This is a genomic window from Pectobacterium sp. S5, assembly GCF_051707265.1.
In the GTDB taxonomy this organism is placed as follows: Bacteria; Pseudomonadota; Gammaproteobacteria; order Enterobacterales; family Enterobacteriaceae; genus Pectobacterium; species Pectobacterium polare.
Window position 1 is genome coordinate 57,672 of the sequence record NZ_JAULSZ010000003.1, and the last position, 456,597, is coordinate 514,268.

394 protein-coding genes, 4 tRNA genes, 2 rRNA genes, 3 pseudogenes, 1 riboswitch and 1 other annotated feature are annotated in these 456,597 nt (G+C 52.5%); of the genes and pseudogenes, 233 read left to right on the forward strand and 170 right to left on the reverse strand.

Annotation, left to right across the window (positions count from 1 at the left end):
• Nucleotides 1-319: 319 nt before the first annotated feature.
• From QWJ20_RS12750 to QWJ20_RS12760, 3 genes are all read left to right on the forward strand, one after another.
• Nucleotides 320-1,117: a hypothetical protein gene (locus QWJ20_RS12750; protein WP_433992685.1), complete on the forward strand. Its 798-nt coding sequence runs from the start codon at nt 320-322 to the stop codon at nt 1,115-1,117.
• 448 nt (nt 1,118-1,565) lie between these two features.
• Nucleotides 1,566-3,044, forward strand: a complete 1,479-nt coding sequence (locus QWJ20_RS12755) for a hypothetical protein (protein WP_433992686.1) — start codon at nt 1,566-1,568, stop codon at nt 3,042-3,044.
• Nucleotides 3,045-3,333: 289 nt separating this feature from the next.
• Nucleotides 3,334-3,409 (forward strand) — tRNA-Gly (locus tag QWJ20_RS12760).
• A gap of 236 nt (nt 3,410-3,645) precedes the next feature.
• On the opposite strand, the gene QWJ20_RS12765 is transcribed toward QWJ20_RS12760, so the two are convergent.
• Nucleotides 3,646-4,515 carry a hypothetical protein gene (locus QWJ20_RS12765; RefSeq protein WP_433992687.1) on the reverse strand — a complete coding sequence of 290 codons (870 nt, stop codon included), beginning with the start codon at nt 4,513-4,515 and terminating at the stop codon, nt 3,646-3,648.
• A gap of 87 nt (nt 4,516-4,602) precedes the next feature.
• Nucleotides 4,603-5,073: a hypothetical protein gene (locus QWJ20_RS12770; RefSeq protein WP_433992688.1), complete on the reverse strand. Its 471-nt coding sequence runs from the start codon at nt 5,071-5,073 to the stop codon at nt 4,603-4,605.
• A gap of 1,182 nt (nt 5,074-6,255) precedes the next feature.
• Between QWJ20_RS12770 and QWJ20_RS12775 the strand changes: the two genes are divergently transcribed.
• The 5 genes from QWJ20_RS12775 (at nt 6,256) to QWJ20_RS12795 (ending at nt 11,310) form a co-directional block, all read left to right on the forward strand.
• A complete protein-coding gene (locus tag QWJ20_RS12775; RefSeq protein ID WP_433992689.1) occupies nt 6,256-6,537 on the forward strand; it encodes a hypothetical protein in 282 nt (93 codons plus the stop codon).
• 114 nt (nt 6,538-6,651) lie between these two features.
• Nucleotides 6,652-7,353, forward strand: a complete 702-nt coding sequence (locus QWJ20_RS12780; protein WP_433992690.1) for an ABC transporter ATP-binding protein — start codon at nt 6,652-6,654, stop codon at nt 7,351-7,353.
• Nucleotides 7,346-8,593 (forward strand): ABC transporter permease, encoded by a 1,248-nt coding sequence (locus QWJ20_RS12785; RefSeq protein WP_433992691.1) that lies wholly within the window; start codon nt 7,346-7,348, stop codon nt 8,591-8,593. Before QWJ20_RS12780 ends, QWJ20_RS12785 begins: the two co-directional genes overlap by 8 nt.
• On the forward strand, nt 8,586-10,052 hold the full coding sequence (locus QWJ20_RS12790) for a TolC family protein (protein ID WP_433992692.1): 1,467 nt from the start codon (nt 8,586-8,588) through the stop codon (nt 10,050-10,052). Before QWJ20_RS12785 ends, QWJ20_RS12790 begins: the two co-directional genes overlap by 8 nt.
• Nucleotides 10,045-11,310 (forward strand): efflux RND transporter periplasmic adaptor subunit, encoded by a 1,266-nt coding sequence (locus tag QWJ20_RS12795; RefSeq protein WP_433992693.1) that lies wholly within the window; start codon nt 10,045-10,047, stop codon nt 11,308-11,310. The genes QWJ20_RS12790 and QWJ20_RS12795 overlap by 8 nt, the downstream gene beginning before the upstream one ends.
• 172 nt (nt 11,311-11,482) lie before the next feature.
• On the opposite strand, the gene QWJ20_RS12800 is transcribed toward QWJ20_RS12795, so the two are convergent.
• Nucleotides 11,483-11,824 (reverse strand): hypothetical protein, encoded by a 342-nt coding sequence (locus QWJ20_RS12800; protein WP_433992694.1) that lies wholly within the window; start codon nt 11,822-11,824, stop codon nt 11,483-11,485.
• Nucleotides 11,825-12,342: 518 nt separating this feature from the next.
• On the opposite strand from QWJ20_RS12800, the gene QWJ20_RS12805 reads away from it, so the two are divergent.
• From QWJ20_RS12805 to ahpF, 3 genes are all read left to right on the forward strand, one after another.
• On the forward strand, nt 12,343-13,992 hold the full coding sequence (locus QWJ20_RS12805) for a DUF4153 domain-containing protein (protein WP_433992695.1): 1,650 nt from the start codon (nt 12,343-12,345) through the stop codon (nt 13,990-13,992).
• A 110-nt stretch (nt 13,993-14,102) separates the two neighbouring features.
• A complete protein-coding gene (gene ahpC, locus QWJ20_RS12810; protein WP_039278061.1) occupies nt 14,103-14,666 on the forward strand; it encodes an alkyl hydroperoxide reductase subunit C in 564 nt (187 codons plus the stop codon).
• 128 nt (nt 14,667-14,794) lie between these two features.
• Nucleotides 14,795-16,357: an alkyl hydroperoxide reductase subunit F gene (ahpF, locus tag QWJ20_RS12815; protein WP_119888408.1), complete on the forward strand. Its 1,563-nt coding sequence runs from the start codon at nt 14,795-14,797 to the stop codon at nt 16,355-16,357.
• Between the two features lie 530 nt (nt 16,358-16,887).
• On the opposite strand, the gene queG is transcribed toward ahpF, so the two are convergent.
• Nucleotides 16,888-18,027 carry a tRNA epoxyqueuosine(34) reductase QueG gene (queG, locus tag QWJ20_RS12820; RefSeq protein WP_095701973.1) on the reverse strand — a complete coding sequence of 380 codons (1,140 nt, stop codon included), beginning with the start codon at nt 18,025-18,027 and terminating at the stop codon, nt 16,888-16,890.
• Between the two features lie 142 nt (nt 18,028-18,169).
• On the opposite strand from queG, the gene nnr reads away from it, so the two are divergent.
• The 11 genes from nnr to QWJ20_RS12875 all read left to right on the forward strand — a co-directional run bounded on the left by nnr (nt 18,170) and on the right by QWJ20_RS12875 (nt 30,754).
• Nucleotides 18,170-19,738, forward strand: coding sequence for a bifunctional ADP-dependent NAD(P)H-hydrate dehydratase/NAD(P)H-hydrate epimerase (gene nnr, locus QWJ20_RS12825; protein WP_433992696.1), 1,569 nt, complete (start codon nt 18,170-18,172; stop codon nt 19,736-19,738).
• 5 nt (nt 19,739-19,743) lie between these two features.
• Nucleotides 19,744-20,226 (forward strand): tRNA (adenosine(37)-N6)-threonylcarbamoyltransferase complex ATPase subunit type 1 TsaE, encoded by a 483-nt coding sequence (gene tsaE / locus QWJ20_RS12830; RefSeq protein ID WP_095700697.1) that lies wholly within the window; start codon nt 19,744-19,746, stop codon nt 20,224-20,226.
• A complete protein-coding gene (gene amiB, locus QWJ20_RS12835; RefSeq protein WP_433992697.1) occupies nt 20,223-21,893 on the forward strand; it encodes an N-acetylmuramoyl-L-alanine amidase AmiB in 1,671 nt (556 codons plus the stop codon). Before tsaE ends, amiB begins: the two co-directional genes overlap by 4 nt.
• A 51-nt stretch (nt 21,894-21,944) precedes the next feature.
• Nucleotides 21,945-23,957: a DNA mismatch repair endonuclease MutL gene (mutL, locus tag QWJ20_RS12840; protein WP_433992698.1), complete on the forward strand. Its 2,013-nt coding sequence runs from the start codon at nt 21,945-21,947 to the stop codon at nt 23,955-23,957.
• Nucleotides 23,950-24,891, forward strand: coding sequence for a tRNA (adenosine(37)-N6)-dimethylallyltransferase MiaA (gene miaA, locus QWJ20_RS12845; RefSeq protein ID WP_224073073.1), 942 nt, complete (start codon nt 23,950-23,952; stop codon nt 24,889-24,891). Before mutL ends, miaA begins: the two co-directional genes overlap by 8 nt.
• Nucleotides 24,892-25,004: 113 nt before the next feature.
• Nucleotides 25,005-25,304, forward strand: coding sequence for an RNA chaperone Hfq (hfq, locus tag QWJ20_RS12850; RefSeq protein ID WP_010285823.1), 300 nt, complete (start codon nt 25,005-25,007; stop codon nt 25,302-25,304).
• A 94-nt stretch (nt 25,305-25,398) separates the two neighbouring features.
• Nucleotides 25,399-26,679, forward strand: a complete 1,281-nt coding sequence (hflX, locus tag QWJ20_RS12855) for a ribosome rescue GTPase HflX (RefSeq protein WP_095700693.1) — start codon at nt 25,399-25,401, stop codon at nt 26,677-26,679.
• Between the two features lie 96 nt (nt 26,680-26,775).
• Complete coding sequence (gene hflK, locus QWJ20_RS12860; protein ID WP_095700692.1) at nt 26,776-28,032, forward strand: FtsH protease activity modulator HflK; 1,257 nt, start codon at nt 26,776-26,778, stop codon at nt 28,030-28,032.
• A 3-nt stretch (nt 28,033-28,035) separates the two neighbouring features.
• Entirely contained in the window at nt 28,036-29,028 is a 993-nt protein-coding gene (gene hflC, locus QWJ20_RS12865; RefSeq protein WP_039487362.1) for a protease modulator HflC, read from the forward strand.
• Between the two features lie 127 nt (nt 29,029-29,155).
• A complete protein-coding gene (locus QWJ20_RS12870) occupies nt 29,156-29,356 on the forward strand; it encodes a DUF2065 domain-containing protein (protein WP_039487365.1) in 201 nt (66 codons plus the stop codon).
• Nucleotides 29,357-29,455: 99 nt separating this feature from the next.
• On the forward strand, nt 29,456-30,754 hold the full coding sequence (locus tag QWJ20_RS12875) for an adenylosuccinate synthase (RefSeq protein ID WP_095700691.1): 1,299 nt from the start codon (nt 29,456-29,458) through the stop codon (nt 30,752-30,754).
• Nucleotides 30,755-30,867: 113 nt separating this feature from the next.
• On the opposite strand, the gene mpl is transcribed toward QWJ20_RS12875, so the two are convergent.
• Nucleotides 30,868-32,253, reverse strand: a complete 1,386-nt coding sequence (gene mpl, locus QWJ20_RS12880) for a UDP-N-acetylmuramate:L-alanyl-gamma-D-glutamyl-meso-diaminopimelate ligase (protein WP_433992699.1) — start codon at nt 32,251-32,253, stop codon at nt 30,868-30,870.
• A gap of 169 nt (nt 32,254-32,422) precedes the next feature.
• Here mpl and fbp point away from each other — a divergent pair, with 169 nt between their 5' ends.
• Nucleotides 32,423-33,427, forward strand: coding sequence for a class 1 fructose-bisphosphatase (fbp, locus tag QWJ20_RS12885; protein WP_039487368.1), 1,005 nt, complete (start codon nt 32,423-32,425; stop codon nt 33,425-33,427).
• Nucleotides 33,428-33,492: 65 nt separating this feature from the next.
• Here fbp and ruvX read toward each other — a convergent pair whose 3' ends face one another.
• The 7 genes from ruvX to metK all read right to left on the reverse strand — a co-directional run bounded on the left by ruvX (nt 33,493) and on the right by metK (nt 38,944).
• A complete protein-coding gene (gene ruvX / locus QWJ20_RS12890; protein WP_109411617.1) occupies nt 33,493-33,912 on the reverse strand; it encodes a Holliday junction resolvase RuvX in 420 nt (139 codons plus the stop codon).
• Nucleotides 33,912-34,475: a YqgE/AlgH family protein gene (locus QWJ20_RS12895; RefSeq protein ID WP_095700688.1), complete on the reverse strand. Its 564-nt coding sequence runs from the start codon at nt 34,473-34,475 to the stop codon at nt 33,912-33,914. Before QWJ20_RS12895 ends, ruvX begins: the two co-directional genes overlap by 1 nt.
• Nucleotides 34,476-34,558: 83 nt before the next feature.
• Nucleotides 34,559-35,518 carry a glutathione synthase gene (gshB, locus tag QWJ20_RS12900; RefSeq protein ID WP_010285797.1) on the reverse strand — a complete coding sequence of 320 codons (960 nt, stop codon included), beginning with the start codon at nt 35,516-35,518 and terminating at the stop codon, nt 34,559-34,561.
• Nucleotides 35,519-35,529: 11 nt separating this feature from the next.
• Nucleotides 35,530-36,264, reverse strand: a complete 735-nt coding sequence (gene rsmE, locus QWJ20_RS12905) for a 16S rRNA (uracil(1498)-N(3))-methyltransferase (RefSeq protein WP_174867143.1) — start codon at nt 36,262-36,264, stop codon at nt 35,530-35,532.
• Between the two features lie 98 nt (nt 36,265-36,362).
• On the reverse strand, nt 36,363-37,061 hold the full coding sequence (gene endA / locus QWJ20_RS12910; RefSeq protein WP_433992700.1) for a deoxyribonuclease I: 699 nt from the start codon (nt 37,059-37,061) through the stop codon (nt 36,363-36,365).
• 96 nt (nt 37,062-37,157) lie between these two features.
• Nucleotides 37,158-37,670 (reverse strand): SprT family zinc-dependent metalloprotease, encoded by a 513-nt coding sequence (locus QWJ20_RS12915; RefSeq protein ID WP_095700686.1) that lies wholly within the window; start codon nt 37,668-37,670, stop codon nt 37,158-37,160.
• Nucleotides 37,671-37,792: 122 nt separating this feature from the next.
• Nucleotides 37,793-38,944 (reverse strand): methionine adenosyltransferase, encoded by a 1,152-nt coding sequence (gene metK, locus QWJ20_RS12920; RefSeq protein ID WP_010295424.1) that lies wholly within the window; start codon nt 38,942-38,944, stop codon nt 37,793-37,795.
• Nucleotides 38,945-39,501: 557 nt separating this feature from the next.
• On the opposite strand from metK, the gene QWJ20_RS12925 reads away from it, so the two are divergent.
• A complete protein-coding gene (locus QWJ20_RS12925; RefSeq protein ID WP_165707522.1) occupies nt 39,502-39,660 on the forward strand; it encodes a hypothetical protein in 159 nt (52 codons plus the stop codon).
• Nucleotides 39,653-41,635 (forward strand): biosynthetic arginine decarboxylase, encoded by a 1,983-nt coding sequence (gene speA / locus QWJ20_RS12930; protein WP_095700685.1) that lies wholly within the window; start codon nt 39,653-39,655, stop codon nt 41,633-41,635. The genes QWJ20_RS12925 and speA overlap by 8 nt, the downstream gene beginning before the upstream one ends.
• A 58-nt stretch (nt 41,636-41,693) precedes the next feature.
• On the opposite strand, the gene QWJ20_RS12935 is transcribed toward speA, so the two are convergent.
• Both QWJ20_RS12935 and QWJ20_RS12940 read right to left on the reverse strand, forming a co-directional pair.
• Nucleotides 41,694-42,239 (reverse strand): helix-turn-helix transcriptional regulator, encoded by a 546-nt coding sequence (locus tag QWJ20_RS12935; RefSeq protein ID WP_095700684.1) that lies wholly within the window; start codon nt 42,237-42,239, stop codon nt 41,694-41,696.
• 676 nt (nt 42,240-42,915) lie between these two features.
• Nucleotides 42,916-43,668, reverse strand: a complete 753-nt coding sequence (locus tag QWJ20_RS12940) for a M48 family metallopeptidase (protein WP_095700683.1) — start codon at nt 43,666-43,668, stop codon at nt 42,916-42,918.
• 410 nt (nt 43,669-44,078) lie between these two features.
• Between QWJ20_RS12940 and tkt the strand changes: the two genes are divergently transcribed.
• From tkt to QWJ20_RS12975, 7 genes are all read left to right on the forward strand, one after another.
• Nucleotides 44,079-46,073 (forward strand): transketolase, encoded by a 1,995-nt coding sequence (gene tkt / locus QWJ20_RS12945; RefSeq protein WP_433992701.1) that lies wholly within the window; start codon nt 44,079-44,081, stop codon nt 46,071-46,073.
• A 315-nt stretch (nt 46,074-46,388) separates the two neighbouring features.
• Nucleotides 46,389-47,405 carry an erythrose-4-phosphate dehydrogenase gene (gene epd, locus QWJ20_RS12950; RefSeq protein WP_433992702.1) on the forward strand — a complete coding sequence of 339 codons (1,017 nt, stop codon included), beginning with the start codon at nt 46,389-46,391 and terminating at the stop codon, nt 47,403-47,405.
• Nucleotides 47,406-47,477: 72 nt separating this feature from the next.
• Nucleotides 47,478-48,641 carry a phosphoglycerate kinase gene (pgk, locus tag QWJ20_RS12955; RefSeq protein ID WP_039305500.1) on the forward strand — a complete coding sequence of 388 codons (1,164 nt, stop codon included), beginning with the start codon at nt 47,478-47,480 and terminating at the stop codon, nt 48,639-48,641.
• Nucleotides 48,642-48,778: 137 nt separating this feature from the next.
• Entirely contained in the window at nt 48,779-49,855 is a 1,077-nt protein-coding gene (gene fbaA, locus QWJ20_RS12960; protein ID WP_095700681.1) for a class II fructose-bisphosphate aldolase, read from the forward strand.
• A 135-nt stretch (nt 49,856-49,990) separates the two neighbouring features.
• Nucleotides 49,991-50,839, forward strand: coding sequence for a small-conductance mechanosensitive channel MscS (mscS, locus tag QWJ20_RS12965; RefSeq protein WP_433992703.1), 849 nt, complete (start codon nt 49,991-49,993; stop codon nt 50,837-50,839).
• Between the two features lie 249 nt (nt 50,840-51,088).
• Complete coding sequence (gene argO / locus QWJ20_RS12970; RefSeq protein ID WP_014916729.1) at nt 51,089-51,703, forward strand: arginine exporter ArgO; 615 nt, start codon at nt 51,089-51,091, stop codon at nt 51,701-51,703.
• A 248-nt stretch (nt 51,704-51,951) separates the two neighbouring features.
• A complete protein-coding gene (locus QWJ20_RS12975; RefSeq protein ID WP_039542224.1) occupies nt 51,952-52,677 on the forward strand; it encodes an oxidative stress defense protein in 726 nt (241 codons plus the stop codon).
• 251 nt (nt 52,678-52,928) lie between these two features.
• Here QWJ20_RS12975 and QWJ20_RS12980 read toward each other — a convergent pair whose 3' ends face one another.
• Nucleotides 52,929-53,822, reverse strand: coding sequence for a LysR family transcriptional regulator ArgP (locus QWJ20_RS12980; RefSeq protein ID WP_095700679.1), 894 nt, complete (start codon nt 53,820-53,822; stop codon nt 52,929-52,931).
• Nucleotides 53,823-54,062: 240 nt separating this feature from the next.
• Between QWJ20_RS12980 and rpiA the strand changes: the two genes are divergently transcribed.
• The gene (gene rpiA, locus QWJ20_RS12985; protein ID WP_039317220.1) at nt 54,063-54,722 is read left to right on the forward strand and encodes a ribose-5-phosphate isomerase RpiA; all 660 of its coding nucleotides are present in this window, start codon (nt 54,063-54,065) and stop codon (nt 54,720-54,722) included.
• Nucleotides 54,723-55,016: 294 nt separating this feature from the next.
• A complete protein-coding gene (gene serA, locus QWJ20_RS12990; RefSeq protein WP_095700678.1) occupies nt 55,017-56,249 on the forward strand; it encodes a phosphoglycerate dehydrogenase in 1,233 nt (410 codons plus the stop codon).
• Between the two features lie 54 nt (nt 56,250-56,303).
• On the opposite strand, the gene QWJ20_RS12995 is transcribed toward serA, so the two are convergent.
• Nucleotides 56,304-57,305, reverse strand: coding sequence for a zinc-binding alcohol dehydrogenase family protein (locus QWJ20_RS12995; protein ID WP_174872453.1), 1,002 nt, complete (start codon nt 57,303-57,305; stop codon nt 56,304-56,306).
• 136 nt (nt 57,306-57,441) lie between these two features.
• Here QWJ20_RS12995 and QWJ20_RS13000 point away from each other — a divergent pair, with 136 nt between their 5' ends.
• On the forward strand, nt 57,442-58,350 hold the full coding sequence (locus QWJ20_RS13000) for a LysR family transcriptional regulator (RefSeq protein ID WP_119888423.1): 909 nt from the start codon (nt 57,442-57,444) through the stop codon (nt 58,348-58,350).
• Nucleotides 58,351-58,604: 254 nt separating this feature from the next.
• Nucleotides 58,605-60,308 carry a methyl-accepting chemotaxis protein gene (locus tag QWJ20_RS13005; RefSeq protein ID WP_174872454.1) on the forward strand — a complete coding sequence of 568 codons (1,704 nt, stop codon included), beginning with the start codon at nt 58,605-58,607 and terminating at the stop codon, nt 60,306-60,308.
• Nucleotides 60,309-60,384: 76 nt separating this feature from the next.
• Here QWJ20_RS13005 and ettA read toward each other — a convergent pair whose 3' ends face one another.
• Complete coding sequence (gene ettA / locus QWJ20_RS13010) at nt 60,385-62,052, reverse strand: energy-dependent translational throttle protein EttA (RefSeq protein WP_072012442.1); 1,668 nt, start codon at nt 62,050-62,052, stop codon at nt 60,385-60,387.
• Nucleotides 62,053-62,534: 482 nt separating this feature from the next.
• On the opposite strand from ettA, the gene sltY reads away from it, so the two are divergent.
• Together sltY and trpR are read left to right on the forward strand one after the other, a co-directional pair.
• Nucleotides 62,535-64,469, forward strand: coding sequence for a murein transglycosylase (sltY, locus tag QWJ20_RS13015; protein WP_433992704.1), 1,935 nt, complete (start codon nt 62,535-62,537; stop codon nt 64,467-64,469).
• Between the two features lie 72 nt (nt 64,470-64,541).
• Complete coding sequence (gene trpR / locus QWJ20_RS13020) at nt 64,542-64,889, forward strand: trp operon repressor (protein WP_039487173.1); 348 nt, start codon at nt 64,542-64,544, stop codon at nt 64,887-64,889.
• A 3-nt stretch (nt 64,890-64,892) separates the two neighbouring features.
• Here trpR and yjjX read toward each other — a convergent pair whose 3' ends face one another.
• Nucleotides 64,893-65,432, reverse strand: a complete 540-nt coding sequence (gene yjjX / locus QWJ20_RS13025; RefSeq protein WP_039487172.1) for an inosine/xanthosine triphosphatase — start codon at nt 65,430-65,432, stop codon at nt 64,893-64,895.
• A 50-nt stretch (nt 65,433-65,482) separates the two neighbouring features.
• On the opposite strand from yjjX, the gene gpmB reads away from it, so the two are divergent.
• Nucleotides 65,483-66,133 (forward strand): 2,3-diphosphoglycerate-dependent phosphoglycerate mutase GpmB, encoded by a 651-nt coding sequence (gene gpmB, locus QWJ20_RS13030; protein ID WP_095700672.1) that lies wholly within the window; start codon nt 65,483-65,485, stop codon nt 66,131-66,133.
• Here gpmB and robA read toward each other — a convergent pair.
• Nucleotides 66,122-67,009, reverse strand: coding sequence for an MDR efflux pump AcrAB transcriptional activator RobA (gene robA, locus QWJ20_RS13035; protein ID WP_095992938.1), 888 nt, complete (start codon nt 67,007-67,009; stop codon nt 66,122-66,124). The two genes, gpmB and robA, sit on opposite strands and share 12 nt — an antisense overlap.
• 205 nt (nt 67,010-67,214) lie before the next feature.
• Here robA and creA point away from each other — a divergent pair, with 205 nt between their 5' ends.
• Nucleotides 67,215-67,697 (forward strand): protein CreA, encoded by a 483-nt coding sequence (gene creA / locus QWJ20_RS13040; RefSeq protein ID WP_039487165.1) that lies wholly within the window; start codon nt 67,215-67,217, stop codon nt 67,695-67,697.
• A 54-nt stretch (nt 67,698-67,751) separates the two neighbouring features.
• Here creA and arcA read toward each other — a convergent pair whose 3' ends face one another.
• Nucleotides 67,752-68,468: a two-component system response regulator ArcA gene (gene arcA, locus QWJ20_RS13045; protein WP_010300511.1), complete on the reverse strand. Its 717-nt coding sequence runs from the start codon at nt 68,466-68,468 to the stop codon at nt 67,752-67,754.
• Between the two features lie 751 nt (nt 68,469-69,219).
• Between arcA and QWJ20_RS13050 the strand changes: the two genes are divergently transcribed.
• The 5 genes from QWJ20_RS13050 (at nt 69,220) to thrC (ending at nt 75,016) form a co-directional block, all read left to right on the forward strand.
• The gene (locus QWJ20_RS13050) at nt 69,220-69,906 is read left to right on the forward strand and encodes a tRNA/rRNA methyltransferase (RefSeq protein ID WP_433992705.1); all 687 of its coding nucleotides are present in this window, start codon (nt 69,220-69,222) and stop codon (nt 69,904-69,906) included.
• A gap of 211 nt (nt 69,907-70,117) precedes the next feature.
• Complete coding sequence (thrL, locus tag QWJ20_RS13055) at nt 70,118-70,186, forward strand: thr operon leader peptide (protein ID WP_014916714.1); 69 nt, start codon at nt 70,118-70,120, stop codon at nt 70,184-70,186.
• Nucleotides 70,125-70,240, forward strand: a sequence feature (Thr leader region). Its footprint overlaps the gene before it by 62 nt.
• A gap of 91 nt (nt 70,241-70,331) precedes the next feature.
• A complete protein-coding gene (gene thrA / locus QWJ20_RS13060) occupies nt 70,332-72,791 on the forward strand; it encodes a bifunctional aspartate kinase/homoserine dehydrogenase I (protein WP_039545789.1) in 2,460 nt (819 codons plus the stop codon).
• Between the two features lie 2 nt (nt 72,792-72,793).
• Nucleotides 72,794-73,723 carry a homoserine kinase gene (thrB, locus tag QWJ20_RS13065; RefSeq protein WP_095992935.1) on the forward strand — a complete coding sequence of 310 codons (930 nt, stop codon included), beginning with the start codon at nt 72,794-72,796 and terminating at the stop codon, nt 73,721-73,723.
• A gap of 3 nt (nt 73,724-73,726) precedes the next feature.
• Nucleotides 73,727-75,016, forward strand: coding sequence for a threonine synthase (thrC, locus tag QWJ20_RS13070; protein ID WP_249682385.1), 1,290 nt, complete (start codon nt 73,727-73,729; stop codon nt 75,014-75,016).
• Nucleotides 75,017-75,227: 211 nt separating this feature from the next.
• Here the strand turns inward: thrC and yaaA are convergent, their stop codons facing one another.
• Nucleotides 75,228-76,001, reverse strand: coding sequence for a peroxide stress protein YaaA (yaaA, locus tag QWJ20_RS13075; RefSeq protein WP_095700667.1), 774 nt, complete (start codon nt 75,999-76,001; stop codon nt 75,228-75,230).
• Between the two features lie 314 nt (nt 76,002-76,315).
• Here yaaA and tal point away from each other — a divergent pair, with 314 nt between their 5' ends.
• The gene (tal, locus tag QWJ20_RS13080) at nt 76,316-77,269 is read left to right on the forward strand and encodes a transaldolase (RefSeq protein WP_433992706.1); all 954 of its coding nucleotides are present in this window, start codon (nt 76,316-76,318) and stop codon (nt 77,267-77,269) included.
• 76 nt (nt 77,270-77,345) lie between these two features.
• Here the strand turns inward: tal and QWJ20_RS13085 are convergent, their stop codons facing one another.
• Entirely contained in the window at nt 77,346-78,434 is a 1,089-nt protein-coding gene (locus tag QWJ20_RS13085) for a GGDEF domain-containing protein (protein ID WP_095700665.1), read from the reverse strand.
• 387 nt (nt 78,435-78,821) lie between these two features.
• On the opposite strand from QWJ20_RS13085, the gene mog reads away from it, so the two are divergent.
• Together mog and QWJ20_RS13095 are read left to right on the forward strand one after the other, a co-directional pair.
• A complete protein-coding gene (gene mog, locus QWJ20_RS13090; protein WP_095700664.1) occupies nt 78,822-79,409 on the forward strand; it encodes a molybdopterin adenylyltransferase in 588 nt (195 codons plus the stop codon).
• Between the two features lie 122 nt (nt 79,410-79,531).
• Nucleotides 79,532-80,869, forward strand: coding sequence for an MFS transporter (locus QWJ20_RS13095; protein WP_433992707.1), 1,338 nt, complete (start codon nt 79,532-79,534; stop codon nt 80,867-80,869).
• Between the two features lie 103 nt (nt 80,870-80,972).
• Here QWJ20_RS13095 and satP read toward each other — a convergent pair whose 3' ends face one another.
• Nucleotides 80,973-81,548, reverse strand: coding sequence for an acetate uptake transporter (gene satP / locus QWJ20_RS13100; RefSeq protein WP_039487144.1), 576 nt, complete (start codon nt 81,546-81,548; stop codon nt 80,973-80,975).
• Nucleotides 81,549-82,031: 483 nt separating this feature from the next.
• Between satP and dnaK the strand changes: the two genes are divergently transcribed.
• The 4 genes from dnaK to nhaR all read left to right on the forward strand — a co-directional run bounded on the left by dnaK (nt 82,032) and on the right by nhaR (nt 87,606).
• Nucleotides 82,032-83,939 carry a molecular chaperone DnaK gene (gene dnaK / locus QWJ20_RS13105; RefSeq protein WP_095700662.1) on the forward strand — a complete coding sequence of 636 codons (1,908 nt, stop codon included), beginning with the start codon at nt 82,032-82,034 and terminating at the stop codon, nt 83,937-83,939.
• Nucleotides 83,940-84,047: 108 nt separating this feature from the next.
• Nucleotides 84,048-85,184, forward strand: coding sequence for a molecular chaperone DnaJ (dnaJ, locus tag QWJ20_RS13110; protein WP_095700661.1), 1,137 nt, complete (start codon nt 84,048-84,050; stop codon nt 85,182-85,184).
• A gap of 287 nt (nt 85,185-85,471) precedes the next feature.
• A complete protein-coding gene (nhaA, locus tag QWJ20_RS13115) occupies nt 85,472-86,668 on the forward strand; it encodes a Na+/H+ antiporter NhaA (RefSeq protein ID WP_433992708.1) in 1,197 nt (398 codons plus the stop codon).
• A gap of 32 nt (nt 86,669-86,700) precedes the next feature.
• On the forward strand, nt 86,701-87,606 hold the full coding sequence (gene nhaR, locus QWJ20_RS13120) for a transcriptional activator NhaR (RefSeq protein ID WP_433992709.1): 906 nt from the start codon (nt 86,701-86,703) through the stop codon (nt 87,604-87,606).
• Nucleotides 87,607-87,699: 93 nt separating this feature from the next.
• Here the strand turns inward: nhaR and rpsT are convergent, their stop codons facing one another.
• Nucleotides 87,700-87,963 carry a 30S ribosomal protein S20 gene (gene rpsT, locus QWJ20_RS13125; protein ID WP_010681770.1) on the reverse strand — a complete coding sequence of 88 codons (264 nt, stop codon included), beginning with the start codon at nt 87,961-87,963 and terminating at the stop codon, nt 87,700-87,702.
• A 425-nt stretch (nt 87,964-88,388) separates the two neighbouring features.
• On the opposite strand from rpsT, the gene ribF reads away from it, so the two are divergent.
• The 10 genes from ribF to QWJ20_RS13175 all read left to right on the forward strand — a co-directional run bounded on the left by ribF (nt 88,389) and on the right by QWJ20_RS13175 (nt 101,398).
• A complete protein-coding gene (gene ribF, locus QWJ20_RS13130; protein ID WP_433992710.1) occupies nt 88,389-89,330 on the forward strand; it encodes a bifunctional riboflavin kinase/FAD synthetase in 942 nt (313 codons plus the stop codon).
• 31 nt (nt 89,331-89,361) lie between these two features.
• Nucleotides 89,362-92,175 carry an isoleucine--tRNA ligase gene (gene ileS, locus QWJ20_RS13135; protein WP_433992711.1) on the forward strand — a complete coding sequence of 938 codons (2,814 nt, stop codon included), beginning with the start codon at nt 89,362-89,364 and terminating at the stop codon, nt 92,173-92,175.
• Nucleotides 92,172-92,687, forward strand: a complete 516-nt coding sequence (gene lspA / locus QWJ20_RS13140; RefSeq protein ID WP_094371036.1) for a signal peptidase II — start codon at nt 92,172-92,174, stop codon at nt 92,685-92,687. Before ileS ends, lspA begins: the two co-directional genes overlap by 4 nt.
• Nucleotides 92,687-93,160, forward strand: coding sequence for an FKBP-type peptidyl-prolyl cis-trans isomerase (fkpB, locus tag QWJ20_RS13145; RefSeq protein ID WP_433992712.1), 474 nt, complete (start codon nt 92,687-92,689; stop codon nt 93,158-93,160). The genes lspA and fkpB overlap by 1 nt, the downstream gene beginning before the upstream one ends.
• Nucleotides 93,141-94,091 carry a 4-hydroxy-3-methylbut-2-enyl diphosphate reductase gene (gene ispH / locus QWJ20_RS13150; RefSeq protein WP_095700656.1) on the forward strand — a complete coding sequence of 317 codons (951 nt, stop codon included), beginning with the start codon at nt 93,141-93,143 and terminating at the stop codon, nt 94,089-94,091. Before fkpB ends, ispH begins: the two co-directional genes overlap by 20 nt.
• A gap of 336 nt (nt 94,092-94,427) precedes the next feature.
• Complete coding sequence (dapB, locus tag QWJ20_RS13155) at nt 94,428-95,249, forward strand: 4-hydroxy-tetrahydrodipicolinate reductase (protein ID WP_433992713.1); 822 nt, start codon at nt 94,428-94,430, stop codon at nt 95,247-95,249.
• Nucleotides 95,250-95,694: 445 nt separating this feature from the next.
• Nucleotides 95,695-96,843, forward strand: coding sequence for a glutamine-hydrolyzing carbamoyl-phosphate synthase small subunit (gene carA / locus QWJ20_RS13160; protein ID WP_095700654.1), 1,149 nt, complete (start codon nt 95,695-95,697; stop codon nt 96,841-96,843).
• Between the two features lie 14 nt (nt 96,844-96,857).
• Complete coding sequence (carB, locus tag QWJ20_RS13165) at nt 96,858-100,082, forward strand: carbamoyl-phosphate synthase large subunit (RefSeq protein WP_039487125.1); 3,225 nt, start codon at nt 96,858-96,860, stop codon at nt 100,080-100,082.
• A 161-nt stretch (nt 100,083-100,243) separates the two neighbouring features.
• The gene (locus QWJ20_RS13170; protein ID WP_433992714.1) at nt 100,244-100,933 is read left to right on the forward strand and encodes a helix-turn-helix transcriptional regulator; all 690 of its coding nucleotides are present in this window, start codon (nt 100,244-100,246) and stop codon (nt 100,931-100,933) included.
• A 96-nt stretch (nt 100,934-101,029) separates the two neighbouring features.
• Nucleotides 101,030-101,398, forward strand: coding sequence for a VOC family protein (locus tag QWJ20_RS13175; RefSeq protein ID WP_433992715.1), 369 nt, complete (start codon nt 101,030-101,032; stop codon nt 101,396-101,398).
• A gap of 101 nt (nt 101,399-101,499) precedes the next feature.
• Here QWJ20_RS13175 and QWJ20_RS13180 read toward each other — a convergent pair whose 3' ends face one another.
• Entirely contained in the window at nt 101,500-102,114 is a 615-nt protein-coding gene (locus QWJ20_RS13180; protein ID WP_323636806.1) for a LysE family transporter, read from the reverse strand.
• Nucleotides 102,115-102,316: 202 nt separating this feature from the next.
• Between QWJ20_RS13180 and QWJ20_RS13185 the strand changes: the two genes are divergently transcribed.
• The 3 genes from QWJ20_RS13185 (at nt 102,317) to folA (ending at nt 104,132) form a co-directional block, all read left to right on the forward strand.
• Nucleotides 102,317-103,090 carry a threonine/serine exporter family protein gene (locus QWJ20_RS13185; protein ID WP_095995308.1) on the forward strand — a complete coding sequence of 258 codons (774 nt, stop codon included), beginning with the start codon at nt 102,317-102,319 and terminating at the stop codon, nt 103,088-103,090.
• Complete coding sequence (locus QWJ20_RS13190; RefSeq protein WP_039483391.1) at nt 103,081-103,551, forward strand: threonine/serine exporter; 471 nt, start codon at nt 103,081-103,083, stop codon at nt 103,549-103,551. Before QWJ20_RS13185 ends, QWJ20_RS13190 begins: the two co-directional genes overlap by 10 nt.
• Nucleotides 103,552-103,649: 98 nt before the next feature.
• Nucleotides 103,650-104,132, forward strand: a complete 483-nt coding sequence (folA, locus tag QWJ20_RS13195) for a type 3 dihydrofolate reductase (protein WP_103942208.1) — start codon at nt 103,650-103,652, stop codon at nt 104,130-104,132.
• Nucleotides 104,133-104,210: 78 nt separating this feature from the next.
• On the opposite strand, the gene QWJ20_RS13200 is transcribed toward folA, so the two are convergent.
• Nucleotides 104,211-105,116 carry a LysR family transcriptional regulator gene (locus QWJ20_RS13200; protein ID WP_262253428.1) on the reverse strand — a complete coding sequence of 302 codons (906 nt, stop codon included), beginning with the start codon at nt 105,114-105,116 and terminating at the stop codon, nt 104,211-104,213.
• Between the two features lie 110 nt (nt 105,117-105,226).
• Between QWJ20_RS13200 and QWJ20_RS13205 the strand changes: the two genes are divergently transcribed.
• Together QWJ20_RS13205 and QWJ20_RS13210 are read left to right on the forward strand one after the other, a co-directional pair.
• Entirely contained in the window at nt 105,227-105,748 is a 522-nt protein-coding gene (locus QWJ20_RS13205) for a DMT family transporter (protein ID WP_174878087.1), read from the forward strand.
• Nucleotides 105,749-105,890: 142 nt separating this feature from the next.
• Nucleotides 105,891-106,085 (forward strand): hypothetical protein, encoded by a 195-nt coding sequence (locus QWJ20_RS13210; RefSeq protein WP_262253426.1) that lies wholly within the window; start codon nt 105,891-105,893, stop codon nt 106,083-106,085.
• Nucleotides 106,086-106,125: 40 nt separating this feature from the next.
• Here QWJ20_RS13210 and apaH read toward each other — a convergent pair whose 3' ends face one another.
• The 6 genes from apaH to lptD all read right to left on the reverse strand — a co-directional run bounded on the left by apaH (nt 106,126) and on the right by lptD (nt 112,944).
• A complete protein-coding gene (apaH, locus tag QWJ20_RS13215) occupies nt 106,126-106,983 on the reverse strand; it encodes a bis(5'-nucleosyl)-tetraphosphatase (symmetrical) ApaH (protein WP_109411644.1) in 858 nt (285 codons plus the stop codon).
• A gap of 2 nt (nt 106,984-106,985) precedes the next feature.
• Nucleotides 106,986-107,363, reverse strand: a complete 378-nt coding sequence (gene apaG / locus QWJ20_RS13220; protein WP_039483402.1) for a Co2+/Mg2+ efflux protein ApaG — start codon at nt 107,361-107,363, stop codon at nt 106,986-106,988.
• 12 nt (nt 107,364-107,375) lie between these two features.
• A complete protein-coding gene (gene rsmA / locus QWJ20_RS13225; protein WP_433992716.1) occupies nt 107,376-108,194 on the reverse strand; it encodes a 16S rRNA (adenine(1518)-N(6)/adenine(1519)-N(6))-dimethyltransferase RsmA in 819 nt (272 codons plus the stop codon).
• A complete protein-coding gene (pdxA, locus tag QWJ20_RS13230; protein WP_349718791.1) occupies nt 108,187-109,188 on the reverse strand; it encodes a 4-hydroxythreonine-4-phosphate dehydrogenase PdxA in 1,002 nt (333 codons plus the stop codon). Before pdxA ends, rsmA begins: the two co-directional genes overlap by 8 nt.
• The gene (gene surA / locus QWJ20_RS13235; RefSeq protein WP_039541454.1) at nt 109,188-110,483 is read right to left on the reverse strand and encodes a peptidylprolyl isomerase SurA; all 1,296 of its coding nucleotides are present in this window, start codon (nt 110,481-110,483) and stop codon (nt 109,188-109,190) included. The genes pdxA and surA overlap by 1 nt, the downstream gene beginning before the upstream one ends.
• Before the next feature lie 97 nt (nt 110,484-110,580).
• Nucleotides 110,581-112,944, reverse strand: a complete 2,364-nt coding sequence (lptD, locus tag QWJ20_RS13240; protein WP_433992717.1) for an LPS assembly protein LptD — start codon at nt 112,942-112,944, stop codon at nt 110,581-110,583.
• 185 nt (nt 112,945-113,129) lie between these two features.
• Between lptD and djlA the strand changes: the two genes are divergently transcribed.
• The gene (gene djlA, locus QWJ20_RS13245; protein WP_095992919.1) at nt 113,130-114,020 is read left to right on the forward strand and encodes a co-chaperone DjlA; all 891 of its coding nucleotides are present in this window, start codon (nt 113,130-113,132) and stop codon (nt 114,018-114,020) included.
• 82 nt (nt 114,021-114,102) lie between these two features.
• Here djlA and rluA read toward each other — a convergent pair whose 3' ends face one another.
• The 4 genes from rluA to QWJ20_RS13265 form a co-directional block, all read right to left on the reverse strand.
• On the reverse strand, nt 114,103-114,756 hold the full coding sequence (gene rluA / locus QWJ20_RS13250; RefSeq protein ID WP_095700643.1) for a bifunctional tRNA pseudouridine(32) synthase/23S rRNA pseudouridine(746) synthase RluA: 654 nt from the start codon (nt 114,754-114,756) through the stop codon (nt 114,103-114,105).
• A 168-nt stretch (nt 114,757-114,924) separates the two neighbouring features.
• Nucleotides 114,925-117,828, reverse strand: coding sequence for an RNA polymerase-associated protein RapA (gene rapA, locus QWJ20_RS13255; protein ID WP_095700642.1), 2,904 nt, complete (start codon nt 117,826-117,828; stop codon nt 114,925-114,927).
• A 185-nt stretch (nt 117,829-118,013) separates the two neighbouring features.
• A complete protein-coding gene (locus QWJ20_RS13260) occupies nt 118,014-120,380 on the reverse strand; it encodes a DNA polymerase II (RefSeq protein ID WP_433992718.1) in 2,367 nt (788 codons plus the stop codon).
• Nucleotides 120,381-120,501: 121 nt separating this feature from the next.
• Nucleotides 120,502-122,082: a sensor domain-containing diguanylate cyclase gene (locus QWJ20_RS13265; RefSeq protein ID WP_433992843.1), complete on the reverse strand. Its 1,581-nt coding sequence runs from the start codon at nt 122,080-122,082 to the stop codon at nt 120,502-120,504.
• A gap of 430 nt (nt 122,083-122,512) precedes the next feature.
• Between QWJ20_RS13265 and QWJ20_RS13270 the strand changes: the two genes are divergently transcribed.
• Nucleotides 122,513-123,283: a DedA family protein gene (locus tag QWJ20_RS13270; protein WP_095700640.1), complete on the forward strand. Its 771-nt coding sequence runs from the start codon at nt 122,513-122,515 to the stop codon at nt 123,281-123,283.
• Nucleotides 123,284-123,317: 34 nt separating this feature from the next.
• Here the strand turns inward: QWJ20_RS13270 and ilvN (QWJ20_RS13275) are convergent, their stop codons facing one another.
• Both ilvN (QWJ20_RS13275) and ilvB read right to left on the reverse strand, forming a co-directional pair.
• On the reverse strand, nt 123,318-123,629 hold the full coding sequence (gene ilvN, locus QWJ20_RS13275) for an acetolactate synthase small subunit (RefSeq protein WP_039278862.1): 312 nt from the start codon (nt 123,627-123,629) through the stop codon (nt 123,318-123,320).
• A gap of 5 nt (nt 123,630-123,634) precedes the next feature.
• Nucleotides 123,635-125,299 carry an acetolactate synthase large subunit gene (ilvB, locus tag QWJ20_RS13280; RefSeq protein WP_182912382.1) on the reverse strand — a complete coding sequence of 555 codons (1,665 nt, stop codon included), beginning with the start codon at nt 125,297-125,299 and terminating at the stop codon, nt 123,635-123,637.
• Nucleotides 125,300-125,831: 532 nt separating this feature from the next.
• Between ilvB and QWJ20_RS13285 the strand changes: the two genes are divergently transcribed.
• Nucleotides 125,832-127,454 carry a family 43 glycosylhydrolase gene (locus tag QWJ20_RS13285; RefSeq protein WP_433992719.1) on the forward strand — a complete coding sequence of 541 codons (1,623 nt, stop codon included), beginning with the start codon at nt 125,832-125,834 and terminating at the stop codon, nt 127,452-127,454.
• Nucleotides 127,455-127,458: 4 nt separating this feature from the next.
• On the opposite strand, the gene thiQ is transcribed toward QWJ20_RS13285, so the two are convergent.
• From thiQ to QWJ20_RS13305, 4 genes are all read right to left on the reverse strand, one after another.
• Entirely contained in the window at nt 127,459-128,169 is a 711-nt protein-coding gene (gene thiQ / locus QWJ20_RS13290) for a thiamine ABC transporter ATP-binding protein ThiQ (RefSeq protein ID WP_433992720.1), read from the reverse strand.
• A complete protein-coding gene (thiP, locus tag QWJ20_RS13295) occupies nt 128,156-129,763 on the reverse strand; it encodes a thiamine/thiamine pyrophosphate ABC transporter permease ThiP (RefSeq protein WP_433992721.1) in 1,608 nt (535 codons plus the stop codon). The genes thiQ and thiP overlap by 14 nt, the downstream gene beginning before the upstream one ends.
• Nucleotides 129,739-130,722, reverse strand: coding sequence for a thiamine ABC transporter substrate binding subunit (gene thiB, locus QWJ20_RS13300; protein ID WP_433992844.1), 984 nt, complete (start codon nt 130,720-130,722; stop codon nt 129,739-129,741). The genes thiP and thiB overlap by 25 nt, the downstream gene beginning before the upstream one ends.
• 80 nt (nt 130,723-130,802) lie before the next feature.
• Nucleotides 130,803-130,899: riboswitch (TPP riboswitch) on the reverse strand.
• Between the two features lie 174 nt (nt 130,900-131,073).
• Nucleotides 131,074-131,994, reverse strand: coding sequence for a LysR family transcriptional regulator (locus tag QWJ20_RS13305; RefSeq protein WP_433992722.1), 921 nt, complete (start codon nt 131,992-131,994; stop codon nt 131,074-131,076).
• A gap of 269 nt (nt 131,995-132,263) precedes the next feature.
• On the opposite strand from QWJ20_RS13305, the gene QWJ20_RS13310 reads away from it, so the two are divergent.
• A complete protein-coding gene (locus QWJ20_RS13310; protein WP_433992723.1) occupies nt 132,264-133,193 on the forward strand; it encodes an aromatic alcohol reductase in 930 nt (309 codons plus the stop codon).
• 89 nt (nt 133,194-133,282) lie between these two features.
• On the opposite strand, the gene sgrR is transcribed toward QWJ20_RS13310, so the two are convergent.
• On the reverse strand, nt 133,283-134,941 hold the full coding sequence (sgrR, locus tag QWJ20_RS13315) for an HTH-type transcriptional regulator SgrR (protein ID WP_433992724.1): 1,659 nt from the start codon (nt 134,939-134,941) through the stop codon (nt 133,283-133,285).
• Between the two features lie 90 nt (nt 134,942-135,031).
• On the opposite strand from sgrR, the gene sgrT reads away from it, so the two are divergent.
• Nucleotides 135,032-135,196: a glucose uptake inhibitor SgrT gene (gene sgrT, locus QWJ20_RS13320; protein ID WP_249682411.1), complete on the forward strand. Its 165-nt coding sequence runs from the start codon at nt 135,032-135,034 to the stop codon at nt 135,194-135,196.
• Nucleotides 135,197-135,359: 163 nt separating this feature from the next.
• On the opposite strand, the gene QWJ20_RS13325 is transcribed toward sgrT, so the two are convergent.
• Together QWJ20_RS13325 and QWJ20_RS13330 are read right to left on the reverse strand one after the other, a co-directional pair.
• Entirely contained in the window at nt 135,360-135,920 is a 561-nt protein-coding gene (locus QWJ20_RS13325; protein WP_174869461.1) for a helix-turn-helix transcriptional regulator, read from the reverse strand.
• 28 nt (nt 135,921-135,948) lie between these two features.
• Nucleotides 135,949-136,176, reverse strand: a complete 228-nt coding sequence (locus QWJ20_RS13330; protein WP_095700629.1) for a hypothetical protein — start codon at nt 136,174-136,176, stop codon at nt 135,949-135,951.
• A 62-nt stretch (nt 136,177-136,238) separates the two neighbouring features.
• Between QWJ20_RS13330 and QWJ20_RS13335 the strand changes: the two genes are divergently transcribed.
• The 5 genes from QWJ20_RS13335 to QWJ20_RS13355 all read left to right on the forward strand — a co-directional run bounded on the left by QWJ20_RS13335 (nt 136,239) and on the right by QWJ20_RS13355 (nt 140,679).
• Nucleotides 136,239-136,454, forward strand: coding sequence for a hypothetical protein (locus QWJ20_RS13335; RefSeq protein WP_174864987.1), 216 nt, complete (start codon nt 136,239-136,241; stop codon nt 136,452-136,454).
• A 407-nt stretch (nt 136,455-136,861) separates the two neighbouring features.
• Nucleotides 136,862-138,481: a methyl-accepting chemotaxis protein gene (locus QWJ20_RS13340; RefSeq protein WP_174864986.1), complete on the forward strand. Its 1,620-nt coding sequence runs from the start codon at nt 136,862-136,864 to the stop codon at nt 138,479-138,481.
• 214 nt (nt 138,482-138,695) lie between these two features.
• On the forward strand, nt 138,696-139,532 hold the full coding sequence (locus QWJ20_RS13345) for an AraC family transcriptional regulator (RefSeq protein WP_433992725.1): 837 nt from the start codon (nt 138,696-138,698) through the stop codon (nt 139,530-139,532).
• A 104-nt stretch (nt 139,533-139,636) separates the two neighbouring features.
• On the forward strand, nt 139,637-140,371 hold the full coding sequence (locus tag QWJ20_RS13350) for an AzlC family ABC transporter permease (protein WP_433992726.1): 735 nt from the start codon (nt 139,637-139,639) through the stop codon (nt 140,369-140,371).
• Nucleotides 140,368-140,679 (forward strand): AzlD domain-containing protein, encoded by a 312-nt coding sequence (locus tag QWJ20_RS13355; RefSeq protein ID WP_039501490.1) that lies wholly within the window; start codon nt 140,368-140,370, stop codon nt 140,677-140,679. The genes QWJ20_RS13350 and QWJ20_RS13355 overlap by 4 nt, the downstream gene beginning before the upstream one ends.
• 68 nt (nt 140,680-140,747) lie before the next feature.
• On the opposite strand, the gene leuD is transcribed toward QWJ20_RS13355, so the two are convergent.
• Genes leuD through leuA form a run of 4 tightly spaced genes read right to left on the reverse strand, consistent with a single transcriptional unit; the run spans nt 140,748 to nt 145,456 of the window.
• Entirely contained in the window at nt 140,748-141,350 is a 603-nt protein-coding gene (gene leuD / locus QWJ20_RS13360; RefSeq protein ID WP_095992907.1) for a 3-isopropylmalate dehydratase small subunit, read from the reverse strand.
• 13 nt (nt 141,351-141,363) lie between these two features.
• Nucleotides 141,364-142,764 (reverse strand): 3-isopropylmalate dehydratase large subunit, encoded by a 1,401-nt coding sequence (gene leuC, locus QWJ20_RS13365; protein ID WP_103861880.1) that lies wholly within the window; start codon nt 142,762-142,764, stop codon nt 141,364-141,366.
• Nucleotides 142,765-142,766: 2 nt separating this feature from the next.
• The gene (gene leuB / locus QWJ20_RS13370) at nt 142,767-143,858 is read right to left on the reverse strand and encodes a 3-isopropylmalate dehydrogenase (protein WP_010298064.1); all 1,092 of its coding nucleotides are present in this window, start codon (nt 143,856-143,858) and stop codon (nt 142,767-142,769) included.
• Entirely contained in the window at nt 143,858-145,456 is a 1,599-nt protein-coding gene (gene leuA, locus QWJ20_RS13375; RefSeq protein ID WP_039483465.1) for a 2-isopropylmalate synthase, read from the reverse strand. The genes leuB and leuA overlap by 1 nt, the downstream gene beginning before the upstream one ends.
• 410 nt (nt 145,457-145,866) lie before the next feature.
• On the opposite strand from leuA, the gene QWJ20_RS13380 reads away from it, so the two are divergent.
• From QWJ20_RS13380 to cra, 4 genes are all read left to right on the forward strand, one after another.
• On the forward strand, nt 145,867-147,672 hold the full coding sequence (locus tag QWJ20_RS13380) for an AMP-dependent synthetase/ligase (RefSeq protein ID WP_224073109.1): 1,806 nt from the start codon (nt 145,867-145,869) through the stop codon (nt 147,670-147,672).
• Between the two features lie 361 nt (nt 147,673-148,033).
• Entirely contained in the window at nt 148,034-149,752 is a 1,719-nt protein-coding gene (gene ilvI, locus QWJ20_RS13385; RefSeq protein ID WP_039483468.1) for an acetolactate synthase 3 large subunit, read from the forward strand.
• A gap of 2 nt (nt 149,753-149,754) precedes the next feature.
• The gene (gene ilvN / locus QWJ20_RS13390) at nt 149,755-150,246 is read left to right on the forward strand and encodes an acetolactate synthase small subunit (protein ID WP_095700619.1); all 492 of its coding nucleotides are present in this window, start codon (nt 149,755-149,757) and stop codon (nt 150,244-150,246) included.
• 267 nt (nt 150,247-150,513) lie between these two features.
• Nucleotides 150,514-151,518 (forward strand): catabolite repressor/activator, encoded by a 1,005-nt coding sequence (gene cra, locus QWJ20_RS13395; RefSeq protein ID WP_095700618.1) that lies wholly within the window; start codon nt 150,514-150,516, stop codon nt 151,516-151,518.
• A gap of 67 nt (nt 151,519-151,585) precedes the next feature.
• On the opposite strand, the gene QWJ20_RS13400 is transcribed toward cra, so the two are convergent.
• Nucleotides 151,586-152,023 carry an L-alanine exporter AlaE gene (locus QWJ20_RS13400; RefSeq protein WP_231051755.1) on the reverse strand — a complete coding sequence of 146 codons (438 nt, stop codon included), beginning with the start codon at nt 152,021-152,023 and terminating at the stop codon, nt 151,586-151,588.
• 888 nt (nt 152,024-152,911) lie between these two features.
• Here QWJ20_RS13400 and mraZ point away from each other — a divergent pair.
• The 16 genes from mraZ to lpxC all read left to right on the forward strand — a co-directional run bounded on the left by mraZ (nt 152,912) and on the right by lpxC (nt 170,787).
• Nucleotides 152,912-153,370, forward strand: coding sequence for a division/cell wall cluster transcriptional repressor MraZ (gene mraZ, locus QWJ20_RS13405; protein ID WP_010298042.1), 459 nt, complete (start codon nt 152,912-152,914; stop codon nt 153,368-153,370).
• 2 nt (nt 153,371-153,372) lie between these two features.
• Nucleotides 153,373-154,317, forward strand: a complete 945-nt coding sequence (gene rsmH, locus QWJ20_RS13410) for a 16S rRNA (cytosine(1402)-N(4))-methyltransferase RsmH (protein ID WP_095700617.1) — start codon at nt 153,373-153,375, stop codon at nt 154,315-154,317.
• A complete protein-coding gene (ftsL, locus tag QWJ20_RS13415) occupies nt 154,314-154,634 on the forward strand; it encodes a cell division protein FtsL (protein WP_039278301.1) in 321 nt (106 codons plus the stop codon). The genes rsmH and ftsL overlap by 4 nt, the downstream gene beginning before the upstream one ends.
• A gap of 23 nt (nt 154,635-154,657) precedes the next feature.
• Nucleotides 154,658-156,421 (forward strand): peptidoglycan glycosyltransferase FtsI, encoded by a 1,764-nt coding sequence (locus QWJ20_RS13420; RefSeq protein WP_095992905.1) that lies wholly within the window; start codon nt 154,658-154,660, stop codon nt 156,419-156,421.
• Nucleotides 156,408-157,895, forward strand: coding sequence for a UDP-N-acetylmuramoyl-L-alanyl-D-glutamate--2,6-diaminopimelate ligase (gene murE / locus QWJ20_RS13425; protein ID WP_433992727.1), 1,488 nt, complete (start codon nt 156,408-156,410; stop codon nt 157,893-157,895). Before QWJ20_RS13420 ends, murE begins: the two co-directional genes overlap by 14 nt.
• A complete protein-coding gene (murF, locus tag QWJ20_RS13430; protein ID WP_433992728.1) occupies nt 157,892-159,253 on the forward strand; it encodes a UDP-N-acetylmuramoyl-tripeptide--D-alanyl-D-alanine ligase in 1,362 nt (453 codons plus the stop codon). The genes murE and murF overlap by 4 nt, the downstream gene beginning before the upstream one ends.
• Nucleotides 159,247-160,329 carry a phospho-N-acetylmuramoyl-pentapeptide-transferase gene (gene mraY / locus QWJ20_RS13435; RefSeq protein ID WP_010298023.1) on the forward strand — a complete coding sequence of 361 codons (1,083 nt, stop codon included), beginning with the start codon at nt 159,247-159,249 and terminating at the stop codon, nt 160,327-160,329. The genes murF and mraY overlap by 7 nt, the downstream gene beginning before the upstream one ends.
• 3 nt (nt 160,330-160,332) lie before the next feature.
• Nucleotides 160,333-161,649: a UDP-N-acetylmuramoyl-L-alanine--D-glutamate ligase gene (murD, locus tag QWJ20_RS13440; RefSeq protein WP_433992729.1), complete on the forward strand. Its 1,317-nt coding sequence runs from the start codon at nt 160,333-160,335 to the stop codon at nt 161,647-161,649.
• Nucleotides 161,649-162,851 carry a cell division protein FtsW gene (gene ftsW / locus QWJ20_RS13445; protein ID WP_205555740.1) on the forward strand — a complete coding sequence of 401 codons (1,203 nt, stop codon included), beginning with the start codon at nt 161,649-161,651 and terminating at the stop codon, nt 162,849-162,851. The genes murD and ftsW overlap by 1 nt, the downstream gene beginning before the upstream one ends.
• The gene (gene murG, locus QWJ20_RS13450) at nt 162,848-163,939 is read left to right on the forward strand and encodes an undecaprenyldiphospho-muramoylpentapeptide beta-N-acetylglucosaminyltransferase (RefSeq protein WP_433992730.1); all 1,092 of its coding nucleotides are present in this window, start codon (nt 162,848-162,850) and stop codon (nt 163,937-163,939) included. Before ftsW ends, murG begins: the two co-directional genes overlap by 4 nt.
• 62 nt (nt 163,940-164,001) lie before the next feature.
• Nucleotides 164,002-165,462: a UDP-N-acetylmuramate--L-alanine ligase gene (murC, locus tag QWJ20_RS13455; RefSeq protein WP_433992731.1), complete on the forward strand. Its 1,461-nt coding sequence runs from the start codon at nt 164,002-164,004 to the stop codon at nt 165,460-165,462.
• 8 nt (nt 165,463-165,470) lie between these two features.
• A complete protein-coding gene (locus QWJ20_RS13460; protein WP_095700610.1) occupies nt 165,471-166,391 on the forward strand; it encodes a D-alanine--D-alanine ligase in 921 nt (306 codons plus the stop codon).
• Between the two features lies 1 nt (nt 166,392).
• On the forward strand, nt 166,393-167,235 hold the full coding sequence (gene ftsQ / locus QWJ20_RS13465; RefSeq protein WP_095700609.1) for a cell division protein FtsQ: 843 nt from the start codon (nt 166,393-166,395) through the stop codon (nt 167,233-167,235).
• 53 nt (nt 167,236-167,288) lie between these two features.
• Nucleotides 167,289-168,545 (forward strand): cell division protein FtsA, encoded by a 1,257-nt coding sequence (ftsA, locus tag QWJ20_RS13470; protein WP_039483509.1) that lies wholly within the window; start codon nt 167,289-167,291, stop codon nt 168,543-168,545.
• A gap of 68 nt (nt 168,546-168,613) precedes the next feature.
• Nucleotides 168,614-169,765 carry a cell division protein FtsZ gene (gene ftsZ, locus QWJ20_RS13475; protein ID WP_005975217.1) on the forward strand — a complete coding sequence of 384 codons (1,152 nt, stop codon included), beginning with the start codon at nt 168,614-168,616 and terminating at the stop codon, nt 169,763-169,765.
• 104 nt (nt 169,766-169,869) lie between these two features.
• Complete coding sequence (gene lpxC / locus QWJ20_RS13480; RefSeq protein ID WP_039295256.1) at nt 169,870-170,787, forward strand: UDP-3-O-acyl-N-acetylglucosamine deacetylase; 918 nt, start codon at nt 169,870-169,872, stop codon at nt 170,785-170,787.
• Nucleotides 170,788-170,805: 18 nt separating this feature from the next.
• On the opposite strand, the gene QWJ20_RS13485 is transcribed toward lpxC, so the two are convergent.
• Nucleotides 170,806-171,333, reverse strand: coding sequence for a DUF721 domain-containing protein (locus QWJ20_RS13485; RefSeq protein ID WP_400445701.1), 528 nt, complete (start codon nt 171,331-171,333; stop codon nt 170,806-170,808).
• A 26-nt stretch (nt 171,334-171,359) separates the two neighbouring features.
• Here QWJ20_RS13485 and secM point away from each other — a divergent pair, with 26 nt between their 5' ends.
• The 3 genes from secM to mutT all read left to right on the forward strand — a co-directional run bounded on the left by secM (nt 171,360) and on the right by mutT (nt 175,176).
• On the forward strand, nt 171,360-171,875 hold the full coding sequence (gene secM, locus QWJ20_RS13490) for a secA translation cis-regulator SecM (RefSeq protein ID WP_192870325.1): 516 nt from the start codon (nt 171,360-171,362) through the stop codon (nt 171,873-171,875).
• A 112-nt stretch (nt 171,876-171,987) separates the two neighbouring features.
• Nucleotides 171,988-174,690: a preprotein translocase subunit SecA gene (gene secA, locus QWJ20_RS13495; protein WP_039483521.1), complete on the forward strand. Its 2,703-nt coding sequence runs from the start codon at nt 171,988-171,990 to the stop codon at nt 174,688-174,690.
• A 90-nt stretch (nt 174,691-174,780) separates the two neighbouring features.
• The gene (mutT, locus tag QWJ20_RS13500) at nt 174,781-175,176 is read left to right on the forward strand and encodes an 8-oxo-dGTP diphosphatase MutT (RefSeq protein ID WP_039483523.1); all 396 of its coding nucleotides are present in this window, start codon (nt 174,781-174,783) and stop codon (nt 175,174-175,176) included.
• Nucleotides 175,177-175,220: 44 nt separating this feature from the next.
• Here mutT and yacG read toward each other — a convergent pair whose 3' ends face one another.
• The 3 genes from yacG to coaE form a co-directional block, all read right to left on the reverse strand.
• Complete coding sequence (gene yacG, locus QWJ20_RS13505) at nt 175,221-175,415, reverse strand: DNA gyrase inhibitor YacG (RefSeq protein ID WP_039483526.1); 195 nt, start codon at nt 175,413-175,415, stop codon at nt 175,221-175,223.
• Nucleotides 175,416-175,490: 75 nt separating this feature from the next.
• Nucleotides 175,491-176,243, reverse strand: a complete 753-nt coding sequence (gene zapD / locus QWJ20_RS13510; RefSeq protein ID WP_127156325.1) for a cell division protein ZapD — start codon at nt 176,241-176,243, stop codon at nt 175,491-175,493.
• The gene (coaE, locus tag QWJ20_RS13515; protein WP_433992732.1) at nt 176,236-176,862 is read right to left on the reverse strand and encodes a dephospho-CoA kinase; all 627 of its coding nucleotides are present in this window, start codon (nt 176,860-176,862) and stop codon (nt 176,236-176,238) included. The genes zapD and coaE overlap by 8 nt, the downstream gene beginning before the upstream one ends.
• A gap of 293 nt (nt 176,863-177,155) precedes the next feature.
• Here coaE and QWJ20_RS13520 point away from each other — a divergent pair, with 293 nt between their 5' ends.
• Complete coding sequence (locus tag QWJ20_RS13520; protein ID WP_095700603.1) at nt 177,156-178,196, forward strand: GMP reductase; 1,041 nt, start codon at nt 177,156-177,158, stop codon at nt 178,194-178,196.
• An 86-nt stretch (nt 178,197-178,282) separates the two neighbouring features.
• On the opposite strand, the gene hofC is transcribed toward QWJ20_RS13520, so the two are convergent.
• The 5 genes from hofC to QWJ20_RS13545 all read right to left on the reverse strand — a co-directional run bounded on the left by hofC (nt 178,283) and on the right by QWJ20_RS13545 (nt 183,641).
• Nucleotides 178,283-179,488 carry a protein transport protein HofC gene (gene hofC / locus QWJ20_RS13525; protein WP_433992733.1) on the reverse strand — a complete coding sequence of 402 codons (1,206 nt, stop codon included), beginning with the start codon at nt 179,486-179,488 and terminating at the stop codon, nt 178,283-178,285.
• The gene (gspE, locus tag QWJ20_RS13530) at nt 179,485-180,981 is read right to left on the reverse strand and encodes a type II secretion system protein GspE (protein WP_433992734.1); all 1,497 of its coding nucleotides are present in this window, start codon (nt 180,979-180,981) and stop codon (nt 179,485-179,487) included. The genes hofC and gspE overlap by 4 nt, the downstream gene beginning before the upstream one ends.
• A gap of 2 nt (nt 180,982-180,983) precedes the next feature.
• A complete protein-coding gene (ppdD, locus tag QWJ20_RS13535; RefSeq protein WP_205555734.1) occupies nt 180,984-181,430 on the reverse strand; it encodes a prepilin peptidase-dependent pilin in 447 nt (148 codons plus the stop codon).
• Nucleotides 181,431-181,745: 315 nt separating this feature from the next.
• The gene (nadC, locus tag QWJ20_RS13540) at nt 181,746-182,636 is read right to left on the reverse strand and encodes a carboxylating nicotinate-nucleotide diphosphorylase (RefSeq protein WP_109411680.1); all 891 of its coding nucleotides are present in this window, start codon (nt 182,634-182,636) and stop codon (nt 181,746-181,748) included.
• 144 nt (nt 182,637-182,780) lie between these two features.
• Complete coding sequence (locus tag QWJ20_RS13545) at nt 182,781-183,641, reverse strand: nucleoside-specific channel-forming protein Tsx (RefSeq protein WP_039483546.1); 861 nt, start codon at nt 183,639-183,641, stop codon at nt 182,781-182,783.
• A 419-nt stretch (nt 183,642-184,060) separates the two neighbouring features.
• Between QWJ20_RS13545 and ampD the strand changes: the two genes are divergently transcribed.
• Nucleotides 184,061-184,633 carry a 1,6-anhydro-N-acetylmuramyl-L-alanine amidase AmpD gene (gene ampD, locus QWJ20_RS13550; RefSeq protein WP_433992735.1) on the forward strand — a complete coding sequence of 191 codons (573 nt, stop codon included), beginning with the start codon at nt 184,061-184,063 and terminating at the stop codon, nt 184,631-184,633.
• On the forward strand, nt 184,633-185,487 hold the full coding sequence (gene ampE, locus QWJ20_RS13555; RefSeq protein ID WP_433992736.1) for a beta-lactamase regulator AmpE: 855 nt from the start codon (nt 184,633-184,635) through the stop codon (nt 185,485-185,487). The genes ampD and ampE overlap by 1 nt, the downstream gene beginning before the upstream one ends.
• 48 nt (nt 185,488-185,535) lie before the next feature.
• Here the strand turns inward: ampE and QWJ20_RS13560 are convergent, their stop codons facing one another.
• The 3 genes from QWJ20_RS13560 to QWJ20_RS13570 form a co-directional block, all read right to left on the reverse strand.
• Nucleotides 185,536-186,492 carry a glycoside hydrolase family 43 protein gene (locus tag QWJ20_RS13560; RefSeq protein ID WP_433992845.1) on the reverse strand — a complete coding sequence of 319 codons (957 nt, stop codon included), beginning with the start codon at nt 186,490-186,492 and terminating at the stop codon, nt 185,536-185,538.
• Entirely contained in the window at nt 186,470-187,903 is a 1,434-nt protein-coding gene (locus tag QWJ20_RS13565; RefSeq protein WP_433992737.1) for a glycoside-pentoside-hexuronide (GPH):cation symporter, read from the reverse strand. Before QWJ20_RS13565 ends, QWJ20_RS13560 begins: the two co-directional genes overlap by 23 nt.
• A gap of 183 nt (nt 187,904-188,086) precedes the next feature.
• Entirely contained in the window at nt 188,087-189,445 is a 1,359-nt protein-coding gene (locus tag QWJ20_RS13570; protein ID WP_109411685.1) for an amino acid permease, read from the reverse strand.
• A gap of 681 nt (nt 189,446-190,126) precedes the next feature.
• On the opposite strand from QWJ20_RS13570, the gene pdhR reads away from it, so the two are divergent.
• The 4 genes from pdhR to lpdA all read left to right on the forward strand — a co-directional run bounded on the left by pdhR (nt 190,127) and on the right by lpdA (nt 197,236).
• Nucleotides 190,127-190,891 carry a pyruvate dehydrogenase complex transcriptional repressor PdhR gene (pdhR, locus tag QWJ20_RS13575; protein ID WP_039483559.1) on the forward strand — a complete coding sequence of 255 codons (765 nt, stop codon included), beginning with the start codon at nt 190,127-190,129 and terminating at the stop codon, nt 190,889-190,891.
• Nucleotides 190,892-191,032: 141 nt separating this feature from the next.
• Entirely contained in the window at nt 191,033-193,696 is a 2,664-nt protein-coding gene (gene aceE, locus QWJ20_RS13580) for a pyruvate dehydrogenase (acetyl-transferring), homodimeric type (protein WP_039483562.1), read from the forward strand.
• A gap of 14 nt (nt 193,697-193,710) precedes the next feature.
• Nucleotides 193,711-195,597 (forward strand): pyruvate dehydrogenase complex dihydrolipoyllysine-residue acetyltransferase, encoded by a 1,887-nt coding sequence (gene aceF, locus QWJ20_RS13585; protein WP_205555729.1) that lies wholly within the window; start codon nt 193,711-193,713, stop codon nt 195,595-195,597.
• 214 nt (nt 195,598-195,811) lie between these two features.
• A complete protein-coding gene (gene lpdA, locus QWJ20_RS13590) occupies nt 195,812-197,236 on the forward strand; it encodes a dihydrolipoyl dehydrogenase (RefSeq protein ID WP_180744464.1) in 1,425 nt (474 codons plus the stop codon).
• A gap of 62 nt (nt 197,237-197,298) precedes the next feature.
• Here lpdA and QWJ20_RS13595 read toward each other — a convergent pair whose 3' ends face one another.
• Entirely contained in the window at nt 197,299-198,195 is an 897-nt protein-coding gene (locus QWJ20_RS13595) for a LysR family transcriptional regulator (RefSeq protein ID WP_433992738.1), read from the reverse strand.
• A 115-nt stretch (nt 198,196-198,310) separates the two neighbouring features.
• Between QWJ20_RS13595 and QWJ20_RS13600 the strand changes: the two genes are divergently transcribed.
• From QWJ20_RS13600 to QWJ20_RS13625, 6 genes are all read left to right on the forward strand, one after another.
• Nucleotides 198,311-199,504 (forward strand): serine hydrolase domain-containing protein, encoded by a 1,194-nt coding sequence (locus QWJ20_RS13600; protein WP_433992739.1) that lies wholly within the window; start codon nt 198,311-198,313, stop codon nt 199,502-199,504.
• Nucleotides 199,501-200,685 carry an MFS transporter gene (locus QWJ20_RS13605; protein WP_433992740.1) on the forward strand — a complete coding sequence of 395 codons (1,185 nt, stop codon included), beginning with the start codon at nt 199,501-199,503 and terminating at the stop codon, nt 200,683-200,685. Before QWJ20_RS13600 ends, QWJ20_RS13605 begins: the two co-directional genes overlap by 4 nt.
• A gap of 190 nt (nt 200,686-200,875) precedes the next feature.
• Nucleotides 200,876-202,783, forward strand: a complete 1,908-nt coding sequence (locus QWJ20_RS13610; protein WP_433992741.1) for a rhamnogalacturonan lyase — start codon at nt 200,876-200,878, stop codon at nt 202,781-202,783.
• Between the two features lie 246 nt (nt 202,784-203,029).
• Nucleotides 203,030-203,653 carry a hypothetical protein gene (locus QWJ20_RS13615; RefSeq protein ID WP_433992742.1) on the forward strand — a complete coding sequence of 208 codons (624 nt, stop codon included), beginning with the start codon at nt 203,030-203,032 and terminating at the stop codon, nt 203,651-203,653.
• Nucleotides 203,654-203,877: 224 nt separating this feature from the next.
• The gene (locus QWJ20_RS13620) at nt 203,878-205,056 is read left to right on the forward strand and encodes a dienelactone hydrolase family protein (protein WP_433992846.1); all 1,179 of its coding nucleotides are present in this window, start codon (nt 203,878-203,880) and stop codon (nt 205,054-205,056) included.
• Nucleotides 205,057-205,169: 113 nt separating this feature from the next.
• Entirely contained in the window at nt 205,170-206,882 is a 1,713-nt protein-coding gene (locus QWJ20_RS13625; protein WP_433992743.1) for a hypothetical protein, read from the forward strand.
• 171 nt (nt 206,883-207,053) lie between these two features.
• Here QWJ20_RS13625 and QWJ20_RS13630 read toward each other — a convergent pair whose 3' ends face one another.
• Together QWJ20_RS13630 and QWJ20_RS13635 are read right to left on the reverse strand one after the other, a co-directional pair.
• Complete coding sequence (locus tag QWJ20_RS13630) at nt 207,054-208,382, reverse strand: MmgE/PrpD family protein (RefSeq protein ID WP_433992744.1); 1,329 nt, start codon at nt 208,380-208,382, stop codon at nt 207,054-207,056.
• A 107-nt stretch (nt 208,383-208,489) separates the two neighbouring features.
• Nucleotides 208,490-209,473, reverse strand: coding sequence for a helix-turn-helix transcriptional regulator (locus QWJ20_RS13635; RefSeq protein WP_095700587.1), 984 nt, complete (start codon nt 209,471-209,473; stop codon nt 208,490-208,492).
• Between the two features lie 422 nt (nt 209,474-209,895).
• Between QWJ20_RS13635 and QWJ20_RS13640 the strand changes: the two genes are divergently transcribed.
• Nucleotides 209,896-212,196 (forward strand): TonB-dependent siderophore receptor, encoded by a 2,301-nt coding sequence (locus QWJ20_RS13640; protein ID WP_433992745.1) that lies wholly within the window; start codon nt 209,896-209,898, stop codon nt 212,194-212,196.
• Between the two features lie 106 nt (nt 212,197-212,302).
• Here QWJ20_RS13640 and QWJ20_RS13645 read toward each other — a convergent pair whose 3' ends face one another.
• Nucleotides 212,303-212,614 (reverse strand): ArsR/SmtB family transcription factor, encoded by a 312-nt coding sequence (locus QWJ20_RS13645; protein WP_039317193.1) that lies wholly within the window; start codon nt 212,612-212,614, stop codon nt 212,303-212,305.
• Nucleotides 212,615-212,874: 260 nt separating this feature from the next.
• Between QWJ20_RS13645 and QWJ20_RS13650 the strand changes: the two genes are divergently transcribed.
• Complete coding sequence (locus tag QWJ20_RS13650) at nt 212,875-214,275, forward strand: RtcB family protein (RefSeq protein ID WP_433992746.1); 1,401 nt, start codon at nt 212,875-212,877, stop codon at nt 214,273-214,275.
• Between the two features lie 143 nt (nt 214,276-214,418).
• Here QWJ20_RS13650 and QWJ20_RS13655 read toward each other — a convergent pair whose 3' ends face one another.
• Nucleotides 214,419-214,925, reverse strand: a complete 507-nt coding sequence (locus tag QWJ20_RS13655) for a DUF3060 domain-containing protein (RefSeq protein ID WP_433992747.1) — start codon at nt 214,923-214,925, stop codon at nt 214,419-214,421.
• 445 nt (nt 214,926-215,370) lie between these two features.
• Between QWJ20_RS13655 and acnB the strand changes: the two genes are divergently transcribed.
• The gene (gene acnB / locus QWJ20_RS13660) at nt 215,371-217,968 is read left to right on the forward strand and encodes a bifunctional aconitate hydratase 2/2-methylisocitrate dehydratase (protein ID WP_106389062.1); all 2,598 of its coding nucleotides are present in this window, start codon (nt 215,371-215,373) and stop codon (nt 217,966-217,968) included.
• 205 nt (nt 217,969-218,173) lie between these two features.
• The gene (gene yacL / locus QWJ20_RS13665; RefSeq protein ID WP_109411697.1) at nt 218,174-218,533 is read left to right on the forward strand and encodes a protein YacL; all 360 of its coding nucleotides are present in this window, start codon (nt 218,174-218,176) and stop codon (nt 218,531-218,533) included.
• Between the two features lie 85 nt (nt 218,534-218,618).
• Here yacL and QWJ20_RS13670 read toward each other — a convergent pair whose 3' ends face one another.
• The 8 genes from QWJ20_RS13670 to QWJ20_RS13705 all read right to left on the reverse strand — a co-directional run bounded on the left by QWJ20_RS13670 (nt 218,619) and on the right by QWJ20_RS13705 (nt 224,674).
• Entirely contained in the window at nt 218,619-219,293 is a 675-nt protein-coding gene (locus QWJ20_RS13670) for an amino acid ABC transporter permease (protein ID WP_109411698.1), read from the reverse strand.
• 1 nt (nt 219,294) lies between these two features.
• The gene (locus QWJ20_RS13675; RefSeq protein WP_095992877.1) at nt 219,295-220,020 is read right to left on the reverse strand and encodes an amino acid ABC transporter ATP-binding protein; all 726 of its coding nucleotides are present in this window, start codon (nt 220,018-220,020) and stop codon (nt 219,295-219,297) included.
• Nucleotides 220,017-220,697 (reverse strand): amino acid ABC transporter permease, encoded by a 681-nt coding sequence (locus tag QWJ20_RS13680; RefSeq protein WP_119888488.1) that lies wholly within the window; start codon nt 220,695-220,697, stop codon nt 220,017-220,019. The genes QWJ20_RS13675 and QWJ20_RS13680 overlap by 4 nt, the downstream gene beginning before the upstream one ends.
• Nucleotides 220,698-220,703: 6 nt before the next feature.
• Entirely contained in the window at nt 220,704-221,462 is a 759-nt protein-coding gene (locus tag QWJ20_RS13685; protein WP_127156308.1) for a transporter substrate-binding domain-containing protein, read from the reverse strand.
• Nucleotides 221,463-221,927: 465 nt separating this feature from the next.
• Complete coding sequence (fsa, locus tag QWJ20_RS13690) at nt 221,928-222,593, reverse strand: fructose-6-phosphate aldolase (RefSeq protein ID WP_433992847.1); 666 nt, start codon at nt 222,591-222,593, stop codon at nt 221,928-221,930.
• A 53-nt stretch (nt 222,594-222,646) separates the two neighbouring features.
• Nucleotides 222,647-223,906 carry a PTS ascorbate transporter subunit IIC gene (locus tag QWJ20_RS13695; RefSeq protein ID WP_039483604.1) on the reverse strand — a complete coding sequence of 420 codons (1,260 nt, stop codon included), beginning with the start codon at nt 223,904-223,906 and terminating at the stop codon, nt 222,647-222,649.
• A gap of 14 nt (nt 223,907-223,920) precedes the next feature.
• The gene (locus QWJ20_RS13700; protein ID WP_039470109.1) at nt 223,921-224,208 is read right to left on the reverse strand and encodes a PTS sugar transporter subunit IIB; all 288 of its coding nucleotides are present in this window, start codon (nt 224,206-224,208) and stop codon (nt 223,921-223,923) included.
• A 22-nt stretch (nt 224,209-224,230) separates the two neighbouring features.
• A complete protein-coding gene (locus tag QWJ20_RS13705; RefSeq protein ID WP_433992748.1) occupies nt 224,231-224,674 on the reverse strand; it encodes a PTS sugar transporter subunit IIA in 444 nt (147 codons plus the stop codon).
• Between the two features lie 315 nt (nt 224,675-224,989).
• Between QWJ20_RS13705 and QWJ20_RS13710 the strand changes: the two genes are divergently transcribed.
• On the forward strand, nt 224,990-226,180 hold the full coding sequence (locus QWJ20_RS13710; protein ID WP_433992749.1) for a LacI family DNA-binding transcriptional regulator: 1,191 nt from the start codon (nt 224,990-224,992) through the stop codon (nt 226,178-226,180).
• A gap of 179 nt (nt 226,181-226,359) precedes the next feature.
• Here QWJ20_RS13710 and QWJ20_RS13715 read toward each other — a convergent pair whose 3' ends face one another.
• From QWJ20_RS13715 to QWJ20_RS13770, 12 genes and pseudogenes are all read right to left on the reverse strand, one after another.
• Complete coding sequence (locus QWJ20_RS13715; protein WP_433992750.1) at nt 226,360-227,397, reverse strand: fatty acid desaturase; 1,038 nt, start codon at nt 227,395-227,397, stop codon at nt 226,360-226,362.
• Nucleotides 227,398-227,439: 42 nt separating this feature from the next.
• Nucleotides 227,440-229,056, reverse strand: coding sequence for an acyl-CoA dehydrogenase family protein (locus QWJ20_RS13720; RefSeq protein WP_433992751.1), 1,617 nt, complete (start codon nt 229,054-229,056; stop codon nt 227,440-227,442).
• 369 nt (nt 229,057-229,425) lie between these two features.
• Complete coding sequence (locus QWJ20_RS13725; protein WP_224073132.1) at nt 229,426-229,752, reverse strand: DMT family transporter; 327 nt, start codon at nt 229,750-229,752, stop codon at nt 229,426-229,428.
• 17 nt (nt 229,753-229,769) lie between these two features.
• On the reverse strand, nt 229,770-230,186 hold the full coding sequence (locus QWJ20_RS13730; protein ID WP_219680700.1) for a DMT family transporter: 417 nt from the start codon (nt 230,184-230,186) through the stop codon (nt 229,770-229,772).
• Nucleotides 230,187-230,231: 45 nt separating this feature from the next.
• Entirely contained in the window at nt 230,232-231,182 is a 951-nt protein-coding gene (gene cutD, locus QWJ20_RS13735) for a choline TMA-lyase-activating enzyme (protein WP_433992752.1), read from the reverse strand.
• Between the two features lie 89 nt (nt 231,183-231,271).
• Nucleotides 231,272-233,647: pseudogene (gene cutC, locus QWJ20_RS13740) on the reverse strand (choline trimethylamine-lyase); the annotation flags it as partial.
• Nucleotides 233,648-234,295: 648 nt separating this feature from the next.
• A complete protein-coding gene (locus QWJ20_RS13745; protein WP_433992753.1) occupies nt 234,296-234,985 on the reverse strand; it encodes an SDR family NAD(P)-dependent oxidoreductase in 690 nt (229 codons plus the stop codon).
• A gap of 65 nt (nt 234,986-235,050) precedes the next feature.
• Nucleotides 235,051-235,518, reverse strand: coding sequence for a YhcH/YjgK/YiaL family protein (locus tag QWJ20_RS13750; protein ID WP_433992754.1), 468 nt, complete (start codon nt 235,516-235,518; stop codon nt 235,051-235,053).
• A gap of 62 nt (nt 235,519-235,580) precedes the next feature.
• Nucleotides 235,581-236,768, reverse strand: coding sequence for a sialidase family protein (locus tag QWJ20_RS13755; RefSeq protein WP_433992755.1), 1,188 nt, complete (start codon nt 236,766-236,768; stop codon nt 235,581-235,583).
• 3 nt (nt 236,769-236,771) lie between these two features.
• Nucleotides 236,772-238,187: a sodium:solute symporter family protein gene (locus QWJ20_RS13760; RefSeq protein WP_433992756.1), complete on the reverse strand. Its 1,416-nt coding sequence runs from the start codon at nt 238,185-238,187 to the stop codon at nt 236,772-236,774.
• Nucleotides 238,188-238,225: 38 nt separating this feature from the next.
• Nucleotides 238,226-239,110 (reverse strand): dihydrodipicolinate synthase family protein, encoded by an 885-nt coding sequence (locus QWJ20_RS13765; RefSeq protein WP_039470120.1) that lies wholly within the window; start codon nt 239,108-239,110, stop codon nt 238,226-238,228.
• 68 nt (nt 239,111-239,178) lie between these two features.
• Nucleotides 239,179-240,315, reverse strand: a complete 1,137-nt coding sequence (locus QWJ20_RS13770) for an iron-containing alcohol dehydrogenase (RefSeq protein ID WP_174869503.1) — start codon at nt 240,313-240,315, stop codon at nt 239,179-239,181.
• 236 nt (nt 240,316-240,551) lie between these two features.
• On the opposite strand from QWJ20_RS13770, the gene dtnK reads away from it, so the two are divergent.
• From dtnK to QWJ20_RS13790, 4 genes are all read left to right on the forward strand, one after another.
• Nucleotides 240,552-241,880: a D-threonate kinase gene (gene dtnK / locus QWJ20_RS13775; protein ID WP_433992757.1), complete on the forward strand. Its 1,329-nt coding sequence runs from the start codon at nt 240,552-240,554 to the stop codon at nt 241,878-241,880.
• Nucleotides 241,873-242,853, forward strand: a complete 981-nt coding sequence (locus QWJ20_RS13780; protein ID WP_109411706.1) for a D-threonate 4-phosphate dehydrogenase — start codon at nt 241,873-241,875, stop codon at nt 242,851-242,853. Before dtnK ends, QWJ20_RS13780 begins: the two co-directional genes overlap by 8 nt.
• A gap of 143 nt (nt 242,854-242,996) precedes the next feature.
• Nucleotides 242,997-243,821, forward strand: a complete 825-nt coding sequence (locus QWJ20_RS13785) for a DeoR/GlpR family DNA-binding transcription regulator (RefSeq protein ID WP_095700569.1) — start codon at nt 242,997-242,999, stop codon at nt 243,819-243,821.
• A gap of 16 nt (nt 243,822-243,837) precedes the next feature.
• Nucleotides 243,838-244,521 (forward strand): HAD-IB family hydrolase, encoded by a 684-nt coding sequence (locus QWJ20_RS13790; protein WP_433992758.1) that lies wholly within the window; start codon nt 243,838-243,840, stop codon nt 244,519-244,521.
• A gap of 42 nt (nt 244,522-244,563) precedes the next feature.
• On the opposite strand, the gene QWJ20_RS13795 is transcribed toward QWJ20_RS13790, so the two are convergent.
• The 6 genes from QWJ20_RS13795 to QWJ20_RS13820 all read right to left on the reverse strand — a co-directional run bounded on the left by QWJ20_RS13795 (nt 244,564) and on the right by QWJ20_RS13820 (nt 249,132).
• Nucleotides 244,564-245,139, reverse strand: coding sequence for a TerD family protein (locus QWJ20_RS13795; protein ID WP_095700567.1), 576 nt, complete (start codon nt 245,137-245,139; stop codon nt 244,564-244,566).
• A gap of 72 nt (nt 245,140-245,211) precedes the next feature.
• Complete coding sequence (locus tag QWJ20_RS13800; RefSeq protein WP_095700566.1) at nt 245,212-245,790, reverse strand: TerD family protein; 579 nt, start codon at nt 245,788-245,790, stop codon at nt 245,212-245,214.
• 52 nt (nt 245,791-245,842) lie between these two features.
• Nucleotides 245,843-246,886 (reverse strand): TerC/Alx family metal homeostasis membrane protein, encoded by a 1,044-nt coding sequence (locus QWJ20_RS13805; protein WP_095700565.1) that lies wholly within the window; start codon nt 246,884-246,886, stop codon nt 245,843-245,845.
• A 25-nt stretch (nt 246,887-246,911) separates the two neighbouring features.
• Complete coding sequence (locus QWJ20_RS13810) at nt 246,912-247,367, reverse strand: tellurite resistance TerB family protein (protein ID WP_433992759.1); 456 nt, start codon at nt 247,365-247,367, stop codon at nt 246,912-246,914.
• 23 nt (nt 247,368-247,390) lie between these two features.
• On the reverse strand, nt 247,391-248,551 hold the full coding sequence (locus QWJ20_RS13815; protein WP_433992760.1) for a TerD family protein: 1,161 nt from the start codon (nt 248,549-248,551) through the stop codon (nt 247,391-247,393).
• A complete protein-coding gene (locus QWJ20_RS13820) occupies nt 248,551-249,132 on the reverse strand; it encodes a TerD family protein (protein WP_095700562.1) in 582 nt (193 codons plus the stop codon). Before QWJ20_RS13820 ends, QWJ20_RS13815 begins: the two co-directional genes overlap by 1 nt.
• A 322-nt stretch (nt 249,133-249,454) precedes the next feature.
• Between QWJ20_RS13820 and QWJ20_RS13825 the strand changes: the two genes are divergently transcribed.
• From QWJ20_RS13825 to QWJ20_RS13885, 13 genes and pseudogenes are all read left to right on the forward strand, one after another.
• A complete protein-coding gene (locus QWJ20_RS13825; protein WP_275209935.1) occupies nt 249,455-250,519 on the forward strand; it encodes an ATP-grasp domain-containing protein in 1,065 nt (354 codons plus the stop codon).
• A 6-nt stretch (nt 250,520-250,525) separates the two neighbouring features.
• Nucleotides 250,526-251,668, forward strand: a complete 1,143-nt coding sequence (locus QWJ20_RS13830) for a phosphoribosyltransferase domain-containing protein (RefSeq protein ID WP_433992761.1) — start codon at nt 250,526-250,528, stop codon at nt 251,666-251,668.
• The gene (locus tag QWJ20_RS13835) at nt 251,661-252,443 is read left to right on the forward strand and encodes a hypothetical protein (RefSeq protein ID WP_433992762.1); all 783 of its coding nucleotides are present in this window, start codon (nt 251,661-251,663) and stop codon (nt 252,441-252,443) included. Before QWJ20_RS13830 ends, QWJ20_RS13835 begins: the two co-directional genes overlap by 8 nt.
• Nucleotides 252,436-253,180: pseudogene (locus QWJ20_RS13840) on the forward strand (cysteine protease StiP domain-containing protein); the annotation flags it as partial. The gene QWJ20_RS13835 and the pseudogene QWJ20_RS13840, both read left to right, overlap by 8 nt.
• Nucleotides 253,181-253,266: 86 nt before the next feature.
• A pseudogene (locus QWJ20_RS13845) lies at nt 253,267-253,518 on the forward strand (RNA-binding protein); the annotation flags it as partial.
• Nucleotides 253,518-254,471: an HpcH/HpaI aldolase/citrate lyase family protein gene (locus QWJ20_RS13850; RefSeq protein ID WP_095992860.1), complete on the forward strand. Its 954-nt coding sequence runs from the start codon at nt 253,518-253,520 to the stop codon at nt 254,469-254,471. The pseudogene QWJ20_RS13845 and the gene QWJ20_RS13850, both read left to right, overlap by 1 nt.
• Nucleotides 254,472-254,814: 343 nt before the next feature.
• Nucleotides 254,815-255,279: a tellurium resistance protein TerW gene (locus QWJ20_RS13855; protein ID WP_095700556.1), complete on the forward strand. Its 465-nt coding sequence runs from the start codon at nt 254,815-254,817 to the stop codon at nt 255,277-255,279.
• 158 nt (nt 255,280-255,437) lie between these two features.
• Nucleotides 255,438-256,076 carry a vWA domain-containing protein gene (locus tag QWJ20_RS13860; RefSeq protein ID WP_103861822.1) on the forward strand — a complete coding sequence of 213 codons (639 nt, stop codon included), beginning with the start codon at nt 255,438-255,440 and terminating at the stop codon, nt 256,074-256,076.
• A gap of 20 nt (nt 256,077-256,096) precedes the next feature.
• Nucleotides 256,097-256,741, forward strand: coding sequence for a TerD family protein (locus QWJ20_RS13865; RefSeq protein WP_119888501.1), 645 nt, complete (start codon nt 256,097-256,099; stop codon nt 256,739-256,741).
• Nucleotides 256,742-257,380, forward strand: coding sequence for a vWA domain-containing protein (locus QWJ20_RS13870; protein WP_275209931.1), 639 nt, complete (start codon nt 256,742-256,744; stop codon nt 257,378-257,380).
• A 119-nt stretch (nt 257,381-257,499) separates the two neighbouring features.
• Complete coding sequence (locus QWJ20_RS13875; protein WP_433992763.1) at nt 257,500-258,540, forward strand: TerY-C metal binding domain-containing protein; 1,041 nt, start codon at nt 257,500-257,502, stop codon at nt 258,538-258,540.
• Nucleotides 258,540-260,147: a PP2C family serine/threonine-protein phosphatase gene (locus QWJ20_RS13880; RefSeq protein ID WP_433992764.1), complete on the forward strand. Its 1,608-nt coding sequence runs from the start codon at nt 258,540-258,542 to the stop codon at nt 260,145-260,147. Before QWJ20_RS13875 ends, QWJ20_RS13880 begins: the two co-directional genes overlap by 1 nt.
• 30 nt (nt 260,148-260,177) lie before the next feature.
• Nucleotides 260,178-261,677 (forward strand): helix-hairpin-helix domain-containing protein, encoded by a 1,500-nt coding sequence (locus tag QWJ20_RS13885; protein WP_433992765.1) that lies wholly within the window; start codon nt 260,178-260,180, stop codon nt 261,675-261,677.
• 89 nt (nt 261,678-261,766) lie between these two features.
• Here QWJ20_RS13885 and QWJ20_RS13890 read toward each other — a convergent pair whose 3' ends face one another.
• The 7 genes from QWJ20_RS13890 to QWJ20_RS13920 form a co-directional block, all read right to left on the reverse strand.
• Entirely contained in the window at nt 261,767-262,645 is an 879-nt protein-coding gene (locus tag QWJ20_RS13890; protein ID WP_249682460.1) for a metal ABC transporter substrate-binding protein, read from the reverse strand.
• A gap of 40 nt (nt 262,646-262,685) precedes the next feature.
• Entirely contained in the window at nt 262,686-263,540 is an 855-nt protein-coding gene (locus QWJ20_RS13895) for a metal ABC transporter permease (protein WP_095700548.1), read from the reverse strand.
• A complete protein-coding gene (locus tag QWJ20_RS13900; RefSeq protein WP_433992848.1) occupies nt 263,537-264,247 on the reverse strand; it encodes a metal ABC transporter ATP-binding protein in 711 nt (236 codons plus the stop codon). Before QWJ20_RS13900 ends, QWJ20_RS13895 begins: the two co-directional genes overlap by 4 nt.
• Before the next feature lie 667 nt (nt 264,248-264,914).
• Nucleotides 264,915-266,738 carry a metallophosphoesterase gene (locus QWJ20_RS13905; RefSeq protein WP_433992766.1) on the reverse strand — a complete coding sequence of 608 codons (1,824 nt, stop codon included), beginning with the start codon at nt 266,736-266,738 and terminating at the stop codon, nt 264,915-264,917.
• Nucleotides 266,739-266,778: 40 nt separating this feature from the next.
• On the reverse strand, nt 266,779-267,684 hold the full coding sequence (locus QWJ20_RS13910) for a BadF/BadG/BcrA/BcrD ATPase family protein (protein ID WP_174878033.1): 906 nt from the start codon (nt 267,682-267,684) through the stop codon (nt 266,779-266,781).
• Nucleotides 267,681-268,232: a glucosamine kinase gene (locus tag QWJ20_RS13915; protein ID WP_433992767.1), complete on the reverse strand. Its 552-nt coding sequence runs from the start codon at nt 268,230-268,232 to the stop codon at nt 267,681-267,683. The genes QWJ20_RS13910 and QWJ20_RS13915 overlap by 4 nt, the downstream gene beginning before the upstream one ends.
• A complete protein-coding gene (locus QWJ20_RS13920; protein ID WP_433992768.1) occupies nt 268,229-269,536 on the reverse strand; it encodes an ABC transporter substrate-binding protein in 1,308 nt (435 codons plus the stop codon). Before QWJ20_RS13920 ends, QWJ20_RS13915 begins: the two co-directional genes overlap by 4 nt.
• A 453-nt stretch (nt 269,537-269,989) precedes the next feature.
• On the opposite strand from QWJ20_RS13920, the gene QWJ20_RS13925 reads away from it, so the two are divergent.
• From QWJ20_RS13925 to QWJ20_RS13950, 6 genes are read left to right on the forward strand one after another with little or no spacing between them, the layout of a single operon-like run.
• Nucleotides 269,990-272,452, forward strand: coding sequence for a hypothetical protein (locus tag QWJ20_RS13925; protein WP_433992769.1), 2,463 nt, complete (start codon nt 269,990-269,992; stop codon nt 272,450-272,452).
• Nucleotide 272,453: 1 nt separating this feature from the next.
• The gene (gene bglB / locus QWJ20_RS13930) at nt 272,454-273,560 is read left to right on the forward strand and encodes a beta-galactosidase BglB (protein ID WP_174864939.1); all 1,107 of its coding nucleotides are present in this window, start codon (nt 272,454-272,456) and stop codon (nt 273,558-273,560) included.
• 2 nt (nt 273,561-273,562) lie between these two features.
• Nucleotides 273,563-274,654 carry an ABC transporter ATP-binding protein gene (locus QWJ20_RS13935; RefSeq protein WP_174878030.1) on the forward strand — a complete coding sequence of 364 codons (1,092 nt, stop codon included), beginning with the start codon at nt 273,563-273,565 and terminating at the stop codon, nt 274,652-274,654.
• A gap of 23 nt (nt 274,655-274,677) precedes the next feature.
• Nucleotides 274,678-275,676, forward strand: coding sequence for a carbohydrate ABC transporter permease (locus tag QWJ20_RS13940; protein ID WP_039470140.1), 999 nt, complete (start codon nt 274,678-274,680; stop codon nt 275,674-275,676).
• A gap of 8 nt (nt 275,677-275,684) precedes the next feature.
• Nucleotides 275,685-276,737, forward strand: coding sequence for a carbohydrate ABC transporter permease (locus QWJ20_RS13945; RefSeq protein ID WP_039483648.1), 1,053 nt, complete (start codon nt 275,685-275,687; stop codon nt 276,735-276,737).
• Entirely contained in the window at nt 276,737-277,774 is a 1,038-nt protein-coding gene (locus tag QWJ20_RS13950; protein WP_433992770.1) for a LacI family DNA-binding transcriptional regulator, read from the forward strand. Before QWJ20_RS13945 ends, QWJ20_RS13950 begins: the two co-directional genes overlap by 1 nt.
• Nucleotides 277,775-277,782: 8 nt before the next feature.
• On the opposite strand, the gene QWJ20_RS13955 is transcribed toward QWJ20_RS13950, so the two are convergent.
• The 3 genes from QWJ20_RS13955 to ssb1 form a co-directional block, all read right to left on the reverse strand.
• Nucleotides 277,783-278,373 (reverse strand): hypothetical protein, encoded by a 591-nt coding sequence (locus tag QWJ20_RS13955; RefSeq protein WP_433992771.1) that lies wholly within the window; start codon nt 278,371-278,373, stop codon nt 277,783-277,785.
• A 61-nt stretch (nt 278,374-278,434) separates the two neighbouring features.
• Nucleotides 278,435-278,893, reverse strand: a complete 459-nt coding sequence (locus tag QWJ20_RS13960; RefSeq protein WP_433992772.1) for a GNAT family N-acetyltransferase — start codon at nt 278,891-278,893, stop codon at nt 278,435-278,437.
• 551 nt (nt 278,894-279,444) lie between these two features.
• On the reverse strand, nt 279,445-279,990 hold the full coding sequence (gene ssb1 / locus QWJ20_RS13965; RefSeq protein WP_010295128.1) for a single-stranded DNA-binding protein SSB1: 546 nt from the start codon (nt 279,988-279,990) through the stop codon (nt 279,445-279,447).
• 250 nt (nt 279,991-280,240) lie between these two features.
• Between ssb1 and uvrA the strand changes: the two genes are divergently transcribed.
• Nucleotides 280,241-283,075: an excinuclease ABC subunit UvrA gene (gene uvrA / locus QWJ20_RS13970; RefSeq protein WP_095700538.1), complete on the forward strand. Its 2,835-nt coding sequence runs from the start codon at nt 280,241-280,243 to the stop codon at nt 283,073-283,075.
• A gap of 15 nt (nt 283,076-283,090) precedes the next feature.
• Nucleotides 283,091-283,510 carry a secondary thiamine-phosphate synthase enzyme YjbQ gene (locus QWJ20_RS13975; RefSeq protein WP_039513034.1) on the forward strand — a complete coding sequence of 140 codons (420 nt, stop codon included), beginning with the start codon at nt 283,091-283,093 and terminating at the stop codon, nt 283,508-283,510.
• Nucleotides 283,511-283,630: 120 nt separating this feature from the next.
• On the opposite strand, the gene QWJ20_RS13980 is transcribed toward QWJ20_RS13975, so the two are convergent.
• The 7 genes from QWJ20_RS13980 to dnaB form a co-directional block, all read right to left on the reverse strand.
• A complete protein-coding gene (locus QWJ20_RS13980; protein WP_433992773.1) occupies nt 283,631-284,128 on the reverse strand; it encodes a M48 family metallopeptidase in 498 nt (165 codons plus the stop codon).
• An 83-nt stretch (nt 284,129-284,211) separates the two neighbouring features.
• Nucleotides 284,212-285,405, reverse strand: coding sequence for an aromatic amino acid transaminase (locus tag QWJ20_RS13985; RefSeq protein WP_433992774.1), 1,194 nt, complete (start codon nt 285,403-285,405; stop codon nt 284,212-284,214).
• 64 nt (nt 285,406-285,469) lie between these two features.
• Complete coding sequence (locus QWJ20_RS13990; protein WP_039483668.1) at nt 285,470-286,084, reverse strand: YitT family protein; 615 nt, start codon at nt 286,082-286,084, stop codon at nt 285,470-285,472.
• Between the two features lie 250 nt (nt 286,085-286,334).
• Nucleotides 286,335-286,814 (reverse strand): Lrp/AsnC family transcriptional regulator, encoded by a 480-nt coding sequence (locus QWJ20_RS13995; RefSeq protein ID WP_039483666.1) that lies wholly within the window; start codon nt 286,812-286,814, stop codon nt 286,335-286,337.
• 193 nt (nt 286,815-287,007) lie between these two features.
• Nucleotides 287,008-287,646, reverse strand: coding sequence for a hypothetical protein (locus QWJ20_RS14000; RefSeq protein WP_433992775.1), 639 nt, complete (start codon nt 287,644-287,646; stop codon nt 287,008-287,010).
• Complete coding sequence (gene alr, locus QWJ20_RS14005; RefSeq protein WP_433992776.1) at nt 287,639-288,721, reverse strand: alanine racemase; 1,083 nt, start codon at nt 288,719-288,721, stop codon at nt 287,639-287,641. Before alr ends, QWJ20_RS14000 begins: the two co-directional genes overlap by 8 nt.
• A 41-nt stretch (nt 288,722-288,762) precedes the next feature.
• Nucleotides 288,763-290,169 carry a replicative DNA helicase gene (dnaB, locus tag QWJ20_RS14010; protein WP_039306476.1) on the reverse strand — a complete coding sequence of 469 codons (1,407 nt, stop codon included), beginning with the start codon at nt 290,167-290,169 and terminating at the stop codon, nt 288,763-288,765.
• A gap of 248 nt (nt 290,170-290,417) precedes the next feature.
• Here dnaB and QWJ20_RS14015 point away from each other — a divergent pair, with 248 nt between their 5' ends.
• Both QWJ20_RS14015 and QWJ20_RS14020 read left to right on the forward strand, forming a co-directional pair.
• The gene (locus QWJ20_RS14015; protein ID WP_174868126.1) at nt 290,418-291,404 is read left to right on the forward strand and encodes a quinone oxidoreductase; all 987 of its coding nucleotides are present in this window, start codon (nt 290,418-290,420) and stop codon (nt 291,402-291,404) included.
• Nucleotides 291,405-291,783: 379 nt separating this feature from the next.
• Nucleotides 291,784-293,172 carry a cytochrome P450 gene (locus QWJ20_RS14020; RefSeq protein ID WP_433992777.1) on the forward strand — a complete coding sequence of 463 codons (1,389 nt, stop codon included), beginning with the start codon at nt 291,784-291,786 and terminating at the stop codon, nt 293,170-293,172.
• Nucleotides 293,173-293,648: 476 nt separating this feature from the next.
• On the opposite strand, the gene pspG is transcribed toward QWJ20_RS14020, so the two are convergent.
• The 6 genes from pspG to QWJ20_RS14050 all read right to left on the reverse strand — a co-directional run bounded on the left by pspG (nt 293,649) and on the right by QWJ20_RS14050 (nt 298,682).
• Nucleotides 293,649-293,921, reverse strand: a complete 273-nt coding sequence (gene pspG / locus QWJ20_RS14025) for an envelope stress response protein PspG (protein ID WP_095700514.1) — start codon at nt 293,919-293,921, stop codon at nt 293,649-293,651.
• 165 nt (nt 293,922-294,086) lie between these two features.
• Nucleotides 294,087-295,109 (reverse strand): tRNA dihydrouridine(20/20a) synthase DusA, encoded by a 1,023-nt coding sequence (dusA, locus tag QWJ20_RS14030; RefSeq protein ID WP_275244551.1) that lies wholly within the window; start codon nt 295,107-295,109, stop codon nt 294,087-294,089.
• Nucleotides 295,110-295,274: 165 nt separating this feature from the next.
• A complete protein-coding gene (locus QWJ20_RS14035) occupies nt 295,275-296,066 on the reverse strand; it encodes an ATP-grasp domain-containing protein (protein ID WP_433992778.1) in 792 nt (263 codons plus the stop codon).
• Between the two features lie 128 nt (nt 296,067-296,194).
• Entirely contained in the window at nt 296,195-296,899 is a 705-nt protein-coding gene (locus tag QWJ20_RS14040; protein WP_174871026.1) for a tetratricopeptide repeat protein, read from the reverse strand.
• Between the two features lie 257 nt (nt 296,900-297,156).
• Complete coding sequence (locus tag QWJ20_RS14045; RefSeq protein WP_433992779.1) at nt 297,157-297,813, reverse strand: DsbA family protein; 657 nt, start codon at nt 297,811-297,813, stop codon at nt 297,157-297,159.
• Complete coding sequence (locus QWJ20_RS14050) at nt 297,801-298,682, reverse strand: MBL fold metallo-hydrolase (RefSeq protein WP_433992780.1); 882 nt, start codon at nt 298,680-298,682, stop codon at nt 297,801-297,803. The genes QWJ20_RS14045 and QWJ20_RS14050 overlap by 13 nt, the downstream gene beginning before the upstream one ends.
• Before the next feature lie 107 nt (nt 298,683-298,789).
• Between QWJ20_RS14050 and QWJ20_RS14055 the strand changes: the two genes are divergently transcribed.
• Nucleotides 298,790-299,707: a LysR family transcriptional regulator gene (locus QWJ20_RS14055; RefSeq protein ID WP_433992781.1), complete on the forward strand. Its 918-nt coding sequence runs from the start codon at nt 298,790-298,792 to the stop codon at nt 299,705-299,707.
• Between the two features lie 31 nt (nt 299,708-299,738).
• Here the strand turns inward: QWJ20_RS14055 and QWJ20_RS14060 are convergent, their stop codons facing one another.
• Nucleotides 299,739-300,662: a LysR family transcriptional regulator gene (locus tag QWJ20_RS14060; RefSeq protein ID WP_433992782.1), complete on the reverse strand. Its 924-nt coding sequence runs from the start codon at nt 300,660-300,662 to the stop codon at nt 299,739-299,741.
• A 134-nt stretch (nt 300,663-300,796) separates the two neighbouring features.
• Here QWJ20_RS14060 and lysA point away from each other — a divergent pair, with 134 nt between their 5' ends.
• A complete protein-coding gene (gene lysA / locus QWJ20_RS14065; RefSeq protein WP_010279173.1) occupies nt 300,797-302,059 on the forward strand; it encodes a diaminopimelate decarboxylase in 1,263 nt (420 codons plus the stop codon).
• On the opposite strand, the gene QWJ20_RS14070 is transcribed toward lysA, so the two are convergent.
• Nucleotides 302,056-303,012 carry a DMT family transporter gene (locus tag QWJ20_RS14070; protein ID WP_433992783.1) on the reverse strand — a complete coding sequence of 319 codons (957 nt, stop codon included), beginning with the start codon at nt 303,010-303,012 and terminating at the stop codon, nt 302,056-302,058. The two genes, lysA and QWJ20_RS14070, sit on opposite strands and share 4 nt — an antisense overlap.
• A gap of 122 nt (nt 303,013-303,134) precedes the next feature.
• Here QWJ20_RS14070 and QWJ20_RS14075 point away from each other — a divergent pair, with 122 nt between their 5' ends.
• Nucleotides 303,135-303,728, forward strand: a complete 594-nt coding sequence (locus QWJ20_RS14075; protein WP_433992784.1) for a helix-turn-helix domain-containing protein — start codon at nt 303,135-303,137, stop codon at nt 303,726-303,728.
• 53 nt (nt 303,729-303,781) lie between these two features.
• On the opposite strand, the gene QWJ20_RS14080 is transcribed toward QWJ20_RS14075, so the two are convergent.
• Nucleotides 303,782-304,795 (reverse strand): LacI family DNA-binding transcriptional regulator, encoded by a 1,014-nt coding sequence (locus QWJ20_RS14080; protein ID WP_433992785.1) that lies wholly within the window; start codon nt 304,793-304,795, stop codon nt 303,782-303,784.
• 133 nt (nt 304,796-304,928) lie between these two features.
• Nucleotides 304,929-305,273, reverse strand: a complete 345-nt coding sequence (locus QWJ20_RS14085) for a PTS lactose/cellobiose transporter subunit IIA (RefSeq protein ID WP_010279161.1) — start codon at nt 305,271-305,273, stop codon at nt 304,929-304,931.
• Between the two features lie 286 nt (nt 305,274-305,559).
• Between QWJ20_RS14085 and QWJ20_RS14090 the strand changes: the two genes are divergently transcribed.
• The 8 genes from QWJ20_RS14090 (at nt 305,560) to QWJ20_RS14125 (ending at nt 314,382) form a co-directional block, all read left to right on the forward strand.
• Nucleotides 305,560-306,897, forward strand: coding sequence for a PTS sugar transporter subunit IIC (locus QWJ20_RS14090; protein ID WP_010279159.1), 1,338 nt, complete (start codon nt 305,560-305,562; stop codon nt 306,895-306,897).
• 24 nt (nt 306,898-306,921) lie between these two features.
• Entirely contained in the window at nt 306,922-308,358 is a 1,437-nt protein-coding gene (locus tag QWJ20_RS14095; RefSeq protein ID WP_433992786.1) for a glycoside hydrolase family 1 protein, read from the forward strand.
• Nucleotides 308,359-308,387: 29 nt separating this feature from the next.
• Entirely contained in the window at nt 308,388-308,705 is a 318-nt protein-coding gene (locus QWJ20_RS14100) for a PTS sugar transporter subunit IIB (RefSeq protein WP_010279152.1), read from the forward strand.
• 134 nt (nt 308,706-308,839) lie between these two features.
• Nucleotides 308,840-309,607 carry an FCD domain-containing protein gene (locus tag QWJ20_RS14105; protein ID WP_095700503.1) on the forward strand — a complete coding sequence of 256 codons (768 nt, stop codon included), beginning with the start codon at nt 308,840-308,842 and terminating at the stop codon, nt 309,605-309,607.
• Nucleotides 309,608-309,609: 2 nt separating this feature from the next.
• Complete coding sequence (locus tag QWJ20_RS14110) at nt 309,610-310,095, forward strand: GNAT family N-acetyltransferase (protein WP_233967893.1); 486 nt, start codon at nt 309,610-309,612, stop codon at nt 310,093-310,095.
• A 393-nt stretch (nt 310,096-310,488) separates the two neighbouring features.
• Nucleotides 310,489-312,660 (forward strand): bifunctional acyl-ACP--phospholipid O-acyltransferase/long-chain-fatty-acid--ACP ligase, encoded by a 2,172-nt coding sequence (aas, locus tag QWJ20_RS14115; RefSeq protein ID WP_433992787.1) that lies wholly within the window; start codon nt 310,489-310,491, stop codon nt 312,658-312,660.
• Nucleotides 312,657-313,886, forward strand: a complete 1,230-nt coding sequence (gene lplT / locus QWJ20_RS14120) for a lysophospholipid transporter LplT (protein WP_433992788.1) — start codon at nt 312,657-312,659, stop codon at nt 313,884-313,886. Before aas ends, lplT begins: the two co-directional genes overlap by 4 nt.
• Nucleotides 313,887-313,926: 40 nt before the next feature.
• Entirely contained in the window at nt 313,927-314,382 is a 456-nt protein-coding gene (locus tag QWJ20_RS14125) for a GNAT family N-acetyltransferase (protein ID WP_275209908.1), read from the forward strand.
• 457 nt (nt 314,383-314,839) lie between these two features.
• Here the strand turns inward: QWJ20_RS14125 and QWJ20_RS14130 are convergent, their stop codons facing one another.
• A complete protein-coding gene (locus tag QWJ20_RS14130) occupies nt 314,840-314,968 on the reverse strand; it encodes an entericidin A/B family lipoprotein (protein WP_275209907.1) in 129 nt (42 codons plus the stop codon).
• Nucleotides 314,969-315,379: 411 nt separating this feature from the next.
• Between QWJ20_RS14130 and QWJ20_RS14135 the strand changes: the two genes are divergently transcribed.
• From QWJ20_RS14135 to QWJ20_RS14145, 3 genes are read left to right on the forward strand one after another with little or no spacing between them, the layout of a single operon-like run.
• Nucleotides 315,380-316,033 (forward strand): hypothetical protein, encoded by a 654-nt coding sequence (locus QWJ20_RS14135; RefSeq protein ID WP_226308318.1) that lies wholly within the window; start codon nt 315,380-315,382, stop codon nt 316,031-316,033.
• A gap of 2 nt (nt 316,034-316,035) precedes the next feature.
• Nucleotides 316,036-316,746: a hypothetical protein gene (locus QWJ20_RS14140; protein WP_226308319.1), complete on the forward strand. Its 711-nt coding sequence runs from the start codon at nt 316,036-316,038 to the stop codon at nt 316,744-316,746.
• Nucleotides 316,746-317,396, forward strand: coding sequence for a hypothetical protein (locus QWJ20_RS14145; RefSeq protein WP_433992789.1), 651 nt, complete (start codon nt 316,746-316,748; stop codon nt 317,394-317,396). Before QWJ20_RS14140 ends, QWJ20_RS14145 begins: the two co-directional genes overlap by 1 nt.
• Nucleotides 317,397-317,748: 352 nt before the next feature.
• Here QWJ20_RS14145 and hemW read toward each other — a convergent pair whose 3' ends face one another.
• From hemW to QWJ20_RS14175, 6 genes are all read right to left on the reverse strand, one after another.
• Nucleotides 317,749-318,891 carry a radical SAM family heme chaperone HemW gene (hemW, locus tag QWJ20_RS14150; RefSeq protein ID WP_433992790.1) on the reverse strand — a complete coding sequence of 381 codons (1,143 nt, stop codon included), beginning with the start codon at nt 318,889-318,891 and terminating at the stop codon, nt 317,749-317,751.
• A complete protein-coding gene (locus tag QWJ20_RS14155) occupies nt 318,884-319,477 on the reverse strand; it encodes an XTP/dITP diphosphatase (RefSeq protein ID WP_433992791.1) in 594 nt (197 codons plus the stop codon). The genes hemW and QWJ20_RS14155 overlap by 8 nt, the downstream gene beginning before the upstream one ends.
• A gap of 17 nt (nt 319,478-319,494) precedes the next feature.
• A complete protein-coding gene (gene yggU / locus QWJ20_RS14160; RefSeq protein ID WP_010279110.1) occupies nt 319,495-319,785 on the reverse strand; it encodes a DUF167 family protein YggU in 291 nt (96 codons plus the stop codon).
• The gene (locus QWJ20_RS14165; protein ID WP_039486302.1) at nt 319,782-320,336 is read right to left on the reverse strand and encodes a YggT family protein; all 555 of its coding nucleotides are present in this window, start codon (nt 320,334-320,336) and stop codon (nt 319,782-319,784) included. The genes yggU and QWJ20_RS14165 overlap by 4 nt, the downstream gene beginning before the upstream one ends.
• A 49-nt stretch (nt 320,337-320,385) precedes the next feature.
• On the reverse strand, nt 320,386-321,207 hold the full coding sequence (proC, locus tag QWJ20_RS14170; protein WP_349718909.1) for a pyrroline-5-carboxylate reductase: 822 nt from the start codon (nt 321,205-321,207) through the stop codon (nt 320,386-320,388).
• Nucleotides 321,208-321,282: 75 nt separating this feature from the next.
• Nucleotides 321,283-321,996 carry a YggS family pyridoxal phosphate-dependent enzyme gene (locus QWJ20_RS14175; protein ID WP_109412531.1) on the reverse strand — a complete coding sequence of 238 codons (714 nt, stop codon included), beginning with the start codon at nt 321,994-321,996 and terminating at the stop codon, nt 321,283-321,285.
• A 20-nt stretch (nt 321,997-322,016) separates the two neighbouring features.
• On the opposite strand from QWJ20_RS14175, the gene QWJ20_RS14180 reads away from it, so the two are divergent.
• Nucleotides 322,017-323,033, forward strand: coding sequence for a type IV pilus twitching motility protein PilT (locus QWJ20_RS14180; protein WP_433992792.1), 1,017 nt, complete (start codon nt 322,017-322,019; stop codon nt 323,031-323,033).
• On the opposite strand, the gene QWJ20_RS14185 is transcribed toward QWJ20_RS14180, so the two are convergent.
• A complete protein-coding gene (locus QWJ20_RS14185) occupies nt 323,002-324,834 on the reverse strand; it encodes a sensor domain-containing diguanylate cyclase (RefSeq protein ID WP_433992793.1) in 1,833 nt (610 codons plus the stop codon). The two genes, QWJ20_RS14180 and QWJ20_RS14185, sit on opposite strands and share 32 nt — an antisense overlap.
• A gap of 526 nt (nt 324,835-325,360) precedes the next feature.
• Nucleotides 325,361-326,932, reverse strand: coding sequence for a methyl-accepting chemotaxis protein (locus QWJ20_RS14190; protein WP_095700493.1), 1,572 nt, complete (start codon nt 326,930-326,932; stop codon nt 325,361-325,363).
• A 326-nt stretch (nt 326,933-327,258) separates the two neighbouring features.
• Here QWJ20_RS14190 and nsrR point away from each other — a divergent pair, with 326 nt between their 5' ends.
• The 3 genes from nsrR (at nt 327,259) to rlmB (ending at nt 330,999) form a co-directional block, all read left to right on the forward strand.
• Nucleotides 327,259-327,684 carry a nitric oxide-sensing transcriptional repressor NsrR gene (gene nsrR / locus QWJ20_RS14195; protein WP_005974824.1) on the forward strand — a complete coding sequence of 142 codons (426 nt, stop codon included), beginning with the start codon at nt 327,259-327,261 and terminating at the stop codon, nt 327,682-327,684.
• A gap of 41 nt (nt 327,685-327,725) precedes the next feature.
• A complete protein-coding gene (rnr, locus tag QWJ20_RS14200) occupies nt 327,726-330,182 on the forward strand; it encodes a ribonuclease R (protein ID WP_095992813.1) in 2,457 nt (818 codons plus the stop codon).
• A gap of 85 nt (nt 330,183-330,267) precedes the next feature.
• On the forward strand, nt 330,268-330,999 hold the full coding sequence (gene rlmB, locus QWJ20_RS14205) for a 23S rRNA (guanosine(2251)-2'-O)-methyltransferase RlmB (protein ID WP_109412526.1): 732 nt from the start codon (nt 330,268-330,270) through the stop codon (nt 330,997-330,999).
• 75 nt (nt 331,000-331,074) lie between these two features.
• On the opposite strand, the gene QWJ20_RS14210 is transcribed toward rlmB, so the two are convergent.
• Entirely contained in the window at nt 331,075-332,610 is a 1,536-nt protein-coding gene (locus tag QWJ20_RS14210) for a methyl-accepting chemotaxis protein (RefSeq protein WP_249715832.1), read from the reverse strand.
• 367 nt (nt 332,611-332,977) lie between these two features.
• Between QWJ20_RS14210 and QWJ20_RS14215 the strand changes: the two genes are divergently transcribed.
• Nucleotides 332,978-333,376: a DUF350 domain-containing protein gene (locus QWJ20_RS14215; RefSeq protein ID WP_174871046.1), complete on the forward strand. Its 399-nt coding sequence runs from the start codon at nt 332,978-332,980 to the stop codon at nt 333,374-333,376.
• A 91-nt stretch (nt 333,377-333,467) separates the two neighbouring features.
• On the opposite strand, the gene bsmA is transcribed toward QWJ20_RS14215, so the two are convergent.
• From bsmA to QWJ20_RS14235, 4 genes are all read right to left on the reverse strand, one after another.
• A complete protein-coding gene (bsmA, locus tag QWJ20_RS14220) occupies nt 333,468-333,776 on the reverse strand; it encodes a biofilm peroxide resistance protein BsmA (RefSeq protein ID WP_433992794.1) in 309 nt (102 codons plus the stop codon).
• Nucleotides 333,777-333,891: 115 nt separating this feature from the next.
• Nucleotides 333,892-334,515 carry a peptide chain release factor H gene (gene prfH / locus QWJ20_RS14225; protein WP_433992795.1) on the reverse strand — a complete coding sequence of 208 codons (624 nt, stop codon included), beginning with the start codon at nt 334,513-334,515 and terminating at the stop codon, nt 333,892-333,894.
• Nucleotides 334,512-335,633: an RNA ligase RtcB family protein gene (locus tag QWJ20_RS14230; protein ID WP_174868098.1), complete on the reverse strand. Its 1,122-nt coding sequence runs from the start codon at nt 335,631-335,633 to the stop codon at nt 334,512-334,514. Before QWJ20_RS14230 ends, prfH begins: the two co-directional genes overlap by 4 nt.
• Before the next feature lie 235 nt (nt 335,634-335,868).
• Nucleotides 335,869-337,809, reverse strand: a complete 1,941-nt coding sequence (locus QWJ20_RS14235) for a methyl-accepting chemotaxis protein (RefSeq protein ID WP_109412521.1) — start codon at nt 337,807-337,809, stop codon at nt 335,869-335,871.
• 294 nt (nt 337,810-338,103) lie between these two features.
• Here QWJ20_RS14235 and yjfP point away from each other — a divergent pair, with 294 nt between their 5' ends.
• The 6 genes from yjfP (at nt 338,104) to QWJ20_RS14265 (ending at nt 340,974) form a co-directional block, all read left to right on the forward strand.
• Entirely contained in the window at nt 338,104-338,856 is a 753-nt protein-coding gene (gene yjfP / locus QWJ20_RS14240; protein WP_433992796.1) for an esterase, read from the forward strand.
• Nucleotides 338,857-339,037: 181 nt separating this feature from the next.
• Complete coding sequence (gene rpsF, locus QWJ20_RS14245; protein ID WP_005974793.1) at nt 339,038-339,430, forward strand: 30S ribosomal protein S6; 393 nt, start codon at nt 339,038-339,040, stop codon at nt 339,428-339,430.
• A 5-nt stretch (nt 339,431-339,435) separates the two neighbouring features.
• A complete protein-coding gene (gene priB, locus QWJ20_RS14250; protein ID WP_015841576.1) occupies nt 339,436-339,756 on the forward strand; it encodes a primosomal replication protein N in 321 nt (106 codons plus the stop codon).
• Nucleotides 339,757-339,760: 4 nt separating this feature from the next.
• Nucleotides 339,761-339,988: a 30S ribosomal protein S18 gene (gene rpsR / locus QWJ20_RS14255; protein ID WP_005974788.1), complete on the forward strand. Its 228-nt coding sequence runs from the start codon at nt 339,761-339,763 to the stop codon at nt 339,986-339,988.
• Nucleotides 339,989-340,029: 41 nt separating this feature from the next.
• Nucleotides 340,030-340,482 carry a 50S ribosomal protein L9 gene (rplI, locus tag QWJ20_RS14260; protein ID WP_039486279.1) on the forward strand — a complete coding sequence of 151 codons (453 nt, stop codon included), beginning with the start codon at nt 340,030-340,032 and terminating at the stop codon, nt 340,480-340,482.
• A gap of 129 nt (nt 340,483-340,611) precedes the next feature.
• On the forward strand, nt 340,612-340,974 hold the full coding sequence (locus QWJ20_RS14265) for a DUF488 domain-containing protein (RefSeq protein ID WP_433992797.1): 363 nt from the start codon (nt 340,612-340,614) through the stop codon (nt 340,972-340,974).
• Here QWJ20_RS14265 and QWJ20_RS14270 read toward each other — a convergent pair.
• Entirely contained in the window at nt 340,971-341,684 is a 714-nt protein-coding gene (locus QWJ20_RS14270; RefSeq protein ID WP_433992798.1) for a LysM-like peptidoglycan-binding domain-containing protein, read from the reverse strand. The two genes, QWJ20_RS14265 and QWJ20_RS14270, sit on opposite strands and share 4 nt — an antisense overlap.
• A 404-nt stretch (nt 341,685-342,088) precedes the next feature.
• On the opposite strand from QWJ20_RS14270, the gene fklB reads away from it, so the two are divergent.
• A complete protein-coding gene (fklB, locus tag QWJ20_RS14275) occupies nt 342,089-342,709 on the forward strand; it encodes an FKBP-type peptidyl-prolyl cis-trans isomerase (RefSeq protein WP_039486273.1) in 621 nt (206 codons plus the stop codon).
• Nucleotides 342,710-342,799: 90 nt separating this feature from the next.
• Here the strand turns inward: fklB and ytfE are convergent, their stop codons facing one another.
• Together ytfE and ipdC are read right to left on the reverse strand one after the other, a co-directional pair.
• Entirely contained in the window at nt 342,800-343,465 is a 666-nt protein-coding gene (gene ytfE, locus QWJ20_RS14280) for an iron-sulfur cluster repair protein YtfE (protein ID WP_095992803.1), read from the reverse strand.
• A 101-nt stretch (nt 343,466-343,566) separates the two neighbouring features.
• Complete coding sequence (gene ipdC / locus QWJ20_RS14285) at nt 343,567-345,234, reverse strand: indolepyruvate decarboxylase (protein WP_433992799.1); 1,668 nt, start codon at nt 345,232-345,234, stop codon at nt 343,567-343,569.
• Between the two features lie 299 nt (nt 345,235-345,533).
• Here ipdC and QWJ20_RS14290 point away from each other — a divergent pair, with 299 nt between their 5' ends.
• Nucleotides 345,534-345,956 (forward strand): DUF2502 domain-containing protein, encoded by a 423-nt coding sequence (locus QWJ20_RS14290; RefSeq protein ID WP_095700481.1) that lies wholly within the window; start codon nt 345,534-345,536, stop codon nt 345,954-345,956.
• Between the two features lie 71 nt (nt 345,957-346,027).
• On the opposite strand, the gene QWJ20_RS14295 is transcribed toward QWJ20_RS14290, so the two are convergent.
• The gene (locus tag QWJ20_RS14295; protein WP_039486267.1) at nt 346,028-346,582 is read right to left on the reverse strand and encodes a flavodoxin family protein; all 555 of its coding nucleotides are present in this window, start codon (nt 346,580-346,582) and stop codon (nt 346,028-346,030) included.
• A 188-nt stretch (nt 346,583-346,770) separates the two neighbouring features.
• Between QWJ20_RS14295 and QWJ20_RS14300 the strand changes: the two genes are divergently transcribed.
• The gene (locus tag QWJ20_RS14300) at nt 346,771-347,154 is read left to right on the forward strand and encodes a winged helix-turn-helix transcriptional regulator (protein WP_109412516.1); all 384 of its coding nucleotides are present in this window, start codon (nt 346,771-346,773) and stop codon (nt 347,152-347,154) included.
• Between the two features lie 58 nt (nt 347,155-347,212).
• On the opposite strand, the gene QWJ20_RS14305 is transcribed toward QWJ20_RS14300, so the two are convergent.
• A complete protein-coding gene (locus QWJ20_RS14305; protein ID WP_433992800.1) occupies nt 347,213-349,165 on the reverse strand; it encodes a bifunctional 2',3'-cyclic-nucleotide 2'-phosphodiesterase/3'-nucleotidase in 1,953 nt (650 codons plus the stop codon).
• A 204-nt stretch (nt 349,166-349,369) separates the two neighbouring features.
• Here QWJ20_RS14305 and cysQ point away from each other — a divergent pair, with 204 nt between their 5' ends.
• The gene (gene cysQ, locus QWJ20_RS14310) at nt 349,370-350,110 is read left to right on the forward strand and encodes a 3'(2'),5'-bisphosphate nucleotidase CysQ (protein WP_181374464.1); all 741 of its coding nucleotides are present in this window, start codon (nt 349,370-349,372) and stop codon (nt 350,108-350,110) included.
• 20 nt (nt 350,111-350,130) lie between these two features.
• Here the strand turns inward: cysQ and QWJ20_RS14315 are convergent, their stop codons facing one another.
• On the reverse strand, nt 350,131-350,709 hold the full coding sequence (locus QWJ20_RS14315; protein ID WP_433992801.1) for a YtfJ family protein: 579 nt from the start codon (nt 350,707-350,709) through the stop codon (nt 350,131-350,133).
• 348 nt (nt 350,710-351,057) lie between these two features.
• Between QWJ20_RS14315 and QWJ20_RS14320 the strand changes: the two genes are divergently transcribed.
• Nucleotides 351,058-351,264 (forward strand): DUF1107 domain-containing protein, encoded by a 207-nt coding sequence (locus tag QWJ20_RS14320; protein WP_005974755.1) that lies wholly within the window; start codon nt 351,058-351,060, stop codon nt 351,262-351,264.
• A 62-nt stretch (nt 351,265-351,326) separates the two neighbouring features.
• Here QWJ20_RS14320 and QWJ20_RS14325 read toward each other — a convergent pair whose 3' ends face one another.
• Together QWJ20_RS14325 and msrA are read right to left on the reverse strand one after the other, a co-directional pair.
• Nucleotides 351,327-352,652 (reverse strand): hemolysin family protein, encoded by a 1,326-nt coding sequence (locus QWJ20_RS14325; protein WP_174878219.1) that lies wholly within the window; start codon nt 352,650-352,652, stop codon nt 351,327-351,329.
• A 150-nt stretch (nt 352,653-352,802) separates the two neighbouring features.
• Entirely contained in the window at nt 352,803-353,441 is a 639-nt protein-coding gene (msrA, locus tag QWJ20_RS14330) for a peptide-methionine (S)-S-oxide reductase MsrA (protein WP_433992849.1), read from the reverse strand.
• 473 nt (nt 353,442-353,914) lie between these two features.
• Here msrA and tamA point away from each other — a divergent pair, with 473 nt between their 5' ends.
• The 3 genes from tamA to QWJ20_RS14345 are packed head-to-tail and all read left to right on the forward strand — an operon-like array spanning nt 353,915 to nt 360,026.
• The gene (gene tamA / locus QWJ20_RS14335) at nt 353,915-355,630 is read left to right on the forward strand and encodes an autotransporter assembly complex protein TamA (RefSeq protein ID WP_433992850.1); all 1,716 of its coding nucleotides are present in this window, start codon (nt 353,915-353,917) and stop codon (nt 355,628-355,630) included.
• Complete coding sequence (gene tamB, locus QWJ20_RS14340) at nt 355,627-359,664, forward strand: autotransporter assembly complex protein TamB (RefSeq protein ID WP_433992802.1); 4,038 nt, start codon at nt 355,627-355,629, stop codon at nt 359,662-359,664. Before tamA ends, tamB begins: the two co-directional genes overlap by 4 nt.
• A 2-nt stretch (nt 359,665-359,666) precedes the next feature.
• Complete coding sequence (locus tag QWJ20_RS14345; protein ID WP_205555652.1) at nt 359,667-360,026, forward strand: gamma-glutamylcyclotransferase family protein; 360 nt, start codon at nt 359,667-359,669, stop codon at nt 360,024-360,026.
• 115 nt (nt 360,027-360,141) lie between these two features.
• Here the strand turns inward: QWJ20_RS14345 and ppa are convergent, their stop codons facing one another.
• A complete protein-coding gene (gene ppa, locus QWJ20_RS14350; RefSeq protein ID WP_039486249.1) occupies nt 360,142-360,672 on the reverse strand; it encodes an inorganic diphosphatase in 531 nt (176 codons plus the stop codon).
• Nucleotides 360,673-360,920: 248 nt separating this feature from the next.
• On the opposite strand from ppa, the gene QWJ20_RS14355 reads away from it, so the two are divergent.
• On the forward strand, nt 360,921-362,507 hold the full coding sequence (locus QWJ20_RS14355) for a methyl-accepting chemotaxis protein (protein ID WP_433992803.1): 1,587 nt from the start codon (nt 360,921-360,923) through the stop codon (nt 362,505-362,507).
• A gap of 52 nt (nt 362,508-362,559) precedes the next feature.
• Here QWJ20_RS14355 and plsY read toward each other — a convergent pair whose 3' ends face one another.
• Entirely contained in the window at nt 362,560-363,195 is a 636-nt protein-coding gene (plsY, locus tag QWJ20_RS14360) for a glycerol-3-phosphate 1-O-acyltransferase PlsY (protein ID WP_039486245.1), read from the reverse strand.
• 128 nt (nt 363,196-363,323) lie between these two features.
• On the opposite strand from plsY, the gene folB reads away from it, so the two are divergent.
• Together folB and bacA are read left to right on the forward strand one after the other, a co-directional pair.
• Nucleotides 363,324-363,677, forward strand: a complete 354-nt coding sequence (gene folB / locus QWJ20_RS14365) for a bifunctional dihydroneopterin aldolase/7,8-dihydroneopterin epimerase (RefSeq protein ID WP_010287496.1) — start codon at nt 363,324-363,326, stop codon at nt 363,675-363,677.
• A 272-nt stretch (nt 363,678-363,949) separates the two neighbouring features.
• Nucleotides 363,950-364,768, forward strand: a complete 819-nt coding sequence (gene bacA, locus QWJ20_RS14370; protein WP_039486241.1) for an undecaprenyl-diphosphate phosphatase — start codon at nt 363,950-363,952, stop codon at nt 364,766-364,768.
• 71 nt (nt 364,769-364,839) lie between these two features.
• Here bacA and QWJ20_RS14375 read toward each other — a convergent pair whose 3' ends face one another.
• Together QWJ20_RS14375 and QWJ20_RS14380 are read right to left on the reverse strand one after the other, a co-directional pair.
• On the reverse strand, nt 364,840-366,084 hold the full coding sequence (locus QWJ20_RS14375) for a multifunctional CCA addition/repair protein (protein ID WP_433992804.1): 1,245 nt from the start codon (nt 366,082-366,084) through the stop codon (nt 364,840-364,842).
• A gap of 108 nt (nt 366,085-366,192) precedes the next feature.
• Complete coding sequence (locus QWJ20_RS14380) at nt 366,193-366,813, reverse strand: TIGR04211 family SH3 domain-containing protein (RefSeq protein WP_039486237.1); 621 nt, start codon at nt 366,811-366,813, stop codon at nt 366,193-366,195.
• 321 nt (nt 366,814-367,134) lie between these two features.
• Between QWJ20_RS14380 and QWJ20_RS14385 the strand changes: the two genes are divergently transcribed.
• The 5 genes from QWJ20_RS14385 to QWJ20_RS14405 all read left to right on the forward strand — a co-directional run bounded on the left by QWJ20_RS14385 (nt 367,135) and on the right by QWJ20_RS14405 (nt 375,478).
• Complete coding sequence (locus QWJ20_RS14385; RefSeq protein WP_433992805.1) at nt 367,135-368,472, forward strand: inorganic triphosphatase; 1,338 nt, start codon at nt 367,135-367,137, stop codon at nt 368,470-368,472.
• A 52-nt stretch (nt 368,473-368,524) separates the two neighbouring features.
• Nucleotides 368,525-371,380, forward strand: coding sequence for a bifunctional [glutamate--ammonia ligase]-adenylyl-L-tyrosine phosphorylase/[glutamate--ammonia-ligase] adenylyltransferase (gene glnE / locus QWJ20_RS14390; RefSeq protein WP_433992806.1), 2,856 nt, complete (start codon nt 368,525-368,527; stop codon nt 371,378-371,380).
• A 243-nt stretch (nt 371,381-371,623) separates the two neighbouring features.
• Nucleotides 371,624-373,060 carry a bifunctional D-glycero-beta-D-manno-heptose-7-phosphate kinase/D-glycero-beta-D-manno-heptose 1-phosphate adenylyltransferase HldE gene (gene hldE / locus QWJ20_RS14395; RefSeq protein ID WP_174871060.1) on the forward strand — a complete coding sequence of 479 codons (1,437 nt, stop codon included), beginning with the start codon at nt 371,624-371,626 and terminating at the stop codon, nt 373,058-373,060.
• A 137-nt stretch (nt 373,061-373,197) separates the two neighbouring features.
• Complete coding sequence (ligA, locus tag QWJ20_RS14400) at nt 373,198-375,252, forward strand: NAD-dependent DNA ligase LigA (RefSeq protein ID WP_433992807.1); 2,055 nt, start codon at nt 373,198-373,200, stop codon at nt 375,250-375,252.
• Between the two features lie 4 nt (nt 375,253-375,256).
• On the forward strand, nt 375,257-375,478 hold the full coding sequence (locus tag QWJ20_RS14405) for a DUF3820 family protein (protein ID WP_095700466.1): 222 nt from the start codon (nt 375,257-375,259) through the stop codon (nt 375,476-375,478).
• A gap of 139 nt (nt 375,479-375,617) precedes the next feature.
• On the opposite strand, the gene tnpA is transcribed toward QWJ20_RS14405, so the two are convergent.
• From tnpA to garD, 5 genes are all read right to left on the reverse strand, one after another.
• Complete coding sequence (gene tnpA / locus QWJ20_RS14410) at nt 375,618-376,199, reverse strand: IS200/IS605 family transposase (protein WP_433992808.1); 582 nt, start codon at nt 376,197-376,199, stop codon at nt 375,618-375,620.
• Between the two features lie 206 nt (nt 376,200-376,405).
• Complete coding sequence (locus QWJ20_RS14415) at nt 376,406-376,762, reverse strand: FlxA-like family protein (protein ID WP_433992809.1); 357 nt, start codon at nt 376,760-376,762, stop codon at nt 376,406-376,408.
• A 197-nt stretch (nt 376,763-376,959) separates the two neighbouring features.
• Nucleotides 376,960-377,367: a FlxA-like family protein gene (locus tag QWJ20_RS14420; RefSeq protein WP_433992810.1), complete on the reverse strand. Its 408-nt coding sequence runs from the start codon at nt 377,365-377,367 to the stop codon at nt 376,960-376,962.
• A 164-nt stretch (nt 377,368-377,531) separates the two neighbouring features.
• Nucleotides 377,532-379,067 carry a methyl-accepting chemotaxis protein gene (locus QWJ20_RS14425; RefSeq protein WP_433992811.1) on the reverse strand — a complete coding sequence of 512 codons (1,536 nt, stop codon included), beginning with the start codon at nt 379,065-379,067 and terminating at the stop codon, nt 377,532-377,534.
• 654 nt (nt 379,068-379,721) lie between these two features.
• Nucleotides 379,722-381,296 (reverse strand): galactarate dehydratase, encoded by a 1,575-nt coding sequence (gene garD, locus QWJ20_RS14430; RefSeq protein WP_433992812.1) that lies wholly within the window; start codon nt 381,294-381,296, stop codon nt 379,722-379,724.
• A 543-nt stretch (nt 381,297-381,839) separates the two neighbouring features.
• Here garD and QWJ20_RS14435 point away from each other — a divergent pair.
• The 6 genes from QWJ20_RS14435 (at nt 381,840) to QWJ20_RS14460 (ending at nt 389,853) form a co-directional block, all read left to right on the forward strand.
• Entirely contained in the window at nt 381,840-383,192 is a 1,353-nt protein-coding gene (locus QWJ20_RS14435; protein WP_039486222.1) for an MFS transporter, read from the forward strand.
• A gap of 809 nt (nt 383,193-384,001) precedes the next feature.
• Entirely contained in the window at nt 384,002-385,339 is a 1,338-nt protein-coding gene (locus tag QWJ20_RS14440) for an enolase C-terminal domain-like protein (RefSeq protein ID WP_433992813.1), read from the forward strand.
• A gap of 36 nt (nt 385,340-385,375) precedes the next feature.
• Complete coding sequence (gudD, locus tag QWJ20_RS14445) at nt 385,376-386,716, forward strand: glucarate dehydratase (protein WP_039486219.1); 1,341 nt, start codon at nt 385,376-385,378, stop codon at nt 386,714-386,716.
• A gap of 69 nt (nt 386,717-386,785) precedes the next feature.
• Entirely contained in the window at nt 386,786-387,556 is a 771-nt protein-coding gene (garL, locus tag QWJ20_RS14450; protein WP_039486217.1) for a 2-dehydro-3-deoxyglucarate aldolase, read from the forward strand.
• Between the two features lie 59 nt (nt 387,557-387,615).
• Complete coding sequence (gene garR / locus QWJ20_RS14455) at nt 387,616-388,530, forward strand: 2-hydroxy-3-oxopropionate reductase (protein WP_433992851.1); 915 nt, start codon at nt 387,616-387,618, stop codon at nt 388,528-388,530.
• Nucleotides 388,531-388,707: 177 nt separating this feature from the next.
• Entirely contained in the window at nt 388,708-389,853 is a 1,146-nt protein-coding gene (locus QWJ20_RS14460) for a glycerate kinase (RefSeq protein WP_039486213.1), read from the forward strand.
• A 112-nt stretch (nt 389,854-389,965) separates the two neighbouring features.
• Here the strand turns inward: QWJ20_RS14460 and barA are convergent, their stop codons facing one another.
• Nucleotides 389,966-392,761, reverse strand: a complete 2,796-nt coding sequence (gene barA, locus QWJ20_RS14465) for a two-component sensor histidine kinase BarA (RefSeq protein WP_433992814.1) — start codon at nt 392,759-392,761, stop codon at nt 389,966-389,968.
• A gap of 101 nt (nt 392,762-392,862) precedes the next feature.
• Between barA and rlmD the strand changes: the two genes are divergently transcribed.
• From rlmD to QWJ20_RS14505, 8 genes are all read left to right on the forward strand, one after another.
• A complete protein-coding gene (gene rlmD, locus QWJ20_RS14470; protein WP_433992815.1) occupies nt 392,863-394,212 on the forward strand; it encodes a 23S rRNA (uracil(1939)-C(5))-methyltransferase RlmD in 1,350 nt (449 codons plus the stop codon).
• A gap of 53 nt (nt 394,213-394,265) precedes the next feature.
• A complete protein-coding gene (gene relA, locus QWJ20_RS14475) occupies nt 394,266-396,500 on the forward strand; it encodes a GTP diphosphokinase (RefSeq protein ID WP_095992781.1) in 2,235 nt (744 codons plus the stop codon).
• Nucleotides 396,501-396,575: 75 nt separating this feature from the next.
• Entirely contained in the window at nt 396,576-396,743 is a 168-nt protein-coding gene (locus tag QWJ20_RS14480; RefSeq protein ID WP_433992816.1) for a hypothetical protein, read from the forward strand.
• Nucleotides 396,744-396,827: 84 nt separating this feature from the next.
• Nucleotides 396,828-397,640 (forward strand): nucleoside triphosphate pyrophosphohydrolase, encoded by an 813-nt coding sequence (mazG, locus tag QWJ20_RS14485; protein WP_433992817.1) that lies wholly within the window; start codon nt 396,828-396,830, stop codon nt 397,638-397,640.
• 226 nt (nt 397,641-397,866) lie between these two features.
• Complete coding sequence (pyrG, locus tag QWJ20_RS14490) at nt 397,867-399,504, forward strand: glutamine hydrolyzing CTP synthase (protein WP_039486203.1); 1,638 nt, start codon at nt 397,867-397,869, stop codon at nt 399,502-399,504.
• Between the two features lie 98 nt (nt 399,505-399,602).
• The gene (gene eno, locus QWJ20_RS14495) at nt 399,603-400,898 is read left to right on the forward strand and encodes a phosphopyruvate hydratase (protein WP_039513233.1); all 1,296 of its coding nucleotides are present in this window, start codon (nt 399,603-399,605) and stop codon (nt 400,896-400,898) included.
• 356 nt (nt 400,899-401,254) lie between these two features.
• Nucleotides 401,255-403,447, forward strand: a complete 2,193-nt coding sequence (locus tag QWJ20_RS14500; RefSeq protein ID WP_433992818.1) for a TonB-dependent receptor — start codon at nt 401,255-401,257, stop codon at nt 403,445-403,447.
• 5 nt (nt 403,448-403,452) lie between these two features.
• Nucleotides 403,453-404,529: an ABC transporter substrate-binding protein gene (locus tag QWJ20_RS14505; protein WP_433992819.1), complete on the forward strand. Its 1,077-nt coding sequence runs from the start codon at nt 403,453-403,455 to the stop codon at nt 404,527-404,529.
• 90 nt (nt 404,530-404,619) lie between these two features.
• Here the strand turns inward: QWJ20_RS14505 and QWJ20_RS14510 are convergent, their stop codons facing one another.
• Nucleotides 404,620-405,297 carry a type 1 glutamine amidotransferase domain-containing protein gene (locus QWJ20_RS14510; protein WP_174869602.1) on the reverse strand — a complete coding sequence of 226 codons (678 nt, stop codon included), beginning with the start codon at nt 405,295-405,297 and terminating at the stop codon, nt 404,620-404,622.
• A gap of 47 nt (nt 405,298-405,344) precedes the next feature.
• Nucleotides 405,345-406,763, reverse strand: coding sequence for a coniferyl aldehyde dehydrogenase (locus QWJ20_RS14515; RefSeq protein WP_433992820.1), 1,419 nt, complete (start codon nt 406,761-406,763; stop codon nt 405,345-405,347).
• Between the two features lie 172 nt (nt 406,764-406,935).
• Between QWJ20_RS14515 and QWJ20_RS14520 the strand changes: the two genes are divergently transcribed.
• The 3 genes from QWJ20_RS14520 to bglB (QWJ20_RS14530) all read left to right on the forward strand — a co-directional run bounded on the left by QWJ20_RS14520 (nt 406,936) and on the right by bglB (QWJ20_RS14530) (nt 410,870).
• Nucleotides 406,936-407,826, forward strand: a complete 891-nt coding sequence (locus QWJ20_RS14520) for a LysR family transcriptional regulator (protein WP_039486189.1) — start codon at nt 406,936-406,938, stop codon at nt 407,824-407,826.
• Nucleotides 407,827-408,127: 301 nt separating this feature from the next.
• Complete coding sequence (locus QWJ20_RS14525) at nt 408,128-409,687, forward strand: MFS transporter (protein WP_174871071.1); 1,560 nt, start codon at nt 408,128-408,130, stop codon at nt 409,685-409,687.
• A gap of 43 nt (nt 409,688-409,730) precedes the next feature.
• Complete coding sequence (gene bglB / locus QWJ20_RS14530) at nt 409,731-410,870, forward strand: beta-galactosidase BglB (protein ID WP_119888575.1); 1,140 nt, start codon at nt 409,731-409,733, stop codon at nt 410,868-410,870.
• Nucleotides 410,871-411,039: 169 nt separating this feature from the next.
• Here bglB (QWJ20_RS14530) and QWJ20_RS14535 read toward each other — a convergent pair whose 3' ends face one another.
• Complete coding sequence (locus tag QWJ20_RS14535) at nt 411,040-411,786, reverse strand: SDR family oxidoreductase (RefSeq protein ID WP_039486185.1); 747 nt, start codon at nt 411,784-411,786, stop codon at nt 411,040-411,042.
• Nucleotides 411,787-411,794: 8 nt separating this feature from the next.
• Complete coding sequence (locus tag QWJ20_RS14540) at nt 411,795-412,778, reverse strand: MBL fold metallo-hydrolase (protein WP_095700448.1); 984 nt, start codon at nt 412,776-412,778, stop codon at nt 411,795-411,797.
• A 203-nt stretch (nt 412,779-412,981) separates the two neighbouring features.
• Here QWJ20_RS14540 and queE point away from each other — a divergent pair, with 203 nt between their 5' ends.
• Nucleotides 412,982-413,653: a 7-carboxy-7-deazaguanine synthase QueE gene (queE, locus tag QWJ20_RS14545; RefSeq protein WP_119888578.1), complete on the forward strand. Its 672-nt coding sequence runs from the start codon at nt 412,982-412,984 to the stop codon at nt 413,651-413,653.
• A gap of 84 nt (nt 413,654-413,737) precedes the next feature.
• On the opposite strand, the gene queD is transcribed toward queE, so the two are convergent.
• The 3 genes from queD to QWJ20_RS14560 all read right to left on the reverse strand — a co-directional run bounded on the left by queD (nt 413,738) and on the right by QWJ20_RS14560 (nt 416,041).
• Nucleotides 413,738-414,100, reverse strand: coding sequence for a 6-carboxytetrahydropterin synthase QueD (gene queD / locus QWJ20_RS14550; protein ID WP_010309068.1), 363 nt, complete (start codon nt 414,098-414,100; stop codon nt 413,738-413,740).
• Nucleotides 414,101-414,182: 82 nt separating this feature from the next.
• Entirely contained in the window at nt 414,183-415,517 is a 1,335-nt protein-coding gene (locus QWJ20_RS14555) for a glycoside hydrolase family 28 protein (protein WP_433992821.1), read from the reverse strand.
• A 290-nt stretch (nt 415,518-415,807) separates the two neighbouring features.
• A complete protein-coding gene (locus tag QWJ20_RS14560) occupies nt 415,808-416,041 on the reverse strand; it encodes a hypothetical protein (RefSeq protein ID WP_349718892.1) in 234 nt (77 codons plus the stop codon).
• Between the two features lie 60 nt (nt 416,042-416,101).
• On the opposite strand from QWJ20_RS14560, the gene QWJ20_RS14565 reads away from it, so the two are divergent.
• Nucleotides 416,102-417,394, forward strand: a complete 1,293-nt coding sequence (locus QWJ20_RS14565) for an ABC transporter substrate-binding protein (protein ID WP_433992822.1) — start codon at nt 416,102-416,104, stop codon at nt 417,392-417,394.
• An 82-nt stretch (nt 417,395-417,476) separates the two neighbouring features.
• On the opposite strand, the gene QWJ20_RS14570 is transcribed toward QWJ20_RS14565, so the two are convergent.
• Together QWJ20_RS14570 and QWJ20_RS14575 are read right to left on the reverse strand one after the other, a co-directional pair.
• Nucleotides 417,477-419,156, reverse strand: coding sequence for a hypothetical protein (locus tag QWJ20_RS14570; protein WP_433992823.1), 1,680 nt, complete (start codon nt 419,154-419,156; stop codon nt 417,477-417,479).
• A gap of 152 nt (nt 419,157-419,308) precedes the next feature.
• Nucleotides 419,309-420,049 carry an EAL domain-containing protein gene (locus QWJ20_RS14575; RefSeq protein ID WP_268579212.1) on the reverse strand — a complete coding sequence of 247 codons (741 nt, stop codon included), beginning with the start codon at nt 420,047-420,049 and terminating at the stop codon, nt 419,309-419,311.
• A gap of 542 nt (nt 420,050-420,591) precedes the next feature.
• Between QWJ20_RS14575 and QWJ20_RS14580 the strand changes: the two genes are divergently transcribed.
• The 15 genes from QWJ20_RS14580 (at nt 420,592) to QWJ20_RS14650 (ending at nt 438,250) form a co-directional block, all read left to right on the forward strand.
• The gene (locus QWJ20_RS14580) at nt 420,592-422,316 is read left to right on the forward strand and encodes a PilZ domain-containing protein (RefSeq protein ID WP_433992824.1); all 1,725 of its coding nucleotides are present in this window, start codon (nt 420,592-420,594) and stop codon (nt 422,314-422,316) included.
• A gap of 289 nt (nt 422,317-422,605) precedes the next feature.
• Nucleotides 422,606-424,435, forward strand: a complete 1,830-nt coding sequence (cysJ, locus tag QWJ20_RS14585) for an NADPH-dependent assimilatory sulfite reductase flavoprotein subunit (RefSeq protein ID WP_433992825.1) — start codon at nt 422,606-422,608, stop codon at nt 424,433-424,435.
• Nucleotides 424,435-426,168 (forward strand): assimilatory sulfite reductase (NADPH) hemoprotein subunit, encoded by a 1,734-nt coding sequence (cysI, locus tag QWJ20_RS14590; protein WP_433992826.1) that lies wholly within the window; start codon nt 424,435-424,437, stop codon nt 426,166-426,168. Before cysJ ends, cysI begins: the two co-directional genes overlap by 1 nt.
• 12 nt (nt 426,169-426,180) lie before the next feature.
• Complete coding sequence (locus QWJ20_RS14595) at nt 426,181-426,915, forward strand: phosphoadenylyl-sulfate reductase (protein ID WP_433992827.1); 735 nt, start codon at nt 426,181-426,183, stop codon at nt 426,913-426,915.
• Between the two features lie 313 nt (nt 426,916-427,228).
• Entirely contained in the window at nt 427,229-428,791 is a 1,563-nt protein-coding gene (locus QWJ20_RS14600; RefSeq protein WP_433992828.1) for an ABC transporter substrate-binding protein, read from the forward strand.
• A gap of 10 nt (nt 428,792-428,801) precedes the next feature.
• Entirely contained in the window at nt 428,802-429,674 is an 873-nt protein-coding gene (locus tag QWJ20_RS14605) for an ABC transporter ATP-binding protein (RefSeq protein ID WP_433992829.1), read from the forward strand.
• On the forward strand, nt 429,671-430,543 hold the full coding sequence (locus QWJ20_RS14610; protein ID WP_433992830.1) for an ABC transporter ATP-binding protein: 873 nt from the start codon (nt 429,671-429,673) through the stop codon (nt 430,541-430,543). Before QWJ20_RS14605 ends, QWJ20_RS14610 begins: the two co-directional genes overlap by 4 nt.
• Nucleotides 430,537-431,478: an ABC transporter permease gene (locus QWJ20_RS14615; protein ID WP_095992762.1), complete on the forward strand. Its 942-nt coding sequence runs from the start codon at nt 430,537-430,539 to the stop codon at nt 431,476-431,478. The genes QWJ20_RS14610 and QWJ20_RS14615 overlap by 7 nt, the downstream gene beginning before the upstream one ends.
• On the forward strand, nt 431,475-432,350 hold the full coding sequence (locus QWJ20_RS14620) for an ABC transporter permease (RefSeq protein WP_433992831.1): 876 nt from the start codon (nt 431,475-431,477) through the stop codon (nt 432,348-432,350). The genes QWJ20_RS14615 and QWJ20_RS14620 overlap by 4 nt, the downstream gene beginning before the upstream one ends.
• 55 nt (nt 432,351-432,405) lie before the next feature.
• A complete protein-coding gene (locus QWJ20_RS14625; RefSeq protein WP_433992832.1) occupies nt 432,406-433,206 on the forward strand; it encodes a glycerophosphodiester phosphodiesterase in 801 nt (266 codons plus the stop codon).
• Nucleotides 433,207-433,377: 171 nt separating this feature from the next.
• Nucleotides 433,378-434,820, forward strand: coding sequence for a siroheme synthase CysG (cysG, locus tag QWJ20_RS14630; RefSeq protein ID WP_109412479.1), 1,443 nt, complete (start codon nt 433,378-433,380; stop codon nt 434,818-434,820).
• A gap of 9 nt (nt 434,821-434,829) precedes the next feature.
• Nucleotides 434,830-435,738: a sulfate adenylyltransferase subunit CysD gene (gene cysD / locus QWJ20_RS14635; protein WP_433992833.1), complete on the forward strand. Its 909-nt coding sequence runs from the start codon at nt 434,830-434,832 to the stop codon at nt 435,736-435,738.
• A 74-nt stretch (nt 435,739-435,812) separates the two neighbouring features.
• Complete coding sequence (gene cysN / locus QWJ20_RS14640; RefSeq protein WP_433992852.1) at nt 435,813-437,240, forward strand: sulfate adenylyltransferase subunit CysN; 1,428 nt, start codon at nt 435,813-435,815, stop codon at nt 437,238-437,240.
• Nucleotides 437,179-437,859 (forward strand): adenylyl-sulfate kinase, encoded by a 681-nt coding sequence (cysC, locus tag QWJ20_RS14645; RefSeq protein ID WP_201723197.1) that lies wholly within the window; start codon nt 437,179-437,181, stop codon nt 437,857-437,859. The genes cysN and cysC overlap by 62 nt, the downstream gene beginning before the upstream one ends.
• Before the next feature lie 55 nt (nt 437,860-437,914).
• A complete protein-coding gene (locus QWJ20_RS14650; RefSeq protein WP_029368162.1) occupies nt 437,915-438,250 on the forward strand; it encodes a DUF3561 family protein in 336 nt (111 codons plus the stop codon).
• 51 nt (nt 438,251-438,301) lie between these two features.
• On the opposite strand, the gene QWJ20_RS14655 is transcribed toward QWJ20_RS14650, so the two are convergent.
• From QWJ20_RS14655 to QWJ20_RS14665, 3 genes are all read right to left on the reverse strand, one after another.
• Entirely contained in the window at nt 438,302-439,024 is a 723-nt protein-coding gene (locus QWJ20_RS14655; RefSeq protein WP_010681590.1) for an amino acid ABC transporter ATP-binding protein, read from the reverse strand.
• On the reverse strand, nt 439,011-439,775 hold the full coding sequence (locus tag QWJ20_RS14660; RefSeq protein WP_010681589.1) for an amino acid ABC transporter permease: 765 nt from the start codon (nt 439,773-439,775) through the stop codon (nt 439,011-439,013). The genes QWJ20_RS14655 and QWJ20_RS14660 overlap by 14 nt, the downstream gene beginning before the upstream one ends.
• Before the next feature lie 133 nt (nt 439,776-439,908).
• Nucleotides 439,909-440,694 (reverse strand): basic amino acid ABC transporter substrate-binding protein, encoded by a 786-nt coding sequence (locus tag QWJ20_RS14665; protein ID WP_433992834.1) that lies wholly within the window; start codon nt 440,692-440,694, stop codon nt 439,909-439,911.
• A gap of 331 nt (nt 440,695-441,025) precedes the next feature.
• Here QWJ20_RS14665 and ftsB point away from each other — a divergent pair, with 331 nt between their 5' ends.
• The 7 genes from ftsB to rpoS all read left to right on the forward strand — a co-directional run bounded on the left by ftsB (nt 441,026) and on the right by rpoS (nt 446,960).
• Nucleotides 441,026-441,361, forward strand: coding sequence for a cell division protein FtsB (ftsB, locus tag QWJ20_RS14670; RefSeq protein WP_010681587.1), 336 nt, complete (start codon nt 441,026-441,028; stop codon nt 441,359-441,361).
• Nucleotides 441,362-441,364: 3 nt separating this feature from the next.
• Nucleotides 441,365-442,078, forward strand: coding sequence for a 2-C-methyl-D-erythritol 4-phosphate cytidylyltransferase (gene ispD, locus QWJ20_RS14675; protein WP_010681586.1), 714 nt, complete (start codon nt 441,365-441,367; stop codon nt 442,076-442,078).
• 53 nt (nt 442,079-442,131) lie between these two features.
• Complete coding sequence (gene ispF, locus QWJ20_RS14680) at nt 442,132-442,629, forward strand: 2-C-methyl-D-erythritol 2,4-cyclodiphosphate synthase (protein WP_014916457.1); 498 nt, start codon at nt 442,132-442,134, stop codon at nt 442,627-442,629.
• 90 nt (nt 442,630-442,719) lie between these two features.
• The gene (gene truD / locus QWJ20_RS14685; RefSeq protein WP_433992835.1) at nt 442,720-443,766 is read left to right on the forward strand and encodes a tRNA pseudouridine(13) synthase TruD; all 1,047 of its coding nucleotides are present in this window, start codon (nt 442,720-442,722) and stop codon (nt 443,764-443,766) included.
• Between the two features lie 140 nt (nt 443,767-443,906).
• Nucleotides 443,907-444,533, forward strand: coding sequence for a protein-L-isoaspartate(D-aspartate) O-methyltransferase (locus tag QWJ20_RS14690; RefSeq protein ID WP_039484842.1), 627 nt, complete (start codon nt 443,907-443,909; stop codon nt 444,531-444,533).
• A 358-nt stretch (nt 444,534-444,891) separates the two neighbouring features.
• A complete protein-coding gene (gene nlpD / locus QWJ20_RS14695) occupies nt 444,892-445,914 on the forward strand; it encodes a murein hydrolase activator NlpD (protein WP_039484839.1) in 1,023 nt (340 codons plus the stop codon).
• Nucleotides 445,915-445,967: 53 nt separating this feature from the next.
• Nucleotides 445,968-446,960, forward strand: a complete 993-nt coding sequence (gene rpoS / locus QWJ20_RS14700; RefSeq protein WP_010299820.1) for an RNA polymerase sigma factor RpoS — start codon at nt 445,968-445,970, stop codon at nt 446,958-446,960.
• A 118-nt stretch (nt 446,961-447,078) separates the two neighbouring features.
• Here the strand turns inward: rpoS and proS are convergent, their stop codons facing one another.
• From proS to metN, 6 genes are all read right to left on the reverse strand, one after another.
• Nucleotides 447,079-448,797 (reverse strand): proline--tRNA ligase, encoded by a 1,719-nt coding sequence (gene proS, locus QWJ20_RS14705; RefSeq protein ID WP_433992836.1) that lies wholly within the window; start codon nt 448,795-448,797, stop codon nt 447,079-447,081.
• A 145-nt stretch (nt 448,798-448,942) separates the two neighbouring features.
• Nucleotides 448,943-449,659 carry a tRNA (N6-threonylcarbamoyladenosine(37)-N6)-methyltransferase TrmO gene (gene tsaA / locus QWJ20_RS14710; protein WP_433992837.1) on the reverse strand — a complete coding sequence of 239 codons (717 nt, stop codon included), beginning with the start codon at nt 449,657-449,659 and terminating at the stop codon, nt 448,943-448,945.
• On the reverse strand, nt 449,656-450,066 hold the full coding sequence (gene rcsF / locus QWJ20_RS14715) for an Rcs stress response system protein RcsF (RefSeq protein WP_433992838.1): 411 nt from the start codon (nt 450,064-450,066) through the stop codon (nt 449,656-449,658). Before rcsF ends, tsaA begins: the two co-directional genes overlap by 4 nt.
• A 118-nt stretch (nt 450,067-450,184) precedes the next feature.
• Complete coding sequence (locus QWJ20_RS14720) at nt 450,185-451,000, reverse strand: MetQ/NlpA family lipoprotein (protein WP_014701169.1); 816 nt, start codon at nt 450,998-451,000, stop codon at nt 450,185-450,187.
• 64 nt (nt 451,001-451,064) lie between these two features.
• Nucleotides 451,065-451,718 carry a methionine ABC transporter permease MetI gene (locus tag QWJ20_RS14725; RefSeq protein WP_014701168.1) on the reverse strand — a complete coding sequence of 218 codons (654 nt, stop codon included), beginning with the start codon at nt 451,716-451,718 and terminating at the stop codon, nt 451,065-451,067.
• Entirely contained in the window at nt 451,711-452,742 is a 1,032-nt protein-coding gene (gene metN, locus QWJ20_RS14730; RefSeq protein WP_119888596.1) for a methionine ABC transporter ATP-binding protein MetN, read from the reverse strand. Before metN ends, QWJ20_RS14725 begins: the two co-directional genes overlap by 8 nt.
• A 180-nt stretch (nt 452,743-452,922) precedes the next feature.
• Between metN and gmhB the strand changes: the two genes are divergently transcribed.
• The 6 genes from gmhB to QWJ20_RS14760 all read left to right on the forward strand — a co-directional run.
• Nucleotides 452,923-453,486 (forward strand): D-glycero-beta-D-manno-heptose 1,7-bisphosphate 7-phosphatase, encoded by a 564-nt coding sequence (gmhB, locus tag QWJ20_RS14735; RefSeq protein ID WP_433992839.1) that lies wholly within the window; start codon nt 452,923-452,925, stop codon nt 453,484-453,486.
• A 587-nt stretch (nt 453,487-454,073) separates the two neighbouring features.
• Nucleotides 454,074-455,615 (forward strand): 16S ribosomal RNA (locus QWJ20_RS14740).
• 73 nt (nt 455,616-455,688) lie between these two features.
• Nucleotides 455,689-455,765: transfer RNA gene (locus QWJ20_RS14745), tRNA-Ile, on the forward strand.
• A gap of 42 nt (nt 455,766-455,807) precedes the next feature.
• Nucleotides 455,808-455,883, forward strand: a tRNA-Ala gene (locus QWJ20_RS14750).
• 326 nt (nt 455,884-456,209) lie between these two features.
• A tRNA-Glu gene (locus tag QWJ20_RS14755) sits at nt 456,210-456,285 on the forward strand.
• Between the two features lie 233 nt (nt 456,286-456,518).
• Nucleotides 456,519-456,597 (forward strand): 23S ribosomal RNA (locus tag QWJ20_RS14760); the annotation flags it as partial.

Below are 456,597 nucleotides of genomic sequence, written 5' to 3' on the forward strand. Positions count from 1 at the left end.
TTCTATTATAAAGAATTCTGAAAAATAACCGTTAATACTCTATTAGGGTTGCATAATGCAGTCCTAATGTAGCCTGTTCCAAATCATGCGTTTAGGGGAAGTTACCTTATTAGGCTTATTCAAAGATAAGCGAATATTGAGATAACCTATCGCGATATACCTATATCCGGTAGTTAGCATATTTTTCGGTGTGCTGGTGGCTCAGTTCAGAAAGATGTTGGTGCAGGAGAAAACACATTACTCATGTCACATTGAGCACATTTGCAGGGAAACCTTGCCGCACAGCATAAAATGATGACACACAGGAGCAAATGGTATTATGGATAGTATTTCTACCTTGGGATCGTACGCAGCGACATTGTCAGGACAAAGCAGCCTGGCACTGAATAACAACGCTGAACAACAGAATGTCACGAATAATAAAGTCGTATTAACTGAGAAAAACATCGAACGTCAGGTTGTAGAGATAAGCCCAGAAGCGCTCGCTAAATTTCAGGCTGAAGTCGCAAAACCGAAGTTGGATGGTGCGACACCTGAGCAGCTTAGAACGACTGCAGGGGCGAGCGTTGTTCAACCTAGTGAAGAAGAACTGGCCAGACGCAGACAATTAGCCTCTGCGGATATTAATATCGAGGAGTATATTGCTGGACATCATCGTATTCGTGAATCTGATGAGGCAATTCTCCATCGTATTGCTGTGCAAGATCAGATGGAGAAAACGTACTTGTCTTTCCTTGAGCAACTTGCCGATGAACATCCTGATTTACAGGCGGCATTTTTTGGCTTCAGTGTAAATAAAGATGGAACGTTGTTCGTGACGCAAACTGATGGGTTGAACCGGGAACAAATTAATCGCTTGGAAAAGGCGCTGAATGATTCTGAAGGAATGGTTACCTTAGCCAACCAACTTGCGGATGCCCAGATTGCGGAATTTAATAGTCGCCTTGGACTAAAACCCAATGTAACGCTTAACCGAGATACTTATGGGCAAACCATCGATATGGGGCTTGAATTTTTCACCAAGCACATGTCTAGTCTCGCGACTCGTGATGGAGATGCTGGTGGGATCCATAAAAAAGCGATGGATAGCACGTGGGATAGTCAACTCTATAAATAGGCTATCTATTGCCGAGGATGCAAATGTAGAGGTCGGCTCATTGCGGACCTCTTCAGCACGAGTGACAAGTGCCGTTCGTTTCAAAAGCGTGAATCTCTTCACATTGCTGGCACTGGGTGGTGCTGAGCAGTTATTTCTGGATAATTTCTATCAGCTTTATAATGTCTCTCAGTTTTCATGCTGATAATCCTCTACGTAGAGAGATCGCTTTTAATCGAGAATATTAAATTATTATGTGGCGAATTATAGATGGTGAATTAATTATATTTAATAATAATTTCAATTCGCTCATTTAAAAAATTTCATTTTAAATGTTTTGTAAGATTTTATTGAGATTATATGTCGTGTCGGTGTAATACTACTTCCGCTTAACGTTCAGTATTTGTTAATTATTAAATAATAAGTCTGCGCTCTACTTAAAGATCCTCAAGGATAAGGAAATATTGGGATGAAATACCATCGTTTAAATGTATATCTTGCGGCTGCAGGATTGGCATTCTGCATGGGCTCAGCGATTGCTGAAACCAGCATTTCTGTTGAAGTGAAGGATATTGGGAAACTGCAAAATAAAGGCACGGTTTCTGTATTTGATGCCCCTAATAGTATAAAGGCGCATGCTGCAAGTAATTATAAATTTCACAAAGCTGAAAATGAGGGGGTTGTCGTTATTGCTCCCAATGCTCCCACTGCGCAGGCTGATGCAAAAAATGCACAAAAAAAGCCGTTATCAAGCAGCCAGGCTCTGGCCAATGACAGTTCATTCACCCCGCTGTGTCCGACTCTTGCCGTAAACACCATTTATACGCTGGACGGACTGCAAAGTGGGGGCAGCGCCTGTTATCACTTTGAAATCACTCAGCGTTCTAAAACAACCGCGTTCGTCGTAGGCATGAGCCCTGAAACCGATATTGCTCTTAGTTTGATGCGGGATGATGGTCAGAATAATGTGACAGCAATTAATTATTCAAATCAGGCGGGAAATACTGATGAGGCTACGTTGGATTTAACGCCACCGGGGCACTATTACTGGTTTATGGAGGCCAATACGGCAGATGGTTCTGCTTTTAATTTTGGTGCTATCGTCAATGCGAACATAGACGCTTATGAACTGAACGATATTCCTGCTCTGGCCTTTTCTCTGCCGGATGGCCTGAATCGAATTGCTGGTAATTCTGATAGCGATTCTGATGCGGATTACTACGCCTTTACTGCAATACGTGGCCAGCAGGTTTTTCTGCGTCTTGATGGCGTTGATAGCGGAACGAATAACAATTGGTTACTGGCATCTTCTACTGATGGTGGAAATACCTGGACAACGCGTAATACGGCGCAGGGATATACTATTGTTCCGTCTCAGCCCAATGATAAGATTTTGGTGAGAGTCTTGCCTAATCCATCAAGATTACCGACAGTTTCTCAGATTTACAGAATGTCGTTAGGCTCCAGAATTGCTGCAGGTTCTATCTCTGTTGAGGGAGAAAGTAACGTTCTGCGGATCCCGAGCTCAGCATGGGCACCTTATGGCTTTATGACGACGCAAGCCTATCGCGACGTGACTTGGCGCGTGCGTACTCCTGATTCAACAGGAGCCGGTATTCCAAATGTTGAAGCCGTTCTTTATCTTGACCAACGTGAGGATAATGGCTCGTTGGAATTTGGTGCGAGCAATGCCCATATTATAAAGACGGGGTCAGATGGGAGTGCTTCGGGGGTTGTGAAGCTGGATGCCTGTCATGCCGATTACACGACACAGTTCCAGGACCATAATCTGGGCTATATCAATACGTGGAGCACAACTTTTGATGTTGGCGCATGGCGTGTTGAAATCCCTGCTCAGCAAGGGTCTGGTGTCGGTGGGGATAATGTCACTCACGTCACATTTGGGCACCTCTGTAAGCAAACTTTGTTGAAAAGCGTAAAATCCTGATACGCAGAAGCTAATGAAATATCAGGCCGCCTTAAACTCGGGCGGCCTTGTTGTAGGCGCTCTCATTGCTCTACCGCCACGGCGCATAGCGGGTTAAAACTGGATGGTAAGGTTTTCAGTGAAAAGGGCTTGCCACGTTAAGTTGATTGGTACATAATGCTGACCGTCGAATCACTTGTTTAGTAAATAATGATTAAATTCATTAAGTTACATGTAATTTGGCAGGGTTTAATCAGTTTTGGTTTCGGCATGGTTGGCTGAAAGTAAAAGATAATAAATCCGATTCTCTGCGGGAATAGCTCAGTTGGTAGAGCACGACCTTGCCAAGGTCGGGGTCGCGAGTTCGAGTCTCGTTTCCCGCTCCAAAATTCTTCATCGTTTTTTCCAATACCTTCCAATACACTGATATCAGGTTCTTATCTCTGTACTGCTATGAATTCATCCTTGTTAAATATTTATACCCTAAGACGCCTTTAGACGCCGATTTTCCAGCTGCTTGTTCAATCCTTTACTGCGGTTAAGAACATCGAGCGTAGCAGCAGATTAACGCTATCTTAGTTGAGTTCTTGGCATGTTGTTCAGAAATTAGCATCGAACGCGGCTATTTCATACTATTCCAGATAGTGTTACCTGTCTTAAGAAGATCCAGCATCATCATTGGAAGTCCCTGTACAGGATTTCCGTCGATCAGGTTAAATCCATTCTTTAACCCAGTTTCGGTGACGAAGAACACCCCATCGACATTTCGAAAGTCCGGTTCCTCAGAATGCAGCGTAATCTCGCTGGAGGTTTCAACGATAAAGTTTTGATTTCCAGTCTGTGCATAGACAGAGAATTTACCAGCGAAAGGCTGGCTTTCATTTACAGTGCCCTGACCGAAAGTGTTCACAACTTCTTCCAGGAATTCAAAATTTGTTCGATGATCGAACGAAAAGCCAGGATCGAGTACATAGCGTAAAAATCCCGAATCCAGCGATGTTTTAGCGATTCCATCACCGTTTAGTATGCGTGTGGCTGTTACAGTATCCGTTTCGGTAAATTTAAACGTCTGCATGTGCCCACTGGTATCATATATTCCTCCGCTATTGACGTTGGCACTTACGCCCCCAAACATACGATAGTCACCCAGATCTCTCGCCAGAGCGTCCACATACCCCAAGTCTGTTCCTTGCTGTTGAGTCTGAGCGTACAACTCGGACAACATACTGCGATCCTCAGTGGTGAGGAAGTTAACAGAGGACATCTGCATCGTAGTTTCGGTTAATTGTGTCTGAACTGACGGGATGGTATCTGTACCACCAAACAAGCGAGACATCATCAGCCCTTTACCACTTATTTGGGTCTGTTTTGTCGATAATATCTCATCCTGCGCGCTATTTACCTGGGCAGGCAAGGGGCGAACTGTTTTTTGGTCGTCGCCTGATATATTTTTCATCTGAGCGTATGCCGCTGTGGATGTATTGATAATCATAATAGAAATTTTCCCTTGCCTGTTTTTTAAAGAAAGCTTGAAATATCTCGCTACCGTCAATTAGAACGATGTGAATAGTTCATTAGGTTAATAAGTATATTCCCAAGTAATGCTCTCTTTTTGTGATGGGTGTAGATTCTCTCCGGGTTTTCCCGTAAGTTTGTGCTGAATTTGAATCCGTGCGCCGTAATCAAAACGTAATTCATTGAATTGTGACGTTGTTCCAGATATACCTTTAGGTACAACAATACATTTTGTTGGCGACGTCTGATAAGGTAGATAATAACATATGTCGACACTTTCAGTATATGCAGTGGGATAGGACGCTACGCTATAATTTACCTGAGTCAGCTTCTTGGCTTTGCTCAATGTTCCAGAAGGAAACTTTGTTGGACTAGCATGAAACTGGTTCAATGCAGGGGTACTTGAGCCATCAGAATAAACAAATCTTATTTGCGCTGCTTCTGTGCTACTGATACTGCCAGTGGCGGCCATCAAAGGAAACGCTGCTACACTGGCAGCAATCAGTAGGGACAAAGAAACAAATTCCTTCTTCATGATTTCTCCTAGATATTTTATGTTTTTTTACTCATTACAGATCTTTTCTGCATTAGGCATCATGGTGGTATTTTCTGCTCTCGATATCAGGATGTCAGTCTCTTGACAGCCTTGTTATGAGGCAATAAATGTCCAGCCATTGTGTCAGCAGATCCGGTACTTTGTTAACGGTTCCTATATGACGATTTCCTTCCAGCCAGTGTATTACGACTCGGTTGGGTGCCCTATACGAATCCCGCATTCACTATCCATTATTAACGGAATAAGAAAAGTGAAATTTTATGTTTATAAAAAATAAGTCTAACAGATGAGCGTTAAAGTGTGTCGAATGTTGTTTGTCTATAACGGATCTGATTTTTAATAATATATATCATACACATCTATAGTTTGACTGTTGTTTTTTAATTGGCGTTGTCGCTTAACAATATGATTACAGTTATTATTATTGTGATCATTGTTTTTTGTGTGTTTTTTTATTTGTTGTGGTTGGTTTTTATTATTGCTAGTGCTTTGTGATTTCGACGAATTCATATGGAAATAAATTAAAGTTTTTGCCACCTTTGCCGTTAAATTTCATAAAGATTAACATTGTTTTTTAGTGATCCTCTGGAATTATGGTGGAGGGAATAATATTACGTCGCCACTGGAATGGACTTGTGGCGTAGATTCAAGGTCTGTGCCGCATCTGAGCTGGGCGAATGTTCCGTCATACAGGCAAAGAATTTTGGATTCACAATGAAATAATAAGTAGACGATGTATTTTTATTGATAGACGAGAGGTCGTGTTTTGTATAAAACGCATCGCTAGCGCTATTGTTATGTATGTTATGGGGACGTTATGCATCATTGACGTCCCTTTTTTGACTCGATCAGCTTTAGTTGAATAGCACTGCGGTATGTTCAATGTCATTGCATCGCTGCTTTTAATAGGGGCAGATTATGGAAAAAATAAATTCACTTGATGTTGTATCCAGCCACTATGGTTGGAAAAAGCGCTGTTGATGCAAAGGCTATGCATCGGTTAAAGAGAATAATGCAACAACGACGAACAATGAGAGCACTAAGGTATCCGCACTCGCTTGTCAGTTAAGCGAAACTGCTATTCGGGCTGCCGCCTGAGATGCAGGAACCGATCGTGATGGTGCAAATCCGTTCAGGGGGATGCCTCGCGAGCAGTTAGCGTTGATCGCCTACGATGAAAGTGGCGATTTCACCGTCAATGAAAGACGTGCGGCCTGGTTGGAGTCTTATGATCAAGAGCAGCAGTGGAAGCGTGCAGCGATCGCCAAAATGGATGAGAAGTATAACCGTACTGGACAAGTCTCTTCTGGTACATTGTCAGAGATTCTGAAGCATTACACATCCTTTGGGCAATTGAAGAAGCACAATTGCCCAAAGGATACGATGCGCAGCTATTGTCTCAGATTCAAGCTTCGGAAAGCGGTGGCTTACCTCAGAGCGTAAAAAACTTGCAAGCATTTCTGGATCGTATGACGGAGAGTTTGACTTTTCCTAAAGCACAAACAGTAGGATAATTCGACTACTGTGATGTTTTCGGGGATCAGAAAAGAGGCAAGGATGTCTGATGAAAGAATAACAGATCTGATCTGTTTACAAGGTATTTCACACCTCTACAGTACCGGTGCTTCCTCTCAATCGGTGCTGCACGATATTTCACTGTCCATTCCTGCCGGGCAAAGTTGTGCGATCGTGGGCGCATCGGGTTCCGGCAAAAGTACCTTGCTCAATATTATCGGTTTGCTCGATCAGCCTGTATCTGGCCGTTTATTGATCGCTGGGCAAGATATGTCTCAGGCGAGTGCTGATGATCGTGCGATCGTGCGCAATCAAGTCATTGGCTTTGTCTTCCAGAGTTTTAATTTACTGCCGCGCCTGGATGCGTTGGACAACGTTGCGCTTCCCCTGACCTACCGTGGCGTCTCGCGGCAGGCTGCCCGGCAAGCTGCGCAAGTACAGTTGGCGCGTGTTGGCCTTGCAGAGCGAACCCACCATCGGCCAGCCGACCTGTCTGGCGGCCAGCGTCAGAGGGTGGCCATTGCGCGAGCACTGGTTGGTGAACCCGCACTTTTGCTAGCGGATGAACCGACTGGCAACCTCGACAGCCAAACGGCTGATGACATCGTCACGCTATTGCTGGCATTGAACCGCGAACAGGGGACGACGCTCGTGATGGTGACGCATGACGAAGGCATGGCTTGCCGTATGACCCGACGCATTCAGGTACAAGATGGTCGAATCTATGAGGTGAGTCATGTCTGATTCTCGTTCACGGATGGAAGATCGTCAGGTGCGCCGATGTCACTATGGCCCTTCACTGCAACAGCGCCTGCTTGAGCCGTTGAACAGCCTTATTCTTCTGGGACGGCGTGCTGTGCTGGCCCTCCTTGGGATTGCGGTTGGATGTGGAGCGGTTGTCGCTTTGCTTAACATCGGGCACAACGCAGAAACCGAAGCTATGGGTGTATTCCGAGGCATGGGCAGTGACCTGCTGGTTACCACCGTTCAGAATCGAGTGGGGAGTCATGCAATTGGCTCGGCTCCCGCTGATTTGGATATCCCCGTTTTGCGGCAGGCTCTGCCCGATATTCAAGCCGCAACGGCCTTAATTATTACCTCGACTGAGGCTCGGCTGCGCGGCCGTTCACTCAGTACTATGGTGGTGGGGAGCAGAGCGGAATTGTCGGACGTATTAGAGCTGAGGCTTGCGCAGGGCCGCTACCTGAGTGATTTCGATGAGCAAAGTACCTACATCGTGTTGGGTGCGAATGTTGCGGAACAGTGGGCATCGGAAGGGGGCGTAGCTGCCTTAGGTGAGCGCGTGCAGGTGAGTGGATACTTATTTGAGATTGTAGGAATTCTTCAGCCACAGGGGCGCAATCCTCTGGTTCCCGTCTCGGTTGATGACTCCATCCTGATGCCTATCTCAGGTATGCGCCGTGTCATGCCTGCTCCACAAATCGTCAGCGTGATTGCACGCAACAGCAGCAGCGATACGCTGATGCAAACGGGCTCACAGTTAAAGGATTATTTGACCCCTCTGATGCCGAAGCTTGATATCGATGTGCAAATCCCACAGCAGCTACTGGAGGGAATGGCGCAGCAGTCCCGAATGTTTTCATGGCTGCTGGCGGGGCTGGGAGGGATTTCCCTGCTGGTAGGCGGGGTGGGGGTGATGAACGTCATGGTGATGAATGTGTCCGAACGACGTCGTGAAATTGGTGTTCGTATGGCATTGGGCGCGCGACCGCGTGATATTGCGGGGCTGTTTTTGCTGGAGGCTGTTGTGTTGTCCGCCTGTGGAGCCCTGATCGGGGCGGTGTGTGGCGTTGCGGCGGCGTGGCTGTTTGTCTTTTTTTCAGATTGGTCCGCCTTTTCACTTTCGGTATTGTCACTTCCCCTTGGCATTGGCAGTTCATTGGCGATTGGTCTGTTTTTTGGGCTTAACCCAGCAATGACTGCGGCTCGGCTCGAACCCGTACAGGCGCTACGCGATGCGTAAATTTATCCTGTGTTTACTGATTCTGTTTTCTGCCCATCAAGGGTATGCAGAAACGGCCTTGAATCCTTCTCAGGCGACGCGGCAGGGGCTGGCGACAGTCAGTACATCTCTGAATGCACAAACTATCGATCTCACGCTGAGCGATGCGATTTATCTTGGATTACGTGACAATCGCGCGATCCGTAGCGCCTATCTGGATCGTATCGCGCAGAAATTTGATCTTCGTGTTGCGGAGGATCGTTTTACTCCCAAACTATCGCTGACGGGCAGCTACCTTTCCAACCGTAACCAAAACGATCGTTACCGGCAGGGCAATCTGACGCCGACGTCAACACTGCTTACGCCTTATGGCACCCGCTTCAGCCTCGGCTGGACCTACCGTCACACGCAGGCTGATAACGCCGGGTTGTCGCGTAACGATGGCGCCAACATTACTGTGATTCAACCTTTGCTGCGGGGCGCAGGTAAAGACGTCACGACCGCGCCAGTCCACATTGCACAGCTGACTGAGCAGTTAAATCGTCTGACGCTGAAATCCACCGTTTCACAAACGATTACCCAGATTATCGCCGCCTATCGGGAACTGCTGCGCTCGCAGGAGCAACTGCAAATCGCACGTGATGCGCTCGCACGTGCGCGCCAGCTGGTTGAGGTCAACCGTGCGATGATTGCTGCAGGGCGCATGGCTGAATTTGAAATTGTGCAAACCGAAGCGGAAGTTGCCACACAGGAGCTGGCGCATGAGGAGGCCAGAAACCAGCTGGATACCGCGCGCCTTGCGTTGCTGCAACTTTTGGCACTGGATTTAAATACGCTGATTGTGGCAACGGAATCGATGCAGGCACAGCGCGTTGATGTTAATGCCGTGCAAGCGTTGAAACAGGCCGAAGCCTCCCGACCGGCTTATCTCGCACAGATCATCGCCAACGAGCAGGCGGCACTCGGTCTGGCGGTGGCTCGTAACGATCGCCTGTGGGATGTCTCGCTAATCGGGGGCGCGAGTCAGGTGCGTGACCGTGCAGCACAGAGTAGCACCTCACGAACCTGGGAGAATTATGTTGGTGTTCAGGTGGAGATCCCTATCGGCGATCTAAGTACCCGCCAGGCGGAGGTTCAAGCGCGAGTCAATGTGCGTAACCAGCACATTCAACTGGATGAAGTCAGGCAGCAACTTGAACGCGATGTTGCCAATGCGGTGCGTGATATCGGTACGCGCTGGCGGCAGTTCGAGATCTCCCAGCGTGCACGCGATTTGTCGCGCCGCAAGCTGGAAATTGAACGAGAAAAGCTTACGGTTGGGCGTTCCAGTAACTTTCAGGTGCTGAGTTTCGAGAATGATTTACGCAACGCTGAAAACGCCCGTCTGAATGCTCTTATCAGCTACCTCAATGCGCAGGCTGAATTGGATGAGACGCTGGGCACCACATTGCAAAGCTGGGATATCGCACTCAATGATTAGGCATCACTTTTGGTCTCAACTGCGCCGGCGCCACCTTATTGTATTGTTGCTGATCGTGGCGCTTGGCATGCTCACCTGGCTGCTGGCAGGGCGGACGAATGAACAGGAAAGCGCGCCTCAGGGGCAATGGCTACCTGTCCAACCCCAATTATTAGAGAATCAATTAGGATTGGTTGGGCGCATTCAGGCCGCGAGACAGACAACGCTGGCAGCCCCTTTTGAAGGTATTATCCGCGAGGTACTGGTGCGTGAGGGCCAACGAGCCGAGCAAGGGCAGACGTTACTGATACTGGACCCCGGGCAAATTGAGATTCAGTTACGCCAGGCGCAGGCCGAAGTGCTCAAGACGCAGCGCGAGGTTCAATCGCTCTGGCAGTGGGAGCAAAGCGCTGAGGTATCACGTGCGCGGCGTGCGGTAAGCTCAGCCCGGTCAACGTTTAGCAATACGCAAGCCAATCTTCGGGATACACAGGCGCTGTTCGAACGCGGCATCGTCGCGCGTATGGAAGTTGACACGCTAAAGCAGCAAATTCGTTCACAGGAGCAGGACGTGATTGCGGCGCAAGAAGAGCTGCGAACGGTGCTGGCGCGTGGGAACGGCGAGGATCGCAAGATTGCGGAGATGGAACTGACGAATGCACAGGTGCGCTATCAGGCGCTGGCTGCGCAGGTTGAACGGCAAATCGTCAAGGCACCGTTTAGCGGTGTTGTCGTGCGACCTGCTACACCTGATAACGGCAAGCCTGTAGTTATCCAACCCGGTTTGCTGGTCAGCCAGGGAGCGCCGCTGTTTGGCGTCATTGCTCAGGACCGTTTTCAGGTGACGACTCGGGTAGAAGAGACTGATCTGCATCAACTGCAAGAGGGGATGGTGGTTAACGTGACCGGGGATGGGTTTGCTGGACAGACTCTGACAGGAAAGGTTGCTTCGATTGATATGCAAGCCGATGCTGCTGAGATGTCAGGTAGCGGCGCTTACTATGATGTGGTGGTGTCACTTGATACGCCGTTGGCGGATTTAAGGCAAAATATTCGACTGGGGATGAGCGCACGGCTGGCTATTATTGTCTATCGTAATGAGCAGGGTATCGCGGTGCCTGCACAGGCAGTGCATACTGATGAGAATGGTCATGCCTATGTGATTTACCGTCCGGCTGCTGACACACCGTCAAAGAAAATCAACGTGACGTTAGGGAAAACGGTGGCGCAGGGCGTAGAAGTCTCCGGGCTGGAGGCGGGTGAAGTACAGATTCCTTAATTATCGGCTTAAGCATGTGCAGGTGCCGGATACTAGAAACGATAATTGTGAGTATGTCGGTTTCTGCTTTTTGACTCAGAAGTGGGTGTTAGGGGCGCTAGCACATGCTTGCCGTTTATTTCCCCAGAACACCCGTCTCGAAAATTAGCGACCGTAGGACTATTGATTTTGCTTATTCAGCCTTTCCCGCAGTAGTTGCATTGCTTCCCATTGGGATATTACGTGGTAAAAGCAGGTCGAACAGATTGTTCAACGGGTTTGCATTTTTCCCTGGCTCGCCGGTCACAAAGTTGTAATCCATTTCGATTATATGTTTGAGTCGAGATTCGTAGTTGGCGGGAGCTTGTACCTGTTCGATTAACGACAAGCCTTCATAGTGTTCCAGAACAAGTTTAAAGAACTCTGTTTGTTTAAATTCCCCACGATTCCATTCTTGCTTGCTTTGCGCGAGCAAGTAATTGCGGGTCATCAGTATCAGGTAATTCTTCAGCCAGCGCTTTTCGGCGGCTTTCATAGCTGCTACCAGCCAGTTCTTCAATGACTGAATGTGCAGGTGTGAGTTCATACCATAGGGCGGAATACAGCGTCTGCGTGCTGTAGCCATAAGACTCAGACAAATCGCGATATGGGTATTAGTATAAAATCGGCAATTGAATTAAATAACGTTAATTCTTTGTGGTTATGTTGAAATAGATTTATAGCCCGTGTTGATATATTCATAGCGCTATTTCACTGAGCTTGTCATTATTTAATTCCAGTGATGTTTTATTTTAATATCATTTCTATGAAATTATATTCATTGCTAATTTTTGATGTGACTATTCTAAATGCATTAAATTTTAGCGCACTTTCTCGTGGTGTTATTACGGAAAAACAGGGTGTTGCAAACTTGTCACCGAAGCGTGATACCTGAAGCGTTTGCTTGTAGACTGCCCGCACTATTCTCATCTTGCTACCCCACATCATTCGAGTGGTGAAAAGTTTCTACCCCACCGCCCAACATGTGATGTACGTCGACAAAAAGGATTTGCCATGTCCGCCCATTCCCCATCGTTAAAGTTTTATCTGGCTATTGGCCTGCTTCAGGGGTTGCTCCTTGTCGCGGCGTTGGAAATGAAAGAGGGCGTTCTTCAGGGAATGCTCATAACGATGGCGGTGGTGGGCGGCATCAGTCTGCAATTGCTGGAACGCACTCTCTTTGTGAAAAAGACGTGGCTGTTGGCCGGCGTGCTGACCGTACTGATGACCGCCATCAGTGGCTGGATCCTCTTCGAAAATGGACTATTCCGATTGCTGGATTCCTGGGTGCTGTGTGGCATCCTCCTCGGTTATATCTGCTGTACTTTCATTTGCAGTTGGCCAGACCGTGAAGGGCGGTGGCCGTCCTATGACGCACTCTGTAAACACGCCTGGAGCAATATTTTTACTGTGCTGTTGGCCTGGCTACTTGTTCTGGTCGTCGTGTTGCTGCTCGTGCTGTGCGGCATGCTGTTCAACATGTTGGGATTCCGGCAGGTAAATAAAGTATTCAGTCATTACCGATTCTATATGCTGCTTTTGCCGGTGGTGTTTTCTCTCGGCATGTATATCGGAATGACCAAAGAAACCGTAATCGGGTTGCTGCGCGGAATTCTGCTATCGACTTGTCGTTTTCTGCTGCCGTTTAGTGCACTGATTACGGTAGTTTTCACCTTGACGCTGCCTTTTAGCGGGCTGGAACCGATATGGAAGACAGGCAGTTCCACCGCCATTCTATTATGCCTGATGGGCGTAAACCTCTTTCTGATTAACTGTGCGTCTCAGGATGATAACGAAGGCCGCGCTTACCCGTTGGTTTTACGCGGGCTGGTTAGTGCTAGCGTGTTGTGCCTGCCGATTTTAGTGGGACTAGCGGGCTATTCCAGCTGGCTGCGCATCGAACAGTATGGCCTGACGCCTTTCCGTTTTCAGTCGATTTTCGTCGTGGCGATCGCGATGTTTTATAGCCTGGCGATGGTATGGGCCGTCATCCGCCGCTCTGGCGTCTGGTTGGGGAATTTGCGCAGCAGCAATCCGTTGCTCGCGGCTGTCATCTGCGTTCTGATGGTATTGCTGCATACGCCGTTGTTAAACCCAGAAGCGTTTAGTGCGAGAAATCAGATTCAGCGTCTGCTTAGCGGGAAAACGCCGGTCGATGAATTTGACCTGTGGGCGCTGCGCGATGAGTTAGGGGCGGCGGGCAGGCAGCAGTTTACCTGGCTGGCTGAAGAATTGAAGCAAGACCGGATACTGGATGAGGCAGGACGTCAGGCACTGCGCGATCGGTTGCAGGGACGTCCCGCAAAAGTACTCCCCGTTCAGGTCGAATGGGTGGGGCCGTTGGAAGACGGGGTCGAAAGCATGTTGCAGAGCGATAATCTGGGCAATAGGTGCAGAGAAATTGCTTGCCTGCTCTTTGCGATTGATTTGACCGGTGATGGCCATAACGAGGTGCTCATTTTCCCCAGAGTAGGCTGGGGAGGTGGTGGCAAGATTCTCGCTCGTGATGAACAGGGGCAGTGGCAGATTGCGGCCAGCCTGTTTAGCACGATGGGCACGGAACGACTGATTACACTGATTAAGAACGGCAAAGTTGAAGCGGTTACGCCACGCTTCAAGACGGTCAGGATCGGTGACCAGAATATGGAGATCACGTATCCCTGATTTCACGCTACGTTAGGTATTACTTATTGATTCGATACAGACAACGGATTGGTGATAGCGATCACGTTTCTGTACTTTAGCCGCATGCGAAAACACATGAGGATAAAGTGATGTCAGTAATTAATACCCAAGTTAAACCATTCAAAAACATGGCTTTCAAAGACGGTCAATTCATTGAAGTGACTGAGAAGAACATCGAAGGAAAATGGAGCGTATTCTTCTTCTATCCGGCTGACTTTACGTTTGTCTGCCCGACCGAACTGGGTGATGTCGCTGACCACTACGACGAATTCCAACAGCGTGGCGTGGAAATCTATTCTGTTTCCACCGACACCCACTTCACGCACAAAGCGTGGCACAGCAGCTCTGAAACCATTGGCAAAATCAAATACACCATGATCGGTGACCCAACCGGCCAACTGACGCGTAACTTTGAAAACATGCGCGAAGCAGAAGGCCTGGCCGATCGCGGTACGTTCATCGTTGACCCACAGGGCATTATTCAGGCGGTAGAAATTACGGCTGAAGGTATTGGCCGCGATGCCTCTGACCTGCTGCGCAAAGTGAAAGCGGCGCAGTACGTGGCTTCTCACCCAGGCGAAGTGTGCCCAGCCAAGTGGAAAGAAGGCGAGGCTACGCTGGCACCGTCTCTGGATCTGGTTGGCAAAATCTAAGCTAACACCTCGGAAAATATGACTGTCTTGTCGGGTGCGTTGCACCCGATTTTTCTGGCCCGGCTTCTTGGGGTCAGCACCCCGCACGATTTTGCTTTTGTACCTACTTGCCTAATTAAGGACGACCAATGCTCGACAATACGATGAAAGTCCAGTTGAAAGCCTATCTGGAAAAATTAACCAAACCTGTTGAGTTGATTGCGACTCTGGATGACTCCGCTAAATCTGCTGAAGTCAGAACCCTGCTGGCTGAGATTGCTGAGCTGTCCGATCGGGTAAGTTTTATTGAAAAGAATGATCTGGCAGTACGTAAGCCGTCATTCCTGATTACCAATCCAGGTTCCCAAAGCGGCCCGCGTTTTGCTGGTGCGCCAATGGGACACGAATTTACCTCCCTGATTCTGGCGTTATTGCAGGTGGGCGGTCATCCGTCGAAAGAGGCGAAAGAATTACTCGACCAAATCCGCCATCTTGACGGTTCGTTCCACTTTGAAACGTATTACTCGCTGTCCTGCCACAACTGCCCGGACGTGGTGCAGGCGCTGAATTTAATGGCGGTGTTGAATCCGAATATCACCCATACCGCGATTGACGGCGGCGTGTTTCAGGATGAGATCCAAAGCCGTAATGTCATGGGCGTTCCCACTATTTTCCTGAATGGCGAGCACTTCAGTCAGGGTCGGACGAGCCTCGCAGAGATTGTGACTAAAATCGATACCGGCGCGGGCGCTAAACAGGTTGAGAAGCTGAACCAACGCGACGTCTATGATGTGTTAATCATCGGTAGCGGCCCGGCGGGTGCAGCAGCAGCAGTCTATTCGGCGCGTAAAGGCATCCGTACCGGTTTGGTTGGTGAGCGCTTTGGCGGTCAGGTATTGGATACCGTCGATATCGAAAACTACATTTCCGTGCCGAAAACGGAAGGGGCCAAACTGGCGACGGCGCTGAAGAGCCATGTTGATGACTACGATGTCGACGTGATTGACGCACAGAGTGCAGAAGCCCTAATTCCTGGCGGTGAACCGGGTAAACCGCATCAGGTGATCACCGTATCCGGCGCGACGCTGAAAGCGCGCAGTGTGATCATTGCGACTGGCGCGCGCTGGAGAAACATGAATGTCCCCGGCGAAGATCAGTACCGTACGCGTGGCGTAACATACTGCCCGCACTGTGATGGTCCGCTGTTTAAAGGCAAGCATGTCGCGGTGATTGGCGGTGGAAATTCCGGTGTGGAAGCGGCTATCGATCTGGCTGGCGTAGTGAAACATGTCACGCTGCTTGAGTTTGCCCCGGAACTGAAAGCGGATTCGGTATTGCAGGAAAAAGTACGTAGCCTGCCGAACGTTGACATCATCCTGAATGCGCAAACTACCGAAGTGAAAGGCGATGGGCAAAAGGTGACAGGGCTGAGCTATAAAGATCGTATTACCGATACGGTGCATGATGTCGCACTGGAAGGGATCTTCGTGCAGATTGGCCTGCTGCCTAACACCCACTGGCTGGAAGGTACGGTAGCCAGAAACCGCATCGGTGAAATCGAGATCGATGCTAAGTGTGAAACCAGCGTGAAAGGGGTCTTTGCTGCCGGCGACTGTACGACGGTGCCGTACAAGCAGATCATTATCGCGACGGGGGAAGGTGCAAAAGCGTCCTTGAGCGCCTTTGATTATCTGATCAGAACCCGCGCATAACATCGGCCTGTTGAGGATGAAGGTGGATATATTTGCCATCCTTCTGTTTCTCTGACGACGATCTTAACGTTCCGCGCGGCGATGCCTCATATAAAGAGGTGTCGCCGCGTTTTTGTTTTTGATCATAAAATTCCCCTTCGATCGTAAAAATTAGATCTCAGCCCTTGCTAAAGGACAATAAGAAATCCATAATGCTCGCCGCTTTGTGCTGTTGCCCGTTTTTTACTGTCTACACAGCATCATATTTCGAGCGCAAGCGTTACCTCAAATCCACATCATTTTTTTATCAGTTAATACAAAAAATCATATTCTTCTTAACAGACTTATCCACAGGCTGTCTGTTGGTTATTTATTAATCACGCTAGATTTTTGATAAAATACTGTAGAGTATCTTATTGATATCTATTCATAAATTTTACTTATAAAACGGCATAACTATCGCTTGTACTTTTTGTGACAGTTGATTGCCAACGGTTTTTTTTATTTATTCACAGCGCGTGCGACAAACTGATGACAAGAGTTTGAGCGTCTCACGCATCACGCGGTAATCCTTTCTCTACTGCACGAATAAGTCGTTTTTTCTGTGTGGATTGGACGTCAATTTCCAGTAACGCGCGACGTTCCAACTGTTGACGAATCGCCCAGTGGATATGTTCATCCAACAGTTCGCTTTCACCCAGACGAGCTTGCAGCGCCAGCACGATACTATCCTGATAGGGGGCATTCCCCAGTGCGACGGCAATATTACGTAGCCAGCGGAGATGGCCGATGCGCCGGATCGGCGATCCTTCCGTAATGCGCAGAAATTTCTCTTCATTCCAGCCGAATAGCGTCAGCAGCTCTGGCGTATGCAGTGCGGCACGCGGGCTGAAATCCGCCTCGTCGGTAAGTTGTGAAAACCGATTCCACGGGCAAATCAGCTGACAGTCATCGCAGCCATAGATGCGATTACCCATTAGCGGACGAAATTCTTCAGGAATCGGACCTTCCAATTCGATAGTCAGATAGGAAATGCAGCGGCGGGCATCAACGGTATAAGGTGCGACAATCGCGCCAGTTGGGCAGGTGGTCATGCAGGCGACACATCGACCGCACTGTTCTTCCTGTGGACGATCGACGGGCAGGGGTAAATCGATCAGCAGTTCACCGAGAAAGAACCAGGAACCCGCTTCTCTGTTCAGAATTAGTGAGTGTTTACCAACCCAGCCAAGCCCGGCTTTCGCAGCCAATGGGCGCTCCATAATGGGCGCGGAATCGACAAAGGGGCGAAAATTCAATTCACCGCAGTATTCCTGAATCTGGTCACCGAGCTTTTTCAGACGCTGGCGTAGCAGCTTGTGGTAATCGCGGCCCAGCGCATAACGGCTAACGTAACCGAGCTCTGGGTTTTTTAAGGTACTGGCGAATGCGGCTTTGGCAGGCAGATAATTCATACGCACGCTGATGACGCGCAGTGTGCCGGGCAGCAGTTCATGCGGACGTGCCCGCAGCATACCGTGGCGTGCCATCCAGTCCATTTCCCCGTGGTATTGCTTATCCAGCCAATCCTGAAGCCGAGGTTCTTCTGCGGATAGATCGGTGTCGCAGATGCCGACCTGCTGGAACCCCAATGCCTGCCCCCATTGTTTGATGTGTTGTGCTAATTCGTTGAGATCGTAGGGGTATGACATGATGGGCCACAGAAATAAACAAGACGTGCTGATGTTACCATATTCGCGCCGCAGAGCCGATGTCTGCTGAGACGCGCGGAATGCTAGCGGTCGTTTAGGTTGCTTGCTAATTTTAAGTCATTGTAATGAAAACTAAGAGCAAATGATGACGTGTCACGACCGGAAGCGCGAGGAAGATTTGCCTGACTCGGTGTTTTACGCCGATTGGGTGCGGCGTGAAGAAGCCAGAGCGGCCAGTGAATCGGGGCTTTCGCTGTGGGAACTCATGCAGCGTGCGGGAGAAGCCGCATTTCAGGTGGCTCGCCAATGCTATCCCTCGGCTCGACGCTGGCGAGTGCTGGCTGGACACGGCAATAACGGCGGCGATGGATATGTGGTCGCCAGTTTGGCGCTGGCGGCGGGGATGGAGGTCGATGTTGTTGCCTGCACCAGCGATAAGCCGCTGCCCGACGAGGCTCATCTTGCCCGACAGCGCTGGCTGGAGCAGGGCGGTCGTATTCAAGAGGCCAGTGCGCAGGATGGCGATATGCCGTGGCCGGACGGGATCGATCTCATTGTGGATGGTCTACTGGGAACCGGTCTTTCTGCTGCACCGCGTGCGCCTTATGCTGCGTTAATGACGCAGGCGAATGCCTATTCCGCACCGATTTTTTCACTGGATATTCCCTCTGGCTTAGATGCTGAAACCGGCTCCTGTGCGGGCGTTGCGATTTGTGCGGCGCAGACGGTGACGTTTATCGCGCTGAAACCGGGACTACTGACCGGTCGTGCTCGTGAGCACGTCGGAACATTACATTATCATTCGTTAGGATTGCAGGCGTGGCTGGACGATCAAACCGCGCCGATACGGCGGCTGACTGCGGCGCAACTTCCCGAATGGCTGACGCCTCGTCCAGCCGGACAACATAAAGGCGATAACGGCAGGCTGCTGGTGGTGGGCGGCAACGTCGGCTTAGGCGGCGCGGTATTGATGGCTGCGGATGCGGCGTTACACAGCGGCGCAGGGTTGGTGCGAGTACTTACTCACAAACAGTATCAATCGGCGTTTCTGACGGCACGGCCTGAGCTGATGGTGCAAGAGTTGACGACAGAGACGCTGCGGCAGGGGCTGGAATGGGCCGATGTCGTGGTGATTGGACCCGGTTTAGGGCAGGATGAATGGGGCAAAAGCGCGCTGCGTCTGGCAGAAAATTGTAACAAACCCATGTTATGGGATGCGGATGCGCTTAACCTGCTGGCAATCAATCCGCATAAGCGGCAAAATCGCGTGCTGACACCTCACCCCGGTGAGGCGGCACGTTTACTGAATTGCCGCGTCTCTGATATTGAAAGTGATCGCTTACTTGCGGCCACAAAGTTGGTAAAACGCTATGGTGGCGTTGTCGTATTGAAAGGTGCGGGAACGGTGATTGTCAGCGAGCGAGACGAGGTTGCTATTGCTGATGTGGGAAACCCCGGCATGGCGACAGGCGGCATGGGTGATGTGCTGTCGGGTATCGTTGGCGGTTTGCTGGCGCAAAAGCTCTCGCTGTATGATGCTGCATGTGCAGGGTGTGTCGTTCACGGTGCGGCGGCCGATTGGCTGGCAGCGCGACGCGGCACCCGAGGTATGCTGGCAACCGATTTACTGCCTGTGTTGTTCCGATATGTTAATCCCGAGCGGGTGTTTCTCGAGCCGATGCTTTCAGAACCTATGTTTTTAGAACAATAGATAGAATGAAAAAAATAGTCTTACTTCTGCCAGATGAGGCAGCAACGATTTCTTTGGGTACGGCGCTGGCGAAAGCCTGTGACGGTGCTTGTGTTATCCACCTTTATGGCGACCTCGGTGCGGGGAAAACGACGTTTAGTCGCGGTTTCCTACAGGCGCGCGGTCATCAGGGCAATGTTAAAAGCCCCACTTATACGCTGGTCGAGCCTTATGCGTTATCGCCGCTGGCTGTCTACCATTTTGATCTCTATCGACTGGCCGACCCGGAAGAGTTGGAGTTTATGGGGATCCGCGATTATCTGACACAGGATGCCATCTGTCTGATTGAATGGCCGCAGCAGGGCGCTGGGGTGCTGCCCGATGCGGATATCGAACTGCATTTGCGCTATCAGGATCAGGGCCGACAGGCTGAACTGTCCGCTGTCTCTGCGGCGGGAGACGCGATGTTGCAACGTTTTTCTCTTCAGCCAGGAACAACAGAATCATGATGAGTCGTATGGTTAAGCTGTTCATCGGCGTATGGCTGTTGCTGGCAAGCTCGGCGTGGGCGGCCAATCTGTCGGATATCAAGGTGGATAATGCGTCAGGTCAGGCCACGGTGCGCCTGAGCTTTAGCGGTCAGCCGATTTATGCTTTTTTCCCACTGAGTAACCCCGCCAGAGTGGTCATCGATATTCGTCAGACTGGCGTCATTCAGGGGTTGCCGTTGGATTTCAGCGGGCAAAATCTGATTAAGCGAGTGCGAACCAGCAACGCGCAGGACGCACAAAGCCTGCGTTTGGTGCTGGATTTAACCCAGGCGGCTAAAACGCGGGCGGTGACGCAAAAAGAAGGATCGGGTTACGTTGTTGTCTTCACCATCACGGGTGATAAAGCCAAAACGGTGCAAGCTTCTGCGCCTCCGGCTTCACGTCAGCAAAATAGCGCGCCGGCAGAACCGGCCAAAAATCCTTTTACCAACAAACCGACTGTTGCCGTCAATACCAGTTCGTCATCTACTCGTGCGCCAGCACGACAGGGGAATGAACGCGTTGTTGTGGCGATTGATGCGGGGCACGGTGGGCAGGATCCAGGGGCGATTGGCACGAACGGGCTGCGGGAGAAAAATGTCACCATTTCTATCGCGCGTAAGTTACAAATCTTACTGAATAACGATCCGGCCTTTAAAGGCGTGCTGACGCGTGACGGCGACTACTTTATCTCCGTCATGGGGCGTTCTGACGTGGCGCGTAAGCAGGGCGCGAATCTGTTAGTGTCGATTCACGCGGATGCTGCGCCGAACCGTAATGCTAAAGGCGCGTCTGTTTGGGTGCTGTCCAACCGCCGTGCGAACAGTGAAATGGCAAACTGGCTGGAGCAGCATGAGAAGCAGTCTGAACTGCTGGGCGGGGCGGGCGATCTACTGGCGAACAGCAGTGCCGATCCTTACCTCAGTCAGGCGGTACTGGATCTGCAATTTGGTCACTCCCAGCGGGTGGGGTATGACGTCGCGACCAAGGTGCTGCGTGAGCTCCAGCGCGTCGGGGGGCTGCATAAACGACTGCCTGAGCACGCGAGTTTGGGTGTGTTGCGCTCGCCGGATATTCCTTCTCTGCTGGTGGAAACTGGATTTATCACCAATGTCTCGGAAGAGCGGCTGTTGGGGAGTAACGACTATCAGGAAAAACTCGCCAATGCGATTTATCAGGGGCTGAGAAGTTACTTCCAAACTCACCCGATTCAATCCCTCCCAAAGCAGGAAAGCCGCCCACTACAGTCGGCGGCAAGTGATAGAGCAACGTCGGGCAGTAACGTAACTGCGGCAAAAGCGAGTGCGGGCAGCACGCGTCATACCGTCGCGCGTGGCGAAACGCTCTCTTCCATTGCCCGGCGTTATGGCGTCAGTCTCGCGGCTATGCGTGACGTGAATAAGCTGAACAAGGACATCGTCTGGGTTGGGCAGCGCTTGAATATTCCGGCGACAGGAACGAAGCAGACGGCATCGACACCTGCGCCCAAAAAGGCCGCGCCGGTGAAGCATAAGGTCGTAAAGGGTGATAGCCTGAGTGCGATTGCTGCCCGTTACGGTGTCAGCATGAAAGAGATCCAACAGGCGAATAATATGCGCTCCGGCACGGTACAGCTGGGGCAAACGCTGGTTATTCCGTCTGCCTGATTCTTCATGCTGGCGATGTCGATAGATTGAGGATAGTAAGAGGGATACGCCATGCCGATTCAGGTGTTGCCACCACAACTGGCTAACCAGATCGCTGCCGGAGAAGTGGTTGAGCGTCCGGCTTCGGTCGTGAAGGAGCTGGTGGAAAACAGTCTGGATGCAGGTGCGACCCGGATTGATATCGACATAGAACGCGGCGGCGCGAAGCTGATCCGTATTCGTGACAATGGCTCGGGTATCGGAAAGGATGAATTAACGCTGGCGCTGGCACGTCATGCGACCAGCAAAATTGCGACGCTCGACGATCTGGAAGCCATCGTTAGTATGGGATTTCGTGGCGAAGCGCTGGCGAGTATCAGTTCCGTCTCTCGTCTTACCCTGACATCCCGCACCGCCGAACAATCCGAAGCCTGGCAGGCTTACGCTGAAGGGCGCGACATGGCGGTGACGGTCAAACCCGCCGCCCATCCAGTGGGCACCACGCTGGAAGTGCTGGATCTGTTTTATAACACGCCCGCCCGCCGTAAATTTATGCGCACCGAAAAAACCGAATTCACACATATTGATGAGGTGGTGCGCCGTATAGCGCTGGCGCGTTTCGATGTCGCTATCACACTGCATCATAACGGTAAGCTGATGCGGCAGTATCGTGCTGCGCCCGATAAAAACCAGTATGAACGCCGCCTGGGCAGCATCTGCGGTGCGACGTTTCTGCAACATGCGCTGGCGGTATCATGGCAACACGGCGATCTCACCATTCATGGCTGGGTGGCCGATCCGGTTGGGGCTAAACAATTACCGGATATGCAGTATTGCTACGTGAACCAGCGCATGATGCGCGATCGGCTGATTAATCATGCCATCCGGCAGGCGTATCAGGATCAGCTTAGTGACGAGCAGCAACCCGCCTATGTGCTGTATTTGGAGATCGACCCGCATCAGGTGGATGTCAATGTGCATCCTGCCAAGCATGAGGTACGCTTCCATCAGGCTCGTCTGGTGCATGACTTCATCTATCAGGCGGTGATGTCCGTTCTGCAACAGGCATCCTCACCGGGGCTTGGCATGACAGAGCCGGAGACCGGGAAACCCGTGCAATGGCAGCAGGAAAACCGCACTGCCGCAGGCGAAAACCACTTTGCCCAGCCGTCACGTACCGATAGTTCGCCGTCGTATGGTGGGAAAACGCCTCGCGCGGGTCATTCCGGTCAGGCGAGAGAATCTGCTTATTCCGGCTATCAGCCAGAGAATCCGTACCAGAAGAAGCAAGGTGATCTGTATAAGACGCTGCTGCAACCAGCAGATAACGCAGCAAGTGCACCGTCGTCGTCTGGCGAGCGTATTTCTGTACCGTCGAATCACATTATGTCGCCGGATAGGGTTGTCCCCTCCACGGTATCGCATGACGTACCGTCAAATCGAACTGCGACGGATAACACTGCAACCAGCAATAACAAGCAACGTGCGCCGGTTGAATCACCGCTGGAAAGCCAATCAAACGGTTTTGGGCGGGTATTGACGGTTTATCCGCCGTGCTACGCGCTGTTGGAGTACCATAAGGGATTGGCGATGCTGTCGCTTTCCGTTGCTGAACGCTATCTGAAAGCGGTGCAGTTGACGCCGTCGGAAGAAGGGTTGCGGGCGCAGCCGTTGCTGATTCCGCAGCGCCTGACGTTGAGTAAATCTGAGCTGAACGTGTTGTCTGCCCATCACGCTTTGCTGGCGCGTTTTGGTATTGAAGTCGTGGTTGAGTCACAGCGTGCCACATTGCGTGCCGTACCTTTACCATTGCGCCAACAAAATTTACAAAACTTGATCTCCGAACTGATAGGCTATCTGGCCGACTATCAGACGGTTGAGACACAGCAGGTGGAACCTGGCGAATTGGCATCGTGGATGGCAACGCGATTGCAGAGTGAGCAGGAAAGCTGGAGTCATTCTCAGGCCATACAATTATTGGCGGATGTCGAGCGGCTTTGTCCGCAGTTGGCGAAAATGCCGCCGTCTGAACTTTTATTTATGATGGACATCCAGGATGCCATCAAGGCTTTAAAGCATGAGTGATGTAGAACAAGCGTCGTTGCCGCCCGCCATTTTTATCATGGGGCCGACGGCGTCAGGAAAAACGGCATTGGCAATGGCGTTACGAGAATATTTGCCGGTAGAGTTGATTAGCGTTGATTCCGCCCTCATCTATAAAGATATGGATATTGGGACGGCGAAACCGAGTGCGGAAGAGCTGGCACTGGCCCCGCATCGGTTAATCGATATTCTCGATCCGACAGAATCCTATTCTGCGGCCGATTTTCGCCGCGATGCGCTACGTGAGATGGCGGATATTACCGCCGCCGGGCGCATTCCCCTGTTAGTCGGGGGGACGATGCTGTATTTCAAGGCGCTGCTAGAGGGACTTTCTCCTCTGCCGTCAGCCGATGCTGCTGTGCGTCAACGCATTGAAGATCAGGCAAAAGAAATCGGCTGGGAAGCGATGCATCGGCAGCTCAGTGAGATCGATCCGGTAGCAGCAATTCGGATTCATCCAAATGATCCGCAGAGACTCTCGCGAGCACTGGAAGTTTTTTTCGTTTCAGGTAACACTTTAACTGAACTGACAAAAACGTCTGGCGACGCGCTGCCCTATCAGGTTCATCAGTTTGCTATCGCCCCGGCGACGCGTGAATTGTTGCATGAGCGGATTGAACAGCGTTTTCATCAGATGTTGGCGGCAGGTTTTGAGACAGAAGCCCGGACATTGTTTGCCCGGCATGACCTTCATACGGATATGCCCTCTATTCGTTGTGTTGGTTATCGCCAGATGTGGTCATATTTATCCGGTGAAATTGATTACGATGAGATGGTTTATCGGGGAATTTGTGCGACGCGTCAGTTAGCGAAGCGTCAAATGACCTGGCTGCGCGGTTGGGATGATGTCTGCTGGCTGGATAGCGAGAAACCGACTGAAGCACTGGACAAGGTCATACAGGTTGTTAGTGCATAGGTTGAGTGATTGTGTACAATCGGTGAGTCTCAGCGTGCAAGTTTTTTTACACCGTTATTTTAGAGCCATAGGGTTCTTTGTTACAAACAACATACAAATAAGGAAAATATAGAATGGCTAAGGGGCAATCTTTGCAAGATCCGTTCTTGAACGCTTTGCGTCGTGAACGTGTTCCGGTTTCGATTTATTTGGTTAACGGTATTAAGTTGCAAGGTCAGATCGAATCTTTCGATCAGTTCGTGATTTTGTTGAAAAACACGGTAAGTCAGATGGTTTATAAGCACGCCATCTCTACAGTTGTTCCTTCTCGCCCAGTCTCTCACCATAGCAACAATCCAGGCGGCAGCAACAACTATCACGGTAGTAACACGACTGCTCAGCAGCAGTCGCAGGAAGCTGATGACGCCGAATAAGGCGTATTGTCAATTCACCACGGCGCGGGAGAGCTGGACGCATCGCTCGGCTCCTTCGCTGTGGTGTTTTTTGCTCGTTTGAGAGGTTATTCGCTTGTTTGACCGTTATGAATCAGGTGAACGGGCTATATTAGTTCATATTTTCTTTTCGCAAGATAGAGATACGGAAGATTTGCTGGAGTTTGAATCTCTGGTTTCTTCTGCCGGTATTGAATCCTTGCAGGTTGTTACTGGCAGCCGTAAATCGCCTCATCCCAAGTATTTTGTTGGGGAAGGTAAAGCTGAAGAAATTGCTCAGGTAGTAAAAGAAACTGGCGCGTTTGTCGTGCTGTTTGATCATGCGCTGACGCCTGCTCAGGAACGTAACCTGGAGCGTTTGTGCGAGTGCCGGGTGATCGATCGTACCGGACTGATTTTAGATATTTTTGCCCAGCGTGCGCGTACGCACGAGGGGAAATTACAGGTAGAGCTGGCACAGCTGCGCCACCTTGCGACCCGACTGGTTCGCGGTTGGACGCACCTTGAACGCCAGAAAGGCGGTATCGGTTTGCGTGGCCCGGGTGAAACCCAGCTTGAAACCGACCGTCGTTTATTGCGTAACCGTATCATGCAGATACTGTCGCGTCTTGAACGGGTAGAAAAACAGCGTGAACAAGGGCGCCGGTCACGGGTTCGTGCCGATGTCCCCACCGTTTCGCTGGTGGGCTATACCAACGCGGGTAAATCCACGCTGTTTAACAAGATTACATCGGCGGGCGTCTATGTCGCCGATCAGTTATTTGCCACACTGGACCCAACATTGCGCCGCATTCAAGTGGATGATGTTGGTGATACGGTGTTGGCGGATACCGTAGGTTTTATCCGGCAGTTGCCCCATGATTTGGTAGCTGCGTTTAAGGCTACATTACAGGAAACACGTCAGGCCTCGCTGCTGCTGCACGTTGTTGATGCCGCCGATCCTCGTCTTGACGAGAACATTGAAGCGGTTGATGACGTATTGGCGGAAATTGAGGCAGACGAAATACCTGCGCTGTTGGTAATGAACAAAATTGATATGCTGGATGATTTCGTTCCGCGTATCGATCGCAACGAAGAGAACCTACCGGTGCGGGTCTGGCTTTCAGCACAGACTGGCGACGGTATTCCGTTGCTATTTCAGGCATTGACTGAGCGGCTTTCCGGGGAAATCGCACAACATACTTTGCATCTTCCCCCGCAGGCAGGACGCTTGCGTAGTCGTTTTTACCAGCTTCAGGCAATAGAAAAAGAATGGATTGAAGAGGATGGGCAAATTGGTCTGGTTATTCGTATGCCGATTGCTGACTGGCGCCGCCTCTGCAAAAAAGAGCAGGAACTGATGGACTATATTGTCTGATTTGACTGGCATAAACAGTCTGAACGGTGAAATAGTCTGACGGACTCTGGGATATTGAACCTGAAGAACACCTATCATAAAGAATGGAGCTAAAACATGGCGTGGAATCAGCCCGGTAATAACGGACAAGACCGCGACCCGTGGGGGAGCAGCAGCAATAATGGCGGCAACTCTGGCGGAAATAACAATAAAGGTGGCCGAGATCAGGGGCCGCCGGATCTGGACGACATCTTCCGTAAACTGAGCAAAAAACTCAGCGATCTGGGTGGCGGAAAAGGTTCTGGCTCAAGCAACAGTGGAAATTCTGGTGGCCCAGCATTGGGTGGCCGGATCGTCGGTATCGCTGCCGTCGCTGCGGTTGTCATCTGGGCTGCTACTGGTTTCTATACCATTAAAGAAGCGGAACGCGGTGTCGTAACGCGCTTTGGTAAGTTCAGCCATTTGGTTGGTCCGGGTCTGAACTGGAAACCGACCTTTATCGATTCTGTTCGCGCGGTGAACGTTGAATCGGTGCGTGAACTGGCGACGTCGGGCGTGATGTTGACGTCAGATGAAAACGTCGTGCGCGTTGAAATGAACGTGCAGTATCGTGTCACGCAGCCAGAACAATATCTGTTCAGTGTAACCAATGCGGATGACAGCTTGCGTCAGGCAACTGACAGTGCGCTGCGCGGCGTTATTGGTAAATACACGATGGACAAAATTTTGACGGAAGGCCGTACCATCGTGCGTACGGATACCCAGCGTGTACTGGAAGAAACGGTTCGTCCGTACAACATGGGTATCACGCTGCTGGACGTCAACTTCCAGACTGCGCGTCCGCCGGAAGAAGTTAAGGCGGCGTTTGATGATGCGATTGCCGCACGTGAAAACGAACAGCAATATATTCGTGAAGCGGAAGCGTACGCGAACGAAGTACAGCCGCGTGCTAACGGTCAGGCTCAACGTATTCTGGAAGAGTCTCGCGCTTATAAAACGCGTACCGTTCTGGAAGCTCAGGGTGAAGTTGCCCGTTTTGCCAGAGTCTTACCGGAATATAAAGCTGCGCCAGAAATCACCCGCGAGCGTTTATATATCGAAACGATGGAACGCGTGCTGAGCCATACCCGTAAAGTTCTGGTTAATGACAAAGGGAGCAACCTGATGGTGCTGCCGTTGGATCAGATGCTGCGCGGACAAGGCGGTGAAAATACGCAAAGCAACAACAGCAGTGCTAATCCACTGCGTTTGCCTAGCAACAGCAGCGGTGCGGCGAATAGCAACCAAACGCGTAGCAGTAACAATGGAAATATCATGGATCAGCGCAGAGCAAATGCGCAGCGTGATGACCTCACTCGAGTAGGGAGAGAATAATCGATGCGTAAGCCCTTACTATTTATCTTGATCCTGGTACTGATGGTGGTCTATGCGTCACTGTTTGTGGTGCAGGAAGGCCAGCGCGGCATTGTGATGCGTTTTGGCAAAGTATTGCGTGATGACGAGAATAAGCCGCTGATCTATGTACCGGGATTGCAGTTCAAGATTCCGTTTATCGACTCAGTGAAAATGCTGGATGCACGTATCCAGACGATGGAAAACCAGGCTGACCGCTTTATCACTAAAGAGCAGAAAGACCTGATTGTCGATTCCTACCTCAAATGGCGTATCAGCGATTTCAGCCGCTACTATCTGGCAACGGGCGGTGGTGACATCTCTCAGGCTGAAGTGCTGCTGAAACGTAAATTCAGTGACCGTCTGCGTTCCGAGATTGGTCGTCTGGATGTGAAAGGCATTGTTACCGACTCGCGTGGTCAACTGATGTCTGACGTGCGTGAAGCGCTGAATACCGGTACCGGTGAAACGACCGAAGCCGATAATGCGATTGCTTCTGCTGCTGCGCGTGTTGAGAAAGAGACAACGAGCAACGAACCTCATATCAACCCTAACAGTATGGCTGCGCTGGGTATTGAGGTTATCGATGTGCGAATTAAGCAGATCAACCTGCCAACTGAAGTGTCTGACGCGATTTACCAACGTATGCGTGCAGAGCGTGAAGCGGTAGCACGTCGCCACCGTTCACAAGGTCAGGAGGAAGCTGAAAAGCTGAAAGCGACGGCAGACTATGAAGTTACCCGTACGCTGGCTGAAGCTGAACGTCAGGGACGTATCACTCGTGGTGAAGGGGATGCCGAAGCGGCGAAACTGTTTGCTAACGCATTCAGTGAAGATCCTGACTTCTACTCCTTCATTCGTAGCCTGCGTGCGTATGAAAGCAGCTTCAGTAGTAATCAGGACGTAATGGTTCTCAGCCCGGATAGTGACTTCTTCCGCTACATGAAGTCACCGGACAGTGTGTTGCCACGCCGCTGATAGTCATTAACTGACGTCTTTCATCAAGCCCGGGTTATATCTCCGGGCTTTTTTTTGCCATTTTCTGGCAGAGACAAATCCACGGGTTTTGGTCCTGTTCGTACTTGAAGCGGGAAAAGGGGTTGTTATGAATTCAACGATTTGGCTGGCGCTCGGGCTGGTTTTGGTACTCGAAGGTCTGGGGCCGCTGCTGTTTCCCGGTCTCTGGCGGCGTATGATTTTGGGGATAGCGCAGTTGCCGGATACTATTTTGCGTCGTTTTGGCGGTGGAATAGTTGTTGCTGGGTGCGTGATCTACTACATGTTGCGTAGCCGGATGGGTGGCTAAAATTAAGCGGAAAAATGTGCGCAATCGTGTGCTAAAAGTACTGAAAGCATCCAAATGAGATGGTAGAATCCTTTTTTAAGCAACCTGGTGATTCTTGAAATGGGTAAGAACGTCGTCGTACTGGGCACCCAATGGGGTGACGAAGGTAAAGGCAAGGTCGTTGACCTGCTGACTGAACGGGCTAAATATGTTGTGCGCTATCAGGGCGGACACAACGCTGGCCACACGCTGGTTATCAACGGTGAAAAAACCGTCCTTCATTTAATTCCTTCTGGCATTCTGCGTGAAAATGTTGTCAGCATCATCGGTAACGGTGTTGTGCTGGCGCCTGACGCATTGATGAAAGAAATGACGGAGCTTGAAGCGCGTGGCGTCCCGGTACGCGAACGTCTGCTGCTTTCTGAAGCCTGTCCGTTAATCCTGCCTTATCACGTCGCACTGGATAACGCGCGTGAAAAAGCACGTGGTGCGAAAGCAATTGGTACGACTGGCCGTGGTATCGGTCCTGCGTATGAAGATAAAGTTGCTCGCCGTGGTCTGCGCGTTGGCGATCTGTTTGATAAAGAAACCTTTGCCGTCAAACTGAAAGAGATCGTCGAATACCATAACTTCCAGTTGGTTAACTACTATAAAGCTGATGCTGTCGACTACCAGAAAGTGTTGGACGACGTGTTAGCGATTGCTGATATTCTGACTGCGATGGTCGTTGATGTTTCCGATCTGCTGTACAAAGCGCACCTGCGTGGCGATTTCGTCATGTTTGAAGGCGCGCAGGGTACGCTGCTGGATATCGACCACGGTACCTATCCATACGTGACTTCCTCAAACACCACTGCGGGCGGCGTTGCTACCGGTTCTGGTCTGGGTCCACGCTATGTAGACTACGTACTGGGTATCGTTAAAGCTTACTCTACCCGTGTAGGTGCAGGTCCATTCCCGACTGAACTGTTTGAAGAAGTCGGCGAACATCTGTCTCAGAAAGGTAACGAGTTTGGCGCGACAACAGGTCGTCGTCGTCGTACTGGCTGGTTGGATGCAGTTGCCGTACGTCGTGCGGTACAGATCAACTCGCTGTCCGGTTTCTGCCTGACTAAGCTGGATGTTCTGGACGGTCTGAAAGAGATTAAAATCTGCGTAGGCTATCGTTTGCCGAATGGCACCGAAGTGGATACTACTCCGCTGGCTGCTGAAGGCTGGGAAGGTCTTGAGCCGATTTACGAAACAGTGCCGGGCTGGTCTGAAAGCACGTTTGGCGTGAAAGATCACAGCAAACTGCCGCAGGCTGCGCTGAACTACATCAAACGTATCGAAGAAATCACTGGCGTGCCGATTGATATTATTTCTACCGGCCCAGATCGTAGCGAAACGATGGTGTTGCGCGATCCGTTCGACGCTTGATTTTGCCACCCATTAATAATGGGTGATGCGAAGATGAAAAAGGACGGGATTCCCGTCCTTTTTGCTATCTACCGTTTCGCCGCCGTGATGTAAGCAACGACGGCTTCTACCTGTTATTCCTGAGCTTCTTTCGCCTTCTGCGCTTTGTTCTTCAGGCCATCCAGCAGTTTATTGTGGATGTTGCTGAACCCGCCGTTGCTCATCACCAGAATGTGGTCACCAGGCTGTGCAGTCTTGACGATGTTTTCTACCAGCGTGTCAATATCCGCGCTCCAGTGAGCGGGCTGTACACAGGCTTCCGCAACTTCTACCACTTGCCATGGAATATGTACTGGCTGGAATAGGAAAACTTCATCGGCGCGGCCTAATGACGGTGCCAGTTCGTTTTTGCACATCCCCAATTTCATGGTGTTCGAGCGGGGTTCAAGTACGGCCAGAATACGCGCTGTACCGCCAACTTTGCTACGTAGCGCCGACAGCGTCGCCAGAATCGCAGTCGGGTGATGCGCAAAATCGTCATAAACCGTGACGCCATGCTCTGTACCACGTAATTCAAGGCGACGGCGCGCGTTGATAAATCCACCCAGTGCGCGGCAAGAATCAGCAGGGAGTACGCCAACGTGGTGAGCGGCAGCGATGGCCATCAGCCCGTTGTGCATGTTGTGTTCACCGACCAGCTTCCAGTGGACTTCACCGACGAGTTCTTTATTCAGGTAAACCTGATATTGGCTGGCATCGGTCGATACTTTTTGTGCCCGCCATGTGCCTTCTTCACCAACCAGTTCCTGCTCACTCCAGCATCCCATTCCCATCACCTGTTTGAGGTTAAGGTCATTGGCTGGCAGGATGATCTTCCCGCTGCCCGGCACCAGTCGCACAAGATGATGGAACTGTTTCTGAATGGCTTTCAGATCGTCAAAGATGTCGGCGTGATCGAACTCAAGATTGTTGAGCACCAGCGTTCTTGGGCAGTAATGTACAAATTTGGATCGTTTGTCGAAGAACGCACAGTCATATTCATCGGCTTCGAGCACCATGAACGGGCTGTCACCCAAGCGTGCGGAAACGGTGAAGTTACCAGGAACGCCACCGATCACAAAGCCGGGCTGGTAGCCGCAATCTTCCAGAATCCAGGTGACCATCCCCGCCGTGGTGGTTTTGCCATGTGTGCCCGCAACGGCAATCACCCAGCGATCGCGCAGCACATAATCATGCAGCCACTGTGGACCGGAAACATAAGGTAAACCCTGTTCCAGCACGGCCTCAACGCACGGGTTTCCGCGCGTCATCGCATTACCGATGATGATCAAATCAGGAGCGGGGCTAAGCTGTGCCGGATCGTATCCCTGAATCAGCGTGATTCCCTGCTCTTCAAGTAAGGTACTCATGGGGGGATAAACATTTGCATCTGAGCCTGTGACATCATGCCCCAGCGAACGAGCAAGCAGGGCAAGGCCACCCATAAAGGTGCCGCAGATACCTAAAATATGAATACGCATACATTTTCCATCTTCACAGTGAGTCTGCGTCACATTCTAACGCTATGAATCCGCCATAAGAAATGGATTTGACTAGGTACTCACTTTCTCTTTGGGCTACACTGCATGCGCAAACGTTGGCGGTGCAGAAATGAAACCGCTTTTCATCCGTAGATTCTGGAATAGTGTTATGAAAACGTTAGGCGAATTTATCGTCGAAAAACAGCACGATTTCTCTCACGCCACAGGTGAGCTTACCGCGCTGCTGTCTGCTATTAAACTGGGTGCCAAGATTATTCACCGTGATATCAATAAAGCGGGTCTGGTTGATATCCTGGGAGCCAGCGGTATTTCTAATGTTCAGGGCGAAGTGCAGATGAAGCTCGATCTGTATGCCAATGAGAAACTGAAAGCTGCATTAAAAGCACGTGGTGAAGTGGCAGGTATTGCCTCCGAAGAAGAAGACGAAATTGTTATCTTTGAAGGTGATAAGGCGGAAAATGCCAAGTATGTGGTTCTGATGGATCCGCTGGACGGTTCGTCGAATATTGATGTGAACGTCTCTGTCGGTACGATTTTCTCTATTTATCGTCGTATTACGCCGCTGGGTACGTCAGTCACGGAAGCTGACTTCTTGCAGCCGGGTAGTCAGCAGGTTGCTGCGGGTTACATCGTTTACGGTTCTTCAACCATGCTGGTGTATACCACGGGTCACGGCGTTCACGCCTTTACCTACGATCCGTCGCTCGGTGTGTTCTGTCTCTCGCATGAAAAAGTTTGCTTCCCGGAAAAAGGGAATATGTATTCCATCAACGAAGGGAACTACATCAAGTTTCCTGCCGGCGTGAAGAAATACATCAAATACTGTCAGGAACAGGATGAAGAGACGCAGCGTCCTTATACGTCGCGTTACATCGGTTCACTGGTCGCAGATTTCCACCGTAATCTGCTGAAAGGCGGAATTTACCTGTACCCAAGCACCGCGAGCTATCCGAAAGGCAAACTGCGTTTGCTGTACGAATGCAACCCGATGGCGTTTCTGGCGGAGCAGGCGGGCGGTAAGGCTAGCGACGGTAAAAACCGTATTCTGGATATCACGCCAGAGAAACTGCATCAGCGCTCACCGTTCTTCGTAGGAACAGAATCCATGGTTGATGACGTCGAACGTTTCATCCGTGAATTCCCAGATGCCTAATTAACATTAATTAGTCGTTGATATAGTCCCGTGTGTTCGGATCCTCGGCTACACGGGATTATCTTTTAAAGCTGTGCTTCGAACCAACTCTCCAGAATAATCACCGCAGAGGCAGCGTCTACGCTCCCTTTATCCAGCGCTTTAAAGCCACCGCGTTCGAAGAGATCGGCTCGCGCTTCCACCGTACTCAAACGTTCATCGTGTAGCTCAATAGCAATGCCAAAACGGCCATGCAGTCGGTTAGCGAACTTCCGTGCCCGTGCCGTCAGCGGTTGCTCGGTGCCATCCATGTTGAGCGGCAGGCCGACGACGACCAGATCGGGCTGCCATTCTGACAACAGCTTCTCCACTTTTTGCCAGTCAGGTATCCCTTCCTGTGCCTTGAACGATGTCAGTGCGCGTGCCGTACCGGTAATTTCCTGACCGATAGCGACACCGATGCTTTTTGTCCCAAAATCAAAGGCAAGAATGGTTCTGCTGGCCATCAGGCATGTCCTGCTTCAGTGGAGATATTATGAATATCGATGCCCAACTTTCTGGCCGCCGCCCGCCAGCGTTCGGCAATGGGCGTATGGAACAGAATGTCTTGATCGGCTGGCGTTGTTAGCCAGGCATTATCCAGCAGTTCCTCTTCCAACTGACCGTTCTCCCAAGCGGAATAGCCTAAGGCGACCAGCGTATTTTTCGGCTGCTGGGGTGTGCCTAGCGTTTCCAGCACGTCTTTTGACGTGGTGATCATGGTGTCTTCAGAAATACTGATGCTGGAACCGAAGCCGGGGCAGGGCGTATGCAGGATAAAGCCACGGTCATCCGCCAGTGGGCCACCCACAAAGACGGGTTTATCCAATCGGATGGCGGGATCGCGCGGTGTTGGGTCTATTTTTAGCTTTTCCAGCACCTTTTCCACGGAAAACTGATCCATCGGTTTGTTGATGATCAGCCCCATGGCTCCGTCTTCATTATGTTCGCAGATATAGACCACCGAACGTTTAAATACAGAGTCCTGTAGCGCTGGCATAGCAATGAGGAAGTGATGCTGTAAATTCATTGTGTATTTTAATCGATATCCGTCAGCGTTGGAGAAACGGCCCGTATTGCGCGGGCCGGGTAGCGTATCAGGTGTCTCTGGTCTTAGCGGGTACGTGCAGCCAGACGCTTTTCAATGGCGTCCATCAGCATACCGGTGATGGAAACATCCGGGTAAGCCGCTTCGATTTCACGCACGCAGGTCGGGCTGGTGACGTTAATTTCTGTCAGGCGGTCACCGATAATATCCAGACCGACGAAAATCAGGCCTTTGGCTTTTAACGTTGGTGCGACATCACGGGCGATTTTCCAGTCGCTTTCGGTCAGCGGACGTGCTTCGCCGCGACCACCGGCTGCCAGATTACCACGTGTCTCACCGCTTTTCGGGATACGCGCCAGGCAGTAAGGAACGGGTTCGCCGTCCACCACCAGCACACGCTTGTCGCCGTCTTTAATTGCAGGCAGATAGTTTTGCGCCATGCAGTAGCGGGTTGCGTGTTCGGTCAGCGTTTCGATGATGACTGAGACGTTGGCATCATCCTGCTTCAAACGGAAAATAGACGCGCCGCCCATGCCGTCGAGCGGTTTGAGAATGACGTCGCCGTGTTTTTCATGGAACTGACGCAGTTTGTCTGCACGACGCGTAACGAGCGTATCAGGGGTCAGATGCGGGAACCAGGCGGTGAACAGCTTCTCATTGCAATCACGCAGGCTCTGCGGCTTGTTGACGATCAGCGTGCCTTTTTCTTCCGCACGTTCAAGGATATAGGTGGCGTAGATGAATTCCGTGTCGAACGGCGGATCTTTACGCATCAGCACCACATCCAACTCTTCCAGCGCAATATCCTGCTCGCCGGAGAAATCGTACCAGCCGTCGTAATCGTACTGGACGCTCAGGCGACGCGTTGTTGCGCGCGCGACGCCCGCATGCATATAGAGATCGTTCATCTCCATATAATGCAGTTCCCAACCACGGCGCTGTGCTTCCAGCAGCATGGCAAAGCTGGTGTCTTTCTTGATATTGATGGTGTCAATCGGGTCCATCACGATACCGAGTTTGATCATTCTTTTCTCCTTTACCCCAAATCGCCGAAACGTACCTGTAAGGCGGTCATGGCGGTGAGTGCAGTGGTTTCTGTGCGCAAAACGCGTGGCCCCAACAGGATATCAGTGAATCCGTGTTCTGAGGTCATGGTAATTTCACCGGCGGTGAGCCCGCCTTCCGGGCCGATCAGTAGCCTGACCCGATCGACCGGCAGTGGTAACGTATTGATGCTCTGTGTGGCGCGTGGGTGCAGATTCAATTTCAACGCGTTGTCTTGTTCTGCACACCAGGCTTCCAGTGTCATCGCTGGCCGCACCAGCGGTACACAATTGCGGCCGGACTGTTCACAGGCGGCAACTGCAATTTTCTGCCACTGGCTAATTTTTTTCTCCATACGCTCGGCATCCAGTTTGACGCCACAGCGTTCAGAAAGCAGTGGGGTAATCACATTGACGCCCAGCTCGATGGATTTCTGAATGGTAAATTCCATCTTCTCACCGCGCGACATCACCTGTCCCAGATGTAAATGTAGGGGCGATTCTTTATCTTCCAACTTACCTGCTGTGAAGCGAACGCGCACACTCTTTTTGCCAGCCGCGATGATTTCTGCATCAAAGGCATGATTGCTGCCATCAAACAGCTGCAATGACTGACCCGTCGTCATGCGTAACACGCGACCCACATGATTGGCGGCATCGTCACTCAGGTCGACTTCACCGCCGTTAAGGGGGAGCGTTTCGGGATGAAAAATGCGTGGTACTCGCATACTGGATTCAGACCTTTGAATAAAATAGAACGGCGCAAAACCACCGTCATCTGACGGTGGTTACGCTGGAAATTGATTCGCTATAGTAGGTAGACGAACTAGCGCTGGCAAGCTTGTTGAACGTAGGGATTCGGGTTTCCCTGTTTTGCGGCGATGCGCTGATTGCGGGTACATTCCCACTGTGTGACGGGGTATTGCTTATCCCAGGCTTCGAACAGCTGGGTTTGCTGGCTGGAAAGACGTAACTGATAGCGGTCGCGCATGTAGAAATAGGTACGCGCGATCTGGCCGCGAGCGCGAGCGGGCGGTTCTGCCAGATTATTTTTGAAATCGACCTTCATCTCGCATTGACCATACTGGGATGCACCACCGTTCCATTGCCCATACATGGCATTACCACGATCGCCGTTTACCTCGCCGATAGCGGGCTGCAGGTTATGCAAATCGGTTTCCATCTCACGGTAGACAGGATCGCTGTTACAGTTCTTTCTGCCGCCATCCTGCCAGCACTGACGCTGGTGGCCAAACTGCCAGGCGGGTACAACGTGCTCCCATTCGATACGGCTGGCACGTTGCTCATTTTTCCTCACCTGATAGCCACAGGCTTCAAGGTCGGGCGTGCCTTTTTTGCCCTGCCACGTAATCTTGCAGCCACAGTAGAACGAACCCGGCGCATCGCGATTAATGTCGACAGCGGCGGCTTTTGCTTGCGAAAAATTATTGATGTTTTGACCCAGCGCGGTGGCCGAAAACAGACCCGCGCCTACGGCGGTGATAGCGAGAATTTTGCGTAGCATATTCCAAATAATCCACTGGCTGTAAAGTTGGCAGACTACCGGATGTCTCGTCGGCAGGCAAATGCAAAAGCAGTTTTTAAAACTGGAAATTCCCTTTTAAATAGAACTTTTTACATCATGACGTAAGGTTTTCCCGCAACGACGACAGCGATATTCTGTTTCGCCGCGCAACACCCGATTGTGCCGACGGATCGTCAACTCATGCCGTTGGCAATCACACAGGTAGGTGAAGGTTTTCCCCTGTACGGACTGAACCGCAAACCGATGCGTGCGTTTTGCCGGGACGCACAGCACGTTTTCCATCATCCAGCGCCATTCCTTGCCATGCGGTGCGACACGGCCAAAACGTGCATAAACCAGCAGATGAGCCAACTCATGGGGAACCACTTCATCGATAAAGGCCTGTTGGTTTTCCTGCAACAAGACGGGATTCAGCCGGATTTCCCAGTGTTGCAGCCAGGCCGTTCCTGCCGTTGAACCGCGTTGCTGGTAATTTACTGCTGGCTCGGTGTAGTCCGTCTTCAAGGTGAGGTTAGCCTGCTGCAATTTATCACGCAGACAGCGCATCACAGCCTGATGGCTGGCAATGGGGATTCGGGGTGTGTTCATTGCTGTGAGCATAAATTGAGTGGCAGGGAGACGCAATAGGCGAAGCGGAGGGAAATGCGAGGGAGGTAGAATGAAAAACGGCGAACTCTCATTCGCCGTTTGGTGTTTATTGCATCGCCAGATTACAGGCCCGCAGCTTCACGCAGCTCTGCGGCTTTGTCCGTTTTTTCCCACGGGAAATGTTCGCGGCCAAAGTGACCATAGGCAGCTGTTTCTTGATAAATCGGATGCAGCAGATCCAGCATCTGGATTAAGCCGTAAGGACGCAGATCGAAGAATTCGCGCACCAGCAGCGTCAGTTGCTCGGTGGACACTTTCTCTGTGCCGAAGGTTTCGATCATGATGGACGTCGGTTCTGCCACGCCGATAGCGTAGGACACCTGAATTTCGCAGCGATCGGCCAGGCCTGCCGCGACGATATTCTTGGCAACATAGCGTGCAGCATAGGCAGCAGAACGGTCTACTTTAGACGGATCCTTACCAGAGAACGCACCGCCGCCGTGACGTGCCGCGCCGCCGTAGGTATCAACGATAATTTTACGACCAGTCAGACCGCAGTCACCCATTGGGCCGCCGATAACAAAGCGTCCAGTTGGGTTGATGAAATATTTGGTATTGGCAGACAGCCATTCTGCAGGCAGAACTGGCTTGATGATCTCTTCCATCACCGCTTCATGCAGATCTTTCTGGCTGATGTCTTCTGAATGCTGGGTAGACAGCACCACGGCATCGATGCCAGCAATCTTGCCATCGTCGTACAGGAACGTGACCTGACTCTTCGCGTCCGGGCGCAGCCACGGCAGAGAGCCGCTCTTGCGGACTTCTGACTGGCGCTGAACCAGACGGTGTGCATAAGTCACGGGTGCTGGCATCAGTACGTCGGTTTCGTTGGTCGCGTAACCGAACATCAGACCCTGATCGCCTGCGCCTTGTTCCAGTGGATCGCGGCGGTCAACGCCCTGATTGATGTCAGGAGACTGCTTGCCAATCGCGCTCAGTACGGCACAAGAGTTAGCGTCAAAGCCCATTTCAGAATTGACATAACCAATATCACGCACGGTACGACGGGTAATTTCTTCAATGTCGACCCAGGCGCTGGTAGTAATTTCACCACCGACTAACACCATTCCGGTCTTTACATAAGTCTCACAAGCGACACGCGCTTTTGGGTCTTGCTCCAGAATGGCGTCGAGAACCGCATCAGAAATCTGGTCAGCAATTTTATCAGGATGTCCTTCAGAGACTGACTCGGACGTAAAAAGGTGTTTAGCCATGAGTTTCTTTACCTTCAAATCAAAGCCGTTAAGCAGTGTATCAGTTAATCGGTATAGACGGATTAACATCTGGATGGCTATTTTAGGTCACCTTTTGGTCTCAGTGCCAGTAGTTTTTCGCATTAGCACGCCATCGTCCTTTTATCATCGGCCGTTTTTTCTTTTACAAGAGATGACTAGCGGTAATTTTCATTTTGCTTTTCCAGCAGCATGTAGGTATAAACGGCGAGCGGTGATGCAACCCGCGACATCTTGAATTTTTATTGATAGCTGACCGCATAGCCTGCGGCGCACGTGGAGGTGGTAGGATTAATGATCCGTTGTTTACTGAGTGTATTGCGTTCGCAATATGTCCCTTTTGACGCTACCGCGTCCGCGACTCAACCCTTCTTTTCCGTTTCTCGACGTAGCCTGTCTTTAAATTCGACACAGGACTCCAGGGCTGGTTAACCTGCCTGTTATTCTTTCTGCCAGAAGCGTTTAGCGTCTTTCTGGTCACGTTCGCCCGGTGGTTTTCACAACGAGTTTTATCGACCCGTAACACGGAGCCTGACAACGTGTTTTACACTAATAAGAGTAATAAAGTGACGGCATACTTCACTACGCCGGTTTTTTCACTGTCGATGCCGCATGTTGCAGGTATGCTCATGTGGGCTGTTTATTCAGGTACTGATGTGATCCGCAGTCTAGAAAAAGAAGAGGTTCGTTATGTCTGACGACATGATTCATCACGGCTCGTCAGCGACGGGTAAACATGAAAATTTGCGCTCTATGCAGGAGGTTGCCATGAATGACCGTAATGCCAGCGAAATGCTTCGTACTTACAATATTGCCTGGTGGGGCAATAATTACTATGACGTCAATGAACTCGGCCACATTAGCGTGTGCCCAGATCCTGACGTACCAGAAGCTCGCGTCGATCTGGCCAGATTGGTCAAAGACATGCAGAAAGATAACCATCAGCGCCTTCCTGCGCTGTTCTGCTTTCCGCAAATCCTTCAGCATCGCCTGCGTTCTATTAACGCTGCGTTTAAACAGGCTCGCGAATCGTTTGGCTATGAAGGCGGGTATTTTCTGGTTTATCCGATCAAGGTTAACCAGCATCGTCGCGTCATTGAGTCACTGGCTAATTCCGGTGAACCGTTGGGTCTTGAAGCTGGTTCAAAAGCGGAACTGATGGCAGTACTGGGCCACGCGGGCATGACCCGCACGGTGATTGTGTGTAACGGCTACAAAGACCGTGAATACATCCGTCTGGCACTCATCGGTGAAAAGCTGGGCCACAAGGTTTATCTGGTCATCGAGAAGATGTCCGAAATTCGGCTGGTGCTGGAAGAAGCCGAGCGCTTGAATGTGGTGCCGCGCCTTGGCGTCCGTGCGCGTCTGGCTTCTCAGGGGTCGGGCAAGTGGCAATCCAGCGGCGGTGAAAAATCCAAGTTTGGTCTGGCGGCGGTCCAGGTTCTGCAACTGGTTGAGATGCTGCGCGAAGCAGGGCGGTTGGATAGCCTGCAACTGCTGCATTTCCATCTGGGATCGCAGTTGGCGAATATCCGTGATATCGCGACGGGCGTGCGTGAGTCTGCGCGCTTCTATGTCGAACTGCATAAGCTGGGCGTAAATATCCAGTGCTTCGACGTCGGTGGCGGGTTGGGCGTGGATTATGAAGGCACGCGCTCTCAGTCTGATTGTTCAGTGAACTATGGCCTGAACGAATACGCCAACAACGTGATTTGGGGTATCGGTGATGCCTGTAACGAAAACGGGTTGCCACATCCGACGGTCATCACCGAATCTGGCCGTGCGGTAACCGCGCACCATACCGTGTTGGTTTCCAATATTATCGGGGTTGAACGCAACGAGTTCAGTGACCCGACTGAGCCGGAAGAAGGCGCTCCGCGTGCGCTGGAGAGCCTGTGGTCAACCTGGAAAGAAATCAAGCAGCCGGGGAAACGCCGTTCGCTGCGTGAATGGCTGCACGATAGCCAGATGGATTTGCACGACGTGCACACCCAATACACGCACGGCATGTTGGATCTGACGCAGCGTGCGAAAGCAGAGCAGCTTTATCTGAGCATCTGTCAGATGATTCAGGAACAGCTGGATCCGAGCAACCGTGCGCACCGGCCGGTGATTGATGAATTACAGGAGCGGATGGCTGACAAGCTGTATGTCAACTTCTCGCTGTTCCAATCCATGCCGGATGCATGGGGGATCGATCAGTTGTTCCCAGTAATGCCGTTGGAAGGGCTAAACAAGCCGCCTGAGCGCCGTGCTGTCGTGCTCGACATCACCTGTGATTCCGATGGTACGATCGATCATTATGTCGATGGTGACGGGATCGCGACGACGATGCCAATGCCGCCTTACGATCCAGAAAACCCGCCGCTGCTGGGCTTCTTTATGGTCGGTGCCTATCAGGAAATTCTGGGGAATATGCATAACCTGTTTGGCGATACGTCGACCGTTGACGTGTTTGTCTTCCAGGATGGCACCGTTGAGATTGAAGAGTCTGACGAAGGGAATACGGTTGCCGACATGCTGGAGTATGTGCAGCTTGACCCCAAAGTGCTGATGACCCGTTTCCGCGATCAGGTGAAAGAAACTGACCTGGATACCGAACTTCAGGCGCAGTTCCTGGAGGAGTTTGAAACCGGGCTGTACGGCTATACTTATTTGGAAGATGAAGAATAAGTGTGACTGATTGAGTAAAAAGGGATGCGAGTGAGCATCCCTTTTTTTCGTCTATCGCTCAGATAAGCGAATGACTCATATTGATATCAGTGGCTGGTTTTGGAAGGGAATCAAATTCTTCAATGACGCTGTCTTTGAAGATAATTTTAGCAATAAGCAGTAAAGAGTTTTTATCCTGAACGCCATATTTATTCAGTAATCGTGATTTGCTGTTCAGTACTGACTTCTTATTTAATCCGATGATATCGGCAATCGCTTCCGCTGTGTAGCCCGCACACCAATGCTGGAATACGGCATATTCAGATTTTGACAGTCTGACGGGACTGAATAAACGGCGGTCGTGAAGGTGGACGAAATCGAGTAATTTATAAAAAGAATCGATGGCTGCTGACTTTGAAATAAGAATCGTTTTTTCGTCAATGCACACGGGAGGGTGATTGGGAGAATTATTGATGATAACGAACGACGACGCCATATTATAAAAGTGAGTTCTTATCGACTCGTAGTATTCCTCAAAGCCCTCGCTGCTACCGTCAATGATGAAAATACATTTCTTCTTTCCTTGCTGCAGCGTAAACCTGTTGACGGGTTTTATCGAGAGCATAGGGATACTAGATAGGATTTCCCGTAATCCCACCGTGGTAAAATTGCATTTACTGAAAATTCTCACATCCATGATTTTTAACACATATGAGTTTATTGTCTGAAAGTGGCCATAAACCAATAATCGTTGCTGATGTTATCCAGTTATTAAGAAATCGCGATCCTGAAATGCCTTTAAATCGCTAAAAAGGTGGAGCTTCTAGAGAAACCTGCGGCGCGACAACAGGTTTTATCATATATCTATATGATCAAACTGGAAAAAATTTTATTGGTTTAACATAGTATGCTTGATTTACTGGTTTATTTCTATCTTTAAATACAGGGGGTTACTCCATCATTCTTGTTTATTGCGACGGATGTCTCTGTGTTAATCGCGATTGTCTGTTTTTCCGTATGCCGCCGCATTCGCGGAGTGCTGCTTCCAGCATCTGGAAATCTGCCGAGATTCGTTTCTTAAAAAGAGAACGAAAAGTAAATATGATTGAAAATAGCTATCTATTTATATCTATTAATTCTTAAATCCTATCATGAAGAAGATAGAAGCGATTGCAGATAGCTGTTATGTAACAGCTTACCGTGAATATGATGGGGATGATAGTGGTCGGATGACTAGCGGGCAATTGAGATTTTTTCAATTGCCCTTGGGTAGACGTTTTGCAAGTAATCAGGACGTGGAATTACTTCCCAGCAGCAATGCGTTCACGAATGTGTTTCGCACGGCCTTCTGATGAAGGGTGAGAATCGAACATGCTGCTCTCACGACCGGCATCCAGTTTGGCAAGTTTTTCAAAGCTGCTTGCCAGACCTTCCAGCTTGACGCCACGCTTCTTCAGCAGATCGAAGGAGTAATCATCTGCCTGCGTTTCCTGAGTTTGAGAGAATTGGGAATTAACCAGTTCTTCTCCCAGATCGGCGAGTTGAGACTGTGACAGGGACGCCGCTACGCCACCCGCAGAGCCAATGGCAGTACGTGCAGCAGTCGCCGCATAGGCAACCTGCATGGCTTTACGAGTGTGGCCCAGCGCAACGTGGCCAATTTCGTGGCCGAGAACGCCTTCCACTTCATTGTCATTCATCATATCCATCAGGCCGCTGTATACGCGGATGCAACCGTTAGCCATTGCCCAAGCGTTAACGTCTTTTGTCAGATAAACCTTATAGTTGGCCGGTGTACCGTTGATGTCATGACCCAGCGCATCTGCAATTTTATTCAGGCGCTGTGTGTATTTGCTGTCGGCAGGGGCAATCTTTGCTTCTTTATCCATTTGCTCACAGGACTGATTGCTGAGCGATTTCACATCAGCATCGCTGAGTGTTGCCGCCTGGAAAGCCTGTGCGCCGGATTGCATTAAGGTACTGGTGTTTAAGTTCTGGCAGCCAGTCAGCAAGGTTGCGACACACAGCGCCAGTACAGAAGAACGAATAGCCATAAAAATCATCTCCATACGATTAATGTTTATTTTTTAATATCAAAAAAGCGGCTTTAAGGTACCCGAAAACGGCATTGATAAATAGATCGGAAAATCTGATTTGTATTTTTTCTGATAGCCCGTAGGCCATGAATTTTGTTTCCGAAGCGTTCCAAAAAGAGGCTGTAGATAAAGGTAAACCCACTGGAAAACAGTGCGTATGGCGCTGCAATCCACTGCACAATTGGCAAAAGAACCGCCATTGATTCGTTAGCCGATAAATCCCTGTTTTTTGCTCACGGTTCCATGTGCATTCCCTCTGCTTTTCATGTACATTTGTAATCATATTTATTTTGTCATTCTTGTTTAAATTGTTGTTTTTTATCGATTATTCAAGAAAGGCAGTCGTTCAATCCGATCTGGAGTCAAGCATGTCCTCTCGTAAAGAACTTGCCAATGCTATCCGTGCGCTGAGCATGGATGGGGTGCAGAAAGCCAAATCCGGTCACCCTGGTGCACCGATGGGCATGGCCGATATCGCCGAAGTGCTGTGGCGCGATTATCTTAACCATAATCCGACCAACCCTAACTGGGCCAACCGTGACCGCTTCGTACTGTCCAACGGCCACGCTTCCATGCTGATTTACAGCCTGCTGCATCTCTCCGGCTACGACCTGCCGATTGAAGAACTGAAAAACTTCCGTCAGCTGCATTCCAAAACCCCAGGCCACCCTGAATACGGTTACACCGCTGGCGTTGAAACCACCACCGGCCCGCTGGGTCAGGGTGTTGCCAACGCAGTGGGTATGGCGATTGCCGAGCGCACGCTGGCAGCACAGTTCAACCGTCCGGGCCACGAAATTGTTAACCATCATACCTACACCTTCTTGGGTGACGGCTGCATGATGGAAGGGATTTCCCACGAAGTCTGCTCGCTGGCAGGCACCATGAAGCTCGGTAAACTGACCGCGTTTTATGATGACAACGGCATCTCCATCGACGGTCACGTTGAAGGCTGGTTTACCGACGATACCGCTGCCCGCTTTGAAGCCTACGGCTGGCACGTTGTGCGCGGCGTAGACGGTCACGATGCGGACGCTATCAAGCGCGCTATCGGCGAAGCACAGCTAGTCACCGACAAGCCGTCGCTGCTGATGTGCAAAACCGTGATTGGCTTCGGTTCACCGAACAAGGCCGGTACGCACGATTCCCACGGTGCACCGCTGGGTGATGCGGAAGTCGCGGCTTCCCGCGAACAACTGGGCTGGACGCACGCGCCGTTTGATATCCCGGCTGACATTTATGCCGCATGGGATGCCAAACCGGCCGGTCAGCGTAAAGAAGCGGCCTGGGACGAGGCGTTTGCTGCCTACGCCAGTGCTTACCCTGAGCTGGCTGCTGAGTTCAAACGCCGCACCGGCGGTGAACTGCCGACCAACTGGCAGGCAGACGCACAGAAATTTATCGACGATTTGCAGGCGAATCCGGCGAAAATCGCCAGCCGCAAAGCATCACAGAACGCGCTGGAAGCTTACGGCAAACTGCTGCCGGAATTCCTGGGCGGCTCTGCTGACCTGGCACCGAGCAACCTGACCATCTGGTCTGGCTCGGTTTCACTGGATAAAGACCACGCGGGTAACTACATCCACTACGGCGTGCGCGAATTCGGTATGACGGCGATTGCCAACGGGATTGCGCTGCACGGTGGTTTTGTACCGTACACCGCAACCTTCCTGATGTTTGTGGAATACGCGCGTAATGCCGTGCGTATGGCTGCGCTGATGAAAATCCGCAGCATCTACGTTTACACCCACGACTCCATCGGTCTGGGCGAAGACGGCCCGACTCACCAGCCGGTTGAACAACTGGCAAGCCTGCGCGTTACGCCGAACATGAGCAACTGGCGTCCGGCGGATCAGGTGGAAACGGCGGTGGCGTGGAAATACGCAATCGAGCGTCAGGATGGCCCGACGTCGCTGATCCTGTCTCGTCAGAACCTGGCGCAGCAGCCACGTACTGCTGAGCAGTTGGCGAACGTGGCAAAAGGCGGCTATGTGCTGAAAGACAGCGAGGGTCAACCTGAGCTGATCCTGATTGCCACCGGTTCTGAAGTTGAACTGGCTGTCGGCGCGTATGACAAACTGACTGCTGCGGGCCGCAAGGTACGCGTAGTGTCCATGCCGTCTACGGATGCGTTCGACAAGCAGGATGCTGCCTATCGTGAAGCAGTGCTGCCAAAAGCAGTATCGGCACGCGTAGCAATTGAAGCGGGTATCGCGGACTACTGGTTCAAGTACGTCGGCCTGAACGGCGCGATTGTCGGCATGACGAGCTTCGGCGAATCGGCCCCGGCTGAGTTGTTGTTCGAAGAATTCGGCTTCACTGTCGATAACGTCGTTGAAAAAGCGCAGGCGCTGCTGAAGTAATCACGCCGCGTTAATCTCGATATGAGAAGCCGTCAGCTAACGCTGGCGGCTTTTTTTTCATCTTTAACTTAACCTACCTCTCGATGCGCGTTGTTTGTCCCCCGATCGCGGCTTTTTCATTTTTATGACGCAGGTCACTCTTCTGGCGTGTGCCAAACGAGAATATTTCTTTTATGCGTTAATTCGTTTATTCTAGCTGAAGCGTTTCAGTTGTTGTGCTGACGGCGTTTCTCCAGGGGTTCTCTGGTGTCTAAGAAGGGTATATCCTATGCGCTGGGTAACTCTGCCACGACACAAGGAATCACAAGGAACGCCATGACGATTCGTATTGCGATAAACGGTTTTGGCCGCATCGGCCGCAGTGTTTTACGTGCGTTGTATGAATCGGGCCGTCGAGCCGAGATTACGGTTGTGGCGATTAATGAGCTGGCGAGCGCGGAAGGCATGGCGCATTTGCTCAAGTACGACTCCAGTCACGGCCGTTTTTCGTGGGATGTGCGTCAGGAGTGCGACCAGCTTTATGTCGGTGATGACTGTATTCGTCTGTTGCATCAGACAGATATTCAGCCATTGCCCTGGCGAGAACTCGGTATCGATATCGTGCTGGATTGCAGCGGCGTCTACGGTAGCCGGGAAGATGGGGAAGCCCATCTGGCGGCAGGTGCAAAGAAAGTGCTGTTTTCTCATCCGGGAACGACGGATCTGGATGCCACGGTGGTGTTTGGCGTCAATCACCATCAGTTGGAAAGCGGGCACCGCATTGTTTCCAATGCATCCTGCACGACCAACTGCATTATCCCGGTCATCAAACTGCTGGATGATGCCTTTGGTATCGAGAATGGTACGGTGACGACGATTCACTCGTCGATGAACGATCAACCGGTGATCGATGCTTATCATCACGATCTGCGGCGTACACGAGCCGCCAGCCAGTCGATCATTCCGGTAGATACTAAACTGTCGGCGGGGATCACCCGTATTTTTCCGCAGTTTGTCGATCGTTTTGAGGCGATCTCGGTGCGTGTACCGACGATTAACGTCACGGCAATTGACCTGAGCGTTAGCGTCAGGAAAGCCGTAAATGTGAATGAAATTAACGCACTATTGCAAAAATCAGCGCATGAGTCGTTTCGTGGTATAGTTGATTACACTGAATTGCCGCTAGTGTCGGCTGATTTTAACCACGATCCGCACAGTGCCATTGTCGACGGTACGCAGACTCGGGTCAGTGGTCAGCATCTGATTAAAACATTGGTCTGGTGCGATAACGAATGGGGCTTTGCCAACCGGATGTTGGATACAACACGGGCGATGGCGGCCAGCGGTTTCTAGTACGACGGTGGCGATCTAGGGTCGCTATCTCGCTCAAGCAACTTTAAAAGAGAATCAACAAGAGGATTCACCATGTCTGTAATTAAGATGACCGATCTGGATCTGGCTGGTAAACGTGTTCTTATTCGTGCGGATCTGAACGTACCAGTAAAAGAAGGGAAAGTGACGTCTGATGCGCGCATCCGTGCCTCTCTGCCGACCATCGAAATCGCCCTGAAACAAGGCGCTCGCGTTATGGTCACTTCCCACCTGGGACGCCCGACCGAAGGCGAGTACAACGAAGAGTTTTCTCTGCTGCCTGTTGTTGACTACCTGAAAGAGAAACTGTCTTCTCCTGTACGTCTGGCGAAAGATTACCTGGATGGTGTTGATGTCGCCGAAGGCGAGCTGGTTGTACTGGAAAACGTCCGCTTTAACAAAGGCGAGAAGAAAGACGACGAAGTCCTGTCCAAGAAATACGCGGCGCTGTGTGATGTGTTCGTAATGGACGCATTCGGTACAGCACACCGTGCGCAGGCTTCCACCCACGGCGTGGGTAAATTTGCCACTATCGCTTGTGCGGGCCCGCTGCTGTCTGGTGAGCTGGAAGCGCTGGGTAAAGCCTTGAGCAAACCAGCCCGTCCGATGGTCGCTATCGTTGGTGGTTCTAAAGTTTCCACCAAACTGACCGTACTGGATTCACTGTCTAAAATCGCCGATCAGCTGATCGTTGGTGGCGGTATCGCTAACACCTTCGTTGCTGCACAAGGCCACAACGTGGGCAAATCCCTGTACGAAGCTGACCTGATTCCTGAAGCGAAAAAGCTGCTGGAAACCTGTGATATTCCTGTACCGAGCGATGTGCGTGTCGCGTCAGAATTCTCTGAAACTGCAGCTGCAACGCTGAAGTCTGTTACGGCAATCAAAGACGAAGAGCAGATTCTGGATCTGGGTGATGTGTCCGCTGAGCGTCTGGCTGAAATTCTGAAGAATGCCAAGACCATCCTGTGGAATGGCCCGGTTGGCGTCTTCGAATTCCCTAATTTCCGTAAAGGAACCGAGACCATCGCCCGTGCTATCGCAGATAGCGACGCGTTCTCTATTGCAGGTGGCGGCGATACGCTGGCTGCGATCGATCTGTTTGGTATTGCAGATAAAATCTCCTACATTTCTACCGGTGGTGGCGCATTCCTCGAATTTGTCGAAGGGAAAAAACTGCCAGCAGTGGTTATGCTGGAAGAACGTGCCAAGCAATAATTTAAGGTAAGGGGCGCTTTTCCCCTTTCCTGTGGTTGTCTCGATATGTGATGTTCGCAATCTCGTGTCGAGACAGCCTGTCGATTTAACATCGACCTCTTTAACCCCTCCACGGCCAACGAAACGGGACACGTAACATGTCTAAAATTTTTGATTTCGTAAAACCCGGTGTCATCACTGGTGATGACGTTCAGAAAGTTTTCGCAGTAGCAAAAGAAAACAAATTCGCCTTGCCAGCAGTGAACTGTGTCGGTAGCGACTCAATCAATGCTGTGCTGGAAGCCGCAGCCAAAGTGCGCGCGCCAGTCATCGTTCAGTTCTCTAACGGCGGTGCAGCATTCATCGCGGGTAAAGGCCTGAAAGCAGAAGGTCAGCAGGCGGCAATTTTGGGTGCGATTTCTGGCGCTCATCATGTGCATCAAATGGCTGAACACTATGGCGTGCCAGTGATTCTGCACACCGACCACTGCGCGAAGAAATTGCTGCCGTGGATCGATGGCCTGCTGGATGCGGGTGAAAAACACTTTGCTGCGACTGGCAAACCGCTGTTCTCTTCCCACATGATCGACCTGTCTGAAGAGTCTCTGGAAGAGAACATCGAGATCTGCGCTAAGTATCTGGCGCGTATGGCCAAAATCGACATGACCCTGGAAATCGAACTGGGTTGTACCGGTGGTGAAGAAGACGGTGTGGATAACAGCCACATGGATGCTTCTGCTCTGTACACCCAGCCAGAAGACGTTGACTACGCGTACACCAAACTGAACGCGATCAGCCCACGTTTCACTATCGCTGCCTCTTTCGGTAACGTGCATGGCGTATACAAGCCAGGTAACGTGAAGCTGACCCCGACCATCCTGCGTGATTCTCAGGAATATGTTTCCAAGAAACATAACCTGCCGCACAACAGCCTGGACTTCGTATTCCACGGCGGTTCTGGTTCCAGCGCTCAGGAAATCAAAGATTCCGTTAGCTACGGCGTAGTGAAAATGAACATCGATACCGATACCCAGTGGGCAACATGGGAAGGTATCCTGAAATACTACAAAGAAAACGAAGCGTATCTGCAAGGCCAATTGGGCAACCCGAAAGGCGACGATCAGCCGAACAAGAAATACTATGACCCGCGTGTGTGGCTGCGTGCCTCACAGGCAAGCATGGTGACTCGTTTGGAACAAGCCTTCAAAGAGCTTAATGCTGTTGATGTACTGTAAGTCAGACGACGTAAACATGATTTGATGCTAAGGCTCCTACGGGAGCCTTAATTTTTGGGGCTTTTGGGACGCCATGTTGCGATTTCAGTTAGGGGCGTTATGCTTTCCCAGTGATTAAAAAACAGGAGCGTTCAAATGGAAGAACTTAATACGGGGCTGGATCAGGCAGGGGACTGGTTGGTGACACACCAGAGCTTGTTTTTGCAGTATGCCGTGAATATCGTCGCAGCATTAGTGATCCTCATCGTTGGTCTGGTGATCGCTCGGATCGTCTCCGGCACCATCAACAAACTGATGATTAACCGTTCTATCGATTCAACCGTGGCCGATTTCCTGTCTGCGCTGGTGCGCTATGGCATTATCGCGTTCACGCTGATTGCGGTATTGAGTCGGGTTGGCGTACAGACGGCATCGGTGATTGCTGTATTGGGTGCTGCTGGCTTGGCTATTGGTCTGGCATTACAGGGGTCGTTAGCCAACTTTGCAGCGGGCGTCTTGCTGGTGATTTTCCGGCCTTTCCGTACCGGCGAATGGGTGGATTTGGGCGGCGTGTCCGGCTCGGTTACGCAGGTACAGATCTTCTCGACGACGCTGCGCACGTCTGACGGCAAAATTATCGTGGTGCCGAATGGCAAGATCATTGCTGGCAACATCATCAACAGTTCGCGTGAGCCGGATCGCCGTACCGAAATTATTGTCGGCGTAGCCTATGACGCCGACATCGACATGGTGAAAAAGCTGCTGGGCGATATTGTCGCGGCGGATGAACGCATCCAGCACGACAAGGGCGTCACGATCCGTCTGAATGAAATGGCGGCGTCATCGCTGAATTTTGTGGTGTGGGTGTGGACAACCAACGGCGACGCGCAGGCGGTGTATTGGGATCTGCTGGAAAGCTTTAAACGCGTGTTGGATGAGCACCGTATTGGCATTCCTTATCCGCAGATGGATGTGCACTTGCATAACGATACCCCCTCTGCATAACGTAGCTTCTACATAGCTTAGCGCCGCAGCGAAACAGCCAGCATCAACCCGCTGGCACGATCTACCAGACATGCACCCTGTCCTTATCAGCATGGTGCATCGTCAGAAATCATCTTCTCGTCCGACACGGACTGCCTCTGCCTTCATATCATTAGCTTAGCTAATGTAGCGTTAGAATATTCAATTTCACTTATCTCATTGGCTTCCATACACTCGCCGCGATAACAATAAACGGCGTAGGAGAGAAGTATGTGGGCGGTGTATTTACAGGGCGTTTTGTTAGGGGCGGCGATGATTCTGCCTCTGGGGCCACAGAATGCGTTTGTGATGAATCAGGGAATTCGCCGGCAGTATCACCTGATGGTGGCGCTGTTATGTGCCTTGAGCGATATGGTGCTGATTGCCGCCGGTATTTTTGGCGGTAGCGCGTTGTTGAGTCAGTCTTCACTGCTGTTGGGCGCAGTGACCTGGGGCGGCGTTGCGTTTCTGCTCTGGTTTGGCTGGGGAGCGATGAAAACGGCCTTCAGTAAGAATATTGCCCTCGCCAGCGCCGAAGTGATGAAACAAAGCCGCTGGCGCATTATTGCTACCATGCTGGCGGTGACCTGGCTGAATCCACATGTCTATCTGGATACCTTTGTGGTGCTAGGGAGTCTGGGGAGCCAGTTTGCGGACGATGCCCGAAGCTGGTTTGCGCTGGGGACGATGACGGCTTCTTTCACCTGGTTCTTTGCGCTGGCGCTATTGGCCTCCTGGCTGGCACCGTGGCTGAATACGCCGCGGGTACAGCGGGTCATCAACTTTTTTGTCGGCGTAGTGATGTGGGGCATTGCCTTGCAGCTGGCACGTCACGGCTGGCAATAATGGTTAGAAATACTGGTTGGAAATAAATAGCCTCACCTTACGCTGTGTTTCAGAAATTCACCTATATTGTGTGGAGTTGGTAATGCGTTATGTTGGTCGGTAAAGCAATCCGTCTTGTTTCTTTCATTCTGGAAGATACCGTGTTGGCACAGATAATCTATTGATACGGACAATCTATTGATACAGATAATCTGCGAGCGGCATGCGTGACGAAACATAAGTAAGGAGAGAGTGTGAAGCGAGGTATGATGAAGCTCAATGCACTGGCATTGGCCGCTGCGATAGGATTTGGCGGTGTATCGATAGCCGCGCAGGCTGCGGAATTGCCGGATGGCCCGCATATCGTGACGTCAGGGACATCCAGCGTAGACGCGACACCGGATATCGCGCGTCTCGCGATTGAAGTGAGCGTGTCATCGAAGGATGCGGCGGAAGCGAAAAAGCAGGTCGATGCCCGCGTTGCACAATACTTTGATTTTCTGGGTAAAAATGGCATTGAGAAAAAAGATATCAATGCCGCCAATTTACGTACGCAGCCAGAATATGACTACCTGAAAACAGGTGGCTCGGTGCTGAAAGGCTATCGTGCGGTGCGTCAGGTGGAAGTCACGCTGCGCCAGTTAGACAAACTGAACGAGCTGCTGGATGGGGCGCTGAAATCGGGGCTGAATGAGATTCGCACGGTAGAATTAGGCGTGGCTAACCCAGAAACCTATCGTGATGAAGCGCGTAAGAAAGCCATCGAGCAGGCGACGAGTCAGGCGGAAGCGCTGGCGCAGGGCTTCAACGCTAAGCTGGGGCCGATCTACAGCGTTCGCTATCACGTTGCCAACTATCAGCCGATGCCAATGGCACGGATGTTTAAAACGGCAGACGCAGCAGTGCAAAGCGAAGCGGCACAAACCTATGAACAGCAAACCATTCACTTTGACGATCAGGTGGATGTCGTGTTTGAGCTACAGCGTACGCAATAATTACCGCGTAAACGCATTGATGATACTGCCCTGTTTGAGGTCGCTGATAAAGGTCACCAAGCGGGAATAACGGATAGATCGTAAAGACGCTGCAAGTACGTCCATGTAAGCTCGGATTGCGCCATCCATGGCGCAAACGCTTTACTCTTCTATTCCGTTACTCCCGTTTTCGTTCGGTAAATAGGTTTGTCATCACTCTGCAACTGGCCTATTGGTTTTTATCACGATGCCAGTATCACTTTCTCAGTACGTTATGACTGCCGCAGTACCTGATGACCGTGCGAGAGCAGGGCGTCCGTCACTTTCCTCATCATCCGGCTTTCCGGCGCGAAGCGGTGCCAGTAGAGCATCCGGCGCTGAAACAGCCCCGGCGTCAGGTCGATTAGCTCGTTATTCGCCAGTTCTCTCTCGATTTGCAGATGTGGGATCATGCAGCAGGTAGTGCCTTGACGCGCCAGCTGTACAAACGCTTCCGACGAATTCACGATGTGGCAGGGAACGCTGCCCGGCGACAAATCAAAGTTCTGCTGTAAAAAAGCCTGATGCATATCATCCAGATGGTCGAAGGCGACCGCTGGTGCGCGTAGCAGCGCCGAGCGCGTCACGCCATTCGGGAAATAGCGCTCGGCAAAGGCCGGTGAGGCGACAAACAGATAGTCCAGTGCGCCCAGTTTATCTACCAGACAGCTTGGCAGCGGCTGAGACTGAATACTCACCGCACCGACCACTTCACCCCGGCGCAGCCTTTCCTGCGTGCGCGTTTCATCTTCTACCTGCAAATTAAGACGAATCGGTGAATCGACCAGCACCGGTTGTAACGCAGGCAGCAGCCAGGTTGCGAGACTGTCGGCGTTCACCGCCAGCGACAGCAGCAGCGGGATATCGCTGTTAGTTTCATTGCCCAGCCACTCTTCTTCCAGCAGCTCGACCTGATGAAGCAGAGCCAGCAGTTTCTGCCCTTGTTCTGTCGGGCGAGGTGGAATGGTTCTGACTAATAGCGGCTGGCCGAACAGGTTTTCCAGCTGTTTAATACGCTGAGAAACGGCAGATTGGGTAATACACAGTTTTTGGGCAGCGCGTTCAAAACCACGCTCGCGGATGACGGCATCCAGAGCCTGAAGCGTTCGATAGTCCGGGCGTTTCATGAAAGTCAAAATCCTCTGAATGAGTCTGTTTTTTTTCACTATGCCACATTTTGCAGATTTGCCATGCAGAAATCTTATTTTGGTTATTGTGCGCAATCACGATTCAGCAGGGTAGGTGTGGAATGATGAGCATGAAATAATGCATCGGCGGTGAAGTGAATTTGCACGCTTTCCCCAACGTGCATGTTCTATAATACGCACACGTTTTCGTATATCGATTCTACAGGCCAGAAGCAGATTATGACGCAAGATGAACTGAAAAAAGCAGTGGGATGGGCAGCGCTCGACTACGTCCGCCCCGACACCATTGTGGGAGTAGGAACCGGATCGACGGCAGCACACTTTATTGATGCGCTGGGTTCGATAAAACATCAAATCAAAGGCGCGGTTTCCAGCTCGGATGCCTCGACGGAAAAGTTGAAAAGTCTGGGTATCCCGGTTTTTGACGCTAATGATGTGGATTCGCTGGATGTCTACGTGGATGGCGCGGATGAGATCAACGGCCACATGCAGATGATCAAGGGCGGTGGTGCAGCGCTGACCCGCGAGAAAATCATTTCTGCACTGTCGCGCCAGTTCATCTGCATTGTCGATGCATCCAAACAGGTTGATGTGCTGGGCAAATTCCCGCTGCCGGTCGAAGTTATTCCGATGGCACGGTCTTACGTGGCGCGTGAACTGGCGAAGTTGGGCGGGCAGCCGGTCTATCGTCAGGGCGTACTGACGGATAACGGCAACGTCATTCTGGATGTACACAACCTGAATATCATGGATGCGGTCGCGGTAGAAAACCACATTAATGGTATCCCAGGCGTCGTGACCGTTGGGCTGTTTGCCAACCGCGGTGCAGATGTCGCGTTAGTCGGCACGGCTGAGGGTGTTAAAACCGTCGTTAAATGAGTGCGCGATCGTTCTGGCGTGGTGAACCCACACGTCAGAAATTTTTTAGCTAAAAAAATCCATTTAGTTAACGGCTCATTTTTGGTACTTAATATCACATTTTCTTATTTTATTTATCGTCGATATGGCGATGCACATCTTTGGCAATATTTTTTGCCATAAATCAGGCGCGCTCCTCTGTGGCGCGATTTGGGCGAAGCAATCGTTTGTATTGCTGACTGCGTAATTTTTGTTATGTTGGCAGAAGCTATTGAGCACTCTGTCACATTTGAAGTCTGAAAATAAGGTCGGGAAATGGCAAAGGTATCATTGGAAAAAGACAAGATTAAGTTTCTGTTAGTGGAAGGCGTGCACCAGAGCGCGCTGGATAACCTGCGTGCAGCGGGTTACACCAACATCGAGTTCCATAAAGGTGCACTGGATCCAGAGGCGCTGAAAGCCTCCATCCGCGATGCGCATTTTGTGGGTATCCGCTCGCGCACCCATCTGACAGAAGAGATTTTTGCTGCTGCGGAAAAACTGATCGCGGTAGGGTGTTTCTGTATCGGGACTAATCAGGTTGAGCTGTCGGCCGCGACCAAGCGCGGTATCCCGGTATTTAACGCACCTTTTTCCAATACCCGATCCGTGGCAGAAATGGTGATCGGCGAAATGCTGCTGATGCTGCGCGGTATCCCGTCGGCGAATGCGAAAGCGCACCGTGGTGTTTGGGAAAAACTGGCGGTGGGATCGTTTGAAGCGCGTGGTAAAAAGCTGGGGATCATCGGCTACGGGCACATCGGTATGCAGTTAGGTATTCTGGCTGAAAGCCTGGGTATGCACGTTTACTTCTATGATATTGAAAGTAAATTGCCGCTGGGTAATGCTCAGCAGGTGCGTCACCTGTCCGACCTGCTGAATATGAGCGACGTAGTAAGCCTGCACGTGCCAGAAAATGAAAGCACGCAGAATATGATGGGCGCGGAACAGCTGGCGCTGATGAAGCCAGGTTCAATCCTGATTAACGCTGCACGCGGTACGGTGGTTGATATTCCTGCACTGTGTGACGTGTTGAGAAGCAAGCATTTGTCCGGTGCGGCGATTGACGTATTCCCACAGGAACCGGCAACCAACAGCGATCCGTTCCTGTCGCCGCTGTGCGAGTTTGACAACGTGCTGCTGACGCCGCATATCGGTGGTTCCACGCAGGAAGCGCAGGAAAATATCGGTGACGAAGTCGCTGGAAAACTGGCGAAATATTCAGACAACGGCTCTACGCTGTCTGCGGTGAATTTCCCAGAAGTGTCGCTGCCTGTTCATGGCGTACGCGCCAGCCGCCTGCTGCACATCCATGAAAACCGTCCAGGCATGATTACCAAAATTAACCAGATCTTTGCTGAGCAGGGCATTAACATTGCCGCGCAGTATCTGCAAACGACACCTGAAATTGGTTATGTGGTCATTGACGTCGAAACTGACGGTGCACAAACGGCACTGCAACTGATGAAGGCAATTCCTGGCACCATTCGTGCTCGTCTGCTGTTCTGATGTGTAATTGATCAGTGCATTATTAATCAGCCCCGAAAGGGGCTGATTGCGTTATTACAGCGCGATAACGATCTTACCGCGCATATGCCCTTCCAGCACTTTACCGTGAGCCTGCTTCAGCGTATCTACCGTTAACCCTTGCAGCGCTTCGCTGGCAGTTCCCTGAAGTTTTCCTGCATCAACCAGCTGTGCGACTTCGTGCAAAATATTCCCCTGTTCCGCGATATCCGGCGTGGTGAACATGCTGCGGGTAAACATTAATTCCCAATGCAGCGCCGCGCTTTTGAGTTTCAGCGTCGTCAGGTCGAGCGGATTTTTGTTTTCCACGATGGTGCAGATGTGCCCCATCGGCGCGATCAGTTTGCTGATGGCATCCCAGTGGCCGTCGGTGTCGTTCAGGCAGAAAATATAGTCGACCTGTTTGATCCCTTCTTTTTCTAGAGACTCGACCAGATTACGGTAATTCACGACCTTATGGGCACCGCGCTGGCGGCACCACTCTGCCGAGTCAGGCTGCGACGCAGTGGCGATGATATTTACCGAACTGCGCAATGCCGCCAGAGAAATCGCGAGAGATCCTACGCCGCCTGCACCGCCGATAATCAACAGCGTTTTGTCACTGTCGGCCTGCTGTATTTTCAGGTGCTCGAATAAGCCTTCCCAGGCGGTCAGCGCCGTGAGCGGCAGTGCGGCCGATGCTGCCCAGTCCAGCGACACGGGCTTGCGCGCTACGATACGTGAGTCAATCAACTGATGGGTGGTGTTGCTGCCGGGGCGGGTGATATCACCGGCGTACCAGACTTCATCGCCTACCTGAAGGTCGCTCACGGCACTGCCGGTTTTCAGCACGACGCCGCTGGCATCCCAGCCGAGAATTCGGGGCTGCTGTAATCCATTCTGACGCAATCCAGCATGAACTTTGGTATCCACCGGATTGACGGAAATCGCTTTTACGCCGACCAACAGGTCGTATTCACCGGGCTCGGGAATGTCCTGCGTGATGGCAATGAAATTTTCTGGCTGTTGTGGATCAACGGCTATCGCATGAGCGGTCATGGTCTGTTCCTCATTATTTTCAGAATCTGGTTTTGTGAATAAAACCTATTTTTGCATAAGCCAAAGTGTAGAACACAGAGATAGGACTGATAAGATGGACAATAAATAATGCAGTGTTCGTCTAGGGTGAACAATCATGTTTAAACAATTGCAGGATATGGCGCTGTTTGCGCTGGTGGCCGAGTGTGGCAGTTTTACACAGGCGGCGCGAAAGGCGGGGCTGGCAAAATCCAGCCTGAGCCTACGGATTAGCCAGCTTGAACAGCAGATTGGCCTGCGGTTGCTGAACCGAACCACACGCCAGCTCAATCTGACGTTTGCGGGGGAGCGCTACCTGATTCACTGTCAGGAGATGCTGCAAGCCAGCGAGCGTGCCGATCTCGCCGTACAGCGCCTGCGTGATAACCCCAGCGGGCGACTGCGCATCACCAGCCCGGCAGGGCTAGGTTCTACGCTGCTGGCGCGACTCACCGCCGAGTTTCAGCAGCGCTTTCCGGCGGTATCGCTGGATGTGCTGATTTCAGATGATGTGATTGATCTGGTGCAGGAAGGTTTTGATGTCGCTTTTCGTACCGGTAAACCGCATGATTCTTCACTGATTGGGCGCTCGCTTGGGCAAACCCCGCGATACTTGCTGGCATCGCCTGACTATCTGGCGCGGCACTCGGCATTACTTCATCCACAACAGCTCCAGCAACACCGCTGTATTGCGCATCATGCCTGGACGGAGTGGCTCCTTCATCGCGGTTCGGAACTCTATCGCTGGTTACTACCCGATTCGCATATCACGGATAACCTGCTTTACGCTCGGGAGTGCGCCATTGCGGGGGCGGGGATTACGCTATTGCCTGATTTTCTCTGTCTGGATGAAGCCGTTTCTGGAAAACTGGTCAGGGTTCTGCCGGATTGGAAGGTGGAAGCCAACGAGCTTTATCTGGTGTACCCCAGCCGCAAGCTGAATTCACCCGCATTGGCGTGTTTTATCGACTTTGTTTTACAGCATCACGCGTTGGATGATTACTCAGCGTTTTTGAAAAAGCAGTAGAGATTGTCGTACCTATAATATTTTTGTTTCATTTTTATAGGTGTTTTTTAATTTTTATTGAAACGTGATTGCCATCAACTTATTTTAGGTACGTTTTAGACTGAAAATGCCGATAACAATCGTGGTTCCTTTTGACTTTTTTATGAAAGGTTTGTCCTGCGTGGCGTGATTGTCACGATGATATCTGGGCTCTGCCGCACCAATAATGGCAGAGATAATATAGACCAGTGATGGTGAAAATGGGAATGCAACCGATGTCTGTTCAAAAAGAGAAGTTGAGTTACATCAACAATATACGTCTCGTTTCGTTATTTATTACTCTTTTTTCAATTATCCTGATTTTATTTGCGCTTTCTATTGGCACAGCGAGCTATTTCTTAAAGCAAAGTAACGATTCATTGGATAAGGCGAATGAATTATCTGATATCCGGGCTGGTATCAGCAGCAGTCTCGATCAACTGCGTGTTGCCAGATTGCTGCTTATTCAGGCGGGTGCGGCAAACCGTATTAGCGATCACGACGTATTTAAATCCGCTTCAGACCAGGCTGCTGGTCGAGTCAGAGCCTCACAGAAGCGTCTGGATGAATATATCGCGCGTCCAGACAAACTGGAGAGCGAAAACGCGCTGGATGACGAGATTCTTAAGGCGTATGCCAACTACCGTGATAACGGGATTCTGGCTATGCAGAAAGCGACAAACGACGGGGAATTTGAAGATACGATCACGTTGGAAAGTACGCTGGCCCGTCAGTTAGATGAAGCGTTCAGTGTTCCGGTACGCAAGAAAGTGAATGAACTCACGCAAACTGCGCAGGATATCAATCTGCGAGCAGAACAGAATGCCCAACTGGGTTACTGGATGATGGCGGGTTCCTTTGTCCTGTCTATCATTATGGCGATCATGGCCTACATCATGGTGCGCAATGTGATCCTCGCGCCAATCAACAGACTGGTTGATCGTATCCAGAAGATCGCTGCGGGGGATTTGACACAGCCGCCGATGGCGATGGGACGTAATGAGATCGGCACTCTGGGGACGAATATCCAGAACATGCAGGCGGAGCTGACGGATACGGTTACGATCGTGCGCGAAGGCGCGGATTCGATCTATCAGGGGTCGTCAGAAATTACGGCGGGTAACGTCGATCTCTCTTCACGCACCGAGCAGCAGGCGGCCGCGCTGGAAGAAACCGCCGCGAGCATGGAACAGCTGACCGCGACGGTGAAACAGAACTCCGACAATGCCCATCACGCCAGCCAGTTGGCGAAAAATGCCTCTGAAAAAGCGGAGAAGGGCGGACAGATCGTGAAGAACGTGGTGGATACCATGCAGGATATCTCTACCAGTTCACGCCGTATTTCCGAAATCACGTCCGTCATTAATAGTATCGCTTTCCAGACCAACATTCTGGCACTGAACGCGGCGGTAGAAGCCGCGCGGGCGGGTGAACAAGGGCGTGGTTTTGCCGTGGTGGCGGGTGAAGTTCGTAGTCTTGCTCAGCGTAGCGCACAGGCAGCGAAAGAAATTGAAGGGCTGATTGGCGAATCGAGCCGGCTGGTGGATACAGGATCTGGGCTTGTGTCTCAGGCGGGTACAACCATGGGCGAGATTGTTCGCGCGGTTGTCAGCGTGACTGACATCATGGGCGAAATTGCCTCCGCTTCTGACGAACAGAGTCGTGGCATCGGACAGGTGAGTCAGGCCGTGTCTGAAATGGATAGCGCGACGCAACAGAATGCGGCGTTGGTGCAGGAAGCTTCGGCGGCAGCGGTTTCACTCGAAGAACAGGCGGCACGTCTGACGCAGGCTGTCGCGGTATTCAAGCTGGCTGGCGTGGCTCAGAGACTGAAATCGTCCTTGCCAAAGGCTGCGCCGCAACCGCGCTTAGCGCCAGCGATGGCCCTCGCCGGAGCCAGTAGCAAAGGCAGCGAGAGTCAAAACTGGGAAACGTTCTGATTAGGTAAGTGAATCTGTACTGGAAAGAAAAATGGCCCGCAATGCGGGCCATTTGTTTATCACGTTCGGTGACGGATTATTTAGCGATCTTCTTGTATTTGATGCGGTGTGGTTCCAACGCATCGGCACCCAGCGTACGCTTCTTGTACTCTTCGTACTCGGTAAAGTTGCCTTCGAAGAATTCCACTTTACCTTCGTCCTGATAATCCAGAATGTGCGTTGCGATACGGTCGAGGAACCAACGGTCATGCGAGATCACCATGGCACAGCCAGGGAATTCCAGCAGGGCGTTTTCCAGCGCGCGCAGGGTTTCGATATCCAGGTCGTTGGTCGGTTCATCGAGCAGCAGCACGTTGCCGCCTACCTGCAACAGCTTCGCCAGATGCAGACGGCCGCGTTCACCACCGGACAGCTCGCCAACGCGTTTGCCCTGATCAACCCCTTTGAAGTTGAAACGGCCAACGTAAGCACGGCTTGGCATTTCGGTGTTGCCGATACGCATGATGTCCTGCCCGCCGGACACTTCTTCCCAGACGGTTTTGCTGTTGTCCATCGAATCACGGAACTGGTCGACTGACGCCAGTTTCACCGTTTCACCCAGCTCAATCGTGCCGCCATCCGGCTGTTCCTGACCGGACATCATGCGGAACAGGGTCGATTTACCAGCACCGTTCGGGCCGATAATGCCGACAATTGCGCCTTTCGGTACGGAGAAAGAAAGCCCGTCGATGAGCTGACGTTCGCCGTAAGACTTGCTGAGGTTGGAGACTTCCACCACTTTATCGCCGAGACGAGCACCTGGCGGAATAAACAGTTCGTTGGTTTCGTTACGTTTCTGGTATTCGGTGTTGTTCAGCTCTTCAAAGCGTGCCAGACGTGCCTTACCTTTGGACTGACGGCCTTTAGCGCCTTGACGCACCCACTCCAGCTCTTTCTCAATGGATTTGCGGCGCGCCGCTTCCTGAGACGCTTCCTGTGCCAGACGCTGATCTTTCTGCTCCAGCCAGGAAGAGTAGTTGCCTTCCCACGGAATACCTTCGCCACGGTCCAGCTCCAGAATCCAGCCCGCGACGTTATCGAGGAAGTAACGGTCGTGGGTAATCGCCACCACGGTGCCCTCGAAATCGTGCAGGAAGCGTTCGAGCCAGGCGACAGATTCGGCATCCAAGTGGTTGGTTGGTTCGTCGAGCAGCAGCATGTCCGGCTTTTCCAGCAGCAGACGGCACAGTGCCACGCGGCGACGTTCACCCCCGGACAGGGTGGCGATTTTCGCATCCCACTCCGGCAAACGCAGCGCATCGGCGGCGCGTTCTAGCTGGTTGTCCAGGTTATGACCGTCGTGTGCCTGAATGGTCTCTTCCAACCGGCCTTGTTCTGCGGCCAATTTATCGAAGTCTGCATCCGGTTCAGCATAGAGCGCATAGACTTCATCCAGACGCTTCAGTGCGGTCACGACTTCAGACACCGCTTCTTCCACGGATTCACGAACGGTGTGCTCCGTGTTTAACTGCGGTTCCTGCGGCAAATAGCCGATTTTGATTCCAGGTTGTGGGCGAGCTTCGCCCTCGATGTCCGTATCAATGCCAGCCATAATACGCAACAGCGTTGATTTACCGGCTCCGTTCAGACCCAGCACGCCGATCTTGGCACCGGGGAAAAAACTGAGGGAGATGTTTTTCAGAATGTGACGCTTCGGCGGTACGACCTTACCGACGCGATGCATGGTATAAACATATTGAGCCACGTTGCGACTTCGCCTCTCTCTTATCTCTATGATTTGTCACCATAAGCGGGTGACCATATGTAGCACTGTGTTACCTAATACTAAATCGCTGCTAAGGAAATACCCTGGCAGCGGATCGATTATTCTAAGCGCATTACTCTAAGTATGAAGTGTAGCGGTTTTCAGCCTGCGATCCCAGCTATCCGGCGATTTGCCATGGCCGATCTGAGACGTAGGCCCGCCTGATGAATTTCAGAATCGGTTTGCGGATCGGCATATCGTTGTCTGGCATGATGTGCCACACTGGATCTGCCCGATTATCCGTCATACTTCAAGTTGCTTGTGCGTTGGCTGCCCTTACTCACCCCAGTCACTTACCTGAGTAAGCTCCTGGGGATTCATGCGGTTGCCGCCTTCACGCAACTCGAATTATTTTGGGTATAGGATAGGGGGATCGATACGATGAAGGATGCCGATAGCAAGTTCGATAACGGATGAGGTTAATGCAGGTGATAAAAGCGGGTCATTGGTGGTACGCCGTTTCGGCGATATGTCTGGCTGGGTTTTCCGGCCATGTGCTGGCGGATTCTCTGGACGAACAGCGTCAGCGCTATCAGCAGGTTAAGCAAGCATGGGACAGCAACCAGATGGACACGGTCGCGCAGCTGATGCCAACGCTGCGCAGTTACCCACTTTATCCTTATCTTGAATACCGTTCGCTCACGCAGGATCTGAGTCAGGTCAGCGCGACGCAGATAAAACAGTTTATGGCAACGCACCCGACGCTGCCGCCCGCCCGCAACCTGACTACCAGCTTTGTGAATGAACTGGCGCGTCGTCAGGATTGGATCGGGCTGCTGGCATTTAGCCCCCAGCCACCGAAGCCAGTCAGCGCCCGCTGTAACTTTTATTACGCCCAGTGGGCAACCGGTCAGCGTCAGGGCGTATGGGAAGCCACGCGTGATATCTGGCTGACCGGGCGCTCGCTTCCTACCGTGTGCGATAAACTCTTCTCCGTCTGGCAGCAGGCCGGCGAGCAGACGCCGCTAACAACGCTGGAACGCGCGCGTCTGGCGATGGACGAAGGTAGCGGCAGTCTGGTGAGCTATCTCATCAAGCAGCTACCCGACGATTATAAAACGATGGGCGATGCGCTGCTGAAACTCCAGAACGATCCTAATTCGCTGGAGAGTTTCGCTCGGACCGTTGGACCAACAGATTTCACCCGTAAAGTCACGCTGTCGGCCTTTACGCGCACGGCGCGTCAGGATGCCGATAATGCCCGTTCGATGCTGCCAGTCATTGCCCGTTTGCAGAAAATGAGTGCGGCAGAGCATCAGGAGATGGAAGAAACGATTGCCTGGCGTTTGATGGGCAACGATGCCACGCCAGAGCAGGCGCAGTGGCGGGATGGCGTGGTGCGGCAGAGCACGTCGACCACGTTGCTGGAACGCCGCGTGCGTATGGCGCTGGGGGCAGGCGATCGTCAGGGGCTAACAAGCTGGATGGCGCGTTTACCGGCGGATGCGTTACAGAAAGACGAATGGCGCTACTGGCGTGCGGCAGCATTGTTGGACCAAGGCAAACGGCAGGAAGGCGAGACGCTATTACGCAGCCTGATGCAGGAACGTGGGTTCTATCCGATGGCAGCGGCACAGAAACTGAATGAGCGCTATCCGATTACTATCATGACGGCGGTGAAGCCGGATCCTTCTTTGTCTCAGTTACCGGAAATCACTCGCGTGCGGGAGTTGATGTTCTGGCAAATGGATAATCTGGCGCGTAGCGAATGGGTTGGGCTGGTGGCGAATCGCAGCAAACCGCAGCAGGAAGCACTGGCTCGCTATGCGTTTGAACAGCGCTGGGCGGATTTGAGCGTACAGGCGACGATTGTCGCGAAGCTGTGGGATCATCTGGAAGAGCGTTTCCCGCTGGCCTGGAACGATGAATTCCGCCGTGAAACGCAGGGGAAAGGCATTAGTCAGAGCTATGCGATGGCGATTGCTCGTCAGGAAAGCGCCTGGAACCCGAAAGCACGTTCCCCGGTTGGTGCATCGGGCCTGATGCAGTTGATGCCCGCGACGGCGCAGCATACGGCCAAAATGAGCAATATCACGTTCTATACGAACAGCAGCCAGTTGTTCGATCCCGAAACTAATATCTTGTTAGGGACGAGCTATCTGGAGTACGTGTACCAGACATTTGGCCGTAACCGCATTCTGTCTTCCGCGGCTTATAATGCCGGACCATCGCGTGTGAATACCTGGCTGAGAAACAGCGCCGGGCGTATCGATCCCGTTGCGTTTATCGAAAGTATTCCGTTTTCGGAAACTCGAGGTTACGTGAAAAATGTGCTGGCGTATGACGTCTTCTATCGCTATTTCCTGAACCAGCCAGCCAGTGTGCTGACGGATGCGGAATGGCAGCGGCGTTATTGAGACGTGGCGTTGCGCTCGTTGCCTGAAATTGTGTTATGCTGCCGTACTAGTTAAATAGTATGGCAGCCCGTTATGACTCCGTTATCGCTGATCGACCCGGCACTTTCTGAACAAGACAATGAGCACTGGTTACGCTTTGTCGCGCTATTGCAGCAGTCTATTGCGGAAGATCTTCAATTGCCGCTGCTCCAACTCCTGCTAACGCCGGATGAGCGTACTGCGTTAGGAACGCGGGTGCGAATTATACAGGAGCTAATGCGGGGTGAAATGAGCCAGCGTGAGCTGAAAAGCGAGTTAGGTGCGGGCATTGCGACGATTACACGCGGTTCAAACAGTTTGAAAGCCGCGCCCCCCGCGTTAAAAAGCTGGCTGGAAGCGCAGTTGCTGTCGACAGATAAACCGTTGGGTGACAACGCGTAACGGTTACTGTGTCGTTGTCTGAACGGGAATCTGGTAGATCGGGTTATGGAACGGCACCAGTGCCAGCAGCAATGCCTGATGATACACGCTAGTGCGTGATAATTTGCCGTCGGTGAAGACGCCGATGGCACCACCTTTATGCTTGATATTCTGAACGCCCGTCAAACGTTCCATTTCATCGCCTAATTCCCGCCCTTCACGGATACCATGTAATATACTTTCTGGAAGAACCAGGCTTGCGGAACGTGATTCGCCGCGCAGGTGAGCATTTTCGATCACCATCCAGGCGAACGTCATGCTTTCTTCAATGCCTGCTTCGACACCGACCCAAAAATCGGCTTCTGGACGCACCTGGCGCGCCATCATGACGCGGTTTCTTGCGCCCGTACGGGTTTCGAGAGAGCCAAGAGGCTGGCGCGGGACGCCACTGTCGACGTCAACGCCTTCGATGCGGCAGTTTTCTGCACCAAAGACATCGGTGAATGCCAGAGTAATAGCCTTAATCTTTGCCGGGTTGGTAGTTGCAGCAACAACGTGATACATAACAGTTTCGTACCTTTAGTTAATTTGACGCAGTATAACGGAAAATAACCATGTTACAGGTATATCTTGTTCGCCACGGCGAAACGGAATGGAATGTGGCTCGACGTATTCAAGGTCAATCGGACAGTGCGCTGACGCCAAGAGGTGAGCAACAGGCACAGCAAGTTGCTGAAAGAATCAGGACGTTAGGGATTACGCATATTTTTACCAGCGATCTCGGAAGAACGCGTCAGACGACAGAAATCATCGCTAAATCTTGTGGTGATTGCCAGATAATCCTGGAGCCCGGGTTACGTGAGTTGAACATGGGCGTCTTAGAAGCCCGCGATTTGGATTCGCTGACCGCCGAGGAAGAAAAGTGGCGTAAAGGGCTGGTGGATGGCACACCTGATGGCCGTATCCCGGAAGGCGAATCGATGGTTGATGTGGCATTGCGCATGCATGGTGTTCTGGAACGTTGTCTGGCGTTGCCAGCGGGAAGTCGTCCTTTGCTGGTTAGCCATGGTATGGCGCTGGGGTGCTTGCTGAGTACGGTTCTGGGGTTACCCGCATCGGCTGAACGGCGACTGCGCCTGCGTAACTGTTCCCTGTCGCGCATTGATTATCAGCAAAGCCCGTGGCTGGCACCGGGATGGGTAGTGGAAACGGCCGGAGATATTTCGCATTTGGATATTCCGGCACTGGATGAATTACAGCGCTGAGAGCGGCTCGGTATGCTGGATAGGGATAAAATACTCGCAGCGGATGATTGCGGGTATTTCCCCGTCTGCATCACGACTAGGGTGAAAACGCTCGGCGTCGAACCCTTTACGGCGCGTGAGCTGGAAGGTCGGCAGGCAGGTGTCATACAGGCTGATAATAAAATCCTGTAGCTCGTCTGTCGGTCCTTCAAAAACAAACATCGCATAGTCGCCGCCCGGTAGCGTGATGGGCTCGCCAGTGTGGATATCATCGGGCAGATACTGTGGCTCCAGCGCGGTGGTGTAGAGCACTGCGTGCTCGTCGTCTTTCTCTTTACTCGGCTGTGAATGATGTAGCCCGTAAAGTACTGGTGGGACGCAGCGGGTTTCTCCTAAAAACTGACGCCAATAGTGGACGCGAATTTCCGTACGGAAGTTACAAATCTGCTCCAAGCGACAGGTATAGGTTTGCGTTAAGCCAATAAGCTGCGTTTCTGGCAAGGTGACAAACTGTGGCTGTGGCAGGGTAAATGCACCAAGCCGGATCGGCGGACGAATGCCGAAAGTATTCCAATTATCGGAACGACGATAAGACGCTGGCGTTTGGGCAAACTGCTTTTTAAACGCACGGGTAAACGTCTGTTGTGAATCGAAACGGTATTGCAGGGCAATATCAAGGATAGGGCGACTGGTCAGGCAGAGTGCAACCGCCGCTTTGGTCAATCTCCGCGCTCGGATATATGAACCAATGGCATGGCCCGTCACATCTTTGAACATTCTTTGCAGATGCCACTTGGAATAACCCGCTTTCGCCGCCACATTATCGAGTGATAGCGGCTGGTCGAGATGGCTTTCCAGCCAGTTAAGCAAGTCACGTATGATACCGGCTTGATCCATAATCTTCCTCATCAAACACATTGAGCGCGAGCGTATTGAGATCCCGCATCATAGCAATATTTTCACTTTGGTACTGCCGAAGATTTTTGAAAATGTTCCGCAGGTAATTTGGATAAGGAGGGAGATTATAGCGGTTTATTTTGCTCATCCCCTTTTTAATTGTGGTTATTAACCGTTTGTTATGAATTGTCACAGGACCTGAAATATGAACATAAAGCGCATCGTGGGAGCGGGTCTGCTATTGCTATCTACCGCCGGCGTTGTCAGTGCGGAAGAAGTTGGATCTGTCGATACGGTCTTTAAGCTACTGGGGCCGGATCATAAGATCGTAGTGGAAGCGTTTGACGATCCGGATGTACCAAACGTGACCTGCTACATTAGCCGAGCCAAAACAGGCGGAATCAAGGGCGGGTTAGGGCTAGCGGAGGACACGGCGGACGCCGCAATTTCCTGTCAGCAGGTTGGGACGATTACGCTGTCCGATAAAATCAAAAACGGTGGCGATCGTGGCTCCGTGGTATTCCAGAAAAGAACATCGCTGGTTTTCAAGAAGTTGCAGGTCGTGCGGTTTTACGATCAAAAGCGTAACTCGCTGATCTATCTCGCTTACTCTGATCGCTTAGTCGATGGTTCGCCGAAGAATGCGTTAAGTGCGGTGCCGGTTATGCCGTGGGGAAAGACTGAGTAACGTGCAGTAAGAAGGGAAAACAGCCGGAACAGAAGCCTGTTCCGGCTGAGGGAATTAATTTTCCAGATCGCCGCAGAAGCGGTAGCCTTCGCCGTGGATCGTCGCGATGATTTCTGGCGTATCAGCTGTCGATTCAAAGTGCTTGCGGATACGACGGATGGTGACGTCAACGGTACGGTCATGCGGCTTAAGCTCGCGACCCGTCATTTTCTTCAGCAATTCCGCACGGGATTGAATCTTGCCCGGGTTTTCGCAGAAGTGCAGCATGGCGCGGAATTCACTGCGCGGCAGCTTGTATTGTTCGCCAGCCGGGCTAATCAGAGAACGGCTATTGATGTCCAGTTCCCAGCCGTTGAAACGATAGCTTTCCACCAGACGACGCTCTTCAGTGCCGCTGCCCAGATTCATGGTACGTGACAGCAGGTTACGGGCGCGGATCGTCAATTCACGTGGGTTGAACGGTTTGGTGATGTAGTCATCCGCACCGATTTCCAGACCGAGGATCTTATCGACTTCATTGTCGCGGCCAGTGAGGAACATCAAGGCAACGGTGGCTTGCTCGCGCAATTCACGTGCCAGCAACAGGCCGTTCTTTCCTGGCAGGTTGATGTCCATGATCACCAGATTGATGTCATTCTCAGACAAAATGTGGTGCATTTCTGCGCCATCAGTGGCTTCGTGAACAACGTATCCTTCCGCCTCAAAAATGCTTTTGAGGGTATTACGAGTTACTAGCTCGTCTTCAACAATAAGAATGTGCGGCGTCTGCATGTTTGCTACCTAAAATTGCCAACTTAAATTATAGAAATCGGAAGTACAGAAGTCGCTGTCATACCCTGCTGGCCCGCTGGCTACAACGCCAGTTATTCCGGGTATTTCCCTGGAGCTTACCGAGGTAAACTACGCTCTCGCTCAACGTCAGACTCAAGTACGTAAATGCGTTACTGGTGTTCATTCTCTACCCGCTTAGAGGTACTGCTAGCGGGTGAGCGTGGCGCTAATTTAACTGCGCTCAAAGTGGCGCACAGTTTAACCTTATTAACAGCAACATAACAGTAAGCACAGATTTTGCCTGCTGATAAATCTACGGTTCTGTTGACATATATCAAATTTCATTTTAGCACGTTAACTATTTTGTGATAAACACTTATAGGATTGCCAGTTTACGTCACAATTTAGCACTTTTTATGAACGATTTAGCATAGCAAATGCCAATAATCATAATTGGCGCTACACAGTCGCTGGTAGTTTTATAACTTATTGAAATAAAATAATTTACCTTATTTTTATTAGGGTTTTATCTTCCCGCCCACTTTTTGGACTCACCGATGTTTCCGACCGAAGGCCGTGTTGATGCCGGAAATGTTGTTGGTTTATTGTTAAGTTTTCACCGCGATACTCAACAAATTGCCGTTATCAATAAATCGTCGTCATCAATAAATTGTTATCGATTACAGGGCCGCGTTGTTTGGCGAGCAGATAAACTATTGCCAAAACGCATGTAACCCATACTGAGGAGTCTATGCAGTTTCATATTATTTTGGTTGAGCCCGCTCGGGCTGAAAATGTAGGGGCGGCAGCCCGTGCGATGAAAACGATGGGGTTCAGCAGCTTGCGTATTGTCGATAGCACGGTACATCAAGAGCCCGCCGCCCGCTGGGTGGCGCATGGTTCAGGCGATATTCTGGATAACGTGCAGGTGTTTTCCACGCTGGCTGAAGCACTGGCAGATGTTGATTTTACGGTCGCGACCACCGCGCGCAGCCGGGCTAAGTATCGCTATTACTGCACGCCAGCGGAACTGACTGGTGTATTGCAGGAGAAGGTTCAATGGATGGCGTCTGCGGCGCTGGTGTTTGGTCGGGAAGATGTTGGCCTGACGAATGAAGAACTCGAACTGGCGGATGTGCTGACTGGTGTGCCGATGAAAGCGGATTATCCCTCGCTGAACCTTGGTCAGGCGGTGATGGTGTATTGTTACCAACTGGCTGAACTCATGCAGGTCAAACCGGAAGCAACGCAGCCAGCAGTGGTGGGGCAACTGTCGGCGCTGCGCGATCGTATGGATCGGCTACTGGTTAATCTGGCGGTTGAGGACGATGAAAAACTGCGGGACTGGCTGCATCAGCGGCTGGGTCGTTTAGAGCAACGCGATACGGCGATGCTCCATCGCTTGCTACACGACATTGAAAAAAGATTGCCGAAATAAGATAGCAGAGATGGCTTTTTTGGCAGTCGAACATCTTGAGTCACGTATTTTGACAACGGTTTGTCCGGCTTATTTCTGTTTAGGCAGTGGGTTGAGCGGCAGGGCTTTTTCCTTTGGCGAGAAGAAAAAAAAGAAATCCGTTGACTTCAAAGGGCGATTGGCCTAACTAATAGGGCAGATAACTCTACTTCTAATGAGATTCAATTTTAGCATGCGCACTATCAGCCTAATCACCACGATTATTACCATCACCGATACAACCAGTAACGGTGCGGGCTGACGCATATAAAGATTCCAGAAAAAGCCCGCACCGAACAGTGCGGGCTTTTTTTTTATGGCAGGTTATCCAATAACGCCGTCTGTAAGCGGCATACAAAAAACGCTTCCGGCGTTTGGTTGGCAGAAATTCAGGAGAACAGATAAAAATGCGAGTGTTGAAATTTGGCGGGACTTCAGTAGCGAATGCGGAGCGTTTTGCACGCGTTGCCGACATTATCGAGAACAACGCGCGCCAGGGACAGGTGGCTACCGTATTGTCCGCTCCGGCGAAAATTACCAACCATCTGGTTGCCATGATTGAGAAAACCGTCGCCGGACAAGATATCCTGCCTCATTTAAATGACGCCGAAACGATCTTTTCTTCGCTGCTGCAAGGCCTTGCCGCGTCTCAACCCGGCTTTGACCATGCCCGCCTGAAGGCATTTGTGGATCAGGAATTCGCACAGCTGAAACACGTCCTGCACGGCATCGCGCTGCTGGGCCAGTGCCCTGACAGTGTGAACGCTGCGATCATCTGCCGAGGGGAAAAACTGTCTATCGCCATCATGGAAGCGGTCTTTCAGGCGCGCGGCTATGGGGTCTCCGTTATCAACCCGGTCGAGAAGCTGTTGGCGCAGGGACACTATCTTGAATCCACCGTAGATATCACGGAATCGACTCGCCGCATTGCTGAAAGCGCCATCCCGAAAGATCATGTGATCCTGATGGCGGGCTTTACTGCCGGTAATGACAAAGGTGAACTGGTTGTGCTGGGCCGCAACGGCTCTGACTATTCTGCTGCGGTGCTGGCTGCGTGTTTGCGTGCTGACTGTTGTGAGATCTGGACCGATGTGGACGGCGTTTATACCTGCGATCCGCGTCAGGTGCCGGACGCTCGATTATTGAAATCGATGTCCTATCAGGAGGCGATGGAGCTGTCCTATTTCGGCGCCAAAGTCCTCCACCCTCGCACCATCGCACCTATCGCCCAGTTCCAAATTCCCTGTCTCATCAAAAACACCGAAAATCCTCAGGCTCCTGGCACGCTCATCGGCATGGACAGCACGGATACCCAGTATCCGGTGAAAGGCATTACCAACCTGAACAACATGGCGATGATTAACGTATCCGGCCCCGGTATGAAAGGCATGGTCGGCATGGCAGCGCGCGTGTTTGCCGCGATGTCACGCGCGGGTATCTCTGTTGTTCTGATTACGCAGTCATCCTCCGAATACAGCATCAGCTTCTGCGTCTCGCAAAACGAGCTGGCGCGCGCCAGAAAAACGCTGGAAGACGAATTCTATCTGGAACTGAAAGAAGGCGTGTTAGAGCCGCTGGATGTGATGGAGCGTCTGGCCATCATCTCTGTGGTGGGCGATGGCATGCGCACGCTGCGCGGCCTGTCTGCTCGTCTGTTCTCGGCATTGGCGACGGCAAATATCAATATCGTGGCTATCGCGCAGGGCTCGTCCGAGCGCTCTATCTCTGTCGTGGTGAACAATGATGTCGCCACCACTGGCGTACGCGTTGCCCACCAGATGCTGTTTAACACCGATCAGGTGATCGACGTATTTGTTATCGGCGTCGGCGGCGTGGGTGGCGCACTGCTGGATCAGATCCACCGTCAGCAGCCGTGGCTGAAAGACAAGCATATCGACCTGCGCGTGTGTGGGATCGCTAACTCCAAAGCGATGCTGACCAATATTAACGGCATCTCGATGGAAAACTGGCATGAAGAGCTGGGTAAAGCCCGCGAGCCGTTTAATCTGGGCCGTCTGATCCGTTTGGTTAAAGAATACCATCTGCTGAACCCGGTGATCGTGGACTGTACGTCGAATCAGGCTGTGGCCGATCAGTACGTGGATTTCCTGGCCGATGGTTTCCATGTCGTGACGCCGAACAAGAAAGCCAACACGGGGTCGATGAACTATTATCACCAGTTGCGCAGTGCCGCAGCGAAATCCCGTCGTCGTTTCCTGTATGACACCAACGTTGGTGCCGGTCTGCCAGTGATTGAGAACCTGCAAAATCTGCTGAACGCAGGTGATGAGCTGATTCGCTTTACCGGTATTCTCTCTGGCTCGCTGTCCTTTATTTTCGGTAAACTCGATGAAGGCATGTCGCTGTCGGAAGCGACCACGCAGGCGAAAGAAAAAGGCTATACCGAACCCGATCCGCGCGACGATCTGTCCGGTATGGATGTGGCGCGTAAGCTGCTGATTCTGGCGCGTGAAGCGGGTTATCAACTGGAGCTGGGCGATATTGAAGTGGAATCCGTTCTGCCTGCCAGCTTTGATGCTTCCGGCGATGTCGCCAGCTTTATGCAGCGCCTGCCAACGGCAGACGATGAGTTTGCCAGCCGTGTTGCACAAGCGCGTGATGAAGGTAAAGTGTTGCGCTATGTCGGCGTGATTGAAGAAGGCCGCTGTAAGGTCAAGATCAGTGCGGTTGGCGGCAACGATCCGCTGTTTAAAGTCAAAGATGGCGAGAATGCGCTGGCATTCTACAGCCGTTATTATCAGCCACTGCCGCTTGTGTTGCGCGGTTATGGCGCGGGTAACGATGTTACCGCTGCTGGTGTGTTCGCAGATCTGCTGCGCACCTTGTCATGGAAGTTGGGAGCATAATTATGGTTAAGGTGTATGCACCTGCATCAATCGGTAACGTCAGCGTCGGGTTTGATGTGCTGGGTGCGGCCGTCTCGCCGGTAGACGGCTCATTGCTGGGGGATTGCGTCTCTGTCGAAGCCGCCGATCTGTTTAGCCTGCGTAGTGAAGGGCGCTTTGTTAGCAAGCTGCCCGACAACCCGAAAGAAAACATTGTGTATCAATGTTGGGAACTGTTCTGTCAGGAAATTGGCAAAACCGTGCCAGTGGCGATGACGCTCGAAAAGAACATGCCGATTGGTTCCGGGCTCGGTTCCAGCGCCTGTTCTGTCGTCGCTGGGCTGATGGCGATGAACGAATTTTGCGGTAAGCCGCTGGATGATACTCGTCTGCTGAAACTGATGGGTGAGCTGGAAGGGCGCATTTCCGGCAGCGTTCACTACGATAACGTGGCTCCGTGTTTCCTCGGTGGCGTCCAACTGATGCTGGAAGAGAACGGCATCATCAGCCAGCCTGTGCCGTCATTCGATGATTGGCTGTGGGTCATGGCGTATCCGGGGATTAAAGTCTCCACTGCTGAAGCGCGCGCGATTCTGCCTGCGCAATATCGTCGTCAGGATTGCATCAGCCACGGCCGTTATCTGGCCGGCTTTATCCACGCTTGCCATACTGGGCAGGCTGAGCTGGCGGCGAAACTGATGAAGGATGTCATCGCAGAACCTTATCGGACGAAACTGCTGCCCGGCTTTGCTGCCGCTCGCCAGGCTGCTGAAGATATCGGGGCGCTGGCCTGCGGTATTTCCGGCTCTGGCCCGACGTTATTCTCCATCTGCAACGACATGGCAAGCGCACAGCGTCTGGCCGACTGGCTGCGGGATAACTATTTGCAGAACGATGAAGGTTTTGTTCATATTTGCCGTCTTGATACGACTGGCGCACGAAAACTGGGATAACGCATGAAACTGTACAACCTTAAAGATCATAACGAGCAGGTCAGTTTTGCTCAGGCTATCAAGCAAGGGCTGGGTAGCCAACAGGGGCTGTTCTTCCCGCTGGAACTGCCGGAATTTGAGCGCACTGAAATTGACGCCCTGCTGGATCTGGATTTTGTCACCCGCAGCAGCCGTATTCTGTCTGCGTATATTGGCGACGAGATCGCGGCTGAAACCGTGTTCGAGCGTGTGAAAGCCGCCTTTGCATTCCCGGCACCTATCGCGCCAGTTGCGGAAGATGTTGCTGCGTTGGAGCTGTTTCACGGTCCGACGCTGGCCTTTAAAGACTTCGGCGGCCGCTTTATGGCGCAAATGCTGACGGAAGTGTCTGGCGACGAAAAAATTACTATTCTGACGGCGACCTCTGGCGACACCGGTGCCGCTGTGGCGCACGCCTTTTACGGTCTGGAAAATGTCCGCGTCGTGATTTTGTATCCGCAGGGCAAGATCAGCCCGTTGCAGGAAAAACTGTTCTGTACGCTGGGTGGCAACATTCACACCATCGCTATCGATAGCGATTTCGATGCCTGTCAGGCGTTGGTGAAAAAGGCGTTTGATGATGAAGAACTGAAAAAGGCGATTGGCCTGAACTCAGCGAACTCCATCAACATCAGCCGTCTGCTGGCGCAAATTTGCTACTACTTTGAAGCTGTTGCACAGCTGCCGCAGGAAGCCCGTAACCAACTGGTCGTTTCTGTACCGAGTGGTAACTTCGGCGATCTGACCGCTGGCCTGCTGGCGAAATCACTGGGTCTGCCGATTAAGCGCTTCATCGCGGCGACTAACGCCAATGACACGGTACCGCGCTTCCTGATCAACGGAAAATGGGAACCGAATAAAACGGTGGCAACGTTATCCAACGCGATGGACGTAAGCCAGCCGAACAACTGGCCGCGTGTTGAAGAACTGTTCCGCCGTAAGAACTGGCAGTTGAAAACGCTGGGCTTTGGCGCGGTGAGCGATGAGACCACGAAAGAAACTATGCATGAGCTGGATGCGCTAGGTTATCTCTCAGAGCCGCATGCTGCGATTGCTTACCGTCTGCTGCGCGATCAGCTGCAAGCCGGTGAGTTCGGTCTGTTCCTGGGCACGGCGCACCCGGCGAAATTCAAGGAAAGCGTAGAAGAAATTCTGGGCAAAAAGCTGGATCTACCGGAAGCGCTGGCTGAGCGTGCCGATCTGGATCTGCTGTCGCACAACTTCCCGGATGATTTCGCGAAGCTGCGTGAGTTCCTGATGTCGCTGCCAGAATAAGATTGCCGACGAACCTATTTTGCTAAACGGAAGCGGTAGTAACGGAATAGAAGAGTAAAGCGTTTGCGCCATGGATGGCGCAAGCCGAGCGCACAGGGACGTGTTCACAGCGTCTTTACGATCTATCCGTTACTACCGCTCGACGACCTTTGTCAGCAATTTAGTCTTCTCTTCTTTACTGTTACTGTTACTGTTACTGTTACTGTTACTGTTACTGTTCGTGGCGCTTAAACACCAGCTCGTCAGCCGAAGATTCTGCTGCTTCGAAGCCGTAACCTTCCAGATTAAACGCTTTCAACTGCTCCGGTTGAGTCAGGCGGTTTTGAATAATGAAACGACTCATTAGGCCGCGCGCTTTCTTGGCGTAGAAACTGATTACCTTGAACTTACCGTTTTTCTCATCCAAAAAGACGGGTTTGATCAGGCGGGCATTGAGCTTTTTCGGTTTAACGGCTTTGAAATATTCGTCCGATGCCAGATTAACCAGCACATCGTCGCCTTGATCGTGCAACGCCTGATTCAGTTTTTCAGTAATGGTATCGCCCCAGAAACTGTAGAGATCTTTACCGGCTTTATTTTCCAGTTTGGTGCCCATTTCCAACCGATACGGCTGCATCAAATCCAGCGGGCGCAACACGCCATACAGACCTGACAGCATACGCAGATGCTGCTGGGCGAAATCGAAGTCATCCTCGCTGAAATCTTCTGCGGCCAATCCGGTATAGACGTCGCCCTTAAACGCCAGCAGCGCCTGACGCGCGTTCTCCGGCGTAAAATCCGGCTGCCAGTCGCTAAAGCGGCCTGCATTCAGGTCAGCCAGTTTATCGCTGATGCTCATCAACGAGGCGATCTGTGCTGGCGTCAGTTTTTTACACACATCAATCAACTGGCTGGAATAGTCCAAAAGTTCCGGCTGGGTATAACGCGTCGTTGCCAAAGGACTGGTGTAGTCGAGCGTTTTTGCGGGTGAAATAGTAATAAGCATGCGCCATGTCCTGTCGATCTGATTTCTGATGGGCCTACTATAGCAAGATCGTAGTAAGAAAACGGCGATAGCTATAATACGCCTCGTCTTTCACGCCCCAATCGCGTTCGGGAAGGGGAAAATATGGCGTCTTATCGGCGTGTAACCGCTGTTGCAGGGGCGAGTGGGAAAAGGCTGGCTTGCACGGGAAAGTGCGCGTGTTATTATCAGATTTCGGCGCAAAACAGACGGCCACCAGATTAGATAACAAGTCGATTCATATACGAGCTATTTTCATTCACGAGCACCACGTATAAACAACGAGACATGCCAACATGACGGATAAACTGACTTCCCTACGCCAACTGACCACGGTTGTAGCTGATACCGGCGATATTGCGGCAATGAAACTGTACAAGCCGCAAGATGCGACCACGAACCCTTCACTGATTCTGAACGCTGCGCAAATTCCTGAATACCGCAAGCTTATCGACGAGGCAATTGTCTGGGCGCGTGAGCAGAGCAGCGATCGCAAACAGCAGGTCGTGGATGCCACGGATAAACTGGCGGTCAATATCGGTCTCGAAATTTTAAAATTGATCCCAGGCCGCATCTCCACAGAAGTGGATGCGCGTTTGTCTTATGACACCGAAGCTAGCGTGGCGAAGGCAAAACACCTGATCAAGCTGTACAACGACGCAGGCATCAGCAACGAGCGTATCCTGATTAAACTGGCTTCCACCTGGCAGGGCATCCGCGCGGCGGAGCAGCTGGAAAAAGAAGGCATCAACTGTAACCTGACGCTGCTGTTCTCCTTTGCACAGGCGCGCGCTTGTGCTGAAGCGGGCGTGTTCCTGATTTCACCGTTTGTTGGCCGTATTCTTGACTGGTACAAAGCCAATGGCGATAAGAAAGAATTCGCGCCGCATGAAGATCCTGGCGTGGTTTCCGTTAGCGAAATCTATGACTACTACAAAGAGCACGGCTATGAAACCGTCGTGATGGGTGCGAGCTTCCGTAACGTTGGTGAGATTCTGGAACTGGCCGGTTGTGACCGTCTGACGATTGCACCTGCTCTACTGAAAGAGCTGTCAGAAAGCGAAGGCGAGATCGTCCGCAAGCTGTCTTACGTCGGTGAAGTGAAAGTCCGTCCGGCGAAAATGACGGAAGCGGAGTTCTACTGGCAGCACAACCAGGATCCAATGGCGATTGATAAGCTGGCCGATGGGATCCGTAAGTTTGCTATCGACCAGGAAAAACTGGAAAAGATGATTGCAGATTTACTGTAAGCATTCTGCTGATAAAAATAGCCGGGAATTCCGGCTATTTTTTTGTCTGTAGTATGGCGTTGTGGCGGGAATCGGGCTATTTCGCCGTCGCGTTACGGGTTTTCTTCGCGATATAAAGATTATCATCGGCGCGTTTCATCACTTCGATTAAGTCTTCTCCAGTGACTTCGTATTCAACCAACCCAATACTGACCGTTAGCCTGATTTTCCCGGCGGCTGTTTCACAAGGCGTGTTGCTCAGGCGCTCTCTTGCTTTATCCACGATGGTGTACGCATCATCTAATCCGATATTCGGTAAGACGATGGCGAATTCGTCGCCGCCAATACGACCAAAAATATCTTCGCGACGAAATGATTTTTTAAAGGTATCGGCAACAAATTTTAGGGCATCATCGCCGACGCTGTGGCCGAAGCTATCATTCACCTGCTTAAAGTAGTCGATGTCGATCAGAATGACGCTAACGGGACGCTTGGTCAGGTTAGCGATACTAAAGGCTTTATTGGTGGCCAGAAAAAACGCATCTCGCCGTAAATAGCCGGTGAGATCGTCATACCGCGCGATGATAGGTAATTCCACCAAATATTTTTTCGTTAGCAGCGACAGTAAGCTGCCTAAAACGGCGCAAAGCAGCACGCTGCCAGTAATAACGAGAAGTGAGGACCAGGATAACAGCGTTTGGATAAATGATGGCGGTGGGTTTTCTGACGTCGTTCTTATCCAGATACCCAGCAATTCATCGGTTGGCGACAGAATAGGGAAAATAATTGTCAGCGTGTTTTTACCTGCATAGTCCCCGATAGAGGGCAGTTTATTTTGGCAGGTGCGAATAACGGCCATATCGTTGAAGTTGAGATCGGAAGAGGAAAGCTTGTTTATGCATTCGCTACGCGAATCCCGCGTGTTAAAGGCAAATGTTCTGGTACGTGACAATAAATAAGTACCGGATTGCCGAATCATATCGCTTTCTGTTACTTCACCGCTGTTGGTGTAGGAACCGTAGGTTTTGATCGCGGTATCGAGATTTATCCGTTCTGTTTTCCAAGTCGACTTGTTGGCTTCATGCATAATAATGATGGTGAAGATAAAAGAAATCGCCCCGAACAGAAGAAAAGCGTATGTCGGATGGGCAAAAAGTTTAAGTATCTTATACTTAAGATCGTTCATGGCGACTTCCTTGATAGGGCTTTTTTACTTATTGTGATACTAAAGAAGTGCTTTAATTTTATCATATTATTTGATTTAACGTGATGTTCTGTCGTGGTGGATATCATCCTTTTCTCTTTAATCTATCGGCTTATTTCACCTGCTCTTAATAGGTAGGCGATCTTTTTTATTCGCCAGCTATTCTTAAATTTTAATTGCGTCACGTTATTATTAATTTAAGTTATCCTTTAATTTTTTTGAGACGCTATTTAATAATTATTATCAAATGTCATGCCGCACTCGCGTGAGATAACGAACATCGTGTGAATTTCCTCATGAGAGCTAATTGTTTGCTAAAAGTCGTCAATATCCTGATAAAATTGGTGTTTTGTTTAAACTGAGGTGCTTATGAACGTATTGCGTATTGGCTTGGTCTCTGTATCCGATCGCGCTTCCGGCGGGGTTTATCAGGATAAAGGCATCCCAGAACTGGAATCCTGGCTCCGCAGCGCTCTGACCACGCCTTTTGAAGTGGAAACCCGGCTGGTGCCGGATGAACAGCCGATGATTGAACAAACGCTGTGTGAACTGGTTGATGAACGCGGCTGTCATCTGGTGCTGACAACTGGAGGAACAGGGCCCGCACGTCGTGATGTCACGCCGGATGCCACGATGGCCGTTGCCGATCGAGAAATGCCGGGGTTTGGCGAACAAATGCGACAGATCAGCCTGCGCTTCGTTCCTACTGCGATTCTTTCCCGTCAGGTGGGCGTGCTGCGTAAACAGGCGCTGATTCTTAATCTTCCAGGACAACCCAAATCGATTAAGGAAACGTTGGAAGGCTTAAAAGATGCAGATGGCAAGGTGATTGTGGCCGGTATTTTTGCCAGCGTACCGTATTGTATCCAGCTGCTGGAAGGCCCTTATATTGAAACCAATGCGGATGTGGTAGCAGCTTTTCGCCCTAAAAATGCCGTGCGCGAAATAAAAGACTGAAGTTAGGCGATTTGAAACATAAGATTCAGCTTTGCTGGTGTATAAAAATTTTGCCGCTATAGTAATTTCTACTTTACACACTGCGGTGATGTTTTTCTCACTCTGGCAATGCACGGTAACTTATGACTCAGGATCAACACGCCCATCCTCGCCGATTGAACCGGCAGGACTATAAAACGCTGTCTCTGGCTGCGCTGGGTGGCGCGTTAGAGTTTTACGATTTTATTATTTTCGTCTTCTTTGCCGCCGTGATTGGCGAGCTCTTTTTCCCACCAGATATTCCTGAATGGCTGCGGCAGGTACAGACGTTCGGTATTTTCGCCGCAGGCTATCTGGCCCGCCCGCTTGGGGGCATCATCATGGCCCACTTTGGCGACAAGAGCGGACGTAAGAAAATGTTCAGCCTGAGCATATTGCTGATGGCGTTACCGACGCTGGCAATGGGCTTGCTGCCAACTTATGAAGCCATTGGCATTGCGGCACCGCTTTTACTGCTGTTAATGCGCGTGCTGCAAGGTGCAGCAATCGGTGGGGAAGTCCCCGGCGCATGGGTCTTCGTTGCGGAGCATGTACCTCGCGCCCGTATTGGGTTTGCCTGCGGTACGCTGACTGCCGGCTTGACGATGGGAATTCTGTTGGGTTCGTTGATCGCGACGTTGCTGAACACGGTGCTCACGCCAGAGCAGATGTCGGGCGGCGGCTGGCGTCTGCCGTTCTTTATTGGCGGGGTATTCGGTCTTGTCGCTATGTATCTGCGCCGTTGGTTGCAGGAAACCCCCATTTTTATGGAAATGCGTGAGCAGAAAAAGCTGGCGGAAGAGCTGCCGCTGAAATCTGTCGTCTTAAATCATAAACGTGCGGTTGTGGTTTCCATGCTGCTGACCTGGCTGCTGTCTGCGTGCATAGTCGTCGTGATTCTGATGGCACCGACCTACCTGCAAAAAGTCCACGGCATTCCTGCTGCGCTGGCATTGCAGGCGAACTGTCTGGCAACGATTGCGCTGATGGTTGGCTGCGTCGGCGCGGGGTTACTCGTTGACCGCTTCGGTGCCAGCAAGCTGTTTATTGTGGGTAGCCTGTCGCTGGCTGCCTGTAGCTGGTTCTTTTATAGCTCGGCAGCAAGCAGTACGACGTTGCTCTTTGTCAGCTATGCGATTGTGGGGCTCAGCGTTGGCGTGGTGGGCGGCGTGCCTTATGTCATGGTGCGGGCGTTCCCAGCGGCGGTGCGCTTCTCTGGGATTTCTTTTTCCTACAACGTTTCCTACGCTATTTTCGGTGGCCTGACGCCCGTCTTCGTGACGCTGATTATGAAGGCGACGCCGATGGCACCGGCCTTCTACGTCCTGACGCTGGCTGCCGTGGGATTGCTGTTGGGTATTTATTTGCAACGCGATCTGGATGCGGAATCGCGTGCTTCTGCCGATAGCGACGCGCGCGATCGTTCGCCCGTCGAAGTTTAAGCACGCTGTTATCAGAAAATAGCACGTCATCAAAAACAAACGAGCCCTGTCAATCTGACAGGGCTCGTTAGCATGTAACGCAGTACTTGTATTACGTCAGAACTTAGTGAGACGCGCCACGAGCACCAATTGGCAGTACGGTGCGGCCAAACTTCTCGTTCAGCACTTCAGCCATTGCCAGATAAATTGCGCTAGCGCCACAGATGATGCCTTCGTAACCCGCGAAGGTCAGCAGAGCGTGGTTGCCAGTAAAGTTGCCTACGGCCAGCAGCGCAAACAGCACGGTCAGGCTGCCGAAGACAAATTGCAGAGCGCGGTTGGTGCCGAATGTACCGAAGAACATAAACAGCGTGAAGACGCCCCACAGGCCAAGGAACACGCCAAGGAACTGAGCGTCACTGGCTTCCGCCAGACCCATTTTTGGCAGCATGAGAATGGCAACCAGCGTCAGCCAGAATGCGCCATAAGACGTAAATGCGGTCACGCCAAACGTATTCCCTTTTTTATATTCCAGCAGGCCAGCCAGAATCTGGGCGATGCCGCCGTAGAAAATACCCATGCTGAGAATGATGGAAGAAAGTGGGAAAAAGCCTGCGTTGTGCAGGTTCAACAGAATAGTGGTCATCCCGAAGCCCATCAGTCCTAATGGACCAGGATTTGCCAACGTGTTCGTGCTCATAAATCCTCTGCAATAACAGATTATTAATAGTCCCTTCGCGTCGGGCGCGGCATTAAGGTTAGCGAGTGCGCCAATCACGTTGGGATAGGTGTCGTTTAGGTGTTATTGCCCGCCATTATGTAGGGAAATGTCCCCATTTCTGTGGCGAGCGCGGCATCATATCGGGCGTTTGGAACGGACACAACATGGGGAAGGCAGAATAGTTTGATCGTACGAGGGATAAAGGTCATTTTTTTTCATCTTCCCCCCTTGATGATAGAAATGTTGGCCCCATCTTATTTCCAACCGAAACAGTTTGACCTGCCGCAAAGGCGTGTGTCGGGCCGTTACATCGGTGGTTAGCATGAAAATGAAACGTGTGCTGCTGATGAAAAACGAGGGTGTGTCGTTGGAAAACGAGAAATCTTGTTGAAAAATGACATTTCGCCCGCACAGTAGGTTTAACCACCACACCGAATATGACTTTTTAGTGGAGATGTTTAGATGGGTAAGATTATTGGTATCGACCTGGGTACAACCAACTCTTGTGTCGCGATTATTGACGGTACTCAGGTAAAAGTACTGGAAAATAGCGAAGGCGATCGCACCACGCCTTCAATCATTGCTTATACGCAAGATGGTGAAACTCTGGTTGGCCAACCGGCTAAACGTCAGGCAGTGACCAACCCGAAAAATACACTGTTTGCTATCAAGCGCCTGATTGGCCGTCGTTTCAAAGACGAAGAAGTTCAGCGCGATGCCAACATCATGCCGTACAAAATTATCGCGGCAGATAATGGCGATGCATGGCTGGAAGTGAAAGATCAGAAAATGGCTCCGCCGCAGATTTCAGCTGAAGTGCTGAAAAAAATGAAGAAAACGGCGGAAGACTATCTGGGTGAGACCATCACCGAAGCGGTTATCACCGTACCGGCTTACTTCAACGATGCGCAGCGTCAGGCAACCAAAGATGCTGGCCGTATCGCGGGTCTGGAAGTCAAACGTATCATCAACGAACCAACCGCGGCAGCGCTGGCGTACGGTTTGGATAAAGAAGTCGGTAACCGCACTATTGCCGTTTACGACCTGGGCGGCGGTACGTTCGATATTTCCATCATCGAAATTGACGAAGTTGATGGCGAAAAAACCTTTGAAGTTCTGGCGACCAACGGTGACACCCACCTGGGTGGCGAAGACTTCGATAGCCGCATGATCAACTATCTGGTTGACGAATTTAAGAAAGAGCAAGGTTTCGACCTGCGCAACGATCCACTGGCCATGCAGCGTCTGAAAGAAGCCGCAGAAAAAGCCAAGATCGAACTGTCTTCTGCACAGCAGACCGACGTTAACCTGCCGTACATCACGGCGGACGCTACTGGTCCTAAGCACCTGAACATCAAAGTGACTCGTGCGAAACTGGAATCACTGGTAGAAGAGCTGGTAAACCGTTCTCTGGAACCGCTGAAAGTGGCGTTGCAGGATGCTGGCCTGTCCGTTTCTGAAATTCAGGACGTGATTCTGGTTGGTGGTCAGACGCGTATGCCTCTGGTTCAGAAGAAAGTTGCTGACTTCTTCGGTAAAGAGCCACGTAAAGACGTGAACCCAGACGAAGCCGTTGCTATCGGTGCTGCGGTTCAGGGCGGTGTCTTGTCGGGTGACGTGAAAGACGTTCTGCTGCTGGACGTAAGCCCGCTGTCTCTGGGTATCGAAACCATGGGCGGCGTGATGACTCCGCTGATCGCCAAAAACACGACGATCCCGACTAAACACAGTCAGGTATTCTCGACGGCGGAAGACAACCAGTCTGCGGTAACGATCCATGTTCTGCAGGGTGAGCGTAAGCGTGCGCATGACAACAAATCTCTGGGTCAGTTTAACCTAGATGGTATTCAAGCTGCGCCGCGCGGTATGCCACAGATCGAAGTGACTTTTGACATCGATGCCGACGGTATCCTGCACGTTTCCGCGAAAGACAAAAACAGCGGCCGCGAGCAGAAAATCACTATCAAGGCATCTTCTGGTTTGAACGAAGAAGAAATCCAGAAAATGGTACGTGATGCAGAAGCGAATGCGGAATCTGACCGTAAGTTTGAAGAGCTGGTTCAGGCTCGTAACCAGGGCGATCACCTGCTGCACAGCACGCGTAAGCAGCTGGAAGAAGTGGGCGACAAACTGGCCGCTGATGATAAAACTGCGATTGACGATGCACTGAAAGCGCTGGAAAGCGCGCTGAAAGGCGAAGACAAAGCAGAAATCGAAGCGAAAATTCAGGCGCTAGTTCAGGTTTCTGGCAAGCTGCTGGAAGCGTCTCAGCCACAGCCAGGTGCTGAAGGTGCCGCTGATGATGCCTCTGCTCGTCGCGACGACGATGTCGTTGATGCTGAGTTTGAAGAAGTCAAAGATAAAAAGTAATCGCCCTTGAGCGGGCGCAGTAGCTGTCACAAAGCTATTGCTGGCAATCAGCACGGGCGTCGAGGAAACTCTGCGCCCGTGCATGCATGTTGAGGGGCAGGAAAAGAAATGGCGAAGCAAGATTATTACGAAAGCCTGGGCGTTGCTAAAAACGCAGATGAGCGCGAAATAAAGAAAGCGTACAAGCGTCTGGCGATGAAGTACCACCCGGACCGTAATCCTGGTGATAACGAGGCAGAAGCCAAGTTCAAAGAGATCAAAGAAGCCTACGAAATCCTTATCGATTCGCAAAAACGCGCAGCCTACGATCAGTACGGTCACGCGGCGTTTGAGCAAGGTGGTATGGGCGGAGGCGGCGGTGGCTTTGGCGGCGGCGGTGCCGATTTTGGTGATATTTTTGGCGACGTGTTCGGAGACATTTTTGGCGGCGGTCGCCGTCAGCGCGCGAGCCGTGGATCCGATTTACGCTACAACATGGAGTTGACGCTGGAAGAAGCGGTACGTGGCGTCACCAAAGAGATCCGTATTCCCGCACTCGAAGAGTGTGATGTGTGCCACGGTAACGGCGCGAAGCCGGGTAGCTCCCCGATCACCTGTCCGACCTGTCATGGTAATGGTCAGGTTCAGATGCGTCAGGGCTTCTTTACCGTGCAGCAGGCGTGTCCACACTGTCATGGTCGCGGCAAGATCATTAAAGATCCGTGCATCAAATGCCACGGTCATGGTCGCGTAGAGAAGAGCAAAACGCTGTCGGTGAAAATTCCGGCTGGCGTGGACACGGGCGACCGTATCCGTTTGTCTGGTGAAGGCGAAGCGGGCGAGCATGGCGCACCGTCAGGTGATTTGTACGTTCAGGTGCAGGTTAAAGCGCACCCGATCTTCCAGCGTGAAGAAAACAATCTGTACTGCGAAGTGCCGATCAATTTTGCGATGGCAGCATTAGGCGGCGAGATTGAAGTCCCGACGTTGGATGGCCGCGTGAAGCTAAAAGTGCCTGCGGAAACGCAAACCGGGAAACTGTTCCGTATGCGTGGCAAAGGCGTGAAATCGGTACGTGGCGGTGCGCAGGGCGATCTGCTGTGCCGTGTGGTTGTAGAAACGCCGGTTAACCTGAATGAGCGTCAAAGACAACTGCTGCAAGAGCTTGATGAGAGCTTTGGTGGACCGTCAGGCGAGAGAAATAGCCCACGCTCGAAAAACTTTTTCGATGGCGTGAAGAAATTTTTCGATGATTTAACCCGTTAATGATTTGTCGTTAACGCGTGATAAGAAACCGGTGGGGTAAACCTGCCGGTTTTTTTATGACGGACATCCTTGTCTGTCACCTTGCGGCCGTTGCTGCGCAACGTTGAAAAATGCTCCCGACGTTTTTGATTCCTTCCTCTCTAGATACACTCTATTCCATAGATCGTTTTTTACGATGAATAAGCCAGTTTTAATCTGCTTTTAACGAGTGGTTAGGTCACGTAATCTTGCCTGCAAGAAAGCGAACGTACGGTATTGGCGTTCGTGCCTGACGGGAGATTAAGTCAATGATAACAATGATTCGTCGCTTTATTCGATTGGATGCCGCCGCTGGTGTGATGCTAATGATGGCAACGGTTTTGGCGATCGCGTTTGCCAACTGGTCTGTGACTGCTGCTGGCTATCAACAATTCCTGATGATGCCGGTGGAAATGCGGTTTGGCGCACTGGAAATCAATAAGAACCTGCTGCTGTGGATTAACGATGGCCTGATGGCGATTTTCTTCCTGCTGATTGGTCTGGAAGTGAAACGCGAGCTCGTCGAAGGCTCGTTAGCCAGCCGTCAACAGGCAATGCTGCCATTGGCGGCTGCGGTAGGCGGAATGGTTTTTCCTGCTTTGCTCTTTCTGCTTTTCAACGCGAATGATGAGGTGACGCGCGCTGGCTGGGCGATTCCCGCGGCGACAGATATCGCGTTCGCCATTGGAGTGCTGACGCTATTGGGCAAACGAGTTCCCGCTGGGCTGAAAGTCTTCCTGCTGGCGCTGGCGATCATTGATGATCTGGGGGCGATCCTGATCATTGCCCTGTTTTATACGCAGCAGATCTTCTGGCCTGCGCTGGGCGGTGCGGTGCTGGCAATTGCGGCGCTGGCCTATATGAACAGGCAGCAGGTTGGTAAAACTTCCGCCTATTTATTGGTGGGGATCGTCTTGTGGGTCTGCATTCTAAAATGTGGCATTCATGCGACGTTAGCTGGGGTGATTGTCGGATTCTTTATTCCTTTACGCACGTCCAACGGCGAATCTTCTCCGGCAACCACATTGGAACATGGCTTACAAACGTGGGTCGCGTTTCTGATTATTCCGCTGTTTGCCTTCGCGAACGCAGGTATTGTGTTGCAGGGGATTGTGCTGGAAAAACTGTTTTCCCCTTTGAGCCTTGGCATTGCCGCCGGGTTGCTGATTGGTAAACCGCTGGGTATTACTTTGTTCAGTTGGCTAACCATCCGACTGGGCTACGCGCGTCTGCCTGCTGGCGTCTGCTTTAGCCAGATCGTAGCAGTGTCAGTGCTGTGCGGTATCGGCTTTACCATGTCGATATTCATTACGCTACTGGCTTTCTCCGGCGGCGACGCGGAATTGATTACCTATGCCAAGCTGGGAATTCTGCTGGCATCGGGGCTGGCGGCGCTGCTTGGCTATCTGGCGCTACGCGGGGTGCTGCCTACGCTGGACAAGGTGATGCAACCGTGTAAGGGTTGATGCTATGCCGGAGGCGCGAAGAGGGGGCGGGTGTGTCTCATTTGAATTTTAATCATCTCTATTATTTCTGGCAGGTTTATAAGTCGGGATCCGTTGCGGGTGCGGCAGAGACGCTGTTCTTAACGCCGCAGACGATTACCGGGCAAATCAAATGCCTGGAAGAGCGTTTACAGGGCAAGCTCTTCAAGCGTAAGGGACGCGGGCTGGAACCGACGGAGCTGGGGCAGCTTGTTTTTCGCTATGCGGATAGCATGTTCCAGCTTAGCCAGGAAATGTTGGATATTGTGAACTACCGCAAAGAATCGAACCTGTTATTCGATGTTGGCGTGGCAGATGCGCTGTCCAAACGGCTGGTGAGCAGGGTGCTCGAAACGGTCGTAACGGAACAGGAACATATCCATTTACGCTGTTTTGAGTCGACGCACGAAATGCTGCTGGAGCAGTTGAGCCAGCATAAGCTGGACATGATTCTGTCGGATTGTCCGGTGGATTCGACGCAGCAGGAAGGGCTGTTTTCACTCAAGCTGGGTGAATGTGCTGTGAGCTTTTATTGTAAACGTCCGCAGCCTGAGCAGCCTTTTCCTGCCTGTCTTGAACAACGTAAGCTGCTGATTCCTGGGCGGCGAACCATGCTGGGACGGAAACTGCTGAACTGGTTTACTGCGCAAAATATTCAGACGACTATTTTGGGCGAATTTGATGATGCGGCGCTGATGACCGCGTTCGGCATTAATAATGACGCGATTTTTGTTGCACCGTCGCTGTATGCTAATGAAATCTACCAGCAGGGCGATATCGTCGAGATCGGCAGGATTGAGAATATTCAGGATGAGTATTATGCGATTTTTGCGGCCAGAATGATCCAACATCCAGCGGTGCAGCGCGTGTGTAACGCGGATTTTTCAGCGCTCTTCTGTGACAGAGCAACGGGTCTGTAGTAAGACGATAGATAAGCACTTGTCATGAAATTACAGACGCAAAAAAACCGGCCTAGGCCGGTTTTTTCTTAGCAACAACACGCAGATGCGTGATTATTGCATGGCGTTGATGCGCGCAACCAGATTGGATTTATGACGTGCAGCTTTGTTCTTGTGGATCAGGCCTTTACCAGCCTGGCGATCCACGATCGGTTGCATGTCATTAAATGCTTTCTGTGCCGCTTCTTTATCGCCAGTAGCGATCGCCGCGTATACTTTCTTGATGAAAGTACGCATCATTGAGCGACGGCTTGCGTTATGCTTACGGCGCTTCTCAGATTGTACGGCGCGTTTCTTAGCTGATTTGATATTAGCCAAGGTCCAACTCCCAAATATATTCAATCGAGGACAATTCAAAGGCCGTGGAATATGCTCGTTTAGCCTTCGTTTGTCAATGGATTTGTGCAAATAAGCGTCGTTTGTACGTCGACACTTGTTACGTTGTGATGGCGCAGGATTTTAGCAGCTTCACGCGGTGGAATACAGCTTTTCGCATCATAAATTCATCCTGAATTTGATAAAGCCCTATCTGTCATCGGTAAAGTCGGATTGCATGTGCTGTCCGCTGTCTGGATATTCTGCGTATAGGTGTCATCCATCGATGATTCCGCTAAAAAACGCGCAAATACTGGCACGATTTACAAGGTGGCTGCAAAAGGCGCGAATCGCGGGTTAACCTTACTCGCTGTACAAGGTATAATCCGCCGATTTCCATAATATTAACCCTTTGTTCTGGGCCAGCCATGCAGCTAATTCGCGGTATACACAATCTTCGGGCACACCATTACGGCTGTGTGCTCACTATTGGTAATTTTGACGGCGTGCACCTCGGACACCAAATGCTGCTTGAACGACTGAAGCAGGAAGGTCGCGCTCGTGGGTTACCAGTGATGGTCATGATTTTTGAACCACAGCCGCTGGAACTCTTCGCTGCGGAAAAAGCGCCCGCCCGTCTGACGCGTCTGCGTGACAAGGTGAAATATCTGGCGCAGGCCGGCGTGGACTATCTGCTGTGCGTCAGATTCGATGCGCATTTTGCCGCCAACGATGCGGAGACGTTCGTTTCTTCCCTGCTGGTGAAAAAATTGGGCGTGAAGTTTCTGGTGGTGGGAGATGACTTCCGCTTCGGGGCTGGTCGTCAGGGAGATTTCCTGTTATTACAGAAGGCTGGACGTGAGTCGGGATTTGATGTCATCAGCACCGATTCGTTCTGTAATGGCGGCAAACGGGTTAGCAGCACTGCCGTACGTGAAGCGCTCAGTCGTGATGAACTTGAGCTGGCAGAAAGTCTGTTGGGCCATCCTTACAGCATTTCCGGGCGTGTGGAACATGGCAAAGAATTGGGGCGAACCATTGGGTTCCCTACTGCCAACCTGCCGCTGAAACGTCAGGTTTCTCCTGTTAGCGGCGTGTATGCCGTCAGCGTTTATGGGCTGGGGCAAGAACCGCTACCGGGCGTTGCCAACATTGGCACGCGTCCGACCGTAAACGGTGACAAACGCCAGCAGCTTGAAGTGCATTTGCTGGACGTGACGATGAACCTTTATGGTCGTCATATTGAAGTCGTACTGCGTAAAAAGATCCGTAATGAACAGCGTTTTGCTTCGCTCGATGCGTTAAAACAGCAAATCGCCGATGATGTGGTGACAGCCCGGACGTTCTTCGGGTTAAAGACACCGGTTTAATTTTTCTAGCCGAAACGAAATCGAGAATCTAATGAGTGACTATAAGACTACCCTGAACTTGCCGGAAACAGGGTTCCCGATGCGTGGCGATCTGGCCAAGCGCGAACCTGACATGCTGAAACGTTGGTATGAGCAGGATCTGTACGGGATTATTCGCAATGCGAAGAAGGGAAAGAAGACCTTCATTCTGCACGATGGCCCTCCGTACGCGAACGGCAGCATTCACATTGGTCACTCAGTTAACAAGATTCTGAAAGATATTATTGTTAAATCAAAAGGTCTGTCTGGCTACGACTCCCCTTATGTGCCGGGCTGGGACTGCCACGGTCTGCCGATTGAACTGAAAGTAGAACAGCTGATCGGTAAGCCTGGCGAGAAAGTCAGCGCCGCAGAATTCCGCGCTGAGTGCCGTAAATATGCGGCAGAGCAGGTTGCGGGTCAGAAAGCCGACTTTATTCGTCTTGGCGTGCTGGGCGACTGGGATCGTCCTTACCTGACGATGGATTTCAAAACCGAAGCGAACATCATTCGTGCGCTGGGCCGCATCATTGAAAACGGCCACCTGCACAAGGGTGCCAAGCCGGTTCACTGGTGTGCCGACTGTGGTTCCGCGCTGGCGGAAGCGGAAGTTGAGTATTACGACAAAACGTCTCCATCTATTGATGTCGCGTTTAACGCCAGCGATGTGGCGGCGGTAGTAGCCAAATTTGGCGTGAGTAGCGTAGACGGCCCGGTTTCACTGGTGATCTGGACGACGACGCCGTGGACGCTGCCGGCAAACCGTGCGATCTCGCTGAATGCGGAATTCGATTATCAACTGGTGCAGATTGACGGTCAGGCGCTGATTCTGGCGGCCGATCTGGTTGAAAGCGTGATGAAGCGCGTCGGCGTGACCCAGTGGATCGTTCTGGGCGACTGCAAAGGCGCGGATCTTGAACTGCTGCGTTTCAAACATCCGTTCTTGGGCTTCGACGTACCGGCCATTCTGGGCGAGCACGTGACGCTGGATGCGGGTACCGGTGCGGTGCATACCGCCGGTGGTCACGGTCCTGACGACTATGTGATCAGCCAGAAATACAATCTGGAAATCGCCAACCCGGTGGGGCCGAACGGCTGCTACCTGAGCGGCACCTATCCTGAACTGGATGGCAAATTCGTTTTCAAAGCCAACGACCTGATCGTTGAAATCCTGCGTGAAAAAGGCATGTTGCTACACGTAGAGAAATTGCAGCACAGCTACCCGTGCTGCTGGCGTCATAAGTCGCCGATCATTTTCCGTGCGACGCCACAATGGTTTGTCAGCATGGATCAGAAAGGCCTGCGTAAGCAGTCGCTGTCTGAAATCAAAGGCGTGCAGTGGATCCCGGATTGGGGTCAGGCGCGTATCGAAGCGATGGTCGCCAACCGTCCTGACTGGTGTATCTCCCGTCAGCGTACCTGGGGCGTGCCAATGTCGCTGTTCGTCCACAAAGAGACGGAAGAACTGCATCCGCGTACCGCTGAGCTGATCGAAGCGGTAGCGAAACGTGTTGAAGCCGATGGCATCCAGGCATGGTGGGATCTCGATCCGGCCGACGTGCTGGGCGCAGACGCTGACAACTACGTCAAAGTACCAGACACGCTGGACGTATGGTTCGATTCTGGATCGACGCACGCGTCCGTAGTCGATGTTCGCCCTGAATTTGGCGGCCATGAAGCGGATATGTATTTGGAAGGTTCTGACCAGCATCGCGGCTGGTTCATGTCTTCTCTGATGATCTCTACGGCGATCAAAGGCAAAGCACCTTACCGTCAGGTACTGACTCACGGTTTCACCGTTGATGGTCAGGGTCGCAAGATGTCCAAGTCGATCGGGAATACCGTCAGCCCGCAGGATGTGATGAACAAACTCGGTGCCGACATTCTGCGCCTGTGGATCGGTTCAACGGATTACTCCGGTGAAATCGCCGTATCCGATGAGATCCTGAAGCGTTCTGCCGATGCCTACCGCCGTATTCGTAACACCGCACGTTTCCTGCTGGCGAACCTGAACGGGTTCGATCCACAGAAAGATAGTGTGAAACCAGAAGACATGGTTGTGCTGGATCGCTGGGCGGTTAGCTGTGCGAAAGCCGCGCAGGACGAGATCCTTGAAGCGTATGAAAGCTATGATTTCCACCGTGTCGTACAACGTCTGATGCAGTTCTGCTCGATCGAGATGGGATCCTTCTATCTGGATATCATTAAAGATCGTCAGTACACGGCAAAAAGCGACAGCGTGGCACGCCGTAGCTGCCAGACCGCGCTATACCATATCTCAGAAGCGCTGGTGCGTTGGATGGCACCGATTATGTCCTTCACCGCGGATGAAATCTGGAACTACCTGCCGGGCGAGCGTGCGCAGTACGTCTTTACCGAAGAGTGGTATGACGGTCTGTTCGCGCTGGATAGCGCAGAAACCATGAACGATGCGTTCTGGGCGGATGTCCTGAAAGTGCGTAGCGAAGTGAACAAAGTCATCGAGCAGGCGCGTAATGACAAACGTATCGGTGGATCGCTGGAAGCCTCTGTTACGTTGTACGCCGATGCCAATCTGGCGGGTAAGCTGAACCAGCTGCGTCAGGAACTGCACTTTGCGTTGTTGACGTCAAAAGCGCTGGTGGAACGTTATGAAAATGCGCCGGATAACGCGCAGGAAACGGAACTCACTGGACTGAAAATTGCCTTAAGTGAGGCAGAAGGGCACAAGTGTCCACGCTGCTGGCATTACGAGACGGATATCGGTAGCAATGCCGAGCATCCTGAAGTGTGTGGTCGCTGTGCGACTAACGTGGGCGGTAACGGCGAAGAGCGTAAATTTGTCTGATGAATAAGATCTGTTCGAGTGGACTGCGCTGGCTTTGGCTGGCGATACTGGTTTTAATTGTCGATCTTGGTAGCAAACAGTGGATTCTTGCCCACTTTGCGCTGGGCGATACGGTGCCAGTGATGCCTTCTCTGAATCTGCATTACGCCCGTAACTACGGCGCAGCATTCAGCTTCCTGGCGGATAAAGGCGGTTGGCAACGCTGGTTCTTTGCTGGCATCGCGATTGCTATCGTGGTTGCACTGCTGGTGATGATGTACCGTGGCAGCGTCAAACAGCGGCTCAATAACATTGCGTATTCGCTGATTATCGGCGGCGCACTGGGCAATCTGTTTGACCGGACATGGCACGGATTTGTTGTCGATTTCATCGACTTCTATGTCGGTGACTGGCACTTCGCCACGTTTAACCTTGCCGATACTGCTATCTGTATTGGTGCGGCGCTCATCGTACTGGAAGGGTTTTTCAGTACGCATGATGATACTGATACCGTTAAGCAAAAGGGTCACTGATGTCCGAGAGTGTTCAGCATAACAGCGCGCTGCTGGTGCATTTTATTCTGACGCTAGAGGATGGCTCAGCGGCTGAATCTACGCGTGAACGCGGCAAGCCAGCGCTGTTTCGCCTTGGCGACGGCAGCCTGTCTGAAGCGTTGGAACAACATCTGTTGGGATTGAAGCGTGGCGATAAACGCAAGTTTACGCTGCCTCCGGAGTCGGCCTTTGGGCCGACCAACCCGAATCTGATCCAGTTCTTCTTGCGTCGTGATTTCGCCCAGACCGGTGTGCCGGATGTTGGCACCATCATGCTGTTCAGCGGTGTTGCCGGGAATGATATGCCGGGGATTATCCGCGATGTGACCGAAGAGTCGGTCACCGTGGATTTCAACCACCCGCTATCCGGTCAGGCGATTACCTTCGATCTTGAAGTGCTGGATATCGATCCCGTACAACAGGAGGTGACACATGCAGATCCTGCTGGCTAATCCGCGCGGCTTTTGTGCCGGTGTCGATCGGGCTATCAGCATTGTGGAACGTGCGCTGGAGCTTTTTGGTACGCCGATCTACGTCCGTCATGAAGTGGTACATAACCGCTATGTGGTCAACGGATTACGCGAACGTGGCGCGATTTTTATTGAGCAGATTGAAGACGTGCCGGATGGTGCGATTCTGATTTTCTCTGCACATGGCGTTTCGCAAGCGGTACGTAATGAAGCCAAAAACCGCGATCTGACGGTATTCGATGCGACCTGTCCGCTCGTGACCAAGGTGCATATGGAAGTGGCCAGAGCCAGTAAGAAAGGCGTAGAAGCGATTCTTATCGGGCATGCTGGACACCCTGAAGTTGAAGGGACGATGGGGCAGTACAGCAGTGCGGACGGCGGCATGTATCTGGTAGAGTCCCCTGAGGATGTCTGGCAGCTACAGGTAAAAGACGAAAGCAACCTGTGCTTTATGACGCAAACCACGCTTTCTGTTGATGATACCTATGCGGTGATCGATGCCTTGCGTGAGCGTTTCCCGCAGATTGTTGGCCCGCGTAAAGATGACATCTGCTATGCCACGACTAATCGTCAGGAAGCTGTTCGCCACTTGTCGGATAAGGCTGATGTCGTTTTTGTCGTAGGCTCTAAAAACTCCTCAAACTCCAACCGCTTGGCTGAATTGGCACAGCGCGCGGGGAAAGCGGCTTACCTGATTGATTCATCCGAAGATATCCAGGAATCATGGCTAGCGGGCGCTTCACATGTTGGGGTAACCGCAGGCGCATCGGCACCGGATATTCTGGTACAACAGGTGATTCAGCGCCTGAAAGAATTAGGCGGTAAGGTGGCAATTGAAATGCAGGGACGTGAAGAAAACATCGTCTTTGAAGTGCCGAAAGAGCTGCGTGTTGACGTCAAACAGGTAGATTAATGCTGTTTCTGCGGTAGGGCTTTGGCCTTGCCGCAGTTATCCCCTTCCGTTTTCTCACCCTATATTCACTCATGAAAATGTTAATGCATAAAAATGAATTTTTATGCGTTATGCCATATGCTTTAATTTTGACCACTTCTGCTTATCTTCAAATACCTTACGGCTTTTCACCGCTCTGAGCGCCATTCTGATACCTTTGGTTAGACAGTTTTGCTGATTTTCTGCGGCTTCAAACAGTATTTTCTAATCTGGCGGTAAATCCGCTGGCGGTAGTGTGCAGCGCCCGTTAACCTGATGTTATTTTTATGTCGTCAGGATCAAAAAGAGAGAGACATTATGAAGGATTCATCCATCCGTATTGCGGTTGTAGGTGCCGGTGGCCGTATGGGACGCCAGCTGATTCAGGCTATCGAGCAAATGGACGGCGTGGTATTGGGCGCGGCGCTGGAGCGTTCTGGTTCGTCTCTGATAGGCAGCGATGCTGGTGAACTCGCCGGGCTGGGGAAAAGCGGTATTACCGTGAATGAAAGCCTGGATGCCGTGCAGAATGATTTCGATATTTTGATCGACTTCACCCGCCCAGAAGGCACCTTAGCGCATCTGGCATTTTGCCGTCAGCACCGTAAAGGCATGATTATTGGCACAACCGGCTTTGATGACGCAGGGAAAGCGGCGATTAAGCAGGCTGCACAGGATATCGGGATTGTATTTGCGGCGAACTTCAGCGTTGGCGTTAATGTCATGCTGAAGCTGCTGGAAAAAGCGGCCAAGGTCATGGGTGACTATACTGATATCGAAATTATTGAAGCACACCACCGCCACAAAGTGGATGCGCCGTCGGGTACCGCACTGGCGATGGGCGAAGCGATCGCCGATGCGCTGGGACGCGATCTGAAGTCCTGTGCCGTGTACGCGCGTGAAGGTTATACGGGTGAACGCGATCCGAAAAGCATTGGTTTTGCTACCGTGCGAGCGGGCGATATTGTCGGTGAACATACGGCGATGTTTGCTGACATTGGCGAGCGTGTTGAGATTACCCACAAGGCATCGAGCCGTATGACGTTTGCCAATGGCGCAGTAAGAGCCGCTGTCTGGATTAATTCGAAAGAAAGTGGCCTTTTTGATATGAGCGATGTGCTTTCTCTGGATGATTTGTAGTATTTAATTGTTTATAAAAAATTATATCTAGCTGATAAAGGTGGTTATTTTTAAGATCACCTTTATTTTTACCTGTTACGTATCAATTTTATCTTGTTGTTTCTTTTTTTCTGTTTTTAATTCGATTTTTTAGCGGTAATTCTTCCTTGTTACTCCCGAAATACCCTTTACTGGCGATTTGTTATCCTTATTTTAACGATGTTGTCTCGCAACCGTTTACTTATCTAAGTTGATCGGGTTTTTTACGTCAGTGGGCCACTATTTATTTCGTAAAGCATAAAAATAAGAGAAAAAAAGCGGTTTGGGTAGACAATCGGGAAGACCATCATTAAAATGCGCCCAATTTGCCAAAAATTGGCCTTACAGGTAGTTTTTGCATTGATTTAGTGACTCAAATCTGAATTAATATGCAAATAACGTGATTGTTTATTCCTTGGAGGGTGTTTTGATTAAGTCAGCGCTATTGGTTCTGGAAGACGGAACCCAATTCCACGGTCGGGCCATTGGGGCAGAAGGGTCGGCAGTGGGGGAAGTGGTCTTCAATACGTCGATGACCGGTTATCAAGAAATCCTTACTGATCCTTCCTATTCCCGCCAGATTGTCACTCTCACTTATCCCCATATCGGTAATGTCGGCGCCAATGCCAACGATGAAGAATCCCCCTCTGTACAGGCTCAAGGTCTGGTGATTCGCGATTTACCTCTGATTGCCAGCAACTACCGTAGTGAAGAAAGCCTGTCTGAATACCTCAAACGCAACAACATCGTCGCCATTGCTGATATCGATACTCGTAAACTGACCCGTCTGCTGCGTGAAAAAGGCGCACAGAATGGCTGCATCATTGCGGGTGATGCGCCGGATGCCGCCGTCGCGCTGGAGAAAGCGAAAGCGTTCCCAGGGCTGAAGGGCATGGATCTGGCAAAAGAAGTGACGACGCCAGAAAGCTACAGCTGGTTACAGGGAAGCTGGACGCTGGAAGGCGAATTGCCTGCGGCGAAAAATGAAAGCGAACTGCCTTACCACGTTGTTGCTTATGACTACGGTGTGAAACGCAACATTCTGCGTATGCTGGTGGATCGCGGTTGCCGCTTGACGGTCGTTCCGGCGCAGACACCTGCTGAGGACGTACTGAAGCTGAATCCAGACGGTATTTTCCTCTCTAACGGCCCGGGCGACCCGGAACCGTGCGATTATGCGATTCGCGCGATCAAAACCTTCCTGGAAACGGATATTCCGGTATTCGGTATCTGTCTGGGTCACCAACTGCTAGCTCTGGCAAGCGGTGCGAAGACCATCAAAATGAAGCTGGGTCACCACGGTGGCAACCATCCGGTCAAAGATCTGGATAACAACTGTGTGATGATTACCGCGCAGAACCACGGCTTTGCGGTTGATGAAAATAATCTGCCTGCCACGCTGCGCGTCACGCATAAATCCCTGTTTGACCATACGGTTCAGGGGATTCACCGCACGGATAAGCCCGCGTTCAGCTTCCAGGGTCACCCAGAAGCGAGCCCAGGCCCGCATGATGCCGCGCCGCTGTTCGACCACTTTATTGACTTGATTCAGACTTACCGTTCTTCAGCTAAATAATCAGGAGCGAGAAAATGCCAAAACGTACAGATATTAAAAGCATCCTGATTCTGGGCGCAGGCCCGATTGTTATCGGCCAGGCGTGTGAGTTTGACTACTCTGGTGCACAGGCGTGTAAAGCGCTGCGTGAAGAGGGTTACCGCGTTATTCTGGTGAACTCCAACCCGGCAACTATCATGACCGACCCGGAAATGGCCGATGCGACCTACATCGAGCCGATTCACTGGGAAGTAGTGCGCAAAATCATTGAAAAAGAGCGCCCAGATGCCGTGCTGCCAACGATGGGCGGCCAGACTGCGCTGAACTGTGCGCTGGAACTGGAACGTCAGGGCGTGCTGGCCGAATTCGGCGTGACCATGATTGGTGCAACGGCGGATGCGATTGATAAAGCAGAAGATCGCCGCCGCTTCGACGTGGCAATGAAGAAGATCGGTCTGGATACCGCGCGTTCCGGTATTGCACACAATATGGAAGAAGCGCTGGCGGTTGCAGCTGACGTCGGCTTCCCGTGCATCATCCGTCCTTCCTTTACGATGGGCGGCACCGGTGGCGGTATCGCTTACAACCGTGAAGAGTTCGAAGAGATCTGCGAACGCGGCCTGGATCTTTCTCCAACCAAAGAGCTGCTGATTGATGAATCGCTGATCGGTTGGAAAGAGTATGAGATGGAAGTGGTGCGTGATAAGAACGACAACTGCATCATCGTCTGCTCAATCGAAAACTTCGATGCCATGGGGATCCACACCGGAGACTCCATCACCGTTGCACCTGCACAAACGCTGACCGACAAAGAATATCAAATCATGCGTAACGCCTCGATGGCGGTACTGCGTGAAATCGGCGTAGAAACAGGCGGTTCTAACGTTCAGTTCTCGGTAAACCCGAAAACCGGCCGTCTGATCGTGATTGAGATGAACCCGCGTGTATCACGTTCTTCCGCGCTGGCGTCTAAAGCGACGGGCTTCCCGATTGCAAAAATCGCGGCCAAGCTGGCAGTGGGTTACACGCTCGATGAGCTGATGAACGACATCACTGGTGGTCGTACGCCAGCGTCTTTCGAGCCTGCTATCGACTACGTTGTGACTAAGATTCCGCGTTTCAACTTCGAGAAATTCGCTGGTGCTAACGACCGTCTGACCACGCAGATGAAATCTGTGGGTGAAGTGATGGCGATTGGTCGTACGCAGCAGGAATCCTTGCAGAAAGCGCTGCGTGGCCTGGAAGTGGGCGCGACTGGCTTCGATCCGAAAGTGGATCTGGACGATCCAGAAGCGCTGACCAAAATCCGCCGCGAGCTGAAAGATGCGGGTGCCGAGCGTATCTGGTACATCGCCGATGCTTTCCGTGCGGGGATGTCTGTCGATGGCGTGTTTAACCTGACCAACGTTGACCGCTGGTTCCTGGTGCAGATTGAAGAGCTGGTGCGTCTGGAAGAGCAGGTTGCTGAAAAAGGTGTCACCGCGCTGGATGCTGATTTCCTGCGTGCCTTGAAGCGTAAAGGCTTTGCCGATGCGCGTCTGGCGACGTTGGCTGGCGTGGCGGAAAGCGAAATTCGCAAGCTGCGCGATAAGTTTGACCTGCATCCGGTCTATAAGCGTGTCGATACCTGTGCGGCAGAATTTTCGACCGATACAGCTTACATGTACTCCACGTACGAAGAAGAGTGTGAAGCCAATCCAACTCAGGATCGTGACAAAATCATGGTACTGGGCGGTGGGCCGAACCGCATTGGTCAAGGGATCGAATTTGACTACTGCTGCGTCCACGCTTCACTGGCGCTGCGTGAAGATGGTTATGAAACCATCATGGTCAACTGCAACCCGGAAACCGTTTCAACAGACTACGATACGTCTGACCGTCTGTACTTCGAACCAGTAACGTTTGAAGACGTGCTGGAAATCGTCCGCATCGAGAAGCCAAAAGGCGTGATTGTGCAGTACGGTGGCCAGACGCCATTGAAACTGGCGCGTGCGCTGGAAGCTGCGGGTGTGCCAGTTATCGGCACCAGCCCAGATGCGATTGACCGTGCAGAAGACCGCGAACGTTTCCAACAGGCCGTTAATCGTCTGGGGCTGAAGCAACCGGCTAACGCCACGGTCGCGACCATTGAGCAAGCGGTAGAAAAAGCGCGTGGCATTGGTTACCCGCTGGTTGTCCGTCCTTCTTATGTTCTGGGCGGCCGCGCGATGGAAATCGTGTACGACGAAATCGACCTGCGTCGTTACTTCCAAAACGCGGTTAGCGTGTCCAACGATGCGCCGGTGCTGTTAGACCGCTTCCTTGATGATGCCATCGAAGTTGATGTTGATGCGATTTGTGACGGCGAGCGCGTGCTGATTGGCGGCATTATGGAGCACATCGAGCAGGCGGGCGTTCACTCCGGCGACTCGGCTTGTTCACTGCCGGCTTATACGCTGAGCAAAGAGATTCAGGACGTGATGCGCCAGCAGGTTGAAAAACTGGCGTTTGAACTCTGCGTTCGCGGTCTGATGAACGTGCAGTTCGCGGTGAAGGATAACGAAGTTTATCTGATTGAAGTGAACCCACGTGCGGCGCGTACCGTACCGTTTGTCTCGAAAGCGACGGGTGTTCCGTTGGCGAAAGTCGCGGCACGCGTGATGGCAGGCAAAACGCTGGCTGAGCAGGGCGTCACGAAAGAAATTATCCCGCCGTATTACTCGGTAAAAGAAGTGGTGCTGCCGTTCAACAAATTCCCTGGCGTTGACCCGATTCTGGGGCCAGAAATGCGTTCAACCGGTGAAGTCATGGGCGTAGGCCGCACGTTTGCTGAAGCGTTTGCTAAAGCGATGTTGGGCAGCAGTTCACACATGAAGAAAACCGGACGTGCGCTGTTGTCGGTACGTGAAGGCGACAAAGCTCGCGTGGTGGATCTGGCGGCCAAGCTGCTGAAGTACGGCTTTGAGCTGGATGCCACGCACGGCACGGCGATTGAGCTGGGCGAAGCCGGTATTAATCCGCGTCTGGTGAACAAGGTGCATGAAGGTCGTCCGCACATTCAGGACCGCATCAAGAACGGCGAGTACACCTACATCGTCAACACCACCGCAGGGCGTCAAGCGATTGAAGATTCCAAGCTGATTCGCCGCAGCGCACTGCAATACAAGGTGCACTACGACACGACGCTGAACGGCGGTTTCGCCACGGCCATGTCGTTGACGGCAGATCCGACGGAGAAAGTGACTTCCGTGCAGGAAATGCATGCGATGATTAAAGGCTGATTGACCGACTTCGGTCGGCGGTAAGCGGATAATAAAAGCCAGCGTTGGCAACAGCGCTGGCTTTTTTGTATTTTTTATTTCGTCTGAAATTCTCTTTTCGGCCACTCGTCTTTCAGACTGATATTGAAGGGACTTTCCACGCCTCAAGCCAAGGTAAGATTATGTCCAGAACGCAGCGTTTACTCGATCTTTTACAGATATTGCGCCACCACCGTTTTCCCGTCACGGGAGCCTATCTTGCGGAGAAATTAGGCGTGAGCCAGAGAACTCTCTATCGCGATATCGCCACACTACAATTGCAGGGGGCGCATATTGAGGGAGAGGCAGGGTTAGGATATGTCCTGCGCCCGGGGTTCATGCTACCCCCACTGATGTTTTCAGAAGAGGAAATCGAAGCATTGGTATTGGGTTCGCGCTGGGTCGTCAGAAGAACGGATGAGCGTTTGGGGCGTGCGGCCCGTAATGCATTGATGAAGATTGCGGCGGTATTACCACCGGAATTACGCAACGCGCTCGATTCTTCAGGGTTATTAGTGGGTAAGGCAGAATTTGTTACCCCAATGGTTATCGAGCTATCAGTTTTACGCCACGCAATTCGTACCGAGCGTCGTACCGAGATCGTTTACTGTGACCTTCAGGGCAATGAGTCTCACCGCATTATCTGGCCGTTTGCATTAGGTTTTTTCGATCAAGCGTATGTGATTGCCGCCTGGTGTGAGCTTCGTCAGCAGTTCCGTCATTTTAGGGCTGACCATATCCGTGGCATGACGATTTTGGAACAGCGTTATCCTCGTCGCCGCCAGCAGTTATTAAAAGAATGGCATGAAAAAGAGGACATACCTCAGCAGTGATGGCTACTGACAAAAATTGTCAACGGTGTGTACTACGATGCATTCAGGCAAGCAGAAGGCTTCTGCTTATTACTCACCTGCTACAGGGAATCTCTGATGAACGCACCGAATCTTATTATTTTATACGTGGAAAATGCTGTTGCCAGTGAGCGTTTTTATCGTGAGCTGTTTGATCTTCAGTCAATTGAACAGTCGGAAAACTATGCCATGTTTGCCTTTGATTCCGGTTTCTTATTGGGGCTGTGGTCTAAACATGAGGTTAAGCCTACGGCTGAGCTGGCTGGTGGTGGTAGTGAATTAGCCATTCGTGTCGAGAATGAGGCGGAATTAGAGGCGGTTTATGAAAGTTGGAAGAGACGGGGTATTACTCTTATTCAGGAAATAACCCAAATGGATTTCGGTTTGACGTTTGTGGCGCTCGATCCCGATCAACATCGGATACGTGTGTATTTTGCCAGCAACTAACCGCGTTTCTGGATAAAATGAGAACCCCTTTCCGGTAAAAATCGGAGAGGGGTTTTTACATTGAACTTGTCTGTTATCGGCGAACAAGCACACCTCAAGTATTAACCCAGCGCGACTTTGATACCCAGTGCGATCAACACCGTGCCGAGCAGTTTATCCACCAGTTTCTGTGCTTTAGTCAGGCCGCGCCGTACCGGTTCGCTTTGGAAAAGCATGACCAGCAGCGGCCACCAGATGACGGATAACAGCCAGATAATCATGGCGTACCACAGCTTTTCAGCGATGCCGGAGTGAATATTCAAGACCTGTGTGAACATCGCCAGAAAGAACAGCGTCGCTTTCGGATTCAGCAGATTACAGAGGTAACCTTGCAGGAACGCTTTTTTCAGGCTGATGCTTTGCTGTCCCTGATTTGAGACATCCATCTTGCTTCCGCCGCGCGCAAATAACGCCTGAATACCGATCCAGATCAGATAGGCGGCACCCGCATATTTCAGTACATTAAACAGCCACGGTGTCGTGGTGATGACGACGGCCAGCCCGGCAACGCAGTACGCCATGTGGGTCGCCACGCCGCAGATTACGCCAAACGCGGTCATCAGTGCGGTAACGCGTGGGTAGCGTGTGGCGTTCTTGATGACGAGGAAAAAGTCGGGGCCGGGAGAAAGCATCCCCAGCGTGGCGATAGTGGCGACAAACAGCGATGTTTCTAACATGGTCATCCCAGAGAGTGAAATAGTAAGAACGTTTGAAATGATAGCGCCAGAATAATGAATTCGCATCACACTTATTGGTTATTCGGCGGTGATATGTTAACAATTATCCTTTAGTTTTTTGTGGTTAATTTCAGGGGCAGGTTGAGATAACAACATGGTCAGTGAACGTGAGAACCGTGAATCATTAAGTGACGCAAAACGGATGGGCGAAGCGCCACAGCAGCGGGAAATAACCCGACTGTGCATCCAGTGCGCGCTGCTGCTGTTACAGCACGGCGCAGAGAGTATGGTGGTAGAACAGCTGTCGTCACGGCTGGGTATGGCGCTCGGCGCTGATAGCGTTGAGAGCTCCATCTCAGCAAATTCGATTGTGCTGACAACCATCATGCAGGGGCATTGCCTGACGTCGACGCGGAAGAATGTGGACCGTGGCATTAATATGCACGTCGTCATTGAGGTTCAGCATGCGGTCATCATGGCCGAGCATAAACTGCTGGATGTGGCAGGGGTGGAAAAACGTCTGGGAAATATCAAGCCGCTGCGCTATCCGCGCTGGCTGATGGTGTCCGTTGTCGCGCTTTCCTGCGGCTGCTTCAGCCGCTTGAACGGTGGTGGGTGGGATGCGTTTATCGTCACGCTGATTGCCAGCGGTCTGGCGATGTATGTCCGACAGGTGTTTACGGCGCGACACCTGAATCCGTTGATCAACTTCTGTATTACGGCGTTTGTTGCGACGTCGGCATCTGGATTGTTGATGCGTTTACCCGCTTTTTCTCAAACCTCGACGGTAGCGATGGCGGCGAGCGTGCTGCTGCTGGTTCCTGGCTTTCCATTGATTAACGCCGTGGCAGATATGTTTAAAGGGCACGTGAATACCGGTCTGGCACGCTGGACGGTCGCGAGTTTACTGACGCTGGCAACCTGTATTGGGGTCGTGATGGCGATGTCGCTGTGGGGGTTACGCGGATGGGCTTAAGTTTACTGTGGGCACTGTTGCAGGATATGGTGCTGGCGGCGGTTCCTGCGTTGGGGTTTGCGATGGTCTTCAACGTGCCGCTGAAAGTGCTGCCTTATTGTGCGCTGCTGGGCGGTGTCGGGCATGGCGTACGGTTTCTGGCGATACATTTCGGCATGAATATCGAGTGGGCGTCGTTTTTGGCGGCAATCCTCATTGGCATCATCGGTATTCGCTGGTCACGCTGGTTGCTGGCGCATCCGAAAGTCTTTACCGTAGCGGCGGTGATCCCGATGTTTCCCGGCATTTCTGCCTATACGGCGATGATTTCGGTGGTGGAAATTTCGCACCTTGGCTACAGCGAAGCGCTGATGAACGTCATGATGACCAATTTCCTGAAGGCCAGTTTTATCGTCGGTGCGCTCTCTATCGGCCTGTCTTTACCGGGGATCTGGCTCTACCGTAAACGGCCGGGAGTATAAAACTCTTATATTACGTTTCGGTCTTGTATCTATGTCGACGAGCGAAAGGGCTTTCCGTATAGTGTCAGCAATTTTCTGACCTATAGGGTTTTTTCACCATGGTTATTAGTTTGATTGCTGCACTGGCAGTGGATCGCGTGATTGGTATGGAAAACGCGATGCCGTGGCATTTGCCAGCCGATCTGGCATGGTTTAAGCGTAATACGCTTAATAAGCCGATTATTATGGGGCGTAATACTTTCCGTTCTATCGGTCAGCCGCTGCCCGGCCGACTGAACATTGTCGTCAGCAATCATCCCGGTGATGACGATCGTGTGACCTGGGTCTCTTCGCTGGATGCTGCGCTGGCGGCGGCGGGCGACGTCGAGGAAGTGATGGTGATTGGCGGCGGCAGTATCTATCAACAAATGCTGCCGCAGGCTAACCGCCTCTATCTGACGCACATTGATGCTGAAGTGGAAGGCGACACGCATTTCCCTGACTATGAGCCGGACGAATGGCAGTCTGTTTTCAGCGAATTTCATGATGCTGACGAGCGCAACTCACACAGTTACTGCTTCGAAATTCTGGAACGTCGCTAAGCGTCTTTCCTGCGATAACATTCTGTCGATGAATAGCTAAACCCGCCTTTGCGGGTTTTTCGTTTCTGACCTGATGTTTTACTTCCCCGCCCGACAGCTATCCCAAATGGCTTTTCTCAGCCAGCGATGTGCAGGGTCGCTCTCGCGTCGCGTATGCCACACCTGCTGGAATGCAAAGTTGGGTATCACGAACGGCGGCGGAAAAATGTGTAAGTCTGGCGTAGTGATGTGGGCCATGCTGCGCCGTGCAGCGGTCAAAATTAGGTCAGTACCGGCAATGAGATTGATGGCGGCATGCCAGTGGGGCAGCGTCAGCACGACATTGCGCGATAGGCCGCTTGCAGCAAGCGCGCTGTCCACTTCATTGGCTGAATCGGGATGCATCGTGACCAGAACATGTGGCCGTTCCAGCCATGCTTCAAACGACAGCGTACCGTTTTCCGGCAGCGTGGTGCGGTCGGCCAGACAGGCGAACTGTTCTTCAAAGAGAAGCTCGGCGTGTATTTCAGGCGGGTGTTCAGGAAATACGCCAAGGCCGAAGTCGATTTCCCCATCGATCAGCTGTGCCAGCATCATTTCACGGCCAGCATGGCTGACAGCCAGCGAAATACCGGGTGCCTGCACGCGTAGATGCCGCATGAGCGTTGGCAAAACTGCATTCGTACCGTAATCAGACAGTGCCAAACGGAAATGTCGCGTGCTATGACGCGGATCGAACTGTGGTGTCTGGATAAGCCCGTTCAACTGATCAAGCGCCTGTTCCAGCGGGCCGAGTAGCGCCTGAGCGCGGGTCGTTAGCGTCAGACCGACTTCACGCCGAACTAATAGCGGATCGTTAAAAATCTGGCGAAGCTGTGATAATGAATGGCTGACGGCAGGCTGACTGCGGTGCAGGCGCAGCGCTGCCCGCGTGACGTGTTTTTCCGTCAACAGTGCATGAAGTGTTAGCAGCAGATTCATATCGATACGACGTAAATCATCCATTCTATGAATGCCTTCCGTATAAATTACGAATTTCCATCAGTTTAATGGATGATGGAGTATTGGAACATCCCAATTACGTTGTGAACTTATATTGTGAATCAGGGGGCTCCATGTCGTTATTCTCTTCTTTTTCTCTCTCATCATTGTTGCCACTGGGTATTGCTGTGCTTGCCGGAAGCATTGTGCCTTTTCAGGCTGCCAGCAATGCGGTGCTGGGGCGCTCGTTAGGCCATCCACTTTGGGCAACACTGGTGTCCCTGCTGGTCAGCATCTGCGTGCTGTTGCCGATTTTGTTTGCTGCCCGGGTGCCCACGCCAACACTTGGCAATGCCTTGCAGGGGCCGTGGTGGATCTGGCTGGGCGGAGTGGCGGGCGTGGCTTATATCACCGCCGCATTATTGCTGACGCCAAAGCTCGGGGCGTCAGGTTTTATCGTCTGTGTGATTGTCGGTCAGGTTGTGGCATCGCTGATGATCGATCATTTTGGTTTGATGGGGCTGGCAGTGAAGCCTGCTACGCTGGGACGAATCGCGGGTGTCGCGTTAATCATTATGGGGATGCTGGTGGTGCAATATTCTGCGGCTTCTCAACCGCTGACCAAACCCGCCGTTGAAGCCCATAAGCAACCATAGTGAGGGGCTAACTCTCCATTTCCTACGAAAAGGGTCACATTTCCGTCATCTGTCATCGTTAGTATCAAAACGGGTAACGGCTTTCGTCGTTAAATCGAAATGCCGTTGAGTCGCAGTGTTTGATAGGTAGGAGACAGTACGCATGACGAATAGAAACCGTAATCTGAATACTGACCGTCTGAGCGATCCACGCCGCCGTGAATTACCATCAGGCGACGTAGAAGCCGTTGGTTTAGCCGGGTTTCTTGGCGGTGGCATCTGGTCGATTCCCACCGAGGATTTGGTCGTACCGCCATCCCAAAAGGCTCAGTCTGGGACGGCTTTCCCTTTTCTATGAAACCAGCACGGCTGGTAATAGAGTCAATGCTTTCTCGCCTTTACTCACCCGATAAGGGTGCGATCTCGCCAGAGAGTTCGGTGTTTGATGAGAGTGATGGTTGCGTGAAATAGCGCTTATCGTCCCAACGCAGCATCGTCAGTTCTCCCCCCCAACAGCACCCGGTATCCAGTGCGTAAATGTTTTCCGGCGTGCCTTTCCCTTCCAGTGATGCCCAATGGCCGAAGGCAATAGCGTATTCCCCTGCAACCTGGCTCGGCAGTTCAAACCACGGTTTTAGCAGAGAAGGGGCCTGACTTGGCGGCTCTTTGCAGAGCATATCCAGCTGTCCGCCGGAGAAGCAGTAGCGCATACGGGTAAAGACATTGGTGCTAAAGCGTAGACGAGCCAGACCGCTGAGCTCTGGGCTCCAATGGTTCGGCATATCGCCATACATGGCATCGAGGAAAAGTGGGTAGCTGTCGCTGCTCAGGATCGACTCGACTTCGCGTGCGCACATGAGCGCCGTCGGCAGATCCCACTGCGGCGTGATGCCCGCGTGCGCCATCACCAGCTTCAATTCTTCATCAACCTGTAGAATCGGCTGGCGGCGTAGCCAGTTGATAAGCTCGTCGGCGTCCGGTGCGGTGAAGAGCTCGTTGAGACGATCTTTCGGCTTATTACGGCTGATACCCGCATAAACGGCCAGCAGGTGCAGATCGTGATTGCCAAGCACCATACGGACAGAGGAACCGAGAGAACGAACGAAGCGCAGAACCTGAAGCGAATCCGGCCCGCGAGCGACTAAATCGCCGGTTAACCAAAGCGTATCTTGCTCTGGATTAAAGGAAACTTGCGCCAATAGCGCATTCAGTTCAACGTAACAGCCGTGAACATCGCCAACTAAATAGGTAGACATAATTAATGTATCAGTGAAGGGATAGCCAGACGGAAAACGGGAATTGGGACCTGAAACGCTTTACCTTGATGGTCAACCATATGGTAGTGGCCTTCCATCGTGCCAAGAGGCGTTTCTATGACGGCACCGCTGGTATATTGGAATTCGCCGCCGGGTTGGATAATCGGCTGTTCGCCGACTACGCCTTCACCCTGAACTTCAGTCTGGCGACCGTTACCGTTGGTGATCTGCCAATAACGCCCCAAAAGCTGGACTTCATGACGCCCCAGATTGCGGATCGTAATCGTGTAAGCAAACACGAAACGTTCTTCATCAGGCTCCGACTGTGATTCCACATAGAAGCTCTGAACCTGTAAACAAACACGGGGCGCATTAATCATGATGAACTCCAGTTATTCCTGTTTTGCAGGATGCTCGCTCAGCCAGTTCGCCAATCGGCAATATTGCTCAACGGTCACATTCTCTGCGCGACTGGTGACATTGATCCCCAGCTCGGTGAGGATTTCTGGGGTGAACAGGTTACCCAGACTGTTACGCAATGTCTTACGGCGCTGGTTAAACGCTTCCGTCGTGATGCGGCTCAATACGCGGATATCCTTGACTGGATAGGGGATCTCGGCATGAGGAACAAGTCGCACGACGGCAGAATCAACTTTAGGCGCGGGCTTGAATGCTTCCGGTGGCACTTCAAGCACTGGGATTATCTGGCAATAATATTGTGCCATGACGCTCAAACGCCCAAAGGCTTTACTGTTCGGACCCGCCACTAAACGGTTAACCACTTCTTTCTGCAACATAAAGTGCATGTCGCGGATAGATTGAGTATAGGTGAACAAGTGGAACATCAGCGGTGTGGAAATATTATACGGCAGGTTGCCGAAAACACGCAGCGGTTGCCCAGCCTGTTCAGCGAGCGCGGAGAAATCGATCGTCATGGCATCTTGCTGAATAATGGTCAGCTTATCTTTCAGGGTTGGGTGTTTTTCCAACCGTGCTGCCAGATCCCTATCCAGCTCAATAACGGTAAAACGATCCATCCGATCGCCAACGGGCGCGGTCAACGCGCCGAGGCCGGGACCGATCTCGACGACCGCTTGACCTGGCTGAGGATGAATCGCCGAAACGATGCTATCGATCACGAAGTGATCGTTTAAAAAGTTTTGCCCAAAACGTTTACGGGCGAAGTGACCTTGGTGTACGCGATTATTCATTACTGTGTTTTATCATTTTAATGGCAAGATTTAATGCCGTGATGAAGCTGCCGGGGTCGGCGCTGCCGGTTGCGGCCAGCTCTAGCGCTGTACCGTGATCGACCGACGTACGAATAAAAGGTAACCCCAACGTGATATTAACGGCGCGCCCGAAGCCCTGATATTTCAGAACCGGGAGCCCTTGATCGTGGTACATCGCCAAAACGGCGTCAGCGTGTTGCAGATACTTAGGCTGGAAAAGCGTGTCGGCAGGTAGCGGCCCAACCAGCGTGATGCCCTGCTGCCGTAGTTCATCCAGCGCGGGGTTAATCACATCCAGCTCTTCACGGCCCATATGGCCGCCTTCACCAGCATGAGGATTTAGCCCACACACATAGATTTGCGGTTGAGCGATACCGAATTTTGTCTGCAAGTCATGATGCAAAATCGTGATGACTTCGTGCAGGCTCTGGCGGGTAATCGCCGCAGAAACGGCTGCAAGCGGCAGATGCGTGGTCGCTAAGGCGACGCGCAGTTCTTCCGTTGCCAGCATCATGACGACACGTTCACAGTGACTGCGATCGGCGAAAAACTCAGTGTGCCCGCTGAATGGGACACCTGCATCGTTGATAATGCCTTTATGTACCGGGCCGGTAATCAGCGCGGCGAATTCGCCGTTCAGACAGCCATCACACGCACGCGCCAGTGTCTCAACAACATAAGCGCTGTTAGCGACATTCAAGTCACCTGGAATGATGGTTGCCGGTGCGGCGATCGGCAGAATGGTCAGACTACCTGCCTGCTGTGGCTGTGCGCGCTGACCGGGTTGATAGTCACGCAGCGTCAGCGGCATGGACAACTGCAATGCGCGACTGAGTAACAGGTCAGGATCCGCACAGATCACTAGCTCTACAGGCCAGGCCTGCTGAGCCAGAGCAATCACCAGATCGGGGCCAATCCCGGCGGGTTCGCCGGGGGTGATCACAACGCGTGGCGTATTGCTCTCAGTCTGCATTAGTTACTGGCACCATTAATCACTTTGACATAGGCCGCTGCACGCTGTTCCTGCATCCAGGTTTGCGCTTCTTCAGCGAACTTACGATTAAAGATCATACGGTACGCTTGCTCTTTTTGCGCCGCGTCGGTTTTATCAACCTGGCGGGTATCCAGCAGCTGAATCAGGTGCCAGCCAAAAGAGGAATGAACAGGCTGACTGATTTCGCCTTTCTTCAGTTTCAACAACGCATCGCGGAAGGCTGGATCGTACATATCTGGAGAAGCCCAGCCAAGGTCGCCGCCCTGATTCGCTGAACCTGGATCCTGAGAGAGCAGTTTGGCTTGCGAAGCGAAATCGGTGCTGCCGTTTTTGATCTGCTGTGCCACTTCGGCCAGCTTGGCTTGCGCCTGACTGTCCGTCATGACGACAGATGGTTTGATCAGAATATGGCGAGCATGCGTTTCGGTTACCGATACGCTTTTGTTACCGCCGCGAATATCGTTCACTTTCAGAATGTGGAAACCTACACCAGAACGGATCGGGCCGACGACCTGACCTTTCTGCGCCTGCGTTAAGCGTTCGGCAAACAGCGTTGGGATCTCCTGCAGCTTGCCCCAGCCCATTTGGCCGCCTTTCAGCGCCTGAGAATCAGATGAATAAGTGATGGCCAGCTTACCAAAATCTGCGCCTTCACTGATTTGCTTCACCAGCGATGTTGCCAGATTTTCCGCTTCATCAACCTGCTGCTGAGTCGGGTTTTCCGGTAATGGGATCAGAATGTGGCTCAGGTTCAGCTCATCGTTTTCACCGGTCTGGGTGGCGATTTGCTTAGCCAGCGTATCGACTTCCTGAGGCAGTACGGTAATGCGACGACGGACTTCGTTGTTACGCACTTCCGAAATCAGCATCTCTTTACGAATCTGGTTACGGTAGGTGTTGTAGTTCAGACCTTCATAAGCCAATTGGCTTTTTAGCTGGTCCAGAGACATCCGGTTCTGAGCGGCAATATTGGTAATCGCCTGATTCAACTGCTCATCCGTCACTTGGATACCCATCTTCTGCGCCATTTGCAGGATGATGTTATCCATGATCAGGCGATCGGTAATCTGATGACGTAGCGTGGCATCATCCGGCAACTGCTGCCCGGCCTGCTGGGCATTCAGTTTTACCGACTGCAAAAGACTGTTTACATCACTTTCCAACACGACGCTGTTGTCGACCACTGCTGCGACTTTATCAACCACCTGTGGTGCTGCGAACGCGGTAGAGGCACTCAGTGCCAATCCGAGAATAAGCGTTCTCCAGTTCTTCATACCTTTCCCATTATTTCATCCGCAAGGCGGGTTAAAAGTTCCAACGTTTCAGTGAGACAGCCTGTTTTCCCTTATCGGCTCAGCACTCTGGATGACATCAGAATGCGCGCTGGTAAGGCAAAATACCCGAGCGAAGCATTTTGTCGGAACCCAGACTGTAATTGCTGCTTAAACCACGTAATTCGATATTAAATGACACTTTGTTGTCGTATTCGCTGCTGCGGTTGGCGCTGTTCCAGTCGGTAATTTTACGTTCATAACCGACGCTCACGGCCCAACAACAGGTATTGTACTGTAAACCAATCAGCTGGTTTGCTGGCTGATTAGCCTTGGTGTCGTAATAATAAGCCCCAACCACCGCCCAACGTTCGACGATCGGCCAGCTCGCAGTGATACCGACCTGCGAAATACCTTGTTGAGAACCCTGATTTGTCACGTTCGGCAACATGTCGCGAATATATTCAGGGCTGGCGTAACGGTAGTTCAACTGCACCAGACGTTCTGCATCGCGACGGTATTCTAACACGGCGTCACCCAGCGCGACTTCGTTCAGACGATTGTCATATTGCAGACCGCCGCGAACGCCCCACCTGTCATCGATTTTCAGGAAGGAATCACCGGCCCACACCTGGCTGCCGTTGTTATCACTTTTATCGAGAGACGTATTGCGGTCACCGGTACGTGGACGATCGAAGTAATAGATTTGACCAATAGAAGCGTTAAAACGTTCAACCAATGCATCATCATAAATACGCGTAGTGACACCGGTCGCAATCTGATTTGCGGACGCGATGCGATCCAAGCCGCTGTAGCTGCGATCGCGGAACAGGCCGGAATAGTCGGTCTGCATCAGCGTAGAGTCATAGGTATGGATGCTGCTCTGATCGCGATAGGGGACATAGAGATATTGCGCGCGAGGTTCCAGCGTCTGGGTATAGGCCTGCGACCAGTCCATTTCGCGTTCAAAGACCATTTTACCATCGACTTTATATTGCGGCATGACACGGTTAACGGAACTTTGGAGTGCGTTTTTATTGACGTCGGTGACGGTAGGGTCGGCACGATAGCGATCCAGATTGTCCTGCTGATAGTGCGTCGCTAATAGCTTCGCTTCGGTGTTCAGGCTAGCCCAGCGGTTTGCCAGCGGAAGATTCAGCGTTGGCTCAACGTGCAGACGAGTCGCTTCCGGCCGATTATCGTTGACGTTGGTAAATTTTACCGCCTGACCATAAAGGTGCATATCAACCGGGCCGATATCATTCTGGTAATAATTGATATCGAGCTGCGGCTCAGCACGGTAGACGTCGCGGCTGGTCGCATTGGAAAAGACCTGGAACCGTCTGGTGGACAGCGTTGTGTTCCAGTTTTGGTTCGCATAGCCTGCGCTGAGCTTTTGGGCGACGTAGCCATCGGTGGTCGAACCGTAATGCGAGTCTAGATCGGTGAAGTAGCGATCGTCGCTGACTTTCGTGTAGTCCGCGTCAAAACGCCACACCTGATCCATCACGCCACTGTGACCCCAGTGGAACAGCCAGCGGGTGTCGTTATCATCCTGCGGGGAGACTTTGGCGTATTCATTGTCGCTGGGCAGCCAGTCGAACTGAATGACACCAAGACCCGGTGTGGTCAGGTAGCGGAATTCGTTCTGCCACTGCATACCACGCTTAGTTTGTAGATGCGGGGTGATCGTGGCGTCAAAATTAGGGGCGATATTCCAGTAATAGGGCGTCAGCAGTTCGAAGCCATTGCTGCTACCATATTTTGCATTGGGGATCAGGAAGCCAGAGCGTCGTTTATCGCCGATAGGAAGCTGTAAATACGGGCTATAGAAAACAGGTACGCCAGCAATCTTGAAACGCGCGTTCCAGATTTCAGCAACCTGCTCTTCTCTGTCTTGAATCACTTCCGAACCGACGACACTCCAGCTATTATCTCCCGGCAGACAGGAAGTGAAGGAGCCGTTTTCCAGAATGGTGTAGCGATTGCTGTCACGCATTTTCATTTTGTCGGCGGAACCACGCCCTTGACGGCCCACCATCTGATAGTCGCCTTCATAGACGTCGGTATCTTTGGTGTTCAGGTTGGCCCAGGCTTTAGGGCCTTTCAGGATGACCTGATTGTCGTCGTAGTGGACATTTCCCGTCGCAGTAATGGTACGCGTAGGTGTGCTACCCTGCGTTGCCGGATCCAACTGGTTCAGCTCCACCTGTTCGGCGGTCATGACGCTGTTACCCTGCTGGATGTTAACATTGCCGATGAATTTGGCATTGTCGGGATAGTTGGCTTCGGTTTTGTCGGCCTGAATATTGACCGGCAGCTGGTTGGGATCGCCTGTTACCAGTGGTCTGTTGTACGTAGGTACACCCAGCATGCACTGTTGAGCGAGATCGGCCAGCGCATGCTGGCTGTAAAGCGCCGACCAAACCAGAGTGGCCAGCAGAGTTGGGAAACTTTTTTTCATACGTGGTATCAGGTGTTCCGTCATCAGGGGCATCATGCCGGCAAACGGTCAGAGACTATATCACTCGTTAGCGTTGCGCCAGTGTTAAATCCCCACCGCCTATACGCACCGCCGTTAGGTGCAAAGATAAATGACAGGTATGATAAAGCAATTTTTGGCTGACGGCATGAGGATTTGAGGAGTATATGCGGTATTGGGGAAAGTTGCTGGGGTTGGCGCTGGGAATCGTCTCAAGTGCTGGCATCTGGGGAATGATCATGGGCTTACTGATGGGGCATTGGATTGACAAAGCCCGGGCATCGCGTCGCCGTGATTATTTCTCCGCTCAGTCTACCCGTCAGTCATTATTCTTTCTCACGACCTTTCAGGCCATGGGACACCTGACCAAATCCAAAGGCCGGGTGACGGAAGCTGATATCAAGATCGCGACCAAAATGATGGACCGTCTTGAGCTGTTTGGTGAGGCCAGAGCTGCCGCTCAACGGGCTTTCCGCGAAGGAAAGACCACCCATTTCCCTCTGCGAATAAAATTACGCAAGCTGCGCGATGCCTGTCTGGGACGTTTTGATTTAATTAAGATGTTTCTGGAAATTCAGCTTCAGGTCGCATTTGTTGATGGCGTTCTGCATCCGAACGAACGACGCGTGTTGTACGTGATTGCCGATGAGTTGGGCGTGACGCGTGAGCAGTTTGAGTTCTTTCTGCGGAATATGGAAAGTACCACGGGGCAGCAGTCGCGGCAGAATCAGTCACGCCAGAACGGTAAATCGCACCAGCGCCGCAGTAACGGTCACTCCAGCGGGGGCTACTCCAACGGACACTCTTATGGCGGCCAACGTCCAGCCTCACCGCCGCGAGGGCCAACAGTCGAAAGTGCCTGTCGTACGCTGGGCGTGCGCAGCAGCGATGACGCCGTGACGATTAAGCGCGCCTACCGCAAACTCATGAGCGAACATCATCCCGATAAGCTGGTCGCCAAGAAGCTTTCGCCAAGGATGATGGAGATGGCCAAGCGCAAAGCGCAGGATATTCAAGCCGCCTATGAACTGTTGAAAAGCGCGAATCAGACAAAATAATCCGCATCCTTCCTCTTCTTATTCCTTCCCCGTTTTACTGCTCTACCAAACCCGATTTACAAATACCGTCAGTGAGTTTGCTTCAGAAATCCGCTTCGCAACGAAAGTGCATCGGGGTATTGAACGCTGGGTGGGTGATGGCCAGTTCTTGTGCGTGCAGTAAAAGGCGGGGGGCCAGCGCTTTGGCATCGGGATGCGCATAAAAGCCATCGCCGAGGATAGGGTGGCCCAGCGCGAGCAGGTGGACACGTAGTTGATGAGAGCGACCGGTAATCGGCATCAGCTTGACGCGTGTTGTACCATCAGCGTCACGCGACAGTACCTGATACTCCGTCTGTGCTGACTTTCCTGTTTCAAAGCAGACTTTCTGTTTCGGGCGGTTCGGCCAGTCGCAGATCAACGGCAGGTCGATGACGCCTTCATCCTGTGCCATATGTCCCCAGACGCGGGCAAGGTAGGATTTCTTGGGTTCACGCTCGCGAAACTGACGCTTTAATTCGCGCTCGGCGGCTTTCGTGAGTGCAACGGCAATCACGCCGCTGGTTGCCATATCCAGACGATGCACAGATTCTGCCGTCGGGTGGTCAGCCTGAATGCGGCTCATGACGCTGTCTTTGTGTTCTGGCGCGCGGCCGGGAACCGACAGCAGACCGCTGGGTTTATTCACCACCATGATGTGCTGATCCTGATACAGAATATGCAACCAGGGATCGGTAGGCGGATTATAGGGTTCCATCGGAGCACCTTCAGACAACATATAATGTGTGATATTAGGGAGAACACGGGGATGAGGTTCCCGCAGGGAGACCTCGCCCCGTGGTATGCCCGTGTATCTCGATTTTGCAAACAACGTGTCTTTATAACAGCGGTATGAGGTTTATGCCTATACCGCTGTCAGAAACGTTTACTGATGCGACACCACAACCAGACGAATAGCATCCAGACGCCAGTTGGCTTCGTGCAGGTTGCTCAGCACCTGCTCGCGCTGGTTTTCCAGTGCGGTCAGCTCATCTTCACGAATGTTGGGGTTGACGGCTTTTAGCGCTTCCAGACGTTCCAACTCGCGGCGCAATTGCAGGTCAGCCTGCTCCTGAGCCTCGGTGATGAGCTGGCGCGCCTGCGTTTCGACCAGCGCTTCCGCTTGTTGCAGCATGGCGTGAACATCGGGCTGTACCGCATTCACCAGCTTGCTGGACGTATGACGGTTTACCGCATTGAGCTGGCGGTTGAAGCTTTCAAACTCAACCTGTGCTGCCAGATTGGTGCCTTTACGGTCCATCAGCAGGCGAACCGGTGTTGGCGGCAGGAAGCGGGTCAGTTGCAGGTGTTTCGGTGCCTGTGCTTCCACCACGTAAACCAGCTCAGCCAGCAGCGTGCCGACCGGCAGCGCTTTATTTTTCAGCAGCGACACTGCACAGCTTCCGGTATCGCCGGACAGCACCAGATCGAGTCCGTTACGGATGAGTGGATGTTCCCAACTGATAAACTGTGCGTCTTCGCGGGAGAGCGCCTGATCGCGATCGAAGGTGATCGTACAGCCGTCCTGCGGCAGGCCCGGGAAGTCTGGCACCAGCATATGATCGGATGGCGTCAGGATGATCAGGTTATCGCTGCGATCTTCCTGATTGATGCCAACAATATCAAACAGGTTCAGGGCGAACGTCACCAGATTGACGTCATTATCCTGCTCGGCAATGGCCTGCGCTAACAGTTGAGCCTGTTCGCCACCGTTAGAATGCATTTCCAGCAGGCGATCGCGGCCTTGTTCAAGCTGTTGCTTCAGGCTGTCGTGCTGTTGACGGCAAACATGGATAAACTCATCCAGTCCCTGCTGTTCACCTACCGTCGTCAGTCGTTCGATCAACTGCGCATGGTGGGCATCATAGATGGTACGGCCCGTCGGGCAGGTGTGTTCAAACGCATCCAATCCTTCGTGATACCAACGTACCAGCAAGGCCTGCGCGGTATTTTCCAGATACGGCACCATGATCTGAATTTCTTTTGCCTGCCCGATACGGTCCAGACGACCAATACGCTGTTCCAGCAGGTCGGGGTTGAACGGCAGATCGAACATCACTAAATGGCTGGCAAACTGGAAGTTACGGCCTTCGGAACCGATCTCTGAACAAATCAGCACCTGCGCGCCTTCTTCTTCAGAAGCAAAATAGGCGGCGGCACGGTCACGTTCAAGAATCGACAGCCCTTCATGGAAGACGGCGGCGCGGATGGCTTCACGCGTGCGCAGCACTTGTTCCAGCTGTAGCGCGGTGGCTGCCTGCGCACAGATCACCAGGATTTTTTCATCACGATTGGCGGTCAGGTAGTTCAGTAACCATTCCACGCGCGGATCGAAGTTCCACCAGGTGGCATCGTCCCCTTCGAGCTGTTGATAAATTTGTTCCGGGTACAGCATGTCGCGGGCGCGGACTTCCAGCGCCTTGTTCGCGTTCATAATGCCGGACACTTTAATCGCCGTTTGGTACTGCGCCGGCAGCGGCAGGCGGATTTGATGCAGGACACGATGTGGGAAGCCTTTAACCCCCTGACGCGTGTTACGGAATAGCACACGGCTGGTGCCGTGGCGATCCATCAGCATGGTGATCAGTTCCTGACGCGCCTTCTGATTGTCATCGCTGTCGCTGTTGATGGCTTTCAGCAGCGGTTCAATGTCCTGCTCGCCCAGCAGATCGCTTAGCGCATTCAGTTCAGCCGTTTGGGCTTTTTCGCCCGCTAACAGCAACGTGACGGCATCGGCAACCGGACGGTACTGCTGCTGTTCGGCAACGAATTCCTGATAGTCGTGGAAACGGTTGGGATCGAGCAGGCGCAAGCGCGCAAAGTGGCTCTGTTGGCCGAGCTGTTCCGGTGTTGCCGTTAAGAGCAGAACGGCTGGCGTGGCGCGTGCCAGCGTTTCAATGGCCTGATATTCCGGGCTAGGGCTTTCTTCGCTCCAAACCAGATGGTGGGCTTCATCCACCACCAGCAGATCCCAGTCGGCGTTGACGAGCTGTGCAAAGCGCTGGGCGCTGCGTTGCACAAATCCCAGTGAGCAGATCACTAGCTGTTCGGTTTCAAACGGATTGCTGCTGTCCAGCTTGGCTTCGGCATAGCGCTCGTCGTCAAACAATGAGAACAGTAGGTTAAAGCGGCGCAGCATTTCGACCAGCCACTGATGTTGCAAGGTTTCCGGCACGACAATTAGCACGCGGCTGGCACGACCCGCCAGCAGCTGCTGGTGGATGATCATCCCCGCCTCAATGGTTTTTCCCAGTCCAACTTCGTCCGCCAGCAAAACGCGTGGCGCATGGCGTTGGCCAACTTCATGAGCGATATGAAGCTGATGGGGGATAAGGCTGGCACGCATGCCGCGCAATCCGCCCCATTGTTGCAGCGCCTGCTCGTTCTGATGCTTACGGGCGCGATAGCGCAGAGCAAAGCGATCCATACGATCGATCTGTCCGGCGAACAGGCGATCTTGTGGTTTGTTGAACGTCAGTTTGCTGTCGAGGAAGACTTCACGCAGTTCCGCCGACGTTTCATCGTCCAGGCGTTGGCCGCAATACACCAGCAACCCTTTTTCTTCTCGCACGTCATCCACTTTGAGTTGCCAGCCTTCATGGCTGGTGACGGTGTCGCCGGGATTGAACATCACGCGGGTGATGGGGGCGTCGCTGCGGGAATAAAGTCGGTTTTCACCGCTGGCAGGGAAAAGCAGCGTAATCATACGCGTATCGACGGCAACAACCGTTCCCAGTCCAAGTTCGCTTTCCGTATCGCTGATCCAGCGCTGACCAAGTGTAAAAGGCATAAATTCTTAGCTCGATGTTCGTCTGTGTCGGAGGAATGTCTGATTACATTATCGGTTGCCGATAATGCTGCTGATGCAAATTCAGAAAGGGCGTTATGGTAATAGATGACGGTGCGTTCGTCACCCCTCAAACTTGCTGTGGCGCGAATTAACCCCTTTCATCTAACAACATGAATGTCTGCCATTTAAAACAGGCCCATTTGACCTGTTACCAGTGTAGCAAAATCGTCGTGCAGGAACGGTAGAATGGCATCCGCGACGGGCTGGAGCTGGCGTTCGACATAATGCTGGTAATCCAGCGGAGAATGCCGGGTTTCCAGTGGTTCGGGGCCGTTGACGGTCATCACATAGCTGATCCAGCCGCCGTTTTGGTATTGCAGCGGTCGCCCCTGTTGGCGGTTATAGTCATCGGCGATTTTCGCGGCTCTGGCGTGGGGCGGCACGTTGCGCTGGTAATCATCGAGCCGACGGCGCAGTCGTTTACGGTAGATCAGCAGATCGTCAAAATCCCCGTTCAGGGTACGATCGACATAATCCCGTAACCAGTCCTGATAAGGCTGTTGCTGAAAAATCAGCAGATAGAGCTGCTGCTGAAACTGCTGCGCCAGCGGTGTCCAGTCGGTGCGCACGGTTTCCAGCCCTTTGAACACCATCTTTTCGCCTTGCGGCGTGTCGATCATGCCGGCGTAGCGTTTTTTACTGCCTTGTTCCGCACCGCGAATCGTTGGCATTAGGAAGCGGCGAAAATGTGTTTCAAACTCCAGTTCTAGTGCGCTGGTCAACTGCTGAGTGTCTTGCAGATGCTGTGTCCACCAGTGGTTGACGTGCTGCACCAGCGCGTTGCCAATCTTTGCTGCTTCTTCTTCGTTATGCGCGTGCTTGAGCCAGACAAAGGTGGAGTCGGTATCGCCATAAATCACCTGATAGCCCTGTTCCTCGATCAGTTCGCGCGTTTTACGCATGATTTCATGGCCACGCAGGGTGATGGAGGAAGCGAGACGCGGATCGAAGAAGCGACAGCCTGTCGCGCCCAGCACGCCGTAAAAGGCATTCATGATGATCTTTAACGCCTGCGACAGTGGCTTATTATTGGTGCGCTTCGCCGCTTCACGCCCTTGCCAGATTTGCTCGACAATCGCTGGCAGGCAGTGCTGTTCGCGGGAGAACCACGCCCCACGAAAGCCGGAGACGGCGTGCTGAGCGTCAGGATTCTGCGTTCCTACCGCCAGCCCGACCGGATCGATCAGGAACGTACGGATAATGGAAGGATAGAGGCTCTTATAATCCAGCACGAGTACCGAATCATACAGGCCGGGACGCGAATCCATCACAAATCCGCCGGGGCTGGCTTCAAGCGCGACGTCCCCCAGATTTGGGGCAACGTAACCCATGCGATGCATGCGCGGTAAATAGAGGTGGTAAAATGCGGCGACGGAACCCCCGCTGCGGTCGGCAGCTAGCCCGGTGACGCTAGCGCGCTCTAGCAAGAAAGGCAGCAGCTCGGTTTTGTCGAAAATACGCGTGACCAGTTCGCAGTCTTGCAGGTTATAGCGAGCGAGAGCGGGCTTATCTTCGGCAAAACGACGGTCGATCTCGTCCATCCGCTGATAGGGCGTGTCGATAGCTTTGCCTTCCCCCAGCAGTGACTGCGCGACAAATTCCAGACTAAACGAGGCAAAATTCCACGTCGCAGACTTGAGCGCTTCAATGCCGTCGATAATCAAACGGCCGGTGGCGCTGGCAAAAAAATGCCCCTGTTTAAAGCCGTGCTCCCGCCATTCCAGCGCCTGCCCGTTACGCCCCAGCTTGAGCGGAATGTTGTAGCGCTCGGCATGTTTCTGCAAGACGCGTAGGTCAAACTGCACCAGATTCCAGCCGATGATGGCATCGGGATCGTGCTGCTGCATCCAGGCATTCAGCTTTTCCAGCAGCAGCGGGCGGCTGGCGACGTACTCCAGCGTAAAATCCTCGTGCTCGGCAGGCGTGCCGTTCGGGGGGCCCAGCATGTAAACCTGACGCTGTCCGCAGCCTTCCAGCCCGATGCAGTAAAGCTCACCGTGGCGGGTGGTTTCGATATCCAATGACACGAGTTTGAGCGTCGGGCGGTAATCGGGATTTGGTTTCATGCGGGCGTCCGTCATCAGGCTATCTGAAACGGAGTTGCCGCTAAACCACACGGGCGCGGTGATAAAGCGCTCCATCAGAAAGCGTTCTGTCGGGCGAATATCCGCTTCGTAGACCTGAACGCCGCCTTCACGCAGCAATTTCTCCAGCCGCAGCAGCTGTCGGTATTGCGGGCAATACAGCCCCAGCAGCGGCTGATGGTGGAAATCCTGCATGTCGAGCGGTTTTAACTGCCAGCGTTTTTCCTGCTGTAAAAGCGTTCTGGCGCGGGCTTCCTGCTGTGCGGGAATAAAGGCAACGGCCTGCTGTACTGGCAGGCGTACGAGCTGCGGGCCCTCATCGGTGGCCAGCCAGAATTCAACCTGCGTGCCGGCTGGTGTGTCGTTCCAGTGGCGGGTCAGTAGAAACCCCTGACGAACCTGAGTCACTAAGCGGCCTTTTATAGCAAGCGAGATAGGGAAGGATGGTAGGGATAAGTATGGTTATTTATACAGGTGATGTCCAGTATCTAGCGACATCACCTGTTATATAAAATAAGGGGAAATTGGATTAACGCTCGTTGCCGGAGGCAGAGACCACGCGGTTGCGGCCTTCCTGCTTGGCTTGATACAGGGCTTCATCTGCCAGCTTGAAGGTGCGATCGATTGGCATATCGCTGACGCCCGGTTCCCACAGGGCAACGCCTAATGAGATGGTGATATTGCCCACGACAGGAATGGTCGATTCCTGCACACGCTGCCGTAGCCGTTCAGCGATGCTGAGTGCGACGTCGAGACTGGTTTCCGGCAGTAGAATCAAAAATTCTTCACCGCCGCTGCGGCACAGAATGTCGGAATCGCGTGAGCTGGTGCGAATGAGCTGTGAGAGATAGCGAATGACGTTGTCGCCGACATCGTGGCCGTGGGTGTCATTGATGCGCTTGAAGCGATCGATATCCAGCGCGATGACTGCAAAGCTTTTCTGCCCCATTTGCCAGTAGCGGAGCACGCTATCCAACCCACGACGATTGAGCAGTTCGGTCATGGGGTCTGAGTGTGCTTCAGAACGCAACTTACCAATTTTGCGCTGGAGTAAATCGATACCCAGCAGCATCGCCTGTTTGAGCTGCGAGGCTTCGAAATACCAGGAGTGGATATTTCTGATGTCGTCGGAGACATCGAGTGCATCCATCTTATTGGCACTGCGCGCCAGCAGCCACAGCGGCTGGGCGATGAGTCGGGCCAGCAGCCAGACGCAGAAGATGGTCAACAGCGCGAGCGGAAGCGTGTGGCGCAGCACGTTCAGCATCAGACTATCGAGCGGTTTCAGCGTGATGTCCATCGGGCGAAGCGCCACAATCTGCCACTGTGAGGTGGCTTCAACTGCGTAACCCGCCAGCATGGCTTCGCCCAGATAGTTCACCATATGCTGGCTGCCATTATTTTCATGATGCGCATCGATCTGCAGATTATTGGTTTCTGTTTTGCCAATACGCTCCACGTCACGGTGATACAGCATCTTTTTGTTCTTATCGGTGACATAAATATAAGAACCATCGCGGTAATAGTGTTTGTCTAAGAGCGTATTGAGAACGCTGGGCTGCTTAAGATAGATAGACCCGCCAATAAACCCCTTGTAGCGACCATCTCGTGTGAATATCGGCGAAGATATCAGCACGATGAGGTTATTGGCGGCGGAGACATAGGGCTGGCTGATAAGCGGCTGCTTTTCTTTCAAGGCTTCGAGAGCGCCTTCTGATGTCAGGTTTCTCCCGATTAATTGGAACGTATCGGGCGATGTGGCTCTGACGATCCCTTTTTCATCTGCAATGACGACAGAGTTGAAATTGCTGGTTTGTAGCCGCAGGCGCTCGGCTTCTTTAAACAGACCGACCTTATCATCCATCTGAGTGGCGACGATATTGGCGCTGTAGGCGAGCTGCTGCTGGGATTCCTTAAAGAAGGAATGGGTCATTGCCGCGAGCTTGGTGGCGTAAACGCGGTTGGCTTCGAGGGTGTTATCAATCAGCAGCTCTCGTTGGACGCGATAGCTGGCATAAAAACTGTTTGCCAGTGTTACCAAGGCGCTCGCCACTGCCAGGAGTAGGATAAGACGTCGTAATCCGACATGTTTGAATAGTTTAAAAAACATAGTGGCAGTGTGGCACGGTGGCAAAAAATGACCGCTATCATAAGTGTTGATGCCCGTCGGTGCAAAAGAATTGACCATAAAACGACATTACTGAAGTCGTGCTAACGGCTTGAATTGGAAAATGATATTGCGTATGCCCTGATAAGGGGAATAGTTGATATTTATCAGAACGTACAGGCTTTCTATACCTGCGAGCTGAGATCGTTTCAACGGGGGATAGATAAACTATGCTACATATTTTCAGTAGGATATTGCTGGGTTTCGTGCTAGTAGGCGGCGATCGTTATCGCCTGAGAGGCGAAATCGCGTGGTAATCCGGTGTGTTGGTTTTTTACCGTAGCCACAATCGAATGATGCGGTGAAATCAGGAGTTGACGGCTTCTGCTATGATCCAGACAATCCTTGTTTTTATAACGTACGGGTAGATTTTATGGAAGCGTGGCTGGATCATCTGGTTACCCAATCGCTAGCGTATTCACTGATCGCCGTCATGCTGGTTGCCTTTCTGGAATCTCTGGCTTTGGTAGGGCTGCTGTTGCCGGGAACGGTGATGATGGCAACGCTGGGGGCACTGATCGGCAGCGGACAAATGGGGCTTTACCCGGCGTGGGGGGCAGGGATTATCGGTTGCCTGCTAGGGGACTGGATTTCCTATTTCATTGGCATGCGTTTTAAGGCGCCGCTGCATAACTGGTCTTTCCTGAAAAAGCATCAGGCGCTGCTGAGTAAAACCGAATATGCCCTGTATCAGCACCCGATGCCGACGATACTGATCGGGCGTTTTGTCGGCCCGACCCGTCCGCTCATCCCTATGGTGGCGGGGATGCTGGGGTTACCGCCTTATAAATTTGCCGTGCCGAATATCATCGGCTGCCTGCTGTGGCCGCCGGCCTATTTCTTACCGGGCATTCTGGCTGGTGTCGCGATTGATATTCCAGCGGGGACGAATAGCGCAGGATTTAAATGGCTGCTGCTGATTACTGCCATCATGGTGTGGGGCGCAGGTTGGCTAAACTGGCGCTGGTGGCGCAGTGATAAGCGTAAACATCATGACTGGTTTAGCAGAAAGATGCCGCTCAGACGCCTACGCTGGGTCGCGCCCGTGATGTCCGTGGCGGCGGTTGCCTTGTTGGTCGTACTGATTCAGCACCCGCTGATGCCAGTTTACCGCCATCTGCTATGGCAGGTGTTAAACGGGTAATGTTGGGCAGGCCGGGAAGACCCGGCCAAGCCATTTAGCAGTAGAACTCGGCGACCTGCTCAAAAATACGCATTTCTTCACCGTGACGGCGAACCTGAAGGACGTCTTCCAGCTTTTCCACCTGACTGATCATTTGCTGTAGCCGCTGGTCATCTTTGACCAGTAGCCAGATCCGGCTTTCCTCTCCATTTGCCAGCGGCATACACAGAATGCCTTCCACGTTAAATGCCCGGCGGGCAAACAGGCCGCAAACGTGTGACATCACACCGGGGTGGTTGCGCACCGAGAGTTCCAGTGTGACCTGATTTGACGTTGCTTGCGTTAGCGAAGTTGGTTGAATTGACATAGTCATTAATCTCCGATCATATCGATGTTCGCGGCGCCCGGTGGCACGATGGGTAACACTTTTTCATTGGCGTCAATAAGTACGTGGATCAGCGCAGGACCTGGTTGATTGAGCATCTCTTGCAGCGCGGCCTGTGGATCGGCGGCGGCGTTCAGATCGCAAGTTGCAAAGCCAAAACCTGCGGCAATCGCGAGGAAATTCGCGCTGTAGCGGTAATCGGCCGCGAAGATGCGCTTCTGGAAAAACATATCCTGCTGTTGGTGAACCAGACCGAGCGATTGGTTGTTCATCAGGACGATTTTTACGTTAAGTCCTTCTTCTGCTGCCGTCGCCATTTCCTGAATATTCATCATCAGGCTGCCATCACCCGAGAAACACACCACAGTGCGATCCGGTTCAGCCAACGCCGCGCCAATCGCCGCAGGCAGGCCAAAGCCCATCGTCCCAAACCCGCCGGATGTCAGCCACTGGCGCGGACGACGCAGCGGATAAGACTGCGCAACCCACATCTGATGCTGCCCGACATCGGTCGTGATGATGGCATCATCCGTCAGCGCCTGTGCCGTGGCCTGAACCAGACCGTAATGGCTTAATGGATCGTCAGCGCCCGGCATGCTGAAAGGAAATTCCTGTTGCAGCCCGCGTACGGTGGTACGCCAGACATCACGCTGCTGCGGTGTAATGTGCGGCAGCAGCTGATCCAACGCCTGTGCGACATCCGCGTTGATCGCCACGTGTGGCTGGCGGATCTTGCCCAACTCGGCGGGATCGATATCGATGTGAATGATGCTGGCCTGCGGGCAAAACTGTTCCGCTTTCCCGATCGCGCGATCGTCAAAACGCGCACCCAGCACAATTAACAAATCTGCCTGCTGTAAGATCAGATTGGTTGATCGTGCGGCGTGCATGCCCAGCATCCCGAGCGACAGAGGATGATCGACGGGCATCGTTCCCAGCGCCATCAGCGTCATGGTGGTGGGCAGGCTGGAACGTTCCGCCAGTTGAACCGCCTGTTCGTGCGCGACGCCGCTAACAATCCCGCCGCCCAGATAGAGCACCGGACGCTGAGCCGCATTAATCATGGCCGCAGCACGCTCGATTTCCTGCTGAGCGATGGCGGGTGGCGTATCGAGAGGAAAGACGCCCGGCAGTTCGCTCAGCTCAATGGTCGCATTCTGAATGTCTTTTGGAATATCGATCCACACAGGACCGGGACGGCCTGACTGTGCGATGCGAAAGGCTTCTGGAATCACGCGCGGCAGTTCGTTGATGTCGCGAACCAGATAGTTATGTTTGGTGACGGGAATAGAAATGCCGTAGGTGTCGACTTCCTGAAACGCATCGGTGCCGATCATGCTGGAAGGCACCTGACCAGTGATACACACCAGCGGGATCGAATCCAGTTTGGCATCGGCGATGGCGGTGAGCAGGTTGGTCGCCCCCGGCCCGCTGGAAGCCATACAAACCGCAGCGCGTCCGCTGGCTCGCGCCATGCCTTGTGCCATAAATCCAGCGCCTTGCTCGTGGCGAGCCAGAACGTGGCGAATAGTCTTACTTTGACCCAGTGCATCATATAACGGCAGGGCCGCGCCGCCGGGAATGCCCGCTACGGTGGTGATGCCCTGCTGTTCGAGCAGCCGAACAATTAACTGAGCGCCTGTATAACGCATGTTTACATCCTTCATCAGGGCCGGTGCGGTGTCGGAGCGGGGAGGGTAGAAACAAGAAACCCCGCTCGGCTTGCGCCGGCGGGGTTTGAGAATCTTCGATTCGGAACCCGTTACGGCGCGCTGCCGACGACGACCACGACGACCACACGCACGACGACGACCGCGTCAACATGCGCGGTGTGTAGTAGTGCTGAAGTGGAAGAAGTGTAGTGCGTCACGGGAATCCTATTTATGTTCAAGTTAGTTATGTTCGAGTTATTTATGTTCGAACTAATTGCGGTCGAGTGTTGTGTTTGAATGAGTTATTCAATCGCCAATTCATATAAGCACAGCAGCACAAAAAGACACAATACCTACAAGGGATAAAAACTGAATATGTCGAATTGGTCACAATATATTGAAAGTTGCACGGTGTTATTACCGCTTGATTTTTCGCCGTATAACCGAGAGAAGCGTGACTGTTTTCACAATTGGAACAGGGTTTCAATGTTATAAATTATAAAATAATCATTGGGATAGTGGGTGGTGATAAATGGGCGTGTCCCGAGCGGTAGGGAAAGGCGTATTAAGCGGTATCTTATTGATGGCAATGGGTATCGGCACGGCGATGGCCTGTCAGGCTGGCCCTGCCAATGAATGGATGCGGGGTATTGAACAGCAGCGTCAGGCGGATTTGGGCAATGGCTGTTATCTCAATCCGATTATTGCGGGCGATCATCCCGACCCCACGATTATCAAGGATGGGGATGACTATTACATGACCTTCTCGTCATTTGATGACATCCCTGGACTGCTGATTTGGCATTCACGCGATTTAGTGAACTGGGAACCGCTCGGCCCGGCGATAACGACGCCTGTCGATGCGATCTGGGCACCGGATTTGGTGAAACACAACGGCAAATATTATATCTACTTCACCACCAACCGGATTATCGACGCCAAAGGGACGAAAAAGAAAACGCTGTATGTGATTACCGCCGATGATATCCACGGCCCGTGGACGCCGCCGAAAGACACTGGCTTGAAAAACCCGGCTAGCGATCCCGGCCACGTCGTAGGGGAGGACGGTAAGCGTTATATCTTTATGTCGGGTGGCAACCGCGTGCAGTTAACAGACGACGGGCTATCGACGATTGGTGACATGGCGGTGGTCTATCAGGGATGGCAGTACCCGGAAGAGTGGGATGTGGAAAGCTTCTCGCAGGAAGGGCCGAAGATGCTGCGCCACGGCGACTACTTCTACATGGTACTGGCGGAAGGCGGAACGGCTGGGCCACCGACCGGGCACATGGTGATTGCCGCACGATCTAAATCGATCAACGGCCCGTGGGAAAACTCGCCACATAACCCGATTATCCGCACGCAGGATCGTTCAGAGAAGTGGTGGTCGCGCGGCCATGCGACGCTGATCGAAGGACCGGATAAAAACTGGTACATGGTGTATCACGGCTATGAAAACGGCTTTATGACGCTGGGGCGGCAGGCGATGCTGGAACCGATTGTCTGGGGCGATGACGGATGGTTTACGTCTGCCGGATTCGATACCGGTAAACCGATTCGCAAGCCGACAGGGGGCGAAGCGGTGCCTCACGGCATTGGTTGGTCTGATAGCTTTACCGACGAGAAATTTCCGGCACGCTGGCATTTCTACCGCGCGAATGCAGAAGAGCTAAAGCGGGTTACGCTGAGCGACGGTAAGTTGCATCTAAAGGCAAAAGGCACGTCGCCGAAAGATAGCGCGCCGCTGACGATGATCCCTGGCGATCAGGCTTACCAGATTGAAGTGACGGCGAACTTTGCTCCCGGCGCGCAGGCTGGTTTACTGCTGTTCTACAACGCGAAGCTGTACGTCGGGCTGTCGTTTAATCAGGATGGCACCGTCATGCATCGCTACGGGCTGGAAAGGGCGGAGAAGAAATTGCCGCATATTGCGGGCAATGAGGTGCAGATTCGGATGAAAAACGATCGCCATATCGTGACGTTCTACACCCGAACCTCGGATCAGGAGCCGTGGAAGAAATACCCGGTGCAGATGGAAGTATCCGGCTACCATCACAACGTCGCGTATGACTTCCTCAGTTTGCGGCCTGCTTTGTATGCTTCGGGCGAGGGTGAGGTCACGTTCAGTAACCTGCGCTATCAGGCTTTGCCTTAATTTCTCAATCCGAAGGCGGACGTGAAATTCCCAGGATGGCGGCCGCCTCGGCGCTGCCATCCTGTAGCGCCTGAGTCGGCCCATCATAATAAATCTGCCCGTCCACGATTAGCACCGTACGCTTCGCGATCCGCATGGCATCATCCAGATTGTGGGACACCATCAACAGCGTGAATTCACGCTCCTGACACACGCTTTCAACCAGATCGAGCATCTCCTGACGCAGCGCCGGATCGAGCGCCGAAAACGGTTCATCCAGCAACAGAATGGGTTGGTGGCGCACCAGACAGCGTGCCAATGCCGCACGCTGGCGCTGCCCGCCGGAAACCTGTGAGGGCAGACGATCCAGAAGATCCGCCAGACCAACCCGGTCGGCGATCTGCCGTAGTGTTTCACGCTGTTCTGCACTGAGGCGCAGGCCGGGATGAAGCCCCAGCGCGATGTTTTGCCCGATCGTCAGATGAGGAAACAGGTTATTTTCCTGAAACAGAATCGAAACCGGTCGTTTAGCGGGAGACGTCTCGCGGTGAGACTCACCATTAAGCCGTAATTCCCCGCTGTCCGCCATCAGGAAACCGGCAACCAGATTCAGCAGCGTACTTTTCCCTGCGCCGCTGGGGCCGAGAATGGCGATGCGCTCGCCCGGTTTGACGTGAAAATCAAAACGCATGGGCAAGTGCTGATAAAAGTAGGTCAATTTCTCAAGCGCGATCATGACGGCCCGCCAGTTTCTCAATCAGAGTAAATAACATAAAGCACAGCAGCATTAACAGCAGCGCCGTGACCGCGCCGTCGGCGCTGCGATAGGAACCAATTTGCTGGTACAGATAGAACGGCAGCGTGCGGAACTGCTCATTGCCGAACAGCGTGATAACGCCGAAGTCACCGATCGACAGCACGCAGGCAAAGGCCAGCGCCTGCGCCAGCGGCTGTTTCAGCGCGGCGAGTTCAATTAGCTTCAATCGCTGCCAGCCGCGAATATCCAACGACGTACAGAGCCGGTTGTAACGCTCGGCAACGTCCAGCATTGGGTTTTCCAGCACTTTGATCGCGTACGGGATTGCCATCAGCGCGTTGGTGAACACCACCAGCGCGTAAGGGGACTGCGGTAGCCCGATGCTGTTATTCAGCAGCAGGAAAAAGCCGGTTGCCAGCACAATCCCGGGCATGGCGAGGATGAGCATACCGCTCAGGTTCATCAACTGCCCGTAGAGCGGCTTCTGGCGTAACTTGAGCTCGCGGCTGCTCCAGAGCAGCATCATGGTCAGTACCAGACACAGCAGCCCCGCGCCTAAGGCAATGCGCAGCGAGGTAAACAACGTTTGCCAGAGCACAGGCTGTTGCAGCACGGTAACCAGAGAGCGGTTCACGCCATCCACTACCACGGCCAGCAAAGGAGGGACGACCAGCAGCAACAGCGCACCAATCAGCAGGCCATCGGTGAGGCGGCTTAAGACGCTATCCTGCGGGTTGCGCCAGGCAAGCTGCTGTGTGCTGCCGACGGGCAGAATGCGCCCCAATCGCTGGCTCAGCAGTACCAAACCAAGACAGCAAACCATCTGAATTAACGCCAGCAGCGCCGCGCGCCCCGGATCGTAATCAAAGCTTAATGCCTGATAGATAGCCAGCTCGATTGTGGTTGCCTGCGGGCCGCCGCCCAGCGACAGCACTGTGGCAAAGCTGGCGAAGCAGAGCATAAAAATCAGCGCGCCAGTGGGTAAAATCTGCCGGCGCAGGGCTGGCCATTCCAGCAGGCGTAAATGTTGCCAGCTGTTCATACCCAGATTCGCGGCCAACTGACGTTGCTCAGTAGCGATACCTTCTAACGACTGCAACAGCAATCGGGTTGCCAGCGGCAGATTAAAGAAGACGTGCGCCAGCAGGATGCCCTGCAACCCATAGGGCGAAAACGTATATTTCAGGTCAAACCAGCCCAGCGCGGAGGCCAGCCAGCCTTGTCTACCGTAAACGCTGAGCAGGCCAAACACGGCCACCAGCACGGGCAGCACCAGCGTCATCGCGCACAGGCGCAGCAGCCAGCGATGGCCGGGAAAGCGTCGTCGATACAGCGCTCTGGCGAGAAAAATGGCCGGAACGGTAGAAAACAGCGCAGAAAGAAAGGCCTGCCAGAAGGTAAACCGAATGACATGCCAGAGATAGCTGTCATGCCATAGCGTGCGCCACTGGCTTTCGGGTGCCTGTAGCCACAGGGCGCCGAAAGCCAGTGCGGCAACGGAAATTAACAGCGTTGTGGCCAGTAGCCCTGGCCACAGACGTCCGCCGATCAGTGGCTGACGGCGCGTTGCCATGCCTGAATCCACTGCGTCCTTTGGTCAGCAACGTCCTGCGCGCTGAACTGCATGGCTTTTTCCGGCACTGTGAGCGTCGCGAAGCCTGCTGGCAGATCAGTTTTAACCGCCGGATACATCCAGTTTGTGGTAGGGATAGCCTGCTGGAAAGTTGGGCTCAGGATGAACTGCATAAAGCGTTTTGCCAGCTCGGGATTTTTGCTGGAAGCCAACTGCCCGGCGACTTCAATTTGCAGATAGTGCCCTTCGCTGAAGGTCGCTGCTGCGTAGTTGTCTTTCTTCTCTTCAATGATGTGGTAGGCCGGCGACGTGGTGTAGCTCAGCACCAGATCGGCTTCCCCTTTCAGGAACAGACCGTAAGCTTCGCTCCAGCCTTTGGTGACGGTAACGGTTTTCTTCGCCAGCTTCTGCCAGGCTTGCGGTGCATCGTCGCCATACACTTTCTGCATCCACAGCAGCAGACCCAGCCCCGGCGTGCTGGTGCGTGGATCCTGATAGATCACTTTCCACGGTTCGTTGCTGTCCACCAGCTCATGCAGGCTTTTCGGCGGGTTCTTCAGCGTGTTTTTGTTATACACAAACGCGAAATAGCCGTAGTCATAAGGAACGAACGTCTTATTGTTCCAGCCGCCCGGTACCGTAACGGCGCGGGTGTCCAGATTGTGTGGTGCAAACAAGCCAGTTTTTTCCGCCGCCTGCAACAGGTTGTTGTCCAGCCCCAGAATGATATCCGCTTTGCTGTTCTTGCCTTCCATACGCAGACGGTTCAGCAGCGAAGCACCATCTTCCAGCGCGACGAAGTTCAGCTCGCACTCGCACTCTTTTTCAAACGCGGTCTTGATGACAGGACCTGGACCCCACTCGGAAGCGAATGAGTCATAGGTATAAACGGTCAACGCAGGTTTGGCGAAAGCCGAAGCTGAGAGCAGTAGCAGGCAAGACAGGCTGGTTTTCAGCACGGTGGCTGAACGCGGTAATAATTGATTTAACACTTTGCACTCCTGAGAATCATAGGGTGGCAAAGGACTTTGAGGCAGCAATAAGCAGCACTCTCAAATCCCTTCGCCGGTATTAACCGGATCAGGTTCGACGGGTATCTTCTCAGCGAAAAATTTTCCGCACCCCGTTGAGAACGGCACATTGTAAAGGGTTAAGTCGGGCAGCGAAAGGCTCTCAGCGTTCCGGCGGCGCAAACTAGGCGGATTTAAAATCAAACCAGCCCTATAGGCTCGTGCAGATACTGCGGTGTGACAGCCGTATGCTCACAACTTCGCTTAACGTGACGGCTTTTGTGTCCTATTTGTGGTCATTCACCATTTAACGGCCTCTTTCCCGATCCGCGCAGTACACCAGTCGATAAAGGCGCGGATCGCGGGCGAGAGGTGGCGGCTTTGTGGATAGAGAATGAAAAGAGGTTCAAGCGGGGCACTGATATCAGGAAGTAGCCTGACAAGATGTCCATCAGCAAGTTGCTGGGGCACCATATAGCTGGCAATGCGTATTAGCCCCAAACTGGCTACACCAGCGGCAACATAGGCATCAGTGTCATTGACGCTGATCTGTGCTGTTATTGGAATCGCTACGGTGCGCGATCCATCGTGAAAATCCCAGCGAGCTGAATGTCCTGTCCGGCTGTGGGTATATCCTACTGCGGTGTGCTCTTTGAGCGAGTCTAACGTTGTAGGGTAACCATGCTTCTCTAGATAGCGTGGAGACGCGCAAATATACCACTGGAACGTACCGAGTCGCCGTGCGACCAGTCGCGATAACGGCGGTTCTCCGGTTCTGATGACACAATCGATACCCTGCTGGACGATATCCACGGTGGCATCACCCAAGTGGAAGTCCAACTTTATTCCGGGATGACGTTCAAAGAAGTCGGGCAGCGTGGGGATAAGGAAATTTTTGACCAGAGAAGATGTCGCCCCGATTCTGATCGTTCCATGCAGTTCTTCCTTTTGTTGTGCCGTTACGCTTTCAGCGGCGTGCACATCATGCAAGATCGCTTTGCAACTGTCGTAATAGCGCAGGCCAACATCCGTAATGCTGAGCGCTCGTGTTGTTCGGTTGAGTAACCGAGCCCCCAGATGTGATTCGAGTTCCTTAATGCTGCGGGTTACGGTGGAGGGTAAAACATGCATGGTTTCCGCCGCTTTTTTGAAACTACCCGCATCGACCACTCGCATGAATATTTCCATGGCCTGAAACCGATCCATACGATGTCTCCTCATTTTGCTATGAAACGTTGATAAGACGTGTATACGGCGTACCTATCGTATCAGCGGCTACATCACTTAATTGTTTGATTTTTTCAAATTATGAAGTGATGTGGCTGAATCTTATCATGCGCGCATTCTTGTATAACATAACACTCCACCTCTGAGAGGGCTGATTTTTACAAGAGTTATCAGCTCAGGGACACATTGGCAAACTGAATGCACAGGGGAAATTCATCCCTCCCTATGATGTCGATAATTTGAAATTTCGAAGGAGTTAAAAAATGAATAACAGCGGATCAGCGCTGAAGGACATTCTTGTTCTTGGCGCAGGACAGCTCGGTATGGCGGTTTTACGTGCTCTCGCCCCGCGTGCGCGAGCCTCGGCGTTGTCGGTCACGGCGCTCGTTTCACCGGATACTATTAACGATCCGTCGGTGCAGGATAGGGCAAAGCTGGCTGAACTCCGCGCACTAGGCATTGACGTTATGGGGTTCGACCTGGCTTCTGATGAACACGCCCTGACAGAGCTTTTCAGGAATTATAAGACGGTATTGAATTGTTCGGGATTTGTGGCAGGGCCGGGCACTCAGATGAAAATAACCAGAGCGGTGTTGGCTGCCAACGTTGCGCGCTATTTCCCTTGGCAATTCGGTGTTGATTATGATGTTGTGGGCCGAAACAGCGGCCATCCGGTTTTTGATGAACAGTACGACGTGAGGCAGCTGCTACGTAGCCAACTGAGTACCAAATGGGTGATTGTCTCGACTGGTATGTTCACGAGTTTCCTGTTTGAGCCAGCCTTCGACGTGGTGGATCTGGAGCGTGGAACCCTTCATGGCTTGGGAAGTTGGGATACCAAAGTGACAGTGACGATCCCCGAGGACATTGGCTGGCTGACGACTGAAATATTGCTGGCTGAACCACGATTGGCTAATGAGGTTGTTTACGTGGCAGGTGACACGATCTCATACGGGCAACTTGCCGATGTCGTCGAACGGGTCACGGGGAAAGCATTTAAGAAGACCGTATGGACTCTGGATAAATTGCGGGCGGATTTGAAAACTGCTCCGGATGACGTAATGGCCCGCTATCGTGCAGCGTTTGCGTTGGGTGAGGGAATGTGGTGGGACAAATCCGGCACCTTCAACGAACGTAATGGTTACGAGACGGTCGACGTCGAGCATTTCTTACGAATGCATGTGCAAAAATAGACAGAATAGTGCGGCGCGATTCAACGTGTTCCGCACTTTTGCAAATGCAGCCTTAATGCCCGAAATCCTGGCCGCACAGCGAAAGACTCTCAGCGTTCCGGCGGCGCAAACCAGGCGGATTTAAAATCAAACCAGCCCAGCATATTCATCCTGACGCCGCGCATACTGCGCTGACCCTGAAGCTGTAGCCAGTGATGCAGAAGAGGGTGCACCTGGCCGCTACCGATCAACTTTTCACACCATTCCGCCATCGGCAGCGAGTGATTGCGCCACTGCTGTGCGTCCGCATGCAGATCGTCATCCAGACAGTGCTGCACCAGTGGGAGTTCGTAGAGCATCGCGAACAGGGAGAACTCGAGCGGTAAATAGCAATTCACGCTGCTAAACCAGATATCGCTTTCGGCATTGCCCTGATACCAGTCTTCGTAGCTGACCGTCTGGATATGCAGCGTGACGCCATGCTGCGCCAGCAGCGCGCGCATAATCTCGCTTAATATCCGGTACTCAGGGTGCTCATGATAAAAAGTCAGCGTCACCTGCGTCAGCCCTGCGGGAATAGGCTGGCGGTCGTCTGGATGGTGATGATGCCAGCGTGGCAACAGGCTGTAAGCGGGGGACCAGTCGCGCTGGTGGCTGGCATCGGCGTGGCTGAGTAGCGAAATTGGGTTAAAGACCTGCCAGAGCCAGCGGCGAACCTGCGGGCGTTCAGCAAGCGGTGAGCGCTTATCGAATAGCAGGAAATAGCAGCCTTCTTCCATCCGGCTTTCCAACTGTTCATGGCGGGAATCATCAGACTGGAATTGGACGGAGACCGGCATTTCCTCCGGTTCGTCCGGCAGTACCCAGATGTTGACCTCATCAATCAGCGCCCGATAGCCAAAATAATCATCAAAAGCGCGGATCTTTAACTGGTTGCTGTTATTGCGCACCACGGCGTAAGGGCCGGTGCCAATCGGGTGTTGGGCGAAATCGGGTAGCGTTTTCCATTCCTGCGGCAAAATCATGGCGTGTACGCTGCCCAAAAGCCACGGCAGCCATTTGTCCGGGCTGCTCAGCCGGATATCAATCACGAACGGCATCGGTGATGTGACGGTTTCAAGGTGCGAAAACAGCGGCCATGCGGTGAGGCGCTTGAGGGAGGTGATGACATCGTCCATCGTGAGTTCGCGACCGTGATGGAAGCGAATGGCCGGACGCAGATAAAAACGCCAGTGCAGCGGGGCCAGCATCTGCCAATGATGAGCAAGATCGGGTTTTATTTCCCCATTTTCCTCATTTATATTAGTCAGCCCGCTAAAAATTTGCCGCGCAATGTGCATTTCCGAACGCCGCAGCGCGGAGCCAGGTTGTAGGTTGCGTAAGGGGCGGTAATAGAGGATGCGCAGAATATGCTTTCCCTGCCGGAAACTCCGCCCAAGGTGGGCAAGTAACATCTGGCGTACCGCTTCTTTGTCACCCACCAACTGCACTAGCTGCTCAATGCGATCCTGCTCCAGCAGATCCTCGGCACGCTGCTGCTGTAGTGCTAATCCGGTATACACAAAGGATAACTGCGAGCGCTTTCCCCTTCCTGCTTCTGCCTGCCAGACGAGCCAGCCTTCCTGCTGCATCGCGTTCAGCAATGAGCGGATATGGCGGCGGGAACAGTTCAACACCCCGGTCAATTCTTGCAGCGTGGTGTCGGTGGTTTGCCCCTGAAAGTGTTGCCACAGGCGGATGAACTGTTGTTGCAATCGAGGGGAAGACATAAAAGAGGAACTCCCTGCACTAAAGTCATCAATTTATCTTTCCCTATATTACGTCGATACTTTGCAACAAGGAAAGAGAGGAGGTGGCTTATGGCGATTTCCAGTTTGTACCAGTTCTATCGAACTTACTTAGCGACCTGTAAAGCGAAGTGGTTTCGGTGGATGTCTACCCAACAGCGCATTGCATTATTGCAGCAGGCGACGCAGTGGCACCTGAAAGACATGTCTGACGACGAGTACCGTCATTGGCTCTAGGTAGTGCGAAACAATGTATTCTGAATAAAACAATGTATTCTGAGTAATGGTGACATTTCACCAGCCAGCGAATTTTTCGCTGGCTTTTTTTATGGTGTTTACCTGCCGCTAGCTTTGTCTGCTGCGGATGGTTTGCATGGTCGGGAGGTATCCGCGGCGTTGTTCACGTGATGATTTGTTCGCGTAACGGCTTGCCTTCGCTGAGCAGTGCACAATAACGTGCCAATTCGTCCTGCTGGCGTGCATTGCGTATCTGTAAGGCCAGGTTAATCGTGGCAAGCTCTCGGGCGTTATCGGCTAACTCTTGGGGTATTTTTTTTTGTTTGGCCAGCCAGTCGGCGACATCGCTCCACTCCCACAGCGGCGATGTACCGCGTAAGCGCTGGACCGGGGAGGGGAAATCCCCCGCACCACGTTTTCCATCTTTGAGAAGCGCAATAGCCTGACGCGACAGCGCGGATAATGCTGCGATGTCACTGATTCCAACCCAGGCTGCATCCACGGAGTGGACTTTGGCCTTGATGCTCGCGGATTCAATATCATGAATAGCGCTAATGACTGCTTTAGAAAAACTAGGGCTTTCTCGATCAAACTCGAGATAGACGGCACTGCCATAGAAGCAGATCAAGGCATCGTCGCAGCCGCTGGCAAAAAGCGCATCTTCCAGTCCTGCGGTGTCTGCGGAAACGCCCGATAGCGTGAGAGAAAAGTGATACGTTGTCATAAATTCCTCGGTAAGCCGTATGTGTCTTCTATTGTTTCAGTATTGCCTGACAGCTATCGACGTTGCGGCGGATTTGCTTTGCGTGATTTTCCGGGACTGATGGCGTGGACCAAATGCTCATCATATGGGTACTGTGATCCGGCGTGCCACAGATAAGCCTGCCAAATGCATGTCCGCTGCTGGGATAAAAACGCCAGCCTTGCGCTAGTGCGTATTCAATGGCTGCCTGAATATGCTTATTTGGATGTTTTTTCATCGCTATGTAGGGCCATGGTAAATTTATCTGTTGACGGTTGTCAACGCTGGTATTGATCGAGAATGAAATATACCCGCTTATTTCGCTGGCGATTAAACGGCGTGATCGGCCTGCGCGCGGCTTCGCAAAAGCAAATCGAAGAAGAAGACTGGAGAAGAAACATGCAGCAGAGAAAGACGTCGGGCATGTTTATGGCAGGTTATTCCACCGGTTCAGATGGGCGACAACGTGCCGAAGCATGGGGATCATCGGTGAACATTAACCTGAGCGTGTCGTAGCGTGATGCTTTTATATTCAGGATGACGAAATAATCAATCAGTAATGTTGAATGTTAAAGCGTGTTTATTTTCAATAAAAAAGAATGACTCCGTTAATTTATTTTTTCTCTTATAATTAATATTAATGTAAGAATAATGACTAAAATAATTCACTAATTTAGTGTAATTGTTTTCATTCTAAATTGTTTTTCTTGGAAACTATTTTCGTTGAAATTATAGGCGGTTTTTTTGTGATGGCGGTCCTATGGATAAAATTATTCTTTATAGTCCCCTGTTTTTTATCTTGTGTTTAACGCACATTGTCACAACCTTTAAATATTATGTAACATGCAGCAGCGTTTTATTTTTTCTTGCTTACCAGCAATTTACTTCACAGCAATTTTTTGAATAACTCGACGGATGTAAAAATGAGCGATGTTCCTTATCAGTCAATAGCGATTTACGAAAAACCAGAACCCTGGCACGCTGCACCTGGCGTACACAACATCAAACTGACGCCCCTTTTCATCATTGTTTTTTCTGGTGTTTTACTTCTTTTTGCTTTGGCAGTTTCCACATCGTCCTATTTCCTTAAGCAGGCTGAACAGTCGTTAAATAGTTCGACGCTGGAATTGAATGTTCGAATGGAACTTGTTGATAGTGCTAATCATATGCGTGCAGCGCGTATGAATTTGCTACATGCTGTGAATCACTTACGTAATGGTCTTACTGATAACTACAATGCGAGTATGAAAGCGGCAGAAGAACGTTTGTCGATGTCTCAGCAAATGTTTAATGGGTATCAAAATAGGTCGGTTCGTTCTGATGTTGAACTCGCCCGCGATAATGAATTAAAAGCGCGCTATGGCGATTATGTTGAACGCGGTATTAAACCCATGTTTGACATCGCGAAGAAGGGCAATGTTGAAGAACTGAATGCATTTGAGTCGACGACCCTGTCTAAATTGGACGATGAGTATGATGTGCCGTTGAAGGCGTCTTATCTTTATCGGGTTGAGATGGCGAAAAATATTAATGTGACGGCGGAAAGGAATTCCACTCTGGGCTATACGCTCATGATAGGCGCCTTTATTCTGGCGATCGTATTAACGGGCATGACGTTCTTATTAATTCGTCGGGTCATTATTAACCCAGTGCAGTATTGGGTGTCACGCATACAGGCAATCGCGCACGGAGATTTAACACGCACGAGTGTGGATGTCGGACGGAATGAAATCGGTATTTTGGGGAACAACATCCAGCAAATGCAGGATTCGCTCTCCGAAACGGTTGGCTCGGTACGCGACAGTGCAGAGTCGATTCACCGCAGTTCGACGAAAATTGCCGTCGGTAATACGGATTTGTCTGCACGAACAGAGCAGCAGGCTGCGGCGTTGGCGGAAACTGCGGCCAGCATGGAACAGCTCACGGCTGCGGTGAAGCAGAATACCGATAATGCACACCATGCAAGCGTTGTGGCGACGGAGACCTCATCCAAAGCGGTGAACGGTGGCAGCATTGTTGAACAGGTTGTGGGGTCTATGGCGGATATCGCCAAGAGTTCAGACAAAATTTCTGAGATTATCGCGCTCATTAACGGGATTGCATTTCAGACCAATATTCTGGCACTGAATGCGGCGGTTGAAGCCGCGAGAGCGGGCGAGCAGGGTAAAGGATTTGCGGTAGTTGCGGGAGAAGTGCGTAATCTGGCACAGCGCTCGGCTAACGCCGCGACGGAAATTGCCGCACTGATTAAAGAATCCGAAGCCAGAGTGACAGAGGGAACGACGCTGGCATCCGAAGCGGGTAAAGCGATGGCCGAGATTGTGGCTGAAATTAATAACGTCACCCGCATCATGAATGAGATCGCGCTGGCGTCTGATGAACAGAGCAGTGGTATCAATCAGGTGTCGTTAGCGATATCAGAAATGGATCGGGTTACGCAACAAAACGCGACGCTGGTGCTAGAGGCTTCCTCGTCTGCCGCATCGCTCGAGCAGCAGGCCGAACGGTTGAATCTTGGCGTGTCCCGATTTCATCTGATGTAACCCGGTGGGTAAAAGACAAGAGCGGTAAAAGACAGGAATCATCAATGGCCAGCGGCTTTGTCGCTGGCTTTTTTTCGTTGTTTTTTCGAGCATGGGGATGTGAATCCGCTTCTGATAGAATCAGTGAACAGGTACGCTGTTTCTGGCGATAAAGAAGGATGCACATGGCGCTTCCGCCAGAGCAATTTTGTACAAATGATAAGAGGATTAACGCGTGCATAAAAAGCCGGTAGTGCAAGAGCAAACACACTTCAGACACCTGGAGGCATTAGGTGGTCTGGATATGTTGCAGGCGCAGTACTACCAGCAGCGTTTTCCTCGTCATGTGCATGATACGTATTGCATCAGTGTGATTGAGCAGGGGGCTCAGCGTTTTTATCGCTCCGGCGCAGAGCACGTTGCGCCCAAAGGCGACATCATTCTGGTGAACGCGGACGATGTACACACGGGGAGTTCCGAGGTAGAAACTGGCTGGGCCTATCGCGCCATTTATCCGCATCCCGATCTTTTTCGCTCGATTAATCAGGATCTTCAACGCTCAAAGGATTCCATTCCGTGGTTTCCCGACGCCGTTGTTCACGATCCCGGACTGGCGGATCAGCTGCTCATGACGTTCAATATGCTCGCTCAGCCGGGCAATATGCTCTTGAAAGAAACGCTGCTGTTGTCGTCATTAACCTGGCTGACGATGCGCTACAGCAAGACGCGCCTGACGCCACAGATGCTGCCCGTTGCGACCCAAAACATATTGAACGTTAAAGCGTTTATGGACAGCAATCCTGAGAGAGAACTGGCTCTCGTTGAATTGGCCGCGCTGGCTGAACTCAGTGTGTGGCACTTCTTACGACAGTTTAAAGCGGTGGTGGGGATTACGCCTCACGCCTACTTGATTCAGGCTCGCCTGCGCAAGGCTAAGACACTATTGCGTAAAGGCAGTGCTATCCTTGATGTCTCCGTATCGTGTGGTTTTACCGATCAGAGCCACTTCCACCGTCATTTCAAAAATTCTTTGGGTCTGACGCCGGGCGAGTTTGCTAAAGGCAATCTGTAGTTATACTCGACCCCTATTCTGGGGCGCAGCAAATTCATCCAATACTCTTAAACAACGTTTTGTTAGTTTTCCGCTATCGATTTTTTATGGTAGTGCAATGTTATATGGAAAACACCGTAGCCCGTTCATCATCTGAATCAAAAGACACCGTTAGTCCGTGGAAGCATTTTATGACCGGCGTGGTTGAAATGCTTCCGCTCTGTTTGTCCGTGGTGCCCTGGGGCATTCTGGCTGGCTCTATGGCTATCCAGTCGGGATTATCTGTCGGACAAAGTATCGGGATGTCGGCGATTATTTTCGCGGGGGCGGCGCAGCTCGTCTCACTCGGGTTGCTCATGTCTGGGGTGAATGTCGCGACGCTATTAATCTCCGTTTTTTTTATCACCGCACAGCACCTGATATATGGCCTGACGTTACGCGAATATGTTTCAACGTTGAAATTAAGAAAGCGGCTGCCTATCGGATTTTTATTATCAGACGAGCTTTTTGCACTCAGTGAAAAGAAAGACAGAAAGAACAACTTGAGTACCAGCTATTTAATCGGTGCGGGTTTCACCTTTTATATTTTTTGGAATATCTTCAGTATTCTTGGCGTGGTCATGGCGTCATCTGTGCCCGATTTGGATAAGTATCATCTTGATTATTCTATCGTTGCCACGTTCATCACCATTGTGGTACCGATGATAAAGAAAATCAGCACCTTTTCTGGCGTTCTGTTCTCCCTGCTGTTGTCGATGCTGCTGACCTATTTCAAGGTAGAAGGCGCCATTGCTATTGCCGGCGTCGGCGGCATGTTTTTCTCTGTGTTTATTGCGTCTGTGCTTAAGGAAGAAAAATGAGCTGGTTATTGATATTCGTTCTGGCAGGGATTGTGTTTTTTAATCGCTATATTTTTCTCGAACCCGCTGTGCCGGTAAAAATTCCGGTTTTACTCCATCGTGCATTAAAGTATTCAGCACCTTGTTTACTCACCGCGATTTGCGGGCCGATTATTTTAATGGATCACGGTGTGATTCGCGCATTTCCTGATAACCCGTATTTTCTCGGCGCGATAGTGAGTGTCGTGATTTCATTCTTCATCAGAAATATTGTGGGCGCGGTGCTTTTGAGTATGTTGGCTTTCTATCTGATTGCCGCGCTGTTGTAATCCGCCCATTCTTCCAAAAGAAAAAGCCCGCAATAAAGTGCGGGCTTCGGGCTATCTGTAATCTTGAATCAGTTCAGAAAGGCAGGCTGATTCTTTTCATACTCGGTAATAGACGCTTCGTGTTGCAGCGTCAGGCCGATGCTGTCTAATCCGTTGATCATGCAGTGACGACGGAAGCTGTCGATTTCGAACGGATAGCTTTTGCTGCCAGCCTGAACGACCTGATTTTCCAGATCGACCGTGAAGGTAATACCTTCCTGACCGTCAACCAGCTTGAACAGCTCATCCACTTCTTCGTCGCTCAATTTCACCGGCAGCAGTTGGTTGTTAAACGAGTTACCGTAGAAAATATCGGCGAAGCTCGGAGCGATAACGACGTTGAAGCCGTAATCAGTCAGCGCCCACGGCGCGTGCTCACGAGAAGAGCCGCAGCCGAAATTTTCCCGCGCCAGCAGGATGCTCGCTCCTTTGTAATGCGGCTGGTTCAGCACAAACTCAGGGTTAGGCTGTTGGCCCGCATCGTCCAGAAAGCGCCAGTCGTGGAACAGGTGTTGGCCGAAACCGGTACGCGTCACCTTTTGCAGAAACTGCTTAGGAATGATGGCGTCGGTATCGACGTTAGCGGCATCCAGAGGAACCACCAGACCTGTGTGTTGAGTAAATTTAGCCATGTCGGTTTCTCTCTTAATTCAACTCGCGGACGTCGGCAAAGCGACCCGTCACTGCGGCAGCCGCAGCCATTGCCGGGCTGACCAGATGGGTGCGGCCAGCGCGACCCTGACGGCCTTCAAAGTTACGGTTGCTGGTTGATGCACAACGTTCGCCGGGGTTCAGGCGGTCGTTGTTCATTGCCAGACACATGGAGCAGCCCGGTAAGCGCCACTCAAAGCCCGCCTCGATGAACACTTTATCCAGCCCTTCCAGCTCCGCCATGGTTTTTACCGGGCCGGAGCCGGGTACGACGATAGCCTGTACGCCAGCGGCAACTTTGCGCCCTTTGGCGATTTCTGCCGCGGCGCGCAAATCTTCGATACGCGAATTGGTGCAGGAGCCGATGAAGACTTTATCGATCTTCACGTCGGTCAGTTTAATGCCGGGTTGCAGATCCATATAGGCCAGCGCTTTGGCCGCAGAGGCGCGTTCTACCGGATCGCTGAAAGAGTCAGGGCTAGGGATTTCCTGATTGACGGCGATAACCTGCCCGGGGTTGGTGCCCCAGGTGACCTGCGGCGCGATCTGAGCGGCGTCCAGCGTGACGATCGTGTCGAACTGCGCGTCATCATCGGATTTCAGCGTGCTCCAGTACGCAACGGCAGCATCCCAGTTGGCATCTTTCGGTGCAAACTGACGGCCTTTCAGGTAGTTGAAGGTCGTCTCGTCCGGCGCGACCAGACCTGCCTTCGCGCCCATTTCAATCGCCATATTACACAGCGTCATACGGCCTTCCATGCTCAGCGCACGAATAGCGGTACCGCAGAATTCAACGACGTGACCAGTGCCGCCTGCGCTACCGGTTTTACCGATGATCGCCAGCACGATGTCTTTCGCAGTGATGCCATGTGCGGCATCGCCAGTAACTTCGATCTTCATGGTTTTGGCGCGACCCTGTTTCAGGGTTTGCGTCGCCAGCACATGTTCCACTTCCGACGTACCGATACCGAAAGCCAGTGAGCCAAACGCGCCGTGCGTTGCCGTGTGTGAGTCACCGCAGACGATGGTCATACCCGGCAGCGTCATCCCTTGTTCAGGCCCGATAACGTGAACGATGCCCTGATACGGGTGGTTCAGGTCATACAGCTGAACGCCGAATTCTGCACAGTTTTTGATTAACTCCTGCATCTGGATGCGGGCCATCTCGCCACTGGCATTGATGTCTTTGGTCTGCGTGGACACGTTGTGGTCCATGGTCGCGAAGGTTTTCCCCGGTTGACGAACCTTACGGCCCATCGCACGCAGGCCGTCGAAAGCCTGTGGGGAAGTCACTTCGTGTACCAGATGTCTGTCGATATACAGCAGCGGCGTTTCGTTCGGCGCTTCATGAACCACGTGCGCTTCGAACAATTTTTGATATAACGTCTTACCCATGGTTATGCCCCTTGCGCGACAAAACGCGCAATCACGTCGCCCATTTCATTGGTGCCGATCGCGCTGCCAGTGCTTGCCAAATCGGCAGTGCGATAGCCTTCAGCCAGTGCGGTATTGACGGCTTTTTCGATCGCCTCTGCGGCATCGTCCGCACCCAGGCTGTAGCGCAGCAGCAGTGCCAGCGACAGAATCTGTGCAATCGGGTTAGCAATATCTTTACCAGCGATATCCGGTGCGGAACCGCCAGCCGGTTCGTACAGGCCAAAGCCTTGTTCGTTCAGGCTTGCGGAAGGCAACATGCCCATTGAACCGGTAATCATGGCGCACTCGTCGGACAGAATGTCACCGAACAGGTTAGAACACAGCATCACGTCAAACTGAGACGGATCTTTAATTAACTGCATCGTCGCGTTATCGATATACAGATGGGACAGCTTCACATCGGGATAGGCTTTGGCGACTTCGTTGACGATCTCGCGCCACAGAATCGAGCTTTGCAGCACGTTGGCTTTATCGATGGAGGTTACGATGCTGCGACGTTTGCGAGCGGATTCAAACGCGATATGGGCGATGCGCTCAATCTCGAAACGGTGATACACCTCGGTATCGAAAGCGCGCTCATACTGACCGCTACCTTCACGACCTTTTGGCTGGCCGAAGTAGATCCCACCCGTCAGTTCGCGGACGCACAGGATATCAAAGCCTTTCGCGGCGATGTCGCTACGCAGCGGACAAAACGCTTCCAGCCCCTGATACAGACGAGCAGGGCGCAGGTTGCTGAACAGTTTGAAGTGCTTACGCAGAGGCAATAACGCACCGCGCTCCGGCTGCTCTGCCGGCGGCAGGTGTTCCCATTTCGGGCCGCCCACGGAACCAAACAGAATCGCATCGGCCTGCTCACAGCCAGCGACGGTCGCCTGCGGCAGCGGTGTGCCCTGACGGTCAATGGCGATACCGCCAACGTCATATTCGCTGGTGGTAATGCGGATGCCAAAACGCTGACGTACCGCATCCAGTACTTTATGGGCCTGCGCCATTACTTCTGGGCCAATGCCGTCTCCGGGTAAAACGGCGATATGGTAGCTCTTTGTCATCACACTGTTTCCTGACTGTTTTGTTGTTTGCTATCGTTTTGTTGTTGGTTGCTGTGCTGCTGCAGACGTTGAATTTCTTTTTCTACCTGCTGAGCACGTTTGATGTTGTTTAATACATTTACCATTGCCTGCGCGGAAGATTCAACGATATCCGTTGCCAGACCGACGCCGTGGAAGCGACGCCCTTGATAATCCGCGACAATATCAACCTGACCCAGCGCATCACGACCCTGACCTTTGGCGGTCAGTTGGTATTTGACCAGCGAAACCTGATAACCCGTAATGCGGTTGATCGCCTGATAAACGGCATCCACCGGACCATTACCCGTCGCGGCTTCTGACTGGGTTTCTTCGCCGCAGATCAGTTTGACAGAGGCGGTTGCCATCACGCTGGAGCCGGACTGAACGCTGAAATAATCCAGATGGTAGAACTCAGGCTCTTCCTGCTGACGGCTGATAAAGGCCAGCGCTTCCAAATCGTAATCAAAGACCTGACCTTTCTTATCCGCCAGTTTCAGGAAGGCAGAGTACAAATCGTCCAGATTGTAATCGCTGTCCTGATAGCCCATCTCTTCCATGCGGTGTTTCACCGCCGCGCGACCGGAACGGGAAGTCAGGTTCAACTGGACTTCTTTCAGACCGATGGATTCCGGCGTCATGATTTCGTAGTTTTCACGGTTCTTCAGCACGCCATCCTGGTGAATACCAGAGGAGTGAGCGAAGGCGTTGGCACCCACAACCGCTTTGTTAGCAGGGATAGGCATGTTGCAAATCTGACTGACCAACTGGCTGGTACGGTAGATTTCCTGATGATTGATGTTGGTGTGTACATTCAGGATGTCATGACGGGTTTTGATCGCCATGATGACTTCTTCCAGTGAACAGTTACCCGCGCGTTCGCCGATACCGTTCAATGTGCCTTCTACCTGACGTGCGCCTGCATGCACCGCCGCCATGGCGTTGCCGACGGCCAGACCCAGATCGTCATGAGTGTGAACGGAAATGATAGCTTTATCGATATTGGGAACACGTTGGTACAACGAGGCGATGATATTGCCGAACTCATGCGGCATGGTGTAGCCGACGGTGTCAGGAATATTGATGGTGCGAGCACCGGCATTGATGGCGGCTTCAACCACGCGACACAGATCTGGGATTGGCGTACGGCCCGCATCTTCGCAGGAAAATTCAACGTCGTCTGTGTAGTTACGTGCGCGTTTGATCATGTAAATGGCGCGTTCGATCACTTCATCCAGCGTGCTGCGCAGCTTCGTGGCGATGTGCATCGGTGAGGTCGCGATAAAGGTGTGGATACGGAACGCTTCTGCGACACGCAGTGCTTCTGCGGCGACATCGATGTCCTTTTCGACGCAGCGGGTCAGGCCACACACACGACTATTTTTGATATTGCGGGCAATCGTCTGAACAGATTCAAAGTCGCCGGGAGAGGACACAGGAAAGCCAACTTCCATAACATCAACGCCCATACGCTCCAGGGCGAAGGCAATTTGCAGCTTCTCTTTTACACTCAGACTCGCCTGTAAAGCCTGTTCACCATCGCGTAATGTGGTATCGAAAATAATGACTTGCTCGCTCATCGGTTTAGTTCCTTGTCGTGTCTACTTGTACTTGGCGCTCGGCGAGTAAAAAAAAACCCGCGCATCAGCGCGGGTTTTTGTATCGTGTGGCGAGAAACTTAGTTCTGAACTCTGCCCACAAACCTACCGCGCAAGAAGGATGCGTTTAGTAGTAGGCCTAGTAGGACAGTAAAGTTGAACATGGTGTCTCGTCATCTAAAATTCGGTGTTCCTTTATTGGTACGCGATTATCAGGGTTATGTCAACTTTTGATTGGTGTGACATGCATCAAGTAAACCAGCGATAGCCTGCGCCGAATGAACGAAAGATCGTTGCGGTTTTGAACAATGACGGTAGACTGCACGCCAAATAATGTACAGCTGTACGCTGAAACGCTGTCAAATTCTTCCCCCTTAGAAATTCTTTTACAGATGAATAATCATTTACAGCCATACCATGTGGTGCACCGGGTCCAAGATCGAATCAATCACTGCGCAGGCCGTATTACGTTGCGCGAGTGGACGCCTGCGGGCGAACAGCAGCTCACCTGGACACAGGCCGGGCAGCGCATTCAGCGCATTGCCAGCGCGCTCTTAGCGCTGGGGCTGGATGTTCAGGAACGGGTTGCGATTTTCTCTCATAACTCAATGAACTGGTCGCTGGCCGATCTGGCGCTGCTGCACCTGCGTGCTATCAGCGTGCCAATCTATGCTACGAATACGGCGTCGCAGGCAGCGTTCATCATCAATGATGCGGATATCCGTACGATATTCGTCGGCGGTCAGGAGCAGTTGGATGCGCTGCTGGCGCTGCGGGATACGTGCCCGCAACTGCGAAACATCATCGTGATGGACGAGGGCGTTAATCTACGCGGTAGCGACATCGCACAATCCCTGCATGAATTTGAAGCGCAGGCCGTAGACGATTTCTGGCGTGATGAATGGCAAACGCGCATCGACAGCCGTGATCTCAACGATCTGTTTACGCTGATCTATACCTCTGGCACTACCGGCGAGCCGAAAGGTGTCATGTTGGATTACACCAACATGGCGATGCAGCTTAAGCTGCATGACGATCGTTTAAGCATGTCGGAAAACGACGTATCGCTCTGTTTCTTACCGCTTTCCCACGTATTTGAACGTGCGTGGAGCTTTGTCATCATGCATCGTGGTGCCCAGAACGTGTATCTCAACAACACGAATCTGGTTCGTGATGCGATGCAGGCGGTGAAGCCGACGGTGATGTGCGCCGTACCGCGTTTTTATGAGAAAGTGTATAGCGCCATCCATGAAAAAGTGGCGCAGGCGCCGTGGTATCGCCAGCGTCTATTTAACTGGGCTATCGCGCAGGGGCAACACGCTTTTCTGGCGAACCAAACCGCGAAGAAGGGCGGTCTCTTCCGCCGCGTTATGCACCACTATGCAGACCGTCTGGTGTTAGGGAAACTGCGCCAGTTGCTGGGCGGCGAGATTCGCTTTATGCCAGCCGCAGGTGCGCGACTGGATGACAACATCATTCTGTTTTTCCGGTCGATCGGGATTCGCATTATCTATGGTTATGGCATGACCGAAACCTGTGCGACGGTTTCCTGCTGGGAGGAAGGTCGCTTCCGCTTGGGCTCTATTGGTACGCCGCTGCCGGGCATTGAGGTCCGCATTGGCGAGGAAAAAGAGATTCAGGTACGCGGTGCGACCATCATGCGGGGTTATTTCCACCGTCCGCAGGAAACCGCAGAAACCTTTACCGAAGATGGCTGGCTGAAAACCGGCGATGCGGGGGAACTGGATGCCAACGGTAACCTGTTTATTACCGAACGGTTGAAAGATCTGATGAAAACCTCCGGCGGTAAATATATTGCACCGCAGCATCTGGAAGGCACGCTGGGACAGGATCGTTTCATTGAGCAGGTTGCGATTATTGCAGACACGCGTAAGTACGTGTCTGCGCTGATTGTTCCCTGCTTCGAAGCATTGGAAGAATACGCTCACTCCATCAATCTGAAGTACCACGATCGTCTGGAACTGCTGCGCCACAGCCATATTATTGAGCTGTTCGAACAGCGTTTGCGGGAGATGCAGAAAGAGCTTTCCCGCGTGGAGCAGGTGAAGAAATTCACGCTGTTGCCAGTGCCGTTTTCGATGGCGGAAGGGGAGCTGACGCCAACGCTCAAGCTGCGCAGGAAGATCATCAACCAGCGTTACCAGTTGGAAATTGATGCGATGTACGCAGAGTCTTGATGATGTCGTAGGCCGAGAAGCGCGTTTCCTGAAAAGAAATGTGGTTTTCGGCCTCAATATTTCACTCTGTAATTTGTGGCCTTTATGGACGATCTCTCAGGTCTGAAGGTTCCCAGTTAGTATTTTATCTCAGTTCCTTTTTCCCTCACGTTTGATTTCCCCTAGGCACGATTAAGGGCGGTGGTTTTTTGCCGTTTGTCTGCGTCATAATCTGGCGTTATGTTAATGGGTTATCAGTAATCCCTATAATATTTCGTATTCTTGTACTAAAAGTTAACAGTATTAATACAATGTGAGCACGGGGATTTCTCCCGATCAATACAGAAGCGGATTCCGCTTTCTGAACAAAAGAGGCAGACCCATGGAGATGTTGTCAGGCGCCGAAATGGTGGTCCGATCGTTGATCGATCAGGGCGTAAAACATGTGTTCGGTTATCCGGGCGGTGCGGTGTTGGATATTTACGACGCCCTGCATACGGTTGGCGGTATCGAGCATATTTTGGTGCGGCATGAGCAAGGTGCGGTACATATGGCGGATGGCTATACGCGCGCGACGGGTGAGGTCGGCGTTGTGCTGGTCACGTCTGGTCCCGGTGCGACCAATGCCATTACCGGTATCGCTACTGCCTATATGGACTCCATTCCTATGGTGGTGTTGTCCGGTCAGGTTGCGACTTCGTTGATTGGCTACGATTCCTTCCAGGAATGCGACATGGTGGGGATCTCTCGCCCGATCGTGAAGCACAGTTTTCTGGTCAAGAAAGCGGAAGATGTCCCGACGATCCTGAAAAAAGCGTTTTATCTGGCATCAACCGGACGTCCGGGTCCTGTAGTGGTCGATCTGCCGAAAGACGTTATGAATCCGGCGAATAAGCTGCCGTACGTTTATCCCGAAAGCATCAGCATGCGTTCCTATAGCCCGACGGTTCAAGGGCACAAAGGGCAGATTCGTCGTGCGCTGCAAACCCTGCTGGCGGCAGAAAAGCCGATTATCTACAGCGGTGGCGGCGTGATTAACGCAGAGTGCCACGAAGAACTGCTGACGCTGGCCGAAAAACTGAACCTTCCAGTGACAACCTCGCTGATGGGGCTGGGCGGCTTTCCTGGCACGCACCGTCAATGCCTCGGTATGCTGGGGATGCACGGGACGTATGAAGCCAACATGGCTATGCATAACGCCGATGTGATTTTCGCCGTCGGGGTGCGCTTCGACGACCGTACGACGAACAATCTGGCGAAGTACTGTCCGAATGCGACGGTATTGCATATTGATATCGATCCTGCGTCGATTTCCAAAACGGTCAATGCCGATGTTCCTATCGTTGGCGATGCCAAACAGGTATTAAGCCTGATGCTGGAGTTGCTGGCGCAAGATGGCGCACAGCAGCAGTTTGATGCGCTGCGCGACTGGTGGCAGGGTATCGAACAGTGGCGTGGGCGTCACTGTCTGAAATACAGCACTGACAGCGACAAGATTAAACCGCAGGCGGTGATTGAAACGCTACACCGACTGACCGAAGGTAAAGCCTATGTGGCATCGGACGTCGGCCAGCACCAGATGTTCGCCGCGCTGTATTATCCTTTCGATTTACCGCGCCGCTGGGTGAACTCTGGTGGATTGGGTACGATGGGCTTTGGCCTGCCAGCAGCATTGGGCATCAAACTTGCGCTGCCGGAAGAAACGGTGATTTGCGTAACGGGCGACGGCAGTATTCAGATGAATATTCAGGAGCTTTCTACGGCGCTGCAATATGATCTGCCGGTGGTGGTCATTAACCTGAACAACCGTTTCCTCGGTATGGTGAAGCAGTGGCAGGATATGATCTACTCTGGCCGCCATTCCAGTTCTTACATGGAATCATTACCGGATTTCGTCAAGCTGGCTGAAGCGTACGGTCACGTCGGGATTTCTATCGATACGCCGGACGAACTGGAAAGCAAGCTGTTGCAAGCGCTGGCGCAGAAAGATCGTCTGGTGTTTGTTGATATCAATATCGACAGCAGCGAGCATGTTTACCCCATGCAGATTCGCGGCGGGGCGATGGATGAAATGTGGTTGAGCAAAACGGAGAGGACCTGATCATGCGGCGGATTTTATCAGTATTACTTGAGAATGAATCAGGCGCCTTGTCACGTGTCGTCGGCCTGTTTTCCCAGCGCGGCTACAATATCGAAAGTCTGACGGTGGCACCAACCGAAGACCCAACGCTATCTCGTATGACTATCCAGACCGTAGGCGATGAGAAAGTGCTGGAGCAGATCGAAAAGCAACTGCACAAGCTGGTGGATGTCCTGCGCGTCAGTGAACTGGGGCAGGGGTCACACGTTGAGCGTGAGATCATGCTGGTGAAGCTACAGGCTACAGGCTATGGTCGTGAAGAAGTGAAACGCTGCGCCGATATTTTCCGCGGCCAGATCGTGGATGTTACCGCTTCGCTTTATACCGTACAGCTTGCTGGTACCAGCGATAAACTGGATGCGTTCCTCAGTGCCGTACGTGAAGTGTCCGAAATTGTTGAAGTGGCGCGTTCTGGTATCGTCGGCGTATCGCGCGGCGATAAAATCATGCGTTAATCGACTTTTCGCTGCTTTTTCTTTTAAGAGGCCCGATAATCGTATCGGGCCTTTTTATTTCCCTTATCTTATATAGACACAATATATTCAGCTTAAAAGACATCCATTATTGATATGGCAGCTTGAAATATGTGGGTAACGTGATAAAAGCAGTTGCCGTACAAAAGCTTCTGCTGTTAGATCTACGCCATATCCATGATGATTTTATGGTCATCACACTATTTATTGAGCCGGCCTACTTATTTTCCGGCCTACTAAGGGGTTACCGTGAAACTGGATGAAATCGCGCGTCTTGCGGGTGTTTCACGCACGACAGCCAGCTATGTCATTAACGGGAAAGCAAAACAATATCGCGTCAGCGATAAGACCGTTGAGAAAGTCATGGCTGTCGTCAGGGAGCACAATTATCATCCCAACGCCGTCGCGGCTGGATTACGTGCCGGGCGTACGCGTTCAATTGGTTTGGTTATTCCCGATTTGGAAAATACCAGCTATACGCGCATCGCTAATTATCTGGAGCGTCAGGCCAGACAGCGCGGATACCAGCTATTAATTGCGTGTTCAGAAGATCAGCCAGACAACGAGATGCGGTGTATTGAGCATCTGTTGCAGCGCCAGGTCGACGCGATTATTGTTTCTACCGCATTACCGCCGGAACACCCGTTTTATCAACGTTGGATAAACGGCAGTCTGCCGATTATTGCGTTAGACAGGGCGTTAGATCGTGAGCACTTCACCAGCGTGGTGGGAGCCGATCTTGAAGATGCTGAAATGCTGGCGCAAGAATTAAGGAAAATGCCCGCGAAATCGGTACTTTATCTTGGTGCCTTGCCTGAGCTTTCCGTCAGTTTCTTGCGTGAGCAGGGGTTCCGTCAGGCGTGGGCGGGCGATCCGCGCGAAGTGAATTACCTTTATTCCAATAGCTATGAACGTGTGGCTTCCGCTGCTGCGTTTATGGATTATTTGAAAGATAATCCTATGCCCGAAGCGTTATTCACCACCTCATTCCCGTTATTGCAGGGGGTGATGGATGTTAACCTGAGGATCAACGGACGTTTGCCGAATAATCTGGCTATCGCGACCTTTGGGGACAATGAGCTGTTGGATTATCTGGAGTGCCCGGTATTGTCTGTCGCTCAGCGCCATCGTGAAGTCGCGGAACGCGTACTGGAGTTGGTGTTGGCTAGTCTGGATGAACCGAAAAGACCGAAACCTGGTTTGAATCGTATCCGGCGTAATCTGTATCGTCGTGGTTCTTTGAGCCGCGCGTAATCTCTACCTGCTTTTTTGCGCCATAGATTGCTATGGCGCTTCTTCCTTACCCAGCCTCAATTCACTTTTACGGCAAAGCGACCCGGAATAGCCGACGGCAATATTCCAGAAAGTAGCCATATATCACGCCCGTCACCATCGACACCACCAAATTACTGGTCACTGCGGTCAGGATTTGCGCAGGATTCGCCCCGATAGACCAGAGAATGATGGCGTAAACCGGCGATTGGAAACTGACATAGGCAAACAGATCGGCAACGCTGCGCACCAGGAAATGTTCACCACCGTGACGTCTGGCCATATTCAACACGCGATCACGGTAAAGCCCATACGGCCAGGCAATGGCAATATTGACGGGGATAGATAACAAGCGTGAAGACAGCGATTGTTCAACGCTCATACCGGAAAGCATGATTTCTATCGCCATGCCGGTGATGAAACAATAGACAACGAGCGCAAAGGTATCTGCGGTGGCACTTCGCAATCGTGACGTCGGGGAAAACATTCCTGGTTGCTCCATTCTTAGGGCGGATAAACTGGTGTAATGGTTTGGTATGGTTTTTTGTCATGCCTTATTTTATTTGTGTAGTTTACATCACTGCATGATTGGCTTTGTACTAGGTAAAAATATTTATTTGTGAGTGTTTTTTATACTTTCCCGCTACTTTATGTCTGTCCGGTAACTTTCCCGTTTTTTTATCGCGATGAGGGATTTAAAATTATTAAAAAACAATTCGTTATGGTTTTTTAGTGAAAGGCCTTTCTGCGTGAGAGGGAATTGCGTTAAAGCATTAAAGGAAGTGAGTAGATGACCGATAAAACAGGGTTGCTTGTGGTGCCCCATTTTTAATACGTCTTTGAGGATGAGGGATGCTTAATTTATTCGGCACGTTTCCTGAACCTGCTTTCTTTTCAGGAAACCGCATTCGTCAGTAGGGGTATCAATTCACGTAAATCAGCTGATTAATGAGGAATTGGCGATGTTGATGTTAAAAATGTGACATTGAGCAGATGTTAACAGCTACGGTATGATGCTGCGGACTTGTGTAGGCCTTGGTATTCAAGGTGTTTGGCTTGGTAAGACTATTCTGAAAACCGCTGTCTTTGGTATCAGCTTGTGACAATAAAAATAATCGATATACCGGAGTTGGTGGCTATATGTTTGCAATGTTCTCGTTCCGCCATGAATTTATCTCAAATTATCATGATGTTAATCTTTGTTAATTCTGACTCCTTATTCCTTTTGCCTCTATTACGGCCCCAATTCATTCAGGAATAATCCCAAAGCGCGCCAGCTCTGGCTTGACAAGGTTTTCATACCCTCCGTACACTCTTAAAGGTGGGGTTTTGTGGGGTAAAGTGGTGAAAAAGGTTATGGAGGGGTAACTCAGGTATGTTTCGTGGAGCTACGCTGGTTAACCTCGACAGTAAAGGGCGCCTTGCTGTGCCTACCCGATATCGGGAAATGCTGAACGGGGAATCGCAAGGTCAAATGGTTTGCACCATTGACTTGCATCAGCCATGCCTGCTGCTTTATCCCCTACCTGAATGGGAAATTATTGAACAAAAATTGTCGCGCTTGTCGAGCATGAACCCTGCTGAACGTCGTGTTCAGCGTTTGTTATTGGGGCATGCCAGCGAGTGCCAAATGGATAGTGCAGGGCGTTTGTTGATTGCGAATACGTTAAGGCAGCATGCGGACCTCAAAAAAGAAGTGATGCTAGTCGGGCAGTTCAACAAGTTTGAACTGTGGGATGAACAGACTTGGTATCAACAGGTCAGGGATGATATTGACGCTGAACAATCGACTCAGGAACCTTTGTCTGAGCGGTTGCAGGACCTATCGCTATAGCCATGCTGGAAAATTATAAACATACCACCGTCCTGTTGGATGAGGCAGTAAATGGCCTGAACATTCGCAGCGGCGGCATATACATCGACGGCACATTTGGCCGTGGTGGCCATTCTCGTCTGATTCTTTCCCAACTGGGGCCGGAAGGACGTCTGTTAGCTATCGATCGCGATCCTCAGGCAATTGAAGCTGCCAAAGCGATTGACGATCCTCGTTTCTCTATTATTCACGGGCCGTTTTCCGCGATGGCGGAGTATGTTGCGGAACTCGGACTGACCGGAAAGATCGATGGCGTTCTGCTCGATCTTGGCGTTTCTTCTCCTCAGCTTGATGACCCTGAACGTGGGTTCTCCTTTATGCGCGATGGCCCGCTGGATATGCGTATGGATCCGACGCGTGGCTTGTCCGCTGCTGAATGGCTGATGAAAGCGGAAGCTGACGATATTGTCTGGGTCTTGAAAACTTTCGGCGAAGAGCGTTTTGCCAAGCGTATTGCTCGCGCCATTGTGGAACGTAATCGTCTCGATCCGATGACGCGGACGAAAGAACTCGCCGAATTGATCGCTGCCGCTAGTCCGTTTCGGGAAAAACATAAACATCCGGCAACGCGCAGTTTTCAGGCGATCCGCATTTATATTAATAGCGAACTGGAAGAGATCGAACGTGCACTAGAAGGTGCATTGAGCGTACTGGCTCCGCAGGGGCGTCTGTCGGTGATCAGCTTCCACTCGTTAGAAGATCGGATTGTGAAACGGTTTATTCGCCATCAGAGCCGTGGGCCACAGGTACCAGCTGGCCTGCCGTTAACGGAAGAACAGTTGCGCAGCCAGGGCGGGCAGACGTTAAAAGCTGTTGGCAAGAAACTGATGCCTTCGGAAGCAGAAGTGGCGGAAAACCCACGCGCGCGCAGTTCAGTTCTGCGCTTCGCTGAGAGACTGCCAGCGTGATCGGTAACGAGCGGCATACTCTGGTTGGCGTCATCGGTGAGGATTTGCTGCGTCATGCAAAGCTCCCGGTGTTGCTGATGGTTGCCGTGCTGGTTTCTGCGGTCTTTGTGGTTACAACGGCGCATAAGACGCGCCTGCTGACGGCAGAACGCGAGCAGCTTCTGCTGGAGCGTGATGCGTTGGATATCGAATGGAGAAACCTGATCCTGGAGGAAAACTCACTAGGGGATCATAGCCGCGTGGAGCGGATCGCGACGGAAAAACTGCAAATGGGGCACGTTGATCCGTCACAGGAAAACATTGTGGTTAAGCAATGAACTAAATAGGCAACCAGCTAAGCATGAAAGCAGCCCGTACAGGAAAGTTAAAGCGCCAGGAAGATCAAGCCAGCTTTGTTAGCTGGCGTTTTGCGTTGCTTTGCGGCTGTATCCTGCTTGCGATGGTTGGTTTGATGGCGCGTGCGGCTTATCTTCAGGTCATCAACCCAGACAAACTGGTGCGCGAAGGGGATATGCGTTCTCTGCGCGTACAGGAAGTGCCAACGGCACGCGGCATGATAAGCGATCGCGCTGGCCGTCCTTTGGCCGTCAGCGTGCCGGTAAATGCCGTCTGGGCTGATCCGAAAGAAGTGAACGATCGTGGTGGTATTACGTTGGATACGCGCTGGAAAGCACTGTCCGATGCGCTTGATATTCCGTTGGATCAGTTGGCAACCAAGATCAACGCTAACCCTAAAGGTCGCTTCGTTTATCTGGCTCGTCAGGTGAACCCAGCTATTGGTGAATATATCCATAAGCTGAAGCTGCCGGGCATTAATCTGCGGCAGGAATCTCGCCGGTATTATCCTTCTGGACAAGTGACCTCTCACCTCATTGGCTTCACCAATATCGATGGACAGGGTATTGAAGGCGTTGAGAAAAGTTTTGACCGCTGGCTGACCGGGCAACCCGGTGAACGAACCGTGCGTAAAGACCGGTTTGGCCGTGTGATTGAAGATATCTCCTCCGTTGACAGCCAGGCTGCACACAATCTGGCGCTCAGTATTGATGAGCGTTTGCAGGCGCTGGTTTACCGTGAACTCAATAACGCCGTTGCTTTTAACAAAGCTGAGTCAGGAACGGCCGTACTGGTCGATGTGAATACGGGCGAAGTGCTGGCAATGGCGAATAGCCCGTCTTATAACCCGAACAATTTGGCGGGTACGCCGCAAGACATTATGCGTAACCGCGCGATTACCGACATTTTCGAACCCGGCTCTACCGTTAAACCGATGGTGGTAATGACGGCGCTACAGCGCGGAGTCGTGAAAGAAAACAGTGTACTCAGCACCCTGCCGTATTACGTCAATGGCCATGAGATCAAAGACGTGGCGCGTTATAGCGAATTGACGCTGACGGGTGTGCTTCAGAAGTCGAGTAACGTTGGCGTGTCCAAGCTGGCGTTAGCGATGCCTTCCTCTGCGCTAGTAGATACTTACGCGCGCTTTGGATTAGGAAAAGCGACCAATTTGGGGTTGGTCGGAGAAAGCAGTGGCTTATACCCTCAAAAACAACGGTGGTCTGACATAGAGAGGGCCACCTTCTCTTTCGGCTACGGGCTAATGGTAACACCGTTACAGTTAGCGCGAGTCTACGCCACGATCGGCAGTTTTGGCATTTATCGTCCACTGTCGATTACCCGAGTTGATCCACCCGTTCCAGGTGAACGTGTTTTTCCTGAGGCGCTGGTGCGTTCCGTGGTGCACATGATGGAAAGCGTGGCGCTACCCGGCGGCGGCGGTACCAAGGCGGCCATCAAAGGTTACCGCATCGCGATTAAAACCGGTACGGCCAAGAAAGTTGGCCCAGATGGCAAATACATCAACAAATATATTGCCTACACGGCGGGTGTGGCACCAGCCAGTAACCCACGCTTTGCTCTGGTTGTTGTGATTAACGATCCGCAGGCAGGGAAGTACTACGGCGGCGCGGTTTCTGCGCCAATCTTTGGCGCCATCATGGGCGGCGTTTTGCGTACGATGAATATCGAACCGGATGCCTTGCCGACGGGCGACAAAAACGATTTTGTAATTAATAGAGAAGAGGGATCAGGTGGCAGATCGTAATTTGCGCGATTTACTTGCGCCGTGGGTGCAAGACACTCCGGCGTGCGCGCTGCGGGAAATGACATTAGACAGCCGCGTTGCGGCTGCCGGGGATCTGTTTGTCGCGATTGTCGGGCACAAAGCAGATGGACGGCGCTATATTCCGCAGGCAATTGCGCAAGGCGTAGCAGCGATTGTTGCCGAAGCAGAAGGTGAAGCCGCTGATGGCACCGTTCGCGAAATGCACGGTGTGCCAGTGGTGTATCTCAGCAATCTGAACCAGCGGCTTTCTGCGCTGGCAGGCCGTTTTTATCAGCAGCCTGCGGAAAAGTTACAGCTGATTGGCGTAACGGGAACCAACGGAAAAACGACGACGACTCAGCTTCTGGCACAGTGGAGCCAGGCATTAGGCGAAACGAGTGCGGTGATGGGCACGGTAGGCAATGGCCTATTGGGTCGGGCGATTCCGACAGAGAATACGACGGGGTCTGCTGTCGATGTTCAGCAGGTGTTGAGCCAGTTGGTAGAGCAAGGTGCGACGTTCGCCGCAATGGAAGTGTCCTCGCACGGTCTGGTGCAGCATCGTGTGGCTGCGTTGCCGTTCGCGGCGGCGGTGTTCACTAACCTGAGCCGCGATCATCTTGATTATCATGGCGATATGGAAAGCTACGAAGCGGCCAAATGGGCGCTGTTCGCCGAGCATAGCGTCGGGCAGATGATTATCAACGCTGATGATGAGGTTGGGCTGCGCTGGTTGGCGAAGCTGCCGGATGCGGTTGCTGTCACTATGGAGAACAATCTGGTCCCCGGCTGCCGTGGGCGCTGGCTGAAAGCGACACAGATTGATTATCACGACAATGGTGCCACGATCGCGTTTGATTCAAGCTGGGGGCATGGCGAAATTGAAAGCCGTCTGATGGGCGCGTTTAACGTCAGCAATATGCTGCTGGCGCTGGCAACGCTGCTGTCTCTCGGTTATCCGCTCGACAAATTGGTCATTGCGGGCTCTCATCTGCAACCCGTATGTGGCCGCATGGAGGTTTTCCATGCGGAAGCAAAACCAACGGTCGTTGTGGATTACGCCCACACGCCAGACGCGCTGGAAAAAGCGCTTGAAGCTGCTCGCTTGCACTGTCAGGGGAAACTCTGGTGTGTGTTTGGCTGTGGTGGCGATCGTGATAAAGGTAAGCGCCCACTTATGGGCGGTATCGCAGAACAACTGGCTGACCGCGTTGTGGTTACCGATGATAACCCGCGTAGCGAAGAGCCTCAGGCCATTGTTGTCGATATTCTCTCCGGATTGCTGGATGCCGGGCGCGTTCAGGTCATTCACGGGCGTGCTGAAGCGGTTACCAGCGCGATCATGCAGGCGCAGGAAAATGACGTGGTGCTGGTTGCGGGTAAAGGGCACGAAGATTACCAACTGGTGGGCAATCAGCGTCTTGATTATTCTGATCGCATCACCGTTGCCCGCCTGCTGGGGGTGATTGCATGATTCGCGTCTCCTTGCAGCAGCTCGCCACAGTGCTGAATGCGCAGCTGATTGGCGAAAATATTGATATTGAAGATGTTTCAACCGATACGCGTAAGTTGACGTCCGGCGGCTTGTTTGTCGCGCTGAAAGGCGAGAAATTCGATGCACACGATTACGCTGCTGATGCAGTGAAAGGCGGTGCGGCGGCTTTGTTAGTCAGTAAGCGCTTACATATCGATGTGCCGCAGCTGCTGGTGAGCGATACGCGTCTGGCGTTGGGCCAATTAGGTGCCTGGGTTCGTCAGCAATCAACGGCGCGTGTTGTCGCGTTGACAGGTTCTTCTGGTAAAACCTCAGTGAAAGAGATGACGGCGGCGATTCTGCGCCAGTGCGGCTCCGTGTTGTATACCGCCGGTAACTTCAACAACGATATCGGTGTGCCGCTAACGCTGCTGCGTCTGACGGCGGAACACCAGTTTGCGGTGATTGAGCTGGGGGCGAATCACATTGGTGAGATTGCCTATACCACCGATCTGGTGCGGCCGGAAAGCGCGTTGGTCAACAACCTAGCTGCTGCGCATCTTGAAGGTTTTGGTTCACTGGCCGGCGTGGCGCAGGCGAAAGGTGAGATTTTTTCTGGTTTGCCAGCAGACGGCGTAGCGATCGTGAATGCAGACAGCAACGATTTCCCGCACTGGCAGGTCATGCTGAATCATAAAACCGTCTGGCGTTTCTCACCGCAGGCTGCTTGCGATATCGATTTTTTTGCCAGCGACGTAGATGTTTTGGCGCAAGGCACGCGCTTCACGCTGCATACACCGTTTGGTGAAACGCAGGTTCTGCTGCCTTTACCGGGTCGTCATAACATCTCGAACGCACTGGCGGCGGCTTCACTGGCGATGTCCGTCGGCGCGACGCTGGAAGCCGTTAAAGCCGGATTATCTCAGCTTCAGGCGGTGCCGGGGCGGCTGTTTCCGGTTGCATTGTCTGAAGGCAAACTGCTGCTGGATGACAGCTACAACGCGAATGTCGGCTCAATGACGGCGGCGGCACAGGTGCTGGCGGAGATGCCGGGCTACCGCGTGATGGTCGTTGGTGATATGGGCGAACTGGGTGATGAAGCCCCTGAGTGCCATCGTCAAGTGGGCGAAGCGGCGCGTGTTGCAGGCATTGATCGCGTATTAAGTGTGGGAACATTGAGTGAATTGATCGGCACTGCCAGTGGCAATGGTGAGCATTTTCAGGATAAAGCCGCGCTGGTTTCACGTTTGAGGGTGCTGATGTCAGAACATAACGTCATCAGCGTATTGGTTAAAGGCTCACGCAGTGCTGCGATGGAGCAGGTTGTACATGCATTACAGGAGAATGCGCAATGTTAGTATGGCTGGCCGAACATTTGGCCAAACTTTATACCGGTTTTAACGTCTTTTCTTATTTGACGTTCCGCGCCATTGTCAGCCTGCTGACCGCATTGGTTATTTCCCTATGGATGGGACCGCATATGATCGCTTGGCTGCAGCGTTTGCAGATCGGGCAGGTTGTGCGTAACGAAGGGCCAGAATCGCATTTCAGTAAGCGCGGAACCCCGACGATGGGCGGCGTGATGATCCTGGTGGCGATTATCGTTTCCGTTTTGATGTGGGCAAATCTGTCTAACCCGTATGTCTGGTGCGTACTGCTGGTGTTAGCGGGCTATGGCGCGGTCGGCTTTGTCGATGATTACCGCAAAGTGGTCCGTAAGGATACCAAGGGGTTGATTGCCCGCTGGAAATATTTCTGGCAGTCGGTGATTGCGCTCGTGGTGGCTTTCACCATGTATTCCATCGGTAAAGATACGCCAGCCACGCAGCTGGTTGTGCCGTTTTTCAAAGACGTGATGCCGCAACTGGGCCTGCTCTATGTTGCGCTGGCCTACTTTGTGATTGTCGGCACCAGTAATGCGGTAAACCTGACCGATGGTCTGGATGGCTTGGCAATCATGCCGACCGTGTTTGTTGCCGCTGGCTTTGCGCTGGTGGCATGGGCAACGGGGAACATGAATTTTGCTGGTTATCTGCACATTCCGTATATCCGTCATGCCAGTGAACTGGTGATCGTCTGCACCGCGATTGTGGGCGCAGGGCTTGGGTTCTTGTGGTTTAACACCTATCCGGCGCAGGTCTTCATGGGTGACGTAGGGTCGCTGGCGCTGGGCGGCGCGCTGGGGACTATCGCGGTCCTGCTGCGTCAGGAGTTTTTGTTAGTGATTATGGGCGGTGTCTTCGTAGTCGAAACGCTGTCGGTGATTTTGCAAGTCGGGTCCTTTAAGTTGCGCGGGCAGCGGATTTTCCGCATGGCACCGATTCATCATCATTATGAACTTAAGGGCTGGCCGGAACCGCGCGTGATTGTGCGCTTCTGGATTATTTCGTTGATGCTGGTGCTGATTGGCCTAGCAACGCTGAAGGTACGGTAAGACATGGTGGACTATCAGGGTAAAAAAGTCGTCATTATCGGGTTGGGTCTGACCGGGCTCTCCTGTGTTGATTTCTTTCTCGCGCGCGATGTCGTACCGCGCGTGGTGGATACCCGTATCAGTCCGCCAGGTCTGGATAAGCTGCCGGAGCAGGTAGAACGACACCTCGGTAGCTTGAATGAAGACTGGCTGATGAGCGCAGATTTGATCGTCGCCAGTCCTGGCGTTGCGTTGGCAACGCCGATTCTGTGTGACGCTGCCGACGCTGGCATTGAGATCGTTGGCGATATCGAACTGTTCTGCCGTGAAGCGCAAGCCCCGATTGTGGCGATTACCGGTTCTAACGGTAAAAGCACGGTGACGACTCTGGTCGGTGAAATGGCGCGTGCCGCAGGCTGGCAGGTGGGAGTGGGTGGCAACATCGGCCTACCTGCACTGCAACTGCTTGAACAGCCTGCTCAGCTTTATGTGCTGGAGCTGTCGAGTTTCCAATTGGAAACGACGAGTAGCCTGCACGCCGCTGCGGCAACCATTCTGAACGTGACGGAAGATCACACCAACCGTTATCCGTTTGGTCTACAGCAGTATCGCGCGGCGAAATTGCGTATTTATGAACACGCAGATTTGTGTGTTGTGAATGCTGACGATGCACTGACCATGCCGGTTCGCGGTGCGGATGCGCGCTGTCGTAGTTTTGGCGTCGATGTTGGTGATTACCATCTTAACCGCCAACAGGGAGAAACCTGGCTGCGGGTGGACGGCGAACGTGTGCTCAATACCCGTGAAATCAAGCTGGTCGGGCAGCACAACTATACGAACGCATTGGCAGCGCTGGCGCTGGCTGATGCAGTGAAGATTCCACGTGCGTCTGCGCTGACGGCGTTGACGTCATTTACCGGGCTGCCTCATCGCTTTCAAATGGTTTTTGAGCGTAACAGCGTACGGTGGATCAATGACTCTAAAGCCACCAATGTGGGCAGCACCGAGGCGGCATTGAGCGGTTTGGCGGTGGAAGGCACGCTGCACCTGCTGTTAGGCGGTGACGGTAAATCTGCTGATTTCTCGCCGCTGGTACCGTATTTGCAGGGCGAACATATTCATGTGTATTGCTTCGGTCAGGATGGGCAACAGCTGGCTGCGTTGCGTCCAGACATTGCCGAGCAGACAGAAACGATGGAACAGGCGATGCGTATCATCGCCGAACGCGTAAAGCCGGGCGATATGGTGTTGCTGTCACCAGCTTGCGCAAGCCTGGATCAGTTCCGCAGTTTTGAACAGCGAGGCGATGAATTCGCTCGTCTGGCGGAGGAGTTAGGCTGATGCGGTTCTTCGGGCTGGCGTTTATCGAGCGCATCAAGAGCTGGGTGATGGGAACGCGCGAAAGCGATACGCTCAGCATTGTTCTGTATGACAGAACATTGGTGTGGTTGACGCTTGGGCTGGCCGTGATTGGTTTTGTGATGGTGACGTCGGCTTCCATGCCTGTTGGGCAGCGTCTTGCTAGCGATCCGTTCTTGTTCGCGAAGCGTGATGCGGTTTATCTGGGGTTAGCGTTTGGCTTGTCGTTAATCACGCTGCGTGTCCCGATGGAGATATGGCAACGTTACAGCCCGGTGCTGCTACTGCTCTCCATGGTCATGCTGCTGGTGGTGCTCGCAGTAGGAAGCTCGGTCAACGGTGCATCACGCTGGATTTCGCTGGGGCCATTGCGTATTCAGCCTGCGGAATTATCCAAGCTGGCGCTGTTTTGCTATCTGTCCAGCTACATGGTGCGCAAAGTTGAAGAAGTGCGGAATAACTTCTGGGGCTTTTGCAAACCAATGGGCGTGATGGTGGTGTTGGCGGTGCTGCTGCTGGCGCAGCCTGACCTCGGTACCGTGGTTGTACTGTTTATTACGACGCTGGCGATGCTGTTTCTGGCTGGCGCCAAGATGTGGCAGTTTCTGGCGATCATCGGCTGTGGCGTGTTTGCCGTTGGCCTGCTGATTGTCGCTGAGCCTTACCGTATGCGCCGTGTGACGTCTTTTTGGAATCCATGGGACGATCCGTTTGGCAGCGGCTACCAGTTAACGCAGTCCTTGATGGCATTTGGGCGCGGTGAATTCTGGGGGCAAGGGCTGGGGAATTCAGTACAGAAACTGGAATATTTGCCGGAAGCACATACCGATTTCATTTTCTCTATTTTAGGTGAAGAACTCGGCTATATCGGTGTGGTTTTAGCGTTGTTAATGATATTCTTCGTCGCTTTTCGTGCGATGTCTATCGGGAAGCGGGCGCTTGAGATCGATCAGCGTTTTTCGGGCTTTCTGGCATGTTCTATCGGTGTCTGGTTCAGCTTTCAGACGCTGGTGAACGTAGGCGCGGCGGCGGGGATGCTACCGACGAAAGGGCTGACGTTGCCGCTGATCAGTTACGGCGGTTCCAGTTTGATCATTATGTCGACGGCAATTGTTTTGCTGTTACGCATTGATTTTGAAACGCGTCTGACGAAAGCGCAGGCGTTTACGAGAGGTGCCCGATGAGTGGCGAAGGCAAGCGTTTGATGGTGATGGCTGGCGGTACGGGCGGGCATGTCTTCCCCGGGCTGGCGGTTGCGCACCACCTGATGGCGCAGGGCTGGCAGGTTCGCTGGTTAGGCACAGCGGATCGTATGGAAGCCGATTTGGTGCCTAAGCATGGTATCGAAATTGATTTTATCCGCATCTCTGGCTTGCGTGGTAAAGGCATTTTGGCGCAGTTAAGCGCGCCGATTCGTATTTTTCAGGCAGTGCGTCAGGCTCGCGCGATTATGCGCCGTTACCAGCCTGATGTGGTGTTGGGTATGGGCGGTTATGTTTCTGGCCCCGGTGGCTTGGCTGCCTGGCTGTGTGGCATTCCGGTCGTACTGCATGAGCAAAATGGCATTGCAGGGCTGACCAACCGCTGGTTATCCCATATCGCCAAAAAGGTATTGCAGGCATTTCCGGGCGCATTTCCTAAAGCGGATGTTGTGGGGAACCCGGTCAGAACCGATGTGCTTGCATTGCCTGCGCCGGAAACTCGATTAGCCGATCGCTCAGGCCCTGTGAGGGTGCTGGTTGTTGGTGGTAGTCAGGGCGCAAGAGTGCTGAATCAAACGCTACCCGGCGTGGCGGCACAGTTGCGCGATCGCGTGACGATTTGGCATCAGGTCGGTAAAGGCGCGTTATCAACCGTTCAACAGGCCTATCAGGATGTTGGGCAGACGCAGCACAAGATTACCGAATTTATTGATGACATGGCGGCAGCTTACGCCTGGGCGGATGTTGTTGTGTGCCGTTCTGGCGCATTGACCGTCAGTGAAATTGCGGCGGCTGGGTTACCGGCGCTGTTTGTCCCGTTCCAGCATAAAGATCGGCAGCAATACTGGAATGCGCTGCCGTTGGAAAAGGCAGGCGCAGCCAAAATTATTGAGCAGCCACAGTTCAACGTGGCGGCTGTTAGCGAGGTGCTGTCCAGTTGGGATCGCGCAACCTTGCTGACAATGGCGCAAAAAGCCCGCGCAGTAGCCATTCCAGATGCAACCGAGCGGGTTGCGGCGGAAGTCAGTGCAGCGGCAGGCAGTCGGGCCACACATGTGGCTCATGGTTAATTAATACAACGTTGTCGAACATAAGGCTGTGCGACGACGCTACAAGGTAGCGATAGAATAAAGTGAATACTCAACAACTGGCGAAACTACGTTCAATCGTGCCCGAGATGCATCGCGTCCGGCACATACACTTTGTCGGCATCGGCGGTGCTGGCATGGGTGGTATCGCCGAAGTGTTGGCTAACGAAGGTTATGAAATTAGCGGTTCCGATCTGGCTCCGAATGCTGTGACGCAGCAGTTGACCGAACTTGGCGCGCAGATTTATTTCCACCACCGTGCGGAGAACGTTCTGAACGCCAGCGTGGTGGTGGTATCGAGCGCGATTACGGCGGATAACCCTGAGATTGTCGCTGCACATGACGCACGTATTCCGGTGATCCGTCGTGCCGAAATGTTGGCGGAGCTGATGCGTTTTCGTCACGGTATTGCGATCGCAGGTACGCACGGTAAGACGACGACAACGGCGATGGTCTCCAGTATTTACGCGGAAGCGGGACTGGATCCGACGTTTGTGAACGGTGGATTAGTGAAGGCGGCGGGAACGCATGCGCGTTTGGGCTCAAGCCGTTACTTGATTGCAGAAGCAGATGAAAGCGATGCGTCTTTCCTGCACTTGCAGCCGATGGTGGCGATTGTGACCAACATTGAAGCCGACCATATGGACACCTATCAGGGCGATTTTGAGAACCTGAAGCAGACGTTCATCAATTTCCTGCACAACCTGCCGTTTTACGGGCAAGCGGTGATGTGTATTGATGATGCGGTAATCCGTGAGCTGCTGCCACGCGTGGGTCGTCATATCACCACGTATGGTTTTAGTGACGATGCCGATGTACGTGTCGCTGGGTATCGCCAGACTGGCGCACAAGGGCACTTTACGCTTGAGCGGAAAGACAAGCCGTTGCTAAACATCATGCTGAATGCACCGGGGCGTCACAATGCGCTCAACGCGGCGGCGGCGGTTGCCGTAGCAACGGATGAAGGTATTGATGACGAAGCGATTCTACGTGCCCTTGAGCGTTTTCAGGGTACAGGCCGTCGCTTTGATTTTCTCGGTGAGTACCCGCTTGAGCTGGTAAATGGGCAAAGCGGTACGGCGATGTTGGTGGATGATTATGGCCATCACCCGACGGAAGTCGATGCCACGATTAAAGCCGCCCGTGCCGGGTGGCCGGATAAGCGGTTGGTCATGATTTTTCAGCCGCATCGCTATACGCGAACCCGCGATTTGTATGACGATTTCGCGCACGTGTTATCACAGGTTGACGTGTTGCTGATGCTGGAAGTGTATTCCGCCGGAGAGTCGCCGATTCCAGGCGCGGACAGCCGTTCGCTGTGCCGTACGATTCGCGGAAGAGGTAAGATTGATCCGATTCTGGTGACGGATGTGGATACTTTACCGGAACTGTTGTCACAGGCGCTGCGAGGTGAAGACCTGATTTTGGTTCAGGGTGCCGGCAACATCGGTAAATTGGCGCGTAAACTGGCTGATTCCAGATTACAGCCGCAGATGAGTGAATGAGGAACATCATGACTGAGAAAGTTGCTGTATTGCTTGGTGGAACCTCTGCCGAACGTGAAGTGTCGTTACTTTCCGGTCAGGCGGTTTTGGCTGGCCTGAAAGAAGCGGGCATCAATGCGCATGCAGTTGATACTCGCGACTTCCCCGTGACAAAGTTGAAGGAAGAAGGCTTTACCAACGTTTTCATCGCGTTGCATGGACGTGGTGGTGAAGATGGCACATTGCAGGGCGTTCTGGAATTCCTGGGGCTGCCTTATACCGGTAGCGGCGTCATGGCATCCGCACTGACGATGGATAAACTCCGCACCAAACAGGTGTGGCAAACGGTGGGATTGCCAGTATCGCCATACGTGGCACTGGATCGTCGCCAATACTCAGAAACGGCGGCAAATGCGTTGCTGGCGAAGTTCGCCCATCTCGGGCTGCCGTTGATCGTCAAGCCAAGCCGTGAAGGTTCCAGCGTCGGCATGAGCAAAGTGAATACGCTTAGCGAACTGCCTGCGGCACTGGAAGAAGCATTTCGTCACGATGATGATGTTCTGGTCGAGAAATGGCTGACTGGCCCAGAGTATACGGTTGCTATTCTGGGTGATGAGGTCTTGCCTTCTATTCGTATTCAGCCTGCGGGTACGTTTTACGATTATGAAGCGAAGTATTTGTCGGATGATACACAGTATTTCTGTCCGAGTGGTTTGTCGGACGAGCAAGAGCAGACGTTAGCTGGACTGGCAATGGCAGCGTATCGTGCGGTGGATTGCAGCGGATGGGGACGCGTCGATTTTATGCTGGATAGCGACGGCGCTTTCTATCTGCTTGAGGTGAATACGTCTCCGGGGATGACGAGCCACAGCCTGGTTCCTATGGCGGCGCGCCAACGTGGGCTGACTTTCTCACAACTGGTCGTGAAAATTTTAGGGCTCGCTGGCTGATATGTCGCAGGCAGCGCTGAATACACGCGGACGAGAGCCTGAAACGAAAGGAACACGTCGCAGTAATGGAGGCCAATTGGCAGGGATGATTTTCCTGCTGATGGTGATAGGGACGATCGTCTGGGGAAGTTGGATGGTCGTGGGGTGGATGAAAGATGCCAGCCGCTTACCGCTCTCCCGCATGGCAGTGACAGGGGAAAGGCAGTACACCACCAACGACGATATCCGTCAGGCCATTTTGTCGTTGGGGTCGCCGGGAACGTTCATGACACAGGATGTGAACGTGATCCAGCAGCAGATCGAGCGTCTGTCGTGGATAAAACAGGCCAGCGTGCGCAAGCAGTGGCCGGACGAATTAAAGATTCATCTGGTTGAATATGTTCCGGTAGCGCGTTGGAATGATCAGCTAATGGTTGATGCAGAAGGAAATTCGTTCAGTGTACCTGCCGAACGTATTGGCAATCGCAAGATGCCGCTGCTGTATGGCCCGGAAGGCAGTGAAGCAGAAGTGCTGGAAGGCTATCGCGCAATGAATCAGACGCTGGCCGCCGGGAAGTTTACGTTAAAAATGGTGGCGATGAGTGCGCGGCATTCGTGGCAACTAGGATTAGACGATGATACTCGCCTTGAATTGGGGCGGGACGATAGGGCCAAACGTCTGCAACGCTTTATCGAGCTGTATCCGCTGTTGCAGCGGCAGGCTCAGAGCGAAAACAAACGTATCAGCCATGTGGACTTGCGGTACGACAGCGGGGCCGCGATAGGCTGGGCTCCAGCTTTGCTTGATCAACAACAGGGTGATCAACCACAACACGGTGATCGGCAACGAGTTGGTCAGCACTAAGACATTGATCAGCAACAGAACAGTAACCAGAAACAGGCACAGGCTAAACAACAATGATCAAGTCGACGGACAGAAAACTGGTAGTTGGGCTGGAAATCGGTACAGCAAAAGTGGCTGCGCTGGTAGGGGAAGTTCTGCCCGATGGCATGGTCAACATTATTGGCGTAGGCAGTTGCCCGTCACGCGGTATGGATAAAGGCGGCGTAAACGATCTGGAATCAGTCGTTAAATGTGTTCAGCGCGCTATTGATCAGGCTGAGTTGATGGCAGACTGCCAGATCTCTTCCGTGTATCTGGCGCTCTCGGGAAAACACATCAGCTGCCAGAATGAAATAGGGATGGTGCCTATTTCAGAAGAAGAGGTTACGCAGGACGACGTGGAAAGCGTGGTGCATACCGCTAAATCCGTGCGCGTGCGTGATGAACACCGTGTTCTCCATGTGATTCCACAGGAGTACGCGATCGATTATCAGGAAGGGATTAAAAACCCGGTTGGCTTATCTGGCGTGCGCATGCAGGCGAAAGTCCACCTGATAACTTGCCATAACGATATGGCGAAGAACATTGTTAAAGCCGTTGAACGCTGCGGCTTAAAGGTCGACCAGCTGATTTTTGCGGGACTGGCTTCCAGTTATGCGGTTCTGACTGAAGACGAACGTGAGCTGGGCGTGTGCGTAGTGGATATCGGCGGCGGTACAATGGACATTGCGGTCTATACCGGCGGCGCATTGCGACACACTAAAGTGATTCCGTATGCGGGCAATGTGGTTACCAGCGATATTGCTTACGCATTTGGTACGCCGCCGACGGATGCCGAAGCGATCAAGGTACGCCACGGTTGTGCATTAGGCGCGATTGTTGGCAAAGATGAGAATGTGGAAGTCCCGAGCGTTGGAGGACGTCCACCCCGCAGTCTGCAAAGACAGACATTGGCGGAAGTGATTGAACCACGTTACACCGAGCTGTTGAACTTGGTGAACGATGAACTTTTACAGTTGCAGGAGCAGTTGCGTCAACAAGGCGTGAAACATCATCTGGCAGCAGGGATCGTGCTGACGGGCGGTGCCGCGCAAATAGACGGCCTGGCGGCCTGTGCGCAGCGTGTGTTCCATACACAGGTGCGTATTGGACAACCAATGAATATAACAGGGCTGACGGATTATGCCCAAGAGCCTTATTACTCAACGGCGGTTGGGTTGCTGCATTACGGAAAAGAATCTCATCTGGGTGGTGAGCATGAAGTCGAAAAACGTACCTCAGTGAGCAACTGGTTCAAGAGAATCAATAGCTGGTTGAGGAAAGAATTTTAATGTTATCAAAGAGATCACCTGGCACAGTTTTATGATCTCGCAGTTACAGGCACAAACGGAGAGAAATTATGTTTGAACCAATGGAATTAACCAACGACGCGGTGATTAAAGTCATCGGCGTCGGTGGCGGCGGTGGTAATGCCGTCGAACACATGGTGCGTGAGCGCATCGAAGGCGTCGAATTCTTCGCGGTCAACACGGATGCGCAGGCATTACGCAAAACGGCTGTTGGCCAGACGATTCAGATCGGTAGTGGTATCACGAAAGGTCTGGGTGCAGGCGCTAACCCTGAAGTCGGCCGTAATTCAGCTGAAGAAGATCGTGAAGCACTGCGTTCAGCACTGGAAGGTGCGGACATGGTGTTTATCGCTGCAGGTATGGGCGGTGGTACAGGTACAGGTGCTGCGCCAGTTGTGGCTGAAGTCGCAAAAGACCTGGGCATTCTGACCGTTGCTGTGGTGACCAAGCCTTTCAACTTTGAAGGCAAAAAGCGTATGGCGTTTGCAGAGCAGGGTATCGCCGAGCTGTCTAAGCACGTCGACTCGCTGATCACTATTCCAAACGACAAACTGCTGAAAGTGCTGGGACGCGGTATCTCCCTGCTGGATGCATTTGGCGCGGCAAACGATGTACTGAAAGGCGCGGTGCAGGGTATTGCCGAGCTGATCACGCGTCCAGGTCTGATGAACGTCGACTTTGCAGACGTGCGTACCGTGATGTCCGAAATGGGTTATGCCATGATGGGTTCCGGTGTTGCGCGTGGTGAAGACCGTGCAGAAGAAGCCGCTGAAATGGCGATCTCCAGCCCGCTGCTGGAAGATATCGATCTGTCCGGCGCGCGTGGCGTGTTGGTCAACATCACGGCGGGCTTTGACCTGCGTCTGGATGAGTTCGAGACGGTTGGTAACACTATCCGTGCATTTGCGTCCGATAATGCGACAGTGGTAATCGGTACATCGCTTGACCCGGAAATGAATGATGAACTGCGTGTCACGGTTGTTGCGACAGGTATCGGTATGGACAAGCGTCCTGAGATTACTCTGGTGACGAACAAGCAGGCCAGCCAGCCTGTGATGGATCATCGTTATCAGCAACACGGTATGACGCCACTGGCACAGGAAAAACCGGCGGCCAAAGTGGTTAACGACCAGAATCCGCAGACGAATAAAGAGCCAGACTATCTGGATATCCCGGCGTTTCTGCGTAAGCAGGCAGACTAACTTGCTGCCAGATAACGTTGGAATCTCCGCTCTTTGTGCTAAACTGTGCCACCGAGCCTGGTGTATACTAGGTCGGTAGGTTCAGTAACATGCGAGATAAAATGATGATCAAACAACGTACATTAAAACGTATTGTTCAGGCGACTGGTGTCGGGTTACATACCGGCAAGAAGGTCACGTTGACCATGCGTCCTGCACCGGCAAATACCGGGGTCATCTATCGCCGCACAGACTTGAATCCCCCGGTTGATTTTCCGGCTGATGCAAAATCCGTGCGTGATACCATGCTCTGTACTTGCCTGGTTAATGAGCATGACGTCCGTATTTCTACGGTGGAGCATCTTAACGCTGCGCTTGCAGGGTTGGGCATTGACAATATTGTCATTGATGTTGACGCGCCGGAAATTCCAATTATGGATGGCAGCGCCAGCCCGTTCGTTTACCTGCTGTTAGATGCTGGTATCGAAGAGCTGAATTGTGCCAAGAAATTCGTACGTATCAAACAGTCCGTTCGCGTTGAAGATGGCGACAAGTGGGCCGAGATGAAACCGTTTAACGGCTTCAGTCTGGATTTTACTATCGACTTCAATCACCCGGCGATTGATGCGGGCAACCAGCGCTATCGTTTGGATTTCTCCGCTGATGCGTTTGTTCGCCAGATCAGCCGTGCGCGTACATTCGGCTTCATGCGCGATATCGAATACTTGCAGTCTCGTGGGTTGTGCCTGGGCGGCAGTATGGATTGTGCCATCGTCGTTGACGATTACCGCGTACTGAACGAAGACGGTCTGCGTTTTGAAGATGAGTTTGTCCGCCATAAAATGCTGGATGCCATCGGCGACCTGTTTATGTGTGGCCACAACATCATCGGTGCGTTCTCTGCGTTTAAGTCTGGACACGCACTGAACAACAAACTGTTGCAGGCTGTGTTGGCGAATCAGGAAGCGTGGGAATACGTGACCTTTGAAGACGAAGCTGAAATGCCGTTGGCGTTTAAAGCACCGTCTATCGTGCTGGCGTAACGCTTGAAGTTGAAGTAATCACTTCTTATTACGACTGGTTTTATTGGTACTCTCTCCGGCCAATGAAGCCAGTCGTTCTAATATCTTTCTGAGTTTTTCCGGGCTGTTGCCTGCTAACGTCCTCAATGTTTCCGCACTTTGTTCACTCAACTGACGCAACGGTTTGTCATCGGTATTTTCCGTCGGCGTAATGTCACTATTTTTCACGATTTCATGCCCTTTTGCGGCAAGCGTTGGATTAATCCTGATGTCGATTGAAGCCAATGATGGTAGTATTTGTGCGCGCAATGCAGAGAGCAGCGCAGGTTGTTCGTAACGTAACCGCATCAGCCAACTGGCGTTGGCGGTTTCCAGTATCAGTAAACCTTGCCGGTAATTAGCGACGCGGCACCATGGGTGCAACGGTGCAGGCAGTAACCCGCGTACGGCACGGTTGAGTTTTAATAAGGCGATAGCGCGCTGTTGCACATCTTGTAGCGGGCCTTTACCCGACATGGATGCGCTATCAAACAGAAATTCCAGTGATTGTGGGCGGCTATCACGCATAGACCTGGCTCCGGTGGATGTTACTCGTGATTGGTATTCTAAATCGTTGGCGACAATTTGGCAGACGTTATTTCTGGCCGCATCTCTTATTAGGGATGGTCGCGGCGAGTCTTGGCCTGCCGACAAGCCTGAACGACTCACAGGATATCGCCTCACTCCCTAATTCAAGCTCCAGCGTGAGTCGCCAGAATAACGTATCGCTGAACCTTACCGATCTGGTCGCACTGAAGGAAGCGCATCGGCGTTCGTCCTACAGCGTTGATTATTGGCATCAGCATGCGATTCGCACGGTAATCCGTCATCTTTCTTTTGCGTTGACGACGCCACAGACGGCCAGTGCCCAGCAGGTTGACGATCTTCAACCCCATTCTCTGGTTTTGCTGGATACGCTAAATGCGTTGTTGACGCAGGATTCTCACTATCCCTTTGTGATCTCCCCCCATGCTGGGCGCGTCACTTTTTATCCTCAGGCACACCATCAAATCGGCATCTGGCTTGCCCAAATCCGCGGCATCCGTGCAGGGCCTCATCTTTTCAGCTGAAAGTGTAGTGGATAATTAGCTGAAGAAATTACTCTCGTTTTTTGCTGAGTTTCTCAGTTTTTCGATGTTGTGTTGCCACTGGATACGTGGCACTTGTGAGATTAAAACTATTATGGTCATGAATATCCTAACCAAAATTTTTGGTAGCCGTAACGATCGTACGCTGCGTCGTATGCGTAAAAATGTTGATGTCATCGGTCGTTTCGAACCAGAAATGGAGAAACTTTCAGATGAAGAACTGCAAGCGAAAACGCAAGAGTTCCGTGCCCGTCTGGAAAAAGGTGAGTCGCTGGAGAACCTGCTGCCGGAAGCCTTCGCGGTAGTCCGTGAATCCAGTAAGCGTGTATTTGGCATGCGTCACTTCGACGTGCAGCTTATCGGCGGTATGGTACTGAACGAGCGCTGCATCGCGGAGATGCGTACCGGTGAAGGTAAAACGCTGACGGCAACGCTGCCTGCATACCTGAATGCGCTAACTGGCCGTGGCGTACACGTGGTTACCGTGAACGATTATCTGGCACAGCGTGACGCCGAAAATAACCGTCCGTTGTTTGAATTCCTTGGCTTGAGCGTTGGTATCAACCTGCCGGGAATGCCTGCTCCGGCGAAGCGTGAAGCCTATGCGGCAGACATCACCTACGGTACCAATAACGAATACGGTTTTGACTACCTGCGTGACAACATGGCGTTCAGCCCAGAAGAACGCGTACAGCGTAAGTTGTACTACGCGCTGGTGGATGAGGTTGACTCCATCCTGATCGATGAAGCGCGTACGCCGCTGATCATTTCCGGCCCAGCTGAAGACAGCTCTGAGCTTTATATCAGCGTCAATAAAATCATCCCCCACCTGATCCGTCAGGAGAAAGACGATTCGGATACCTTCCTCGGCGAAGGCCATTTCTCTGTTGATGAGAAAGCGCGTCAGGTTAACCTCACCGAACGTGGTCTGGTTCTGGTAGAAGAATTATTGGTGAAAGAAGGCATTATGGAAGAGGGTGAGTCGCTGTACTCTCCGACCAACATTATGCTGATGCACCATGTGACCGCCGCGCTGCGTGCGCACGTATTGTTTACCCGCGATGTCGATTACATTGTGAAAGACGGTGAAGTGATCATCGTCGACGAACATACTGGCCGTACCATGCAGGGGCGTCGCTGGTCTGATGGTCTGCATCAGGCTGTAGAAGCGAAAGAGAAGGTGGCTATTCAGAATGAAAACCAGACGCTGGCTTCCATTACCTTCCAGAATTACTTCCGCCTGTATGAAAAACTGGCAGGGATGACCGGTACGGCAGATACCGAAGCATTCGAATTCAGCTCTATCTATAAGCTGGATACGATTGTGGTGCCGACCAACCGTCCGATGGTTCGTAAAGACTTGCCTGACCTGGTCTACATGACCGAGCAGGAAAAAATCGATGCCATCATTGAAGATATCAAAGACCGCTCTGTAAAAGGTCAGCCTATTCTGGTCGGTACAATCTCTATCGAGAAATCCGAAGTGGTTTCTCAGGCGCTGGAAAAAGCGGGCATCAAACACAATGTATTGAATGCGAAATTCCACGCCATGGAAGCGGACATCGTTGCGCAGGCGGGTCAGTCTGGTGCCGTCACCATCGCCACCAACATGGCCGGTCGTGGTACGGACATCGTATTGGGTGGTAGCTGGCAGGCAGAAGTCGCACATCTGGAAAACCCGGATGATGCGCAAATTGCAGAAATCAAAGCGGCCTGGAAAGTGCGCCATGATGCAGTGTTGGCTGCGGGTGGTTTGCACATTATCGGTACAGAGCGCCATGAGTCTCGCCGTATCGATAACCAGCTGCGTGGTCGTTCCGGCCGTCAGGGGGATGCGGGTTCATCACGCTTCTATCTGTCGATGGAAGATGCGCTGATGCGTATTTTTGCCTCCGATCGCGTTTCTAACATGATGCGTAAACTGGGTATGAAACCGGGCGAAGCAATTGAGCACCCGTGGGTCACCAAGGCGATTGCTAACGCACAGCGCAAAGTGGAAAGCCGTAACTTTGATATTCGTAAACAGCTGCTGGAATACGATGATGTGGCGAACGACCAACGTCGTGCGATCTACACACAGCGTAACGAACTGCTGGATGTGTCCGATATCAGTGAAACCATCACCAGTATTCGTGAGGATGTGTTTAAAGCGACTATCGACAGCTATATTCCACCGGAATCTCTGGAAGAAATGTGGGATACGGAAGGTCTGGAACAGCGCCTGAAGAACGACTTCGATCTGGATATGCCGATCAAAGCGTGGCTGGATAAAGAGCCTGAGCTGCACGAAGAAACGCTGCGTGAGCGTATTTTCCAGCAGGCGCTTGAGGTTTATCATCGCAAAGAAGAAGTGGTTGGCACTGAGGTCATGCGCAACTTCGAGAAAGGCGTGATGCTGCAGACGCTGGATTCCTTGTGGAAAGAGCATCTGGCGGCAATGGATTACCTGCGTCAGGGTATCCATCTGCGTGGCTATGCACAGAAAGATCCGAAGCAAGAATATAAGCGTGAGTCGTTCTCTATGTTTGCCGCGATGCTGGAATCACTGAAATATGAAGTGATCAGTACGCTGAGCAAAGTCCAGGTGAGAATGCCGGAAGAAATCGAAGCGCTGGAGCTGCAACGCCGTGAAGAAGCTGAACGTTTGGCGCAGCAGCAGCAGTTTAGCCATCAGGAAGAAGATAGCCTGAATACGGGCTCACCAGCTCAGGCAGACCGTAAGATTGGACGTAACGATCCTTGCCCATGTGGTTCAGGCAAGAAATATAAGCAGTGCCACGGTCGTTTACAGAAATAATTGACCGCTGAATCCAGTGATTAAAATGTGATAAGTATAAGGGCGGTCATTGACCGCCTTTTACTTGATAAGAACCTGATAGGAAGTGTCATGACGCAAAAACAGTTATCCGTCGCGGTCGGCATCATTCGCAATGCGGATCAGCAATATTTCATTGCTCGCCGCCCTGATGGCGTTCATATGGCAGGGATGTGGGAATTTCCCGGCGGTAAAGTTGAAGAAGGTGAAACGCCAGAGCAGGCGCTGATTCGTGAACTGCGTGAAGAAACGGGTATCGAAGCCAGCGCACCACAGCCGCTAAACGACAAAACGTTTTCTACGCCGGAGAGAATCATCACGCTTCATTTCTTTCTGGTCGAAACGTGGCAGGGGGAACCCTATGGTCGGGAAGGTCAGGAATCTCGTTGGGTGAGCGTAGAAGAATTACGTGAGGAAGAATTTCCGCCAGCAAATGCAGAGATGATCCACTGGCTGAAATCGCTTTAATCTAACGTTACCTGCCTGAAAGCTGCTATCGCGAAGCGTGGTTGTTACTGCGTTTCGCTCCAGTCTTCACTATCAGAAACCATATCATCACTTGGAATGCGCTTTTCTTCATCAGCCCATTCACCCAAATCGATGAGCTGACAACGTTTGCTGCAAAATGGGCGATAGATGCTGGTTTCATCCCAGATGACCGCCTGCTTGCAGGTAGGGCATTTCACCGTCGTAATTTCTGTTGTCATAAGATTCTTTTTCACTCTATTTGTTACTTAACACATATTTGCTACTTAACGCATTCTGGTTTGTCAGGGCTGAGTCTAGCAGCAGGCCAGTTCAAATGTTAAACGCGGAGGAATGTGGCCGTTTTCGCTATCTAATGGCAGGAAACGGATGGCATAGCGTGTCTTATGGCCGGATATTTGCGGATAGAGCTGATGTTCCTGTTCAAGGCGCAAACGTAGCAGGTCAGCATCGGAGGCATTGTCTTGGAAGAAGCCGTTCAGGCTGGTCTGCGGGCGGAACGTGCCGGAGTGGCGGATCAGTTCCAGGATCATATCCAGCGCTTGTTTGAGCGGTGACAAGGAGTTAAGCCAACCGAAAACTAATTTCTCGCGCAGCGTCTGAGGCTGATGTAGCCAGCTATGCAGGGTAGGCAGGTCGAAACTACAGCATCCGCCGGGAATACCGAGCCTCTGGCGTACCATGCCAATCAGGCGATCTTCCCGTAAGAACTGCCCCATCCGCGGTGCCGCCATCAGCGTACTGGATAAATCTTTTAGCTGACGGCGCAGCGTATGGATGCGTTCCATGTCAACGCCCGGCACATCACTCCATTGCAGCAGTTTTTGCTGTTGCCGCTCCAGTTCTTTCAGCAGCTCGGTGCGTACATCTCCACGTTCCAATACATCGAGCAGCTCGGCTATGGCACGAAAAAATGTCAGAGCGCCTCCCATATCGGTCAGGGAGTGGTTTTGATGCAACTGTTGCAATAACGATTCGATACGCAACCAGGTGCGCGTTTTTTCGTTCAACGGGTATTCGAATAAAATGGTTGAGGGGGCGTCACTCATTCTTAGTCATCCTGTCGGCTGCGGAGGCGGCTAGCTCAAGGTACTGGCGGTGTAATTCCGCAACCTGTGGAGCCAGCTCGTTTGGGCAGCGACTGTTATCAATAATATCATCGGCATAAGCCAGGCGCTGTTCTCGGGTAGCCTGTGCTGCCAGTATGTTTTCTGCTTGCTGCCGACTGATGCCATCGCGAGCCAGCGTGCGTGCAAGCTGTGTTTCTTTGTCTACATCAACGACCAGCACACGCTGTGCTCGCTGTTGTAAACCGTTCTCCACCAGTAAAGGGACGACCCACAGAATGTACGGTGCGGATGCAGCCTGAAACCGGGCCTGTGTTTCCTGATGGATCAGCGGATGGAGTAAATTATTCAGCCACTGTTTCTCCTCTGGTGAGGAAAAAATCCGTTGGCGTAGTGCGGCACGGTTCAATGAACCATCGGTATGGAGCATAGCGTCGCCAAACCGGAGCCTGATGGCATCCAGTGCGGGTTCCCCTGGCTCGACTACCTGACGCGCGATGATATCCGCATCAACGATAGTGGCCCCTAATTTGGCAAATTCATCAGCTACGGTGCTTTTTCCGCTGCCGATACCGCCCGTTAAGGCTACGATGTATGTCATTGCACCCGTGTTGAAAAGTTAACATTTCTACTATTTTCAAGGGTGAGGAATATCTTCCCGTCCCCCTGAAGTCAATCAGGCATCAACTGCAGTGTGCTTCACGTTATCACTTTGCTAGGTGATAGGTAAATTTCTCTGATTTTATCCCAAATAAACTGAAAATCGCAGTCTTGCCGCAGGATTATTCCTGCGTATGATAACGTCACTGGTAAAGGGCATTATTTTTTCAGAAATGATTATGCTCAGTAACGATACTGAGTATTCCGCCGTCACTAACCAGGAACTCGAACCTCATGCGTATTGAAGAAGATTTAAAGTTAGGCTTTAAAGACGTTCTCATCCGGCCAAAGCGTTCGACGCTGAAAAGCCGCTCCGACGTTGAACTGGAACGTCAATTCACCTTCCTCCATGCCGGCGGAAACTGGTCCGGCGTACCGATTATCGCAGCCAATATGGATACCGTGGGTACGTTTAGTATGGCGGAAGTCCTGGCCTCTTTTGATGTTCTGACGGCTGTCCATAAACACTATTCTGTCGAGCAATGGTCTCAGTTTGTGCAACGCGCACCCGCATCGGTATTACGCCATGTGATGGTTTCGACCGGGACATCTGAGGCTGATTTCATCAAGTTAAAGCAAATCTTAGCGCTGTCGACTGAGCTGAAATTCATCTGTATCGATGTAGCCAATGGCTATTCCGAGCACTTTGTCACGTTCCTGCAAAAAGCGCGTGAGGCCTGTCCAGACAAGGTTATCTGTGCTGGAAACGTCGTGACTGGCGAGATGGTGGAAGAACTTATCCTCTCCGGTGCGGACATCGTGAAAGTCGGCATTGGCCCAGGTTCTGTCTGCACGACGCGCGTTAAAACGGGTGTCGGTTATCCTCAGCTTTCTGCCGTGATCGAATGCGCCGATGCAGCACATGGTCTCGGTGGGCAAATCGTGAGCGACGGTGGATGCGCCATGCCGGGCGATGTCGCGAAAGCATTTGGCGGTGGAGCCGATTTCGTCATGCTGGGCGGTATGTTGGCTGGGCATGATGAATGTGAAGGCACCATCGTGGAAGAAAACGGTGAGAAAATGATGCTGTTCTACGGAATGAGTTCCGCATCCGCGATGGAGCGTCATGTTGGCGGTGTGGCGGAGTACCGTGCTGCAGAAGGGAAAACCGTGAAATTGCCGCTGCGTGGTCCGGTAGACAATACCGTGCGCGATATTCTTGGTGGCCTGCGCTCGGCCTGTACCTATGTTGGTGCATCCCGTTTGAAAGAGCTGACGAAGCGTACAACGTTTATCCGCGTGGCCGAGCAGGAAAACCGTATTTTTAACGGGTAGTTGCCGCCGTTACACGCCGTCTTTCCGCTGTTAGCAGCGGTGCATACGGCGTAGTTTGTCGCTGTTTGTATGCTGTATTGGTCAGTTCAGGCACTGGCCAATACATTCCCCAACTGGAAGATAGGCAAATACATGCCAATTACCAGTGCACCGACCATTCCCCCGACGACCATCATCAGCAACGGTTCCAGCGTTTGCGTCAGCATATCTGCCTGTTGTTGTACCCGACCCTCATGCCATTCTGCCAGTTGTGTAAAAATCGCATCCAACGCGCCGGTTTCTTCCCCCACGCGAATCAGCTGCGGACAGGGGGCAGGGAACAGCATGGCGTGATGCTGTGTGGCATGGTATAGCGATGTACCCTGATGCAGCTGCGCTTGTATTTGTTGAATTGCGGCCTGATAAAGCGGATGACGGATCGTCGCGGCAGCATCCAGTCCTTCCGGGAGCGTCAAGCCAGCATGTTGCGTCATGGCGAGAATATGGAATATCTGATTCAGCGATTTACCGCGTAGCAGGCTGGATACGATAGGAAGCTTCAGCAGCCATTCTTGCTCTCGGATTTTCCATAATGGCCTTTTTTTTCTTAAACGGGCGTATCCCACGATCAGGCCACTAAGCATCAGCAACCCAATCAGTCCGTAGTCAGATATGATTTCTGCTAGATAAAGCAACTGACGGGTAAACCACGGCAGCGGCGTATCGAACGAGGAATAGAGCGACGCAAACTCGGGCAGAACCAGCGTCAACATCATCATGCTGACCAGCATGGCGATTGCCAAAACAAAGCAGGGATAGCGTAACGCTTTGATGACTTTCTGTTGCAGTCTGGACTGCTTCTCTTGCTGCTGGGCGAGCTGTAGACAGCATGCGTCTAGCTTCCCAGTCAGCTCGCCGACGGCAATGAGGGATTGATACAGAACGGGAAAGATATGCGAGTATTCCTGTAACGCCTCAGAGAACGAATTTCCCTGAGCAACATGGGTACGCACATCCCGTAATACGCAGCGCCAGCCGGGGCGTTCATGCTGTTCCGATACCAGTTTTAATGCTTCCAGCAGCGGTAATCCGGCTTGTAGCAGGGCAGCAAGCTGTTTGATTAACTCGCCTAGTTGTTCACGTTTCCAGTAGCGTAGCGACAGGTAATGGCCGGCTTTTACGAGAAGCGGCTGGTAACCCTGTGCAATCAGGCTGGCATAGGCATGCTGGCGATGTGTGCTAATCAGTTCTCCATCGATAAATTCGCCCTCGGACGTGATGGCCTGCCAGTGATATAAGCGCTGTAGCTTCATTGCGTCTCCTGCTTCATTGACCGCTCATCGCCCACCACACGGTAGACTTCAGCAAGTGAGGTCAGGCCGTCGTTGACCAGCTCAAGCCCTGCGGCCAGCAACGTTGGAAAACCTGAACGGCGAGACAGCGCAGATAATTCCCCTGTGCTGGCGTTGCCCGCTAGCGCAGCCTGAAAATCTGGCGTGATAGGCAATAATTCATAGAGCGCGACGCGGCCATAGTAGCCAGAAAAACAGTGGCTACAGCCGCGGGCTTGCCAATGTTGCAGTGGCTTTTGCCATACGTCGTTTGGTAGTGAAAGTAGCGGTTCTCCTGGGGTTTTACAGTGTGGACATAACCGACGTACAAGGCGTTGGGCAATGATGAGTTTGAGCGCTGCGGCTAACAGGTAGCCGGGGATGCCCAGATGACTGAGGCGAGTTAACGTTTCTACGGCAGAGTTGGTATGCAGCGTGGACATAACCAGATGGCCGGTTTGTGCGGCTTTTACCGCAATTTCTGCGGTTTCAGCATCGCGGATTTCACCGATCATAATGACGTCTGGATCCTGTCGCAGCAGCGCTCGTAAAATTCGGCCAAAGCCCAGTTCGGCTTTGGGATTGATTGCCGTTTGGTTGATGCCCTGCAAGGGAATTTCGACCGGATCTTCCACGCTACAGATATTGCGGCTGCACTCGTTCAGCCAGCGTATTGCGCTGTAAAGCGTGACAGTTTTTCCACTGCCTGTCGGACCCGTGACTAACAGCATTCCTTGTGAGGCGCTCAGCACGCTAATCACCTGCTGTAACGCCTTTGCGGTGAGCCCAAGTTTATCCAGTGCCAGCTCCTGCTGATGCGTTTGCAAAATACGCAGTACGACTTTTTCGCCTTGTTGTACGGGCAGCGTAGCGATGCGTAATGAGTAGGCTTGTTGATCCAGCGTCAGACTGAACTGGCCGTCCTGCGGCAATCGCCGTTCGGCGATGTTCAACTTACCCATGATTTTCAGCCGTGCGGTAATACGGTTTGTCAGTTCGGGCGGCGGTGCGGATATGGCCTGTAGCACGCCGTCAATGCGTAGGCGTACGCGATAGCTATCTAGCAACGGCTCAAAGTGGATATCAGACGCGCGCCGCTGAACGGCGAGGCGTAGCGTTTGATGGATAAACTGTGCAACGGGGGAGTCATCGTCATGATCCTGCTGTCCGGCGCTGTTGTTCTGAGTCTTGTTGTGAGTGTTGGCATAAGTGCTGGCCTGATAGGTTTCTGCAGGCTCGGCAACGGCGTTCACCGGGTTAAGCTGCTGTTCCATTCTGGCCTGTGGCCATTGTTCTACCATAATGCGGCGATTGCTGGCGAAACGCAGCGCGGCAATCATCTCCGCAGAAGGGGAAGCCGTGACGGCGACCGACAGCGTTTGTTCATCGAGACTGAGCAACAATGCCTGATAACGTCGGCACAGCGTCTGCAACTCGTTGAGCGTATGCTCGGAGGAGAAGGAGGAGTCTGTCATGATTAGCCTGCCGTATTATCGAAACGGAAAACGTCCTGACAGGCGGATTGTAGGCTCTCTGCGTTGTCATCCGTGGCACAGTTTTTCGTCCAGCGTGAAGATCCGATTTCGGTATCCCACGTTGGCGTCAGAATAACGCGCAGCCCTTGCAGAGTGGATTGGCCAGTCAGCGTAATCACTCCTTGAGCGACGCTAACGGCGCTAACATAACGTGAAGATTTACTGCCCGGAATTCCCTGACTACCGGTATTGCAGGCGGTAAACGCGGCATTTTCCAGACCACAGAGATCGACGGGCGTTTTATAAGACACCATCGTTTGAAGCATATCCGTTAGCGCTGCTTTTTGCAGATAGCCTTGATACGCCGGTACGCCAATAGCACCGAGGATGGCGATGATCGCAATAACAATCATCAGCTCAATCAGCGTAAATCCTTGTTGTGTTGTCATGTTGATTTCCCTGTTGTGGCACATAAATTAAATGCTTCGGTGCAGAAACCCATACGGATGGCCAGCAGCATAGAAAAGGGGGCGAAGGCTGACGAGCAGGGAAATATGAAATAGGAAAGCGCTACGACATTTTTTTAGCGACTTGCAGAGGATTGAAAATTTTTTGCGAGCAGAGACGCAATTTTCACGCTGTCGGGACAGGACGTCCGTGCAGGATTTGTAGTGTGTGTTATTACGATAGTGTGCGAGAGGATGAGATGTAGAGCAGTGAACGAGGTGCGAAATGGCACCTCGCTGATAGAAATAGAGGAGCGGTTAGACGAAGCGCATGGATAAATCCAGTGCCTGTACGTGCTTGGTTAACGCCCCCACGGAGATATAGTCCACGCCGGTTTCCGCGTAGCCACGCAGCGTATCGAGGGTGACATTACCGGATATTTCCAGCAATGCGCGGCCTTGTGTGGTGTTAACGGCTTCCCGGATATTATCCAGACTGAAATTATCCAGCATGATGATATCTGCTCCCGCTTCCAGCGCCTGCTGTAATTCATCCAGCGATTCGACTTCAACTTCTACCGGAACATCGCTGCGTAAAGACTGTGCTTTTTCTACCGCATTTTTGATTGAGCCCGCGGCGATGATGTGGTTTTCCTTGATCAGGAAGGCGTCGGATAAACCGAGTCGGTGGTTGTCTCCGCCACCGCAGGATACGGCGTATTTCAGCGCGGTTCTCAGCCCCGGCAGCGTCTTGCGCGTATCCAGCAGCCGAGTACGCGTTCCCTGCAATACGGCAACATAGCGGCTGACTTCAGTGGCGACACCGGACAGCGTTTGCAGGAAATTCAGCGCAGTGCGTTCGCCCGTCAGGAGCTGTTTGGCTGGTCCAGTGATGTCACACAGCGTTTGGTTGGGCGTGATAGCGTCGCCATCGGCAACGTGCCAGACGATCGTTGTCGTGTTGCCTAATTGAGAAAAGACTTCCTCAAGCCAGCGCGTGCCGCAGAATATACCCGCTTCACGCGTGATAATGCGTGCGCTGACGGTCTCGTTGTCGGGGAGTAGAAGCGCGGTAATGTCTTGATTAGCATCGACGATGCCACCTAAATCTTCACGCAAGGCCAGTTGCACGCTGGCGGGGATATCTTGTGCAATACGGGCGAGCAAGGCTTTTTGGCGTTGTTCCTGACTGTAGCGACGCGTTGACATGACAAAACTCCGAAGGGGGATTCGGAGGTCTATGCTACCTTGTTTATATCAGGACATCCAGAATGAATAATTATTACAATTCAAACTGTTACTGTTATTAATCTTCCGGCGAACATCCGTGGTCGCCGGAAAGAGGAGGCGATTTTAGAAGTTGTAACCAACGACCAGATAGTAGCCCCAGCCAGTAGATTTCACTTCAAACGGGCCTTTGCCGAAATTGAGTTCTGCGCCATCAGCCCATTGGCCGCCATTGTGGAAATAACGAGCGACGAAAGAGTAGTGCCAGTGATCGTAGCCCAGCGCCAGAATATGGCTGGAGGCAATGGAGTTGTTGGTGCGGCTTGAGTTCGATTTATCACGCAGTTCTGAGCCAAAATCGAAATTGGTGAAGCTGATGTACGAGACGTTGCCGCCCAGCATCGAACCCAGTGGGTAAGAGTATTTCACTTTTACACGGTAGCCGTCCCACTCGTTTTCGTTAGCGGCGCCGTAGTTCTGCCATTGGTATTTGGCATAGCCGTTCAGTGAGAGAGACAGATCGGTGCCGGTATCAATATCGGTACCTAAGCCCATGTACCAGGTGCTTTGGCGTGAACCGCTGTTGCGACCCTGATCGTAAATAACGTTATTGGCGATGTACCACTCTTTAAACGGACCAAAGCTCAGATCAGCTCCCGTCAGTTTATCAATTGAGAAGCGTGGTTCGATCTCGACAAACAGCGGAGAGCCTTTGTCCCAAATGCCACGGCTGTCGGGATCGCCACCAAAAAACTTAGGCGCATCGGCGTAACCGTAGAAATCGAACCAGTCTTTACGCGCAAATGCTTCGTATTCCAGGTAAGTTGTGCTGTTCAGTTGCGGTCCGAAACGGGTGTGAGCGCTACCGACGACGTTAATGCTCTGGTGCCACCAGTCGGACAGATACTCGGCTTTATTGCTGTCGGCAAGAACAGGCATTGAGCATGACAGTGCGAGCAACGCGCCTGCGGCGAAAGTTTTTTTCATGTTAAGTACCATAGTGTTAGACGTCATGTACGTCGTACGTAAGACCGCAAAATAAGTTTTGGTAATATCTAAAAAAATCAGAAGATAATTTTGTCATGCATTTTAAGTAAAAATAGACGCAATGCACGAAAACGATTGCCTTTTATTACGCTATTACATTTGTAATGTGATTTTAATCACATAATGGTGTTAGGAATTTCACCTTACTAAAAAAGTATCGGGATTGCGTTCAAGCAGGAAAGCGACGGGAATATCACAAAACAAACGGTAAAACCTATTGATACCCAGTTGAATAGATAGCACGGCGTGAAACATGGTATCTTGGATACAAGGACCTTTTGGCTACAATTGTTTTTACTCCTGAAATTGATTTTTCGCCTGATTCAGCCGGCAAACGATACGATGCGAGGTTATCGCCGATGCTTTTGGAAAATGGCTGGTTATCCGACATTACACACACGCCTTCACCGCATTATGATGGTCGCCCGAATGATGAGGTGCCTTCCCTACTGGTGATCCACAATATCAGTCTGCCGCCCGGCGAGTTTGGCGGTCCGTATATTGATCAACTGTTTACGGCGACGTTGGATCCCACTGCGCATCCTTATTTCGCCGATATTTCCCATTTACGCGTCGCGGCGCACTGCCTGATTCGCCGCGATGGGCAAATCACACAGTATGTGCCTTTCGATCAACGCGCCTGGCATGCTGGTGTGTCGGTGTTTGAAGGTCGGGAACGCTGTAATGATTTCTCTATTGGCATCGAGCTGGAAGGGACGGATACGCTGCCTTTTACCGCGCAGCAGTATCATTCGCTGGTGGCGATTACACGCCTATTAATGCGGACCTATCCTATTACGCTATCGCGCATTACCGGACACAGCGACATCGCGCCGGGCCGTAAAACCGACCCCGGACCGGCATTTGACTGGGACGGCTATTATCGTCTGCTACAAGAAAACTGGACAGAGAACAAAGGGAGTCTGGATTAATGACGCTGTTTACACTGTTGCTTACGCTGGCATGGGAGCGCTTGTTCAAACAGGGCGAGCACTGGCAGATCGATCATCGGCTTGAGGTCGTGTTCCGGCATGTGCCGCCTCCGTCTTTATTTCAAACGCTGTTCCTGATGCTCTGCAGCATGGGCATCGTGGCGGGCCTGCTGTGGCTCACGAGCGGCATTCTGTTCGGCCTGATTTCTCTTTTGCTGTGGATTGTCATCAGCCTGATGTGCATTGGCGCAGGTGAAATCCGTCAGCACTATCGGCGCTATTTGCAGGCGGCACAGCGCGGTGAGGCGGATGCCCGCCGGGAAATGGCGGCTGAACTGGCGCTGATTCACGGTCTGCCCGTTGGCACGGGAGAAGAAGAGCAACTGAAAGAACTGCAAAATGCGCTGCTGTGGATAAATTTCCGGTTTTATTTAGCGCCGCTGTTCTGGTTTATCGCTGCGGGACCCTACGGGCCGATTGCGCTGACGGGGTATGCATTTTTACGCGCCAGACAGACCTGGCTTGCCCGCCACCACACCCCGCTGGAGCGCGCGCAGTCTGGCGTCGATAGTTTACTGCATTGGCTTGATTGGATTCCCGCCCGCTTGGTCGGCGCCGCTTATGCATTGCTGGGGCACGGCGAGAAAGCGCTGCCTGCGTGGTTCGCCTCGTTGGGGGATTCTCGCAGTTCACAGTATTGGGTGCTGACTCAACTGGCTCAATTTTCTCTCGCGCGTGAATCTCACGTTGAGCCTGTAGAGACGCCGAAAGCCGCCGTGACGCTGGCGAAAAAGGTGACGCTGGCATTAGTGGTCGTCGTCGCGCTCCTGACGATATACGGTGCGCTGGTTTAATTTCTAAATGTACGTCCCAACCGACGTCCCAGCACACCCGTTTCTCGCTTATTGCCTGTCTGCGGGCGGTTCGCCGAACACCGGCATACCGTCACGATCCCAGATGAAGGTTTTAATCCGCGTATGGCGATTTGGGTCATACAGCGGATCGCCTTCGATCTCCGTGTAGTTGCGGGCGTGGTAAACCAGAACGTCTTCGCCCGTTTCTGTTTGAGTAAAGCTGTTATGGCCCGGCCCAAATTGCCGGTTTTCCCGGCTGGTGGTAAAGACTGGTTGCTGCAATTTATGCCAGCTTGTCGGGTTCAATAGATCGCTGTCTGCATTCGCCCACAGTAAGCCGATACAGTAATTTTCATCGGTGGCGCTGGCGGAATAGGTGATGAAGAGACGTTCGCCGTGCTTAATGACGGCGGGCCCTTCGTTGACTTTAAAACCAATCACTTCCCACGGCAGCTCCGGCTTGCTCAACATGACCGGCGTGCCTTTCAGCGTCCACGGATTTTCCATTTCCGCCAGATACAGATTCGAGTTGCCTGCAATCGCGGGATCTTTTTGCGCCCACAGATAGTAGCGTTTGCCTTTATGTTCAAAGTGGGTGGCATCCAGTGAGAAGGTATCGAATTGCGTATAAATCCGGCCTCTTTCAACCCAGTTGCCTTTTAGCGGGTCGCTGTCTGCACATTCCAGCGCAAACATGCGGTGCTGGAATAAACCGTCTTTGATGTCTTCCGTCGGTGCAGCGGCGAAATAGACATACCATTTGCCATTAATCACATGCAGTTCCGGCGCCCAAATCAGCGCACTTAACGGGCCGCGTTCATGCTTACGCCAGATCGTCACCGGGGTCGCGTGGGCAAGTGCCTCCAGCGAACTGGCCCGGCGAATTTCGAGCCGATTGTATTCAGGTACCGAGGCAATAAAATAGTACTGTCCATCCGTATAGCGAAGAATAAAAGGGTCTGCCCGTTGTTCTATCAGTGGGTTAGGCCATTGATGTGGGTTCATCATTCTCTCCTCCTCTTTTGGCGTTGGGTGATTGGCTGTTGTGGCTCTCGCTCAGTTCCCGATAGTTATTACGGCGTTTTTCCAGATCGATTTGTATTTGCTGCATGAGTTGGCGATCGACCTTCAGCAAACGCACAACGCCTGCGGTAATCAAATAGCCTACGCCGGGAATAAGGGTGAACAACATAATGATGCCGTTCATGGCTTCGGCATTTTGCTGTGGGGCATTGGCATCATAACCATAGTAGGACAGCAGGAAGCCGACCATCGCACCCGCAATCGCCAGCCCGACTTTCAGGAAGAACAGATTGCCTGAAAAGCTGATCCCGGTGATTCGCTTGCCGGTTTTCCATTCGCCGTAGTCATCCACATCGGCCATCAGCGACCAGTGTAGCGGGGACGGGATTTGATGCAGGATGTTCAGCAGGAAGTACATCACCAGAATAAAGCTGGTCAGGTGAGGGTTGAAGAAGTAGAAGGCGCTGGAGAAGATCGCCAGTGCGATGTTGACCCAGAAAAACACTTTCAGCTTACAGAAACGGTCGGTCAAGGGTTTCGCCAATGCGCTGCCGAACATCATGCCGACCACGCCGAGGCTGATAAACAGGCTGGCGAATGAGACGGACTTTTCCATCACCCAAGTGACGTAGTACATCGTGGCCGCCATGCGAATAAATCCAGGGCAGACGTTGCACAGGGTTAACAGCAGAATGCGCGGCCATTGGTCGTTTTTCCAGACGTCTCGCAAGTCTGCTTTCAGCGCATCGTTGGTGGGGATGGCGGGTTTAATTCGTTCCTGAACGGTGGCAAAGCAAAACAGAAACATGAATAGGGCAATGATCGCCATCACGCCCATCGACATTTGGTAGCCGCGCGCTTTGTCCTCACCGCCGAACCACTCTGCCATGGGCAGCAGCGTCGAAGAGAGAATGAGTGTGGCGATACCGACCATAATGAAGCGGTATGACTGACAAGAAACCCGCTCATGCGGGTCTGCGGTGATCACGCCGCCAAGTGAGCAGTAGGGGATGTTGATAGCGGTGTACGTCATCGACATCAGAAAGTAGGTGACGAACGCGTAGATGACTTTGCCGTTGTAGCTCCAGTCCGGTGTGGTAAACATGAGTACGCTGAACAGAACATAGGGCACGCAGACCCAAAGCAGATAAGGCCGAAAACGACCCCAGCGGCTTTGGGTGCGATCGGCTATCGCGCCCATAATCGGATCCGTGACGGCATCGATGACGCGAATGGAGAGTAGCAGGGTGCCGACTAAAGCAGGCGAGAGGCCATAGATATCGGTGTAGAAATAGCTCAGAAATAGCATGATGGCCCCGCCAATCATGTTGCATCCTGCGTCACCCATTCCGTAGCCAATCTTTTCTTTAACGGACAGTGCGTTGTTCTTCATGAATACGACTCCTGTGCTTAACGTGTAAACACGATTATTCCCCTCGATAGGGATAAAAGAGCGTATGAAATCGGTTGCAAAAATGGACAAACGGGTCGGGTGGAGCAAAGTGTGATGGAGACGGCAAATATGAAAATGGCCGACAGAGTCGGCCATGAAAAAGGATGGGGTGAACGCTGAGGCTTACTTCGCCAGATTTTTCTTTTTGATAAAGTAGCCCACGCCCAGAATAACCAGCCAGACCGGAATCAGCATGACGGAAATCTGAATGCCCGGCGTCAGGAACATGATGACCAATATACCCGCCAGGAACAGCAGACAGATGTAGTTACCCAGCGGATAAAGCAGCGCTTTAAACTTGGTCACCGTACCTTCTTTGTCCTTTTGCGCCCGGAACTTCAGGTGTGCCAGACTGATCATCGCCCAGTTAATCACAAGAGCAGACACAACCAGCGCCATCAATAGCTCGAACGCTTTGCCGGGAATGAGGTAGTTGATTAGCACGCACAGCGCCGTTGCCAGCGCGGAGATACCGATAGCAACAACCGGAACGCCACGAGCATCGACAGTTTTAAGTACTTTTGGTCCGTTACCCTGTTTCGCCAGACCGAACAGCATGCGGCTGTTGCAATAAACACAGCTGTTGTAAACGGACAGAGCAGCGGTAAGTACCACGATGTTCAGCACCGTTGCTACGACGTTACTGTTCAGTTCATGGAAGATCATGACGAACGGACTACCGCCTTCCACAACCTTGCCCCACGGGTACAGTGACAGCAGGATAGCGAGTGAACCGATGTAGAAAATCAGGATGCGGTAGATAACCTGATTGGTTGCGCGTGGAATGCTTTTCTCTGGGTCATCCGCTTCTGCCGCGGTAATCCCCACCAGTTCCAGCCCGCCAAATGAGAACATGATCACGGCCATCGCCATCACCAGACCGAGCACGCCGTTCGGGAAGAACCCGCCCTGCGCCCACAGGTTGGTTACGGTTGCTTCCGGCCCGCCCGTACCGCTGAGCAGCAGCCAGCCACCGAAGACGATCATGCCAATAATCGCGACGACTTTGATGATGGCAAACCAGAATTCCATCTCACCGTAGACTTTGACGTTCGCCAGATTGATGGCGTTAATCAGCAGGAAGAAGACGGCGGCGGACACCCAGGTCGGAATATCTGGCCACCAGTACTGGACGTAAATCCCCACGGCACTGAGCTCGGCCATAGCGACCAGCACATACAGCACCCAGTAGTTCCATCCGGATGCAAAGCCCGCGAAATCGCCCCAGTATTTATAAGCAAAGTGGCTGAACGATCCGGCTACCGGCTCTTCAACCACCATCTCGCCCAGTTGGCGCATAATGAGAAACGCGATCAGCCCGCCAATCGCATAGCCTAACAGGACCGATGGCCCGGCCATTTTGATTGTCTGCGCAATACCAAGAAAGAGGCCAGTACCTACCGCGCCACCCAAGGCAATCAACTGAATATGACGGTTTTTCAAACCACGCTTTAGCGTGCCGTCCGTTTGTTGATTATCCATCAAATTTAACCCTCTGCCAGTGCAAGTAAAAAACACGGTGTGAACGAACACGCGTATTAGTGACTGTACGTTTGTGTAATTTTATTTTTACGGGTGGTGTTTCTTTAAATAATGAAACCGCTACCGTTTGCCAGAGAATAGTGGTAAGTGCGCAAGATTGCACTGATTTCTTATAGTCTGATAATTAAAAACTATCGCTACATCAAAATTTTCATCCTTCTTTAATTAAGAGCCTGATGACAAGAAAATCGAGAGCGGTTTTTTAGGATGGGAGGGGGTTGTTACCTCTTTAGGCTTACTCCTTTTTATTATCTCTTTATCCCTGCTGTAAAAAGCGTGCTTACCACAATGTGGAGTTGTGGAGGATTATGCTTTTCCTTTTAGAATAAAAATTCTTATTTTTTGAATTAAAATTCACTATTTTCGTATTTAAACGGTTCAGCAATGCCTGCCTTTCGTTTCAAAAAAGTTAAAATATAGACAGAGGGGATTAATGGTAATACCACAGGCGGGCTATCACTTTGCCGCATGTTTCTCGTGCATTTGTTAAAATCTGGTGGGATTGGTGATTTAGCTCAAGGTCCTTATGGACAGAAGGTGAATACTTTGTTACTTTAGCGTCACGTTTTTGAAATTGGTATTACCAATTGACTCCGCGCCATTCGCAGAGAAGAATTCATTATGGCATACAGCAAGATCCGTCAGCCCAAACTGTCAGATGTGATTGAACAGCAGCTGGAGTTTCTGATTCTTGAGGGAACCTTGCGCCCCGGCGAGAAGCTCCCACCGGAGCGCGAACTGGCAAAACAGTTCGATGTTTCCCGCCCTTCTCTGAGAGAAGCCATTCAACGCCTGGAAGCCAAAGGTCTCCTTTTGCGCCGTCAGGGTGGTGGTACCTTCGTTCAAGCCAATCTATGGCAAAGCGTCAGCGATCCGCTGGCAGAATTACTGAGCACACATCCCGAATCACAGTTCGATCTTCTGGAAACGCGTCATGCGCTGGAAGGCATTGCTGCCTACTATGCTGCGTTGCGTGGCACAGAGTCGGATCTGCAACGTATCCGGGATTGTCATGCCGTGATTGAGAAGGCGAGGGAAGCGGGCGATCTGGACGCCGAATCAGAAGCCGTTATGCAGTATCAGGTTGCTGTAACAGAAGCCACGCATAATGTGGTGTTGCTGCATTTGGTGCGCTGTATGGGGCCGCTGCTCGAACAGAACGTGAGGCAGAATTTTGAATTGCTTTATTTGAGCCGTGAAGTGCTGGCTCAGGTTAGCATTCATCGCGCCAGCATTTTTGAGGCGATTGTTGCCCGTGAGCCGGAAAAGGCGCGCGAAGCATCACACCGTCATCTGGCGTTTATTGAGGAAGTATTGCTGGATCTTAACCGGGAACATAGTCGGCGCGAGAGATCGCTGCGTCGGCTCCAGCAACGCAGGGATTGAGCATCCGTAATTTGGGGCTCTGAATGCGGTAATGACGACGATGAGCCTGTCTTCATGCGTTTTGCTTAGGACGAAACCTAACTCAGAATGCAGGAAGACAGGCTCCATAAACTAACTGATTAGAGAAGATAAGGAATAACCATGTCAGATCGTTTAAATAATGACGTGGATCCGATCGAAACCCGCGACTGGCTGCAGGCGATCGAATCGGTCATCCGTGAAGAGGGTGTTGAACGCGCCCAGTTCCTGATTGATCAGGTTCTGAGTGAAGCACGTAAAGGCGGTGTCAGCGTTGCTGCTGGTACAGCTGCACGTCAATACATCAACACCATCGCAGTGGAAGACGAGCCGGAATACCCTGGTAATCTGGATCTGGAACGTCGTATTCGCTCAGCAATCCGCTGGAACGCGATCATGACAGTACTGCGTGCTTCTAAAAAGGATCTGGATCTGGGCGGCCACATGGCTTCTTTCCAGTCTTCCGCCACTTTCTATGAAGTGTGCTTTAACCACTTCTTCCGTGCTCGCACTGCGCAGGACGGCGGTGACCTGGTCTACTTCCAGGGCCACATTTCTCCGGGCGTTTACGCTCGTGCCTTCCTTGAAGGCCGCCTGACTGAAGACCAGATGAACAACTTCCGTCAGGAAGTTCACGGTAACGGTCTGTCTTCTTATCCGCACCCTAAACTGATGCCGGACTTCTGGCAGTTCCCGACCGTTTCTATGGGTCTGGGCCCGATCGGTGCTATCTATCAGGCTAAATTCCTGAAGTATCTGGAAAACCGTGGTCTGAAAGATACCTCTAAGCAAACCGTTTATGCCTTCCTGGGCGACGGTGAAATGGACGAACCAGAATCCAAAGGTGCGATCACTATCGCGACCCGTGAAAAACTGGACAACCTGGTGTTCGTCATCAACTGTAACCTGCAACGTCTGGATGGTCCGGTTACCGGTAATGGTAAGATCATCAACGAGCTGGAAGGTATCTTCAGCGGCGCTGGCTGGGATGTGATCAAAGTCATGTGGGGCGACCGTTGGGACGAACTGCTGCGTAAAGACACCAGCGGTAAACTGATCCAACTGATGGAAGAAACCGTCGACGGTGACTACCAGACCTTCAAATCCAAAAACGGTGCCTATGTGCGTGAGCACTTCTTCGGTAAATACCCGGAGACGGCAGAACTGGTTAAAGACTGGACCGACGATCAAATTTGGGCACTGAACCGTGGTGGCCACGATCCGAAGAAAGTCTACGCTGCACTGAAAAAAGCGCAGGACACCAAAGGAAAACCAACCGTTATTCTGGCGCATACCATTAAAGGTTATGGTATGGGCGACGCGGCTGAAGGTAAGAACATCGCGCACCAGGTTAAGAAAGTTAACATGGATGGCGTGCGTTACTTCCGCGACCGCTTCAACGTGCCAGTGTCTGATGCCGACATCGAAAAACTGCCGTACATCACTTTCGATAAAGAGTCTGAAGAGTACAAGTACCTGCACGAGCGTCGTCAGGCGCTGGGTGGCTACCTTCCTTCTCGTCAGCCTAACTTCAGCGAAAAACTGGAACTGCCAACGCTGGAAGATTTCCGCACTCTGCTGGAAGAGCAGAATAAAGAAATCTCTACCACTATCGCGTTTGTACGTGCACTGAACGTGATGTTGAAGAACCAATCTATCAAAGATCGTTTGGTTCCGATTATCGCTGACGAAGCGCGCACCTTCGGTATGGAAGGTCTGTTCCGCCAGATCGGTATTTATAGCCCGAAAGGCCAGCAGTACACTCCGCAGGACCGTGAGCAGGTTGCTTACTACAAAGAAGACCAGAAAGGTCAGATTCTGCAGGAAGGTATCAACGAGCTGGGCGCAGGTTCTTCCTGGCTGGCGGCGGCAACGTCTTACAGCACCAACAACCTGCCGATGATCCCGTTCTACATCTACTACTCCATGTTCGGTTTCCAACGTATCGGCGACCTGTGCTGGGCAGCGGGTGACCAACAGGCTCGTGGCTTCCTGATCGGTGGTACTTCAGGTCGTACGACGCTGAACGGTGAAGGTCTGCAGCACGAAGATGGTCACAGCCACATTCAGTCTCTGACTATCCCGAACTGTATTTCCTACGATCCGGCATTTGCCTACGAAGTCGCTGTCATCATGCATGACGGTCTGCACCGCATGTACGGTGAAGCGCAGGAAAACATTTACTACTACATCACCACGCTGAACGAAAACTACCACATGCCTGCGATGCCGCAGGGTGCGGAAGAAGGTATCCGTAAGGGTATCTACAAGCTGGAAACGGTTGAAGGTAGCAAAGGTAAAGTTCAGCTGCTGGGTTCAGGTTCTATCCTGCGTCACGTACGTGAAGCGGCTCAGATTCTGGCGACAGACTACGGTATCGGTTCTGACGTATTCAGCGTAACGTCCTTCACTGAACTGGCACGCGAAGGCCAGGATTGTGAGCGTTGGAACATGCTGCATCCGACCGAAACGCCGCGCGTACCTTACGTGGCTCAGGTACTGAGCGATGCGCCAGCGGTTGCATCTACTGACTACATGAAGCTGTTTGCTGAGCAAATCCGTAACTTCATCCCAGCGAGCGATTACCGCGTACTGGGTACTGACGGTTTCGGTCGTTCTGACAGCCGTGAGAACCTGCGTCACCACTTCGAAGTGGATGCGTCTTACGTCGTGGTTGCGGCTCTGGGTGAACTGGCTAAACGCGGTGAAATCGATAAGAAAGTGGTTGCTGATGCCATCACTAAATTCAACATCGATGCAGATAAAGTCAACCCGCGTCTGGCATAAGAGGTAAAGATTACATGGCTATCGAAATCAACGTACCGGACATCGGTGCAGATGAAGTTGAAGTCACCGAAGTGCTGGTGAAGGTTGGCGACAAAGTTGAAGCTGATCAGTCGCTGATCACGGTTGAAGGTGATAAGGCTTCTATGGAAGTCCCTTCTCCGCAGGCTGGTGTCGTGAAAGAGATTAAAGTCTCTGTCGGTGACAAAGTTGAAACTGGCAAACTGATCATGATTTTCGATTCCGCCGACGGTGCAGCTGACGCTGCACCTGCTAAGGCAGAAGAGAAGAAAGAAGCCGCTCCGGCTGCTGCACCAGCAGCATCTGCGACGAAAGACGTCAGCGTGCCGGATATCGGCGGTGACGAAGTTGAAGTGACCGAAGTACTGGTTAAAGTGGGCGACACCGTTGCTGCTGAACAATCTCTGATCACCGTAGAAGGCGACAAAGCGTCTATGGAAGTCCCGGCACCTTTCGCAGGTACGGTTAAAGAGATCAAAATCAGCACCGGCGATAAAGTCTCTACCGGTTCTCTGATCATGGTATTCGAAGTCGCGGGTGCAGCACCTGCTGCCACTCCGGCACAAGCCGCTGCTCCTGCAGCAGCTGCGCCAGCGGCCTCTGCGGCGAAAGAAGTCAACGTACCGGATATCGGTGGTGACGAAGTTGAAGTGACTGAAGTGATGGTTAAAGTTGGCGATAAAGTCGCGGCTGAGCAATCACTGATCACCGTTGAAGGCGACAAAGCTTCAATGGAAGTCCCTGCACCATTCGCGGGTACGGTTAAAGAAATCAAAATCAGCACCGGCGACAAAGTTAAAACCGGTTCACTGATCATGGTCTTCGAAGTGGAAGGCGCTGCACCTGCGGCGGCTCCAGCGGCCAAGCAAGAAGCGGCTGCTGCACCTGCTCCAGCGGCAAAACCTGCTGCTGCGCCAGCTGCGAAAGCAGAAGGCAAGAGCGAGTTCGCTGAGAATGATGCTTACATTCACGCAACGCCGGTTATCCGTCGTCTGGCTCGTGAATTCGGCGTGAATCTGGCGAAAGTGAAGGGTTCTGGTCGTAAAGGCCGTATCCTGCGCGAAGACGTTCAGGCTTACGTGAAAGATGCAGTGAAACGCGCTGAGTCTGCACCAGCGGCTGCTGCTGGCGGCGGTCTGCCAGGCATGCTGCCATGGCCGAAAGTTGATTTCAGCAAGTTTGGTGAAGTGGAAGAAGTGGAACTGGGCCGCATCCAGAAAATCTCTGGTGCTAACCTGAGCCGTAACTGGGTGATGATTCCACACGTTACACACTTCGACAAAACGGATATCACCGATCTGGAAGCGTTCCGTAAACAGCAGAACGCCGAAGCTGAGAAGCGCAGACTGGATGTGAAATTCACCCCAGTTGTCTTCATCATGAAAGCCGTTGCCGCTGCGCTTGAGCAGATGCCACGCTTCAACAGTTCACTGTCTGAAGATGCGCAACGTCTGACGCTGAAGAAATACATCAACATCGGTGTTGCGGTTGATACCCCGAACGGTCTGGTGGTTCCGGTCTTTAAAGACGTGAACAAGAAGAGCATCACTGAGCTGTCTCGCGAACTGATGGCGATCTCCAAGAAAGCCCGTGACGGTAAGCTGACCGCAGGCGAAATGCAGGGCGGTTGCTTCACGATCTCCAGCCTGGGTGGCATCGGGACTACGCACTTTGCGCCGATCGTCAACGCGCCGGAAGTCGCTATTCTTGGTGTGTCTAAGTCCGCGATGGAACCGGTCTGGAATGGTAAAGAGTTCACTCCGCGTCTGATGATGCCGATGTCTCTGTCCTTCGACCACCGTGTCATTGACGGTGCTGATGGTGCTCGCTTCATTACCATCATTAACAATACGTTGTCTGACATCCGCCGTCTGGTGATGTAATCGAAAAGCCGGCCTGACGGCCGGCTTTTTTCTGATAAGCTGTTATTTGTTACAGCTGTCAGTGATCAAGGACAAATCGTTAGTCGCTTGTTGTTTCAAAATTGTTAACGATTTTGTAAACTACAGCGGCAAAGACACGTCCCGGTGGAAGAGGGCGTTAAGACTCAATAACAATGACGTCACAGACCCGCCGGAAATCAATTAAGAGGTCATGATGAGTACTGAAATTAAAGCTCAGGTAGTGGTACTTGGTGCCGGCCCCGCGGGTTACTCTGCTGCATTCCGCGCGGCGGATTTGGGTCTGGAAACTGTACTGGTAGAGCGCTACTCCACGTTGGGTGGGGTGTGTCTGAATGTGGGTTGTATCCCTTCCAAAGCCCTGCTGCACGTTGCTAAAGTCATTGAAGAAGCCAAAGCACTGGCGGAGCACGGTATCGTGTTCGGTGAACCTAAAACCGACATTGATAAAATCCGTCTGTGGAAAGAAAAAGTCATCACCCAACTGACCGGTGGTCTGGCTGGCATGGCGAAAGGCCGTAAAGTTAAAGTCGTTAACGGTCTGGGTAAATTCACAGGTGCCAACACGCTGGAAGTTGACGGCGAAAACGGCAAAACGACGATTACCTTCGATAACGCGATTATCGCGGCGGGTTCACGTCCAATCCAACTGCCTTTCATTCCTCATGATGACCCGCGCGTATGGGATTCTACCGATGCGCTGGAGCTGAAAAGCGTCCCAGGACGTCTGCTGGTTATGGGCGGCGGTATCATCGGTCTGGAAATGGGTACCGTTTACCATGCTCTGGGTTCACAGATCGACGTTGTTGAAATGTTCGATCAGGTTATCCCGGCTGCTGACAAAGATGTCGTTAAGGTCTTCACCAAGCGTATCAGCAAGCAGTTCAACCTGATGCTGGAAACCAAAGTGACGGCAGTAGAAGCCAAAGAAGACGGCATCTATGTGACGATGGAAGGCAAAAAAGCGCCAGCAGAGCCACAGCGTTACGATGCGGTTCTGGTTGCTATCGGTCGTGTACCGAACGGCAAAAACCTGGATGCAGGCAAAGCGGGCGTGGAAGTTGACGATCGCGGCTTCATCCACGTTGATAAGCAAATGCGCACCAACGTGCCGCACATCTATGCTATCGGCGACATCGTCGGTCAGCCGATGCTGGCGCACAAAGGCGTGCATGAAGGCCACGTTGCTGCCGAAGTGATCTCCGGTAAGAAACACTACTTCGATCCGAAAGTGATTCCTTCTATCGCCTATACCGAACCGGAAGTGGCCTGGGTAGGTCTGACCGAGAAAGAAGCGAAAGAGAAAGGCATCAGCTACGAAACCGCGACCTTCCCATGGGCAGCGTCTGGCCGTGCTATCGCGTCTGACTGCGCTGACGGTATGACCAAACTGATTTTCGACAAAGAAACTCACCGTGTTATCGGTGGTGCGATTGTCGGTACTAACGGTGGTGAACTGTTAGGTGAAATCGGTCTGGCGATCGAGATGGGCTGTGATGCAGAAGATATCGCACTGACCATCCATGCGCACCCAACGCTGCATGAGTCCGTTGGTCTGGCGGCTGAAATCTTTGAAGGCAGCATCACTGACCTGCCGAACCCGAAAGCGAAGAAGAAGTAAGTTCGCTCAGGTTCGACTAGCGTGAATTCAATCCGGCACCTTTTATAGGTGCCGGATTTTTTTTACGTATCAGAGACGGGAAATACGCGTGCGCAGAGGAAATCGACGAGTGCTCGTACTTTTGGTGACGGGTGTTTGCTGGCAGGCCACAACACATAGAAGACGCCGCTGCGTTCCACATAGTCGGTCAGGATCGGCTGTAGATGGCCGCTGGCCAGCGGTTCACGGATGGAGAAGTCTGGCAGGTAGGCGATCCCCAGCCCTTGCAGGGCGAAACAGAGGCGCGTTTCGATGTTGTTGCAGACCATTGAGGTGGGTAATGGCAACTCTGGTTCGCCGGGGGGAAGTCGTAGCGCCCATGGCTCCAGCTTGCCGCTGTTGGGAAAGCGGTAGTGCAGGCAGGCGTGCTGCATCAGATCGACAGGTATCTGAGGGGTGCCACGCCGGGTAAGGTAGTCTGGCGCAGCGACTAGCAGAGAACGGAAGGCGCCCAGCCTCCGTGCGGTGAGGCGTGAGTCAACGGGGTCTCCCGTCCGTACCACGGCATCGAAACCTTCCTCAATGACATCCACCATTCGGTCGGTGAAGTCCAAATCCAGTTCGATCTCAGGGTATTCACGCATGAATTCGCCGAGTACGGGCAACACCAGTGAGCTGACTAACGGCAAACTTACCCGCAGGCGTCCGCGCGGTACGGCGCTGGTCTGCGACAGTTCCAGTTCTGCTGCTTCGATCTCAGCCAAAATTCGCCGGCTACGCGCCAGAAATAATGAGCCTTCGGCGGTTAATGTGATGCTGCGCGTACTGCGGTGAAATAGCCTCACGCCCAATTTTTCTTCAAGCCGAGCGATGCTTTTGCCAACCGCAGACGCTGACACTCCCAGCAGTCGGCCAGCGGCAATGAAACTGCGCGTTTCGGCCACCTGCACAAATACCGCCAGGCCATTCAGGCTATCCATATTCCCTCTCTATTGCGGACAATTTGTTCCGTATATTAAGGAACAGTAGCCTACTTTTTCTTTAATTGTCGATTTTCTATCGTAACGGGAACACTCATTGATAAAAGGAACACCCGTGATAACTCCCGTATTTCCTCTGGATACCGGTGCCTCGACAGCCCCTCTCTCTCCCCGAATTCAGGCCGTCGTTCAACAGGCACTGGACGATGGGCGTTTGGTCGGTGCCGTCGTGCTGGTCGCGTGCAATGGAGAATTGATTCATCAGCAGGCCGCAGGATGGGCTGACCGAGAGAGCGCCCGCCCTATGGCGCTGGATGCTATCTTCCGGCTGGCTTCTGTCAGCAAGCCCATCGTGTCGGTTGCGGCACTGGCACTGGTGGCGCAAGGTCGGCTCGATCTGGATGAGGACATCACTCGCTGGATGCCGACGTTCCAGCTCCGGCTGGCCGACGGCAGCCCTGCTCGCGTTACCGTGCGGCAGTTGCTTAGCCACACCGCGGGTTTGGGCTACCGCTTTTTCGAAACTCATGCGGATGGCCCCTATGCACAGACGGGTATCTCAGACGGTATGGATGCCTCCGGCATCAGCCTGAATGAGAACCTGCGTCGTATTGCCAGCGTTCCCCTGCAATATGTGCCGGGAGAGGCCTGGGGTTATTCGCTGGCAACAGATGTCTTGGGAGCCTTGATCGAACGTATTCACGGTACGTCATTGAACGAGGCGGTTCGCCAACTGGTGACCGACCCACTGGGCATGCACGATACCGACTTCGTTATACGTGACCCATCGCGCCTGACTACTGCTTACGTGAACGACACCCCGCAGCCGCATCGCCTGACCGAAGGTGAAACGGTTTCTCCCTTTGAAGGGGCAATTGGCATCACGTACAGCCCTGCGCGCATCTTTGACCCTCAGGCCTTTCCATCTGGTGGTGCTGGTATGGCAGGCACGGCCTGGGATCTGTTACGCCTGCTGGAAGCCTTGCGTAAAGGGGACGGCGTTCCGCTGCCTGATGCGCTGATCGAGGAGATGGGACGCGATCAGACGCAAGGGCTGGAACTGCCCAATGCACCGGGCTGCGGTTTTGGCCTCGGTTTCTCAGTCTTGCGCGATCCGCTGTTAGCCGAGTCGCCCGAATCATCAGGCACCTGGCGCTGGGGAGGTGCCTACGGTCATTCATGGTTTGTCGATCGAACACAAGGTTTGAGCGTCGTAGCTTTCACCAACACGATGTACGAAGGGATGTCGGGGCGTTTTGTCACTGAACTGCGTGATGCCGTGTATGGCGAGTTGGAGGCGGCACGATGACTGCCTCACTGACCGATATACACCGTGACAGGTTGCCCATTGCCGCATTGCTGGCATTAGCCACGGCAGCGTTCATCACTATCCTGACCGAAGCGCTGCCAGCGGGCTTGCTACCGCAAATGGCGCAAGGTCTGGCGGTGTCCGAAGCCTGGGTCAGGCAAACCGTCACTATCTATGCCGTAGGTTCTTTGGCGGCCGCGATCCCGTTAACCGCGGCGACGCAAAGTGTGCGTCGCCGCCCGCTGCTACTGTTAGCCATTGCAGGTTTCGCTGTCGCCAATGCTATTACGGCATTTTCCGGTAGCTACGTGCTAACGATGGCGGCGCGTTTTCTGGCGGGTGTTTCAGCTGGGCTGCTGTGGGCGCTGCTGGCGGGCTATGCAGCCCGTATGGTGCCTGAACACCAGAAGGGACGGGCTATTGCGATAGCGATGGTCGGCACGCCATTAGCCTTGTCGCTCGGTGTACCCGCGGGAACCTTTCTTGGCAACGCGATCGGCTGGCGAATGTGTTTCGGTATGATGAGTGGTTTGGCCTTAATACTGATGTTGTGGGTACGTATTCAGGTGCCTGATTTCGCTGGGCAATCAACAGGCAGGAGGCTATCTCTGGGGCAGGTGTTCACCATGGCTGGCGTGCGACCCGTGCTATGCGCCGTGCTGGCCTTTGTGCTGGCGCATAACATTCTCTACACCTACATTGCATCGTTTCTCGCGGCAGTGGGTATGGTTGCACAGACCGGTTTGGTGCTGTTGGTATTCGGCGTTACATCACTGCTGGGTATCTGGATCGTCGGCGTGCTGATTGACCGTTATCTGCGCGCCCTGACACTCGCCTGCTCGGCATTGTTCTGTCTGTCCGTACTGGCGCTTGGCGTGGCAGGTGATGTACTGGCTGTGGTCTATGCGGCCGTGGCCGTCTGGGGGTTAGCCTTCGGCGGTGCGGCAACGTTATTCCAGACGGCTCTTGTCAGAACGGCGAAAGGGGGGACCGACGTGGCGCAGTCTATGTTGGTCACCGCCTGGAACATGGCTATTGCAGGGGGCGGTATCATCGGTGGTGTTCTGCTGGAGCGCCTCGGCGTTGCCGCCTTCTCTCCGGCACTGCTGGTGTTGCTACTGATTGCGCTCGTTGTGGTGTGGTCTGCCAGACAACATGGATTCCCCACCGCACGACGGTAAGGTGCCAGATTTTTTGTCTGTGATTTTTCTAGCGCAATAAATTGTCTATTTATCATACATAGACGTCATGATTTCTTGCCTTGTTTTCGTGATTGATAATTGCGCCGCTGTACTAGTCTGGCGTGGATATGCCTGTATGCAATTTGTACAACGGGAGTAAGGGCATTCTTCACGTAATCAAGGAGAGAAAATGAAACGCTATTTATCAACGCCGCGAGCAGGCGTCATTGCTGTTACATTGCTTGCTACACTGATGGGCGGTGGGCAGGATGGGCTGATGACGTCGGCTTATGCGGCAGGAAAAAGTAAGCAAATTGAATTGCTGGATCGCGGACTGTTTGCATTCAAATCATCGAAACATGTTTTCTTAAGCTGGCGGCTGTTTGCTACTGACCCTGAAAATATTGCTTTTAATCTCTATCGAGATGGTCAACTCATCAATCCTTCCCCTCTGAGTACAACGACTAACTTTATCGATCCGGATGGTAAAGCCGATTCTACTTATGCGATACGTCCGGTCATTAAGGGAGTCGAAGGGAAAGAGGAAATTGCTAAATCAGTCCTGAACGGCCAACGTTATCAATCTATTCCGTTAAAGAAACCTGCTGATGGGGTGACGCCAAAGGGTGACAGCTATTCCTATGGTGTGAATGATGGATCGGTTGGCGATCTGGATGGCGATCGCGAATACGAGTATGTGATCAAGTGGGCACCGAGTAACTCAAAAGATAATGCGCACTCTGGCTACACTGGCAACGTTTATATTGATGCCTATAAGCAGGATGGAACGCGGCTGTGGCGCATTGATTTAGGAAAGAACATCCGATCTGGAGCGCATTACAACGATTTCATCGTGTATGACCTGGATGGTGATGGCAAAGCGGAAGTGATGATGAAAACCGCCGATGGCACGGTGGATGGTACAGGAAAGGTTATCGGTAATAGTCAGGCGGATTATCGTAGTAACAACGGTTATATTCTCACTGGGCCTGAATACCTGACGGTATTTAATGGCCAAACCGGGAAAGCGATGGCGACAGTGGATTACCTCCCCGAACGTGGTGATGTGTGCGGCTGGGGTGACTGCTATGGTAATCGCGTTGACCGTTTTCTGGCGGGTGTCGCCTATCTTGATGGTGAACGCCCTAGCGCGGTATTTTCGCGTGGTTATTACCGACGAGCCGTGGTTGTCGCATGGGACTGGCGTAATGGCAAGCTGACGAAGCGCTGGACGTATGACAGCGGAACGGCTGGTGATGTGCTGAACACGGCGTATGGGCAAGGTGCGCACCACCTTCGTACTGGCGATGCGGATGGTGATGGGAAAGACGACATTATCTTTGGCGCAGCAACGATTGGCAGCAATGGCAAGCTATTGAATTCCACTGGTCTGGGGCATGGCGATGCGCTGCACTTTGGCGTTCTCGACCCTTCGCGTGCCGGTAAACAGGTGTTTATGGTACATGAGTCCGCGAACCAGTATGGTAATAACGCGATGGAAATGCACGATGCCGCCACGGGCAAGATCCTTTGGGGATACAGCAACGGTTCGGGTGGTGATAATGGGCGCGGCGTCTGTATGGATGTCGATCCCGCTCACTTAGGGGTGGAATGCTGGTCTTCACAGGGCGGGTTGTTTAATGCGAAAGGCGAGCAGATTTCCGATAAGAAACCATCGCAAATCAATTTTGCTATCTGGTGGGATGGCGATCTGCTGCGTGAGACATGGGATCGCACGACGATTGATAAATGGATACCGGCCAAAGAGAAAACTGAGCGGGTATTCAGCGCTTATACCTACAATTCGGGGACGTGGATAAACGGGACGAAAGCGACACCCGTCCTGAGTGCCGATCTGTTTGGCGACTGGCGTGAAGAGTTCATTATTCCTAAGTCTGATAGTAGCGAACTACAGATTTTCAGCACGACGTCGGAAACTACATACCGTATACCAACATTGATGCACGACCCGGCCTATCGGACACAAGTCGCGGCTCAGAATGCGGGCTATAACCAGCCGCCGCATACCAGCTTCTATCTTGGTGAAGGAATGACGTTTCCGGTGAAGTGGGAAAGTGTTTATACCGTACCTAAATAATGTTTTCTCGGCACGATGGCGATCGTGCCGATTTTCTTCCAACGTATCAGGTTATCTGGGGGGGTATCACGGATTAGTGCGAACTAAATGATTCTTGGTTCTGCCCGACTCAAGGTTAGCGAGGATAATGCTGTTGCGAAAATTGGCTAATAAACACGCATGATGTTTGGTATTATAGACCCCAACGAAGTGCAACAGGCTATGCTTATAATGTCACCAGTCCTCAACGATAGCGGGAGTTTTGATATGGCGATTCTTCCAATGTCATATAGCCCCGCCACTATGGCGCGGGAATATCGGAAAATTGGCGAAACGAGTGTGAATGGTCGCGCCGTGGATATTTATATCCATAATGAGCGGCATCATGCCGTTGCCATATATGGAGAGCCTGATGACGTTAACGGTGATTTACGGCATGTTGTTGTCGCAAAGATTGATCTGAAATCCCGTAACAGCGACGACGAAGCCGAAACTATTTTGGCCGTCATCGGTTATTACGAGAACCTGCAACCGGTGAGTGGCTACCTTACTCAGGTTGAAGGCGTGATTGTCACTAAGCGTGAACGAAACGCCAATGTCGCCAGCGCTATGTATAAGGCGCTCATTAACGACGGTATCGTGCTGGTTAGTGATAACGTTCAATTTCCTGGTGGGAAGGCGTTGTGGGCGCGTATGGCTCGTAAAGAGGTTGGCATTGAGGTATTTGTGTTCGACTCAGAACAACGTACTTTCTGGCCGTATGACGGAGAACGGATTCGATACGATGGTCGCAGCATTCCCGAAAGCGATATATGGAGCCTTGCGCCTAATGAATCGCGAAAAGGAGTTGTGCTGGTGGCTGAACGCAAACGAGACGAATCAGCCGCCTGATGTCGTTCTGCTCTGAGACGTTAAGCGATTTCAAATCGTTATTATGCAATAAATTGAACACTCTGATCGCTGACGTGTATGGTATTCCCCTCTGCGCCTACGCTGTTGCGACGAACCTTTTTTGCCAGTCGCTTCGCAGAATCCGCGTTCCGTCCGTTTATTTTTAGCGGCGTCAATTACAATCAAACCTCAAAAAGAAACGACGTTTTATTTTTGAGGTTATGATGAATCTTAATACCTTACGCTCCTCTGTCTGGCTACTGGCGGCTTTGCTGACCAGTCCTTCACTGATGGCGAACGATATGAACCCTACGATTCAACCCGCGACAGATCAGGCGGTGACGGATGAAGGACTGCCTTCATTTTATCCGCAGCTTAAACAGCAGATGACCTACTCGGACTCTTGGCTATCGGGGAATTTTACGGATTTTAGCCAATGGCAAACCCAGTCGAGAAAAACGCTGCGTTCGCTGCTCCTGACGCCGGATTCCACCAAAGACTTTGCCCCGCAGACGATGGAAAAACAGGATCGCGGCAGCTATACGGCGGAGAAGGTCGCCTTTAACCTGACCGATGAAAGCCGCGTAGACGCGTTGCTCCTGACGCCAAAAAGCGCGGGGCCGCATCCTGCGGTGATCCTGCTACACGATCACGGCGCGAAGTTTGATATCGGCAAAGAGAAGATGATCAAGCCGTGGGGCAATGACAAGCAGCTCGATTCTGCACAGGCGTGGGCCGATAAGTTCTTCACCGGCCGTTTTGTTGGGGATGAACTGGCGAAGCGGGGCTATGTGGTGCTGGCGGTCGATGCGCTAGGTTGGGGATCGCGCGGGCCAATTAAATATGAGCAGCAGCAGGCGCTGGCGAGCAATTTCTTTAATCTGGGGCGCTCACTCGCGGGTCTGATGGCTTACGAAGACATGCGGGCGACGGACTTTTTGGCATCGCTTGAACAGGTTGATAAGCAACGTATTGGCGTCGTGGGTTTTTCAATGGGTGCCTATCGTGCCTGGCAGCTCGCTGCGCTGTCCGACAAGGTGGCGGCAACGGCGGCGGTGTCCTGGATTGGCACGTATGATGGCCTGATGACGCCGGGCAACAATGTGCTGAGAGGGCAGTCGGCATTCTACATGCTGCATCCGGGGCAACCGACGCGCTTTGATTTCCCTGATGTGGCGAGCGTCGCCGCACCAAAACCGATGCTGCTATTTAACGGTGGTCAAGACAAACTGTTCCCGACGCAATCCGTTGAAGATGCTTACGCCAAAATGCACAAGGTGTGGCAATCCCAGCGGGCGGACAGCAAGCTGCAAACCAAAATCTGGCCTGAGCTGGGGCACGTGTTCTATCAGGAACAGCAGGAAGAAGTCTTTAGCTTTTTAGACCAATGGCTAAAGCCCTAGCCGTCAGTGCCTGAATTGTAATAAGTTTTTTGATAACATCAGCTTACTGATGCATGACTCGCCTCTGCGTGCCGCGGCATTCAGAGGCTTTTTAATTTTACAGGGACGAAGTGATGAGGAAATATCTGGGTATTATCATGATGGCGCTATGGCTGTCGGGCTGTAATGGAGAGGAAACACTGAGCGAGGGAAAATATCTGGTTGAGGATGTTCGCGTTGTGTTTGATAACAGTAAACATCCTGAAGCCAATAAAAACAGAGATGAGCTTCAGGAAAATATCACACAAAGCTTCAAAGGCATTAAAGACGATATCTACTTCAATCTGACGCCGACGCAGGTGATTTACACTACTTCGGATGGCGAATATACCAGGGAGATCAAAGATAACCGAGTACAGATAAACGGTATGTGGCACACGCTAAAAATCGATGGAAAGAACACGGTTCATTTTGTGTCAGATAAAAAATCAGCCTGTGCATTTTATTACTGTGAAATCACTATGGTATTGAAAAAGACAAAAGCACAGTCACCCGATTTACTCAAAATCCAGCAGCGTTTTGAAGAACGCAAAAAAGCCTATCAGGCGCAGCTTCTTGAAGAGAAAGAGGCATTTAACCGCGCGCCGATGGATGATTTTCCCGGTATTCCCTTTTATCCCGAAGAATATTTCACGATTAAGCTGCCGTTTAGCATGTACGACAAGCTGAGCCTACGAGAGCACGGGATGTATATTCGCAAGATGGGGCGTCTACTCATCGACCGGGAAAATAAAGACACGCAGATCTACACCTATCGGGATAAGCAGAATAACACCGACGTTGACCTGTTTACCGTTAGCGCGGCAAAAGAGGATTTTAATCTGGCTTTGTGGCTGAAAGGGCAAAAGGGCGTGTTATTCCAGTCGGAAAACGGTGCGGCATACGATAACCAACAAGGCAAATTGGAAGCCGTCTATTTTCAATATGATGAGGCTAAGCAGCGCTATTTTATTGGGTTAGCGAATGCTGAAGATGTCGTCTCGTTAGCCAACGCATTTGCTGTACTGCGTACGATGGATGAACGTTACCGCGGCGAGCAGGCATTGTCGATGTACGATCTGGCATTATCTCAGCCGGAATTGGAAGCGAAGTATGGCGTAAAGATCGCTGATGAATTTAAGATCGCAGAAATGCATCAGGCTATCTGGAAAGCACTCGAACAGCGCATGGAAAAGCCTGAGCGCTTTATTAAACGGAGCATGTCAAAAACGCGCATTGAAATAAAATTCCCGTCGGAAGTATTTAAGTACGATGTTTATTTTAAGGTAGCTCCTCAGTCGATTCCTGAACTCATGGCTGAAACCAAAGAGATCGTCCCCGAAGGTAAAGAAGTGGATAACATCTTTATTTATGGCGACAGCGCGTTTGTCGGCTATGAATACGATGTGAATGTGGGAAGTGGGCTTACATTACAATTTTTAGTCCCGAAAGATGCAGGAACGCTGCTGGAACGCCTGATGTTCCTGCATGTATTACGTCAGCTTGATGTGACGCGATTCCCTGCTATTGCCGCGCAAGAGAAAAAGAACCTGTTTACGTATGGCGAGGCGACGTCTTTTAAAAACAACCTTGATAATCGTTACTTCAAGGTAGAAGAAGGTCTCATCGACAGCACGGGCAAGTTGATCGTCAAGAATCCTGATGATGGCTATTTCAATTTTGACTATCGCTCTCCCCACATACTGGCGACCCACTATAAATCAGAGGGGGAAGGGAGTTATTCCAGAGTGCCGGGCGTGACGGTATTTGATGAAAAAGGGAAATGGCTTTCCCATCAGAAAGACTAATTCGATCTGACAGCGTGGTGGTTGTCGGTAATGGTATTGGCGGTCATGGTATTGCCAGTAAGTAATAGTATTGCCAGTAATCGTGCTGTCGATAATGATGATTATCGACAGCACCTCGCATCCTGCTAAAACAGCATCCCGTTAAACCAGCATTGTTAAAACAGTATTTTGTTAAAACAGTAGCCCAAGCAAATAGCGTAGATCGCCTTCCTGCCGTAATGCGCAGCGGTCGGCGATCTGGCTGCTGTCGAGATGCGCCAGCGAGCCGATGGTTTGCTGCAATTTAGCACGCAGATCGGTAGGGCGCGCCGAGGTTTCCTGACGTGTGGTGCGTTGGATTAGCGTGCTGCCGTTGCGCAGATGCAGCGTAACCTCATGAAAACGGGCTTCCGGGTCAAGCTCATCGGGTGGCGCGGTTTCATCGGCGCGGCGTATGACGCGATTCGCCAGCGCGGAGATCGTGGTTTCAACCGGGGCTTCCGAGAAATGTGCCAGCTTCAGTTCCCCTTCAATCAGCGCCGCCGCAATCACATATTCCAGACTGAATCGGGCTTCTACGCCGTTTGTGGCGTTACGGATAAAGGGAGCAACATCGCCGCCCGGTGGGAAGGTTACCGTGATCTGTTCGATAGCGTTGGCCAAATCGGCCTCTGCACCATTCTGCTGATGCCACTGTTCCCGCAGTGCAAAAGCCGCCTCGGCAGCGCTGTGGGTGCCGCCACAGGTTGGGTAGCGCTTGAACTCCAGACCGGGAGACAGCATGCGCCACGGCGCACCCCAGTTTTCAACCAGCAGTTCCGGCTGCTGTTTTTGATCGCCGTGCGCGGCAAGAAAGGCGTCAATCACCTGCTGTTCGTTGCCCTCAAAGCCCGCTAAGCCCAGCTTGACGGCGGTTAGCCCCGCTCTGGCGGAAAGCCCGGCATGTAGCGGTTTGACCGCAGAACCAAACTGCGCTCGCAGCCCAGCGGCCTGTGTGGCAGCCAAGCCAAGAATGGTTTGCGTTTGTTCTACCGAGGCACCAGCCAGACGTGCGGCGGCTGCGGCGGCGGCGATAGCACCGAGCGTAGCCGTGTTGTGGTAGCCGAGACTGTAATGACGCGGGCCGCATGCCAGCCCGATTCTGCCTGCGGCTTCCACGCCGATCACATACGCCGTCAAAAACGCCTCTTCCGTGACGGAGGAATCTTCTGCAGCCAGGGCAAACAGGGCAGGCAGAATGACGGTGCTGGGGTGACCGCGAAACGCCGGATGATAATCGTCAAAGTCCAGTACGTGACCGGCATAACCTAGGATCAGACTGCGCGTCAGGCTGTCCGTGCCGCTGAAGACCTGCTTTAACGGCGCAAGCCCGCTATCGGCAATCGCACCCTGTACGATAGGGAGTGCGGTGGAGATGAAGTCAGTCACTCCGTCGCAGGCGGCCTCTATCGCTTCTCGATTAGGTTCGCTATGGATGATGTGGTGGGCAAGCGTTGCGGTGATATCAGTCTGATTGGTCATGGATAGTCATGTGCTGGCAGAAAAATACTAATTTACTGCGCATCGCTGAATAGCGATTAATAACCAAACGGAATAACAAATTCCATTTGGTTATTAATGATTGAGAATCAGAAACGGTCTTTTAGCTGCCCCGGCGTAATACCGAATGCACGGCGCAGGGCGGTGGCAAAGTTGGCGGGGCTGTTGTAACCGGCGATGCTGGCGGCCTGTGCAATACCGATGCCGTCTTTCTGCAAGGCCAGCATGGCGCGCTGCAAACGGCAGTTACGCAGGTATTCAAACACGCTCATATTGAATGTCTGGCGAAAATGGCGCTGTAGCGTGCTTTCACTCATGTTGACGCTTTTGGCGATTTCACTCATCGAAAGATGGTCGGCGCTGCCGCTTTCCAGCATGTCTCTGACCTGTTGAATGCGATGGTAGCTGCGTAGGGTAACGCCGCTGCTTTTGTCCTGCGCGACGCTGGCGGTCAATGAGGTAAACGCCTCGATAATCAGGCTCATACACTGCATTTCCAGATAAAGGCGCTGGAGTGGCGTTTGGCAAGGTTCGGCATCCAGCGTTTGTAAGGCAATCGCCAGCGCCTGTCGGGACGGTGTCCACAGGTGTGTTGCCAGATGCGTCTGCGTGAAATCGTGGATAGCCTGCCAGTCGCCAACGGTGTCCATCATATTGCCGTACAGCCATTCCCTGTCGAACGTCAGCGTAATCGTTCGCTCATACTCATCACGCTTGCCGATGCGGGTAAACATCGTCGGCTCCGTCAACGCAATCAGCGAGGCGGGCTGGCTCTCTCCCAGATGCAGTTCCTGATGACCAAATGAGATATGTGCGTTGCCACTCACCACGATGGCCAGTTTGATTGCGCCATCCAGCAGGTTTTGGGTTTTCATGTTGTGGCGATTAATCACATCAGCCGTATGCAGGATCAGATGGGGATTAAGCTGCACGACAGTGAACGACCCGAATAGCACTGGCGTGTTATCGATTAGCCGGGGCCCGATAAAACGGTAGTCATTCGCGACCAGACTCGATTGCTGAACGATGTGATCTTTATAGATCGGCTTTGATGACTGAGTGAAGCTGCGCACGTGATTACCTACCTGATTAAACCCTTCGACCTGCGCCTTCCATTTTGATGCTTTGGCAAAACATTTTGCTGCTAGAGCAAACCCCGTCCTGAATAACAAATGTAACAATGACCGCGCCAAAATGGTAATGCAAATACTTCTCAATAGCATTTTTCGTTGAGAACATCACATTGCACGATAAATGCATTTTCCATTTCCGGCAATGCGGAGAAAAGGGCTGATTGATTACACACAGCATTTCATAACAACACGACGTGATGCCATTGGCATGACGCTTCTCCCCGATAACCGCCACGTTTGCGCGTTTTATCTCCGCCGTTATTCAGCGTTTTGCTGATTGTCGTTAGGTGTCGCTGTACCGGCTGCGATGTTGATCCTTTTTCAGGCTACTTATTCATTTCTTACAGGGCAGGATAATTTTGATGAAACTACCACAATCGCGTCGTTATCTGGCGACGCTCATTGGCGTTAGCTGCGGGATGACGTCGTTTCTGAGCGCTGCGCAGACCTCGCCTTCAACAGAACCTGCCCCTCAGGTGCAGAATCAGGCCGAAAGTAAAACATCGGGCGACACGATGGTGGTGACGGCGGCTGAGCAAACCCGTCAGGCTCCGGGCGTGTCGGTGATTACGGCTGAAGATATCAGTAAGCGTCCGCCTGCTAACGATCTGTCCGATCTGATTCGCACCATGCCGGGCGTCAATCTGTCCGGTAACTCAACCAGCGGCCAGCGCGGTAACAATCGCCAGATCGATATCCGCGGCATGGGACCGGAAAACACACTGATTCTGGTGGATGGCAAGCCCGTGTCGAGCCGTACGGCAGTACGTTACGGCTGGCGCGGCGAGCGCGATACTCGTGGCGACACCAACTGGGTGCCTGCCGATATGGTCGAGCGCATTGAAGTGCTACGCGGCCCAGCGGCGGCGCGCTATGGTAACGGCGCTGCGGGCGGCGTGGTTAACATCATCACCAAGCAGCCAAGTCAGGAATGGCATGGCACCTGGAACACCTTCCTGAATGCGCCGGAGCATAGTTCAGAAGGCGCCACCAAACGTACCGATTTCAGCCTGATGGGGGGCCTGACCGACAGCTTGAGCTTCCGTCTGTACGGCAACCTGAATAAAACCGAGGCTGATGCACGCGATATTAACGAAGGGCATCAGTCCGCACGCGCGGGCAATCAGTCAGCTTCACTGCCTTCCGGGCGTGAAGGCGTGCGTAATAAAGATATCAACGGCCTGTTGCGTTGGGATATGACCAAGCAGCAGTCGCTGGAATTCGAAGCGGGTTCCAGCCGTCAGGGCAATATCTATGCGGGCGATTCGCAAAATACCAACACCAACCCGCTTGTCGTGAGTAATTATGGCAAGGAAACCAACCGCATGTACCGCCAGAACTTTGCGGTCACGCATCGCGGCTACTGGGACAGCGGCGTTAGCTCTACGTCGTATCTGCAATACGAGCGCACGCACAATACCCGTATCCTTGAGGGACTGTCTGGCGGTTTAGAAGGGATTTTTGATACGACGAGTCCGAACCAATATGGCACGATAAAGCTGGATAATTTCACTGCGCATAATGAAGTGAATATTCCACTAAATGTCTGGGTCGATCAGGTACTCACGTTCGGGGTTGAATGGAACGAGCAGAAGATGAAAGATCCGGTGTCGAACATGCAGACGACGACCGAAGCCGGGAGTGTGGGTTCGCTGAGCAGCAGTGGCCGCAGTGAAAAATCCGCGGCTCGTCTGGCTTCTGCCTTCGTGGAAGATAACGTCCAACTGACGGACAGCACCATGTTGACACCGGCGCTGCGTGTCGATAATCACAGCACGGCAGGCACCAACTGGAGCCCGTCGCTCAACCTGTCGCAGGAACTGGGTGACGACTACACGCTGAAGTTAGGTATCGCTCGTGCTTACAAAGCGCCGAACCTGTATCAGACTAACGAGAATTATCTCCTCTATAGCCGTGGACAGGGCTGTGCTGGCGGCACGTCTTGCTACCTAATCGGTAATGAAGACCTGAAGGCGGAAACCAGCCTGAATAAAGAAATTGGTCTGGAGTTTCACCGTGATGGGTTGATCGCGGGCATCACCTATTTCCATAACGATTACCGCAACAAGATTGAAGCAGGCAACAATGTTATCGGTAAAGCGGTGGGCGGGACGAATAAGGATTATGCCAACGCCAATATTTTCCAGTGGGGCAATGTACCGAAAGCTGTTATTCAAGGGCTGGAAGGTAACCTGACCGTTCCTGTCACGGAGAGCATCAACTGGCGTAACAATCTGACCTGGATGCTGGAATCGAAAAATAAAACCACGGGTGATTATCTGTCGATTACGCCGGAGTTTACCCTGAATTCATCGGTAGACTGGCAGGCGACGGAGAGCCTTTCCTTCCTGGCCGATGTGACCTGGTATGGTCGCCAGAAGCCGAAGAAATATAACTACAAAGGTGAGCGCGTAACGGGTAGCGCAACCAATGAGTTAAGCCCTTATGCGCTGTTCGGGTTAAGCAGTACCTATAAGTTTAACAAGAACCTGAGCGTGACCGGCGGGGTTGATAACCTGTTTGATAAACGCCTGTTCCGTGCGGGTAATGCGCAGGATGTGGTGAACACTATCAATAATTCCGTCACCATCGCGGGTGCCGGTGCGGCAACCTATAACGAACCGGGACGGACTTTCTTTGTTAGCGTGAATACGTCGTTCTAAATTTTATATCCGTCATACTGAATCGCGAACGCCACGGCACTATTGTGCCGTGGCGTTTTTTATGGCGTACCATCTCCGGCCGCCATCCTGCGGGCCGTTGCCGCGATCAGGGACAGAAAATGCCTTTTAAGGTGGCGACGATTTTTTCCACGTCCTGATTTTCGATGCGGTAGTACAGCGTTTGTGATTCGCGTCGATAGCTAATCAACCCTTCTTCACGCATTTTTGCCAGATGCTGCGAGAGGGCGGACTGGCTTAGCGGGATGTGTTCAAGCAGCGTGCCAACCGACATTTCACCGTGCTCGATAAGCAGGCAAAGCACCAGTAGCCTGTTCTCGTTGCCAATCGCGCGCAGCATCGCTGCGGCTTTTGCCGCACCGTCCTGCATGAATTCCCGATCCGAATTGCTCAACGCCATGTACCTACCATCCTGCGTAACTGACTAATTTAGTGATGCCTAATATATTGAGCTTATCATACCCTCGGCCATGAGCGAGGATAATGACTGACATCGATAAAACAGCGCATAACGGAGCCAGCGTGATGCGGCCTGTGGTTTACAATAGAGGCGTTCCTCCCTAGAATAGCCCGACATCCTTTCCTGAATCTGCTGCTGCAGGAAAAACAACCTTCTCTCCGAAACGGGAGGAGCGATTTTCTGTTTTTCTAGGTAGCACCATGTCTACATTTACTCGCTTACAAAAACGTTTATCCCGTTTGGGGATAGACACCGATTACCAACATTCTATTTATCATCTCCGCAGGCAGAACGCAGAAGCGCAGATTCTGTTGCCGGACACGTTGCCGCTGGAAGAAAAGGCGGTTCAGCAACTACTGGATTTCGCCTCGGTTCACCTACCGGGCAGCGATGCACGCGTCTGTGCTGCTCGCGCGACGCCGGATTTCCATCCCGGTACGCTTGCGCCTGTCGGCAGCATTGTTGCCACAACGGAGAACTTCGTTATCCCTGCGGCGATTGGGACGGATATCAATTGTGGCATGCGCTTGCTGACAACGGGCGTGCATCATACGGATGCTGATGAGCACAAACCCGCGCTGATTCAGGCGCTCAAAAACACGTTACTGCTGGATCGGCGTGATGTTCCCGTTACGCCAGATTCGTTTTCCGCGCTCTTTGATGAGGGGTTGTCGGCGTGGCTGGCGGCACTGCCTCAGCAGGGGCTTTGGCAGGAGGTGGACTTCCGACGGCTGTCGGCGGAACTCGGCTCCATCGCCGGAACCGATGCGGTTCGTGCCGCTAGTCGACATGCGCCTGAACCGTTTTTTGCGCCTCGCGAGATACTTCGGCCTTCCAGTCTGGGCACGGTAGGGTCGGGTAATCATTTCGTTGAGCTGCAAATTGTCGATGCCGTGTTGGACAGGCACGCGGCGTATCAGGCTGGCGTGCAGGAAGGAGAAGTCGTGGTGATGATTCACACCGGTTCACGGGACGTGGGTTTTTACGTCGGCCAGCGTGGGATCGATAAAGCGCGAGCCTGTTGGCCTGCGGGAGAAAAATATCCGGCGTCCGGCCTGTTTGGTCTGGTTGATGAGCAGGCGACGGACTATATGGAAGCCATGGGCGTCGCCGCACGCTATGCGTGGATCAACCGGATCGTGCTGACTGAACTGATTCGCTCTTCCTGGAAGCAGGTGTTTACGCGAGATACCAGCAAGCTGGTGGTCGATCTGTCGCATAACATTATCTTGCCGGAACACGGGATGAATCTGCATCGTAAAGGGGCGACGCCCGCCAAAGCCGGGGAATTTGCGCTGATTCCCGGTTCAATGGGTGATTACTCTTATCTCGTCACGGGGAAAGGGAATCCCGACTGGCTGTGGTCGTGTTCACACGGTGCGGGGCGTGCTGAACGTCGGCAAAGTATGCGTAACAAGGTCGATACGGCGAAGCAGGCAGATACGTTGCCCTGGCAATGCATCACACTGAAAGACGAACGCCTGCGGGAAGAAGCGCCTGCGGCCTATAAACCCGTTGCGCCTGTGATTGATATTCAGGCGCAGTCAGGGCTGATTCAACCCGTGGCACGGCTGCGTCCGTGGCTAACGTTTAAGGCCTGATGTGACCCGCTCTAGCGGGAATTGATTCGATATTCTGTGTACTAAAAATGAAGCCTCAATCGGCGAACTGTCGATTGAGGCGTGTGTTCTTCGTTGCCGGAATCCGTTCGGCAGGCATCTGTCAGAGGAATAAACGCAGCAAATTATGGTTTTTGTTTGATGACGTTATTAGCACCGCTGGAAGAGAGTTTCGGCTCTGTTCCTCCCCATGAGAGGCGGTTGCTGATGCCATTGAAGGAAACAGCGGCAGGGCCCTTAAAATCCAGATCGAGATGATGTTCCGTACCCGTCACATTCACCTTCGCTGGTTTATCTTCGGCAAGGATGTGCGTGCGGATAGTGTTTTTATACGCGGCGACAGTCAGGTCACCCGTCGATTGACCTGTGGCGGCAATCTCTGAACCGGTCACGGTGAGCGATGTTGCGGTATCGAACGTGATGTTGTGCTCGGAACCTGAGACGGAAATATCGGCACATTTGCCGGTCAGTACGATGTTGTTGCCGTTGCCTGAAATATTGACATCATTGCCATTACAGGGAATATCGCGCGTTAAACCGATCCCCTCCAGCTCGATAGGGGCGGCATAGACGGAGGCAGTGAACGCGAAAGCAGTAGCGAAAACCATTGGCAGATACCGTTTTATCTTCATGGCATTTTTTCCTGTGATCAAAGAGGTCATCCGGCATCGTTGCCGTGAAGGCACCTATCATCTGTTAACACTTTTCCCGACTCTATTGCGAACATTCTGATTATCGCTACGCCATCAAACGATGATTAATCGCGCTATGTTGTTAAAAACTTACCTATTATGTGGTTAACTCAGCATAGTTAGTGTGCGCCGTCAGGGACATGCTATTCTGCTGATGTCGGCATTTTTTAGTGATAGTGAAATTGGGCACATAGCATAGTTGAACAAAAATTAATGTTGCTATTATGTGAACGAATTAACAATCAATTCAAATCCTGATATGCTGACGAGGCTGGACCGGACACTCTACTACCTTACATCCACACGCTGGCACCCAGGCATGGACACCACAAGCGGGAACAAGAGCGCCGGGCATAATGAAGACAATGAGAGCGAGGAGAACGTCGTGCTAGAAGAATATCGTAAGCACGTAGCCGACCGGGCTGCGCAGGGGATTGTTCCTAAACCGTTAGATGCCACGCAGATGGCCGCGCTGGTTGAGTCACTCAAGAATCCCCCGGCGGGCGAAGAAGAAGTATTGCTTGACCTGCTGATTAACCGTGTCCCCCCCGGCGTTGATGAAGCCGCCTACGTGAAGGCCGGTTTTCTGGCTGCCGTCGCCAAAGGCGAAGCCACTTCCCCATTGGTCACCCAGGAAAAAGCGATTGAGCTGCTGGGCACCATGCAAGGGGGCTACAACATTCATCCGCTGATTGATGCGTTAGACAACGACAAGCTGGCACCGATTGCCGCCGAAGCGCTGTCCCACACGCTGCTGATGTTTGATAACTTCTACGATGTGGAAGAAAAGGCGAAAGCAGGCAATGCGCACGCCAAGAAAGTGATTCAATCCTGGGCTGATGCCGAGTGGTTCCTGTCCCGCCCGAAACTGGCGGAAAAAATTACCGTTACCGTCTTTAAAGTCACCGGTGAAACCAACACGGATGACCTGTCTCCGGCACCTGATGCCTGGTCACGCCCTGACATCCCGCTGCACGCGCTGGCGATGCTGAAAAACGCCCGTGAAGGTATCGATCCCGATCAACCTGGTGCTGTGGGCCCGATCAAACAGATCGAAGAACTGAACAAGAAAGGTTTCCCGCTGGCTTACGTCGGTGATGTTGTCGGTACCGGTTCATCGCGTAAATCGGCAACCAACTCCGTGCTGTGGTTCATGGGGGATGATATCCCTCACGTTCCGAACAAACGCGGCGGTGGTGTAGTGCTGGGCGGCAAGATCGCTCCGATCTTCTTCAACACGATGGAAGATGCTGGTGCGCTGCCGATCGAAGTCGATGTGAACGATCTAAATATGGGCGATGTGATTGATATCTACCCGTATGAAGGTGAAGTGCGTCGTCATGACACCAATGAAGTGCTGGCGACCTTTGCGCTGAAGACCGACGTCTTGCTGGATGAAGTTCGCGCCGGTGGCCGTATTCCACTGATTATCGGCCGTGGACTGACGTCCAAGGCGCGCGAATCTCTGGGCTTGCCGCACAGCGATATCTTCCGTATTTCCAAAGCGGTTGAAGCCAGCAAAAAAGGCTTCTCGCTGGCGCAGAAAATGGTAGGACGTGCCTGTGGCGTCGCGGGTATTCGCCCTGACGAATACTGCGAACCGAAGATGACATCTGTAGGTTCACAGGACACCACCGGGCCGATGACCCGTGACGAGCTGAAAGATCTGGCCTGTCTGGGCTTCTCCGCTGATTTGGTGATGCAGTCGTTCTGCCACACCGCGGCCTATCCGAAGCCGGTTGACGTGACCACGCACCACACACTGCCTGATTTCATCATGAACCGCGGCGGCGTATCGCTGCGTCCGGGCGATGGTGTTATCCACTCCTGGCTGAACCGTATGCTGCTGCCGGATACCGTTGGTACAGGTGGTGACTCCCACACCCGTTTCCCAATCGGTATCTCTTTCCCTGCGGGCTCCGGTCTGGTGGCGTTTGCTGCCGCGACGGGCGTGATGCCGCTGGATATGCCGGAATCCGTTCTGGTGCGCTTCAAAGGCAAAATGCAGCCGGGCATTACCCTGCGCGATCTGGTTCACGCCATTCCGCTGTACGCCATCAAGCAAGGCCTGTTGACCGTTGAGAAGAAAGGCAAGAAGAACATCTTCTCTGGCCGTATTCTGGAAATCGAAGGTCTGCCAGATCTGAAAGTCGAGCAGGCGTTTGAACTGACCGACGCCTCGGCGGAACGTTCTGCGGCTGGCTGTACGATCAAGCTGGATAAAGCGCCGATCATCGAGTATCTGAACTCCAACATCGTGTTGTTGAAGTGGATGATCTCCGAAGGCTACGGCGATCGTCGTACGCTGGAGCGTCGTATTCAGGGTATGGAAAAATGGCTGGCCGATCCACAACTGCTGGAAGCGGATGCCGATGCCGAGTACGCCGCGGTGATCGATATCGATCTGGCCGACATCAAAGAGCCGATCCTGTGTGCGCCTAACGATCCAGACGATGCGCGCTGGTTGTCTGACGTGCAGGGCGAGAAGATTGATGAAGTCTTCATCGGTTCCTGTATGACCAACATCGGGCACTTCCGTGCGGCAGGTAAACTGCTGGATAGCCACAAAGGCCAACTGCCGACCCGCCTGTGGGTTGCGCCGCCGACCAAGATGGATGCAGCACAGCTGACCGAAGAAGGCTACTACAGCGTGTTTGGTAAGAGCGGAGCGCGTATCGAAATACCAGGCTGCTCGCTGTGCATGGGTAACCAGGCGCGCGTAGCGGATGGTGCGACGGTCGTTTCTACCTCGACGCGTAACTTCCCGAACCGTTTGGGAACCGGCGCTAATGTGTATCTGGCCTCTGCCGAACTGGCTGCGGTTGCCTCATTGCTGGGTCGCTTGCCGACGTCAGAAGAGTACCAGACCTACATGTCGCAGGTGGATAAAACCGCGCAGGACACCTATCGCTATCTGAATTTTGACCAGTTAGGTCAATATACCGAGAAAGCGGATAGCGTGATCTTCCAGACGGCGGTCTAACTCGCTATAGTTCGCATCTCTACACCGAAGGAGGCCTTGTGCCTCCTTTTTTTCTGCCCGTTTTATACGCCTCATACCTCACGCTGCCTGTGCATTGACGGTTGGCATCGTGCTTTTGCAGCATGAAAGGTGAAGGTGTATCACGACGATAGGGGGCAGAGGCGACTAAACTGAACAAAAGAAACATAACAGTGAGGATGGCATCATGGACTATGAATTTTTGCGGGATGTGACGGGCCAGGTCATCGTTCGTATGTCGATGGGACATGAAGCGATCGGACACTGGTTCAATGAAGAAGTGAAAGGCCAACTGACGATCTTGACTGATGTCGAAGATGGCGCGCGTTCCGTCGCAGGCAGCGAGCGGCAGTGGCGGCGCGTGGGCCACGAGTACACGCTGTCGCTGGATGAAGAAGAAGTGATGGTGCAGGCAAATCAACTGTCTTTCACCACGGATGAGCTGGAAGAGGGAATGAGTTATTACGACGAAGAGAGCCTGTCTTTATGCGGTCTGGATGATTTTCTGACGCTGGTGGAAAAGTACCGCGAATTCGTCCTGCATTGACAGAACGGTGAAGGAAAAGCGTGCTGGAATCAGTACGCGGGGAGCCTTTGGTCGTTATCTGAATCAATCATCGCTCACTGTCAGGTTAGGCCTGAGTGAGGACAAGCAGCTTGCGTTCAATGATTCTGGACAGCAGCACAATAAAAGAAATCAGCACTAAGTAAACCAGCGCAGCGAACAGGTAGGCACTGAAAAACTCAAAGTTAGTTGCCGCGACTTCCTGAATGCGGGAAAAAAATTCAGTGTACTGGATGAGGAAAGCGATGGTGCTGTCTTTGATATTATTAATGACCTGATTAGTCAGTGCGGGCACTGAGGTGATTAATACCTGAGGCAATATCATTAAGCGAAATATTTGCCATTGACTAAACCCTTGTACGACGGCCGCTTCCGCCTCGTACTTGTTCAGGGAATTGTAAGCGGTTGTCATATAGGCGGCGTTATAAGCCCCGATATTCAGGGTAAATCCCGTTACCGCGACAGCGAAAGGCGATAAGTTAATACCGGTTTGTGGCAAGCCGTAATACATGACAAATAAAATAAGAATTAATGGCGTGCCGATAAAAAAGTCCATATACATTTCTGTTAGCTTTTTAACGGCAGGTCGGTTGCTGATACTCAGAAAAAAAATAACAATGCCCCAGAAAAAGCCCGTGAGAGAAACCACTATCGCCAGCTTTACTGTCTCGCTGATTCCATCAAGCACCAGTGGAAGCTGATCTATCAGCTCGTGATAAAAACTCATCCATCCGGCAAGCATATTACTTTTCTCCAAAAAAATAATGAATATCCGGCTCGCCATTTAGGGCTGACAGCTCTGCGAAAGATCCTTCGGCCCGAATCCTGCCATAGTTTAGGAAGGTCACTCTGTCACACAGCTGTTTAGCCAGACGTATATCGTGGGTGACGCATAATATGGTGACTTTCCGCCGGTGAAGTTGCTTAATGAGCGAACCCACTTCACGGGTCATGAGCGGATCGAGGGCGGAGGTCGGCTCATCAAATACAATGATTTCAGGATCGGTAACCAGAGCACGGATGAGAGCAACGCGCTGTTGCTGGCCGCCAGAGAGCTGTGAAGGGTATTTCATACCGTGCTCCTCCATCCCCAGCCTTTCCAGTTCATATAAGGCTTTAGTTCTGGCATCACGTTCGGAGACGTTAAAGACTTTACGCAGCGCCAGAGTAATATTGTCCATAACGTTCAGATGACGATATAGCGCGTAGTTCTGAAAAACGAATCCAATTTTTTTCCTGAAATCGAGAATATTAAATTTTTTATCGGTAACGTTCTGACCATGAAAAAATATATTACCTGTATCCGGGCTTTCAAGCTGGGCCAGGCAGCGCAGCAGCGTTGTTTTGCCACAGCCCGATGGGCCCATGACGATTTTTATTTCGCCATGCTCAATCTGTAAATTGAGATTATCCAGCACCTTTTTGCTACCGAGTGTTTTACTGACCTCGCGTAATTCTATTAACGTCATCTATTGCCACCCTGATTTTTCAAGCTATCGCCCGTTACCTGAAATCTCATTTCAAGCCGCCTTACGGCAATAATAGATAATTTGTAAATGAGAAAATAAAGTATTGCCGCCAGCGTATAAATGACCAGACCGTTCATCGTGACTGCCGTCAGAGACATGGCCTGCTTGGTGATTTCCGGTATGCCAACGGTGTAGGCAAAAGGTGTGGCTTTTAATACCGATGAGAATTCGTTGGCTACCCCAGGAACAGAAAAGCGGAGCATTTGCGGTAGCTCGATGTATCTTATAATTTGTAATTTCCCTAAACCTGCGGTCTTGGCGGCGGTAATCTCTGACGGATCGACCAATTGAAGCGCACCGCGGAACACTTCCGCAAGATAACTCCCGCTGATTAATCCGATGCTAATGTTCATGGCAAGCAGGGGGGGAATGCTCAGGCCTATTGCCGGAAGGCCGAAATAAACGAGGAAGACGGCGATTAAAACGGGAATACCACGAAAAATGAAGACCAGAATATCCAGTATGTTCTTCACCGAGGGAAAAACCAGTCGCCGTAACACGGCGACGGTTAATCCAATAACCAAGGCTGATGCAAAACACGTAAATGTGACGATGAGCGTGTACTTGACACCTTCAAACAAGAAATAATAAATGTTTATCATGTCTTGTGATGACATCGTTTTTTATTTCATCCACTTATCTACGATGCCCGATATTTTTGCTTCACCCTGTTCATTCAGCCAGGTATTAAAGTCATCGCGCACCGGTGAACCTTTCTTAAAGGCAAACCCAAGGTGGTCAACGCCTTTGAAAACATAGCGGCTTTCAATCGGGGCTTTTTGCTTGTTCTTGTAGTTAAAGTAAACCGGGTCTTCTATGAAGGCGAGATCTAAGTTGCCATTTTTCAAGTCGGCAATGGTTTCATTATAAGAGGGGTAAAGTTTTACTGTGCTCAGCGAGTAATATCCTTTGGGTTCCAGATCGGTTTTTATCAAATCGGCGTAAGCCATACCTCTGGGAAACCCTACGGTGTATTTTTTTAAATTATGTAGATCGCTCAGGTCTATATCACGATTATTTAAGCTGACCAGATTAAATGAATTCACATAATAAGGAGCGGAGAAGTCCATGACTTTCTTGCGCTTATCCGTGATGGATATCCCTGAAAATGCGACATCAGCCTGACCACTTGCCACGGCACCCAGCATGCCATCCCAAGAGTATTCCGTTATTTTCAGTTTGCAGTTTCTTTCTTTGCAATAAGAAGAGAAGAGTTCAAGATCGATCCCTTCTAATTTCCCGTCAGCGGATTTAAATAGCATCGGGGGTGAAGCGGGAGAAACCGCAACGTTAAGTGTCTTTCCATCGACAGGATTGGCGGCGAAAGCCGTAAATGAGGTTATTCCTAAAATTGTGCCTAATAAAAACGTTTTGAGTAACATGCTGGACTCCTGAATGTAATAAAAGATACATACGTATTTTGAATCAACCATAGGAGAAAAGTATTGCCACTATCGCTGTCGACAAAGGTAAAAGCCGCATTTAAAATAGGAGCCGTATTTCTGCCAGAATACAGAGCCTCAGCAATGCGCCATTTAAACCTTAATTTAAACTGATAAGACAAGTAGTTTTATATTGTAACTATTGGTTATCGTTATTATCACTAAAAAAACTACTGAATGATAAATATAATCACCTCTTTCTCAATGTGCAAATTTTGTCCAATCAATTATCTTATGGGAGAACCGATCTGCGGCTACGGTGAGATATCGCGTGTTCGCATGAGGTCTGGTGTGGGGGAAGTGGGTGATTCAGCGCTCGCCTTTGAATCCGCGAGAAGGGGTAGCAGAGGTGGATTTGCAAACAGTGAAAACACCACCCGGCGAGCGAGTGGTGTTGTCCATTAATCAACCAAGATCGGCATGACCAAAGCGTGCTTGCCAGTCATGATCGAACCGGTTAAGCGCATCTTCAACCGCAGGATCTTGCAGGAACAGTTCAGCAACAGCAGGGTCGACGGTAATCGCCCGACACCCCGCCAGCAGGCAGTCCAGCACCTGACGCGGCGTGCGAAAGCTAGCCGCCAGCACCTGAGTCTGCGGGCTGTGCAGGTTAATCAGGGTTTGCAGCTCTTTCACGAGTGCAATCCCATCGCCACCCTGCGCATCAATGCGGTTGACGTAAGGCGCGATATAGCGAGCGCCAGCCAGCGCGGCATAAAACCCTTGCCCCGCACCGTATACGGCGGTGCCGAGGGTAGGAATATCCAGCGCCGTCAACTGCCTGATAGCGCTCAAACCCGCATTCGTCACCGGCACTTTGACGACCAGAGAAGGAATCACATCTCTGAGCTTCAATGCCTCTTCCACCATCACATCAGGATCGCGCGACATCACCTGAGCAAACAGCTGTCCTTCCGTGCCGATAACGGCCTGCATGTCCCGTAGCACGCTGTAAATATCGGATTTTCCGCGTGCGACAATGCTTGGATTGGTGGTCACGCCTTTAATCGGCAACACGCCAGCAAGTCGTTCTACTGCGGCGACATCCGCCGTATCTAAATAGAATTCCATCATTTCCCCCGTTAACTAAAACCGGTCTGTCGGATGATATTCATCATGCGGGCTTAGCGCACGATAATGCCCAGCAGAATCCCCACCGCGCCGAAGTCAGAATCGCTGAACGTGGTGTTTGCCAGCCCGATACTGCCCAGCACCGGCAACAGGAAAACAGGCAGGAAGGTAATCAGCAGTCCGTTGGCAAAAGAACCTAGAATCGCACCGCGACGTCCGCCGGTAGCGTTACCGAACACACCAGCCGCTGCGCCGACGAAGAAGTGCGGCACTACGCCAGGAATGATCACCGTTAATCCCATCAGGTAGAGCAGGACCATACCGATCACCCCAGCTGCAAAGCTGCTCAGGAAGCCGACCAGAACGGCATTCGGGGCATACGGAAAGACCACGGGGCAATCTAATGCTGGTTTAGCGTTGGGGACGAGTTTGTCAGAAATGCCTTTAAACGCCGGCACGATTTCCGCAATCACCATCCGCACGCCTTGCAGCACGATATACACGCCGGCGGCAAAGGTAATGGATTGAATCAGCGAAAACATGAACCAGTTTTTCCCACCGGCGTTCATCGTTTTCACCGCTTCAGGGCCGGCAAACAGACAGGTGAAAATGAAGATGAAAAACATGGTAAAGGCGATGGCAACTGGCGTATCACGCAGGAACAGTAGACTCTTCGGTACTTCCATGTCCTCTGTTGATTTCTCTTTATTACCAAACTTGCTGCCGATAAATGCTGACAGCAGTTGTGATATCGCAGAGAAGTGACCAAAGGCGACGTCATCCGAGCCTGTGACTTTCTTCATATACGGGTGAATAATGGCAGGGAACAGCACCATTGATACCCCGACGACCAGCGACCCAACGGTAATCAGCAGCACGCCCTTCATGCCTGCGGTCGCCAGAATCACGGCAACCATCATCGACATAAACAGCGTGTGGTGGCCGGTCAGGAAAATGTATTTCCACGGCGTAAAGCGGGCGATTGCGATATTGATGACCATCGCGAAGAACATGATCATCGCCATCTCGGTGCCGAAGTTCTTCTGTGCTACCGCGACAATGGCTTCATTATTCGGTACCACACCCGCGATACCAAACGCATGGTGGAAAATCTGGGCGAAATCTCCCAGCGAGGACACGATCAGGCTCGCGCCCGCCCCAAGGATCAGAAAGCCCATGACGGTTTTCACCGTGCCCTTGATGCATTCCGTAACCGGTTTTTTCTGTGCAATCAGGCCGATAAGCGCAATCAAACCGACCAATATGGACGGTTCAGACAGCACATCACTCATTAAAAAACGGAAGAATTCCATTGGTGATTCCTCGCTTATAATGCGCCAAGTTCTGTCAGGGCGACCGACAGGCGCTCTTTCATCGCCACTTTATCGATCATGTTGCTCAGGGACACAATTTTCCCCCCGACTGCCTGTGCGACGAGCTGATCGGCAATATCCTTTGTACCGACAAAGATGTCGCTGTCCGTGCCTTTCGCCGAACCTAAATCTACGTGATCCACGTCAGCAACCACGCCGAGCTCTTTAACGATGTTTTTAATGCTCATTTCCATCATCAGGCTGGTACCCAGGCCGTTACCGCATACGACTGTAATTTTCATAATCTGTGTCCTCTGGTGGCAATTAATAACGAGAAATAACGGAAAGCACCTGTTCGACTTCCGTCGCGTTAATTAACGCGGCGACGTCATCAGGCGTGTCGAACAACTGCGCGAGCTGTGAAATAATATCGATATGGCTGTTGCTGTCTGTGGCGGCCAGAACAATCAGTAAATGCACGGGATCGTTGTCTTCGGAATGGAAAACCACGCCGTCACGAATCAGCGTCAGGCTGACCGCGAGCTGGTTCACACCGTCTTCCGGGCGCGCATGCGGCATGGCAATTCCTGGGCCGACGACATAATAAGGACCGATGGCCTCATGAGAGCGGTAGATCGTCTCAATATAGGTGGGTTCAATCGAACCGTTATCCAGTAAAGGCTTACAGGACAAGGCGATAGCGTGACGCCAATCATCACAGGCAGGTAAAATCTGAACAACGTCTGGTGTTAGTAAAGTGTTAAGCATTAGAGTCACCTCTGTATCATTCTGAACGCAGGATAGTGTGCCAGCTTCGAAAATAATGTGATTAACATCTAAAAAGATAGCGCTAACTGATATGATTATCATTAACTGTGACCTGCTTAGCACAAGCGGGGCCATTATTTGTTCCCCCGTGTCGTCACAGGCACACTATGAACGGCGATAACACGGCGTGAATGATGCAATAGGGAAATCGAGTGTTCGCACGTTGCCTACCCACGCTAGCCTGAAGACCATGACGTAACAGGCTGTTATAGCAACCGTGCGATGAGAAAAATGACGAATGGAGAGGAAGTGAGCATGCGTAAGCGTCGCAGTACCGGTAAGGTTACGCTACAGGATGTCGCCGACTACGCGGGCGTAGGGACGATGACGGTATCGCGCGTGATGCGCAAACCCGATCTGGTCTCTGAGAAGTTACGCAGCAAAGTGGAACTGGCCGCCAGAGCATTAGGCTATGAACCCAATCAAGAGGCCAGCCAGCTCACCGAGAGTACGAGCCGCGTGACGCTACAGGACATTGCGAGCTATGCCGGTGTCGGCGCGATGACTGTGTCCCGCGCGTTGCGGGAGCCAGGGCTGGTTTCTGATGCGACACAGAAGAAAATTAATGACGCGATAAAAACGCTGGGCTATGTACCGAATCAGGCGGCAGGCGCGCTGGCATCAGCCTATCAACCCGCTATCGCGGTGCTTTATCCTTTTCAGCAAGATCGCGCCAGCGTGCGTTTTGTGCAGGCGCTGCAACAGGCGGTGGGCAAACATAACGTTCCGTTAATCATGGGCTGCCATGAATATCGTCAGCATACCGAAGCGGGCATGGTCGAAAAACTCCTGCAGCAGCGGCCAGCGGCGCTGGTGTTATTCAGTGCGCAACTCTCACAGCGAACCCGAGACATTATTCAGGCCAGCAACGTGATTACGGTGAACGTTTCCGGCGCTGACGTGCTGAGTGCGAATATCAATATTGATATCGCCCTTGCCGAAGCGGCAGAGCAACTGACGATGTCGCTGCTGGAAAAGGGGTATCACCATGTGGCTTATATCGGCGCTCATACGGATAACCGTTTGCAAAAACAGCAGTTGAACGGCTGGAATAAAGCCATGCTGGCGCACTATCACAATGCGGATTTGAAAATTACGATCCCAGAAGCCCCCAGCCTGCAATTTGGCCGCTATGCCATGACGGAACTGCTGCAAAACCAGCCGGAGCTGGATGCGATTATCTGTAGTCATGAGGAAATAGCGCTGGGCGCGCTCTTTGAATGCCAGCGCCGCCTGATGAAAGTCCCTTACGATCTGGCGATTGCCTGTCTGGATGGTTCTGAACAATGTGAGCACACGTTCCCAGCGCTGACCGCGATGCGGCTTGATTATGAAAAGCTGGGCGCGGAGGTTGGGCGTTTGGTGCTCGCCATGATGGACAACGACGAGCATCCACCCGTACAGGAAAAGGTGAAATTCATCTTTGAGCCGCGCGCCAGCAGCTAGCCGGAGAGGCGTGTTATGCTGCACGTTGCATAGCAATTGGGCAAAATGATCGTGTTTTTCCTGAAAAGAGACTCGTATTGAGTATCAACGGCCAAAACAGAGATTTCGGCCGTTGATATATTGCGATGGTTGGCAGCTACTATCCTATGCCACGCTTCAGAAAGCGCCGCCTTTCTTCATTATTGATTCTGGCTCCAGCGATTTGCGCGACTGAAAGAACCGAAGTCATTAAACCGAACGCCCATATCCCTCATGACTTTATGCGCCACGGGGGTTGATAGCTGCCTTATATAAAAGGGTTCATTCACGACAAAATGATGTATTGCATGTGTGCTGCCAAAGTTAAAACAGAAGAAATTAATGGGATAGAGCCACCAGGGGTTAAGAACCTGTGTTTCCTGAATGACATTTCCGCTTTCATTGTCACCATGGTAATGCAGGTTTGACGAGATAAAATGTAAGCAGAATGACCAGAGCATATTGGGGCCAACAATGATTACCACTGAGATATTAATAAAGTGAATGGTGCTCATCATGGTTTCAGACCAGATTACTGGATTTTCTGTTAATATAAAATAAAGGTTTATGCCGTGAAAAATTAAAAAAGAATACCATATTACCGAGTAGATTACGGCGAAGGGGAAAAACGCTTTGACGGAGAATGAAAGCAGTTTCTTTTTCTCCAAAGGCGTTTTAGCATTATTCATCATAACAACGGCGGCGACAACTAAATCACTGAGCATTAAAATTCGCAAAAGCCCCCACTTTCTACCATTACCTAAAAACTTCTCTTCTACATCATGTTCAGATCCTGATACCTGATGATGCAGTAGATGTACGTCACGCCTCATCCATGGACTTGCTGTGCTGGGACGCATTAGCCAGACTACGGTCATCATCATATGGTGTATAAAACGATTTTTTCTGAAATATAAATTGTGGATTAGGTCATGTTCAATTTCATGTGCAACAGAAATACATAGCGTATTGACTATCAGGCAAACCCACCAGGGAAGATAACCATAAAAATAGAATAAGGAACTGAGCACCATCACGACTGTGATTGCAGTTAAGGCACTAAACCCTAATAGATCCTGATGATTTAGAATAGGATATTTATTTCGCAGTTCCTTACTGTAATTAATAATTACTTTTCTGATTTGTTTTGACTTTGCGCTATCATCTCTATCTATCAGGTTAGATATAGGTACATTCATGATGTATTTCTCCGGGAGGTAGGTGAAATGTTAATTGACTATTTATGACATAGCGTAAAGCTCTGAAGTAAACTCTTCTGTGTAATTAGGGGTAATGATTGGTGCGGTAATTAACTCAATTGGTGGAGTAAGTATCTTCATCAAATAATTTATCTTTTCTATTGTCGGGTTAATGACATTGAAAGATAGAGTGTCTGACATATATGGTGTAAAGCTATTGCTGAGATCTTGTAGCATATCACTATCTAAAATGCCTGTTTTTTGGATGTTTTGAATAATAAGATCTAGTGCGTAGGTATAGGTAAGAGCCTGTGCTTCTGCATGGGTGAATCGGCGCTGATTGCAGGCGGTGACAACTTTCTTTTCTATTTCTTGTGCGATGTTTTCTGGTTTAATGTCATGATTTTTAAATCTATTTAATCCAATCATATATTTGGCAATCTGATAAGACATGACGGAGTTATCACCGGCAAAGGTAATATTAGCCTCATAGTCAATCTGCATGGACATAATTTGGTTGTAGTGATGTAGACCCTGAGCCCCGCACATCGCCCGGCATTTGCGTAGGATTTCCAACCCGAGTGATGACCCTAAATATTTTCCGACTGCGACTAAAATCTGCAATTGTTTATGCGTGCTTTTATCTTCCCAATTTATTTTGAATTGCTCAATGATAACATTATTCAAAATGTGCAGAGAGAATGCCTTGAGTAACTCGGGGTATAATCGTTGACAAAATAATGGTTCCATAATTAAGGTTTGATATGTTGGCTTTAATGATGTGACTCGGTGTTCAGAAAATTTATAGGTAATATAAAGTGCGGCTGCTGCAGACAGGCTACCGCTGCTCAATGGAAAAATGCGTTCCTGCAAAAAGGTTTCAAACAGCGATGCGAAACGTTGGGATTTGGACGTCTGACTATAAAACACGCCATCGGAAGTAATTTCAGAATGACGTTGCATCATCGCCTCAAGGGGCAAACTGACCTGATTAAACCGAAGGCCGGAGATTTGATATCCTTCCACACCGCCTTTGGGGTCGCAAGAAATAGCACTGATGCCAGTAAGTAAACTCTCACCTTCTTTATCTCTCAATGGTACTCGAAACCAATGAATACCTTCATCACGATCGTTAACGATCAGTCTCGCCAATACCATGCCGACGGTAGCGGAATAAAGTGCATTTCCTATCCAGAATTTCGCAGAATCAGGGGTTGGGGAATCGAGTATCAGTCTGTGCTGTAGATGATCGTAAGTGACGGTAGTTTTTATATTGCGTAAATTAGTACCACAGGCTATTTCTGTGCAGCAAAAAGAATAGATACGATCTAAGTTAATTACCTCATCTCGATACTGTCTTATCTGACTGGGGCTGGATTGCGTAAATATTACATTTCCTGCAATGAGGTGTGCCGCAAGGGATATGCCTAATGATAAATCTAACGTGCCGAATAAAGCGACGTTTTTACAGAGTTCATCAAACTGCACTTGGTTTTCTTGCCCCAACCACATTTCGTTATTAATCAGACCTTCTTGAAAAATAACCCGCATTCTTTTTACCGTTAATTCCATATAATCACGTGATGAAATATGATGCCTTACTCTTGGGTCAAATAATTTCATTTCTATGATTTTATTAAATTTATCATTACAAGACATGCTCACCATCCGATAGAGTATTGGATATAGTATTAAATAAATATATGGGGTTTCTCAATAACAAGAGTTTTTCAGTATAGTTGTGACTTTGTTTTGTTCAAGGGGAAATAATCATTCGTCGCTATTAAGTAGGGTGCATATTATTAATTTAATTGTGTTTGATTTTTATTAATGAATGATTTCATAAAGATGGATGGTTTTATTTTTTATTTTTTTAACTTTCATTTTAATATTTTTATTAAATATTATGCTACCTGCCGATAACGGTTAACGAGTGTAGAGGGGCCTGAGTGGCCCCGCGATGTAGATACCGTAGTGCTGGGCGGGACGATAAGTTCTCATGATGGAACGTAATGAAATCAATACCTTTTACATACTCGAATACATATTCATGATAATTCCCCCGCTGATAATTAATGCCATAGAGAATAGGGCCGGGAGATCGGGTTTTTGTTTATAAAGCAGCATCGAAATAAACGTCACGCCGACGATGCCAAAACCGCACCATAGGGAATAGGCAACCCCTACGGGTAAATAGCCCATTGCACGCGTTAACGAGAAATAACAAAGGCAGTAAGCCAGAATCACGACAATTGAGGGGGCGCGTTTTTTGAATCCATCGGTTTTTTTTATCATCGATGTGCCGGTAATTTCTGAACCAATGGAAAGCGCCAGCCAGAGAAATCCGTTTAACATGATGAGCATCCTTATTTTTAATGAATGATTTTTGTGTTCAATGGCGGATTTTGATCGCTGTCCGTTAGTATTTCTGGCTGTTCATCAGCGCCCATTTTAGAGAAAATATTCATGATTACTATGCCAGTGACAATCACGCTCATACCAATGATGGCCGGAGTATCAGGACGTTGGCCGTAAAAAATAATACTGAGCGTCGAAACCAATAAGATGCCCGTGCCGGACCAGGTTGCATAGGCTAATCCTACCGGAAGATGTTTTACGGCTTTTGACAGCGAATAATAGCAGACGCAGTACAGCAGAATAATCACCCCTAATAACGCTATTTTTGTTATCCCCTGACTATCATCAAACATTTTTAGCGTGGATGTGGCTGACGTTTCTGACAGGATAACTAATAACATCCAAAGCCATGATTGCTTTCTAAGTGACATATATTTCTCCTGACTTATGTTAAGAATACCTATCCGGTTTTCTCTTTAATGACGAACCAGACGAATATCGAAATCAAATTCGTCAAAGAAAATCTCCAAACGATTTAACTCTTCTTCGTTGTAACTGGGATCCTCTTTTATTGGGTAAATCATGCCCAACCTTTCGTACTTTTTACGGCCTAACTGGTGGTAGGGCAGCACGTCGATGCGCCGTATACTGCCGCGCTGTGCCAGCGTCTGAACATAGTGAATGGCGTTGGTCACCGCATCGTACGAATCGTTATAGCCGCGAACGAGTGGCATACGAATGACGATATCGGCTCCCAACCCGACCAGATGTTCCAGATTACGCCGTATGTTTTCATTCCCGATGCCAAACAGCGTTTTGTGCTGCTGGGTATCAATGTGCTTGATGTCAAAAAGGAATAAATCCGTTACGGCGGCTAACCTGCTGTAGTGGGATTTTAGGGTCGTGCCCTGTGTTTCTACTGCGGTGTGAATCATCATGCGCTTGCAGGCGGTGAGCAGTTCGACAGCGAAACTCGTTTGTAGGCTCATTTCCCCACCGCTAAGAGTGACGCCACCGCCAGAGGACATATAAAAAGGATGATCCTGCATGATGATTTCCATCAGCTCTGCAACCGTCATCTCTTTTCCCATGACGTCTAGCGCACCTGACGGGCATGCTGTTTCACACTTTCGGCAGCCAATGCAGTCCGCTGTGCGATCGAGATGATGGTGCCATTGGCCCTTGCTGTCTGCCTGCATGCGGTGAACGCCAGTCGGGCAAACGTCCGCACATTTGCCGCAGTCTACGCATTTATCCTGAGAAATCATGATTTGATAGGCGCTGCTGATCCCTTCCGGATTCGCGCACCAGGGACAACGGATATTGCAGCCTTTCATAAAGATCAGCGTGCGGACGCCGTCTCCGTCGTAGATCGAATATTTCTGAATATTGAATATTCGCCCCGTGGTTTTCTGCGCAGGTTTCATTGTTATGCCTCCTTCTGTCACTGTAAGCTTCCTTGCTCGACAATATTCTGTGGATGTCTTTAGGCCCTGTGGCGATCAGAACTTGTCGATCAAAACTTATCGATCATGGTGCGACTGATGATCTCATTCTGAACTTCCTTGCATAATTCAACGAAATAGGCGCTATAACCTGCTACGCGCACGATCAAATCACGGTATTGCTCCGGTGTTTGTTGGGCTTTTCTCAATATTTCATCGTCAACGTAGCTGAACTGCATTTGCCCATTACCCAGAATGGACGACGTTCTCAGCAGAGCGATCAATCCATTACGGCCTTCTGGGGTATCCAGCATGCCTTTAAGGAGTTTGAAGTTATGCACCATGCCGATATTCATGCTTTCGACGTTCAACTTGCTGACGGATTTGATAGCGGCAGTTGGGCCTTGGGTATCCGCCCCTTGTGTCGGGCTGATACCATCGGAAAGCGGCATCCACGCCAGTCGGCCGTTAGCGCTGGCTGCCGTCAGTTCACCAATTGGCGTGTTGTTTGAGATCGACAATGTGCCGTGGCTAAACGTGGAGTAGAGCATCTTGTACTGACGGCACGCTTTTTCCGTCCATTCCGTGAGATCCCGCGCGAGCTGATCGACTGCGTTATCATCATTGCCGTATTTTGGGGCATTCAGGCAGTCTCTTCTGAGTTCGTCATAGCCTGAAAAATTCGCCAACAGGCCATCACGTAGCTGTTCCAACGTGTATTGACGGTCTTCATAAACGAGCTTGCGAATGGCTGCCATGGAGTCAACGTAAGTCGCCAGTCCAGAGAAAATGAGCCCCGGCCCGTGATTGACGAGAGCGCCACCAGCAGCTACATCCCGCCCTTTTTCCATACAGCCTTCGACCAGCAGGGACATCAGCGGTTTGGGGGCGACATCACGATGCACGCGCTGGCTGATCACCGTGCCAATCGCGGACAGGCGGATAATGTGCGCAATCTGTGTTTTCACTGCGCGATCAAAAGCCTCGAAGGTATCCAGCATGCTCAATTCGCCAGTGTCCAGTCCCTGAATGCGATCAAACAAGATCATACGGCCGCGGTTTAAGACAAACTCAATGGCAATGGGCCACTGGGTGTAGCCCGTGGAGGTCCACTGATAAATGCGGCCTGATTTTTGTGGTTCAACGCAGCCCATCAGGCAGTAGTCGCGCGCATCTTCAAAATCGAAGCCTTTGCGCAGCATCATCTTGATATGGGAATCATCGAAGTGGCAGGCTGGAAAGCCCATCCCTGATTTAACGACGTCGACAATTTTTTCCAGATACGCCTGAGGAGATTGGTTATGAATACGGCAGGCCAGTGACGGCTGATACACCTTCACGAAGCGCACCGCATCCATGATCAGGTAAGTCAGGTCGTTACAGGCATCGCCTCCGCTACGCTTCTGCCCGCCAACTGTCAGGTTGATGAACGGTTGATAGCCTGCGAAATATTTCGCACCGCTTTCGCTGGACATCCACATCAGCTCCGCACATTTCAGAATGAACATCTGCATCATTTCCAGTGCCTGTTCGCGCGTCAGGCGACCGGATTGAATGTCGGCTTCATACATCGGGTAGCAGTATTGATCGACACGCCCCAGTGAAATCCCTGTCTGGTTCTCTTCCACTTCAAACAGCGACTCCAGCGTCCAGATACTTTGCAGCGCTTCCTGCAACGTTTTGGGGGGATGAGCTGGTACGTTCTCGTTGACTTCTGCAATGGCCAGAAGTTCAGCTCGCCGTGAAGCGTCACCTTCCTGTGCCGCCAGTTCGCGTGCGCGTGCCGCGATGCGGCGAGCATAGGCCATGACACCGTCGCAGGTTTCAATTGCGGCCTTATAAAAATAGATACGATCGATATCCTCCGGTTCTTCCCTATCAAGCTGGGCCAGATGTGCCTGTGCGTCGGCTTTGATGCCCTCCATACCTTTGGTAAACAGCAGCACATCGTAGCCGGGGCAAGTGTCGCCGCCGCCGTTGATCTGATGGTAAGAAAGATCGCTGACGAAGGTTTCTCCACTGAATGCCCAGACGCCCGCTTCACGGTATTGCGTCTCGCAAATTTCATCCAACGAGCGACCTTGCCAAAACGGGACTATCTCGTCACGGATGGTTTTTTTGTCTTCTTCTGAAATTTGAAAAGGATCCTGAGGGCGGGTGCTCATGGTGTCCAGTTCGTCACGTACCCAGCGCCAGGCAATATCGGGAGAGAACGCCCCCGCACGCGGTTTACCGCAGGGATGGCCTACGATCAGTTCTTCATCCTGAATCAGTATCGGTGCCGTTTCGCAGGCTTTACGAAAGGATTTGGCCCGTAACAGAATCGGTGGCAGGCCAGGATTGTGCTTTGCCACCTCGGTGAAGGCCAGTGCGCGATAAATAGAAATACTGGGGTGTGCCTCTAAATAGCGGGCGCGAAGACGCTGCATGCGTGGTGTAAGGGTTTCTTGTTCCGCTATGCCAGATGATTTTTTTATGCCACTCGGCGTAATCATTTTTTCATTATTCAATATGCTATTATTGAACGGGAAATTATTTTTTTCTGGTGCTAACATGTCATTATCCATACGAAAATTTCCTGTTGTTATTTGTCCGATTAAATAAAGAGCGGCAGAGTGAATTCAATGTGTCATATCTGAATGGTGTAATAGGCAGAAAATATCTAGTTAAATTTCTTATGACTATTCATGGTGGTGTTGTTTTTTATTTTTTGGCTATTTTATTTTAATTATCAGTATTTTAATTTCACTTTTTTATGTCGTCATTCAAAAGTGAATAGTTATTATTAGTTGGCGAATTTTTTACACTTTCTGTTTTTATACGTTAAGAATAGTGTAGGTGCTATTTATATAATGGTGGTTAATAATGGCATTAATAAGTTGATTGAGATCAACTCATTCTATTTTATTGGACGGTGTGTTTTTATTATTTTTTTGTTAATTATTTCGAATGGATGTGTTCATAGTAATGAAAGGGAATAATGTCTCTCTACAACAGGCGAGTGACATGGGGACAAGAAGCGGGGAAATAATTCAGGCCAATCTCCGTTTAAGAATATTGGCCTGTAGTTATGTAGTTATGGAAATCGTGATGGCTTACAGCGAGGCACCGCCGCACATCACCAACTGCTGCCCGGTAATGGCTGCGGCAGACGGGGAGAGCAAATAGCCCACCAGATCGGCCACTTCCTGTGGCTGGATGAAGCGCCCAATCGGCGGTAGCTTCGGCGGAGAACTCTGGCGGCCCGGCATCGTCAGCATCGGTGTTTCCGTTGCGCCCGGCGCGACGATGTTTACCGTAATGCCGCGCGGAGCCAGTTCCGCTGCCCAGCTTCTCGCCATGCCGATCATCGCGGATTTGGTGGTGACGTACTGGCTGCGTCCTGCTGAACCGCTCGATGTGCGGCTGCCCAGCAGCACAATTCGGCCACCTTGCGGCAGCTTATCGACCAGACGGTCGGCAAGCACCTGCGCCGCGTTGATATGCAATCGCCACAGTGTTTCACCGTCTTCCAGCGAGAGCTGACCGAGCGGGGCCGCTTTCATGATGCCAGCGGCATGGATCACGGCATCGACCTGTGTAATCTCGTCCAGAATAGCCGTCAGCGCGGGCGTATCCATGATATCCACCGCGCGGTGGGTAAAGTGTGGATGTGAATAGTCACCCGGCTTGCGTGACAGGCCGGTTACCCGCCAGCCTTCCACCAGTAATTTTTGTGTGATGGCGGCACCGATCCCTGAGCTGCTACCGGTAATCAGGGCGTGTTTAGGGGCTGTCGCTGACATGAGATGTGTCTCCTTAATACGGACTTAATGGCTTTGATGCAACCGTTCTGATGCAACCATTTTAATTACAATAACGTGACGGGGATTTTAAACACGGCTTTTTTGACCGGGGCAGGGCTGTCGTTAATCGCACACAGAGCCTGATGAGCTTCGCCCGGATAGAACGTGACGAAATCGCCTGCCCGCAGGTGGATCTGATGCGGCACCTGTGGATTATCCAGAATATAGAGATCCGGTTTACGTTCAGTCGCGGGCTGACCATGCACATCATTCAGACCGTAACCGATAATCTCCTCGCCTTCCAGAATCAGTTGAATATCGAGGTAGTTGCTGTGAAATTCGGTATGTCGTGTGGCGCGCGGTGCGGTGTTCACGGTGCCGATGTTGTAGAACCAGTCGGCCCCTTCCGGCTGATAACGGCCTTCGGGCAGCGCATTCAGTTCAGCTAACGACATGCCCGGTGCGGACAGAATGGTCCACAGCGCGTCTGGCAGCGTGGCGAGTTTGAGGGCGTTGAGGTTTCCTGAAATCATAATAGTATCCTGAAGATAGCGGGGGAGAGCCCCCCGCTGACAAAGAGAAAAAGTAGCGTGGTTTAGTTCGCTTTGACCCACTCCTCACTCACCACGACATGCTTGATCGCCTGACGGAAGTAGGTGAATGCCACGTGCAGCTTGCCGTCCTGCGCCTGTTTGACGCTGGGGTAAGAGAACTCGCGGTTCAGCTTCTCCGTGGAGTTATTGGTCATGCAGTAACCGTCACCCACTTCGATATTGCGCTGCCACGGCCAGCTCTTACCGCCGTCTTCCGAAATGGCGAGCGTCATCGGGGCGCGTGGGGCACCCCAGAAGGCGCCACGGCCACCGGCTTGCACTTCCGGTATTTTGGCATCGCTGGCTTTGTCTTCTTCATCCTCGATTTCATCGTACAGCGACAGACGGCGTTCGGTGGCATCGGCGGCGCTCATATGGTTGAACACCAGCGCCAGATGGCCATTCTCCAGCGTCGTCACCTGAATGGACGAGTTGTTGTTCGGCAAGTTGGTCGGCACGGGATCCGACCAGGTTTTACCGCCATCCGTTGAACGGCTTTGGTAGATGAAATCAGCCCAGCGACTGCGGTACAGCGCCAGCAGCGTGCCGTCGTGCAACAGGGTGATGTTCATATGCACGCAGCCCGTGCTGTTTGGCACCGGGTATTCCTGCCAGGTTTTCCCCTGATCGCTGGAAATTTTTACGGCGCTGTCATCATCGTTACCGACCCATTTCTCACCCGGCTGAACGCGGCAGTAGAACACCGGCAGCAGCCAATCGCCGTTTTTCAGCACGGTGATGGGCTGGCGGATGAAGGTACCCGGCTGATCGAGCAACGTGCCGATCTCGCCCCAGGTCGCACCCAAATCCGTAGACTGGCGGTAGCGCACAATCGCGGTGTCCTGATTACCGGATTTCTGCGCGGTGTACAGCAGCCACAACACGTTGTCCGGCGCGAGGAACAGAACTGGGTTCTGTTCAGAACGCGTAGCATCTTCAGACAGCTTAACGGCTTTACTCCAGCTATCGCTGCCTTTCACCAGACGGGACATGTAGATAGAGATATCTGCAATCCCTTCTTGGGTACCGCCAAACCAGACACACAGTACATCGCCGTTCGGCAGATGGAGCAGGTTGGCCGCATGATTCTGCGGGCATTCCGATGGAATGTAGGCATCCAGACGCGCGGCATCGCCTTCTGCGTGATGAACTTTTCCGCTACGTTCCACAGTAATGATTTCGCTACTCATGACTCAGGCTCCCGATTTATTTTCAGTTGGAGAGGTTTTGATTTTGTTCTCTTTGTTCGGAATCATGCGGTCGATCAGTATGACGACAGCAGGGGTAACCAACGCGACATACATGTTATCGATGCCGTATGGGTTGCCGAGAATATACCAAACAGAGGTGACTACGCAGGCGGAGATCAGGCTGGCGTTTGCACCGCGGGTGCTGCCGAAGAACGGCAGGTAGAACGCAATGACGGCAACCACGGAAATCGACAGACGAATGGCACGCGTAAAGAATGACAGCTTCAGGATCTCAGGGACGAACAGAACGAAGATGAGCGGCGCGAAACCTACGACAAGCGAGAGGATCCGGGTCATTTTCATTTCTTTTTCTGGCGTCGGTTTCCAGTAAGGAACGTAGAAATCCTTAATCAGCAGGGAAACGATAGCCAGTGCCACCATACTCACGCTGATGAAGATAGACGCGACCAGTGACGTGGTGACCAGACCGGCGAGCCATGGGTTCATGTCTTGCAGGAAGACTGGCATCGCGTACAGGCTGTTGATTTCAGGGTGGGCAAACTTCGCTGCGACACCGATGACCGCGATAGCCAGCGCAATCGGCATACAGAAGAAGAAGGCAACCCAGGTTGCACGTTTAGCGCTGGTGGCATCTTTCGTTGACGAAATTGCCTGAATCACGAACTGCGTACAGAAGATAGAACCGATAGTCCCGATCAGCCAGGCGAAGATGGTGCTGGCACCGAGCTTACCGTCCCACGTCCAGTAGTAATCCGGCATTTGTTCGATCATTGGCTTAAAGCCGCCGGTCATTTTCAATGCCACAAACAGAATGATCATGACGCCAACGTACTTCACGGCACTGTGGATCAGCGTGATGTAGGCCGTTCCTTTCAAGCCACCGAAATAGTAGTAGAAAGTACTGACGATAGCAGTGATCAGCGCGGCGACAGGCAGGGAGACTTTTAACACCGTGGCGATGGCTGCCGCGCCGCTGACGTAGTTGCCCACGTTAACCAGCAACAGCGCATAGATCATGATGATCGAAATGATGTTTTTGGTGCTGGTGCCGTATTTCTCGGCAATCGCGCCGGAGATGGTGATTTTCCCGGTGTTATAAATCTTCTTCACCAGAATCATACCAAACAGCGGGAAACCGATGGCGGCACCAATCACCGACCATGATGCGGCAAAGCCGTTCTCAAAGGCGGACTGTGCCGTACCGATGGTGGATTTGGCACCGATGAACTCGGTCATCAGCAGGATACCGACGATAAACGCCGGTAGCGCGCGTGAGCCTTCCATGAACTCGGTGTTCGATTTACTGCGGAGCTTGTAGGTTAACCATGAGGTGAATGCGATATAAAACACAATCATCCCAACGATTATGAGGGTGTCAGTAAAGTTAAAATGGTTCATATCTTCTCGGCCTATAAGTGGAAATTGAAATTTCTCTGTTACTGCGAGAATTGACTAAGTATGTTGCGGATGTTGTCTTCATCCTGTGCGGAAAACTGGATCGGATAGCGGCTGACGCCGACATCTTCACCCATAATCGCCAGCGCTTTTTTCACCACAGCCGGTGAGAACGCGATGGCGTACAGTGTCTTACGCAATTCGGCAACCTGTTCTTGTGCCTGACGGGAGCCTTCGATGTCACCCGCGTTGAAGCGGTGCCAAATCTGGCTGATCGGTTCCGGTGCCACGTTAGCTAGCCCAGAAATACAGGCGGAGCAGCCGTCAACAAAGCCCTGGTGAATGAGCGAATCTGGGCCATTCAGTACGTTAAAACCCTGTACACCTTTCACCGCTTGCACATAACCGCTCAGGCTTTCATAGCTGCCTGCGCTGTCCTTAATGCCGATGATGTTCGGGTGATCCGCCAGCGTGCGGACGGTTTCCGGCGCCAGCGTATTCCCCGTGCGTGCAGGAATGTTGTAGAGAAACACCGGCACAGTCAGCGCATCGGCGACGGCGGTGTAGTGGGCGATCAGTTCTTCTTGTTTGAGTGGGATGAAATAGGGGGTGATGACCGAAACGGCATCGACACCCAGCGCGGCGATGCGCTTGCCGAGCTTGATGGTTTCCCGCGTGGAGATTTCACCGATGTGGCCGACAACCGGCACTTTTCCGGCAACTTCATCAACGCAGGTTTCAGTGACGGCGACTTTCTCATCGGTATGCAGCACGAAAAACTCACCGTTGGTGCCGTTACAAAAAATACCGTTGCCGTAGCGCATCTGGCGCTGAACCTGAAGACGCATAGCAGCGGGGTTAAATTCGCCCTGGTTATCAAACGGCGTGACGATGGCAGTTAGTACGCCGGTAATATTTTTACTCATTGTTCTTCCTCGTGACACGTAATCAAAAAGATGAAAAGTTAAAACCGTTCTACCTAAACCCGCGCGCTTTAAAACAGAGTCAGATAAACCTCACGGACGTCGTCGGCGCTGACCTGTGTCGGCACGTTTTTCATCAGGCGCTGAACCTGTAACGCGGCATCAACCAGGTACGGCAGGTGGTCTTTTTCGACCCCGAGCTGCTGTAAGGTGTTAGGCAGGTTGAGTCGTTTAACCAATTCGCTGAAGTAGGTCACCAGCGCCTGTGCTTTTTCCGCTGTACTGAGCGTCAGATCGGCATCCGGCAGCAGGTCATACGCCTGTGCGAATTTCTCCTGTGCGGCGTCCTGCACGAAACGCATGCAAGGGGCGAGCAGGATGGCGTTCGCTACGCCGTGCGGGATGTGGTACTTGCCGCCCAGCGGGTAAGACATGGCGTGAACCAGATGCGTACCGGAGTGGGCAATGGCGGCACCGCCGTAATAGGACGCCCACAGCATGTTCAGCTTGGCTTCCATGTTGCTCGGCTCGCGCACGGAGGTTTCGAGGTTGGCAAACAGCTTTTTCAGGCCAATCAGCGCGTAGTTGTCGCTGACCGGGTTGGCAATCGTCGAGGTGAAGCACTCGATCAGGTGGCAGAGCGCATCGATACCAGTTGAAGCCGCAATATGCGACGGCATGCTGATAGTCAGCTCCGGCACCAGCGCAACGTAATCCGGCAGCATCACTGGCGTAATAATGCCGACTTTGGTCTCTTTTTCCGGGATCGCCAGAATGGCATTCGGCGTGGCTTCTGAGCCGGTTCCTGCGGTGGTCGGGATAAGCAGGGATGTCGTGCGGCGAGTCGGTTTCTCTCCTGCCAGCAGGCTATCCAGCGTGACGGTTTCATCACCCGCGCACAGCACGGAAAGCAGTTTGGCGACGTCCAGTACGCTGCCGCCGCCCACGCCGATGACCAGATCGGTCTGGATTTGATTGAGTTGGCTCAGTATCTGGGCAACGTCGTGCTGGCTTGGTTCGGCAGGAACATGATCAACCAACAGAACCTGCGGAACGGCTTGCTTAACTTGTGCGATCAGCGCCTGAACGTCAGGCAGCCCGACGATGTTTTTGTCGGTGACAAATAAAACGTGCTGTTTCCCTGCCAACAGGTGACTAATGTCCTGAAGTACCCGGTAACCGCTGAGGATAGTGCTATTGATGTTCATGCTTATTACCTTGCCTTTTCTCTTTCGCCAGAGCGTTATCGCTATGATGATAATGGTTGCGATGGTGATTACTTTCAGTCAAATGACGTGGTTCTCATCACGTCTAAACGCCATTTGCCACATCGTGGTGATAATTTATAGGTGAAATTCCTTTTAAATAATTTGATATTGCTCACATATAATCAAATGTGATTCAATATAATCATTATCAGGTAATCATGAACCGGGGATGAAGTATGTCAAACGTGCAGCAATCAGCAGAACAGGTATTAGTGGTCGCTGATGACTTTACGGGTGCCAATGATGCAGGCGTCGGTTTGGCGCAGCATGGCGCTCGGGTTAGCGTCGTATTTGACGTTAATAAACTGCATGCGGATTTACTGGGCGATGCGGTGGTGATCAACACCGATAGCCGTGCGGCGCGTGACGACGTGGCGTCTCAACGTACCGCCGAAGCGGTTGCAGCCTGGCAGGCCGCTGGTGGACAAGGCTGGATTATCAAGAAAATTGACTCGACGCTGCGCGGGAATGTGGGGGCGGAAATCGCCGCCGCACTGTCTGCGGCAGACGTGCCCGTCGCGCTGATTGCTGCGGCGTCGCCGACGCTGGGACGAGTGACCCGTAAAGGTGAAGTCTGGGTGAATGGCCGTCTGCTTACCGACACGGAATTTGCCAGCGATCCCAAAACGCCGGTGACCTCTGCTTCTATCGCTGCCCGTCTGGCAGAGCAAACCGCTTTACCCATGGCGGAAATACACCTTGATGACGTCCGTCAGGCCCATTTAGCCCAGCGTTTGCAGCAACTGGCGGACGAAGGCGTACGTCTGATTATTCTTGATACGGACGAGCAGGGCGATCTGACACATATCGTTGATGCTGCCAGAACGTTACCGTTTCGCCCCTTGCTGGTCGGCTCGGCGGGCCTGAGCGAAGCGCTGGCGAATGCGCAGAATTTTACGCGTAAGACAGAAAAGCCGCTGCTGGCTGTCGTCGGGTCGATGAGCGACATCGCTCAAAAACAGATTGCGGCCGTCAGGCTGCGCAGCGATGTCACGCTGGTTGAGATTGATATCAACGCACTCTTTTCAGCCGATTCATCCACCGTCATGGCATCCCGGTGTGAGGACGCGGTGAAGGCGCTGATGAAGGGTAATCACTGCATTATTCGACCCTGTCATAACGAAAATCAGCGCTTCGAGATCGACGCGCGGTGCCAGCAGCTTGGGCTCAGCCGACAGCAGCTTGGCGAAACGATCAGCCACTCTCTGGGGGAACTTACGCGCAATATTGTTCAGGCGCTAGACAGCCTGACTGCGGACAGCGCTAACCGGCGTCTGCCGGGCGGACTGTATTTATCCGGTGGTGACATTGCGATTGCTGTGGCAACCGCACTGGGCGCGACCGGCTTTCAGATTAAGGGGCAAATCGCATCCTGTGTGCCCTGGGGATACCTGCTGAACAGCGTTGTCGGCACGACCCCTGTGATGACTAAAGCGGGGGGTTTTGGCAACGAAACCACTTTGCTCGACGTTTTACGTTTTATTGAGGAGAAGGTCAGTGAGTAAAATTATTGCGGTAACGATGGGTGATCCGGCAGGGATTGGACCGGAAATTATTATCAAGTCTCTGGCCGAAGGCGAGCTTTCCGGCGCATCCGCTGTGGTGGTGGGCTGTGTACAGACGATGCAACGTATTCTGGCGCTGAATATCGTGCCAGGCGTAGAGTTGAAAATCATTGATAAACCGGCTGACGCGGTCTTCGCGCCGGGCGTGATCAACATGATTGATGAGCCGCTGGAAGATCCTCAGGCGTTGAAGCCTGGCGTTGTTCAGGCGCAGGCGGGCGATTTGGCTTACCGCTGCATCAAGAAAGCGACTGAGCTGGCGATGGCGGGTGAAGTCCATGCGATTGCCACCGCGCCGCTGAATAAAGAAGCGCTGCACTCGGCGGGCCATCTCTATCCGGGCCACACCGAGTTGCTGGCAAAGCTGACCAACAGCCGCGACTATGCGATGGTGCTGTATACCGATAAATTGAAGGTTATCCATGTTTCAACGCACATCGCGCTGCGTAAATTCCTGGATACGCTGAACCGCGATCGCGTGGAAACGGTGATCGACATGGCGGATGTCTTCCTCAAGCGCGTCGGTTTTACCCACCCGCGTATCGCCGTTGCCGGGGTTAACCCGCATGCGGGCGAGAATGGTTTGTTTGGTGACGAAGAGATCAAAATTGTGTCGCCATCGGTGGAAGCCATGAAGGCCAAAGGTATTGATGTTTATGGGCCATGCCCGCCGGATACCGTCTATCTACAGGCGTATGAAGGCCAGTACGACATGGTGGTGGCGATGTATCACGATCAGGGCCACATTCCGTTGAAGCTGCTAGGCTTCTATGATGGGGTGAACATCACCGCCGGATTGCCGTTTATCCGCACGTCTGCTGACCACGGCACGGCGTTTGACATTGCCTGGACAGGTAAAGCGAAGCCCGAAAGTATGGCGATCTCTATCCAGCTCGCCATGCAGCTGGCCTGATTTGCGGTGACGCATCACCGTTGATAGCACGGTTTTTTAAGCTACAGTGCACATTGCAGGATATCTTCCTTCCCGCGTTCGGGAAGGTTTCTGGTATCCTGCAATCAAGAAGCAACAACTTAAAATAACTCGATAACAGCAAGATGGATATCGCCGTGGATCCTACATTAACTGATGCTTTCCGCATGAGCGGGGATAAAGTAAAAGGGCAGAGCCGTCTTGATCAGATTATGGATTACCTGAAAAGCCATAATCTGGTGACGGTAGATGAACTGGTGTCCGTGATCGACGCTTCCCCAGCGACGATCCGTCGTGATTTGATCAAACTGGACGAGCAGGGCGTGATTAGCCGCAGTCATGGTGGTGTGACGCTTAATCGTTTTATCCCTTCCCAGCCGACCACGAATGAGAAATTACATCGTAGCCTTCAAGAAAAGCAGGCGATAGCTCGCTACGCCGCGACGCTGGTTAAACCGGGCAGCGCGGTGGTGCTGGATGCGGGAACGACCATGCTGGAACTGGCGCGCAACCTGACGCATTTGCCGCTGCGCGTAATTACCGCCGATTTGCAAATTGCGCTGTTCCTGTCTGAGTTCAAGCAGATTGAAGTGACGATTATTGGTGGGCGTATCGATGACAGCAGCCAGTCCTGCATTGGCGAACACGGCCGACGTCTGTTACGCAGCATTTACCCCGATATCGCGTTTATCAGCTGCAACTCGTGGAGTCTGGATAAAGGCGTCACTACGCCGACGGAAGAGAAAGCAGGCGTAAAACAAGATCTTGGCGCGAATGCCAGCCGCCGGATACTGCTGGCCGACAGCAGCAAATATGGTGCGTACTCACTGTTCTGCGTCACGCCTCTGTCGGAGCTAACCGATATCATCACCGACAGCGCGTTAGCACCCGAGGTGCAAACGGAGCTGAAAGGCAAAACGTTCAATTTGACGCTGGTTGGTGGTTTATAGGGGAGTTTTTTGACCAATGAGCACTGAGTTTAATCGCGCTCGTCAGGTTCTATCGGTCTTCGACTTCGATGGAACGTTGACCTACCATGACAGTTTTATTCCTTTTTTACGTTTCGCCTTCGGCAAGCGTGTTTTTGCTCGCCGAGTGATACATCTGGTGTTGCCTTCCGCGCGTTGTATACAGCGTAAATTGACGCGAGATGAACTCAAAGAAGAGCTCATCGCCACCTTTCTTACGGGTATCGACGTTTCCTGGATGCAGGAAAAAGCAGAGGCCTTCTGCCACCGCAAGTGGAATACATTGATGCGCAAGTCAGGCTTACTTGGCGTTGCCGCAGAACTCCATTCCGGCGCCGAAGTGACACTCTGTTCAGCATCGCCAGAGATCGTGTTACGTCCTTTTGCCGATCGACTGGGTGTCAAATTGATTGGGACGCAGCTTGAAGTGAAAAATGGCGTACTGACTGGGAAGATTAACGGGCATAACTGCCGATGTCTTTATAAGGTAGAACGCTTGGAAGGAGTGTATGGCGCGCTGAGCCAATATCATTTGCGCGCGTGGGGCGATACCCGTGGCGACTACGAGCTATTAGCATCCGCTCAAGATGCGCACTGGCGTCATTTTCACCCGCACTGGATGCGGTTCAAGCCGCTTGCAGAACGGTTGCTGCTATCGGGTGTCGTTAAAGGACATCCTTAAATAGTAATGGCTCCCCAGTTTGAACCGAGGAGCCAGTATCAATTAGATATTGACGCCGTGCTGGGACGCAAGGGCGGACAACCCACCCGCGAAACCTTGACCTACGGCCTTGAATTTCCACTCAGCACCATTACGGTACAGTTCGCCAAAAATCATGGCGGTTTCGGTGGAGGCATCCTCAGATAAATCGAAACGCGCAATTTCAGCGCCCGTATCATTGTTATATACGCGCATGAAGCTGTTGCTGACCATACCGAAGTTTTGTTTACGGGCTTCGGCATCGTAAATAGTCACGGAAAATACCAGCTTTTTCACTTCAGCCGGCACCTTCGCCAGATGGATTTTTACCTGCTCATCATCGCCGTCGCCTTCTCCAGTACGGTTGTCACCTTGGTGCTCAACGGAGGCGCATGGGCTCAGTTTATTATTGAAGAAAATAAAATTAGCGTCGGACAGTACCTTGCCATCTTCACCGACCATAAATACTGAGGCGTCCAGATCGAAAGCTTGTCCATCGGTGACACGAGAGTCCCACCCCAGGCCGACCATGGCAATATTCATGGTTGGTGCTTCTTTCGTCAGGGATACATTACCGCCTTTTACCAGAGAAACTGCCATTTTATAGCTCCTGCTTTAGATTGGATTACCGGGCAGTTTAGGCTGCCCGGAGGGGAAACAAGGTGAGGGTTATCAGGATGCGTTGATACCGTACTGTGAACAAACAGATGCCAAACCACCAGCATAGCCTTGACCCACTGCACGGAATTTCCACTCCGCATTATGGCGATACAGTTCTCCGAACAGCATTGCGGTTTCGGTTGAAGCATCTTCAGTCAGATCGTAGCGTGCGATTTCGGTCTGAGTGTCATCGTTTACCAGGCGGATGAACGCGCCGGAAACCTGACCAAAACTCTGGTTACGTGTTTGTGCATCATGAATCGTGACAACGAAAACGATTTTGTCCACTTCAGTTGGAATCAGATCTAGCTTAATTTTCAATGACTCGTCATCTCCATCGCCCGCGCCTGTGCGGTTATCGCCGGTGTGAGCCACTGAGCCGTCAGCAGACTTCAGGTTGTTGTAGAAAATGAAGTCAGTATCGCCACGCACTTTGCCGTTAACATTTAACAGGAATGCCGAAGCATCCAGGTCAAAGTCTTGGCCATCTGTTGCGCGGGCATCCCAGCCAAGGCCGACTAAGACATTTTTCATTGTCGGCGCTGCTTTGCTCAGTGAAACATTACCGCCTTTAGAAAGAGAAACGCTCATTAAATTAACCTCTTAAGTTGATATTTCAGAATTCAGTGTAAGGAGCAGAAGACTAGCTCTCCTTGTTCTCCTCAGCATCGGGTTTACCTGGGAACATGATACTGATGATAATACCTAACGCCAGTACACCCAGAACAACAAGTAGGCTGGTGGTTGCCGAGATGCCATAGCCGTGGTGCCATATGTGGTCGGTTGCATTCAGGCCAAGCTTGGCGGCAATGAAGAATAGCAACACAATAACGGCTTTTTCCAGATGCACCAGATATTGTTTCAGCGCTTCCAGTACAAAATAGAGTGTACGCAAACCAAGGATAGCGAACATCATGGCGCTATAGACGATCAGCGGTTCACGGCTAACGGCAATAATAGCGGGAACAGAGTCAAAGGCGAACATCACGTCAGAAAGTTCGACGACTGCCACACACAACATCAGTGGAGTAGCGTAAAACGCGGCTTTGGTACCACGGCCAATAGTGACGTCTTTGTTCTCTGGTTTAGCGAGTTCTTCATCCACTTCCTTCTGGTTTAACAGGAAAGCGTGGCCTCGCAATTTTGGCCAGATAGGGAAGAAGCGCTTAACTAAACGATAAGCAAGGTGCTGTGAGTAGTCTTCGATCTCATCACTATCGTCACCGCTTCTCAACATCATGACGGCGGTCCAGGCAACGATCAACGCAAAGACGATCTCCACATAAGGCCCCAGGCTGAGCAGCCCAGTCCCGATCGCAACGAAGATACCGCGGAACACGATGGCCCCGATAATCCCCCAGTAAAGAACGCGGTGGCGGTAGCGGTCTGGAACGGAGAACCAGGAGAAAATCGCCATCATCACGAACAGGTTATCTACCGACAGCACTTTTTCCAGCGCATAGCCAGTGATGAACAAGCTGGCGACCTCGGTACCGTGGTGAATATAGAGGAACCCTGCAAAAGCCATTGCCACCACGACCCAGAACACAGACCAAAGTGCAGCGCTTTTCAATGAAATCGGCTTGTCATGACGGTGCATGAACAGGTCGATAAAAATGGCCCCGATAGCCAGTGCTATGAAAACAATGACGGTTTCTGTCGGGAAGCCGATATTAGTGGACACCATAAATAACCCTTAGAGGATATTGACATCAAAGGCCGAAATCGGCCGGTTGGAACCCAAGCGCTGTTGCGATCTCGCGCACGGCATTTTGTTCTGCTGCATCGAAATCACCGTCACTTTTAGCAACAGCAATACCCACTCGCAGGGCGAGTTGTGCCGCTTCAGGCTGATCTTTGAGCGCCAGGATATATTTCATCGTTTCACCTTTTCCAATTTCTTCATCGAAATCGAAACTGGCGGCTAACTTATTAAAGAATTCAATGACTTCAGCAGTATCAAATACTTTTAACTCTTCTGATGATTTGAGAAAACCGATCATCTTCTGTTTTTCTTCTGCACTCACACCACCGCTGGATACCGCGATACGGACACAAACCGCGACAGTACCTTGCAGAAATTTCTTGTTTTTGAAGCGTCCGACCTGTTTGGTCAACTCTTCCCGGCTGGCGTTAAAGGCACCTTTAACCTTATTAAGAAAACTCATTTTTAAACCCTCGTAAAATGAAACTATTTTGAGCCCGCCTTCCAGCGGAACCCCCACCCATGTGCGTTATCCATCTCGCCGTGGTCACGGAAGAATTGGTTGATACGTTCTACCTTGATGCTTCCCCCTTCATTGACAAGACGTGCGACAGCACACATGCTGCGGTTATCTTGTCCTTCCGTCATACGGGTTTCGATCGGCGGTTGATCGGGGATATGTAGCGTGACCACGCCATCGGTTTTATCCCAGCTAGGCACACCTTCGTAGATAAAGGCGTAAATCAGAATCTGACGCAGGTTCTTCCATTCACGACCGTTGATATGCAGCCATTCGCCATCTGACACATCACCAGTACGGTCATCCCCTTTGAGCAGGACAAACGGCTCGTTCTGGTAGTCGCCAAAGCGGCTTCCCAGAGCCTGAATCACGGTTTTGTGACCATCTTGCATTTCGACAAAAGCACCGAGGTCGAGATCGACGCCCTTACTGCCACCAAACATACCTCGTAGCCCAGAAGCTTTACTTTCACGATGCCAGTTGAGGTTGATGCGGATCTCGCCGAAGTTGTCTCGCTTCTCCAGGCTAATGGCCGGTTTTTCTTTGGTGAGTGATACCTTGCTCAGGTTGATGCGGGTTGGTGCGGGAGTCGGTGCTGACGTGGGCGCAGGCGCTGCGGTAGGCGCTGGGCTTGCCGACACCTCAATACCAAAGTGCTCGGCGAGAGGCTGTAGCCCGCCGTTAAATCCCTGAGCGATAAAGCGGAATTTCCAATCGTTGTTACGACGGTAAAGCTCTCCCAGGATCAAGGCCGCTTCCAGGCGTCCTGCCAATTCGACGTTACCGTTAACCAGAACCTCATTATCAGCCTCAACTTGAATGTTGAGTCGCTGTAAGTTTACGACGGTCTGGCTGCCTTCACAGGCAACGGTGAAGGCGACTTTTTGTACGTCTGGTTTTAGTCGGGTCACATCGATAGTGAAAACGGTGTTATTCCCTTCGTTACTCAGACTGATACTGCCGTCATCGTTACGTGGCTGACCGTAAAAAACCATATCAGCATCGCCCTGTACCTTACCGGTTGAGAACAAACGGAAAGCACTGGCGTCGACTGCTGAGCCGGAAAGTATACGAACCTGCAACGTTTTATTGGGGACGGGGGCATTGCCTCCTGGGATCAAATTCATTAGCGCACCACCGTCGTAACAATATCGGCGTGCATATCACTAATGGTGCGACCACGACAGGCCTGCCCATGAGCCGTGAAATCCCATTGGCCGTTATTGCGACGCAGTGAAGAGATAACGATACCAGTATGAGAACCTTGTTCGGTCAACTGATAGCGAGCTTGTTCTTTATTGGCCTGGTCAACAACGCGGCAGAATGCATTTTCAACTTCATTAAATGTTTGGCCACGGAAGCTGTTCACGGTGAACGCCAAATATTCGACGTTTTGAGGTAACCGGTTCAGATCAACGCGGATCACTTCGTCGTCACCGTCTCCTTCGCCAGTCAGGTTATCACCGCTATGCACTACCGACCCACAGGAGGATTTCAATTTACGAAACCATACGGTATCGATTTCATTACCCGCTTTGTCGAGCAGCACGCACCCAGCATCGAGATCAATTGACGAATTGCCGCCAAATAATCCCCCTAGAAGGCCCTTCTTTTTGATTGGATCCCAGCCTAAACCAAAATGAAGATTGCTGATTGCAGAAGACTGTTTACTGAGAGAAATTGTCTGGTTTTTACTTAACGAAACCATAGCCATATTCCTTATAAAGGTATTGAAAAGAACAACGCTTTTTACACCAAAATCCATTGATGAAGAAAATCATATCATGATGTAGTTTGTGAGCAAGAAACTTTTTACCTTTTATTATTTTAAATGTATCATGCTAATGATTTTAATATGAATATTAACGAATTCTCATAAATCATCGATGGCGTATTGCTATTTTAAGCTGTTTCATTAAGGTTTTTTATTTACTTGATGTAAATCATAATATGATTGACATATAAAGATGGCATAAATAGACTCAGTATGCTTAAAGTAATCAGTCAACACCGTATGGAAATACATACCAATGACACATAAAATTTGGCTGATGGAAGGGTTGTCTTCCCAGCGCGATATGATTTTGGCGATCAAGTCTTTTGCCGAAACGCGCGGTGCAGATGTGACCATTTTTGCCTCTCATCGTAATGAACGTAATGAAATTTTGTCTCTGGCCGATCGTGCGATCCTGGAGCCTAAAGACGAGGCTGCGCGACTCTCGTTTATTCTCACCATCATCAAGACTCAGGGAATTCATGTCATCCATGCTGGCCGACATAGCCGCTGGTGCGAAAACCATCGACGTGAAATTGAATCCCTTGGTGTAAAACTCACGACTGGCACTGTCGATGCCAAATCGTTACTGATAGCGGATGACAAAGTCTCTTTTGCCGATGAAATGGAGAAACTGGGGCTGGCTGTCGTGCCGTCAATTCGAGTGTCCTCCGTTGATGAACTCAGGCAGCAGATCGCTGCGGCACCTTTCTCTGGCGCACCGCTGTGCGTGAAACCTGTCACGGGAATTTATGGCATGGGTTTTTGGCGTTTTGATGATAACGCCTCACCGATGTCGGTATTTACCGATCCAGACAGACGTCTGGTTGCGCCGAAATACTATTTGCAAGCACAGGAAGAGGCGGGGAATTTTGCGCCGTTGGTACTCATGCCGTACCTGCCGGGGCCAGAGTATTCTGTCGATATGCTGGTAGAAAACGGCACCGTGTTGGCGGCGGTTGCGCGGCGTAAGGTCGGTGCGCTGCAATATCTGGAGAACAGTGGTGAGGCTTATCAGCTCGCCATTGCCTGCGCTGAGGCAATGCAGGCAGATGGTTTAGTCAATGTGCAAACCCGCAACAATAGCGATGGGATCCCCCAACTGCTTGAGATCAATATGCGCCCTTCTGGTGGCATCGGTTATACCCGTTTTAGTGGCGTAAACCTGCCCGGCCTATTTGCCCTGCGCCAACTGGGGTTACTGAGTACACAACAGGTGGTTGAGCTGGCGGCTGAGGCTTTTTCGCCCGCGACAGTGCGCTCTATAACCGATGTTGTCCATTACCAGACCACGTTGTCTAATCGACTTCAAGAAGGGTAAGTCTCCATGTCTCAGGTTTCACCACAGCCCGTTTATACTCGCAGCCTTTCCTGCGGCACACTGAATGTGATGCCAACCGGCGGCGTGGCAGCACTGGATACCTTGTTTGATATCGCTGAACGCCGTAATCCTAAGCGTGCCTTTTTGTTTGTTAGCAAGGTTCTGGGGCGACATATTCCTGTGTCTCCAACGGTTATGCGCGGTGTTTATCGCCAGCTTGCAGAACAGCTTCCCGCTTCTATCGCGGGTCCCGTGCTGTTTATTGGTATGGCTGAAACCGCGGTGGGTTTGGGCGCAGGGGTTTTTGATGAGGTGAGGCAACGGGTCAGTGACGCCGTTTATTTGACCTCCACTCGTCATCCGCAAGATGGCGAGCTGCTGTGTGAGTTTAAGGAAGCGCATAGTCACGCCACCGATCACCTGATCTATCTTCCCGACGATGAACAACTGCGTCGTCGCGTGCTTGATGCGCGAACTCTGATCCTGATCGATGATGAAGCGACCACCGGTAATACATTCATTAATTTACTCGCTGCACTGCGTGAAACGACGTTATTCAAGCATTTGCAACAGGTGTTTGCCGTCACGCTGACTGATTGGAGCGGGAGTGCTCTTGCACAGCGTTGTCCTTTACCGATTCAGTCGATCTCTCTGGTTCAGGGTGACTGGCAGTGGGTGCCAAAGCCAGATGCACCACTGCCTGTGATGCCGACGGTTAACGTGACGGCACGCGGTAACGTTGCCATCACCGGCAAACAGAGCTGGGGACGTTTGGGAATGGGTGAACCTGCGGGGGATTTAGGACGAGATTTACGCGTGTCGCAGGGTGAAAAAATATTGGTGTTGGGCAGTAGTGAGTTTGTTTGGGAGCCTTTCTTACTGGCAGAACATTTGCACGCGCAGGGGGCTGAGGTTAAGTTCAGTTCAACTACGCGATCGCCTATCGCAAACGGATTCGCTATTCAGTCAGCGATAACGTTCAATGATAATTACGGGCTAGGCATTGCGAATTTTGTCTACAACGTGCTGCATCAACGTTTCGATCGCATTTTGCTCTGCGTGGAAACGCCACCAGAGAGTGTGGATGCCCAATTACTCAATGCGCTGGCGACGGTTGCGCCCCAGGTAGAGATTATCAGCTATGACTAAGCCCGTTATTTTTTCTGACCTTGACGATACCCTATTTCAGACGCGGCGTAAGATGGTCGATGAGCTGGCTCTGGAGCCGTACCGCACGGGAGCGCTGGATCCCAGCCTGACGCCGCGCAGTTTTATGACTGAAGAGCAGGCGATGCTGGTGGACTGGATGCTGGAACACGCTGAGCTGATTCCGGTGACAGCGCGTGGCACGGAAGAAATAGCGCGTGTGACCATCCCTTTCCGTTCTTGGGCGGTCACCACACATGGTGCGGTGATCCTCACCCCGCAGGGTGAGCCGGACAGTGACTGGAAAGCGCAGATATTGAGCGATCTGGCACCCTATGCGGAGCAACTTCACGCGATGCAGCAGGGCATCACCGAACTGATGGCAGCGCGTGGGATCAACGGTTGGGCACGAATTAATTATGAATATGGCGATACCCCAATTTATCTGGTGATGAAGCACCGAGATAGCACCAGACTTGAGGAGCTTTACGCTATCGCCGATGAAATAGAGCAGCGCTACCCGACTCAGGGTTTTTACGTGCACCGCAACAGTAACAACATTGCCTGGTTACCTGATCCGGTAGAAAAAGGGCTGGCAGTGACTTATTTACTCAATAAATTGCGTGCGGAACGGGGAACCTTTCCCGTTATTGGCTTGGGAGATAGCCTCAGCGATCACCGTTTTATGAAACTCTGCACCTGGTACGGGTTGCCCCGACAAGGCCAGTTTGCGGAGGCGATCGCCCGCCGCGTTTTCGGAGATCCCAAAAATGCATGACGATATCACGCCCTTCTCTGGTTCCTATTTACCAGACGACATCCACTTTTTGCTTCAGCCCGTAGAGATTGAAGTGACTTCTGTGGAAGAGAAGGAACGGCTGATTCAATCGGGCGCTAAGCACTATTCAGATATGCTGAGTCAGGAGCCGGAACCGACGGTGTGGCACCTTGAACTGTTCTCTCGCGCCCTCGAACAAGGGGGGGCTCGTTTAGCTCGAGAGGTACAGATGCTCGCGCAGACGCTGGCAGAGCGTTTTGGTGATACGCCGATAGTGTTGACCAGTTTAGTGCGTGCAGGTGTTCCTCTGGGCGTGATGCTGCACCGGGCTTTGCGTGCTATGGGGAAAACGTCCTACCACTATGGCATTAGCATTATCCGCGATCGGGGCATTGATAACACTGCGCTGGAATGGATTGAAACCCGCCACGGCAGCGAGGGCATTGTGTTTGTTGATGGCTGGACGGGTAAAGGCGCTATCACGGGTGAATTGATCCGATCCTTAAAGGGGAGAGCGGGATATCCCGCTCAGCCGCGCTTGGTCGTACTGGCAGATCCCTGCGGTTGTGCCTGGCTGGCGGCGAGCAATGATGATTGGCTGATTCCGTTCGGGATTATGGGCGCGCCTGTTTCTGGATTGATATCCCGATCTTTATGGGCCGATGAAGGGCTACACGGCTGTGTGATATGCGATCACCTTAAGCGCTATGAGTGCAGCCAAATGCTGGTGGATACCATTGAGGCGCTGCATGGCTCGTCCTCTTCTGTGGTTCCATCATGTTGTGAGTCACTGCCTGAACGACAGCATTATCTTCAACAACAGAGCGAAAGGGTGATCCGCACGTTGGCTGAACGTTATGACATCAACAGTATCAATCGAATAAAACCGGGAATCGCTGAAGCAACTCGTGCCGTGTTGCGCCGTGTGCCGGACCATGTTTTGGTGCGAAAGCTGGACGATCCCGATGTCGCGCTGTTGGTTTATCTCGCCCAGGAAAAGGGGATTACCATTACTGAAGTCGGTGATGAAATCGGTCAGTACCGTGCGGTTACGATCATCAAAAAGGTGCACTGATGAACAAAAGGCTTTCTCCCTGGAATCTCGGTGCGACGCTTTATATGCCTGCCACGCGTACCGATATTGCTGATGTTATCCTGAACGATAAGATTAGCGGGCTGCGTTCTCTGGTTATTTGCCTTGAAGATGCGGTCGCTGAAAGCGATGTGCCTCTGGCACTCTCACGGCTTCGTGAACTGCTGACGAGATTGGCACAAGCGAGAGACGTCGATGGAAAAGCTGACTGGCCGCTGGTTTTCGTTCGTCCGCGCGACAGTGAAATGGGGCAGTGGCTTGTGGATGAAATGGATTTGAGTCCGCTAGATGGGCTGGTGCTACCCAAATTTACCCTGTCTTCCTTGCCTCTGTGGTGGGAAGCGGTGCGTAATAGCGAGCTTTGCATGATGCCCACGCTGGAAACCGAAGATGTTTTTGACGTGGTGCAGATGCGTGAATTAGCCACTCAACTCCAGTCTCACCCTTGCCATGAGCGAATTATCGCCCTGCGCATTGGGGGAAACGATCTGATGAATGTGATCTCACTGCGGCGCTCGCGCCACCTGACTCTATATGATGGGCCTATGGGGTATGTGATCAAAATGCTGGTCTCGATATTTGCGGCCCGAAATTTCGCGTTGACCGCACCGGTCTGTGAACATATTGACGATCACGAGATCATGTCCCGCGAACTCGCGTTGGACATGGCACATGGGTTGGTAGGGAAAACGGCTATTCATCCCAAGCAAATTACGCTCATTGAGCAGGCGTTGATGGTATCGGCCACCGACTATGCGGATGCGTTGCGTATCCTGAACTCTAGCCAGGCGGTGTTTAAATCTCAGGGATCGATGTGCGAGCCTGCTACGCACCGGCGCTGGGCATCGGAGATTCTGGAACGTGCTCAGGTCTATGGCATTGCATCAGAGCAGAATCAGGGGCCGCGCTTTATCGCAGCAACGCATAACCATTGAGGCGATGTTGATAGAAGGTAGCGCGTTGCGAGACTCCGTTCTGCTTGGGGGAACATCCGGTATTTTCTCTGGTTTATCTCTCGTTGAAAATTTGTCTGTTAGAGTAAGAAGATATTAAATTTTGCTTAGGGATGCAGAGGACGTGCTTATCCGCTGCCATCCTTATTGTCTGCCCATGCTCAGAAACGAGGGTGGCACTATGATTACCCAGCGTTAAGGGCTGCGGTATGATAGTTCGTTAATTAACAGTAATTAGCATGAGATCATCTAGAAAAATGCCAGTGAACACGCTTATTTTTCAGCCCATACGATCATTATTCTGGAATGCAGGGTGTGATTCTCTATGCAACTAAGCACCCGTCAGGTACGTGTTTTCCAGCTCGCCAATATCCTGGGAACGGGGAAGCCCGTTGCTGCCGCACAGATCATCGCCGCGCTTGATTGCTCGGAACCTACGTTGACCCGTGTACTGAAGGAGTTGAGAAACACGTATTCTGCTGAGATAAAATACAGCAAAGCACTACACGCTTATCATATGGTTCAGCCCGGCCAGCTTGATAAAAAAACGTTACGCCGTATGGCGGAAGCGCTGTCATCTAACGCTGCGTTTAAAGAAGAGACGGTGAGTCGGGTCTTTCTGGATAAAGAAAAAAAGAAAGCGGTTTCTCTGTCATTAAGAATGTCGATCTTGCGTAAGATCGACACGCTTGCACGCCTGAAAGACGTTACGCGCAGCGAAGCAGTGGAAATGCTGATCGATAAATGTGCGAATGAGTTGATTCGCGCTTCCTCGCCGTCAAAAAAATAACTCACATCACGCGGGCTTCTCTTGCCCGTGCCTTTCTCTGTATCTCATTCTCCTCCCTCAAGTTAACTGATTGACGATGCGTGTTTTTTGTTGAGATAACGACCAGATTGATTATGATGTCTTAATCGTATTATTCATAAAATTAATGGATTGATGATATGCGAAGACTACCGGTCTATTTGTTACTCGATACCTCTGGCTCAATGCATGGTGAGCCAATTGAAGCCGTGAAGAACGGGGTACAGACACTCCTCACGACGCTACGCCAAGACCCTTATGCGCTGGAAACTGCCTATGTTTCCGTCATTACCTTTGATACCTCTGCCCGCCAAGCGGTCCCGCTAACCGATCTGCTTAATTTCAAATCCCCCGATCTGGTTGCCAGTGGCACGACTGCGCTTGGCGAAGCGTTATCGCTGGTAGCACAGGCTATTGGGAGTGAGGTTCGGAAAACCACGGCGGAAACGAAAGGAGATTGGCGTCCGCTGGTCTTCATCATGACCGACGGTGCACCGACGGATGACTGGCGTAAAGGTGTTGCTGATTTTAAATCGGCACGTACTGGCGTTGTGGTTGCTTGTGCTGCTGGGCAGGTAGCAGAAACGAAAGTACTACAGGAAATTACCGAGATAGTCCTACGGCTTGATACCGCGGATTCGAATTCCATTAAGGCTTTCTTCAAGTGGGTATCGGCGAGTATCTCGGTTGGAAGTCAAAAAGTTGAGTCTGGTAAAAAAGAAGTTATCGGCCTTGACGATCTTCCTCCCCCACCGCCAGAAGTGAATGTCGTGCTCTAACAGAAAAACAAGGAGACTGTATGTCAGTCAGTTTGCGTAAAGGACAAAGTGTTAGCCTCAAGAAGAATGAATTCGATCTCTCCTCTGTGACTATCGGTCTAGGCTGGGACATCAGCGAAGAGAAAAAAGGATTCCTGGGGGGCATCTTTAGCAAAAAAACAGAAGATGAGTACGATCTCGATGTGGTTGCCTTCCTGTGTAACGCCGAAGGAAAAGTGGTCGACTTGGGGAAAATCGAAGGGGGTCGGCCAACGTTAGATAACGGGGATGTGATCTTTTTTAATAACCAGCGACATCATTCAGGGCAAATCTGGTTAACTGGCGACAACCGCACTGGCGCGGGAGATGGCGATGATGAGCAGATTATTGCCAACTTGAATACGCTGGATGCCAGATACGAAAAGATCGTCTTTATTGTCCAGATCTACAATGGTCAGGAACTGCAACAGCACTTTGGCAAAGTACAGAATGCCTTTATCCGCGCCGTGGATGCTAAAAATATTGAAATGGCGCGTTTTGACCTGTCTGGCGGGCCTGCATTTAACCAAAAATTCTCCATGGTGTTTGCTGAACTGGTACGTGAAGGGACGGGCTGGAAACTTAGCGCGATTGGCGAACCTTCCGATTCAGATTCCTTTATCACGCATTTAAAGAGCTACCTGTAAATGAGACGTCTACCGGTTTATCTCTTGATTGATACATCAGGTTCCATGCGTGGTGAGTCCATTCATGCGGTCAATGTGGGGATTCAGGCGATGCTAAGCGCGTTGCGTCAGGATCCTTATGCGTTAGAAAGCGTCTATATCTCAATCATCACATACGACAATGAAGCGAGGGAGTTTATCCCGTTGACGCCGCTGGAAGATTTCCAGTTTACCGATATTGTGGTGCCTAGCGCGGGTGGAACGTTTACGGGGGCGGCCCTTGAGTGCCTGATTCAGTCAGTCGATCGCGATATCAAACGTTCCGATGGCGATCAGAAAGGCGACTGGCGGCCTCTGGTGTTCCTCATGACCGACGGCAGTCCCTCTGACGCCTATGCGTACGATGAAGCAGTGAAAGAAATCAAAAAACGTGCTTTTGGTTCGATCATTGCCTGTGCCGTTGGGCCGAAGGCCAAGCATGAACATCTTAAACAATTGACCAGCCAAGTGGTGGCGTTAGAAACGCTGGACTCTACGGCGTTTGCCGGTTTCTTCAAATGGGTTTCGGCGAGTGTTGCATCAGGTAGCGCTAGCTCCGGTGTCAATTCGGGTCAGGATAATCTGCCGCCACCCCCTCCCGAAATACAGCTGGTTCTGTGACACCAAGGCAGGGCTCCCAACAGGGCTCTGCCTTTATTTTATCAATATCGAACCCAGAGAAGCGCTTACCGCAAAGGCTATTCTGAATAAAAGCGATTCGCTTAATAAAGGTGTCTGTGATGAGACGACTACCCATTTTCTTCGTTCTCGACTGCTCGGAGTCGATGATCGGAGATAATCTGAAGAAAATGAACGATGGCCTCCAGACTATCGTCAGCGATCTGAAAAAAGACCCTCACGCCCTCGAAACCGCATGGATTTCCGTCATTGCTTTTGCTGGTGTGGCGCAAACCATCGTCCCCCTTGTGGAAGTAGTGTCATTTTATCCACCGCGTCTGCCGTTAGGTGGTGGCACTAGCCTCGGGGCGGCGATACGGGAATTGACTAAACAGATCGATGAGCAAGTCAGAAAGACGACGCAAGAGCGTAAAGGTGATTGGAAACCGGTGGTCTATTTACTGACCGATGGTCGCCCGACGGATGATATCACCCCAGAGATTACACGTTGGAAAACACACTACGCCAGTAAGGTTAACCTGATTGCGATTGGCTTAGGGGCTTCTGCCGACTTGAGTACGCTGCGCCAGCTCACCGAAAATGTCTTGTTGTTTACTGATGCACAGGAAGGGGATTTCACCCGCTTTATTAAATGGATAACAGCCTCTGTTACCGCACATAGCCGTAGCGTCGGCGAGGAGGCACCGCCGCTGTTGTCGACGACGGGGTCTATTGTTCGGCTGGCCAAGGACGAGGTGGCGAGGGCTTATGATGAGAACTGTGTGATCCTCGTCGGCCGCTGCAATAAATCACGTCGTCCCTATCTGATGAAATATGAGCGCCCCAACGTCAATCTGTCTTCCCTCAATTTTAAGCTTAATATCAACGGGTTTAATTTGGCAGGCTGTTTCCCTATTGATGACGATTATTTTGCCTGGAGTGACGCCTCCGCCTCTGCGCTACAGGTGAATACGAGCGAATTACACGGTGCGCCGGGTTGCCCTCATTGCGGTAATGCCAGTGCCTTCGCGATGTGTTCCTGTGGAAAGCTATTGTGTATCAACGGGCCAGAAACCGTGATATGCCCATGGTGCGACAATAACATTAGCTTTAGTGAAAATGGCGGTGTGGAAGATTTTGATGTTAACCGTGGGAGAGGCTAATGGATCATGATGTCAGTCTGAATCGCCAGATATTCATGCTTATTCTACAACAGGCAGGAAAAACGCTTTCCGAAGCCGAACATCACGTCTGGGACAATGATACTGAGTTATGTCTACAGTTAGAAAAACTGCGTGAACAGGTGATGCTCAAGGTTGAAGGAACGCCGCCAACTAGCGCCGCAACGCTACCCGATGTGATAACCGCATCGGGGCTGGATGATGCGCTTCCGTCTGAGATCATCGTGCCGGAGAGCGTAGCGCCGGTATCGATCAGCGGTGCAGAATCGACAGAGCAGGAGAACGCGGAAAAAGCACAGTGGGAAACGATGCCATTTGCGGAATTGAATGCCACGAAAAATAACCTGAGTGGTGCAGATATGCTAAAACCTGGACAGATCCCAACGTCGAACCAGCGCCAGAACGCGGCACCCACGGCGCGTGCGCCACAGGCAAAAGTTAACATTGCCAATGCGCGTGTCGGTGCGCCATTTAACGCGCCTATTGAAATTATCCTCGATAACGGGATCCGGCCTGATATACAGGACGTGATTTTTGGCGAAGCGATCGGGCTGCATTTCGACCGAGATTCGACGTCGCTGGTGGGAACGCCGACCCAAAGTGGCGATCGGGAAATCACCCTCCACTGGTCATGCGGAGCCGCGCTAACAGGGACAACAACGGTGCTCTTGATCGTGAATCCCGATCCACGCAGCCTATGGAAAATTATCGATCCTCCAGCGGACGATCGTTACTTTAAAGAGAATGTCGCGCACCAACTGATCCGTCAACCAGACGTTAATATCGCCGCCGCTAGCCGCCGAGGGCGTTCACACGAACACGTTGGCACTTTTCGTGATGATGATTATTTTATCGCTCACGATAATGACAGCGGCTGGAGCATCCTGCTGGTTGCCGACGGTGCAGGGAGCGCCAAAAATTCTCGTGAAGGGTCGCGACTGGTGACAACAGTCGTGGGAACCTATCTGGCGCAGCAGATGGCGGAAGAATCGGCAGCGCGGCTAAAGCCTGCGATCGCCCAGTGGGCGCCGGAAGGCCAGAAAGAGGTCGGCACCTTTTTCGGCAGCTTGTTCTATAAGGCGGCACAGCTTGCGGTAAATAAGCTCGACGCCGTATCGATAGAAACCGATGAACACGTCAAATCTTACTCCACCACGCTGCTCGCGACGGTATCGTTGCGTACTGCGGATGGGTTGTTTGCCGCTTCATTCTGGCTGGGCGATGGGGCTATCGCCGCCTACGGCCCGGTGGGCAAAGTGCGTCTATTAGGCAAGCCAGATAGCGGTGAATATGCAGGGCAGACCCGCTTTCTGGATCTGAATGCTGTACAGGATCCCCAGTTTAGCGAGCGAGTCATTATCGGCAAATGGAGCGATATTTCGCACCTGATCCTGATGACGGACGGGGTGTCCGATCCGTATTTTGAAACCGATAATGGGCTAAAAAACCCGGAAAAATGGGATGTGCTGGTCGCCGATATTGCCCCCTGTCTGAATGACAGCGAACAAGCGGCAGAACAACTGGCTGAGTGGCTAAACTTTTTCTCGCCCGGAAACCATGATGACCGGACGATCGTCGTGGCATGGTGAGTCTCAGAAATGGATCGCTGGTGATAATCAATGGCTAATATTATTAGTTGTACTACCCGAGACGGTGAGCCTGTCCAATACGTTGACGAAATCATCGGTTCGGGTTCGATGAAGGATGTCTATTTTTCCCCTGATAAGACCTACGTGGTGGCTTTCTACAAAAAGCCCCAGAATGAGCAGGCGAAAGAACGGATCGCGATGATCACCGGCCGCTATCGGCAAAGTATTTTTGAGCAAGCGGGGGGCGACTACTGGCAAGACCTGTTCTGCTGGCCGACCAGCGTGGTTGAGCATCAGGGGCGGATAGGGATTGTGGTGCCAACCTACCACAGCCACTTTTTCTTTAAGTATGGTTCTAAGAATGATGATTTTCTTGGTATCAAGGGGCGGGAAAAAGAAGGGAAATGGTTCGCCAGTGCGAATAATCAGAATAAATTCCTCGATCCGCGTGAGCGCGGCAACCTGCTCAATTACCTGAAAGTCTGCCTGTTGTTGACCCGTGCGGTACGACGCATGCACGCTGCGGGTTTGTGTCATAGCGACCTAAGTTATAAGAATGTGCTGGTGGATCCTGAAGCCGGGCATGCCTGCGTGATCGATATCGATGGTTTGGTGGTGCCGGGGAAATACCCGCCGGACGTTGTCGGCACGCCGGACTTTATTGCCCCCGAAGTCGTGAAAACCACCCATCTGGCGAAAGAGGATGCTAACCGGATCTTACCGAGCATCAGCACCGATCGCCACGCGCTGTCAGTATTAATCTATATGTATCTGTTTTACCGACACCCGCTACGGGGCGGTAAAATTCATGACATGGATGATGAAATGCGGGACGAATCCCTGTCTATGGGGGAAAAGGCGCTGTTTATCGAGCACCCGACAGACCGTAGCAATGCGGTTAAACTCAGCCAGGTTAGCCCATCATCCTTACCGTGGGCAGATACGGATAAGATCCCCTATACCGTTCTCGGGCCTTATCTTACGCCTCTCTTTGAGAAAGCCTTTATTACCGGTTTGCATGAGCCAACCAAGCGCCCAACGGCCGATGAGTGGGAAACGGCACTGGTGAAAACGGTCGATCTCATCCAGCCGTGCCAGAATGCAGCCTGTGAGCAGAAATGGTATGTATTTTCCGGTAAAACGCAGCCTTCATGCCCTTACTGCGGCACGCCGTATAAAGGAAAACTGCCGATACTGAATCTGTATTCTTCACGGACAACGGGAAGCTATCGTCCCGATGATCACCGTCTGATGGTATGGAATGGTCAGTCCTTGTATGCCTGGCACGTGAACCGGTTAATTGCCCCCAACGAGCGCACGACCGCAGAACAGAAGAAACGTGTTGGCTATTTCGTGTTTCATAATGACCAATGGTGGCTGGTTAATGAGGGCATTGAGGAACTGATGTCGTTACCCGACAAAAGGAAGGTCGCCATCGGAGATAAACTGGCGCTGACGGACGGTGCCCAGTTTGTGCTTTCCACCCAGGAAGGGGGAAGGCTGGTGGTGGTGCAGTTGGTCACAAATTAGCACGGCACTATGTTAACAGAGGACATGTGCTAACCGATATCGCTGCCCTTGTGCGTCTCTGTTGATCAGCGCAAGGGCAGGGATGAGGCTTACTTCATGCTGGCGGCGAGGGTATCGACGTTGTGCTTAAACGCAGCCGTGTAGGTTGCCGCGGGGCCGGAGGCGTCGGTCAGGGCTTCCGGGTACAGCTCACCGCCGGGCTGTGCGCCGCTGGCTGTCGCGATTTGCTTCACCAGACGTCCATCGGTCTGGTTTTCAATGAAGTAGCTTTTCACCTTCTCTTGCTTGATTTGCTTAATCAACGAAGCCACTTTTTTGCTGCTGGCTTCCGATTCCGTGGAGTAGCCCACCGGCGACAGGAACTTCACGCCGTAGGCCTGGCCGAAATAGCCGAACGCGTCATGGCTGGTCAGCACTTTACGTTTTTCTGGCGGAATAGTAGCGAACGTTTTCTTCGCGTAGCTATCCAGCCCCTGTAACTGTTTGATGTAGGCTTCACCCTGCTGGCGATAGTAATCGGCATTCGTTGGATCGGCTTTCACCAGCGCGTTGACGATGTTGTGCGCGTAGACCACGCCGTTGCTCATGCTGTTCCAGGCATGCGGATCGGTTTCCGTTTTGCCGTCTTCCACCATGGTGCGGGTTTCAATCCCGTTTGAGGCCGTAATGACGTCGCCACGGTAGCCGGAGGCGGTGACCAGCCGATCGATCCACCCTTCCAGACCCAGCCCATTAACGAAAACCAGATCGGCGCTAGCCAGCGTTTTGCTGTCTTTCGGAGAAGGCTCAAATTCATGCGGATCGCCATTGGGCTTCACCAGATCAGTGACGGTAACGCGATCGCCGCCGATGTGGCTGACCATATCGCCCAGTACGGAAAAGCTGGCGACAACATCAAGGTTCTTTGCCATCGCCAGTGGGCTAAGCAGCAGGCCGGATAACGCAATAGCTAACAGTGAACGTTTCATTTTTCCCTCACAGACAGTTGCAGATAACGAGATTCATCGGTCACCGACGCAGGCGTAACAGCCCACCGTTGTGACCAACGCAGACCGAGAAACAGAAAAACAGCGTAATCGTCAGAATGATGGCGGGCCCGGCGGGCAGCTCAGCATAGTAGGACCACAGCAGCCCGATCAGGCTGGCGAGCATCCCTTGCAGCACCGCAATGCCGAGCATCATGGGCAGGCGCTGCGTCCAGAACCGTGCGCTGGCGGCAGGCAGCATCATCATGCCGACCGTCATCAGCGTGCCTAACAGCTGGAATCCCGCGACTAGATTCAGCACCACCAGCGATAGAAACAGCCCGTGGATCAATGCCCGATAGCGTCCTGAGCTGATGCGCAGGAAGGTCACGTCAAACGATTCAATCACCAGCGCTCTATAGATCACCGCCAGCACTAGCAAAGAGGTCGATCCGATCAGCGCAATGTCGATCAGCGCGTCGCGATCCACGGCGAGGATCGATCCGAACAGCACATGCAGCAGATCGACGCTGGAACCGCGCAGTGACACCAGCGTGACGCCGAGCGCCAGCGAGCCGAGATAAAATCCGGCGAAGCTGGCGTCCTCTTTTAATTCCGTGTGGCGGGTGACAAAGCCGGAGAGCATGGCGACGGCCAGTCCGGCGATAAAGCCGCCGATCCCCATTGCCAGCAGTGACATCCCGGAGATGAGGTAGCCGATGGCGACGCCGGGTAAGACCGCGTGCGACAGCGCATCGCCAATCAGGCTCATGCGTCGCAACAGCAGGAAACAGCCCAGCGGCGCGGCGCTCAGCGTGATGACCAGACAGCCGACTAGCGCACGGCGCATAAAACCGAATTCGGCAAAAGGAGAAGTAATGAGGTGAAATAGCATCATGATGTGACGATCCTGAGCGTTGGCGTATCGCTGTCGGCCTTGCGCAGGCTATGTAATATGGGCTGAGTCTCACCCCAGTGAGGGCCGTCCGGGGTGAGGTGCAAGATGTTGGGAAAATGCTGCCCGACCAGTTCCAGATCGTGCAACACGGCCAGAATAGTCCTGCCTTCGGCGTGAAGCTGCTCGATGATCTGCAAGAGTGTCCGCGTGGTGTGGCTATCGATACCAGTAAAAGGCTCATCCAGCAGAATGATGGGAGCCTGTGTCAGCAGCAACCGCGCGAAGAGCACGCGCTGTAGCTGCCCACCGGACAGAACGCCAATATGCCGATCGGCAAAATCTGTCATGGAGACGGCATCGAGCGCGTCAGTCGCTTTGCGATGCCAGTTGGCGTTGATACCTCGCAGCAACCCGCGCTGGGGCAGCGACCCCATAAGCACCAGATCGCGCACGCTGATAGGGAACTGCCGATCGAATTCGGAGAGCTGCGGCAAATAGCCGATAGCGTTATCTTTGCAGCCATTACCGAGGCTGAACGAACCAGAAAGCGGCGGCAACAGACCCGCCAGCGTTTTCAGCAGCGTCGATTTTCCGCTGCCGTTTGCGCCAATAATCGCCGTCAGCGAACCTTGATGAAAACACCCGCTGAGTGTCGCGAGCGGTGGTTGATGACGATAGCCAAAGGCCAGTTCCTGTAGGGCAATCATGGCAACACCACCGCCCACCCAACCAATAGCCACAACGGCACCAACAGCAGGGAAACCAGTAACACGCGCTTCAGCGCGGAGAGGGAGTAAAAACTTGTCATTATCATCGGTGAAATCTAAATTGTTATATTATAACATACCGATTTTTATCGATGATGATAGAGGCAATAGGTAAAAAATTATGTAAGCGGATTAGGTTTGGTTGTAAGTGGTTTCTGGGGCGGGAGTGCAATATTTCGTGCGCTGCAAGCACTGTTATCATCATGCTACGTCGTAGCACGCGCCCGACATAGGGGGCTACGCCAGCCCCCTATGAACCCCGGCTTTTGGCGGAAATTATGCCGCTAACGCGGTTCCTTCGGTGCCCATGCCCGCTTGTCGAGCCGCCAGTGACGCGTTTACTCGCCCAATAAATGGGGCTCGCCCTTCGGGCCAGCACAAGTGCTGTTCAAAACGTCGTTGACGTTTTTGTCCGACGCGGCACTGGCTTTCGCGGCGTCCATGCCGCTCACTCGGCGTTCATGTTCACCTCAGCATAATTTTTTACGCCGTGAAGAGAAGACCCGTGAGCAATATGAGTTGGCTCAGCTTTATCTTCAGTGTGGCGCACGAAACCGTTTCCGCATGTACATAACCCATGTGACTAAAAGGCAATCACATGAACACATCACACCGTGACGAAATTCCCCTGCATATCAACCACAAAGCGAGTCGCGGGCTCATCATTGATATAACCCGCGAGGATTTTTAGCATCAGGCCGAAGCGGTATTGCAGGCTGTCCGGCGGCAGCGTGGCTGTTGGCGTGTAGGCCGCCAGCAGGGCGCGGTACTGTTTCACCCGCGCAGACGGAATGTCCTGCCAGGCGAGATCGCTGCCGTTGCGCAGGCAATACCAGTCGGTCACCAGCGTGAGCAGCGAAATATCCTGTAACCCATCTGTGCCTGCAACCGCATTCGGTTTGCGCTCGGTGGCGTCGGGCAGCGTTTTGGCGCTGAGTGGTTCCTGCTGCTGCGCGATCCACAGCAGATCGGCGCAGTTCAGCGTATTGATGAGAGGCGATAAATCTTCCGGCCAGTCTTTCACCAGAAAACGCTGGCGTACCAGCAGCGCCAGATGATGGTGCAGGAAGTCGTAATAATCGCGGCTTTTCAGAATATCGCCCAGCGGTTCACCGGTGCGATCCAACTCTTTCTGATAGAACGGGAACAGATGGTTGAATTGCGGCACGTTGCGCAGGACCAGCGTATCGATATCGACTCGGTCACTATGCAGCGTCGCCAGCTTCATGGCGGGCGGGTAAGCAGCCAACGACGGCACCGCCACATTCACCAACGTCCCCTGTGAACCTCGATACACGCCGGTGTCGTTAACGTGCAGGTGGCCGCTGAAGTGCAGTCGAATTCCAGCCGCCAGCGCCTGTTCGGCAACCTCCGGCCTCGGCGTGCGTTTAATGAAGCTGTTGCTGCCAAACAGCTGCTTTTCGTCTTCTACCGTGCCGTCGAGGAAATCGACCAGCGGATAGTGCGAGAACACCAGCAGCTTCTTGTTCTGCGCTTTCGCCCGCTGTACCACCGATTTCACCCACGGCAGCATGAACGGTTTCTCGGTCAGCAGTGCATTCCAGCCGGTGTTACTGCTGGTGGAATAGCCTTCAATCCCTTCACGTTTCTCCGGGCCGTCTTTGACCTGATATACGTTGGCATCGATGGAAAGCAGCCACAGTCCCGCTTCCGGCTCCACCAGATAGGACGCGTCCACGATATTCCACTGCTTGCTGCCGTCCGGTGAGCGGGCGAGATACTGGCGTTTACTGAGTTCATCGCTGTCGCCAAACGGCGTTTCCCAGTGCAGGAAGTCGTCGCGTTTAAAGAAACCAAACGGCTTCATCAGCGGCAGGCCACGTTCATAGCCGAGCGCCTGCATCTTGGTGGTGACGATCAGCGACTGCGCGTCGCCAAGCTTAACGCCGGGTTTGCTGCTCAGCATGGTGCTGCTGCCGTCGGCGTTGAGCATTCTCTGCCAAGAGTCATCGCCCTGCGGACGATTGACATCGTGGTTGCCGGGCGTGGCGAAAAAGCGCATGTCGTGCTGCTGCTCATACCGCGTCAGGATAGCGGCAATCCCTTCAACGGTAGGCTGCTGGCCGTCATCAGAATAATCGCCGGACAGCACCACGTATTTCACCTGCTGTTTTGCCAGTTCGTCCAGCGCGGCCAGCAGCGCAAAGTAGGGCTCATTGAAGATACGGGTCGAATTCACCGAATCTTTCAGGGTGCGAATGGTCAGCTTTTTTCCAGTCTGTGCATCGGGCAAACCGTCAAAATCGTAGTTGCCGTAGATATTGTGGACGTGGACATCCGAAATAATGGCGATACGCAGCGGCCCGGCGGGGGCGGCTGATTCGCCATTCGCGTGAAAAAAGCCGCCAGCCAGCGTAATGGCGCTGCCTGCGCCGAGCTTGACGAAAGTTCTACGAGTGAGTGATTCCATGACTATCTCCATAGTGGGGTTGCTGGTCGAACCCAAAGGACTAGCGGTATAACGCATAATCATGACAGGCAATCAATCGTGCGCCGTCGAGTGCATCGCCCATCGGGGCGGCGAGTTGAGATTGCCACTCGTCCGGCAGCCACGGGCGAATGTGTAAGCCGATGCTGCCCATGAGCGATAAGCGAGGTGTCGCGTGGCGTGCCACGGCGGCCAATAGCAGGCTGATTTCGCTGGCCGTCTGCGCGAGCAGCGCGTGAGAAACGGCATCGTCCTGCCGAGCGCAGTCAAATACGTGGCGGGCGAACTGCGCATAATCGCCCGGTTTCGCCTGCTGGCTAAACGTCTGTAGCGCGTCGAGCGTGTTCGTGGCCTGTGTGGGCGCTGTATTGGCGGAAAAGACGTCGTCGATGCTCTGACTGAGCGCAGACGGCGCGCACCAGCCTTGCAGCACATTATAGGTATGTTGCAGCGCTGCCAGACCAAGCCGTGCACCGCTGCCCTGATCGGAAATCGGGAATTCATGGCCGCCGTAGGCGGTAATCGTCTGGTTCTGCCACGCCAGCCCGCAGGAGCCGGTTCCGGCAATGACCACGCCGGCATCTTTCCCTTGGTTGACGGCCAGACAGGCACCCAGCGCATCGGTATTGAGCACCTGAGTTGCGTAAGGATGTGGCAACGCCAGAAATGCCTCATAGGCGGCGCGATGTTCTGCGCTGGCGAGTGCCAGCCCGACGTTCAGCCGGGATACATCATCCGGCGACAGCCCGCTGTGCTTCAACGCCTGTGCGATGGCGTCGTCCACCGACTGGCGCACGCTTTCCACGCCGAGCAGCAGATTGGCGCGACCGCCGTGTCCCTGACCGAGCGGCGTACCGTCGGCCTGATAAATTCGAGCCCGACAGCCTGTGCCGCCGCCATCTACACCGGCATAGAGCCATGTCGTCATGATGTGCGTGCTCCAGAATCCAGATAGGGAAGACAGGCCGCCGCCAGATCGCCGCTGAGGCTGACGGATTCAGTTTGTGAGTCCGGCAGGCTGTTGAGCAGCAGAGCCAGCTCACCTGCGCAACGGGTCAGCAGTTGCACCACCAACGCGTCCTGTGGATGTGCCAGCACAACGTGCCCGAGCGTGGTGTAGTCTGCGGCCTGCGCCTGCTTTGACCAGTCGATAACCCGATCGACATGCTTATCGAAGTGCAGGAACAGCGCTTCACTGAGTGGCGTCAGCGGGGTGATGCCCTCAACGGCCTGAAGCATCTCCTGTACCGCCCACAGCCCCAGCCGCGACAGGCTGGCCGGGTTGCCGATGGGGAAGCTGTCACCGCCGCGACAGGTCAGGAGGCCGTCATGCCAGTGCAGCAGCCGGGTGAAACCGCCGCTGACCAGCAGAGAGCGGTTTTGCCCCGGCCAGCGCTGTTCGCATACCGTGCTTTCGCTAACGCGATCAAAGGGACGGTCGCCATCGATGTCGATCGCCCTCAGTTGCCATTTCACGGTGCGTTTTTCCGCTGTTGTTGATTCGTCGCGATCGTTTCGTTGAGGCGCTTCACATCGTTTGACGTCAGGCGCAGATACTCATCAAACGACACTTGATCGTTCAGGTATTGGGTAAAGCGCGTCAGGATGATCGGATACAGTTCGTTCGCGCCCAGACTTTCCATGCGTTCCCAATCAAAGACGTAAGACGGGATCTTTTTGATCTCTTCGCGCGCGGTGTTCAGGCCGTCGATCACGTGCTTATCTTTGGTCTGGTAGTGCAGATCGGTAATATCCGCGCCGACGATGATATTGAAGCGCTCGGCGATCTCACGTTGTAGCGGTTCGCTGCCCAGCCACTCCATGAATTCGGCGACTTCCTGCGGGTGTTTGGTGGTGGTGAACGGCATGATGAAGGTCGCGCCGCCCATCGAAATGCATTTCTCTTTGCAAGGTGCAGGCAGCACTTTCCAGTCAAAACCGTCGCCAATCTGCTTACTGAACTGGTTCAACAGCCAGTTGCCGGAGAAGTAGGTCACGATGTTGCCGTTCACGAAATCGTCCGCCATGCTCTTGTACTGACCGCCGCCCGCCGCGCCCCACATTTCACGCGGGAACACGCCTTCATCCGACCAGCGTTTCAGATCTTTAATCCACTGTTGCGCTGCCGCGTCCGGGAAGTTGATCAGCCCGTCTTTATCGTAACGTGCGCCATAAGAGTAGGCCGGGCCGGAGAAGCGGAAACCGCTGCGGTCGATGGTGAAGGGAATATGCACGCCGGTTTTTTCCGCGACCAGCTTCGAGGCTTTCATCAAATCATCAATTGTGTAGCCCGGCTGTGGCAGAGGAACGCCTGCCTGCTCAAACAGCGTCACGTTAACGAACGGCAGATCGGCAGTCCAGGAAGCGACAAAGCCCGGCAGCGCATCCGCTTTATGCACGCCTTTCACGCGCATGATCTTTTCGATGCCGGCGCTATAGCGTTTCTCAAAGGCGGCCGGATCTTTCAGATAGGGACGTAAATCCAGCGTATAGCCGAGCAGCCCCATTTGCGTGGTTTTGGCAATATCCGGGCCTAAACCCGCCGCCAACTGCATCGGTAACTGTGTTTGCAGCGCGTTATAGCCGGTGCTGACAAAATTCACATCGATGCGCTCATTACCCTGGGAGAAAGATTTTACTTTCTGCTCCATGAAATGCACTAATTCGGGATCGTCGTCACTATATAAAAATGTTATTTGCGTTTTGGCGGCTAACGCGCTGCTGCTGAATAACCCCAGTGAAAGGGCGGAAAAAAATAACGCGGTGTTGGAACGCATCATAAACCTCTCCGTTGGTGAGCACATCTTATGTTTGATTAATGACGTAAATACCCTGGCGTTGGCGACGGGGTTTATTTTATTCCTGCGATTTATGTTGTCTTTTAATTAATGCAAATTTGCATTCATCTGTCATTTTCATCATGCAWTCATGGACAGAACGCTGATTGATTTATGTGAAGCAGGTTAAAGATATTTTAAATGTTGATTTAAATAAAGCATTTTTGTGATATTAATCACATATATAAACGCGAGAATCTTATTTATTAATGCGAAATGTCAATAAATGAATGCAAATGACAATTTAATGCAAATTTGCATTCTAATTGCGATATCACGGTGCAGGGAATGACCCGCTGCTCTAAATATTGGCAGGGTGTGCACAGCGAGAGTGCAAATAAGTGCCGCCATACATTTTCGTTATTTTATTTTTCAACGCCGTAAACAGGATTCCGTATGAATATCGGTTGGAAATTAAAGAAGAACGGCGTCATTAATCGGTTTCTCATCACCGAGTTGACGGAAAAACGTTATTTCGCCGAGCCGGATACGCTGCCGGATAAGGTGAATTACCGCTTTATTAACGGTTTTGTCGATGTCGGTGTGCTGCCCTGTCGCGTACGTTTTTTACAGGAAGAGGCAAAGCGCGACGTGGCGCTGCCGGACGATTTACGCTTCCCGCTGATGTGGAGCGGCGGCGATGAAAGCCGCAGCGTGAATTTCAGCGATTTCTGGCCGTGTCCGGTTCACGTGCAGCGCTTTTCCCGCTGCGTGATCCATAGCGACAGCGCGCAGGCGGCAGCGTTTACGCTCAGCACCTGCGGTGGCGTTACGCTGTGGCTGAACGGCGAGCCGATTACCCGCTTTACGCCGTTTACCCGCAATACCGAACAAACCTGTGCTATCACGCTGCCACTGAAAGTAGGGGCGAATACGCTGGTGGTGCATAGCGAAGAGCTGTGCGAGCGCGATACCGACTACCTGTTCAGCCTGTGCTATCAGGGAGACGACACGCTTTTCTGGCAGCTTGATGAGGACGCTGCACTCAGCGAACAGTTGGCCGCGCTGGATGGCTGGGTGAATGGGCTTGCACTGGAGAATAACCTGATTCAACCGCCCGTGCTGGTGCTGAACAGCGCGCAGCCGCTGCCGGAATCCGTGACGATGGCGCATCGGCTGATTGGCAACGTCAACGAATCCGTCCCCGTATGGCAGCAGAAACAGACGCTGCCTGCCGGCAATCTGGGCTGGCAGGTGGATCTGCCTGCGGTTCTGGTGGGCTACTACGATCTGGTCTGTGCCGCGACCTGCAACGGCATTACGTTGACGCGAACGCTCAGCTTTGGGCGCTTGCCTGAACAAACGATGCCCGCGTTACCGACGCTGGCGGCACGGCGTGAAGCGGTGCTACGCCATACCGCGCTGCACGGTTTTGAGCGCCTCGGGCGGCTGCTGGCGATTGTCGCAACGGGCGAGGGCAACGATGCCGCCGCGCCGATTCTCAACAGCGCATTGCAGAAAATCAGCCGCCGTGAAGACTGTGCCGATTTCCAACTGGTGCCGCTGATTTGGCTGTGGCAGCGCTATCAGGGGCAGCAGTTGCCGCCGCAGGACTGGCGGCGCGTGCGCAGCGCGATTCTCGGTTTCCGCTACTGGATTGATGAACCGGGCAACGACACCATGTGGTTCTGGAGCGAAAACCACTGCCTGTGCTTCCACGTCGCGCAGTATCTGGCTGGGCAAAACTTCCCTGATGACACCTTCCCATGCAGTGGCCGTCGCGGTCTGGAGCAAAAGGCGATTGCCCACGAACGCCTGACGCGCTGGTTTGATTCCATTCTGGAACACGGGCTGGTGGAGTGGAATTCGGCGGCCTATTACCCCATCGATCTGATTGGGCTGGTGGCGCTGTACGAGCTGGCGCAGGATGCCGATCTGCGTGAGAAATCTCGCGTGGTGATTGACCGCATCATGCTGATGACGGCGTGGGTACATCAGAACGGCGTCGCGGTTGGCACCATGGGGCGTGCCTACGATAAAGAGCTGCGCTCCGGCATGTTGACTGAGCTGTCCGGCCTGTGTGCGCTGATGTGGGGCGAGGGCTGGCTGATTCCGCACTGCGCCGCGCTGCCGCTGCTGTGCCTGAGCGACTATCAGCCGCCGGAAACGACGGATCGGATCGCGCATTGGTCACTGCCGCACGGTGCAGAAGCTCGCTGGGTGCAGGGGCTGAACCGCAGCGCCCGCATCATCGCCTGGAAGCAGCGCGACGTTGCGTTTTCTTCCGTCTTCGATCATCACCCCGGCCGGCCAGGACACCAACAGCATCTGCTGGATGTGCGGCTGGGTACGCACTATGCCGCCCGCCTGTGGGTGAACCACCCCGGCGAGGATCGCCCTGACGGCGTGCACCGTCCTTCTTATTGGGCGGGCAACGGACGCTTGCCGCACCTGATGCAGCATCGCAATCGCGCGCTGATGGTGTTCGATCTGCAACAGGATATCCGCCCGTGGACACACCTCTATCTGCCGCAAACTGCGCTGGATGACGTCATCGTTGAAGATGTCTGGTGCTTCGTGCGCGGCGGTAACGGCTATGCCGCCTTCCATAATCCCGCCGGATTACAGCCGTTTGCGACCGCAGGTCAGCAGGCGGAAGGCGAACTGCGGGCGTATGGCGAGCAGAACGTCTGGTTTGTCGCCGTGGACAGCGGCGACGGTGAGGAAGGATTCGCCGCGTTCGCTGACCGCTTCCGAGGGCGCGTTCTGACTTTCGATAACAACGGCGTGCGTATCGACGATCCCGATTACGGCGAATTGGCCTTTAGCCACAAAGCAGGATTCAGCGTGGCGCAGCAGCCTTTTGTTTTCCCCGACGATGTCCCGGTCGTCCCGCAGTTCAACACAGGAAACCCATGACATGCAGACAGGTTCACTTAACCGACAACAAACCGAAGCGCTGCTGGCGCAGGTGGCGCGGGCATTTTGCCGCCTGAAAGCGATCGACAGCGTGACGCAGGACGATGCGCCGGACGCCGGACTGACGATTCAATTCGAAGAGTGGGACTGGGAAGTTGGCGTCGGGCTGTACGGCTTCTGGAAGCTGGCGCATCTGACGCAGGACGACACCATGCTGACGACGCTGGCGAACTGGTATCAGCAAAAGCTGGATGCCGGGCTGCCGCCGCGTCAGATCAACTCGACGGCACCGATGCTGGTGCTGGCCTTGCTGTGTCAGGACAAACCGGATGCCCCTGCGCAGTGGCGTGAAACCGTAAGCGACTGGGCGGACTGGCTGCTGCACTCACTGCCGAAAACCGAGGACGGCGGCTTCCAGCACACGGTGAAAGAGCGGCCGAATACCGGACAGCTGTGGGATGACACGCTGTTTATGGCGGGACTGTTTCTGGTGGTCGCGGGGAAATTACTCTCTCGCCGCGATCTGATCGAAGAGGCGGAATACCAGCTCGTCACACATGCACGCTATCTGGCCGATGTGCGCAGCGGGCTGTGGTATCACGGCTGGACGTTCGTCGGTCGTCATCACTATGCCAATGCATTCTGGGGACGTGGTAACGCCTGGATCACGCTGGTGCTGCCGGAAATGCGAGTGCTGGCGGAGGATCAACTGTCCGCGCCAGTGCTGCGCACGCTGGAAGCAATTTTGGAACAGCAAACGACAACGCTGGCACGCTGCCAGCACGATTCCGGCCTGTGGCACACGCTGCTGGATGACCCGGATTCACCGCTGGAGACGTCCGCCAGCGCCGGGTTTATCGCCGGAATTCTGACGGCGCGCCGGCTGGGAATGCTGCACGATTTCCCGCAGGACGTACTGGAAAAAGGCTATGCCGCCGTGGTGGCGCAGATTGACGCACAGGGCGTGGTGCAGGGTGTCTCGGACGGCACGGCGATGGGACACGACTTACAGTTCTATCGCGATATTCCCAATGTCGCCGTGCCTTACGGGCAGGCGCTGGTCATGCTGATGTTATTGGCACAGTTAGATTCTGTTTGCGAGGGCTGACAATGGCGAGTCTGGAACTAAAGAACGTCCACAAAAATTATGGTGCGGTGAGCATCATCAAAGGCGTGGACTTAACGATTCATGACGGCGAGTTCATGGTCTTTGTCGGTCCGTCGGGCTGTGGAAAATCCACGCTGCTGCGCATGATTGCCGGGCTGGAAGAGATCAGCAGCGGCGAGCTGTGGATCGACAACCGCAAGGTGAACGATCTCACCCCAGCGGAGCGCAAGATTGCGATGGTGTTCCAGTCTTACGCGCTCTATCCGCACCTCTCGGTGCGCAAGAACCTCGCGTTCGGGCTGGAGAACCTGCACTTCCCCAAAGACGAAATCGCCCGTCGTATTGATGAAGCCGCCCGCATGCTGGGGCTGGAACCGTATCTGGATCGCCGACCGCGTGCGCTGTCGGGTGGGCAGCAGCAGCGCGTGGCCATTGGTCGCGCTATCGTGCGTGAACCCGACCTGTTCCTGTTTGATGAACCGCTCTCCAATCTGGATGCCAAGCTGCGCGTGCAGACGCGCGGCGAGCTGTCTCGTCTGCACCAGAAGCTGAGCACGACCATGATTTACGTGACTCACGATCAGGTGGAAGCGATGACGATGGCGCAGCGCATTGTGGTGCTGAACGCCGGTCGCATCGAGCAGGTTGGTACGCCGCTGGAGCTGTTCAATCGGCCGAAAAACAAATTTGTCGCGGGCTTCATTGGTTCACCGCGTATGAATATGTTCCCGGCGCAGATCGTCGCCACCTGCGCGGACGGCGTTGAAGTGCAGTGTCCGTCCGGCAATCGTCTGGTGCTGCCGTTTATCGGCACCGTCGGGCAGAACGTCACGCTCGGCATTCGTCCTTCACACTGCGAGCTGGTAGAGGACGGCGAGGGCATGGCACTGTGCGTCGATCGCTGCGAGATGATGGGACATGAGACCTTCATCTATGGGCGAATGAGCGGTATTGACGATGAGATGATCGTCCATCTGGCGCAGCATCGCGAGTTTGCCGCGGGTGAATCGGTGTTCGTCCGCTTCCCGCCGACGTATTGCCATCTGTTCGACGGCAAAACGGATGACACATTGCCGCGTTGTACCGAACACTAATTATCGCGACGAGAGAGGACGACATGAAAAAGATTGCCTTACTGCCCGCAGGATCGCTGATCGATAAGCTGGTAACGCCAGTGGAAAAAGCGGTGAATCTGCTACAAAAACTCGGTGGTCGCAAAGTGATGCCGTGGTTTTTTATCGCACCGAATATGCTGCTGTTCGCCGTTTTTGTCTTTATTCCGATTCTGCTGGCGGTGTGCTACGCCTTTACCGGCGGCACCAATATCCTGCTGTGGGAACGCCCTTACGTCGGCGTGGATAACTTTTCTACGCTGTTGAGTTGCGGCAACTACGCCGAGCCATCCACCTGTGAACAGGATCTGTTCTGGACTGGCGTCTACAACACGGTGTCGTTCACCTTTTTCAACGTGCTCTGCACGCTGCTGGTGGCGCTGGTGACGGCGCTGATCCTCAACCGCAAGATTATCGCCCGTGGCTTTTTCCGCGCCATGTTCTTCTATCCGGTGCTGCTGTCACCGGTGGTCGTTGGCCTGATCTGGCAGTGGTTCCTTAACCGCAACGGCCTGCTGAATCTGGTGCTGTCGTCGCTGGGCGGGCAGCCGATTACCTTCCTGCTCGATCCGACGTTTTCGCGCTTCTGGGTGGTGTTTGTCTCCGTTTGGTTTCACGTCGGGTTTTATACCCTGATCCTGCTGGCCGGATTGCAGGCGATCCCGCGTGATATCTATGAGGCGGCGGCGGTGGACGGCACCTCGCGCTGGCGTGGTTTCTATCGCCTGACGCTACCGCTGTTGGCACCGAACATTCTGGTGGTTGTGATTTTGCTGACCATCAACAGCGTGCAAATCTTCGATGAAGCCTGGGTGCTGACCAACGGCGGCGGCCCCGGCACGGCCAACAGTTTTATCGTGCAGTACATCTACCAGACGGCCTTTTCGTCAAACGCGTCACTCTACGGGCTGGCTTCGGCGGCCTCGGTACTGATGGGCGTGGTGCTGATGATCCTGACGGCGTTGCAGTTCCTGCTGACGCGTCGGCTGGAAGGGAAAAAATAACGGGAGCCATGATGAAAATAATCGCATTTCTCACCCGTACCCGTCATCCGGGGCGCATTCACATAACGGATATCATGAGCTGGGTCTGGCTGGTGGTGGGTACGCTGCTGGTGATGATTCCGGTGATGTGGGCGGCGATGTCGTCGTTCAAAACGCCTGCGGAGATCAACCGCTTTCCGCCCAGCTTTCTGCCGCAGGCGGCGGATACCATCACGCTGCCGGAGTACCCGAAGCCGCTGGAGCTGTGGCAGGTTAAGCAGGACGACGGCGAAGCGAAAACCATGGCGCTGGTCAGGCGCATCGGCCTGATTGCACAACTGGTGAACCCAGATGCGCCGAGTGAGGTGGTGCGTGTGTCGACCAAAGATCTGGTGCCGATGAAGGCCCTGCATCTGGAGACGGAGAACTACACGACGCCGATAACGAAGTTCCACTTTGCCACCTACCTGAAGAACACCGTGTTCGTGACGGTGATGGCGACGCTGCTGACCCTGTTGCTCAGTTCGATGGCGGCCTTTGCGCTGTCGAAATACGAGTTTCGCGGGCGCGGTACGGTGCTGACGCTGTTTCTTTCTACCATGATGATTCCGCTGTCGGTGGTCATGGTGCCGACGTTTCTGGTGGTGATTGGCCTGAACATGGGCGATAACCTGTGGGGCGTGATTATCCCCACGGTGGCGACGCCGACGGGCGTATTCCTGCTGCGGCAATACATGCTGACGATCCCCGATGAGCTGATCGAGGCGGCGCGTATCGATGCCGCCAGCGAGTTCCGTATTTACTGGAAGATCATCCTGCCATTAACCGCACCCGCGCTGGCGGTGCTGGCGATCTTCTCGGTGATCTGGCGCTGGAACGACTTCCTCTGGCCGCTGATCGTCCTCTCCAGTCAGGATAATTTTACGCTGCAAATCGGTCTGAATGCGTTTCAGGGGCAGTTCTCGGTGCAGTGGCACTATATACTGGCGATGACGATGCTTTCGCTTCTGCCGGTGACGGCGGTGTTCGTCTTCCTGCAAAAATACATCACGACGGGGATTGCCAACACGGGGATGAAATAATGGCGACACTCAAGGATATTGCTGACCGCGCGGGGGTTTCCATCAGCACGGTTTCCCGCGCGCTGAACGGGACGGCACCGATCAGCGCCAAAGTCAGGCAGCACATTATGGCGATTGCCACCGAGCAGGGCTATCCGCTGCATAAAGTGGCTAAAGCGACTGTTGCGCAGACGGAACCGCTGCGCCACATTCTGCTGGCGACGCCGCGCAACCTGATGCTGGAGAGTGAGTACAATCTGGTGTCGCTGACGCTGATTAACGCCCTGAAAACGCTCTGTCTGCAACGCAATATCCAACTGCGTCCGTTTCTGGGGGAACACGACACCATTAACGAACAGCAGCTGTTGCGTGAACTTCAGGGTGGAAAAGAGAGCGGCATTCTGATTGTGAATGACGATCACCCGACGCTGCTGAACGCTGTGGCAGAAAGCGGTATTCCGGCGGTGCTGATCAACGGTGAAGATCCCTCAATGCGCTTGAGCAGCGTCACACCCGCCAACCACTATGCGGCGGCGGCGGGCGTGCGTTACCTGATCGAACAAGGACATACGCGGATCCTGCACTTGACCTGGACGTCGCGCATGACGATCAAACAGCGTGAGCGCGGCTATCGGGATGCGCTCACGCAGGCGGGGATTGCGGTGGATGAGGATCTGATCCTCTCGTTGCCGGATTTCCACCCGCGTACGGCGCGTGACGCGCTGCTGCGCTGGCTGACGGCTAACCCGGACAGGCTGGGTGTGACTGCGATTTTCTGCGCGGCGGATAATCAGGCCATCGGCGTGATCGATGCGCTGTATCAGCACGGGCTGCGGGTGCCGGAGGATATGTCCGTCATGGGCATGGACGACATCCTGCCGTTCGATATGCTGCCAGTCTCGCTCACCACGGTGCATCTGCCGTTTGAGACCATCGCCCGCGCGGCGCTACAGCTGCTAGCACAGCAAATGACGCCCGCACAGGCGCTCGGTATCGCCCAGCGCACCGAGCTGGCCGGACAGGTGGTGGTCAGAGAGTCGGTGCGGCAGGTGGGGTAAGTGGGACGTTATTTTAGCGACAGCAGACGTTCAAGAGCCGTGACGCGATAGTCACGGGAATCGATATATCCACCGTACCATTCGCTTTGGCTAGGAGAGACGAGCTTCTCGACAAACCAGCGATTTTTCATGATCGAAACGAGCTCAATAAGGGTCATGGCAATCGCATAAGCAAACCAGAGCGCGGCGATAACAACGCCGAGATAAAACCACGGCCAGCTGACCGCCATTGTCTGCTGTACTAATAAGGCGACGGCGCAGATTTGAATCAGCAGCTTTCCGACATAGGCGCGCAGGAAAAATTTCTGCATGCTTTCGGCGCTAAAAAAATACGGGTTGGTTAAGGACGTTCTGGTTTCGCGCACGGGAATGCCGTGCACGTAGACCATCCATTCGCTTTTTTCCTTTGGCAAAAGGGCAACGCCTTTTTCACTCAGGCTGTGCAATCGTATAGAGACGATGACGGGATAAGCCAGCCCCATCGCGAGAAGATAGAAAATTGGGGCGCTGATGCCGACAAGCGCCAGCGCGCCACAGAGGCAAACTGCAAAAAAGATCCTGACGGTGTAGATAAAAAGAGAAGCAGACTGGTAGTTCATTTTAAAATCCATTTATATACGGCGTTTTCGCCGCATCACTCTACTGCTTATCTTTTTATAGTTAAAGCGGCATTCTGTATTCTATTACGCCGGGTTTTTCCGCCACCCAATCATAAAGTCGCTGGGCGGTTTTATTGGTTTCCTGAGTATGCCAATACAGCCGATCGCAGCTTTTTTGCTGTGCCTGTTCTCTCACGTATTCAATCAGTTTTTTGCCAACGTGTTTACCGCGAGCGGTCGGAGCAACAAACAGATCCTCTAAGTAACAATAAGAGTTTACTCCCCATGTGGAATCGTGAAAAACAAAGTGCACGAAGCCCACAATATGTAATCCTTCTCTCGCTACCGCGCAGTACACGGGGATATCGGCTTTAAAAAAGCGGCTCCAGGTGGCTTCCGTTACCTCAGCGGAAAGCTGCACCTTATAGAATTCCTGATAACTCTTCCAATAGGGCAGCCACTGCGTGTGATCTTCTGGCTCAACGGGATTAACCATAATTTCTTGGTCTGTATTCATCATTTTATTTTCCTATTATCGTGGATAAGTGCTGGCAATCAGACTGATATTTACCGGAATAAAATAGCAATCAAATAGACGGATATGCCCCTCCACTTATTGAGAGAGAACCAGACCAATTTGTTTAAATCCCTACGATCTGAGTCTGCACCTGCTGTGGATTTTTGCCGTAGTGTTAGCGGGATATTGTGGCAATCTCCAACGTTTGGTCTCCGGTGCCCCGAATAAAGATGAATGCAAATGGCTTTATGCCGGCAGGTTATTTAGCAGAACTGAGGACGGCTAGGTGGTGTTTACCCATACGACGGATTGCTTATATCCAGACTGCTGCGGGAAAATTGTGACGCTTCCAGAGAGATATAACGGGGAATACTCTTTTTTCGGTAAATGCAGTCTTGCTAGCGGCCAATACCTAAGCCTAATAAATGGCGTTTGGGTCGATAGGGTTGTTCAGCATAGGGTTGTTCACATAGTGCTGTTCAACATCGCAAAAAAAACCCCGAAAATTCGGGGTCTTATCGATGGTTTCTAAACAATGAAGTCTGCGTTCAACTTTAGAACGGAATGTCGTCGTCGAAATCCATTGGCGGTTCGTTGCTTTGTGCTGGAGCGCTGTTCTGTGCAGGACGCTGTTGAGATTGCGCGCCGCCGCTGAACTGGTTGCCACCCTGCGGCTGCTGAGGTTGACCCCAACCGCCTTGTTGCTGACCGCCACCTGCATTGCCACCGCCTGCTGGTGCGCCGCCGCCTTGGCGTCCACCCAGCATCTGCATGGTGCCGCCGACGTTAACAACGACTTCGGTGGTGTAGCGCTCTACGCCAGCCTGATCGGCCCATTTACGGGTTTGCAGTGCGCCTTCGATGTAAACCTGAGAGCCTTTACGCAGGTATTCGCCCGCGACTTCTGCCAGTTTGCCGAACAGCACCACGCGGTGCCACTCGGTCTTCTCTTTCTGCTCACCGGTTTGCTTGTCACGCCAGCTTTCCGACGTAGCCAGCGTGATGTTGGCAACTGCACCACCATTCGGCATATAGCGGACTTCCGGGTCTTGACCCAGATTCCCGACAAGAATCACTTTATTAACGCCTCTGCTGGCCATGCTCGTCTCTCCTGATGAATCGATAGATTTATTTTAAGTCTAAACGATCAATCTTACCATGTGGAAAACTCTCTGTCATACCTGCGAAATGGCTTCAGAAATGAAAGTAAGATTTGCAGCGTTTGCAAAGTAAACGGGTTTAATACTGGATATCCATTCAGTTTTTTTTGTGCCATAATTGCTCGTTTCGTACCGGTTCTCTCCGTTCGAGAGGCGATGACAAACCGTTTTTATTCCGGGAAGTGTGTGAATGGATAAGATCGAAGTTCGTGGTGCTCGTACCCATAATCTCAAGAATATCAACCTGATAATTCCTCGTGACAAGCTGATCGTAATCACCGGTTTGTCTGGTTCGGGTAAGTCATCGCTGGCGTTTGACACGCTGTATGCCGAAGGGCAGCGGCGCTATGTGGAATCACTCTCCGCCTACGCCCGTCAGTTCCTGTCGCTGATGGAAAAACCGGACGTCGATCATATCGAAGGGCTGTCGCCCGCCATCTCTATCGAACAGAAATCCACTTCGCATAACCCGCGTTCCACGGTCGGGACGATTACCGAAATTCATGACTACCTGCGTTTGCTGTTTGCACGCGTGGGTGAGCCGCGCTGCCCGGAGCACGATGTGCCGCTGGATGCGCAAACGGTCAGCCAGATGGTGGACAACGTGCTGGCACAGCCGGAAGGCAAACGCCTGATGCTGCTGGCGCCGATTGTGAAAGATCGCAAAGGCGAACACAGCAAAACGCTGGAAAACCTGGCTTCACAGGGCTATATCCGCGCCCGCATCGACGGCGAAGTGTGCGATCTGTCCGATCCGCCGAAGCTGGAATTACAGAAAAAGCACACCATTGAAGTCGTCGTTGACCGGTTTAAAGTGCGCGAAGATTTAGCGCAGCGGCTGGCTGAGTCGTTTGAAACCGCGCTGGATCTGTCCGGCGGTAGTGTGGTGGTGGCGGATATGGACGACCCGACGCAGCCAGAACTGCTGTTCTCGGCGAACTTTGCCTGTCCGGTGTGTGGCTACAGCATGCACGAACTGGAACCGCGTATGTTCTCGTTCAACAACCCGGCGGGCGCGTGCCCAAGCTGTGATGGTTTGGGCGTGCAGCAGTTCTTCGACCCGTCCCGCGTGGTGCAAAATGCCGAGCTGTCGCTGGCAGGCGGCGCGATTCGCGGCTGGGATCGCCGCAACTTCTACTATTTCCAAATGCTGCGCTCACTGGCGGAGCACTACAAATTTGACGTCGATGCCCCGTTTGAAAGCCTGAGCGCCGCGGTTCAGAAAGTGATTCTGTACGGCTCCGGTAAAGAGAACGTCGAATTCAAATATATCAACGATCGCGGCGATACGTCAGTACGTCGTCATCCGTTCGAAGGCGTGCTGCACAACATGGAGCGCCGCTATAAAGAAACGGAATCCACGGCGGTGCGTGAAGAGCTGGCGAAATTCATCAGCAACCGTTCCTGCGCCAGCTGCGGCGGGACGCGCCTGCGTGAAGAAGCGCGTAACGTGTTTGTTGAGCAGACGACGCTGCCGCAGATTTCCGATATGAGCATCGGCCATGCGATGACGTTCTTCCAGAATATGAAGCTCAGCGGGCAGCGCGCCCAAATTGCCGAGAAAGTGCTGAAAGAGATTGGCGATCGACTGAAGTTTCTGGTGAACGTCGGGCTGAACTATTTGTCGCTCTCCCGCTCAGCGGAAACGCTGTCCGGCGGCGAGGCACAGCGTATTCGTCTGGCGAGCCAGATCGGTGCTGGGCTGGTTGGCGTCATGTACGTATTGGATGAGCCGTCTATCGGCCTGCATCAGCGTGACAACGAGCGCCTGCTGGAAACCCTGATTCACCTGCGTAATCTGGGCAATACCGTCATTGTGGTTGAACACGATGAAGATGCGATTCGCGCCGCCGACCATGTGATTGATATCGGCCCCGGTGCAGGCGTGCACGGCGGCCAGATTGTCGCAGAAGGCACGATGGAAGAGATTATGGCGGTGCCGGATTCGCTGACGGGGCAGTTCCTTAGCGGTAAACGCAAGATCGAAATCCCGAAACAGCGCGTGCCTGCGGATCCGACCAAAGTGCTGAAGCTGATTGGCGCGAAGGGCAATAACCTGAAAGACGTCACGCTGACGCTGCCAGTTGGGCTATTTACCTGCATCACTGGCGTGTCAGGGTCGGGCAAATCCACCCTTATTAACGATACCTTGTTCCCACTCGCGCAGCGTCAGTTGAACGGCGCGACGCTGGCGGAACCCGCCGCTCACCGCGAGATTCAGGGGCTGGAGCATTTCGATAAGGTGATCGATATCGATCAAAGCCCGATTGGTCGTACGCCGCGCTCCAACCCAGCAACCTACACCGGTATTTTCACGCCGATTCGTGAACTGTTTGCCGGCGTGCCGGAATCCCGTACTCGCGGCTACAACCCTGGCCGTTTCAGCTTTAACGTGCGCGGTGGACGCTGCGAAGCCTGTCAGGGCGACGGCGTGATCAAGGTCGAAATGCACTTCCTGCCGGATGTCTATGTGCCGTGTGACCAGTGCAAAGGCAAGCGCTATAACCGTGAAACGCTGGAAATTCAATATAAAGGCAAAGGCATCCATGAAGTGCTGGATATGACCATCGAAGAAGCGCGAGAGTTCTTTGATGCCATTCCGGCGTTGGCACGGAAGCTGCAAACGCTGATCGACGTCGGCCTGTCCTACATTCGCCTTGGGCAGTCGGCCACCACGCTGTCCGGCGGGGAAGCGCAGCGTGTGAAACTGTCTCGCGAGCTGTCAAAACGCGGAACCGGGCAGACGCTGTATATTCTCGACGAACCTACGACTGGCCTGCACTTTGCCGATATTCAGCAGCTTCTTACCGTTCTGCATCAGCTGCGCGATCAGGGCAATACCATTGTGGTGATTGAGCACAATCTGGATGTAATTAAAACGGCAGATTGGATTGTCGACTTAGGGCCGGAAGGTGGCAGCGGCGGCGGAGAAATTTTGGTCTCCGGTACGCCGGAAACGGTAGCAGAGTGCGAACAGTCTCACACCGCTCGCTTCCTGCGACCGATTCTGGCGCGCGAAGCCTGATAGCAGGAGGCGGTGATGTGGGCACAATATGAAATCCGCCTGAAGCCGAAAGCCAGAGGTTTCCATCTGGTGACCGACGAAATACTGGCGCAGGTTATCGCACTGCGCCAGATAAACGTCGGGCTGATGCACGTGTTCATCAAACATACCTCGGCTGCGCTAACGATTAATGAGAATGCCGACCCCACGGTGCGGCAGGATTTCGAGAGTTTCTTTAATCGTTTAGTGCCGGAGAATGAACCGTACTACCGTCATACTTATGAAGGTAGCGACGATATGCCCGCGCATCTGAAAGGCAGCCTGCTGGGTAACAGCCTGATGATTCCCATCACCAACGGACGCCTGAACATCGGCACCTGGCAAGGCATCTACCTGTGTGAACATCGCAACCACGGCGGTAGCCGCTCACTGGTTGTCACGCTCAACGGGGAATAGTTTCACGATATGCGTCGCGCTAGCGACGCATTCTGATAAGCATCTAGCTGCCTATGCGGCAGCTTAGAAAATCTGCGGATGGCGGCAAACTTCCGTTGTATTAGTTCACTGCTGTCGATCCTAGCCCACATTTATTTCCCGCCAGTTCAGCCAGATTCGCATATCAAATTCCAACTGGTGATAATCAGGATCCATATGGCAGCAGAGTTGATAGAAAGCCTTGTTGTGGTCTTTTTCTTTGAGGTGGGCGAGCTCGTGTATCACGATCATCCGTAGGAAATCTTCCGGCCCGTCACGGAATAGCGTCGCTATTCTGATTTCGTTGTTGGACTTTAATTTTCCACCCTGCACGCGCGCCACAAAGGTATTGGTTCCCAGCGTCCCTTTTATCGGATTTTGTTTATTGTCGTAAAGCACCTTTGATATTGCCGGGGCGTTTTTTAGATAGCGTTGTTTCAGCTCGGCGACAAACTGATAGAGCGATTTATCACTCTGGATCGGATGGCGGTCAGGGTATCTTTTTTCCAGCCAGAGGCCGAGTTTGCCTTGATCGAGGAGCTTTTGCGCTTGTGCAACAATCGTTGGGGGATAGCCGTTCAGGTAGCGTAACTGAGTCATGGGATTTTTATCACACAGGCCACTGAGTTAATCGAGTTCACAACGGTGAGTCGGTTAAGCCAGTGGCGTTGTCATTTTACAATTTACTGAATCGCGGCGAAAGCCGCAGCGACGCGCTGGACGTTGCTGTGGTTTAGCCCCGCCATGCACATACGGCCACTGGCGATCAGGTAGACGCCGAATTCTTCACGCAGACGATCGACCTGTTCCGGGCTGAATCCGGTGTAGCTGAACATGCCGCGCTGGGTGAGCAGGTAATCGAAGTTACGGTTCGGCAGCGCGTTTTTCAGTGCTGAAACCAGCTCCTGACGCATGCTCAGAATACGGGTGCGCATCTCTTCGACTTCCGCTTTCCAGTCAGCGTTCAACTGCGCATCGTTCAGGACTTTAGAAACTACCTGCGCGCCGAAATTCGGCGGGGAAGAGTAGTTGCGGCGGACGGTCGCTTTTAACTGACCCAGCACGCGCTGTGCGCTGTCGGCATCCCCACACACCACGGAAAGGCCGCCGACGCGCTCGCTATACAGTGAGAAAATCTTGGAGAACGAGTTGGCGATGAGTGCCGGAACGCCTGCGCTGGCAACGGCGCGAATCGCATAGGCATCCTGCTCAATCCCGAGGCCAAAGCCCTGATAGGCGATGTCCATAAACGGAATCAGCTCACGCTGGATGATGACTTCAATGACACGATCCCACTGTTCAGTGGTCAGGTCAGAACCGGTCGGGTTGTGGCAGCACGGGTGCAGCAGCACGATGCTGCGTGCTGGCAACGCTTTCAGGGTGGCGAGCATGGCGTCAAATTTCACGCCCAGGTTTTCGCCATCGAAATACGGATAGGTGTGAACGTTAAAGCCTGCGCCCTCAAAGATCGCAATATGGTTTTCCCATGTTGGATCGCTGACCCACACTTCTGAATTCGGGAAGTAGCGTTTCAGGAAATCTGCACCGACTTTCAGCGCACCAGAACCGCCCAACGTCTGGATGGTGGCGATGCGACCCGCTTCCAGTGCCGCATGGTTTTCACCAAACAGCAGGTGTTGGATCGCGGTACGGTAAGGCTGTAACCCTTCCATCGGCAGATAAGAGCTCGCGCTCTGCGCCGGCTGTTTCAGGCTGCTTTCTGCCGCGCTGACGGATCGCAGCTGCGGGATAATATTCTGCTCGTTGTAGTAGAGCCCGATACTCAAATTGATCTTATCCGCTCTTGGATCCTGTTTGAATTTTTCCATCAGAGACAGGATAGGATCTCCGGCATAGGTATCAACGTTTTGAAACACAGTGTAGCTCTCCTGAGTGTGTCATTTTTATGGGTACCGCAACCCCGACGATGGTGGGGGACAATCAGGCCGCGTAACGGCCGGGGCGATGGTTCATCGCGATAATCAGGTTCAGAATGGTTGCCCCCAGAATCGAAGCAATCAACATCGGTATGCTTACCACGAACAGGGAAGTCAGCACAATCACAACGTCAACGCCCATCTGGAGTTTTCCCGCTCGCAGGCCGTATTTGTCCTGAAGATACAGCGCCAGAATATTCATACCGCCAAGGCTGGCCTTATGGCGGAACAGCACCACGAAGCCGATGCCGGTGATGATATTGCCAAACAGTGTGGCGTAGAACGGGTTGAGCTGATCGAAATGAACGAACATCGGGTGCAGGTCGGAAAACAGAGAAACCAGCCCGACGGCGCAGAACGTTTTCACCGTGAATTCCCACCCCATGCGGCGCACGGCCAGATAATAGAAGGGCAGATTCAGCAGGAAAAAGGCAACGCCGAAGGAGACGTTGGTCAGATAGTGGGTAAGGAAAGCGATGCCAGCGGTGCCGCCAGTGAGGGCGCCGGCCTGACGCAGCAGAATGACGCCAAACGACACCATCAGCGTGCCGATCAGGATCGCCAGAATATCTTCCAGCAGCGTGTGTGATATTTTTTGTGTGGGAATAACGTTATCCATGGTGAGCACTCAACAGACTGTCGTAAAAACATGTGCTTACCAAAGCAAGAATCGCACCAGATAGTGCTGCTTAGCAGCTGGTATCTGCATAATCTCGCCTGCGATAAAAGTAACGTGTTGAATTATATGAATGAAAATAATGCGTGATTCATGCGTTTTTTATTATTTATTTGTATTTTTCGTGCATTTTTTCGGGGTCTGTTGCGTGAAATATTCATTTTCTGCACCAAATAGAGGCAATTGCCCCAATTCAGGGCAACGCAGGCAGTTCTGGCATCATCAAACCGTTCTCTTTGAGGCGGTTCAATACCACGGAGGTTTTCAGGTGCGCGACGCTCTTGTTCTGCGACAGAATCTGGCTAATCAGCGTGCTGAGTCCGGGCAGATCTGCCACGGCGACTTTTAACAGATAATCGGCATCACCCGTGGTTTTATAGGCGTCGATGATGGCGTCCACTTCCCCCAGCATCTGGTGAAAGCGCTCAACGTATTCGCTGGTGTGATTGATCAACCGCACTTCAATCAACCCCAGACATTCCAGCCCGACGGCGTTCGGCGACAGGCGGGCATGATAGCCGAGAATCATCTGTGCCTGTTCTAGCGCGATACGACGGCGGGAACACTGCGAGGCGGAAAGCCCAACCAGATCGCTCAGTTCCTGATTGGTCAGGCGGCCGTTCGTCTGTAGCAGCGTCAGGATTTTCAGATCGAAGTCATCAATGTGGTACATCGCGTTTCCTAAACAGTATCAGGCAGTCGGCCAAACAGACTACCAGCTTTTTAGGCCGCGTTGCCTATGAGTTTTTTATTGCTGATTTTAGGAGAGCTTTATTTTCTTAACTGCCTGTTCGGCAGTGAACACCAACGCTGTCAGGTAATTGCGTTCTGACGTTTTCTAAGCTGCCTACACGGCAGTAAATCCATCACTCCACAATAATCCGCTCGTCATTGTCTCCCAGACATACCGTTAACTGCTGACCGCTGGGGCTGAAGGCGCAGTAGGGGAGAGGTTCACGCAGGTAGAGATGTAGCGGAAGCGCCAGATAAAGCGCGATCAGCAGCAATGCGGCGACCGTTTTAGCACTCGTTGGGCGTGGAGCGACTGGGTTGCGCCGAGCGTGTCGATATTTCACAACGCCGATGGCGGCCATGCATGCGCCCACCAGCATGGAAACATACAGTTCGCCGGGCATCGGGGAAAGTATCAGCTCTTCGTTTTCATACGCCTGCCAATATTGAATACGCCATAGGGCGCTGATACCGATTTGCACCAGCCCTGCGAGTATCCAAGCAACACGCCATCCTGAAAGTCGAAAGAGCGCCAGAAAGCAGAATCCCGATGCCGCACAAGACCAGTAGATCAGATCGAACATTGCATCGAACATGCCGCCAAACAGCGTGCCGCCGACATCCGTCGGTTTCAGAGTATAGAAATTAATGAGGGCAAATAGCGTCAGGATAGCGGAGACGGCAAGCCAGCTTGCCGCATAGTAGATAACTCGTTTTAAGGTCGGCAAGCCAGGAGCCTGCCGATAAAAACCAGTTGGTCCGTTTTTACTCACCGTCGACGTATTCCAACGCAGTGCGCTGGGTTAAGCGCGTGATGAGCTCGTAGGCGCTGGCACCCGTGTGCGCGGCAATGCGTTCAACCGGTAGCGTTGGCCCCCAAAGGATGACCTCATCGCCGACCTTGTCCTGCGCATCCGGCCCTAAATCCACCGTAATCATATCCATTGATACGCGGCCGGAAAGCGGCACTTCACGGCCGTTGATGAGCACCGGCGTACCGGCTGGGGCGCAGCGCGGATAGCCATCGCCGTAGCCGACGGCGACCACGCCCAGACGGGTATTGCGTGGGCTGGTCCAGGTGCCGCCGTAACCGACAGATTCACCCGCATTGTGCTCGCGAACGGCGATCAGGTTAGACGTAAAGGTCATCGCAGGCTGGAAGCCGAAATGCGCGGCGTCTTCGTTATCCAGCGGTGACACACCATAGAGAATAATACCGGGGCGAACGCGATCGCGATGCGACTGCGGCCACAGCAGAATGCCGCCGGAAGCCGCAATGGACTGTGCGCCGGGCTTACCCTGCGTAAAGGCATCGAAGCAGGCGAGCTGGCGTTCGGTGGTTCCCGCCTCAGGTTCATCGGCGCGGCAAAAGTGGCTCATGATATTGACTGGCTGAACCACATTGCGGCATTCGGTCAGACGCTGCCAAAATGTGTCGGCGTGTTCCGGCAGAACGCCAAGGCGGTGCATGCCGCTATCGAGCTTCATCCACACGGGTATCGGCTGTGGCAGCGTGGCCTGTTCCAGTGCGGCAAGCTGTTCAGGGCTGTGAACAGCGGTTTCTAACTGGTGCTCCACCAGAAGCGGGAGATCGTCGGCAGAGAAAAAGCCTTCCAGCAGGACGATTGGCTTGGTGATGCCTGCGGCGCGCAGTGCCAGCGCTTCGGAGAGCCGCGCGACGCCGTAGCAATCAGCGTCGGAAAAGGTCTGGGCAGCGTCGATCATGCCATGGCCGTAAGCGTTGGCTTTCACGATGGCAACGACCTGACTGCCAGGCGCTAGCTGGCGGATACGTTGCAGGTTGTGGCGCAAAGCACGCCGGTTAATGACGGCAGTTGCCGTTTTCATTCTTGTTCCTTAGTGCAGTGTTGTCATTGCTGAGCGCTGCGTTATTCATCGTCATATTGTGGGCCGGCATAGTTATCAAAGCGCGACCACTGCCCGTTAAAGGTTAAACGAACGGAACCAATCGGGCCGTTACGCTGTTTCCCCAGAATGATTTCAGCGATGCCTTTCAGGTCGCTGTTTTCGTGATAAACCTCATCACGATAGATAAACATAATCAGGTCGGCATCCTGCTCGATGGAGCCGGATTCACGCAGATCCGAGTTAACCGGGCGCTTATCGGCGCGCTGCTCCAGACTACGGTTAAGCTGCGACAGGGCGACGACCGGAACCTGCAATTCTTTTGCCAGCGCTTTGAGCGAGCGGGAAATTTCCGCAATTTCCAGCGTACGGTTGTCGGACAGTGACGGCACACGCATCAATTGCAGGTAGTCGATCATGATCAGACTCAGACCGTCATGCTCACGGAACACGCGGCGAGCGCGGGAACGAACGTCGGTCGGCGTCAGGCCGGAGGAGTCATCAATGTACATGTTACGTTTTTCCAGCAGGATACCCATGGTGCTGGAAATACGCGCCCAGTCTTCATCGTCCAACTGACCGGTACGAATACGGGTCTGATCCACGCGGGACAGGGATGCGAGCATACGCATCATGATCTGTTCGCCGGGCATCTCCAGACTGAAGATCAGCACGGGCTTTTCCTGAGTCATGGCGGCATGTTCACACAGGTTCATCGCAAAGGTGGTTTTACCCATCGATGGACGGGCTGCCACAATAATCAAATCGGATTTTTGTAAGCCGGCGGTTTTCTTGTTGAGATCCTGATAGCCGGTATCCACCCCCGTCACGCCATCGTGCGGCTTCTGGTAAAGCTGCTCGATACGGGAAACGGTATCTTCCAGAATGCGGTCGATGCTTTTCGGGCCTTCATCTTTGCTGGCGCGGTTTTCGGCGATTTGGAATACGCGGGATTCCGCCAGATCGAGCAGATCTTCACTGCTACGACCCTGTGGATCGTAACCTGCATCGGCGATCTCATTGGCGACGGAGATCATTTCACGCACCACGGCGCGCTCGCGCACGATGTCGGCGTAGGCTCCGATGTTGGCGGCGCTCGGCGTGTTCTTTGCCAATTCAGCCAGATAGGCGAAACCACCGGCGGATTCCAGCGAGCCTTGCAGTTCGAGCGATTCGGACAGCGTAATCAGGTCGATCGGCTTGCTCATTTCCAGCAGGCGATGCATTTCGGTGAAGATCAGGCGGTGGGCGCGGTTATAGAAGTCGTTCGCGACAACACGCTCGGCGACATTATCCCAGCGCTCATTGTCGAGCATCAGGCCACCCAATACCGATTGCTCCGCTTCCAGCGAATGTGGCGGAAGTTTCAGACCTTCCATCTGGCGGTCACGGGGTTCATTCGATTTATTGGTGGGTCTTTTCTCTGCCATGAAACGGGTTCTTTACCGGTTGATTTGCCATTGGATTAGGGGGCATTGTATATGCCACTCGTCCGAAATAACACAATATACCCGTCATACTTCAAGTTGCATGTGCGTTGGCTACGATCCAGTCGCCCGAATCACTTACTCAAGTAAGCCCATCGTGCTCCTTCGCTTGCCGCCTGCCTGAAACTCGAATTATTTAGGGTATACGTATTATAGAGAGACAACGAACCTGTCACGATTAAGGAGATAACATGGCAAAACGCGTTCAGTTCCGAGCTTATGGTGGCCCAGAGGTTCTGCAATATGTGGATTTCACGCCGACCGACCCCGCGGCGGGAGAGGTTCAGGTTGAGAACCGCGCCATCGGCATTAATTTTATCGATACCTATATTCGCAGCGGTTTGTATCCGGTGCCTGATTTGCCTTCCGGGCTGGGAACCGAAGCGGCGGGCATTGTGACGAAAGTCGGGGACGGGGTTAGCGTGCTGAAAGTGGGCGATCGCGTGGTGTATGCGCAGTCCGGACTCGGCGCGTATAGCGAAGTGCATAACGTGGTGGCGGAGAAAGTGGCTCTGCTGCCGGATGCCATCAGCTTTGAGCAGGCGGCAGCCTCTTTCCTGAAAGGATTGACGGTTTACTATCTGCTGCGCCAGACGTATGAAATTAAGCCAAATGAAGTCTTCCTGTTCCATGCCGCAGCGGGGGGCGTTGGGCTGATCGCCTGCCAATGGGCAAAGGCGCTGGGGGCGAAGTTGATCGGGACGGTGGGTTCCGATGAGAAGGCGGAGCGGGCAAAACAGGCAGGTGCCTGGGCGACGATTAATTACCGTACCGAGAATATTGCACAGCGCGTCGCAGAACTGACTGATGGGCAGAAGGTTAACGTCGTGTATGACTCCGTTGGGAAAGATACCTGGGAAGCCTCGCTCGATAGCCTGCGCCGTCGCGGATTAATGGTCAGCTTCGGTAATGCGTCCGGGCCGGTCACTGGCATCAATCTGGGGATTTTGAACCAGAAAGGCTCGCTGTACGTCACGCGTCCGTCGCTGTTTGGCTACGTGACGAACCGTGCCGAACTCGAACAGTCCAGCAATGAACTCTTTTCACTGATCGCCAGCGGGGCGATTACGGTAGACGTGCCGCAGAACCAGAAATTCGCGCTGGCGGATGCACAAGCTGCCCATCGGGCACTGGAAAGCCGCAGTACGCAAGGTTCATGCCTGTTAATTCCGGGCTAATCACTCAATGAGGTTATCGCGTTCTGGCGATAACCTCGCTTCTCCCGCCGTTCTTTTCCAGACAGGGAAAAGGGGTGCCTACGGTATTACTTCTTAACAAAAAAACCAAAATGCTCTGTTTGTTTTTTAAACACCCCTCTGTAGGATTTGACGAAAAACAGATTAAAACGTTCATTCGATCTTGTGCCTTGCTCGTTATCTGCGTCGTACATCAATCCCAATAAGCAGAGTCGAACGCGTATGTTGTGTTTGGCTGTGAGCATCGGTTCCACGGCATTTTTTCAAAAATGGTTCTCTCTTTACCTCTTCGCTATCTCGATTGTTGTTTTCACAGGTTATTTCTTGCCTGATTTTGAACACACTAAAGAAGGATGTGAGTATGAGATCCATCAAGCGCCTGCCAACACCCCCAACCCGAAGCATTCTCGGGCATGTTGATTACCTAAAACGAAGTGATGTTCATCTACAGATGCTGCGGTGGAAAGAGCAGTACGGCCGCTTTTATCGCTTAAGGCTGGGGCTCACGTCCGCGATAGTGATTGCCGACGTGGAATGTATTCGCACCATCATGAAATCCCGCCCTGACGAATTTCGGCGAATCAACAGCATTGAATCCGTGTTTCAGGAAGCCGGGTTGAACGGTGTTTTCTCATCGGAAGGGAAGCGCTGGGAGCATCAGCGTAGTCTGACGGAGCCGATGTTTCAGCCCGCTCATCTGAAATATTTCTATCCCAGCCTCAGGAAGGTGACCGCCCGGCTATCTGACCGTTTCGCGATGTTGGCTGAAACTGGGGAAACCGTTGTCCTCGTGGAAGAATTCAAGCGCTATACGGTTGATATCACGTCATTACTGGCTTTTGGTGAAGACGTGAATACGCTCGAACAGGGGGAAAACCCGCTGTCGCAAAGCTTACGTCGCCTATTCCCCATGATTAATGCCCGCAGCAGATCCTTGTTTCCTTTATGGCGGTACATCAGAAGGGAGCAAGATAAGCAGTTCGATGCAAGCCTGAGCCTGATTCGCGAATACGTTGATGGATTTATTTATCACCAGCGGAAACGCATCCGGTTAAATCCGCAATTAATGGAAGCGCCGGAAAATATGCTACAGGTGATGCTCGCCGAGCAGAAAAAAGACGGGACGCTGACAGACGACGACATTATGGCGAATGCGATTACGCTCCTTATCGCAGGGGAGGACACAACGGCGAATACGCTTGCCTGGATGAGTTTTCTCCTGTGTTCGTCGCCTTCGGTAGAAGAGTGCGTTTTTCAGGAGTGCAAGGAGGCGGCTGATGGGCCCGGGGCTATCCTTCCGTGGCCGCTACCGCGTATGTCCTGGCTCACCGCTGTGATGTATGAATCGATGCGGCTCAAGCCCGTAGCACCGCTGCTGTATCTTGAGCCAACGAAGAACACCGTTATTGATGATTTCCAGATCAAAAAAGGCACGCCTTTGTTGCTGATGCTGAATGCGAGCGGGTTTGACGACGCGTTGTTTCAGCAGCCCTATGATTTCGTGCCTGAACGGTGGCTTGAACGCGGAAAGGCCTCTTTTTCCGATCTCCAGCCTTTCGGTGGTGGTCCACGTATGTGTCCCGGACGGTCGCTGGCATTAATGGAAATTAAACTGGGGTTTCACGCGCTGTGCAGTGGGTTCCGCGTCGAGGCGCAGCAGCCTGCATCGGACGTCACCGAGAACTTTGCTTTTACGATGTCGCCATCGGGTTTTCGCGTGAAGTTACACAAGCGTGAACCGTTGCAGTAGCAAAGCTGAACGTGGTTTGTGAGTGAACGTGCTGAGGTCAGGGAAGGCGGTTGCTGAGTGACAAAGCCTGACAATAATACCGACTCGTTAAGAGTCGGTATTATTGCCTGAAAGGCCTTGGCCGTTACGCTAATTTCATCAGACTGTATGTAGGGTACAGCGTGGTGATCGTCACGAAAGTGCCGCTATGCGGCTATTATTTCCCTGACGATGATGAAATCGTGTGGCTTTTTGCCACCATGGTTTATTTACCATGTTTAGTTTGCTCACCCTTTAAACCACAATCGGGTGTCAAACTGTGGCGTCATCCTAGCAGCCACATCAGGGAAAAAATATCTGCTGGCGCACACTTTTGTACTAAAACAGGCCGTACTAAAACAAGCCGTACTAAAAAAAGGTGGTGTTAAACACGGCCTTGCCCGTCATTTTCGTGCGCAACTCATTTTCGTGTAACCCAGATTTTTCCCTTTCTGGCATTACCACTCATTTCCGTTGCGCTGGCGATAAGTGTATTTTCGATAGGTATAGCGGTGCGAGTTGTAGACAGGTCGCCCGCTAAATTTGCGCCACAGCCACACCGCCGCGACGGCTACAATCAGCCACGGCAGCACCTTTATCGCGATGCTAAACAGCCCACCAATCAACATAAAAAGGGACGCCACAAACAGTGCTGCAATCACGCCCAGCAGTGACACGCCCGTCAACATCAGCATGATAAAAAAGCCAATAACGAAGAAAATTTCCAACATGGTGTGCTCCTGTAGCGGTTAAACCGCAGAGAAAAGTTCTGCGTGCTACATAAGCTATAACAAGAATCGTGCCAAGATGCGCCGCTGGTAAGTGATTGATTTACCAGCGGCGTTAGGAAGAGAAATGAAAGAGTGTTGATGAAAAACACTAACTATTAGTGTTTTTTAAACCAGATTAACTAGCGTCAGCGCACGCTCTACCACCGCAGCGTCAGCACCGGGTTTGTGGGCGTTTTCGCTCAGATAGCGTCGCCACTGACGCGCGCCGGGGATGCCCTGAAACATGCCGAGCATGTGGCGCGTGATGTGGCCTAATGACGCGCCGCCAGAGAGTTCGCGTTCGATATAGGGATACATGGCTCGCACCACGCCAGCCAGATCCGGCATGGCGGTGTCGATGCCAAATAGCTCACGGTCGACCTGCGCCAGAATCCCTGGATTCTGGTAAGCCTCACGGCCCATCATCACGCCGTCCAGATGCTGTAAATGCGTTTTGGCTTCTTCCAGCGTTTTGACGCCGCCGTTGATGGCGAGGGTGAGCGCTGGAAAATCGCGCTTGAGCTGGTAAACGCGCGGATAATCCAGCGGCGGAATCTCCCGATTCTCTTTTGGGCTCAGGCCCGATAGCCAGGCTTTGCGCGCGTGGACGATAAAGGTATCGCATTCGCCGCGTTCGGCGACGGTTTGAATAAAGTCGCACAGGAATTCATAGCTGTCTTGATCGTCAATGCCGATGCGGGTTTTCACCGTAATCGGGATTGAGGTACTGTCTTTCATCGCCTTGATACAGTCTGCCACCAGCGCCGCTTCGCCCATCAGGCATGCACCGAAACGGCCATTCTGTACACGGTCAGACGGGCAGCCGACGTTCAGGTTAACTTCATCATAGCCGCGTTGTTCTGCCAGTTTGGCACACTGTGCCAGCGCTTGCGGATCGCTACCGCCGAGCTGTAGCGCCAGCGGATGTTCTTCTTCGCTGTAGGCCAGATAGTCGCCTTTGCCGTGAAGAATCGCTCCTGTCGTCACCATTTCGGTATACAGCAGCGTCTGCTTAGTCAACTGGCGAAGAAAATAACGGCAATGGCGATCGGTCCAGTCGAGCATTGGCGCGATGGAGAAGCGGTTAAGGCGAGAAGCGCGGGAGTCGGTGGATACCGTGTTGTGTGTACCTGATTTTACGTCGGTCATGGTTTGTCAGTCATCGTTTCGTGTGTGTCTGGCGGTATTGTCTGAGGTTATCTTTGCTGGCGCTGACTATAGCACAGGGAGCGCGCCGTGACTGATAGCTATCTTACTCAGGGTTAGGGAACATGCGTCTTTAGTGCGCGACAACCTGAGACCAATAAATATGAGTCACGACGTTAGCTGAGTATTAATAAATATTTTAACAAACTTGTCGATGTCCCATTCTTTAGTATCAGAGACTTGGCCATCACCAATTTCTATCAGGCGAAGTTCACCAGCACTGTTTTCAACCATATCAATCGAGAAAAAGGGTGAACTGATATGCTGTGCTATTTCAACAACCAGATCAGGAACAATACCATCAGAGGAGTACACGTTATTTCTAAAGGAAAAATAGCGTCTTTCGCTGGTTTTTATAATATCTTCAACCTTTCTTAGACTAATTCCGCCTTCGATGTCACCACGAAATTTTTTAATAGAGGCTATTATATCTCGGATCTCTTCAGAATTTTTAGCGATAGAACCTCTGGATGTGGTTAGTGACTTAACATAGTCTTTAACGAAATAGGCGGACCATTTTAGCTGGTTAATAATCTGGTCGAAGTCATCATCTTCTTTTACGAAAACCGTGTCAGGTGTGTATTTCCCACATGATTTATACCATCCCGTAATATGATGGCTTGAAAGATAGTCTTCTAAGGAAACGAGCATGTTGCCGCCATTCTGATTTACAGCGTCGCTCAATCCTCTATATTCATCAGATTTGAGCATCCAGCCTCGCCAAATGACGGGCGTATTCGGTTCAAAGCCCTTTGAAAATTTATATTTTCCGTTTGATACATGCTGTGTTGATAATAATAGGCAGGGTAAACCACTTTCTTTCGCAGAATGATATTCCGCCTCAAAAATCTCATCTGCTTTGGAACCATCAAAGTAATCACTAGGGTAAATTATATTCATATAAATGATCTCAGCAGAAGAGTGTGTGATTGAAGTGTTAAATAACCTATCACAATTTTATCAGAAGATTATAATAAAGGTCGCCTAAGCGACCTCGTCAGCAGGCTTACGGTTAGTAATGTGGCGCGTTACTGGATGCTATGATTATGTTTGCTAATAAAATCGTCCTGTAACCGTTTGGATTCCTGAAGTTCGCTTTGCGACATACTTTTTTCCGTTTGTTGCGTTTTTTTCTCAATATTCTGAAGGGATTTTTTTATTTCTGGTATTTCAGTAAATTCCAGATCTTTTTCACCACGCTTGAATATGGAGAACCAGAAATAAGCTTGTGAGTCGTTTTTCTTAACCCCTATTCCATCGATGTACAGACCCGATAGCACAAATTGTGCCATTGGCAGATTGTTCTCCGCCGCGTCTTTTATGTATTCAAACGCAGTTTTATAGTTTGACGCTGTGCCAAATCCATTGATATACATGATACCGAGTTGGAATTGTGCGTCAGCATTGCCTTGAGCAGCGGCTTTTTTAAACCACGGAATTGCTTTGGCTGACTCTTGTTCGTTAAAATACATAGCACCAAGTTCATATTGCGCATAAGCATTGTCTTGCTCTGCTGCTTTCATGTACCAGATTTTTGCCTGCTCGTCGTTTTCTTCTACCCCATTCCCCTCATAGTATCTATCGGCCAGTTCCAATTGGGCATCTGCATTCCCCTCATTCGCAAGCTGCTGTATTTCTGCGAGGGGCTTGTTCTCAATGTCGTCGGCTGTGGCGTATGCCGTGGACAGCGAAAGTGAGAGTACGGTGGCAAAAAATAAAGAGATAAATTTCATGTGTAATCCTTCACATTTTAATAAGAAAAAGCGCTTTTAATGGCGAAATAAGTAAAAATAACGCTGATATGGCTGCCGCGAGTAACCTGTTTCCATCATATTAAACGATATTGATTAATCGCGCAGTCGCGTGCCGCTTTGCTACGGGGCCATATTTTAACGGGATAACAGGCTAATTTAAAATAATACAGACGACATTCAGAAAGAAAAGGGAGCTGGCCGTTGGCGTGCTCCCTTATGAAGGTTGATGTGGATGCTTATGTGGTCGCGTGGTTGACCATCTGTGTCAGCACCTTGCGCCATGCGTCTACCTGACCCAGATAGTTTGAGGCTGGGATTTGCTGGAAATTCCCGTTGGCGTCTTCCAGCGCAAAAGTAGGGAAGCCCTGTCCACGTACTTTCGCCAGTAATTCCCGGCTAGCGTTGATGTGTTTTGACAGCGTTTCTGCCTGAATAAAAGCGAACTCGGCGCTGAAAGCCTTGCCATCCAGACCGATTGCTTCCGCACACTGACGCAGCACGGCGGCGTCGACGATTTTTAGCCCGGAAACGTAGTGCGCACGCTCGATCTCGTGCAGCATCACCATGCCTTTATCATCCATCGCTTCCGCAGCGAGTACGGCAGCCGTCGGCGGCGCGGAATCCAGCACGACGCTGGTGTCGCGCAACAGCCCCTCGTAATACGCTTCCCCGAAGGTTTGCCCGGTCATTTGTGCAATGCGGCGATCGTGGGGGATCACGTAATCATGCCACTCTGGGGTGATGGTGCGGCTATTGCTGCCAGTCATCATACCGCCGCCGTGGAGGATCAGATCCAGCCCGTCAATCTCCAGCGCTGCCAGTGCGAGTGGGGCGGCACCGTAGCACCAGCCGCACAACGGATCGTAAATGTAATGCAGTCTTACTGTGGCCACTTCATTTCACCTTTCAGGACTTTGGCGCTCAGTTCAAGACCCGACTCTTCTTTCAGCGTCGGGTAGTGTTTTTTCATTGCTGCGATCAGCTCGGCAGAATCTTTGCTTTTTGCCAGCTCTTTTTCCACCGTATCCAGATATTGCAGCGTAAACGTCACGTTTTTCAAGGTGTAATCCGTTGGCGCGATAAAGTGACCCGGCACGACGGTGGTTGGCTTCAGCGCTTCAATGGATTTCAGCGTATCACGCCAGTGAACGCGAGATTCTGGCGTTTGGGTATCGGCAAGCCAGACGTGGATGTTGGCAGACACCGGAATACCGCCGACTACGGCTTTCAGCGAAGGGATCCAGACGTAAGTGCGATCCGGCGTTGGCCCTTTCAGTCCTTTCACTTCCAGTTGTTTGCCGTCAACGGTAAAGCTATCACCTTCCAGCGCTTGAGGAACTACGATCTCCTTCGGCGCGTTTTCTTTCAGTACCGGGCCCCAGTGCGCCACTTTGCCATCTTTGCTGGCGTTGATCGCATCGATGGTCGCCTGAGTCGCAATGATTTTAGCGTCCGGGAAAGCGGCTTTAATCACGTCCAGACCGAAATAGTAGTCAGGGTCAGAATGGCTGATATAGACGGTAGTCAGTTTTTTCCCGGTGGCTTTGATGCGATCAACTAGCGTTTGAGCATCGTTACGCTGGAATTGTGCATCGATCAGCGCGACTTCTTTATCACCGCTGATAATTTCAGAAGAAACCGGGAATATGCTGGCTTCACCTGGATTAAACACGTCGATTTTTAACTCGGCGGCGTTAGCCGCAGAAGCCAGACCGAGCGATGCGGCGAGTAAAGACACGGTAAAAGCGACAGATTTAGACATGGTGATACTCCACAGGTAGGACAGAAAGTGGGTTCATGTTATGTTGCATTTTTCGTACGAAAAACCGCAAAACGGGCAATTGTTTGTTGCATAAAACGGACTAATTTATGGATCGCATTACGGCTGCTGAAGTGTTTGTAACGATTATAGATCGCGGTAGCATGATTGCGGCGGCAGAGACGTTGGATATGTCTCGGGCGATGGTGACGCGCTATCTGGCGGAGATGGAAGCATGGGCAGGGGCGCGGCTATTGCACCGCACCACGCGCAAGCTGAGCCTCACGGATGCGGGTGAAAAAACGCTGGTACGCTGTCGGGAAATGCTGGCGCTGACGGCGGATATGCGCGTCGAGGCCGATACCGACGATGCTACGTTAAGCGGTTTGCTGCGCGTCAGCTGCTCGCAGTCGCTGGCGCAGGGCGCGCTCGGTATGGCGATAACGGCTTTCCTACGGCGGCATCCTCGAGTCGCTATCGATCTGCAAATGAATAACCGAACGGTGAATCTGGTCGAGGAACGTATCGATTTGGCGCTGCGCATCACCAACGAGCTGGATCCCAATCTAATTGCCCGACCGCTTTCAAGCTGTGAGTCGGTACTGTGTGCATCGCCTTCTTATCTGAATGAACATGGGATTCCGCGACAGCTGACCGATCTCTCGATTCATAACTGTCTGACCTACACCTATTTCGGCAAAAGCCTGTGGCATTTTTCCCGTGGTGATGAAAAATTTACGATTCCCGTTAGCGGTAACCTGAGCGGCAACGAGTCGCTGGTGCTGCTGGCGGGTGCGCTGGAAGGGGCCGGCATCGCGCTGCAACCGCGCTATTCTGTGGCTCCCTATCTCGCTAGCGGACAACTGGTTGCGCTGTTGCCGGAATACCGCCCGCAGGCGATGGGGATTTACGGTATTTACACCTCGCGCCGCCAGATGCCTGCTGCGCTGCGTACCCTGTTGGATTTTCTGGTGGAATGGTTTGCTCACGATCCTCGCTGGCGGGCGCTGGCACAGCCATCGGCGTAGTGACGGCGCTAATCACAAGCGAATCACGTTATTAGCGCTGCAAGACCTGCTCCAGACGTGAAGGCACATCGGCGGCATACTGCTTGAGTTGATCAATCACGGTATCGACCAGCGCCGAAGCAGGGCGATGCAGCGGACGAATCAGGCTGACCGTAAAGGGCACATCGATGCTGAAAGGCCGCACGACCACGCCGGAGGCGGCATAATCCAATGCGGTGAGCGGGTTAACGATCGACAGCCCGATGCCCGCCCGCACCATCGCACACACTGACGCCGCGCTGTGAGTTTCCAGTACCATCCGGCGCGACACGCCCTGTTCCTGAAACAGCTTGTCCAGCAGTTGGCGATAGCTGTCGGCGCTCGACAGGCTGATAAAGGGCTCATCGGCAAAATCCTGCGGCGTGAGCACCGCTTTTTGCGCCAGCGGATGCCCGGCAGGCAGCACGCACACTTCATTGAGCAACATCAGCGTTTGCCGCTTGGTACCGGCGGGCGTGAGGCTGTTTTCCGTTAAGCCCAAATCGTGGCGCTGGGCAGACAGCCACTCTTCCAGCAGCGGCGACTCTTGCGGGATGATGTGCAGATTAAGCAACGGGTAACGCGCCAGCAGCGGTTTGCAGGCGTCGGGCAGCAGCGACTGTGAGAACACAGGCAGACAGGCAATAGAAAGCTGCGCTTGCTGAAAACGGCGGATATCGCTGGCGGCGTTGATGATTCGATCCAGCCCATAATACGAGCGCTGCACTTCTTCAAACAGCTGTAGCCCCTGCGCGGTGGGGTAAAGCCTGCCCCGTAGTCGTTCGAACAGCGTCATCTGAATCAGCTTCTCGAAGCGTGCCAGCTCGCGGCTGACGGTCGGCTGAGACGTGTTCAGCAGATCCGCTGCTTCCGTCAGATTCCCGGTCGTCATGACCGCATGGAAAATTTCGATATGCCTTAAGGATACTGCTGCCATGTCGCCTCCTTCATTCATTTTTATAAACCATATCAGAAATGAATAGAGTCTGCCTAAAACGATATTTGTTTACCTGTTAGGGTATTTTTATAGTGTTTCTCAACCATGTTTAACCCTGTAAATCGGTAACTCTTATGCCACACGATCTGAATGACGTAACCCACGCCTTGAATGCGCAAAGCCTGCGTGAACTGCCTGCCCGCTTTGGTTGCCCGGTTTGGGCCTATGACGCGCAGACCATCGTTAACCGCATCGCCCAGTTGCGCCAGTTCGACACAATCCGCTTCGCGCAGAAGGCGTGTTCCAACACCCACATTTTGCGCCTGATGCGTGAGCAGGGGGTGAAAGTGGATTCGGTATCGCTGGGTGAGATCGAGCGTGCGCTGATTGCAGGATTTGTACCTGGCACCGACGCACATGAGATCGTGTTTACTGCCGATCTGCTGGATCGTCCGACGCTGCAACGCGTTTCCGAACTGAACATTCCGGTGAACGCCGGTTCAGTCGATATGCTGGAACAGCTTGGGCAGCAGTCGCCGGGGCATCCGGTGTGGCTGCGCGTGAATCCGGGCTTTGGTCATGGTCACAGCCAGAAAACCAATACCGGTGGTGAGAACAGCAAGCACGGTATCTGGTACGGTGATTTGCCGCTGGCGCTGGCGCACATTCAGCGCTATCAGCTGAAGCTGGTGGGAATCCACATGCACATTGGTTCCGGCGTTGATTACGGCCATCTGGAACAGGTGTGCGAGGCGATGGTGCAGCAGGTCGTTGAACTGGGTCAGGATATTGAGGCGATTTCAGCGGGCGGCGGGCTGTCGATTCCCTATCGCCACGGCGAAGAAGCGATTGATACCGAACACTATTACGGGCTGTGGAACGCGGCGCGTGAGAAAATTGCCGCGCATCTCGGTCATCCGGTGACGCTGGAAATCGAGCCGGGGCGTTTTCTGGTCGCGGAATCCGGTGTGCTGGTGGCGGAAGTACGGGCGATAAAATCCATGGGGAGTCGCCACTTTGTGCTGGTCGATGCCGGGTTTAACGATCTGATGCGTCCGGCGATGTACGGCAGCTATCACCACGTTTCTCTGCTGCCGGGCGATGGCCGCGATATCAGCCAGTCCACGCTGCGCGATAGCGTGATTGCCGGGCCGCTGTGTGAATCTGGCGACGTGTTTACCCAGCAGGCGGGTGGCGGCGTGGAAACGTTCGCGCTGCCGGATGCGCAGGTTGGCGACTATCTGGTCTTCCACGACACCGGCGCGTACGGCGCATCCATGTCCTCAAACTACAACAGTCGTCCGCTGCTGCCGGAAGTGCTGTTCGAAAACGGTGAACCGCGCCTGATTCGCCGTCGCCAGACGCTGGACGAGCTGCTGGCGCTGGAAGCGCTTTAATCGGGATTGTTCTGCTGTGTCGGGGGAAAGGTGTTCTGCTTTTCTCCCGAACGTGCAGCCTGATGCAGGCGATCCCTTTTCCTGTTGAGGGTGATACGCCAGCCAAACGTCATTCCGGCAGCGGACAGCAGAATGGTGACCGCCCCGGCAAGCTGCATCATGTCCAGCCGATGCCCAAAGGCTACCCAATCGACCAGTGCGGCGATAACGGGATAGATAAACGACAGTGCGCCAACCAGCGCGGTCGGGATCTTCTGGATCGCGCTGTATAACAGCGTCGACATCAGCCCAGTATGGATCACGCCAATCGCCACAAGCATTCCCCACGGTGAAGTCGTAGGAGAAGCAGGCATTGCCGCGAAGGGTACGAGAACCGCGACGCCAACGAGCAGCTGTATCAGCACCAGCAGGTGTGGCGGAATTCCTGACAACTTTTTCGTTATCGCGGCTGCCACGGCGTAGAAGAATGCCGCACCCAATGCCATCAGCACTCCGGACAGATAGCCTTTGCAATCGCTGTCGGCCCCCGTTTGGGCGCTGACGATCAGGACGATGCCGCCAAAGGCGCACAGTAACCAGCTGGTTTTGTTGAGGGTCAGCGCCTCCCTGAAAAAGATCGCGCCTAGCCCCACGAGCATAAAGGGCTGCGTGTGATAAACCACAGTGGCGACGGCGATAGACGCATGCGCATAAGCGCCAAATAGCAGCGTCCAGTTGAGCACTAGTGCCAGGCCACCGAGTACGGCAATGCCCGCCTGCTTTCTGCTAATGATGCCTCGCCGCAGCAAGCCCAATAGCCCGCAGACGATTAACATCGTCAATGCGCCTAACGCGCAGCGCCAGAAGACGGCTGTCATCGCAGGTTGCCCTGCTGTTAAAACGAACCAGCCAACCGTACCGGAAATGATCATCGCGAGAGTCATTTCTATCGTGCCGCGAGTCTGGGGTGTCATCTTTTTCCTGCCTGTCAGTGTGAAAATTGTGCTGCTATAGCGAACAAAATTTTTTATAATGAACAACAGGACAAAATAATGAACACAAACCATTTGTTCGTCAAGCCGAACAAATGGACATTATGGTGAACACTATGACGATCGATAATCAGGAAAATGGCGCACAGGAAATCACGCCCATTGCACGGCTGGCCGTTGCTATTCGGCGTGAACGTGAGCGGTTAAACCTGTCAGTCACCGAGCTGGCAAAGCGTGCAGGGCTGGCAAAATCAACGCTTTCGCAGCTGGAAACCGGGGTCGGCAATCCAAGTCTGGAAACGCTCTGGGCGCTGGCGATGGCGCTTGACGTGCAGGTCAGCCAGTTGATTGGTCAGTCTCGCCAGCACGTGCAGGTGATTCGGGCTAATGAAGGCGCAGCAACCTATTCGGAGCAGGCAAACTATGCCGCGACGCTGCTGGCCGCATGTCCGGCAGGCGCGCACCGTGATATCTATCGGCTGAAGGTGCAGCCGGGGGAAGCCAGAGTCTCCCAACCGCATAAACCGGGGACGATCGAACACGTGATTTTGAGCAGCGGTCGCGCCAGAATTGGGCCTGTCGCACAGCCCGTTGAACTGAGCGCGGGGGATTACATCAGCTACTCCGCTGATGTCCCGCATCTGTTTGACGCACTGGAAGCGGATACGAGCGCGGTGATGCTGATTGAACATGGCTAAAGAGGCAAACCCCGTGCAGGCTGTTTGCGCGGGGCGTAATTTTACGGTGAGTTTTACTTAGCGTAATACGGCCCTTTCTGTACCGACTCGCGCAGCTTAAGTTCGCCGGTGAAGGGTTGCAGCGGTTCGACGTCTTTGCCTGCGATCAGATCCAGTACTTGCGTAATCGCGGTGGCGGCCATCTCTTCAATCGGCATGTAGACGGTGGAAAGAGAAGGGTGCAGATAGGTCGCGCAGGGTTCGTCGTCAAAGCCGAAGACGGAGACATCCTGCGGCAATTTTTTCCCCGCCTCGTACAGCGCTTTCATTGCGCCAATCGCCATGTGATCGTTGCTGACAAACAGCGCGCTAAAGCTGACGCCGCTGTCTAGCAGCTGGCGTGCGGCCTGATAGCCGCTGGCGACCATGCTGGTTCCGTGCGCCACCCGACGCGGATCAATCTCGATCTGATGAGCGGTTAATGCCTGCTGATAGCCCGCGAGCCGTGCTTGCGCCGTCGGCGTTTTCATCGGTGCGGTGATAAAAGCGATCTCACGGTGGCCCTGTTCGATCAGGTAATTGACCACGTCAAACGCGGCCTGCTGCTGACGGAAGAAAATACAGCGTTCGCGCGCCTGCGGCAGATCGCGATTCATCACGATCATCGGAATGGTCAGCGTGTCGAGCAGCGTCATGAGATCCGATTCGGACATATAGCGGGTATAGAGGATAATGGCGTCGCATTGTCTATCAGACAGAAGCTGCACCGCTCGATGCTCATCTTCCGGCGTATCGTGCCCGTCGGTAACGATGAGGTGTTTACCGTTACTTTCCGCGATATCCGCTGCACGGCGTAGCAGGCGGCCAAAGTAGGGGCCGTCAAAATTGGAAATAACGAGACCAATGCTGTTTGAAGTACGACGAGCCAGCGAACGCGCCAGAAAGTTAGGACGGTAGCCTAACTCCTCCATTGCCTGATATACGGCATCGCGTGTTGCCTGTTTGACCTGACCTGTGCCGTTGAGCACTCTGGAGACGGTCGCTTTAGACACTCCTGCACGTCTTGCCACCTCAAGCATGGTTTTCATCGCTGCACCTTAATTGAGTATGATGACGGGCTAAAAACGCCTATTCATCCCTGTTACGAACATCATGCGCCATGTTACCACAGGCATATTGTTGGATTTAACGCCTGATGTTCGTTTCTCAACCTGATTTTTGTCAATTTTGTGATGCAGCCATTTCACGGCGTAACAAGACAATCTCTTCTGCCAAATCCCGGCATAGCATGGCGGTCATCAGATGATCCTGCGCATGCACCATGATCAGGTTGACGGGCACCTTGCCTTCCCCTTCGTCCAGACCGATCAGCCGTGTTTGAACGCGGTGAGCCGCACGAGCCGCTTCTTGTGACGCCGCGAGCAGATCGTCAGCCTGTTGCCACTCCCGTTGGCGCGCCGCCTGAATGGCCATCATGGCGTTTGAGCGCGCTTCGCCTGCATTAATCAGCAGTTCCATCACGGTTTGTTCCATATCGAATGCAGGAACGTTTTCTGTGTCTTTCATCGTAGGTTTCCTTATCGCAGTCAGGAAAGCAGCCCAAGTTGGTTGAGAACTTATGTGGCTGACAATCTATGTAGCTGAGAAATTATGGTATGCCAAAAATCACATTTTCATCATATTGGAATTCCAATATCGTCTTGTGAGAATCATGTCACAGAAAAATAATTCATTATGGTTGATTTTTGGTATGCCAAACGCGAAAGCGCGGTACCTGCATTTACCCTGCGCGTAACGGCCATCCCGCGTGTCACACGCGATATAACAATATGATGATGAAAGAGGTGGTGTTATGTCATTTAAGGACCAACTGATTGATTCATTGGGCTCCTTTGCCAATAAATTTAACAGTCTGCGTTACATTATGGCGATTAAGGCATCCTTTATTACGCTGATGCCTGTCATTATCGTCGGGGCGTTCTCCGTTCTGATTTCCAACATGGTGATGGATCCGAAAAATGGTCTGGCCAGTTTTTCTATGTTTTCGTTTCTGGCGGAACTGAAACCGATTATGAGCGGGATTAACTACGCCACGCTCAGCTTTCTGACTATCGGTGCCGTCTTCCTGATTGGTATTGAGCTTGGGAAGATTAACGGTTCACGCGGGCTGTTTCCCGGTCTGCTGGCGGTGATCTGCTTTATTGCCGTCACGCCAACCACGATCGAAATGGCCGTCAACGGGCAGATGATGGTGGTGAAAGATGTGCTGGCGAAACAGTTCTCCGATACCAAAAGCCTGTTTCTGGGGATGTTCATCGCCATCCTGTCTGTCGAGATGTATACCAAGCTGCAAAATGTCGATCGGCTACAGATTAAAATGCCGGACAGCGTGCCGCCCAACGTCGCGGCCTCTTTTTCGGCGCTGTTTCCCTCCATTATCACGGTGGTTGCTATCGCCACCTTTGGGTTTGTGTTTCACCGCGTGACGGGCATGTATCTGTATGACGCTGTTTATAAAGTCGTACAGCAGCCGCTGGAATCCGTGGTGCAAAGCCTGCCTGGTTTACTGGTGCTGATGTTTGTCGCTCAGCTGTTCTGGGTGATCGGGATTCACGGTAACCAGATGATTAAACCGATTCGTGAACCGCTGCTGCTGGGGGCGATTGCCGTCAACATGACCGCGTTTGAGCAGGGACATGAGATACCGAACATTATCACCATGCCGTTCTGGGATGTGTACATGAGTATCGGCGGTTCCGGCCTGACCATTGGCCTGCTGCTGGCGGTGATGATTGCTTCCAAGCGCAAAGAGATGAAAGAGATCGCCAAAATTTCTTTCGGCCCCAGCGTGTTCAATATTAATGAGCCGGTGATTTTTGGTATGCCGATTATGCTCAACCCAATTCTGGCTATTCCCTTCATTATCACACCGTTAGTGACGGGCACGATTGGCTATTTCGCCACCAGCATGGGGTTTGCGGGCAAAGCCGTGGTGATGGTGCCGTGGACGACACCGCCAATCATTAACGCCTGGCTGTCGACGGCGGGATCGATGGGGGCCGTCGCGACACAGATCGTATGCATCATCGTCGCGATGCTGATCTATCTGCCGTTTGTCAAAGTGGCGTCCCGTCGTGCCGAGCTGGCGCAGTTGGAAGCAGAAAAGCAGGCCGCAGCGGAAAAAGCCTGAAACGGACGAGAAGAGAGGTAATGCATGAGTAAGGTTGCACTGACTATTCCACCGGATTTTATTCTGGGCACGGCGGCATCGGCATGGCAAACGGAAGGATGGAGCGGTAAGAAAGCCGGGCAGGATTCCTATCTGGATCTCTGGTACAAGCAGGATCGTCAGGTCTGGCACAACGGCTACGGTCCGGCGAAAGCGACGGACTTCTTTAATCGCTATCGGGAAGATGTGGCGCTGATGAAGCTGGCAGGGCTGACGCACTATCGTACGTCGATCAACTGGTCACGCTTTATGCTGGACTATGAGAAAGGCATCGTCGATGAAGAGTACGCGGCCTATATCGATAACCTGCTGGATGAAATGCACCGGCAGGGGATCGAACCGATGATCTGCCTTGAACATTACGAGCTGCCTGCTTGCCTGCTGGAGAAGTATCAGGGCTGGTCATCCAAGCAGGTGGTGGAGTGGTTTGTGCTGTACGCCGACGCGGTTTTTGCCCGCTATGCCGGGAAAGTGAAGCGCTGGTTTACCTTCAATGAGCCGATTGTGGTGCAGACGCGCGTTTATCTGGATGCGCTACGCTACCCTTATGAGCAGAACACGCACACGTGGATGCAGTGGAATCATCATAAGAATCTGGCGACGGCAAAAGTGGTGCAGCGGTTTCGTCAGCAGGGCTATCACCGAGATGGCGGCTCGATCGGCGTGATCCTCAATCCCGAAGTCACGTATCCGCGATCCCGTGCGGCGCACGATGTGAAAGCGGCGCACCTTTACGATCTGTTCTATAACCGGGTTTTCCTCGATCCGGCGTTAAAAGGCGAATATCCGGCGGAGCTGGTGGCGCTGCTGGCGCAGCATCAGGTGAAGTGGGATTACACGGAAGAAGAGCTGGCGATCATTCGGGAGAATACGGTCGATGAGGTGGGGATCAACCTGTATTACCCACATCGGGTCAAAGCGCCTAGCCGTGAGTGGAACAAAGAGACACCGTTCCATCCGGCCTATTACTACGAGCATTTTGAGCTGCCGGGGCGTCGCATGAACACCTCGCGCGGCTGGGAGATCAATCCCAAAATCATTTACGACATGGCGAAACGCATAGAGCGCGACTACGGCAATGCGCCGTGGTTTGTGGCGGAAAACGGCATCGGTATCGAGAATGAGGCGCGCTTTAAAGACGACGCGGGCGTGATTCAGGACGATTACCGCATCGCGTTTATCGCCGAGCACCTTTACTGGACGCTGAAGGCGAAGGAAGAGGGCGCAAACTGCCGTGGCTACATGCTGTGGGCCTTTACCGACAACGTTTCGCCGATGAACGCGTTTAAAAACCGCTACGGATTGATCGAAATCGATCTGGAACAGGATCGGCAACGGCGGCCGAAAAAATCCGCCGCTTGGTTTCGTCAGCTACACGACACGCGTCGGCTTGAATTGACGCTGGATGATGAAGAGAAATAGGTGCAGATAACCAAAATGAGGAACGGAATATGAAAAGAATCGTACTGGCCTGCTCAGCAGGAATGTCGACCTCACTGGTGGTCACCAAGATGGAGAAGGAAGCGGAAACGCGGGGAATGGAACTGAAGATCTACGCGATCCCAGAGCAAAACTTGCGTGATGAGTTGCAGGAGTTCGGCGGCGACATTATTGCGGTTCTGCTGGGGCCGCAGGTGCGCTTCAAGCTTAACGAAAATAAAAAGCTGACGGACAGCTACCAGATTCCTATCGCGGTGATCGACCCGGTCGCCTACGGCACATTAAATGGCGCAAAAGTACTGGATCAGGCGCTGAGTTTGGTAAACTAATGCCCCACCGCCACGTCAGTACGTGGCTGGAGACGTGCCCGTCATCATTCAAGTTGCAGCTTGAAGTATGACGGGCAAAATCAGAGCGGGCCTGACGCCCGCACTCAGGGCGAAAGTGCATGTAGGGTGAAAGCGTGGCGAAGGATGTGGTTCTGCAAGAGAAGAAGCAATATCAGGAAATCGGCTGTGATTTACGCCAGAAGATTCAGTCAGGGGATTACCCCGTCGGATCGCGCCTTCCTCCTGAACGAAATATTGCGGAAACCTATGGCGTTAGCCGGACGATAGTGCGCGAAGCGCTACTGATGCTTGAATTGGAAGGCACAGTCGATATTCGTCAGGGCTCCGGGGTTTATGTCTTGCGTATTCCTGATGAAGACGACGCGGCAGACGGTGGCAAGAATCATATCGGCGCGTTTGAAATGCTACAGGCTCGCCAGCTGCTGGAAAGCAATATTGCGGCGTTTGCGGCACGTATGGCAACGCGTGCGGATATCGAAAATCTGCGTAAGACGCTGGAACAAGAGCAGGCCGCGATTGCCGTAAAAGATTACCGTGGCGATTTCGATCGCCTGTTCCATCTACAAATTGCTGGAGCGACGCAAAACCAGATGCTGCTGGAAACGGTCAGCAATATCTGGGCATGCCGTGACGATAACGCGCTCTGGCAGCAGCTTTATACGCACGTCGGGACGCAGGGCTATCGTCTGAAATGGCTGGCGGATCATCAGGCTATTCTGGCGGCGCTGCGGCGTCGCGATGTGTCTGGTTCTTATCAGGCAATGTGGCAGCACCTCGAAAACGTCAAAAATACGCTGATGGAAATCTCTGACGCCGATGCGCCGGAATTTGACGGCTATTTGTTTGAGTCTGTGCCGATCTTCCAGGGGAAATTGGTGTAATCATGGCGGATATTTCTAGCGTGAAGATTGTTTATCTGGCGGATCATCCCCAGCATCAGGAACAGGTGATCGACTGGATATGGCAGGCGTTCGGCAGCCAGAACAGCCGTGAATTCTTTGCCAGCGTGGTGCGCAATAGCCTGAACCCAGAGGCGCTGCCGCTGACGTTTATCGCGCTGGAGGGTGAGCGTTTAGTCGGGACGGTGGGATTATGGCGCTGCGATTTAATCAGCCGACAGGATCTGACGCCCTGGCTGGCATCGTTGTACGTGGAAGAAAGCCAGCGTGACAAAGGGCTGGGCATCGCGCTGCAACAGCACGTACTGGATTTCTGCCGCCGTCAGGGTTTTGACGATCTCTATTTGTTCGCCACGTTTAGTGGCTATTACGAAAAACACGGCTGGCGTTACATCGGCGACGGGCTGGACTACCCGGACAAAGCCGTGCGCCTGTATCACCAGTCACTATCAAGCGAGAAAACGCGCTAAAAGACGGCTGCCTTACATGATTCACCAGAATCTTACAGTTGGTTGCACTTATAGAATAACTCTTTCGATTCATCGCTGGTGATGAGAGGTGACGATCTTTAGAGTTACAAGTCCCAGAGGTATTGATTGGTGATATGCCGATGTACTCTGTACATTGGAATCATTTGATTACACCAACCTACGCGGATGCGTAGGTTTTTTTTTGCCTGAATTTCCCGCTTTCGTTATTTCCAGTCATTTTAAGGCGATGTGAATGCTGTGCCGTCGGCAATCTTCGTGTTCAGCCGCGTACCCGTCGCTTGAAGTATGGTGCATATGTAGTATTTTGACGTATCGCTTGGTGGTTTTTGCGCTTCAGCAAGCTGCCCGTTTATCTGTCTATTGGGAGAAGGCATGATTCATACCCTGTTACGTTGGGTGTTCCAGCGTCTGTACCGCATCCGGATCGAGGGCGACAGCAGCCAGTTTCAGCAATCCAAATTGCTCATTACCCCTAATCACGTCTCGTTCCTTGATGGCGTTTTGCTGGCGTTATTCTTACCGATAAAGCCCGTCTTTGCCGTGTACTCCTCCATTTCCGATCGCTGGTTTATGCGCTGGCTGAAGCCGTATATCGATTTCGTGCCGTTAGATCCCGCCAAGCCTCTGGCGATCAAAGGGCTGATCAAGGTGATCGAACGCGGCCAGCCCGTCGTGGTTTTCCCGGAAGGGCGGATCAGCGTAACCGGATCGCTGATGAAGATTTACAGCGGTGCGGCGTTTGTCGCGGCGAAATCCGGGGCGACGATCATTCCCGTGCGCATTGATGGCGCAGAATTGACGCTGTTTGGTCGGCTGGCGGGCGTCTTTAAACGCCGCTGCCTCCCGCAGATTACGATCACGTATTTGCCCCCCACCACGTTGCCGATGCCGGCAGCCAGCAGTGCCAGAGAACGCCGCGCGCTGGCCGGTGAGCATTTGCACCAGATTATGATGACGGCGCGGATGGATACGCGTCCGCAGCACACGCTGTATCAGGCTTTTCTGGCCGCGAGAACCCGTTACGGGCGCTCCTCCCCCAGCATTGCGGATATCTCATTCAATGAAGACAGCTATCAGGGCTTACTGAAAAAATCGCTGGGCGTGTCGCGCATTTTGCAGCGCTTCACCCGCGCCGATGAACATGTCGGCATGCTGTTGCCCAACGCGACCATTACCGCAGCATCCATCCTGGGTGCATCGCTGCGTAACCGTATTCCTGCCATGCTGAACTACACCGCTGGCGCGAAAGGGCTACAAAGTGCAATGAAAGCGGCGGGGATCAAAACCATCGTCACGTCTCGCCAGTTTCTTGAAAAGGGCAAGCTGACAGATCTGCCGAAGCAGGTTAGCGAGGCCAACTGGGTCTATCTGGAAGATTTGAAAGACACGGTGACGCTGACGGATAAGCTGTGGATCCTGTTTCATCTGCTGTTTCCTGCCCGCGCGATGCTGCCGCAGAAGCCTGACGATGCGGCTATCGTGCTGTTTACCTCCGGTTCTGAGGGGAATCCGAAAGGCGTCGTGCATTCCCATGACAGCCTGCTGGCGAACGTTGAGCAGATTCGTACGGTGGCGGATTTCACGCCGCGCGACCGCTTTATGTCCGCGCTGCCGCTGTTCCATGCGTTTGGTCTGACGGTGGGGCTGTTAACGCCGCTGATGACGGGCGCTCGCGTGTTCCTTTATCCCAGCCCGCTGCACTATCGCATCGTGCCGGAGTTGGTTTATGACCAGAACTGCACCGTGCTGTTCGGGACGTCAACGTTCTTAGGCAACTATGCGCGCTTTGCCCATCCGTATGATTTTGCTCGTCTGCGCTATGTGGTTGCCGGGGCAGAAAAGCTGTCTGAAAGCACGCGTCAGGTCTGGCAGGATAAATTTGGTATCCGCATTCTGGAAGGCTACGGCGTGACTGAGTGCGCGCCAGTGGTGGCGATCAACGTGCCGATGGCGACGAAAATTCATTCCGTCGGCAAGCTGTTGCCGGAAATCGAATCGCGTTTGATTACGGTCCCGGGCATCACGCGCGGTGGCCGTCTACAGCTGCGCGGGCCGAATATCATGAAGGGCTATCTGCGGGTGGAAAACCCCGGCGTGCTCGAAGCGCCTGCGGCAGAAAATGCTCAAGGCGAGTTGCAACAGGGCTGGTATGACACCGGCGATATCGTCGAGCTGGATGAAAGAGGCTTCTGCACCATCATTGGCCGCGTGAAGCGCTTTGCCAAGCTGGCGGGGGAGATGGTCTCGCTCGAAAGCGTAGAACAGCTGGCGGTGAAGATATCGCCGGAAGCGCAGCATGCGGCCAGTGCGAAAAGTGACAGCAGCAAAGGCGAGGCGCTGGTGCTGTTTACGACGGACAACCAGATAACCCGTGACGCATTGCTTGCGCAGGCGCGCAGCAGCGGCGTACCGGAACTGGCGGTGCCGCGCGATATTCGCTATGTGAAAGCTTTACCACTACTCGGCAGCGGCAAGCCTGACTTTGTCACGCTGCGCCAGATGGCCGAAGAACCAGCAACTAATGCGTCGGAGCCGAATGCATGAGTCAACAGACTGAACCCGCGACGCCTTTGCTGTCGCGCAGTATGAGCGCGGTGATTATCGCGCAGTTCTTCTCCGCGTTTGGCGATAACGCGCTGCTGTTTGCCACGTTAGCGCTGATCAAACAGCTGGTGTATCCCGACTGGAGCCAGCCGTTTTTGCAGATGGGGTTTGTCGCCGCGTACATCATTCTGGCACCGTTTGTCGGGCAAATTGCGGACAGCTTCTCCAAAGGGCAGGTGATGATGTTCGCCAATACCCTGAAGCTGGCGGGCGCGCTGCTGATTTGCGTGGGCGGGAATCCGTTTCTGGGGTACACGCTGGTGGGGATTGGTGCAGCCGCGTATTCCCCAGCGAAATACGGCATTTTGGGTGAGATCACGCGTGGCGGCCAGTTGGTCAAAGCGAATGGTCTGATGGAAGCCTCGACGATTGCGGCGATCCTGACCGGTTCAGTCGCAGGCGGCGTGCTGGCAGACTGGAACATTTACGGGGCGCTGTCGGTTTGTGCGGTGGCTTACGGCATAGCGCTGGGGGCGAATATGCTGATTCCTCGTCTCAACGCGGCGCGGCCAGGACAGCCGTGGCATCCGGTGCAGATGGCGAGCAGCTTCTTTTCTGCCTGTCGGGTGTTGTGGCGCGATGGCGATGCCCGACTCTCGCTGATCGGCACCAGTATGTTCTGGGGCGCGGGTGTGACGCTGCGCTTTCTGCTGGTGCTGTGGGTGCCGCATGCGCTCGGCATCACCGACAATGCAACGCCAACTCTGCTTAACGCGATGGTCGCCGTGGGCATCGTGGCGGGTGCGGGTGCGGCCGCGAAGCTGGTGACGCTCGATAATGTACGGCGCTGTCTGCCTGCGGGGTTCCTGATCGGTGTGGTGGTGGTGATTTTCACGCTTCAGCACAACCTCATTAGCGCCTATTCGCTGCTGATTCTGCTGGGGGCGCTCGGTGGGTTCTTTATCGTCCCGCTGAATGCGCTGTTGCAGGAACGTGGGAAGGCCAGTGTCGGGGCGGGGAATGCGATCGCCGTACAGAATTTGGGTGAGAACGGCGCTATGCTGTTAATGCTGGGGCTCTATTCTCTGGTGGTAAAATTGGGTGTGTCGGTTATCGCCATCGGGGTTGGCTTTGGCGTCTTGTTTGCGCTGTCAATTGCGCTGCTGTGGGCATGGCTGATTCTGGCTAAGCGCCGCGATCGTTCCGTCGGCGCAGGTAAAGAATAAACGTCTCGTGTAATGAACACATTGTGTAATGGGGAAAGGTATGAGTTTGATATGGCATGACTGGGATGTGGCAGACCTTAACGTGTATTCACTGCATGACATATTGGCGCTGCGCAATCAGGTATTCGTGGTCGAGCAAACCTGTCCCTATTTGGATATTGATGGCCGCGATCTGGTGGACGGCAATCGCCATATTACGGCGTACCGTGACGGCAAGCTGGCCGCCTGTGCCCGGCTGCTCGCGCCTCATCCGAACAACGATGTGGTAACGATTGGGCGCGTGATTGTCGCACCGCATGCCCGTGGGCAACACTTGGGGCATCAGTTGATGGAACACACGCTGATCGCCTGCGCACGCCACTGGCCGCAAAAGCATCTGTTCCTGTCCGCGCAGGCTCATCTGCAATCGTTCTACGGCGCGTTCGGCTTTGTGGCGACCGGTGAGGTGTACGACGAAGACGGCATTCCACATATTGATATGCTATCGGCGTTCTGAAATTAGGGATTCCTAAAAACCTAGATTTAGCATTCTGTCAGTACCATAAATGTTTCGTGCGCGTTGATTAAGGCTATCTTTGCAACCGTTGCCGTATGCGCCCGACACGGTGCAACTCAATCGCCGCTGCCCCGTGACCCCAGGCTTCTTGCGGGGAATCACGCCGCTTCGCGGTGCCTTCGACGCTCATGCCCGCTGCCCGGACCACCAGCGACGCGCTCCCGACGCGGCGCTGGCTTTCACGGCATCCATGCCGTTCATCCGGCGGTCATGTTCGTCTCTGCGTGATTCTTTACGCGCGTAACATCATAAAAATGAAAAGATTAAATCCAGAATGTTGTCGTTTGTTCTGGAAATTCATTCGTTTTAGAGGGGCATGTAGCGGAAGTTATTGGGATTGTGGCTTAAACAAAAAACCGGCTAACGTATGGCCGGTTTTTTGTTATTTGACGGTGGGTTAGCTGGCGGCGTGGGAGATTTTACTACCTAACTTCTGCACATCCTGGCCAAAGCCGCGCGTGGTGTTACAGCCGCTCAATGTTGCTGTGACCAGCACCGCTACTACGATCGTTGTTATACGTTTCATCATCGTTACCCGCAGGTTGTTGATAAACAGAGCGTGATAGGTTTCTACTGTGTCATAACCGCAGGTAAAAATTCAATCCTCGTATGGTCTGAACCGACTGATATTGTTTGAGATTATGTTGCTGCTGATGTGTGTTAGCTCGGAGCTGAGCTGGTGCTGTTACTGTACAGAGCTAAATTTAATCTCACTGGTAATTCTGTGCCTAAACGGAGGTTGAACATTACGCCGTGTTAAGATCATCTCCCATGCCTCTGCCTGCGGATGAACGAGGTCAGTAACAAACCTCGCCCCATTCTCCCTGAGATGGTTCAACCGGAAATTTCACTTGCTTTATTTCTTTAAAAGATCCAACGTTGTCCTATGTCCCGGGACGGGGGACGGGGGACGGGGGACGTAGAGTTGTGGGGTGATATGAAAGGTCAAGATATTTTGTTGTTGCTGAAGCTGGTATCGCTGCAACGTCAGGAAAAGCATCTAAACGGTGCCGAAAATTTAAGGCCACGGCCTGAATTATGGCAGGACTGGGACATCACAGAAGAAGAGGAGTTGAAGCAGAAAGGAATCATTGAATTTAGTGAAATTGAAGCTTACCGTGAGAGCCTTTATACCGTTCGTGGCCTAGAAAAAATTACGGGTATAAGTAAAACACAAATAGCAGATTCTATTCGGCGATGTACGGATATTGGTCTTGCCAAAAAAGACCGTAAATATGGTGTGCCGAGAACAAATAAGAAATCCCTGCTTGAATTTGTTATCTACGGGATAAGGTATGTCTTCCCCGTCAGGATGGGAGAATTGACTCGCGGGATAGCCACCTCTTTTTCTGCCCCTGTGTTAAATGAAAAGCTGTTCAGCTCGGGTGAGTTAATCGCGGTCTGGCCTGATGAAAGGGCAAAAAGTAAAGGATTGAAAGTGATGCCTTTATTTCATTCTGTTCCTTATGCTGTCCGGCAGGATGGTGATTTATATGCCATGCTTGCTCTCGTGGATGCTATCAGGCTCGGAAATCAGCGTGAAGCGGGTTTGGCCGCAAATATGCTGGAAAAGATGTTTACGGAGATGTGACCATGGAAGCTAAACAACAACACCGTATGCTGGTCGAGGTAGCTCTTGCTTTAGGATCTGATTTGGTGAAGCAGGTCACTTTTGTTGGAGGATGTACAACAGCACTTTTACTGACGGATGAGGTCACTGCAGAGCAAGTCCGGCATACAGATGATGTGGACTTAATTGTTCATGTAATTAGTTATACAAAATATAATGCTCTTCAGGAGGAATTAAAGAAGAAAGGATTCAAGATTGTTGCCCCAGATAAAGGTGAAGACATCCCCATTTGTGCAATGCAATTGAATGAACTGCGTGTGGATATTATGCCAGATGATGAATCTATTCTGGGTTTCAGCAACAGATGGTATAAAGAAGCCATGGAAAATTCTTTTGATTATCAACTTAATGAAGACATCACTATAAAGCTTGTTTCTCCGGACTATTTTGTTGCCACCAAACTTGAAGCCTGGCTTGGCAGAGGTAAGGGAGACGCATTAACAAGCCGCGATATTGAGGACATCATAAACTTAATCGACGGGCGTGAGGAATTAATCAGTGAACTGAGCAATTCATCAGATACAGTTAAGGCGTTTATCTCAGAGCAACTTAGCCAACTGCTGGAAGACAGTAATTTTGAGTATGCAGTGAGCAGTCAAAGTAACAACAGTCCCCAGCGTGAGCGCATTATATTTGAGCGCATTGAAGATATAGTGATCAGGACTTCATGCTAATGGATATTTCATGGAAAAGTCAAAAAGGCTTCTCACGTAAGAACAATAATGATTATGTGGCTATCAGAGCAAATAATAACCATTTTTCTGCGGTTATTGTTGATGCCTTAGATAAAGGTAAAGCACCCAGTTGCCTGGCTGAATATTGGGCAAAAACTCTTTTAAAGAGCTACATAAAGCAAGAACATGAATCAGTCGTGTCGCTTCTGAAAGACATTCACAGGACACTAATCCCTGACTATCTTACCGAGAGTGCCAGTTATACTCTGATTGACATTGACTTAAAAGATCGTAGCGGAGAGGTTATTTATGTCGGCGATTGCAGATTGGGCATCAGCAATCACTGTGACATTAACTGGGTTAATGAGCCCCATATTATTGTTAACACTTTCCCTAGGCTAGATGATAGCTACGCTAGTTTCCTCACACGAGTTCTAAAAGCCCGGCGCTTTACATTGCCAGACCAAGTAAATTTTAACTGGCAAGACGGAGAAGTGTTGCTGCTTTGTACCGATGTTTATTGGCGTCCTCATAGCGATAATCAAGGTTTAAATCATGATGATTCCAGTACACTCAAAGTCAGGCCTGACGATTCTGACTTAACTCTAACTGTCGATTCAGATTGCGACAACTTTTTCATTGTTCAATAAATGCGCATGACCAATTGAAATAGTCATCTAAGAAGTCCTATTGAACCACCTGCTGTAAAAAGCGATTTGTTGTTTTTCGCATGGGGCACTTGACTTGTTCCCCATAGTCTAACGCACTGGTACTAGAGAAACGTCTACTCCTCACTCAATGCAGCCTGTCAGATTTGATGGTGTTCTGCCCGCGAATCAAGTCTGAGCTAATGCTACTTATAGCCGCTGAAAATGGTTCATAGCTACTTAAGATGTCTCACAATGTCCTGCGACTGATGAAGGCATGGTAAGCATTGCAAAAGGAGAAATCGGGTGAGAAGTAATGGGCAGGTTTACCAGAGAAAACCTGCCCACGGAATGATTACTCTTCTTCCACCAGAAACAGCTCCAGCAGGGAATTCAGGAACAGTTTGCCGTGTTCGGTGATTTGCCAGTGCGTGGCGGTTTCCGTCAGGTAGCCTTGTGCCATTGCCTGATCCAACTGCGGGCGGATGCTGTGTTCTTCCAGACCAGTGTATGCCGTGAAATCTTCGCGCGGTGCGGCTTCCAGCAGGCGAAAGCGGTTCATGAAAAACTCAAAAGGCCGATCGTCGTTGGCGACGTCGTGTTGCTTATCCAGATACGTGCCCTGCATATAGCCACGCGGATGGCGGACTTTGACCGTGCGCAGAATACGGCCGTCGCTGAAAGTCAGCTTGCCGTGTGCCCCGCAGCCAATCCCCAAATAGTCACCGAAGCGCCAGTAGTTCAGGTTGTGTTGGCACTGGTAGCCCGGCTTGGCGTAGGCGGAGGTTTCATATTGCTGGTAACCCGCCGCGCTCAGTAACGCGTGACCCTGCTCGTAGATGTCCCACAGCGCGTCGTCGTCCGGCAGCGTCGGCGGGCGCGAGCTAAACAGCGTATTGGGTTCAATCGTCAGCTGATACCACGATAAATGCGGCGGATTGAGCGCAATGGCCTGACGCAGGTCGTCCAGCGCTTCGTCCAGCGATTGATCCGGCAAGCCGTGCATCAGATCCAGATTAAAGCTGCGTAATCCCAGAGCGGTCGCCAGGTGCGCAGCTCGCTTGGCCTCGTCCGGGCCGTGAATACGTCCGAGGCGCGTTAGCTTTTGCGGATCGAAACTCTGCACGCCGATGGAGATGCGGTTAATCCCCGCGCGCTGATAGCCGCTGAAACGGTCGGCTTCAACCGTTCCGGGATTGGCCTCCATCGTAATTTCGGCATCCGTTGTTAGCTGAATTCTCGCCCGCACGCCGTCGAGCAGCGCCTGCATCGCTTCCGCGCTCAGCAGGCTGGGCGTGCCGCCGCCGATAAAGATCGAGTGCAGTTCACGACCGCTTGCCAGTGGCAAATCGGCGTCCAGATCCGCCAGCAGGTGATCGACATATTCCTGATGCGGCACGTCGCCTTTCAGTGCGTGAGAGTTGAAGTCGCAGTACGGGCATTTTTGTACGCACCACGGAATATGAATGTACAGGCTGAGCGGGGGAAGCTTAAGCATTGCGTAGCGCATCCAGCAGCAGGCGCAGCGCCTGACCGCGGTGAGACTGCGCGTTCTTCTCTTCACGCGTCAGTTCCGCTGCCGTTTTACCCAACTCAGGCACGAAGAAGATCGGATCATAGCCGAAGCCGCCGCTGCCCGCCGCTTCATGCGTCAGCACACCCTGCCAGCAACCGTGGCAGACAATCGGCGTCGGGTCTTCCGCGTGGCGCAGATAAACCAGCACGCAGTGGAAGCTGGCGCGGCGCTGTTCGTCCGGTACGTCTTTTAGTGTCAGCAGCAGCTTATCCAGATTTTGCTGGTCGCTGGCATCCACACCCGCATAGCGCGCTGAGTAAATGCCCGGTGCACCGCCCAGTGCATCGACAGCCAGCCCGGAATCATCGGCAATCGCCGGCAGTCCCGTGATTTGTGCCGCATGACGTGCTTTCAGGATGGCATTTTCGATAAAGGTCAGGCCGGTTTCTTCGGCGGAATCCACGCCCAGCTCGGTTTGAGCCACAATATCCAGACCGAAATCGGCCAGCAAGCTGGCGAGCTCGCGCACTTTACCGGGGTTTCCGGTAGCCAAAACCACTTTTTGCATCGTCTTGTCCTGCGTATTTATTCAATGAAGTCCGCGACGTCAGCCGGGATGTGTTGCGGATGGGTAATTCTAATCTGTTTATGCCGCCCGAGTTCGCCTTTTTCAATCACGACCAGGCTCTTGGCGACCCGAAACTGTTTGGCGAGAAATTTGGTCAGATGGGCATTGGCCTGCCCATCCACCGGCGGTGCGGTAATGGCGACTTTCAGTTCGTCGCCATGCAAACCCACGATCTGATCTCGGCTGGCTTTCGGCTGAATATACAGCCGAATCACCAGCGCATCGCCGTGGCGGGTAATGGCACTCACAGCAGGAACCACAGCCCCGGGAACAGGTCCATGCCCAGATAGTTGAGCATATACAGAATCAGAATGACGGCCATCGCGGAGAAATCAATGCCGCCCATAACCGGAATAACGCGGCGGAGCGGTGCCATCAGCGGCTCGGTCAACTGGTGCAGCAGGAACTCGATTGGGCTACGGCCCTGACTGACCCAGCTCATGATAGAACGGATGATGATGACCCAGAAAACCAGATAGCCCGCGGATTTAATCAGCGAAATCAGCCCGACCAGCAGGTTCATTGGGCTAAGTGAAATCGCGCCAACCTGAATCAACAGCAGTAACGGATATTTGATCGTCGTGAGAATAAAGGCCAGTAGCAGCGAGGCGCTGTCAATCGGCCCTAACGACGGCAGAATGCGGCGCAGTGGCCCGACAATCGGCTGGGTGATTTTGACGACAAACTGCGACAGCGGGTTATAAAAATCGCTGCGTGACCACTGCATCCAGATGCGCAGCAGCAGGACCATTACATAGAGGTCGACCAGCGTTTTGACCAGAAAAGTCAGGGTGAGCATAAGTACGTCTTTTCCTTAATAAGATAAAGAATCGGGGAACCCGCTTTGGTTAAAAAAGCGTTTCCATTTCCTGTGCGCGAGCAATTGCCGCCTGCATGGCCTCGGCCACGGTTTGCGTCAACTGCTGTTCGTTAAACACCCGCAGGGCTTCTGCCGTGGTGCCGCCCTTGGAGGTGACATTCTCCCGCAGGGTCGACAGCGGCGTATCCGGGTTGGCTTCAACCAGCGCGGCAGCGCCGGACGCAGCCTGCTGCACCAACAGGCGGGCCGTTTCCTGGCTGAACCCCTGACGGATAGCTTCCTGCTGCATCGCTTCCATAAACAGGAAGAAATAGGCCGGTGCGCTGCCCGCTGCGGCGATCACGCCGTTAATGCCTGATTCGCTATCCACCCAGCAAATTTTACCGACGCTCTGCATCAGCTGTGCGGTGAAGTCTTTATCAGCCTGATTGACGGAGGCGGGGGCATACATTCCGCTCATGCCTTTACCGACCAGAGACGGCGTGTTTGGCATAATCCGTACGATATTCAGCGGTTCGCCCAGCAGCGCCTGAAAACGTGCGACGTTGATGCCTGCGGCAATCGACAGCACCAGCTTACCGCTGAAATTGACCTGTTCACGCAGCGGTTCGCAAACCGTTGCCATCATCTGCGGTTTGACGGCCAGCACAATGACGTCCGCTTCCTGAGCGCAGCGGACATTGTCCGCGCTGCTGATCACGCCATACTGTGCAGCCAGCGCATCGCGGTTCTTACCCGAAGGCGCGCAGACGCTGATGTGTTGAGCGGGATAACCGCCGTTGACCAATCCGGCGATAATGGCCTGCGCCATGTTTCCGGCACCAATAAACGCTATTTTACGTTGCTGCATCTGCATTATCGCTAATCACCTGTTCCGTTTGTATTCTGTCAAAGATGACGTGCCGCTCAGCGTGTACTCTGCTGTTTAGGCACCTTTTGCTGAATAGTCGCGCGCGCCAAAAATTGCCGTACCAATACGCACCAGCGTGCTGCCCGCGGTAATCGCTGCGCGCATGTCGTCCGTCATCCCCATAGAAAGTGTATCAATATGCGGATAATTTGCGGACAACGTTTGCAACAGTGCGGCCATTTGTTTGAAAACAGCCAACTGCTGCTCGTAATCGGTTTCCGGTGCCGGAATCGCCATCAGGCCACGCAGACGCAGGTTGGGCAGTGCGGCGACGCTGGCGGCAAGCTCTGCCAATTCAGCGACCATAATGCCTGATTTGCTCGGTTCGCTGCTGATATTAATCTGCAACAGAACGTTTAGCGGTGGCAAGGTAGCTGGGCGTTGTTCACTCAAACGCTGTGCGATACGCAGGCGATCCACGGTGTGAAACCAATCAAAATTCTCGGCCACCAGTCGACTTTTGTTTGACTGTAGCGGGCCGATAAAGTGCCACGCCAACGGCGTGTCCGGGTGGTTTTTCTGGAAATAATGGATCTTCTCCACGCCTTCCTGAACATAGTTCTCGCCAAACGCCCGTTGCCCTGCCGCAATAGCTTCTTCGATCGCGCTCACAGGTTTGGTTTTACTGACTGCAAGTAGCGTAATTTCTTCTGGTGCCCGCGCGCAATGCGCAGCGGCAGTGGCGATTTGCTGCCGGATGTCCTGTAGATTCTGCTGGATTGTCGTCATGGTTATTCAGGAGGTTATCTATGGAGTTGGATGAGTGGATGGCGCGTAGTGTAAAACATAATGCCTCGGATCTGCACCTTTGTAGCGGTCACCCGCCAGTGTTGCGTGTGGACGGGCGGCTACAGCCTGAAAATACCTTACCACGTTTAACGCCGGAACAGATGGCACAATGGTGCGATAGCTGGCTTGAACCCACTCAGAATGAGCAACTGCGGCAGAGTGGGCAGGTGGACGGCGCGTTAATGCTGCCCGATGGGCAACGCCTGCGGGTGAATGTGTTTCGCCAGCGGGAAGGGCTGTCTGCGGCGCTGCGTATTATCCCGTCCGCTCAACCTTCATTGGAAGCGCTACAGGCACCTCCCGTTCTATCGACGCTGCTGGAGAAGCCGAACGGACTGATCCTGATTACCGGTGCGACGGGGAGCGGTAAATCCACGACGCTGGCGGCCATGCTTGGGGCGTTAAACGACAGCAGCGATCGCCATGTGATTACGCTGGAGGATCCGATCGAGTTTATCCATGCCAGTCGACGCTGCCTGATTCAGCAGCGGGAGATTGGTGCACACAGTGCGTCGTTTGCACAGGCGCTACGGGCTGCATTACGGGAGGATCCCGATGTCATTCTGCTGGGAGAGCTGCGTGATACGGAGACGATTCGGTTGGCGCTGACGGCGGCGGAAACCGGTCATCTGGTGTTGTCGACGCTGCATACACGTAGTGCATCGCAGGCGGTCGACCGTTTGATTGATGTCTTTCCCGGTGAAGAGAAAGCCTATGTTCGCAGCCAGTTAGCCACCTGTTTGCAGGCGGTGGTGACGCAAAAATTATTGCCCGCTGCGCAAGGTGGGCGAATCGCACTGTATGAAGTGCTGACTGCCACAGCGGCAGTCAGTAACCTGATTCGGGAAGGGAAAACGCACCAGCTTCCCGGCCTGATTCAAACCGGAGCCGCTGCGGGAATGCAAACGTTCGAGCAAAGCTACCAGCAGCGCTGTCGGGATGGGCTTATTTCACACAGTTGCGACCTTGCCGTTTAGCTGAATAGAGCTTTTCATCGGCTAACTGAATCCAGTCCTCAACGGACGCAAGATCGGAACAGTAGGCGGCAATGCCCGCGCTAATCGTGAAACGCAGATTCTGGCGATCGTATTCCAGCGTATGTTGCTCAATCGCTTGTCGAATACGCTCAATCGTGACCACCGCCGTTTGGTAAGAGACATCTTTTAACAGAATGATGAACTCTTCTCCGCCGAGGCGGGCGACCAGATCTTCCTGACGGAGTGACATGCGCATGAGCATCGCCAGCTCTTTGAGGACGGCATCACCAGCCAGATGGCCGTATTGATCGTTAATGTTTTTGAATAAATCGATATCGATAATCGCCAGACAGCTTTTGTCCGTGTACTGGCTTTGCTGCTTGAGGAGAAAGAAAGCGCTGGCCTGCTCGAAGAAGCTGCTGCGATTCGGCAGTCCGGTAAGAAAATCATGCCCTGCGTTAAAGCGCAGAGACGCTTCTATCTGTGTACGTTCATCCTCAAGCGAACGCGCGTGAATAATGATGCCGAGCGTTTTCACCAGCGGTGCCAAGAGCTCGATCATCGTTTGATCGTAACCTTCCCGACGATTCGCCAGCGCGATCATCCCGATCGCTTTGCCGTTGTGGGTGATTGGAATCCCAAGCAGGGAATACAGCGCGGGATGGATAGGCGGGAGATCTCGGCCAGCCTTTTGCCTCAGTAGGTTATTGGTGCACACCACCGTATTGTGGGTCACCACGTGGCCAAACAGATTATCCAGCTTACGGAGCCTCAAGCCGCCGTGGGTTCTGCGCTGGTGCCTGTACCAGTTCAGGGTTTCGTCATCCCAGGCAAGGTTGGAGATCGCGGGAAGATAGAGCGACTGGCCGTCTTCATCTTCCTGCAATGTGGCAATGAAGCCGAAGGTGCTGTTGGTGACGCTCAGTAGCCGCTCAAAGACTTTATCGCAGGCGGAAGGCAGATTGTGGTCGAGCAGAAAGCTGTCGTGGACTGACAGCAGGATATCGAGAATGATGCCTTGCTGATGGGCTTTCTTTTCGGTTTCGACGTTTTGCGTGATGTTGTGAGCATATTTAATGATTTTTCTCACATTACCGTCGCTATCCATAACTGGGCTGTAAGTCGCCTGTATCCAGAATGAGTGGTTGTCTTTGCCCAGTCGGTGGAAACGGCCGCTGATGGGATGACCGCGATGCAAGGTTTCCCAGAATGTTTGGTAGTCGGCTTGTTCGGTATAGATGGGATCGCACAGCGATTTGTGATGCAGGCCGAGAATTTCTTTCTCTTCGTAGCCCGTCAGCATCAGGTAGTGTTTATTGGCGTGGGTGATATAGCCGTCTTTATCAAACTCGATCACGCCTTGCGAATTCTCAATCGCGTCTAGCTGTGCCCGGTGATCCGACATCAGACGCTTTTCCTGCGTAATATCAAGCGCCAATTTTATGACGCCAACACGGCGACCCGAATGATCAATAATGGGCGTATAGGCGGCGTGGAGCCAAATAATGTCTCCTTTTTGGGTTTTCCGTTGGAATTCCCCTGTGTTGATATTCCCTTTAATCACATCGTGCCAGAAATGATCGTGTTTTTGGCGCTGCGCTTCTGGCATAAAAAGCGTGTGGCTTTTCTGAATAATGTCTTCTTTTTTATAGCCCAGCATTTTGCAAAAAAGAGGATTGGCTTCAATCAGTTTCCCTGCCAGGTCGAATTCGGCGATGGCATAAACGGAATTGAATGCGTGCAGTTTGGCTTCATTGTCAAACCTGGTAATCAAATCAACATCAACTGACTGATTATTCATGTTTATATTTGCCTATATTCTTTCTGTCTTTACCCTTGATTCGCAGTTGTCAGAGGCATCCGTTTTATCATGATGCCATCTGTGATGTTATCGGGTGATTGGCAGTCCCCTTTTTTGTACGCGAAAACCAATGGGTCGAATTAATAAAATAGCGCGCTATTAATTAAATTAATAAATATTATATCGAGACATAATTAATAGACTAAAACGCATGGTGAATATTACCAATAAGAGATGTCTCTCATTGTCTTTTTATTCAATGCATTGCCGTAATTTATTTTTCCGCTTTCACGCAGAAACTCTATTTATACGCTCATGTGTAAAAACAGAGAATAGCGGTAAAAAAATAATACTCAAATTATCTGAAAGTATACCTATGAAATAGGTGTATCGGGAGGGAAAAGGGTTCCTGCCTTCTCTCATTATTTATTCGATTTTTTAGGGAATAGGCGAAAGCGGAGCTATCTGCGGGGGATGCCTGTAGTCAACGCTGGGCTGACTACAGGCGGTGCAATATACCCGTAGATTAGGAAAGGCGAGGATCGACCTGAAACAGCGCCATGGACCGCATCAACTGCTGAGACTGCTGCTCCAGCGACTGCGTCGTCGCCGATGAGGCTTTGACGAGCTGCGCGTTGTGTTGAGCGACCTTATCGATCTGTGTGAAGGCGACGTTAACCTGCTCAATACCGCGATGCTGTTCTTGCGTTGCAGTGGAAATGTCTCGCATCAGCTGTGTAATACGGATGATTTCGTCGGTCACTTCATCCATGGTTTCACCTGCTTTAGAGGCTAATTCAAGCCCTTCGGACACGCGTGTCTGGGAATCTAAAATCAATGCGCGGATCTCTTTCGCCGCCTGTGCGCTATGCTGCGCCAGATTACGCACTTCTCCGGCGACGACGGCAAAGCCTCTACCTTGTTCGCCTGCGCGCGCGGACTCGACGGAGGCATTCAGAGCAAGAATGTTGGTCTGAAACGCGATGCCGTCAATGACACTGAGAATGTCATTGATGCGCTTGGCGCTGGTGGCGATCTCCTGCATTTTTTCAATGACGTAACAGACAGACTCGTTGCTGCGGCTGCTGGTGTTCGAGACGTTATTGGCGAGCTGATGCGCGAGTTCCGCGTGATCGGCATTGAGTTTCACCGTCGCGCTCAATTGCTCCATGCTCGCTGCCGTCTGTTCCAGCGCGGCAACGGATTCCTCAGTACGTTGGGACAGCTGAGCGTTTTCTTCAAACAGTTCGCGGCTACCGAGATCGATTTGCGTGCTGGCATCGCGCACCTGACTGACCGACTCCAGCAGCGCACCCTGCATGCGACCGATAGCATCATTGAGCCGACCCAGCTCGTTGTCTCCGCCTTGAATCAGGCGGCGCGTCAGATTACCGCCAGCAACCTGCTCCAACTGCTCAATCGCATAGTCCAGCGGTTTGAGCAGCATGTGCCGTAGCGCGACCCAGGCTAATGCCACCAGCGTGATAGACAACAGGCTGGCAATAGCAATGAGCAGCAGCATAACGCGTTCATTGCTCTCGGACTGTGCCAGACCCTGTTCGGAAAGTTGCTGAGCATACTGACGGAAATTCTGGATCGACAAATCAAAGGCTTCACTCAGCGGGCCGAGCTGTTTTTCCAGAACTTCATAATATTCGTCGGTATACTGTTTTTGCAGTGCACTCAGCATCGGGGTCATACCCTGCTGAAAATAAGCCTGATAGGTTTTCAACACGTCCTGCGCCAGCGCCTGCTGTTTGGGATCGGCATTGGCCGATTTGATCACGCGTTCAATGTCTTCCTGCGATTGGTGAAGATGTTTCTCTACGACTCCGGTTTCCTTGGCACCGTCGTCCAGCAGGCCGATCTCGATTTTCCTGACGGCGAGCGTTGCCGAGGCTCTCGCGCTGAGCGTCTGGTTATAGCCGCTCATCAGGTTACCCAGCTCAATGCCCTGAATCTGGTTTTGTGCTGTCAGCGTTTCCCTGTCTTTCTTAATGGCAACCACGCCCATGCTGCTGACGATAAGCAGCAACAGGGTCGTTAGCAGCAATAACGTTAATAAGCCGGTACGAATAGAAATATTTTTCAACCCCATGGTGTCCTTTTCCTTACGCCGCCTTCGTGGGTGATAACCCAGTCATCATTGGATGTGGTGTGTGCAACGGAAGAGAATACGTTATCTGTGTTGCGGTGAGATAAAATTAAAAAGCTATGGCAGGTGTAAAAAGGGGCGGGCAAGAAGGGCATAAGCGAGAGCTTCCCGTAACACAGGCTTCTCTCACACGGGTTTCTCGCAACGCAAAGGGTATAAATAATTAGCCGTAGCGTTTACGCCTGGTTTATTATCTGTTAATAGCGTTGGTTTTTCAGGGGCGTACTCAATACGCCAGTTAATGATACCCAGAGGTATCCGAGGTTTATGTGCAGTTAACAAGTTTTACGGATTATGGTTTGCGGGCGCTGATTTACATGGCATCGCTGCCGAGCGGGAAAATGACCAGCATTTCGGAAGTAACGGAAGTGTATGGCGTGTCCCGTAATCATATGGTCAAAATTATCAATCAACTTAGTCGTGCTGGGTTGGTGATGGCCGTGCGCGGCAAGAATGGCGGTATCCGTCTTGGAAAACCGGCAGAAACCATCCGAATTGGCGATGTCGTGCGCGAATTGGAACCACTGACGCTGGTTAACTGTAGCCATGAATTTTGCCACATTACGCCAGCCTGTCGCTTAAAGCAGGTGCTTCAACAAGCGGTACAAAATTTCCTGCATGAGCTGGATCAATACACGCTGGCTGATATGGTCAAAGAAAACCCGCCGCTTTATAAATTATTGTTGGTTGAATGAGTTTTGTTCAGCCTCCTGCTGATGACAACGGAGGAACCGCAATGTCACAAGATCCATTCCTGGAACGAGAAGCAGAAAAATACGAATCCCCCATCCCCAGTCGTGAATATATTTTGGCGCACATCGCCAAGCGCGATACCCCGATTAGCCGGGAAGAATTAGCCACCGACCTGCAATTAACCGGAGAAGAAGCGCTCGAAGCGCTGCGCCGTCGCCTGCGTGCGATGGAGCGTGATGGTCAGCTTATCTTTACCCGCCGCCAGTGCTATGCGTTGCCGGAAAAGCTCGATCTGCTGCGCGGTACGGTCATTGGTCACCGCGATGGTTTTGGCTTCCTGCGCGTGGAAGGCCGTAAAGACGATCTTTATCTGTCGGCTGAAGAGATGAAACGGACGATTCACGGCGATGTTGCGTTGGCACAGCCGCTGGGTGCGGATCGTAAAGGACGCCGTGAAGGGCGTATTGTACGCGTGCTGGAACCGCGTACCGGGCAAATTGTCGGCCGCTATTTTGTCGATGCCGGTGTCGGGTTCGTCGTACCGGATGACAGCCGACTGAGCTTCGATATTCTGATCCCGAAAGAAGAAATTAACGGCGCTCGTATGGGCTTCGTGGTGGTGGTTGAGCTGACGCAACGCGCCACGCGCCGCACGAAAGCGGTGGGTAAGATCGTCGAGATCCTCGGTGACAACATGGGCACCGGGCTGGCGGTAGATATCGCTCTGCGTACCCATGATATTCCGCACACCTGGCCGCCTAAAGTGGAAGAACAGGTAAAGGATCTGTCCGAAGAAGTGCCGGAAGCCGCGAAAAAAGGCCGTGTGGATCTGCGTAAGCTGCCGCTGGTCACGATTGACGGCGAAGATGCTCGCGATTTCGATGACGCGGTGCACTGTGAGCCGAAACGCGGCGGTGGCTGGCGCTTATGGGTTGCGATTGCGGACGTGAGCTATTACGTTCGGCCGAATACGCCACTCGACCATGAAGCGCGGGCGCGTGGCACCTCGGTGTACTTCCCGTCGCAGGTGGTACCGATGCTGCCAGAAGTGCTGTCGAACGGACTCTGTTCGCTTAACCCGCAGGTTGATCGCCTGTGTATGGTCTGTGAAATGACCGTTTCGGCGCAGGGTAAGCTGTCGTCCTATAAGTTCTATGAAGCAGTGATGAGTTCACATGCGCGCCTGACCTACACCAAAGTGTGGAATATTCTGCAAGGCGACGCCGAACTGCGCGAGCACTACAAGCCGCTGGTCGGTGGGTTGGAAGAGCTGCACCGCATGTACAAGGCGCTTGAGCACGCGCGTGAAGTGCGTGGCGGCATCGCATTTGAAACGGAAGAGGCGAAGTTCATTTTCAACGCTGAACGCCGTATCGATCGTGTGGAAGCGGTGGTGCGTAACGATGCGCACAAACTGATCGAAGAGTGCATGATTCTGGCGAATATCTCTGCCGCGAAATTTGTGGAGAAAAACGAAGAGCCAGCGCTGTTCCGCGTGCACGATCAGCCGAGTGAAGACCATGTCTTAGCCCTGCGTAGCGTGTTGGGCGAACTGGGGCTGACGCTGAAAGGCGGCATGAAGCCACAGCCGAAAGATTACGCAGAATTGATGAATGAGTTGGCTGACCGTCCCGATCGGGAAATGCTGCAAACGATGCTGCTGCGCTCAATGAAGCAGGCGATTTATGACCCTGAGAACCGCGGCCACTTCGGTCTGGCATTAACGTCTTACGGCCATTTCACGTCACCGATTCGTCGTTATCCAGACCTGTCGTTGCACCGCGCCATTAAGTATCTGCTAAGCGATCGTCATGAGCGCTGGACGTCAACGGGCGGCTGGCATAGCGACATGAATGAAATGCTACAGCTGGGCATGCATTGCTCGATGACGGAGCGCCGTGCGGATGAAGCCACGCGTGATGTGGCGGACTGGCTGAAATGCGACTTTATGCAGGATCACGTGGGTGAGGTCTTTACGGGGATTATCGCCAGTGTGACCGGTTTTGGCTTCTTCGTACGCCTGAAAGATCTGTTTATCGATGGGCTGGTGCACGTTTCCACGCTGGATAATGATTACTACCGCTACGATAATATTGGCCAGCGGCTGATCGGCGAATCGCGCGGGCAGGTTTATCGTCTGGGTGATGAAGTCGAAATTCGTGTTGAAGCGGTTCATATGGATGAGCGCAACATTGATTTTGCGTTGATCTCCAGCACGCGCAAGGTACGTGGCGAAGGGAAAACGGCACGCGATCGTGTGAAGAAACCGGAGTCGCGTGAGGCCAAGCCTGCTCGACGTCGTCGCAGCGCGAGCAAAGCGCCGGCAAACTTTGAGCCGGATGCCGCCTTCCGCAAAGAAGGCGATAGCAACGCGAAATCGGATAAGCCAAAAGCCAAGCCGAAAAAGAACCGCGATAAAGCGAAAAAGAACGCGGAAAAAACGCGTAAAATCGCCGCCGCGACGAAAGCTAAACGAGCAAAGAAGAAATCTGAGGAATAACGAATGGCTTGACGTTGTAGAGACTTCGGTCTCTACAACCCGCAAGACTAATGTTATCTCGCTTTACACAATTTGAAGAGTATCAATGAGCGAAATTATTTACGGTATCCACGCGGTTAAGGCACTGCTTGAGCGCGATCCACAGCGTTTTCTGGAAGTCTTTATTCTGAAAGGACGCGACGATCGTCGCCTTCAGTCCGTGATTGCGGAGCTGGAAGCGCAGGGCATCGTCATTCAAGTGGCGAATCGCCAATGGCTGGATAAGCAGGCTGAAGACGCGGTGCATCAGGGGATCGTAGCGAAAGTCAAAGAAGGGCGGAAATATCAGGAAAACGATCTGCCTGCGATGTTAGACAATCTGGAAACGCCTTTCCTGCTGATATTGGACGGTGTGACCGATCCACATAATCTGGGCGCTTGCCTGCGTAATGCGGATGGGGCGGGCGTGCATGCGGTGATTGTGCCACGCGATCGTTCTGCGCAGCTTAATGCGACGGTGAAGAAGGTGGCCTGTGGTGCGGCGGAAACCGTACCGGTTATCAGCGTGACCAATCTTGCCCGTACAATGCGCCTGTTGCAGGAACGTAATATCTGGATCGTCGGCACGGCGGGTGAAGCGGATCATACGCTGTACCAAAGCAAGCTGACCGGGCCGCTGGCGCTGGTGATGGGTGCGGAAGGGGAAGGTATGCGTCGTTTGACTCGTGAACACTGCGATGAATTGATCAGTATTCCGATGGCGGGCAGCGTGTCTTCACTGAATGTGTCGGTTGCGACAGGCGTGTGTCTGTTTGAAGCCGTTCGCCAGCGCGCATAATTGCTGTAGCTATCAATCATAACGAGGTGTCATCAGGCACCTCGTTGATTTTTTGGTTGGTGTTCTAAATCGTGCTTATGCTGCAGGGCTCGCCAGTCTGCGAACGTCTTGCTGCGAAGGCTGTAAAAGCCGGAAAACAGACACCGCATCAGACAGCACGATCGCCTGCTGCTCCAGCGACTGAGCGGCAGATGAGGATTGCTCCACCAGCACGGTGTTTTGCTGTGTGTTCTGATCCATTTCTATAATAGCCTGACCGACCTGAGAAATGCCGCGATGCTGTTCGTCAGAAGCGGTAGTAATGTCTTTCATGATGTCGTGGACCTGCGTCACTGACTGGACAATCCCTTCCATCGTTTTCCCCGCGCCGTTAACGAGTGCTGCACCGTTATTAATCTGCGAAACCGACTCGGCAATCAGTGTATCGATCTCTTTGGCTGCCTGTGCGCTGCGCTGTGCCAGACTACGCACTTCGCTGGCGACGACGGCGAAGCCACGACCTTGTTCACCGGCTCGCGCAGCCTCTACCGCGGCATTCAGCGCCAGGATATTGGTTTGAAACGCGATGCTGTTGATCATTGAGGTAATTTCAGCGATGCGGTGGGAGCTTTGCGCGATATCGTGCATGGTGCTGACGGCTTTAGAAACCTGTTCTCCCCCTTGATTCGCGGTATCGGAGGCATCCATAACCAGTCGGTTGGCCTGATGGGCGTTATCAGCATTCTGTTTCACCGTTGACGTCAACTGCTCCATACTGGCGGCGGTTTCTTCAAGCGCAGCAGCTTGTTGCGTTGTGCGAGAAGAGAGGTCGGTATTACCGGCAGAAATTTCCCCTGCGGCATAGGAAATCTGGTTCGCGCTGAGGCGAATTTTATCAATCATGCTGTGCAGATTGCTGTTCATCTGCCCCATGGCTGAAATCAACTGGCCTAATTCATCATGACGATCGTTGTGAAGCTGCACGGTGAGATCGCCTTCCGCAATCGCACGGGTAGCGTGTAACGCCTGATGCAGCGGGCGTACGATCTGCCGTGAGATAACAATGGCAGTGGTCAGGCCGAGTATGATGGCAATCAGCGTAATCACGCCCAGCTGTATGTCGCTGCTAATGACGTTACGGCCCGCGCGGCTCTCTTCCGTGAAGTAAAGTTTGTTGATGTTTTCCTGCAGCACCGCCATCTGCTCGTTCAATTCACTGAGCCGCTGTTGGCTCACATCCGGGCTCATAACCTGCTGGCGCTGTGAAATATAAGCGCTGAGTGACGCATTGATATCCTGAATGGAACTTTTGTCTTCCGCTGGCCAATGGCCCGTGTCGATCGCTTTCAGCAACGCGGACAGCTCTTCCTTAATGTTACCGATCGCACTGTCGTGCTGTTCCAGATATTGTGCTTTACGCTCCAGCGCATAACCAAAGTTGCCTTCCCGCGCGACCACCGTCTTGTCATACATGGCACCAAGACGGCTGATGCGTTTTAACGATTGGTCGCTATTGTGTAATCCGTAAAAGCCGACCATGGAAAGTATGACTCCCATGACGAGCAATAAACCAAACCCTACCAATAACTTTCGCGTTACAGACAGGTTTTGAAATGACATCCAGCGCAGCATAAACCTCTTCCTTTCGTTCATTAATTATTTACCGTCATCGCAGGTCAATAACGGATTAGTTGTTGTTGTGTGTTTGCATAAAAAGCAGGTGATGAAGGTGAAACAGGCACTATCTAACTGATAAAAAATACCTTATCTGTTATCGGCATTTCAGGCGCAATGCTTATCCGTTTTCTTAAAAAATGTGAGGAGACTCGTGCGGATATGAAGGCTAGGTTGATAAAGCGTTCCGCTGGGGATTCCTGCGTTGTTTATCACGTAAAGTCATGTATAAACACTTTGCTATGCAAGAATCATCTATATTCTTCATGCTTCCTCTTATTTATTGCTGATGCGCCAACGGGGCTCATTTAAAAGGAATATCGCTATGCCTATTGTTACGTCGCTACTCGCTTTCGCCTCCTATTTCTTTATCGGGTTTGCCATGGTGCTGGCCTTTCTGTTTATCTACACCCGCATCACGTCGCATGATGAGTGGGCGCTGATTAAAGAAAACAACGGTACGGCTGCTATTGGGTTCGGTGGGGCGTTAATTGGCTATGTGATCCCGCTTTCCAGTGCGGCGATTAATTCGGTGAGTCTGGTGGATTACATCACCTGGGGCGCAGTCGCGCTGGTGGTGCAGTTACTGATTTATTTCGCTGTGCGCCTGTATATGCCGCGCCTCAGCCAGCATATCCAGAATAACGATATCGCCACCGGTGCCTTTTTCTGTGCCGCCTCGCTTAGCGGCGGGATTCTGAATGCGGCGTGTATGTCGTATTAATTTGCTGTTGCATGACAATACCGGGAATCTGCCCGGTATTGTTTGGCGGACATCTTTGCCTGCCAGCCTTGTTTACCGCGTGCCCGTATATTCAGCGGTATAGCACGGCGCGCGCGAACCACATGCCGGGGAGCGTAGCGGCCTCGGATTTCAGCACAATCACATAATAATGCGCGCCGGAGGCATCGGCTTTCTGTTGAAGGGCGTGATCCACATCATCAGCATTTCCGCGCATGTTAACCGAAATCGTCCCCATTTTTTCCAGCTTGCTAGTTTGTGCGTAGCGAATTTCGAGCGCGTTCTCCGCAGGCGGCGGTGGCGCGACAGGCTTACCTTGGATGATCTGGCAGCCGGACAGCATCAGTATTAAGGGTAAGAAAAGTATCCGCACGATGTTCATCGTTTCAGCCTGACAGGGGTAGATAGCGGGAGTGTAGCGCCATCATCGGGTCGATGGCATTCTCTTTAAGCGGGAAAATGACAGGCGGGCAACGAGTGCCGCCTGTGAGTTAAGGTTAGCGCGACGTGACCAGCGCAAAGTCTGCGCCTTTGAAGACTTTTACTGGATTGCCGCGTTCGATCTGGTGGTGAAAGAGACGCCGCTGTGCCCGTAGTTCAGCATGCTGCTGTTGTTGTAACGCTTCCAGACGATAGGCGATGAGATAACAGGCCAGACGCTTGTTAGCGTGCTGGCTGCGTTCACTCTGTACCTTCACCGTGATACCGCTGGCGACATGGGTGGCGCGGACGGCAGACTCGGTTTTATTCACATGCTGCCCACCGGGACCAGAGGATTTGGTGGCTTCAAAGCGAATCTCGTTATCGGCAAATGCCTGTTCCTGATGAAAGCGTGCGACGCCGATAAACCAGTTTTTGCGTCCGCCACCCTTACGCCACGGGCTATTGCACGTCCACTGGAGTGTACCGCACCAGTTGGCAGCCAGCGTTTCCGCCAGTTCACCGTTTAACAGAACCAGTGCGGAACGTAGTGTGCCAGCGCGTTTCCCTGCTTCGGTTTCGATGATTTCACAATCGACGCCTTGCCGTGCGGCATCTCGCGTCAGAGCCTGCAAAGCCTTTGCGGTTGCCAGCATGCATTCGTCCGGCCCCTGCGCGGCGGAGAGTTGAAGCAATATCATTTATCCTCCCCGCGCGTTTTGTAGGTGAGTACCGGTTTCAGGCGGGCAATCAGCGTGATTAATCCCGCCTGCTGCATCGCACCGATCACACTGTCTATTGGCTTGTAGGCTTCCGGTGCTTCCTGAAAAATCAACTGCCTGTCCTGACAAATCACGCGGCTGCCGAAGCGGGTACGCGCGAGTTGTTGGACGCTGTAACGTGAAGACAGCCGATCTTTACACTCCGTGCGCATCCACTTCCTGCCCGCGCCATGTGCCAGCGAATACAGGCTGTCGGCGTGAGGAATAGGTTGCACGATATAACTGTAGTCGCCGCGCGAGCCGGGAATGATGACCGGGCCACAGTCGGCGGGTGTCGCGCCTTTGCGGTGCAGCCAGCCGGAAATGCCCTCAATCGTTGCAGGTGTCACCAGATTGTGGTTCACATCCAGTGCGGCATCGCCTTCCGTATGCCAACGTTCCAGCATTCGCTGTGCGATCAGTCGCCGATTGTGGGTGGCAAACGTCAGTGCGAACTGGTGCTGTTCCAGATAGGACTCCGCGGCGGGCGTGTTGGCTTCAAGCCCCTGATGGCCGAATTCCCGCACGTGAGCTTCCAGTATGGTTTGCCCTAATCCGCGTGAGCCGCTGTGGACGAGCAACAGCAGCTGTTTAGGATCAAGGTGCAGAGCATGCAGCGTATCTGGCTGATAGATCTCATCAAGCTGCTGCAATTCCGCAAAGTGATTACCGCCGCCGATGGTGCCCAGCGAATAGCGGAAATCCGCCAGCGATGCGGGAATCTCGATATCGTCTTCCAGTGGCCCATCGATATTACCCAGCCGTTTCTCCAGCTTATCCAGCGAAATTTTGTTGGCATTCAGGCTCGTGCGCCAGAGCGCCATGCCGCAGCCGATGTCGTTTCCGACCAGCGCCGGATAGAAACGCTGCTGTGAAAAAAAGGCGGCACCGATAGGGTAACCCCGGCCTGGATGCAAATCTGGCATGCCGGCCACGCGAACCATATCGGGAAGTTGTGATGTAATTTGAAGCTGTTGGATTGCTTTATCTTCAATCCAGGTATTTTCCGTCGCGATCACACTGACGCGCGCCGAAATAGAGCGAATAGCATTGCCCATAGATCATCCTGCTGATCAATTTAAAAATAGGGTAAGGCAGGCTACAGCTGGGGGGATAACGCAAAGCGGAAAAGAATGCGGAATTAGTCCCGAGATGTCCTGCAAAGAATCAGAGTAAGTGTTGTCATGATGTCGTCTCCTTTGTCAGTTGGGGGGATGGGTGAAAAAACGTCGGCATAATACGCAAGTGGCGGCCATCGTGCAATACCCACAACACGATGACCGTGACGGACGGTTAAATACGGAAGACGCTGACCAGCTCGCTGAGGTGGTGGCCTTTCTGGCGCAGGTTATGCGCGGTGTCTTCCGAATTGTTGACCAGAATGGCGTTTTCCTGCGTTGCCTGACCAATCTGAACAATCGCAATGTTCACCTGACTGATACCGGCGGACTGCTCGCGTGAGGCGATATCGATATCGTTCACGATGGTGCTGACTTGCAAGATGCGGTTACGCAAGTCGTCCATTACCGCCTGCGTTTTTTCTGAGAAATGATAACCCGCTTCGATTTTCTCCAGTGATTCATCAATCAGGGTTTCAATCTCTTTCACCGCAGTAGAACTGCGCTGTGCCAGCGCCCGCACTTCAGCAGCAACCACGGCGAAGCCTCTACCGTGCTCACCCGCACGAGCGGCTTCGACTGCGGCATTCAGCGCCAGAATATTGGTCTGGAAAGCGATAGATTCGATCACGGTCGTGATATCAGCAATCCGCTGCGATGAGTTCTTGATGTCGCTCATCGTAGAAACGGAGTCGGTGACGGTCTGGCTGCCGTTGCGTGCTGCTGCGGCACTCTGCTCTGCCAAATCTTTGGCGGCGGAGACGTTATCGGCATTCTGCTTCACGCTGGCGGAGAGTTGCTCCATGCTGGCAGACGTCTCTTCGACGCTGCTGGCCTGACGGGCAATCTGCTCGCTGATGTTTTCGCTATCGGCAGCCAGCGCATCGGTGCTGGCACTGATTTCTTCGGACGAATTTCTCACCTGCGACACGATGGTCGTTAGCCCTTGCCCGATGCCGTTAATGGCATCGATCAGGCGGCCAACTTCATCATAACGGTTGCTTGAAAGCGTCGCGGTCAGGTTACCGGCAGAGAACTGTTCCGCCACTTTGACGATTTCAACCAGCGGCTGGCTCAACCATTTGCGCGTCAGGACGACAAAGAATCCAGCGAAGAGCAGAACCAGAATAATGCCGCCGCCCAAAAACAAGTTACGGGTGTGATTAATTTCTGCCATTAGGCTTTCTTTGCTCACCGTGCCTGCAACAATCCAGTGCCACTGCGGAATACTGCGGTACACCATGATTCGGGTTTTTTCTTCGCCCGTCATCGTGTTGTTGTCGTATTCGATCGTACCATTACCGGTTGCCAGCACGTTCTCTAACGCACCTTCTGACCAGTCAGGACGCTGATTGGCATTGCTTTGGTGGTAAAGATAGTTGCCCGCATCCTTTCCTTTTTTCGTGCTAAGTACAAAGAAATGGCCGGTTTCACCCATTTTCTTGTTCAGAATCGTTTGCTGCATCTCGGTAAATTGCTTCGTGATGTCGACACCGACGAACAGAATACCGATCACCTTGTTTTCACTATCGCGTATCGGTTGATACTGGGTGATGTATTGTTTGCCGAACAGCGTGGCTAACCCACTGTAGGTGTCACCTTTCATCACGGGCGCATAGGCCGGGCTTTCACGATCGAGCTTGGTGCCCATCGCACGCGATCCATCTTCTTTTTTCAGCGACGTGGTAACGCGCGTAAAATCCTCTCCATCGCGGACAAAAATCGTTGAAATCGCGTGGGTACGGCTCAGAAAGTCGTCCGGGACTTCAGTATTGAGGTTCAATACCGTATCGCCAGCTTTAAGCGTTGGGTGAGAGGTGTTGCCAAAAGGCGTGCGGTTAACGGTATCCAGTGAAAACCGCGTCGGCAGAAAGCTCGCCAGCAGCCGCGTATAGTTGCTGACCTCGGCTTGTAGGCTGGTATCGTACATGTTGATCATGTCGGTGACACCATTCACCTGGCTCTGCATATCGTTAAGGGTCAGGGTCTTGAGCTGATTGCCTGCTGATCGGGTGAGGGATAGGGTGAATGCAATGAAAAGTATCGCCACGCTCAGTGAAGCGATGACTGATAGCTTGATACCCAGGCCCCAGTGTTTAAAAGAAAGTCCCAACATATGTGTGTCTCTTATAATAAAAAAGGTTATTTTTTAGTCTTGCTTCACATGCGTTAACGGCAGTAAGTGAAAAAAAATTAATCACGGAGTGTAAACATTCATTTCAGTTATTGATCTGGATCAATGTGATTTTTTTATTTACATAAATACGCCGATTAAATCAGCACGGAATCAATGACGACACGGAGATAAGAAAATGGCTGTGAGTGGGTTATCGTAGAAGGTCATCCCCTTTCTGCTAAATACGATTTCGCTACATAAGCATAGGCTGACAGAACAGAAAACGAGGGAAATATGGTCGAAATGTCACTGGATAAACTCGGTAGCGGTATTGAAACGATTCACGCGGCACCAGCGGGAAGGAGAGAGCAGCCCCTTCCGACGATTTTTTTCTTTCATGGTTACACTTCATCAAAAGAGGTGTACTCATATTTTGGCTATGCGTTGGCTCAGGCCGGGTTTCGGGTGATTTTGGCCGATGCGGCCATGCACGGTGCGCGCTATGACGGAGATGACGCACGGCGGTTGCACCACTTCTGGGATATTCTGCAAACGAATATTGAAGAACTCCCCGGCTATGTGGTGGAATATCGGCAGCGTGGCCTGATTGATGGCGAGCGGATTGGCGTTTGCGGCGCGTCGCTTGGTGGAATGAGTGCGCTTGGGTGTATGGCGCGTTATCCGTGGATTACCGCGGTGGCGGCGTTTATGGGATCGGGCTATTTCTCTACGCTATCGTCTGCGCTGTTTCCTCCTGTTCCGGCCGATAGTGAGGAAAATCAAGCGGTGTTGCAGACGTTAGCGAGCAAACTGGCTGATTATGATGTCGCTACGCGTCTGGACGCGTTGTCCGAACGTCCGCTGCTGGTGTGGCACGGTGAAGCGGATGATGTCGTGCCGGCGGCAGAAAGCGCACGTCTTTATCAGGCATTACAGGCGCGCGATAAGCTGGCTAATCTGACGTATTTGACCGAGCCGGGCGTGGGGCATCGCATTACGCCAACGGCGCTGCAGGCGGGCGCTGATTTCTTCCGGCGGACGCTGTAATCCTGCCCCGATGGCTTAAATATTGCCACGCAGAAAACTCCTGTGTTTCCTCCTTGTGTTCTTTAATGTCGGGCACTATACTTACGCGTCATTTTTTCAGCCGCACATACACACGTTCCTTGCCTCCACGGGCCGCGGTTGACCCAGACAGGAGGCTGAATAATCCGTAAGGAGCAATTCGATGCGTCATTACGAAATCGTATTTATGGTTCATCCTGACCAGAGCGAACAGGTTCCGGGCATGATCGAGCGCTACACTGCCACTATCACTGGTGCGCAGGGCACGATCCACCGTCTGGAAGACTGGGGCCGCCGTCAACTGGCTTACCCGATCAACAAACTGCACAAGGCACACTACGTTCTGCTGAACGTTGAAGCGCCGCAGGAAGCGATCGATGAGCTGGAAACAAACTTCCGCTTTAACGATGCCGTTATCCGCAGCATGGTTATGCGCGTTAAGCACGCGGTAACTGAAGCATCTCCAATGGTGAAAGCGAAAGACGAACGCCGTGAGCGTCGTGAAGATTTCGCTGAAGCTGGCGATGATGTGGATGCAGGGGATTCTGAAGAGTAATTGTTGTGGTGACGGTGAATCGTCTGGTGTTGTCCGGCACAGTGTGCAAGACGCCCATTCGTAAAGTCAGCCCGTCAGGCATTCCTCACTGTCAGTTTGTGCTTGAGCACCGCTCGACACAGGAGGAAGCCGGATTGAGTCGGCAAGCATGGTGTCGTATGCCCGTGATTGTCAGCGGACTCTCGTCACAAGCAGTTACCCACAGTATAACGGTCGGCACGCAACTTACCGTGCACGGGTTCATTAGCTGCCATCAAGGGCGCAATGGCTTGAGCAAGATAGTGTTACATGCCGAGCAGATTGAATTGATAGATTCTGGAGACTAGCCACATGGCACGTTATTTCCGTCGTCGCAAATTCTGCCGTTTCACCGCGGAAGGCGTTGTAGAGATTGATTATAAAGATATCGCTACGCTGAAAAACTATATCACTGAAAGCGGCAAGATTGTTCCGAGCCGTATCACCGGTACTCGTGCAAAATACCAGCGTCAGCTGGCCCGCGCTATCAAGCGTGCGCGTTACTTGTCTTTGTTGCCGTACACTGACCGTCATCAGTAATCGGCCACTGTCCATTAACGAGACTTTGAGAGGATAAAGTAATGCAAGTTATTCTGCTTGATAAAGTAGCAAACCTGGGCAGCCTGGGTGATCAGGTAAACGTTAAAGCGGGCTATGCTCGTAACTTCCTGGTTCCACAGGGCAAAGCTGTCCCGGCAACCAAGAAAAACGTTGAGTTCTTCGAAGCACGCCGTGCTGAACTGGAAGCCAAACTGGCTGACGTTCTGGCTGCTGCTGAAGCTCGCGCTGCTAAGATCAAAGAACTGGGTAGCGTTACCATCGCGTCTAAAGCAGGCGACGAAGGTAAACTGTTCGGTTCCATCGGTACTCGCGATATCGCTGATGCGGTAACGGCTGCCGGTGTTGACATTGCTAAGAGCGAAGTTCGCCTGCCGAACGGCGTTCTGCGTACTGTGGGTGAGCACGAAGTGAGCTTCCAGGTACACAGCGATGTCTTTGCTGAACTGAATGTAGTTGTTGTTGCTGGAGCGTAATTCACGTTTATCGTTGAATTAACACTTTAGTTAACATGTGAAACGCTGGCCTAGTGCCAGCGTTTTGCATTTTAGGGATCGGGAAATGACCTATCATTACCTATACCTAAAAAGCAGGCCGGAGGCCGCATGTCCGACTTGATTCATCTCACCCGCGTCTATGACGCGCACGCGCCTTTCTCTTCCCCCACTTTTCTGATTGACCGTCTGTGGCCGCGCGGCATCAGCAAAGCGCGTCTGGAGAGCGTTGAGTGGTTTAAAGACATCGCGCCGAGCAGCGAGTTGCGGAAATGGTTTCACGCCGAGCCTGAACGCTGGGCGGAATTTGTGGATTATTATCGTAATGAGTTAGCGCAGGGCTCGGCGTGCGGCAGGCTGCTGGCGTTACTTGAGCAGAAGCAGGCAATCACGCTGCTTTATGGCAGTAAAGACGCGCAGCACAACCATGCTATTGTCCTGCGCGATTTTCTATTGGAACGGCTGGCTCGTTAGCGAGTACGAGTAAAAGCACCGTCTGCACCGCGGGTGAACCGAATCGTCTGGTTCGCCGTGGTTTCGATCTCCAGCTCGGCGACCATACCTTGTGCATTCAGCTGTAATTTGACTGCCTGACCTGCCCGTAAATTGCTGAGCGGCTTATCCCTGCCTTCCACCTGAGCCATCGCGAACACATCGCTGACGGGCAGATTGTTATCGCGAAAGAGCTGGGCCAGCGTTTGCCCTGAGGCGATCTCATATTGTCGCCACGGTGCTGATGATTGTGCTGGAGGCTCGGTAGCCGCAGGCTGCTGCTGGGGTATGGAAGGCTGGTTTTCAATAATCACGGCCTGCATCGCCGCCTGATTATCTGCCTGCGTAAGAGGGACGGGTGTGGTACGGGCAGGCTGCGGATGTTGGACGCTGTAAGGCCAGAGCAACACGACGAGCAGCAGTGCGATAGCTATTAAAATCCAGCGACGGTGGAGGAACGGCAACGGTTCCATCCAGTGATAGCCGTCGGGCAGATGCCAGACTTTTTGCAGTATGTCACCAAGACGCTCGCGCAGTGAAGGAGAAGGCAGCTGTTCCTGCTCTTCGCGTTCCCCGTCGTTTTCTACGGCTACAGCATGTGAGGGCTGCCGCTGGATGATTCGCTGGCAGAAGCGTACTAGCGTTTGATAATCCCAGGTGGTTTTCCGCTTCCTGGGCGCAATTCTGCCCATGGTGACCTCTCTTACTACAGTTTAATATAAAAACAGTTCAGTATAAAAAATCAGTATAAAAACAGCATCATATAAAAATGATGCCATTAACAACGCTATGCCAGTAACTAAAACTATGCCAGTAACTAGGCTACATCACTAGCCAGGCGGCGTCGGCATAAAAACAGTATCGGGATAATAACGCAATCCAGTATACCGATAATCCGCATGGGCTGACCAGTTAACGCGTTGATGATTAAGGCAACCGGTGCGATAGAAACATCAGAACTACCAGTATAGGCCAGCTTCCCGGAATGGCTTGGCTGGCGTGCGGTTAACGTGATTACCTGCACACAGGATTTTACCCCAATCCCCGTCGCTGTTATGCTGCGCTTTCAGTTTTTTACAGATTAAAAGGAACATCCATGACAACTCCTTCTTTTGATAGCGTCGAAGCGCAGGCAAGTTACGGCATCGGCTTACAGGTTGGTCAACAGTTACAGGAATCAGGTCTTGAAGGCCTGATCCCAGAAGCCCTGCTTGCTGGTCTACGCGATGCGCTGGAAGGTAATGCGCCAGCGGTGCCTGTGGATGTGGTTCATCGTGCGCTGCGTGAAGTTCATGAACGTGCTGATGCGGTACGTCGCGATCGCCAACAGGTGCTGGCGGTAGAAGGTCAGCAGTTCCTGGCCGAAAACGCGCAGAAAGAAGGCGTGAACAGCACGGAATCTGGTCTGCAATTCCGTGTGTTGACTCAGGGTGAAGGTGCAATCCCGGCTCGTCAGGATCGCGTACGTGTGCATTACACGGGTCGCCTGACTGACGGCAGCGTGTTCGACAGCTCCGTTCAGCGTGGTCAACCTGCTGAATTCCCAGTAAGCGGCGTGATTCCAGGCTGGATTGAGGCGTTGACGCTGATGCCAGTTGGTTCCAAGTGGGAACTCTATATTCCGCACAATCTGGCGTATGGCGAACGTGGCGCGGGTGCTTCCATTCCGCCGTTCAGCGCGCTGATTTTTGAAGTGGAATTGCTGGAAATTCTGTAATCTCCAGACAAAAAGAAAGGCGCTCAGTGAGCGCCTTTCTTGTTTCTACGGAATGGTTTCTACTGACTTTCTTTTTTTATTGAAATGACATTACTCACCGCGCAGCGCGCGTGGGAACAGCAAATTGTTTTCCAGATGGATGTGTTCCATCAGGTCGGTAATGAACTCGTTGATACCGGAGTACAGCGCACGCCAGGTGTTGCAGGCACCTTCCGGTGGTACAACGCCGTTGGTCAGCTCTTTGACCACTTCCACATCACGTCCAGCGTCATCGTGCTCATGCTCCATCATTGAAATCGGTGCGGCAGCATTCGCGCCCATTCCCTGACTGATCATTGGGAAGAGGATGCGTTCTTCTTTCATCATATGCTGAGACAGCTCGTTATAGATGGCGGTCAGCTGGTTTGCGAGGCCGTGCGGGCAGTCGGCTTTATCGTGATGCACGCGCTCGACTTTTTCTGCCATCAGAATCAGTTCTGGCAGTTGTTCGCGGTGGCGATCGTGAAAGCGAGGGATGATGTACGCGATAATGTCAGCCAGCGGTGCTTCACGCCAGTCCCGTGCGTCAGAAGGCTGCGCGGCCAGTTTTTCTAGCTGTGCTTCCAGATCGTCAAGATTGAGATCTTTTTTGCCAGCGGCGCGGCTGAGCGTTTGCTTTCCGCCGCAGCAGAAGTCCAGATTGAGTTCACGAAAGAGTTTGGTCGCGCGCGGAATAGCGATAGCCAACTCACCCAGGGATTGATCGCGGTATGCCATGATGATGCCTCTCAACGAATGCAGTTTATAAATTGCATTTTAAATGCATCTTTAATCGTTGAATATACCGCTTACGAGGTAGGCGGTAAAAGTATGCCGTTCTACTGCACGGTATTGCGGGTCTCAAGCGATTGCGTGATGGTGTGTAAGAGCGCGGGAATATCCATTTTCGGTAATACCACCTCAATGAGCGAGAAGCGAGATGCGGCATTCACCTGCTCAAGCACCTGCGCGAGTGCCGCTGGTGAACACACCTGTTTACAGAGTATCTCGTTTTCATCTGCTCCTAGTGCAGCGGGAAGCTGTGTCCAGTTCCAGGCGGCAATATCGTTGTAACGCTGTTCTGGGCCGTGAATGGCGCGTTCGACCGTGTAGCCTTCGTTATTCAGCACCACAATGACCATGTTCAAGCGATCTCGAATGATAGAGCCAAGCTCTTGTACGGTGAGTTGCAACGAGCCGTCGCCGATCAACAGCACCACGCGCCGTTCTGGTTCGGCAATTTGTGCGCCGAATGCGGCTGGCAGAGAATAGCCTATCGATCCCCACAGCGGCTGAACGATGAAGTGGCAGCTGCTTGGTAACCGGAGCGCAGCGGCCCCAAAACAGGAGGTGCCCTGGTCGGTCACGAGAATATCGCCAGAGCGGAGGAAGCGCTGCATCTGTTGCCACAACTCCCGCTGATTGAGTGTGTCTGTGTGCTCTGATGGCGGTAAGGCTGGAGGCGTAATGGTGCGGTGATCCCAACGGGGCGCGAGTGTCGCAGTGATGTTTTCCAGCGCGGCGATAGCGTCTGACATTGGAATTGCTGGGAAAACCTGACCTCCGACGCGCGCCAGCGTGGGCTGGATATCGATGTTTTTTTCGCTGGGGATTTGATGGCTGAAGCCAGCGGTAATCGTATCGGTGTAACGTACGCCAATGCTGATGATGACATCCGCGTCTTCGATGTGTGCCCGGATCGCTTCATGACTGCCGCCACCCGCGTAAGTGCCGGTAAAGCTGTGGTGCTGTTCGTTTAGCGTGCCTTTCCCCATCAGCAAGGTGGAGTGGGGGAGTGGCGTTTTATCGAGCCAGCGTTGGATTTGCTCTGCAACGCCAACACGCTGAGCCAGAAAATCAGCCAGTAATGAGACTGACTTTGCCTCGCTCAGCATCGCCGTGGCGGCGGTAACAAAGGCTTGTAGCGACTCATCAGAGCGTAATGGTTCAGGGATAACGAGCGAATACGGTCGTGTACCAGCGGGTGACGCAGCCACGTCCAAGGGCAGAAACAGGTAGACCGGCTTGTGTTGAGCAAGCGCTTCTCCAATGACCCTGTCGATTTCCGTGGTGGCGTTCTCGACGGTGAGACTGGCTTGCGCAACGGTAACTTCCGCTGCCATACGGGAAAAGTGGCTAAAGTCGCCGTCGCCTAATGTGTGATGGAGTAATTCACCGTTGTGTTGTGACGCGAGACTGGGCGCAGCGGCAATGTGAATGACGGGCAGGCATTCCGCGTAGCTGCCTGCAATGCCGTTAATTGCGCTGAGCTCGCCCACGCCGAAGGTGGTGAGCAGGGCTGCTGCCGGACGGCATCGCGCATAGCCATCGGCGGCGTAAGCGGCGTTTAATTCGTTCGCGCAGCCCACCCAAGTGATTTCCGAGTGCCTGATGACATGATCGAGAAAATGCAGGTTGTAATCGCCCGGCACCCCGAAGAGATGCTGAATACCAATCTGTGTCAGACGATCCAGTAAATAGTCGCCTACCGTATAGTTTTCGCCCATCGCTGCTTCCTCTATGAATGACGGATATTCTGAAATTAAGTATTAGCGCTAAGGTGAATATTTCTAATATTTATTCCCTATGGTTAATCCTTAAGTCGGCATTTATTCGTGCTTGAGCGGATTTTTAGTATTAAATTTATTAATGAATTAATAGGGTGCTGATGAATAGCGTGCATTGGCGTTAGCGAAACGTTAAGAAAGGTAAAATCAGGAAAATAAGTATTTATCTGATAGTGGCGCAGAGGATTTCCCCGTATATCTCTGTCAGGCCGCAGTCGCGGTGAGCAAGGAGTTACCCTATGTTTAAGCCACTCGTCATCAGTGCCCTGTTTGTGGGAATGTTTGCGGTCATGCCAGCGCCAGAGGCTAAGGGTGCCAGCATCGATCTGATGCCCGGCGTCACGTTGAATATCGGCGAGCGTGACAGACGAGGTAATTACTGGGATGGCTATGACTGGCGCAGCGAGCGCTGGTGGCAGGAGCACCGAGGTTACCAGCGTGGTGAACGTAATCGGCATGGTTACTATTGGGATGGTTGGCGCTGGCGCGATGCCCGCGAGTGGCGTGAGAGTCAGCGCGACAGACGTGATTATGATAAGCGCCGTTTTGATCCCCCTCGCTACGTTGACGATCGCGGTCCGCGTCGCGGTGATTGGGACAGACGCGGGCATGAGCGGGGTAATGGTTACTATCGCAATGGCCGGGGATCGTTTCGCGATTAGTGGATAAAAAAAGCGCCGCGAAAGAGCGGCGCTTATACGTTGGATAATGGCACTTAGGTTGTGTCGCTGAACTAGTTTGCCAGTTTTGCGGCGATGTCAGCGATGCGTTGACCATACAGCTTACCGGTCGCCAGATCGCCCGCGACCACTTCATCTACGCTGGCGTCGGACGGCGTCTGCGCCAGCAGACCGACAGAACCACCGAGGTTATTCAAATCATCGCGTTTTGCCGCTTTGGCATTGGAAGGCAGTTGGTTCAGGCTGACCCAAATTCCGCCGTGCTGTGAAGCCAGCGTTTGCAGATAAATCAGCGTGACCTGCTTGTCGCCGTTCAGGCTGGCGCTATTAGTAAAGCCGCCAAACACTTTGTTGCTCCAACTGCGGGAGAACCAGGCTTTAGAGCTGGCATCTGCGAATTTCTTGAACTGCCAGGTCGGGCCGCCCATGTAGGTCGGCGTACCGAAAATAATGGCGTCAGCCGCGGCGAGTTGCTCCCACTCGGCCTCGCTGATATTTCCTTCCGCATCGATGGCAATCAGCTCGGCGTTAGCGCCTTCGGCAACGGCAGTCGCCAAACGCTGGGTGTGGCCGTAGCCTGAATGATAAATAACGACTGCTTTTGACATAACCTATCCTCATTTCTCTGTGTTTATCAACAATACGCCGTGGCCGTTATGTAGCCTGCGAGTGATACGTGCTTTCTAATGGATACTAACTCTATAATGTGAGGACTATATCGGAGCCTCATGGTTCTGTTAAGACAGCACTTTTAAGTGAGTTGGTATCTTCAAGGTAACCAGATGGAAACGCGATAATGAGCAAACGCTATGATGTTTATGCGCAAAACTGCCCGACCCGTATGATTTTGGATCGCGTGGGGGATAAGTGGACGTTGCTGATTCTGAATATTCTGGTTGAACGACCGATGCGCTTTAATCAGTTAAAACGCGACGTGGAAGGGATTTCACAGAAGGTGCTGTCGCAAACGCTGAAGAATCTGGTGCGAGACGGTTTTGTCGAACGAACCGTCTTCCCAACCATTCCGGTGACGGTGGAATATGCCTCAACGGTGATGGGAAAAACGCTGGCTAAGCCGATTGCCGAGCTTACCTATTGGGCCGAGCAGAATATGGATAACGTTCTGTTATCCCAGCAGAAATTTGATGCGTCAGCAAATAGTGCGGTTGAGCCGCTGTAAAACACCCGTTCAGGCTCCTGCCGAAGCAGGAGCCTGTGGATGACATCGCTGTCAGTCTTTATTTAGCGTGTTGCAGGTCAAGGCGATAAACAGCAAAGCCCGTTTCGTCATTGCCGACGGACGTCATTGGGTACTGTGCTTTCTCTTTGATAAACGTCGTGGCTTTCTCAGACGGTGAGGTTTCAAAACGGATATCCAGCGGTGTATCGCTGACGATAGGTGCCAGACGCCAGTTGTTATCCGCCTGGGGCTTCACTTCTCCCGATTTTTGCGTTTCCGCGCTGATGTAAGCCGCCAGAACGGAGCGGTTTTCATCCGGCGACGCGAAGGCTACATACTTCTCACCCGTACCGGCAAATTTCTCACCGTAGGCGCGATAGTTATTGGTGGCGATCAGGAAGGTCGCTTTGGGATCGATCGGTTTGCTGTTAAACGTCAACCCTTTGATACGGTGCGATTTATCGTTGATCAATGCGCACTCGCTGTCATAGCGGGCAGGCTGCGTCACATCAATCTGATAATTAACACCATCGATCACGTCGAAGTTATAGGTGCGAAAGCCGTCCCAGTTGAGTAAGGATTGTGGTTCGCGCTTGCTTGGATCGATTTGTTTGAACTGACCTGCAGAGCACTCCAGCCATTCTTGTACCTGCTGCCCGTTAACTTTCACCACCACCAGCGTATTCGGGTAGAGATACAGATCGGCAGCGTTACGGAAGGTGAGCTGGCCTTTTTCCACTTCGACATAGCTGGCAGGATCGTTTTTACGTCCACCGGCTTTAAACGGCGCGGCGGCGGAAAGTACCGGCAGATCGGCCAGATCGGGATCGCCCTGAATAAAGTGTTCCACATAGGCGCGCTGCGCATTGTTGACGATCTGCACCGTAGGATCGTCCTGAATCAGCGACAGGTAGCTATACATGTTGTCTGCGGATTTGCCGATCGGCTTGCTGACAAACTCGCGCGTATTCTGGTGGGCATCGGACAGCACTTTCACCAGTTTGTCGTCTTCCGCCGCCAGTGATTTCTTCTGCGCTTTGTCATAGATCGGTCTGGCTTCCGCTTTCGCCTGTTCCACCTTCCATGTGCCGCTGTCGTTATTCAGCGTGAAATCGACGACGCCGAGGTGGTCACCCCATTGACCCGGCATCACCGCAGGCACGCCGTTGAGCGTTCCCTGTTTGATGTCAGCGCCCTTGATGTTCGCAAAGTCATTGCTAGGGAAAACGGCGTGAGCATGGCCGAACATGATCGCGTCGACCCCAGGAATTTGGCTGAGATAGTAAACCGAGTTTTCCGCCATCGCCTTATATGGCTCGGCAGAAAGGCCGGAGTGAGGGATAACGATCACCAGATCGGCACCTTGCTTACGCATTTCCGGCACCCACTTTTTGGCACTCTCCGTGATGTCTTCTACGGTGACTTTTCCTGTCAGATTGGCTTTATCCCACACCATGACCTGCGGCGGGACGAAGCCAATATAGCCGATACGTAGGGTATGCTGTTTGCCGTCGCGATCCGTAACCGACTTGTTCTCAATGTGGTAAGGCGTAAACAGCGGTTTACCCGTTTTCGCATCCAGCACGTTGGCATTCACATAAGGGAATTTCGCGCCGGACAGCGCCTTGTGCAGATAGTCCAGACCATAGTTGAATTCGTGGTTACCGATGTTGCCGACAGAATAATCCAGCGTGTTCATCGCCTGATAAACCGGGTGCACGTCGCCCGCTTTCAGCCCCTTCGAGGCCATGTAATCGCCTAACGGGCTGCCTTGGATCAGATCGCCGTTATCGACCAGCACGCTGTTGGTGGCTTGTTCGCGTGCGGCGTGAATCAGGCTGGCGGTACGCACCAGACCAAATTTATCGGTTGGCGTATCCTTGTAGTAATCGAAATCCATCATATTGCTGTGTAGATCGGTGGTTTCCAATACCCGCAGATCAACAGTAGCGGCATGAACGGTCGTGGCGACCAGCGTAGCAAGCAGGCTGAGTGCCAGTGAATGCTTCATTGCGTAACTCCTTGTGAGGTAATTGTCGACGCGTGAGGCGATCGGGGGTGTTTTTCATATCATGATGAAGTTAAAGTGATTATCGTCTCTAAATGCTGAGGATGACATCAATAATGGCAATAATCGTAGATTGCCTCACAGATGTATAATGAATGACAGAGATGAAGTCTGCGTTACGCGCAACCCATAACGACGAGGTCGATCATGCTAGAAACTATTTGCCAACTGGCCCGTGACGCCGGTGCCGCCATTATGCAGGTTTACGAAGGGCAACATCCTGTGGATGTCGCGCACAAGAAAGACGATTCACCGGTGACTGCCGCCGACCTTGCGGCGCATCGAGTCATTAAGGACGGGCTGGCTGCGGCATATCCTGATATTCCTTTGTTGTCAGAGGAAGATCCGCCTGAGTGGGAAATCCGTCGGCACTGGCAGCGCTATTGGTTGGTCGATCCGCTGGACGGCACCAAAGAATTCCTCAGCCGCAATGGTGAATTTACGGTGAATATTGCGCTGATCGAGAACGGTGAAGCCGTGCTGGGCGTGGTTTATGTACCGGTCACGGGCGTGATGTATTCTGCGGCGGACGGCAAAGCCTGGAAAGAAGAGAACGGCCAGCGTCGGCAGATTACGGTGAAGCAGGCTAGTCTGCCGCTGGTCGTGGTCAGCCGCTCTCATGCCGATCGGGAATTAAAGGACTATCTCAGCCAACTGGGTGAACACCAGACGGTGGCGATTGGGTCATCGCTAAAATTTTGTCTGGTGGCGGAAGGCGAAGCGCAGCTTTACCCACGCTTCGGGCCGACTAACATCTGGGATACCGCGGCAGGCCATGCGGTGGCAGTCGCCGCCGGGGCGCAGGTTAACGATTGGCAAGGGCGTCCACTGTCCTACACGCCGCGTGAATCGTTCCTCAACCCCGGCTTTCGCGTCTCTTTATTTTAATCAGCTAGAGTCTAGATTCGTTATTTCTCTTCCAGTAACTGGCGCAGCAGGGACATCACCTGCTGCACTTCCTGTCCGCTCAACGCGCCATCCTTCACGAAACGGATTTTCCCCTGTTTATCCAGCACCGCGATAGCCGAGCTTTGTGGCTGGAGCTGCCAACTCTTCCGCACGTTACCGTTGCTATCGACAATAAATTGCGACCACGGGAAGGCTTTCTTGTTGTCCTCAAGGCTACTGCGTACAAACATGCTGGTGCCGATGATGGCATCGTCGGTATTCACGATTGTCGTCGTTTGGTAATAATCATGCGGTAGGTTAGCGGCCTTCAGTGCGGAGATGAGCGGATCGTTCATCTCTTTGGCGGAGGTGCGGCCAGCGATATGTTGTATCACCCGTACTTTTCCGGACAACTGCGCGCTGTTCCAGTTTTTATAACTAAACTGATTATTAAGGTACTGAAGTTCTCCCCGGTCTGCGACGCCGACGGGAGGAACCAATTGGTTAAGTACCAGCGTATGGGCCGAGGCTGGGAGTGAGAGCAGCCCCAACAGAGGCGTGATAGAGAGCGCGAGGAGCAGGTGGCGTATTTTTATCATGGTATGTCCTTCAGTGTGGGTGGCCCGATGCGATGTCAATGATGGGAAATATCGGGCTATGGAATAAGCGTAGATTCAGGAAACTGGTCTGTCCTGCTCCGCGATAAAACGCTTTGTGCCCGAGTGCACAAAACCCTTATTTTTGAAGGTTTATACTGATGACTAAGGGTTTCCTTAAACACTACTCTGTAAAAATCTGTAAAAGCAGTTAAGAATACTGAATAGTGGGGAACTAAATGCCGTTTTACGGTACTAATTAGCAGTATCCGTTATCTCATTAGCGCTCCAGAACCTCAGCCATGTTGGCGAAAGGGAGAGCGTAAAAAAATAAAACGGGAGAGTAAAACGATGAGGATCTTCGAACGTTACAATCCTTTGAAAGTCGCCAAGTATGTAAAAACCCTGTTTCGCGGGCGGCTGTACATAAAAGGGGTTGGTGCTTTTGAGTTCGACTACGGCAAAATTCTATTGCCAAAGAAACAGGATAAGCAGCATCTTCTGGTGATGTCCGAAGTGAATCGCCAGGTCATCCGGCTTCAGGCCGAGATGGGATAAGTGATAAAGAAACGGCCCGTAGCGGGCCGTTCTGGTTTTTATGTATGCATGCCTTTTAGCGGTTAATCGTCGCTATCAATCTTTGCGCTTGATGAGACAATCGGGCGGTCTTCCAGACGCGTCACCAACAACTGATCGATCTTGTAGCTATCGATATCCACCACTTCAAACTTATAGCCTGAGAAGCGCACCGCATCGGTACGTTTCGGGATTTTCCGCAGCGTATACATCATGAAGCCGCCGATGGTTTCGTAGTTGCCGGAATGCGGGAAATCATCAATGTTCAGCGCGCGCATTACGTCTTCTATTGGCGTGCCGCCTTCAACCAGCCACGAGTTCTCATCGCGCGCGACAATCTGTTCTTCCATTCCCTGACCGACGAGATCGCCCATCAGCGTAGTCATCACGTCGTTAAGGGTGATGATGCCGACGATCAGCGCGTATTCGTTCAGAATAACGGCGAAATCTTCGCCCGCGGTTTTAAAGCTTTCTAACGCTTCGGACAGTGTCAGCGTATCCGGCACGATCAGCGCCGGACGAATCTGTACGCCGCTACTCAGCGTCAGGCTCTGGTTTCCCAGCACCCGAATCAGCAGGTCTTTGGAATCCACGTAGCCGATGATCTGATCGATCGTGCCATCGCAAACCAGAAACTTGGAATGCGGCTGCTGGGCGATCTTTTCCTTAATACTGTCTTCCTGCTCGCGCAGATCGAAATAGACCACGCTTTCGCGTGAAGTCATCGAAGAGGGCACAGTACGGGATTCCAGCTCAAACACGTTCTCGATGAGTTCATGCTCCTGCTTACGCAGTACGCCAGCCAGCGCACCGGCTTCCACCACGGCATAAATATCATCGGACGTGATGTCATCTTTACGCACCATTGGCAGTTTGAGCAGGCGGAAAATGACGTTAGCCAGGCCGTTAAAGATCCAAACCAGTGGACGGAAGAGGAATAGGCAGAAGCGCATGGGGTTGATTATGCGAACCGCGACGGTTTCCGGCGCAATCATACCAATGCGTTTCGGGGTGAGATCGCCAAACAGGATAAACAGGCTGGTGACGAGTACGAATGAGCAGATGAAACTGACTTTATCTGCGGCTTCGGGTGACATGAAGCGTTCAAACAACATGGAAAACGTCGGGGAAAATGCCGCATCACCGATGATACCGGCCAGAATCGCGACGGCGTTGACGCCAATTTGAATTACGGTAAAGAAGATGCCCGGCGTTTCCTGAAACTTGAGCACCAGATCGGCATTGAGGTTTCCCTCATCGGCCATCAGTTTGAGTTTAATTTTACGGGATGCCGCCAGCGAGATCTCGGAAATCGAGAAAAACGCACTGATGGCAATAAGAAAAAGAATCAGTAATAGACTGTTTAACATCATTTTTAAAGTTTTCGCATGAGCCTAAAGTAGCGCAGCGATCCTCAGAAAGGTGAACACATTATGGTAGTTATAGAAGGACTATAACCGGGCAACGATCCGCCCGGTTCGGACGCAGTATAGCAGGAGCGGTGAAATTACCGCCAGTGGTCAACGCTGAGGTGGAAGACAGACGCCGATGCCGCCTAATCCACAGTAGCCGTTCGGGTTCTTGTACAGGTATTGCTGGTGATCGTCTTCCGCATAATAGAACGGACCCGCAGACTCGATTTCTGTGCTGATGGCGCGGGCGTCACCGTTTTCCCTCATTGCCTGCTGAAAGCGTTGAAGGCTTTCCTGTGCCGCCTGTTCTTGCTCGGGTGTGAGCGTATAGATAGCGGAACGATACTGGCTGCCGATATCGCCACCCTGACGCATACCCTGCGCGGGGTCGTGATTTTCCCAGAACAGTTGCAGCAACTGCTCGTAGTCGATCACCGCAGGATCGAAAACGACACGCACCGCTTCGGCATGATCGGTCTGCCCGCTGCACACTTCACGGTAGGTCGGGTTGGGGGTATAACCGCCGATGTAACCCGCCGCCGTGCTGTGGATCCCCGGCTGTTGCCAGAACAAACGCTCCGCGCCCCAGAAGCAGCCCATCGCAAAAATCGCGACAGACATCGAGTCCGGCACATGCGTCATGGAATGTTCATGCACGACATGCAGCCTGGCGACGGGCATAGGGGTGGAACGCCCCGGTAAAGCATCGGATTGCGTAATCCGCTGCGTTTTATCAATTGAATTCATCACGTTGTTAACTCCAGCTAGACTGGGTAAATAACCCGTTTTCATGGAAAGCATAACCAAGAAGCGTTGGGCTGTCTTTATATCTTCATGGTGTTTAATGTTAAGGTAATGTTTATCTGTAATGCCGCATATTGATGTTTGTAGGTGAAAATCTATTCTTAAGATAGAAAATTAGTATTTATCACTAATATCATGCAAAGTTGGTAGGAGATTTCGGCGCTGCGTGGCGGATTGTCAGGTAAGCGTACAGCGACGGCCGTCAATGCGGCGGGCGAAGTGATAAAAGCCATGCTATAGGTTTTAGAAGACAAGGTTTTAGGCGACAGACCGATTTATCAGGGAGCTCAGTGACTATTTTCATCTCAACGAAAAGTTTCATTGGAAAAAAAAGCGTTACCGGGCAAAAAGGCATAGCAGGACAAAAAAATAGCTTTGCTGGCTGCGGTGCGCCACGATACCGGGTTCTTGGCCTGATGTGTGCGCTGCTGATGCTGGCCCCAGAGAGCCAGGCGGCGAATGTGCGTCTGCAAGTCATGGGGCTGGAAGGGCAGTTACAAAAGAATGTACGGGCACGCTTATCGACCATTTCGGTCGATGAGATTAATGCCGATGGGCGTTTCCGCTCACGCGTCGATGAAGCGATCCGTCAGGGATTGCGCGCGCTCGGCTACTACGATCCACAGATTGGTTTCGAATTCCGGCCTGCCGTTAATGGCGGGCGACCCGTATTGATTGCCACCGTGACTCCCGGTGAACCGGTAAAAATTGCCGGGGTGAACATCACCCTGCGTGGCGGTGCGCATGACGATAAAGACTACCAACAGCTGGTTAAAGACGATCGTCCTGAAATCGGTTCGGTGTTGAACCACGGTGATTTCGATCGCTTTAAAAGCGGGCTGAATGGTTTGTCATTACGCAAAGGCTATTTCGATGCACGCTTCCAGCAAAGCCAGCTTGGCGTGATGCGGGAAGAGAGAGAGGCGTTTTGGGATATCGACTTTGACAGCGGTGAGCGCTATCGCTTTGGTGCCGTACATTTTCAGGGCGCGCAAATCCGCGATGACTATCTGCAAAATCTGGTGCCGTTTCACGAAGGCGATGCTTACACCAGTGAAGATCTCGGTGAATTAAACCGCCGTCTTTCTGCTACGGGGTGGTTTAACTCTGTCGTGGTCTCACCTGATTTCGAGCAGTCGAAAAGCTCCAAGATGCTTCCGTTGGAAGCCGTGGTGACGCCGCGAACCCGTAACCGCATTGAGACCGGCGTCGGCTATGCCACGGATGTTGGCCCTCGCTTTAAAACCACCTGGAATAAACCTTGGGTGAATTCACGGGGCCACAGTCTGGAAAGTAGCCTGAGCGTGTCCGCGCCGGAGCAATCGCTCGATTTTAGCTACAAAATCCCCTTACTGAAGAACCCGCTTGAACAGTATTACCTGCTGCAAGGCGGTTTCAAGCGCGAAGATCTCAACGATACTAAATCCGATGGCACCACGCTGAACGTGGCACGCTATTGGGATCTCTCCAGCGGCTGGCAACGGGCGATTAACCTGCGCTGGAGCCTCGACCACTTTACGCAGGCAAGCGTGACGGATACCACGATGCTGATCTATCCAGGCGTCAGCATTAACCGAACTCGCCAACGCGGCGGGCTAATGCCGGTGTGGGGCGATACGCAGCGCTATTCCATCGACATTTCCGACACCACTTGGGGATCGGATATCGACTTTGCCGTGGTTCAGGCGCAAAACGTCTGGATTCGTACGCTGGCGGATAAACACCGTTTTGTCGCGCGCGGTAATCTGGGCTGGATTGAAACCAATAATTTTTCCCGCGTCCCACCTTCACTGCGTTTCTTTGCCGGTGGCGATCGCAGCATCCGTGGCTATAAGTACAAATCGATTTCTCCGCGCGACAGCGACGGCAAACTGACCGGTGCGTCCAAACTGGCGACCGGCTCGCTCGAATACCAATACAACGTCACGGGAAAATGGTGGGGCGCAGTTTTTGTTGATTCAGGTGAAGCAGTGAATGACATCAAACGCAGTAACTTCAAGACGGGCACGGGCGTCGGCGTACGCTGGGCCTCGCCGATTGGCCCGGTGAAACTCGATGTTGCTATGCCGATCGGCGATGCGGAGAAGAAGAACGATGTTCAATTCTATATCGCGCTGGGGCCTGAATTATGATGGATGAGAAAAACGAGAAAAAAAACCAGGATCCGGTGACAGAAGAACACGTCGCGCAGGATAACGCACCAGCGACGCCAGCACGAAAAGGGCGCTGGTGGAAAAGAGTCGGCATTGGCTTTGTTGCCTTCTTACTGCTGCTCGTTGTTGGGCTGGGATTGTTGGTAGGCACTACGCCGGGCCTGCATCTGTTGCTGAATACCGCAGCACGCGTGGTGCCGGGGCTGGACATTGCCAGCGTGAGCGGCGGATGGCGTGATTTAACGCTAAAAAATGTTAGCTACCAAATGCCGGGCGTGACGGTAAAGAGCGAGGAATTTCATCTGTCGCTCGCGTTAGCGTGTCTGCGTAAAAGCCAGTTGTGCATCAATGATCTCTCGGCAAACCGCATTGATGTGGTTGTGGATACCAAAGCCTTGCCTGTGGCGACAGAGCCACCGCCACCTTCAACGCCAGTCACGGAAATCTCTGCACCGTTCCCGATTTCACTGCGTCAGCTAACGCTCAGCAACGTTCAGGTTACCGTGGATGACACGGCGATTTCTCTAAGCGAATTCCGCACCGGTATGCAGTGGGAAGGGCGCGCGTTGACGCTGCTGCCGACCAAAATCAGCGCCCTGCTGGTGGCCTTGCCGAAAACCCCTGTCAACGTGTTGGAAGATGGCAAAGTGACGGCGGCGGAAATGGCCGCGGTTATTAAAGAAACGGCGGCGAATGTACGCGAGGCGGCCGAAAAAGGCTCGTCGCAAACCGTTAATATCGATAACGCGCTGGCGGCAAATAATAGGGTCGCGGCTGCCACCACGACGACACCGATACCGACGGCATCGACATCCAAAACGGATAGCACCTCTGACAAGCCAGCCGTGCCTGAACAGCCATTGGGTGAACGCCTTAGCGAGCTATTCTCCAAACCGCTATTACCTGATTTACCCCAGTTCACGCTGCCGTTGGATCTGAACATTGTCGAGATTCACGGTGAACAGCTGCGGCTGACGGGCGATCAGGATATTTTGATTAATAACCTGTTCGTTCAGGCATCGACCCAGCAACAGCATTTGCGTCTGGACAAGCTGATCGTGCAATCGCCGCAGGGCGGACTGAATGTGCGCGGTGAAGCGACGCTCAGCGATAGCTGGCCCGTCTCGCTGACGGCGAACGGCGTGTTGAACGTCGATCCGCTCAAAGGCGAGAAGCTTAAACTGACGGTTGATGGCGGCCTGCGCGAACAGTTGAATGTGGCGCTGAATCTCTCGGGGCCGCAGCGCGCCCAGTTGGATCTGCAAACCAAACTGGCGGAAGCCGGGCTGCCGCTGGCGTTGACGCTGCAAACCGAACGCGTGCGCTGGCCGCTGACGGGCGCAACGCAGTATCAGGCTGACAACGTCAGGCTGCGTTTTAACGGTAAAGCGACCGACTATGCGCTGTCGCTGCGCGGCGATCTGAGCGGTGCGGACCTTCCCCCTGCGACGCTGCTGCTGGATGGCAAGGGCAACGAACAGCAGTTTACGCTGAGCCGCCTGCGGTTGGCAGCGTTGCAGGGAAATGCTGACCTGACGGCGCTTATCGACTGGAGCAAAGCCATAAGCTGGCGCAGTGAGCTACTGCTGAACGGGATTAACACCGCGAAACAGTGGCCTGAATGGCCCGCGAAAATAGACGGCAAGATAACGACACGCGGTAGCGTCTATGGCGGTAGCTGGCAGTTGCAGGTGCCGGAACTGCGTCTGGACGGCAACGTGAAAGCGAATCAGCTCACGGCCAGAGGCGAATTGCGCGGTAACGCGGCGGGACAGTGGACAATTCCAGCGCTGAATCTGGCGTTAGGCCGCAACCAACTGAACGTCAAAGGTGACCTGAGCGACAAGTGGCAGCTGGATGCAGACATCAATGCGCCATCTTTGGACGGCATGTTGCCTGGTCTGGCGGGGCGGGCCATCGGAACACTCAAACTCCGCGGCAATCTGCGTGAACCGCAGATGCTGGCGGATATCACGGCGTCTGGCCTGCGCTGGCAGGCGATGACGATTAGCAGTGTGAGAGTAGAAGGCGATGTGCGCTCTGAGCAGCAGATTCAGGGCAAGCTGGCCGTGCGTCTTGAAGCGTTGAAGCAGGACGGTCTGAATATTGCGCTGTTGACGCTGGATGCCAGCGGCAATGAAAAGCAGCACCAGCTTCGGCTGAATATGCAGGGTGAACCGGTCGCGGGGCAACTGGCACTTTCAGGTAGCTTTGATCGTCAGGAACAGCGCTGGCGCGGCACACTGAACAATACCCGCTTCGACACGCCGGTGGGTGAATGGCGTCTGACGCAGGATATGGCGCTGGATTACCTGAATGCGCAGCAGAAGATCACCATCGGCACGCACTGCTGGCGGAATCCGAATGCAGAGCTTTGTGTTCCAAAAGCGATTGAGGCCGGACCGAGCGGACAGGCGAGTATTCGACTGAACCGCTTCGATCTCGCCATGTTGAAACCGTTCCTGACGGCGGATACGGTGCTGGCTGGGACGTTTACCGGCGGTGCCGATATCAGCTGGCAGGCGGGACAAGGCTTACCGCAGGCGAAAGTGTCGCTGGTGGGTAACGGCGTCAGCGTTCGCCAGCAGATGCAGGGCAACACGCTGCCGATTGATTTCGATACCTTTACGCTGAATGCCGGGCTCGATCGCGGGCGGGCGCAGCTCGGCTGGCTGATGGCGATTCGCGAGAACGGACGCTTCAGCGGTGATATTCAGGTGACCGACCCACAGGGCCGACGTAATCTCGGTGGCAGCGTCACGATCAACAATATTTCGCTGGCGCTGCTCAACCCTGCATTGAGTAAAGGCGAGAAAGCGGCGGGGATACTGAATGCGAACCTGCGTCTGGCGGGGGATGCGGCGCGTCCTCAGCTCTTCGGCCAGATGGTGCTGGAGCGGTTGGATATTGATGGCAACTGGATGCCGGTCGATCTGACCAACGGGCGGCTGGCGGTGAATTTCAGTGGGATGTCGTCAACGTTGCAAGGCTTCCTGAAAACGGATAACGGGCAGTTGAACCTTGGCGGGAATGCGGACTGGTCGCAGCCTGATGCCTGGCGTGCGCGGATTGCGGCGAAAGGCCAGAAGCTGCGGGTCACGATTCCGCCGATGGCGCGGCTGGATGTCTCACCGGATATTGTCTTCGAGGCCACGCCGCAGCTGTTCGCGTTAAACGGATCGGTCAGTATTCCGTGGGCGCGCATTGTGGTTAAAGACATGCCGGAAAGTGCGGTGGCGGTGTCATCGGATGAAGTGATGCTGGATGCCCAGCGCCAGCCACTGAAGAAAGCCAGCGCCGCGATTCCGATTAATAGCAACCTGACGATCCGCGTTGGGAATGATGTGCAGCTGGATGCGTTCGGGCTGGCGGCTCGCCTACAGGGCGACCTGAAAATGGTTCAGGACGAGCGCGGATTAGGGCTGAACGGCCAGATCGACATTCCGTCTGGCCGCTTTAAAGCCTACGGACAGGATCTAATCGTCCGCAAAGGGCTGATTCTGTTCTCTGGCCCGCCGGATCAGCCGATCCTGAATATCGAAGCCATTCGTAACCCAGACAACACGGCGAATGACGTTATTGCCGGCGTGCGCGTCACGGGTATGGCTGCGGCACCGAAGCTGGAAGTCTTCTCCGATCCGGCGATGTCACAGCAGGAAGCGCTCTCTTATCTGCTGCGTGGACAGGGTTTGGACAGCGGTGGAGCAGATAGCTCGGCAATGACCTCAATGTTAGTCGGTTTAGGGGTTGCACAAAGTGGTCAAGTTGTGGGTAAAATCGGCGAGGCCTTTGGCGTAAGTAATTTAGCTCTGGATACACAGGGTGTTGGCGATAATTCTCAAGTTGTCGTCAGCGGCTACGTCCTTCCGGGTCTGCAAGTGAAATATGGTGTTGGCATATTCGATTCTTTGGCAACGTTAACGCTACGTTATCGCCTGATGCCAAAACTATACTTGGAAGCGGTGTCTGGCATTAGCCAGGCATTAGATGTGCTCTATCAGTTTGAGTTCTAGCGATGCGAATTATTGTTTACGGCAGTTTACGACGCAAACAGGGAAACAGTCATTGGATGACAAATGCGCAATGGTTAGGGGACTGTCAGCTCGCAGGTTTCGAGCTGTACGATCTCGGCCATTATCCGGCAGTCGTACCCGGCGATGGAGAAATCCATTGCGAGGTCTATCGCATTAGTTCGTCGATTTTGACAGAGCTGGATGCCTTAAAGCGGGACGGCCACGAATACCAACGTGAGCTGATTCGTACGCCTCTGGGCAGTGCCTGGATCTATCTGTACAAGCACCCTGTTGTAGGGCTGACGCGTATTGCCAGCGGTGACTGGCTAAAGCGCAGTGAAGATGATGAAGAAGAGGCTTGAGGCCGAGTAGCCAATCAAGTCATGGTCGCCATAAATAAAAACACCGCGCAAGGCGGTGTTTTTGATCATGCGATATCTTGAGCCCGTAAGGGCTTTAATGCATATCGTGTGGCGCTTATTTGTTTTTCGCGCGCTCGAAGGAAGCAACGATCTCGGCTTTCGCCGCAGCTGCGTTATCCCAACCTTCAACTTTCACCCACTTGCCTTTTTCCAGATCTTTGTAGTGTTCAAAGAAGTGGCCGATCTGTGCACGCAGCAGTTCAGGCAGGTCGTTAACGTCTTTAATGTGATCGTATTCTTTGGTCAGCTTGCTGTGCGGAACGGCAACCAGCTTGGCATCTTCGCCCGCTTCGTCGGACATTTTCAGCACGCCAACAGGACGGCAGCGGATCACTGAGCCCGGCTGCAACGGATACGGGGTCGGAACCAGAACGTCAACCGGGTCGCCATCCAGAGACAGCGTGTGGTTGATGTAGCCGTAGTTGCATGGGTAGAACATGGCCGTAGACATGAAACGGTCTACAAACAGCGCACCGGTATCTTTATCAATTTCATATTTGATCGGATCGGCGTTCGCGGGAATTTCAATCACTACATAGATATCTTCCGGCAGATCTTTACCCGCCGGGACATTGTTCAGACTCATGTCGGTTTCCTTCTCTTAAACCTGAAATAGCGTGGCCGTCATTATAGCCAAAAAGCGTTTAATGTCCCCGATTTTTAGCGTGTGCAAGGCGCGATGCGCTTGCGCGAGTCGTTTAAGTAAAAATACTTTCGTTACTAAAGTTTCTTTAAAGAAAGCAGGTTTGTTACCGATAGGAACATGATCTAGATCACGTTATGCGGAGCCTTTCTCCGCATTTATTTATCATTTGTAATGTCAGGGAAACAAAAATGTTAAGAAACATCACAATCAAGACGAGCTTGATTGCTTTGTTAGGCACGATGGTACTGCTGTTATTGCTGGTGTGCGGAATTGGCATCACCTCAATCAATCAGGGAATCACTTCACTTACGACAATCGACAAGATTCAGGGCAAAGAAGTCACGGCGCTGGCGGGGAGCTATACCGCTTCACTGCGTGCAAGAACCGGGGCAGCGTTGGCTGCTCGTCAGATGGAAAGCGGGCTGACCGATCTGGCGAATGCATCGGTCGCGCGGGCAGAAGCCTACACGGCGCTTTCTTACAAAGAAATGACACGCTTTCTTTCCTACGGCACCGTAACGGAGCGCGGTGCCAAAATGGCCGCAGAGGTGAAAAGCAACTACGAGCAATACATGAATCTTGGCGTTCAGCCGATGGTTGATGCGCTGAAACGTGGCGATGTCGCAGCCTATTACGTGCTGTTGCAGGACGTGTTACCACCGCTCAGCGTTAAGATGGATAAGGTGGCGAACGAATTCCGTGACTTCGGTCTGGAAGTCGGGGAGAACATGCTCGCAGAAGCGGAAAGCTTCGCGTTCAACCGTTTGATGATCATTGGTATTGCCTGTATATCCGTGCTGCTGCTGGTGTTGGCAGCCTGGATTGCCTTGAAGCGCTCTATTCTGTCTCCGCTTGAAGAGACGGTCGGTCAACTGGAGTTTATTGCCCGTGGTGATTTGACCCAGCGCATTGCCGATGGCGGCAATAATGAAATTGGCCGCCTGATTCAGGCGATGAAGGCCATGCAGCATTCGCTGGCAACCGCTGTGGGCCGCGTCCGTGATGCTGGTATGCAGATTGACGTCGGCACGCGCGAGCTGTCTTCTGGCAATACCCATCTGGCTGCGCGTACGGAAGAGTCAGCCTCCTCGCTGGAAGAAACCGCAGCTAGTATGGAGCAGTTGACCGCGACAGTGACGCTGAATGCGGAAAGTGCGGAACAAGCGCATACGCTGGCGCAAAATGTGTCCGACATCGCCAATAAAGGCAGCGAGACCGTGGGCAGCATGATTGAGAAAATGCAGATGATCTCCAGCAGTTCCGCACGCATTGGCGATATTCTGGCGGTGATTGACGGCATCGCGTTCCAGACCAATATTCTGGCACTGAATGCGGCAGTTGAAGCTGCACGTGCGGGTGAACAGGGACGTGGATTTGCGGTGGTTGCGGGTGAAGTCCGCAGTCTGGCACAGCGCAGTGCGCAATCGGCCAAAGAGATCAAAATGCTGATGGAAGAATCTCAAAGTCGCGTCAGTGAAGGCACCGTGATGGCGAAAATGGCGGGCGAAACGATGAACGATGTTTCTGATGCCGTGGCGCGCGTGACATCCCTGATGCGTGAGATTTCAACGGCCACGCGTGAGCAAAGCAATGGCATTGGGCAGGTGAATCTGGCGGTATCGCAGATGGATGAAGTCGCACAGCAAAATGCGTCTCTGGTAGAAGAGTCCGCCGCTGCTACGCGCTCACTGGAAGATCAGGCGCGCCTGCTGGCAGAAAGTATGTCTCAGTTTAAAGTGCAGTCGCAGGAGTTTGCCGCCATCGGCCGATTCTAATTTCCCGTCATACTTCATAAAAAATTCCCGTGAAAACGGGAATTTTTTTGTCTTATTCTTCGGAGGACGTCTGTTCGTCTTCTGGCTGTTTCTTCTTGCGTAGCTTATTCCAGATTTTACTTTCCTGTCCGCGCCAGAGGCGTTGGATATTGTCATGATGACGCATCAGTATCAGGCAAGAGAGCATCGCGACGGGGAAGGTAAACTGTGGTTTGAACCACCAGACATAAAACGGCGCAATGAGCGCACTGACAATCGCGCCAAGCGAGGAATAGCCGCTGAGTAGCACGGTCAGTAGCCAGGTGCCAGTCATCAGGCCCGTCAGATCCCAGCCGATAGGGGCAATAGCACCCAGCGCCGTTGCCACACCTTTGCCACCGCGAAAGTGGAAAAAGACCGGATAGATATGGCCGAGGCAGGCAGCGATAGCGGTTAACCCGAGATACAGCGGTGGAACGCCCAGCGCGTAAGCAGCCCAAACAGGCAGCATGCCTTTCAGGATATCAAACACCAATACGGTGGCAGCGGCCGCTTTGCCGCCAATACGCAATACGTTAGTGGCTCCGGGGTTCCCAGAACCATGCTGGCGCGGGTCGGGTAGCCCAGCAATTCTGCAAAACAAAATCGCACTGGAAATAGAGCCACACAGATACGCGATTAACATCATACCAAGCGCGGTAACACTCATAACGCTATTCCGTTTAGTTTGTATAGAGAGACGTTTAATAAGGGTCGTTTTACTCTTCTCATCTGTGGATAATACGCACATTCCGTCGGAAGTGGTATCCGACAGCGACAAAAACAGAGAATGGCGTGATGGATATCGTATTTATTGAAGAACTTACTGTAATCACTACTATTGGTGTTTACGATTGGGAACAGACCATCCAGCAGAAACTGGTGTTCGATATCGAAATGGGCTGGGATAACCGTCAGGCAGCCGCCAGTGACGATGTGAATGACTGCCTGAGCTATGCCGATGTCAGTGAAGCGGTGATTGCCCACGTGGCAAACCAGCGCTTTGCTCTGGTGGAACGCGTTGCTGAAGAAGTCGCACACATGCTGATGCAGCGCTTCTCGATTCCCTGGCTACGGATCAAGCTCAGCAAGCCGGGCGCTGTCGCACAGGCGCGTCAGGTTGGCGTCATTATTGAGCGCGGCACGCGATAAATCTGATTTAACAGAATAAATACTGATTTACGTGCAACTAAACCGTAACCCAAATAGTCTATAAGCCAGTTATACCCGTCATACTTCAAGCTGCATGTGCGTTGGCTGCGTTCACTCACCCGAATCACTTACTTGAGTAAGCTCATCGGGATTCATTCGCTTGCCGCCTTCCTGCAACTCGAATTATTTAGGGTGTGTAGCGGCTCGCGGAAGTACGCGGCCGCTTTTTTGTGCGCTGCATTTTCGTTTTTATTAGAGGCAAGGATTTTTAGATGACTGACCTGCATTCATTGCTAATCGCATTTATTCTTGGTGTGGTCGAAGGACTGACCGAGTTTTTGCCCGTATCGTCTACAGGGCATATGATTATTGTTGGTCATTGGTTAGGGTTTGCTGATGAGAAAGCCAAGACGTTTGAAGTTATCATTCAGCTTGGCTCAATTCTGGCCGTTGTCGTGATGTTCTGGCGCCGCCTCTTTGGTCTGATAGGGATTCACTTTGGCGAAGTTCCGCACGAGGGGAAAACCGCTGGGCGTCTGAAATTGACGCACATCTTGCTGGCAATGATTCCCGCCGTGGTGCTTGGTCTGATTTTTCATGACTTCATCAAGTCGCTGTTTTATCCGCAGAACGTGATGTATGCGCTGGTGATCGGTGGCTTCCTGCTGCTAGCGGCGGAATGGTTCAAGCCAAAAGAGCCGCGTGCTGTCGGGCTGGATGACATCACGCACCGTCAGGCATTTATGATTGGCTGTTTTCAATGTCTGGCGCTGTGGCCCGGCTTTTCACGTTCGGGGGCAACCATTTCCGGCGGGATGCTGATGGGCGTCAGCCGCTATGCCGCTTCTGAGTTCTCTTTTATTCTGGCGGTTCCCATGATGATGGGCGCGACCGTTCTGGATCTGTATAAAAGCTGGCATTTCCTGTCGCTGGCCGATGTGCCGATGTTTGCCGTTGGTTTCGTGACGGCGTTTCTCGTGGCGCTGATTGCGATTAAAACCTTCCTGAAAATCATCAAACGCATCTCGTTTATCCCGTTCGCGATTTACCGTTTTATCGTCGCGGGCGTGGTTTACATGGTGTTTATGTAAGACTGAGTGCGTAGATTTTAGGTCGACCGTTATAGAGAGAAGAGGCCACGCATTAGCGTGGCCTCTTTGTTTCAGGACGTGCCCGAGCTATCCGGCTGTTGTGCTTTCCAGTCTGCCAGTGCATGAATGCGGCGGCGTGACAGTTCGTTGCGTATGTCAATGCCCTTAAACCCATCGGCAACGACGTCCGCACTGCTGACCTGAGTGGCGACACGGAAGGCTTCACGCAGGTAATCACCTTGTGGATACGGGTTCTCTTCAAAACCGGCACGGCCTCTGGCATCGGCTTCGCTCGTGAGCGCTAACTGCTCCAGACGTTGCGGTTTGCGCCAGACGTCAATCGCATCAAATAACTTCAGCAGGGTTTTGGGTTGCAGCACCTGCACGGTATGAACCAAGTCATGATATTCAGCAACCAGCTTTGCCAAATCGCGAATCGGATTCGGCACGCGCAGGCGCTGGCACAATGCTTCAACCAGTTTGACGCCCGCTGGGCCGTGGCCAAGATGACGCGGCCACAGTTCAGGCGGCGTCAGCCCTTTTCCTAAATCGTGGCACAGCGTTGCAAAACGTACGTCAATCTCGGGGCTGAGGCGCGCTGCCATCGCCACCGTCATCATCGTATGAATGCCGGTATCAATTTCCGGATGCCATTTGGCGGGGGCTGGCACGCCGTACAGATTATCGATTTCAGGGAACAGTACGGCCAGTGCGCCGCAGTCTCGCAGCACCTGAAAATAGACATCTGGCGACGATGTGCCGAGCGCTTTTTCCGTTTCTTTCCAGACGCGCTCTGGCGTCAGGTAAGCCAGCTCGCCTTCATGCGCCATTTTTTGCATCAGCGCCATGGTTTCTTCTGCAATCTGGAAGCCGAGATGAGCAAAACGCGCGGCAAACCGGGCGACGCGCAGCACCCGTAACGGATCTTCGCTAAATGCCTCGGAGACGTGGCGCAGCACGCGATTTTCAAGATCGCGACGACCGTGATAAGGATCGATAAGGTCGCCCCGCTCGGTGCGGGCAATGGCATTGATGGTCAAATCGCGGCGCAGCAAATCCTGCTCTAACGTGACATCGGGGGCGGCATGGCAGACAAACCCGGTATAGCCTTTGCCAGATTTGCGTTCGGTACGCGCGAGGGCGTATTCATCGCGGCTAACAGGGTGTAAGAAGACGGGAAAATCCTTTCCAACCTGCTGGTAGCCCTGCGCAAGCAGGTTCTCCGGCGTCGCGCCGACCACCACCCAATCTTTCTCGGTGACGGGTAAACCCAGCAGGCTGTCCCGAACAGCGCCGCCGACAAGGTAAATCTTCAACGTCGGGCTCCTGAATAAATAACCAATACTTCACTACATACTACCATCTTTGCGCCGAGGCGTTGGCCGCAAAGAAAAATGCCTGCAATAAGCAGGCACGTGTTCTGATTAGCTCATCCAGCGGTCATTTTTCTTTTTGCGAGGGATGATGTGCGGCAACAGCAGACCCAGCAGCAAACCTATGCCAGCAACGCCGCCGCCATACATAAACCACTGTAAAATGATGGTGCGCTGCTTATCGTCAAGCTGGACATTCGCCGCGCTGACTTTCTTCTGCGCGATGATAAGCTGATTTTTCAGATCCTGATTTTCCTGACGTAACCCATTGATAACACTATCGCTGGCAGCGACTTTCTGCTGCATATCTGCGGTACGTTGGTTCCAGGTCTGATCGATATTATTCAGTTTGTCAGTCAGGTCTTTGACCTGATTTTCCAGCGCCGGCACCCGCGTGCGCAGGCTCGGCGTATTGCTAAGCTGGTCGAGTGGGATCCAGGTCGTACGGTTTTTATCATCACGGATCTGCGCATAGCCCGCGCTTTCATTAACGCTGAGTAGCGTGACTTCAGCGCCAGCATTCACGGTACCGACGATACGATATTGGTTGCCCGGCCCGCTGTGGACATACGTCAATAACTCATCGGAAATGTAGCGTTTTTCTTCCGCCTGTGCGGTCCAGCTCAGCGTGAGAGAAAATAAAGTAAAACAGAGTAAGCCTAATTTCTGCATAAGATCATCATGTTGCGTAATGGTGGTCCGATAGTAGAGGCTTAAGTCTGACGAGGCAATGTATAAACCGAAATGAGAACAGTCTTAGAACCTATCCCATGAGGGCTATTTCGCCCCAATAACGCCTACTGGGATAGGTTCTTAGAAGGCGGCGCTCGGCGTGTTTAAGCGGGGGAAATCTGCGCAGTTGATGGCAGGTTTGCATAAGAAATGCGCGCTTGTTCGCAGGTGAAAAAGAGTGTGTGCGGTAAGAGTAGTCAGGTAAGGTAAAATGTTATTTACTGACATAATAATGAACGCGGTCTTGGTGTTGTGAATGCTATGAGTGAAGAAATAGAGCTGAAGTTTATTGTTCATCCCGACAGCGTTGAATCGCTGCTGACGCAACTGGCTGACTGGGAGAGTGATTACAGCCAGTATGAGCACATGCGTGCTCAGCGTCTGAGCAATACCTATTATGAAACGGCGGATAATTACCTGCGCCGCAATGGCATCGGCCTGCGTATTCGTGGCGAAAATGAACGCTACGAAATGACGGCGAAAACGGCCGGCAAGGTAATTGGCGGGCTGCATCAACACCCAGAATATAACGTTGGGCTGGAGAAAGCCGAGCTGGATCTCAGCCTGTTTCCGGCGGACGTCTGGCCGGAAGATTGCGATATTAAGGTGCTGCAATCGTCGCTCAATCCGCTGTTTAGTACAGATTTTACGCGTGAAAAGTGGGTGTTTACTTACTATCAAAGCGTGATTGAGGTTGCCTTAGATCGCGGTGAGATTCGTGCTGGGGATCTGAGTGAACCGCTGTGCGAACTGGAGATGGAGCTTAAGGTCGGGCAGACCACCCATCTGCTGGAACTGGCAAAGGAAATCGCAGAGTTTGGTGGTATGCGGCAGGGCAGCTTGAGTAAGGCGGCGCGCGGATACCATCTGGCTAAAGGTAATCCGGTTCGCGAGTGCCAGCCTCTCAATCGACTGGTTGTGGATTCGAAAACCAATATCGATCAAGCCATCCGCGCGGCGCTGGAACTGGGGTTGAGTCACTGGCAATACCACGAAGAACTGTGGGTAAGAGGGAATGCCTCTGCCCGTGAAGCCCTGCCAGAGGCCAGCGCGTTGATGCGCGAAATGCTGGTGCTGGTGGGAGGCGTCGTGTTACGCAAGGTCACCACGCTTTTTCGCTCTGCACTCGCCACTCTGGAGGCTCGGCTACAAGGCCCCGATGGCGCGGATGTGTGTTACAGCGCTGAGTACCTGCAAAGTAAGTTAGTACTGACTTCTTGGTTGGTCGAGTCTGGCTGGCGTGATCATATGGGTAATAAAGATCGCATTAAGCTACAGGGCTCGTTCAAACGCTTTGCCGACATTATGCTAAGCCGCAGCACTGCGGAGCTGAAAAGCGCCTTTTCTTCTAAATTGACGGAAGCGCAGTACGAACAGCAGATTCCTCGCCTGCAACGTAATATCTACGCTTTTCTTCTCTTATCCGGTGCCTATCCGGCGGAGCAAGTGGAAGCCTACGTTGAACACTGGCAGGCGTTACTGCACGAAATTGAGCGGCTCGCTGCCGGGAAGGCTCCTTCTGCGTACCTGGAAGCCTACCGTAAAGAGGTGCTGAACTTGTCCCCGTTCTGGCTACATAGCGGCGGACCATCACAGTAACCGTTAACTGCCGCTTGTCAGCGAGGATAGGCGGCGCATCAAGGGAACCCCCATGTCGATACTTCCTTTGCCCGCTTTACCTGTGCTTCTGACGGAACAATCTCAGCGTGCTCTGTCGCGTTTGCGGGAAGCCGCACCTGATGAACCGATAACCGACAGTGACTCTGCTGTTCTGGCATTGAGCGATTTTGTCAGCGATGCGCTTGCGCTGCATCCTGACTGGTGGCAAGGGATTCATCAGCAACCGCCGCAGCCCGAAGAGTGGCAGCACTACGCCGACTGGTTGAGCAATGCATTGGCCGATGTTAACGATGAAAATGCGTTGATGGCCGCATTGCGACGGTTTCGCCGACATATGTTGACGCGAATTGCGTGGTCACAGGCGCTGCAAACCAGTACGACGGAACACACGCTGCGTCAGTTGAGTGAACTGGCCGAGGTGATGATTGTGGCGGCCAGAAGCTGGCTATATCAGGCCTGTTGTCGCGAATGGGGTACACCTTGCAATGCGCAGGGCGTGGCTCAGCCTCTGCTGATTCTTGGCATGGGAAAACTGGGGGGGGGAGAACTTAACTTCTCTTCGGATATCGACCTGATCTTCGTCTATCCCGAAAATGGTCATACGCAAGGCGGGCGGCGCGAGCTGGATAACGCACAGTTCTTCACGCGTCTGGGGCAGCGACTCATTAAGGTGCTGGATCAGCCGACCGTCGATGGTTTTGTTTATCGCGTGGATATGCGGTTACGTCCCTTTGGTGACAGCGGCCCGCTGGTGCTCAGCTTTGCGGCGATGGAAGATTACTATCAGGAGCAGGGCCGAGACTGGGAACGCTATGCGATGGTCAAAGCGCGCCTGATGGGGGGAATGGACGATGCCTACAGTCAGGAACTGCGTAGTACGCTGAAGCCCTTCGTCTTCCGTCGCTATATCGATTTTAGCGTGATCCAGTCGCTGCGAAATATGAAGGGCATGATTGCCCGCGAAGTGCGTCGCCGGGATCTGCGCAACAACATCAAGCTGGGTGCGGGTGGGATTCGTGAAATCGAATTTATCACGCAGGTTTTCCAACTGATTCGTGGCGGGCGTGAACCGGGATTGCAGGGGCGCTCGCTGCTGCCTACGCTCCAGCATGTAGGAGCTCTGGGGTTATTAACGCCGCAGCAGGTGCTCGACCTCAGTACCTCTTACCTGTTTCTGCGTCGTCTGGAAAACCTGTTGCAGGCGATTGCCGATGAGCAGACGCAAACCTTGCCGGGTGATGAGCTGAATCAGCAGCGTCTGGCATGGGGAATGGGTTTCGACAACTGGGACGCGCTGCAATCCATGCTGGAACAGCATATGCAGTCGGTGCGGCACGTATTTGATGACCTGATTGGCGATGATGCGCCGGACAATAATGATATCCCCGAACATGGCAGCTATAGCAGCCTATGGCAGGACACGCTGGACGACGGCGAACTGGCTCCGCTGACGCCGCATCTCTCGGAAAGCGTGCGTGAAAAGCTGATGCGGACGATTGTGGAATTCCGTCACGACGTGGCGAAACGCACCATAGGGCCGCGCGGGCGAGACGTGCTGGATCAGCTCATGCCGTGTTTGCTGGCGGAAGTCTGCGCTCGTCAGGAAGCGGATAGGGTGCTGTCTCGTCTGACGCCGCTGCTGCTGGGGATCGTCACACGCACCACCTATCTCGAACTGCTGCTGGAGTCTCGCGCGGCGCTCGCTCAGTTGATTCGCCTGTGTGCGGCGTCGCCGATGGTCGCCAGCCAGTTGGCACGCTATCCCCTGTTGCTGGATGAATTACTCGATGCGTCAACGCTGTATCAGCCGACGGCACCGGGGGCGTACGCCGATGAGCTACGTCAGTATTTGATGCGCGTCCCTGAGGACGATGAAGAACAGCAGTTAGAAGCGGTTCGCCAGTTCAAACAGTCGCAGCAACTGCGTATCGCCGCAGGGGATATCGGCGGCGTACTGCCCGTGATGAAAGTGAGCGATCACTTAACGTATTTGGCGGAAGCGATTATCGCGGCAGTGGTTCAGCAGGCGTGGGGGCAGATGGTGGCGCGCTATGGCCAGCCGTCCCATTTGCAGCATCGTGAAGGTCGTGGGTTTGCCGTTATTGCTTATGGCAAACTTGGCGGCTGGGAGCTGGGATACAGCTCCGATCTGGATTTGGTGTTCTTGCTGGATTGTCCATCGGACGTGATGACGGATGGCGAACGCAGTATTGATGGCCGCCAGTTCTACCTGCGCCTCGCACAGCGAGTGATGCATCTGTTTAGCACTCGGACGTCATCAGGCATTTTGTATGAAGTGGATGCCCGTCTGCGGCCATCGGGCGCTGCGGGTATGCTGGTGAGTACGGTAGAAGCATTTGATGACTATCAGCGCAATGAGGCATGGACGTGGGAGCATCAGGCGCTGGTGCGCGCGCGTATGGTGTACGGCGAAAGTGGCGTGCAGCAGACCTTTGAGTCTATTCGCCGCAGCATTCTGTGTGCAGAGCGTGACGCGGAGACTCTGCGAACCGAAGTACGCGAAATGCGGGAAAAAATGCGTCAGCATCTGGCGAACAAAGATAAAGCACTCTTTGACATCAAAACGGATGCGGGCGGGATTACGGATATCGAATTCATTGCCCAGTATCTGATGCTACGTTACGCCGCTCAGGAACCGCGTTTGACCCGTTGGTCAGACAACGTGCGTATTCTGGAACTGATGGCGCAATATGGCGTGATGGAAGAGAGCGAAGCCAATGCGCTCAAACTGGCCTATGTCACCATGCGCAATGAGTTGCACCATCTGGCCTTGCAGGAGCTGTCCGGTCGGGTCAGCAAGGATCGGTTTGTTGCGGAGCGGGAGCAGGTGTTGGTGAGTTGGAATAAATGGCTGGTAGGAGCGTAAGTTCCTTCTATACCCGTCATACTTCAAGCTGCATGTGCGTTGGCTTTTCTCGCTCACCCCAGTCACTTACTGATGTAAGCTCCTGGGGACTCGCTGCGTCGCCGCCTTCCTGCAACTCGAATTATTTAGGGTATATATATGGTCAAATGTGCCGTGGGGTGAAGAGCTGCGCGGCGGTGACGTGTAATGATACGTGCCTATGATATTATTACGCGCATTATGCGAATAAGCCTGGAGTAGAGGATGAAAGTGACGCTGCCTGATTTCCGTCAAGCGGGTGTGTTAGTGGTGGGTGATGTCATGCTGGATCGTTACTGGTATGGGCCGACCAGCCGAATTTCACCAGAGGCACCGGTGCCTGTGGTCAAGGTTGATACGATCGAAGAGCGCCCAGGCGGCGCGGCGAACGTCGCCATGAACATCGCAGCATTGGGCGCGGGATCGCGTCTGGTGGGGTTAACGGGCATTGATGATGCTGCACGCGCACTGAATGCCAAACTTGGCGAAGTGAATGTGAAGTGTGACTTTGTCGCGGTTCCTACGCACCCGACGATCACCAAGCTGCGCGTGCTGTCACGTAATCAGCAGTTGATCCGACTGGATTTCGAAGAGGGCTTTGAGGGAATTGATCCTCAGCCGATCATCGAGCGTATTCAACTGGCGCTGCCAAAAATTGGTGCGCTGGTGCTGTCTGACTATGCGAAAGGCGCATTAGCGCATGTGCAAAGCATGATTCAGACGGCAAAAGCGGCTGGCGTTCCGGTGCTGATCGACCCGAAAGGCACGGATTTTGCCCGTTACCGTGGCGCAACATTGCTGACGCCAAACCTGTCTGAATTCGAAGCGGTGGCAGGGCGTTGCAAAACGGAAGAAGAGCTGGTTGAGCGCGGTATGCAACTGGTGGCCGATTACGATCTGTCCGCGTTGCTGATTACCCGTTCCGAGCAAGGGATGACGCTGCTACAGCCGGGCAAAGCACCGCTGCATTTGCCGACGCAGGCGCAGGAAGTGTATGACGTGACCGGTGCGGGCGATACCGTCATTGGTGTGCTGGCCGCTGCGCTGGCGGCAGGTAACCCACTGGAAGAGGCCTGCTTCCTGGCGAATGCCGCTGCAGGCGTTGTCGTCGGCAAGCTGGGTACGTCAACGGTCACGCCGATTGAATTGGAAAATGCTATCCGCGGCCGTGCCGAAACCGGATTTGGCGTAATGACCGAAGAACAGCTGAAACATGCCGTTGAACTGGCGCGTCAGCGTGGCGAAAAGATTGTGATGACCAACGGCTGCTTCGATATTCTGCACGCCGGGCACGTGTCTTACTTGGCAAACGCCCGCAAACTTGGCGACCGGTTAATCGTTGCGGTAAACAGCGATGCCTCAACCAAACGCCTGAAGGGGCCGACTCGTCCCGTCAACCCGCTGCCGCAGCGGATGATCGTGTTGGGTGCGCTGGAAGCTGTCGATTGGGTCGTGCCGTTTGAAGAAGATACGCCGCAGCGCCTGATTGCCAGCATCCTGCCGGACATTCTGGTGAAAGGCGGAGACTACCAGCCACATGAAATCGCCGGTAGTGAAGAGGTCTGGGCCAACGGCGGTGAAGTGAAAGTCCTAAACTTTGAGGACGGTTGCTCCACGACGAACATCATCAACACGATTAAAGCCAACACGTCTAAATCTTAAATGAAATAAAACTGACGGTGCTCGAAGGGTTTCGAGCCCGTTCAGGCCGCAAGCTAATGATTCTCGCTCTGGTACATCACGGGCGAGAATCATAACAATCACGACGCCGACAGGGCGACACGTCAGATAAAACAGGTATGAAACCAGTGAAGAAAGAACCAGCCGAAGTGAATGCGGCCGCACTGCGGGTAGCGGAGTTGCGCCGGGTCTTACGCCATCACGAATACAAATATCACGTTGAAGATGCGCCCGAAATTCCTGATATCGAATATGACAAACTCATGCAGGAACTGAAAGCGTTAGAGGCGGATCATCCCGAGCTGGTGACCAGTGATTCTCCCACGCAGCGCGTGGGTGCGGCACCGCTGGCGGCATTTGAACAGGTTCGTCATGAAGTGCCGATGTTATCCCTGGATAATGTATTTGATGAAGAAAGCTACCTGGCCTTCAGCAAGCGAATTGGCGACAGACTGAAGAACGGTGACGATCTGACCTTCTGCTGCGAGCTGAAACTGGATGGTTTAGCCGTTAGCCTATTGTATGAAGATGGCGTTCTGGTACAGGCGGCCACGCGCGGTGATGGCACGACAGGGGAAAATATCACCAGTAACATTCGTACCGTTGCGGCGATTCCACTGCGTCTGGAAGGCGATAATATTCCGCGTCGTGTTGAAGTACGCGGTGAAGTGTTTATGAAGCACAGCGGTTTTGAAAAGCTGAACGAAGAGGCTCGCCGTACGGGGAGTAAAGTCTTTGCCAACCCGCGTAACGCTGCCGCTGGATCGCTGCGCCAGCTTGACCCGCGGATTACGGCTAAGCGTCCGCTGACCTTCTTCTGTTATGGCGTTGGTCTGCTGGAAGGCGGTGAGTTGCCCGTAAGCCATTGGGAGCGGCTGATGCAGTTCAAGGCGTGGGGACTGCCGGTTAGCGACAGAATTAAGCTATGTACTGGTCCGGCCGAAGTACTCGATTTTTATCGTCAGGTTGAGCAGACCCGCAGTTCGTTAGGCTTTGATATCGACGGCGTTGTTGTCAAAGTAGACTCTCTGGCGCTGCAAGAGCGGTTAGGGTTCGTTGCCCGTGCGCCTCGCTGGGCGGTGGCCTTTAAATTCCCGGCGCAGGAACAGCTGACCTGGGTGCGTGATGTCGAGTTTCAGGTCGGGCGGACAGGCGCGATTACGCCAGTTGCGCGTCTGGAGCCGGTCGCTGTGGCTGGGGTTATCGTCAGCAACGCCACGCTGCATAATGCCGATGAAATTGAGCGGCTAGGTTTGCAGATTGGCGATCGTGTCATTGTGCGCCGAGCGGGGGATGTGATCCCGCAGATCGTCGGCATCGTGGAATCTGAACGGCCAGAAACGGTGCAGCCGATCGTTTTCCCTACGGCTTGTCCCGTGTGTGGATCTGACGTTGAACGTGTGGAAGGCGAAGCCGTCACGCGCTGTACCGCTGGCTTGATCTGTGGTGCCCAGCGCAAAGAAGCACTGAAGCATTTTGTTTCTCGTCGTGCGCTGGATGTGGAGGGTATGGGCGATAAGATCATCGATCAACTGGTGGAAAAAGAGTACGTCAAGACGCCAGCCGATCTGTTTCGTCTGAGCGCTGGGATCATGACGGGGCTGGATCGCATGGGGCCGAAATCCGCGACGAATCTGGTCAATGCGCTGGAAAAGGCGAAAAGTACCACGCTGGCACGTTTCCTCTATGCGTTGGGGATCCGCGACGTTGGCGAATCGACGGCGGCTAATCTGGCTGCTCATTTTGGTTCGCTGGAAGCCCTTTTTGCTGCCGATGAAGACGCGCTGCTGGCGGTGCCGGATGTCGGTAAAGTCGTTGCCGCGCATGTGCGTCACTTTCTTGAAGAAGAGCACAACCAAACCGTGATCCGCGAATTGACCGATCCAGCTGGCATCAACATTCACTGGCCGGCGGTTCAGGTCGTCAATGCTGAAGAGATCGACAGCCCATTTGCGGGGAAAACGGTGGTATTGACCGGATCGCTAAGTATTTTGTCTCGCGACGAAGCCAAAGATCGGTTAACGGCGTTAGGGGCAAAAGTGAGCGGCAGCGTCTCGAAGAAAACCGATATGGTGATCGCCGGTGAAGCCGCAGGCTCTAAACTGGCGAAGGCCCAAGAATTGGGGATCCCAGTGATCGATGAGGCGGAAATGATCCGACTATTGGGGGCGTAAACGGATGGAAAAAGAAGACCTGATAGACATTGCCACGATGCAGATGCCCTTTGGGAAATACAAAGGGCGAGTGCTGATTGATTTACCGGAAGAGTACCTGCTGTGGTTCTCCCGCAAGGATGAATTTCCTAAAGGTCGCTTAGGGGAATTGATGCAGATTACGCTGGCAATCAAGATAGAAGGTCTGCAAGGGTTGGTCACGCCGCTGAAGCGACCCCGTTCCTGATTACCCACTTCCAACCACACCCTCTGACGAAAAAAACTATCCTCCGGCATAGCCGGAGGTTTTTCATATGCGCCTATAAGGCTCTGTCACCAGCCGCGCCCTAACAGGCGCATCGCGATCTGACGTTTGCATCTATGGATTACTTACGGCCCGTAAACGGGCTACCTGGATACGGGATCGAGAGTTGCTCTCCCATTTTATCCTCGTCCAGTTGGTGCTTTATGTATTCTTGTATCTTGACCGTGTTTTTCCCTACCGTATCAACATAATACCCTCGACACCAAAACTCCCTGTTACGGTATTTGAACTTCAAATCGCCAAACTGCTCATAAAGCATCAGGCTACTCTTTCCCTTCAGGTATCCCATAAATCCCGAGACACTCATCTTCGGCGGGATTTCCAGNCAAAACTCCCTGTTACGGTATTTGAACTTCAAATCGCCAAACTGCTCATAAAGCATCAGGCTACTCTTTCCCTTCAGGTATCCCATAAATCCCGAGACACTCATCTTCGGCGGGATTTCCAGAAGCATGTGGATGTGATCCACACAGCACTCCGCTTCCAGAATATTCACGTTTTTCCATTCGCACAGCTTTCTTAAAATGCTGCCAATCGCTCTGCGCTTTTCCCCGTAGAACACCTGCCTTCGGTACTTCGGCGCAAAAACTATGTGATATTTACAGTTCCATCGGGTGTGCGCTAAGCTCTTTTCGTCCCTCATTGGGACCCCCTTTTGATTTCTTGTTGAACGTTTGCAGTTGCCAGACCGCAAACTGTTTTAACAAATCAAAAGGGTTTTTTATAACTGGCTCAAAGCTGAAAGCTTTACTGAACCCCCAGCCTAGCTGGGGGTTTTCTGGGCACAAAAAAGGTCGCTTCAATGAAGCGACCTTTCACGTTGACTGACTACCCCATCCCTGACGCAGACTACACGTAGATATTAATCTGGTTGTCTTCTGTCGGGCGGTTAACGCCTTCTTGTTTAGCACTTTGAGTCGAAGCAGAGGAATCAGACTGCTGTTCCGATCCTTCACTCTGCAAACGGGCAATTTGCGCCTGTAGCATCTGGATCTGCGCCTGAATGGCCTGTTGCTGTTGCTCGATCTGTTTACGTTCTTCGTCGCTTTCTGCGCTGGAAGCGGATTCGGTCAGTTTACTCACCTGTTTGGTAAGCGCCTGAACCTGCTTGGTGAGCTGCGCAATCTGTTGCTCTGAGGTGTTGCTGCTTTTACTGCTGCTTGCCGTGGTTGTCGATACGCTGATACTGCTGATGGTGTTTGACATTTTCCCTCCTGAAAAGATGCCGATGTACCCGAATGACTTGGGCTACATGCCTGTGCATCGGCAATTTAAGCACTTTCTCGAAGGGGATATTGTTGGCAATGAAATATGAAATACTCACTTTCCTGACAGCTAATGTAACAAAATGTATCAGTCAGGAAAGAGAGAGAGAAAAGAGGGGAATACGCCAGATATTGCAGTTAGACGTAGATATCAACACCGCTTTTTTTGTCTTTATTATCATTTTGTTGTGATGTTGTACCTGACGCCACACTAGGTGCTTTCTTTTCCGCTTCTTCTTTTTGGATACGGGCAATTTCGGCATAGAGTGCTTGGATTTGCGCTTGAATCATCTGCTGCTGCTGTTTGATGAGTTTGCGCTCGTCTTCACTTGCATTGATGGCTGATTGGCCCAGCTCTGCTAGCTTTTTAGTCAGCTGTTTGATCTGATGTTGTATTGCGGCAATTTTTTGTTGAGCAGCACTACCCTTGTTATTGGCTACAGGCGTAGCCTTACTCGCGGTAGTCGATGCATCCTTACTAGCCGTAGGTGCCGCCGCTACGTTTGACACCGTATTCATTGTAATCTGGCTGATACCATTGGACATCACTTCCTCCTGAAATAGGTCAGTTCTCCGATCACTATCGGCTGTGTCACTCTTTTCTTTACGAAAAACTTACAAAACGTGAGGGGCAATGAGTTTGCTCGAAGGGAAGAAAAGGGGAAAGGGCGCTTCCCACGCCCTTGCCGCAATGGATGAGATGACGTCAGTTAACTACCGTACACGTTAATCGCGCTATTCAGCCGCCTTGCCTGAAGGTTTAGCCCTTCAGCAGCTTCTGTGGAGTGGGTAACCATATCGGTGTTGCGCTGCGTCATTTGTTCTATCTGTGCAATAGAGGTATTGATCAGGCCCAATGCCGAGGTTTGCTCATGCGTTGCGTTACTGATCTCTTTGATCATGGTGGAGACTTGCAAGACTTCATCAACGATGTCGCTGATATGTTTGCCCGCGTTCTCGACCATTGTGCTGCCCTGTTTCACACTTTCGACGTTAGCATCGATCAACGTTTTAATCTCTTTGGCCGCAGAGGCGGAATGCTGCGCCAGATTGCGAACCTCAGCGGCTACCACTGCAAACCCGCGTCCTTGTACGCCAGCACGAGCGGCTTCAACGGCCGCATTCAGCGCAAGGATGTTGGTCTGGAAGGCAATGCTGTCTATCACGCCAATGATATCAACAATTTTATCACTGGCGCTGGAGATGGAATCCATCATGCCGATGGTTTCCTTCATGATATTGCCACCTTTAAACGCGGTGCTGCTGGCGGCTTCTGCCATGGTGGTGGCCTGTGCCGCCGTTTCTGCACTCTGCTGCACGGCAACGGTAATTTCTTCAATGGCGGCGGCAGTTTGCTGCAGATTGGCCGATGTTTCTTCCGTGCGGGTATTCAGGTCGACATTGTTTTCCGCCAGCTTATGGCTGACGTTGGTGATGCCGTTTACCTGTGTACTGACGTCGTCAACAAGCGAATGCAGGTTCAGGCCAAACTGGTTAACAGAGCGTAGCAGCAAGCCAATTTCGTCGACCCGGTTCAGGTGGACATGCTTTACTTTACGGCCCGATACCACATGCTGAGCCTGCTTCATTATCATCCTGATTGGCTGTGCAATTTGCTTTTGCAGAAACTGATCCGTGATGACGATGAGTAATAGCGTCAGTGCCAATAGCCATAGCGGATTCATGCCATTGAAAGCAAGTAGTGCAGGAATGAGTCCCACTGCTAAGACGGCTAAACGCAAGCGCCAGCGGACTGACAATTTCTGTAAAAGCGACAGTGGCGAAAAGAGTCCGGTGCGAACGACTAACCCTTTGTAGAATTTACGGCTGCCCGCCTGTTTTTTCTGCACGGCGCTATACAGCGTTTCGGCATACTTGATTTCTTCTGCGTTGGGCGTGTTACGTACTGAGATATAGCCTGCGAGCTGCTCCTGCTGGTAGACCGGCGTAACGTTGGCGCGAACCCAGTAGTGGTCACCGTTGTTGCGACGATTTTTAACTAACCCAGTCCAGCTATCGCCTTGTTTCAGCGTAAACCACATGTCGGCATAGGCTTCAACGGGCATGTCGGGATGGCGCACAATATTGTGAGGCTGGTTGATGAGCTGCTCTTCGGAAAAACCACTAACCGCAATGAAGGCAGAGTTGGCATAGGTGATGTGGCTGTGAATATTTGTCGTGGACATCAATATGGTGTCCATGTCTAACAGATACTCCTGCTGTGTAACAGGTGTATTTAATCTCATTAGAAACCCCGGCGTACGTATCCCGCTCAGTTTCCAGGTTCAGACACGCTGGCCGCTTTTCTCGCTTCAGACGCTCTGGTTATTACAGAGGCTGAAACGCCGTGTCGCTGCCGAATGGTTCGTCCCGTGAAATCTGTCAGGCATATTGCTGTGTAAATATTCAAGTTATTCAAATGGGTATACTGAAATTTTTTGGGTGGCTTACTCATTTATATAAAATAATGTTATGCATTATTTATAATGAGCGGCCTATTTACCCTATATTGTGCGTGATGGAGATTTTGTAACAAATATTTCATCAGTGTTAGCACGCTTTTTCAGCACGCGTAAATTTATGATGAGGATGATTATCTGTCAATTGATTCATTTTATTGGCAATAAATAATTGGTAAAAAATGATTAAAAATAGGTGGGGAGTAAAATAGGGATTTTTCTTAAAAGGTGTTTTGGACTCGATGAATTTGACGCTAAGAAGAATAACTTGTTAAGTTTTTTTTATTTTTTCTTTGCATGAATGAAATTAAATGTTGCTGCTCTGCTGTTTATTCTTTTAATTACGGCGTTTCTTCCATTTTTATTAACGCTGAATTTATTGTAGATCAAATAACGCGATCCGCAGACCAGATAATGACGCTGGCCTGCGGAGAACGGTAATCAGGTTACCGGAGCTGGATTGAAGACGGCCAGTGCGTTATGCAGCCCCCACTGATCGGACCAGGTTTTTTTCCTGCCGCTGGCGATATCCAAAATGAAGTGGAAAAGCTGCCAGCCTACGTCTTCGATCGTGGCCTCTCCGGTAGCAATGGTTCCGGCATCAATATCCATCAGATCGTGCCAGCGGTTTGCCAATGCGGTTCGGGTCGCCATTTTGATGACGGGGACAGCCAGCAGGCCATAAGGGGTACCGCGACCGGTGGTGAAGACCTGCACGGTGATACCAGAAGCGAGCTGCTGGGTGCCGCACACGAAGTCGCTGGCCGGTGTTGCGGCGTAAATCAAGCCACGTTTGGTTGGGCGCTGACCGGGGGACAGGACTTCGACAATCGCGCTGGTGCCGGATTTGGCGATGGAACCAAGCGCTTTTTCCACCACGTTCGCGAGACCACCTTTTTTATTGCCCGGCGATGGGTTGGCGCTACGGTCGGTCTGGCCACTGTCGAGATAGTTATCGTACCAGGCCATTTCTTCCAGCAGGCGTTTACCGACTTCTTCATTGATGACGCGTGGCGTTAACAGATGAATGGCATCGCGCACTTCGGTCACTTCGGAGAACATGACGGTTGCACCGCAGCGGACCAAGAGATCGGAGGCAAAACCAACGGCTGGGTTCGCGGTGACGCCGGAGAAAGCATCGCTACCGCCACACTGCATGCCGACAACCAACTCAGAGGCCGGACAGGTTTCACGCTGACGTTTGTTCAACCGTTGCAGGTGCTTGTCTGCCATCGTCAGAATGTCATCCACCATCGATCTGAAACCAACGTGGTGTTCATCCTGCAAGCGGACAATGCTGGTGTCGTCGAGGGAGATGGCTTGTACATCAGGCGTTCCTTCCAGCAGGCGCTCCGGCTGTAATTTTTCACAGCCTAGGCCGACCACCAGTATCTCGCCGCCAAAATTCGGGTTCAGCGCCAGGTTGTGAATGGTACGGATGGGAACCACCGCAGCAGGGGCATTGATTGCCACACCACAGCCATAAAGATGGTTGAGTGCGACCACGCCATCCACATTGGGATATCTCGGCAATAAGTCTCGCTCGATAATTTTGACGACATAGTCCACCACGCCCGCGACGCAGTGCACGCTGGTGGTAATGCCTAACAGATTTTTCGTCCCTATGCTGCCATCGGCGTTGCGGTAACCTTCAAAGGTGTAGCCTTCCAGCGCAGGCAGCGTGGGGGGGATTTTGGTCGCCAGCGGTAGGGTTTCCAGCGCGGGAGCCTGAGGCAACTCGACCAGAGATTCATCGATCCAGCTTCCTTTGGCAATATCACGCAGCGCATACCCGATAATTTCACCATAGCGGACGATGGCACCTGATTTGGCGATATCCACAAGAGCTACTTTGTGACCTTGCGGAACATGCTCAATTAATTCCAGATCATCATTAAAACGGGTTCCAGCACGTAAGCCATTATTATTAACAACAATGGCAACATTATCAGAATCGTGAACCTTAATATAAAGTGGCTGCTCTTGTGCAGCATTACTTTCTGATTTATCTGACATGATGCAAGCCTTTATTATTGGTTTATCAGAAACGCAGTGGTAATGATTACCACGCTATTATTTCATTGCTCGCTAACGAGTATACGTGAGGTTCTCTTCTCGTACATTATGCAATTGACCTAAGCCAGCGCTTTTTGTTTCTTATTTATCAGGCGAAGACCCAATTTTCGGTGAGTTTGATCACATTCTGACTGCGCACGGTTTTTCAGAAGGAAATAACAATAATGTGTATAAATGTAAAAAGAGAAAGGCGGTGTTTTTCGTGAAATACCTCGCATTATATAGGGCAAGTGCACCAACATATTCAAAAGGACATTTTTAATGTTGTGCTTTTAGCTAGTGAGCAGTCAGTGGGTAAAAATTATAATGTTCCTGCGAGTTGAAGATGTCAGCTAATTACTCTGATGCTATATAGCCTGGCTATTCGCAAAAAAAATAAAAATGGGAATGTTAACTATCCACTGATCTTCATTCTGATAACCCTACACCGTTATCTGTTATTCGGAATGAATGAGCGAACCGCGATTGAAGCAGGAGTTCATCATGAATACAGTAAGCTCAGCAGCTGGCGCGATACAAAAGAGAACAAACGCCCGCTACTGGATTGTCGTGATGTTGTTTATTGTCACGTCATTTAACTATGGAGACCGCGCGACCTTGTCCATTGCTGGTTCAGCAATGTCTAAGGAAATTGGGTTGGACGCGGTGGGGATGGGTTATATCTTCTCAGCGTTCTCCTGGGCGTATGTTATTGGACAAATACCTGGAGGCTGGCTGCTCGATCGCTTTGGCTCAAAGAAAGTCTACTTCTACAGTATCTTAACCTGGTCGATTTTTACCTTATTACAAGGCTTTGTCGATATCTTCAGCGGTGCGGGCATCGTTATTTCTCTGTTCCTCCTGCGCTTTATGGTCGGCCTGTGTGAGTCACCTTCCTTCCCAGGGAATAGCCGAATTGTGGCTGCCTGGTTCCCTGCACAAGAACGTGGTACTGCCGTCGCGATATTCAACTCGGCACAGTATTTTGCCACGGTCATTTTTGCACCGATCATGGGATGGTTGACGCAGGCAGTAGGCTGGGCGCACGTGTTCTGGTTCATGGGAGGGCTGGGTATCATTCTGAGCTTTGTCTGGCTGAAAGTAATCCACGATCCGAAAGATCACCCAGGGGTGAATCAGGCCGAACTGGATTACATCGAAGCCGGTGGTGCCCTGATTAATATGGACGCTAAAGGGACGAAGAAAGCGACCGAGAAAGGCGAAAAATGGCATCAGATCAAGCAATTAATGCAGTCTCGCATGATGCTGGGTGTGTATATCGGTCAATACTGTATTAACGCACTGACCTACTTCTTTATCACCTGGTTCCCGCTTTATCTGGTTCAGGCGCGTGGTATGTCGATCCTCAAAGCAGGATTTGTCGCCTCGGTTCCTGCTATCTGTGGTTTTGTCGGGGGCGTTCTGGGCGGCATTATTTCCGATTACCTGATGCGCCGGACCAATTCACTGACCTTTGCCCGTAAAACGCCAATCGTTCTCGGTATGTTGCTCTCCATGTCGATGGTGATTTGTAACTACGTTGAAACCGAGTGGGTCGTTATTGCGGTGATGTCTGCAGCCTTCTTCGGCAAAGGCATTGGTGCGCTGGGCTGGGCGGTTATGGCCGATACCGCACCGAAAGAAATCAGCGGATTGAGCGGTGGACTGTTCAATATGTTTGGTAACGCGTCTGGTATCGTGACGCCGATTGCGATTGGCTACATCATCGGAATGACCGGTTCCTTCAATGGTGGTCTGGTGTATGTCGGGATTCATGCGCTGGTTGCGATCTTCAGCTACCTGTTCATCGTGAAAGATATTAAACGTGTCGAATTGAAGCCGTTCGTTAAGAATTAAGGCCAGTCGTTACCGTATTCGTTTGAATATAGGCAATAACACAAAACGCTGCGCCATCGTACTGATGGCGCAGCGTTTCGCTATATCCCGTCATACTTCAAGTTGCATGTGCGTTGGCTGCGTTCACTCACCCGAATCACTTACTTGAGTAAGCTCATCGGGATGAAATGAGAGACATCCTGTCTCTCACCGAAGGCCAGCCTTTGGCTGGTCAAATTCGTTCCCGACGAATTTGTCATTCTCTTGCCTCCTGCCTGAAACTCGAATTATTTAGGGTATAGATTTGCCATTTATTTATGTCATGGAAAGCTGGGTTTTACCTCTTCGAAATCGGGTGCCAAGGGGATGTATTTCGGTGTTTATAAGGCGGAAATTCGCTTTTCCCGGTTTTCGTGAAACACCTCCCATTGGCCTGTGATAATGACATATTTAATCTGCATTTCGACAGGGAATGCTGTGCTATTGCCCAATGAGTTGTGAAATAAGAAAACTTATACTTTTTACTGAGGTTGGTGAGGCGGTACGAATGACAACACCGCATTCCTGACTGGTTTATTTCAGTAATAACCTGTTTTTATTCTGACAATCTTACAAGCCCTACAAGCATTGTTCAGTTCAAATCAGAGTAAAAACAAGGTCGCGCTAATAAAGTAGGAAAACAACATGAAATTATCTACTGGTGCACCATCCGTTTTTTCTTTCTGTATGACTGAATTATTTTCATCCGCCTCAGCGCGCCCTTGCGTTGTGGCAACCATCGGAAACCTACGCGTCAATCCTGTGCGCGCCATTCATGACGGGAGCCTGTCATGACAAACTTTTCAGCGACGCCTGTGATTACCGACATGAAAGTCATCCCCGTTGCGGGCTATGACAGCATGTTGCTGAACATCGGCGGTGCGCATGGTGCTTACTTCACGCGTAACCTCGTCATTTTAACCGATAGCGCCGGGCATACCGGTGTCGGCGAAGCGCCCGGTGGCGAAGTCATTTACAACACGCTGGTTGAGGCGATTCCCCGTGTGAAAGGCGAGCAAATCGCCCGTATGAACCGTCTGGTTCATGACATTCATGTCGGCAACCAATCTTCTGATTTTGATTCCTTCGGCAAAGGTGCCTGGACGTTTGAGCTGCGCGTGAATGCCGTGGCGGCGCTCGAAGCGGCGTTGCTCGATCTGCTGGGGCAATTCATGGGTGTTCCCGTTGCCGAGCTGCTGGGGCCGGGTAAACAGCGTGATGAAGTCACTGTACTCGGTTATCTGTTCTACATCGGCGATCGCACGAAGACAGATTTACCTTACTTATCAGGTGAAAAAGGCAAGGACGAGTGGTATCACCTGCGTCATCAGCAGGCGATGGACAGCGAGGCAATTGTGCGTTTGGCCGAAGCCACGACTGACCGCTACGGATTTAAAGATTTCAAACTCAAAGGTGGCGTACTGCCCGGCGAGCAGGAAATCGATGCCGTGAAGGCGCTGAAGAAACGTTTCCCGGATGCGCGTATTACCGTCGACCCAAACGGTGTCTGGCTGCTGGATGAAGCGATTGAATTGTGCAAAGACATGAAGGGCATTCTGACTTACGCGGAAGACCCGTGTGGTGCCGAACAAGGTTTCTCCGGTCGTGAAGTGATGGCGGAGTTCCGCCGCGCCACTGGGCTGCCAGTAGCGACCAACATGATTGCTACCAACTGGCGTGAAATGAACCATGCCGTGATGTTACAGGCAGTCGATATTCCGCTGGCCGATCCGCATTTCTGGACGATGCACGGTGCGGTGCGCGTCGCCCAACTGTGTGATGAGTGGGGCCTGACATGGGGCTGCCATTCCAATAACCACTTCGATATTTCTTTGGCGATGTTCACGCACGTGGGCGCTGCGGCACCGGGTAACCCGACTGCGATTGATACGCACTGGATCTGGCAGGAAGGGCAGCATTTGACCAAAGAGCCGCTGCAAATCGTCAACGGAAAAATTAAGGTGCCGGATCGTCCCGGTCTGGGAATTGAGCTGGATATGGAACAGGTCATGAAAGCCCACGACTTGTACAAAAAATTACCGAGCGGGGCACGTAATGATGCCGTCGCCATGCAGTACCTGATTCCTGGTTGGAAGTTTGATCGTAAACGCCCGGTTTTTGGCCGCTAACCCTACATAGAAAAATTAGAGAGAAAGGATAAGAAAATGACATTGCAAAGTTCAACCCCGGTGATTACCCATATGCAGGTTATTCCGGTTGCAGGTCACGACAGTATGCTGCTCAACCTGAGTGGCGCACATGCACCTTATTTCACTCGCAACATTGTTATTCTGAAAGATAACGCCGGGAATACCGGTGTCGGAGAAATTCCTGGCGGTGAGAAAATCCGTCAGACGCTGGAGGATGCTGCCGCGCTGGTGGTGGGCAAAACGCTGGGCGAATACAAAAACGTGATGACGGCGGTGCGTGCACAGTTCGCCGACCGCGATTCTTCCGGGCGTGGTTTGCAGACGTTCGATCTGCGTACCACTATCCATGTCGTCACGGGGATCGAAGCTGCCATGCTCGATTTGCTGGGGCAGTTCCTCAACGTCAGCGTGGCCTCGCTGCTGGGCGATGGGCAACAGCGTGATGCCGTCGAGATGCTGGGCTATCTGTTCTACATCGGCGATCGTAATAAAACCGACTTGCCTTACCAGAGCCAAACTAATGAGAAATGTGACTGGTATCGTCTGCGTCATGAAGAGGCCCTGACGCCAGAAACCATCGTGCGTCTGGCTGAAGCCGCGTACGAAAAATACGGTTTCAACGATTTCAAATTGAAAGGCGGCGTACTGGCCGGTAGCGAAGAGGCTGAGGCGGTTACCGCGCTGGCGAAACGCTTCCCACAGGCTCGCATCACGCTGGATCCAAACGGTGCATGGTCGCTGGATGAAGCCATCGGTCTGGGCAAACAGCTGCGCGGCGTGCTGGCGTATGCCGAAGATCCGTGCGGCGCGGAGCAAGGTTTCTCTGGCCGTGAAGTCATGGCGGAATTCCGTCGTGCGACGGGGCTGCCTACCGCGACCAACATGATCGCCACCGACTGGCGGCAGATGGGTCACACTATTTCGCTGCAATCGGTCGATATTCCGTTGGCCGATCCGCACTTCTGGACGATGCAAGGTTCGGTTCGCGTGGCGCAGATGTGCCACGAATGGGGCTTAACTTGGGGTTCTCACTCCAATAACCACTTTGATATTTCACTGGCCATGTTTACTCAGGTCGCCGCGGCGGCACCGGGCAAGATTACGGCGATTGATACGCACTGGATCTGGCAGGAAGGCAATCAACGCCTGACGAAAGAGCCGTTGCAGATTGTTGGCGGCATGGTGGAAGTGCCGAAGAAACCGGGTCTGGGCGTTGAGCTGGATATGGACCAGGTGATGAAAGCACATGAACTGTATAAAAACATGGGATTAGGCGCACGTAACGACGCCATGGGAATGCAGTACCTTATTCCTGAGTGGACGTTTGATAATAAACGTCCGTGTCTGGTTCGCTAACGTTCTGATTTTCCGTTTTTTGAGCGCGCCGCTTCAGGCAAGCGGCGCTGGAATGACCGAGGATAAAAAATGAAGACTCCGCTGTTACCTAACCGTTTTCGCCAAGATTTGCTGCAGGGGAAAACGTTGATTGGCTGCTGGTGTGCGCTGGGCAACCCGATTTCAACTGAAGTGCTGGGGCTGGCGGGATTCGACTGGCTGGTGCTGGATGGAGAGCATGCGCCTAACGATATCGTGACGTTTATTCCTCAGCTCATGGCGCTGAAAGGCAGCCACAGCGCGCCTGTTGTCCGTCCGCCGTGCAATGAGCCGATCATCATTAAGCGGCTGCTGGATATCGGGTTCAATAACTTCCTGATTCCCTTCGTGGAAACGGCGGAAGAAGCCGCGCGTGCGGTTGCATCAACCCGTTATCCGCCAGCCGGTATCCGCGGTGTTTCCGTGGCGCACCGTAGCAACAGCTATGGCACCGAACCGGACTATTTCGCCAAGATTAACGACAACATTACCGTCGTGGTGCAAATCGAAAGTCAGGACGGCCTCGACAACCTGGATGCAATTATCGCGGTTGACGGCGTAGATGGCGTGTTTGTTGGCCCAAGCGACCTGTCTGCGGCGCTGGGCTATCTCGGCCAGCCTAACCATCCTGACGTGCAGAAGGCGATCCGCCACATCTTCGATCGTACCGCCGCGCACAACAAGCCGTGCGGCATTCTGGCTCCGGTTGAAGCCGATGCGCGTCGTTATCTGGAATGGGGCGCAAGCTTCGTTGCGGTTGGTAGCGATCTGGGCGTATTCCGCAGCGCAACACAGGCACTGAGCGACAAGTACAAGAAGTAATTCATTAATTCCGTGCGAATCGGATCCGCCATGAGGCGGGTTCATCGTGAATTGAAGTGATATCTACATCAGACAATGAGGTTAGGGCGATGAAAATTGGTTTTATTGGATTGGGCATCATGGGAAAACCGATGAGTAAAAATCTGCTGAAAGCAGGTTACTCATTAGTCGTGATGGATCGAAATCTGGACGCGGTCGCGGAAGTGGTTGCGGCGGGCGCCACGGCGGCTGAAACGCCGAAACAGGTTGCAGAGCTGTGCGATGTCATCATCACCATGCTGCCTAACTCTCCGCACGTTAAAGACGTGGTGCTGGGTGAAAACGGCGTCATCGACGGTGCACGCGCCGGAAGCATTGTGGTGGATATGAGTTCAATCGCCCCGCTTGCCAGCCGTGAAATTGCTACCGCACTGGCGGCGAAAGAGATCGCCATGCTGGACGCGCCAGTCAGCGGCGGTGAGCCTAAAGCGATCGACGGCACGCTGTCCGTGATGGTCGGTGGTGAGAAAGCTCAGTTTGATCGCTGCGTTGAGATTCTGAAATCCATGGCAGGTTCCGTTGTTCATACCGGTGATATCGGCGCGGGTAACGTGACCAAACTGGCGAACCAGGTGATTGTAGCGCTGAACATTGCTGCGATGTCCGAAGCGCTGGTGCTGGCGACGAAAGCAGGCGTTAACCCGGATCTGGTTTATCAGGCGATCCGCGGTGGATTGGCGGGCAGCACCGTGCTGGATGCGAAAGCGCCGATGGTGATGGATCGTAACTTTAAGCCGGGTTTCCGCATCGATCTGCACATCAAGGATTTGGCGAACGCGCTGGATACCTCACACGGCGTCGGTGCTCAGTTGCCGTTAACCGCAGCGGTGATGGAAATGATGCAGGCGCTGAAAGCGGACGATCTGGGATCGGCCGACCACAGTGCGCTGGCGTGTTACTACGAGAAGCTAGCCAAAGTTGAAGTTACGCGATAAGCCGTGAAGCGATAGTCACGAGGCTGGCACAGGATGCCAGCCGACTGGCAGATAATCACTCTGATCTACCTACTGGGTTTCAGGATTTGCTGCCCTGAACGTTGGCAGGTATAAGCGCCGTTTCATGAGCGCGCGGATTATTGATGCAATCGGAACGTTGATGAAATCGGATCGTTTATGAAAATAGTGATCGCACCGGATTCTTATAAAGAAAGCCTGTCTGCACAAGATGTTGCTACGCAGATTGAAAAGGGATTTCGTGAAATATTCCCCGATGCCTGCTATGTCAAATTGCCTGTTGCAGATGGTGGGGAAGGCACCGTTGAAGCCATGGTCGCTGCGACCGATGGCAAGATTGTGAATGTTAAGGTGACAGGGCCGTTAGGCGATAACATCGATGCGTTTTTTGGCCTGTCTGGCGATGAAAAAACGGCTTTTATTGAGATGGCGGCGGCAAGCGGTCTGGAACGTGTGCCTTCGCAACAGCGTAACCCGTTAAAAACGACCAGCTATGGCACGGGCGAGTTGATTCGCTGCGCGTTAGATCACGGTGTTCGGCATTGCATCATCGGGATTGGCGGAAGCGCAACCAATGACGGCGGGTCGGGCATGGTGCAGGCGCTGGGCGCGAAGTTGTTGGATAAGCAGGGCGAACAGATTGGTTTTGGCGGTGGTGAGCTCGACAAACTCGAACGCATCGATATCAGCGAGCTGGATGAGCGTATTAAAAGTTGTCGCTTTGAAGTGGCCTGCGATGTGACTAACCCGTTGACGGGGAAACAGGGCGCATCGGCAATTTTTGGCCCTCAGAAAGGGGCAACACCGGAGATGATTGAACAGCTGGATAATGCGCTGAAGCATTATGCGGCGGTGATTCGCCACGATCTGGATATGGACGTGGAACACGTTCCCGGTGCGGGGGCGGCGGGCGGTATGGGCGCGGCGCTACAGGCTTTTTGCGGCGCAGAGTTGCGTCAGGGCATTGAGATTGTCACGGAAGCATTGGGACTGGATGAACTGGTACGAGATGCCACGCTGGTGATTACCGGGGAAGGGCGTATCGACAGCCAGACGATCCACGGCAAAGTACCGATTGGCGTGGCGCGGATTGCCAAACAGTATAATAAACCGGTGATTGGCATTGCTGGCAGCCTGACGGCAGATGTTGCCGTGGTGCATGAACATGGCCTGGATGCCGTATTCAGCGTGCTTTACAACATCTGCTCACTCGAAGAAGCGCTGGATAATGCGGCAGAGAATGTGCGGATGACGGCACGTAATATCGCTGCCACGATCCGACTGGCGCAGTCAGTATCACGGTGATCGTCATCGTAATTTAGCAGCAATATTGTTAAGCAGTAAAAGCAGGTAAAGGGCAGGCGTCCGCAATACGCCTGCTTTACTCTACTCTATGCTCATCACTGCGCGTTCATGATTACGAATGCATAGGGTTGATATGCGGTTGGGCGGCTTTGTTAACGTTGTCGATTTCGTCCAGCAGCTCCAGCCATTCGGGTTCCAGATCGCTGGCGTGAACGCCTTTACGCAGCTGTTGTTCCAGATAGCGGCAGATGCGTTGCAGACGCGGAACGCCGCTGTAGCTGCAACTGCCGTGCAGTTTATGAACCAAATCGATGATGTCATCATCCGTCTGATCCTTCAGCACGTTTTCTATCTTCCGCCGAACCTCTGGTAAGAAATTCAACAGCATTTGCAGTAGGTCACGCGCCAGTTCTGGTTTGTTGGCTGCCTGTTGCTGCGCCAGCGCCCAGTCGAGCGATAGCTGGCTATCGTCGTGCTCGTTCAGTAATCCCGTCATATCGCCCCGACTGCGCTTCAACGGATCTTGCCGTGCATGGCGTGTCAGCACGCTTTTCAGCATCTGTTCGTCTATCGGTTTAGCCAGATAGTCATCCATACCCGAACGTAGCAGATGCTCGCGCTCACCCGTCATGGTCTGCGCCGTCACCGCGATGATCGGCGTGGTAGCGTGGTGAGGAATCTGACGGATCAGCTCGCTGGCGCAAATGCCGTCCATACCCGGCATCTGAATATCCATGAGGATAATGTCGCACTGATTCAGTTCTGCCTGTGCAATCGCATCTTGTCCGCTTTCGCACAGGATAATTGTCTCGACCTGCTCTTCCAGCAGTGTACCGATCAGTTTCAGATTAGCAGGATTGTCATCCACCGCCATTACTCTCAGCGGCAGACGGGCAGGGTGGCGTATGACACTCTGGTTCGGTGCGGTATCGTCCGGCAGAAAAGAGAGCTGGAACAGCGTGCTGTCCTGTAACAGCGGCAGCAGGCGTGACGCCGCGAGCGGTTTGCTCAGGCAGGCATGTACGCCGAAGGTTTTCAACTGCTCGGCATCCATTTGCGCCAGGCTGGGCAGCGCCAGAATCACACAGGGTGAACGGCGGCAGATATCGCGCAGTCTGGGTGTGTAGTCGAGCAGAGAGTTGCGGTATTGCACAGGAATACCGAGCAGCAGGATATCGAATTCCCCATCCGGCAGTTGCTCAAACGTCGGGCTGTAGCTCACGATAAGCGGCGTCTGGCTCAGGATATCCAGCGTGGCCTGCGCGGCGATGGGATGGTACTCAACGTAGGCCAGATGTTTGCCTTGCAGCATCGTGTAGGCTGGCTCGGTCGGCATGGCGTGCGGGTTGAGCGGCAGCGTGATGTGGAACCAGAAGGTCGATCCCTTGTTGAGCTGGCTCTGGAAACTGATGTCGCCACCCATCTCTTTGACCAGACGCTGGGTGATGACCAAACCGAGCCCCGTACCGCCATGACGGCGCGAAATACTGGTGTCGGCCTGACGGAAAGCCTGGAACAGCTGCGATTGCTGCAACTCGGCAATACCGATGCCGGTATCGCGTATTTGCACCTCTAGCTGCACCTGATGCGGTTCCTGCCGACGCTTCTCCACCCGAATATCGATGTTGCCCTGTTCGGTGAATTTAATCGCATTGCCCAGCAGGTTGGTGATGATTTGCTGTATCCGCAGCGGATCGCCGACAAACTGTTCGGGCACGTCATTCTGAATACTGAGCGTCAGCTCCAATCCTTTTTCATGTGCCGTGTGCGCCAGCAGCATCACCACGTCGTCCAGCGTGTTGTGCAGCGAGAACGGAATATCCTCCAACACCAGCTTTCCAGCTTCTAGCTTCGAGAAATCCAGCACATCGTTAATAATATTCAGCAGGTTATTGGCGGATCGTTCGATGGTGAGCAGATAGTCCGTCTGCGTGGTGTTCAGCGGCGTCTTCAACGTCTGGCGGGTGAAACCGATCACGCCATTCAGCGGCGTTCTCAGTTCGTGCGACATATTTGCCAGAAACTCTGACTTGATGCGCGCGGCTTCCTGCGCACGCTTTTTGGCCAGATCCAACTCGACGTTCTGGATCTCCATCTGCTCCAGCGTTTCCCGCAGATCGTAGGTCGCCTGATCGATATTTTGCTGCATTTCTTCATGGTAGGCGGTCAGCGACATCGCCATCGAGTTGATGCCGTTTTTCAGCATATCCAGCTCGCCGAGCATGTAACCTTCGACCCGGCTATCCAACTGCCCACGGCGAATGCGGTCAACGGTATCCACCATATTACGAATCGGGGTGGTGACATCCCGCATCAGACGATAGGCAAAGATGACTGCGGCACCCAAAGAGAGCAGCAGCAGGAGCGCGGCGATGAAGATTTCCTGATACTGCTGAAGCCGAATGGTGCTGGTATCCAGTTCGATCACCAGATAGCCGAGAGGCGTGGCGGTACCGGGCAGCACCGGAGTCGTTCCGCCTGGCATGAATTCGCTGTCATTGACGATCGGCATGTGCAGAATCAGCGCGTCATTCGTGTGGTGCAGGTGCAGTTTATTGTGTGCAAGCGCATCGTTGCTGAGCGACTGCAATGTCACGTTGTTGCGTACGTTGGTGGTCGCCAGGAGCTGATTACGCGCATCGAACACGCTAATGGTACGAATAATCGCGGAGTGGCGGCGATGAAGCGTATTGATTAACGCTGGGATCGTGTCCATCTGGCGATGGGTAATAGCGTAAGCGCTGATGGTCGCCAGCGGCTCAATGATACTGGCGCCTGAATCGGCCAACTGCGACTGCAACTGATTGTAACGATGAATGACGAAGAACGAACTCAGCAGCAACCCGATCATCAGCGTCGGTGCCAAAATCAGTATCAACATCCGTGCACGAAGACTGTATTTGGTCATGGGGTTCCAATGTGGGAGAATTAGAGGATGCTAGGCACCCTATTATTTAATTTAGTTATCGGGTACAGCCGTTCAACTCAAGAGAAAATCGATAGTACATTATGGCGCAATTCTACTCTCCAAACCGGCGTGTGACGACCCGGAAAGCGATTCCTGCTAAGAACCTCACTGTTACGGTCACGTCGCTTGATCCGTTTGGGCAAGGGGTGGCGCGTCACGAAGGCAAGACGGTGTTTGTCACGGGTGTACTGCCGGGAGAGCAGGCCGACGTTCAGTTGACGGAAGAGAAGCGTCAGTTTTCGCATGCAAAACTTAAACGCCTTCTGACGCCTAGCCCGCAGCGCGTTACGCCGCCGTGTCCGCATTTTACCCGCTGTGGCGGCTGTCAGCAGCAGCACGCGGACATCGCGCTGCAACAGAGCAGCAAAACAGCTGCATTGATGCGCCTGATGACGCGGGAAACGGGCGCAGAGCTGCCGGAAGCCTCGCTGGTGGCTGGCACACCTTATGCCTATCGGAGGCGCGCGCGGCTTGCGTTATACTTTCAGGCAAAAGAGCAGCGCCTGTTGATGGGCTATCGACAGTCAAATTCTCACGATCTGGTGGATATCAACGCCTGTCCGGTATTGCGCCCCGAGCTTGAAGCGCTGCTGCAACCGCTGCGCGACTGCCTGAACCGATTAAAGGCGGTGAAACGCCTTGGACATGTGGAACTGGTGCAGGCGGAGAACGGTCCGCTGCTGGTGCTGAGGCACCTTGACCCACTCCATTCATCGGATCAGCAGGCGCTGCGTGACTTTGCGCAGCAGCAGGGTGTTTCGGTTTATCTGGCGCCGGATGCCGACTCGCTGACGTGTTTACAGGGTGAAGAGCCGGTTTATCACGTTGCAGGGCTGACGCTGGCCTTTAGCCCGCGCGATTTTATTCAGGTCAATGACGCGGTGAACCAGCAGATGGTCGCGCAGGCGCTGGCATGGCTGGATGTGCAACCGCAGGATAGAATATTAGATCTGTTTTGTGGCATGGGTAACTTCACGCTACCGCTGGCACAGCGTGCCGCCAGCGTCGTCGGCGTGGAAGGCGTGACCGCGTTAGTTGAGAAAGGACGCGAGAATGCCCGACGCAATGGGCTGTCCAATGTCACATTTTTTCACCAAAATCTTGAAGATGACGTCACGCAGCAGCCGTGGGCGGCTCAGGGTTTTGATAAGATATTACTTGATCCAGCACGTGCGGGCGCGGCAGGCGTGATGGAGCAGATAACCAGACTGGCACCGAAACGCGTGGTGTATGTCTCCTGTAACGCCACGACGCTAGCACGCGACAGCAAAGTATTACTGGCCGCAGGTTTTAGGCTGGCGAATGTCGCCATGTTGGATATGTTTCCACATACCGGTCACCTTGAATCGATGGCACTGTTTTTGCACGATATCGGCACGCGAAAGGCGTAATAGGCAGCAAAGCGGCGTCGTTTGCAAGGTGAAGGGTAACGTAGGGAGAAATTATGGTTGCGGTAAGAAGTGCGCATTTGAATACGGCAGGTGAGTTTGTCCCTGACGCGTGGATTGCTTCGCTGGGTATTTCCAGCCAGCAATCGTGTGAACGTTTAGCCGAAACCTGGCGTTACTGTGAGCAGCAAACGCAAGATCACGCCGATGCGCCGCTACTGCTGTGGCGCGGCATTGAAATGGTGGAAATCCTGTCCACGCTCAGCATGGACAATGACAGCATGCGCGCGGCGCTGCTCTTTCCGCTGGCCGATGCGAACGTGGTCGATGAGGCAACGCTAGAAGCCGCGTTTGGTAAAAACATCGTTGATTTGGTGCATGGCGTGCGCGATATGGATGCAATCCGCCAGCTCAAAGCGACGCAGAATGATTCTGGCGCGTCTGAGCAGGTCGATAACATCCGCCGCATGCTGCTGGCGATGGTGGAAGATTTCCGCTGCGTGGTGATCAAGCTCGCCGAGCGGATCGCGCACCTGCGTGAAGTGAAGGATGCCCCGGAAGAAGAACGGGTATTGGCGGCCAAAGAGTGTACCAATATCTATGCGCCGCTGGCTAACCGCCTGGGTATCGGCCAGTTGAAGTGGGAGCTGGAGGATTTCTGCTTCCGCTATCTGCATCCTGATGAATATAAGAAAATCGCCAAGCTGCTGCACGAGCGCCGTATCGATCGCGCGCAGTACATTGACGATTTTGTCAAAACGCTGCGCAACGCGATGAAAGAAGAGGGCGTGCAGGCGGAGATCTACGGTCGTCCCAAGCATATCTACAGCATCTGGCGCAAGATGCAGAAGAAAGCGCTGTCGTTCGATGAGCTGTTCGATGTACGTGCGGTACGTATTGTCGTTGAGCGCTTGCAGGACTGCTACGGGGCGCTCGGTATCGTGCATACCCATTATCGCCATCTGCCGGACGAGTTTGACGACTACGTCGCTAACCCCAAACCAAACGGTTATCAGTCTATCCACACCGTGGTGCTAGGGCCGGGCGGGAAGACGCTCGAAATCCAGATCCGTACGCGGCAAATGCATGAAGATGCCGAACTGGGCGTGGCGGCACACTGGAAATACAAAGAAGGCACGGCTGTCGGCGGGCGTTCCGGTTACGAAGGCCGCATTGCCTGGCTGCGTAAACTGCTGGCCTGGCAGGAAGAAGTGGCGGATTCGAATGACGTACTGGACGAAGTTCGCAGTCAGGTGTTTGACGACCGGGTTTATGTCTTTACGCCGAAAGGCGATGTGGTGGATCTCCCCACCGGTTCCACGCCGTTGGATTTTGCCTATCACATCCACAGCGATATCGGTCACCGTTGCATCGGGGCGAAAATCGGCGGACGTATCGTGCCGTTTACCTACCAACTGCAAATGGGCGATCAGATTGAAATCATCACCCAGAAGCAACCGAACCCGAGCCGTGACTGGCTGAACCCGAATCTGGGGTATATCACCACCAGCCGCGGACGTTCGAAGATTCAGAACTGGTTCCGTAAGCAAGATCGCGACAAGAACATTTTGGCGGGTCGACAGATCCTGGATGACGAACTGGCGCATCTGGGTGTCAGCCTGAAAGCAGCGGAAAAACTGCTGCTGCCACGCTACAACGTGAATTCGCTGGATGAGTTACTGGCTGCTATCGGCGGCGGTGATGTTCGCCTCAACCAGATGGTGAATTTCCTGCAATCGCAGCTAAAACAGCCGAGTGCGGAAGAGCTGGATCGTGAAGCGCTGCGCCAACTGACGCAAAAATCGCATCAGCCAGCGGCACGTAACACGAAGGACAACGGCCGTGTGGTGGTAGAAGGTGTCGGCAACCTGATGCACCACATTGCCCGCTGCTGCCAGCCGATTCCGGGCGATGAGATCACCGGGTTTATCACGCGCGGGCGGGGCATTTCGATTCACCGCGCCGACTGTGAACAGTTGGACGAACTGCGCGCCAGCTCGCCGGAACGCATTGTGGATGCCGTCTGGGGCGAAAGCTACTCTAGCGGCTATTCGCTGGTGGTGAGGGTGATTGCTAACGATCGCAGCGGGTTGCTGCGAGATATCACCACGATTCTGGCGAATGAGAAGGTCAATGTACTGGGCGTCGCCAGCCGCAGCGACACCAAGCAGCAACTGGCAACGATTGATATGGACATCGAGATCTACAACCTGCAAGTGCTGGGCCGCATTCTGGCGAAGCTCAACCAACTTCCGGATGTGATTGACGCGCGGCGCCAACAAGGAGCGTAAGTATTGATGCTGTGTTTTGCCTCAAGCGTAAAAATTACGCTGAGGAAAAACAGTCATCCAGGATGAGTGGCATGGATGCCACGAAAGTCGCTGCCGCGTAGGGAACGCGTCAGCGACGGTCCGCCAGAAGACTATTTTTTCGAAGGCACCGCGAAGCGGCGTAATTCCCGCGAAAAAGACAGGGGTCACGGGGCGGCGTCGATTGGACGCCCCGTGTCGGGCGCGACGCAGTTGCGGAAGTGATCGTTGGAATGTATCGCGCACGAAACGTCTCTATCTTGTCTGCCATCTCTGTAGAACAATAATTGTTTGATTTCCAGGAATATTATGACTGTATCTTTGACGAACGTATCCTCCGTCGAGCGCCTGCTCTCCATCATGAAAACCCTCCGCGATCCTGAAAATGGCTGTCCGTGGGATAAGGAACAGACGTTTGACACCATCGCGCCTTATACGCTGGAAGAAACGTATGAAGTGCTGGATGCCATCAGCCGTCAAGATTTCGATGACTTGCGCGGTGAGCTAGGGGATTTGCTGTTTCAGGTGGTGTTTTACGCGCAAATGGCGCAGGAAAAGGGCCTGTTTGATTTCTCCGACGTGTGTAACGCCATCAGCGACAAGCTGGAACGTCGCCACCCGCATATTTTCGGCGACCTGACGCTGACGGACAGCGATGCCGTGCTGGCCAAGTGGGAACAGACCAAGGCGCAGGAGCGTGCGGAGAAAGATCGTCATTCGCCGTTGGATGACATTCCAGATGCGCTGCCTGCCCTGATGAAAGCGCAAAAAATTCAGCAGCGTTGTTCGTCTGTGGGCTTCGATTGGGACAGCCTGGGCCCGGTGCTCGACAAAGTGTATGAAGAGATCGACGAGGTGATGCACGAAGCGCGGCAAGCCGTTGTCGATGAAGAAAAATTAGGTGAAGAGATTGGTGATTTATTATTCGCAACAGTCAATCTCTCTCGTCACCTGGGACACAAGGCTGAGAATGCATTGCAGGCGGCAAATCGCAAGTTCACTCGTCGTTTTCGTGAGGTAGAACAAATCGTTACGGCATCGGGAAAAACGCTGGAACAGGCGACGCTGGATGAAATGGAAGCCGCATGGCAGCAGGTGAAAAAACAGGAAATAGGCCATTAATCTATTTTTAATCACAAACCGTGTTTTTATCGATTTTAATAAGTTTATTGTATTGTTATTAAAGGTAATTATTGGTTGTGGTGAGGGCGGTTTTACCTCGCCTTCGAGTGTGTTGGAATCGCCACATTGTGTAAAACGAACATTTGTGGCGTTCATCAGGTTCAGGTATACTACTTTCCCGTCTTGGTACCTCCATCGTCTTTAAACCTAAACTCTCAGGTTCAGCATGACAACTAATTATATTTTTGTGACCGGCGGGGTCGTTTCCTCTCTGGGTAAAGGCATTGCCGCAGCCTCTCTGGCGGCTATTCTTGAAGCCCGTGGCCTCAACGTTACCATCATGAAACTGGACCCGTACATCAACGTGGATCCGGGCACGATGAGCCCGACGCAGCATGGTGAAGTGTTTGTCACCGAAGACGGCGCCGAAACCGATCTGGACTTGGGTCACTACGAGCGTTTCATCCGCACTAAAATGTCGCGCCGCAACAACTTCACCACTGGCCGTATCTACTCTGATGTCCTGCGCAAAGAGCGTCGTGGTGACTATCTGGGCGCGACTATTCAGGTGATCCCACATATCACCAACGCGATTAAAGAGCGCATCATTGAAGGTGGCGAAGGCCACGATGTCGTTCTGGTCGAAATCGGCGGTACCGTCGGCGATATCGAATCTTTGCCGTTCCTTGAAGCGATTCGGCAGATGGCGGTGCAAGTGGGCCGTGAACATACGCTGTTTATGCACCTGACGCTGGTGCCGTATCTGGCGGCGGCGGGCGAAGTGAAAACTAAGCCGACGCAGCACTCTGTTAAAGAACTGCTTTCCATCGGTATTCAGCCTGACGTGCTGATTTGCCGTTCCGACCGCACCGTGCCGGCCAATGAGCGTGCAAAAATTGCTTTATTCTGTAATGTGCCGGAAAAAGCAGTAATCTCCCTTAAAGACATTGATTCGATTTATAAAATCCCGTCGCTATTGAAATCACAGGGGCTGGACGATTATATTTGTAAACGATTCAGCTTGAACTGTCCCGAAGCGAACCTGTCAGAATGGGAACAGGTTGTGTATGAAGAAGCGAATCCGGGCGGTGAAGTCACTATCGGTATGGTCGGCAAATATGTTGCGCTGCCGGATGCCTACAAATCCGTTATTGAAGCCCTGAAACACGGCGGGTTGAAGAACCGTCTGACGGTGAATATCAAGCTGATCGACTCACAGGATGTTGAAACCCGTGGTGTCGAAGTATTGAAAGATTTAGACGCTATCCTGATTCCGGGCGGTTTTGGCTATCGTGGTGTCGAAGGGAAAATCATGTCGGCGCGTTACGCCCGTGAGAACAATATCCCTTATCTGGGCATTTGCCTGGGGATGCAGGTCGCATTAATGGAATTTGCCCGTAACGTTGCCGGGATGGAAGGGGCAAACTCAACGGAGTTTGTGCCAGACTGTAAGTACCCAGTGGTTGCGTTGATCACCGAATGGCGTGATGAGAACGGTGAAGTTGAAATCCGTGATGAAGCCAGCGATCTGGGCGGCACCATGCGCGTTGGCGGGCAGCAATGCCATCTGACCGAAGGCAGTCTGGTGCGTCAGATGTACGGTGAGCAGACGATTATCGAACGTCACCGTCATCGTTATGAAGTTAACAACATGCTGTTGAAACAGATTGAAGCGGCGGGATTACGGGTTGCTGGTCTTTCCGCCGACCGCAAACTGGTGGAGATTGTCGAGTTACCCGATCATCCCTGGTTCGTTGCCTGTCAATTCCACCCGGAATTCACGTCAACGCCGCGAGATGGACATCCCCTGTTTGCCGGCTTTGTGAAAGCCGCTGGCGCGTACCAGAAGCGTCAGATGAAGTAAGAGTTATATCAGCAACGCGCGATCACTATCGCGCGTTGTTCGTCTAGGGTTTTAGTTCTATCTAAAGTTTTAGTTTAACTTGTACTGAGGAAAATCTAATGTCCAAAATTGTTAAAGTCATCGGCCGTGAAATCATCGACTCACGCGGAAACCCAACTGTTGAAGCGGAAGTTCATCTGGAAGGTGGTTTTGTAGGTCTGGCTGCTGCGCCATCAGGAGCTTCTACTGGCTCTCGCGAAGCACTGGAACTGCGTGACGGTGACAAATCCCGTTTTCTGGGCAAAGGCGTAACGAAAGCTGTTGCTGCTGTTAACGGCCCGATTGCTCAGGCTGTACTGGGTAAAGACGCGAAAGATCAGGCGAACATCGACAAGATCATGATCGACCTGGATGGTACTGAGAACAAATCCCAGTTCGGTGCTAACGCCATTCTGGCCGTTTCTCTGGCAGCCGCTAAAGCAGCCGCTGCGTCAAAAGGCCTGCCGCTGTATGCTCACATCGCTGAACTGAACGGCACCCCAGGCAAATACTCTATGCCACTGCCAATGATGAACATCATCAACGGTGGCGAGCACGCGGATAACAACGTTGATATCCAAGAGTTCATGATTCAGCCTGTTGGCGCGAAAACGCTGAAAGAAGCCATCCGTATGGGTTCTGAAGTGTTCCACACCTTGGCTAAAGTTCTGAAATCCAAAGGTATGGGTACGGCTGTTGGTGACGAAGGTGGCTATGCGCCAAACCTGGGTTCTAACGCCGAAGCGCTGGCTGTTATCGCTGAAGCGGTAAAAGCTGCAGGCTACGAGCTGGGCAAAGACATCACCCTGGCGATGGACTGTGCAGCGTCTGAATTCTACAAAGACGGTAAATACGTTCTGGCTGGCGAAGGCAACAAAGCGTTCACCTCTGAAGAGTTCACCCACTTCCTGGAAGATCTGACCAAACAGTACCCAATCGTCTCTATCGAAGACGGTCTGGACGAATCTGATTGGGCTGGCTTCGCTTACCAGACTAAAGTTCTGGGCGACAAAATCCAGCTGGTTGGTGACGATCTGTTCGTAACCAACACCAAGATCCTGAAAGAAGGTATCGATAAAGGTATCGCTAACTCCATCCTGATCAAATTCAACCAGATCGGTTCTCTGACCGAAACACTGGCTGCAATTAAAATGGCGAAAGATGCAGGCTACACGGCTGTTATCTCTCACCGTTCAGGCGAAACTGAAGATGCTACCATCGCTGACCTGGCAGTAGGTACAGCGGCTGGCCAGATCAAAACCGGTTCTATGAGCCGTTCTGACCGTGTTGCTAAATACAACCAGCTGATTCGTATCGAAGAAGCGCTGGGTGATGCTGCACCGTTCAATGGCCTGAAAGAAGTTAAAGGCCAATAATTACGTCTCTGGTGTCATCAGGCCGCTGAGAAAACGCCCTGATATACGCCAACGTGATTAACCCTAAAAATCCAGAAGCGTGAAAACGTTTCTGGATTTTTTTATGACAATCCCCGCTACGCTTATCGCTCTATACCTGTCATGTTTCCTGCCGTGCGGATGCCTGATACCCACGACGTAGTACCTTTCCTACACCCTGTTTTTATATTTTAATTTTTAAAATTCAACGTTTTATAAAATAAATCCCTCTATGGCTCGTCTTATTTTCTTTTTGTCATGTCTGTATAGTATGCGGCGATATGTAAAAAATTACATATCGATTATTGACATAATATTGACCAACAGGGACATAGCAGATGAAAGCCCCAAGAAAAAATAATAGAAAAAAAGCACAGTGGTTATTGCCAGCATTAATGGTGGTTGTTCCACCCGTATTGAACGCCGAACCGACAACCAGCAAGGTCAACGAAAAGGCAAAAGCGGCCGATGTGATGGTCGTCAAAGCGGAACGCAGTGAGGCGAATGCAAATCTGGCTGGCGCAGGCATGACGACCGATGATGTAGAAATCGGGCCGCTGGGGAAACGTTCACGGCTGGATACGCCGTATTCGACCACGACCGTGACAGAAGCCATGATTGCCAATCAGCAGGCGAAGAACGTTAACGATCTCCTGAAGTACAGTGCATCCAGCCAGATGCAGGCGCGAGGCGGCATTGACGTCGGTCGCCCGCAGAGTCGCGGTATGCAAGGTGATGTGCTGGCGAACAGCCGGTTGGATGGATTAAACATTATTTCCACCACGGCGTTCCCGGTCGAAATGCTGGAAAGACTGGATGTGATTAACAGCCTGACTGGCGCGCTGTATGGACCTGCCAGCCCGTCCGGCCAGTTTAACTTCACACAAAAAAGACCGACAGCCCAAGCGCTGAACCGTTTTACCGTGGGCTATTCCGGTAAAGGTGCCGCGATGGGCCATGCCGATTTAGGTGGACATCTGGGTGACGAAAACCAGTTCGGCTATCGCATCAACCTGCTGCACGATGAAGGCGAGGGGAGTATTAGCAACAGCACGCTGAGACGGCAACTCGCCAGTGTCGCGTTTGACTGGAATCTCTCACCTGACACGGTGCTGGAAGTTAATGCCAGCGAGTATCGCTTCAGAAAAATGGGTTATGCCAGTGGGTTTTCCTATGGCAATGCTATCCAGTTGCCCAGCGCACCAGATATCACGAAACAAGGATACGGGCAGAGCTTTGCGGGTCTTGACCTCATTACCAAAACTGCCAGCACGCGCATGAAACACTACTTCAACAATAACTGGTATGCCTCGGGCGGGGTGGGCTATCAAACCGCCGATCGCGGTATGCGCTCGTTGGGACACGCGATTCAAAATAATGGAACGGTTACATCTCGATTGACCCAGCCTTACTCTGCGGGGCGCTTTAAGGTATTGAGCAATACGCTGCAACTGAATGGCCATATTGATACTACCGGGCCTTCTCATGACGTCGTCTTTAGCACCACGGGTTACCAGTGGACGAACTATGCGGCGCTGGGGAATTCGAATCCCTATACGCTAGGTTCCAGTGCGTTTGATGCGCCACGCACTTACACCGACCCTAGTGACGGGCGCTTTTATGTGGGTTCTGGTCGCTATAAATCGTCGCGCACCAGCCAGCAGGCCATCACCGCTGGTGATACCATTACGTTTAACGAGCGCTGGTCGGCCATGGGCGTAGTGAGCCAAAGTTGGATCACCTTCCGTACCTTTGGCTCTAATGGCGATGTACAACGTGATACGGGTACCAGCCCGACTGTGTCATTGATGTACAAACCCGTGCCTAACGTGATGACCTATGTCGCCTATGCCGATTCACTGGAGCAGGGCGGCACCGCGCCAACAGATGATTATGTGGTGAATAAAGGGCAGACGCTGAAGCCTTATCGCAGTACCCAGTATGAAGCGGGGGTGAAATCGCAGTGGGATGGGATGAACCTGAACGCGGCTATTTTCCGTCTGGAACGCCCCTTCGCGTATGTCGCAGCAGATAACGTATTCAAAGAGCAGGGTAATCAGGTCAATACGGGTCTGGAGTTAATGGCGGATGGTGAAGTGCTTTCCGGTTTGCACCTCTACGGCAGCATGACGCTGTTGGATCCCAAGCTGAAGGACACCGAATTAGCCGCAACGCGTGATAAGCGAGTGGTTGGGGTGCCAAAGATTCAGGCCAATCTGCTGACGGAATACAGCCATCCGTCTGCACCCAATCTGGTCTATATCGCGAATCTTCACTACACCGGTAAGCGTGCGGCCAATGACACCAACACAACGTGGGCAGACAGCTACGTCACGCTGGATTTGGGCACACGCTACGGCTTCAAACTGTACGATAAGCCTGCGGCATTTCGTGTTGCACTCAATAACGTCACCAATGAACGTTACTGGGCTTCCATATTCCCTGGCAGCACGGACGGCATTAACGGCGGTGCCAATGCGTTTGTCGGTGAACCGCGTGAAATCCGCGCTTCTCTGACCGTTGACTGGTGAGTGCGATGCTGAAACGTAACCTTACCACTCGCTATCGCGCGTATTTGCTCAATGCGTTAGTGCTGTTGGCGGTGAGTTTCTCCGGCGTGCATCGGGTTCAGGCGGAAACGCCTGAACCCGCTACGCGGACGATTCACTATTACGGCGATCGCTCTGTGACGGTGCCCGCGACGGTTGAGCGGGTTGCCACCTCGTGGAATGCGCAAAACTCGATACTGGCGATGCTGGGCTATGGCGATCGTATTGTCGGGACGACGAAGCTGGTGCGCGATATGCCGCTGTTCCGCCAGTTTGTGCCGTCCATTACGCAGGCATCGCTGGTTGCTCATAGCGGAAACATGGGAATTAATACGGAAGCGCTGATCTCTCGCCGTGCTCAGGTCTTTTTCGTGTCGGACAGCGTGCCGGTTGCTGAAGCGGAAGCGCTGAGTAAAGCGGGGATTGCCATCGTACCGCTCCGCTATAACTCGCTGGCGGCAATGGTCGAACGCACGCTGATTACCGGTGAGGTTCTGGGGCCGGACGCATCGCGTCGGGCACAGGATTTTGCTGCCTACTATCAGGATAACGTCAGGCGAGTGACGGAGGTGATCCAGAACATTCCGTCACAGCAGCGTGTGAAGGTCTACCATGCGGTTGGCGATCCGTTAACGACATCGGGACGTCCTTCGCTGAATCAGGACTGGATGGATCTGGGTGGCGCGATCAACGTGGCGGAGCCGTGGTTTAGCCGTTCTGGTGTGACAACCGCACCTGTGTCGCTTGAGCAGATTTTTCAGGCCGATCCCGATGTGATTATTACCATGCGGGCTGGGGATGCGAAGGCGATTCGTCAGGATGCGCAGTGGCAGCAGCTACGTGCGGTGAAGCAGGGACGCGTTTATGCGAATCCGCTAGGGATGTTCTGGTGGTGTCGGGAAACGTCGGAGCAGGCGCTGCAATTTCTTTGGCTGGCAAAAACGCTGTATCCGCAGCAGATGCAGCACATTGATATGGCAAAAGAGACGCATGATTTCTATCAGCGCTTTTACGGTTTCGATTTAACCGCGCAGCAGGTGGATACAATATTGTCTCCACCTTGAGATATGCCGAGGTGGAGTACTTAATGACAGGGCCGCATCGTGATGCGGCCCTGTTTTTTAGACACAGACAAATGAGGGGTATCGCGCGGATTAAGCCAGCTGCTTGAGAATCGCTTTAGCAACCACTTCCGAGCTTGCCGGGTTCTGACCGGTGATCAGCTTGCCGTCTTCAACGAGGTACGGTGCCCAGTCAGGGCCTTTTTCATACAGGCCGCCGAGTTTCTTGAACTCATCTTCAATCAGGAAAGGCACTACGTCCGTCAACTGAACCGCCTCTTCTTCACCGTTGGTGAAGCCTGTCACTTTGCGGCCTTTAATCAGCGCGTCGCCATTTTCTGCTTTCACATGAATCAGCACGCCTGGCGCGTGGCAGACAAAACCGGTCGGCTTGTTGGCACGTACAAAGGCTTCGATGAGCGCGATAGAGACCGGCGATTCTGCCAAGTCCCACAGCGGGCCGTGACCGCCAGGATAGAAGACGGCATCGAAATCCTGTTCGATGACGGTATCGAGTTTTACCGTATTGGCCAGTTCCTGCTGTGCGGCTGGGTCTGCTTTAAAGCGATGCGTCAGCTCGGTTTGAAAATCGGCCAGATCGCTTTTTGGGTCGAGAGGCGGCTGGCCACCAGCAGGGGAGGCGAGCACCAGCTCGGCACCTGCATCTTTAAAGGTGTAATAAGGTGCGGCAAACTCTTCCAGCCAGAAGCCGGTTTTATTACCGGTGTTGCCCAGTTCGTCGTGAGAAGTCAGTACCATTAAAATTTTCATTATTTTTCTCTCTATGGTTGCAGGATGATCGGGTAGATAGACGCCAGTTAGCCTTTGAGTACGGCGACAATTGCGTCTTGTTTTTCATGGTAAGGCGCACGCAGTGTCAGGTTAGACGCGCCATCTTCACTTTGTATGACAATCGGTTTGGCATGGCTGAAACGGCGGAATCCGTGAACGCCGTGATATGCACCGATGCCGGATGCGCCGACGCCGCCGAACGGAAGTGTGTCGATAGACACGTGCGTCATCACATCGTTGATGACCAGCGCGCCTGATGTCGTTCTGGCAGCGAAACGCTGCTGCATGGCTTCATCGTTGCTGAACAGATAAGCCGCCAGCGGGCGTGGATGCGCATTGATGTAGTGAATCGGTTCCTCTGCCGCCTGATAGGCTTTAATCGGCAGCAGCGGGCCAAAAATTTCTTCCTGCATGATCGTCATATCATCATGTACGCCGAACACCAGATGCGGAGCAATTTTGCGGCTTTTCGCATCGTAGGGTGCTTCGCCTTCCGGTGCCAGACTGACGACGGTCGCGCCTTGCTGCTCAGCCTCTTTCAGAATACGAATCAGGCGATCGTAATGCCTGTCAGCAATGATAGACGTGTAATCCGGGTTCGCCTGTAGCGCCGGGAAACTTTTCTGCATAAAGGCTTTCGCCGCATCGCGGAAAGCCTTCTCTTGACCTTCGGGCAGCAGAACATAGTCCGGCGACAGGCAGATTTGTCCGGCGTTGAAGGTTTTCACCGTCAGCGTACGTTCAACGGCTTCGGTGATGTTTGCGCTGAAATCGATGACGACGGGGGATTTGCCGCCCAGCTCCAGTGTGACCGGCACCAGATTCTCTGCTGCCGCACGCATCACATGTTTCCCAACGGCGGTGCTGCCGGTGAAGACCAGATGATCGAACGGCAGTTCGCTGAATGCCTGACCGATTTCTGCATCACCCAGCACCACGGCCAATTCCAGCGGGTCAAAGTAGTGGGCAATTAATTCTGCCAGCAGTTCAGACGTACGCGGCGTGAGTTCTGACGGTTTCAGAATCGCGGTATTACCGGCGGCAAAAATGTCAGCCAGCGGGCCGAATGACAGGTTTACCGGAAAGTTCCACGGGCTGATTACGCCGATCACGCCCAGCGGTTGATGCTGAATCCACGCCTGCATGCCGGGAGCAGGTTCATCCACGGATTCTGGCTGCATCCAGCGTTCAACGTTGTCGATGGCGTTCTGAAGTATTTTCAGCGTGATGCCGATGTCGGCAGCGAACGAGTGATACAGGCTGCGATGGCCGAAATCATCACTCATGGCCTGCGCGAGCGCCGCATGGTTTTCACGGAGCAGATTGATGCTGCGCTGTAAGCGATCTTGACGCAGCGCGGCATCGGCTGGGCCAGATGCAATGTGAGCACGCTTCATCGTATTCAGGATGGCTTGTAAATCCTTTTTGGATTGTTGCGTCGACATGTTTTGTCCCCTTTTAGTCGTCGATTACCAGAGAAAACAGAAAGTTAGCCGGGGTTTCCGGGTCACTCAAGATGGGATAAAGGATACGGCAGGGGTTGATCCGTCCGCCAACAAGATTATTATTCGGGGGATATAAATAATTTTATGGGTATAACCTCTCTATAGGTCTTGTATGTCACTCATCCGTCTACGCACGTTTGTGGAAGTCTATCGGCAGCGCTCGATTAGCGGAGCGTCGCGCGCGCTCAATCTGACTCAGCCAGCGGTGTCGCAGCACATTGCCGGGCTGGAGGTGGCGGTGGGGCGGCGTCTCTTTGAGCGTCAGGCAAATGGTGTGACGCCAACGTCAGCGGCAGACGACTTAGCGGCGGATCTCGGGGACAAGCTCGATGAAGCCGAGGCGGCGCTGGCCTCTGCCCGCGCGAGGTCAATGGACGTCTCAGGGACGCTGCATATCATTGGTCATGCGGACTTCATGGCTGAAGTGGTGTCTGAGCAGCTATTGCCGCTGCTTGAAGCGGGCGTGCGGGTGCATATGCATACCGGCGACGGCGATTTGATTAAACAGATGCTGCTGGAAGGGCACTGTGATTTGGGCATAACGGCGCACCCGGTGACGGATAAGCGGCTGAAAAGCGATCTGCTAAAGAGTGCGACATTACAGGCGGTGGCGGCTCCCGCGATTGTCGAACGGCTATTGCAGACGGGCGATCTGCCGCAGGCGCTGGCACAGGAACCGATGCTGGCGTATGACCTTGAATTTCCCCTGATCGATCACTGGTTGAAGAAGAACCGCATGGAGGAGAAGGGACTGGTGCCCGCCGTGGTGAGTCAGGATCTGCGTGCGCTGCGTCGCGTGCTGACCAGTGGATTTGGCTGGACGGTGATGCCGGTGTATTTATGTCAGGATCTGCTGGATACGGGGGAGCTTGCCATTATTCCGCCTCCTGTCGGCACAACGCAGTTGGATTACTATCTGGCCTGGGTACCGGGCGCACTGCGCCAGCCGCGTTTAGCCCACGCGCGGCAAACCTTCCTGTGGCGATTGCAGCACGCTGAATAGCGCTAGTCTCTGCTAAAAAAGCGCCATTTTTCAAGACATCGCGAGGCAACGCCCGCTGGCGACGTTGCCTTTCTTCCTGCTGACTTCCTATCTTCTATCCTGTGATCGCCATAAACGAACTGTTGGTTTCGTTCAGTTAAAATGGCTTTTTATAAAATCTTTGAAGCGGATCGCACCAATCTTCCCTGTGCTGCCAGCGTGGGGCGCGTGGTGGCAAAAGCGCAAAGGTTTTCACGATCGCCGGGCGCTACCGTATCAGCGTGACACCTTCATAATTAAAAATGTTCGGGGAAGGATGGCGATGAAAACGCGTAAGATCGGTTTGGCTAACTATTTAGCCTACGGTTCAGGGGACTTTCTTGGTGCTGGTACAACGGCACTGACGGCCGCTTGGTTACTCTATTTTTACACCACGTTCTGTGGCTTAACGCCGATTGAGGCAACGTTTATTTTTGCGATGGCGCGTGTGCTTGATGCCGTCGTCAGCCCGCTGATGGGCTTCCTGACCGATAACTTCGGTTCAACCTGGCTGGGCAAACGCTTTGGCCGCCGCAAATTCTTTATTCTGCTCGGTATTCCCTTCGTGTTCAGCTACAGCTTCATGTGGGTCGGGGATATGAGCTATTGGTACTATCTGCTGACGTACCTGCTGTTCGATGTCGTGTATACGATGGTGCTGGTGCCGTATGAAACACTGGTGCCGGAAATGACCGACGATTTCAAACAGAAGACCAAGTTCTCTGGCGCACGTATCGCGCTGGCGCAGCTGTCTGCGATTTTGGCCGCGTTCCTGCCGGGCATCCTGCTGGGCTACTTTGGTAAAGACAACGCGATTTCCTTCTTCTATTCGAGTCTGGTGTTCTCCGTTATCTGTGCGCTGGTGCTGACGCTGGTCTATTTCTTTACCTGGGAACGGCCGCGCGATCAGATGTCGGAAGCGTCGCTGCGGGCGGAGAAAGAGCGCCAGTCTCTGACGTTAGGCCAAAGCCTGAAACGGCTGAACGTCGAGCTGGTTTCCACGCTGCGTATTCGCATTTTCCGTCAGCATCTTGGGATGTATCTGGGCGGGTATATCGCGCAGGACGTGTTTAACGCTGTGTTCACTTATTACGTGGTCTTTGTGCTGATGCAAAGCCCGACCATGGCGTCTAACCTGATGGGAACGATGGCGATTCTGCAATTCATTGCGGTGATCGGCATGATTCCGCTGTGTATCCGCTTTGGACCAGCTCCATCTTACCGCTTGGTCGTGTGCCTGTTTGGCGTGAGTGCGCTTTCCTACGCCGTCCTGTGGTACAGCGGTCTGCATGACACCTTCTCTCTATTGCTGTTGATTTCTGCGCTGGCTGGCATTGGGCGCGGCGGGATCAACTACGTGCCGTGGAACACCTACACTTACATCGCGGATGTGGATGAAGTGATCACCGCGCAGCGTCGCGAAGGGATCTTCGCTGGGATTATGACGCTGACTCGCAAAGCCTCTCAGGCTGGTGCGGTGATGCTGGTGGGCGTGGTGTTACAGCTCTCCGGCTTTGTCTCCGGCCAGAGCGTGCAGGCACCGAGCGTTAGCCACACGATTCTGATGATTTTGAGCTTCGGCACCGTGGGCGTGTTGGCGCTGGGCTTCCTGGTTTCTCTGCGCTTTAAACTCAACCTGCAAACGCACAGCGTGCTGCGAGAAGAGACGCTGAAAATGCGTGAAGCCGGGCGTCCTGTGCCGGAGAAGATTACGCCGCAGGCGCGGGCAACGGTCGAAATGCTGGCTGGTATGCCGTATGAATCGCTGTGGGGCAATAACAACATCGGCTATCTGAATCGCCATAAAGGCGACAAGCCGGTCGCGCACGCCACGCAGTCGTAACTGTATTGAACTGTTAACTGATAACTCAATTGGATGAATGACTATGACCGTATTCAGTGTAAAACATAGCCCGCTTTTACGTCAGCCAGAACGCTTCATCTCCCGTGAGGATCTGAAGGCGCTGATTTGCCGTATCACCGACAATCTGGTGAATATTGAGGATAAAACCGGTGAGTTCTTGTTACGGCTGGACGATGGTCGGGTGATTGATACCAAAGGCTGGGCGGGTTGGGAATGGACGCACGGCATCGGGCTGTACGGGATTTATCAGTATTACCAGCAGACGGGTGACGAGCAGATGCGCGCCATCATCGACGACTGGTTTACCGAGCGTCTGGCGGAAGGTACGCCGACGAAGAACGTGAACACCGTGTGCCCGTTCCTGACGCTAGCTTATCGCTATGAAGAAACGGGCGATGCGCGCTGGTTGCCGTATCTGGAGCGCTGGGCGGAGTGGGTGATGTACGAAATGCCGCGCACGGACAAGCAAGGCTTGCAGCATATTGTTTATAACAATGAAAACCATCAGCAGATGTGGGACGACACGCTGATGATGAGCGTGCTGCCGCTGGCGAAAATCGGCAAGCTGTTAAATCGGCCTGAGTTTGTGGAAGAAGCCACGTATCAGTTCCTGCTGCATGTGCAATATCTGATGGATCGCGAAAGCGGCCTGTGGTTCCACGGCTGGACGTTCGAAGGGCAGCACAACTACGCGAAAGCACGTTGGGCGCGTGGTAACAGCTGGCTGACGATCGTTATTCCTGAATTTATCGAACTGCTGGATCTGCCGGAAAACAACGCGACGCGTCGCTTCCTGTTACAGGTGCTGGAAAGCCAGATTGAAGCATTGGCGAAATATCAGGATGACAGCGGCCTGTGGCACACGCTGATTGACGATCCGAATTCGTACCTTGAAAGTTCGGCAACCGCCGGTTTTGCCTACGGTATTTTGAAAGCGGTACGCAAGCGCTACGTCGATCCGAGCTACGCTGAGGTGGCGGAGAAAGCGATTCGTGGCGTGATTAATCATGTCAATCAGGACGGTGAACTGACGCAGGTATCATTCGGCACCGCGATGGGCAACGATCTGGATTTCTACCGCAACATCGCCCTGACCTCCATGCCGTACGGCCAGGCAATGGCGATCCTGTGTCTGGCGGAATATTTGCGGGTGTATTTGTAATTGGGTCATCGCTCTGGTCTGTGAGAGGAGAATTCTAGGCTGGATAGAAGGTACTGAGCCCATTTTTAGGGGAAACACAGGGGGAGGTTCCCGTAGGGACGCCTCACCCCTGTGGTAGCCCCGTGTATCTCAATCTAAACGATAGATACTGTAAGATAAGAGGGATGTTTCATTTCCCACCCGCCAGATCGATAAAATTCCCTGTGACATAGGACGCTTCATCCGATAACAGCCAGCCTATCGCTTGTGCGACTTCCATCGGGTGACCACCTCGCTTCATCGGCAGTGAATGCTTGATGCGATCGACCCTTGCCGGTTCGCCGCCGTCAGCATGCATATCGGTATAAATAAAACCGGGCCGTACGGCGTTAACACGAATGCCCTGATCGGCGACTTCCAGCGATAAGCCAATCGTCAGCGTATCAAGTGCGCCTTTTGATGCCGCATAATCAATATATTCATGCGGTGAACCCAGCCGGGCGGCGGCGGATGACACGTTGACGATAGCGCCGCCTTTTCCGCCATGACGGAACGCCATACGCTTGACCGCTTCCCGAGCACAGAGAAAACTGCCCACCGTATTGGTCGCAAAAATGTCGTTAAGCCGCACGGCATCAAGCTGTTCAATGGTGGCTTGAGGTTTAAGCATCGCGGCGTTATTCACCAGACCTGTGAGGCAGCCAAGTTCTTTATCCGTCCGCTTAAAAAGCTCAATAACCTGCTCTTCATCGGCGATATCGACCTGAACGGCGATGGCCGTCCCGCCACTTGCGCGAATCTCTTCGAGAACGCTATTCGCACTGTCCTGCTGGGTGCGGTAGCCGATGCAAATCTTGTGGCCTTTTCCTGCCAGATAGCACGCGGTTGCGCGGCCAATGCCGCGCGAACCGCCAGTAATCAACGTAATGAACGCCATTCTGATACCTAGTTCTTTAGCCCTGCCACACTGTAATTCACTGGAAGCCAGCGATAGCCGTTGGTGGTGCCGTTGCGTTCCAGACGCGTACCGACGTGGCCGATGCCGGGGAAGGGCAGGTGAGCGCCTGCAACCCAGTAACCCTGGCTGGCGGCGTCGGCCAGCACTTTATTACGGGATTCCGTCGCCTGATCCATATTTGAGTCAAAGCTGATGGTGGTGGCCGGTAAGCTCATTTGCACGGCTTCCGCATGAATGATGTCTCCCCACGCCAGCAGTTTTTTACCTTCGCTCTCGATCAGAAAAGACGTGTGCCCCGGCGTATGTCCCGGACTCGGAATCGCGGTGATGCCGGGTAACAATGCGGCTTGCTGAGCTGGGAACGTTTTCAGCTTGTTCTCTTTGCGAATAGCATCAAAGGTACTTTGCACGCGCTGGAACGCGGATTTTCTGTTCTCTGGTGCGTTCTTCAGATTATCCGGGCTGAGCCAGAAGTCAGTTTCTGGCTGGCTGACATACACGGTGGCATTCGGGTAGCTGAGTTTCTTGTCCTGCACCAGACCGCCAAAATGGTCGCCGTGCAGGTGAGTCATCAATACAGTATCGACTTGTTCAGGTTTGTAGCCCGCCGCAATCAGGTTCGGCAGCACTTTTCCGACCGTAGGGTTGCTCTGCTTGCCGTTGCCCGTGTCTATCAAAATCAGGTGTTTGCCAGTATTGACCAAATAGGCATTGATGGAGGTTTCCACCTGCGGCGTCAGCGATTTCTCTGCCAGCAGTTCGGTGATTTTTTCCGGTGGAGTGCGCTGTAACAGTTTGTCCATTGGCATGGTGTTGGTGCCATCAGACAGCGCGGTAATTTCAAACTGGCCCAGCATCATGCGGTAATAGCCCGGCTGAGTTTTAATCTGCGCGATATCCTGTGCCTGAACAAATGCAGGCACAAAGGCGCTCGAGATGAGTAATAGGGCGAGAGGTTTCAATAACTTCATTGATTCTTATCCTTGTTAATAATGAAACGTATGAAAGCAGGTGAAGTTGTAACAACAGATTGATTATTGACGCACGGGCCAAATTACTCAACTGTCCTGACGTTGGCGTGTTCTCGCCAGATTTGTCACGGCGTTTCCGCCATCCTGCAACGCGAATGATTTAGGGTATAATGCATTTTTAAGTGAGAGAGACAGTGAAAACCATGCAGTACCCGATTAATGAAATGTTCCAGACGTTACAGGGCGAAGGCTATTTTACCGGTGTGCCGGCGGTGTTTGTGCGCCTGCAAGGCTGCCCGGTCGGCTGTAGCTGGTGCGATACCAAACATACCTGGGACAAGCTGGCAGAGCGGGAAACCTCATTGGATCAGGTGCTGGTAAAAACGGAAGAAAGCGATGCCTGGGGCGCGGCGAGCGCGGACGACATTCTGGCGCGGATGGTGCAGCAAGGCTACACGGCACGCCACATTGTGATCACCGGCGGCGAACCCTGTATCCACGATTTAGCACCGCTAACGCTACAGCTGGAAAAGCAGGGTTTCAGCTGCCAGATCGAAACCAGCGGCACTCATGAGGTGCGCTGTTCGCCAAAAACCTGGGTGACGGTATCGCCGAAGGTGAATATGCGTGGCGGTATGAAAGTGCTCGATCAGGCGCTGCAACGGGCGGATGAGATCAAACACCCGGTGGCGCGTGAGCGTGACATTGAGGCGTTAGATGCATTACTGGCGCGGCTTGATGATGATAAGCCGCGGATTGTGGCACTACAGCCGATCAGCCAGAAAGACGATGCGACCAAGCTGTGTATCGAGACCTGCATCGCCCGCAACTGGCGGCTGTCTATGCAGACACATAAATACCTGAATATCGCCTGATATTCATTTACTGATAATAGCGACTGAACGTAGCGGCGTGAGAGAGGAATACTCACGCCAGACTACAGCACCACCACTTCTTTATTACTCGCCTTTATAGACGCAGCCGGCGGTGCAGGTTTCTTTCACCATCACGGCGCTGAGCAGCGGTAATGTCGGCTTCAACTGGTGCCAGATCCAGTGCGCCAGCACTTCGCTGGTTGGGTTTTCCAGACCGGGGATCTCATTCAGATAGTGATGATCCAACCGTTCCCACGTAGGTTTGAACGCGGCTTTCAGCTCAGAGAAATCCATCACCCAGCCGGTATACGGATCCACTTCACCGGTAATTTCCAGTCTCACCATGAAAGAGTGCCCATGCAGCCGTCCGCATTTGTGGCCGTCTGGTACGTGGGGCAGATGATGCGCGGCTTCAAACTGAAAATCTTTAAAGAGTGTAGTGACCATAGCGATGTTCCCGGTTTCGTTCTGAAAAAGGAGCTCTCAGAACATAGTATGCAAAAAACCGTCGCATACTACCCGAAAGTGCTTATTCTTCCAACTGCACGATCTCCGCATGATGCCAGCCGGAGGGCAACGGATCGGGACGGCGGATCGTCATGTGGCGGGTAGTCAGGTTCAGGACGCCACGGGCAAAGAGCGCGGGCATGCCGCCAGGGTAGTGCTCAACGCCGAATGCGCGTCCCGTTGTGGGATCGACCCGATACGCATTGTCCAACCCCATACCCGTCGGACGTTCTGGATTACAGGGCGGACGCACATCGTACATGCCCTGTTCCGGTGAGTCGCTCTGCCGCTGTTCGAGATGTACGGCATGGAAATGGATATCCCGAATGTAGCCTGCGGGCGTGCTGTGCAGGTTAATCGCTCCCTCGCTGACACCGGCGATCTGAGAAAACTGTACCGCTTCGATCCGACCCGGTTCGATGGCGGGATCGCGATAGCGCACGGAGATAAAGATCGGATCGGCCTTGCCCCAGTGGCACGGATGCGCGGCGACGCACTGGAATGTGATGTTGCTGAATTGCAGGCGTCGGAACGTACCGCCATCGCGCGAAATCAGGCCGATCGCGCGGTTGGTATCGTAAATGGCGCAGTTGCTGACGGAAATGTCTTCAATGTCTGCAAAGGTTTCGGTGCCGATCTTCAGGGCGCAGCTCTTGGATCGTAACAGGCAATTGCTGATGACGACCTGCTGCACCTTACATTGCAGATGGGGCGGCTTATTGGTGGTTTTGATGCACAGCGCATCGTCGGCGGCGCTCAGCGAGCAGTTGCTGATTTGCACCTGCTGGCAGCTGTCGAGATCCAGCGCATCGGTATTTGCCATGCTCAGATCGTTATCAATCGTCAGACGTTCGACGATGATTTGGCGACAGCTGACCAGATGCACGGTCCACATCGGGGCGTGTTCAATCGTAAAATCACACAGGCGGACGTGTTCGCAATCCTCAAAGACCACAATGCGCGGGCGATGCTGTGCAGGCAGGCGATAGCCCTGATCGTCGGGCTCTGCGGAGAAATAGGCATCGGCATTTCCCATAATCTTACCCTGACCGCAGATCGTGATATTGCGTTGTTGGTAGGCATAAAGAAATGCACGGTGCGACAGCTCTGCCATGCTGATCGTCGTGGCCTGCGCAAACTGTTCATAGTCACCGCTGACGATTAACTCAGCCCCTGCCTCCAATTGCAGACAAAAATTGGAAGGCAGCAGTAATCCCCCTAGTAGATAGCGTCCCGGTTCCACTGTCAGGGTGCCACCACCCTGTGCCGCAATCCGATCGATAGCCTGCTGAAAGATGGCGGTATCTGGCGTAATGCCGTCGGCAGCGGGGGAGTATGACTGAATAGAGTGCTTCATCGCTTTATCCTATCTGATCGAGCCTGCTCCGATTGCAGCACGTTTGCTGGCCTTTGGCTGTGCCTGTTGTGGTGAAATCTGCGGAGGTTGGAGCGAGCTTCACAGCGCGCGGCACGTGGCGTAAGAGAATGTGAAAGGCATAACGAGGAGGGCGATGCGGTGCGTTATGCCGTGTGTGTTTCATCACACTTTTACGCCGTTTTTTCTCTTTCGCCGCGCACATGGCGTGGTTTTGTTGTTTTTGTGTTTCTTATTTGTGAATTAAATCTCTTTTTGGTGTGGTGCGTCAGTTAATGATGTGAGGCACCTCCCTGCCGCGTCACATAGGGCTCACACTGTGTGGTTGAAACGCCCACTAACGCGGTGCGGTCATCAGCATTTCTTCCGTCAGCCCCGCAAATCACACGTTTTCCCGCCGTGATGACTAGCGCGATAAAACGGGTTCTGCCTATCTTGTCAGGGTCAGGGAGAGATTGATTCCCAAGACAATAGGGGTTGTGTACCCGACCTGCTTTCTCATCCATACGCCACACCAGTACGCCAGACACACGCACAAACACAATAATAATGTCGTTGGGGGAAAAATGAGATTACCTGGACTGATTGTCATCGCCTTATCTGCGCTCTGTTCGTTCGCGCAGGCTGCTGAACCTGTGGAATTACGCCTCTCCTGGTGGGGAGGAAACAGCCGCCATCAGGCGACCTTGACTGCGCTGGAAGCGTTTCAGAAAAAGTATCCGCACATCAGCGTGAAACCAGAATATACCGGTTGGGACGGGCACTTATCCCGCCTGACGACGCAGATCGCCAGCGGCGAAGAACCGGATGTGCTACAGGTAAACTGGAACTGGCTGCCGATTTTTTCCAAGACTGGCACCGGCTTTTATGACCTGAATAAGCTGACCGATACGCTGAAATTACAGGATTTCCCCGAAGATGCGCTGAAGCCCGCGACGATTGACGGCAAAGTGAACGCGATTTCCACCTCGCTGAATGCGCTGGTGATGTACTACAACACGGAAACCTGGAAGAAGGCCGAACTGCCGTATCCCACTACCTGGGATGAGTTGTTCCATGCGGGCAAGGTGTTTAAAGAGAAACTGGGTGATAACTATTTCCCCATTGCTTCACCTGCGCAGGACAGCGGTGAAGGCATGCTGGAACTGATCAACTATTACATGACGCAGAAGTACCAGATTGGCATGATCGATGAAAAGAACAAACGCTTTAACTACAGCGAGGCGCAGTGGATCGAGGCGTTTCGCTTCTATAAGCGTTTGATTGACGAACATGTGATGCCGTCTTCGAAGTATTACAACGCGTTTGGCAAGGTCGGAATGTATGAAACACGCCCCTGGATTAACGGGGAGTACGGTGGGGCACACCTGTGGATTTCGGTTGTGAAGAAATATGCCGATCCGCTGGCGGCACCTGGTAAGCTCGAATTAGGGCCATACATCATGACGCCGGGATCGGATAACTCTGGGCAGTTCTTCAAACCGTCAATGTTATTTGCCATCAGTAAAAATACCAAGCACCCGAAAGAAGCGGCGCTGCTGTTGAATTATCTGATGAACGATCCTGAAGGCGCGCTGCTGATGGGCACCGAGCGCGGCATTCCGCTCAGCCGTATCGCCAGACAAGCGCTGGAAGAAAAGCAGAAGCTGGATACCAACGATCTGTCGGTTGCTGGGCTCTCGATGGCGCTAGAAAAACCGATGAAAACGCCAGTGTCCTCGTATCTTGAAGATCCGCAGCTGGCCAGCCTGATCCTGCAAACCATCGAACAGCTCGACTATGGCAAAAAGAGCGTGGAAGAATCGGCGAAAAACTTCAGCAACTCTGGTGAGCGTATTCTGAAGCGAGTGATTCGCTAGCAAGCGACTGACTAAGATCGTTATTGATTCAGAGCGTTATTGATTAATGTAGTTATCGATTAATGTAGGGACTGCCGGTGCGTTACGTGAGTTCAGCCAACTGCTGTTGCAGGCTATCGGCTAACGCGCGTGGACGCCCGGCATCAAACATCACATGCAGGCTCACCGGGTAATCTCGGTGTTGCAGGCAGAAATCCTCCATCTCATGCCCAATCCCGTACAGCGCCTGAATATTGGTTTTGGCGATTTCCCGCAGTGTCCAGTTGTTCTCCACCTGTTTGCAGTAGTGCAGCGTAAAGAAGGCTTTCTGCGCGTGAACAAAGGCGCGGCAATACAGCGTTAGGCCGCGCCATTCCTGCTGCCAGCGCACGCTAAGCGCTTCCGGCATCGCGTGTTCGCGGGAGAATTGTAGGGCGGCCTGCTGGCACTGTTCCGCCAGCTGCCAGGCGGCATCTTTCTCTTTCGCAATGTGATAGAGATTCTGCGACGCCAGCTCGGCATGCTGCGGATCGAACGTAATATCCTGACCGGAACCCGGTAGCCAGTGGTTACGGTTGAGCTGACCGTATAGGCTCCAGATCGCCTGACCAAAGCTGGTTGGCAGCAGGCTGTGACGATGGAAAACGTGGTGACGCGCATACAGCGACAGAGAAATGGCCTGATGAGCCTGCTCCAACAAGGCGAGCATCGCATGCAGCACGGTATCGTCCGGTTGCCATTGGTAGCGCGTCATTAGCCACTCGGCAAACAGCGTGCTTTCGTTTGCCGCTGCGGTCTGGTTAGTCAGCAGTCGGGAACAGGCAAACAGCGTGAATTCACTCAGCGTGCCGATTACGCTGTGATTATCCACCCCTTCCCAACTGATGCGGCACAGGGCGCTGACTATTGCGGGATTTTTCTCCCGACACCACAGCAACCGTCCCTGAACTTCGGTGTAGCGCAGGAAGGGGAGATTGCCCCAGCCGACTTCTTCTCCAGCCAGATCCAACTCAACCCAGACCTCACGCCCGCTGATATCCAGCAGCGCGGGGTTATTGGGAAACTCGGGCCAGAAGCGTTCCGGTGTGACTTTAATAGCGACAGAGACCGATTCTGGCAGCGTGCGAATGGCGTTCAGGACATTACCGATATCCTGATGGCTGGCGGGAAACGCGCGCAATACCAGATGACGCTGGTGGTAGTGCATCACACGGGCGACGGCGGAGAATAAACGGTGATAGATCTGCTCGCTGTCGGCGTGGGTCGGCCAGTGCGTGGTGACGGGAACGACGCCGTTGATCGCATCGCCAGAAGGGGCTGAAAAGCGCAGCAGGCTATCGCTGTTGGAGATCGCCAGCAGTAGGCCGTTCAGCCGTGGGATCTGCTGCATCAGCAGCTCGACTTTGGCGGCAAGGTAGTCGCACCAAAAATCGGTATCCATGCGGAGGCTATGTTTGTCGTCCAGTAATTCTGGGTGATGGAGCAGTAAATCTGTGGGAAACGACAGCTCTTTGCATTGCAGATACAGCGCTAGCCCCTGTTCGCGACAGTGCGCCGCGACCTGATTCAGGTAAACGCAGCGTGAACGTTGCTGGCTGCTGATGCGATCGTCAAAACGCGCGTTATTGTAGGCTTCCGGCGTCACCAGCTTATCCAGCAAATCCGCCGCGCCCAGCACCAGCGTATTAAAACCCTGTTCACGGGCGTAATCGACGACCGAGATGACCTGTTGCCAGTGCCAAATATCCTGCGTATTGAGTTCCAGCGCGCGTCGTTGCCACATCGTTTTTCTCCCGTTGCCACTGGCGTGAGTATCGCATTGATGTGTGATTGCAAAGGATAAATTCCTGAGGCGAACGCCAGAAATGTGAGCCTGTTCGCTAATCGTGATCGTCTAAGGTGTTGTTGGCGAGGCAGAAAAATCGAGGATGCCAGCTAAAAGCCTTCCAGCAGCCTTAATTGGCTGAATGTGAGTGGGCGATAGAAGATATATCCTTGAATCCCAATGGGGTGATATTTATTTAACCGGTTCAAATCGGTCGCTTTCTCAACGCCTTCACAGATAATGTTTACGCCAAGAGGAATGAGCTTGTTCAATAAGACCTTTAGTTTTTGTGATTTGGTCTCTTCTTTCCCGATGCCATCGATAATAGAGCGATCGATTTTTATGGTATCGAAGTCAAACAAACTCAGGCTGTCTATTTGTAGATTTCCTGCGCCGAAGTCATCTAATGAAATCATAAAACCATATTTCTTGGCCTGATTTAAAAAGGGTATCCCATCTATTAGCTGCTGCCGGGTCGTTTTTTCACTGATCTCTATTTCTATATTCTTTGGGTTAACCTCATGCATGAGGCATTTTTGGTATAACGTTTCCAGATAGGCGGAATTATTAAAGAGTAAATGTGACAGATTGAATGATATTGTCATGCTACTTTTGTTTTTTATTACCTGACAGACCACATCAAACATAAAATCTGTCACTTTATCGATTGCTTTACACTCCTCAATTTTATCGATGGTCTGCTGAGTTGATGTTAAAACGCCTTCTGAGTTATAAAACCTGGCGAGGGCTTCATAGCGGAATATTTTATTTTGAGGGAGATGGATAATAGGCTGAAATTCTGCTGTCAGCCTAAGAATTTTTCCATCGATATTCAATGTTGTTGTATTCATTTTACTGATTACTCACCCTCTCCCTGGAAATAGAAACTCGATAGTGTGACTCGTTTGGATTCTACACAATGATTTGGAATATTTGGAAATTGTTTTAAATGATCAATTATTCACGTTTGATAGTCTTTAGCTATTGAATAAAAAATAATGATCGCTTAAATCTATGTTTGCTTTGGTGCTTTATTCCATTAATTATCATTTAACTAATTTTTAATTTCATTGTTTTTTGTTTAATTGGTTTTTATTTTGTTTTTGTTTGAATTTTAATCAATTTGGTGGGTGTGTGCGATCATTGTGACTTCATAGCATCCTTGTTAGGATGATAAATGACGTAAAGATCGTCGTTTCGTCATGGTATTAGGGTGAATAAAAATTAATAAATTAAATCTTGGAGGCTTTTACCAGTAATGATAGGTGTTTTTCTACCGTGTTTGATTTTTGTGTAAAAATTTAATTTCGTGTAAATATTCGTTTCTATTAAAAGAGAAATCCTTTTTGGATTTTGGGGTATATCACTGTCGCGTTAATAGGTAGATCTTATCGTGGAACACTTTTCTCCTCCTCCCGCTAAAGTGATTAGCGCATTACTGCAACATCCCTATGTGATGTCTATCTATGCCAAGGATATGCTATATGCATTAAAGGCCGACGTTGCGGAATTGAATCCGGATAAAAATCGTATCGTGTTAGATGTGGAATACTCTGGCTCGGATATCGACAGATATCTTGCCGATGGTGGTTTGAATTTTGATCTGGAGGCGCTCAAGGGCACGGATAACATCGAACGAGAAACCTACAGTCTGTGTAATATTTCTACCCAATTATTCAAGACGGACAGTATGTTTTATCGTCTGGAATGTCGTTTGCCAGAATCTGTTTTTGTCACTGAGAACAGAGGGGCGATTCGTATTCCCTTTATTCTTGGCATGCAGGCTCGTGCTCGCATTGAAGTTTATCTACACACGCTGAATGTGCCCGGAACGCTACGTAATTTATCGACCGGTGGATGTCTGGTCGAAATCGATCTGGTTGAGAGTATTGCGATTGAAGTGGGCCAAGATATCCCCGGCATTACGCTTGAATTCCCTAACGGAGAAAGTTTTTATGCTGAGGGGAAAATCCGTCATATACGCCCCTTTGGAAATAATGGCTATGCGGCCGTCGGCATCCAATTTATCCATTTATCCTCATCCCAGTCTGAAGCCCTACTTCATTATACGAATGAGTCGGAAAGAGAGGCTGCATACCGAACCGGCATTACTGGCAGCATGGTGTATTCATCTCCATTGTTCATTCCGGGCACTAAGGAGAAAAATCTGTTGCTGCGAGAAAGTCAGGAACGAGAGAAACGTACCCGCCAGACGCCGATGGAACGCGGCGTCATGGAGATTGCCCATCGGCTTCAGATTGGGCTGATGTACATCAAAACGCGCAATCAACTGCCCGTTGAGATCTTTTATGACTGTGTCGATACCTTGCTGTATATGGTCAAAAAAGATCGAAAGGCTTTTCTGTATGCGCTGTCGTTCCTACGCGATGAGGCGGACTGGGTCAGACATGCGGTGCAGGTCGCGGGGAAATTGGCAGATATGCTGTTAATTGCCGATCCACACGATCCTCACGTCCGCGAGGCGGTGCTTGGGGCGTTGTTACACACCATGGGCAAGCCGCTGCTGGTCAACGCCCGTCTTCCGTCGCTGAAGGTCAATATGAACCCGGCGCAGAAGGCGATCCTTAGCGGTCATGTGGAAGTGCTGTGCGCGAAGTTACGTGAACTGGGCTGGGCGATAACCCCCACCTGCCGCGATGTGATTGAGAATGCTAACGAGCGTTTAGATGGCAGCGGCTATCCGCAAGGCAAACGCGCCGATCAATTATCGACGTTAGTCCGACTGGTCTCTGTGATTAAGGCGATTAATAAGCTCAGGCATGCACGTAATGGTATTTCTCCCCGCACGCCCTTGGCCGCCTATCGCAACATCTATGAGGCTAACGCGGCCTATGATAAGGCCGTGCTGGTCAAATACGTGCAGATTTATGGCCTCTACCCCATCGGCAGTCTGGCGAAATATTCGGGAGGCTTCATCGGGTGGGTGATGGATATTGATAAAAAGGGCAAGCCTATCGTGGTGCATCTCATCAAGAACCTTCGTTTTCCTGATACCAATATCAGCAGCGTCGTTTCTAATGGCGACTTGCAGCAGGTCGGTCAGCTCGAAAACATCGTTCATCCTGACGATTTCGGCATGAAGGTCCTGAAAATTTAGCGAGTATCGTCTACATAGAGGGCTGCATGGCAGCCCTTCTTCCCCATGACATCCTACCGACATTTCTCCCGCAACAGGCATGAAGCGCACGTGCTATCAGGCATAACACTTTAAGCAATAAGGACTATCAGAAAAACCATTTAGTCATTTTGGTTATTTAATATTTCCATCATTTCTTTAATTGTTAAGATGCAGATCGTTACCCTTATCCTCCATCCATCTTTTTATTGCATGTTTTTGTATTAGCGTCGTTGGCTAACAGCACAGGCACAAGGAAACAGAAATCACAATGACTACTCCGGTTTCCCCCACTTCATTGCTTCCGTTGAGTGTGGAGCAATTAACGCGTTTACAGGCGGCAACCGGTGATTTCTCATCGACGCAGCTGGCCTGGCTATCCGGCTATTTCTGGGGTTTAGTACAGCAGCCAGGGAATGTGCAGCCGGGGGCGATCGCCGCCACGGCAACGACAGCATCCGCAGTCACTGTGCCAGTACAAACGATTACGCTGATTTCCGCCTCACAAACGGGCAATGCACGTCGGGTGGCGGAACAGCTGCGTGACGACCTGCTGGCAGCCAAGCTGTCCGTCAATCTGGTCAATGCGGGTGATTACAAATTCAAGCAAATCGGGCAGGAAAAACTGCTGCTGATCGTGGCCTCGACGCAGGGGGAAGGGGAGCCGCCGGAAGAAGCCGTCGCGCTGCACAAGTTCCTGCTGTCCAAAAAAGCCCCGGAGATGAAAGACACCGCGTTTGCCGTGTTTGGTCTGGGTGATACCTCTTACGAATTCTTCAGCAAGGCGGGTAAGGATTTTGATAGCCGTCTGGCTGAGCTAGGCGCTGAACGCCTGCTGGATCGCGTGGATGCCGATGTGGATTATCAGGGGCTTGCCGAACAATGGCGACGCCAGCTGGTTGATATTTTGCAGGCGCGGGTGCCGGTTCAGGGCGAAGCCGTCGCGCAGATTGCCGCTCAGGGCGCACTGGATGAAATTACCAGCAGCCCGTACAGCAAATCCTCACCGCTGCATGCCACGTTTGCCGTAAATCAGAAAGTGACCGGGCGTAACTCCGAAAAAGATGTTCGCCATATCGAGATCGATCTGGGCGATTCTGGTTTGCGTTACCAGCCGGGAGATGCGCTGGGCGTATGGTTCGATAACGATCCTGCGCTGGTTCAGGAATTGTTGGAACTGCTGTGGCTGAAAGGCGACGAGTCCGTCAGCGTTGACGGCAAGACGCTGCCATTATCGCAAGCGCTGAAAAGCCACTTTGAGCTGACGCAGAACACGGCACCGATTGTCGAGAAATATGCAGCACTGTCGCGTAATGAAACGCTGTTGTCGCTGCTGGCCGATAAGCCTGCGCTTCAACAGTTCGCACAGCGCACACCGCTGGTGGATATGGTGCGACAAGCGCCGACTGAGCTGACGGCGGAGCAACTGCTGGGCCTGCTGCGTCCGCTGACGCCGCGCCTTTACTCTATCGCTTCCTCGCAGGCGGAAGCCGAAAGCGAAGTGCACATCACCGTTGGTGTGGTGCGCTATGAATACGAAGGCCGCGAGCGCGCCGGTGGTGCCTCCAGCTATCTGGCCGACAGGCTGAGTGAAGATGATGAAGTCCGCGTCTTCATCGAACATAACGATAACTTCCGTCTGCCGGCGAATTCCGACGCGCCGGTCATCATGATTGGGCCGGGCACCGGCATTGCGCCGTTCCGCGCGTTTATGCAGCAGCGCGATGCCGACGGGGCAGAAGGGAAAAACTGGCTGTTCTTTGGTAACCCACACTTTACGGAAGATTTTCTGTATCAGGTGGAATGGCAGCGCTACGTCAAAGATGGCCTGCTGACCAACATCGATCTGGCCTGGTCACGCGATCAGGCGAACAAGGTTTATGTGCAGGACAAACTGCGGGAAAAAGGCGCGGAAGTCTGGCGCTGGATTCAGGATGGCGCGCACCTGTACGTGTGTGGTGATGCTAACCGTATGGCGAAAGATGTCGAACGGGCACTGCTGGAACTGATAGTTGAGCATGGCGGCATGGACAGTGAACAGGCCGATGAGTTTTTAAGCGATCTGCGCCTTGAGCGCCGTTATCAGCGAGATGTGTACTAATGAGTGAAAAATACATTTTCAGTGAAAAACACCCCGGTCCCTTGGTGGTAGAAGGGAAACTCGCTGACGCAGAGCGCATGAAGACAGAAAGTAACTTTCTGCGCGGCACGATTGCTGAAGATCTGAATGATGGTCTGACCGGTGGCTTCAGGGGCGATAACTTTCTGCTGATCCGTTTCCACGGTATGTATCAGCAGGATGACCGCGATATTCGCGCCGAACGTGCCGAGCAGAAGCTGGAACCGCGCCATGCGATGCTGCTGCGTTGCCGTCTGCCCGGTGGTGTGATGACGCCAGAGCAGTGGTTACGGATCGACAAATTTGCGACTGAAAATACGATCTACGGCAGCATTCGTATCACGAACCGCCAGACGTTCCAGTATCACGGTATTCTCAAATCGAACGTGAAACCGGTACACCAGATGCTGAATAGCATCGGACTGGATGCGCTGGCGACGGCGAATGACATGAACCGTAACGTGCTGTGTACGTCTAACCCGATAGAATCCGAACTGCATCAGCAGGCCTATGAGTGGGCGAAAAAGATTTCTGAGCATCTGCTGCCGCGCACGCGCGCCTATGCTGAAATCTGGATGGATCAGGAAAAAGTGGCAACGACGGATGAGGAGCCGATTCTGGGCTCGACGTATCTGCCGCGTAAGTTCAAAACTACGGTCGTGATCCCGCCGCAGAATGATATCGATCTGCATGCGAACGATCTCAACTTCGTGGCGATTGCCGATAATGGCCGTCTGGTGGGCTTTAACGTGCTGGTGGGCGGTGGGCTCTCTATCGCGCACGGCGACAAAGAAACTTACCCGCGTACCGCCAGTGAACTGGGCTACATTTCCATTGAACATACGCTGGCAATCGCGGAAGCGGTGGTGACCACACAGCGCGATTGGGGTAACCGCACCAACCGTAAAAACGCGAAAACCAAATACACGCTGGAGCGTGTAGGCGTAGATAACTTCAAGCAGGAAGTGGAAGCGCGTGCCGGTGTGAAATTTGAAGCGGTGCGCCCTTATGAATTCACCGGACGTGGCGATCGTATCGGCTGGGTGAAAGGTATCGACAATAAATGGCATCTGACGCTGTTTATTGAAAACGGTCGTGTTCTGGATTATCCAGGCCGTCCGCTGAAAACCGGTCTGGCGGAAATTGCCAAGATCCACAAAGGGGATTTCCGGTTAACGGCGAACCAGAATTTGATCATTGCGGGCGTTCCTGCGCGGAGCAAAGCGAAGATTGATGCGCTGGCGCGTGAGCATGGCCTGATTGATGACGGCGTCAGCGAGCAGCGCAAGAATTCGATGGCCTGTGTATCGTTCCCGACCTGTCCGCTGGCGATGGCGGAAGCCGAACGCTTCCTGCCGGAGTTCGTCACGAAAGTCGAAGGCATTATGCAGCAGCACGGCGTGGGCGATGAACACATCGTTCTGCGCGTGACGGGCTGTCCGAACGGCTGTGGCCGCGCCATGCTGGCGGAAATCGGTCTGGTGGGCAAAGCGATGGGGCGTTATAACGTGCACCTTGGCGGGAATCGCGAGGGGACACGCATTCCGCGTATGTATCGCGAAAACATTAATGAAACCGAAATCCTCGCGGAAATCGATCGGCTTATCGGGCTGTGGGCGCAAGATCGCCAGCGCAATGAAGGCTTCGGGGATTTTGTGATTCGTACCAACATCATTAAACCGGTGCTGGATCCCGCTCGCGATTTTTATGACTGACAGGAGAGCCTGATGGCCGAATTTAATCTTGAGGCGCTCAACGCGTTACCGAAAGCGGAACAGGCGGCAGCGTTGGCTACGGTGAACAGCCAGCTTGAATCGCTGTCTGCGCAGGAAAGAGTGAGCTGGGCGTTGGAGAATCTGCCGGGCGACTATGTGTTGTCGTCCAGCTTCGGCATTCAGGCGGCAGTATCGCTGCATCTGGTGACGCAACAGCGGCCGGATATTCCGGTTATCCTCACGGATACCGGCTATCTGTTTCCTGAAACCTATCAGTTTATTGATGCGCTAACAGAGCAGTTAACGCTGAATCTGCAAGTGTATCGCGCTGCTGAATCCCCGGCCTGGCAAGAGGCGCGCTACGGCAAGCTGTGGGAGCAGGGCGTGGAAGGCATTGAGCGCTACAACCTGCTGAATAAAGTCGAGCCGATGAATCGGGCGCTGAGCGAGTTAAAGGCGAAAACATGGTTTGCTGGCCTGCGTCGTGAGCAGTCCGGCAGCCGGGGTGAATTACCGGTGCTGGCGATTCAGCGCGGCGTCTTCAAATTCCTGCCGATTATCGACTGGGATAACCGAACGGTGTACCAGTACCTGAAAGAAAACGGCCTGGGTTACCATCCACTGTGGGAGCAGGGCTATCTGTCCGTTGGCGATACGCACACCACCCGCAAGTGGGAACCGGGTATGGCCGAAGAAGAAACCCGTTTCTTCGGCCTGAAACGCGAATGCGGATTGCACGAAGGGTAAAACGCCCCCACAACGTGCTTTAGACCGATCACAAACCCCATGTTCTACATGGGGTTTTTTATTTTCGGCCACAGAGTGCGAACGAGATATTTTACTCGTGATGTTTACTTCAGACAGGCCGCCAGCCACTTTGTAGCGCCATCTTCTGCTTTTTACCTCCCTCTGTCCTGTCGCAATAAGCGAATTGTCGTCATAACACCGTCATCTTGCAAAGATAGGATTTGGTCAACATTTGATCGTTATTTAAACAAATTCAAGCGTGTTCAGTAGCGGACGCGACTTGGCGAACCCGCTGACTGAGGGAGTGCCTGACATGAAGAGAACGAGCTTTATCGGTGCCGTGGTGCTGTTTGCTGTTTTCCTCTCTGGTGGCATCGCGCTTGCTCAGGAGGACACGCGTCCTGAGTTACGGATCGCGGTTCAGAAAAACCCAGAGACACAGGAACCGGTTGATGCGGCGTCTAATGTCGCTTTCCGCAACAATCCGTCGATCCACGAAACCTTACTCAAGCTCAATATTGATGGCGACTTCTCGGTACAGCCGAACCTTGCGACGGAATGGAAATGGATCGACGATAAAACGCTTGAAGTGACGCTTCGCAAGGGCGTCATTTTTCATGATGGTCGCGAAATGACGGCGGAAGACGTCGCCTTTTCGTTCGGACCGGAACGTTTGACCGATCCGAAAGCACCCGGTTATCCCACCTATCTGACAAATTTTAGCAGCCTTGATCATGTCGAGGTGGTGGATCCTGACACTGTCCGTTTCGTCACGAAGTTTAAAGATCCGATTTTGTTACAGCGGCTGGCAAGCTATGCCGCAGTGGTGATCAGCAAAGATGCCTGGATGAAGATGGGCGGTGACTGGGCCAAGTGGAAGCAGAAGCCAGTCGGCGCGGGTCCCTATAAGGTTCTGGAGTCGGTAGCCAATGACCATGTGACGCTGGTGGCGCACGATCGGTATTTTGGTGGCAAGCCGAATGCGAAGCGTGTCACCTTCAGAATGGTGCCGGAAGTCTCATCGCGTATCGCTGGCCTTATCGCAGGGGATTACGACATTGCCACCGATCTGCCGCCGGATCAGCTTGAGATGGTGAACCAGTCGGGTAACGCGAAGATCGTCGGTGGTCCCGTTCCAAACAACCGTATCCTGTTCTTCGACAAATATAACCCCGCACTCAAGGATCCGCGTGTTCGTCAGGCGCTTATCCTTGCAATTGACCGTCAGGCGATCGTCGATTCTATCTGGAACGGACGAACCGTGGTGCCGAATGGCGAGCAGTTCAAAGTTTTCGGCCCTATCTACATGAAGGATCGCCCAAAATACGAATATAACCCTGACAAAGCGCGGCAGCTCTTGAAGGCGGCGGGTTATCACGGTGAACCGATCGCGCTCCGCTCACAAAACAATTACTACACGGCGGAAAACTCGGTGAGTGAAGCCGTGGTGGCGATGTGGCAGGCGGTGGGTGTCAACGCCAGGATGGAGTTTGTTGAGTCCGGCAAGCTGTTTGAAAATACCTCAAGTCGGGCGGTAGGTAACTGGTCCAGCACCGCCGCGATTCCCGATCCTTACGTTTCCGTCTATGCGATGGGGTTCGCAAAGACCGCAGCGCTGGGCACGCAGAAAATCTGGGTTAATGATGAATTTGACCAGCTCGGCGCCAAGCTTGAACCGACGGTTGCCCCAGCGGATCGCGCCAGGATCTTCTCCGAGATGTTGGACATTATTGAATGGAAGGATCCAGGGATCACCGTGCTGTACCAGAACGCTGTCTTCTACGGGGTTTCCAACAAGGTGAAGTGGAAGCCGAAGCCAGTTTTCGCGATGGATCTTGGCCCACAAAACCTCTCCTTTGTTAATGCTGCCAAGTGAGGGTGTCATCATGACTGAATCCATTCTTTCTATTCAAAATCTGAGTATTGCCTTTCTCGCGGGGAAGGCCAGAACCACGTCGGTGAAGTCAATATCCTTTGAGGTCGGTGAAGGTGAAATTCTGGGGATTGTGGGTGAGAGCGGATCTGGAAAATCGCTTTCATGCCTTGCGGTGGCCGGTCTTCTGCCCGCTACCGCGCTTGTCTCTGGTTCGGTCACGATTGGCGGCCAAACGTTCGCCGCTTCCGAACTGCATAACGCGCTGGTGGCGAAAAAGCTCCCGCCGATCGGCATGATCTTTCAGGAACCGATATCCTGCCTTAATCCGGTACGTACCGTTGGCGAACAAATCGCGGAGGCTGCGCGAAGTGCGGGGCATTCAGTGGAGGAAGCCCGCCAGATTGCGCTACAGATGCTGAAAGACGTCGCTATCGACCAGCCAGAGAAGCGCTACCATGACTATCCTTCACAATTTTCTGGCGGTATGTGCCAGCGTGTGATGATCGCGATGGCACTTGCTCTGGAGCCGCAGCTCGTCATCGCAGACGAACCGACGACGGCGCTGGATGTTACCGTCCAGCAGCAGGTCGTGTCGCTGCTTGTCTCGCTGGTGCGCCGCCGTGGCATTGCCATGATCTTCATCAGCCACGATCTCGACCTGGTTGCGGAGGTCTGCGATCGCATTGCCATTATGTACGGTGGCGAGATCGTGGAGATCGATACGACCGAAAATATCTACGAGCGATCGAGCCATCCCTACGCTCAACTGCTGCTGGACGCGATGCCGGGAAGCGGTGAACCGCTAAGCCGATTGGTGGAGATCCCCCAACATTGGCAGCGTGATACGGCGACCTCATCACTCTCTGCGGGGAGCGTGCCATGAGTGTGAACGCGATGGACAGAATGCCCATTCTCGACGCCCGCGATCTGGATTTCACCTATCACGCCGGATTTTCGCTGCTGACGAACCGCCGGGCTGGCAAACAGGCGGTACGCGGCGTGTCTTTATCGCTTGAACAAGGTGAAACGCTCGGTCTGGTCGGCGAATCGGGATCCGGGAAATCGACCCTTGCCGCGCTACTTTGCGGCGATCGCCAGCCTGACCGTGGAGCGCTGTCACTCTTTGGCGAGCCATTTTCCCACTATCTCAAACCGAATCGTCGGCGTTTGGCGCGGGTGCTTCAGGTTGTAGCGCAGGATACGCTCGGTGCCTTTGATCCACGCCACACCATCGGTCGGCAGATTGCGGAAGTGCTCTTGATCCATGCTATCGGGAGCAAGAGTGAGTGGCGCGATAGGGCTAAGGAAGCACTCAGCGCTGTCGCTCTCCCCATCACCATGCTGGATCGCTATCCGCATCAGATGTCAGGCGGGCAGCGACAGCGCGCCGCTATCGCTCGGGCGCTGGTGGCTGAGCCGAAGGTTCTGTTGTGCGATGAACCTGTCTCGGCGCTGGATGTGTCGGTTCAGGCGCAGGTGCTCAATCTGTTGCTCGATCTTCAGGAAAAGCGCGGTCTTTCGATCCTGTTGATCAGTCACGATGTGCGTGTTGTACGCCACGTGTCGCATCGGGTTGCCGTGATGCAGGAGGGTTGTGTGGTAGAGAGCGGACCGACGTCAAACGTGTTTGCCGAGCCCGCCCATCCTTACACCGTAAAACTGCTGGCTGCCGTGCCGAAAGGACGGCGTCGGCCGATTGCTGCGGATGCTGTACACAGCCGCCCCATTTTGGTGGAGAGAGCGGCATGCTGAACACCCTGTTTGGCTCAGCGCTGCGTGCGGTAGTGACGGTGTTCCTTGCCGTCACCTTTACTTTCGTCATGCTGCGCATCAGCGGTGACCCGATGACGTCGCTCCTGGGTGTCGAAACGCCGCCGCAGGTCATTGACATACTCCGCCAGCAGTGGGGATTGGATCGCCCCGTGAGCGAACAGTATTTCACCTATCTCGGGCGCATAGTGACGGGGGATTTTGGTACATCGCTGCGCAGCGGTCAGGATGCGCTTGCCATGATTATGGAAAAGATCCCCGCAACGCTGCGGCTGATGGCGGCTTCGCTTGTACTGGCGCTTGCGGTGGGGATTCCGCTGGGTGTCGTCGCGGCGCACTATCGCGGTGGGGTGATTGACCGCGCAGTAATCGGCCTCGCTGTGCTGACGCATTCTATTCCCACTTTCCTGACCGGCATTCTCCTAATCCAGCTTTTCGCCGTACAGCTGCGGATACTGCCATCAGGGGGAGGTGCGACGCTTGCCCACATGGTGATGCCTGCCTTGGCTATCGGGCTTTACAATGCTGGTGTCATCGCGAGATTCGTTCGCTCAAGCGTGCTTGAAGTCATCGGGCAGCGTTATATCCTTGCCGCTCGGGCGAAACGTGTCTCCGAGTGGGGGCTGATCGTCAGGCACGTGATGCCGAACGCGGCACTGCCTTTGCTGACGCTGTTCGGGTTCCTGCTCGGCGGAATGATTGGCGGATCCGCCGTGATTGAAGCGGTATTTGCCTGGCCCGGCGTGGGCCTTCTGCTCATCAATTCTGTTGCTGCCCGCGATGTAGCGGTGGTTCAGGCCATTGTCATTCTCATCACGGTGGCGATGGTCAGTGCCAACCTGTTCGTTGATTTCCTGCATGTGATGATCGATCCCCGCCTGCGCCACTCACAGCGGTCTCGGGGGCGTGTGTCATGACCGATACGCCCTCCACGTCAAAGATGCCTTCTGGTTTATTCGCCCGGTTTCCCCACGCTAATCCGCTGTTGATCGTGTGTATTGGGATCATTGTGATTGCCGTTGTGCTTGCCGTCTTCGCTGACACGCTTTCGCCCTATGGTTTTGCGCAGATAGATTTGAGAGCGCGACATATGCCGCCGTTTCACCTTGGAACCGGCTCCCGACACTGGTTTGGCACCGACGAGATGGGGCGCGACATCTTAAGCCGCGTCTTCTATGCGCTGCGTATGAGCCTCTTTATCTCCCTCGGCGCATCGATCATCAGCCTGATCATCGGGACGTCGCTTGGCCTGATCGCAAGCTTCCGTCGCGGTTTAGCGGATGCCATCATTCGGGTGGCGATTGATTTTCAGGCGTCGATGCCGTTTATCATCATTGCGCTCACGGTTCTGGCTTTTCTCGGTAACAGCCTCACGCTTTTCATCTGCCTGTTGGGGCTGTTCGGCTGGGAACGTTTCGCTCGCCTGACGCGGACGATGGCCAGCCTTGAACTGGAGAAGCCGTATATCGCTGCCTTGCTTCGCAATGGCGCGGGTGGCTTTCGTATCGCGATCGTCCACGTTTTTCCCAATATCTTTGCCGTCGTGCTGGTCACCTTCACGGTGGTGATGCCTGAAATCCTCATTCTGGAGTCGTCGCTGAGCTTCCTTGGCCTCGGGGTGCAACCGCCACAGGTCAGTTTGGGATCGTTGGTGGGGGCGGGGCGCGACTACATCATGACCGCATGGTGGATATCCATTGTCCCGGGCATGGTCATCTTCATTCTGTCGCTCACTATCAGCCTCATTGGCGATCGGTTACGTGACCTGTCCGATCCGACACTGAAATGAGGAGCCGTGGTTAAACGCAATAAGGTTAAACGCAATACAACGAAGGAGAATGACAATGAATCCACTACGAATGACGCCTGCGACAATACGCCTCGGAGGTCATCGAGGCCACAGTGCTGGCGCACCAGAAAACACCCTTGCTGCGTTTAACAAGGCGTTTGAACATGCGGGTTTCGGCGTTACCTGCGAAACCGATCTAAGAATTACGCGTGATGGTGAATTAGTCCTGATTCACGACGAGACGGTTAACCGCACCACCAATGGGCGAGGCCTCGTGCAAGGCATGACCTATTCTGAGCTTGCCAAACTCGATGCTGGGCAGTGGTTCAGTCAGGAATTCGCGGGAGAACGCGTCCCGCTGCTCAGGGATGCTCTATTGTTCGCCCGCCAGCTCGGCATCATCTATCAGCTTGAATTCAAAGTGTATGATTGCAATGAGATACTCTTCCCGAAGCTGAGGAAGCTCATCGATGAACTGGACTGTGCCGATCTGCTGCAATTCGCTTCGTTTGACTACGTTCAACTGAGAGCGGTAAAAGCGGCGATACCCGACGTGCCAACCGTTGGCCTGATGCACTCGCGTTTGATTGACCCGGCGGCGCTTGCCCGCCAGGCCAATCTTGATGCGATGAGCATTGAGATCGACCGCTTTGCCCGTGGAGAAGCGCGCCAACTGCATGATGAGGGATTTGCGGCCTTCCTCTATTTGCCCGGCTCATACCATCAAGATCTTCAGGACCACGCGGTGGATATCGAAGTCCAGATCGTGCAATGGATTCGCGAAGGCCAGTTGGATCAACTGCTCGGTGACGATGTTACACAAATGGTCAGGATCAAGAATCAAGCCTGTAGTTGAACGCCGATGGCGCAATCAAATGGATGCCCGATTGCGTCAGGCGTCCTGCTGGCGGTTGTAAACGTGTTGTTATTCCATTACGGAACTTGTCATTCCAATTCGGCATTTCATAAGTGTTCTGTCCTCACCGTATAGTCGCATTATCTATTTTTTTGCTTAGTTAAGGCGACTGTGAACTATCTCCCTTTATTTGCCGATCTTCGTCAGCGCCCAGTACTGGTTGTTGGCGGCGGCGAGGTTGCTACGCGCAAAATCGATCTGCTGCAACGCGCGGGTGCGGAGGTAAAAATTGTCGCGCAGGCGCTGGCGGAACCGTTGGCGGCGCAGCATCAGGCCGGGCAGGTTGAATGGCTGGCACACTCTTTTACACCGGAACTGTTATCCGGCGTGTTTCTGGTGATTGCCGCTACGGATGACGCCGAGCTGAATGCTGCGGTATTTGAGGCGGCGAATCAGCGTCATTTGCTGGTGAACGTGGTGGACGATCAGCCAAAGTGCTCGTTTATTTTCCCCTCGATTGTCGATCGCTCTCCGCTGGTGGTAGCCATTTCCTCGGGTGGACAAGCGCCGGTGCTGGCGCGTCTGCTGCGTGAAAAGCTGGAATCATTACTGCCCGCCAGTTTGGGCACGATGGCGGACATCGCCGGAAGCTGGCGCGACAGAATTAAAACCCGACTGCATTCGATGCCAGCACGCCGTCGTTTTTGGGAACGGCTGTTTGTCGGACGCTTTGCGTCGCTGGTGTCCGCTGGGCAACTGGCGCAGGCCGAAGACGAACTGCAACAGCAACTGGCGCTTCAGCAAGAGGAACAGCAACAGCCAGCGGCCGCACGCGGTGAAGTCGCACTGGTTGGCGCAGGCCCCGGCGATGCCGGACTGCTGACGCTGCGCGGATTGCAGGTGATGCAGCAGGCGGACGTGGTGCTGTATGACCATTTGGTCAGTGCCGACGTGTTGGATCTGGTGCGCCGCGATGCTGAACGCATCTGCGTGGGGAAACGCGCCAGCGCACATTCGTTACCACAGGATGAGATTAATCAGCTACTGGTTACGCTGGCGCAGGAAGGAAAACGGGTAGTGCGCCTGAAAGGCGGCGATCCCTTCATTTTTGGCCGCGGTGGCGAAGAGCTGCAAGCGGTGGCGCAGGCCGGCATCACGTTTCAGGTGGTGCCCGGCGTAACGGCTGCGGCGGGCGTCACGGCGTATGCGGGGATTCCGTTGACGCACCGTGACTACGCGCAGAGCGTACTTTTTATTACCGGACACTGTCGCCCGGATGGCGACGAGTTGGACTGGTCAACGCTGGCGCGTGGCCGTCAGACGCTGGCGATTTACATGGGAACGATGAAGGCCGCCGAGATTTCGCAGCAGCTGATCGCGCATGGTCGTTCATCGCAGACGCCCGTTGCCGTGATCAGTCGCGGCACCCGACACGATCAGCAGGTGCAAATTGGCACGCTGCAACAGTTAGAACATTTGGCACGGCAAGCGCCGACACCGGCGCTGCTGGTGATTGGCGAGGTGGTGGATCTGCACCATCAGATTGCCTGGTTTGGTCAGACAACGCCGACGGTGCCGCAAGACAGCCGCCCAGCGGTAGTAAACTTGGCTTAAGGAAAGGGTATGGACGAGAAACGACTCACGCATTTACGGCAGCTTGAAGCTGAAAGCATTCACATCATCCGCGAAGTGGCGGCCGAGTTCAGTAACCCGGTGATGATGTATTCCATCGGCAAAGACTCTTCGGTGATGCTGCATCTGGCGCGCAAGGCGTTCTATCCGGGATCGCTGCCTTTCCCGCTGCTGCACGTTGATACCGGTTGGAAATTTCGTGAAATGTACGAATTCCGCGACAAGACGGCAAAGGCCTACGGCTGTGAACTGCTGGTGCACCGCAACCCACAGGGTGAAGCGCTGGGGATTAACCCCTTTGTGCACGGCAGCGCCAAGCACACCGACATCATGAAAACGGAAGGGCTGAAGCAGGCGCTGGATAAATACGGTTTTGATGCCGCGTTTGGCGGGGCGCGCCGCGATGAAGAGAAATCGCGTGCCAAAGAGCGTATTTACTCCTTCCGCGACCGTTTCCACCGCTGGGATCCGAAGAACCAGCGCCCGGAGCTGTGGCATAACTACAACGGCCAGATTAACAAAGGCGAGAGCATCCGAGTTTTCCCGCTCTCCAACTGGACCGAACTGGATATCTGGCAATACATCTATCTGGAAAATATCGATATTGTTCCGCTGTATCTGGCCGCGCCGCGTCCGGTGGTGGAACGCGATGGCATGCTGCTGATGGTGGATGACGATCGCATCGATCTGCAACCTGGTGAAGTGATCGAACAACACATGGTGCGCTTCCGCACGCTGGGCTGCTGGCCGCTGACGGGCGCGGTGGCATCGCATGCGCAGACGCTGCCGGAAATCATCGAAGAGATGCTGGTTTCCACGACCAGTGAGCGTCAGGGAAGGGTAATTGACCGCGATCAGGCCGGTTCAATGGAGCTGAAAAAGCGTCAAGGGTATTTCTGAGGAATCGTCGAATGAGCCAAATTTCTTTAAAAGACACAGCGGCAGACAATGCGGCTGAGAAAGATGCAGTCGTCATCAATAATGCGATTGCACAGCAGATCGCCGAGCAGGGCGGTGTGGAGGCGTATTTACACGCGCAGCAGGATAAAACGCTGCTGCGTTTCCTGACCTGCGGTAGCGTCGACGATGGAAAAAGTACGCTGATTGGCCGGTTACTGCACGATACGCGCCAGATTTATGAAGATCAGCTCAGTACGCTGCACAATGACAGCAAGCGTTTGGGCACGCAGGGCGAAAAGCTGGATCTGGCACTGCTGGTCGATGGGCTTCAGGCTGAACGTGAGCAGGGCATCACGATTGATGTGGCCTACCGCTATTTTTCCACGGAAAAACGCAAATTCATCATCGCCGATACGCCAGGACACGAGCAGTACACCCGCAACATGGCGACCGGCGCATCAACCTGTGAGTTGGCGATTCTGCTGATTGACGCTCGCAAAGGCGTATTGGATCAGACTCGTCGCCACAGCTTTATTGCGACCCTGCTAGGGATTCGCGATCTGGTGGTGGCGGTGAACAAAATGGACTTAGTGGATTATCAGCAAACGGTGTTTGAGCAGTTTAAGCAGGATTATCTGGATTTTGCTCAGCAGCTGCCTGCCGACCTGAATATCACCTTTGTGCCGATTTCCGCGCTGGATGGCGACAATGTCGCAACGCCAAGTACGACGATGGGCTGGTATACCGGACCGACGCTGCTGGACGTGCTGGAAACGGTCAATGTGGCACAGCGCACGCTGGAACAGCCGATGCGCTTTCCGGTGCAATATGTGAATCGCCCGAATCTGGATTTCCGTGGCTACGCGGGAACGCTGGCATCCGGCATCATCCGCGTTGGGCAACGGGTTAAAGTGCTGCCATCCGGCGTAGAATCCACCGTCAGCCGTATTGTGACCTTTGACGGGGATTTACCGCAGGCGCAGGCGGGTGAAGCGATTACGCTGGTGCTGGCGGATGAGGTGGATATTAGCCGTGGTGACCTGCTGGTTGATAGCGGCGAATCGCTGAAAGCGGTGCAGCATGCGCTGGTGGATGTTGTCTGGATGGCAGAGCAGCCGCTGGTGCCGGGACAAAGCTACGACATCAAGATTGGCGGTAAGAAAACGCGCGCTCGGGTCGAGAATATTCAGTATCAGGTTGAGATCAATACGCTGACGCAACGCGTAGCGGAGAACCTGCCGCTGAATGGTATCGGTTCGGTTGAGCTGGTTTTTGATGAGCCGCTGGTGTTGGACAACTATCAGCACAATGCGGTGACGGGCGGGATGATCTTTATCGACCGTCTGAGCAACGTCACGGTCGGTGCTGGGCTGGTGCGGGAACCTATCGAACAGGTGTATCAGGAACCGGGTGCACACAGCGCGTTTGAGCTGGAACTGAATGCGCTGGTACGTCGCCACTTCCCACATTGGGGTGCGCGCGATCTGCTGGGAGGCAAATAACGTGTCTTTACGCGATGAACCGACTGACGATAACGTCGTCTGGCATGCGCACGATGTCACCCGAGAGTCGCGCGAGAAGTTGCATGGTCATCAGGGCGTCGTTATCTGGTTTACCGGGTTGTCTGGATCCGGTAAATCCACGCTGGCGGGGGCGCTGGAACAGGCGCTACATCAGCGTGGTGTCAGCACCTACCTGCTGGATGGCGACAACGTGCGGCATGGTTTGTGCCGCGATTTAGGCTTCACCGACGACGATCGGCGCGAAAATATCCGTCGCGTGGGTGAAGTTGCCAAACTGATGGTGGACGCGGGTCTGGTAGTCCTGACCGCGTTTATCTCGCCGCACCGCGCCGAGCGTAAAATGGTGCAGGATTTACTGGGCGAAGGGCAGTTCATCGAAGTCTTCGTGGATACGCCGTTAGCGACCTGTGAAGCACGTGATCCTAAGGGGTTGTATAAAAAAGCCCGTGCCGGAGAGCTGCGTAATTTCACCGGAATCGACTCGGCTTATGAAGCGCCGGAAGCGCCGGATAGTCATCTGGATGGCGAACAATTAGTAACAAATTTGACAGGCCAATTGTTAGATCTGCTGGGCAAGAGAGCTATTATCAAGCTCTGATATCCCGCTTTTTTCACCGCGCTTGTGGGTGATGAGGGGACGAATGGGAAAGATTATGCAAAATGCCACGCAGTTAACGATTAGCAAGACTCGGCCAGCGCAACAAGAAGAAGATGACGGCGTTTCCTACCTGTTTATGGGGGCGGTAACGGGGTTCTCCTTTTATTGGTTGGCCTTTACTATCCCTTTTCTAGTATACGGCTCTAATACCACGTTTTTCTTCATGCTCTACACCTGGCCGTTTTTTCTGGCGCTGATGCCGTTTTCAGTGCTGGTTGGCGTCGGGTTTAGCTTCCTGTTGAGAGGCTATCTTTTTTATACGCTTTTTGCGACAGGGCTGACGGTGGTCTGCCTGTTTTGGCTGGTATTTTCGTTTCTGACGGGGTGGTAAAAGAAAAAGGCTGCCAGCGTGGAAGACGCTGACAGCCTGTGGTTTACCGTTTTACAGTATTTTGCTTAGGAAAGCCTGCGTACGCGGGTTACTCGGATGAGTAAAGATCGCTTCTGGCGTTCCCTGTTCCTGAATGACTCCCTGATCGATAAAAATCACCCTATCGGCCACTTCTCTGGCAAAGGCCATTTCATGGGTCACGATGACCATCGTCATGCCTTCATTCGCCAGCGTTTTCATCACCGCTAACACTTCGCCAACCAGCTCCGGGTCCAGCGCGGATGTCGGTTCATCGAACAACATGATCGCGGGTTCCATCGCTAACGCACGGGCAATCGCGACACGCTGTTGCTGTCCACCGGACAGGCTATTCGGCCAGGCGTCGATTTTATCCAGCAGGCCAACCTTGCTGAGCAACGCTTTAGCCCGTTCAACGGCTTGTGCTCGCGGCAATTTTTTCACATCCATCGGTGCCATAATGATGTTTTCCAGCACCGTCATGTGCGGAAACAGATTAAAGCGCTGGAACACCATTCCCACGCTTTCACGCACGCGATTGATATTGGTTTTCTGATCGTGAATGGCAAAACCGTTGACCGTGATCTCGCCTGCCGACAGCGTCTCCAGTGCGTTGATGCAGCGCAGAAAGGTACTTTTTCCTGAACCGGATGGGCCAATCAGGCACAGCACTTCCTGAGGGGCGATGTCGCAGGAAATACCGCGCAGGACATGCGTATCACCAAACTGTTTTTGCAGGTTTTTAACGTGAATCACTTTTGCCAAACCTCGTTTCCATGTGCCGCACCAGCAGCGAAAGCAGGAAAGTAATAACCCAATAAACGATAGAGATCGTCAGGTAGGGTTCCCAGTACGTGGCGTAAGCCCCTGACACCGTACGAGCGGCATAGGCGAGATCCGCCAATCCGATTGCCGAAGCCAGCGATGAATCTTTAACAATCGCGATGGCGTTGTTGCCCAGCGGTGGCAGCATGCGGCGAAAAGCCTGTGGCAGAATGACTTTCCGCATGGTGCGGCCATAGCTCATGCCGAGAGAGCGTGACGCTTCCATCTGGCCGCGATCGATCGACTGAATACCGGCGCGGAATATCTCAGAGACATAGGCACCCGCATTCAGCGTAATCGCCACGATGCAAGAGAGGAACGCGCCGTAATCTGAGCGTAGCGTGCGGGCAAAATCGACCGACATAATATTGCTGGTCACCAGCAATCCATCACGTGGATTGATGAACAGCGGCACCAGCGCGAAGTGTACCACCATGATTTGTACAAACAGCGGCGTGCCGCGGAAGGCGCTGATGTAGATGCGTACTGGCCATTGCACGCCGTAGTGCAGGATGTATTTCCACGGCCCGTGCGGTGCCTGCGCTAAGCGACCTAATCCGAGCGTTAATCCCCAGCAGGTGCCAAGAATGACACAGATAATGGTGCATTTGATGGTCATCCAGGTGCCTTCCATAAACAGCGGGGCATATTCCTGAATGATCTCCCAACGAAATCCCGTCAAGATCGTTTCCTTTTTTGAATAGGCTAACGTAATGATTACTCTAAATTAAACCGGACAGGCTAGCTGTCCGGTTAATGCGACGTCTCGTGTGAGGCAGTGGAGACCTGGAGAGATGCGCAGTGTCTTGCAGGCGTTATTCTGCGGGTAAGGTCGGAACGTTGTTATCAAACCAGGTTTGATAGATCTTGGCGTAGGTGCCATCAGCAACGATTTTTTTCAGCCCGGAGTTAATCTTCGCGCGCAGCTGATCGTTACCTTTCGCGACGGCGATCCCGAAATACTGGCGTTCGAATTTAGCGTCGGAAACCAGATTGAACTGTTTTTCAGGGTGCGTCTTAATGTAAAACTTCACCACGCCCACGTCGCCAACCGCTGCGCCCACACCATCTTCATACAGCTCTTGTAACATTAACGGGGTGTTATCAAAGCGCTTAATCGATGTACTGTTTTTACCCAATACATCGGAGACCACGATATCGGCAGTACTGGAGTTCACAACGCCGACTTTGTGATCTTTCAGCGCCGCAATTGAGTCGATCGTCGAGCCTTTAGGCACCACGATGGACTGCTCGGCTGGGAAATACGGTGCGGAGAAATCGACCATTTGCTTACGTTTGTCGGTAATCGTGATACCGGAAATGATAATGTCGCGGTCGCCGGAGTTAAGGGTCGCGAAGAGCCCTTCCCACGGCGTATTGATCAACTTGATATTAAAATTCTCCGCCTTGGCGATTGCTTTAATAATATCAATATCAAAGCCTTCCAGCTCTTTCTGCGCATTTTCAAATTCAAAGGGACGATAGGTTCCGCCAGAGCCTACAACGTAAGTGGGTTCCGCGGCGAAGGCGCTGGTGGGGAGTACGGTAGTGGATAGGGCGGTGGTGAAGAGCGCCCCAACGAATAACAATTTTTTGAACATGGTTTTCTCCTGGTTTAAATGTAAAACTTTCTTTTTTTATGCACTTTGTATGCATAAAAATACACAGATAGCATTAATGGTTCAACTGACGTTTTTCCTATGGACGGTTTTAGCCAGGCAGACGCTATGCGCTTGCGTCTTTTGATGAATAGAAAGTACGAGAGGATGAATGGACGACGTGAGTGTGGCGCGGGCGCGCGTTTGGCGTGATCTTCTGCCCGAAATATCTCCATTTGGGCACGCGGCAGGGTGAATATTGCCTCCCACTGCCGGACACAGTGGAGTCGAAACAAAAGTTATGGGATGATTAGGCGGTTTTTCAGGGGGCGGGATGGGAAAGCTTACGCTGTTATTATTGATATTGCTTGGCTGGCTTCAGTACTCACTGTGGCTGGGCAAGAATGGCATTCATGATTATGTTCGGGTGAAAGATGATGTTGTTGTCCAGCAGGGGAACAATGCCAAATTAAAAGACCGTAACGAACAGCTGTTTGCTGAAATTGACGACCTCAATGGCGGACAGGAAGCGATTGAAGAGCGTGCACGCAATGAGCTGGGGATGATTAAACCCGGTGAAAGCTTCTATCGTCTGGTGCCAGAATCGAACCATCGTAACGCGAATACGACGTCATCTAATAACGCTCCATCCAACAACACACAACGTTGACGCATGCAGACACCACGCCTTTCCCCGCCTGACATTGTTGCCGTTTTACCCGCTGCGGGTAACGGCAGCCGGATGCAAAACGATCGTCCTAAGCAGTATCTGACGATTGGCAATGATGCGACCGGCCATAAAACCATTCTTGAACATACCATCGACGCGCTTTTACGCCATTCACGCGTGCAGCGTGTCGTCGTCGTTATCAGTCCTGATGACGCATTCTTTCATACCCTGGCGATTGCCAACGATCCCCGTATTTGTGCCGTAACGGGTGGGCAGCAGCGTGCGGATTCCGTGCTGGCTGGGCTGTCCGCCGTTGCCGATAGCGCATGGGCGTTAGTGCATGACGCGGCGCGTCCGTGTCTGCATCAGGACGATCTGACGCGCCTGCTGGCGATTGTTGAGCAGAGTGACGTTGGTGGAATTCTGGCCGCGCCGGTTCGTGACACCATGAAGCGCGGTACGGACGGGTTTATCGATCGCACGGTAGAACGTAACGATTTATGGCATGCGCTGACGCCGCAGCTTTTTCCTGCTGCGCTGTTGAAACAGTGCCTGCAACGGGCGCTTCAGGATGGCGTTGCCGTCACAGATGAAGCCTCCGCGTTGGAATACTGTGGCTATCGCCCGCAAATTATCAGCGGACGTTCGGATAATATCAAAGTCACTCGTCCAGAGGATTTGGCATTAGCCGAATTCTATTTAACCAGTTTGCAGTAACCCCATTTTATTCGCTAAATTTATTCGTTAAATACAGATAAGGAGAACGCGCGATGCGTATCGGTCACGGTTTTGATGTCCATAAGTTCGGTGGAGAAGGTCCGCTGGTGATCGGTGGCGTGCGAATTCCTTATACTCAAGGCTTGCTGGCGCATTCCGATGGGGATGTGGTGCTGCATGCCGTGACCGATGCCCTGTTGGGTGCTGCCGCGCTGGGTGACATTGGCAAGCTGTTCCCTGATACCGATCCGGCCTTTAAAGGCGCGGACAGCCGTGGCCTGCTGCGTGAAGCCTGGCGTCGTATCAATGAAAAAGGCTACCAGTTGGGCAATCTGGACGTCACGATTATTGCGCAGGCGCCGAAAATGGCACCGCATATCCCGCAAATGCGCGTGAATCTGGCGGAAGATTTGCAGTGTCATATGGACGACGTCAATGTGAAAGCGACCACAACAGAACAGTTGGGCTTTACTGGTCGCGGCGAAGGCATTGCCTGCGAAGCCGTTGCTCTGCTGGTGAAAAAAGGAACGGGCGAAATTGTTGCGTGGTAAGCGATAGTCTTATCAGTCATAGAAAGTTAACAGTATAAAAAACAATGTCGTGGCCGTGCGTCATCCGGCCATGCACTTTGTAGGATAATGATGGAAAATAGCGAACAACTCGTCTGGTTACACGGTGAACCACAGGCTACCGGCTCATTGAAATCCACTGCTGAAGATTTTCTGGTGGTGGAAGATCTGGGATTTCAGCCAGATGGTGACGGTGAGCAGGTATTGGTACGTGTACGCAAGCGCGGCTGTAATACGCAATTTGTGGCCGAGATGCTGGCGAAATTTGTTCGTCTACCGCTGCGTGCCGTCAGCTATGCGGGCTTGAAAGATCGTCATGCTGTCACCGAACAGTGGTTCTGCCTGCACATGCCGGGAAAAGAGACGCCAGATTTCTCCTTGTTGGAGCTTGAAGGCTGTGATGTGCTTGAGGTGACTCGCCATCGTCGCAAGCTGCGGATCGGTACGCTGCGAGGTAACCATTTTACGTTGGTGCTGCGTCAGGTCAGCGACCGAAACGAGGTTGACGCTCGTTTGACGCTGATTGCCGCGAACGGCGCGCCTAATTATTTCGGCAGCCAGCGTTTCGGACGCAATGGAAATAATCTTGAGCAGGCTCGTCTTTGGGCAAATAACGAGATTCGAGTAAAAGAACGCAGTAAGCGGAGTTTTTATCTTTCCGCTAGCCGCAGTGCGATGTTTAATCAGGTTGCCAGTGCACGACTCGCGGGACAGCAGGCGAAAACCGTCTTGTGTGGTGACGCATTGCAGCTAACAGGACGCGGCAGCTGGTTTGTTGCTAAGCCTGACGAATTAGACGTTTTACAGGCGCGCCTTGATGCGGGTGAACTCCAGATTACCGCGCCGCTGCCTGGTGATGGTGAACTGGGTACGCAGGATGACGCGCGGGTATTTGAAGAACAGGCTTTGGTCGGACAAGACACGCTGTGGTCTTTGGTTAAGCGTGAGCGGGTCGAACCTGCCCGGCGTGCGGTGCTGCTGTATCCGCAGCAGATGCACTGGGAATGGCAGGACGATGTGACCGTAGAAGTGACGTTCTGGCTACCTGCGGGCAGTTTTGCGACCAGCGTGGTGCGTGAATTGCTGCATTCACAGCAGGATACCGATCTCGGTGCCTGATGTACTGCGAGACGTTTTTTGCAGAAAAGAGTTGAAGAGAATAATGCTGGCAATCGTGCGATAGCGGCGGCTGGCTTACCCCTGTGCGGGAAAATTGCTGTATTGGTGACGAGGTTAACCAGAGCTGAGGTCGGCGGGGAATGGTAAACAAGCGTATAGAAACGTTGTTGGCACAGCTGCGCCAGCAGGGCATTCAGGACGAACGTCTACTGAGTGCGATAGAAGCCGTACCCAGAGAACGTTTCGTTGACGAGGCGTTCGAGCATAAAGCGTATGAAAATACCGCTCTGCCTATTGGTTCCGGTCAGACGATTTCGCAGCCCTATATGGTCGCGAAGATGACGGAATTGCTCAGCCTGACGCCTGTTTCTCGCGTGCTGGAAATTGGCACTGGTTCAGGTTATCAAACGGCGATTTTAGCGCATTTGGTTAGGCACGTTTGCTCGGTCGAGCGCATCAAAGGGCTGCAATGGCAGGCTAAACGTCGCTTAAAGCAGCTTGATCTGCATAATGTTTCTACCCGTCATGGCGATGGGTGGCAGGGGTGGGCGTCGCGCGGGCCGTTTGATGCCATCATCGTGACTGCTGCACCGCCGGAAATTCCCCGAGCGCTGATGGAACAGCTTGATGAAGGCGGCGTGATGGTATTGCCCGTCGGTGAACAGTCACAATACTTACAGGTTGTTCAACGCCATGCTGGCGAATTTATTATTCAAACGGTTGAAGCTGTTCGGTTTGTTCCGCTGGTCAAAGGGGAATTAGCCTGATACCGTGGCGTTGGTATGCACTTGTTGTTAAGTCTTTAAAATTTCAACACAACTGTTTTATAGTGCGAACTTGTTGATATTGTTAGCATCTAATCATCGTGGTGCCTTTCCCGTTTTGCTTATGCGCCAGCGATGGTGAAGTAGCGATCTTTCTCGTTCTAATTAACGAATAAATCACCGGATACCGGTTGCGCTACAATCACTTACGCTATGGGTAGTTGAGCAACGGCCAGTTAAGCGAGAGCAGATGCGAGGCAGACATGTCCGAATTGAGTTCTGAGTATTACTGTTTTTTGAATGTTATCGACACTTTTTTGAACGCTATAGTTATAGGGGAGTAAGGCGCATGGGAAGCCGAATGATGAATTTGCGTCATATTGCTGCTTGTACGGTGATTGTCTTAGGATTGGCGGGATGTACCAACAATAATTCCAAATCCGCACCGATCAGCAGCGTTGACGGAAATACGGGCAGCCGAGGGGGGATGTTATCTGCGCCACCATCACGCATTTCAACAGCGGGTGAAAGCGTTTCAACAACGACCGACGGCCGAATTGTTTACAACCGCAGCTACGGCAATATTCCGAAAGGCAGCTACAGCGGCGGCAATGCCTACACTGTTAAACGGGGCGATACCCTGTTTTATATCGCGTGGATTACCGGTAATGACTACCGAGATCTGGCGCAGCGTAACAATATTCCTGAACCGTACAGCCTGAATGTGGGGCAATCTCTGAGCTTAGGAAACGTATCCGGTAACAACGCTTCGGGCGGTGGCCTGACGAGCGGTGGCGGAATGTTGGCAACAACGGATGCTACCCGAGGTGGTGTACCAACGCCGCCATCAAGTGCGCAAATACAAACTACATCGGTTGATTCTCAGTCAACTAATGCGTATTCTGGTAATCAGGGTAAACAGAATGTAGGTAAGATGTTACCTACGACAGGGGCACCAACAACCGCTCCTGTTTCCGCACCAGCGGCTGTTGCCAGCAGCAATACGGCTGCTGTCGGCAGTTGGCGTTGGCCTACCGATGGGAAAGTCATAGATAGTTTCTCCGCTTCCGAGGGGGGAAATAAAGGGATTGATATCGCCGGCTCACGTGGGCAACCGATCACCGCAACCGCCAGTGGGCGCGTGGTGTACGCGGGTAATGCGCTACGTGGTTACGGAAATCTGATAATCATCAAACATAATGATGACTACCTCAGTGCCTATGCCCATAACGATACGATGCTAGTCCGTGAGCAACAAGACGTCACGGCAGGACAAAAAATCGCTACGATGGGCAGTACGGGCACCAGCTCAGTTCGCTTGCACTTTGAAATTCGTTACAAGGGGAAATCCGTAAACCCGCTGCGTTTTCTGCCGCAGCGATAAATCGGGCAGAGTATTTCGGTATTCTGCCAAGGGATCACGGGTAGGAGCCACTTATGAGCCAAAGTACGCTGAAAGTTAACGAGTTACATGAAGATACCGATTTCGAAGAAAATGGACTTGACGTTTTTGACGATAAAGCGCTGGCAGAGGAAGATACCAATGATAATGACTCGGCGGAAGACGAGCTGTTATCGCAAGGGGTCCCACAGCGTGTCCTTGACGCAACACAGCTCTATTTAGGAGAGATCGGCTATTCGCCGCTTTTAACCGCAGAAGAAGAAGTTTATTTTGCCCGACGCGCGTTGCGTGGCGATGTCCCATCGCGCCGCCGGATGATCGAGAGTAACCTGCGGCTGGTGGTGAAAATTGCCCGCCGTTACAACAATCGTGGTCTGGCGCTGCTGGACCTGATTGAAGAGGGGAACCTCGGCCTGATTCGTGCGGTTGAAAAATTCGATCCAGAAAGAGGATTCCGTTTTTCAACCTATGCAACCTGGTGGATTCGACAGACGATAGAACGGGCGATCATGAATCAAACCCGTACCATCCGTTTGCCGATTCACATTGTCAAAGAACTCAACGTTTATCTGCGCACCGCGCGCGAACTGTCTCATAAACTGGATCACGAGCCGAGTGCGGAAGAAATCGCCGAACAGCTTGATAAGCCCGTTGATGACGTCAACCGCATGCTGCGCCTGAATGAACGTATTACTTCCGTCGATACCCCGCTGGGTGGTGATTCGGAAAAAGCGCTGCTGGATATTCTGGCAGACGAAAAAGATAACGGACCTGAAGACACTACTCAGGATAACGATATGAAGCAGAATATCGTTAAATGGTTGTTTGAGCTTAATGCCAAACAGCGTGAGGTGTTGGCGCGTCGTTTCGGCCTGCTAGGGTACGAAGCGGCTACGCTGGAAGATGTGGGTCGTGAAATCGGCTTAACGCGTGAACGTGTTCGCCAGATTCAGGTTGAAGGCTTACGCCGCCTGCGGGAAATTTTGCAGGTTCAGGGGTTGAGCATTGAAGAACTGTTTCGTGAATAATTCGTGATGCGTTACTGGTGTCTTGAAGTAAAAGTCTTGAAATAAAAAATGGTGGGGAAACCCACCATTTTTTATGTCTGTATTCGCCCTTTCGCGTGAAAGGGCGGTCCGACGGCAATTAGCGGATGATATTCGCCAGCAGGAAATCGACGATTTCGCTGGTTTTAATCATTTGCTTTTCACCGACACGACGGTTCTTATACTCAATCTCTTCGCTATCCAGATTGCGATCGCCAATGACGATGGTATGCGGCACGCCAATCAACTCCATATCGGCGAACATCACGCCTGGACGCTCTTTACGGTCATCAAGCAGAACTTCAATGCCCTTAGCGCGCAGCTGCTGGTAGATATCCTCAGCCACTTCCTTCACGCGGAAAGACTTGTGCATATTCATTGGCAGAATAGCAACGTGGAAAGGTGCAATCGCGTCTGGCCAGATGATGCCGCGTTCGTCATGATTCTGCTCAATCGCCGCCGCGACAACACGCGTCACACCAATACCGTAGCAACCCATCGTCAGCGTCTGGTTGCGGCCGTCTTCACCTTGAACTGTCGCCTTCAGCGCTTCAGAATACTTGCTGCCCAGTTGGAAAATATGGCCGACTTCGATACCGCGTTTAATTTGCAGTGTGCCTTTGCCGTCTGGACTGATGTCGCCTTCAACCACGTTACGGATGTCTGCAACCTGCGGCAGCGTAACGTCACGTTCCCAGTTGATGCCGAAATAGTGTTTGCCATCAATGTTCGCGCCAGCGCTGAAATCGCTCATCGCTGCAACGGTACGATCGACAACAACCGGAATCGTCAGCTTGACTGGGCCAAGTGAACCTGGGCCTGCACCGATAGTTGCACGAATCTCTTCTTCCGTTGCGAACGTCAGCGGGCTGGCAACCTGAGCGATTTTCTCCGCTTTGATTTCGTTCAGTTCGTGATCGCCACGAACCAGCAGGGCAACCAGTTTATGGCCGCTTTCTTCCGTTGCTTTAACCAGTAGCGTCTTCACGGTTTTTTCTACTGGCAACGTAAACTGCTCAACCAGCTCGGCGATAGTCTTGGCATTTGGCGTATCAACCAGACGCAACTCTTCTGTCGCTTCCGCGCGGCCTAACTTCGGCGCAACCGCTTCTGCCAGTTCAATGTTTGCTGCGTAGTCGGATTCCGTTGAGAAAACGATATCGTCTTCGCCGCTGGTCGCCAGTACCTGAAACTCATGGGATGCGTTACCACCGATAGAACCGGTATCCGCCTGAACGGCTCTGAAATCCAGATCCATGCGGCTGAAAATCTGGCTGTAAGCGGCGTACATTGCGTCGTAAGTGAACTGCAATGATTCCTGTGAAGTATGGAAAGAGTAAGCGTCTTTCATCAGGAACTCACGTGAGCGCATGACGCCAAAACGCGGGCGCACTTCATCGCGGAATTTGGTTTGAATCTGGAAGAAATTCAGCGGTAGCTGCTTATAAGAGCTGACTTCATTACGAATCAGGTCTGTAATCACTTCTTCATGTGTTGGGCCGAGCACAAATGGACGCTCGCCACGATCGACAAAGCGCAGCAGTTCCGGACCATATTGTTCCCAACGTCCACTTTCCACCCATAAATCGGCAGGCTGAACAACGGGCATGGAAACTTCAATCGCGCCAGCGTTGTTCATCTCTTCGCGCACGATATTTTCAACTTTTCTCAAAACACGTAAACCGGTCGGCAACCAGGTGTAAAGGCCAGAGGCCAGTTTACGAATCATTCCTGCCCGGAGCATCAACTGATGGCTGATGACTTCTGCATCGGCTGGCGTCTCCTTGAGTGTGGAGAGCATGTATTGGCTAGTACGCATGGGGTTTTAGTTCCGTTAGAACGACAAGTAGCATAGGGCTGCCGCGCAGCCGAAGGCACATAAAAAGTGGCTTAGTTTACCAGCGTGGGCGACGTGTCAAAAGAGAGCAGGGACAATTTTAGAATATATTGCTGTGGTTCGTGTATTAACACGTGTGTGACGGGTCGAGGCTTAACACTTCGGTTTGTTCTTCGCATACGCGCCAGCGCACATTGAACTCCAATAGCAAAACGGCGTATTCCCGCGTGATACTTTCCCCTTTACGGTAGGCGGGACGCGGATCCTGTGCCAATACCTGCGAGATAAAGCGTTTTAACTGGGGATATTTCTTTTGATGTTCTGCGATCTGGCTTTCCGCAAGGGAGGAAAAAGCGACTGGCATCGCGGCATCAGGTGCCATTTGGGCAAAACCCGCTCGCGCCTGAGGATGGCTTTCCGCAAAGGGTAGGTAAGGTTTGATATCGACGACTGGTGTGCCATCGACCAGATCAAGACTGCCTAAGTCGAGCGTAATGGCATCGCCTTTTGCTCGGATCCCTTTTAATTCAACCAGCGACATGCCAATAGGATTGGGACGGAAGGTAGAACGCGTAGCGAAAACGCCCGTACGTGTGTTTCCTCCCAGACGCGGTGGTCGAACCGTGGGGCGCCAGCCGCCTTCCATCGTTTGATGAAAGATGAACAGTATCCAAATATGGCTGAAATCTTCTAGCCCCCGCACACAATCCGCCTGATTGTACGGCGGTAATAGCTGAAGCTCTCCGCCTCCGTCTTCAATCAGACCCGGCTGCCGCGGAATGGCAAACTTTTCTTTATACGGTGAACGGATAATCCCGATCTGATTGAAAACAAATTGACTCATTGTGCAGAGACTTTCAGCGCAGTGCCTTGGCAAACGACCTGGCTGTAGCAGCCCGCTACGCCGCTGACGGTTTGGCATTCATGCAGTAAAACCGCATTAGCTTTCATTGCGGTTGCGCGGTTTTGCATTCTTTTACGCGCATTTGCCGCGTTAGGAGGAGTGTCCTGAGCGCTGACCTGACATGAGGAACCTGAAACTTCGCCCATATCGCGGAAAGGTTTACCGACTAATTCTTCTGCACTTTTATATAGCACCGCTGGCGTTGGGCGAGCCGCTGGCTTCGGTTTAGGCGCAGGTTCTACAGTTTTGGTTTCAATAGCGGGTTGAGGTGCCGGTGCCGGTGGCTTCTGAAATAAAGAACAGCCTGTCAGCGACATGGCCAACAATATAAAGGGAACAGCACGCATTAAGGATTCCTCTGCTTTTTCTCAAAGAGCGGGTATTGAAGCAAGCAATTGCACAAATAACAAGACGGGCCGTAGCCCGTCTTGCAGATATCTTTTAATTAAACGCGTTAGGGTGGGATTACCAGCCTTTCACTGCGCCGCCATTAAAGATTTTATTTGCTGCATCATTCACTTCATCAGATTGATAAGCCTGAACGAATTTTTTCACGTTTTCAGCGTCTTTGTTGTCTTCGCGTGAAACCAGCAGGTTTACATACGGAGAGTCTTTCTCTTCAACAAACAGGCCATCTTTAGTTGGCGTGAGGTTAATCTGGCTAGCGTAAGTGGTGTTGATTACAGCCAGCGCGATTTGTGCGTCATCTAAAGAACGTGGCAGCTGTGGTGCTTCCAGCTCAACCAGTTTGATGTTTTTCGGGTTTTCGGTCACATCCAGTACGGTTGGCAGCAGACCAACATTGTCTTTCAGTTTAATCAAGCCGACTTTTTGCAGCAGCAGCAGAGAACGGCCCAGGTTGGTCGGGTCGTTTGGCAGCGCAATTTGAGCACCATCTTGCAGCTCATTCAGCGATTTGATTTTCTTGGAGTAGCCCGCGATTGGGTAAACAAAGCTGTTGCCGACAGAAACCAGTTTATAACCACGATCTTTGATCTGCTGATCCAGATAAGGTTTGTGCTGGAAGGCATTCAGGTCGATATCGCCTTTGCTCAGGGCTTCATTTGGCAAAACGTAGTCGTTGAATGTGACCAATTCAACATCCAGGCCGTATTTGTCTTTCGCCACTTTCTGCGCGATTTCCGCCACTTGCTGTTCTGCGCCAACAATAACGCCGACTTTAATATGATTAGGATTCTTTTCTTCCTGACCACATCCCGCTAGCGCCAGAGCACCAATAAGTGCGCCAATGGTCGCAATAGATTTCAGTTTAATCGCCATATCCTTACCCCTAATTAATTATTCTCTTGGCAGATGCCTGTATGGCAAATGCGTATTGTGATGACTACTTGTGTGTGACAGCTTTTACTGCCCTGTCGCCGCAGAATTGAATCAGGTAAACCAAAACAACCAGTAATATTAATACCGTATTCATGACCGTCGCGTTATAACCAATATAACCATACTGATAACCAATTTGACCTAAGCCGCCTGCGCCCACGGCTCCACCCATAGCAGAATAGCCTACGAGCGTAATTAGCGTGATGGTTGCGGCATTAATGAGTCCCGGTAATGCTTCCGGCAGTAATATCTTTCTGATGATTTGCATTGGCGTTGCACCCATCGCACGGGCGGCTTCGATCAGGCCGGTAGGAATTTCAAGCAGTGCATTTTCCACCATGCGGGCAATAAACGGCGCGGCACCTACGGTAAGAGGAACGATAGCTGCTTGCAGACCAATTGAGGTTCCGACAATGATGCGGGTAAAAGGAATCATCCACACCAGCAAAATAATGAACGGAATCGAGCGGAAGATGTTTACCAGTGCAGAAAGGGTTCGGTAGAGTTTTGGGTTGGCGATAATTTGCCCCGGACGCGTGGTATACAACAATACGCCCACGGGTAAGCCAAGCACAAAGCCAAAGAAACCAGAAACGAACGTCATCGCGACGGTTTCCCATACTCCCTTAGCCATTAACCACATCATTGCTTCAGACATAACCCAGAACCTCAATTGTAACGTGACTTTCCTGCAGGAATTGGATTGCGGCTTGGATATCCGCATCGTTGCCGTGCATTTCTGCCAGCATGATGCCGAACTTGACGCCACCGGCATAATCCATCTGGGCGCTGATAATGTTGTTGTTGACGTTAAAGCGTCGGGCAACCTCGGACAGCAGCGGAGCATCCACCGATTTACCCGTAAATTCCATCCGTAATAATGGTGTGGTATCCGGACGAGAGTCAGGGGACAGACGGGCGAGGTAATCGTCTGGGATGTCCAGGTGTAACGTTGACTGAATGAATTTCTGCGCCAGCGGCGTTTTCGGGTGTGAGAAGACTTCGCTTACGGTGTCCTGCTCGATGAGACGTCCGTCGCTGATCACCGCAACCTGATCGCAAATGCGTTTCACTACATCCATCTCATGGGTAATAAGAAGGATGGTTAGACCAAGGCGGCGATTGATGTCTTTCAGTAACTCGAGAATCGAACGGGTTGTTGCAGGATCTAATGCACTAGTTGCTTCGTCACACAGCAGAACTTTAGGATTGCTAGCCAGCGCACGGGCAATAGCGACGCGCTGCTTTTGTCCGCCGGACAAATTGGCTGGGTAGACATCATGCTTATCTGCCAGTCCAACTAACTCCAACAACTCATTGACTCGTTTAGTGATGTCGGCTTTCGGCGTGTTATCCAATTCCAGCGGTAGCGAAATATTGCCAAAAACGGTGCGCGAAGCGAGCAGGTTGAAATGTTGGAAAATCATGCCGATTTGACGGCGCGCGCGCGTCAACTGGCTATCTGACAGCTGAGTCAGTTCTTGGCCATCGACCAGCACTTTCCCTTCTGTCGGACGTTCCAATAAATTGACGCAACGGATCAATGTACTTTTACCTGCGCCTGATGCGCCGATAACGCCATAAATTTGCCCGGTGGGAACATGAAGGCTGACATCAGCAAGCGCGGTAATGGTTCGCCCGTTTTGCTGAAAAACCTTAGTAATATTAGAAAGTTCAATCATATGTTTTTTATCGTGAGTGCCTATGGCTGGATAAATCAGTTTCTGAATTAACAGAATATGAAATGGATGTTAGGGCGTCTAGACGTCTAAGTCAATCGGGATTGTCATGGCTCTACATTCTCCCTAGGTGTGAAAACATGCGATACTACTGCGTAATTTAGGCATTCAGGAGCAAAGTCAGTGGCACAAAGCGTTCCAGCAGTTTTTCTTGATCGTGATGGCACGATCAATGTCGATCACGGTTATGTTCATGACATTGACCATTTTCAATTTATTGATGGCGTCATTGATGCCATGCGTGAGTTGAAAAGCATGGGGTTCGCGCTGGTTGTGGTGACGAATCAGTCCGGCATCGCCCGCGGTAAGTTTACAGAAGATCAGTTTATGCAACTGACAGAGTGGATGGATTGGTCGCTGGCCGATCGTGGTGTTGATCTGGATGGCATCTATTTTTGTCCTCATCACCCTGAAGCTGGGGAAGGTGAGTATCGCCAGAGTTGTGATTGCCGTAAGCCTGAGCCGGGCATGCTGCTTTCCGCACAGCGTGAGCTGAACATTGATATGGCGGCTTCTTATATGGTGGGAGACAAATTAGAGGATATTCAGGCTGCAGTTGGTGCTGGTATAGGAAAGAAACTGCTTGTTCGTACCGGTAAATCCGTCACTGAACAAGGCGAGGCACTGGCCGATGGTGTGCTGGAAAGCCTCGCAGACCTGCCAAAATGGATAAAAACGCGCAGTTAACAAGCGGAACGAATGAAAGATGCGCAAACAGAAAAAACTTTACGATATTTGCTTGCGCTTCTGAATCGGATCCCTATAATGCGCCTCCATCGACACGGCGCTGTGAACACACAACCGGGTCGATAAAGAAAGAGAAAACGCTTTAAAATAAGCGTTGACTCTGAAGGTGAAAGGCGTAATATACGCCACCTCGCGAAGTGGTTAAGACCACAGCGCACTGCTCTTTAACAATATAATCAGACAATCTGTGTGGGCACTCACAAGACCGTATCTTAAACGATATAAAAAGTCTTGAAGAGTGAACARCAGTAAAATTCATTACGAATGAACAGTTACTAATTCTTTGAGCATCGCTTCTCGAGTAGAAGCAAATCAAACAAATCTTAAATTGAAGAGTTTGATCATGGCTCAGATTGAACGCTGGNTGTGTATAAGAGACAGGACAATCTGTGTGGGCACTCACAAGACCGTATCTTAAACGATATAAAAAAGTCTTGAAGAGTGAACAACAGTRAAATTCATTACGAATAAACAGTTTTAATTCTTTGAGCATCGCTTCTCGAGTAGAAGCAAATCAAACAAATCTTAAATTGAAGAGTTTGATCATGGCTCAGATTGAACGCTGGCGGCAGGCCTAACACATGCAAGTCGAGCGGTAGCACAGGAGAGCTTGCTCTCTGGGTGACGAGCGGCGGACGGGTGAGTAATGTCTGGGAAACTGCCTGATGGAGRGGGATAACTACTGGAAACGGTAGCTAATACCGCATAACCTCGCAAGAGCAAAGAGGGGGACCTTCGGGCCTCTCGCCATCAGATGTGCCCAGATGGGATTAGCTAGTAGGTGAGGTAATGGCTCACCTAGGCGACGATCCCTAGCTGGTCTGAGAGGATGACCAGCCACACTGGAACTGAGACACGGTCCAGACTCCTACGGGAGGCAGCAGTGGGGAATATTGCACAATGGGCGCAAGCCTGATGCAGCCATGCCGCGTGTGTGAAGAAGGCCTTCGGGTTGTAAAGCACTTTCAGCGGGGAGGAAGGCGATAAGGTTAATAACCTTGTCGATTGACGTTACCCGCAGAAGAAGCACCGGCTAACTCCGTGCCAGCAGCCGCGGTAATACGGAGGGTGCAAGCGTTAATCGGAATGACTGGGCGTAAAGCGCACGCAGGCGGTCTGTTAAGTTGGATGTGAAATCCCCGGGCTTAACCTGGGAACTGCATTCAAAACTGACAGGCTAGAGTCTTGTAGAGGGGGGTAGAATTCCAGGTGTAGCGGTGAAATGCGTAGAGATCTGGAGGAATACCGGTGGCGAAGGCGGCCCCCTGGACAAAGACTGACGCTCAGGTGCGAAAGCGTGGGGAGCAAACAGGATTAGATACCCTGGTAGTCCACGCTGTAAACGATGTCGACTTGGAGGTTGTGCCCTTGAGGCGTGGCTTCCGGAGCTAACGCGTTAAGTCGACCGCCTGGGGAGTACGGCCGCAAGGTTAAAACTCAAATGAATTGACGGGGGCCCGCACAAGCGGTGGAGCATGTGGTTTAATTCGATGCAACGCGAAGAACCTTACCTACTCTTGACATCCAGAGAATTTGCTAGAGATAGCTTAGTGCCTTCGGGAACTCTGAGACAGGTGCTGCATGGCTGTCGTCAGCTCGTGTTGTGAAATGTTGGGTTAAGTCCCGCAACGAGCGCAACCCTTATCCTTTGTTGCCAGCGATTCGGTCGGGAACTCAAAGGAGACTGCCGGTGATAAACCGGAGGAAGGTGGGGATGACGTCAAGTCATCATGGCCCTTACGAGTAGGGCTACACACGTGCTACAATGGCGTATACAAAGAGAAGCGACCTCGCGAGAGTAAGCGGACCTCATAAAGTACGTCGTAGTCCGGATTGGAGTCTGCAACTCGACTCCATGAAGTCGGAATCGCTAGTAATCGTAGATCAGAATGCTACGGTGAATACGTTCCCGGGCCTTGTACACACCGCCCGTCACACCATGGGAGTGGGTTGCAAAAGAAGTAGGTAGCTTAACCTTCGGGAGGGCGCTTACCACTTTGTGATTCATGACTGGGGTGAAGTCGTAACAAGGTAACCGTAGGGGAACCTGCGGTTGGATCACCTCCTTACCAAAAAGATGTGTGTTAAGTGAAGTGCTCACACAGATTGTCTGATGAAAATAACGAGCAGAAATACCTTAATAGGCTTGTAGCTCAGGTGGTTAGAGCGCACCCCTGATAAGGGTGAGGTCGGTGGTTCAAGTCCACTCAGGCCTACCAACTCTTCCATGAGTGGTATCTAAGGTATCTGTAAGCAACGATGGGGTTATAGCTCAGCTGGGAGAGCGCCTGCCTTGCACGCAGGAGGTCTGCGGTTCGATCCCGCATAGCTCCACCATCACTACTCGCTATATAGAAAACTTCAGAGTGTACCTGTTTGGGTGCACTGCGAAGTTTTGCTCTTTAACAATCTGGAACAAGCTGAAANACCTTCGGGAGGGCGCTTACCACTTTGTGATTCATGACTGGGGTGAAGTCGTAACAAGGTAACCGTAGGGGAACCTGCGGTTGGATCACCTCCTTACCAAAAAGATGTGTGTTAAGTGAAGTGCTCACACAGATTGTCTGATGAAAATACTGAGCAAGCGCACCTGTTGATGTCATGAGTGTAGACTCATGCTGACGCGAAAGTGCCGGGTTTATGATCCGGTACGGATTTTTCGTGTCCCCATCGTCTAGAGGCCTAGGACACTGCCCTTTCACGGCTGTAACAGGGGTTCGAATCCCCTTGGGGACGCCAATCCGATAATGAGTGAAAGACATTATCACGAATATCTTAAAGATGATTCTTCGGAGTCATGTTTACGATATTGCTCTTTAACAATCTGGAACAAGCTGAAAATTGAAACATGACAGCTGAACATGCATTGATACCTGCGGGTATGAATGGTGTATCAGTGTGTCAATGAGTCTCTCAAATAATCGCAGCACGAACCGTGACTTTGATTTATCAAAGACACCTTCGGGTTGTGAGGTTAAGCGACTAAGCGTACACGGTGGATGCCTAGGCAGTCAGAGGCGATGAAGGGCGTGCTAATCTGCGATAAGCGTC

Coding starts and splice junctions, on each gene's coding strand:
- QWJ20_RS14050 (WP_433992780.1), bottom strand. CDS start 298,682: ATGTCTAAATCTGTCGCTTTTACCGTGTCTTTACTCGCCGCATCGCTC.
- ileS (WP_433992711.1), top strand. CDS start 89,362: ATGAGTGACTATAAGACTACCCTGAACTTGCCGGAAACAGGGTTCCCG.
- QWJ20_RS13205 (WP_174878087.1), top strand. CDS start 105,227: ATGTCGTTATTCTCTTCTTTTTCTCTCTCATCATTGTTGCCACTGGGT.
- ribF (WP_433992710.1), top strand. CDS start 88,389: ATGCAGCTAATTCGCGGTATACACAATCTTCGGGCACACCATTACGGC.
- QWJ20_RS12790 (WP_433992692.1), top strand. CDS start 8,586: ATGCGTAAATTTATCCTGTGTTTACTGATTCTGTTTTCTGCCCATCAA.
- murG (WP_433992730.1), top strand. CDS start 162,848: ATGAGTGGCGAAGGCAAGCGTTTGATGGTGATGGCTGGCGGTACGGGC.
- rpiA (WP_039317220.1), top strand. CDS start 54,063: ATGACGCAAGATGAACTGAAAAAAGCAGTGGGATGGGCAGCGCTCGAC.
- QWJ20_RS14555 (WP_433992821.1), bottom strand. CDS start 415,517: ATGAAGCACTCTATTCAGTCATACTCCCCCGCTGCCGACGGCATTACG.
- QWJ20_RS13485 (WP_400445701.1), bottom strand. CDS start 171,333: ATGCGTGATAGCCGCCCACAATCACTGGAATTTCTGTTTGATAGCGCA.
- QWJ20_RS14075 (WP_433992784.1), top strand. CDS start 303,135: ATGGTGAACACTATGACGATCGATAATCAGGAAAATGGCGCACAGGAA.
- QWJ20_RS14460 (WP_039486213.1), top strand. CDS start 388,708: ATGAAAATAGTGATCGCACCGGATTCTTATAAAGAAAGCCTGTCTGCA.
- leuA (WP_039483465.1), bottom strand. CDS start 145,456: ATGAGCGAGCAAGTCATTATTTTCGATACCACATTACGCGATGGTGAA.
- relA (WP_095992781.1), top strand. CDS start 394,266: ATGGTTGCGGTAAGAAGTGCGCATTTGAATACGGCAGGTGAGTTTGTC.
- garL (WP_039486217.1), top strand. CDS start 386,786: ATGAAGACTCCGCTGTTACCTAACCGTTTTCGCCAAGATTTGCTGCAG.
- QWJ20_RS14085 (WP_010279161.1), bottom strand. CDS start 305,273: ATGAAAGACACAGAAAACGTTCCTGCATTCGATATGGAACAAACCGTG.
- apaG (WP_039483402.1), bottom strand. CDS start 107,363: ATGATTAATGCGCCCCGTGTTTGTTTACAGGTTCAGAGCTTCTATGTG.
- serA (WP_095700678.1), top strand. CDS start 55,017: ATGGCAAAGGTATCATTGGAAAAAGACAAGATTAAGTTTCTGTTAGTG.
- QWJ20_RS14300 (WP_109412516.1), top strand. CDS start 346,771: ATGAGCAAACGCTATGATGTTTATGCGCAAAACTGCCCGACCCGTATG.
- QWJ20_RS12765 (WP_433992687.1), bottom strand. CDS start 4,515: ATGATTATCAATACATCCACAGCGGCATACGCTCAGATGAAAAATATA.
- QWJ20_RS13355 (WP_039501490.1), top strand. CDS start 140,368: ATGAGCTGGTTATTGATATTCGTTCTGGCAGGGATTGTGTTTTTTAAT.
- truD (WP_433992835.1), top strand. CDS start 442,720: ATGGAAAATAGCGAACAACTCGTCTGGTTACACGGTGAACCACAGGCT.
- QWJ20_RS14090 (WP_010279159.1), top strand. CDS start 305,560: ATGTCATTTAAGGACCAACTGATTGATTCATTGGGCTCCTTTGCCAAT.
- metN (WP_119888596.1), bottom strand. CDS start 452,742: ATGATTGAACTTTCTAATATTACTAAGGTTTTTCAGCAAAACGGGCGA.
- QWJ20_RS13380 (WP_224073109.1), top strand. CDS start 145,867: ATGAATAATCATTTACAGCCATACCATGTGGTGCACCGGGTCCAAGAT.
- QWJ20_RS14040 (WP_174871026.1), bottom strand. CDS start 296,899: ATGAAATTTATCTCTTTATTTTTTGCCACCGTACTCTCACTTTCGCTG.
- rsmE (WP_174867143.1), bottom strand. CDS start 36,264: ATGCGAGTACCACGCATTTTTCATCCCGAAACGCTCCCCCTTAACGGC.
- QWJ20_RS13685 (WP_127156308.1), bottom strand. CDS start 221,462: ATGTTACTCAAAACGTTTTTATTAGGCACAATTTTAGGAATAACCTCA.
- dapB (WP_433992713.1), top strand. CDS start 94,428: ATGAAGGATTCATCCATCCGTATTGCGGTTGTAGGTGCCGGTGGCCGT.
- satP (WP_039487144.1), bottom strand. CDS start 81,548: ATGAGCACGAACACGTTGGCAAATCCTGGTCCATTAGGACTGATGGGC.
- fklB (WP_039486273.1), top strand. CDS start 342,089: ATGACAACTCCTTCTTTTGATAGCGTCGAAGCGCAGGCAAGTTACGGC.
- QWJ20_RS13005 (WP_174872454.1), top strand. CDS start 58,605: ATGTCTGTTCAAAAAGAGAAGTTGAGTTACATCAACAATATACGTCTC.
- QWJ20_RS14595 (WP_433992827.1), top strand. CDS start 426,181: ATGGCCGAATTTAATCTTGAGGCGCTCAACGCGTTACCGAAAGCGGAA.
- rpoS (WP_010299820.1), top strand. CDS start 445,968: ATGAGCCAAAGTACGCTGAAAGTTAACGAGTTACATGAAGATACCGAT.
- QWJ20_RS14035 (WP_433992778.1), bottom strand. CDS start 296,066: ATGAATATAATTTACCCTAGTGATTACTTTGATGGTTCCAAAGCAGAT.
- QWJ20_RS12980 (WP_095700679.1), bottom strand. CDS start 53,822: ATGAAACGCCCGGACTATCGAACGCTTCAGGCTCTGGATGCCGTCATC.
- cysC (WP_201723197.1), top strand. CDS start 437,179: ATGCGCTGGTACGTCGCCACTTCCCACATTGGGGTGCGCGCGATCTGC.
- alr (WP_433992776.1), bottom strand. CDS start 288,721: ATGAAAACGGCAACTGCCGTCATTAACCGGCGTGCTTTGCGCCACAAC.
- QWJ20_RS13895 (WP_095700548.1), bottom strand. CDS start 263,540: ATGATGCTATTTCACCTCATTACTTCTCCTTTTGCCGAATTCGGTTTT.
- tal (WP_433992706.1), top strand. CDS start 76,316: ATGACGGATAAACTGACTTCCCTACGCCAACTGACCACGGTTGTAGCT.
- QWJ20_RS13350 (WP_433992726.1), top strand. CDS start 139,637: ATGGAAAACACCGTAGCCCGTTCATCATCTGAATCAAAAGACACCGTT.
- dtnK (WP_433992757.1), top strand. CDS start 240,552: ATGTCAAACGTGCAGCAATCAGCAGAACAGGTATTAGTGGTCGCTGAT.
- rlmB (WP_109412526.1), top strand. CDS start 330,268: ATGAGCGAAATTATTTACGGTATCCACGCGGTTAAGGCACTGCTTGAG.
- QWJ20_RS13050 (WP_433992705.1), top strand. CDS start 69,220: ATGCAGTTTCATATTATTTTGGTTGAGCCCGCTCGGGCTGAAAATGTA.
- endA (WP_433992700.1), bottom strand. CDS start 37,061: ATGCTACGCAAAATTCTCGCTATCACCGCCGTAGGCGCGGGTCTGTTT.
- speA (WP_095700685.1), top strand. CDS start 39,653: ATGTCTGACGACATGATTCATCACGGCTCGTCAGCGACGGGTAAACAT.
- QWJ20_RS14080 (WP_433992785.1), bottom strand. CDS start 304,795: ATGAAAACCATGCTTGAGGTGGCAAGACGTGCAGGAGTGTCTAAAGCG.
- QWJ20_RS14315 (WP_433992801.1), bottom strand. CDS start 350,709: ATGATAAAAATACGCCACCTGCTCCTCGCGCTCTCTATCACGCCTCTG.
- ppdD (WP_205555734.1), bottom strand. CDS start 181,430: ATGACAACACAACAAGGATTTACGCTGATTGAGCTGATGATTGTTATT.
- QWJ20_RS14605 (WP_433992829.1), top strand. CDS start 428,802: ATGACTGAATCCATTCTTTCTATTCAAAATCTGAGTATTGCCTTTCTC.
- ilvB (WP_182912382.1), bottom strand. CDS start 125,299: ATGCGTTATACAGGCGCTCAGTTAATTGTTCGGCTGCTCGAACAGCAG.
- aceF (WP_205555729.1), top strand. CDS start 193,711: ATGGCTATCGAAATCAACGTACCGGACATCGGTGCAGATGAAGTTGAA.
- QWJ20_RS13265 (WP_433992843.1), bottom strand. CDS start 122,082: ATGTTTTTTAAACTATTCAAACATGTCGGATTACGACGTCTTATCCTA.
- nhaA (WP_433992708.1), top strand. CDS start 85,472: ATGATAACAATGATTCGTCGCTTTATTCGATTGGATGCCGCCGCTGGT.
- QWJ20_RS13730 (WP_219680700.1), bottom strand. CDS start 230,186: ATGTCACTTAGAAAGCAATCATGGCTTTGGATGTTATTAGTTATCCTG.
- mraZ (WP_010298042.1), top strand. CDS start 152,912: ATGTTTCGTGGAGCTACGCTGGTTAACCTCGACAGTAAAGGGCGCCTT.
- cysI (WP_433992826.1), top strand. CDS start 424,435: ATGAGTGAAAAATACATTTTCAGTGAAAAACACCCCGGTCCCTTGGTG.
- ftsZ (WP_005975217.1), top strand. CDS start 168,614: ATGTTTGAACCAATGGAATTAACCAACGACGCGGTGATTAAAGTCATC.
- tamB (WP_433992802.1), top strand. CDS start 355,627: ATGATGGATGAGAAAAACGAGAAAAAAAACCAGGATCCGGTGACAGAA.
- QWJ20_RS13815 (WP_433992760.1), bottom strand. CDS start 248,551: ATGAATTTGATCCCAGGAGGCAATGCCCCCGTCCCCAATAAAACGTTG.
- metK (WP_010295424.1), bottom strand. CDS start 38,944: ATGGCTAAACACCTTTTTACGTCCGAGTCAGTCTCTGAAGGACATCCT.
- QWJ20_RS14610 (WP_433992830.1), top strand. CDS start 429,671: ATGAGTGTGAACGCGATGGACAGAATGCCCATTCTCGACGCCCGCGAT.
- QWJ20_RS14235 (WP_109412521.1), bottom strand. CDS start 337,809: ATGTTGGGACTTTCTTTTAAACACTGGGGCCTGGGTATCAAGCTATCA.
- QWJ20_RS14185 (WP_433992793.1), bottom strand. CDS start 324,834: ATGAATAATCAGTCAGTTGATGTTGATTTGATTACCAGGTTTGACAAT.
- QWJ20_RS14650 (WP_029368162.1), top strand. CDS start 437,915: ATGCAAAATGCCACGCAGTTAACGATTAGCAAGACTCGGCCAGCGCAA.
- QWJ20_RS13680 (WP_119888488.1), bottom strand. CDS start 220,697: ATGTCATCACAAGACATGATAAACATTTATTATTTCTTGTTTGAAGGT.
- thrA (WP_039545789.1), top strand. CDS start 70,332: ATGCGAGTGTTGAAATTTGGCGGGACTTCAGTAGCGAATGCGGAGCGT.
- QWJ20_RS14325 (WP_174878219.1), bottom strand. CDS start 352,652: ATGTTAAACAGTCTATTACTGATTCTTTTTCTTATTGCCATCAGTGCG.
- queE (WP_119888578.1), top strand. CDS start 412,982: ATGCAGTACCCGATTAATGAAATGTTCCAGACGTTACAGGGCGAAGGC.
- QWJ20_RS13800 (WP_095700566.1), bottom strand. CDS start 245,790: ATGAGCGTTTCTCTTTCTAAAGGCGGTAATGTTTCACTGAGCAAAGCA.
- tamA (WP_433992850.1), top strand. CDS start 353,915: ATGTGTGCGCTGCTGATGCTGGCCCCAGAGAGCCAGGCGGCGAATGTG.
- dnaB (WP_039306476.1), bottom strand. CDS start 290,169: ATGGCAGAGAAAAGACCCACCAATAAATCGAATGAACCCCGTGACCGC.
- rlmD (WP_433992815.1), top strand. CDS start 392,863: ATGGCGCAATTCTACTCTCCAAACCGGCGTGTGACGACCCGGAAAGCG.
- ilvN (WP_095700619.1), top strand. CDS start 149,755: ATGCGGCGGATTTTATCAGTATTACTTGAGAATGAATCAGGCGCCTTG.
- QWJ20_RS13875 (WP_433992763.1), top strand. CDS start 257,500: ATGAGACGACTACCCATTTTCTTCGTTCTCGACTGCTCGGAGTCGATG.
- QWJ20_RS13945 (WP_039483648.1), top strand. CDS start 275,685: ATGATGAAAATAATCGCATTTCTCACCCGTACCCGTCATCCGGGGCGC.
- QWJ20_RS13960 (WP_433992772.1), bottom strand. CDS start 278,893: ATGATGAATACAGACCAAGAAATTATGGTTAATCCCGTTGAGCCAGAA.
- argO (WP_014916729.1), top strand. CDS start 51,089: ATGTGGGCGGTGTATTTACAGGGCGTTTTGTTAGGGGCGGCGATGATT.
- QWJ20_RS13545 (WP_039483546.1), bottom strand. CDS start 183,641: ATGAAAAAAACTTTCGCCGCAGGCGCGTTGCTCGCACTGTCATGCTCA.
- QWJ20_RS13865 (WP_119888501.1), top strand. CDS start 256,097: ATGTCAGTCAGTTTGCGTAAAGGACAAAGTGTTAGCCTCAAGAAGAAT.
- hofC (WP_433992733.1), bottom strand. CDS start 179,488: ATGAAGCTACAGCGCTTATATCACTGGCAGGCCATCACGTCCGAGGGC.
- QWJ20_RS13785 (WP_095700569.1), top strand. CDS start 242,997: ATGGATATCGCCGTGGATCCTACATTAACTGATGCTTTCCGCATGAGC.
- bglB (WP_119888575.1), top strand. CDS start 409,731: ATGACCGTATTCAGTGTAAAACATAGCCCGCTTTTACGTCAGCCAGAA.
- nlpD (WP_039484839.1), top strand. CDS start 444,892: ATGATGAATTTGCGTCATATTGCTGCTTGTACGGTGATTGTCTTAGGA.
- QWJ20_RS14210 (WP_249715832.1), bottom strand. CDS start 332,610: ATGCTGCGCTGGATGTCATTTCAAAACCTGTCTGTAACGCGAAAGTTA.
- QWJ20_RS14720 (WP_014701169.1), bottom strand. CDS start 451,000: ATGGCGATTAAACTGAAATCTATTGCGACCATTGGCGCACTTATTGGT.
- lplT (WP_433992788.1), top strand. CDS start 312,657: ATGAGTCAACAGACTGAACCCGCGACGCCTTTGCTGTCGCGCAGTATG.
- QWJ20_RS13720 (WP_433992751.1), bottom strand. CDS start 229,056: ATGTCTTGTAATGATAAATTTAATAAAATCATAGAAATGAAATTATTT.
- dnaK (WP_095700662.1), top strand. CDS start 82,032: ATGGGTAAGATTATTGGTATCGACCTGGGTACAACCAACTCTTGTGTC.
- QWJ20_RS14165 (WP_039486302.1), bottom strand. CDS start 320,336: ATGCTCACCCTGACTTTTCTGGTCAAAACGCTGGTCGACCTCTATGTA.
- QWJ20_RS14290 (WP_095700481.1), top strand. CDS start 345,534: ATGTTTAAGCCACTCGTCATCAGTGCCCTGTTTGTGGGAATGTTTGCG.
- QWJ20_RS13755 (WP_433992755.1), bottom strand. CDS start 236,768: ATGAGTAGCGAAATCATTACTGTGGAACGTAGCGGAAAAGTTCATCAC.
- QWJ20_RS13950 (WP_433992770.1), top strand. CDS start 276,737: ATGGCGACACTCAAGGATATTGCTGACCGCGCGGGGGTTTCCATCAGC.
- QWJ20_RS14060 (WP_433992782.1), bottom strand. CDS start 300,662: ATGGCAGCAGTATCCTTAAGGCATATCGAAATTTTCCATGCGGTCATG.
- fbp (WP_039487368.1), top strand. CDS start 32,423: ATGAAAACGTTAGGCGAATTTATCGTCGAAAAACAGCACGATTTCTCT.
- QWJ20_RS12995 (WP_174872453.1), bottom strand. CDS start 57,305: ATGACCGCTCATGCGATAGCCGTTGATCCACAACAGCCAGAAAATTTC.
- QWJ20_RS13795 (WP_095700567.1), bottom strand. CDS start 245,139: ATGGCAGTTTCTCTGGTAAAAGGCGGTAATGTATCCCTGACGAAAGAA.
- rpsF (WP_005974793.1), top strand. CDS start 339,038: ATGCGTCATTACGAAATCGTATTTATGGTTCATCCTGACCAGAGCGAA.
- QWJ20_RS12780 (WP_433992690.1), top strand. CDS start 6,652: ATGTCTGATGAAAGAATAACAGATCTGATCTGTTTACAAGGTATTTCA.
- QWJ20_RS13925 (WP_433992769.1), top strand. CDS start 269,990: ATGAATATCGGTTGGAAATTAAAGAAGAACGGCGTCATTAATCGGTTT.
- mutL (WP_433992698.1), top strand. CDS start 21,945: ATGCCGATTCAGGTGTTGCCACCACAACTGGCTAACCAGATCGCTGCC.
- mog (WP_095700664.1), top strand. CDS start 78,822: ATGAACGTATTGCGTATTGGCTTGGTCTCTGTATCCGATCGCGCTTCC.
- queD (WP_010309068.1), bottom strand. CDS start 414,100: ATGGTCACTACACTCTTTAAAGATTTTCAGTTTGAAGCCGCGCATCAT.
- QWJ20_RS13325 (WP_174869461.1), bottom strand. CDS start 135,920: ATGACAACGTATCACTTTTCTCTCACGCTATCGGGCGTTTCCGCAGAC.
- QWJ20_RS13810 (WP_433992759.1), bottom strand. CDS start 247,367: ATGAGTTTTCTTAATAAGGTTAAAGGTGCCTTTAACGCCAGCCGGGAA.
- QWJ20_RS14070 (WP_433992783.1), bottom strand. CDS start 303,012: ATGACACCCCAGACTCGCGGCACGATAGAAATGACTCTCGCGATGATC.
- cysD (WP_433992833.1), top strand. CDS start 434,830: ATGGACGAGAAACGACTCACGCATTTACGGCAGCTTGAAGCTGAAAGC.
- QWJ20_RS12795 (WP_433992693.1), top strand. CDS start 10,045: ATGATTAGGCATCACTTTTGGTCTCAACTGCGCCGGCGCCACCTTATT.
- ruvX (WP_109411617.1), bottom strand. CDS start 33,912: ATGGCCAGCAGAACCATTCTTGCCTTTGATTTTGGGACAAAAAGCATC.
- hldE (WP_174871060.1), top strand. CDS start 371,624: ATGAAAGTGACGCTGCCTGATTTCCGTCAAGCGGGTGTGTTAGTGGTG.
- QWJ20_RS13095 (WP_433992707.1), top strand. CDS start 79,532: ATGACTCAGGATCAACACGCCCATCCTCGCCGATTGAACCGGCAGGAC.
- QWJ20_RS14625 (WP_433992832.1), top strand. CDS start 432,406: ATGAATCCACTACGAATGACGCCTGCGACAATACGCCTCGGAGGTCAT.
- QWJ20_RS13825 (WP_275209935.1), top strand. CDS start 249,455: ATGACACATAAAATTTGGCTGATGGAAGGGTTGTCTTCCCAGCGCGAT.
- QWJ20_RS13605 (WP_433992740.1), top strand. CDS start 199,501: ATGACTGCCTCACTGACCGATATACACCGTGACAGGTTGCCCATTGCC.
- QWJ20_RS14100 (WP_010279152.1), top strand. CDS start 308,388: ATGAAAAGAATCGTACTGGCCTGCTCAGCAGGAATGTCGACCTCACTG.
- QWJ20_RS13715 (WP_433992750.1), bottom strand. CDS start 227,397: ATGAATGTACCTATATCTAACCTGATAGATAGAGATGATAGCGCAAAG.
- QWJ20_RS14570 (WP_433992823.1), bottom strand. CDS start 419,156: ATGTGGCAACGACGCGCGCTGGAACTCAATACGCAGGATATTTGGCAC.
- ilvI (WP_039483468.1), top strand. CDS start 148,034: ATGGAGATGTTGTCAGGCGCCGAAATGGTGGTCCGATCGTTGATCGAT.
- QWJ20_RS13305 (WP_433992722.1), bottom strand. CDS start 131,994: ATGAGGAGACATCGTATGGATCGGTTTCAGGCCATGGAAATATTCATG.
- QWJ20_RS13770 (WP_174869503.1), bottom strand. CDS start 240,315: ATGAACATCAATAGCACTATCCTCAGCGGTTACCGGGTACTTCAGGAC.
- QWJ20_RS14535 (WP_039486185.1), bottom strand. CDS start 411,786: ATGGCGTTCATTACGTTGATTACTGGCGGTTCGCGCGGCATTGGCCGC.
- QWJ20_RS14015 (WP_174868126.1), top strand. CDS start 290,418: ATGGCAAAACGCGTTCAGTTCCGAGCTTATGGTGGCCCAGAGGTTCTG.
- QWJ20_RS13335 (WP_174864987.1), top strand. CDS start 136,239: ATGAAATATACCCGCTTATTTCGCTGGCGATTAAACGGCGTGATCGGC.
- miaA (WP_224073073.1), top strand. CDS start 23,950: ATGAGTGATGTAGAACAAGCGTCGTTGCCGCCCGCCATTTTTATCATG.
- QWJ20_RS14575 (WP_268579212.1), bottom strand. CDS start 420,049: ATGAATACAACAACATTGAATATCGATGGAAAAATTCTTAGGCTGACA.
- zapD (WP_127156325.1), bottom strand. CDS start 176,243: ATGAGTGACGCCCCCTCAACCATTTTATTCGAATACCCGTTGAACGAA.
- glnE (WP_433992806.1), top strand. CDS start 368,525: ATGTCGATACTTCCTTTGCCCGCTTTACCTGTGCTTCTGACGGAACAA.
- lysA (WP_010279173.1), top strand. CDS start 300,797: ATGCCACACGATCTGAATGACGTAACCCACGCCTTGAATGCGCAAAGC.
- QWJ20_RS14510 (WP_174869602.1), bottom strand. CDS start 405,297: ATGAAAATTTTAATGGTACTGACTTCTCACGACGAACTGGGCAACACC.
- ftsA (WP_039483509.1), top strand. CDS start 167,289: ATGATCAAGTCGACGGACAGAAAACTGGTAGTTGGGCTGGAAATCGGT.
- sltY (WP_433992704.1), top strand. CDS start 62,535: ATGCAGGTGATAAAAGCGGGTCATTGGTGGTACGCCGTTTCGGCGATA.
- QWJ20_RS14230 (WP_174868098.1), bottom strand. CDS start 335,633: ATGGGCAATGCTATTCGCTCTATTTCGGCGCGCGTCAGTGTGATCGCG.
- QWJ20_RS14175 (WP_109412531.1), bottom strand. CDS start 321,996: ATGACGACAATCCAGCAGAATCTACAGGACATCCGGCAGCAAATCGCC.
- QWJ20_RS14190 (WP_095700493.1), bottom strand. CDS start 326,932: ATGGGGTTGAAAAATATTTCTATTCGTACCGGCTTATTAACGTTATTG.
- QWJ20_RS14425 (WP_433992811.1), bottom strand. CDS start 379,067: ATGAGATTAAATACACCTGTTACACAGCAGGAGTATCTGTTAGACATG.
- apaH (WP_109411644.1), bottom strand. CDS start 106,983: ATGTCTACCTATTTAGTTGGCGATGTTCACGGCTGTTACGTTGAACTG.
- QWJ20_RS14095 (WP_433992786.1), top strand. CDS start 306,922: ATGAGTAAGGTTGCACTGACTATTCCACCGGATTTTATTCTGGGCACG.
- mutT (WP_039483523.1), top strand. CDS start 174,781: ATGACGCAAAAACAGTTATCCGTCGCGGTCGGCATCATTCGCAATGCG.
- hfq (WP_010285823.1), top strand. CDS start 25,005: ATGGCTAAGGGGCAATCTTTGCAAGATCCGTTCTTGAACGCTTTGCGT.
- QWJ20_RS12895 (WP_095700688.1), bottom strand. CDS start 34,475: ATGAATTTACAGCATCACTTCCTCATTGCTATGCCAGCGCTACAGGAC.
- QWJ20_RS13170 (WP_433992714.1), top strand. CDS start 100,244: ATGTCCAGAACGCAGCGTTTACTCGATCTTTTACAGATATTGCGCCAC.
- QWJ20_RS12875 (WP_095700691.1), top strand. CDS start 29,456: ATGGGTAAGAACGTCGTCGTACTGGGCACCCAATGGGGTGACGAAGGT.
- QWJ20_RS14690 (WP_039484842.1), top strand. CDS start 443,907: ATGGTAAACAAGCGTATAGAAACGTTGTTGGCACAGCTGCGCCAGCAG.
- QWJ20_RS14620 (WP_433992831.1), top strand. CDS start 431,475: ATGACCGATACGCCCTCCACGTCAAAGATGCCTTCTGGTTTATTCGCC.
- QWJ20_RS13640 (WP_433992745.1), top strand. CDS start 209,896: ATGAAACTACCACAATCGCGTCGTTATCTGGCGACGCTCATTGGCGTT.
- rpsR (WP_005974788.1), top strand. CDS start 339,761: ATGGCACGTTATTTCCGTCGTCGCAAATTCTGCCGTTTCACCGCGGAA.
- fkpB (WP_433992712.1), top strand. CDS start 92,687: ATGTCCGAGAGTGTTCAGCATAACAGCGCGCTGCTGGTGCATTTTATT.
- QWJ20_RS13750 (WP_433992754.1), bottom strand. CDS start 235,518: ATGATTTCAGGAAACCTCAACGCCCTCAAACTCGCCACGCTGCCAGAC.
- QWJ20_RS13850 (WP_095992860.1), top strand. CDS start 253,518: ATGAACAAAAGGCTTTCTCCCTGGAATCTCGGTGCGACGCTTTATATG.
- sgrT (WP_249682411.1), top strand. CDS start 135,032: ATGGCGATTTCCAGTTTGTACCAGTTCTATCGAACTTACTTAGCGACC.
- aas (WP_433992787.1), top strand. CDS start 310,489: ATGATTCATACCCTGTTACGTTGGGTGTTCCAGCGTCTGTACCGCATC.
- ftsW (WP_205555740.1), top strand. CDS start 161,649: ATGCGGTTCTTCGGGCTGGCGTTTATCGAGCGCATCAAGAGCTGGGTG.
- QWJ20_RS12770 (WP_433992688.1), bottom strand. CDS start 5,073: ATGAAGAAGGAATTTGTTTCTTTGTCCCTACTGATTGCTGCCAGTGTA.
- QWJ20_RS13870 (WP_275209931.1), top strand. CDS start 256,742: ATGAGACGTCTACCGGTTTATCTCTTGATTGATACATCAGGTTCCATG.
- QWJ20_RS14600 (WP_433992828.1), top strand. CDS start 427,229: ATGAAGAGAACGAGCTTTATCGGTGCCGTGGTGCTGTTTGCTGTTTTC.
- QWJ20_RS13980 (WP_433992773.1), bottom strand. CDS start 284,128: ATGACTCAGTTACGCTACCTGAACGGCTATCCCCCAACGATTGTTGCA.
- pyrG (WP_039486203.1), top strand. CDS start 397,867: ATGACAACTAATTATATTTTTGTGACCGGCGGGGTCGTTTCCTCTCTG.
- QWJ20_RS13175 (WP_433992715.1), top strand. CDS start 101,030: ATGAACGCACCGAATCTTATTATTTTATACGTGGAAAATGCTGTTGCC.
- trpR (WP_039487173.1), top strand. CDS start 64,542: ATGACTCCGTTATCGCTGATCGACCCGGCACTTTCTGAACAAGACAAT.
- msrA (WP_433992849.1), bottom strand. CDS start 353,441: ATGAATTCAATTGATAAAACGCAGCGGATTACGCAATCCGATGCTTTA.
- QWJ20_RS13085 (WP_095700665.1), bottom strand. CDS start 78,434: ATGAACGATCTTAAGTATAAGATACTTAAACTTTTTGCCCATCCGACA.
- QWJ20_RS13990 (WP_039483668.1), bottom strand. CDS start 286,084: ATGGATAACGTTATTCCCACACAAAAAATATCACACACGCTGCTGGAA.
- bacA (WP_039486241.1), top strand. CDS start 363,950: ATGACTGACCTGCATTCATTGCTAATCGCATTTATTCTTGGTGTGGTC.
- QWJ20_RS13615 (WP_433992742.1), top strand. CDS start 203,030: ATGGCGATTCTTCCAATGTCATATAGCCCCGCCACTATGGCGCGGGAA.
- QWJ20_RS13765 (WP_039470120.1), bottom strand. CDS start 239,110: ATGAGTAAAAATATTACCGGCGTACTAACTGCCATCGTCACGCCGTTT.
- QWJ20_RS13890 (WP_249682460.1), bottom strand. CDS start 262,645: ATGAAACGTTCACTGTTAGCTATTGCGTTATCCGGCCTGCTGCTTAGC.
- queG (WP_095701973.1), bottom strand. CDS start 18,027: ATGTCATACCCCTACGATCTCAACGAATTAGCACAACACATCAAACAA.
- cysQ (WP_181374464.1), top strand. CDS start 349,370: ATGCTAGAAACTATTTGCCAACTGGCCCGTGACGCCGGTGCCGCCATT.
- hflK (WP_095700692.1), top strand. CDS start 26,776: ATGGCGTGGAATCAGCCCGGTAATAACGGACAAGACCGCGACCCGTGG.
- aceE (WP_039483562.1), top strand. CDS start 191,033: ATGTCAGATCGTTTAAATAATGACGTGGATCCGATCGAAACCCGCGAC.
- gspE (WP_433992734.1), bottom strand. CDS start 180,981: ATGACAGACTCCTCCTTCTCCTCCGAGCATACGCTCAACGAGTTGCAG.
- bglB (WP_174864939.1), top strand. CDS start 272,454: ATGCAGACAGGTTCACTTAACCGACAACAAACCGAAGCGCTGCTGGCG.
- pdhR (WP_039483559.1), top strand. CDS start 190,127: ATGGCATACAGCAAGATCCGTCAGCCCAAACTGTCAGATGTGATTGAA.
- QWJ20_RS14145 (WP_433992789.1), top strand. CDS start 316,746: ATGGATATTTCATGGAAAAGTCAAAAAGGCTTCTCACGTAAGAACAAT.
- QWJ20_RS14180 (WP_433992792.1), top strand. CDS start 322,017: ATGGAGTTGGATGAGTGGATGGCGCGTAGTGTAAAACATAATGCCTCG.
- ilvN (WP_039278862.1), bottom strand. CDS start 123,629: ATGTCAATTCAACCAACTTCGCTAACGCAAGCAACGTCAAATCAGGTC.
- gshB (WP_010285797.1), bottom strand. CDS start 35,518: ATGATCAAACTCGGTATCGTGATGGACCCGATTGACACCATCAATATC.
- QWJ20_RS13200 (WP_262253428.1), bottom strand. CDS start 105,116: ATGGATGATTTACGTCGTATCGATATGAATCTGCTGCTAACACTTCAT.
- folA (WP_103942208.1), top strand. CDS start 103,650: ATGGTTATTAGTTTGATTGCTGCACTGGCAGTGGATCGCGTGATTGGT.
- QWJ20_RS13185 (WP_095995308.1), top strand. CDS start 102,317: ATGGGCGAAGCGCCACAGCAGCGGGAAATAACCCGACTGTGCATCCAG.
- yacL (WP_109411697.1), top strand. CDS start 218,174: ATGGACTATGAATTTTTGCGGGATGTGACGGGCCAGGTCATCGTTCGT.
- QWJ20_RS13855 (WP_095700556.1), top strand. CDS start 254,815: ATGCAACTAAGCACCCGTCAGGTACGTGTTTTCCAGCTCGCCAATATC.
- murF (WP_433992728.1), top strand. CDS start 157,892: ATGATTCGCGTCTCCTTGCAGCAGCTCGCCACAGTGCTGAATGCGCAG.
- QWJ20_RS14665 (WP_433992834.1), bottom strand. CDS start 440,694: ATGTTCAAAAAATTGTTATTCGTTGGGGCGCTCTTCACCACCGCCCTA.
- QWJ20_RS12800 (WP_433992694.1), bottom strand. CDS start 11,824: ATGAAAGCCGCCGAAAAGCGCTGGCTGAAGAATTACCTGATACTGATG.
- QWJ20_RS14435 (WP_039486222.1), top strand. CDS start 381,840: ATGAATACAGTAAGCTCAGCAGCTGGCGCGATACAAAAGAGAACAAAC.
- QWJ20_RS13330 (WP_095700629.1), bottom strand. CDS start 136,176: ATGAAAAAACATCCAAATAAGCATATTCAGGCAGCCATTGAATACGCA.
- carB (WP_039487125.1), top strand. CDS start 96,858: ATGCCAAAACGTACAGATATTAAAAGCATCCTGATTCTGGGCGCAGGC.
- yacG (WP_039483526.1), bottom strand. CDS start 175,415: ATGACAACAGAAATTACGACGGTGAAATGCCCTACCTGCAAGCAGGCG.
- pgk (WP_039305500.1), top strand. CDS start 47,478: ATGTCTGTAATTAAGATGACCGATCTGGATCTGGCTGGTAAACGTGTT.
- tkt (WP_433992701.1), top strand. CDS start 44,079: ATGTCCTCTCGTAAAGAACTTGCCAATGCTATCCGTGCGCTGAGCATG.
- amiB (WP_433992697.1), top strand. CDS start 20,223: ATGATGAGTCGTATGGTTAAGCTGTTCATCGGCGTATGGCTGTTGCTG.
- QWJ20_RS13975 (WP_039513034.1), top strand. CDS start 283,091: ATGTGGGCACAATATGAAATCCGCCTGAAGCCGAAAGCCAGAGGTTTC.
- QWJ20_RS12915 (WP_095700686.1), bottom strand. CDS start 37,670: ATGAACACACCCCGAATCCCCATTGCCAGCCATCAGGCTGTGATGCGC.
- QWJ20_RS13725 (WP_224073132.1), bottom strand. CDS start 229,752: ATGTTAAACGGATTTCTCTGGCTGGCGCTTTCCATTGGTTCAGAAATT.
- yjjX (WP_039487172.1), bottom strand. CDS start 65,432: ATGTATCACGTTGTTGCTGCAACTACCAACCCGGCAAAGATTAAGGCT.
- ssb1 (WP_010295128.1), bottom strand. CDS start 279,990: ATGGCCAGCAGAGGCGTTAATAAAGTGATTCTTGTCGGGAATCTGGGT.
- plsY (WP_039486245.1), bottom strand. CDS start 363,195: ATGAGTGTTACCGCGCTTGGTATGATGTTAATCGCGTATCTGTGTGGC.
- QWJ20_RS14520 (WP_039486189.1), top strand. CDS start 406,936: ATGTCACTCATCCGTCTACGCACGTTTGTGGAAGTCTATCGGCAGCGC.
- secA (WP_039483521.1), top strand. CDS start 171,988: ATGGTCATGAATATCCTAACCAAAATTTTTGGTAGCCGTAACGATCGT.
- QWJ20_RS13000 (WP_119888423.1), top strand. CDS start 57,442: ATGTTTAAACAATTGCAGGATATGGCGCTGTTTGCGCTGGTGGCCGAG.
- rsmA (WP_433992716.1), bottom strand. CDS start 108,194: ATGAATAATCGCGTACACCAAGGTCACTTCGCCCGTAAACGTTTTGGG.
- QWJ20_RS13610 (WP_433992741.1), top strand. CDS start 200,876: ATGAAACGCTATTTATCAACGCCGCGAGCAGGCGTCATTGCTGTTACA.
- QWJ20_RS13880 (WP_433992764.1), top strand. CDS start 258,540: ATGGATCATGATGTCAGTCTGAATCGCCAGATATTCATGCTTATTCTA.
- QWJ20_RS13285 (WP_433992719.1), top strand. CDS start 125,832: ATGGGCGTGTCCCGAGCGGTAGGGAAAGGCGTATTAAGCGGTATCTTA.
- QWJ20_RS13560 (WP_433992845.1), bottom strand. CDS start 186,492: ATGAACCCACATCAATGGCCTAACCCACTGATAGAACAACGGGCAGAC.
- lpdA (WP_180744464.1), top strand. CDS start 195,812: ATGAGTACTGAAATTAAAGCTCAGGTAGTGGTACTTGGTGCCGGCCCC.
- QWJ20_RS13460 (WP_095700610.1), top strand. CDS start 165,471: ATGACTGAGAAAGTTGCTGTATTGCTTGGTGGAACCTCTGCCGAACGT.
- QWJ20_RS14320 (WP_005974755.1), top strand. CDS start 351,058: ATGAGGATCTTCGAACGTTACAATCCTTTGAAAGTCGCCAAGTATGTA.
- QWJ20_RS14480 (WP_433992816.1), top strand. CDS start 396,576: ATGCCACGAAAGTCGCTGCCGCGTAGGGAACGCGTCAGCGACGGTCCG.
- mazG (WP_433992817.1), top strand. CDS start 396,828: ATGACTGTATCTTTGACGAACGTATCCTCCGTCGAGCGCCTGCTCTCC.
- QWJ20_RS13310 (WP_433992723.1), top strand. CDS start 132,264: ATGAATAACAGCGGATCAGCGCTGAAGGACATTCTTGTTCTTGGCGCA.
- QWJ20_RS13700 (WP_039470109.1), bottom strand. CDS start 224,208: ATGAAAATTACAGTCGTATGCGGTAACGGCCTGGGTACCAGCCTGATG.
- QWJ20_RS13190 (WP_039483391.1), top strand. CDS start 103,081: ATGGGCTTAAGTTTACTGTGGGCACTGTTGCAGGATATGGTGCTGGCG.
- fbaA (WP_095700681.1), top strand. CDS start 48,779: ATGTCTAAAATTTTTGATTTCGTAAAACCCGGTGTCATCACTGGTGAT.
- prfH (WP_433992795.1), bottom strand. CDS start 334,515: ATGATATTGCTTCAACTCTCCGCCGCGCAGGGGCCGGACGAATGCATG.
- tsaA (WP_433992837.1), bottom strand. CDS start 449,659: ATGAGTCAATTTGTTTTCAATCAGATCGGGATTATCCGTTCACCGTAT.
- QWJ20_RS14345 (WP_205555652.1), top strand. CDS start 359,667: ATGCGAATTATTGTTTACGGCAGTTTACGACGCAAACAGGGAAACAGT.
- QWJ20_RS13520 (WP_095700603.1), top strand. CDS start 177,156: ATGCGTATTGAAGAAGATTTAAAGTTAGGCTTTAAAGACGTTCTCATC.
- ispH (WP_095700656.1), top strand. CDS start 93,141: ATGCAGATCCTGCTGGCTAATCCGCGCGGCTTTTGTGCCGGTGTCGAT.
- hemW (WP_433992790.1), bottom strand. CDS start 318,891: ATGCTTAAGCTTCCCCCGCTCAGCCTGTACATTCATATTCCGTGGTGC.
- mpl (WP_433992699.1), bottom strand. CDS start 32,253: ATGCGTATTCATATTTTAGGTATCTGCGGCACCTTTATGGGTGGCCTT.
- tsaE (WP_095700697.1), top strand. CDS start 19,744: ATGAAAAAAATAGTCTTACTTCTGCCAGATGAGGCAGCAACGATTTCT.
- QWJ20_RS13940 (WP_039470140.1), top strand. CDS start 274,678: ATGAAAAAGATTGCCTTACTGCCCGCAGGATCGCTGATCGATAAGCTG.
- ipdC (WP_433992799.1), bottom strand. CDS start 345,234: ATGGGCGAAAACTATACGGTAGGCGACTATTTACTGGATCGTCTGACA.
- garD (WP_433992812.1), bottom strand. CDS start 381,296: ATGTCAGATAAATCAGAAAGTAATGCTGCACAAGAGCAGCCACTTTAT.
- epd (WP_433992702.1), top strand. CDS start 46,389: ATGACGATTCGTATTGCGATAAACGGTTTTGGCCGCATCGGCCGCAGT.
- QWJ20_RS14415 (WP_433992809.1), bottom strand. CDS start 376,762: ATGTCAAACACCATCAGCAGTATCAGCGTATCGACAACCACGGCAAGC.
- QWJ20_RS13805 (WP_095700565.1), bottom strand. CDS start 246,886: ATGGTGTCCACTAATATCGGCTTCCCGACAGAAACCGTCATTGTTTTC.
- QWJ20_RS14130 (WP_275209907.1), bottom strand. CDS start 314,968: ATGAAACGTATAACAACGATCGTAGTAGCGGTGCTGGTCACAGCAACA.
- QWJ20_RS14140 (WP_226308319.1), top strand. CDS start 316,036: ATGGAAGCTAAACAACAACACCGTATGCTGGTCGAGGTAGCTCTTGCT.
- thiP (WP_433992721.1), bottom strand. CDS start 129,763: ATGGCAACGCGCCGTCAGCCACTGATCGGCGGACGTCTGTGGCCAGGG.
- QWJ20_RS13935 (WP_174878030.1), top strand. CDS start 273,563: ATGGCGAGTCTGGAACTAAAGAACGTCCACAAAAATTATGGTGCGGTG.
- QWJ20_RS13340 (WP_174864986.1), top strand. CDS start 136,862: ATGAGCGATGTTCCTTATCAGTCAATAGCGATTTACGAAAAACCAGAA.
- QWJ20_RS14355 (WP_433992803.1), top strand. CDS start 360,921: ATGTTAAGAAACATCACAATCAAGACGAGCTTGATTGCTTTGTTAGGC.
- cysJ (WP_433992825.1), top strand. CDS start 422,606: ATGACTACTCCGGTTTCCCCCACTTCATTGCTTCCGTTGAGTGTGGAG.
- QWJ20_RS13860 (WP_103861822.1), top strand. CDS start 255,438: ATGCGAAGACTACCGGTCTATTTGTTACTCGATACCTCTGGCTCAATG.
- yaaA (WP_095700667.1), bottom strand. CDS start 76,001: ATGCTTATTACTATTTCACCCGCAAAAACGCTCGACTACACCAGTCCT.
- mscS (WP_433992703.1), top strand. CDS start 49,991: ATGGAAGAACTTAATACGGGGCTGGATCAGGCAGGGGACTGGTTGGTG.
- bsmA (WP_433992794.1), bottom strand. CDS start 333,776: ATGAACATCGTGCGGATACTTTTCTTACCCTTAATACTGATGCTGTCC.
- lptD (WP_433992717.1), bottom strand. CDS start 112,944: ATGAAAAAAAGTTTCCCAACTCTGCTGGCCACTCTGGTTTGGTCGGCG.
- QWJ20_RS14295 (WP_039486267.1), bottom strand. CDS start 346,582: ATGTCAAAAGCAGTCGTTATTTATCATTCAGGCTACGGCCACACCCAG.
- QWJ20_RS14560 (WP_349718892.1), bottom strand. CDS start 416,041: ATGGATGAGAAAGCAGGTCGGGTACACAACCCCTATTGTCTTGGGAAT.
- creA (WP_039487165.1), top strand. CDS start 67,215: ATGAACATAAAGCGCATCGTGGGAGCGGGTCTGCTATTGCTATCTACC.
- QWJ20_RS14385 (WP_433992805.1), top strand. CDS start 367,135: ATGAGTGAAGAAATAGAGCTGAAGTTTATTGTTCATCCCGACAGCGTT.
- QWJ20_RS14505 (WP_433992819.1), top strand. CDS start 403,453: ATGCTGAAACGTAACCTTACCACTCGCTATCGCGCGTATTTGCTCAAT.
- QWJ20_RS14305 (WP_433992800.1), bottom strand. CDS start 349,165: ATGAAGCATTCACTGGCACTCAGCCTGCTTGCTACGCTGGTCGCCACG.
- dnaJ (WP_095700661.1), top strand. CDS start 84,048: ATGGCGAAGCAAGATTATTACGAAAGCCTGGGCGTTGCTAAAAACGCA.
- QWJ20_RS14525 (WP_174871071.1), top strand. CDS start 408,128: ATGAAAACGCGTAAGATCGGTTTGGCTAACTATTTAGCCTACGGTTCA.
- QWJ20_RS13955 (WP_433992771.1), bottom strand. CDS start 278,373: ATGAACTACCAGTCTGCTTCTCTTTTTATCTACACCGTCAGGATCTTT.
- ytfE (WP_095992803.1), bottom strand. CDS start 343,465: ATGGCATACCGCGATCAATCCCTGGGTGAGTTGGCTATCGCTATTCCG.
- QWJ20_RS13910 (WP_174878033.1), bottom strand. CDS start 267,684: ATGACGACATGGCTCTATGCCGGTGTAGATGGCGGCGGCACAGGCTGT.
- QWJ20_RS14135 (WP_226308318.1), top strand. CDS start 315,380: ATGAAAGGTCAAGATATTTTGTTGTTGCTGAAGCTGGTATCGCTGCAA.
- fsa (WP_433992847.1), bottom strand. CDS start 222,593: ATGGAATTCTATTTAGATACGGCGGATGTCGCCGCAGTAGAACGACTT.
- arcA (WP_010300511.1), bottom strand. CDS start 68,468: ATGCAGACGCCGCACATTCTTATTGTTGAAGACGAGCTAGTAACTCGT.
- QWJ20_RS13210 (WP_262253426.1), top strand. CDS start 105,891: ATGACGAATAGAAACCGTAATCTGAATACTGACCGTCTGAGCGATCCA.
- proC (WP_349718909.1), bottom strand. CDS start 321,207: ATGCAGCAACGTAAAATAGCGTTTATTGGTGCCGGAAACATGGCGCAG.
- QWJ20_RS13830 (WP_433992761.1), top strand. CDS start 250,526: ATGTCTCAGGTTTCACCACAGCCCGTTTATACTCGCAGCCTTTCCTGC.
- QWJ20_RS13645 (WP_039317193.1), bottom strand. CDS start 212,614: ATGGCGTTGAGCAATTCGGATCGGGAATTCATGCAGGACGGTGCGGCA.
- QWJ20_RS13655 (WP_433992747.1), bottom strand. CDS start 214,925: ATGAAGATAAAACGGTATCTGCCAATGGTTTTCGCTACTGCTTTCGCG.
- QWJ20_RS13900 (WP_433992848.1), bottom strand. CDS start 264,247: ATGATTGCCCTACAGGAACTGGCCTTTGGCTATCGTCATCAACCACCG.
- QWJ20_RS13920 (WP_433992768.1), bottom strand. CDS start 269,536: ATGATGCGTTCCAACACCGCGTTATTTTTTTCCGCCCTTTCACTGGGG.
- QWJ20_RS14125 (WP_275209908.1), top strand. CDS start 313,927: ATGAGTTTGATATGGCATGACTGGGATGTGGCAGACCTTAACGTGTAT.
- lpxC (WP_039295256.1), top strand. CDS start 169,870: ATGATCAAACAACGTACATTAAAACGTATTGTTCAGGCGACTGGTGTC.
- QWJ20_RS13565 (WP_433992737.1), bottom strand. CDS start 187,903: ATGAAGAACAACGCACTGTCCGTTAAAGAAAAGATTGGCTACGGAATG.
- QWJ20_RS13625 (WP_433992743.1), top strand. CDS start 205,170: ATGAGGAAATATCTGGGTATTATCATGATGGCGCTATGGCTGTCGGGC.
- gudD (WP_039486219.1), top strand. CDS start 385,376: ATGACATTGCAAAGTTCAACCCCGGTGATTACCCATATGCAGGTTATT.
- ligA (WP_433992807.1), top strand. CDS start 373,198: ATGAAACCAGTGAAGAAAGAACCAGCCGAAGTGAATGCGGCCGCACTG.
- QWJ20_RS13670 (WP_109411698.1), bottom strand. CDS start 219,293: ATGCTTGCCGGATGGATGAGTTTTTATCACGAGCTGATAGATCAGCTT.
- leuC (WP_103861880.1), bottom strand. CDS start 142,764: ATGGGTAAGACGTTATATCAAAAATTGTTCGAAGCGCACGTGGTTCAT.
- nadC (WP_109411680.1), bottom strand. CDS start 182,636: ATGTCAACGCGTCGCTACAGTCAGGAACAACGCCAAAAAGCCTTGCTC.
- nnr (WP_433992696.1), top strand. CDS start 18,170: ATGATGACGTGTCACGACCGGAAGCGCGAGGAAGATTTGCCTGACTCG.
- QWJ20_RS13420 (WP_095992905.1), top strand. CDS start 154,658: ATGAAAGCAGCCCGTACAGGAAAGTTAAAGCGCCAGGAAGATCAAGCC.
- QWJ20_RS13630 (WP_433992744.1), bottom strand. CDS start 208,382: ATGACCAATCAGACTGATATCACCGCAACGCTTGCCCACCACATCATC.
- QWJ20_RS12805 (WP_433992695.1), top strand. CDS start 12,343: ATGTCCGCCCATTCCCCATCGTTAAAGTTTTATCTGGCTATTGGCCTG.
- QWJ20_RS14055 (WP_433992781.1), top strand. CDS start 298,790: ATGGATCGCATTACGGCTGCTGAAGTGTTTGTAACGATTATAGATCGC.
- QWJ20_RS13650 (WP_433992746.1), top strand. CDS start 212,875: ATGTCTACATTTACTCGCTTACAAAAACGTTTATCCCGTTTGGGGATA.
- uvrA (WP_095700538.1), top strand. CDS start 280,241: ATGGATAAGATCGAAGTTCGTGGTGCTCGTACCCATAATCTCAAGAAT.
- ppa (WP_039486249.1), bottom strand. CDS start 360,672: ATGAGTCTGAACAATGTCCCGGCGGGTAAAGATCTGCCGGAAGATATC.
- hflC (WP_039487362.1), top strand. CDS start 28,036: ATGCGTAAGCCCTTACTATTTATCTTGATCCTGGTACTGATGGTGGTC.
- ahpC (WP_039278061.1), top strand. CDS start 14,103: ATGTCAGTAATTAATACCCAAGTTAAACCATTCAAAAACATGGCTTTC.
- ampE (WP_433992736.1), top strand. CDS start 184,633: ATGACGCTGTTTACACTGTTGCTTACGCTGGCATGGGAGCGCTTGTTC.
- leuB (WP_010298064.1), bottom strand. CDS start 143,858: ATGACAAAGAGCTACCATATCGCCGTTTTACCCGGAGACGGCATTGGC.
- QWJ20_RS12785 (WP_433992691.1), top strand. CDS start 7,346: ATGTCTGATTCTCGTTCACGGATGGAAGATCGTCAGGTGCGCCGATGT.
- QWJ20_RS14565 (WP_433992822.1), top strand. CDS start 416,102: ATGAGATTACCTGGACTGATTGTCATCGCCTTATCTGCGCTCTGTTCG.
- QWJ20_RS14405 (WP_095700466.1), top strand. CDS start 375,257: ATGGAAAAAGAAGACCTGATAGACATTGCCACGATGCAGATGCCCTTT.
- eno (WP_039513233.1), top strand. CDS start 399,603: ATGTCCAAAATTGTTAAAGTCATCGGCCGTGAAATCATCGACTCACGC.
- mraY (WP_010298023.1), top strand. CDS start 159,247: ATGTTAGTATGGCTGGCCGAACATTTGGCCAAACTTTATACCGGTTTT.
- proS (WP_433992836.1), bottom strand. CDS start 448,797: ATGCGTACTAGCCAATACATGCTCTCCACACTCAAGGAGACGCCAGCC.
- QWJ20_RS13760 (WP_433992756.1), bottom strand. CDS start 238,187: ATGAACCATTTTAACTTTACTGACACCCTCATAATCGTTGGGATGATT.
- coaE (WP_433992732.1), bottom strand. CDS start 176,862: ATGACATACATCGTAGCCTTAACGGGCGGTATCGGCAGCGGAAAAAGC.
- rapA (WP_095700642.1), bottom strand. CDS start 117,828: ATGCCTTTTACACTTGGTCAGCGCTGGATCAGCGATACGGAAAGCGAA.
- QWJ20_RS13790 (WP_433992758.1), top strand. CDS start 243,838: ATGAGCACTGAGTTTAATCGCGCTCGTCAGGTTCTATCGGTCTTCGAC.
- QWJ20_RS14440 (WP_433992813.1), top strand. CDS start 384,002: ATGACAAACTTTTCAGCGACGCCTGTGATTACCGACATGAAAGTCATC.
- ispF (WP_014916457.1), top strand. CDS start 442,132: ATGCGTATCGGTCACGGTTTTGATGTCCATAAGTTCGGTGGAGAAGGT.
- cutD (WP_433992752.1), bottom strand. CDS start 231,182: ATGAAACCTGCGCAGAAAACCACGGGGCGAATATTCAATATTCAGAAA.
- QWJ20_RS14020 (WP_433992777.1), top strand. CDS start 291,784: ATGAGATCCATCAAGCGCCTGCCAACACCCCCAACCCGAAGCATTCTC.
- pdxA (WP_349718791.1), bottom strand. CDS start 109,188: ATGCAGACTGAGAGCAATACGCCACGCGTTGTGATCACCCCCGGCGAA.
- ahpF (WP_119888408.1), top strand. CDS start 14,795: ATGCTCGACAATACGATGAAAGTCCAGTTGAAAGCCTATCTGGAAAAA.
- rsmH (WP_095700617.1), top strand. CDS start 153,373: ATGCTGGAAAATTATAAACATACCACCGTCCTGTTGGATGAGGCAGTA.
- QWJ20_RS14215 (WP_174871046.1), top strand. CDS start 332,978: ATGCCTATTGTTACGTCGCTACTCGCTTTCGCCTCCTATTTCTTTATC.
- QWJ20_RS14540 (WP_095700448.1), bottom strand. CDS start 412,778: ATGAAGTTATTGAAACCTCTCGCCCTATTACTCATCTCGAGCGCCTTT.
- QWJ20_RS14500 (WP_433992818.1), top strand. CDS start 401,255: ATGAAAGCCCCAAGAAAAAATAATAGAAAAAAAGCACAGTGGTTATTG.
- pspG (WP_095700514.1), bottom strand. CDS start 293,921: ATGTTGGAAATTTTCTTCGTTATTGGCTTTTTTATCATGCTGATGTTG.
- surA (WP_039541454.1), bottom strand. CDS start 110,483: ATGAAGAACTGGAGAACGCTTATTCTCGGATTGGCACTGAGTGCCTCT.
- QWJ20_RS13620 (WP_433992846.1), top strand. CDS start 203,878: ATGAATCTTAATACCTTACGCTCCTCTGTCTGGCTACTGGCGGCTTTG.
- QWJ20_RS14155 (WP_433992791.1), bottom strand. CDS start 319,477: ATGCAAAAAGTGGTTTTGGCTACCGGAAACCCCGGTAAAGTGCGCGAG.
- thrC (WP_249682385.1), top strand. CDS start 73,727: ATGAAACTGTACAACCTTAAAGATCATAACGAGCAGGTCAGTTTTGCT.
- robA (WP_095992938.1), bottom strand. CDS start 67,009: ATGGATCAAGCCGGTATCATACGTGACTTGCTTAACTGGCTGGAAAGC.
- QWJ20_RS13745 (WP_433992753.1), bottom strand. CDS start 234,985: ATGTCAGCGACAGCCCCTAAACACGCCCTGATTACCGGTAGCAGCTCA.
- yjfP (WP_433992796.1), top strand. CDS start 338,104: ATGGTCGAAATGTCACTGGATAAACTCGGTAGCGGTATTGAAACGATT.
- QWJ20_RS13595 (WP_433992738.1), bottom strand. CDS start 198,195: ATGGATAGCCTGAATGGCCTGGCGGTATTTGTGCAGGTGGCCGAAACG.
- rluA (WP_095700643.1), bottom strand. CDS start 114,756: ATGGAACCCTATAATCCGCCTACCGATCCCTGGTTGCATATTCTGTAT.
- QWJ20_RS12940 (WP_095700683.1), bottom strand. CDS start 43,668: ATGGCTATTCGTTCTTCTGTACTGGCGCTGTGTGTCGCAACCTTGCTG.
- barA (WP_433992814.1), bottom strand. CDS start 392,761: ATGACCAAATACAGTCTTCGTGCACGGATGTTGATACTGATTTTGGCA.
- QWJ20_RS13835 (WP_433992762.1), top strand. CDS start 251,661: ATGACTAAGCCCGTTATTTTTTCTGACCTTGACGATACCCTATTTCAG.
- QWJ20_RS13400 (WP_231051755.1), bottom strand. CDS start 152,023: ATGTTTTCCCCGACGTCACGATTGCGAAGTGCCACCGCAGATACCTTT.
- QWJ20_RS13820 (WP_095700562.1), bottom strand. CDS start 249,132: ATGGTTTCGTTAAGTAAAAACCAGACAATTTCTCTCAGTAAACAGTCT.
- rplI (WP_039486279.1), top strand. CDS start 340,030: ATGCAAGTTATTCTGCTTGATAAAGTAGCAAACCTGGGCAGCCTGGGT.
- QWJ20_RS13885 (WP_433992765.1), top strand. CDS start 260,178: ATGGCTAATATTATTAGTTGTACTACCCGAGACGGTGAGCCTGTCCAA.
- ftsQ (WP_095700609.1), top strand. CDS start 166,393: ATGTCGCAGGCAGCGCTGAATACACGCGGACGAGAGCCTGAAACGAAA.
- QWJ20_RS14420 (WP_433992810.1), bottom strand. CDS start 377,367: ATGTCCAATGGTATCAGCCAGATTACAATGAATACGGTGTCAAACGTA.
- QWJ20_RS14265 (WP_433992797.1), top strand. CDS start 340,612: ATGTCCGACTTGATTCATCTCACCCGCGTCTATGACGCGCACGCGCCT.
- QWJ20_RS13905 (WP_433992766.1), bottom strand. CDS start 266,738: ATGGAATCACTCACTCGTAGAACTTTCGTCAAGCTCGGCGCAGGCAGC.
- QWJ20_RS13705 (WP_433992748.1), bottom strand. CDS start 224,674: ATGCTTAACACTTTACTAACACCAGACGTTGTTCAGATTTTACCTGCC.
- QWJ20_RS12975 (WP_039542224.1), top strand. CDS start 51,952: ATGAAGCTCAATGCACTGGCATTGGCCGCTGCGATAGGATTTGGCGGT.
- QWJ20_RS14270 (WP_433992798.1), bottom strand. CDS start 341,684: ATGGGCAGAATTGCGCCCAGGAAGCGGAAAACCACCTGGGATTATCAA.
- QWJ20_RS13995 (WP_039483666.1), bottom strand. CDS start 286,814: ATGTACCACATTGATGACTTCGATCTGAAAATCCTGACGCTGCTACAG.
- QWJ20_RS14725 (WP_014701168.1), bottom strand. CDS start 451,718: ATGTCTGAAGCAATGATGTGGTTAATGGCTAAGGGAGTATGGGAAACC.
- QWJ20_RS12935 (WP_095700684.1), bottom strand. CDS start 42,239: ATGCTCTCGATAAAACCCGTCAACAGGTTTACGCTGCAGCAAGGAAAG.
- QWJ20_RS13570 (WP_109411685.1), bottom strand. CDS start 189,445: ATGGATAATCAACAAACGGACGGCACGCTAAAGCGTGGTTTGAAAAAC.
- QWJ20_RS13180 (WP_323636806.1), bottom strand. CDS start 102,114: ATGTTAGAAACATCGCTGTTTGTCGCCACTATCGCCACGCTGGGGATG.
- folB (WP_010287496.1), top strand. CDS start 363,324: ATGGATATCGTATTTATTGAAGAACTTACTGTAATCACTACTATTGGT.
- ispD (WP_010681586.1), top strand. CDS start 441,365: ATGCAGACACCACGCCTTTCCCCGCCTGACATTGTTGCCGTTTTACCC.
- dusA (WP_275244551.1), bottom strand. CDS start 295,109: ATGACCGACGTAAAATCAGGTACACACAACACGGTATCCACCGACTCC.
- QWJ20_RS13675 (WP_095992877.1), bottom strand. CDS start 220,020: ATGACGTTAATAGAATTACGCGAGGTCAGTAAAACACTCGGTAGCAAA.
- QWJ20_RS14380 (WP_039486237.1), bottom strand. CDS start 366,813: ATGCAGAAATTAGGCTTACTCTGTTTTACTTTATTTTCTCTCACGCTG.
- QWJ20_RS13710 (WP_433992749.1), top strand. CDS start 224,990: ATGCGTAAGCGTCGCAGTACCGGTAAGGTTACGCTACAGGATGTCGCC.
- leuD (WP_095992907.1), bottom strand. CDS start 141,350: ATGGCTAAATTTACTCAACACACAGGTCTGGTGGTTCCTCTGGATGCC.
- thrB (WP_095992935.1), top strand. CDS start 72,794: ATGGTTAAGGTGTATGCACCTGCATCAATCGGTAACGTCAGCGTCGGG.
- QWJ20_RS14615 (WP_095992762.1), top strand. CDS start 430,537: ATGCTGAACACCCTGTTTGGCTCAGCGCTGCGTGCGGTAGTGACGGTG.
- QWJ20_RS12870 (WP_039487365.1), top strand. CDS start 29,156: ATGAATTCAACGATTTGGCTGGCGCTCGGGCTGGTTTTGGTACTCGAA.
- murD (WP_433992729.1), top strand. CDS start 160,333: ATGGTGGACTATCAGGGTAAAAAAGTCGTCATTATCGGGTTGGGTCTG.
- rnr (WP_095992813.1), top strand. CDS start 327,726: ATGTCACAAGATCCATTCCTGGAACGAGAAGCAGAAAAATACGAATCC.
- ampD (WP_433992735.1), top strand. CDS start 184,061: ATGCTTTTGGAAAATGGCTGGTTATCCGACATTACACACACGCCTTCA.
- QWJ20_RS14515 (WP_433992820.1), bottom strand. CDS start 406,763: ATGTCGACGCAACAATCCAAAAAGGATTTACAAGCCATCCTGAATACG.
- djlA (WP_095992919.1), top strand. CDS start 113,130: ATGCGGTATTGGGGAAAGTTGCTGGGGTTGGCGCTGGGAATCGTCTCA.
- QWJ20_RS13695 (WP_039483604.1), bottom strand. CDS start 223,906: ATGGAATTCTTCCGTTTTTTAATGAGTGATGTGCTGTCTGAACCGTCC.
- QWJ20_RS12750 (WP_433992685.1), top strand. CDS start 320: ATGGATAGTATTTCTACCTTGGGATCGTACGCAGCGACATTGTCAGGA.
- rcsF (WP_433992838.1), bottom strand. CDS start 450,066: ATGCGTGCTGTTCCCTTTATATTGTTGGCCATGTCGCTGACAGGCTGT.
- thiQ (WP_433992720.1), bottom strand. CDS start 128,169: ATGATCGCGCTTGAGAAATTGACCTACTTTTATCAGCACTTGCCCATG.
- ftsB (WP_010681587.1), top strand. CDS start 441,026: ATGGGAAAGCTTACGCTGTTATTATTGATATTGCTTGGCTGGCTTCAG.
- QWJ20_RS12755 (WP_433992686.1), top strand. CDS start 1,566: ATGAAATACCATCGTTTAAATGTATATCTTGCGGCTGCAGGATTGGCA.
- gpmB (WP_095700672.1), top strand. CDS start 65,483: ATGTTACAGGTATATCTTGTTCGCCACGGCGAAACGGAATGGAATGTG.
- sgrR (WP_433992724.1), bottom strand. CDS start 134,941: ATGTCTTCCCCTCGATTGCAACAACAGTTCATCCGCCTGTGGCAACAC.
- QWJ20_RS13270 (WP_095700640.1), top strand. CDS start 122,513: ATGGAAGCGTGGCTGGATCATCTGGTTACCCAATCGCTAGCGTATTCA.
- QWJ20_RS14110 (WP_233967893.1), top strand. CDS start 309,610: ATGGCGGATATTTCTAGCGTGAAGATTGTTTATCTGGCGGATCATCCC.